The following is a 461,373-nucleotide window of genomic DNA, read 5'->3' on the forward strand; positions in this document are numbered from 1 at the left end:
GCCTTGCACCAGACCACCTCCATGGCCTTGATGCGCCCCACCAGCGACGGCGCACGCACATAACCCCGTAAAGCCACGCCACTGGGCGTGTGACGTTCGCAAAGGCCAGCGGCCGTCAGCGCCTTAGGCACCGCACCGGTCGCCAGGATCACCCAGTCGGCGCGTAGTTCCTGCTGCGCATCACCCACCTTCAGCTGCGCGCCGATGACGCGTTGCTGCGCTGCATCCAGTAGCGGCGCTTCAAAACGCACCGGCGCAAAGAACTTGGCACCTGCCTCCTGAGCGCCAGCGCAGAGAATTTCATCCAACTGCTGGCGCGGCAACACGGCCAAGGTCCCCGGCACATCGATGCGCCCGCCACGCGGCCCGATACAGGCCACGTGAGAGACCGGCTCGGCGCGCGCCATGACGCGTTCCAAGAGGCCCAATCGCGCCAAGGCGGCATGGGCATCGGGGATCAGGCCGTCGCCACAAATCTTGTCGCGCCCTTGCGGCTGCTGGTCCACCACCACCACATCAACGCCCGCCTTTGCCAACACCCGCGCACAGGCGCTGCCAGCTGGGCCCGCGCCAATGATCAAGACTTCGCAAGCATTCGGGAGCGCTGCGGGGGAATTCTGGAATAAGTGTTCTGACTGAGGCATGGCGCGCGGATCGTTCCGATTCTTCTTTTGCAGCTGCAAGAGGGGGGATTCTAGGAGGCTTATTCACTGGGCCATCGCAGTTCTGCGCATGAGCAAGAGCACCGACTGGAGCCGGGCCAGCCATAAAAAAACCCGCCACAGCGCAAGGCCGAGGCGGGTTCGAGAGGGCGCCCTCAGGCGCCCCTTTTGTCAACTGCGCTTAGAAGCTGTAGCGCACGCCAGCATAGTAGCGGCGGCCGATCGCGTCGTAGGTGCCCGCGTCGGTTTCAGCACCGGTGGTGTTGCCTGGCAAACCGCTGATGATGGCAGGCGGCGTGGTGTCAAACAGATTGTTGATGCCACCATAGAGTTGGAAGCCCTTGGCGAACTTGTAGCTCATTTGCAGGTCGGTGTAGACCTTGGCCTTGATCTCGCCAAACATCTTCTGGTTTTCACGCGCGGTGCGGATCACCTTGTCGTTCTCGTCCGTCGTATCCGAGAAGGCTTGGTCATCCAGATAGGCGTGGCCGATATAGGTCACAGAAGCCTGGACACCAAACGCGCCGCGGTCATAGCCAACGTTCAAGACCCAACGGTTGCGAGAAGAACCGACTTCACCTTGCGAGTAGTCAGGTGCTTCACCCGCCTTCGCGGTCAAGGAGGACTTGATCAGGTAGGTGTAGGCCAAACGGCTGTTCAGCTGACCATCGGCCAACTTCATGGCGTGGTTGACGGTCAAGTCAACACCGCTGGTGGCACGGCTACCCGCATTGATATTGGCTTGGTTGATCAGCGCGAGCGAGCCAGCGCTGAGTGCGCCCAGGGCGGTCGGGCGACGCTTCACGTCCTTGCAATACGAAGCCACGCCGGCGTAGCACTGATTCAGTGTCAGCTGACGACCCGGAGTCGAGATCGCGTCATCGATCTTGATGTCGAAGTAGTCAGCGGTGAAGCTGAAGTTCTTCAGGTAATCAATGCCCTTGGGAGAGAAGATCACGCCCAGGGTGTTGGACTTGCCCTTCTCTGCCTTCAGGCTGGTGCTGCCGAAGTCGTAACCGCTGATGCTTTGCGAATCAGGCTGCGACACGGTGAACTTGCCATTGGCAGCAATGTTCTCCATGACTCCGGGGTCCTTGCGGCAGAGGTCATCCTTCGCGCCCACGGAGGTCGCTGTCACGCCCTTGCAGGGATCAGCAATGCCGGTGGGGAAGGTCTGATTGCCGCCCTGGAACAACTCACCAATATTGGGTGCACGAGTCGACACGGCCGTTGTGCCACGCACACGGACCATCGAGTTCAGGGCCCAATCCAAGCCAGCGTTCCAGCTCGTCACATTGCCCACAGTCGAGTACTTGCCGAAACGCACGGCCGCGTTCGCATCCAAGGCCTTCACGAAAGGCAGATCCTTCAGCAGCGGTGCACGCACCTCGCCGAAGACTTCCTTCACATTGAATTCGCCTTCTGTGATGGGGCGGGCGTTGCCCAAGTTCAAACCGGCCTGAGTCAGCGCATCGGCCTCGTCACGCGACTTTTCCTTGCGGTACTCGGCACCGAAGGCCACACCCACCAAACCTGCGGGCAGGCTGAAAGGCTCACCCGACACGGTCGCGCCTGCAAAAGTCTGCTCCACCTTGGTCATCAAAGTGCCGTCAGCGCGCACGTACTTGGCAGCCTCAGGGCTGATCGAACCCTTGCCGAACACATTGATCGGCACGCAACCTTGAGCACGAGCCAGCGGATCACGGCAGATCGCCTTGCCATTGGCATCAGGAATGGCTTCCAGCGCGTTGCGGAAGTTGGCCGCATTGACTTGGCCAGTGCTGTGCTGGGCTTCCTTGGTGAAACCATGCGCGGCATAGGCTTCATAAGTCCAGACCTTGCTCAGGTCACCCTTCAAGCCGGCCAAGATGCGGAAGGTGTCACGCTCAGCGCGAGCACCGCGGTTGTCGATTTCCGACAAACGGCGGGTGAAGTTGTAGTCCTTGGCACCGTCCTTGTCGCGGTCAGTGGCGAGGTTGTAGATGTAGTCCGGCACCAGCGGGTTGCGGGTCATCTTGCCGTTCACCATGAATTCGGCCGGCACGTAGAAGCCACCCGAGTAGATCGGGTTGGAGCCACCGGTGGAGTCCACAGCAAAAGGCTCGATCTGAGTCTTGGTGCTGGTGGCTGCGTAGGTGCTTTCAAAGAACAGCGAGTGCGAGTCGTTCAGAGCCTTCTCACCGTTCGCAGCCAGCAGCAGACGATCGGTAGGAATCGCAGTCTGGCGCAACGCATTGCGGTTGAAACCCAGGTCGCCGGTGTAAGGCACTTCCTTGCCGGACGGGTCGTAGGTGTAGTTAGCGGCCTTGCCGTTAGCGCCGGTGTAGAAGAAACGGCCTTGCGGCGTGAAGGACGAGTACGCGGGACGGTTCACCGTCGCGATGTCCGACGCTTCGCCGGTCAGCGCGAACTGAGACAGTTGGTCCTCAGCCGAGCGTTCGCGATTGGCCGAGTACACGGCGCCTTGCTGGCTGATCGAGAAGTGAGCCATGATGTTGTCGCGGCCGTCCGCCGAGCTCACGCCCGTGGTCGCGCTGAACTTCTTGACCTTGTCGTCATTTTTCTGGCTTTGGCCGACTTGAGCGTCCAGCATCAAGCCGGAATAGCCCTTCTTCAGAACCAGGTTCACCACGCCGGCGACAGCGTCAGAACCATAGGCGGCCGAAGCGCCACCGGTCATAACTTCAACGCGCTCGATAAAGTCGGTCGGAATGGTGTTCAAGTCAACGGTAGCCGAACCCGAGATACCAGCCACATAACGCCGACCATTGACGAGCAACAGGGTGCGGTCGGCGCCCAGATTGCGCAGGTCGACGGTGGCCACGCCGCCAGCCGAGGTGCTGAAGTTGGAGTTGGTACGGCTGATACCGGGAGTACCGAACACGGGGCTCTTCAGCAGCAACTCTTGCAGATTGGTCACGCCCGAAGCAGCGATGTCTGCCGAGGTCATGACCTGGATCGGCGCAGGCGATGCTGCATTGACCGACAAGATGCGCGAACCTGTCACCTCCACACGCTCGATTTGTTGAGCTTGGGGCGCGGTCTGGGCCATTGCGCTGGCGCCGATGGCGCTCACAGCGAGGAATGTTGCAGCGCCGATGGCACTGACTTTGTATTGCTTCAACATGGAATGACTTCTCCGGAATTCTTGGTGGATGACCAAACAAACAATGGCCCGCTACTGCGCCCCGTCGGGTAGACGGCAAGCCACTGGTTTGCCATTGCCGCGGCGAGTCTATGGACTGAAGGAGCCCGATCCCCACGGGGTCAACACCTGTCGGTCACCCACCACAAACTTTCAGCCGGTCCGTTTTTTTAGTGTAGTCAATTCGTTTTTGCGCGAATGACGCACATAGGTTTACGAGCATTGACTTTTTTCATGACTTTTGGCTCTTGTCCAAAATGAAAAGCCATAAAACACCATGCGTTTACGAAACTTTACGGTGAAGAATCTTTCGATCGAATAGCTGTAGTCGTGCGACTGACGCACAAGCCATCTTGAGCCAATCGCTTTCGCAGCTTTCCCGAGACGAAAAACAGGGACCATTGCCTCTCGGGACGATCACTAATTCACCACTCACGCACTCGAAACACCGCATTTGAGAATATTCAGACAATAAAAAACGGCCCCGAAGGGCCGTTTCATGAAGGCTGTTGACCTTGCTCGATCAGAACTTTTGACCGTAACGGACGTAGTAGAAACGTCCTGGAATGTTGTACTGCGGGTCAAACGTGTTGTTCGCAGTAGCGTAGGACAGTGGTGGGTCCTGATTCAGAACGTTGTTCACACCCAGTGTGAACTTGCCCTTCCAAGGCGCTTGGTAAGACAACGAGATGTCGTGATAGAAGGTCGCGCGAATCTTGTTCTTCGCGTTTTCTGTGGCTGTGGAAGGGATCGAACACAGATCTTCACGACCGATATTGGCCACCTTGCTGCAATCTTCGATTTGTTCGCCGTAGTAACGCGAACCCAGAGTTGCACCGAAGTCACCCATCGTCCAGTTGACGTTCAAGTTGCTACGGAAGCGCCAGTAGTTATCGCGGTCGAAGTACTTGCCGACCAGGTTCTCACCGCTATCGTCGATGTAGTTCTTCATGTAGGTGCTATCCCACACCACACCAAAGTTACCAAACGAAGTCTTGGGCAAACGGTAGTTCACCGTCATGTCATAGCCTTCGACCTTGGTCGTCGCATAGTTCAGGCCAGCCGACAACAAGGTGTTGATGGTGCCGCCAGGATTACGCGAGTACAGGCCACAAGCTGCTGCTTGGTTTTCCTTGATGCAACGATCCAAGATGGTCTGAGCACCCAAGGAATTGATACCGTCCTTGATGTTGATTTGCCACCAGTCCAGCGACACGTCAAAGCCAGTAACAAAGCCAGGAGCCCAAACAAAGCCCAGGGTTTTGGTCGTCGAAGACTCAGGCTTCAGATTGGTGTTGCCGCCAACGCTGATGCGAATCTGCGAGTTGCCTTGGTCGTAGCCGCCAACAGGCACGCCTTGCGCATGGCAACGGCCCTTCTGCTCATCGGTCAGGTTCTTGTAGCCACCACCGTTAGTCGACGAGCAAGGATCACCAATGGTCGGGAAGCTATCCGAGACGCCTTGATACAACTCTGTGATCGAAGGAGCACGGAAGCCCTGACCCCAGTTACCGCGCAGCAGCAGGCTGTCGGCGACTTGCCAGCGCAGACCGGCCTTGCTGTTGGTGGTGTTGCCGAAGTTGGAGTAGTCGGAATAGCGCGATGCCACCGACAGATCCAGAGTCTTGACAAACGGCAGGCCCTTCAACAACGGCACCGACAATTCGACGTAAGCTTCCTTCACGCTGTAGGAGCCATCAGTCGGAGTACGCGCATTACCCGTGGTGTTGCCTGATGCAATCAGCGCATCAGGACGATCGAAGCCCGACTCGGAACGACGCTCCACGCCAACAGCAATCGAGGCCATACCGGCAGGCAACTTCACCAGATCGCCAGACAAGTTGGCGTAGGTCTGGGACATGGTGTAGCCACGCAGGTCATGCGCTTCGAAGCTGGTGTAAGCCAGCATGTCCTTGGTGATGGAACCCACACCACCCAGCAGGTTCATAGGAACGCAGCCGTTGACACGAGTGGCAAGATTGCCGGCAACGCTGACGCAAGTTGGGTTACCCGCGGCATCGCGCATCGAGGGGCCAAGGGCCGAACGCATGGCCAGCAGATTGAACAGACCATTGGTCGTATCTTGCTGGCTGTTGCGGCCGTAAGTACCGCCCACGTCCCAGCTGAAGTCACGATCCAGAACTGTGAAGCTGCCTTCCAAACCAATGTTGTAGGCGCTGGTGTTAACATCTTGAGTAAACGAACGGCCACCTGTTTCAACGGCACGACGCTGCACCCGCGACACATCCAAGCCGAAGGGGTTGTACATGCTGTCCTTGCTGATCGCGATCGTCTTCGGGATCGCTCCAGCGCCAGGGCCGGTACCCAAAACGATAGGCATCGCAGCCAACAGCTGCTCAGATTGACGGTTATTGAAAACCGCCATCATGGACAAAGTGACCTTGTCGTTGATGTCGTACTGCACACGACCAAACACCGACTTACGCTCTTGCGGCGTCACCAGGTAGTTGTCGGGAGCAAAGTTGTAGTTGTCAGCGCCGCTGTAAGCGCGCCAGTCAGTGCCCACCTTGCCCGGATCGTAAGTGAATTGACCGGCGGCACCGCCAGGACGAGATTCACCGCCGGTGCAAAGACCCGTCACGGAATTGAAGCTGCCCTTGCAAAGACCGAAGCGGCCACCAGGAATGGTGGAGCTACCCAGTGCGACGCCGGTTTGGTAGACGGGCTCTGCCGAGACGGCACGAGCGCCTGCGCCCAAGGAGTCTTCCTTGACGTAAGCCATACCCAAGATCGCACGGACATTGCCGGTCGAGCCGCCAATGGTCAGGTCAACAGATTTACGCTGTCCGTCGCCCTTGTCATATTGACCGGCGTAACCGTTGAATTCAGCGCCTTCGAAGTTCTTGCGCAGAATCACGTTCACCACGCCGGCAATGGCGTCAGAGCCGTAAGTTGCCGAAGCGCCATCCTTCAAAACGTCAATACGCTCAACCGCTGCGGTCGGGATGGTGTTCAGGTCGACAGCGCCGCCCAGGCCTGTGCCGCCAACCCAGCGCTTGCCATTCACCAACACCAAGGTGCGGCTGGAGCCCAAATTACGCAAGCTAACGCGGGTTTCGCCGTTACCGCCGTTGTTGTAGGTGGAATTCAGTGTCGAACCGTTCGTGCTGATGTGCTGAATCATCTCGCCCACGGACGACAGGCCAGACGCCTGCAGCGCTTCTTTATTCAGCGAGAAGACGGGCTGCGAGCTCTCAGCATCGATGCGCTTGATGCGGCTACCGGTGATTTCGATACGCTCCAGGCTTGCGGCCTCCTGGGCCATAGCTGGGGATGCAGCTGCACTGATTGCAGCCAGCACAGCAACGCTGACTACCTTGCGTTTGAACATGTAGGACTCCTGTCGGATGAAAATTGCTGGGCTTCTGGTTGAAGCCCCGGCATGAACCCAATGCCGTGCCTAAAGTCACGGTCTCGAGAGAGGTTGCCAGTGTGAAGAAAAATTTCCGAGGAGCCTTACGGGTTCGTCCCTATTGAGCGACGCTTTCAGCTGGGACCCGCCAAATTGGCCCGCCAAGTCAGGTGAAACGATAGGTAAAAACCGCCTGAAACCGGGGGGGCGAGTGTTGCGCCGCTGCGACGACTCTCTCTTGCACGCGAAGAAAACCCTCGATTTTTTCGGGTACTGGTCGGGGCTCGGCGAGCAGTCGAGCGCTCGAGTTACTCGATACGACGAACTCGCGGCGAGGTATTCAGGCCATCGACCTCTAAGTAGAAAGCGCCAAGCATGCCTCGTCGAATGGTGACCTTGCGGGCTCCGCTGCGAATGCTGACCGTGCTGCCATCGACGACTTGCCAGACCTGCCCGTTGTCCAATCGAATGCGTTGATTGGGTAGCCAACCATCGAAACCAGCACCGACGGCGCTCTGCAACGTCGTCAAATCACTCGACGCGTCTTTGGTGGGCAAACCGAACTTGATAGCAGGGTCAGATTGGATGGCTGCCAAGGGAGTTGGGGCGGACACTGGAGATGCAATCTCGGTCGACAGACTCGGCCGGGCGCTGGTTGGTCCAAACTTCACACCGATCGCAATTGCGTCGTAACAGGCCAACCGAGCCTTGTCCTCGCTCAACCTTCGACAGCTGAGCAAAGCCTCGTCTTGAGCAAATGCGGTTGAGGTCAGGGCAAAGAAGATGAGGGGGGAGACTCGCATGCCCGCAAGCCTACCAGCTGCTATCAAGCTTGAGCCTCCGCTTTGACCCGCAAACGCCACGCATGCAGCAGCGGCTCGGTGTAACCACTTGGCTGAACCATGCCCTTGAACACCAGATCAAGCGCCGCTTGATAGGCCGCCGAAGTTTCGAAATGCCCGGCCATCGGCTTGTAAAGCGAATCGCCCGCGTTTTGCCCGTCCACCACAGCCGCCATGCGCTGGAAGGTCTCGTTGACTTGTGCGGCGCTGCAAACGCCGTGATGCAGCCAGTTCGCAATGTGCTGACTGGAAATGCGCAGCGTGGCCCTATCCTCCATCAAGCCGACATTGTGAATGTCCGGCACTTTGGAGCAGCCCACGCCCTGATCCACCCAGCGCACCACGTAGCCCAAGATGCCTTGCGCGTTGTTGTCCAGCTCTTGCTGAATCTCGGCGGCCGTCCATTCGGCCTTGGCGACCACCGGAACCTGCAGCAGCTTGTCCAAAATGGCGTGACGCTCGGCATCGGCGTCGATCTTCTCCAATTCCTGCTGCACTGCGGCCACATTGACCTGGTGGTAATGCAAGGCATGCAGGATCGCAGCGGTGGGTGACGGCACCCAGGCGGTGTTGGCGCCGGCCTTGGGGTGGCCGATTTTTTGTTCCAGCATGGCCGCCATCAGGTCCGGCATGGCCCACATGCCTTTGCCGATCTGGGCGCGACCGCGCAGACCGCAGCTCAGGCCGGTCAGCACATTGCTGCGCTCGTAGGCGGCAATCCAGGCGCTGGTTTTCATATCGCCCTTGCGGAACATCGGGCCGGCCCACATGGCGGTGTGCATCTCGTCGCCGGTGCGGTCCAGGAAGCCAGTGTTGATGAAGGCCACGCGGGCGGCCGCGGCAGCGATGCAGGCCTTCAAATTGACGCTGGTGCGGCGCTCTTCGTCCATGATGCCCAGCTTGACGGTGTTCTCGGGCAAGCCCAGCATCGCTTCAACGCGGCCAAAGATCTCCGAGGCAAAGGCCACCTCGGCCGGGCCGTGCATTTTCGGCTTGACGATGTAGACCGAGCCGGTGCGGCTATTGCCCTTGCGTTGCAGGTCATGAATGGCAATCGTCGTGGTGATGACCGCGTCCATGATGCCTTCGGGGATCTCCCGGCCGTCGGCGTAAAGAATGGCCGGATTGGTCATCAAATGGCCGACATTGCGCACGAACATCAGCGAACGGCCATGCAAGATCACCTGGCCGCCGGCAGCACCGGTGTAGATACGGTCGGGATTCAGGCTGCGCGAGAAGGTCTTGCCGCCCTTGCTGACCTCTTCGGTCAGCGTGCCCTTCAGAATGCCCAGCCAATTGCCATAGGCCAGCACCTTGTCGTCGGCGTCCACCACGGCGACCGAGTCTTCCAGATCCAAAATGGTCGAAAGCGCGGCTTCCAGCACCAAGTCACTGACACCGGCGAGGTCGCTCTTGCCGATCGCCGTGCTGCGGTCGATTTGAAGGTCCAGATGCAGACCGTTGTGGCGCAGCAGCACCGAGCTGGGCGCGCTGGCCTCGCCTTGATAGCCGATGAACTGGGCCGGGTCGGCCAGGCCGGTCGAGTTGGAGCCCTGGGCCACCACCAATCGGCCGGCTTCCACGCGGTAGCCGGTCGCATCCTTGTGCGAGCCTTGTGCCAGCGGCGCCGCCTGGTCCAGCACCTGACGGGCATAGGCGATCACCTTGGCGCCGCGCACCGGGTTATAACGGCCAGCCTTCTCGGCACCGTCGGTCTCGGGAATGGCATCGGTGCCGTAGAGCGCGTCATACAGCGAGCCCCAGCGTGCGTTGGCGGCATTCAAGGCATAGCGGGCATTCAGAATCGGCACCACCAACTGCGGGCCGGCTTGCACGGCCAGTTCGGCGTCCACATTGGAGGTGCTGATCTGCACCGCACCGGGCGGTGGCACCAGGTAGCCGATGTTCTCCAAATGGGCCCGGTAGGCCGGCATGTCGGTGATGGGCCCGGGGTGGGCGCGATGCCAGGCATCCATCTCGGTCTGCAGGCGGTCACGCTCGGCCAGCAAGGCGATGTTCTTCGGCGCCAAGTCTCGGACGATGGCATCAAAGCCGGCCCAGAAGGCGGCACTGGCGACGCCGGTGCCTGGCAGCACGCGGTCTTCAATGAAACGGTACAGCGGCGTGGCAACTTGCAGACTGTGGACGGTGGTGCGTGCGGTCATGGCCTAAGTCCTCGACAGAGATGAAATGGAAACGGGATGAGTCTGAATTTATGCCAATTTGAATGAGGGATTCATGCGCAGCCACGCATTGAATCAATGACAAAAACGCACAAATAGATCGGAAAACCAATTTTTTAGAGCGGCCAGGTAGCAGAATCAGGCTCCATGGATCGCCTCAAGCAAATCGAGTCCTTTGTCAGCGTGGCCAGCAAAGGCAGCCTGACCGCTGCCGCCGCACTCGAAGGCGTAGCCCCCGCCGTGATGGGCCGCCGCATTGATGCGCTGGAAGCGCGCTTGGGTGTCAAGCTGCTGGTGCGCACCACCCGACGCATCACGCTGACCCACGAAGGCAGCGCTTTTCTGGAGGACTGCCAACGCCTGCTGGTGGACTTCAACAATGCCGAGGCCAGCGTCAGCGCCGGCGGCGTCAAGGCCAGCGGCCATCTGCGCATCACCGCGCCGGCCGGCTTTGGCCGTCGCCATGTGGCACCGCTGCTTCCGGAATTTCTGGCTCTGCACCCGGAAGTCAGCGTGTCGCTGAATCTGAGCGATCGGGTGGTGGACATTGCCGGCGAAGGCTTTGACTGCGCGGTGCGTGTGGGCGACCTGCCCGACTCCAGCCTGGTCAGCATGCGCCTGGCCGACAACCGCCGCCTGTGCGTGGGCGCCCCCAGTTACTTGAAGCGTGCCGGCTTGCCCCAACACCCCAGCGATCTGGCGAGACACTCTTGCCTCACGCTGAGTTCTGACGCCAGCCAGACGCGTGGCTGGGCCTTCTTGATTGATGAACAAGTGGTGTTCTCGCGCCCCAGCGGCCGGCTGGATTGCAGCGACGGCCAAGTGCTGCACGACTGGTGCCTGGCCGGCCTGGGTTTGGCTTGGCGCAGCACCTGGGAGGTCGAGGGTGACATCCAGGCCGGCCGCCTGCAAACGGTGCTGGACGCCTTTGCCGCGCCACCCAACGGCATTTACGCCTTGGTGCCGCAGCGCAAGCATTTGCCGCTGCGGGTGCGGCTGTGGATCGACTTTCTCAAACACCATTACGCCAAGCCCGACTACTGGCTGAACGCCGCCCGCTCGCTGGCCTGATTTTTCTCGCTGTCTTGCCACTCCATTGCCATGCACCTCGAAGCCCTGCTCGCTTTTGCCCATATCGCCGCCATCCTGACCCTGGTGGTCTTCATCAGCAGTCAGGCCGCACTTTGCCGGGTGGAGTGGTTGAACGCTGCCGTGCTGAAACGCCTGCGCGTGCTGGACCGGATCTACCTGATCGCACTCGCGTTGGTGGCGGTCAGCGGGCTGGCGCGCACGATCTAGGGGCTCAAGAGTGCCCACTGGTATCTCGAACAGCCGCTCTGGTGGGCCAAGTTTTTGATGCTGGGCTTGATCTTCGTGATGTCGCTGAAGCCCAGCTTGGCCTTCAAACGCTGGAATCGGCAGCTCGAAACCGAGGGCAGCCTACCGCCCGAGGCCGAGATCAAAGCAGTGCGCACACTGATCATGCGCGCGGCTCATTTCTTGGTCTTGATCCCGGTGGCTGGGGTCATGTTGGCGCGCGGCTTGGGCACGCACCGAGGCTCAGTCGCCGGAAGACTCGGCCCACTTCGCATCAGGTCGCCACTGCTGCACCCAGGCCGGCAATTGTTCGGCGGGCATGGGGCGGGCAATGCCAAAGCCCTGAGCCAAAGTGCAGCCCAAGGCAATCAGCAAGACGCCGTGCTCGGCCGTCTCGACGCCCTCGGCAATCACCGTGCAACCAAAAGCCTGGGCCATGCCAATGACGCTTTTTAGGATGGCGATATCGACCGGGTTGTCCAACATATCGCGCACAAAGCTCTGGTCGATTTTCAGCTGCACCACCGGCAGGCGCTTCAAATAGGTCAGCGAGGAATAGCCGGTGCCAAAGTCATCCAGCGCGAATCCCACCCCCAGCGCCTTGCACTCGTTCATCAGCTGCACCACATGCACCATGTCGTTGAGAGCCGAGGTCTCCAAGACCTCCAACTCCAGGCCGGCCGGGTCAGCCGCCGGGTGCTTGGCCAGCAACTGGCGCAAACGGGCGACAAAATCAGCTTGCAGCAACTGCCGTGCCCCGATATTCACACTGACCGGCAAGACCAGCCCCTGTTGGAGCCACGCCTCCTGATGGCGCAAAGCCGTATCGATCACCCATTCCCCAAGCTCGATGGCCAAGGGGTGGTCTTCAATCACCGGCAAGAACGTCGCCGGCGCAAGCAGGCCGCGCTCTGGATGCTGCCAACGGATCAAGGCCTCGGCACCGAGCACGCGCCCCGCCACCATGTCCACCTTGGGCTGGAAATAAAGCAGGAATTCTTCCTTATGGAGGGCCTGGCGAATGCGCTGCAGGCTTTCATGGTGGCCGCGCGCATGGCGATCCTGCTCGGCATCAAAGACGTGATAGCGGTTCTTGCCCGCCAACTTGGCTTGGTACATGGCTTGATCGGCCTGACGCAGCAATTGATCGGCATCGATCTCAACGCCTTGCGGATAAAAAGTCACGCCTAAGCTGCCGGACACCTGCAAGTTACACCCCGCCACGCGCAGCGGTTGCGCGGCAGCGGCCAATAAGCGGTTCAGCATGGGTTGGCTGGATGACTCATCGGCCAAGTCGACCAGCACCGCCACAAACTCGTCCCCCCCCAAGCGACCCAAGGTGTCGCCCTCACGCAGTGACTTCTTCATGTGGTCGGCCACAGCAATCAACATCTGGTCACCGATTTCATGCCCATGGTGATCATTGATGGCTTTGAAACCATCCAAGTCCAGGTACACCACCGCCAGCTTGAGCCCACTGCGCTGCGCTTGCGACATGGCTTGCTGCAGACGATCCGCCATCAAAAGGCGATTGGGCAAATGCGTCAAGGCATCAAAATGAGCCAGGTGCCGCAACTTGGCCTCTTGAGCGCGCTGCACTGTCACATCCGAAAACAGCGACACATAGTTGACCGTGTGCCCAACTGTATTCGGCACGGCAATGATGGTCTGCATGGACTCAAACAGCTCACCGCTCTTGCGTCGATTCCAAACATCCAACTGCGCGTGACCGAAGTCTCGCAACTCAGCAAACATAGCGCGGTAGATTGACGCACTCTGGCGCCCGCTGCTGAGCAAGCGCGGATTGCGCCCGATCACCTCGCGCGCCTCATAGCCTGTGATGCGACTGAAGGCTTCGTTGACCGTCAAAATGGTGCCGTCCGGCGAGGTGATCATGATGCCCTCGCGGGCATGGGTGAACACCTTGGCAGCCAAGGCATTGGCCTGCTCGGAACGCTTGCGATCTTCAATGTCCATCACGGCCAGCAACATCAGGGCCTCGCCGCCTTCGCCGAGCGCGGCATTGGCCTGCATCTGTACCCAGCGCAAGCCGCCGCCCGGCTCTCGCAGGCGCAGCTCAAAGGACTGCGGCTCGCCGCTGCGCTGCAAGAGCAGCCGATGGCGGTAAAAAATGTCTTGGTCGTCGGGACAGATATGCGCGGACAAGCGATGCCGCAGCAGATGAGCACGAGGCATGCCCAAAAGGGAAGCCAGGGCCAGATTGATCTGCTCGATCATGCCGGCCTCGCCCAGACTGCAATAACCCACCGGCGCCAAGTCATACAAATCGAAATAGCGCGAGCGCGAAGCCTCCAGTGCCAGTTGCGAGCTGCGCAGCTCTTCGTTTTGCATCTCCAATTCGATTTGATGCACTTGCAGCTCGTGCAAAACCGATTCGGCAACCAAGACCGGGTTCTCGCCCGTGGCTTGCCCGAGGCCACCAAGCAACAAAGCCTCGGCACGCTCACGCAGACGAGCTGCCGAAGCAAGGTCTTTTGCAAAGCCGCCAGATGAACTCATGGGCTAACCGTTCAAACCTACAAGGAAGGAAGCGGCTTGACAGACGTCAAGCAACGCTCGGTGCTGGCCACAGCATAGTTGCGCCCTTCGCTATCGCGCAAGAGCAAGGTGGTCAACGTCACGTCCAAGGTCACCCCCGCCTTGTTGAGGCGCTGGGTTCGCAGCGGCAATGTTTGGTCACTGCGCAGCAACTCCTCCAGGCCCTGCGCGCGCAGCGAGACCGGCACCCGGTCACACAGATTCATGGCCAGGGCTTCGGCTTCGCTCCAGCCGTAAAGCTGTGTGGCAGCCGGGTTCCAGGCCAGGATGCGGCCGCTCAAGTCCTGCACGACCACCGCGTCAGCGGCGTCACGCACCACCACAGCCAAGCGCGTCAGCGAGTGAGCATCATGCAGTTGCTGCCGCGCCCGCACCATATCGCTGATATCCACAAAAGAGATCACCGCCCCTTCGATCACATTGTCTAGGGTTCGGTAGGGCTGTATGCGCATGGTGCACCAGCGCCCCTCGGTGGTTTCGACCTCGATGGACTTGGGCATCAAGCTGTCCAGCACCGCTTGCACATCGGGCACCAGTCGGTCATAGCCGACCAGCTTGGAGACCAAATGCCCGACCGGGCGCCCGGTGTCACTCTGAATCAAATGAATGAACTGGGTGGCCGCCGGCGTGAAGCGAAGAATGCGCAGCTGGTGGTCCACAAACACAGTGCCAATGCCGGTGCCGGCCAGCAGATTGTTCATGTCATTGTTGGCGCGAGACAGGTCCACCACCTTGGTGTTCAGCTCGGTATTGACGGTGGCCAACTCCTCGTTGACCGACTGCAACTCTTCTTTGGAGGTTTCCAGCTCTTCATTGGCAGACTGCAGCTCTTCGTTGACCGACTGCATCTCCTCGTTGGCCGACTTCAGCTCTTCATTGGCGCTTTCCAATTCTTCTTGGGTGCTTTGCAGGTATTCATCCTTGGCGCGCAACTCGCGCTCCAACTCCTCCACCCGATTTCTCAGGCTCGTTAACAAACGGGCTGAATCGTCCAGGGGCGAGGCCGCAAGGCTGCCCGGCACCGAGCCTTCGCCAGCCTCTGAAGGCGCAAGGGTCACCAGCGGCTCGGCCTCGACGGGGGCGCCGGGAGCCTCCTCCAAAATCACCAAAAACAAACTGGCCTGCGGCGACTGGGAAGCCGCCTGAATAACCGGCCGCACGGTCAAATTGACAGAGACGACATGGCTGTTGCTGCGCACCCGCAGGCCCGTCAGCTTGACCGTATCTTTCAGCGTGACGGCCTTGTGCAAGGCCATGCTGAGCTCATGGCGCAAGCCTTCCCGCGCCATCTTCAAAATATTGTTGACCCCCACCTCACCCGGCGCCAACTCGAGAAACAAGCCGGTACGCCCGTGCAGATAAAGAATGTCCCCCTGCTCATTGACCAAGGCGCCAGCCGGCACCACCTGGAGCAAGAGGGCTTGTTCGGTAAGTTCTCGCAAGGATGGCTTCATGGCATTCGCTGGCTGAGCGCCGCCACGCATGGGCACAGCGGCAGAACTGGCCCCAAGTGCGGCCAGGCGCAAGGCCGACAGCTGGGGCAATGAAACAGGCAATCGTCCGCTGCCCGGCCGCAGTTGACCCAAGACATCGGCTTGGCGACGAAACAGCTTGGCCTTGCGGTCCACCGGGTAGAACAAGGCATCGAATTCACCCACGCCTTCGCTGGAACCCAGAAACAAACAGCCGCCCGGTCTAAGCGCATAGTGGAACAGCGGAATCAAACGCTTTTGCAGCTCGCTGCCCAGATAAATCAGCAGATTGCGGCAGCTGATCATGTCGAGCTTGGAGAACGGCGGGTCCTTGATCAAATCATGTTCGGAGAAGACCAAGTGATCACGCAAGCTCTTGCGCACCCGGTAGCCGGAACCCTCGGTCTCGGCCACAAAGAACTGCGCCAAGCGCTCGGGCGAAACATGGGCGGCAATGCTGCTGGGGTAGCGTCCCTCGCGCGCACTGGCAATGGCCCGGCTGTCGATGTCCGAGGCGAAGACCTGCAAGCGGTAGTCCCCCGGCAGGCTTTTCAAATGCTCCAGCAAAAGCATGGCAATCGAATAAGCCTCTTCCCCGGTTGAGCAACCCGCCACCCAAACCCGAATCACCGAGCCAGGCTCTTTGCCCTCAAACAGGCTGGGTAGCCCCAATTGCGCCAGGGCTTGAAAGGCCTCGGGGTCACGGAAGAAGTTCGTCACGCCAATCAAAAGGTCGCGGAACAAGGCCTCCACCTCTGCCGGCGACTGCTGCAGGTAGCGCGCATAAGCCTCGACCGATTCGATCTGATGCACCGCCATGCGCCGATCAATACGCCGGCAAATGGTGGTGGGCTTGTAGTTGGAAAAATCGTGTCCGGTCTGCGCTCTCAACAAGACAAAGATTTTGCGAAGCTCAGACTCTTGCTTACCGCTGCTTTCGCTGGGCCGCAGTCGGGCACCGCCATGGCGGGCATAGGCCAGCAACTTGGCCCCCATGTCGGAAGCGGGCATTTCAAAGTCCACCACACCGGTGGCCAAGGCGGCACGTGGCATGCCGTCAAACTCGGCCGAGGCGGGCGACTGCACCAGCACCAATCCACCATGCGCCTTGATGTCCCGCAGGCCATGACTGCCATCACTGCCCGTCCCAGACAAGACGATGGCCACCGCCCGCTCGCCCAGATCCAGCGCCAGCGAGCGGAAAAAGAAATCAATCGGCAGACGGTGGCCACGTTTGGCCGCCGGCTCCAGCAATTGCAAGCGACCATTCAAACAGGCCATATCGCGATCAGGCGGGATCACATACACATGGTCAGCTTGCAGCAGCATGCCGTCTTCCACCTCCCGAACCGGCAGACGGGTATGGCGCTGAATCAACTCAGTCAAAAGGCTGTTGAAGTCAGGCGCCAGATGCTGCAAGAGCACCACCGCCATGCCCAGATCGGCTTGCGCCGAGAGGCCGGCAAAGAAGGCCTCAAAAGCTGCCAGCCCACCGGCCGATGCGCCCACCGCCACCACGGGTACGGGCAAGCCAGCAGCGCCCCCCACAGACGAGGGCTCGGTGCTCGTTGAAATCGCGGAGAGGCTAGGCCTGACGCCTTCGTTCATGAAGTCCTTTGATGGCGAGCATCCCGTTCGGGATGCGGGCCGCCGATTCTCACCTCAAACCATCAAGGTCCAGGCAGGCCGAAGAAAAGCGCCGCTGTAGAAATAGCGAAACCCTCGCGTGGAGGGTTTCTCATTTCATTCGAGGCCAAAGCCTAGCTTGCAAAGCCCGCCACGGGGCTTGCTTACTTGGCCGCAGCCGCGTCAGCCACGCACTTTTTCTCGAAGGCGGTCTTGGCGGCGCCGTGCAGCTTTTTCTCGGCTGACTTGGCGGCGCAGCTGGTCGCCGCATCATTGGCCGGGGCCGAAGCAGCGCCAGGGCCGCCATCGGCAGCGCACTTCTTGACGAAGCTGGTCTTGGCCGCGCCATGCAGCTTCTTCTCGACGGCCTGCGCTTCGCAAGCCGGGTTAGCGGCAGCGGGGTGATCGGCATTGCACTTCTTCAAAAAGCTGGTCTTGGCGGCGCCGGCCAGCTTTTTCTCGGCCGCCTGCGCGTCACAAGTCGCTTCGGCCGCATGAGCAGCCACACCGCCAAATGCCAGGGCCAACACCGTCACCAAACCAAACAGCTTCTTCATGGATCAATCCTCTTGAGTGAGTACAAAACGAACGCCCTGCGGCGAGTGCAAATTGAACGTTAGCGACATTCAAGCATGACAACGCGACAGACTCAAGACGGGTTTACATGATTCGGCGAGGATGGGCCAAAGACTCATGGGCGGCATGCAGGCGCCGCACCAGCACCTGAATGAAACCACGGTCAAAGCGGTGCTGGCATTCGGGGCTCAGCGAGCCCAATGACTCCGGCGTGAACGAGATCGTGGTGCAAATTTCACTGACCCGAACATCGGTGCTGTGCCGGCGCAAATCGGGGTTAGGCGCCAGATAGGCCATTTCGCCCACCGAGGTGCCCTGCCCCAGGCTGGCCACCTTGTTGCCGTCGCGGAACACCTCCACCGCGCCCTGCGCAATGATGTGAAAGGTATTGCCCTCTTGGCCTTTTTTGTAGAGCGCATGGTCAACCGGAAAGCGCCGCCAGCGCGCCCGGTGCACCACTTCCCACAACTCCACATCGCCAAAGTCGGCAAAGAACTCCAGTTCGCGCAACATATTGAAGCGCTCGGAATCCTTCACCTCATACAGCCTTGCCAGCGGCACCAGTTGCTTGGCCACCAACTCCGAGAGCGCTCGGCCAAAAGCCTCCCAGTCGGTATAACGTTCGGCGGGGTGTTTGGACAAGGCCTTCAGGATCACGCCGTCCAACTCGGCCGTCACGCCGCCGCGCAGGCCCACCAAGGTCGGCGCGGCTTGGTGGTAGATCTGGTGCATCAAGGCCATTTGATTGGGCGCATCAAAAGGCGGGCGGCCGGCGATCAGGTGATAGAGCACCGCGCCCAAGGCATAGATATCAGCGCGGCAGTCCACATCGCCGCCCTCGATCTGCTCCGGCGGCATATAAGCCAGCGAGCCCACCCGGTGCACCTGGGTCTGATCGGAGTTCAGGTTCAAGGCACTGCCAAAGTCGCTGACCTTCACATCAGTGACCTGGCCCTGGGTGTCCAACACGGCCAACAAATTCGCCGGTTTGACGTCCCGATGGATCAGACCCTGGCGGAACACATAGCTCAGCGCCATGGCGCACTTGAAGCCGAGCTCCACAATCTGGTCCAGCGGCAAGAGCCGGTCGCTGCGGCAAAAATGCTTCAGCGTGACGCCGGGCACATACTCCATCACCAGATAGGGCGAATCCTGCTCGGGCACCGCGTCGAGGATCTGCACCACATTCGGGTGCTGCAGGCGACCGGCCAGCGCCGCCTCGGCGGCATAAAAGCGCGAACTGAAGTCGCCTTGCTGGCCGAGCCGGCTGTTGCTGGCCCAAAAACGCATGCGTTTGATGGCGACCTCGGTCTGCCGAAATGCATCAAACGCCAAGAAGACATCGCTGGTCGCGCCCTCGCCCAAGCGCCGCAGCACCTTGTACTTGCCGATATAGGCGGGCAAGTCGGGGCTGGCTTCGAGGGGGAGGTCGAGGTCCGAGGACATGCCGAACATCATACGCAAGCAGGGGCTGTGGGCACCCGTAGAATTGCTGCATGATCCAAGCCAAGCACGACCTGCTCGCCGCCCTGGGCGAAGCCATCCAGGAAATCAGCCCCGGCGCCACGCTGGCGGCCGCCTTTGAATCGCCCAAGCAGGCCAGCCACGGCGACTTCGCCTGCACGGCCGCCATGCAGCTGGCGAAACCGCTGAAAAAGAACCCCCGAGAACTGGCCCAGGCGCTGATTGATGCGCTGAATGCCAAGCCAGCCTTCCAAACCTGGGTGGCGGCGATGGAAATTGCCGGCCCCGGCTTCATCAATATCCGCCTCAAAGACGCCGCCAAGCAGGCCGTGGTCAGCGAGGTCTTGGGCGCCGCCGAGGCCTTTGGCCAGCAGCCGGCCAATGAGCGCCATGTGATGGTGGAATTTGTCTCCGCCAACCCGACCGGGCCATTGCATGTGGGCCACGCCCGCCAGGCCGCGCTGGGCGATGCGCTGTGCAGCTTGTTCAAGACCCAGGGCTCCGACGTCACCCGCGAGTTCTATTACAACGACGCCGGCGTGCAAATCGCCACCCTGGCCAACTCCACCCAGTGCCGACTCAAGGGCCTGAAGCCTGGTGACGCCGGCTGGCCCGAGAGCGCCTACAACGGCGACTACATCCAGGACATCGCCGACGCCTTCCTGGCCAAGAAGACGGTGGTGGCCGATGACCGCCAGTTCACCGCCTCCGGCGATATCGAAGACCTGGACAGCATCCGCCAATTCGCCGTGGCCTATCTGCGCCACGAGCAAGACTTGGACCTGCAGGCCTTTGGCCTCAAGTTCGACAGCTACTTCCTGGAAAGCAGCCTCTACAGCAGCGGCCGGGTCGAAGACACCGTCGCCAAGCTGATCGCCAATGGCAAGACCTTTGAAGAAGGCGGCGCGCTGTGGCTGCGCACCACCGACTACGGCGACGACAAAGACCGGGTGATGCGCAAGTCTGAGGGCGGCTACACCTACTTTGTGCCCGATGTGGCTTATCACATCGACAAGTTCCAGCGCGGCTACAGCAAGTGCATCAATGTGCAGGGCAGCGACCACCACGGCACCATTGCCCGGGTGCGTGGCGGCCTGCAGGCGGCCGACGTGGGCATCCCGCAAGGCTTCCCCGACTACATCTTGCACAAGATGGTCACGGTGATGAAGGGTGGCGAGGAGGTCAAGATCTCCAAGCGCGCCGGCTCTTACGTGACGCTGCGCGACCTGATCGACTGGACCAGCCGCGACGCGGTGCGCTTCTTCCTGATCGGCCGCAAGGCGGATACCGAGTTCATCTTCGACGTCGACCTGGCGCTGAAGCAAAACGACGAGAACCCGGTGTTCTATGTGCAGTATGCGCACGCCCGCATTTGCTCGGTGATCCGCAACTGGGTGGCGCGCGGCGGCGATGAGTCGACGCTGAAGAGCGCCGACCTGAGCCTGCTGAGCGCGCCGACCGAGGCCGCACTGATGCTGAAGCTGGCTGACTACCCGCGCATGCTCAGCAGCGCCGCCGAGTCCTTGGCACCGCACGATGTGGCCTTTTACCTGCGCGACCTGGCCGGCAGCTATCACAGCTACTATGCGGCCGAGCGCGTGCTGGATCAGGCGCCCGAGCTGAGCCAAGCCCGGGTGGCCCTGCTGGCCGCCACCCGCCAGGTGCTGCGCAACGCACTGACGGTTCTGGGCGTTAGCGCGCCCGAAGTGATGTCGCGCGAAGTCGCCAACGAGTCCACGGAGAACGCATGAGTCAACAGGGCGCAAAGCCACAACAAAAGACCGCAGCCAAAGGCAAAGCCCAAGGCCAGCGCGGTGGTTTCGTTCTGGGGCTGATCGTCGGTCTGCTGCTGGGCCTGGCCGTCGCCCTGGGCGTGGCGCTCTACATCACCAAGGTGCCGGTGCCCTTCATCAACAAAGTGCCGCAACGCACGGCCGAGAACGACGCCGAAGAAGCCGCCCGCAACAAGAACTGGGATCCGAACGCACCTTTGGCCGGCAAGGCCGGTGCCAAGATTTCCAGCGGCGTCGTCGGTGGCGCGGCTCCGGCGGGCTCGGTGGCCGCGTCCGCGCCCACAGCAATGGCGACGCCCAGCCCGACGCCTACGACTGCGGCGGCCTCAACCCCCTCAAGCGCGAATCCAGCGCCGGCAGCCACAACAAAGCCCGCTGAGAAGACCGCCGAGAAAGCTACTGAAAAGGCTGCTGACAAGGCGGAAAAGCCCACTGACAAGAAGACCGATGCCAAGACGGCAGCGGCCGCTGCGGCCGATCCCTTCATCTACTTTGTGCAAGCTGGGGCTTTCGTGAAAGCCGAAGACGCCGAGCAACAGCGCGCCAAGCTGGCCATGCTGGGCTTCACCGCCAAGGTGATGGAGCGCGAGCAATCGGGCCGCACCGTGCTGCGGGTGCGCATCGGCCCAATGGACGGGCGCGATGAGGCCGAAGACTTGCAGAAAAAGGTTGAAGCGGCCGGTATCGAAGCCAATCTGGTCCGGGTGCAACGCTAACGAGACTTGCGGCTCCTCGGTGCCAGCGCCAACAGCCGCAGGCTGCCGGGCCAGCCCGCTCATCCTCAAGCGGCTCAGCCTGTTTTATTCACCCCTGATTCCCACTGTCCGCCCTAGGAATTGAAGATGATCAAGCGACGCGATTTCTCTGCCACTTTGGGTCTGGGGACCCTGGCAAGTCTTGGACTGGCTGGCGCAATGCCCGGCCTGGCGCATGCCCAGGGTGGCCCGGTGGAAGGCAAGCAGTTCGAGCGTTTGGCGGCCCCGCTGCCGCCGGCGCAGCCAGGCAAGATCGAGGTGATTGAGTTCTTCTGGTACGGCTGCCCACATTGCTTTGCCTTTGATCCCGTCCTGAGCGCCTGGGTCAAACAGCTGCCGCCGGATGTGAGCTTCCGGCGCCTGCACGTTTCTTGGAACGCTTACAACAAGCTGCATCAGCGCTTGTTCTTCGCTCTGGAAGCCATGGGCAAAGAGGCCGAATTGCATGACCGCGTGTTCCAAGCCTTCCAAGTCGAACGCCTGCCACTGGACAGTGAGAAAGCCATCACCGAGTTGGCCGTCAAGCTGGGCCTGGACGGCGCCAAGTTCAGCGCCGCCTTCAACAACTTCGGCATGAACGCCAAGTGCGAGCAGGCCAACAAGCTGTCAGAAAGCTATCGCATCGACGGTGTTCCGGCTCTGGGCGTGGGCGGCATGTTCCTCACCTCGCCCTCCAAGGCCGGCATCCGCGGGCAATCGGAGCAGCTGCAAGGCAAACAAGCGATCGCCGTGGCCGATCACCTGATCAATCTGGCGCGCCAGCGCAAGGGCTAAGACCGCCTGGCCCGCGACACACAAGGAAGCACAGTCGATGATGAAGATTCCACGCCGCCGTTTCAACGCCAGCCTGCTCGGCTCTGCCGCGCTGACCGCCGCTGGCCTGCCCCAGTTGAGTTGGGCCCAAGGCGGCACGCCGGTCGAAGGCACGCAATACCAGCGACTGGCCCAGCCCTTGCCGGCCGCTGCCAGCGGCAAGATCGAGGTGTTCGAGTTCTTCCTCTACACCTGCCCGCATTGCTATGCCCTGGACCCGCTGCTGAGCGCCTGGAGCAAGCAGTTGCCGGCCGATGTGGTGCTGCGCCGCATTCATGTGGGCGTGGGCGCCATGCACAAGCTGCACCAGCGCATGTTCTACGCGCTCGAGGCCATGGGCCGCTTGGGCGACTTGCATGAGGCCGTGTTCAAGGCCTTCCACGTCGATCATGCCGAGTTGACCGACGAGAAATCCATCACCGCCCTGATGGGCAAGCTCGGAGTCGACACTGCCAAGTTCAGCGCCGCCTTCAATTCCTTCGGTGCTCAAACCCGCCTCGGCCAAATGGCCAAGCTGGCCACCGACTACAAGGTCGAAGGCGTGCCCGCACTGGGCGTCGGCGGTCGCTACCTGACGGCGCCCAGCATGGCCAAGGGCAATGCCCAGGCGCTGGCCGTGACAGATCACCTGATCAAGCTGGTGCGCGGCAAGGCTTGAGCCTGATGGGCAAGAGCGCTCGGGCTAGAATGGTCTGCAAGAATTGTGCCGCCATGCAAAACCCTGAGCCCCGCCCTATGAAAACAGCCGCCGAACGCTTGCTCCAGCAGGCCCTGGGCTTGGGTTTGGCCGCCCTCTTGATCCTGAGCGCTAGTTCGCCCGCGCTGGCGGAGAAGGCGGACCGCCTCAAGCCCTTGAATATCGCCTCGGAAAAAGGCGGCCGCATCGATGTGGCCAATCAACGCACCGAGTTCCTCGGCGACGTGGTGTTGAGCAAGGGCAGCATCTTGCTGCGGGCCGAACGCGTCGATTTGCGCGAAACCGGCGACGGCTATTACCAAGCCTATGCCAATGGCCAAACCGGCAAGCAGGTCAGCTTCCGCCAGGCCCGCGATGTGCCGGGCGAAGCCATTGAAGGTTTTGCTGACCAGATCGAATACGACACCCGCAGCGACGCGGTGCGCTTCATTGGCAATGCGGTCGTGCGCCGTACCGTCGGCACCTCCGTCGGCGACGAAGTCACTGGCGCGGTCATCGTCTATGACAACCGCAGCGAAGTGTTCACCGTCGAAGGCGGCCAGAGCTCGCCGCACCCAAGTGGCCGGGTGCGCGTGGTGATGATGCCGCGCGGCGAGGCCGCAAGCGGCAGCACGGACGCCAAAACACCCGCCCTGCCGCTGAAGCCCAGCACCGAGTTGCAGCCGCCCCGCAAACCCTCATGAGCAGCGCCGCCGTCTCGCATCCGCCGGCCGCCTTGGAGTCTGGCCCGCGCAGCCGCCTTGAAGCCGAAGGCCTGGCCAAGAGTTATGGCGTACGGCGCGTGGTCAAGAATGTGCATCTGAGCGTTGGCAGCGGCGAAGTGATTGGGCTCTTGGGCCCGAACGGCGCCGGCAAGACGACCAGTTTTTACATGATCGTTGGCCTGGTGCGCGCCGATGCCGGCCAGATTCGCATTGACGGTCAAGCCGTTGAGCACCTGCCAATTCATCAACGCGCCCGCCTCGGCCTGAGTTATCTGCCGCAGGAAGCCTCGATTTTTCGCAAGCTGACGACCGAGCAAAACATCCGCGCAGTGCTGGAGTTGCAAGTAGGTCCAGATGGCCGCTCGCTGCCACCCAAGCGCATCAATGAGTTGCTGGAAGGCCTGCTGCACGACCTCAGCATCGAATCACTGCGCGACAGCCCGGCACCGGCCTTGTCCGGCGGTGAGCGCCGCCGCGTCGAGATCGCCCGCGCCTTGGCCACCCAGCCACGCTTCATCCTCTTGGACGAACCGTTTGCCGGGGTGGACCCGATCGCGGTGCTGGAGATCCAGCGCATCATCGGTTTCCTGAAGGCGCGCGGCATCGGCGTGCTGATCACCGACCACAATGTGCGCGAGACGCTGGGCATCTGCGACCGCGCTTACATCATCAGCGAGGGTTCGGTGCTGGCGGAGGGCACACCGGACGAGATTGTCGACAACGCCGACGTGCGCAAGGTCTACCTCGGCGAAAACTTCCGCATGTGAGCCATGGAGCCCCCACACTCACTCCGTTCATTGCCCCCCGAGGGGGCGCAGGCCTGCCTTGGGGCGGCCCGGCGCCAGGCCTGACGGGCTAACAAATGAAGCCCTCACTACAGGTTCGGCTGAGCCAGCATCTTTCATTGACGCCGCAATTGCAGCAGTCAATCCGGCTCTTGCAATTGTCGACTCTGGAGCTGAACCAAGAAGTCGACCAGATGCTGGCGCAGAACCCGCTGCTGGAGACCGAAGAGGACTACAGCGTGGCCGCGCCGGAGTTGGCCGAGATGCGCAGCAGCATCAGCGAGTCCACCGCCGCTGAAGACAGCGGCGCCGACCTCGAAGTGGGCGGCGGCAGTGAAGGCCCGGCCGAAATTCAAGCCGAAGACTTCGGCAGCACCGAGCGCGAAGACTGGGAGAACGGCACCGAGCGCGACGACTTCGACGGCATCCGCGAGCAACCCACCAACAGCGGCAGTGGCAGCGGCGGCGATGAAGACGGCGAACGGCAAGACCAATCCAGCGGCGAAATCAGTCTGCAAGAGCATCTGGTGCAGCAAATGGCCGGTATGAGCTTGTCGGACGCCGACCGCATGGCCTTGCATGTCTTGATCGAATCGCTCAACGACGACGGCTATCTGGAAGACGGCCTGGACGAGATCGCCGCCTCACTCAGCGAAGACGCTGAGGAACGCGAGGATCTGTTGGACCATCTGCGCATTGCGCTGAAATGGCTGCAACACATGACGCCCAGCGGCGTTGGCGCCAAGGACTTGTCCGAGTGCCTGGAGTTGCAATTGCGCGCCCTGCCCCGCAGCCAGGCGCAGATGATTGCCATCATCATCTGCAAGCGCCATCTGGAACTGCTGGCCCGGCGCGACCACAAAAAGCTGATGGCGCTGACCGGCGCCGATGACACTTTGCTGCGCGAAGCGCAGGCCTTGATCGTCTCGCTGGAGCCCAAGCCGGGGCGGGCCTTTGCACGCAGCACGGCCGCAGCAGTGATTCCCGATGTGATCGTGCGCAAGGTCGGCCGTGAGTTGCGCGTCATCATCAACCCCGAGGTGGCGCCCAAGCTGCGCATCAACGAGATGTACGCCAATGCCCTGCGCCAGACGCGCGGCGGCATCACCAACAGCGCGCTCGGTGGTCAGCTCCAAGAAGCGCGCTGGTTCATCAAGAACATTCAGCAGCGCTTTGACACCATTTTGCGGGTCTCGCAAGCCATTGTGGAGCGGCAAAAAGCCTTCTTCACCCATGGCGCTTTGGCGATGAAGCCACTGGTGCTGCGCGAGATTGCCGATGAGCTGGGCCTGCATGAGTCGACCATCTCGCGCGTCACCACCGCCAAGTACATGGACACGCTGTTCGGCACCTTTGAGTTGAAGTACTTCTTCGGCTCGGGCCTGAGCACCGAGGCCGGCGGCGAAGCCTCCAGCACCGCGGTGCGGGCGCTGATCAAGCAGTTCATCGATGCGGAGAACCCGGCCAAGCCGCTGTCCGACAGCGCCATCGCGGGCATGCTGGAAGAACAAGGCATTCAGGTCGCGCGCCGCACCGTCGCCAAATACCGCGAAGGCATGAAGATCGGCACCACCACCATGCGCCGGGTCAGCTGAGTTGCAGCGTCATGGAGCGGGTACGAATCCTTCCCGCCACCCTGGCTGGCCTGTACGCCACCCACACCGTCAGCGCACGCAGTTACCCCAAGCATTGGCATGACGGCTATGGCATCGGCCTGATCGACGCCGGCGCCCAACGCAGCGCCAGCGGCCGCGGTCAGGTGCATGCCGCCGCAGGCGATCTGATCACGGTCAACCCCGCCGAGGTGCATGACGGCGAAGCACTCGGCGGTCAGGCTCGGCAATGGCGCATGCTCTATCTGGAGCCTGAGCTGATGCAGCAGCTGGCGCAGGATCTGGGCGTGCCGGCGCCGCAGCGGCTCGAGCTGAGTCGCCCAGTTTTTTCAGACCCGCAGCTGGCCCAGCGATTTGTGCATGTGTTCGGTGCCTTGGAAGCTGCAGATCTTGAGGTCGACCGCCTCGCTGCCGAAACTGAGCTGCAAGAGATGCTGGCGGCGCTCTTGGCCTCTTATGCGAATCAAACGCCGCGCGAAGTCAAGACGCTGGGATTTGCGGCCATGGAGCAGGTGCGCGCGCGTCTGGCCGATCAATCCGACCTCACGCCGAGCCTGGCCGAACTGGCGGACTTGGCCGGCCTGAGCCGGTTTCAATTGCTGCGCAGCTTCAAGCGGGCCTATGGCCTGCCGCCGCACAGCTATTTACTGCAATGCCGGCTCGCACTGGCTCGCCGCCAAATTGCTCAAGGCCACGGCTTGGTCGAGGTGGCGCTGAGTTGCGGCTTTGCCGACCAAAGCCATCTGACACGGGCGTTTCAGCGTTTTCTTGGCTTGACGCCGGGCGCCTATCGCCAGGCTCATGGCGGCAATCGACGCTGAACCCATCAGGCCGGGTGCCTGCAATATTGTTCAAGACCGCGTGCGGCAGGCCCAGCAAACTGAGAGTTCAGTTTTCAAATACCGCATCGCCCGATGAACGAACAAACCCGCGCCTCAATCTACTGCGCTTTGGCCATGATCTTGGTCGGCAGCACCGTGGTCGCCAGCAAACTGATCGCTGCAGGCCTGCCGCCTTTTACCGCCACCGCACTGCGCTTCGCCATCGCCCTGCCGGTCTTCCTGCTGTTGCTGCGCTGGCAGGGCACCCGCCTGCCCCGGCTGGGCGAGCTGAGCCGGGGCGACTGCGCGCTCCTGCTTTGCCAGGCCGCCGCCGGCAGCGTCGGATACACCGTCTTGATGATTGCGGGCCTGCGCCTGGCCCTGGCGGCCGATGCGGGCGTGATCGCCGGTACCTTGCCGGCCATTGCGGCGCTTTTTGCCGTGCTGGTGCTGGGCGAGCGGCTCGATCGCCGGCTCGTCCTGGCCGTCACCTTGGCCTGCCTGGGCCTGATCGTGGTGAATGGGTCCGCAAGTCCAGAACATGCCCCGCAGCTCGCCGCAGCGCCAAGTCCCGCTTCGGCAGCGGGCCTTGGCCTGGGCAATCTACTGATTCTCGGCGCCATCGTCTGCGAGGCCTTGTTCATCCTCTTAAACAAAAAACTCCAGCAGCCGCAACCCGCCGTGGTTTTGTCCGCCTTGATGTGTGCAGGCGGCATCGTGATCGCCCTGCCCCTGGCCTGCTTCGAATGGTCATCGATAGACCTGTCGTCTGCGCATTTGCTGCCGGCACTGCTGGGTGTGGCCTATTACGCGCTGCTGCCCACGGTACTCGGCTTCGTGCTTTGGTATGCCGGCTCAGCCCGACTTTCCAGCGCGCGCGCGGGCTTGTTCACCGCGCTGCTGCCGGTTTCGGCGCTCTTGTTCGCGGCCTGGGTGCTGGGCGAGGCCATCTCTGGCCGGCAGTTGCTGGGCATGCTGTGTGTGCTCGCCGCCATGGGCTTGATGGCCCTCGTCCCGCAACAAGCCCGGCCCGACAAAAACACAGCGAGCACCCGGGCTTGATCGCTTGGCGCAGAATCACTGCATCACTTGCCTACGACAGGGACCGGGAATGTTGTCATCCAAACGCGCCTTTCACCGACTGCCAGCCATCGCCGTTCTGATACTGGCACTGGCCGGCTGCGCCAGCTTAGACCCTGCCCGCGGCATTTCGCCGGGCATGGCAGCCGCCGAGGTGATGGCTCGTTATGGGCAACCGGTACGCGTTTGGAATGATGTCGACGGTGGGCACACCTTGGAATATTCGCAGCAGCCCATGGGTCAGCACTGCTATATGGTCAAGATCGGGTCAGATGAGCGGGTCCTGAGCCTGCAAGACACCTTGCAACAAGCCGGTCGCGAGCGCATTCAAGCCGGCCTGACACCCGAGCAAGTCAGCCGCATTCTGGGCAAGGAACGCAGCCGTATGTTCTTTAGGCTCAGCGGTGAGGACGTCTGGGACTGGAGCATTCCCGATGAGCCCGGCGGCAAGCGCCATCGCTTCAATGTGCATTTCAAAGACGGCGTGGTGCTGCGCACCAGCTACAGCACGATCTTTGACGACGATCGCATGGACCTGTTTCGCTAAAGGCGCCGAGCCAAGCAAGCGCCCGAGCTGCTTCCTGGGACAATAGACCCATGGCCGCCAAAGAAACCCCCAAGAACCTGCACTATCTCTTCGTCTCCTGCCCCTCGGGCGTGGAGCGTTTGCTCGACGAAGAAGTGCGGGCCATCCTGCCCAAAACGCATATCGAGGTGCTGCGCGGCGGCATCGCACTGAAGAGCGATCTCGAGGGCGTGATGAAGCTCAACCTCGAGTGCCGGCTGGCGCAGCGCGTGCTGATCGAGCTGATCTCGGGCGGCTATCGCCATGAGGACGATATCTACGCCCTAGCGCGCCGCATCGACTGGACGCAGTGGATCACCCCTGCCGAGACAATTCGCGTCGACACCACGGCACGTCACTCGCCGCTGCAAAGCCTCAACTTTGCCAATCTGCGCGTCAAGGATGCGATCTGCGATGTGCTGCGCGACGCCACAGGCGAGCGCCCCAGCGTGGACACCCGCTTCCCCGATCTGCCGGTGATGATGCACCTGAGCGAGACCGACGCCACGCTCTATATCGACACCTCGGGCGAGCCGCTGTTCAAGCGCGGCTGGCGTGAAGACAAGGGCGATGCGCCGCTGAAGGAAACCCTGGCCGCCGCCATGCTGGCCGCCGCCGGCTGGAAGGGCACGCCCGAGACCGGCGGCGCGCTGCATGACCCCTGCTGCGGCTCCGGCACCATCGCCGTTGAGGCCGCGCAGATCGCTTGCGGCATGGCCGCCGGCATGCAACGACGTTTCTCCTTTGAAAAGCAACTGCCTTTTGTGCCGCTGCGCGGCCGCTGGCAAGCCATCAAGCAAGCCGCCAAGGATCGCGAGCATGCGCCGGCGGTGCCGATCTTTTGCAGCGATGTGTCCTTCCGTATGGTCGACTTTGCGCGCCGCAATGCCGAGCGCGCCGGCGTGGCCCAGTACATCCAGTTCAACGGCGGCGACGCCCTGGAGCGCCCAGCGCCCGAACTGCCCGAGGGCATGCCCGGCACCATCATGATGAACCCGCCTTATGGCGAGCGCATCGAGGTGCGCGGCAAGGCCGGCAATGTGCAGATGAGCCGCGACGCCTATGGCTCTGAAGCCCGCGACGGCGGTGACGACTTCTTCCCCCGCCTGGCCTCGCACTGGAAGCGCGCCTACACGCTGAACCCAGCCGGCTGGACCGCTTGGCTGCTCTGCCCGGACATGAAGCTGCCCAGCAAGATGCGGCTGAAGGAATCGCGCAAATTCCCGATGTGGAACGGCCCGATCGAATGTCGCTTGTTCCGCTTTGATTTGATCAAGGGCTCGGCACGCAAGCCTCGTGGGGGCGAAGATCAGCACCCTGAAGAAGGCGCGCCTCAAAGCTAAAGGTCTGAGCTAGGCTGTGAGTTCGCCTTGGGAAAACGCGACTCCACATGCTCAGCGCAACTGCAAGACCTCCGTCATATTTCTGCGTGACTCCACACCGCTGGCATCACCTGATCGGCACCCTTGCCATCGCTTTGGCGGGCACGGCCCAGGCTGCCAGTTGCTCGATGGAGGGCGGCCCCGAGCAGCAATTCCTGGGTGCCAGCCTGCTGTTTCGCGGCAAGCTGATCGACCAGCGAGAGCTCAGCGAGGCTGAGCGCAGTAAAGATCCCAAACGTCCCTCTACGCGCACCTTGCGCGGCCGCTATCTGCTGCTGGAATCCTTCAAGGGGCCGGCAGCTCAGGCCATCATCACCGTGGACTCGCCAGCCGGTGGCGACGCGGCGGGCGGTTTCAATGACGCCATCGGCACGGAACGCCTGATGGTGGCCTTGGGCCAGTCCGGCAGCGGCTACTGGAGCGATCTTTGTTTATGGAGTCCAGGTCCGGAGCTGTTGCAGAAGCATCAGGCCGAGCGACGCGATTTCGAGGCCCGCATCAAGACAACACCCGACGATCCTGCGCTACAACAGGCTTATGGCAGCTTCCTGCTGCGAGCTCAGTCCTTTGAGCAGGCAGCGCAGGTCTTCGACACTCTGTTGCAAGGCTGGCCAGCAGAGATCGACGCCCGGCTTGGCCTGGCGCAAGCCCGCTTCGGTCTGGGCCACCATGACCAGGCCCTGGGCGGCTTTGAGGCGGTGCTGGCCGAGCAGCGCGAGAACGCCCCGGCCCTGCGCGGACGCAGCGAAGCGCTGATGCGCATGGGTCGCTACGCTGAGCTGGCCCAGCCCGGCTTGGCGCTCCAGGGCTATCAGGCCGCGCAAGGTGAAGCCGGTAATTTTTCGGGCAAGGACCTGCGCGGCGCCCAGTTCCAGTCTGCCCGGTTGCACAGTTTCGACTTCAGCGGCGCCGATCTGCGCGACAGCGATTTCCGCGACGCCAAACTCGACAACAGCAGCTTCGTCGGTGCAAAACTGGACGGAGCTCGCTTTGCCGCTGCGCCCAGCACCGCCGATGGCGCTGCGCCAGCAGGCACCGTCGCCTCGCTATCGGGCGTGGACTTCAGCCGCAGCGAGCTGCGTCAGCTCGATCTTTCGCGGCTGCGCCTGAGCCAGGCGCGCTTCGTACAAGCGCGGCTTCAGCAGGTGAATCTGCGCCAGGCCCAGCTCAGTGGGAGCGATTGGCAAGGCAGCCAGGCGGAAGCGCTGGACTTGTCTGGCGCGCAGCTCGATGGCGCCAATCTTCGTGGCGCCAGCTTCAGCCACAGTGATCTACGCGGAGTCTCTTTTGCCGGCTACAGCAGCGAGTTCTTCACCATGGCCGATCTGCGCGGCACCGATCTGTCCAGTGCGCGCCTGGATCTGGTTCGTTGGATGCCGACCCTGATCGACTGCCACACCCGCTTCCCCGCCGACCTTGATCTGCGAACCCTGCCCTTGCTGCCGCTATGGCAAGGCTGCGAAGGCAACCCGCCGCTGACGGGGCTGAGCCAAGGCCACCCGTATGCGCCCAGGCAGCGCCAAACCTATCCGGCCTACGCCAGTCGTCCTGGCATTAGCTTCCATCACTTCGCCGGGCAGAACATGCCGATGCAAGACCGCAATCTCGCCGGCTACAACGTCTCTGACAGCGACTTCAGCGGCAGCGATTTCTCACGCGCCGATCTGAGCGATCTGGCGATTGATCACAGCAACTTCGAAGGCAGCGATTTCCGCCAAGCGAATCTGCAGCGGGCACGCTTCTGGAAGGTCAGCTTGCGCGGCAGCGACTGGCGTGGCGCCGATCTGCGTGGAGCGATCTTTCTCGACCTGGATCTGCGCAGCACGCAACTCGCCAGCGCGCGCTTCGAGGGCGCTTGCTACAACGCCGCCACCCGCTGGCCGGCTGGCTTCCAGGCACGCAAGGCCGGCTTGCGGCGCTGTGAGGTGTCCTGAAAAGGATGAGTAAAGCGCTACCCGAGACCTTACGCCGCGCGCTTCTGGCCCTGCTCGCCGGGTTGGGTCCGCTGGCCGTCTGCGCCTGCGAATGCCCGGTATCGCCGCTTGACCCTCAGGAAGAGCTGGCGGCGGTGGGCCTGATCTTCGAAGGGAGGCCGGTCTACAGCCGCCTGCACTTCGAAGGGATGGGCCAGGTCAAGATAAGGACCCGCTGGTCCATAACGCGTGTGCTCTACGGACCAGTCTTGCGCACAATAGAAATTGACTCTCCTACGGGAGGGTCCGCCAGTTGCGGCTTCGAGTTGCGCTTGGGCGAGCAGCAAGCGTTGGCCGCCCGTGGTTCGCCTCAAAAGGGTTTTGCCACCGATAGCTGCACCCGCAGCCTGGGCAGTCGCGCCCTCAGCGCGGCCACAGCTACAACATCAAGTCCGCTGCGACACCCACCTTGAACGCGCAATCGCCAGCCTCGCGGCAGCTCATCACCCCAACTGCAGCGCCAGCCAGCCCAGCACCGCCAAGGGTGCTGTGTCGGCACGCAGGATGCGTGGGCCGAGTTGCACGGCGACAAAGCCTTGCGCGCGCGCGGCCTCTTCCTCGGCGGGGCTCAGGCCACCTTCCGGCCCACTGAGCACCAAAGTGTGAGAAGCCTCGGCCTGAGCTGCGGCCAGGGCTTGCAAGGGTTGAGCCGCCGTCGGGCTGAGCAGCCAACGGCGTTGCCCGGCGGGCTGCGGGCCTAAGCCGGCCAGCCATGAGCCCAAGGACTGCACCGCGCCGATCTCGGGGATGCGGGTGCGGCCGCATTGCTCGGCAGCAGCCACCGCCACGCCGCGCCAATGGGCTTGTTTCTTCTCGGCGCGCTCGCCGCTCAGGCGCAGCACCGAACGTTCGCTCATCAAAGGCTGAATGCCGCCGGCGCCCAGCTCGGTGGCTTTCTCGACGACGCCGTCCATGCGGTCATTGGCAGGCATCGCCAGCGCCAGGGTGATGTGTTGGCGCAGTTCGCGCTGCACCAGTTGGCGGGCTTGCAGATGCACCCGCACCTCGCTGCGGCCCATGGCGGCGACTTCGGCCTGCCATTCAAAACCTGAGCCATCGAACAGCGTGATCGGGCTGCCCGGCTGCAGACGCAGGACCTGCACATGGCGAGTCGCAGCGGGCGGCAGGCTCAGATCAGAAGAAACATCGGCGGCCAGCTGAGCCAGCGGAGTGTCGACAAAAAAACGCGGCGGCATGGCGAACTCAAAGCTTGGGGTGGGGACAGGCCCCCAGTGTGCCAGCAAGTTCAGCTGGTTTTGATCGACAAGGCGCGGCGCACTTGATCGGCCACCACCTCTCCCTGGGCTTGGCTGACCTCGGCAATGAATCGCTGAGTCAGCTGCCGCAGTGCCGCCAGATCGGGGCAGCGTTCGACCTCCAGCACCATGCGGTAGCCTTTGATCAGACCCAGATACTGCTTGGCATGTCGGGTCAAAAAGCCGTAGAGCTGCTCGTAGTCCAAGGGGGAGATATCGGCGTCGGCATTGCTGGAGGCCGTTGTCGAAGCTGGCCCGATGATCGATGCCTGAACAGCAGTTGCATCGGCTGACGAACTGCCTGACACCGCCGCAATCAAGCCCTGCTCCAGCAGGTAAGTGATATCGACGGGCGTGATGCCTTGCACCAGCCCCAACCATTCGCCCGCCGTCTTGCCGCCGTCAATCATCAGCAGCAAATTGCGGACGCTGCGCGACATCGGCAGCGCCCGCGCCTTGATTTCGGCGCGGCCGGCCTCGGTCCTCACATATGCCCGATCTAGCATCGGCGCCTCCTCCTGAACAGCTCAGACTCTAGTCCGATCTGCCCCTCAGAACCGGCTCAAAACGCCCTGCCGGATCAGCTTTTGTCTCTTAGTTCACGGCGCAGGATTTTGCCGACCGGGGTCTTGGGCAGCTCATCGCGGAACTCAATGATCTTGGGGCGCTTGTAGCCGGTCAGATTGGCTTCGCAATAAGCGCGCACATCGGCCTCGGTGATGGCCGGGTTCTTGCGAACAATGACCACCTTGACCGCCTCGCCGGCCTTGGCATCGGGGATACCGACCGAGGCGCATTCCAAAATGCCGTCCATCTGCGTCAACACATCTTCCACCTCGTTGGGGTAGACGTTGAAGCCGCTGACCAAAATCATGTCCTTCTTGCGGTCCACGATGCGGAAGAAGCCGCGCTCGTCCATGGTGCCGATATCGCCAGTGCGGAAAAAGCCGTCGGCTGTCATGACTTGGGCGGTTTCATCGGGGCGCTGCCAGTAGCCGGCCATCACCTGCGGGCCACGAATCGCGATCTCCCCGCGCTCGCCCGGCGCCACCGGCTGGCCGGCATCGTCCAGCAGGCACAGCTCGGTGCTGGGCATGGGCAGGCCGATGGAGCCGGTGTAGGCCGTGCTGTCGGTCGGGTTGCAGCTGGCCACCGGCGAGGTTTCGCTCAAGCCATAGCCTTCGCAAATCGGGCAACCGGTTTTCTCCAACCACAGCTTGGCCGTGGCTTGTTGCACCGCCATGCCGCCGCCCACCGCGATCACCAAACCGCTCCAATCGACGGTATTGAAGTCCGCATGGTTGGCCATGGCCATGAACAAAGTGTTGACCGCAGGCAGGCTGTGGAAACGGTGCTTGGCCAATTCTTTGAAGGTGCCGGGAATATCGCGCGGGTTCGGAATCAAGACATTGCAGCCGCCCACATGCATGGACAACATCATGTTCGTGGTGAACCCGAAGATGTGATACAGCGGCAAAGCACAGATGCTGACCAGCTGCTCGCCCGCGGGGATCTTCTTCAGAGCCGGCCGATACCAGGCCTCGGCCTGCATCACATTGGCGACCAGGTTGCGATGCAGCAGCACCGCGCCCTTGGACACGCCCGTAGTGCCGCCGGTGTATTGCAGCACCGCGATGTCATTGGGCCCAACGTTAGGCACCTTGTAGCTCAGCTGACGGCCACGCGAGACGGCATCGTTGAAGGCCACGGCGCCCGGCAGCTCAAAGGCCGGCACCAGTTTCTTGACCTTGCGCACCACGTAATTGACGATCAGGCCCTTGGGGAAGCCCAACATATCGCCCATTGAGGCCAAGATGACATGCTTGGTCGGGGTTTGCTGGATCACCTGCTGCAAGGTGGTCGCAAAATTCTCCAGGATGACGATGGCCTTGGCGCCGGCATCCTTGAGCTGATGCTCCAGTTCGCGCGGGGTGTAGAGCGGATTGACGTTGACCACCACATAACCAGCTCGCAGCACGGCAGACACCGCCACCGGGTACTGCATCACATTGGGCATCATCAGCGCGACCCGGTCGCCCTTTTCCAGCCCCAGGCTTTGCAAATAGGCAGCCAAGGCACGCGAAGCCTCGTCCAGCTGCGCGAATGTGATCTGCCGGCCCATCATCTTGTAGGCCGCTTGGCTCGGGTACTTCTTGAACGCCGAGTCCATCAAATTCACCAGCGATGGGTACTCTTCGGCGTGGATCTCGGCAGGAACCCCTTCAGGGTAGTTCTTGAGCCAGGTCTTCTGCATGGGTCTTGTCTCCGATCGTTTGGACCGGATTCTCGCCGATACGAGAAGCAAGCCCAATTGGTGGAAACTGCAGCAACTTTGCCTTATACGAGCCACCGCGTAGAAAAACTCAAGTTCAAGTGCCAATCCTTCAGTCGTGGGGGGTGAATCAAGCCAAAAGAGCTAAGGATAAGCTTATCCTGCGCCAAGCCTCTAGACTCACTGATGAATTCAAACGGCCGCCTAGGCATCAACAGGCCAAATGGAACGGAATGACAAAAACCAAAGCCCTAAAACGATTCAATGAGATTCAAACGCAATGCCCATAGCAACAGAGAGTAAAGCATGGCTGGCTGCCTTTTGGGATGCATTGCTGTTTGGAGTAATTTTTGGCCTCACCAACGTCATTTCCTACGGCTTCATCGTCATGACCGGCCGCAGCCTCAAACCTGCTGACTATGGGACGTTCAGTGCGCTCTTAGGCTTGATTTCACTGGGCGGCGTATTTGCCAACTCGATCCAGGCCGGCGCAACCCAAGCCGTCAAAACAAGCACAAATACGCTGAAACTGAACCAGGTGCTCGGTTCAACATGGAAGTACGCCGCGCTTGGTGCGGCCACCCTGATAGCAGTGCTGTTCGCCTTCAAACAACAACTGAACGCCAACACTTCGCAAATTTTTATCGGCGGACTCTGTCTGTTTGCCATGATCATAAGTTCTGCAGTACTCGGCTACCTCGCCGGCACCGGTAAGGTCCGGGCCCAGGCTGACCTTGCCTGCTATGGAGCAATTGCCCGCCTAGCCGCAGGTTGGATCTTACTGACAGCGGGATTTGGTATCAGCGGCGCGCTGGGTGGCTACGTTATAAATTATTTTTTCATATTTTTATTGGCAGTACTATACAAACGAAGCAAAGACCCACACAACCATACCAAAATCGCTTCGCAAACCAAAAATATCAAAATCGAAATGTCAACTTTGCTCATCTTTATGTTGACACACGCGACTTTCACACTTGACCAATTTGCAATTCAATTCTTCAATCCAAGTGTCAGTGGTGACTATGCCGCCGCCGCAACGATTGCAAAACTTACGTTCTTTACTGCCTACCCCGTCATCGCCATCGCTTACCCGCGCATGCTGACTGAAACAAGCCGGTCGGCACGAATAAAAACACTCACACTAACTGCCGTAGTGATTTTAATCAGCGGCACTGGCTTGGTGACTGTGCTGCATGTATTCCCGCACGCCATCACCAAAATATTCTTTGGTTCTCAATTTGAAACAGCCGCAGATAGTACGTCAATGTTAGCGCTCGGCGTGTTGTTCTTTTCGATGTCGGTACTTGCCATGCATGCCATGATTGCCTGGAGATGCAACCCAGTGCACATACCTTTAGCGGTGCTGCTAGGTGTTGGTTTTTTGTTGCATGCAAACCGACATCAATCCATCAGCCAATTTTCTGAAAATCAGATGGCTATATATTTCGTTCAAATGCTGATTCTTTGGTTCAGTCTAGGATATTGTCTTTACAAAGATTCAGATCGCCTCAACTAAGTAAACAAGATCTTCCTCAATGAGCGCAACACAAATTCAGGCCCGAGATAAATCATCAACGATGTCAAAATCTCCTAGGATCGCGGTAGTAATTCCCTGCTTCAAGGTAAAAGCACACATACTGGATGTTATCGGCGGCATTGGTCTGGATGTGGATGTCATCTATGCAGTCGATGATTGCTGCCCTCAAGAAACAGCGAACTTCCTCGCAGAAAATTGCCGCGATTCTCGCGTTCGAATCATCCGCAACCCTATAAACCTTGGAGTTGGCGGAGCTGTCATGGCGGGCTATAGGGCCGCAATCGAAGAAGGAATCACCGTTGTCGTCAAGGTCGATGGTGATGGGCAAATGGACCCACAATTGATACCCAGCTTCATCGCTCCAATTTTAACGGGCCAAGCGGACTATACAAAAGGTAACCGATTCTTCGATTTAGAGCAAATCAGGTCAATGCCCAAGATGCGTCTTTTTGGCAATGCTGTATTGTCCTTCATGGCAAAGATATCGACCGGCTACTGGGATTTATTCGACCCTACCAATGGCTATACCGCGATTCATACTGACGTTGCCAAGCTTCTGCCATTCGACCGAATCAGCAACAGGTATTTCTTCGAAACCGACATGCTATTTCGGCTCAATACGATCAAAGCTGTCGCTGTCGACGTCCCCATGCATGCAAAATATGCGGACGAGGTCAGCAATTTAAAAATTTCGAAAATCATTGGGGAATTTCTTTACAAGCACGCCAGGAATTGTTCAAAGAGGATTTTCTATAACTATTATTTACGAGACCTTTCGATTGCATCAATTGAACTCCCACTCGGGATCAGCATGCTTGCTTTTGGTAGCATATTCGGCACTTACAGTTGGATTAATTCTGCAAGTATTGGTTCGCCGACACCCGCCGGCACCGTCATGCTTGCTGCCCTACCTATCCTCGTTGGAATTCAATTAATACTTGCGTTCCTTGGATACGATATTGCATCAGTGCCACGTAGAGTTCGGCACCGGACGCCAGTCCAGAGCATGCAGTAGTCACCAATTTTTGCGAATTTATTATTCGCCGGGACGGATGCTTTAAGAACGCGCATCATTACATTAATTAAATTAATCATCCAATCTTGCCGATTTTCCAGAGTAAATTAACATAAATCAACTCACTCGAAATTCAGGCATTTCAAAATGAAAATACTTTTTGCTATTCCATTTTTCAGTAACGTCGACTTACTAAAGGAAACAATCGATAGCGTATTGAAACAAACCAATTCTAGTTGGAACTTAGTTATTCTCGATGACTCTATTTCACTAGCAGAAGCCGCAAGTGTAGAGTCTTTGGTGTACGGACTAAGAGACAATCGAGTCACGCTGCGTAGAAATCATGAAAATCTTGGCATGGCCAAGAACTGGAATCAAGCGTTAGACTTGGGCTGTGAATTTGATTTAGTTAATATATTACATGCTGACGATAAATTATGCCCAGACTTTGCCGAAAATATGTTAGGAGCCGCCGAGAAATTTCCAGATGTTGATGCTTTTTTCGCCCGCACGGAAATAATAGACGCTTCGGGGAAAAATATATTCTCGTTTGCCGATCGGTACAAAGAGAAATTGATTCCACTATCGAAAAATGGATTGATTTATTTGGAAGGCCTCCCGGCAGTAAATAGCCTGATATCTGGAAACTACATTTTTTGCCCAACTTTGTGCTATCGCCCCGAAAGAACGAGTCTGCGCTTCAATTCAGAATTAAAGATGGTTCTTGATTTTGATCTCATTCTTAGAGGATTGCTGTCCGGAAAGAAATATCTAGGTTTGTATACCCACCAAACTTACCAGTACAGGAGACACAAAGAGAACGCAACATCGGTCATGACAAAATCCCTCCTTAGATTCAAAGAAGAAGTTCAACTGTACGACTGGTTGTCCGCAGAATTACGGAATTCAGGGAAATTAAAAATGTCTCATAAGGCCCAAAGGAAAACTATAGTTAAGTTAAATATTTGCTTTCAAATTGCATCTTCAATATTCAATATTGAATTTAAGCAAGCCCTCATATATTTTAGATTTTTAGTGGCGCTGCTGGCATCCAATCCAATCAACCGAACTTAGGAATTTCTGCTAAATTATTTATCAGCAGTTGGTGGTTTTACTGAGTAAAACTATTTGACAGATGAGTGGCGTGAAATTTTTAGAAATGTGCATTCATATACCAGCTGATCAACAGGCCCCCGTCACTGATGTGGGGGCCAAAGTTCTGGCCGACAACATCGGCTCGATGATGTGCATCGCGGCTGCCAACCAGGCCGATTTGGGGCTCGTTCAGACTCCATGCCGGTAAGAACACTTGACTCCATCCTGAGCAGGGACCAGAACAACTTCGACTTGGTCCGGATGATCGCTGCCCTGGCAGTGATTTTCGGCCACGCCTTTTCGCTACATCCTACGGGTGGGGCTGTCGAGCCCCTCAACAAGGTATTCGGTTTTACCTATTCAGGCGCCGTTGCGGTTGACGTGTTCTTTTTTCTGAGTGGTCTTCTCATCACGGGGAGCTTCTGCCAGAGCCGGAGCGTCTTTCGCTTCGTGGTGATGCGAGTCGCCAGAATCTGGCCTGGGCTGCTTGCGTGTCTTTGCATGACCGTCTTTGTACTAGGTCCACTGATCACATCAATGCCCCTGTGGCACTACATCACCTCCTGGCACACCCGCGAGTACATGTTGAGAAACGTACTACTCCAAAATATCAGCTACACGCTGCCTGGCGTATTCATTTCAAATCATTACCCCGGTGCGGTCAACGGCTCCTTATGGACCTTGCCCATCGAAATCCGTTGTTACGCAATGGTGCTGCTAATGGGCTGTCTTGGCGTCTTCAAAACAAAGCAACGCTGCTTGCTAGTCGTCATGGGGCTAACTCTGTTGTTATGGCCGACCGGCTTCGGACCGGCACCTGAGATTTTTAAGTTAAATGCATCAGGCGAAGAAAAGATGCCCCTGCTGTTTGCGCTAGGGATGGTTTGCTATGTTTGCCGTCACAGCATCCGCATCGACGCACGACTTTCGGGCGCGGCTTTGCTAGTCGCGCTCAGCATGCAGGGGACATGGCTGGGGATTGCTGCCTTTTATTGCTTTGTGGTCAACACAGTGCTGGTATTGAGCGCCTGGAAGGCGCTGCGCGTTCGCCTACCTGGCGACTATTCTTACGGCATCTACATCTATGGCTTCGTCGCGCAGCAGTATTTGGCTCACGCGCTGCCGGAACTGAAAGCGTATCCCAGTTTGCTGATTTCCATTCCAATGACGTGTGCGTTGGCTGCGCTCAGCTGGCATGCGGTCGAGAAGCCGGGCATGCGTCTAGGGCGCATGCTGGCTGATTGGCGCGAACGTGGCCGAACGGTTGCAGATGCGGCCTAAAGAGAAGTGGAAGTAAGCGCTGCTTGGTCCGGACTTCGGCACACCCAAGAGCATTCTTTCCTATACGGGCGGATTGAGGCAGCGACTGGTGCCACACAAGGTGCTTTTGCATTGGCGACAATTTGACCACCACCGCGCAGGCCCTTGAACTGGTCGCCGCTACCAGGGAATCGATTCTTCCCGGGCCGCTCTCAAGCCGCCAACTCCATTCAGTAAAACCGCAACCCTCGGCTTGCTACAAGGGTTGATGGCTTATGTTGGGAGGATTTCAGAATGTGCGTCAAACACCAAGGACGGATTGAACGAAGTCACGTGGTAGTTGTATCCAATCCGACGCTTCATTACGCAATGATTAATTGAGAGAGTTGCAAAAAAGCGCTAAAAGGGTATGGTTCAGTGATGAAGTCAATGCCCCCGACCACCCAGGACTCTGCCTACACCGACCGATTGGTTCAATTGCCGGCACAAGGGTGGAAGAAGCGGTTCAATGTCCAGGCGCCTTACCGCTGGAATTTGCGCCGGCTCGACCCCGGATTTACTCTCGAGATCGGCTGCGGTATCGGGCGCATGCTTTCACACCTTGATGGCAATGGTGTCGGTCTCGATCACAATGCGACTTCGGTTGCGTATGCAAGGAAACTTGGGCTCCAGGCTTTCACGCCCGACGAATTCAAAGCATCCCAGTTTGCCAGCCCTCATTGTTTTGATTCTTTGCTACTGGCCCATGTGGCTGAACACATGACCCGCGCACAGCTCGTCCCTCTGATCACCGAGTATCTTTCATATCTACGCCCAGGCGCGAAAATCATCCTCATTACTCCGCAGGAGGCAGGATTTGCGAGTGATCCGACACACGTGGAATTCATGGATCTGACGGCGCTCCGGGCGGTAGCCGCTCAACTTGACTGCCCAGTTGTCCACGCTTTTTCGTTTCCGTTTCCGCGCTGGGTCGGACGATTTTTTACCTACAACGAGTTTGTGCTGATTGCGATCCACTCACCGGCTTCAAGTGAACAAGGCGAGGCTAGAGAAGGCACTGACACGACTTGAATTGCGGCCATGGCCTTAGCAGGCTGTTGGAGTAACCTGCACCCTAATCGTGCATTGATTTCGAATGAGGCGCAGTTCTCGCAGCCAAGAATAACTGGCCCCATTTAGATGGTTTTGAGCCTGTTTTGCGACCCTAAAGGGATCCATTTCTCTCAGAACGTCATCTTTGGACAGATTTTTCCCAAGGTACGCATACACACCAAATTGGATGCCCGATGGTCAGCACGAACAGCTGATCCACTTTATTCAAACCGCGCGCAACTTCACCTGACCAAATCCCCAGGCCGTTTTGGCCCAACCAAAGCCTTGTTCGATCAGCAATTGGCATTCACGAACTAACGGGACTAAGCGCGGCCCATTTTTATCAGTGCAGGAACAACGTGAATTAAACATTTACTCCCTTCCCAGCACTCCTTTAGACCCGATTTTATTTATCTACTGCTAGATGGGCTGAGTATCCAATTGCTAGTTTTTACCCCCTTTTTTCAAGTCCCTGATGAACCGTGACACTTCTACCAGAGCTAACTCAGTAAATTCGAATCATTGCCGCCTTGCCTGACTTCACGACGAGTTGATCTGAGGCGAGTAAACCTTCAACGCCAGATACACATGCCTTATCTCTGTCGGATGGCAGATAGATGTATTTGATTCGGTGCTGTTTGAGCCATTCCACGTCGAAATTTTCACAGACACGTTCCACGTAGTTTCGGTAGCTAAATTCCGGATCGCCTTTGTAGTAATAGAATGCCAAAGGGAAGCTTGTATTTGCAGGAAGATTCCTCGCTGTGCCGACAGGCAGAAGCCATCTTTCCCGCCAAATATCGCGCACCTGATTCGGCACGAGCACCCGTGACATCGGGCCTGGCGGTACCAGTTTCGATTTCGCTGCTGCCTCTTGTTCATAGATGGCGTTCAAGCTTGCAAGAACGATGGCGTCATCCCGTGTATCGCAGCTCTTTAGACTGCAGTGACTCTGGCGGAAGTCCAGATCAAGCTGGCTCGGGAGCCGGTCTCGAACACTGTGCAAAGGAAAAAGCAAGAGCACCGCGGCGCTCAATCCTGCGATGGAGCGCAACGATCCATTGCTGAAACATTTAATGCCTAGCGCCAGTGCCGTTAGCAGCACGGACATTAGCCATAAGTAGGCAAGTCTATTGATTGCTTCTAAAAAGTAGGGCTCGAGCAGGTAAAGATCGCCTTTGTTCCTGAGTGCATAAAACACCGGCAAGAAAAGGATTTGAAGCAAGACACACAGGACCGGGGCCCCAACAAACCAAGCAAGCCAAGCGCTACGGTCTGCCTTATTTGAAAGAAACACCAGCGACAGAACCAGGGCGGCAATACAGCCGATGGCCAGCACTGGATGCGCAAAATACTGCAAGAGCAACAAGGGGCGCACAAACTCGCCTCGAACCAGCAGATTTCGAAGGTATTGCGACACCTCGTGAGCAAAAGAAAGTTGTTGAATGACAACATCAGGCGGAGTTTCAAGGGGGCCTGTGCTTCGCTGAGCGAAAAACCTCGCCGAGTAATAGGGGTCCAGGAATATCAGCACCAAGGGCACGACGGCCAACAAGAGCAAGCCCAATACATCCCGTTTGGCGTTTGAATCGCCCGACTTGTAGAAACGCCAAGCCAAGCAGGCATAGAAAAAGATGCCAGGGGTGATGACAGCGACCGGATTGATCAAGGCTGACCAACCCAAGCCCAATGCGCCAACGTACCATCCCAACTCTGCACGGAAGCGTCCGCGGCCACGCATTTGCAATAAGGACAAAGCCACCACCGTTACAAACAGTAGCAGCGTGCTGATACTGCCGGTTTTGGACTGCGAATAGAACTCCTTCAGCAAGCTGAAAGGGAAGAATCCAAAGAAAACCGCCAGACCAGCAAACACCATGACGGCTTGGTGGCGAAACGGGGCCTTCCTGCAAATCTCGCCGCTCAGTCCAGCCAAGGCCAAAACGGCCAGTACGGACTGCAAAAGCGGCTGCAAGGTCACGGAATTCCCCGCGCTCGTGCCTGACAGCCAGGACCACAAGGCGCACAGCGCGGCGAAGCCCGCCGGATACTGAAAGTCCAGGGGTCCCCAATCACCCAAATCTCGCGGTATTGAACCCAACTTCAGCAACTGGTGGGCCCAGAACTGATGCTGATCAGGATCCGAAGACAACATGAGATCGCGCGGCAGCTCCCGCTGCACCACGATAAACAGCGCCACCAACACCCAAATCATGCTGGGGATGAGGCCTTTCAACTCCCGGACTGAGCGAACCAGTCCTTGCTTACCGACTCCAAGCGCGGTGAGCAACAAGGCCAAGCCATAGAGTTCAAAACCAGAGACGGGCCAGGCCGGTATTTGGTAGCTGCCGGAAATTCCGTTGATGGTGGATCGAAGGTAAAGCCAAGCCACGGCCAGGACTTGGCTGACACCCAACAAAAGCGCCGCGTTCTGTTGAATCCTTTCCCAGCCTGCGAGTCTTGCGAGGCTCCAGCCCACCAGGGTCAGGATCAAGGCCGAGCCGGAAAGTCGAAAGAACTCCAGAGTGGCGACAGACCGTACCTGGCCCTGAACAGCATCCCAAACCACCAGAGTTCCGCCAAGACCAAGAATCAAGCAAAACAGGAAAGCGTGTCTCAGGGTACTGATCGATCTCAATCGGGAATGGCGATCTATAAATTGATTGTTTTCAGACATGAAAGAAAATCAGGGACTATCAAGGCCAGTGGCTACATAGCCATAGCGGCGTCGGCATTTTCACTCCACCGCCTTCACCAAATCCTCCACAACCTTCTTCGCATCACCAAACACCATCATGGTCTTGTCCATGTAGAAGAGTTCGTTATTCAGGCCTGCATAACCTGAGGCCATGGAGCGCTTGTTGACGATGATGGTTTTGGCTTTGTAGGCTTCAAGAATCGGCATGCCGTAGATGGGGCTGCCTTTGACGTGGGCGGCGGGGTTCACCACGTCGTTGGCGCCGAGAATGATGGCCACATCGGCTTGCGCGAATTCGGCGTTGATGTCTTCCATCTCGAACACCTGCTCATAAGGCACCTCGGCCTCGGCCAGCAGCACATTCATATGGCCGGGCATGCGGCCCGCCACCGGGTGGATGGCGTATTTGACGGTCACGCCCTTCTCGGTCAGCTTGTGCGCCAGCTCTTTCACTGCATGCTGAGCGCGCGCCACGGCCAGGCCGTAACCGGGCACGATGATGACGGTCTCGGCATTGCCCAAGATGAAGGCCGCATCGTCGGCGCTGCCGCTCTTGACCGAGCGCTGCACTGCCCCGCCAGCCGTAGCCGCCGCCGCATCACCGCCAAAGCCACCCAGAATCACATTGAAGAAGCTGCGATTCATGGCCTTGCACATGATGTAGCTGAGGATGGCCCCCGAGCTGCCCACCAAGGAGCCGGCAATGATCAGCATCGAGTTGTTCAGCGAGAAGCCAATGCCGGCCGCGGCCCAGCCCGAGTAGCTGTTCAGCATGGACACCACCACCGGCATGTCGGCACCGCCGATGGGGATGATTAGCAACACACCGAGCGCAAAACCCAGGGCCAAGATCAGGCCAAAGTCCATCCAACTCTGAGAATGCCAAAAGCCGAAGCAGAAGAAAACAGCGGCCAAACCCAAGGCCAGATTGAGCTTATGTTGACCCGCAAAGGAGACCGGCGCTCCCTGAAAAAGGCGGAACTTGTACTTGCCCGAGAGCTTGCCAAAGGCGATCACCGAACCGCTGAAGGTAACGGCGCCAATAAAGGCACCCAGCGCCAGCTCGATCCGGTTGCCACCGGGAATGCTCATGCTGCCCGCTGAAGTAATGCCAAAGGCCGCCGGCTCCAACACCGCAGTCGCAGCGATGAACACCGCCGCCAGGCCGATCATGCTGTGCATAAAGGCCACCAGCTCGGGCATCTTGGTCATCTCGACTTTTTGCGCCATATAGGCACCCAAGCCGCCGCCAATCACCAAGCCGGCCAGCACATAAGTCAGGCCAAAAGCACTGCCATTGGCCAACTTGACGATCAGCGCGGCGGTGGTCACGGCGGCAATCGCCATGCCGGCCATGCCAAAGAGATTGCCTCGGATCGAAGTGGTCGGGTGCGACAAGCCCTTCAAGGCCTGGATGAAAAAGACACTGGCGACCAAGTAAAGCAGCGTGACGAGATTCATGCTCATGGCTTGGCCTCCGAGGACTTCTTGGCGTTCTTGTTGTCCTTCTTTTTGAACATTTCCAGCATGCGGCGCGTCACCAAGAAGCCACCGAAGACATTGACCGCAGCCAGTGCCACCGCCAGCGTGCCCATGAACTTGCCCAAATCAGTGACGGTCAAGGCGGCGGCCAACATGGCGCCGACGATGACGATGGCCGAGATGGCATTGGTGACGGCCATCAAGGGCGTATGCAAGGCAGGAGTTACCGTCCAGACCACGTGGTAGCCCACATAGATGGCCAGCACGAAAATGATCAGATTGGTGATGGTCGGGTTGACGAGTTCCATGGCTTCAGGCCTTTCGAGTCACTTCGCCGGCCTGGGTCACCAGGCAGGCTGCAACGATGTCGTCATCCGTGGGCACTTGGAAGCTGCCCTCCTTGCTGATGACCAGTTTCAAAAAGTCGAGGATGTTGCGGGCATACAGCGCCGAAGCGTCGGCCGCCACCAGGGCCGGCAGATTGGTCTCGCCGACCAAGGTCACGCCATGCTTGACCACTGTGGTGCCGGCTTCTGTCAGCGGGCAGTTGCCGCCATTCGGCGCGGCCAGGTCCACAATCACCGAGCCCGGCTTCATGCTCTTGACCATGTCTTCGCTGACCAGCACCGGCGCGGCGCGACCCGGGATCAAGGCGGTGGTGATCACCACATCGGCCTGCGCCACGCGCTTGGCCACCTCGACCTTTTGACGGTCCAGCCAGCTCTGCGGCATCGGCCGGGCATAACCGCCCACGCCGACGGCGGCTTCTTTCTCCTCGTCGGTTTCATAGGCCACATCGATGAACTTGGCGCCTAAGGATTCGACCTGTTCCTTGACGGAGGGCCGCACGTCGGAAGCCTCGATCACCGCGCCGAGACGCTTGGCGGTCGCAATCGCCTGCAAGCCCGCCACGCCCACACCCAGAATCACCACCCGCGCCGCCTTGACCGTGCCGGCCGCCGTCATCAGCATGGGGAAAAAGCGCTGGTACTTGTCGGCGGCGATCATCACCGCCTTGTAGCCGGCGATATTGGCCTGGCTGGACAACACATCCATGCTTTGCGCCCTCGAGGTGCGCGGCGCCGCTTCCAGGGCAAAAGCCGTCAGCCCTGCCGCGGCCATGGCTTGCAAACCATCGCGGTCAAAGGGGTTGAGCATGCCCACCAAGGCTGTGCCGGGCTTGATCAGGGCCAACTCTTCAGCGTTGGGGCTCTTGACCTTGAGCAGCAAGTCGGCCGCAAAGGCCTGGGCACGGTCGACGATCTCGGCGCCGGCGGCACTGTAGGCCTCATCGGTCACGCTGGCACCCAAACCGGCGCCGCGCTCGATGCGCAAGACATGACCCTGGGCCTTCAGCTTCTTGACCGTTTCCGGCGTGGCAGCCACGCGCGTCTCTCCGGCCGCACTTTCGCGCGGAACTCCTATCAGCATGGACGTTTCCCTCCTGCGCAGCAATGGCGCCGAACTGTCTTGCAACAAAGGATCATCGAAAGGCCTTGCGCCCTCGAGTGCTTGCATTGAGCTTACACAATAGAGGGGGTAGATGACACCCGGGCATGCCTGGGGAACAAGGAGTCGTGAATGTCCAACAACAGCGAACGCTGGAAGCCCGCCGTCACCGTCGCCGCGGTGATTGAAGACCGTGGGCGCTTTCTGTTAGTGGAGGAAGAAACCCCCGAAGGCCTGCAGCTGAACAACCCAGCCGGCCATTTGGACCCGGGGGAATCACCGCTGCAAGCAGTGGTGCGCGAAGCCTTGGAAGAGACCGCCCGACACTTCGTGCCCGAGGCTTTGCTGGGCATTTATATGGCTCGTTTCCTACGGCCAGCGCGATTAGAGGATGTCACCTATGTGCGCCTGGCCTTCACGGGAACGGTGGGCGAAGCCATTGCCGGCCAAGCTTTGGACCGCGGCATTGTGCGCACGGTGTGGATGACGGTCGATGAATTGCGCGCCAGCGCCCCACGGCATCGCAGCCCGCTGGTCTTGCGCTGTGTGGAAGACCATCTGAGCGGGCGCCGCCTGCCCCTAGAGGCGATTCAGGTCGATGCCTCGCTGTATGCGCCGCTGATCAAGTCGAACTAGAAGCCGCTTCTGCCGCGGGCTGCAAACCGTCCAAGCGAGCGGCCAAGCCGGCATACATCTCATCAAAAAGCGCAAACTTGCGCTTCACCTCGGCGCGCTTTTTCGAGGCCACCTCGGCCAGATCAGGCGCAGGCACCTCGGCGCAGATCAGCTCGTACTGGCGCGAATCGCATTGGGTGGCGCCCAACTCGGTCCACATGGTGTCGTAGTCAGACGTGATCTTGCGGCGACGCCAGGGGTTGAGCGCGATGCGCTCGCGGTTGCTGATCAAAAGCAGCTTCTCGCAGCCCATCAAGAGCCCGATCTGACGCACCGCCTGCACCAAGACGGCCGAGGGCCGCGCACCGTAAAAGTCGCGAGTGGCCTTCTTCACCAGATCCCGCGCGCCGTCTGTATTGCCGCCCTGCAAGCGGCCGATGGCCACACAAGGACGCCCCTGGCGCTGCAAAAACAAGAACGAGGCGTTGAACACCATCTCGGTGCCCAGCATCAAGCGCAAACACAGCTCGCCTTCGCGGTGGCCTTCATGCACGGCGGACAGCTCCAGCTGGAACCTCTCTCCCGATTTGCCTTCAAACTCACACAGGGTCTGGTTCTGCACGGCCGAGGCGGCCAAGAGATCGGACCAGCCATGCGCGATCAAGAAGCTGTAATGCTCGATCAGCAGGTCCACCCGGCTGGCACAGCCCAGCTGGGTAGAAAAATAGGGGCGGTAGATCTTGGTCAGCAGCTTGGGATGCACGCTCAAGGCGCCGCCCAGCATTGGGTGTTGATCCACAAAGGCCAGCCAGCGGCGGGTGGAATCGGGGTGCAGCAGCGCGCCGGCGTAGATCTTGGCCTTGTCCTTGAAGCCAATGCGCTCGCCCAGCGAGGATATTCGCGAGGCTATCTTTAAGGGGCGCTGGGTCATGGGGCTGGGGCTCGGTGGCTGGGCGCATCAAGCGCGCCTGAAGAATGAGGGCTGATTGTAGGAGCAGGGGTCACTCCGCAAGCGTGGAGCCGGCGCGAAGCAAAGGTGAAGCCCATGCGGGACAATTCAGGCCATGAATCACAAGCAACGCATCGTCGTCGGCCTCTCCGGCGGCGTGGACTCCGCCGTCACCGCCTACCTCTTGAAAAAGCAGGGCCATGAGGTGGTCGGCATTTTCATGAAGAACTGGGAAGACGACGACAGCGATGACGAGAACGGCAAGTACTGCTCGTCCAATATCGACTTCGTTGATGCGGCCGCCGTGGCCGATGTGATCGGCATCGAAATCGAACATGTCAACTTCGCTGCCGATTACAAAGACCGAGTCTTCGCCGCTTTTCTGAGCGAATACCAGGCCGGGCGCACGCCCAACCCCGACATCCTGTGCAATGCCGAGATCAAGTTCAAAGCTTTTCTCGACCATGCCATGCGACTCGGCGCCGAAAAGATTGCCACCGGCCACTATGCGCGCGTCAGAGAGTTCGAGGGGCAAACGCAACTGCTCAAGGGCGTGGACAACAGCAAGGACCAAAGCTACTTCTTGCACCGCCTGAACCAGGCCCAACTCGCCAAGACCTTGTTCCCGGTGGGCGAGCTGCACAAGACCGAAGTGCGCCGCATCGCCGAGGAGATCGGCCTGCCCAACGCAAAGAAAAAAGACTCCACTGGCATTTGCTTCATTGGCGAGCGACCCTTCCGCGAGTTCTTGAACCGCTATCTGGCCCACAAGCCCGGGCCTATCAAAGACGAACGCGGCCGCAAGCTGGGCGAGCATCTGGGCCTGTCCTTCTACACCTTGGGCCAGCGTCAGGGCCTGGGTATTGGCGGGGTCAAAGAGAAAGGCGCGGCGCGCGGCGGCGGCGATCACTCGCCCTGGTTTGTGGCGCGCAAAGACATGGCGAACAACACGCTCTATGTGGTGCAAGGCCATGAGCACCCTTGGCTGCTGAGCCCAAGCCTGATCGCCGACGACATCTCTTGGACCGGCGCGCCACCCAAATTTGGCGGCTTCGGCGCCAAGAGCCGCTATCGCCAAGCCGATGCGGCCTGCGCCTTCTCGCCCGACACCCCGGCGCCCGCCCAGTTCCGGCTCGATTTTGCCCAGGCGCAATGGGCCGTCACGCCGGGCCAGAGCGCGGTGCTCTATGACGGCGAGGTCTGTTTAGGCGGGGGCGTCATTGCTCAGGCAATACCCCTAGACGCGGGCTCAACATGACCAAGGGCACGGGTCAGCAGCCTCGGGCTGTGGCACCCTTGCCGACCTTTTCAGCTTAGTCGCCCCGCTCTCTCTTGAACACGCTCGATCGCCAGCTTGACCGCGTCGCCCAACCCGGCGTGGTGCTGCGCATCGCGGTCTTGGCCGTCTGCTTGCTGGAGCTGACGGCCACGGCGGCCAGCTTGCTGGGCTATCGCAGCGATGCCTATGACGGCGCAGTCGCGGCGCTCTATCTGCGCTTGGGCGGGGCCAGCAATGACCCGGTCTTGCTGCTCGGCTGCTTTGCCCTGGTACTTTTGTTTGCCTGGTCTTACTGGCGGCTGGCCGTCATCGGCAGCGCCGATCAGCCGCCGCGCCATGCTTTGACGCGCCTCATCTTGATTGACGTGCTGGCGATCTGCGTGACGCCGGGTCTGCCTTTTTTGGTCACCGCGCTGGCTGCTGTGGTCTTGCCCTCGCGCGCAGCCTTCCTCTTCGGGCTGGCGCAGATCGGCGTCAGCCTGCTCTTGAACGCCCTGCTGCCGCTGGCCGAGCCGGTGGCCGCCAGCGGCCCTTCGGCAATTCCGGCCTGGCTGGACGGCCTGGGCCTGGTGATGGCCATGGTGGCCCTGCATGGCATGGCTTTTGGTTTGGGCCGCATGGCCGCTGCCGAAGCCGAAAAGCGCCGCTGGTTGCAGGTAATGCTGGCCGAGCGCATGAGTGCCGAGCAATTGCAGGCCGAGCAGCTACGCTACAGCGAACGCACCTTGATGGCGCGTGAGCTGCACGATGTGGTGGGCCACCATCTGACGGCCCTCAATCTACAGCTGCAACTGGGCAGCGCCCTTTTGCACCGAGGCAAGACCGAGGGCGCCGGCCAGGCGGTGGAGAAGGCGCGCGAGTGTGCGGCCCAGCTGCTGGCCGATGTACGCGAAGCGGTGTCGCAGCAACGCGGCTCCCAGCGCATTGACCTCAGCGCCGCACTGCAGGCTCTGGCCGAAGGCATTGCGCTGATCCGCATTGAGCTCGACATCGCACCCGCGGCGCGCGACCTCAGCCCGCGTGTCGCTCATGCGCTTTTGCGCTGCGTGCAAGAGGCGGTGACCAATAGCGTGCGGCATGCCCAAGCGGCCCGGGTGCGCATCACGCTGTGTGTCGATGATGCGCAAGCAGGCGAGGACGCGCTCAGCCAGCAAATCCGCGTGAGCATCGACGATGATGGCAAAGGCGCGCCCCGCCTGAACCCGGGCAATGGCTTGCAAGGCATGGCCGAACGGATGGCCGAGTTGGGCGGCAGCATGCAAGTGCTGCGCAACCAGCCCGGCTTCAAAATTGAACTGTGCTGCCCAAGGACTGTATGAAAACCACTGAAATCAAACTGCTGCTGGTGGAAGACCAGCAACTGGTGCGCGAAGCCTTGAAGGGCTTGCTGGCCCTCAGCGACGAGATCCGCATCGTCGGCGAGGCCTGCGACGGCGCCGAAGCCTTGGAGCAAATCACCGCCCTGGGTCTGGAGCAAATGCCCGATGTGATCCTCTCGGACATGCGCATGCCAAGGCTCGACGGCCTGGGCCTGATCCGCGCCCTGGCGGCGCGCGCATTGAATGTGCCGGTGGTGCTGCTGACCACGTTTGACGACTCCAGCGCTTTTGACGAAGCGGTGCGCTCCGGTGCGCGCGGCTTCTTGCTCAAGGCCATCAGCCCCGACACCTTGCTGCAAGCGCTGCGCGAAGTGGCCGATGGCGGCACGGCGCTGCGCCCCTCACTGACCACCCGCATGGAGCGCCCGGTCAAGGAAGGCGAGCGCGCCTTTGTGGCGACCGAGCAGCCCGATCCGCTCTCACCCAAAGAGCTGCAGGTCTTGCGCCTGGTGGCCAGCGGCCGCAGCAATACCGAGATTGCCGCGCTGCTGGGCAATAGCGAAGGCGTGATCAAGAACCACTGCTCGGCCATCTTCTCCAAGATGGGCGTGCGAGACCGCACCCAGGCGGTGCTGCGGGCGATTGACCTTGGCTGGATCTAAGACCTAATTGCCGGCGCCCTCAGCGCGCCGGCACCCATGGCTCTTGCGCCACCCGGCCGAGATTCATCACCCAGTAGCGCTGAAAACGCCCCGGCCCGGCCACACAGGCCATGCCCACCTCGCTGTACTCCGCCTGCATCAGGTTGTCGCAGTGCTTGGCGCTGGTGGCCCAGGTCTGCAGCACTTCATCCAAGCTCTCTTGGCCGGCCGCCAAGTTTTCACCGGCGCGCTGAGCTAAATAGCCATTCAAACGCATGCGCTCGCGCAGGCCCGCCCCCTGGGCGCCCATATGGCTGAGCTGCTCCCCCTGAGACAAGTCAGCCGCATGGCTGCGCGCCGAAGCCGCCAAGCGCGCATCCCAGCGCAAGGGCGGCCCGGCCGGCAGCAGCCCCGCACCGCAGGAACGCGACTGCGCACGCAAGCGGTTCAAGGTCTCCAAGACCCGCTCCGGCACGACCAAGGCCGAGCAATCTTGCGCAGCAGCGGGCTGAGCCCCAGCAGGCCAGGCCAAAGCCGCCAGCAGCGACACGAGCAAGGCAGGCAGGAGCGAAAAGAAAGCGCGTGGGGAGGTCATCGACAAGAGGCCAGGGAATGCGGCTGGCATCCTACCTGCAGCGCCCATCGCCATGCATTCAGCGGGGTGCGATGAGCCCGAGCAAAACTGTGCACAATGCGCCTAAGCTCGATTTCAAGGCAACGCTGACACCATGGCAGATGCAAATCCCTCCTCGCTGGGCCAACTCAAGATCGACCGTCAAGCGCCGGCCAGCAAGCGCCGACGCAAGACCTGGCCCCTGGTCTTGGGAGGGCTGGTGGCGCTGGCCGTGATCGCCCTGCTCGCCATGCCAGCCAAACCCGAGGTGCAGGCCAGCACCGTGCTGCAAACCTACCCTTCGCAGCAATACTTGCAGCTCACTGCCTCCGGCTATGTGGTGGCGCAACGCCGCGCTGCCGTCGCCTCCAAAGGCAGTGGCCGACTGGTGGAGTTGAATGTGCGCGAGGGCAGCCTGCTCAAGAAGGGCGACCTGATTGCCAAGCTCGACGCCAGCGATGTGCAAGCCGCCATCGGCACCGCCCTGGCCGGTGTGCGCCAAGCCGAAGCCGGCCAGCGCCAAGCGCAAGCCCAGGCCAGCCAGGCCAGCGTGGAGTTCGCCAATGCCGAGGCCGAGATGCAGCGCAGCAAGAGCCTGCAAGCCCAGGGCTTTGTCTCGGCCCAGGCCTTGGACGCCAACCAGCGCCGGCTCGACAGCGCCCGCGCCGCGCAAGCCGCCGCCCAGGCCAGCATCGCACAAGCTCAGGCCTCGCTGGCCCAGGCCCAGGCCCTGCTGAACGTCCAGAACGTGAACCGCGACTACACCGAGATCCGCGCCCCCTTTGACGGCGTGGTGCTGAACAAAAACGCCAATGTGGGCGACATGATCACGCCCTTCTCCAGCGCCACCGGCTCGCAGGGCGCGGTGGTCACCATGGCGGATCTCAGCACGCTGGAAGTTGAGGCCGATGTGTCCGAGGGCAGCTTGGCCAAGGCCACCAAGGGCCAGCCGGTGGAGATCACGCTGGACGCCCTGCCCGATGCACGCTTCACCGGCCAAGTGGTCGGCATCGTGCCCACGGTGGACCGCGCCAAGGCCACCGTCATGACCAAGGTGCGCTTTGACAAGCTGGACCCGCGCATCCTGCCGGAGATGAGCGCCAAGGTCAGCTTCCTCTCGCAAGCCGCCAGCGCCGCCGATCAAAAACCGGTCTTGGCCGTCAACCCCAAGGCCTTGCTGGAAAAGGACGGCAAGCAGTGGCTCTACCGCATTCAGCGCGAGGGCGAGAAAGAAATGCTGGAGGCGATTGAGGTCAAGCCTGGCCGCAAGCTGGGCGATGTGGTGGAAGTGAGTGGCGCCCTCAAGTCGGGCGAGCGCATCGTTTTGTCGCCCTCGGCCAAGCTGAAGTCGGGTCAACAAGTCACGCTGGCGACCAAGTAAGTCCATGAGCGACGTTCTGATCAAGATCCGCAATCTGTCCAAGGCCTACCAGCGCGGCGGCCAAGACATTCCCGTGTTGCTGGACATTCAGCTCGATGTGCCGGCCGGTGACTTTGTCGCGCTGATGGGCCCCAGCGGCTCGGGCAAAAGCACCTTGCTGAACCTGATCGCCGGCATTGACCAGCCCAGCAGCGGCCGCATCGAAATCGGCGGCGTTGACATCGCCACCTTGAGCGAAAGCCAGTTGGCCGACTGGCGCGCCAGCAATGTCGGCTTCATCTTCCAGTTCTACAACCTGATGCCGGTCTTGACGGCGCTGGAGAACGTGGAGCTGCCGCTCTTGCTGACCGGCTTGTCGGCGCGCCAGCGGCGTGCCCACGCCGAGGCTGCGCTGGAGATGGTCAAGCTCACCGATCGAATGGATCATTACCCGAACGAACTCTCCGGCGGCCAGCAGCAGCGCGTGGCGATCGCGCGCGCGCTGGTCAGCGACCCCACGCTGATCGTGGCCGACGAACCCACCGGCGACCTGGACCGCAGCACCGGCGGCGAAGTGCTGGACCTGCTCGATGAGCTGAACCGCAATCTGGGCAAAACCATCGTCATGGTCACCCACGACCCCAAGGCCGCCGCCCGCGCCCGCCGCATGGTGCATCTGGAAAAGGGCGTGCTGGTCAGCGAAGAAGAACTGGCCCGCCAAGGCTGAAGCCCTCACGAGCGCCGCACCGATGTTCCTCTTCAAGCTGCTGCTGAAAAACGCCTTTCGCCACAAGCTGCGCACCTTGCTGACGCTGGTGGGCTTGGTGGTGGCCATCTGCGCTTTTGGCCTGCTGCGCACCATCATCGATGCCTGGTACGCCGGCGTGGAAGGCTCCAGCAGCACCCGCTTGGTGACACGCAGCGCCATCTCGCTGACCTTCCCCTTGCCCATGAACTATGGCCAGCGGCTCAAGGGCGTGGAAGGCGTGACCGGCATCAGCTGGTCCAACTGGTTTGGCGGCGTCTACATCACCGAGCGCAATTTCTTCCCGCAGTTTGCCGTCGACCCGGTCAGTTATCTGGCGCTCTACCCCGAGTACCGTTTGAAGGACGAAGAACGCCTGGCCTTTTTGCGCGACCGCCAAGGCGCTATCGTTGGCCGCAAGCTGGCCGACAAGTTCGGCTGGAAGGTGGGCGACCAAATCCCGATCCGCGGCACCATCTACCCCGGCACCTGGACCTTCACCCTGCGCGGCATCTGGGACGGCGCCGAGGCCAAGACCGACGAGAGCCAGCTGCTGTTTCACTGGAGCTTTTTGAACGAGTCGATTCGCAAGCGCGCGCCCGGTCGGGCTGACTTTGTCGGCGTCTACATCCTCGGCATCAATGAGCCGCAAAACGCCGCGCTGATCTCGCAGCGGGTGGACGAGAGCTTCAAGAATTCGCTGGCCGAAACCCTGACCGAAACCGAGTCCGCCTTTCAGCTCAGCTTCGTCTCGATGAGCGAAGCCATCCTGATCGCGATTGAGGCGGTCAGCTACATCATCGTCATCATCATCATGGCGGTGATGGCCAACACCATGACGATGACGGCGCGCGAGCGCCTGGCCGAGTACGCCACCCTCAAGGCCTTGGGCTTTGCGCCCGGCTTTGTAGTCAAGCTGCTCTTTGGCGAGAGCCTGCTGATTGCGCTCTTGGGCGGCCTGGCCGGCCTGCTGCTGACGCTGCCCTTGGCGGGCGGCTTTGGCAAGGCGGTGGGCACGCTCTTCCCGGGCTTTCATGTCTCAGGCACGACGATGGCGCTGCAACTGCTGGCGGCCTTGGTGGTGGGGGTGGTGGCTGCCGCCTGGCCGGCTTGGAAGATGAGTCGCATCGACATCGTTCAAGGACTTAGACATGTGGCGTGAATTTCAGGGGCAGAGCGCCGGGCTGCTCCCAAGCCTGGCCCATCCCCTCGGGGGATCGACCGGCGTACGCGCCGGGCGAGGGGCTCACAAGCCTCCGGCTTGGAAGATGAGCCGCATCGACATTGTTCAGGGCTTGAGGCAAGTGGCATGAAGGCGATTCCGCTCTCCTACATCGCCCGCAACCTTTGGGTGCGCCGCGTCACCACCTTGCTGACCGCTGGCGGCATGGCCTTGGTGGTCTATGTGTTTGCCACCGTCTTGATGATGAGCGAGGGCATACGCGCCACCCTGGTCGCCACCGGCCAGCCCGACAATGTGATCGCGCTGCGCAAGGGTGCGGGTGCCGAGATCAATAGCGGCATCGACCGCGGCCAGGCCGCCATTTTGGAAGGCATGGCCGGCATCGCCACCGACAGCCAGGGCCAGCCCCTGGTCAGCAAAGAACCGGTGGTGCTGAACAATCTGCCCAAACGCGGCAGCGGCAAGCCCAGCAATGTGACGGTGCGCGGCACCAGCGAGCGCGGCCTGCAACTGCGGCCGCAGGTGCAGCTGGTAGAAGGCCGTATGTTCCGCCCCGGCACCTCCGAGATCATCACCGGCCGCGCCATTGCCAAGGGCTTTGTCGGCGCCGGCTTGGGCGAGACCCTGCGATTTGCTGGGCGCGACTGGACGGTGGTGGGCGTGTTTGACGCCGGCCGTACCGGCTTTGACTCCGAGATCTGGGGCGATGCCGAACAGATGCTGCAAGCCTTTCGCCGCAATGCCTTTTCCAGTGTGGTCTTCCGTCTGGCCGATGCTAGCCAAATGGAGGCCATCAAGGCCAAGCTGGCGGACGACCCGCGCATCACCGTCGAGCTGAAGCGTGAAACCGTTTTCTACGCCGAGCAAAGCGAGGCGCTGGCCAAGTTCATCAGCATCCTGGGCACCTCGCTGTCGGTGATCTTTTCGATTGGCGCCATCGTCGGCGCCATGATCACCATGTTCGCCGCCGTAGCCTCGCGCATCGGCGAGATTGGCACACTGCGCGCCCTGGGCTTTCAGCGCAGCGCGGTGCTCTTGGCCTTCATGGCCGAGTCGCTCTTGCTCTCTTTGGTGGGCGGCATGATCGGTCTGGCCTTTGCGTCGCTGATGCAAACGGTGAACATCAGCACCACCAATTTCCAGACCTTTTCGGAACTGGCCTTTCAGTTCAAGCTGACGCCCACCATCGTCTGGCAAACGCTGTTTTTCTCGCTGTTCATGGGCTTTGTCGGCGGCTTCATCCCGGCTTGGCGAGCTGCGCGTTTAAAGATTGTGGATTGCTTGCGGGCGGCTTAAGCGTCCGTCGACCTCGGGTGAGGTAGATGGGGCTTGCCATCACGGCGTCGCTGCGCCAGCATGAGGCTATGAACACCGCCTTGATGACCTCCCGCCTGCATCGCCTGCTCTGCTGGAGCAGCCTGTCGCTTCTTCTGGCCTCATCCGCCTGCGCCGAGGACCCCATGAAAAGCAAAGCCGCCGCAAGCCCAAGCAACCCAACAAGCGCAGCCCCCAAAGCCGAGCCCGCCAGCGCCCAGCTTTGGCGCGAGATCAAGGCTGAAATTGGCGACGCGGAATGCGACGGCCCGCAGCAATGCCACACCATCGGCGTTGGCGCCAAGGCCTGCGGCGGCCCGGAGGGATATCTCGCCTGGTCCAGCAAAAACACCGACGGCAAAAAGCTGAAGAGCCTGGTTGAGCGCCACAGCGCTGCTCGCGACGAAGAAAACCGCCGCAGCGGCATGGCCTCCAACTGCGCCATCCCACAAGACCCCGGCGCCGTCTGCGTGGCCGAGCCCAGCGGCCGCAAGGTCTGCAAGCTGGGCAGCTTGCCCACATTTGGGGGTCAAGTCTTGCCCAAGTCGGCGCAGTAGAACTGCTGCAGTTGGGGCGGATGTTGGCACCGAGCGGACTGTGAGTTTTGCTTGGTGGGCACTGCAGCCCAGGCAGCCACCGGACTCATGGCTCGGGGGTCCTCGCTTCGCTCCGACTTCCCTGCGCTGCTCGCATCTTGGGGCCGGCGCAGAACTCACTCCATTCGCTGCGCTCATTTCGTTCAAACATGCTGCGCCAAGCTAGCCATTGAAGCGCGCTGCGCGCGCGCCGGCCACGGGACGTGTCCGGCCCTCGCCAGGCACAAACAGTCCTCAGGACTGTTTGAGTCCGGGCTCAGCCCCAAGCTGCTGCGCTGCTCGGCCCCTCACAAATCGCCCGGCAGCTGCCTAGGCTGCAGTGCGCTTGCATCGCCTACGTTGGGTGTTCTCAACGGTGGCGAAAACCTAACCCGCAGGTGGCCCGGCCCGACGACGGGCGATTTGTGCGCGGCCGAGGGCGCAGCGGAGCGGGTCAGGCGCGCGCAGCGCGCTTCAACTTCTGACTTGGCGGCACCTGTTTGAGTGCAGTGAGCGAAGCGAACGTAGCGAGTTTGCCGCCGCTGACCCGCGTAGTGAGCAGCGAGGGAAGTCGGCTCGACAGAGCCGACCCGGGCACCATGAGCACGGCGGCGGGCCGGGTCACCGAAGCGAACTCAAGCAAGCTCGATCGTCTGCTCATTGCCAGCAACCGTCACCTGCGCAACTGACAAAGACACCCCCTAAAGAAAAAGGCCGGTCGCTTGCGCGCCGGCCTTGGCAATCATGAGGAGCGGAGCGCTCCTCGATGGCTCAGTCTCAGTTGGCGGTGCCAGACACCTTGGCCGAGCTGCTTGGAGGCACTTCGGTCACAGGCAGGCCGCCGTTGGCTTCGACGCGAACCACGGTGGTTGCTTGCACCACACCGGCTGCATCCTTGAACTGGACGGCGCCCAGGGTGCGCTGACCCAGGGTCAGACCAGACCAGCTGATACCGATGGTGGTGTTGTTACCCGCCACCACCTTGCCAGGCACGGCAACGGTGAACTTCGCAGCCAAATCAGCAGGTGTCACCACCCAGCTCGACAGCTTGTGCGTCATGCTGGCGGCGCCACCGTAAGCGACCACGCAGACCTTGTAGTTGCCGGCCGCAGGGCTGGCGACTTGCACGGCTTCATTGGAGCCACCATTGCCCGAGTAGACCCAGCTGCCATCCGGAGCCAGCAAGCCCATGTCGTTGTCATCGCCGGCGGTGCCCACATCGGCATCACGCAGAGCGAAGCGAGCGGCCACGGTGCCGGCGGGAATCGCCACGTTGTAGACCTTCATGTTCGGCAGATCGGTGCCGGTCACGCAAGCGGCCTTCAAGGGAGCTGAGTCCAGCTTGCCCGGGGTCAAGCTGACGACTTCACCCAAGGTCACGTCCTTCAGTCCACCCTTGACCGCCGTCATGGCGCCGGAGTAGCCGGTCTTCACGGCAATCAGGCGGGTGCCCGACTGGGTGTTGCCGGTCAACTCAGCAGGTGCCGAGATGGCCTTGCCAATGCGGGCCTGCACCGGGCTCCTGACCACATGGCTGCCATCCGTCCAGGTCAGCGAACCAAACTTCCATTCGCCTTCGGTGGTACCAGCCACGCCGGTCAGCTTGACGGTGAAGCTCTTGGTTTCGCCAGCGGCCAGAGTCAAGGATGCAGGTGTGACGACGGCGGTGAAGCCAGGCACAGTCGCAGCGCTGGTGTAAGTGGCCGTTGCGCCGCCCACATTGGTCACGCTACGGTTCACGGTGACGCTGCCCTGCACGCTGCCGACGGTGATCGAAGGCAGGTTCAGGTTGTAGGTCTCATCCAGCGTGCCGTAGGTGGTGCAATCGCTGGCAGGAATCACCGCAGGCTTGTTCACCTTGCACTGGTACTTGATGTAGTCAGCCTTGCCAGCGTCATACACCAGGCCTGGGTTGGTGGCCTTGTTCGGGTCCACATGACCTGCACCTTGCGCCCATGGCAGCAAACCGTTCTGAGCGCCGATCAGGCCGTCGTCCAGGGTGGTGTAAGCCGTGGTCATCAGGGCAGACTTGATCGCTGCAGGCGACCAAGTCGGGTGAGCTTGCTTCAAGAGCAAGCCCAGACCGGCCACATGCGGGCTGGACATCGAAGTGCCTTGGTAGGACGCGTAAGCATCACCTGGCACGAAGCTGCCGTCCGCCACGCCCGTGTGTTGAGCAGGCGTCAGTTCCGGCGAAACGCTGGCGATGATGTCCACGCCCGGCGCAGTCAGGTCAGGCTTCAGGATGTTGCTGTCGCCTTGGTTCGGGCCACGCGAAGAGAAGCCGGCCATGATGGGCGCGGGCTTCTTACCAACGTAGAAAGCGCTCAGAGCCGAAGTCGCTGCATCGCCTTGGGCCACGGCATAAGCCTTGATGGTGTCGCCATCAGCCTTGCTGACGTGCACAGTCGGCACCGAGTGGGCCTCAGCCACCAAGCCTGCGCCGTTGTCGGCCAAGATCATGCCGATACCGCCGGCATTCAGCACGGCCAAGCTCTTGTCCACACGGGCATTGGTGCCGCGGGTGCAGACGACGATCTTGCCGGTGACCTTGGCGGGGTCCAGCAGCACTTGGCCAGCGCCAGGAGCTGCGCTGTAGCAAAGGTTGGCGTTGCCGCCGCCCAGACCTGCATCCTCAGCGCGGATCAGCGCACTGGAGGCCAAGGGAGCGGTGTTGGTCGAAGCGCCGAAGTACTTGGCGGCATTGCCCAGCACCACATCGGCTTGGAAGTTACGGTCGTGGGTCGAAGCGGCCACGGTCGTCAGCCATGGGCTGATGTGGGCCACTTGATTGGCCGGGCCGCTGTTGCCCGCAGATGCGGCCACAAACACGCCGGCCAAAGAAGCACGATAGAAAGCCTGCTCGACGGGGTCGTTGACCGAAGTCTGCGAGCCGCTGATCGAATAGTTCAGGACATGCACGCCGTCCTTCACTGCGTCGTCGATCGCCTTGACCGAGTCCGAGTTGAAGCAGCTGTTTTTGGAGCCGGTGCCGTCGGTGGCCGTGGCATCGTCATAAGTCCAGCAGACCTTGTAGGCGGCCACGCGAGCACGCGGAGCCACGCCGGAAGCCTTGCCCAAGACCAAGCCATTGACCACGGCGGTCACGCCGGAGTTACCAGCGGCAGTCGACGCTGTGTGGTCACCGTGGCCGCCGTGGCCGGCGGTCTTGCCATCGCTGCCGACGTTGGAGTCGCGGGTGGAGTAGAACTCGGTCCAGTTCTTGGGCAGACCGGTGGCGATGAAGCCCGCGTTGTAGAACTTGGCGCCGATCAGCTTGTTGTTGCAATGCTTGGCGGGGTCGAAGCCTTCACCGGCTTGGCAGCTGCCCAGGAAGCCAGGGATGGGGTTGTAAGCCAGGGTGCCGGCAGGATCAAAAGTCGGGTTGCCGTTGGCGTCAACGCGGTCCGCGAAAGCCGGATTCTCAGGCCAAATACCGCCGTCAATGATGCCGACGATCATGTTCTCGCCCTTGATGGCCGAGCCCGAGATGGTCTGCGACCACAGGCCGCCAGGCGCGGTCAGACCAAGGAAGTCAGGGGTGCTGACGGTCTGGTACTCACGTGCCACATCTTCAAAAACATCGGCCACTTCGGCGCTGGTACGCAGCGTCGCGACTTCAGCATCGGTCAGACGCGCGGCAAAGCCGTTGAACACCACCTGGTAGTTGGCCAGCACCGGCGCATTGCCGACCAGCTGGGCCACGCTGCGCTGCTTCTGATCCAGATAGCCAACATAGGCCACCACCTCAGGAGCATTGGCATTGAAGCGTGCGCCTTGGGCGGCACGGGTCGGTGCCATTTTGGCTGTGCCGCCCACATAGGTGGCAGCAGGCTCGTCCTTCAGTTGAACGATATAGGTCTTGCGTGCATCAGCCAGGGCGTTGGTGGCCAGGCCGGTCAGCAGCACCAGGGTGGCCAGGGCTGCGGGCTTGAGTTTCATCATCATTTTGATTGGTCCTTGCTCAGAGAGGGGGAGATCAAACAGCGCGGCGACGACCAGCGATAGCGCCCACGGCCAGCAGACCGGCAGCCATCAGGCCATAGGTCGAAGGCTCAGGCACGGCGGTCGTGACGTTGATGTTGTCAACAGCAATATTGGCCAAGTTGCCAGAGCGATTGCAATTGCCAGCGGCGTCACAGGCATAACCCAGGACACGAACGGCCGTGAAATCAAGGCTTGCGAAGGTGCCCGTGAAGTCGGTCGTTGCGAAGTTGAACTGGCCGTTAGTTGGACCGGACAAAGGTACTTGCACCGCCGAGCCAAGCGCGTTGAGGTTTGCGTCAAAACCTTGCAGCACCAAAATGCCGCTGACGGCGGGGAAGCTGGTCTGGCCGGTGCCGATGAAGCTGGCCTGCAGGCTGCTCATCTTGAAGGTGCTGTTGTTGTTCAGGCCAAACACGAAGTAACCGTCGTCCAATGCGGCGTAGTACTTACTCGTGTTGTTCACCGGGCAAGCGATCGGCGCCTGGCAGATGGTGGGATCACTGCCGTCAACAATGGCACCCGCGAAGGTGCCGGGCACGGCCGTTGTACCGGAGGCTGCCCATGAAAGGGCAGTCACCCAGAAGTCGCCTTGGGCGATTTTGTCGCCATGCCCAACAATGGTCGAATCCACCGGCGCCTCAAAGTCCAAAACCGCTGCCTGGGCGGAGCCCATGGCCATCACTGCCAATGCAAGTGCTGCTGCCTTGCTGATCATCTTTTGTTTCATGTCTTGCCCTCGTTCCCAATAGTTGGGGTGTTGCACACCACAGATGAAGTTGACCTGGCTGTCCTCGGTGATACCAAGGTGCCGGTGCAACCCAGCTCTCTCGCCACGACTGCATGCTTGGCAGTGCTTTGGCTTGAGCGACCGATTCTCAACAGGCAAGCCAAGGGGGGCATCCCAACTTGCCCGCCCCCCAGAGCGGGGGGGAAAGGGTTTTCACCAAACGTTCACAAAGCACCCGGCCGCGAGCTTCGGTTATAGGAGCGAGCCCATTTCGCGCTATTTTTCTCCTGGCACCGCAGAAAATTCGGGTTAGTCCCAATGAGGCTGTCAAGTGAAAAAGCCACAGATTGGAAAGAAAAAGGAGATGAATCTTTCGATTCATCTCCTTTGGTAGCGGTTTCAAAAGTCCGCTTGAAAAAGCAGCTAGCTCCGAGAGAGCCAGCCACCCATTTTTCTCAGTTTTTCATCGCGCCCAATCAGTCCAGTTGTGGGCGAGCCACGCGTGAAACTTGCTGGGTCGGTAGCGGGTCATTGGTATTGATCTCGACCAGGGTGGTGCCCAGCATCGTGCCATTGCCCACATAGCTGATGGCCCCCAGGTGGCGCTTGCCACGGCTCAAGCCCGACCAGCTCAGACCGATCGAAGCGCTACCGCCGGTGCTGACCTTGCCCGGAGCCAAAACCTTCAAGTTGCCCACACCCACACCGCCGTTGACCACCCAGGACGAAAGCGTGTAAGTCGCCGTGCCGCCCTCGGGGTCATAGCCCACCACGCAGACCTTGTAGTCGCCCGCCGCTGGGCTGCTCAGCTGCACCAGCTCGGTGGAGCCACCCGTGCCACTGCTGCCCACTTGCGTGCCATCGGCCTTGAAGACCAAGAGGTCCAGGTCGGAGTTGGCGCCGCCGGTCGTCTCCTCGTTGTAAAGAGCAAACCGCGCCACCATGGCCCCAGGCGCCACGCTGACCGTGTGCACATTGATACCCTGGCCACCGCCGGCTTTGCAGGTGGCTGCGGTATTGGTGGTGTCGGGTTGCTTGCCGATGCTGCGGGTGTCACGCGCGGCCTCGTTCAAGCCGCCTTTGGCGGCACTCAGCGAACCGCTGTACCCAGTACCCAAGGTAAAGACCTTGCTGCCGCTGGTGGTCTCGCTACTGACCGAGTTGGGAGCCGACAGCAGCGCAGCGCGCGCCGTCAGCGGGCTGCGCACCACGCGGCTGCCGTCAGACCAGGTCAAGGCACCGTAGGCCCAGGTATCGATCGCCGCGCTGCTTCGGGTCAGCTTGACGGTGAAGCTGGCCTTGGCACCGGGCGCCAGAGTCAGGCTGCTGGGCGACACCAGCACATCAAAGCCCGGCACGGCGGCAACGGCGTTGTAAGTGGCCGTGGCATTACCGACGTTCGTCACGGTACGCGTCAGCGTGGTGGAACCCAACACCGCCGCTGCAGTCAGCGAGGCCAGGTTCAGGTTGTAAGCCGGGATTGTGCCGGCCGCCACGCAAGTCGGGCCGTCGTAAACACCGGCATTGATGCCGCACAGGAAGCGCTTGTAATCGAGTTCGCCCGCGTCATAGACCAAGCCCGGGTTGCTCGCATCGTTGGGCGTGACATGGCCAGCACCCTGAGCCCAGGGCAGCTTGCCGGTGTCTTTGGCCGAGGTATCCCAGGGCAAAGCGCCATTGCGGCCATCGCTGAAGGTGTCTTTGCCGGTGGTCATCAAGGCTGACTTGATCATGGCCGGCGTCCAACTCGGATGCTGCTGCTTGAGCAAGGCGGCCAAGCCCGCCACATGCGGGCTGGACATGGAGGTGCCGGTGTAGAACGCAAAGTTGGTGGCCGTGGTGGCGCCGCCCGCAGCGATCGCATCGCGCGCCGCCTGGTCCAGATTAGGTGACACGGTGGCCAACACATCGGTGCCCGGGCCGGTGACATCGGGCTTCAGGATATTGGCGTTGGCCACATTGGGGCCGCGCGAGGACGAACCATTCATCACCGGCGCCGGCGTCGCGCCCACCGTGGCCGCCCATGTGGAGATCGCCGAAGTGCCGGCCGCCCCCGCCGCATAAGTCCGTACCGCAGGCGCATCACTGGCGTACAAGTGGACCGTGGGCACCGAGTGCGCCTCTGAGACCACACCGGCACCGTTGTCCAACAAGAGCATGCCGACGCCGCCGGCGGCCGCCACCACCGCACTCTTTTCAACCCGTGCATTGGTGCCGCGCGTGCAAGCGACGACCTTGCCGGTGACCTTGGCGGGGTCCAGGCTGTTCGGGAAGCACAGATTCGCGTCTGACACGCTCGCCGCTGCCGCCTTGGCCTCGGTCGAGAGGATCAATGTTGTTTGCGGCAGCGCAGTGGTGTTCAGCGAGGCGCCCACATATTTGGCGCCATTGCCCAAGGTGGCGGTCGCGCCGTTCAAGCGGTTGTGGGTGGAGTTGCCCACCGTTGCATGCCAGGGCCCCAGATTGGCCGCCGGGCCGGTGGCCGGACCCGCATTGCCCGCCGAAGCCGCCACAAACACCCCCGCGTTCGACGCGCCCAAGAAGGCCAGCTCCGAGGGGTCGGTAAAGGTGCCGCCGCCGGCCGTGGGGCCGATGGAGTAATTCAGTACGTCGACACCATCCCGGACCGCTTGTTCCACGGCCGCCACGGTATTGCTGTCCGAGCAGCCGCTTTTCAGCGTGATGCCATCGGTCCAGCAGACCTTGTAGGCCGCCACACGGGCGCGCGGCGCAATGCCCGAGACCTTGCCGAAAGCGCTGCCGCCGGAGGTCGCCGGCACGCCGCCATTGCCACCCGCGGTGGAGGCGGTGTGCGAGCCGTGACCGCCACCGCCGCCTTGCACCGCGTCACGGGCGGAGTTGAACTCAAGCGGCGCCAGTGTTTGCAGCGGGTCTTTGAAGGCCTTCAGACCAATCAGCTTGTTATTGCAATTGGCCGCCGTCAGCCCCTCGCCCAGATCGCAACCGCCCTTCCACTTGGCGGGGGGTGGACCATAGACCTGGGTGCTGTTGACCAAGCTGTGCGTGGGCTCGCCGGTGCTGTTGTCGACGCGATCGGCAAAGCTGGGGCTTTCGGGCCAGATGCCGCTGTCCAACATGCCGATGATCATGTCCTCACCCGCATGCTGCGGGCCACCCAGCTGCTCCCAGAGGCCGCCGGGCACCTTGTCCAGGCCCAAGAAAGTGGGGGTGTAATTGGTGTCCAACTGCTTGATGGCGTCGGCCGAGATATTCGCCACGGCCGGGTTGCGCTTCAGGGCGCGCACCTCAGCGTCGGTCAGGCGCGCAGCAAAGCCATTGAAGACCACGTTGTAACGGTGCGTGGGCCGAGCGTTGCTCAGGGTGGCCAACACCGCGTCTTGCTGCTGATCGAGATAGCTGATGTACGACTGCACATGGGCCGCCGACAGATCAAGGCGGCCTGTGCTGGATTTGGTGGCCGTGCGGCCACCGGCGCCGCCGGTGTAGTTGGCCGCCGGGGCGTCCACCAATTGAACAATATAGGAGCGACGAGTTTCTTGCGCCTGGGCTTGGCCTGCGGCGGACAAACCAGCCAGCAGAGTCAGTACGGCCAGGGCGGCGGGACGACGTGTTTTCATCATCATGGTGAGATCTCTTCTTCCGTTAAAAGCGGACAGCGAAACTCAATCACCCGTTTGTCCGGACGGGTGATGATGGGCGCATGACAGGTTCAGCGCTAAGGCTGCCGGGCCCGCGCCCGGACACTCTGCAAAAGAGCGAGAGCGTCCTGACGGGGAGCGGTGCTCAGCGCAAGCGGCGGCGCGACAGCTGGCCGAAGACGGCCAGGCCCAAGCCCATCAGCAGCCAGCTGCTCGGCTCGGGCACGGCGGTGGTGATGGCGATGTTGTCGAGGGCGAACTGCGCCTGGTTGAGTGCCAAACTGGTACACACCTCGTCGGCATCGAACAAGCAGGCGTTGAAGCGCACCGAGCTGAACTCGATCTGGCCGAACTGGCCGCCGATATTCCAGCGCGAGAAGTTGTAGTCGCCATTGGCATCCGTCGGGCTGAAGCGTTTGGCAATGGTGCTGACGCGGCCACTGGCATCGGTGCCGGTGATCTGCAGCATGCCCACGCTCAGATCACCATTCAAGCCACCGGACGGCACAACAAAGCCAAAGTCCAGGCCGTTCAGGCGAAAGCCGCCGGCGGCGCTGAGGGTCAGCGAGCCATCGTTCAGGCCCAAGTAGTAGTGGCTGTTATTGCCCTTGGGGCAGAGCAAGGTGTCGCAGGAGCCCGGGTCGCTGCCGTCGATCAAGGCACCGGCCAAGCCATCGCCCTGCACGCTGAAATTGGCCGCGCCATCGGAGAAGCTTTCGCCATCTCCGTAGATCGTGGGGCTGAGCCCCTCAAAGGTGAGCGTGGTGGCGGCCGACGCAGCCGAAGCGGCTGCCGTCATCGCGCAAACCAGCGCCAAACGATGCAATGTCTTCATGTCTCGCCCTCTGTCCCGATGTCGGGGTGTTGCACATCATTGAAGGGGCCACACGTCGGGTCTCGCCGATCACAAGTCCGCGCGCAACCTAGTCGTTCATGCCGAAAGACCAAGCGCCCGCAAGTTGCCGACGCACACCAAGGCATGTGCGTCGATTTTGATGATGCAGGACTTGATGACCATAGTGGCTTGCCCGCCCTACAGACTAGGGCTCGGGTTTCCACCGAGCGGGTTGGGCCGGAGCGATCGAGTCGCGCTCAGAACAAAGGACTGGAGGCCGCCGACTTGGGCAGTTCCGGCTCCGCGCCGGTCTTGCTGGCCGGAGCGCCGGCCGCGCCTGGCGCAAAAATCCAGTCGCGCGCCAGTTGCACGGGCGTGCCGTCGGCCTGGGTCTGGCGCAAGAGCGCTTGCTCGGAGCGGCTGTGCACTGCATTGAAGCTTTTCGGATTGACGGGGTCAGGCACCAGCACCCAATCGGGCTTGCCGGTAAAGGGGTCGGCATAAAGGCGCCGCAGGTGGTACAGGGTCTTGGGCCCGCGCGAGTCGGCCAGCAGATCGTTCAAGGTCTGCGGGCTTTGGCCTTGACCGGGCGCCTGGCTACCCGAGGCTTTTTGATAGCTGGCAATGGCCCGCGCAATCTCGCTGCCGCGGAACTCCAGCTCACGCTCTTTCTCGCGCTGAGCGGCGGTGCTCCAACTTTGGCCCAAGGCGGCCAAGGCCGCGGCCGTGATGGCAACAAAAAACAGCAGGCCCAGATAGGTGAAGCCGCGCTGCCGCCGGCAGCGCTCTGGCTTGGGCGCAGGCGTGGGCTCAGGCAAGACCATCACCAGTCGGCAAACAGCCGCCCATCACTGGCGCGACCCGCGGCGCCGCTGCGCACGTCATAAACCTGGCCGGTGGCCATGGCATCGGGCGGCGGCGCCAGCAGGACCCAGGCCTCGCGGCTGCCGGTCAGCGGGTCTTCCGGAATTTCACGGATATAGCGCGCCGTCACCAGCTCTTCCAGCGAGTCGGGATAACGCCCCTTGTCGGCGGCATATTGGTCCAGCGCATCGCGCATCACATTCAGCGAGGTGCGCAGCGAAGTTTCGCGCGACTTTTGCAGGCTGTTGAAATAGCGCGGCGCGGCAATCGAGGCCAGCAGCGCCACGATGGCCATCACCACAATCAGCTCGATCAGGGTGAAGCCGTTTGACTTGCATCTCTTCTTGTTCGCGCTCATCACCAATCTCTGTAGCGGCTACCGTCCAGCGCGCGTCGCTCGGAACGCGAGTAGACATCAAACACATCCTTGCCGGCGCGCGGCTCGTCCGGCGGGCTGTCGGCCGCACGCAAGCCCCAGCTGGCCGCCGGCTCCAAGGCCGGGTCGGCAAAGGGGTCACGCGGCAGGCGGCGCAAAAAGTAAATCTTCTTTTCTTCTGAAGAGCGCGCATCGGCCACGCCCGCGACCAGGGCCTGCAAACTGGGCGGATAGCCGCTGTCATCGGCATTGCTCTTGACCTGGCCAGCCTCGGTGGCTTTTTTGTAAGCATCGATGGCGCCGCGCAGGGTCCGCAAGCCGGCGCGCAACTCATGCTCGCGGCTGCGCTGCACGGACATTTCCAGCAAGGGCCGCGCCGAGCCCGCCAGCATTGCCAGAATGGCCAGCACCACCAACATCTCGATCAAAGTAAAGCCGCGCTGCTGCACCATGGCTGCACTCAATCCTCGCTGCAGCGCAGGCTTAACGCGCCGCGTCCACGCTGACCAGGCCGGTGCCGTCCAGGCGCACCGAGACCGGTTCACCATTCAGACCCGTGGCCGACAGCGCCCCCAGGCCCACATTCAGCACCTGACCATTGGCCGAGGGCAGCGCCCGCAGCACCACCACCTTCTCGCCGCGCGGCAGCAGCTCAATCGCCACACGTCCATTGCCTGAGGCGCCGCCTTGCGCCGGTGCCAGCTTGCTGGCGTCGTATTCCACTTCACCCTTGATGCTGAAGCCGCTGTCATTCTTCATCGTCACCGAGACCGTACCGCCGGGCGCCACTTGCGGGCTGACCTCAAAGCGCAGCACCGCTTCTTGCGGCGCCGCCATGCTGGCCGCCTCGGCCGGTGCGCTGGGCGTGGGCGTTAGCGCACGCAGGCCCGAGGACGCTGCTTGCGAAGGGCCCACACCCGCCTTGGCATTTGGCTTCAGCAAGCTGCTGAAGGCGCCGGGCGAGGCATCGGTGCCGCCGGCCAAACGGGTCAGGCCCGCGTCCGGCAAGGCCAGATTGCGCACGATACGCGGCGTGATCAACAGCACCACCTCGGTCTTCTTGCGGTCTTCGGTACGCACGCCGAACAAGCTGCCCAGCACCGGGATCTCCGACAAGCCCGGGATGCCCGAGGCCGAGCGGCGGTCTTCATCGCTGATCAAGCCGGCCAGCACTTGCGTTTCGCCATCGTTCAGGCGCAGCGTGGTGCCGGTTTGGCGGGTGCCGATCTCGTAGGCGGTGGTGCCGCCAGGCCCTTGCACCTGGCGGATCAGATTGCTGACCTCCAGGCCGACCTTGATGATGACGTCGTTGTCGAGTTGGATGGTGGGCTCCACATCGAGCTTCAGGCCCACATCCAGATAGCTGACCGAGGCCGCCACCGAAGTGCTGCCGGTGAAGTTGGTGGTGGTGGTGAAGACCGGCACCTTCTGGCCGATGTGCACCTTGGCCTTGTCGCGGTTGCGCACCCGGATCTTCGGATTGGCCAGGATATTGCCATTGCCGGAGTTGCCGCGAATCGTGGCCACCACAGCCGGATTCGCCACCATGGCGCGGAAGTTATTGTGCTGGCCCAGTTCCACCTGGCCGGTCGCCAGACCGCCATTGAAGCCGGGCAGGCCGTAGCTGATTTGATCGGGGAACTTCAGGCCCAAATCATTGACGCGGTCGCTGGAGAGTTCCATCACCTCCACTTCCAGCATCACCTCGGGCTCAGGCAGATCCACCGAGGCGATCAGCTTCTCCACCAGCCGCACCACCTCGGGCGTGTCGCGCACCACCATCAGGTTCAGCCGCTCGTCGATGTGGATGTCGCGCACCTTGGTGATGGTGCGCACCATGGCCTGCACCTGCTTGACGTCGGCATTGGTCAGATAGAGCGTGCGGGTGATCAGTTCCTGGTGTTCACGCTGCTTGGCTGCGGTGTTAGGGAAGATCAGCACCGAGCTGTCGTTCAGCAGCTTGCGGTCCAGCCCTTGAGTGGACAGCAACACACGCATCGCTTCGTCGAGCGAAACATTGCGCAAGAAGATGCTGACCTTGGCGTCGGAACGCACGTCTTTGTCGAACACAAAGTTGATGTTCGAGCTGCGCGCCAAGGCCTCAAAGACCTGGCGCATCGGGGCTTCACGGAACTCCAGCGTCACCGGCTTTTGAAAGGACGGCCCCATCTCACTGCTGGCCGACTCCAGCGGCCGCGCCTGGGCCGACTGACTCATCAAAAGACGCGCGCCCACATGGTTGGGCGACTCGGCCAGGATCTCGCGGGCCAAGGCGTCGGCGCGATCCAAGCGGCCTTCACGCAGGGCTTGGCGGGCTGAGATCAGCTTGGCCTCTTGCAAGCGGCCGCGCGACAGCTCAGCCTCGTACCAAGCCAGGCGCGGATGCTTGGGGTCCACCTCGCGCAAGCGCTGCACGGCTTCATTCGCCTCGTCCCAACGAGCGGCCAGACGCATGCCCTCGATCTGCGCCAGCAAGCGGGTCGTCATTTGATTGGCGATACGCAGCTGCGCGGCGCGCAAGGCCTGGTCATGAGGGTCGAGCTTGCGCGCCTGCTCGAGCGTCTCATAGGCCTGCGGCAACTGGTTGGAGCGCACCATCTCATCGGCCTGGCGCAGCGCCGGGTTGGCGCAAGCGGCCAGCAAGAGCGCCGCCAACAAGGTCAGCGCCGGGCCAGCCGGCCGGGCGAGCAAGGAGTGAAGAGGGTTCAGCTTCATGAGGAGGAAGGTCGGAAAACGAGTGTTTGGGGCAGCTTGGCGGGCAACCAGGTCAGGTTGATGCCACGCTCATGAACTTGGTCGACACGCCATTGGCCATCCACCACATCACCGGCCTTGACGGCCAGGCTGCGATTTGGCCCGGCCAGCAAGGCCTGCGCCTGATCGCCTTCCACCAGACGACCGAGCAGTTGATACGGGAAGGCCGGTGCCATCGGCGGCGCCGGAGGTGCAGGAGGCGCAGCCGCCACCTTGGGCGGCGGCGGTGGGGGCGGCGGCGACCAGGCGGCGAACTGGGACTCAGCTGCGGCTTGCCAGGCGCCGCGCTCGGGCGGCGACCAGCTGCTGGGCATGACGACCTCGGCGCTGGCCGGTGCAGCATTCTTTTGCGAAGCCCCGGCGGATGGCGATGTGCGTGCACCTGAAGCCGGCACCGGCTCACGACGATTGCTGGCCACGGGCCGCGCCAAGTTTTCGCTTTCCGCCTCTTCATGGCTGGCCACCCAGGCGCTGGCGGCCAGCGTCAGCAGCAAGGCAGCGCCCAAGGCATAACGGCGTTTTTGTGCGGTGAAGCTCATGGCCGGGCTCCTGCTGCTGCCGGCGCAACCGCTTCGCTGCGGCCATGCAAAGACCAGCTCATCTCGGCTTCCATCTCGGCGGCATTGGGCGTGGCGCGGCGCAGTTTCAAGGCATCCAGGCTCAGCGCCGAGTCATGTCGCAAAGCCGCCTCGATAAAGCTGCGCAGCTGCGCATAGCCGCCGCTGACCGGCATGCTGACGCGCAGGCGCTCCAAGCCGCTGCTCGCGTCCACGCTCAAACGATGTTCGGTGCGGCTGCTCACCAGACCCTGGCGCAGCGCGATTTCCAGCAAGTCGGCGAGGCGCTGCTGGCGCAAAGCCGAACTCGGCAAGGCCGCTTGCCACTGCGCCGCAGTCACCGGCGCCTGCTCGGCCTGAACTCCGGCGGCTTTCTGCGCCCGAATGCGGCTGCTGAGTTGATCGGCTTCGGCCTGCAAGGCGGCACTGCGCTGGTCCCAATGCTGGCTGAGCAGGGTCAGGCCTGCGGCCAAAACCAGACCGGCCAAGCCCATCAAGCCAGGCAGGCCCAAGGCTTGAGTGCCCGCTTTCAAACGGTCGATTGCTTTCATTTGGCTCATGGTTTGGGCGCCTCGCTCGCGGCTTTGGGCGGCAAGTCGACCTGCAAAGCGGCCGGCCGCAGCTTGGCGTTCAACTCGAAGCGCTGTCCCTGCAGGCCTTGCTCGCCGGTCTGAAAGCGACTCAGCATCACACCCTGCCAACCCGGCGCGGCGGACAAGCGGTCCACCATTTGCAAGGCCAGCAATTTGTCGGAGGCCAGGCCTTCCAGGCGCAACTCCTGCCGGCCGGCGTTGTAGTCCAGGGCCAGCCAGCTCAATCCTTCGACACCGGCATTTCCAGGCGCGGCACTTGTGGCACTCGCCCCAGCCTGCTCCACATTGCTCAAAACCGCCTGCCAAGGCTGCAAGAGCAAGGCTTGCACCTCGGCAGCGCTGCGCAAGGCTTCCGCATCATTGGCCTTGGTGCTGCTGCGAGCGACAGGCGCGGCCATCTTGGGCGCCGGCGCGCCTCTCAACTGCGCCGCCTCGGCACTGAGTGCTTGTTGGCGTTCTTGGGCTTGCTTCAAGTCTTGCTGGCTGTGCGAGGCGAACCAAAACCCCGCCAGCAGCGCCAGCCCGCCCAGACCTGCAAGCGGCCAAGCCAGGGGCGAGCGCGGCAAGCGAGAGCCCAAAAAGTCAGGTCGCGGCAAGCTAGTCTTGACGGCGCTTGCGCCCTCTTCAAAACAGCCCGCCTCGGGCGCCTTGGCTCCCAAGCGACCCAAGACCCGCAGGCCTGGCCAGTGAGGCGCAGGTGCGTCGGCATCAAGTCCATAGCCACAGACCAAGACGGTGCTCGGCAGCGCCGTGCCCGTGGATGCGCTCAATGCCGCGCTCAGCTCGGCCAGCGTCTCACCCAAGGCCGCATGCGTAGTCGCGGCCAAGCGCAGCTGGCGCAGGCTTTGCAACTGACCGTTTTGCAGCTGCAGCCAGGTCAAGACCTGACCCTCCACCCAGGCCAGCGCCGCCGCAGGCGCGCGCAGCCACTCCGGCTGTTCCGCGGCTACACGGCGCAAGACCGGCGCCCAGGCCGGCTGCACTCGAGTCAAATGCACTTGATGCGAGGCAGCCAGTTCTTGCAGCTGCGCCGCGGCCGCGCCGTGCAGAGCCACCGCCCCGCACTGTTCGGCACTGCCCTCGCCCGCCGCAACGCGCCAGGTCGCCAGCGGCCAGCTCTTGGCCGGCGCGCCAAAGTAATGGCCAAACAACTGCCGCGCATAGGCTTGCAGCTGCGCTTCATCGCCCAAAGGCAGGCCAGGCTCACAGACCAACTCATGCAAGAGCTTGGCCGACACCGTGATGTCGGCCGCCTGGCCGGCATGCAGGCGGCACCAGTCGGCAAAAGCCTGTGCCTGGGCCTGGGCCTTGTCACCCGAGGCCTGCACCCCTTCGGCGCTCAAAAACAAGGGCTGAGGGCGCGCCAAGCGGGCGCTCAGGCTGCGCTGCCAGCGCGCCAGCAGCGAGACGGATTCGGTGGATGGATTCAAGGGACGGGGACGACTACTCATCGAGGGTGACACGTTCCAGCTCCTCGAATGTGGTTTCACCGCGGCACACAGCCTGCAAGGCCATGGCGCGCAGCGGTTTCATGCCGCGCGCACGCGCGGCGTCTTTGATCTGCGACATCGGGGCGCGCGCGGCGATCAGGTCGCGCAGGCCATCATCGAGCTTGAGCAGCTCGGCCACCGCGCGCCGGCCCTTGTAGCCGGTGCCACGGCAATGGCCGCAGCCCTCGCCCTTCAAAAACTGATGCTCGCCGGACTGCAGTCCATAACGCGCCAGCGTAGCGGCATCGGGCTCAAAGGGCCGCGCGCAGTGTTTGCAAGTCAGGCGCACCAGGCGCTGCGCCAACACAGCATTCAGCGCCGAGACCACGTTGTACAGATCCAGCCCCATGTGCATGAAGCGGCCGATCACATCGAAGGCGTTGTTGGCGTGCACGGTGGAGAAGACCAAGTGGCCGGTCAGCGCCGCCTGCACCGCGATCTGCGCGGTTTCGGAGTCACGGATTTCGCCGACCATCACCCGGTCCGGGTCATGACGCAGGATGGAACGCAAGCCGCGCGAAAAGGTCAGGCCCTTTTTCTCATTCACCGGGATCTGCACCACGCCGGCCAGCTGGTACTCGACCGGGTCTTCGATGGTGATGATCTTGTCGTCGCCGGTGTGGATTTCGGCCAGGGTCGCGTAGAGCGTGGTGGTCTTGCCGCTGCCGGTCGGGCCGGTGACCAAGAGCATGCCGTGCGGCTGACGCGCTTGGTGGCGGATGGCGGCGCGCTCCTCGGTATCAAAGCCAAGGGAATCGAGCGTCAGCGTGCCGCCGGTCTGCTCGATGCGGGCGCGGTCCAAAACCCGCACCACCGCGTCTTCGCCGAAGACGCTGGGCATGATGGAGAGGCGGAAGTCCACCTCGCGGCCCTGCACCTTGAGCTTGAAGCGGCCGTCTTGCGGCAGGCGGCGCTCGCCGATGTCCAACTCCGACATCACTTTCAGGCGCGACACCAATTGCTCGGCGGTGGCCGCGCCATCAACGCTGCGCACCATGGCCATCACACCGTCAACGCGGAAACGGATCACCGCACCGCGCGCATTGCATTCGATGTGCACATCGCTGGCGCCGTCTTGCAAGGCGTCATACAGCGTGGCGTTGAGCAGGCGCACCACCGGGCTGGCCTGCTCGGACATCACCAGCGCGCTGAGCTCCTCGGCCTCGCCGCCCAGCTGCCCTTCGATGACCGACTCTTCCACATCCGACAAGGCGCGGAAGTCGGCCTCACCGGCGCCCAGCCAATGGGTGACGGCCGCCGGCTCACAGCGCAACCAGCGCACCGGCGCTTGCAACCGCGCCTCCACGCTTTGCAGCAGCAGCGCGTCTTGCTCGCGCTCGCCCAAGAGCATCTTGCGACCACCCGCGCCCACGGCCAAGACCGCGCGCCAGCGCTGCGCCTGGGCCTGCGGCCAATGCTCAAAGTCGAGCTGCCAGGGGCCGTGCTCGGCCGGCAGATAGTCTGCCAAGGAATGTGTGGCTAACGCCATGTTCACTGGACTTGCTCCACCAATTGAAAGATCGGCAAGTACATCAAGACGATGATGCCGCCGATCAAAATACCCATGAGCAACATCAGCGCCGGATTGATGGCGCGGGTCAGTAGCTCGGTCAGGCGCTGCGCTTCTTCATCATGAAAGGCCGCAGCGCGCTCGAGCATGGCGGCCACTTCGCCGCTGCGCTCGCCTACACGCACCATGCGGCGCGCCACCGGCGTGGCCAGGTCTTGCGCTTCCAGCGCTTCAGACAAGCGCTCGCCCCGCTCAATTTGCGCGGCCGCTGCCGCCACCGCCGGCCGCCAAGGCGCGGCAATCACATCCTGAACAATGCGCAGCGAAGCCAGCACCGGCACGCCCGAGGCCAGCAACATGGCCAGGCTGCGATAGAGCCGCGCCAAAGCCAGCACGCGCAGGCGCGGGCCCAAGCCCGGCAGCGTCCACAGCGAGGCCTGCACCCGTTCGCGCAAGGCCGGGTGACGCCACAAGGCCAGCACAGCCACAGCCAGCCCCGCAATTCCGCCCAAGACCCACAAGGGATGCGCGCCAGCAGTCTGGCCGAACTGGATCAAGACCCGCGAGGCCCAGGGCAGATCATTGCCCAGCCCATCCAAAATGCCGGCAAAGCGCGGCAGCACATAAAGCAGCAAGAACAGAATCACCGCCGAGCCCACGCCCAGCAGCATCACCGGGTAGACGCAGGCCGCGATCAGCTTGGCGCGCAAGCTCTCCACCCAGGCGAGGTAGCGGCTGTGTTGCGCCAAGGAGGCGCTGAGCTGGCCGGTGCGCTCATTCGCGGCCACGATGGCGCAGACCAGTTCATCAAAGGCCTGCGGCTGCTGGCGCATGGCGGCCGACAAGGGCTGCCCCTGCTCCACCGCCTGGATCACACCGTCCAAGGCCTGGCGCACCGCCCCATTGCCTTCTTTCTCACGCAAAGTGTTCAGGGCTTCAAGCAGGGCGATGCCGGCATCCAAGAGCACGGCCAGCTCCTGGCTGAAGAGCTGCAGGGGGAAACGTTTGCTGCTCGCGCGTGAAATCCCCAAACGGCGCAGCCCAGCGGCGCCGGCCGATCCTGTCGTCGCGGCAGCGCCCGTTGCCCCCAGCTCGGTCACTTCCAAGACATGCTGGGGCAGCACGCCCAGAGCAGCCGCCACCGCCTGCGCGTCTGGCGCGTCGACACGCTGCGTGCGCACCCCGTCCGGGTGGTAAACGCGGGTCAGAAAGCTGGGCATGGCGATTGAGCAGGCGCTTGAGCAGGCGTTTGGACAGGCGTTTGAGCAGGTGAATGTGCTGACGCTTGAGCGGCCTGTTGCCACTGCATGGGGCGAGTCGCGATCATGCGAAAGTTTGCTTCAGCGGACTCACCAGCTGACCAGGTCGGCATCTTCACCCTCGCCGCCCGGCCGGCCATCGCGGCCATAGGAGAACAGGTCGTACTCGCCATGTTCGCCAGGCGAACGGTATTGATAATCGTTGTGCCAAGGGTCCTTGGGCAAGGCCTTGCTCAGATAGGGGCCTGCCCAGCGCGGCTCATCGGCCGGCTTGGTGACCAAGACCGCCAAGCCTTGTTCGGTGCTCGGGTAGCGACCCACATCCAAGCGGTATTGATCAAGCGACTTTTGCAAGCCGTCGATCTGTGCCCGCGCCGCCTTGACCTCGGACTTGCCGATCTGGCCAAAGAACTTAGGGCCCACATAGCCGGCCAGCAGGCCGATGATGACCATCACCACCAGCAGTTCCAGCAGCGTGAAGCCACCCGATTTTGTTGATCTATTCAAAGCACGCATATACATACAACCCGGCTCATTCATTGACCGCGAGCTGACAGCGGCTACGCTGGCGTCGCCACTTTTTCAGCCCCTCTTCCTCTGAAACTCCTGAAAGTTCAGGATTCCCCCACCCTATCCTCTGGTCGCGGTCCGAATGGACTATTGCAGCAAGCCACCGCCTCGGCAATTGGGACTTGACCCCCCCTTGTTCAGAGGATTGAGAAAAGGGGGGTCCAGGGGACCGCCACTGTAACGGCGCCAAGTGACAGTTCGTTGCCACCCGCCATTCGGCTCATAGGCTTTGCCGCCTTTTTCACCGGGCAAGTCCGGATGGATGGGCCTTAGAGCCTAGAACGGCCGGACAGAGCCCCATCACCGGGTCATATGCCTTCGTTAATCTGAGCGCAGATCGGCGACCTTGCCACACATGCACAGACCGTGCTTGGGCAAGCGGTGGCCGAAGCCTCGTCCACCCCTAGGAGTCTTTCGATGATTGCAGTACCCAAGTCCGCCCTGATCTGCACCAGCTGGCTGTTGGCCGCCGCGTCCGCTCACGCTAGCCAGCAAACCGTGGCGATTGCGCCCAACGGCACATTGCAGGCCTCCAGCCTGAGCGACACCATCACCAACACCTTGACCCTCATGCCAGGTGTGACCGGTTTCAACTTCTCGGGCGCCACCGGCTCCTACTCCTCGGTCAAGAGCGACAACAACTTCTTCTACGCCGCCTATCTGATCCAAACCTCGGCCGCCGTGGCCCAAAGCATCACCACCACGCTGAACAATGTCAGCGGCGTAACCGGCTTGTCTGAACGCATCTACGCCTACAACGGCGCTTTTCTGGGCGACGCCAAGGCCGGCCCCGGCATCATTCAGGCTTGGAGCACCGACATCGACGTATACAACTCGAGCATTTCCATCGTCGCCCCCGTCAGCCTGTCGGCCGGCAGCTATGTGGTGGAGATTCGCGGCAAGAGCATCGGCAACTTCGGCGGCTCCATCAGCATGACCAGCGCCGTTCCAGAGCCCAGCCAAACCGCCATGTTCTTGGCCGGCATTGGCGCGATCGGCTTGCTCTTGCTGAGCCGCTCGCGCAAACGAGACTGAATAAGAACCGCGACTGAAGAGCAAGCGCGCCGGCTCAGTCCAGCAAATGCCGCTGCATGAAGGCGGTGATTTTGCGGTCCACTTCGTCCAGCTGGGCCCGGTCAAAGCCCGGCGGGTCGTTCAACATCTCGCCCAGCAGCCCGCTCAGGCCGGGCGGCAGCGGCGAGAGCATCGCTCCATGGCCGCCGTCGCTCAGGTCGGCCAGCCACTCGCAGCGGTCCGCGCAGGCGCGCAGCACCGCGTCGCTATGCCATTGAGGGCTCAGCCAGCGATCCCGCCGGGCCGTCACCAGCGCCAGCGGGATGCGCGGCTTGGCCAAACTGCTCATCTCGAAGTCCGCCGCGGCCGGCACGCTGGCCACGGCGGCGGCGATGCGCGGGTCGGCGTAACTCAAAGGGCGCGCGTCATCGAACTTGAAGGCGAGGATCTGCCGCGCCAACCAGAGTTTGAGCCCGTCCAGAACACCCAGGTCGCCCCCGACGCCCCGAGTCAAGGAGGTCGTCAAGCCAACGCAGGCCTGAAAGTCTTCCGCTAAATGGACCTGGCAATGGCGAAGAAAGCCTGCCGCTGACCAGTGCCCGCCGGCCAGACTCAAAACCGTGTGGCCGCCCGCCGAGCCCCCATAGGCGCCCACCTTGTCCAGGCGCAGCCCCGGCCCGAAACGGCTGTCGGCAGCGACGGCATCAATGGCCCGCGACATTTCGGCCGGCCGCAGCGCCCAGCTGTCCGGCCCTGGGCGACTCGGGTCTTTGTAGTTGTCGGCCCAATGCTCCGGCATGGCCACCACAAAGCCGGCCTCCACCAAGCGACGAGCCAGGTCCGCATGCACCCAGGGCGAGCCGCCCGAGCCATGCGAGATCAGCACCAAGCGGCCATTGCCGACCTTGGGTGCGGCATCACGCGCCAGCCGCAACTCCATTCGACCGAAGCGCTGCGGCTGGTCCGGCGCCTCGGTCGGGTAGTAGACCGATACCGGCCCCGCCGCCGCTCCAGCGCCTGGCATCGCAATTTCACTGAAGCCCAATCCGGCCCAGGCCGGGGCCGTCATGCAAGCCAGGCCGGCTACGCCAATCAGGCGCCGCAACCCGGCTGCGGCAACACTCTGCGTCTTTATCTTCATTCCGTGCATCTCCCGCGTTTGCGTTCAAGGCCCCACAAGCAGGGCGAGGTCGCCACCATGCCGGGAGGCCGCAGCAAGGTCTGGCCGAAACCTGCAAATGAAGAAAACGGACAGGCCGATTTCAGCAATCGGCCAGATCAAGCCGTATCAAGTCGCTGCAGCGGCTTGGTTTCGCTCGCGGAACTCACTGGGCGTCATGCCGGTTTCGGCCTTGAAGGCGCGATTGAAGGGGCCGATCGATTGAAAGCCGGCCTCCAAGGCGAGGGTCAGAATCGGCGTGGAACGCTGCGTCGGATTGGCCAAGGCGCGCCGGACTTCGGCCAGTCGATAGCCATTGATATAGCTGTTGAAGTTGCGCTGCCCCAAGCGCTGGTGGATCAGGCGGCGCAGCCGGTACTCGGGCACCTGCAGGCGCTGGGCCAAAGCGGCCAGGCTGGGGTCTTCGCTGCGATAGAAGCGTTCTTGCTCCATGGCTTGGCGCAAGGCATCCAGCAGCGTTTGCTCGGCCGCATCAGGCGCTTCGGACGCCTCGGACGCAGTAGCGGCTGGTGCAGGCAGGGCGGCAGCCCCCTCGCCTGGCGGCGCTGGCGCGCAGTCGGCGCCGGTTCCGAGCAACTCGCTGCCGACCACACGCAGCAAGCTCCAGCTCAAACTGCCCACCAAGACCAATAGAGCGGCCACATCCAGCAAGGCCAGCGGCTCGGACAAGCGGCCGTGAAGCCGCTGCCCCGGCTGCTGCGCTTGCAGCCGCAAGGCCACCATCATGGCCATATAGACCGCGCCGCCCAACACGATCTTGGCGCGCAAGCGCCGCCGCGCATCGACCAGATCGACCCGCCAATGGCGCATTGCGGTCAGCCCCACCAGCAGGCCAAAGCCCAGCGGCAAGAGCCTTTGCAACAGCAAGGTGGCCGTTGCCACCGGCCACACGCCGGCTTGAGGCGCCAGCCAGGCGCAATTGAGCCCGCTCAGACCGGCCGCGCCAAACCAAAGCAACAAATGCAGCGGCCGCAGCCGAAACTCGTCCTCAAACAGGGCTCGCGCAAACAACCAAAACAAAACCGAATTGGCCACCGATACGGCCACCCAGGGCGCCTGCCAAGCGACGGGAACCTCAGCCTCAAACAGCGGCGTCGAACTGATCACCTGCACGCTCAGACCCACGGCCAGACACGCCCCCAAGCGCGGCAACAGCGCCAACACGCCAGACGGCTTGCGACCATCGCGCAACAAAGCCAGCCCCAGCAGCCAGAGCAAGGCCAGCATGCCGCCGCGCAGGGCTGCATCCAACAGGGGCAGAACAGTCATTGACGGCACGCGTGCGCCTCCAGCGGCAAATGAAAAAACGAGCAGAAACCAGCAAGGCTGCGCAGCGTAGCAGCTGTGCAGCTCATCTTGCCCTGACCGTTGATCTCTCAGGCTGGTGCTTCACGCCCTCAGCTGCCCATTCGTCGCAAGGCGCTGGGCGCAAGGGCGGCTGGTCTTCACAGTTCACCCATCGCCAAGTCAATCAGCACCCACACAGCAAGGCAAAAGGAGCCGACCATGTACACCTCTGAGACCAACGCCACTTCCAACGCTTGCACTCAAGACGAGTTGCTGGCGCAAGCCAAGAAGCGTGTAGACGCCAAGCTAGGCTTTCTGACCCATTTGATGGTGTTTTGCTGCGTCAATGCCGGCTTTTACTTGATCGGCATCGTGAGCGGGCGGGACTGGCATTTCGGCCACGCCCCGTTCCCAATCTGGGGCTGGGGCCTGGGCCTATTCATCCACGGTCTGGCCACCTGGGCCTCTTTGCAAGGCATGGACCTGCGCAGCCGCATGATGGCGCAAGAGATCGATCAGTTGCGCCGTCGCCCGCAGGCCTGAGGGCCTGCAGGTCTCAGGGGACACGGGCCCAAGAACAGGCTTCAGTCGGTGAACACCACCGGCTTGCGCTGCGCCACCCAGCCCTCCAGCTGCGGACCATAGACCTCATCGACGCGGTTGCGCTTGACCTTGAAGGTCGGGGTGATGAAGCCGTTGTCCACCGTCCAAGGCGTTTTGATGACGGCCAGGCAGTCGAGCTGCTCATGCGGGTCAAGGCGGGCATTGATCTCCGCCAAATGTGCACTCAGCTGCTCACTCAGTTCGGCACGCTGCTCAGCCGTTTTCAGATGATCCGCAGCTTGGGGGGACAGCATCACCACCCCCACCGGCTGGCCCATATTGGCACCCGTCACCACGCAGGCTTCCACCGCCGGGTGCTGCCCCAGACGATCTTCAATCGGCGCGGGCGCCACATACTTGCCCTTGCTGGTCTTGAACAAGTCTTTGACGCGGCCGGTGATGTGCAAGAGCCCGTTGCCATCGATGCGCCCCTTGTCGCCGGTGCGCAGCCAGCCATCCTCGGTGATGACCTCACGGGTCAGCTCGGGCTGCTTGTAATAACCCATCATCAAGGCCGGGCTGCGCATCAGCAGCTCGCCATTGGCGGGGTCAAGTCTTGCCTCGACGCCCTCATAGGCCGGACCGACGCTGCCGATCTGATCTTGGCCCGGCACGGTGATGTGCGACACAGCCAAGTTCTCGGTCATGCCGTAACCTTCATTGATGTCCAGCCCCAGCTTGCGATACCAGTGCAACAAGGCCACCGGCATGGGCGCCGCGCCGCCAGCGGCCACCCGGCATTGATCCAGGCCCAGCGCTTTTTGGATCTTGCGACGCACCAAGCCACCGATCAGCGGCACTGACAGCAAGAAGTCGAGCTTCTTCTGCGGCATCTTGGCCTGCACGCCCTGCTGGAACTTGACCCACAGACGCGGCACCGAGAAAAAGATGGTCGGGCGGGCGCGCTGAAGATCGGCCGCGAAGGTATCCAGGCTGTCGGCGAAATAGACCGAGAAGCCGGTGCGCAGCCAGCCATGCTCCACCAGCACCCGCTCCACCACATGGGCCAGCGGCAGGTAGGACAGCATGCGGTCCTCCTGGCTCATGGAGATGCGCTTGAGCGCGGCACTGAAGGCCCAAGCGAAAGCGCCAAAGGAGTGCATCACCCCCTTGGGCGCGCCGGTGGTGCCCGAGGTGTAGATCAAGGTCGCCAGCTCATCGGCCTGGCGCAGTGGCTCGCCCACCAAGGGTTCGATGCCGGCGCAGACTTCATCCCAGCCGGGATAGGCTTTTTTGGCATCGTCGGGCGACACCGGGTAGCTGATGCAAGGCAGCCCGGCAGGCACGCCCGGCTTCATGCCAGCCCAACCGTCGAGCTTGCCGATGAAGCAGGCACGGGCCTCGCTGTGCTCCAAGATCTGCCGAATCGTGTCCGGGGCAAGCGTGGGATACAGCGGCACCGAGACATAACCCGCCATCCAGATGGCCAGATCGCTCATCAACCACCAGGCGCAGTTCTTCGACAGGATCGCCACCTTGGCGCCGGGCTCCCAGCCCTGCCTTTGACCCTGGGCCTGCAGATGCGCGGCCATGCGCCGCACCTGATCGCCCACCTGCGCCCAGGTGAAGGTTTGCAACACGCCCTGGCCGACCGGCTGGGTCAAGGCCACGCGAGAGGCCAACGTGCGCTCCCAGTGATAAAAGCGCTGTAGAGCCAGACTGTCGGCGGGAATGGTAGGCATGGCGGATGTCTCCTGTTTTATCTTTTGAATGCGCGGTCGAGGCTAGCCAAGACCGCCAGAACAGCCTAGCGGGTTTCTGCGGTGAGGATGCTGATCAGAGTCATTCCTCTAGCAATAATGCCCGCGCTCTTCAAGCCACGCTCTGCTTTAATCATTCATTCATTTTTTCAGGCGGCCTCGGCCGCTTGCAAAGCCGCCAGAGCGGCGGCCACATCGCTCGCCGCAACGCCCTCAGCCAGAGTCACCGGGGCTTCGGCCAAGCCTGCGGCGCCCTCGCGTTTCAAGCGCGCCACCCATTGACCGGCATCGCGCCCGCCCGCAAAACCCTGGCTTTGCAAGAGCAAATGGCCATCGGCGGCATTGAGCTTGAAGTAGAACTGTCCATCGGCCTCGCGGTATTGCTTGAAGACCGGCAGCGCCGCCTTGGCCGCTTTAGTTGGAGCATTCACCTCAAGGCGGGCAGCAAAACTGCGCAGGCCCACGGCTTGACGCAGTTCCGCCAGCAAGGGGGCCGCGACGGCGCGTGCCTTGGCCGCGCCTTCCAAAAGCGTCGCCTCGATGCGCTCGGGGTGGGCCATCAAAGCCTCATAGCGGCTGCGCAGCGGCGCGATTTCGGCCTCGATCAGATCGAAGAGCTGCTGTTTGGCTTCGCCCCAGGCCAGGCCGGCGCGCAAATCAGCGCGGAATTGCTGGCGCTGCGCCGCCGTGGCGAAGGCGTCGTAAATCGTGACCAGGGCTTGGCCTTCAGGCTCCTTGGGCTCGCCGGGCAGCTTGGAGTCGGTGACGATGCGGGCAATCGCTTCCTTCAAGCCCTTGGCGCCACCTTCAAACAAGGGAATGCTGTTGTCATAGCTCTTGCTCATCTTGCGGCCGTCCAGGCCCGGCAGCAGGGCCACGTCTTCTTCGACATTGGCTTCGGGCAAGACAAAGAACTCTTTGCCTTGGCCAAACAAATGGTTGAAGCGCTGCGCCACATCGCGCGCCATCTCGATGTGTTGCACCTGGTCCTTGCCGACGGGGACGCGGTGGGCGTTGAACATCAAGATATCGGCCGCCATCAAGATGGGGTAGCTGTACAAGCCCATGGTGATGCCGGCGTCCAGATCCTCGCCCGCTGCCGCGTTGGCATCGGTCGCGCCCTTGTAGGCATGGGCGCGGTTCATCTGGCCTTTGGAAGTGACGCAGGTCAAAAGCCAGGTCAGTTCGGGAATCTCGGGGATGTCGCTCTGGCGGTAAAAAGTGACACGCGAAGTGTCCAGGCCGGCGGCCAGCCAGGTCGCCGCAATCTCCAGGCGCGAGCGGTTGATGCGCTCCGGGTCATCACATTTGATCAGGGCGTGATAGTCGGCCATGAAGAAAAAACTCTCCACACCGGCTTCACGGCTGGCTGCAATCGCTGGGCGGATGGCGCCGACGTAATTGCCCAGATGAAGGGTGCCGGTGGTGGTGATGCCGGTCAAGACGCGTTGATTCGGGCGTTGGGTCATGATGAAAAGTGAGCTGGCTGAGGCACAGGACGCTGGCGCCGGGCTTTTCCGGTCCGCCAAGGTCGTAAAAGCCTATTGTCACAGCAAGGCGGCGCTACTATCTGGCTATCACCATCGCCGCAACTTCTCTTGGGCGCGGCAGGCAGGCCATGACTTCATTGATGTTGATCAGTGCGGGGCTGAACGCCATGCTGGGCGCAGCATTGCTTTTGCTTTGGCAGCAAGACCGGCGCTATCTTTATGTGCGCGACTGGGGCTGGAGCTGGATCCTGCTGTCGCTGGGCCTGACCTTGGGCCTGGCCCTGGTGCCCGAGCTGAAGTCCGGTTGGCGCTACGACCTGCAGGCCTTGCTGGCCTCGACCTGCCTGATGGGTTCGCTGTCCTTGCAGGTCAGCGGCGCACGCAATTACCGCGGCTTGGGCTGGCGGCGCCCGCTCTGGATCACGGTGTTCATCGGCATGATGGTCTGCATCGTCTGGATGGCGAGTCTGGATCACCGCTACGCCGTGCGCATCGCCGCCGTCTTTCTGGTGTTGGGCTGCTGGAGCTGCGCCTGGTGGATGGGTCGCGCCGGCCATAGCGGCGAGCGCTTCGTGGCGGCCTGTTTTTTCGCCGCCGGTCTGGTGCATGGCAGCAGCCCGATGCTGGACCCGGCCGGGCGCTCGCCGATCACCCACACCCTGGGCTTATTCGTGCAGACCACGCTCTCGCTCGGTTTGATTCTGCTGTCCGCCGCTCGCGCCCATGCGGAGACACGGCGGCAGAACGAGCGCTTCACCAAGCTGGCCGAACACTCGCTGCAAGGCCTGGGAGTGCTGCAAAACCATCGGGTGGTTTACACCAACCCAGCCGCCCGCGCCATCTTCGGCTTCGACCCTGGCACCAGCCAGCCCGATGATCTGGTGGAGGCCTTGGTGCCCCCCGAGTTGCGCAATGCGGCTCGGGAGCGCCACCAAAGAGTGATCGCCGACCCCAATGCCCGCATCGAGTGGGAGGCCACCCGGTTGACGAAAAGCGGCGAGCCCATCTACATCCGCGGCCTGTCCAGCCACTTGGAATGGGACGGCGCGCCGGCGGAGCTGATGGTGATGATTGACGACAGTTCGCGCCAGCGTGCCGTGGATGCACTGCGCCGCCAGGCCCTGCATGATGAACTGACCGACCTGCCAAACCGTAACTTCGCCGTTGAGCGGCTGCGCGAGCTGACCTATTTGGGCGCACCGACCTTCGCCTTGATCTCCGCCGACCTCGATCGCTTCCAATTGGTCAATGAGAGCCTGGGGCACGCGGTCGGCGATGCGCTCTTGCATGCGGTAGCGCGCCGGCTCTGCCATCGCCTCCCCCCGCAAGCCACCTTGAGCCGCCTGGGCGAAGACCAGTTCCTGGTGCTGCTGGAAGGCGAGCCAACACCCGAGACGGTGCAGCAAGTGGCCGAGCAAATGCTGGCCATGTTGAACACCCCGTTTGCGCTGGAGGGCGCCGAGCTGTTTGTGAATATGTCGGCCGGGGCGGCCTTATTCCCGCAAGACGGACGCGATGGCGCCAGCCTCTTGCGCGCCGCCGACTCCGCCATGCACAAGGCCAAAGGCAAGGCCGGTGCGTCCTTTATGTTCTTTGACCCCAGCATGAATGGCGCCGCGCGTGCCCGATTGGAGGCCGAGCAGTCCCTGGGGCGGGCCATCGTCGAGCGCGAGTTCTTGCTCGAGTACCAACCCAAGTTCAGCGCCGGCAGCCGCCAGCTCTGCGGCTTTGAAGCCTTGGTGCGCTGGGAGCGGCCCGGCGGCCGCATCAGCCCGGTGGAATTCGTGCCCGCCGCCGAACGCACCGGTCAGATCAAGGCATTAGGCGAGCTGATTCTCGACATCGCTTGCCAGCAGCTGCGCGAATGGCTGGACCGCTGGGGTCAGGTCTTGCCAGTGGCCGTCAATGTCTCACCGCTGCAATTCGACGACGCTGGCTTCGCCGCCCGGCTGCTGAGCAAGCTGCGCGACTACGAGCTGCCCGAACAGGGGCTGGAGGTCGAGATCACCGAAACCGCTGCCATCGGCCATCTGGACCGCGTCCTGCCGCAACTGCAGGTATTGCGCCAAGCCGGCGTGTTCTGCACCTTGGACGACTTTGGCACCGGCCAGTCCTCGCTGACGATGTTGCGGCAGCTGCCGATCAACACCATGAAGTTGGACCGCAGCATGATCGACCCGCTGCCCGAAGCACAGGCCAGCGCCGTGGTCAAAGCGACCTGCGCGCTGGGCCATTCTTTGCAACTGGAGATCGTGGCCGAAGGGGTGGAAACCGAACTGCAAGCGCGCGCCGCCGAGGACTTGGGCTGCACCCAGCTGCAGGGTTATCACCTCGGCCGACCGATGGCCGCGGCTGCGGCGGGCGCGCTGCTGGGGCAAGCACTGAGTCAATCGAAGCATCGGCGCACAAGCCTCACGCCTCAGCTGCGGCTTGACTCAATGCCCAGCCAGCCGCCCTCGGTGTAGCGCGAACCCTGCACGCTGCCTGGGGCAAACAAGTCATCCAAGGTTTGCAACTGTGCGGCGCTGAGGCGCAGCGTGGCGGCCTGCGCATTGCTGCGCAGATGGGTCTGGCGTCGCGTGCCAGGAATCACCAGCACATGCGGCTGCTTGTTCAAGATCCAGGCCAGCGCCAGCTGCGAGGCTTGCAGGCCCCATGTCGCCGCCAGCGACGCCAATTGCGCGGCGAGGGCCCGGTTGTGCTCACCCGCCTCGCCATTGAAACGCGGCAAATTGCGCCTGAAGTCATCCGGGCTGAGCGCATGCGTGGCCGGCAAGGCCGCGCTCAGCAAGGCCCGCCCCATCGGGCTGTAAGCCACAAAGGCAAGGCCCAAAGCCGCCGTAGCCGGCAGCATCTGCGCTTCGGCGCCGCGCTCCCAGAGCGAATACTCGCTTTGCAAGGCCGCCACCGGATGCACCGCATGGGCTCGCTGCAAAGTCTCCAAGCTGACCTCGGACAAGCCGATGGCGCCAATCTTGCCTTCGGCCTTCAGGCCCGCCAAGGTCTGCATCACCACTTCAATCGGCACCGTCGGATCACGTCGATGCACGTAGTACAGGCCGATTTGCTCCAGCCCCAAGCGCTTCAACGAGGCCTCACAAGCACTGCGGATATAAGCCGGCGAATTGTCGATATCGCGCTCATAGCGACCGGGCTGGCGTTTGATGCCGAACTTGCTGGCCACCACCAACTCGGCTCGCTGGGCCGGTGAGAGCTGGGCCAAGAAGCGCCCCAGCAATTGCTCGTTATGGCCCAGGCCATAGGTATCCGCGGTGTCGAAATGACGCTGGCCCAAATCAAAAGCGGCCTGCAAAGTGGCGAGTGACTCGGCATCATCGACCTCGCCGTAAAACTCGCTCATGCCCATCAAGCCCAGGCCTAGGGCAGAGACGGCCTTGCCGGCCAGAGGACGATGGGGGCTCATTGAAGTGCTTTGATCCATATTCATTGCTCCTGGTTTTGCGTGCTTGAGCTTCAGGCCGCCATCACTCGCGCATGGCCGGAGACACGAATCGAACTGCCCGCCGCAGGCGAAATCTCGGCACGCAACAAGGAGCGCATGCCCATGTCTTCGCCTTGCACGATGTCGATCGCGCCGCCATGCGGCCACGCCAGATCGCGCAGATAGCCGGCAAAGGCGGCGGTGGCGGCACCGGTGGCCGGGTCTTCCAGCACACCGCCGCCGGCAAAGGCATTGCGCGTGTGAAAACGTTGCGGGGTTTCGGCATAGGCCAGCAAGATGGTGGTCAGACCCGCCGCGCGCATCAGGGCTCGGCCGGCATCCAGCTCGTAGTGCATGGCGGCCAACTGGGCTCGCGACTTGAGCGCCAACACCAAATGATCGGCACCGCCATGCGCCAAGCCCGGTGGCAAGCGCTCGTCCAGATCGGTTTCGCTGAGTCCAAACAAAGCCAAAGCAGCGGCCAACAAGCCCGGCTCGGCCGGCGCACTGCGGGTCGGGGGCGATTGCAGGGCGGCGCTGATCAAGTCGCCCTCGCGGCGGCCCTCCACGCTGATCTGCGCCGCATTCAAGACCAAGGGGAAGACGCCATTGCCTTGCTGCAGCGCCAGCGCGGCGCCGAGAGCGATGGTGGCATGGCCGCAAAACGGCACTTCGTTCTCAGGCGAAAAATAACGCACCCGCCAGGCGGCACCCTGCGGCATGGCGAAGACCGTTTCGGAGAAGCCCAAGTCGGCGGCGATGCGCTGCATCTCGGCCGCGCTCGGGTGCTGCTCGGCAATCCAGACACCGGCCGGGTTGCCGCCGATATTGCCGTCGGAAAAGGCCGCTATTTTCAAAACAGAGTTCATCGCTTCAGATCCAGCTGCAATTGAGAGTGCATGCATCTTGCAGCACGACGCCCACCCCCACCAGCCTCGCAGCGGCACACGGGCTGTGCAGTCCTGCTTAACAATGCAGGCATGGCCGAACCCGACTTTCAACTCTTGCGCATCTTCTTTGCCGTGGCCGAGGCGCGCAGTTATCGGCGTGCCGCGCTCACGTTGGGCCTGAGCCCCTCGGCCGTCAGCCAGGCCATGCGCCGGCTGGAGGCCCAGCTCGGCATCGCCCTGTTGAACCGCAGCACCCGCAGCGTGGCGCTGACCGCCGCCGGCCAGCGCCTGTTGGACGAGGCCGGGCCCGCCTTGCAAAGCCTCAGCCAGACCTTTGCCGGCCTGGGCGAGCTCAGGGCCGAGGTCAGCGGCGCCTTGCGCCTGTCGGTACCGCGCAGCGCCGCGCGGCTCTGTTTGATGCCACTGCTGGCCCGCTTCAACAAACAGCATCCGCAGGTGCAAGTGGAGCTGAGCACGCAAGACGGCCTGGTCGATATCGTGGAGCTTGGCTTTGATGCCGGCGTGCGCTTCACCGAACGGTTACCGGCCGATATGGTGGCCCTGCCGCTGGGACCGGCGCAGCGCTTTATCGTCGTCGGCAGCCCAGAGCTGCTGCAGCATCGCGAGGCGCCGCAGCAGCCCGCGGCCTTGAGTGCCTGGCCCTGCATACGGCAACGCTTCGCCAGCGGCGCACTGTTCCGCTGGGCCTTTGCCGAACCGGGCAGCGGCCAAGCGGTGGAGATAGAGGTCAGCGGGCCCCTGACCGTGGACGATCAAAGTGTGGCCCTGACAGCGGCCTTGGACGGCCTGGGCTTGGCCTATGTTTACGAGACGGCCGCGCAAGAAGGCTTGCGCAGCGGCCGCCTGCAACAAGTGCTGCCCGAGTGGACAGCGCCAGGCACCGGCTTTGCCCTCTACTACCCCGGCCGCCGGCAGGCCAGCCCGGCCTTGCGAGCGCTGATCACCTGCATCCAAAGCGCCCCGCAAAGCTCTGTCTAGCGCGCTGTTGGAGGCAAGTCAAAGCTCCCCCAATAGGGAGACTCGCCGGCCTCCCGTTGCGCTGAGGCCGCGTGCTAGCATTTATTTTTCCATTCACTTGGGGTGCTCTTCTCGATGCTTGCTCGCTCTTTCTTGCGCTTCGCTGCTCAGCCCGGTTTGCAGTTGGCCCGCGGTCTGACCCTGTCCCTCTGCCTTGGTTTCTTGGGCACTGCGGTGCGGGCCGAGCCCGGCGGCGACCACCCAGAAGTCCCCCGCTACCCAGGTGCCGTCATGAAGGCCTATGACTTGAAGGACTACGAAGAAGCGCAGCTTTTTCTGAGCCGCCCGGTCCTTCGTGGCAGTGAGTACACGGCAGACAAGCTTTTGCCCCTGGAAGGCCGGGTCACCTTCATCCGCTACGAGATGTCCAACACGGTGTCGGCTCTGCAGATTTTTCGCAATTACCAATCGGTCTTGCGGCGCAGCGGCTTCAAAGAACTGTTCAGCTGCGACCGCCCCTGTTCCACCTACAACCTGAGCAATCTGCGCAAGACCATGAAGTTGGAGCGCGTCAGCCTGAGTGGTGACACCGACAACCAGTACCTGGCGGCGCAACGTGGCAACACCTATGTCTCGCTGTGGGTGAATGTCTACGGCGGCGACCCTCAGGCTTGGCTGACCGTGGTGGAAAAAGGCAGCCTGGACACCGAGTTGATGGCGGTCAGCGGCGACAGCCCCATGGCGCGCGCCCTCAGTGAACAAGGTCGGGTGGATGTATACGGCTTCCAGTTCGACACCGGCAAATCGCAACTGAAGCCCGAGTCTCAGAGCAGCTTGAAGGAACTGGGTCGAGTCTTGCAAGACAACCCCCAGCTGAAAATCGCGCTGGTGGGTCACACCGATGATGTGGGCGGCCCCGAAGCCAATTTGAAACTGTCCGAGGCGCGGGCACGCGCGGTCGCTGAAGCCCTCTCCGTTTCAGCCGGCATTGCCGCCGAGCGACTCAGCAGCCGCGGCGCGGGCCAAAGCCAGCCGGTGGCTGCCAATAGCGATGAGACCGGACGCGCCAAGAATCGCCGCGTCGAGATCATTGCCAGCGTGCCCAATGGGGCCACGGCGAACACGGCTTTTGGCGCGGTCGGCGCCAATACAAACGCTCGTCCGAGCGCTTCGGCCAACCCAAGTGCCGCGCGTCCTGCGCCTGGCGCTCCCAGCGCCAGCAAAGCCGAGCCCGCCAAACCGGTCGCGGAAGAAGCCAACAGCGCCATCGACTCAGCCAACAAGTTGCTGGACACCGCCAACAAGCTGCGCGGCCTGTTTGGCCGCTGAGTCGTCCTGAGTAGGTGAACTCAGCGAGTGGCCATGGCCTCGCCGAGTTTCACCGCGCTGCCGGGACGGCCCAGGTCTTCACCCGTCCAAGCCGGATTGAAGGCCCATGGGCCCTTGGGGAAGAGCATCACCACGGTGGAGCCGAGTAAGAAGCGGCCCATCTCCTCGCCCTTCTTCAGCTTCACCGCATCACCCTCATAACGCCACTCGCGCACGGTGCCGGGGCGCGGCGGGTTCACCACCCCATGCCAGGCGGTGGACATGCTGCCCACGATGGTGGCCCCCACCAGCACCAGCACCCAAGGGCCATGAATGCCCTCGAACACGCAGACCACCCGCTCGTTGCGGGCGAACAAGCCCGGCACGCCACGCGCCGTGACCGGGTTGACCGAGAACAAATCGCCCGGCACATGGATCATGCGCGTCAAGCGGCCCGCGGCCGGCATATGAATGCGGTGGTAGTCGCGCGGGCTCAAGTAGATATTGGCGAAAACGCCGTCCTTGAACTGCGCGGCCAGCTCGGCATCGCCGCCCACCAAGGCGGTGGTGCTGAAGCTGTGGCCCTTGGCCTGAAAAATTTGATCGCCCTGGATGGCGCCAAACTGGCTGATGCGGCCGTCCACCGGGCAGATCAGCTCGGCATCGGCCAGCGGCCTTGCGCCGGGCTTCAGGGCGCGGGTGAAGAACTCATTGAAGGTCGGGTAGGCGGTGATGTCCGAATTGGCCGCCTCGGCCATGTTCACGTCGTACCGCGCCACAAAGCGGCGAATGATGCCGGTGGTGATGCTGCCCATGCGTGCCGAGGCTACAAGGCCCGCGAAGCGCGTCAACGCTTGTTTTGGGGCCAGGTATTGCAAGAGCACGGCAAGGCGATCAGACACGACTAAATCCTTTGTTAAGCCCTGAGATCAGGGGCCGCGATTGTAGCGAGCAGTCCCCCAAACCCATCAGCCTCTCATGCGGCGCCCGAGCGCGCCCGCAGCTCCCGCAAGAGCGGCAGGAGGTCCTCATCCGGCCGCGCAGCCAGCTTGCGGTACTCGCGGCCGCCGTCGCTGCGGCCCAGCAGCTTCATATTCACCAACTCGCGGCGCAGCGTGCAATGGTCACCAAAGCCGTGGTGGGCGTTGAGGATTTCATTGACCTCGGGCTCGGTGTAAGGGCGCCGGCTGTCGAAGTGAATCCACAAGCCCCACAAGGCATAGCGCTGCACCTGATGGCGGCTGGGCCAGCGGGCCAGGCGGCCTTGGGCATCGAACTGACGCAGCGCCCGGTCGGCCAGCTCGCTCATCTCGGGATGGCGCGGGCCGCGCGCAGGCGGCGCATGCTTGGGGCTGAGCTTGCTGGGCGCGGGCGATTCAATCGGCGCCTGCGTCTCGGCAGCCGCCTTCAAGGCCTGAAAGTTGCGGTGGCCGGCGGCACGGGCCAGCATGTTCAAGAGGCTCAGATGGCTGGGCACCTGAATGGGCACTTCGGCGCGGGCATGCGGCTTTTCATCAGCCTCGTCGAAGGAGGACTGCAGCTGGCTGCGCAGGGCTTTGGCAAAGGTCGAGAGGTCTTCGACCCTCAATGGGATCAATTCACGAGGCATGGTTGAGCGTTCTCCACATCACACGTGTGCCCTTCAACCCACTGAGCGAAACAAGTGGGTGCTGGTGCTTGCCGGCTTCCAGCTGGGCACGCGCACAAAGCGGGCTCAGCCTGATGATGATGAAGACCATCATCGAAACATACAAAAGATCGATTGCCTGGCAGGTTTAGCTCGCGACTCGTGCCGCGCGGCAAGGCCTGGGTGTTCTGCCGACCCTGGCCCCGCAGTATATGGGCTCTGAAAGGGGGCTCAAAATCGGCGCGCAGTTACGATTGCGGCTGTACACGCCCTCTTCGCCAGGCCCACAAGGCCCGCCCCCAGCCATGGAAATCTATCTCGACGCCAACGCCACCACGCCGGTGCTGCCCCAAGCCAAGGCAGCCGCCATTCAGGCCATGGTGGAGGACTATGGCAACCCCAGCAGCGTGCACAGCACCGGCCTGAAAGCCAAGGCCTTGATCGACGGCGTGCGTGCGCGTGCGCAAAGACTGCTGGACACCGGCGACGGCGCCCTGCTCTTCACCAGCGGCGCGACCGAGGGCATACAAACCGCCGTGCTGTCGGCACTCAGCGCCCTGCGCGGCAATTTGAATGCCGACTATTTGCTCTACGGCGCCACCGAACACAAGGCAGTGCCAGAGGCGCTGAAACACTGGAACGCGGTGCTGGGCCTGGGCCTGCAGATTCTGGCGATACCGGTCGACGCCCAAGGCCGTCATGACTTGGAGTTTTTGCGCCGCCATGCGCCGCGCGCCGGCCTGGTCTGCACCATGGCGGCCAATAACGAAACCGGCATCGTCAGCGACTTGGCCGGCATTGAAGCAGCCTTGGGCGACAGCGCCTGCTACTGGCTGGTGGACGGCGTGCAAGCCCTGGGCAAGCTGTCTTTGAAGCTGCGCAGCAGCCGCATCGATTACGCGCCCTTCTCCGGCCACAAGCTCTATGCGCCCAAAGGCATTGGCCTGCTCTATGTGCGCGCCGGTGCGCCCTTCACGCCGCTGATGGCCGGCGGCGGGCAAGAAGGCGCGCTGCGCTCGGGCACCGAGAACATGTCGGGCATTGCCGCGCTGGGCGCGGTCTTGGCCGCGCTGGAAGACGGGCAGACGCTGCGCGACTCGGCCACGATGCAGGGCTTTCGCCAGCGCCTGGCCGATGCCTTGTGCGAAGCCTTCCCCGGCTTGGTGTTCAACGCCCCCTTGGACGTGAGCCTGCCCACCACCTTGAACTTTGCGGTGCCGGGCCTGAGCTCGCGCCTGCTGCAAGACTTGTTCGACGCGGCCGATGTGCGGGTCAGCGGCGGCTCGGCCTGCAGCGCCGCCAAGGCCGCACCCAGCTTTGTGCTGCAAGCCATGGGCCTGCCGGACTGGCAAGCGGCCGGCGCGGTGCGCCTGTCCATCGGGCCGGCGGTGGACGAAGCCTTCATCGATGAAGCCTGCGCCCGCATCCGTGCCTGCGGCGAATCGCTGCGCCGCCATTGCCTGAGCCCCGCCGACAATCTGCCCACCCTGGGCGAAGGCATCACCCGCTTCATGCATGACGGCGCCTGCTGCTATCTACTGGCCGACAGCGCCAGCCGCCGCTGCGTGCTGATCGACCCGCGCCCCGAGCAGGTGGACCGTTTGGTCCAGGCCCTGCATTGCCAAGACTACCCAGTGCTGGCCATCCTCAGCAGCAGCGGCGAGGCCGAGCACGCCGAGGCCCGCGGCTTGTTGATGGACTTGCTGAACGCCCCGCTGCGCCCAACAGTCGCGGTGGACGCTTTGGGCTGGCCCAACGGACAAGAGGCGCTGCACCTGGGTGAACGCCGGCTGCTGCGCAAACCCTGTACCCAGGGTCAGGTCTTGCTGCTGAACGCCCCCCAAGCGCCTGACACGAGCGCGATTGCCTTCACAGGCATGCTCGACGCGCAAGCACTGCGGGCGCTCGCGCTGCCGCTGGCAGCCTCCTGCTTCCTGGCCCCCGGCCGTGATGAGGCGCAGCAAGTCGTGCTGGGCTTGGCCGAGGCCGCCGACACCCCGCATCTGCTGACTGGCGCGCAACTGCAGAGCTTCATCAAACAGCATCCGAACGCCTTGCTGGTCGATGTGCGCGAGCCTTTTGAGCAGTTCCTGAGCCAAACGCCCGAACTGGCGGGCGCGCAAATGCAGGCCGTGGCCTTGTCGCGTTTGATGAATGCGCTGCCGGAATGGCTGGATGAGCCCGGCCGACCCTTGCTGTTCTTCTGCCGCAGCGGCAATCGCAGCCGCCAAGCGGCGCAAGCCCTCACCCGCCTGGGCCACCCGAATGCCTGGACGCTGAACGGCGGCCTGGCGCTCATGCCAAGTTTCAGCGCCAAGGCGCCCGCTGCCGACCCTGCGCTTTATGTCTGAGATTGCGTCCCCCATGAGCGCCGAAGCCCACGTCCATTCATCGTTCTACAAATTCGTCTCGGTGGCCGACCCCGAGGCGGTGGCCGCGCGCCTGCGAGAGCTGAGCTTGCCCAGTACCGGCATTGGCGGCAATATCTTGGTGGCCCTTGAGGGCATCAGCGGCGCCATTGCCGCGCCGGCGGCCGCGCTGGCCGCCTTCGAAGCGGCGCTGCAGCAAGACCCGCTGTTTGCGGGCGCATTCAGCGATATGGTGTTCAAACACAGCGCCTGCGCCACCCAGCCCTTCACCTTGATCAAGGTGCATTGCAAGCCCGAGATCGTGGCCTTTGGCGTGCCCGGTGTCTCCGGCCTGCCCGACCCGAGCAAGCCCAACACGCATGTCTCGCCGCAAACCTGGCGCGAGCTGATCAAGCAGCCCGATGTGCTGGTGATCGACAACCGCAACAGCTTTGAATACAAGCTGGGACACTTTGAAGGCGCCATCGACCCGCAGGTGGCGCATTTCCGCGACTTCCCGGCCTATGTGGCCGAGCATGCCGATCAATGGAAGCGCAGCGGCAAGCGTATCGCCATGTACTGCACCGGCGGCATCCGCTGCGAAAAAACCAGCGCCTGGATGCAAGACCAGGGCCTGGATGTCTACCAACTCGACGGCGGCATCGTCAGCTACTTCGAGGCCTTGCCCGATGCAGCGGCGGACTGGAAGGGCGAATGCTTTGTCTTCGACAAGCGCATCGCCATCGACACCCATTTGCAAGAAACGCCCACCACCGCCGAAGAGGTCTACGGCGCCGACCCGGCCGACGCCTGGCGTCTGGCTCGGGCCCGACGCTTGGACCCTAAAGGCAAATAGCCATCACCAGACCTTGCAGCGCTTGGCGTCCGGCTTGACCATGGCCTGACCGGGCTTGCAGGCAAAGGCCTTTTCAAACTCGGGCATGTTCACCGCCACGCCGTTGATGCGGTAGCGGCCGGGCGAGTGCGGGTTGGTCAGCGCCTGCACGCGCAGCGCCTCGGGGCGCGCGTTATTGCAGTCCCATTGCGCAAAGCCGACGAAGAAGCGCTGCTCGGGCGTCAGGCCGTCTTTGCTCTCGAGCTTCAGGCCGGCCACATGCTGCTTCCAGGCGGTCAAAGCCAAGACCAGGCCGCCCAGGTCGGCGAGGTCTTCGCCCAGGGTCAGCTGGCTGTTGATCTTGATGTCGTCCACCACCGTGTACTGCGCGTACTGGTCGGCCACGCAGGCGGCGCGTTTTTCGAACTCGCGGCCGTCTTTCTTGCTCCACCAATCCTTCAGATTGCCCTTGGCATCGAACTTACGGCCTTCGTCATCAAAGCCATGCACCAGCTCGTGGCCGATGGTGCCGCCGGTGTTGCCGTAGTTGGGCGCGGCGTCCATCTTGGGGTCGAAGAGCGGCGGCTGCAGCACGGCGGCAGGGAAGTTGATGTCGTTCATCTGCGCGTCGTAATAGGCGTTCACTGTTTGCGGTGTCATCGCCCATTCGCCGCGATCCAGCGGCTGACCGATCTTGCCCAATTGCCGCTTGAACTCGAAGCGATGGCCGGCCTGCACATTGGCCACAAAGCTGTCGCGGCTGACGCTCAAGCCGCTGTAATCGCGCCAACGCTCGGGGTAGCCCACCTTGTTGACGATGCTGCCCAGCTTGGCCAGCGCCTGCTTCTTGGTAGCGGCGCTCATCCAGGGCAAGGCCTTGATGCTGTCGGCCATGGCGGCTTCGATCTCGGCCGTCATGCGCTCGGTCTGCTGCTTCAACTCGGGGCTGAAGCTGCGCGCCACAAACTCCTGGCCCAGCGCCTCGCCCATCTGCACATCGACCAACTCAACACAGCGCTTCCAGCGCGGTTTCAGCTGCGGCGTGCCGTTCAGCGTTTGGCCAAAGAAGTCAAAGTTGGCCTGCACCATCTCAGGCGCCAGATAAGCCGCATGGCTGCTGATCAAAGCCCAGTTCAGATAAGTCTTGATCTCACCCAAGCTCATGGCCTGCAAGCGCGCATCCAGCGCCTTGAAGAAGCCGGGCTCGGTCACATTGGTGGCGCCCACGGGGCCGGCCATGCCCAGCGCGGCGCGGTAGGCCGCCCAGTCGAAACCGGGGGTCAGGTCTTGCAAAGCCTTGGCATTGAGCTTGTTGTAGGTCTTGTAGGGGTCGCGCTTTTGCACCTGGGTCAAGGTGGCACGAGCCAGCGCACGCTCGGTGCTGAGCACGCTGCGCGCGGCCTTGGCGGCGGCCTGCGGCGTTTCGCCCGAGAGCTCAAACAGGCGCGCCACATGGGCCTCGAACTGCTTGATCATGGCCAGCGAGCGAGCATCGCGCTTCACATAAAAGTCGCGGTCTGGCAGGCTCAGGCCCGCCGCCACGGCGAAGGCAATCACCTGGCTGGAGTTGCCAAAGTCCTGGCCCGAACCAAAGCGGAAGAAGAAGCGCTCGTTATTGGTGGCCAGGTGCAGCGCGGCCAACAAGGCCGGCAGTTGGTCCTTGGACGTCAACGCCGCAATCTGCTGCTGCAGCGGCTGCAAGGGCGCCAAGCCCTGGCTGCGCGCCGCGTCTTCGTTCATGCAAGCGCCGAAGTAATCGGCCATCTTGGCTTGGTTGGCCGTCAGGCTGCTGCGCTCGGGGCTGCTGGCCAGCTTGTCCAGAATGCCCCAGAGAAAGCGCTGATTCTCCACCGCCAACTTGCCGTAAACCGACCAGCGCGACTGATCCTCAGGAATGGGGTTGTTCTTGATCCAACCACCGCAAGCGTATTGATAAAAATCTTCGCAGGGGTCCACGCTGCGGTCCATGGACGGCACATCCAGGCTGGGCGTGTAAGGCAGCTGGTCCAGAGGCGTTTCTGCAGCGGCTGCAGCAGCGCCCGACAGTGCGAACAAAGACAAGGCGAGCGCGGTGGCCCGGAACTTGTTGGAGGCAGGGAAAGCGGGGGACGAGCGCTGGGTCATGGGAATGAAGCTCTTTTGTGAAGTGCGGCCATTCTCCATCAGGCACCGCACCCGGGGCTGCTCGCTCAAGTAGGCGCCACGGCCAGCGCCCGCAAGCGCTGATGCGCCTCGTCCTCCCAAGCAATCGGCTGATTGTTCTTGGCCTGCAGATAGTGATGAGAAAACACGTCCAGATAAGCCTCCAGCGTCTCGCCCGCCCGCGTCTCGCCGGCCAGGCTCATACACAGCGCCGCCACCTCGCTGGTGCAGAAATGATCGTCCCGCCGCGAGCGGCGCAGCTTGTATTGCGAGACCTGCTCCAGTTGCAGGCTCAGCACCGGCAAAGCGTCGAGGTAGGGGCTCTTGCGAAACATCTTGCGCGCCTCGCCCCAGGTCGCATCCAGCAAGATAAAGAGCGGGCGCTTGGCCCCTGGCGCCGGGTTCACAGTGTCCTGCGGCAAGTCGGTGATGACCCGCCCCGGCGCCACAAACTCGCCCGGGAACACCACAAACGGCTGCCACTGCGGGTCTTGCAGCAGCGCCAGCAAGGTCGGGTCCACCACCGTGCGCGCCCAACTGAAGGCAAAGGTATCGGCCACCAAGTCGGCGATCAACCAACCGGTATTGCTGGGCTTGAGCGGCTCAATATCCGCCATCAACAAACACACCCCCGCCCGCGTCGCCACCCGCGGCATCAACGCACACATGCAATGGCTGGGCAGCAGCCGGCAACGCTCGCAGCGCTCACTCTTGAAGCCGCCAGGGGCGCGGTAAGGCGTGTGGGTGCGCGCCAGACGGGCGGCGCGCAGCCGGGAGACGGCGTGGGGCATGGGGACAGCAGGTCTTGACTTGGATCAGCGAAAAGGGAATGCGTGCCCAATCAAAGCGCACACCGCAGGGCTCAGTTTCGCACCGTGCACCCGCAGCCCGCATGCATCCGGTGTCGGCAGGCCTGCGCCCTAAGTCGTATCGCAGGGTTTCAGGCCTGGCCAGGGCATCCACCAATATGTGCGGTTTGGACGCAATGGAAGAATTAAAAAATCAACCAATAGCCTGGACATTTGGCGCTTGCCGGGCCATTCCTAGAACTTCACTTCAGGGAACTCAAAAAAGATGAGCACTGCCTTTGATGCACGTCACGCCGCAATCAGCGGCCTCGCAGGCCTGATGCTGTGGGTGGCAACTTCAGCCTCCGCTGCCACCAGCTACAGTGAGCCAACGCTTTTCAGCCGCCCCGGCTTCAGCATCACGCAGCCCTGGGACATCAATGACAGCGGAGTGATCGTCGGTCAATCCGACAACATGGGCTTCATCTACAGCGCGGGCGTTTTCAGCAGTCTGGTCCATCCGAATGCCACGGCCGGCACGCACCTAAGCGGCATCGCCAATGACGGCACCCTGGTCGGCGGCTACTGGGAAGGCGACTTCGAGACCGGCAAATCGCATGCCTTTGTCTATAACGGCGGTGTCTTTACGGAGTTCGCAGTGCCCGGTGCACGTGACACCTATGTTCGCAATATTTCATCCAATGGACGCTATCTGACGGGTTACTCCAACCCAGAGGATGGATCGGCCGGCGTCGGCTTTGTCTTTGACCGAAATACTCAAACACTGACGCAACTCAGCGTCGCCGGTGACACGATAACGATTGCTCAAGGTGCCAACTCATACGGGCTGGTCACGGGCAGCTTCTCACGCGCCGGAGGTTCCGGCTCCTTCATATTTGATCTGAACACGAAGACCCGCACCGAGTATTTCGGCATTCCCGGTGTCGGCGTGCCGCGCTTTCGCGACATCAATGACGCGGGCCTCATCTCCGGATTTGCAGGTTCTCAAGCGATGGTGGGCCGGCCCGGTGATTGGACTTTCATCGCACCCATCTACGGGACTTCGGCACTTGGCTACGGCACCAACAATGAAGGCTTCTTGGTGGGCTACAGCGCTGACCCTGTGTCGGGCGATGTCCTTGGTTGGCTGGCAACGCCTGTCCCCGAGCCAGCAAGCTGGGGTTTGATGGCGCTGGGCCTGCTCGGCCTGGGCCTGGGCAAACGGCGCATGCCGCGTGCGCTCATGGCCCCGTGAGCCAGCATCCAAAACTCTGAATCCCACACAACTGCAACTCACAAAGAACGAAGGCACACCGTCCTTCTCTTCGTCGCCGGACCGGGCCTAGGCGCAAGCTGCGCGCTAGGCCCTCAAAACCCCTCCAACACAACCTTCCCCCTTGCCTTGCCGCTCTCCAGCAAGGCATGCGCACGGCGCAGGTTCTCGGCCGTGATGCGGCCGAAGTGTTCGCCCTGGGTGCTGCGCAACCGGCCGGCGTCGACCAGGCGGGCCACTTCGCTGAGCAGGCGGTGTTGTTCGATCTGGTCGGGAGTGTCAAACAGCGAGCGGGTGAACATCAGCTCCCAGTGCAGAGAAACGCTCTTGCGCTTGAGCTTGCCGATGTCGATGCTGCCCGGTGCGGGGTCGTCGATCAGGCCAAAGCGGCCTTGCGGGGCGATCAGCTCGGCGATCTGATCGAAGTGTTGGTCGGTCTGCGTCAGGCTGACCACATACTGCGGCGCGGGCAGGCCGGCGTCCTTCAGCTGTTGGGCTAGGGGCTGGCTGTGGTCCAGCACCTGATGCGCGCCCAAGTCACGCACCCATTGCGCCGTCTCGGGCCGCGAGGCGGTGGCGATGACTTGCAGGTCCGTCAGTTGGCGGGCCAGCTGGGTCATGATGGAGCCCACGCCACCGGCCGCGCCGATGATGAGCAGGCTTTCTTTTCCGCGAGTCGCCTCACCCGCGCGCGGCACACCCAGGCGCTCGAACAGCATTTCCCAAGCGGTGATGGCGGTGAGTGGCAAGGCGGCGGCCTCGGCGTCCGACAAGGACTGCGGGGCCAGGGCCACGATGCGCTCGTCCACCACATGCAGCTCGGCATTCGCGCCAGCGCGATGCAAAGCGCCTGCGTACCAAACCCGGTCGCCCGGCTTGAACAGGCTGACCTGCGCGCCCACGCTCTTGACGATGCCCACTGCATCCCAACCCAAGATCTTCCATTGACCGGGCTCGGCGCTCACGCCCTTGCGGACCTTGGTGTCCACCGGATTGACGGCAATGGCTTTCACCTCCACCAGCAGATCCCGCGGGCCGGGCTGCGGCGCCGGCAGCTCCACCTCCTGCAAGGCCAGCGCGTCGCTGAGGGGCAGGGCGTTTTGATAGGCAATGGCTTTCATATGGGCTTCTCCTGAGGAATGGTTTCGTAGACGTTTGAATAAAAAGTTAGCAGAACATTGGCAGGCGAAACTGGCTCAAGCCGACACGCGCTCTTGCCAAGCCGGGTAATCGCTATAGCCCACGGTGCTGCCGCCAAAGAGCTGGGTGGCATTGAAGCCGGCCAAGGGCAGTTGCTGGCGGTAGCGCTCGGGCAGATCGGGGTTGGCGATGAAGGGTCGACCAAAGGCGACGGCATCGACGAGTCCGCTGGCAACGATGGCCTGGGCGCGCTCTTCGTCGTAGCCCCCGGCCACGATGATGCGGCCCGCAAAGGCAGCGCGCAGTTCATGGCGAAAGCCCTCCGGTACTTGGGGCGCGTTGTCCCAATCGGCCTCGGCCAAATGAAGATAGGCCAGGCCCATGGCGGACAGCGCCTTGGCAGCTTGCACGATGGTGGGAATGATGTCCGGGCAAGCCATATTGCGCGCGGTGATGAAAGGCGCGAGCCGCACACCCACTCGCTGCGCCCCCACCTCGTCGGCCACCGCTTGCGCCACTTCGAGCAAGAATCGCAAGCGCTTGTCGCGACTGCCGCCGTAGGCGTCATCGCGCTGGTTGGAGGTGCTGCGCAAGAACTGGTCAATCAAATAGCCATTCGCGCCGTGGATCTCCACGCCATCAAAACCAGCCCGCAGGGCATTGGCGGCCGCGCGGCGGAAGTCCTGCACGATGGCGGCAATCTCGTCCGTGCCCAGCGCACGCGGCAGGGGGCAATCCAACATGCGGCCCACACCGTCCTCGCCGGCCACCCACACCTTGGCGCCAGACGCCAAAGCCGAGGGCGCCACCGGCGCATTGCCGCCATGAAAGCTCTGATGCGAGATGCGGCCCACATGCCACAGCTGCAAGAACATGCGTCCGCCGCGGGCATGCACCGCATCGGTCACCAAGCGCCAGCCTTGCACCTGCGCTTCGCTGTAAATGCCGGGGGTAAAGCTATAGCCTTTGCCCTGCGGCGAAATTTGCGAAGCCTCGCTGATGATGAGGCCGGCGTCGGCGCGTTGGGCGTAGTACTCGGCCATCAAGGCATTGGGCACATCACCCGGTTGGCTGCTGCGGGCCCGCGTCATCGGGGCCATCAGCACCCGATGCGGCAATTGCAGTGAATCCAAACTCAAAGGCGAGAACAGGGAGGCAGTCGACATGGAGAAGTCCTTTCTTGGCGTGCATCAAAGCATGCCGCCAGTGTGCGCATTTGCAGCCTCGAAACCCAGGTCTTCTGGGACGATTCACTTTCAATGAAAATCGAACGATGAGTCGAATTGCTGATTTGGAATTGCTGCTGCGCACCGCCGAGTTGGGCAGCCTCACTGCGGCGGCCAAGGCCTTGGACCTATCGCCAGCCGGCGCCAGCGCCGCCATCAAGCGGCTGGAGGCGCAGTGGGGCGTGGCCTTGTTTGTGCGCAGCACCCGCAGCCTGCGGCTTTCGGCCGAGGGCGAGCGCCTGCTGCCGCACTTTCGCCAGGCGCTGGAGGCGATTGCCGCCGCCCGCGAGCTGGCCTCGGGCACACGGCGCGGCGCCGTCTTGCAAGGCGAGCTGCAAATGGCCCTGCCCTCGGACCTGGGCCGCAATGTGCTGCTGCCGCACCTGGAGGCTTTTCAGCAGCGCCACCCGCAACTGGCCCTGCGCCTGCACTTGTCCGATCGCCATGCCGATCTGATGCGCGCGCCAGTGGATCTGGCCCTGCGCTATGGCGCGCCCAGTGACTCGGCGCAGGTGGCGCTGCCGCTGCTGCCCAACAACCGCCGTCTGCTGGTGGCCTCGCCGGCCTACATCGCCCGTAACGGGCTGCCGGCCTCGGCGGCCGAACTGGCGCAGCATGAGGCGCTGCGTTTTATGCTGCGCGATGAACTGCCCAAGAGCTGGCGGCTGCAGATCGGCGGCCAGTGGGAGGACGTGCCGGTGCAGGGCCGGCACTCGGCCAATGACGGCGAGTTGGTGAAGCGCTGGGCCCTGGCCGGCATTGGCATTGCCTACAAATCGCAGCTGGACGTGCACGCTGAGTTGCGCAGTGGCCAGCTGCAGCATCTGCACCCCGACTGGCTGGGCGAGCCCTCGCCGCTGTATTTGGTGGTGCCCGGCCGCCGCCAGCTGACACCGGCAGCGCGTGCGCTGCGCGACTGGCTGCTGCCGCGCTTGGAAGCCCTGCAGATGGCGAGTTAGCGACTGGCCTAGTCTTGCGCCCGCCCATAGCCGCCCCCGCCCGGCGTGCGAATCGCAAACACATCGCCGGGCTGCATTTCGACCTGGCCCAGATGCGGCAGCGACTCGATGCTGCCATCGGCGCGCTCCACCCAGTTCAGGCCCGGCGCACCGGCTTCGCCGCCAGCCATGCCAAAGGCGCCTGACTTGCGGCCATTGCTGAGGATGGAGGCGGTCATCGGCTCCAAGAAACGGATCTTGCGCAGGCCGCCATCGCCACCACACCATTGGCCTGCGCCGCCGCTGCCAGCGGCGATCTCATACGACTCCAACCGCACCGGGAAGCGCCATTCCAGCACCTCGGGGTCGGTCAGGCGTGAGTTGGTCATATGGGTTTGCACGACGCTGCGGCCGTCAAAGCCTGGCCCCGCGCCGGAGCCGCCGGAGATGGTTTCGTAATACTGGTGCTGCGCATTGCCGAAGGTGAAGTTGTTCATCGTGCATTGCGCCGAGGCCATCACGCCCAAGGCGCCGTAGAGCGCATTGGTGACACAAGACGAGGTCTCCACATTGCCGGCCACCACCGCTGCGGGCGCGCAAGGGTTGAGCATGCAACCCGGCGGCACGATCACCTGCAGCGGCTTCAAACAACCCGCGTTGAGCGGGATCTGGTCGTCCACCAGGGTGCGGAAGACATAGAGCACCGCCGCCATGGTGATGGAACGGGGTGCGTTGAAATTGTTCGTCAGCTGTTGCGGGCTGCTGCCGGTGAAGTCGATACGTGCGCTGCGTGCTTGGGCGTCCACCTGCACCGCCACCTGAATTTTCGCGCCGTTGTCCAGCGCCAGCGTGAAGGCGCCGTCTTGCAAACGGCTGATGGCGCGGCGCACCGATTCCTCGGCGTTGTCTTGCACATGCTGCATGTAGGCCGCCACGGTAGCGGCGCCGTATTGGTCGACCATGGCCTGCAGTTCTTGCACGCCTTTTTCATTGGCGGCGATCTGGGCACGCAGATCGGCCAGGTTCTGCGCCGGCTTGCGCGCGGGGTGCGGCCCGCTGGTGAGCAGCGTGAGCATCTCGGCCTCGCGCAGCTGGCCCCGGTCCACCAGCTTGAAGTTGTCGATCAAGACGCCTTCTTCCTCGATGCGGGTGGAGAAGGGCGGCATCGAGCCGGGCGTGATGCCGCCGATGTCGGCATGGTGGCCGCGTGAGGCGACGAAGAAGTCGGGCTTGGGAGGCTCTCCCGTGACGAGTTCAGTGCCCGCTCGGCGCAGAAACACCGGCGTCACCACGGTAATGTCGGGCAGATGGGTGCCGCCCTGGTAGGGATCGTTCAGCACATAGACATCGCCCGGCGCCATCGCCGGGTTGCGTGCCATCACCACCTGGATGGACTCGCTCATCGAGCCCAGATGCACCGGGATGTGCGGCGCATTGGCAATCAACTCGCCGCGCGCGCTGAACAAGGCGCAAGAGAAGTCCAGCCGCTCCTTGATATTGACCGAGTGCGCGGTGTTCTGCAGGCGCAAGCCCATCTGCTCGGCGATGTTCATGAAGAGGTTGTTGAAGACCTCCAGCATCACCGGGTCCACCTGGGTGCCGATGGCGTGAAGGGTGCTGCGCGGCAGGACGCGGCGCATCTCCAGACCGCCGTCGCTCAGCAGCCGAGCCTGCCAGCCGGGGTCCACCACGGTGGTGGCGTTCTGCTCGGCCAGGATGGCCGGGCCGTCGATCAAAGCCCCGGGGCGCAGGTGTTCGCGGCGATGCAAGGCCGCAGGCCGCCAGCCGGCTGGGCCGGCATCATCGGCCGGGCAGTACATGCGACGCAGCGCGGCGGGCTCGGGCTGGTAGGGCTCAAGCGATGCAGCCGTGTCCACACGAGCGCTTGCATGCGGCGTCGGGTCGATGGCCGTGCACTCCAGCGCCACCGCCTCGATCACCAAGGCGCGGCCCGGCATCAGGAAGGCAAAACGCTGGCGGTAGGCGGCTTCGAATGCGGCTCGCAAGTCGTCCAAGCCAGTCTGCGGCAGCAGCTCGCAAGGCAAGGCGGTGTCGGTGCCGTGGTAGCGCAGCAGCAAGCGCGCGCGGCTGCGCAAGGCATGGGCCGGCGCGCCCTGTGCCAGCAATTCAGCCTGCGCCTCTTGGTCCAACAGCATTGCTTGCGCGCGCGCCGCCGCGAGGCCGGCCTCGTCCAGCAGCCGCTCCACCGAAGCTTCGCGCAGCGCGCCTTGCTCGGCCAGGCCCATGCCGTAAGCGCTCAACACACCGGCCAAGGGATGCGCCAACACCCGGCTCATGCCTAAAGCGTCGGCCACCAGGCAGGCCGCCTGGCCGCCCGCGCCGCCAAAGCACTGCAAGGTGTAGGCCGTCACGTCATAGCCGCGCGCCACCGAGATGCGCTTGACCGCATTGGCCATGCTGCCCACGGCGATTTGCAGCGCGCCGCTGGCCAGTTCTTCAGCCGAACTGGGGCCGCCTACCGAACTGCTCGCCTGGGCCAGCTCGGCAAAGCGCGCGGCCACGGTGTCGCGGTCCAGCGGCTGATCGGCCGTTGGGCCAAAGAGTGCCGGGAAGAAATCTGGCTGGATGCGGCCCAGCATCACATTCGCATCGGTCAGCGCCAGCGGCCCGCCGCGCCGGTAGCTGGCCGGACCAGGGTTGGCGCCGGCCGACTCGGGGCCGACGCGCAAGCGTGCGCCGTCAAAACGGATGATGCTGCCGCCGCCGGCCGCCACCGTATGGATGCTCATCATTGGCGCGCGCATGCGCACGCCGGCCACCTCGGTGTCAAAGGCGCGCTCATAACTTGCGGGATCGGCGGCGATATCGCCTTCGTGCTTGTAGTGGCTGACATCGGTGGAGGTGCCACCCATATCGAAGCCAATCAGTTTGGCCTGCCCCGCCGCCAGGCCGGTACGCACCATGCCGACAATGCCGCCGGCCGGGCCGGACAGAATCGCGTCCTTGCCTTGGAAGCGGTGCGCCTCGGTCAGGGCGCCCGAGCTTTGCATGAAGAACAGCGGCACGCCCGGCATCTGCTCGGCCACCTGCTCGACATAACGGCGCAGGATGGGGGACAGATAGGCGTCCACCACCGTGGTGTCGCCGCGCGGCACCAGCTTCATCAGCGGACTGACCCGGTGCGAAACCGAGACCTGGGTGAAGCCGATCTCGCGGGCCAGCGCCTCGGCGCGCAACTCATGCACCGGGAAGCGGTAGGCATGCATGAACACGATGGCGCAGGCGCGCAGGCCGGCATCAAAAGCAGCCTGCAGTTCGGTGCGCAGCGCGGGCTCGTCCAGCGGCCTCAGGCATTCGCCCTGGGCACTCAATCGTTCCTGGGCTTCGATGACGCGGCTGTAGAGCAGCTCGGGCAGCACGATCTTGCGATCAAACAAGCGCGGCCGCGCCTGGGTGGCGATGCGCAGTGCATCGCGAAAACCGCGAGTGGTGACCAGCAACGTGGCGTCGCCCTTGCGCTCCAGCAAGGCATTGGTGGCCACCGTGGTGCCCATCTTCACGCATTCCACCTGCTGCGGCGTGATCGCTTCGCCGGGCCTCAGCCCCAGCAGGCGGCGAATGCCCTCGACCGCCGCATCGCGGTACTGCTCGGGGTTCTCGGACAGCAGCTTGAGGGTGCGCAGCGCGCCATCGGGCGCACGGCCAACCAGATCGGTGAATGTGCCGCCACGGTCGATCCAGAACTGCCAGCGCTGGGCTGCAATAGGCGTGGAGATGTCAGCGTTAGCGTCGGCAGGGCACATGGGCGAAGGCCTCGAGTTCGGATTCGACAGGCATTGTGCGAGCCGATGGCGCCGCGATCAAACAACAAAATTTCTGTTGGACTGATCGAATTTTTTAATGAAGTAGTCGTTCAGCCTTGCTCCGCAAAGGGCAGCGCCGAGGCCAGCAGCTCCTCAATCAAGCCCGAGGCTGGGTCCGGGCGGTAGCTGGCATGCATCAGCAAAGGCGCCAGCTCGAAGTTGCAGGGCAGGATCTGCAGCGCCACCGCAGGCGTCTGCTGCTGCACGACCCGCTGCGCCACCGCCAGCGGCAAGGTCGCAATGCCAAAGCCGGCCTGCACCAGCTGCAGCATGGCCGCAATCGAGGAGATGGTGTGGATGCGCGGAGGCTCCAGCGCCGCGTCTTGGAAGAGCTGCAACAAAGCTTGGTGCGGCTGCGAACCACGCTGAAAGGTCAGCAGCTCCTGGCCGGCCAGGTCTTTCAGGCTGTAGCGGCGACGCCGCCCCGGCAAGGGCGGCAGGTGTTGCGGACCCAGGCAAGCCATAGGCATGCTGGGCAGCGGCCGGCTGCGCAGCGCGGCGGTATCGGCGGCCGGCAAGGACGCGAACACCAGATCCAGCTGCCCGCGCCGCAGCTGTTCCACCAGCTCCAGCGAGGTTTCCACCGTCAGCGCCAGCTCAAACTCGGGCAGGGTCTCACGCACGCTCAGCAGCCAGTCGCTCAACCAGCTGTGCAGCACCGACTCGATGGCGCCAACGCGCAGAGGCACCGGCCGGCGCGGGCCGGCCTCCTTGTCGGCGCCGTCGCCATGGCGGCCCATTTCTTCCTTCACCTGGCGCTGCAAGCGCAGCATCTGTTGCGCCAACCCATGAAAGCGCTGGCCGGCCTGGGTCAGGCGGAACTGCTGCTTGTCGCGCCGGTCCAGCAAGACCACGCCCAGCTCTTGCTCCAGCGCCGCAATCCGCGCCGACAAGGCCGACTGGGTGAGGTGCAAGCGCTCGGCAGCGCGCGTCACGCTTTGCAAGGACACGGCCCAGTGAAAGGCTTCGAGAAATCGTAGGTTCATGGCGGGGGCAGTTCTTTGTTCTTGGAGCCATCGATGTGCCCCACTTGGGATTTCTCGTTCGACCGTGACTCGGCATCTGATGATCTACAGGCGCTCAACCCCACGTGGGATGGACTACCGGACAGACAGTCGTTCAAATTTGCCACTGAAGGGTCTGCGTCGGCCAGCCTCGCAGAGCTGCAAAACGCGTCGGCCGCTCAACTCCGCCTGGTGCCGTAGGCCCATTCGAGCGCGAGATTGGGCATCATTGAGCGGCGGCATGCAGTCTGGGTAGGCGGCGAAGTGCAGCACAGTCTTTGACTGCGCCAAGTTCACTTTCTTGGCGCACCGGCCCATCGTAGATTTGGTCGTACTTTTCGCCCAACACGAATGATGCCCAGAGGCGGCCGGCTGACTCCCAGCGATCTGCCTTGACGCCAAATGACGCTAGTGATTCAGCATCCAGCAGCCAAGCACGACACAGGGGGTCGCGTTGTCCTTGCAGTTGAAATGCGAAATTTCCAGCAGACTCCTCTTTGTATGCAACTTCCACCTGTGATGTGGAGGTGAGAAGGTACATAAAGTTCATTGAATTTCGGTTGACGCCCGTTGCATCAAAGTAAGCAGTCATCTCGTCCCTTAGCGAACCAAGGGTACCGAGCAAGACTTGCCGTGCAGCATTTGGAAGATTCAAAAGGCCACCTTCACGCTGTGCAGATAAGAAAGCGCCTTCTGCTGCTGCATGCATCGCGATGACACTTCCGTCCTTAATCTTCAAGATATGTGCGCCAGGAAGTATCAGTTGAGCGCACGCAGATGCACACAGGCCGACAATTTCAACATTAAGTTGCTTAGCCTTCAGAGTCTTCCCGATCCGCATCGCTTCGAGCAGCAATCCACCGGGTGACCGCACTTGTACAAGTTGTATGTCGTCGGTCAGTGCTCTTTCAAACGCCTCAGCATCGCCCGCGTCAATCGTGCCTCGCATCTCCAAGGTGCTGCTTCGGATGGAGATCGTCGCTGCTCGCGCTGATTCTTCCATTCCGGACAAAGCAATGGCCGATACGAGCAAAGCCATAAAAACAGTACGCATGGGGCGGGCACGCCTTGTTAGGCTTAAGGACTGAGCGAATCGGCTTGCGCCAAAGTCAGGAAGTATGAAAAGCATAAAAAAGCCGCGTCGCAACGCCACTGCAATTCTGAAGAAGTGATTCCTTAGGCGACAACGAGCCCAGGAGGATACATGCGCGTGCTGCCGGCCGGTACCAGCATATGAGGTTGCCTGCCGGACTGCAGCTATTGGGTCAGCCTCAAAAAGGCTGGCCGAAGCCTTCGCAAGGACAACCGAGGTTGAATCCCCTAGCCAACGCGCCTTCCACCCCTAGGCTAAGATCCTGCCCCATCGTGATCGCACGCCACACCCTCCCCGCCAACACCAAGCCCCGCCGTATGGACGCCCGCGTCTTGTGGGTCTTGTGCTTGGCCTTGCTCGTGCCGCTGGCGCAGGGCTGGTCGGGCTGGCATGCGTTCTCGCACCTGAGTCCGTCGACGAACAGCACGCAGAGCAGGAAAGACGGCAGCGAACGCGAAAGCAGCGCGCTGCATCTGGCGCATTGCGAGCTCTGCTTGGCCGCTGCGGCCATCGACGCGATCGCGCCGCCTGCGGCTGCCCTGCACTTTGCCCCGCCCAGCCTGGGCGAGACACTGGCCCTGTTCACCCCCGGCCAAGGCCCGTCCAAGCGGCCGCTGCGCGCCTATCAAAGCCGCGCCCCTCCTGCTCGTTTCGTCTAAAGCCAATCCTGGTGTTTTGGTCGCGCGCGGCCAAGCGCCCTTTTGCCTTTGCCGGCCCTGGCACCCGCGCGCCACGATAGCGACTTCTCGTCGCTGTCACGCTGGGCGCTACTGGGGGCCACTGGGCCGCAGACCCTACGAGATTTCTGAACATGCACAAGCTGATTCCCGCGAGCTTCGCGCTCGCCATGGCCATGCCTATGGCCGCCCACGCCCAAACTCCGGCCGCAGAGACCGCCACCGACATCAAAGCCCTGCGCCAGGAAATGGAGGCCATGCGCGCCGCCTACGAGGCGCGCATGCAGGCCCTGGAGCAACGCCTGCGCTCGGCTGAAGCCAGCGCGACAGCAGCGGCCAAGCCGGCTGCAAGTGCAAGCCCGGACGCAGCGACCGCCGTTGCCGCAGCCCCTGTCAACAACAAGACGGCCGGCGCCAATGCCTTCAACCCAGCCATCTCGCTGATCCTCTCGGGCACTTATGCCAACACCTCCCAAGACCCCGAGAACTACCGCATCACCGGCTTCCACCTGCCCACCGACGGCGAGTTCGGCCCCGGCACCCGCGGCCTGAGCCTGGCCGAATCGGAGCTGGGCATCTCGGCCCAGATCGACCCCTTCTGGCGCGGCGCGCTGCAACTGGCCCTGCACCCCGACAACCAGGTCTCGGTGGAAGAAGCCTATGTGCAGACCACGGCGCTGGGCCACGGGCTGACGGCCAAGGCCGGACGCTTCTTGTCCGGCATGGGCGCCATGAACTCCCAGCATGCCCACACCTGGGACTTTATTGACAACGCGCTGGCTTACCAAGCCTTGCTCGGTGGGCAATACGGTGACGACGGCCTGCAAGTGAAATGGCTGGCGCCACTGAACCAGTACCTGGAGCTGGGCGCCGAGATCGGCCGCGGCCGCAGCCACCCCGGCACCGACACCTCGCGCAACAGCCCCGGCATGTGGGCACTAACCGCCAAGACCGGCGGCGATATCGGCGAGAGCCACAGCTGGCGTTTGGGCGCTTCGCTGCTGAACGCCAAGGCCAGCGCGCAAGAGCTGGTAGGCCTGAATGCCGCCGGCGAATCGGTGCACAGCGCCTTCAATGGCGACACCCAGGTCTGGGTGCTGGACGCGATCTGGAAATGGGCGCCGAACGGCAATGCCACCCGCAGCAACTTCAAGCTGCAAGGCGAATATCTGCAAAGCCGCCGCAAGGGCAGCCTGCTCTATGCCGCCGACAGCGAAGCCGCCAGCAGCGGCGACTACCGCGCCACCTTGTCGGGCTGGTATGCGCAAGGGGTCTATCAGTTCATGCCCGCTTGGCGCGTCGGCCTGCGCACCGAACGCCTGGACGCCGGCCGCCCCGACTACGGCCTGAACAGCGATCTGTACGCGCAAAGCCGCTACAAGCCCGCCAAGCATTCGCTGATGCTGGACTACAGCCCCAGCGAGTTCTCGCGCATCCGTCTGCAACTGGCACAAGATCGCTCGCGCGAAGGCGTCAGCGACCGCCAGCTGATGTTGCAATACCAAATGAGCTTGGGCGCCCACGGCGCTCACAGCTACTGAGCGCGCGCCAGGAGATGTTTGCGATGAACCAATCATTGAACCAAAGCCGGCTGGGTCTACGGCGCCTGCTGGCCGGGCTTTGCCTCGCCGCCCTGCCCTTCAGCGCAGCGCATGCCGCGCTGCGCGTGCTGGCCTGCGAGCCCGAATGGGCGGCGCTCACGCAAGAGCTGGGCGGATCGCTGGTGGAGGTCAACTCGGCCACCACCGCGCTGCAAGACCCGCATCAGATCCAGGCCAAACCCAGCCTGATCGTGCGGGCACGCAATGCCGATCTGCTGGTTTGCACCGGCGCCGAGTTGGAGGTGGGCTGGCTGCCCATCCTCTTGCAGCAATCGGGCAATGCCAAGATCCAAGAAGGTCAGCCGGCTCACTTTGCCGCCGCCGACTATGTGCGCAAGCTGGAAGTACCGCCCCAGTTGGACCGCTCGCAAGGCGATGTGCATGCCAGCGGCAACCCGCACATCCAGACCGACCCACGCCAGATCGCTGCGGTGGCCAAGGCCTTGAGTGCGCGCTTGCAGCAGGTGGACCCCGCCAATGCGGGCGCCTACGCCAAGGCCTACAGCGACTTCAGCAAGCGCTGGGAGCAAGCCATGGCTCGCTGGACCGCCCAGGCCGCGCCGCTGAAGGGTGCCTCGGTGGTCTCGCAGCACAAGGCCTTTGTCTACTTGCATGACTGGTTAGGCCTGAACGAGGTGGCGGTGCTGGAGCCCAAGCCCGGCGTCGAGCCCAGCGCCTCGCATTTGCAAGGCGTGATGGCGCGGCTGAAGGCCAAGCCGGCCAGCATGGTGCTCTACGCGGCCTATCAAGACGGCAAGCCGTCTGAATGGTTGAGCAAGAACGCCGGCTTGCCTGCGGTGAAGATCCCCTTCACCGTCGGCGGCAGCGAAGGCGCCAAAGACTTGTTCGGCCTGTTTGACGACACGCTGGCGCGCCTACTGGCAGCGCAAGCCGGACAGGCTGCTCAGAGCGGAGCGAAGAAATGAACTGGGCGGCCATGGATTGGGCCATCCTCGGCCCGGCTTTGATCGCGGGGCTCTTGGTCTTGTCCACCCATGTGCCGCTGGGGGCCAAGGTCTTGGACCGCGGCATCGTCTTCATCGACCTGGCGATTGCGCAGATCGCCGGCCTGGGCGTCATTGCTGCCGATGCCTTGGGCCTGCCGGAAGGCGGCCCCGCGGTGCAGGCCGCGGCCGTCACCGCCGCGCTCTTGGGCGCCTGGCTGCTGACCTGGACCGAACGCAAAGCGCCAAAGCAGCAAGAAGCCTTGATCGGCGTGATGTTCATCCTGGCGGCCTGCGCCGGCATCTTGATTCTGGCCGGCAACCCGCATGGGGGCGAGCATCTGAAGGACTTGCTGGTCGGCCAGATCCTCTGGGTCAACCACACGCAGCTGCTCTGGCTCGGCGGCGTCTCGGCCGCCTTGCTGCTGGCCATGCGCCTGGGCTGGGTGGAGCGACTGGGACGTTTTGGCTTCTACGCCGTCTTCGCCCTGGCCGTCACCGCCTCGGTGCAACTGGTCGGCGTCTATCTGGTCTTCGCCAGCCTGATCATCCCGGCCCTGGGCACCGTCAAGCTGCAGGGTTCGGCGCGCTTGCTGGCCGGCTATGGCATTGGCATCGTCGCCTATGGCCTGGGTCTGGCCTTGTCGGCCCTGTTGGACCTGCCTTCGGGCGCGGTGATTGTTTGGGCCCTAGCGATCTGCAGCCTGGCCGCATCGTTGATCAGGCGCTGATCCGGCGCTGATCAAACAAAGCCGCGCAGGTGCGCCAAGCTGACATGCCGCTGTGCATAGGCCTGGCCCACTTGCTGAATGGCGGGGATGTGCTTGACCGAATCCATCAGCTGCACATCCTTGGCACGAATGCCGTCCAGGCCCAGCTGATCCAGCCCGGCCTGTGACACATTGGGGTCGTAACGCACATAGGCGAACTGCTTGTGGCCGCTCCAGTTGCTGGCAGTGGTGTCGGGCGCCTGCACCATATCGCCGACTTCATTGTCCAGATGCCCGCCATAACGGCATTCGCCCAGGGTGCGGCAGGCCATGTCCCAGCCGGCCGCCGCCGCGTTCATCAAGGCGCCGGGGATGTTCTTGGCATGGTCCAGCAGCCACAAATCATCAGCCTGCAAATCGGGCCGAGCGTTCGCCACCTGGCCGGTGCCGACCGAGACGATCAAGAGCTGATTCACCCCGGTTTGCCAGCCCACTTGATAAGGCGCGGCCGTCGCCATCTGGAAGGCCAAGAAAGCGGCGTTGTTGTAGGTGGTAACGCCGCCATCGACAAAAACGAACTGGTACTCGTTGGGCGTGTCGGGCGCAAAAGTCACCACCTCGGGCGGGAAGAAAGTGGGCGCCGCTGTGCTGGCCCTCACCAGCTGCCAGAGCGGCAGATTCAGATTGCAGTCAATCCGAGCCTTCTGGTTGTACTTGGCGAAGGGGTTGTTGCTGACCGGCCAGGGCGAATCGGTCGTGTGGTTGCGCATCACCATCATCAAGAGGCAGCGCAGTTGCTCGTCACCCAGTGTGGCGGGCGCGGCATCCGCCGGGTAGCCCAGCGCTTGGTTCAGCTGCGTGCGCAGCAACTGGGCCAGCGGCTCGTCGTTGTAGTTGTAGCGCAGTCGCTTGAGCAGCGAAGCCTTGTCGAACATCTGCTCACCGCTGCCGACGTAAAACTGACGCAGCGTGGCGGTGTCCATGCCGGTCGCGATGCAGGCGGCGATGATGGCACCGGTGCTGGTGCCGCAGACAAAGTCAAAGTAGTCGGCCAAGACCAGGCTGGGGTTTTGGGTCTGCTGGCGCAGATCGGCCTCCAGCTTGGCCAGAATCTCCACGCTCATCAGCCCCAAGATTCCGCCACCATCGCAGCTGAGAATTTTCTTAGCGCCCGGGGACTTGATGCGATCAATGATTCGTTGACTCATGACGTAGATCTAAAGGGTTAGACATTGCTTCACTCACCACAGCTTGCGCGGATCAATCCAACTGACCCGCCCGGTGTGGCGCCGCACCTCTTGCACCATATGCGCGGTGCCGCCAGGGCCATCGCCACCACCGCCATTCCAGAAGGTGAGCAGATTCAGCTTGGCCAAGCCCCAGGACATGGCCGAATACAGCAGCCAGAGATTGCAGCGCTCATAGGCGTTGACGCCCTCGGGCAAAGGGCCCAGCGCATCCGGCATCAATCGAAGCTGGTCCGGCCGCAAGCCCTGAACCACTTGGTAGTAAATCTCCCGCCAAGCGGCGCTATTGCTGCTGCGCGAATCGATGGAACGCTGAATGAACTCCGCCTCGCCAAAGGGCAAGAGGATCTGGCAGCGCAGGCCGCGCGCCTGCGCCGCTTGCAAGAACAAAAGATCGCTGCCCGCCGAGGCTTGGCATAAGGCCAGATCCTCGGGGCCGGCGCCCATGTCATCCAGGGCCACTTCAATCGCCTGGGCCACCCGAGCTTGCTTGTCGGCCGGAAAGCGCGGCTCCAATCGGCCGGGCTCGTCCACCATATGGCCGCTGAACAGAATCACCTTGCGCGGCTGCCAAGGGCCGGCGGGCGCTTGCAGCTTGGCCAAGGCCTTGTCGAACACGGCCAGGGCGGCCGCCACCGGCTCGGGCCTGAAACCCAATTCGGCCAGCAAAGCCAGCTGCGCCCGGCTGGACTTGAGCGCGAAGCCATCGCCATCATGCTTGGCCACCGCCTCGCGGTAGGCGGCCCGCACCCGCTCCAGCGAGCCGCCTTGCAGCAACTCGACATCGGCCAGCGTCACCCAGGCCCAAAAAGCCTGCGCTGCATCGGGTTCGTTTGAAGCTGCGAACTGCACCGCGCCTTGCAGGGCGGGCAGCTGGCCCGCGTAGCGCTGGTCGGCGCACAAATGCTCATGCAAATGCATCAAGCTCAGGGCATTGATGCCGGAGAAGTAATGGCCGGGATGTTTGCGGTAGGCCTGGGCATAACTGTCAATCGCTGCGCGGAGCAAGGCGGCCTGCTCGATCGCCTCTTCGCGTCTTTGCTCGGGCGACAACTCGGCCCGCAGCCAACTCTCGGTCCAGGCGTCTTTGTCGACCCGGCCCAGCAAGGCCAGGGTTTCGGCATCCGCCGGGAAGTCCTTTAAGACCGCTAGGTAATGGGCCCGTGTCCGCGCGAGGGAATGACCTTCTTGCTGAGCTTGGGCCAGGCGCTGCAGGCATATGCCCTTCTCGCGCAGGCCGACCAAGTTTTTGGGCTCGATGGCCAGACCCAACTCCAGCTGCTCCAGCGCAAAGCGAAAACGCTCAGCCTTGCGCAGGGCGATGCCGGCCTTGATCCAGGCCTCGGCACGGAAGGCCGCCACCGGCGCTTCATCGGCCAGCACCAACAAGTCGCCGATCAGGCCCTGCTTGCGCGCCAGGTCGACACGTGCCGCCCATTCCTCATGCTGGACCCAGAACTCTTGCGCACAAGCCACGCGGACCGACTTCCAATCCGGCTCTTGCAAATAGGGCAGCAGGGAATAAACCGGGCTGATCTTGCGGCCGGTCCAAGACTGCATCGTCGCCTGAATCATCTGGCTGAGCTTGGCGATATCGCTGGCCAATGTGACCGGGTCGGGCGCGCCATCTTTCAGCCCGTAACGCAGTTTTCGATCGGTATAAACATCAAAAGCGGTGGTGGCCCGTCCGCCCATCACCAGCACCACACCTCGGGCGCGCAAAGCATGGCGCACACCCAGCTCGTACCAGACATTGGGGTTGTCGATGCTGAGGTCGGCCACCACCAAGTCGGCGATCAGCAGCTCCTGAAACATATCGGCGCGAATGTCACCGGCCTGCTGCTCCTGGTCGGCCCGAAAGGCGCTCAAGCCAGCCGCTTCGATCGCCGGCGCGATGTATTCGGCATAGACGCGGTTGAAGTCGATCAACTGCCCATCCGGGCCTGGCTTGCTGCCGAAAGGCATGGCGACAAAGGCATGCGGGCGAATGCTCATGGCGGGCGGCGTCTCCGGGCGGCTAGCGCGTCAATCAAGAAGGGTGCGCCAGCGTAGTTGGCGGCGCGTGCAAGCGTCAAGGCCGGAGCCTGTTCAAATTAGGGTGCGCTGGCGGCCTCGGCCTGGATGCTGCGCACAATGCGCGCACGTGCCTGTGCATGTTGAAGCAGTAAGTCGCGCTGGCCGGAACGGTCCAGCCAGTCAAAAAAACGCTGCACGGCATAGCGGGTGCTGCCGGCATCCCGGCAATTGGCCAAGAGCACCAGCTGGATGCGCTGCACCGGGTCGGCCACATAAACGCCAAAACCGGTGGACACCACGGTGGCATCCGGGAAGCCCAGCAGATCGGTGGCTTGCTTTTCGGTGGCGGTGCGGTGGCAGGCGATCAAATGCACCGGGCCGGCCGCTTCGGGCAAGGCCTTGGCCGAGGGCAAGTGCAGATGGTCGGAGAGAAACGGCCGGCCGACCATCTCGCGCGCCGCTGCGGTGGAGGTGGCGGCGGGAATGGCGTGCACGCAGATCAGCAAGTCGGCCGCATCTGCTTCGCCCAGCAAGACTTGATGGGGCTGACCCACCACGGGCCGTGCAGCAGAACGATCCAGCAGCGCCGCGCTGCAGCTGGCTTCCATGGCGGCCTTGCGGCCTGAGAAGGACAAGCGACTCCAGGCCAGGGCCTCACCGAGCGCATAGCTGTCCTTGCTCAAGACCGCGCTGCCACCGCGCACCAAAGCAGCCACCGCTTGGCCCAAGCTCTGCCGCGCCAGCGCCAAGGCCTGGTCCGCGGTCTCAACCGGCGCGCCGCTGAACAAGGCCTCTTGGGTGAGCAGCTCTGCAAAACGTTCATCGCGCCGGATGCTTTTTGCCGAGCTCAGCGGCAGCTGGATCACCCGCGTGCGCTCGCGGCCGGACTGCAGTCCCGCCATCAGCTCCGCATGGCAGATACCCACATCGGCCGGGCCTTTGGACCAGCCGGCGGAGCCGTTGTAAAGCGCAATCACGATCTGGGCGCGGCGGGCTTCCTTCAAGCAGACATCCCACAAATCCAGGGCGGCCGATTTGGCGGGTTCCTCTTCGTTGATGAAGCACTCGAAGATGGGCTCGCCGAAGAGCTGCGTGGCCTCGATCTCGCGCTTCAAGTCCTGGCGCAGCTGGGCGAGTTTGAAGAGCTTGCCGTCCGGACCTTTGTAGTCCTTGCAACGGCTGGAAATCATCACGCGAATCTTGTCGACCGGCATCTGCGCCTCCCAGGCTTGGCTCATAGGCATCAGCGGTTCTTGCCGGCCTGATACCCAAGCTGAAAGCCGCTGTGTTGGCAGATTATGGGCTGCTTTGATGACGCCTCAAGCGGCCAAAGCACCCAAGCGCCACAACGAAGTCAGCTCGACTGAGCGCGCCGCGAACAGCGGGTCGCTTTCATCGCTGGCTCGTGCATGCTGAGGTTTGGCATCACTGCGGCCCAGCACTTGCAAACCGGCTTCGTGGATCCAGCCCAGCAGCTCTTCGCGACTGCGCAAGTCCAGATGCTCGGCCAGGTCCGACAGGATCAACCAGCCCTCGCCGCCCGGCGACAAATGCGCGGCCAAGCCGCTCAAGAAGCCACGCAGCATGCGGCTGTCAGGGTCATAAACCGCATGCTCCAGCGAAGACTCGGCCGGCCAAGGCAGCCAGGGCGGGTTGCACACAATCAGCTGCGCCAAGCCCTCGGGGAACAAATCAACACTCAGCAACTGCACCCGCGGACTGAGCTTGAGCAAGGCCAGGTTGTCGCTGGCGCAGGCCAGGGCGCGGTCTTGCTGATCGGTGGCCACCACCTGGCGTACCCCGCGCTGCGCCAAGACTGCGGCCAGAACGCCGCTGCCGGTTCCGATGTCAAAAGCCACGCCGGCCTTGCCACTGCTCTTCAAACAGGCCGGCAAAGCGGTGTCTGCCACCAGGTCGACATACTCGCCGCGGACCGGCGAGAACACCCCGTAATGCGGCGAAATCGCGGCCTTCAGGGCCGGGATGTAAACACCCTTCTTGCGCCACTGATGCGCGCCAATCAAGCCCTGCAATTCGCGCAGCGAAGCCACATAGTGCTCGCCAATGGCGCCACGCGCCTGCGCGCCGGCCTCACGCACATCGGCCGCACGGGGCAGCGGCACACTGTGGTCGGCATCAAAAGGCAGCAGTAACAAACCCAGCACCCGCGCGCGCTGCGCCTGCGTCTTGCGCTGCTGCACAAAGGCGGCGTACATGCTTTGCGGGCGGGACTCGTCCGCCGTAGAACCAGGCTTGGCCTTAGCTTTGGGCTTCTTGCTCGATTGGCGGCGTGCCTGAACATCCAGCCGCCGCACCAGGGCCTGCATCATCAAGCGGGCGTTCTGATAGTCGCCACACCAGAGCAGCCCCACGCCCTCGTTGGCGAGCCGAAAGGCGGTGTCGGCGCTCAGGCCATCGTCCACCATCTGCACCCGCTGCGGCGGCGGGCTGTCGGCCAAGGAGCACCAACGCGCTTGTTGGACGCAATCGTCGGCGTCGCGCCATTGCAAGTAGGAATGGGCTTTCGCGGGGACGGCGGCAGAAGCCGTGCTGGGGAATAGAGTCATCCCGCATTCTCAAGGACTTTTGAAATCGCAATCCCTGAGCCTGGCTTTATTCACCTTTTGCGCGAGCCTCAAGGCTCCAGCCTACATCCTTAAGTGTTAACCCGAGCCCAGGCTGGAGGGAAGCGGTATCGATGGGGATTGACCCCTATCGGCCGCACAGTTACAACTACTTACATTTCGCGCCAACAGAGCGGACGATCGATTCGCCAGGCCGTGTCAAGGGAGCTTCCATGTCAGATCCAGTGCGGCAGGGCGAGCTGCCGCCAGCCCCAACACCGCTGCCTCTACGCGGCGAATGGCCTTGCGCTGTCATGGCCCAGCTGAGCCTTGAGCTGCGCCAGCGCCTCCCTTGGCTGTTCAGGCTGAAGCTCGCGCCACAGTACAAAAAAATTGTCGCGCTGCTGATGTCGGCCCTGTTTGTGGCCAGCGCGGTGCACCTGCTGGGCCCTGTACTCAACCCTTTGGAGTCGCCCGCGCAACTGGCTTTGAGACTGGCCAGCACCCATCTCAATGGCGCCAGCGACCCGAATGCTGACTTATCCAAGCGTTTGCTGGTGTTGAAGATTGATCGCCAAACCTTCCTCGCCAAAGCCAGCCCGCAAAGTCACCAGCAATTCAATGGCACCAGCCCACTGGACCGCTGCGTGCTGCGCAATTACTTGCAAGCTACGCTCGAGGCCATTCCCGATCTCGAAGTGCTGGGGATTGATGTGGACCTCTCCCCGACCGGGCTTGCCGGTCAGGATGGATGTGCCGAGGAAATCCTGGACTTGCTGTCCAAAAAGGAAAAGCTCAAAAGCGTCTTGATCTTGCCCGTGGAAAAGCAAGATCGAGAGGAGCACCGATTCTGGCCTGGCTACTTGCGCAGCAAAGGCCTGCACGTCGCACACCCAGACCTGCTGCTCGAATTTGGCCTGGTGCGTCGGCATCTCGAGGTCAGCGATGGCTATCGCAACCTGGGGGCTGAGATGCATTGGGCTCGGTTCGTGCCCGAAAAAAAGTACATCCGGCCGACGGCGAGTTGCACTTGCAATGACGAGCAAGGGCTGCCGCTGCCGCGCGAGGGCCGCCAGTGCAAATATGCCAATGCCAACTTGAAATGCGAGCCCGAGACGGCACCCGTGGATGGGGATGCCAAGCACGAACGGAACATTGCTTTTCACTTGATCGCGCACCGGCTCGCCGTCCCGGAAAAAGACCCCGTCAGCGGCAAGATCAAGCCTTTGTGGGAGCAACTTCAGCGGCCCGGCATCAAGAAAGTTCATTGGGCCATTTTGGGCGCTGACTACGACCGCAGCGACAGCTTTCGCACGCCTTTGGGTGAGGTGTCGGGCGTGGAGGTCCACGCGACCATCGCGGTCGAACCCGATGAGGAGCATTGGAAGTGGCTGAGCTTTGCCATCGACGTGCTTCTGGGCATGCTGTTCGGCTATGTGGTGCACCACATCTGGACACACTACTTCGAGCGTCGGTTGGACTTGCATACGCCCAAATATCCCGACTCGGCGCAGCGCGCCTATCTGATCTTGATCGGCTTGGGCTTGCTATGGCTTCTTCTGGCCCTGCTCGCCTTGCCCGCCTTGAGTGTGACGGCGCTGCTGTGGGGGGGCATTTGGATCAACCCGGTGCCCATGCTGATCGGGATGAGTTTGGATGCCTTTGTGGTCGGCAGCGTCAAGGTCTCCCTGGAACTGATGAAGAAAAAGGCCCAGCCTGGTGCTGCGGCACCCCAGGTCGGGCACCCACCGCCGACGCCGGATTCGCGCCCATGTTGGCTTCGTCTTTGGCATGGCGTGCTGAACAACGCGCCCATGGCTTGCTGGGTCTTGGTTCTTGCCCAGGCCCTCGAGCACTTGGCACATGGGAATTGACCTGCGCCGGGCAATGCATTGTTTGATCAAACACTCAGGAAAGGTCCCCCCATGACGGTCACATCCAATGCCCGCCGACTCATCCCCTTCTTGCTTTGTGGCGTCATGGCCTGGCCCGGGATGAGCCGAGCCCAAAGCCCATCGGCCGAGGCCAAGCCACCGGTCTGCGACCCCCACGCCACCCTTGCCAACCTGCAAAAAAACGCTTCCTTCAGCCAGGTGTTCTTGGCCGGCCCAGACACCTGCAATTCATTGCTGAACGTTCTCAAGCGGCTCACCGTCTCGCCCGTCAGCGGCGGCAAAAAGCTGGAAGCCAGCAAAGCGCTGGACCCCGTGGCTGCCGGCCGTGAGCGTGCGGCCGCGCGGGCCGAGCCGGAGTTTGCCGCTGAGCTGGCGAAGCTGCTCGCGCCTGAGACGGAGCCCGCGCGCCGCCTGATCCTCGAAGCGGCTCTGCTCGACGAAAACGGCAAATACGCGGCCCGCGACCTGGTCCTGAATGAAATCCAAACCTTGATCGGGAGGTGAGATGAAACACGCAATTCCACGGCGGGCCTGGGTCCTGGTGATTCCCTTCTTGGGCGCTTGCGCCCAGCAAGGGGTCTTGAACTTTCCGGCCACCAGCGCGGGCAACAGTGCCAGCACGGCGTCGAGCAGTAGCAGCACCAACAACAGCGCCCCGGCGCTGCACAGCGCGGTGGCTGGCGGCAGCATCCAGGTGGGCGCCAAGTCCAAACAGATGTCCAGCGCGGAGGTCGACAGCAAGTGCGAACGCTTGGTCGCGCCTTTCGAGCTGAGCAGCAATGCCATCGAGCTGGCCCAGCTGGGCACCTCCATCGCCTCTGAACAGTTAAGCGGCAAGATCAACGCCACGATTGAGCAGTTGATCTCCGGCTCGCCACCCGCCGCCGGCAACAAGGGGCCGGTGCTGCAGGTGCCGCATGCAGAACTGCGCCTGGCCGCCAAGCGCATGAATTGGTTGCCCATGGATGTTGAGCTGCAATACGGGCGCTATTTGCTGGAACAAAAAGACAAGACGGGCGGGCTGCTGAGCCGAAGCGGCAAGAAAAATCTGCAGCTTTACCAAAGCGCCAACAAGATGTTGGAAGAGGTTTTAAGCGGTGTCCAAGAACCCCATGCTTACCGCTTCGAGCTCTACATCAGTACCGACTCAGGCACTAACGCCGCGGCCTTGCCTGGCGGCATCCTCTTGATCGACCGCGCCTTGGTCGAGAACCCCGCGCTGCGCGACAAGGCCTACTTCGCCCTGGCCCATGAAATCGCCCATGTACTGCAAAGGCATGAAACCCGTGCGATCCAGGCCAAGGCCTTTGACGCCATGGCGCTCAAGTCCAGCCAGCCCGAGATGGTGAAAACCATGCAGTCGGCCGGCAAGGAATCGGCGGCGATCTTGAGCTTGTTGGTCCAGGGCAAGCTGCTCTTCGAGCGGCATTCGGAGGCGCAAGAGTTGCAGTCCGACGCCTGCGCGGTGCGCCTGCTGGATGAGAGCTTCAAGAAGGACGATGCAAAGTTGCGCGCCGCTTTGCAGGGCTTCATCAATGGACTGCCCAAGCCAGAGGCCGAAGGCGGAGCGGCAGGCAAATCGGCTTCGGCAGCCAGCAAGAGCTCCGGTACCGCACTTCAAGGCGGCACCGCTTCCGGGCTGAAGACCAGTGCCACCGCCAAGGCTTCGGCGGCCAACGCCATGGAGGCCTTGGGCAGCGCCGTTGATTTGGTGACCCGTCCCATCGACACCCACCCTAGCACTGAGGCACGCGTGACCCTGCTCAACGAGATGCTGGCCGAGCTTCGCAAACGCTCACCTGCACCGACCAGCAAACCGGAAAAGCCCAGTACTGGCCCAACACCGAAGCCGGCCGCTGCAATCAAAAAGAGTTGATCCCAGCGGCCGCTGTGGCAGTGTCGGCAGGCTACGCCGAATCTGCCAAATCTGCCAAATCCGCCTATTGCGGTCTTACTCGGTGTACATCGCCGCGTACTTGGCGCCGAAGTACAAGATGAAGGCATAGCAAGCGGCCGGCAGCAAGAAGGACATCTGCACGCCCAGGCTGTCGGCCAAAGCGCCTTGCGCAAAGGGAACCAAGGCGCCGCCGACGATGGCCATGCACAGAATGCCCGAGCCTTGGCCGGTGTACTTGCCCAGGCCGTTCAGCGCCATGCTGAAGATGGTCGGGAACATGATGGAGTTGCAAAGACCCACCGACAAAATGGCCCACATCGCCACCGTGCCCTTGCCGAACACCGCCGTCGACACCAAAGCAATCGCCAACAAGGAATTGAAGGCCAAAGTCTTGCCCGGGCTGACCGAACGCATCACCGCAAAGCCGATGAAACGACCCACCATGGCGCCACCCCAGTAGATGCTGACATAACTGGCAGCATCCGCGTGAGACAGCGAGGCGATGTGCGACTCGCCCAAGAAGTTCACCAAGAAGCTGCCAATGCTGACCTCGGCGCCCACATACAAAAAGATGCCAATCGCGCCCAGCACCAAATGGCGGTGCGACCAGGCCGAGCCATGGCCTTCACCGGGCAAGGCCACATCTTCGCTGTCAGCAATCTGCGGCAGCTTGGCGGCCCAGAACAAAACGGCCAGCAAAACCAAGGCAGCCGCCAAGCCCAGATAGGGGCCGCGCACGCTAGCCGCATCGGAGGCCACGCCCACGGCCGACAAAATCAACATGCCGCCCACGGCCGGGCCGATGGTGGTGCCCAGCGAGTTGAAAGCCTGGGTGAGCGTTAAACGGCTGGATGCCGTGCGGGCTGGGCCGAGCACGGTCACATAAGGGTTGGCGGCCACCTGCAAGACCGTGATGCCCGAGGCCAGCACAAAGAAAGCGAACAGGAACAAGGCATAACCGCTGGACGAAGCGGGATAGAACAAGGCGCAGCCGGTGGCAGCAATCAGCAAGCCGGTCACCGCCCCCTTTTGATAACCAATGCGCCGAATCAAGGCGCCGGCCGGCAGCGAGACGATGAAGTAAGCGCCAAAGAAGCAGAACTGCACCAGCATCGCCTGCACATAAGTGAGGGTGTAGATGGCCTTCAGGTGCGGGATCAAGACGTCGTTCAGCGAGGTGATCAGCCCCCACATGAAAAACAGCAGGGTCACGATGATCAGCGGGCTGGTATTGCTTGCCCCAACTTGCGCTCCGTCCCCGCCTCCCTCCTGTTGCGGCGCGAGGCTCGCGCTCTTATGTGCCATGTTTGCCATCTTGTCTCCTGGAATTGAAATGCTCGGTCAATCGTTGTTGGATCGGTCGTTCGTTCGTTCGTTCGTTCGCTCGCCTGGCCGCAGGCTTGCACTTTAGGGTGCAATGCCCGCGGGCGGATGGGGCAATTCCCTTCCCTTGGTTCCCCAGCCTTGCGGATCGGGCTGCGCTGACAGCTCGAAGCTCAGAGTATCGGCGGCCTGCAACTGCTCCCAGTCCAACCACACTTGCTTGTGCGCACTGCCGCCCCAGCGCACCGACTTCACAAAGCGGTGCTCGCCCGGCTTGGCCTCGGCGGCGTTGATGCGCAGGGTCCGCCCCGGCGCCAGGTCAATCTCGGCGCGAGCAAAGCGCGGCGCATGCAGCAAGAAGCGGCCGCTGCCGGGTGTGTCGGGGTAGAGGCCCAGGGCGCTGAACAAATACCAGGCGGACATGGTGCCCAGATCGTCGTTGCCGGTCACACCATTGGGTGCATTGCCAAACAGAGTTTCGGCCGCGCGCAGCACCGTGGTGGTCTTCCAGGGTTGACCGAGCAAGGTATAGACCCAAGGCGTGTGCAGATCAGGTTCATTGTTAGGGTTGTAGCGGAACTGGCTGTAATAGCTGTAGGGCCCAACGACCCAGGACTTGCGCACGGCTGTCGCGGGGTCCGCCAGCAAGGCGGGGTAGTCGAAGAAGTGATCCAGGCGTTGTGCCGCTTGCTCCTGCCCGCCCATGGCCTCCACGAGGCCAGGAATGTCCTGACGCACCAACCACTGGTACTGCCAAGCCGTGCCTTCGTGAAAACCACGCTCCGAGCGCGGGTCATAGCCGCCGTTTGCCAACGTCACCTCGCTGAACCAAGTTCCATCGGCCAGGCGCGGGCGCGGGAAGCCGCGCTGGCCAGTCGGGGCGTCTTGCACCTGCGCGTCCCAGACCTTGCGCCAATTTAGGGCGCGCTGATCCAGCAATTGCGCATCCTTCTTGTGGCCGAGTGCACGGGCCATCTGGGCCAGCGAAGCATCGGCCAGCGAATACTCCAGCGTGGCCGAGGCGCCATGGTGCGGGTCCACGTCCATGCCCTTGGCTGGATAGCTGCGGTCATACTGAACAAAGCCCTGACTCAGATAGCTGGGGTTGCCGGCCCGGCCCTCGGGGCGCAGCAGCTTGCGCGGCACGCCAAAAGCGTTCTCGCGCAGGGCGGCATAAGCCTCTTGCTCACGGCCTTTCAGCGCCCCATAACGCCAAAGATCGACGAGGAAAGGCGTGACCGGGTCACCGGTCATGATGTTGGTGTCGAAGTTGGCATAGCCCCAACGAGGCAGCCAGCCGCCTTGCTCGCGAATCTTCAGCACCGAGTTGGCGATGTCGCGGGCGCGCCCCGGGCGCAGCAAGGCCAGCAACTGGTTTTGTGTGCGGTAGGTGTCCCAGAGCGAGAAGAACTCGTAGTAGGTCCAGTCCTTGCCTTGGTGCTTGGCGCTGTGGATGCGGTCGTCATAGCCCCGGTAGCGGCCATCGGCATCGCTGCCGGTTAGCGGCTGAAGCAGTGAGTGATAGAGCGCCGTGTAGAACACGGTGCGGTCATCCGTGCTGCCGCCCTCGATGCGCACGCTGTTCAACTCACGTTGCCAAGTCGCCTGCGACTGTCCGCGCATGGTGTCGAAACTCAGCGCTGTCCCTTGCGCCGTCAGACCTTCAGCACGCAGATTGACGCGCGCGCCTTCGGCATCCACATGCGATATGGCGCTGACCGCGGTCACCGCCGGGCTGCTCTTCAGATCAAAGCTCAGCCACATGCCATGTGGGCGGGCCTCCCCTTGTTGGCTGGGACCTTTGGCGCCGGGCCAGCCGCCGCGATCGTCCCAAATGCCGTGGGCGACAAAGGGCCGATCGAAGGTCATGCGGAACCAGGTCGTGTACTGGGCGCCGCCGCAAAAGCTCTTGGTGGTGATCCTGCCTTCAACGCTGCGGCCGTCCTCCAGCACCTTAAGTTCGCTGCCGACCACCGAGTGTTTCTCGTTGGCCTGGCCCAAGTTCAGTAGCAAATGGCCGGCGGGCGTTCCGGCGGCAAAGGTGTAGCGCTCGGCCGCTGCGCGGGTCAGGGCTGTGGTCTCGGCGCTGATGCCGCCATAGCTGGTCAGTTGAACTTTGTAGTAACCGGCCTGGCCGATTTCTCCCTCATGGGTGTATTCAGCGGCGTAGCGTTTGTGGTCGAAGCTCTCGGCCTTGGCGGTGTCAAAGTCTCCGCCGGGGCCGATGCGCCCGGTGACGGGCAGCACCGAGAGTTGACCGCCCTGCTCCCAGCAACCTGCGCCCGACAAATAGGAATGGCCGAAACCGCGGATACGGGTGTCGCTGTAGCGCCAGCCGGCATAGTGCTCACCGGTGGGGCTGACCTGGATCATGCCGAAAGGGGCCGAGGCGCCGGGGAAGGTGTTGCCTTCATCCTGGGTGCCGATGAAGGTGTTGACAGGCGTGGGGTTGGGGGTGGCGGCGTGCAGCAATGCGCTTGGCAAAGCAAACAAAGCCAGCAGGCAAGTTCGCAAGTACGAAGAGTTGGCGAGGCTGCGGGCGATGGGTGGGCGCGTCCACTTCATGTCCCCCGTCCGCTGCGCGGCCTCCTCCTTTACTTCCGTGGCCGCACCCACCCACCACCCGCCGCGATCCACCACTTCCCTATTCGGAAAACCATGGCTCATCGCTCCCGCGAAGCAGGCTGGCGGTGCGCCCCTGCGACGTAAGTAAAGGAGGAGGCCGCGCAGCGGACGGGGGACATGGAGTCGCAGGGGTGCGCCGGCAGCCTGCGACTCAGGCGCCAGCACCCTTGGCTGCGGCGCTTGGTGATGTTTGAACTCGGTCATCTTTAGCCCCTCACTCAACGCGCCTGCACTGGCGCCGTCAAGCGCAGCGGATGGGCTTCGGTATTGAAAGTGACCGCGTCAAAGTCCAGAGCAGACTTCGGCGCGAACAACAGATAGAAGTACTTGAAAGTCTCGGCAAAAACAAAACTCTCCATCGAGTCTTCTTGCACCTTGGTGCGCACATCCTTCAGTGCGGCATAGCCCGCTTCGCTGCGGCAGTAGCGCACAAAGGCTTCGAAGAACTCACGACCCATGGCGCGGTAGCGAGAATCGCCGGTGTAGTGATGCAGGTAGTAGGCCGACTCGACGATCTCGGGGCGCAGCGCATATTCGGGCGACAGAACCTTCATGCGACGGTAGTCCATGGACTCGGGCTCAATGCCGTGCAGGCGCCACATGCGCAGGCCAGACTCTTGCAGCTTCTTGGCGCGCGGCACATCGCCGCCCAAGGCCAGCAGGGCCGGCATGAAGGCGTCCAGCGCGCCGTACTGCGTCTTGGTGCGGCGGCCGGTGTTCATATCGGCGTGGCCATACCAAAAGCCGGTTTTTGTCTCCTCACCCAGCACCTTGTTGACACCGGCAATGCTGTGGTCCCACATGGTTTTGCATTCCGCATCACCAAACAGTCGCCAGCATTTGTACAAATACTCGTAGTAGGAATCGATGCCGCCGCCGATGTGCGCATCGGTGCGCTCCCAACGGCCAGTTTCCACATTGATGGCCGAGCCCACCACGCCATCCGCTGAGGCGCGGCGGTAGGTTTCAACCAGCGCACGCTTGGCCTTCTCAAAGTAGATGGGCTGGCCAGTCAGCTGACTCAACATGCCGAACTCAAGAATCAGCGTGCCGGTTTCGGCCGGGTTGCTGACCTTGCCGCTGACCTTGCCGGTGCGCAGATTCACATGGGTATAGGGCAGACCGGTGGGCGACTCGAAGACCGGCAGCAGGCGCTTGCCCAGGTCCTCGGCCTTGGCCAATAGGCGGGCATCTCCACTGAGTTGGTAGGCAGAAATCAGGCCCCCCAGCAAGCGAATGGTGATCTCGAAGTTCTGCACCGGCATGTCTTGGTCAAAAGACAGCTGGCTGGCGATCAGTTCGCGCGCTTCGTCAGACTCTTCCTTGAGACCCATCAGCAGCAGCGTGCTGAGCGCATCCACCGGCGTCATCAAGAGCGAGGCCGAATACCAGTCGTGGCCCTTCTTGCTCAGGGGCTTGAGCGCGTCATGACCCCAGGCGTATTGCTTGTAGCCTTTCCAAGCGTGCTGGGCTTCTTCCTTGACACGCTGGGCCAGCACGGCCGACTCGGCCTCGGTGACGGGTTGGAGCGCAGCCATCTTTGCGGAAGACGCGGAAGCAGTGTTTGCCGCTGTGGCCAAGACCGGCAGCACAGCCAAAGCCGCAACACACAAGCCCTTCAGCGCGAATCGAATCGGGCGAGCGGAGGAGGAGGACGAAGAAGGGCGGAGCGATGAATGTTGACTCATGATGAAACCTTTGTTGCTTCAAGCATCTCGAACAGGCCACGCATGGCCTGTGAATCTGGAGGGGTAGCACCCGACTGCAAACAGGCGGCCGAGCCGGCGGCCAGGGCCGCGTGCAAATGGGACTGCAATGAGCGCTCGGGGTGGCGGCTCAAGCTGAAGAGCAGACCGGCCGCGCTGGCATCGCCAGCACCGACCGTGTCCACCACGGCCACGGCCGGAGCCATGGCATCGGCACGGGCCTCGCCTCGGTAAAGGCTGGCCCCCTGCCCGCCGCGGGTCAGCAGGCATAAGGTGTGTTCGGGTCTGGGGTTGAGCGCGCGCAAGCGCTGCAGCGCCTCTTCCAAGGGCAGGCCGGGGAAGAGGCCGCGCAAATCATCGTCGGAGACCTTGATCAGGTCGGCCAAGGCGGCCATGCGATGCAGCGTCGGCGTGTAGCGCTCGTCCATCACCTTGCGGAAATTGGGGTCGTAGCTGATGGCCACGCCTTGGGCCTTCAGGCTTTCGGCCAAGGCCACCAGCTTGGCGGCCAAAGGCTCACGCGCCAGGCTGATGCCGCCGAAGTGAGCCCAACGCAGGCCAGACGACCAGCCGGCGGGCAAGGCCTGCGCATCGAAGTAGAGGTCGGCGCTGTCATCGCCGATGAAGAAGTAACGCGGCGGCTCACCCTGCTCAACCATGGCCAGCAAGGGCGAACGCTCCACACGCTGCAGCAGTCGCAGGTCCAGGCCCACCGCCTCGCTGGCCGCCCACAGTTCATCGCCAAAGCGGTCTGCACTGATGGCCCCGGCAAAGGCGGTGCGCTCGCCCAAGGCCGCCAGAGCGCGGGCCACGTTCCAAACCGAACCTCCGACGCGCGCGACCCAGTGCTCCTGGCCCTGGTGGATCATGTCGGTGAGCGCCTCGCCGGCACAGAGCATCAGAGGCGCGTCATGCATGGCCGGGGCCCTCGTCCAACACCGCGGCGATGTCGTAGCAAGCGCCCATGGTGTGATAGTCCACCTTGCCGGCAGGGCTCTTCTCGTCGCTGTACTTGCGGTTTTGCGAATCCAGAATGCGGAACCAGGCGCCGTGCTGATGGTCGACGAAATGCGTCCAGCTGTAGGCCCAGAGGCGCTGGTACCAATCCCAGTAATAGGGATGATTGGTGCGCTGCGCCAGCAAGGCCGCTGCGGCGGCGCTTTCGGCCTGCACCCAGAAGTATTTGTCTGAGTCGCACACGCTGAGGTCAGGGGCGAGCGAGTAGCACAGGCCGCCGCGCTTGGCGTCCCAGCCCTTTTCCATCGCCACCTTGAACAGTCGCTCGGCCGTTGGGCGCGCCCAGCTCAAGTCCTTTTCCAGCACCGCGCCGCGGGCCTCCAAAAGAATGAGCAGCTTGGACCACTCGGTGAAGTGCCCAGGCTGATAGCCCCAGGGCCGGAAGAGATGGGCCGGGTCATCGATATTGAACAACCAGTTCGGCTGCCACTGGGCGTCGTAATGCTCCCAGATCAAGCCGCCACAGCGCTCGGCCTGGCGCTGACTGATGTTGTAGGCTACGGTGTAAGCGCGCTCCAGATAACGCTGATCTCCCGTGGCTTGGTGCGCGGCCAGCAGCGCTTCGCAAGCATGCATATTGGCGTTTTGTCCGCGGTAGCTGGAGCGCTCACTCCAGTCGCGACTGGCTTCGTCGGAGTAGAGGCCGGCCTGCTCATCCCAGAAGCAATGCTCCATCATCTCGAAAGCTTCTGCCACCCAGGGGCGAGCTTCCTCCAAGCCCGCCATCAAGGCGTGCGAGTAAGCCAGCAGCACAAAGGCCTGGCCATAGGCGTGCTGCGTGCCGTCCAGCACCTCGGCCTTGCCGTCTTGCCAGTTCAGCAGCCAGGTGTAGCCGCCGCAAACTTGGTCCCGATGCGCCTCGCGCAAGAATCGCAGCGCGTGCTTGAGGCCGTCCAGATAGGCCGGGTCGCCAAAGTGGCGGTAAGCCATTGCATAGGTGAACACAAAGCGGGTGCTGCTGACCAGATGCCGCTGCTGCGCGTCATAGACCGTCCCGTTGTCCTTGAAGAAGTGATACATGCCGCCGCTGGGGTCGATGCAGCGCGGGTGATAGAAGCTCATGCTGTGTTGAGCATGGGCGAGCAGCGCCGCCCGAGAGCGGAAGTCGGGGAAATTGAACATGGTGAATGGAAGGGTTAGGGGCGCGTCGTCTGTTTGACTAGTCGTCGCAACTGCTTTCCCGCACGATCATTTCGACCGGCAGGATCATCTCGGCGGGCGGCTCATCCGGTTTGAGTCGCAAGAGCAACTCAACCCCGGCGGTGCCCAAGGCCTCTTTGTCAACGCGCACCGTGCTCAGCGGCGGCGAGGCCACGGCCGCATTGCTGATGTCGTCGAAGCCGACGACCATGATGTCGGAGGGAATCTTCAGGCCTTCATTCAGGCAGGTCTTCATGGCCACCAGGGCGGTGCTGTCGTTGTAGCAAAACACAGCGTCCGGCCGCTTGGGCAGGCTCAGCAGACTGCGCATGGCCTCCACCACGCCCTCGTCGCCCTCGCCCATGGTTGGGACGATGACCTCCAGGTCGGGGTCGGCATGCACCTTGGCCTCAAACAGGGCGCGGCGAAAGCCCTTGTTGCGCTGCTGAATGCTGTAGTGCGCCAAGGAGCCCGAGAGCATCGCAATACGACGCCGCCCGCTGCGCAAGAGGTGGCGTGTGGCGAGGTAGCCGCCCAGCGCGTTGTCCGGGTTGATCGATGAGAAACCGCGGCGCTGCATGTCCACCAGCACCATGGGCTTGCCAGTTAGCATCAAGGCGCGCAAGACCTCGGGCTCGAAGAAGCCGGCACACAAAATCGCATCGGGCTGGTGCACCCGCACCTGTTCCAGAACCGGCTCGGCCGGGCCTACGACGATGAAAGACAGCGCGATGCCCTCGCGCCGGCAAGCCTCTTCCGCGCCGTGCAGCACTGGTGAGAAGAAGGGGCTGGAGGCCAAGGTGTTGTGCTGGCTGTGCAGCAAGAAGGCAATGCGACGGATGCGCCCCTTCTTCAGTTGCGAGAAGTCATAACCCAGGCGCAAAGCGGCATCGCGCACCTTGTTGCGGGTGACCTCGGTCATGCCGGCCTGATTCTTCAAGGCGCGCGACACCGTGCCGATCGACAAGCCCGTGGCTTCTGCGATATCGCGGATGGTGACCTGGCTCACAGCGGCGCCTCCTGGCGAGCAGAGCGCTCAAGCCGAGAGGACTGCGCTTGGCTCAGCAGCGAAATCAAGTGCATCGGGTGTCTCCGGTGTTCGGTTTATTAAACGAATCTTGTGGTGCTTCTGGACGCGATCTGACGCTTGTTTGCCGCGTCATTTCATAGGTACGTTTTATATCTGCCGGCTTTTTTGGCGTCAATCAAAGCGCTCGAATTGGCGCTTTTTTAGGATGTTTTACTAAACAAACGCAAGCCAGCGTTTTGGGGCCGAGCCAATTCGCTCAGCCGCCCTCGCCCTGCAAAACACCCGAGACATTCCAGGCACTGAAGCTCTCGCCCTCTTTGGGTTCTTGCGGAATCTTCACCGCCAAGTTGTGGCGGCCGGCCTTCAAATCACCCAAGTCGATATAGACCGGGTTGGTCGCGGTGCCAGGGCACCAATTCGAACGGCTGAAGTCTGAGGACGACAAACCATCATTGAAGTTCCCAGAGGCCGGGTTGAACAAACGGTAGGTGCCGCAGTCTTGCCGCCAGGGCACAAAGGCAAAGACTTTTTTGCCATTCAAGAGAATGGTGTTTTTCTTCGGCAGGTACTCGTCGCCGTTTTCCCAGCCGCCATGGCCGGTGACGATATAGCGCAGCTTGGCATTCTTCAGCGCTTGCTTCAATTCAAAACTGACTTGCAGGCCCTTCTCATGGTCAAACATGGTGGCATATTCCTGCTTCGCCATCTCCATGATATTGACGGTATTGAAAAGCGGAATCGAAACCAGGCGCTTTTGCCGCAAGACCTCGCTGGGATGAATACTGATATTCATCGAGATCTTGTGCCCGCCTTGATCGTAATTACCGATAAAGACGCCCACATAAGCGCTTTTGCCCGACATATGGGAGGAGAGATTGCTGATCTCCATCCGATACGGCGCCCGCTCATGCCAGGTTTTGCCCTTCAGCTGCAAATAGTTGTACTGCTGAATACCAAAAGGCGTGAAAAAGCGCATCAATTCGATCAGGGGCGAATAGTCCGGGGTCGCCACCACGCCTTGGTATTTCTTCCCGTTGCCGTTTTCATAAACCGGCAAAGCCGCCACGCCTTGTTGCAAACCATTCAGGAAAGTGCGCTTTTTATCCTCGGGAATCAAAAAGACCGAACCGGTGCGGTCATACGCATCGCCATTCGATTGCTCTTGCAATTCGACAAAAACCTGGCTGCCCGCCTTGATTTCAGGAAACTGCACCCGCTTCAGCACCACCGTGCCTTGGGCGAAACGCAAAACCTCGGCACCCCCGCCCTGCGCTTTGTCCGAGAAATTGATGATTTGATTCTCGAAGATCGAGAGTTTGGTGAAACGGCTTTGCCAAAGCCGGTCTTTGTAGCTCAGGCTGTCGAGCAGCAAGCGGGCTTTTTGCTGTTCTTTTTTCCATAACTCATTCAAATCCAAACCAGGGATGCGTTCAATTTGGGTGGCGGTGATGACGAAATTGCCATTGCGCACCTGCTCTAAAACCAAGCCCAAGTTTTGCCCCAAAATCGTCGGGGCGGCTTTGACTGGCGAATCCTCGGCATACCAAAGCTCGATGGTGTTTGAATTAACAATGGTTTTGGCTTTTTTGCAGCGGTAACCCTGAATCACCCGGACCTCATCGCTGAACTCGAATACCTGTTTCGCCAGAGCACTGGCATCCACCGTGGCAACGGATTCATTCGCACTCAATTGAGCGACTTGGGTGATTTCATTCTTGCCCCGGTGAATCCAGGATTGCTCAAAAGGCAGCGCCGCCTTGCCGGCCTGAATACTTGCGGAGCTGACCAAGGTTTGCGTGGCATCGGCCAAAACCACAATTGGGTCTTGACCTTCCACCACTTTGCCGTTTGAAACTCGGGTATAGCTGAGTTTCAAACCCTCTTGAGATTGCGCCAGCACCGGCATTGGGGCGAGGGCAATAAAGACCAATAACAAACTCAGTAAAAATCCAAGCAAGGCTGTGGCGATTTGTTTTTTCATAAACGTTCTTCTGAAATTCCTTTGAATCCGCGGGGCGCAGGGCCGGTAAGAACCCCTCAAGGCCGAATCTGAATCTGCTTGACGCCCTCATGCGGCAAGGTGAGATGCAGGCGCCGCGTCGAGGCATCAAAGCGCAGGCCCTCGCTGACGGCATGGCCGTCGATCAACAACTCCGCCGGCGCCGCTTCAAGCCCGATGAACTCCAGAGCGGCAACACGCTGAAAACCGGCATTAGCGGGGATATCCAGTTGAAGGCGGGTCCAAGACTGCGCGCCTGCGGCGGACCCGCGTTCTTGGCGGATGGCGAGCCTGCGGAACTGCCCTTGGCGATAACCATAGCCTTCACCGGCATCTTGAAATACCTCGCCGCTGCCGGCGGCGCCCAAGGCCACCGTCAGCGTCAGCGGTGTGCGCGGCATGTCGCCGGTGTGCTGCACCACGGCTTGGGTGGGCACACTGGCGCCGGCGCGGATGAATAGCGGCAAACGGTTCAGCGGGGCTTTGAAGGTGAGCAAGCTGCCGCCTTCATAGCGTCGCCCATCCCACCAGTCGATCCAGGCATCGCCTTTGGGGAAATAGACCTGGCGCTGCAGCTTGCCTTCTTGCAGCACCGGCGCCACCAAGAGATCCGCGCCCAAGAGAAACTGATCCTCGATCAAGCTGACCTGGGTGTCGTGAGGATAAGCAAACCACAGCGGGCGCATCGGCGGCAAGCCGCTGCGCTCATTCGCCTCGAACAAGCTGTACAGATGGGGCAGCAAGCGATAGCGCAACTCGATGGTGGCCCGGTTGATGGCCTCGAACTCAGGCCCAAAGGCCCAGGGCTCGCGCGGGGCGGACACATCGTTGGAATGGGTACGGAAGTAAGGCGTTAGCACGGCAGCCTGCAGCCAGCGGGTGTACAGCTCCGCGCTGGGGCTGCCCATGAAGCCGCCGACATCGGCGCCAACAAAAGGCACACCCGAGATCGACAAATTACTCAGCATGGGCAGGCTCAAGGCCAGATGCGTCCAGGTGGGCGAGTTGTCTCCGGTCCAAACGGCGGCATAGCGCTGCACACCGGCAAAGCCGGCGCGGGTCAGCACCATGGGGCGCTTCTCCGGCCGCAGCTGGCGCAAGCCCTCGAAGCTGGCGCGGGCCATCTGCATGCCGTAAGCATTGTGATAGCGCGCATGGCTGCCGGGCTGGCCATCGCCGGCGTGGCGGGCATCCAAGGGCAAGGTCTTTTGCGGACCCAGCTCGATGGCCGGCTTGTCGAAGCCATCGGCGGCAAAGACGCCGGGCTCGTTCATATCGTTCCAGAAGCCGTCCACGCCCAGGTCGAGCGGCGCGGCATAGAGGCGGCCAAACCAGTCGCGGGCTTGAGCTGAAGTGAAGTCAGGAAAGGCGCAGACACCCGGCCAGACCTTGGCATGCAGCTCGCTGCCGTCGGCATTGCGCATGAAGACGCCGGCATCCCGGCCGCTGCGATAGATGGCGAAGCCTTCGTCCTGCTTGATGCCGGGGTCGACGATGGTGACGGCACGAAAGCCCTGCTGGTGCAAGGCGCTGAGCATCTCGGCAGGCTGGGCAAAGGTCTGCGGGTTCCAGGTGAAGACGCGGAAGCCGTCCATATGGTCGATGTCCAGGTAGAGCACATCGGCCGGAATCTGACGCTGGCGGAACTCACGCGCGATGCGCAAGACCTCGTCTTGCGTTTTGTAAGACCAGCGCGACTGCTGGTAGCCCAAGGCCCAGAGCGGCGGCAAAGCGCCTCGGCCGGTCAAGGCGGTGTAGTCGCTCAGCACCCGCGCCGGGCTGCGCTCGGGCCCGCCGGTGAAGACGAAATAGTCCAGCTCGCCACCCGCTGAGCCAAAGCGGTAGCGCTGCGGCTCAGTCTTACCCATATCGAACCAGCTGCGCCAGCTGTTGTTGAAGAACAGGCCATGGCTGCGCCCTTCATTCAGGGCGATGAAGAAGGGAATCGATTGGTAGGACGGGTCATGCCCGGGCGCGTAATCAGGCACGTCGGCATTCCACATGACCATGTGCTGCTGGTGGCGCGAGAGCGGCAGCGCCTTTTCGCCAAAGCCGTAGTAGAGCTCATAGGCCTCACGCCGCTTGCTGGTTTCAAAGGCGCCCTCTTGGGCGTCAAAGGCGGTGGGGCGCGCGGGGTCATCGGCGCTGATCAAGCGGCCTGCTGCGTCGTAGATCGCGAGCGAGAACTCCGGGCTTTTGCGAATCAAGACCCGCACGCCGCTGCTCGAGCGCAGCTCCAATGAATTGCCTTGCTGCTGGACCTTCGCCTGCGCACGCGGCGGCGGCGCCGACAAGGCGTAGCTGGAAGCATCGGGCTCGAAGCGCGCTGTGGAGCTGATGCGCACGCGCAGCACCTCGGGCGTGACGAAGCCAATCTTTGCCCGTGCGCCACTGCGCAGGCGCAGTTCAACGCCGTCTTCAAGCGTCTTCACCTGCAGCACCGCGCCCACGCTGCGCAGCGCGGCCGAGGCCGGCATGCCCGTCAAGAACAGCCAGGCGCCCAAACCGAGCGCGGCGCTGAACCGTCCCAGCGTCATGCCGCTTTTCTCTTTTCTCTTCAACATCAGGTCGCCGATCTCATCAGGGTCGCAAGGGCGCAAAAGCGCGCACTTGCAAGGCGCGTCGCAGGGCCGCGTGGCTGGCTTTAGATTTCAGCCGCAACAGCCGCCGCTCGCCGGGCAAGAGGGTCAGGGCGTTGTCGGAGACTTCCACATCGAGCGAGCCAAAGTCCACCCAAACCGCCCGGGCCAGCGCCGCCGCTTGCAACTCCACCACCAAGCCCGCTTTATCGCGGCGGAGCTGCGCTTGCAAGCCCGCCTCGGGCCAGGCCATGTCTTTGGCGCGCTTGAAATAGACCACGCTGCGGGAGGCCGGTTCACCCTCAGCCTGCAAATCAAACACCGCCACGGTGGAGCCTGCATCGGCCGAGCCCAGCAATTGCTCATCGGCGTAAACAGCGGCTTGGGTGGCGGACAGCGGCGGCATATCCACTGAACGCTGCTCCTCGCGCAGCACGCGCCCGTCCAGCGTCATCACACGCAGGCGCAGCTCGGCGCGGCGCGGCTGCGTTCGGTCATTGAGCAGGCTGAGCGTGGTCTTGCCTGCGGCATCGCGCAGCGCAGCCACCGCGACCGGTGCGAAGAAACGCCGGGCATGAAAATGCAGCGCCTTCCAGCGGCCGAAATGGTCGATGCTGGACCACGAGGCGCCGGGCCACACATCATTGAGCTGCCAGTACAAAGAGCCCATGGTGAAGGGCCGGCTGGCCCGGTGATGCAGAGCGGCGAGCTCGATGCCTTCGGCCTGCATGGCCTGGCTCAGATCGATGAAATGGGCAAAGTCGCGCGGCGCGCCGAACTCGTCATGGACGTATTTCAGCAAGCGCTCATTGCCCTTGCCGGCGAGGAACTTTTGATGCGCCTCGATGACGGGCGTGCTCATGCCTTGCTCGGCGCGCGTGGCAAAAGCGTCCACCGTGCGCTGCACCGGCCAGGCCTGCAGGCCGTACTCCGACATAAAGCGCGGCGTGATCGCCAGGAACTGGGTGACCGGATGCGCCGGGTTGCCCCAGACCTCCCAGTAATGCATATCGCCGCTGGCGGGGGTGTTGGCCACCTCGGCCAAGTCATCGCTGGGCGAGCTGGCCCAGTAGGCGGTGCCGCCGCCCTCTTCGGCCACCACCTGGCGCAAGTCGCGTCCAAAGAGCTGCACATAGCCCTGCCAGACCTGGTCGGCAAAGGCAGGGTCGGCGGCCGTCATGGCCTTGCCGGGGCCCCAATATTTCCAGGCGATCTCTTCCTCGTTATTGCCGCACCAGAGCGCGAGGCTGGGGTGATGGCGCAGGCGCCGCACTTGCTCGCGCGCCTCCATGCTCACATTGGCGCGGAAGGCCGGGTCGTAGGCCGGCTGCATGCCGCCGCCAAACATAAAGTCTTGCCAGACCAGCAGGCCGAGTTCATCGGCCAAGTCAAAAAAGGCCTCGCTCTCGTAGTAGCCGCCGCCCCAGCTGCGCAGCATATTCATGTGCGCATCGCGGGCCGACTGCAGCACGCGCCGCAGCTGCGCCGGGCTGACGCGCGGCTGGAACATATCGAAAGGAATGGTGTTCGCACCCTTGGCAAAGATCGGAATGCTGTTGACGCGGAAGTAAAAGCTCTTGCCCTTGTCATCCGGCTCGCGCACCAGCTCGATGCGGCGCAAGCCAGTCCGCAATTGCTTGCGCGCCACAGTGCGTGCACCCTCTAGAACTTCCAAGTCATAACGGTACAAAGCCTGCGCACCATAGCCGTTAGGGAACCAGAGCTGCGGCCTATCAATTTGCACCGGCAGTTCGATGCGGTTCTCGCCAGAGTGCAAGTCCAACTGACGCTCGGCCGCCAGGCTGCGGCGGCCATCGGGCGCGGTTTGCCACAGACGCAGCGCAAAGCTGCCGCCGCGCAGCGCATCCACCGAGGCGATGGCGAGCAGCTCGGCGCGAGCGGCCTCCACATGGTCTTGACGCAGCTGCAGCTCGGCGATGCGCAGGGTTTGCCAGCTCTGCAAAACAACCGGCTGGCTGATGCCGGCCGTGACGTAGCGCGGGCCCCAATCCCAGCCATAGTGGTAGCCGGGCTTGCGCACAAAGTTGCCGGTCATCGCGTCCGGCGGCTCGTCGCCATAAGGCGAGGGGTAATTGCCCGCCAGCTTCAGCGGCATGGCCTGCACCTGCGGCAGCAGCTTGTTGATCGGCGAACGGAAGACGATGCGCAGCTCATTGCCCTTGGCCCGCAGCCGCCCCTGCACCGGCACCCGCCAGCGGCGGAAAGCGTTGTCGGCCGCGAGCAGAGGCTCGCCATTCAGGCTGACCTCGGCAAAGGTGTCCAGCCCTTCAAAGACCAGATCGCTGCGCGCGCCCGCTTCCATAGCACTGCGCGGCGCATCGAAACGCGTGCGGTACTCCCAGTCGGCCAGGCCTATCCATTGCAGCGCGGCCTCGGGCGCGCCGACATAGGGGTCGGGGATCACGCGCGCGGCCAGCAGATCGGTGTGCACCGTGCCGGGCACGCTGGCCGGCAGCCAGTCAGAAACTGCAATCTGCCCCTTGAGTTGACCGCTGCTTGAAGCCTGTCGAAACTGCCAGCTGGTGTTGATTCGAATCTCAGTCGAGTCATACGCAACAGCGATTGGTGCAAACGCGATGCCAGTCAGGGCCAAAAGCATTTGGGTGATCGCTCTGCACGTGGAAATTTTCAGCTTCATTGAAGACCTATTCGCGCTGAAGAATGGAAGTGCCCCGCGAACGGCACTCAGGAATTCGGAGAGTGCCTGCATCTGCACCAAGCTGAGGTGCTGATGTCCGGCACAAGGCGGGAACTAGCTCGACCACGCTTGAGCCTTGCAGTTCTGGTTGATGAAATCCTGATGCAACGGCATCGCGGCAACACAGTTCGCGACGACAGTGCGTACGTTTTCGACGTACTTGGTCAACTCGCCTTCAGGCATCGAGTCCACGATGGGGTGGTAACCGCGCGGCACGACACGCTGGCCGAGCATGACCTGCACCCAGCTTGGCAATGCAAAGAAATCATCTGCGAAGCGGAGGTACCGCCCGTCACTTCGAAACAGATCGATCGCCTCGCGCAATGACTCCGGAATCGACATCGTGCGGCAGTAGTTCCAAAACGGTGAGTCGTCACGCTCGGTCGCGTGGTAGTGCAAGATCAAGAAATCACGCACTCGCTCGTACTCGGACGCGGTGTCCCGGTTGAAGCGGCTGGCAAGCAATGGGTCGAAGTTGCGATCCGGGAACAGACCAAGCAGTCTCGTGATTCCCGACTGAACCAAGTAAATGCTTGTGGATTCAAGCGGCTCCATGAAGCCACTGGCCAGCCCCAACGCGACGACATTCTTGTTCCAAAACTTCTTACGGCGCCCGGTGGTGAAGCGTAGCAATCGGGGGTCAGCAAGGGGCTTTCCATCCAGATTGGCGAGTAAGGTCGCCGTCGCTTCATCGTCACTGATGTACTGACTTGCGTAGACATGTCCGTTGCCAACGCGATGCTGCAAGGGAATCCGCCATTGCCAGCCGGCAGCATGAGCGGTTGAGCGGGTATAGGGCGTTAGTGGAACGCTACTTTCGCTGGGCACGGCGATTGCCCGATCACAAGGCAACCATTGAGACCAGTCTTCATAGCCGGTCTTCAGGGTCTGCTCAATCAAGAGGCCAACAAAGCCGGAGCAGTCGATGAACAGCTCGCCCTCGATGCGCTCACCGCTCTCCAGCACCACCGCCTCAATGTGGCCGCTTTCCGCGTTCTGCGTTACGTCGACAATCTTGCCCTCGTTCCGAACCACGCCCCGACTTTCCGACACTTTGCGCAAATAGCGCGCATACAGGCCGGCGTCGAAATGGTAGGCATAGGCAATGTTAGAGAGTGGCGACCCGGCCGGCGCGTTGGCCGGACTGACCATGAATTTGTCCAAGGGCGCGGCCACCGTCGGCAGGGCATAGGCACCAATGTCTGGCGCTCTCCCCGCCAAAAACAGCTTCAACCAAAGTTGGTGAAAAGGTAGCGGCCCGATGCCTTCGCCGATCTTGCCAAAGCCATGAATGTAGGAATCGCCGATGCCACCCCAATTTTTGAACTGGATACCAAGCTTGAAAGTACCCTGCGTTTCCTTGACGAAGTCGATTTCCCTAATGCCTATGGTCTCCGTGTTGAACACTTTCATCAGAGGAACGCTGGCTTCACCGACGCCCACGATGCCGATCTCCTCTGACTCAATCAGGCGGATGGAAGCATCTCGCCCAAGGTAGGTTACAAGCGCTGCAGCAGTCATCCAGCCTGCGCTGCCGCCTCCGACGATGACGATCTTCTTGATCCTGTTGTCATTCATTGCTTCATCTCCCCTGGCCCGCGCAAAAATCGGTGAACGTCTTCATACTGTGGGCGCACAGTTCCTGAGCTTACAAACAGATAAGACAAGTGGGCAGAGCCAAGTCTCACGACCAGCCGCTGCCCATCCATGCTCCCCAAGTCGAGCGCTTGGGGAGATTTGTCGATCAGAACTTGTACGACAGGCCCGTATACAGAACACGGCCGCTGTAATAGTTGCCGACGAGGCGGGCCGTGGTGTCATTGCCCAAGTGCTGCCGGCTCTCAGCCTTGGTCAAGTTCAGTACCGACGCTGTCAACGATAGATGGTCTGTGAAGTTATAGGCAGCGTTCAAATCGACCTGCGCATAAGGATCTGAGTAAACGGTCATTCCACTGGACAGACCGTTGACCACTTCTCCTCGGTGGTTGTAAGAGGCGCGCAGCAACAGATCTTTGGTTTCGTAGAACACCGTCAAATTGGCCTGAGTCTTGGCACTACCGGTCAACGGCGACTCACCCAACTGCTGACCGTTGAGGTCGATGGCAGCCTTGTTGGTCTTGTTGTAGGTGTAGTTTGCTTGGAAACCGAGGCCCGAGCTGAAAGTGTGTTGTGCGTACAGTTCAATGCCCTGCGACACAGCGTTGCGGCCTGCGGCAGTGGTTTGAAAACCCTGAACGATCGCACCTTGTCCATTGATCACCTGCGGTTGGTCAACCACCACCGGCACAGCGAAGTTCGCCACGTTCTTGCGGAAAAGCGCGCCGCCCAAGACAGACCCGCGATGGAAGTACCACTCCAGGCCAAGATCGAACTGGGTGGCTCTGAACGGTTCCAGGTTCTTGTTGCTACCTGAACCTGACCAACCCGGAATGCAGCCCCCACCCGCCAACTGAGATTCCTGGGCATATTGTGTGGAGCAATAAGTCAGATCGCCGGGGGAAGCAATATCGCCGTACGAAGGCCGAGCGATTACCTTAGACGCGGCGCCGCGCAAAACCAGATTATTGGAAAGGTCATAAGCCACATTGAGGCTGGGCAAGACGTCGGTGTAGCTTCGGTCCACCGACGTGACCGCATAGGTTTCGACGTTCAGGTCATCCTTCACATAGCCGCCTTGGCAGCCTTTACCTGGAACTGGTGAATTGTTCGGATCAGAGCACGGGACGAGGCTGCCGGACGGATCGCGGTAAAGGAAGTGCCGCTTGTCGTGGACCTTATCGGTCGAATCCGCATGCTGCTTTGTTTGCACCAGCCTCAGACCGACGTTGCCTCGTAAACGGTCTGTCGAAAAATTAGCCTGGAAATAGCCAGCCCAAATTTTCTCGCCAACGTTGTACACATAGTTCGGCTCGATGCGCGTTCGCATGCTGCCGTAGGTCTTGTTCAAGTAGTCGAGATAGGCCTGCTCATTGATCTCCGGAAATGTATTTGCCGAGAAGCCGCCTGGGATATTGGTGGTTGGCTGAGACTGGAAGTAAGCCGCTTGGCCGACTCCGCTATCGCATGATTGGAACTTGCTGCTGTCGTAATCGACGAAATTCGGACAGGCCCAGAAGTTGTTTCCAGTGTGACGATGCACACCGCCATCACGATATTTCAGGCCAAACTGCAAGTTGTCCAACCAGTCAATGGTGAGCTTCTTGGTGAAATCAACCTGCGCGTAGTTTTGCCAAGTCTCATTCGCTGTAAATGAGGAGTTGGTACCTCCTAGATCAACCTCAGAGATGCCATTCATGAGGTTCTGCTGCAGTTGCGGCGAGAAGGTTGCTGACGGCCGGCCCGTCAAATCCCAAGTGCTATCGGTGTTGCCGACGCCCGGCACCCCATTACGGAAGCTTCGCGGATTGATTTGGATATTGAACGCCAGCGGCGAATCAGCCTTGGCCTGTGTACGTCCAATCTTGAAGTCGGCATCGATGAAATCGCTGCGCCACTCACCAGCGAAGTCGAAAGTCTGCGACTTGACGGTTTGATGGTGAATGTCAGCGTAAAACGAGGGCGTCTGCATGACGCAATCGGTCTCACCCCAGCCTGTGGGCGGGTTGACTCCGGCCGCCGCTGCATCTGCATTGGAGCAGATGGGCTTGTTCCTTTGCAGTTGCTGGCCTGTCACGATGGTTCCACTGGGATCAAAGGTAAAACCCTTGAGGTGCCGACCGGTCTTCGCGGAAGCCGGGCTGTCCCAATCCCAAACATGCATATCCCACTCAGCGATCTTCGCTTGGTGAAGGAAGTAATCATCCTTCAGACCGAAATTGAAGTAGTTGGCTGTCAGCGTCAAGTTGTCCGTTGCCTTGAGCTGCGCGGTCAGCTGCGCACCTGTGCGCTCCTTTTGCTGGTCGTAATCGCGAAACCCTACGGCTGTCGGCATCCAGAAGCCCGAGTAGTGCTGCCCGGTTTGCGTCGTCATTCCGTTGGTGCAGCAACCTCCCCACCAGGCTCCTGAACCTGAGGGCAGTGCGTGACCATTGACATCCACCGGCTTATTCACCAGACCGCCATTGGAGTTCTTGTCGCTCCACCAAGCAAAGTTCTCCGTGGAGACCCCCAGGCTGCGATCCTGACGCTTCTGATAGGTCACGCCTCCAAGGAGCCCGAAACGTTTGTCTTCACTGCGCCATGAATACATGCCGGACAGTTGTGGATCAAATCGTTGCGTGGTATCGGACCAAGTGCCCTCGACGTTGCCAAAGGCGCTACCCGAGGGCATATCCAGTGGTCGGCGAGTGTGCAAGATCACAGTGCCGCCAACGCCACCCTCATCCAGACGCGCTTCCGAAGACTTGTACAACTCAGCTTTGCCAAGCATGCTGGCGGGAAGCAGCGCATAGTTGAATGAGCGAGAAGGGTCACTGTTAGCCTCGCCCGAAGCGATGAAGTTGCCGTTCAACTGGGTCAAGGTGAGTTCGGGTGACAAACCCCGAACACTGACACTCTTGCCTTCGCTACCAGGCCGTCCACCACTGCTTTCGCGGGAGATCACCACACCCGGCACACGTTGAAGTGCATCGGCAACGTTTTTGTCAGGGAACTTCCCAATGTCTTCAGCCGTGATCACCTCGATAACCGAGTTGGCATCGCGCTTCTGGGCCAAACTCTTCTCAATGGAGGAGCGGTAGCCGGTCACAACCACGGTTTCAAGTTGGCTGGCATCCGTCTTGGCCTCGGCCTTGCTGTCTGCCTTGTTCTCAGCCGGCGCTGTTTGCGCATGGGCGGCACTCAGCGCCAAGAGCGTGGCACCCACCGCTGCGGCGATGGGGGTTGTGGACCAACGTTGCTGTCGTGAAGCGAGAGAGGTTCTTGTCATCATCTTCTGTCTCCTGTTCGCACCCAAGAAGGGGCTTTGTTCGGTAGTAGCAGGGATGCCACAGGACTCGATGTATCGAGTCCTCCGGACCATCCAACTTGAAGCGCCATGCAAATCTCAGCAACTCAAACCGCCCGGATCCGGCAGCTCGGTTTTGTTTGTCGCCCCAAGGCGCGTGGTCCGCGATTCGGGGATTACCCTAGGTATTTACTAAACAAACAAAACAGCGTTTAAAACCGCTGGGCATTGCATTTCACCCAGGTAAATTTATACAAAGGATGATTAAGACCTTCAACAAACTTTCATTTTTTGGCCGCAGTTTAGTTTTGTTTAGTAAACCAGAATGCGGCGGGCTTGCGACACTTGGCAGGCGCCATGCTCAAACCCTAGACTCCGCGCAAGAGCAAGCCCTAGACTGCGCGCCACGCGGGCCTAGCGAGCATTTCAGCTGCTGTATTCAGCGCTTGTTAGGCGGAACAAAATCGACTCGAGTTTGTTTAGCAAAACACTAAATGAGTTCTCAGACCGCGAGTTGCAGCAAACCTCACGAGGCCTTTCCCATGTCCCCAATTTCCCTTGCCGCAAGCAAAGCCAAAACCCAGCTCAACTCCATGCCCAATACCCCAGGCGATGTGCTGCTGGCTGATATTGGAGGCTCGCATATCAGGCTGGGACGACTGCGTCAGGGGCAAGGGTCAGAGCCGACTTGCGAACTGATTGCCACCCTGCCCACGCCCACCCAGGATTGGTCGCTGTTCAGCACGGCCTTGTGCGAGACCGTGCGCCCATTCATGAAGTCCGCATCCGCTTTGTCCATCTCAATCGCCGGCCTGGTGGCGCCTGAAACCGGACAAGTCACCGCCGCCAACATCCCCTGCCTGGCCTCGCGGCCTCTGGCCCAGGAACTGCAGGCTCTATTGGGCCTGCCAGTGATCGTCACCAATGACGCCGATTGCGCCGCCTTGGCCGAGGCCAGGGTCGGCGTCGGGCGGGGCCACGACGTGGTGTTTTGCGCCATCCTGGGCACCGGGGTCGGAGGTGGATTGGTGGTCAACGAGCGCCTGGTGCGCGGCGCCGGCGGCCTCACCGGGGAATGGGGCCATGGCCCCGTCGTGAACGAGGCGCTCTTGCGAACCGGCGACGGCCGCAGTGTGACCTTGCCCCGATTCGCATGTGGATGCGGCTTGAGCGGCTGCGTCGATACCGTGGGCGGCGCGCGCGGCTTGGAGCGGCTGCACAGCTTTTTGCATCAAACGAAATTGAACAGCCGGCAAATCCTAGAAGCCTGGTTGGACGCCGAGCCCACGGCTGTAGCGACGGTGCAGGCCTATATCGAGCTGGTGTCGGGGCCGCTGGCCTTGGTCGTCAATGTCACTGGGGCCAGCGTGGTGCCCGTCTGCGGCGGCCTGAGCCGCTGTGCTGAGCTGATCACGGTCTTGGATGTGGCGGTGCGCAAGCAAATTCTGCGCAAAGGCGATCAAGCCCTGCTCGTGCCCAGCCAGCTGAATGACCAAGCCGGATTGATCGGCGCGGCCTATGCGGCCGAAGCCTTCTTCCAATGAGCCAAACCATGCGATTGCTTGATGTGTTGCTCGAAGTTTGTGTGGACGATGTCGCGGGCATGGAGGCCGCCGTCGAAGGCGGCGCCGACCGCATCGAGCTCTGTAGCAGCCTGGACCTGGGCGGCCTCACGCCCTCGGCCGGGCTGATGCGGGAGGCCGCCAAGCTGCCCATCCCGGTGCATGCGCTGATTCGCCCGCGCGCTGGAGGCTTTGTCTACGGCGCGGCCGAAGAGCGGGTCATGCGCCGAGATATTGAGCAAGCCGCCGAACAAGGTCTGGCCGGCCTGGCCATCGGCGCGATGAACCCTGAGGGCCGCTTGGATCTGCCCCTGCTGCGGCGCTTGATTCAAGCCGCGCCTGGGCTGCAACTGACCCTGCACCGCGCTTTTGACTTGGTGCGTGAGCCGCAAGCGGCCTTGGAGGAAGCCATCTCGCTGGGCTTTCACCGTATTCTCAGTTCGGGCGGAGCGCTGACCGCGCCGGCCGGCACCGCGCAACTCGCCGCCCTGGTCGCACAAAGCCATGGCCGCATCCAAATCCTGGCCGGCAGCGGCATCCAGGCCGAGAACGTGCAAGCCTTGCTCAGCGCCAGCAACGTGCCGGAGATTCATGCCTCCTGCCGCGCGCCGGCCCTTGCCGCCACCCCCGAATTGCTGGCCTTTGGCTTTGCCGCCCCCAGCGCCCGCGCCACCTCGGCCGCCTTGGTGCGGGCCTTGAAGGAGCAGCTGCTGGCGCACCCTTGAGTTGCGCAGCAGGCAAGAAAAAGGCCCGTCGCCTTGGGGCTACGGGCCTGATGTTGCGGGATCTGAATAGATCCGGTTAAAAGGGGATGTCGTCATCCATATCGTCAAAGCCGGTCGCCGACTTCGGCGCTGGCGCCGGGCGAGCTGCCGGTGGGCGCGCTGCGGGTGGGCGAGCTGCCGGAGCACGGGCCGGAGCGCTGTACTCGTCGTCGCCGCCACCATAGCCACCACCGCCGCCGCCACGGGCTTCACCACGGCCACCGCCGTAGCCGCCACCGCCGCCGCCTTCGTCACCGCTGTCGCGGCCGCCGAGCAGCTGCATTTCGGTGGCGATGATTTCAGTCGTGTAGACCTCTTTGCCTTCTTTGTCGGTCCACTTGCGGGTGCGCAGGCGTCCTTCGACATAGAGCGGGCGGCCCTTCTTGCAGTATTGGCCGACGATTTCAGCCAGCTTGTCATTGAAGACCACGCGGTGCCATTCGGTCTCTTCCTGCTTCTCGCCGGACTCGCGGTTCTTCCAGCTGCGGGTGGTGGCCAGGCTGAGGGTGCAAAACGCCACGCCGCTGGGGTTGTAGCGCAGCTCGGGGTCGCGCCCCAAATTGCCGATGAGAATGACTTTATTGACCGAGGCCATGATGGGGCTTTCCGCTGACTGTCTGAAGATTCCGACCCAGGATTATGCCGCCAGCGCTCTCACTCACGGTCCAAGGGCTTGCCCGATGCCGCCCAAACCCCTCCACACCCCAAGCCCGCAGATCAAACCCCGCTTCCCGCACTTAGGCGCCTGCTTGGGCATTCGAGGCGCGGCCTTGCCTAAGATGCCGCCATGGATCAGAGAATTGTCAGCAATGCCCAGGACAAGCCCAGCCCGCCGCAACGGCGTTTTTGGCTCGCCTATGCCGGCATCTGCCTGCTGACCTGGTCGCTCTACGTCCTGGCCGGCACCGATTACCAGCGCGGCCCCTGGCTGCTGTGGTCGGCGGTGTACGAGGCCACGCTGACGCTGTGGGCGCCGATGTTGCTGGGCACCCTGGTCTGGCCCTGGATGGGCTGGCTGCATCGCCAAGAGCTCGGCATCAAAGGCCAATTGGCCGTGCACGGCCTGGCGGGCCTGCTGTTCAGCGCCTGCTGGCTGGGCGCTGATGTGGCGCTGGCCGGCCTGCTGTTCGGCACCGCACATGCACGGGCCACGCTGGAGCAGGCGGCCGCTTGGCGCTTGCTGACCGGCTTGTTCGTCTATGTGCCCCTGGCGACGGGCTTTGCTGCCGTGCTGAACGCCCGCCAAGCGCGCGCCAGCGCCATCGCCGCTGCCCAGGCCGAGAGCGCGCTGGCACGGGCCGAGCTGGCGGCCATCAGCGGCAAGCTGAATCCGCATTTTTTGTTCAATACCCTGAACTCGCTGATCGCCCTGACCCGCAAGGACGCCAAAGCCGCCGAGCAGGCCTTGATGCGCTTTTCAGACATGCTGCGCTATGTGCTGGCCAGCAAGCGCAGCAGCGCCGACCGGGTGAGCTTGCGAGAAGAACTCGACTTTGTGCGCGACTATCTGGCCCTGGAGTCACTGCGCTTGGGCGCGCGCCTGCAGCTGAGCTGGGACATCGCCGAGGACACCCTCGACGACGAACTGCCGCCGCTGACCCTGCAGCCCTTGGTGGAGAACAGCATTGTTCACGGCATCGCCCCGCGCCTGCAGGGCGGCACCATCAGCATCAGCGCCCGCCGCGATGCCTTGTCCCAAGACTTGAACCTGAGCGTGCACGATGACGGCGGCGGCTGCGACCCGCTCAGCCTGGAAGGGCCGCCAACCGAAGCCAAGCTCGGCGGCATTGGCCTGGGCGCGCTGCGGCGCCGCTTCAAGCTGGACTACGAAGGCCGCGCACGCCTGCACATTCATACCGCCCCCGGCGCCGGCTTTCGCGTCGATTTGAGAATTCCGCAAACGCTATGAACCACAGCAACACCCGCATCAGCACCCTGATCGCCGAAGACGAACCCTTGGCCAGCGAAGCCCTGGCCGAATGGGTCAAGCAGCAGCCGCAGCTGGAGCTGGTGGCCTGCTGCGCCGACGGCATCAGCGCCCTGGCCGAAATCCGCCGCCTGCAGCCGGCCTTGGTCTTCATGGACATTCAGATGCCAGGCCTGACCGGCTTGCAAGTCTTGCGCGCGCTGGCCGATGCCAATGAGCTGGAAGGCCAGGCCCAGCCGCGCGTCATTTTCACCACCGCTTACGACGAACATGCACTGACCGCGTTTGAGTTGCATGCAGCCGACTATCTGCTCAAGCCCTTCTCGCAAGAGCGTTTCAATGAGGCGGTGGAACATGCTTTGCGCTCACTGCCGTCCAGCCCCGGCCTGGGCTCCTCGCTGGAAGCGGCCTCGGCCATGAGCGACACCACGCCGCTGACTCGCATCTTGGTGCGCGACCAGGGCAAGATCTTCCCGCTGCAGGTGGACGCGATCGAGTACCTGCGCTCTGACATCAAGTACACCGCCGTTGCCAGCGCCGGCAAGCAGTTCTTGGTGCGCCTACCGATCGCCGCCTTTGAGCAGCGCCTGGATTCGCAGCGCTTTCTGAAGCTGCAGCGCAGCTGCATCGTCAACCTGGACTATGTGGTCTCGATGACGCCGGACGAAAACTCGCAGCTGATTGTGCAGATGCAAGACGGCAGCCGCTTCACCGCCAATCGTGAAGTTTCGAAGATGTTGAGGGAGCAATCGATATGAGTCTGCTAGCGAGTTTGCGTGCTGTCGCCCTGGGCCTGGTGTCCGCCGGGCTGGCAAGCCCGGGCTGGTCGCAGACGCCGACGGCGCCTGCAACGCCCACAGCGCCAGCAACGGGCGAAGGCCGCACCTACAGCTCACGCCCCTTTGAGCGGGTGGAGTTGGCGGGCTCGGCCAATGTGCGGCTGTTTCAAGGCGATCGCGACCAGGTCTTTGTGCTCGGCGATGCCGAAGCGCAAAAAGCCATCGAGCTCGATTTCAGCGGCGACCGACTGCAAATTCGCTCAGTGGACGGTTGGAAGATGTGGCGCAGCCAAAAGCCCATGGTCGACGTGACCCTGCGCAAGCTCTCGCAACTGAGTCTGTCGGGGGCGGGTGATCTGTACGCACCGGGCACGATGCGCACCGAGCACTTGCAGATCAGCATCTCGGGCGCTGGCGCGGCCCGCTTTGACGATTTGGTGTGCGATCGCCTGTCCTTTGGCATCTCGGGCGCCGGTGAAGGTCGCTTCAGCGGCCAGGCCAATGAAATGAACCTGCGCATCTCGGGCAAGGGCCGCTTGCAAGCCGAAAACCTGCAGACCGCCAAAGCCAGCATCAGCATCAGCGGCATCGGCGGCGCCGAGGTCTGGGCCACCGAGATTTTGAAGTTGAGCGTCTCAGGCTTTGGCCAAATTGACTACTGGGGGCATCCGGAAGTCAGCCGCAATCAAAGCGGCATCGCCAAGATCAATGCCCGTGGCGACAAGGCCATCCCCGCTCGCGGCGCGCCTATCGCTCAGCCGTGAGCTTGGCGATTTACTGACCCCGGTCAGTTCCATTGCACGCTCGGTTTGCGCCTAGAAAAAGCCCGCGCGACAGCGTCGCACGGGCTTCTGCAAGCTGTTCTTGAACCAGCCAGCGGGCCGCAAGGGCCCGCCAACGATCAGGCGCGGCGACGCTTGGCCACGGCGGCCAGCAAGCCCAGACCCAGGGCCATCAGCGCATAGCTCTCTGGCTCAGGCACAGCAGTCGTGAAGCTCAGATTGTCCAAAGACACATTGCCGCCAGTCACGCTGAAAGCGTAGATGTCAGCCGCATCGCGCTTGAAGCCCAGAAACTGGCCTTCGTTATAGCTGTCGAACGGGGTGCTGATGCTGTAGTTGAAGCTCTCCAGCAAAGCGCCGTTTTGGCCATAGGCGCTCAAGGTGATGCTGTTGGCAGCGCCTTCAGCACGGTACTGGTTCAAATAGGCGCCAATGCCGTCAACGCCCTGGTTGAAGTCAAAACGCAGGCCTTCGCTGGCGGTCGCCACGAAGTTGCCGCTGCCGGTGGGCGTGTCCACCAGACCATCGATGGGGTTGCCGCGAGCGCCCCACAGGCCGTTTTCACCCAGGTCACGGTTGTTGGCGCCCAGCTCCGTGCTGAAGCCGGAGGTCAGCAACACCGAGCTGCCGGTCTCCACCAGACCGACTTCGACCGGATCCGGCAAGAACAGGCCTTCCAGGCTGTTGAAGGTGACACGCTTGGCGGCGGCGAAGCCAGCGTCCGAATCCACCGAAGCTGCCTGGGCAGCGCCTTGAGCCATCAGGCCCACCAAAGTTGCGGCCACCAGGGCCAGGGTCTTTTGTTTGAACATGGTCTTACTCCAGATTTCGTTGATCTTGGCCGTGTCGATACGAGGGTCAGGTCTTGCCTCAAGTCCTGACCCCGCGGCCTCGCGGTGATTTAGCTGCCGATGATGCCGCCGTCGTCTTTGGTGATCACGACCACGCTTGAGCGCGGGCGACCAAAAGGCAAGGAAGTGACGCCATCGGACTCCACGCCCCACTGATTGGCGGGCCACTTGGAGATCTTCTCGGGGTTGGAGGCAGGCGAGCCTTCGCCCGGGTGCTGCACACCCACCCACATCGTCTTACCGTCCGGGCTCATGGCGATGCCGGTGACTTCGCAACCATTCGGCGAGGTCAGGAAGCGGCGCGCCATGCCGGTGTTGGGGTCGGCACAGACCATGCAGTTGGCGCCGAGGTTCTTCCAGTCACCGGACGCATCACCGATCTGGTCGGTCTGCACCCAGAGGCGGCCAAAGTGGTCGAACCACAGGCCGTCCGGTGCACCGAAGTCGGCGCTGCCGAAGGGGTCGGCCACGATATTGCCCTTGTAGTTATTGGTGGGCTTGGGTGCCTTGGTGGTCTTGGTGTCACCGGCTTGCAGGAACAAGTTCCAAGTGAAGCTGGTGGCCTTGACGGTGTCGGCATCTTCTTGCCAACGGATGATGTGGCCGTAGATATTGTCTTCGCGCGGGTTGGCTGCGTCGACCGGCGGGCGGGCCGAACCCGCGGCGGTGGAACCATCCGCCTTGTTGGACGAGGGCGCGTTGGTACCGCGGCGGTTGTTATTGGTCAGCGTGCAGTAGATCTCGATCTTGTTGAAACCGCCGATGCGTGGGCGAGCACCGGTCCACTCGGGGCGGTCCATCATGGTGGCGCCCACAGCGTCGGCGGCCATGCGGGTCTTGATCAGGATCTTGGCCAGAACTTCGGCGTCATCAGCGCCGGCGAAATTCGGGTTGTCACGCAAAGCCAGGCCATCGACACCGATGGTGCCGGGCAACAAAGCAATCCACTGGCCGCTCAGGTCAGCCGCGAACTTGGCAACGTACAAGGTACCGGCATCCAGCAAGTCGCGATTGGCGGCGCGATTGGTGGAGCTGTACTTGCCGGCGCTGACGAATTTGTAGATGTACTCGTTGCGCTCATCGTCGCCCATATAGACGGCCAGATGGCCTGCGGCGTCGACCACGTATTGGGCGCTCTCGTGCTTGATGCGGCCCAGGGCGGTGCGCTTGACCGGCACGCTCTTCGGATCGTAGGGGTCCACTTCCACCACCCAACCGAACAGATTCGACTCGTTCGGGTTGACGGCCAAGTCGAAGCGCGGGTCTTGGGTATGCCACTTGTAGTCGAAACCGGCAGCCGTAAAGCCATAGCGGTTGAAGAGCTTGCCGGCTTCGCCCGAAGTTGCAGAAGGCAGAGCAGCAGTCGAACCAAAGTTGCCGTTGAAGTTTTCTTCGCAGGTCAGGTAAGTGCCCCAAGGCGTCACACCATTGGCGCAGTTATTGATGGTGCCGTAAGCGGTGAACCCATCAGTTTGCTTGCCGGTGGGGAAGCTGCCGTTCTCGGTGATGGTGTATTCATTGGCCTTCATCAAGGCATGGCCGGCGGCCGGGCCGGAGATGCGGGTCTTGGTGTTGGCGGTCAGGCGGCGGCCATAGGGCGAAGTCTTGACCACGGCCCATTTGCCATTGCGGCGGCGGGCTTCGAGGATGGACACGCCATGGGCGGCCTGCGACTTGCGCACCGAAGCGATCGAAGCGCCGGCCACGCCAGAAGGCGTCAGGATTTCTTCGTGCGTGTACTCGTTGTTGATGGCCAGAATGCCGCGGTCCGAGGTCGGCTTGCCGTCAGCGCCGGTGAAAGGGAAGAAGGCCATGCCGTCGTTGTGGGCGCCAAACTGCTTGGCCTGCTCAGCGGCGGTGTTGCTGGCGTCGGAAGCGAAAGGCACGCCACCGGGCATGATCGCGTCGCCCCAAGCCACGAAGAGCTCGGCGGTGTAGCCGGTCGGCACGGTGATCTTGTCGGCCACGGCGGAAGCTGCGGGCGCCGTGGCGATGGACACGCTGGCCGGCACGCTTTCAAAACCGATGCCTGGGAAGCCCAGGCCTGCAGGCACCGGTGCTGCTTGCACGGTACCGACCAGACCCGACAGGGTCAGACCACCGGCGGCCGCCAGAGCGGTGGAGCCGACCGAACCCTTGATGAAGGTGCGGCGGCTCGCGTCGATGCCGTCAATGATGTCGTAAATGGATGCGTTGCCGGACGGGTTGATCGTCTCGTCATTGCGGGGATGTTTGATGCCCTTCATGCCTGACTCCTGAGTGTTTGAGGGGATGTGCCTGAGAATTTGTGGCCGCTTGACGACCGCAATTCGCAATTTGCCCAGCCCCAAAGTCGGAGACGTGACATCGAAATTAATAGAACATGAACAAGCTGGCCTCGCCGCGCGATATGACTTGCAAGGGAGCAATTGACATCGAATCCCTGGTCCGAAAGGCGCATGACCCAGCCAGCCTCAGAGGCCCTGATGCGAAAGCAAGGGCGAGCAGAAAGAACGCCTGACGCAGACCGGGTACGATTGCGCGCCCTTTCCCATCCGCATGAGCTCTCATCCCGCCGTCCCCATCCAGATCCTGCAAGAGGTGTTCGGCTACCCCGCGTTCCGCGGTGCCCAAGCCGACATCGTTGACCATGTGGTGGCCGCTGGCGACGCTCTGGTGCTGATGCCCACCGGCGGCGGCAAGAGCCTCTGCTACCAGATCCCCGCGATTGCCCGCCACCGCACCGGCCAGGGCGTGACCGTGGTGGTCAGCCCCTTGATCGCGCTGATGCACGACCAGGTCGGCGCGCTGGAAGAAGCCGGCGTGCATGCCGCCTTTTTGAACTCCACGCTGAGCAGCGATCAGGCCAGCCATGTGGAGCGCGAGATGATGGGCGGCCGCCTGGTGATGCTTTACGCCGCGCCCGAGCGCATCACCAACCCGCGCTTTCTGGCCCAGTTGGACTCGCTGTATGAACGCGGCTTGTTGAGCCTATTCGCCATCGACGAAGCGCATTGCGTCAGCCAATGGGGGCATGATTTCCGCAGCGAATACCTGGCCCTGTCGCTGCTGCACGAGCGCTACCCCGAGGTGCCGCGCATCGCGCTCACCGCCACCGCCGATGAGCTGACCCGCGCCGACATCATCGAGCGCCTGCGCCTGGAAGAAGCGCGCATTTTCATCAGCAGCTTTGACCGGCCCAACATCCGCTACGCCATTGTCGAAAAAGACAAGCCGCGCGAGCAGCTCTTGCGCTTCATTCAAGACGAGCATGCCGACGACGCCGGCGTCGTCTATTGCCAGAGCCGCAAAAAGGTTGAAGAAACCGCCGCCTGGCTGGAGGCCGAGGGCATCAAAGCCCTGCCCTATCACGCCGGCCTGGACGCCGCCGTGCGCCAGCGCCACCAAGACCGCTTCTTGCGCGAAGACAGCATCGTGATGGTGGCCACCATTGCCTTCGGCATGGGCATCGACAAACCCGATGTGCGCTTCGTCGCCCACTTGGACCTGCCCAAAAACATCGAGAGCTACTACCAAGAAACCGGCCGTGCCGGCCGCGACGGTGCAGCGGCCGACGCCTGGATGACTTACGGCCTGGCCGATGTGGTGAACCAACGCCGCATGATCGACGAAAGCCCGGCCGGCGAAGAGTTCAAGAAAGGCCAGCGCGGCAAGCTCGATGCGCTCTTGGCTCTGGCCGAAGCGACCGACTGCCGGCGCGTGCGGCTGCTCAGTTACTTCGGCGAAATGAGCACCGCATGTGGGAACTGTGACAACTGCCTGGTGCCCCCGGCGACCTGGGACGGCACCGATGCCGCGCGCAAGCTACTCAGCTGCATCTACCGCTTTCATCAAAACGGCGGCCAGCGTTTTGGCGCCGGCCATTTGATCGATGTGCTGCGCGGCAAGGTCACTGACAAGGTCACGCAATACGGTCACCAAACGCTCAGCACCTGGGCCATCGGTGCTGACCTGCCGGAGACGCAATGGCGCGCGGTGCTGCGGCAGCTGATCGCGCTCGGCCATGTCTTCACTGAGGGCGAGTACCAAACCCTGGCCTTGGCGGACAGCGCCCGCTCGGTGCTGAAGGGCGAAGTGCAACTGCTGCTGCGCGTGCCCAGCGTGGCGCCCAAGAAGGGCAAGCTCTCGCGTGGCGGCAGCAAGCCCGGCGGCTCGGGCCGCAGTACGGCGCCGGTGGATCTGGACGAGGCCGCTCAGGCCCGCTTCGAGCAACTCAAGGCCTGGCGCGCTGAGGTCGCCAAGGAGCATGGCCTGCCGGCCTATGTGATCTTCCAGAACGTGACGCTGGCCGAAATGGCCCGCCAACAGCCGCAGTCCCTCGATGAACTGGGCCAGATCAGCGGCGTGGGGGCCAAGAAGCTGGAAGCCTATGGCGCGGAGATCCTGCGCGTCTTGGATGACGCTTAGGCCATAAAGCCCAGGTCCCGCTTGCTGGCATCAAAGTTCTTCAGATTCGGGAAGATGTCGGCCAGCTGACCCTCGCTGACGCCCATCCAGCGACCCAGCGTGGCGCCGAGTTGCTCCACCGAAGTCTCGGGCAGCAGGCTGCCGTTGCCGAGCTGATTCGGGCTGCTGTCGAAGTCATTGTTCTTGCTGTTCTTCACCCCGACGACCGGGAAGTTGCCATAGAACTCGCGGCCCTTGACGGCGCCACCCATGACGAAGTGATGGCTACCCCAACCGTGGTCGGTGCCATCGCCATTGCTGGTGAAGGTGCGGCCAAAGTCACTGGCGGTGAAGGTGGTGACGTTGTTGCGCAAGCCCATGGCGCTCAAGGTGTTGTCAAAGTAAGCCAAGGCATGCGAAAGCTTGGCCATCAGGTCGGCCTGGGCGCGGTTCTGCCCGTCATGGGTGTCAAAGCCGCCCATGCTGACAAAGAAGACTTGCCGCCCGGCGCCCAGCGCGCTGCGCGCGCCCATGGTGCGCGCCACCACTTGCAGCTGCTGCGCCAGGTTGTTGTTTGATTTGCCGCCGGTCAGCGGGTTGTCGTACTGCAAGAGCGGATCGGCCGCGCCATTGGCCAGGCCCGGCGTGCCGTAAGGCGCGACGTTGACGGCCGGCATCGCGCTGGCGATCAAGGCTTCGGCGGTCAAAGAGCGGCTCACCACGGCCGCATGGTCACGGCCGATCACATCGCTATTGCGGCCGCCGCGCATCACATTGCGCATGCGGTCGAAGGCGGTGGTGGAGCCGAACAAGCTGGTGTCCGTTCCGCCAATGCGGATCGCGCCGCGCGTGCTGATCTGGTACTGCAAGGCCTGCTGGCCGCTCAAAAACACCGCATTGCCGCCGGCCGAAATGGCGCTGAAGATGGGCTGGGTATTGCCCGCCATCAGCAGGTCGGCAAAGCGACCGCCCCAACCGACGGTGGCGCCTTCCGGCGTCAAGGACTGCCAGGTGGACTGCTGGTCGTTGTGCGAATACAGACCGGCCGGCCGGGCGAAGCTGGCGATCTTCAGGTCGGCCTTGGTGCTGGGGCGCACCAGCGGGCCGATATTGGGCAGTACGGCCAAGCGGCCGGCGGCGAAGAGATCGCGCACTCCGGTCATGCACGGGTGCAGGCCGAAAGTGCGGCCCTGGTTGCTGATCGGGCTGATGGGCAGCACGCCGCCCAGGCGCTCGGGCGAGCCTGCTCCGGCCCCCATCTGCGGAGCCGTGCCCGGCGCCAGCAAGGCGATCGACTCGGGCGCCTGATTGCGCACCTGGCTGTAGGCCGACCAAGAGGCAGCATCGGTGGGCAGCACCATATTGAAGGCGTCATTGCCACCAAACAAAAAGACGCAGACCAGGGCCTTGTAGTCCCCGGTGGTTTGCGCGTTAGCACTGCCGAGCGCGGCCAGATTCAGGGCCATAGGCGCGGCCGCGCCCAGGCCGGCAAAGCCCGCGGCCTGTCGCAAGAAAGCACGCCGCGAAGCCGGGGAATTGAAAACGTTCTTTGTGCTCATGGCGCAGCCCTCACTTTTGAACCAGGTATTCCGGCGACACCAGCGCCAGATAGACGGCCAGCTTGGCGCGATTGCGCGTCTGGTCATCGACGGTTTTCTGATTGCTGGCATCGGCCTTCAGCGCATCCAGCTTGACCGATTCCACCGCTGCCACCATCTCGCCCTTCAGCGCCGCATTGGCGCGCGCGCCCAGCAATTGCTTGCAGACCTGTTCGACCAAGTCGGCCGGCTTGGGCGCCAGCGCCAGCAGCGCCGTCAGGTCAAACTGCACATCGTTGCGGGTCGCCTTGTAGTCCAGGCCGCGCTGGCCAAAGCCGCTGGCCACGCCGTTTTTGATGTAATTGGCATAGCCGGCCACCGAGGTCTCATGCACCAGCTGCAGCTCGGGCATGGTCAGCTTGGCCGCGCCGGTCTCGCTACCCGGCAACACAAAGCCGGGCCGGTAAAAATTGAACACCGAGGGCGAACGCATCGGTGATTGACCCAGTTGGCTGCTCGGGTCATCGGTGCTGCCGATCAGCCAGGCGCCGCTGTCGCTGCTGGCGCCGAGGGCGCGCAGCGCGCCGGTCAAGCGCAGCACCGGCTCTTGCAGCTTGCCGTAGCTGGGCTGGCCCGCCAGCGCTGCATCGCGCGCCTCGGCGTCCAGCAGAATCGCCTTCACCATGGCCTTCATATCACCAGCGCCAAAGGCCTTGCTGACCCGCGCCACATAAGCCGGGCTGGGGTTGCTAGTGACCAGGCGCTGAATCATCTGGCGGCCGATAAAGGGCCCCACATTGGCATGCGTGGCCAGAGTGTCCAGGCCCAGTTTCAGGCTGGCGGCCGGGTCGGCCTTGTCTTGCGCGGGCAGCACCTTGCCGAGGAAGCGCTTCTCGCTGATCGAGTGGAACTGGCTGTAGCCCTGCATGGGTTTGATCAGCCGGTCGGCCGCGCAGTAGTCCGGGCACCAACCCCAGAAACGGCCATCGGCGGTGTCGGCACCATCCCAGCTGAAGCCGGTGAAGACCTTGGCCATGCCGGCGATGTCTTCGCCGGTATAAGTCGGCTTGGTCACACCGCCCTCCAGCTTGGGGCTGCCATCGGCGTTCAGCTCGATCAGGCCGATGGAGAAAAGCTGCATCACCTCGCGGGCGAAGTTTTCATCAGGAACGCGGCCGGTCTTGGCGTCTTCCTTTTGGTTCTTCAGGTGCGAGAGATACAAGCCCATGGCCGGATGCCGGGCCACCTGCTCCAGCAAGTCGCGGTAGTTGCCAAAAGCATGGGCCGACAGCACATCCATGTACGAAGCCACGCTGCGCGGCTGATTGGCCACATTGTCTTGGGCCATCGAGATCACCATGATCTGCGAGAGCGCATAGGCCACCCGCTGGCGCAGTTGGTCCTCGCCGGTGATGGCGACTTTGTAAAAGGAGTCCAGCACCTCGCGGGTGCCGGCCGAGTTGGCGGGTGCGGCCGCCTTGATGGCGGCGTCGGCGGCGTCCCAGTTGAGGCGGTGCGCGCTGGCCGGCTTGGCCAGCTGCTCATCCAGCCAGGGCTCATAACCCTTGTCCATGACGGCAGCAATGCTCGCCTCGGTGGGGCCGAAGCTGGCTTGCATCAGGAAACGCATGGCCTCGTCGCGGCTGCTGGGCTTGGCGATCACCGGCGGCGCGGGGGTGCTGGGCGTGCTTGGGGTAGACGGCGTCGCGCTAGCCGTGTCGCCGCCCCCGCCTCCTCCTCCGCAACCGATCAAGGCTGCGCCCAGCAAGCCGGCCAAGGCCAGCCCGCGCAGGCGTCGGCCGGGGTCGTCGAGGTTTAAGTTGTGCCGCATACCACTCGCTCCAAACTGCAGCGCAAGCGGGGAGCGAGCGCCATGGGCGGCACTCTACTCAGCGATCGCGGCGCAGCCGGCGAGCGCGGGGCAACAGTTGTAAGCGACTGTTGCCACAGGGGCGGGCACGCAGACGCCCGCCCCTTGAGCGTGAAAAACTACCGGCCCGAGCTTCAGCGCGAACGCAATTCGCGCGTGGTTTGCTCCAGCTCGTTGAAGCGCTGCTGGGCGCTCAAGGGCCGGATGCGGCCTGCCGCCAGCGCTGTCTGGTCCAAGTTGGCACCCCAGCTCAGGCCGCTGCGCAAGGGCTGCGGCGCGGCCAGGCCGTCCACCAGACTGCTGCTCACCCAAGGCATGGCCTCGGCCAGCACCAGCTTGACGCGCGGCTTGATGGCCGCCTCGCCAATGCGGCCGCGCTGGCCCCAGTTGACGATCAGATCGGCACTGAGCGCACCGTCTTGCAGCTTGTTGGTGACGGCATAGTCGCGCAGCACCCCATAGCGCAGCTGCATCATGGCCTCTTCCAGCAGCATGGCGGCGTCTTCGCGCGAGTAGCGCTCGCCATCGGGCACGGAGTACGCGTAGTCATCGTTGACCCGGTCGCGGCCGAAGAAGTTGGCTATATCGCCGGGCGTGTAGGACTGCTGCAGCGCCGTGGGCGTGGCGCCGAAGGACAGCACCTTGGCCAGGCCTTGCATCTCGCTCGAGTAAAACGGCAGCTGCTCGTACAGGCTTTGCGACAAGCTGCGCGCCGGGCCCGCCTCATAGACGCGCTTATTGCTGGGCAGGGACGCATGCGTGCGCGGCGGCATGAAGTCGGCCGCATGGGTCAACTCATGGAACAAGAGGCTGCCCAAGGGATAGACCACTTCGGCCAGATTGCGACTGACTCGCGGCTCGCGGGCCAAGCTGGCATAAGCATGGTTGTTGTCCTTCACATAGCGCCAAGGTGAGGCGTAGTTCAGGGCCGCGCCGAAATTGCTGCGCGGATCGGGCGACTCGCTGACGCTGTCGCGCTGCTCGGGTGTCAGCCAGAGATTGCTGGCATCCAGATAAATCGCCCCGGTGGCATTCCAGTAAAACGAGGGCCGCACCCGCCCGCCGATCACGATGGCGGTGACGCTGGAGAGCATGCGACGGAAGTCTTGCTGCGGATCTTGCTCACGCAAAAAGCGCTCAAAGACCTCGCCCATCCAGTCGTTTGATACCAGCACCCGCTGCATCACCTGTTCCACCGTCGGCACCGCGCCGGTCGTGGCTTGGCCCAGCAGGGGCAGACGAGCTAGCGTGCACAGATTGTTGGGGTTGCTGGCGCTCAGGCGCGGGCTGTAGATGCACTCGTCCAGCGCCGCCGCATAAGGCCCTTGGGCCAGATAGGGGTAGACGCGGCTGACCGGGTCTTTGGCGGTGAACAGCGGGTCGCTGGGCAGACCCGTGCCGGGCGCTTGGACCAAGAGGCTGAACTCGCCGCTGCCTTGCCGGCCATTGGCCAGCGTGACGGTGGCACGCAGGCGTACCAGGGTGTCTTGCGTCACTTGCGGCGCCTTCAGCAGCAAGCGCCAGGCCGTGCTGTCGCCCAGGTCCACGCTGGGGCCCTCGATCTGCGTCCACTGCACCGTGGCCGCCGCCCACTCGGGGCTGGCCAACTGCGGATGCGTAGCCCGCAGCGAGGTCTTGCCCCCGGCCATCACCGAGGGCTCGCCGCGCAGCAGCGGGCTATCGGCATTGGCTGCGGCCTTGGCCTCCAGCGGCACGGCTTCACGGTAGCTGCGGCCTTGCTCGTCCACATAGCTGAGCTCAAAGCGATAGAGCTGAGCCGATTGCGGATCCACCGAGATCGCTTGGGAGCGCGCCGACAGTGGATTCAAGGCCGGCCCGGCCGTTTGCGTCCACTGCAGCTGCTTGAGTTCATGGCCGGCGCAGGCCAGCAGCGTCAACTCGGTATTGCGACCAGGCTGCGCCGCACTGTCTTGCGCCAAGCGGGCGACCGAGCCGGGCTGGCACTCCGCGCTCAGTGGCGGCACCGGCAAGACCACCGGTGGGCTGACTTCCGAGTTGCCGCCTCCGCCGCCTCCGCCCCCGCAAGCAGCAAGCAGCATGAGTGGCAGCAGCAACACTGCGAACCAGGACAAAGGCTTGCGCTGACAGCTGATCGCGCGGCCTGTTTGGATTGTTTTTCTCATTCGCTCCCCCTGCTAACGCCGGCATTGCCCGGCCATCGTCTGGATTCGTCTGTGCCAAACTGAGGCGATGTTACAAGCCCTCGCCCGCCGCATTGCACCTCTGGGTTTGCCTTTTCGATTGCTCTTGATCAGCGACACCTTGATGCTGCTCTCGCTGATGGTGGGCCATGTGGCCGTGCCCTGGTGGGTGGCCACGCAAGGCGGTGCGGCAGAGCTGGCGATCTTTGCCGCCACCTTGGCGGGCGCTTCTTTCATCGCCCTGCCGCTGCTCTCGCCGCTGGGGGACCGCATCTCCAAGCGCCACCTGATTGCCGGCGGCCTGATGCTGATGGCGGCCGAAGGCGTGGTGCTGGCCGCCTTGGCGCAGGCCGGCTACTACCACCTGAGCTGGGTGATCGCGCTGGAGTTGCTGGCAGTGATTGCGATGGCGGCCATCATGCCGGCCTCGCTGAGCATCGTGGCCGAGCTGCTGCCGCCCGCGCAGCTGACCGAGGGCCTGGGTTTGCAGAAAAGCGCACAGGCGGTGGGGCGGCTAATGGGCCCGGTCTTGGGCGGCGCGGTCTTGGCCGCTGCCGGCACCGCGCCAACGCTCTGGCTGCATGCACTCTTGCTGGTCTTTGCCGCCTTGCTGGCGGCACGCATCAAAACCGTGGCGCCCGAGCAGCAAGGCGCCAAGAAGCACTTTTTGAGGGAGTTGCGCGCCGGCCTGGCGGCCAAATGGAAGATGCCGATGGAGCGCGGCTGGACCTTTGTGTCCTTTCTGGTGATGATTTTCTTCGGCCCCGGCATCGGCATGCTGCTGCCGCTGAAGGTGCAATCGCTGGGCTTGTCGGCGGTGTGGCTGGGCGCTTGCGAGGCCAGCTTATCGGCCGGGCTCTTGCTGGGCTCTTTGGGGGGCTCGGTCTGGCTGGCGCAGCGCATCGGGCGCTTCAACGCCAGCTTGGCCGCGATTTTGATGGAGGGCGTGGTGATGCTGGCGATTGGCCTGAACCACCAGCCCTTGCTGCTGGTGCTGGGCTTCGGCCTGTTTGGCGCCTGCATTGCCACCGTGCAGATGGTCGGTCAGACGCATCGCCTCTTGGCCATGCCGCAGAGCTACCGGGCCCGCATGACGGCCGTCAATATGATGGCCATGCAAGTGGCCGGCGTCTTGGGGCCAGGTCTTGCCGGGCTGACGCTGCTGCGCAGCGATGTCGATGCGGTCTATGGCCTGTTTGGCCTGGGCCTGTTTATGGTCGGCCTGGGCTATCTTTTGGTGCCGGGCTACCGGGCCTTTTTGAACCTGCCCCATGCCGAGGCCGAGGGGCATTACGCCAAGCACTATCCGCAGCTGTTCCGCTGAGGGCCAGCGCCCTCCCTGTTCGACTCAGGACTGGCTGCGGCCTTCAATCAACACGGTAGGCAGCTGCTGCACCGGCAATTGCGCCGAGGCCGTCACGATCCGACCCGCTTGCTGCTCTTTGTGATGCTGCGCCTCGGCCTGGTCGGCCAGGTTCAGCCCGAGCACGGCGGAGGCCGCGACGGCGCCCAGCGCGGTCAGGAAAGTCGTCAAAAGAGAGAAGTCAAAGCGGGTTTTCATGATGATGCTCCTTGGTGTTGAGGGGGCTCCTCTGTTGCAATGTCTGCAGTGTCCAAAAAACCCCGCCGCGGCGCATGGGGCAAGCGACGAAACGCCTGTCTGAGCGGGCGAAGTGAGATTGGCTGCGACGAATGGTCGCCCTGAAACCACCCAATTCGGCCAAATCCGAGCAGCCCTGCCACTGGCTATCCCTGGAAGTCCCGAGGCCGTCACGATCACAAGTCACTATGGTCGCGTCTGCCGCCCGCATCAGCGGCCGACCAACATCCAGGGAGACACAACACCATGCCAGCCAACAAACCCGAGACCCAGCTTCAGGGCATCACCGACCTGTGCCTGCTGACCCCCATCAAGCCCGGCTTCGTCACCGCTTTTGAAACCATCAGCCATGTGGAGCGCCTGCGCCGCGTGCTCAAAACGCTCAACGGCCTGCGCCTGGCGGCGCGCGAGTCCAGCGAAAAACCGGGCCTGTTCACCGATGTAGTGAGCCGCTTTCGCATCGTGCATTCCTTCCGCTGGGCCATCATCGAGCCCCGCCCCGGCATCGACGCTGAAGGCACGCCGCACAAGTTCTTGCTGAACGTCTGTTTTGACGGCGGCTGGGAACCGTATATGCGGGTGATCTGGGACGAGCTCGGCAGCATGCTGGACTTGATGCTGTGCCACTGCGAGGGCTATGCGCTGGCGCGCGAGACCAGCTTCGAGCGCTATATGGCCTGGGTGCGGGCCCATGAGTTCTCGGCCAATTTTCTCTACCTGGCCTCCGGGCGCAGCTGCAGCGACCATGAATACCTGGCGGCGCTGGAGCTGCTGCAGCGCCAGAACCCCAGCGCTGGCCCGCTGGAAGCCACCCGCCTGCGCACGCCGCAGCAAGGCAGCGCCAAGCCCTTGCCCAGCCATCCTCAAGCGCGCTTCGATATGGCGGTGCGCGGCCTACCGGCGCTGGCGGCCTTGCATGGACTGGAGCGTTACTTCCTCGCCGGCGGCGCCCCCGACGGCGACTGCCTCTTGCGCGCCAGCCGCGACATCTTGTTCGAACTGCTGCAGCTCGACACCTTGCAGCAATTCCCGCTGGCTCCGCCTGCCAACCCCGCCACCGAGCCGCTGAAGGCCGCCGGCCACCAGCTCCGCCAAGTGCATGGGCGCATGTTGAGCTGGTTTGAACGCACCCCGCAGATTCCACTGGCCCAGCCGCGTGCGCTGGCCTACTTTGACGCCGACATTCAAGGCGGCATGCTGAGCCCCTACCCCGATTTGAGCGGCGGCGCTCTGGTGCTGCTGCGGGTGGCGAAGCGGGCCGAGGCGGTGGCCTGGTTGAGCGCTTTTCAAGCCAGCAGCGAGGCCGACACCTTGGGGGCCAAGAAGCCGGCCGGCGGCCTCTACCGCAATGTGGCGCTGAGCCCGAGCGGCCTGAAAGCCCTGGGCGTGCCGGCCAGCCGCTTGAGCCGTTTTCCGCAAGCCTTTGTCGAGGGCATGGACGCTCGTGCCGGCACGCTCGGCGACCTGCGCAACAACCACCCGCGCGCCTGGCGCCTGCCCGCGCGCAACTGGCCCCAAACACAGACTCAGGGCGGCACGGTGGAGTTGGGCAGCGTGCATGTGCTGATCCAGCTTCGCCATGGCGACAAGCTGACGCCGGCCAAGCTGCAAGCGGCGATTGCGCAGCTGGAAGTCGGCTCCGGTCTGCAGATCCTTTCGGTGCAGGCGATGCGGCGCAACAGCGGCGCCCAGGGCGAAACCCGCGAGAACTTCGGCTTTGTGGACGGCATCAGCCAGCCGCAGGTCGTGGAGCCGCCCGCCGCGAACCCGCCCGCCAGCGATTGGTCGGACGCGGTGCGCCGGGGCGAGTTGTTGCTGGGCTTCCCAACCCGACGCGACCGGGTGGCCGTGCCCGAGCAGGCCGATGCCTTGCTGGACCTGGGCAGCTTTTTGGTGGTGCGCAAGCTACGCCAATATGTGCGGCGCTTGCATCAGGTCATCGACCCGCAGGCTCAGGCCCTGAAGCTGCGGCGCGAAGACCTGCTGGCCAAGATGATGGGCCGCGAGCTGAACGGCGCAGCACTGGCCGCGCCGGGCTTGGGCGCCAGCAATAACTTCAATTACAGCGCCGATGCCGATGGCGCGAAATGCCCTTTCCACGCCCACATCCGCCGCGCCAATCCGCGCGAGGGTCAGGCCTTGCCTCGGCTGCTGCGTCGCGGCATGTCCTACGGCCCGGCCTATGTGGAAGGCCAGGAGCCCGAGCAGGAACAAGACCGCGGCCTGATCTTCATGGCCTACAACGCCAATCTGGCCGAGCAGTTCGAGACGGTGCAGCGCTGGATTGCCGGCGGCAACGCCAGCGGCGGCTACTCGGGCCAAAGCGACCCTTTCTTGGGCGTGCCCGAGGCCGGCCAGCCGCGCATCTTCCGCTTCGAGCATCAGGGCCAGGCCGTGCATCTGGACCTGAAGGACAAGCCCTTTGTCGAGCTGCAATGGGGCGGCTATTTCTTTGTGCCCTCGATCAAGGCCTTGCGCAATCTGGCCGCGCTGGTGGAGCTGCCGCTGCCCGAGCCGCAGCTGCCGCCGCTGAAGGCGCCGCCCTTGAACGACCGCGCCGCCTGGCAGCTCTGGCTGGAAGACGCCAACAGCCGCGATGCCGCCTGGGCCTATGTGCGCAGCCAGCCCGGCGGCGTGCTGCGCACCGACTACGGCGTGCTGGTGGGCGATGCGTCTCGAGTGATGGACGTCTTCCGCGACCCGGCGCAGCGCTATGCGGTGGGCGGCTATGGCGATCGCATGCAACAGTCCATCGGCCGCGGCTATCTGGGCATGGACGACGACAGCGGCCACCGCGAGCAGGCGCCGCGCATCAATGCGGCCATCGAAGCCATCAGCGAAGTGCAGGCCTTCGAGGCCGCTTACAAGGCCGCCGCCGAGATGCTGCGCCAGCTGCGCCTGGGCAATCTGGCGCTAGGCCAGAGCGAAGCTTTGCTGGACTTGGAACGTTTGTCCGAGCAAGTGCTGGCCGAGCTCTGCCGGCTCTGGTTCGGCCTGCCGAATGGCCAGCAGATGTGGGGCTGCGAATGGCATGCGCCCAGCGAGGGCGAGGCGCCGCGTTGCCCTCGCGATCTGTTTGCCGTCTCGCGCTATGTCTTCGGACCTCGGCCCACGCCGGTGGTCGAGCAAGTGGCGCGGGCCAAGGGTCAGGGCTTGCTGCAAGCGGTGCGCGACTGGCTGGCCACGTCGCCCAAGCTGCCGACGCTCAGCCAAGCCATCGTGGACGCCTTGCAAGAACTGGCGCAGCAGGACGCCGACATCATCCCGCGCACGCTGGCCGGCATCATGCTGGGCTTCCCGCCCACGGTGCATGGCAATCTGGTCTCCAGCCTGAGTGTCTGGGTGCTGAGCAAAAAGCTCTGGGATCTTCAACAAGACTGGCAGCCGCCGGCCGGCGCGACGCTGGAGCAGCGCTACAGCCAAGCCATCGCCGCGCTGCGCCCGACGCTGATCGCCACCATGATGGGTCGGCCAGTGCCGGGCATGGTCTGGCGCACCGCGCGCTCGGCCCACACCCTGGGGCAGACCGAGGTGCTGGTGGGCGACAAGATCATCGTCGGCATCGCCTCCTGCACCCAGCACAAGCCAAGCGACCATTACCCGATGTTCGGCGGCGACCGGCGTGACGCCCAGTCACCCGCGCCGCTGCATGCCTGCCCCGGCTATGCCATGGCCATGGGCGTGATGCTGGGCGTGAGCGCCGCCCTGCTGGAAGCCGGCACGCTGCGCAATACCGGTTCGCCGACGGTGTTGGCCTTGCAGCTGCGCTGAGTTTGCAAGAAAAAGTTCAGCGGTAGCGGGCCAGCAATCGACCCCAAGCGCCGCTGGCGCTGAACTCGGCGATGGCACGATTCAAGCGGTCTAACTTCAGCTCGCTGCGTCGTGACAAAGCGCAGGCCATGGCCAATTGAGAGACCTTGAAATCGGGATGCAGGTCCAGCTTCAAGCCCCCCGAGCGGCGTTGGTAGTCGACAAAGAGCTGACTGGCGACGGCGTACTGCATGCGCCCCGCCTCCAGCTTGCGCAAATTGGCGTCCATGGTCGGTCCGTCCTCGCGCACAAAGCCGGCGCCCAACTGCTTTTGCAGCTCGGGATAGAAAAAGCCGTTGACCGTGCCGATGGGCTTGCCAGCGAGGTCAAGCAGCTGGCGCGGCATGGCGGCGCTGCGCAGGCTCAGGATCAGCTCGGTATCGGGCAGAAAGGGCTCACTCCAGTCGAACGGCCCGGCCAGCCACTGCGGCAGGTAAGCGCAGGCGATGTCCGCCTGCCCCTGCTCTAAGCGCTCGGCGATGCGCTTGCGCGGCAGGACCAGAAAGCGCGTCTGCAGACCCAGCTGAGCCGACAAGGCCTCGCCTAAATCGCGGTGAATGCCGCGTCGAAGCTCGTTGTCCTGCAACTCGGCCCAGGGCAAATGCGTGCTGGCATCCACCGCAAACACCAGCGTGTCCGGGGCGGCGTGGGTGGGCTTGGTCCATGCGCCCAATAGGGCGGCAAGCAATGCGCCCATTGATGCGAAAAAACTCAGCCTTTGACTTCCCGACTCGAGCATAGCGGCGCGCTCAGCATTGCCTCAATGCCTCAAGCTTAGCGCCTTCACAAGCCTTCGGCGCTGCGCCCGGTGCAAGCCCCCTGGCAGCGCCCAAGCAAGCCTTCAGTACTTGTCGTCAAAAGCAAAGATGGGCTTGCGCGTCTTCCACTTGCCCTCGGTGAAGTCGGGGAAGGCCAAGGTCTTGAAGCCCTCGGCGATGGACTGCTCCGACAGCGGCGTGATGGCGCTCCAGGCCACCGCGTCGTAGATGTCGATGGGCATGGGTGCATCGGCCTTCAGCGCTTCGACAAAGGCGTTGATGACGAACCAGTCCATGCCGCCATGGCCGGCGCCGGCGGCGGTAGTGGCATGCTTCTTCCACAAAGGGTGTTCGAACTTGTCTTGGTAGGCCTGGAAATCTTCCCACTGGTGCGGCGGACTGATACCTTCCACATGCACCGAGTGGTTCAGATCCATCCACAAGCCGTTCGTTCCCTGCACACGGAAGCCCAGCGAGTAGGGGCGGGGCAGCGAGGTGTCGTGCTGCAGCAGAATCGTTTCACCGTTCTCGCAGGCCAAGGTGGTGGTCACGATGTCGCCCAGCTTGAACTTGACCTTTGCGTTCGGGTGTTCCTTCGTGCCTTTTTTGTTGGCCACATAGTCTTGCAGACCGCGCGCCTTGCTGGCGAAGGCATTGATGTGGGTGAAGCGATTGCCGCGATGGATATTGGTGTACATCGCGCAAGGACCAATGCCGTGGCTGGGGTAGAGCTCGCCATTGCGCTGCACCGAATGCTCGGTGCGCCAACGCGCCTCTGACCAGCCTTTTTCGCCGAACTCCACACCGCTGCCATAAGGCTCGGTCGGCTTGCCAGAGTTGAACTTGACGGCACGCAAATCATGTTGATAGCCGCCCTGCAGATGCACCAGCTCGCCAAACATCTGCGCCCGCACCATCTGCAGCACCGCCATCACATCGCGGCGATAGCAGACGTTCTCCAGCAACATGTACGGCGTGCCGGTGCGCTGCTGGGTGCGCAGCACATTCCAATGGTCTTGCAGGGTGATGCCAGCCACCACCTCGCAGCCCACCGCCACCTTGGCCTCCATGGCGGCAATCGCCATCGGCGCATGCAGCTCCCAAGGTGTGGCGATGATGACGCCGTCTAGATTCTTTTGCGCCAGCAGTTGCAGATAGGCCTGCTTGTCGCCGCTCTCGCCATAGGTCTGCGGCTTCGGTCTTTCAAACTTTTCCACCATCGCCAGCGCGCGGCCCAGCATGATGGGCTCGATATCGCACAAGGCCACCACGTCCACATCCTCGCGGCGCAGCAGCTCCTTGAGCAAGACCTGACCCCGCATGCCGGTGCCGATCAGTCCGAGGCGCAGGCGTGCGCGTGTGCCAGCAACAGCAGCGCCCGCTGGCACCATCGCCGCTGCGGCAAATCCGGACGACAAGACAAAGCTTCTGCGATTCAAATTCATAGCAAAACGTGTTCGAAAAGGTAAGACTCAGAACTGCGCCAGCAGCCAAACCAGTGCCGCCACAAGCCATAGCACCAGGCTCAACGCATCAAGCTGGGTAACGAAACCTTGCGAAGATGCTCGCCTGGTGCCAACGGGGGCAAACAAGCGCGCCGGCTCCAAGGCAAAGATCAAGGTGTTCAGGCCGGCTCCGCACCAAAAAAGACCAGCGGACAAACTCAGCGTGGCCCGCGACTCCCAGACCAAGAGCAAGATCAAGAGGGCCGAACCGCCAAACACTGCAGAAGTCACCTTCAGCTTGAGTGAAGGGACAGGTGCGGGCTCGGGTTTGGGTTGGTCATTCTTGGGCATGGCTTGCGCTCAGGATACCGCCTCCCGAGCGCACTCGGCAGGCGGTATCCGCGCCCGATCACCAGAACTTGTAGCTGGCCGACAAGCTGTAGACGCGGCCGAACAGGTTCAGGCTGTGGTCATAGCCTTCCCAGCCGTTCGGGTCGTAATAGGGCTTGCTGTTGAGCACGTTTTTGATATTGAGGCCCAGGTTCAAATCCTTCATCGGGGTCCAGTTGAAGCCCAGGCTGACCTCGTAATGCGATGGAACGCCGCCGCACTGGTTGGACGCCAAAGCCACGCCAGCGGCGGTGCAGGTGCTTGGGTTGTTGTCCACCTCGTCTGCATCGTCATAAGCCCATTTGCGGCTGCCGGTGTAGTTGACGAACAAGGTGCTGCCAAAGTTGTTCAGCTGCCAGGCGGCGCTGAAGGTGGCGCGCAGCTTGGGGTTCTCGTAATAGCCGACCTTGTTGACGGTGAAGCTGCCGGCGTCGTCATCCTTGTGCTTGTTGCGGTTCAGGATGGTGGCGGCCAGGCCCAGGTTCAAGCGGCCCAGATCGCCCAGGCTGAAGCGGGCGTGCGAGTCGATGTCAAAGCCGTCGGTCAGCGTGGCACCGCGGTTCAGATAGCGGTTGCTCATGCCGGCCAGCAGACCCACCGAGTACTTGGGCGCACCGCCCACGCAAGCCGCCGCATTCGCGGGGTTGGCGCACATGGCGGCCGCAGCGGCCATATTGCCCCGGTCTTCGTCGCTGATGGCACTGCGGATCACGCCCGGCGCGCCGGCCAGGGTGGGGCCGTATTGCTTGGCGTACTCGTCGTAGAGCTCCTGGAAGTCCTGGCGCACGATCTCGTTGCGGCGGTAGATGAACCAGTAGTCGGCCGAGATGTCAAAAGCCTTGGCGGGCTGCAGCACAAAGCCCAGCGTCGAGATCTTGGCGGTCTCGGGCTTGAGGTCTTTGTTTGGCGGCGTGAGGCCAGCGATATTGATGCTGCAGTCGCGGTTCAGCAGCGATTTGCCGAGGTCCTGGTCGGTGCTGCTGCTGGATTTCTTCAGCAGATTGGCCAAGGCATTGGTCTCGTCGCAGCGGATCTTGTCCTTCATGCCGCCGCGCTGGGCAAACACGCCGCCCTCGCCGGATTCGGCCAGATTGGGCGCGCGGAAGCCCTCGGAGTAAGTGCCGCGCAAGAGCAACTCGGGCATGGCACGGAACTTCAGGCCCACCTTGGGCGCCAGATTGGCAGCAAAGTTGGGGTATTTGTCCAGGCGCAGGGCTGCGTCCAGTTCCAAACTCTTGGTGATGGGCACGATGGCTTCACCAAACACCGCGCCAATGGTGCGCTTGCCGTCGAACCAAGAACCACCTTGCTGGGTGATGCGACCATCAGCCGCGTCCTTATTGCCGGGGGTGACAAAAGACTCTTGCATCAAGCTGGCACCAAAGGCAGTGCGCAGATCGCCGGCGGGCAGCTTGGCGACGGTGCCTTCGATCTTGCCGTCCAAGGTGACCAAGCGGGTCCAGGACTGGATGTCAAAGGTCGGGAAGGCCTCACGCACCAACTGCGCATTCTTTTCATTGATGACGCCGAACTCATAGGCTGGCTTGTCGGCAATGATTCTGCGGCCGCTCACTGGGTCGGTGGTGAAAGGGCCGAAAGCCTTCTCGAAGCCTGCCGTGTTGATATTGGCGGTCTGGAACAGGGTTGAGTGGCTGCCGGCCGCGCTCAAGGCGGTTTCATAGTCCCACTCACCCAGCGAGCCGCGCAGGCCGGCCACCACGCGGTAGCTTTCGTCCTTGTTCTTCTGGCCAAAGTGGCCCACCGCGTCTTGCAGCAGATAGGTCAGGCCGGCGGCGCCGCCCATCTTGTCTTTCAAAGCCGGGCTCAGCTTGTTATAGACGTTATTGGGGCCGAGGAAGGGGTTGACGAAAGTGTTGAGCGTGGTGCCGGTGTTGCGCGAGTACCAGTTGATGGTGCGGCCGCTATTGAAGGCGCCGGGCCCGTTTTCTCCGCGCATATCGATGCGGGTGAAGGCGGCTTCAGCAAAGCCTTCCATCGTCGGGCTGATGTTCAAGCGGCCGGCCAAATAGCCCGTGGCGCGGCTGGACTTGGGGCCGGTGTCCAGCTGGTAAGGCAAGGTGTTCCAGATGCAGCGCTTGCCCGAGGCTTCGGCAAAGGTGGTGGTGCAGCCGGGCGCGGGCTCTTGCGAGCGCGCATTGCCCTTGGCTTTGTCGAACACGAACAAGGTGCCGTTGTTGACCACGCCCGGCTCCGAGCCAATGCCCAGGCGGAAATTGCTGATGAAGTTCGGGTTGTTCTCGTAGTACTGGGCCGGACGCTTGTCGTAGGTGTCGGCCAGCGCAATGCGGTCGCGCTTGAACAGATTGATCGAGCCGTAGATATTGAAACGGTCGCGGTCAAAGTCACCGAAGCCATAAGTAGCGCTGGCCTGGTGTTCGCCAAAGGCTTTGACGTCGGCGGAGCGGTCGGTGCTGACCTTGACTTCCAGGCCTTGGTAGGAGCGCTTGGTGATGACATTGATAACGCCGGCCATGGCATCCGAGCCATAGATGGCGGAGGCGCCGTCGGTCAGAATTTCCATGCGCTCGACCGCAGCGGCCGGGATGGTGTCGATATTGACGAACTGGGTTTGGAAGCCCTCAGGCGCGCCGTAGAAAGACAGGCGGCGACCGTTCAGCAGCACCAGCGTGCCCTGCGCGCCAATGCCGCGCAGATTGGCTTGCGAAGCGCCATCGGAGCCGGTGAACATCGAGCGGAAGTCTTGCTGGCCCGGCTTGGCGGCGGGCAGATTGTCCAGCACCTGCAGCAAGGTGCGCGCGCCCATGCTTTCGATTTCTTTAGCGGTCACCACCTGCACCGGCGAGGCGGTTTCGGCATTCACCCGCTTGATGCTGGAGCCGGTCACTTCGACCCGCTCCAGCGCCTCGGTGTCGGCGGCTTGCGCCCATGAACTCAGTCCGGCTGCGGCCAGAACGGCCACCAATTTCGTCAGCTTCATTGCCTTCTCCTGCTTAGATTGGGGCGTGTTTTGCCGCCACCTTGTTGTCAACGGTGTTCTTCCCTGTGCCCGTGCTCGGGCCTGCTTGTGAGATGTCGCGCCTTGTAGCGGCGCTTGTTACTTCGCGTTCTTTTGCTTTCGCTTCGCACTCGGCGCGCCGGCCCCAAACTCGGCCCTCGCACCCTCTTGCCCGATCAGGGCCGCGTTGGCCCAGTTGCCGCAGGCCTGCGCCAGCGGCGTGCCCGCCAATGCCAGGCTGCGCAATTCCAGCTGGGCAATGCCCCGCACATCCAGCTCCGGCTTGACCACCGCCGGGGCTTGCAAGGCGCCGCTGCTGAAGAGCAAGCGGCCATCGCCCCACACTTGGAACTCCATACCGCCGGCTTTGCGGCAGCTGTCGTCATTGCCCACATCAGCGCGGAACAGCTGCCAGTTGCCGCTCAGATTCAGCGTCAGGCTTTGGTCCGGTCGCACACCCAGACCTTTGCGGAAGAGCAGGCCGTTCATGCGCATTTCGTTACCGCCGCTGGCGGGGCGATCCAGGCCAAGCTTTGGGCCAAACTTTTGCGCGCTCTGCAGATCGCTCAAGTAGCGCTGCTGCTCCTCGCCCTGCGCCGAGCGGTACTCCAGCACATGGAAGGCCGACAAAACAATCGGCTCCACCTCGCTGGCGGCCAGGGCATTGAAGGCCTTGGCCGGGGCCTTCTCCGGCTGATGGACGGCCGTCACCATAGCGTCCGTGTTATTGGCTGCATCGCCCTCGGGGTTGTGCGTGCTCAAGACCCGGAAGCGCAGCAGACGGCCGGCTGCCGGCTTGGCGAACTGAATGGTTTGCAGGCCCTCTTGCAGGCGCAGGCGGCCGGTGTGAACGGGCTTGCCCCAGTCGCCGTTGTTGTCGCCCAGATAGACCTCGTAGTCGCGGATCTGGCCGTGCTTCCAGTTCTTGTCATTGCGCGGCGCCAACTCCAGGCCGTCGATCAGGCGACGCTCGCCCAGGCCCAGTACCCACTCATGCGGGCCGGCGCGCATGGCCTGATTGCGCGTCGTGCGGAACCAAGTCTCGGGCTTGCCATCAAAGGCGTTCTCAATCGGATGGCCGGGCTCTTCGCCGGGGCGGTTCACCACGGTCAAGCTGTCAGCCGGCACCTGCCGACCCAACTCTGGCGCGGCGGGGAAGTCCTCGTTCAAAGTCTGCGGCGTTTGCGCTGCGATCTTGACGGTGAACTGCGCCGCATGCCGGATGGAGCGCTGCGCGGTCTTGATGTGAACGGTGCCGAACTTGTCTTGTGGGTCATAGAACCAGCCCTGGTTGGCAGCCTCAAAGGCCGCGCGATCGGCCACAGCCGGCAGCGACTGCCCGCCCAATTCGACGGCATCGGGCCGCGCCTGGGTGTGCACCATCAAGGCCAGGCTGCGCTGGGGCAGCTGACCGGCGTACTCACCCTGCACCGCGCCCACTTCAATGCGCACATCACCCACACCTTGGCTGGGCGCGCTCATGCGCACCGTCTGGCGGCTGCTCTTGCCTTGCTCGCGGTACTGGCGGGTCAGGCCGTCGTCTTCGTAAATCGTGCTGCTGGATTCGCCATGCGGATAAAGGTCCAGGGTCAGCTGATCTTTGGGCTTATGGCCATCAAACAGCATCTCGGGGTACATGGGCAGGATGGCACCGGCGCGCACAAACACCGGCAGCTTGTCCAGGCTGACCTGCAGATCCAGCACTCGGCCTTCGCGGCCAGCGCGGGCCAAGCGGCCGTCCCAGTAGTCAAACCACTGGCCTTCGGGCAGGTAGATGCCTTTGCGCCAGCCATTCGACGCTGCCTGGCTGCGGTAGACCGGCGCCACCAGCAACTCACGGCCGAGCAAGAATTGGTATTTGTGCGCTTCGGTGTAGGCATTCGGGTCTTGCGGGTGGTCCCACATCAGACCGCGCACGATGGGCGCACCGCTGGCCTCGGCCTCTTGGGCCAAGCTGTACATATACGGCGTCAACCGCATCTTCAGCTTCAGGTATTTGCGGTTGATGCTGCGGTAGGGCTCCTCATAAGCCCAGGGGTGTTTGCGCGCTTGGGCCGCCCAGCCGCTCATGCCCATCAGCACCGGGGTGAAGGTCTTCCACTGCAGATCGCGGGTGAAGGTCTCGGGGCTGCCGCCAAAGATGGCGTCCACATCACCGGTGGCGTAAACCTGGCCCGACAAGGCCGAGCCAATCAAGGTGGGGATGTGCCAGCGGATGTAGTCCCAGCTGCTGCTTTGGTCACCGGTCCAAGTCACGGCATAGCGCTGGATGCCGGCCCAGCCCATCACGGTCCAGAGAAAGGGCCGCGCGTCCGAGTTGTCAAGAATGCCGTTGAAGGCCGATTGGTTGGCGTCCATGGCGAACTGGTAGCCCTGGCCGGTCCAGGCCACATCGAGCTTTTGCGCGCGGCTGCCGGCGGTACCGACTTCCCACTTGATCTTGTCAACGCCGTTCTCGGTCCACAAGCCGGTGCGAAAGCCCAGCTCGCTCAAACCCTTCACCACCTGGGGCAGATCGGTGTAGCCGCAGCCATAGCCGTCGTTGGGCAAGATCCAGCCTCCGGGCATGTCGTGCTCGCGGTACTTCTTGGCCACCGAATCGATTACATCCGGCGTCTTGCCGGTGGGGCCATCGCTCCAGCCCTTGGGCACGGTGCCGGGCTTTTTGACGTTGTCGCCGTCGTTGTAGCAATCGGCATCACCGTACTCATAGGCCCAGCGCGGCAAGAGGCGGGCGCGGCCGGTCAGCTCGGTGTAACGGGCCAGCACATCACGGATGCTGTCGCCCACGAAGTAGTAAGCGTCGAAGCGGCCCTCTTGGTGCTGCAGGCTGATCTGCTCTTGCTGGCGCAGGTCATAGCTGCCGTCGCTCCAGGTGTTGCGCAGCATGCCCCAGCCGCGTGAGCTCATCAAAAAAGGCGCGGGGCTGGGCCGGTCGCCCTCTTCCCAGCCGCCCGAGTAAGACACTTCCAGCGGCTTGCCCTTGAATTCAAAGCGGCCGTTTTGCTGGCCGCCACCGAAGAAGCGCTCACTCTTCTGGCTGGCCAGGGTCTGCACCGCCAGCTTGTCGGACAGATCCAACCCTTGAGTCTCGCTCCAGACCGGCGTCTGGTTGTCGGCCTTGTAGAGCGCAAAGCGCAGCGGTTTTTTGTGGATGCGCAAGGCCAGCTGCGAGGTCTTCAGCAGCCAGTGGTCCCCCTGGTCCGCCATGCTGTGTTCCACCGCATCGGGGTACTGACCCACGACGATGGCGGCGGCCTTGTCTTGCGCGGGCAGCAGTTGGTCTTTGCTGCCGGCCCAGATGCGCAGCACATCGGCGCGCAAAAGGCTGATACGAACCCGAACCTTGGCGTCGGTGCGCAAGTCCCAGTGATGCTGGCCCTGACCGGCCGCTTGCTCGGGGGCGGCACCGCCGGGCGCCGTCACGGCGCTCAGATCCCGCAAATTCCCAATCGCTGCGGCCTGCGCCGCTCCCGCCCAAGCCAAGCTCAGCAAGGCAGCCAGGCCCAGGGGATTCAAGCGCGCTAAGTTTCTTGTTTTCACGGTCATCGATTGCGAAGTTTGAGCGGACTCTAGGCAGACCGGCTGTCACTGTCAAACCAACGAAAGCACAAACGAAAGATAAACCCAGGAAATTCAGTGAAAACCACTAGATTTTTTTGTTGAAATCGAAAATTAACAAGATAGAAAAGACTGAGGCTCAGCGCCATGAGGACACGAAAGACCCGATTAAATCGAAGCAAACTCGAAATCAGGTAAGTTTTTCCGCGACTCAGAACGAGAGCATCAGGCTCTGAGTACCCAGGTCAAATAACTTTCTTTTTCTTTTCTTCTTTGCTACAGTGAAAGTAATTCACGCCTTCGACGGATTCCACCGTCATGCCTCTTTATCTATGAACTCATTGCTCCATCGCACGCCAGCGGCTTGGCACGAACTGAAAGGTCTGCACACGGCCGAAGAAATTGGGCAGCAGGCGCGCATCTGGCGTGAGCTGGGGCAAAGCCTGCAGGCGCAGCAAGCCGAGATCGACGGCTTTTTGAATGAATGGCTGTCCAAGCCAGAGCATCTGGTGATCTTCACCGGCGCGGGCAGCTCGGCCTACTGCGGCGAAGCGGTGGTGGAGCGCGCCAACAAGGCCTGGGCCGCCGAGGTGCGCGCCGTGCCCACCACCAGCTTGATCAGCCACCCAGGCTTGTACTTGCAACGCGGCCGCCCCACGCTGCTGGTGTCTTTTGCGCGCAGCGGCAACAGCCCCGAAAGCCTGGGCGCGGTGGACCTGTTGCGTCAGCTGGTCGATGCCCCGCGCTTTTTGAACATCACCTGCAATGCCGAGGGCGAGCTCTACAGCCGCAATCGCCAACAGGCTGACACCCTGAACCTGCTGATGCCCGCGGCCTCTTGCGACCGCGGCTTTGCCATGACTTCGAGTTTCAGCAGCATGCAGCTGGCGGCCCTGCTGGCCTTTTCGACCGAAGCCTGGCCGCAACGCCTAGCCCGGCTGGAGGCCTTGGCGGCGCAAGCCGAGCAGCTTTTGCAAGACTGGGCCGCGCCGGTGGCCGGCTTGGCAGAGCAGCCTTTCACCCGCATCGTCTATCTCGGCAGCGGGCCGATGGAAGCCCTGGCCAAAGAGGCGGCGCTGAAAGTGCTGGAGCTGACCTGCGGCCGGGTGCTGGCCTTCGCCAACACGCCGCTGGGCTTCCGCCATGGCCCCAAGTCCATTCTCGACAAGAACACGCTGGTCTTACTCTTCCCCTCCAGCGATGCCTATGCGCGCCGCTTTGACGAAGACCTGCTGGCCGAGCTGCGCCGCGACCAAGTGGCCGGTCGGGTGATTCAGGTGGGCTTGAGCAGCCCGACCGAGGCCAACTCCAACGCCGAATCGCTGAGCTGCCAGCCCTCGCCCGAGCTGCTGGCCGGCGGCGATGAGTGGCTGGCGCCGCTGTGGCTGCTGATGGCGCAGCAATATGCGCTGCAGCGCTCGGTCAGCCTGGGACTGACGCCAGACAACCCCTTCCCCGACGGCACCGTCAACCGCGTGGTTCAAGGCGTGACCCTGCACAGCTATGACGAAGCCCGCTGAAATCCATTACGGCATCGACATCGGCGGCAGCAAGATCGAGCTGGTCGCCTATGGCGATGCCGAGCTGCTGGAGGAGCGCTTTCGCAAGCGGGTGGCCACGCCCTTGCACAGCTTCGACGCTTTCTTGGATGCGGTCTGCGGCCTGGTGCAAGAAGCCGATGCGGCCTTGGGCAGCCCCGGTTCGGTAGGTCTGGGCGCACCCGGCGTGACCGATCCGCGCAGCGGCCGCCAGCTCAGCTCCAATGTGCCAGCCTTGAACGGCCAGGCCTTGGGTCCTGCCCTGCAGGCGCGCTTGAACCGACCGGTGTCCATTGGCAATGACTGCCAATGCTTTGCCCTGTCTGAAGCCCATGGCGGCGCGGCGGCCGGCTACCCGAGCATGTTTGGCGCCATCATCGGCACCGGCGCGGGCGGCGGCTTTTGCCAAAACGGCCAGCTGCTGCGCGGCCGCAATGGCCTGGCCGGCGAATGGGGCCACAGTGCCTTGCCGGCTCTGTTGCAGCAAAAATACCAGCTGCCGCTCTGGTCTTGCGCTTGCGGCCTCACCGGCTGCTTGGAGCGTTATGTCTCCGGCTCGGGTTACGCGGCGCTGTACCGCTATTTCAGCGGCGGCAAGACCGAGTCCATGCTCGATGTGCCGGCCATTGAAGTGCTGGCCGAGGCCGCCGATCCACTGGCCTTGAAGCTGCGCGAGATGCATCTGGACCTGCTGGCCTACGGTTTGGCGCAGCTGGTCTTGATTGAAGACCCGCATGTGATCGTGCTGGGTGGGGGCTTGTCCAAGCTTCAGCGCCTGTATGCCCAGCTGCCCGAGGCCATGGCCCGGCACCTGTTCGCCAGCGTGCAAGTGCCCGAAGTGCTGCCGCCCCGCTTTGGCGATGCCGCCGGCACACGCGGCGCCGCGCTCTTGGCCCTGCAAGCCGCTCATTTGGCATAAGCCGCCTCAAATCTCCCACGGAATTCTTCAGCTCATGTCTTCTTTGCTTCTTGATTTGATGGCCCGACATCGTCGCGGTGAAGCGGTCGGTATCTACAGCGTTTGCTCCGCCAATGAGCATGTCTTGCGCGCGGCCATGGAAGTGGCCCAGCAATACGGCGGGCCGCTGCTGATCGAGTCCACCTCCAATCAGGTGGATCAGTTCGGCGGCTACACCGGCATGACGCCGCCACAGTTCCGCGAGTATGTGCAGGCGCTGGCGCGCAGCCAAGGCTTCGCTGTAGACCGCTTGATTCTGGGCGGCGACCACCTCGGCCCGAATGCCTGGCAGCATCTGCCGGCTCTTGAAGCCATGGGTCATGCCCGCGAGTTGATCCGCGCCTATGTGGCCGCCGGCTTCGAGAAGATTCATCTGGACTGCAGCATGTCTTGTGCAGACGACCCCCAGCGCCTGCCCGACGAAACCGTGGCCGAGCGTTCGGCCGACTTGGCACGGGTGGCCGAGCAGGCCGCCCAAGCCGCTGGACTGACGCCGCCTTGCTATGTGATCGGCACCGAGGTGCCCATCCCCGGCGGCGAAGCTTCGCTGGAAGCGGGCCTGGCCGTCACCACGCCCGAGGCGGCGGCGCAAACGCTGAAGGTGCATGCCCTGGCCTTCGCCAGCCCCGATCTGCAAGCCGCTTGGGGCCGCGTGATCGCCATGGTGGTGCAGCCGGGCGTGGACTTTGACCACAGCAGCATTCATCACTACCGGCCCGCTGAAGCGACGGCGCTGTCCCAGTTCGTCACCGAACAAACCGGCCTGGTCTTCGAAGCACATTCCACCGACTACCAAAGCGAAGCCTCGCTGCACGCCTTGGTGCGCGACCATTTCGCCATCCTCAAGGTCGGGCCGGCGGTGACCTTTGCGCTGCGCGAAGCTTGGTTTGCGCTGGCTGCGATTGAAGCGGCCATGCTGCCGGCCGAGCGCTGTTCGCGCCTGCCCGAAGTCTTGGACGCGGCCATGCTGGCCTCGCCCAAGCAATGGCAAAAGCACTACAGCGGTGATGCCGCCACCCAGGCCTTGTTGCGCGCCTATGCCTTCAGCGACCGTTGCCGCTACTACTGGGGCGAGCCCCAGGTGCAAGCCGCGCTGGACAACCTGATCGCCAATTTGGACGCTCTGACCCTGCCGCTGCCCTTGCTGAGCCAGTTCATGCCCGAGCAGTACGCGGCCGTGGTGCAGGGCCAGCTCAGTCGCTCAGCTGCGGCCCTGGCCCAGCACCGGGTCGGCCAGGTGCTGGCGCAGTACGCGCGCGCCTGCGGCGGCCGCCTGAGCCTAGAACCAGAAGCAGCAGCAAGTGGCGAACGTTCGCAGAGCGCCCCGACGCTCGAAAGCTCTAATGCCTAATTTCTTTCGATCTCTTATGCTGAGGCCATCGATCGAAAGCTGAATTTCGCCATGAGCACAAGAAATACCGGCAAACGCCGCGAACAAATCCTGCATCTGTTGATGGAGCACGGCAATGTGCAGGTCTCCGACCTGGCACCCATGCTGGGCGTGTCGGCGGTGACCATTCGCACCGACCTGAGCGCTTTTGAAGAGCAAGGCCTGGTCACGCGCAGCTATGGTGGCGCCACGCTCAAGCGCATGCCACCGCCTGAGCACAATATCCGCCAGAAAGACACGCTGAACAGCAGCTTCAAGGAGCGCATCGGCCTACGCGCCGCGCAAATGGTGCACAGCGGCGACAACATCATCATCGACTCCGGCACCACCACCATGGCGCTGGCGCACCAGCTGCGCAACCGCAGCGAGCTGCATGAGGTGACGGTGATGACCAATGGCCTGAACATCGCCTGGGAACTCGCCGATGCCGAAGGCGTGGAGCTGATGCTCAGCGGCGGCCTCTTGCGCAAGAAATCGCTCTCCATCCTGGGCACCCAAGCCGAAGCCGGCTTGAGCGGCTACAACTTTGACAAGCTCTTCCTGGGCGTGGACGGCCTGGACCTGCAGTTCGGCCTGACCACCCACCACGAGGCCGAGGCACGCCTGAACCACATGATGGTGGAGCGCGCCAAAAAAGTCATCGTGCTGAGCGACTCCAGCAAGTTCGGCCGCGCCAGCCTGCACCGCATCGTGCAACTCGACCGGGTCCACATGCTGGTGACCGATGCCGGCATCAGCCCCGAATACCGCGAAGGCTTGCAGCGCCTCGGTATCGAGCTGGTCATCGTGGACTGAACAAAAGCCTGCCCCGCGCGCCCGACCGGTCTCCTCTCTTCTCACCCTTGCCATGACTTCCTCTCCCTCGCGCCTGTCGGGCCGCATCCTCACCCCCTCGGGCTGGCTGCTCGGCCATGTGGACTACAGCGACCGGGTGCTGCGCCTGCATGAAGACTCGACGGTGTCGCCGGATCGGATCATCCTGCCCGGCTTCATCGATCTGCATGTGCATGGCGCCGCTGGCGTGGACATCATGGAAGGCGCTATGGAGGGCCGCAACAGCGCCGAACAAGTCGCCCGCGCTCACGCCCAACACGGCACCACCGCACTGCTGGGCACGACGATGACGGCCAGCCCGGCCTCCATCGAACATGCGCTGGAGGGCTTGAGCGCCGCCATCAGCGAGCGAGCCGAGCGCGGCTCCGGCATGGCCCGCATCCTCGGCGTGCATCTGGAAGGCCCTTTCATCAGCGCCAAGCGCCTGGGTGCGCAACCGAATGTGGTGTGCTCCGCCACGCTGGAGGTGGTGCGCCACTATCACGCCATCGCCCCAATCAAGGTACTGACCCTAGCGCCTGAGTTGAGCGGGCATCTGGCCTTGATTCCGCAGCTCAATGAGCTGGGCATTCGGGTGCAGATCGGCCATTCGGCCGGCAGCTATGAGGACGGCCTGGCCGCGCTGCAGGCCGGCGTGGCCGGCTTCACCCATTTGTTCAACGGCATGACGCCGCTGAACCACTACCAGCCCGGCATCGTTGGCGCGGCCCTGGCCCATGCGCAGTTCGCCGAGCTGATCCCGGATTTGCAACATGTGCACCCCGGTGCCATGCGGGCCGCGATACGGGCAATTCCGCAGCTCTATTGCGTGACCGACGCCACCTCAGCCACCGGCATGCCGGACGGCGAGTACGCGCTCGGCTCACAGCGGGTGCTGAAGTGCCTGGGCTGCGTGCGCCTGGCCAGTGGCTCGCTGGCCGGCAGCGCCCTGACCATGGACCAGGCCCTGCGCAATCTGTGTGAGATCGGCATCGATCTAGCGGCGGCTTCACACATGCTGTCGCGCAACCCGGCCGACTATCTGGGCCTGCCCGATCGCGGCCGCATCGAGCCCGGTGCCTGGGCCGATTTGCTGGCCTTCGACTCTGATCTTCAATTGACATCCGTCGTCATCGAGGGCGAAGCATTGACGCTGCAGCCCGCCCCCCATTCCGCCAAGGACAGCGCCCCATGAGCAGCAGCCCATCGACCTCAGCCCCTTCAAGCTTGGGCGCCACGCCGCTTCAGCAAGAGGGCGCGCATTGGCGCATGCGCTATATGCTCTTCATCGCCGGCATGGGCGGCCTGCTCTACGGCATTGACATCGGCATCATCGCCGGCGCCCTGCCCTATTTGGAGTCCACCGCCTCAGTGCTGTGGAAGCTCAGCGCCCAGCAGCTGGGCTTCATCGTCGCGGCCGTGCTCTTGGGCAGCGTTTTGTCCTCGCTGTTTGCCGGCGCGCTGGCGGACTGGATCGGCCGCAAGAAAGTACTGATCCTCAGCGGCGCACTGTTCACGCTGAGCATCCCTTGCATCGCCCTGGCCGAGGGCTACACCCCACTGCTGCTGGGCCGGCTTTTGCAAGGCATCAGCGGCGGCCTGATCGGCGTGGTGGTGCCGCTCTATCTGGCCGAATGCCTGGGCGCCGACAACCGCGGCCGGGGCACGGCCATGTTCCAGCTGCTGCTGACCATAGGTCTGGTGTTGGCTGCGGTGATTGGTCTGCACTATGCCCGTCAGGTGGAGGCCGTCAGCCTTTCCGCCCAAGCCTTGGGTGACGGTGGTGCGGCACTGTTTGCCGCCAAGGATCAAGCTTGGCGCAGCATTTTCTGGATCTGCCTGCTGCCCGGGTTGGTCTTCACCGCCGGCAGCCTGGCGCTGGGCGAGTCGCCGCGTTGGTTGTTCCGCCGTGGCCGAAAATCCGAGGCCTTGGCGACCTTGCAGCGCAGCCGCAGTGCCGAACAAGCGCAGGCCGAGTGGCAAGAGATGCAAGCGCTGGCCGCCGATTCCAATACGGATTCAGGCAAGGGTTCGGCCACCGATGCCCTGCTGAGCCGCCGCTATCTCGCCCCGTTTTTTCTGGCCTGCGTGATCCTGGCCTGCACCCAGGCCACGGGCATCAACTCCATCCTGGCCTATTTGGTCACCATCTTGCATCAGGCCGGCCTGCCCGGCTCCAGCGCCAATGCGGCCGATGTCGCAGTCAAGCTGCTGAATGCCTTGATGACGGTGGTGGCGGTGGTCTTGGTGGACCGCAAGGGCCGCAAGTTCTTGTTGATGCTGGGCAGCGGCGGCATCTGCTTGTCCTTGCTGCTGAGCGGCCTCTTGTTCTGGCAAGCCGAGCGCGGCCGCCAAGACATTGCCCCCGCGGTACAAGCCTTGGTGCAAGGCGACAGCCTGAGCATGAAGCTGGACGACGCTTTCTTGCAGGCACAAGGCCTCTCCAGCCAGGGCCAGCCGCAGCAGCTGACGCTGGCCTACTCTTTTGGTGACTTCAGCAATGTGCAGACGCGCCGCAGCGATGATCTGGACTTGAAGAGCCTGCAAATCGCCCGCGCCGACACGGTGCAGGCCGACAGCGTCATCGGCGCCTTCTTCCGCCGCCTGCACCTGAACCCCTTCGCCGACCCCGCCAGTGCCGCCACTGCGCCGCTGAAGATTGAGCAAGCCTGGATCGGCCCGGTGCCCAGCGAAAGCCATGGCTGGCTGGTGACCGCCTGCATCTTCGCCTTTGTGGCCTTCTTCGCTGTCGGCCCCGGGGTTTGCGTCTGGCTGGCCTTGTCAGAGCTGATGCCCACGCGCATCCGTTCCAACGGCATGAGCATCGCGCTGCTGATCAACCAGTTTGTCTCGACCACCATTGCGGCCGTCTTCCTGCCCACCGTGGGACACCATGGTTATGCGGCGATGTTCTTCTTCTGGGCCGGCTGCACCGTGGTCTACTTTTTGACCGCTAGTTTCTTGCTGCCCGAAACCAAGGGGCGAACGCTGGAGGAAATCGAGGCTTTCTTCGCTCGCAAAAGCAATAACAATAGCAAAAAAGCCTCGGCTTAAATCTGCACCCGCAGTTGCTGGGCGCGGCGCAGATGCCAGGCCATGTCCAGGCGCTCAAAGCTGGCACTAGCCTGGTCCAAGAGCGCTTGCGCTGGCTGGCCCAAGGCGATGGCCATCTCGGCCGCGCAGAGCTGGTTGAGCGCCGACTCATGGGCCGAGCCACGCAGGGCCGCCACCCGTTCGGCCGCCGCCAAATAGCGCTTGATTTGATGAGGCTTCGAATCGGCCAGCGCCAGCTTGGCCGCCGCACGGTAAGCCATGGCCACGCCAATCCAGTCGCGCTGACGCGAACGCATCAGCGCCTTGGCAATCTGCTGGCGCGCACCAGCCCGGTCACCCTGATCGGCCAAGACCTCGGCCAGCCAGCCATGGTTGAAGGAGCTGAACAAACCGCCGCCACGCGGCGCCAGCCATGCAATCGAGTCCAGCAAGGCCGCCGCAGCGCCCTCGCTGCGCTCCTCCATCCAAGCCCCGTAAGCGCCGGCCGCATGGCCCATAGAGAAGGTGAACAAGCTGCGCACGCGCCCGCCGATGCGGTGCGCTTCATCGGCGCTCTGGCGCGCCTCGGCCCAACGGCCTTGCCACAACAGCACCGCCGCCCGCCAGCCTTGCACCGAGGCCTCGACCGGCAAATTGCTGCCGCGCACATAGGACAAGGCTTCATCAAAGGCCTCATGGGCCGCCAGAAAATTGCCCTGATCACCCAGCACATAGGCCTTGCAAGCCAAGGAGTAAGTGCGGCCGATCGCCGGCCGGCCCAGGCTGGCCAAGGTCCCCGTGCCAGTGCTGCTGTCCTTCGGGCGCTGAAAGCCCAGCGCCTCATCCAACAAGCGCAGCGCCGCCGGGTAGTCCGCGGCAGCTGCCAGGATCTGCCCGCGGGTGCCGCGCAGCTGCGCGCCCAGGGCCGCATCCCCCGCCTGTTCAGCCGCGAGCAGGCCGTGCTCGCAGTGCCGCAAACCGGCCTTGGCATCGCCCAGCGCATAGCTGACATAACCCAACCAATACTCAGCACGCGCGATCTGCGCCGCATCGCCGCCCGCCAGCGCCAGCTTGGCCGCATGCTGCAAAACGCGCAAATCGGCCCGCGAGGCATCGAACACGCAGGCCAGGCCGAAGCGCTGGGCAATCGACACCCAATGCGCGTCAAGCGCCGCGCTGGGTGGCTGATGCTCCAGCGCGACCAAGGCCGCGCGGTATTGCTTTTTGGCGCGATCCAAGGCGGACGAAGCCAGTGCCTGATCGCCCGCTCTTTCGGCGTGAAACACCGCCTCTTCCCATTGGCCGGCGGCGCCGCCGTGATAGGCGAGCAACTCATCGGTAGGCTGGCGCGGCGTGCTGTCGATCTGCGAGCGCAGCTCGGCCGCCACATGCCGGTGCATGGACTGGCGCTCATGCCAACCGATCGACTCATAAACCACGTCACGCGTGATGCCGTGCTTGAAACGCAAGAAACCGGCGCGTCGATCGGGGAAGACGAAGTCCTGCTCGGCCAAGGCCAGCACCGCCGGGTCACGCTCGCCGCAGCCGGTCAGGCGCTCCAAAAGCCAGGCGGGAATGACATTGCCAATCACCGCGGCGGTGCGCAGTAAATGAGCTTGAGCGGCCGGCAAGCGCGCCACCCGCGATTCGATCAAGGCCGACAACCAGGCTTGACCGACTTGCTCGCGCTGCAGCTGGGGCGACTGCGCAGGCCGGGATCCGATTTCATGCTTCAGCGCATGGCACAGCTCTTCGATGAACAGCGGGTTGCCGCCTGCATGACGCTGAATCTCAGCGGCAATGAAGGGGTCGGTAGTCGGCAGCAGATGCACGACGGCATGAGCCGACTCGCAGTCGTTGAAGGGCCGCAGATCAATGACTTTGAGCTCGGACTCGTCGCGCACCGGCGCCAAGTCGGGTAAGGCCTCATCCATGGGCTGCGGCCGCGTGGCCGTCAACAAAAGCAGGGGCAGCTGGTGCTCGACGGCCATCTTCTGCATCCGATGTAGCAGCAACAAGCTGGCGTCGTCGGCCCATTGCAAATCGTCGATGCACACCAGCTGTGGGCCTTGTCGGGCCAAGTCGGCGATCAGACGCAACCATGCGGCCGGGCGCTCCACCGGCTTGCTGTTCAGCACGGCAGCGGCAGCCGCTTGCTCTTGCGTTTGCAGGGCACGCAAGATCTGCAAATAGGGTTGCAGCGGCTCGGCGCTCAAATAGCTTTCGCAATAGCCCCGGTGAACCTGGCAGTTACGCTCGGCGGCCCGACTGAGAAACTCCTCGGTCAAGCGGGTCTTGCCCATGCCGGCATTGGCGCGCAGGCTGATCCAGCGCGGCCGCCCTTGCATGGCATGCTCCAGGGCCTCTTCCAGCTGCGCCAACTCCTGAGCCCGACCCACAAAGGGCGACAAGCCGCGCAAAAGACTGGCCTCGAAACGCCGCCCGATGGCGCTGCGCCCCAGGATGGCATAAACGGTCAGCGGGCTGCCGCGGCCCTTCAGTTGCAACTCGCGGCGTTCGCTGGTCTGGAAGTAATGGCTTTGCAAGCCCAGCGTTTCCTCGCTGACCAAAATCTCATCGGCACCGGCCTCGTCGGACAAGCGCGCCGCAAAGTTCGGCGTGTTGCCCAGCAGTTCGAAGCGACCGCGCACCGAGTCGCCGTCTTCCATCAACACCAGGCCGGCGTGAATGCCGGTGTGCAGGCTGAGCGTCTGCCCGTGCGGCCACAGCGCGGCGCCATTCGGCGGTTGCAGGCAGCGCACCGCTTGGTGTAACTCCAGGGCGGCCTCGGTGGCGCGACGGCCGTCATCTTCGCGCACCTCGGGGTGACCAAAAATGGCCAACATGCCATCGCCCTGGATGCGCACCACCGTGCCGCCATGACGCGGCACCACGCTTTGGTACAGCGCCCGCAAGTCGGTCAGCATGACGGCGTAATGCTCGGTCTCCATGCCATCGGCCAGCCGAGTCGACTCGGACAGGTCGGCGAACATCACGGTCAGGTTGCGTCGCTGCCCCATTGCTTGCAGCGTGGACGCACGGGGATTCGGCTCGGTCATGGCCTGGGGCTCTTGTGGCGAGGGCGTGCTGAGATCCATCCTACAACCAGTGGATGCGTTTGAATCACAGTTTGACCAAGGACGCCGAAAACGCCGGCAGATCCTCTTCCCGCAGGCCCAGGAAAATGGGCTGGCCCTGGCGCCGGTGGATATTGATCTTGGCGTTGTAGACCCGGTGCGGCAGGCCATGTTTGTCGCTGATCTCGAACTCGCTGATGCCGAACTCCCCCTGGGCGTCTTTTTGCCCGGTCAAATAGCAGGCGATTTCATCGATCTCGGCGCCCGCCAAGTTCAGCCCGTTCAATTGCTTGAGGGGGCGGCGGGTCCGCTCCACGAACTCAATGCTGTCGATGCGCTGAATCTCGCCGCTGGACTCGCTGCGCATCAAGGTATTGAACTTGCCGACCAGCACCTGCCCCGGCAGAGCGCGGTCAATCATGCGAGCGAGTTCAATCGTCACCTGGCCGACCAAATAGCTGAAGGAGGTGGGGTTCAGGCCTTCGCTTTGATAGAACTCGTAGTGCGAACCCACATGGAAGGCCGCGCGCAGCTGCGGCACCGACTCGGGCCGCTTGGCACGCTCACGCGCCAAGGCGTTGTCGGCCAAGATGAACTGCAAAAGTTGATACAGCTCGACATTGGCCTCGACACCGCGCATGCGGTTCCAGATGTAGAAGCCGTCGCCGGTGGTGGTGCGGGCGAAGTTGATATTGATCTCGCGATCCAACAGCTTGGCGTAGGCGGCATTCACCGAGCAGGACAAGCTGTTCAGCTGCACCACCTGTTGCAAAGGGCTGAGCAGCGAGAAACCCACCGCGTCGAACAGAATCACCGCCCGGTCTTCCACCAGGCGAATGCCATAGCGCGCCACGATGGCGGCCGTCAGCTCCAGGCCCAGGCCGAGTTCCGGCGAGAAGGGCAACTCAATCAGCTGCGGCTGCAGGCCCAGCTCGGCGGCCACCTGCTCGAACTGAGCCTCGGGCAGATGGGTCGGATGGGCCAACAACTCATCCAGCACGCGGCTGCGGCGCCTTGCCTCTTGTGCATCGGGGCTGGATTGGCTGAATTCGGTCAGCAAGGGGTGCGGTGCCACCAGCAAGCGCAGGCCGCTGGGCACCGGGCTCCAGGCAAAAATCAGGTTTTCGCCCAAGTCCCAAAGGGCGTAGAGGCGCTGGTCCAGCACCACGATATGGTCGCGCGCCTGCGCCTCGCTCAGGCCGCTAGGCAAGGCGTACGCCATGAAGCCGTCAAGCCAAGACCTGCGCTTGCGGATTTCGTCTGTCACTCTTTTCCCCTGCCTCTGACTGGATGCGCCAGGGCTGCTGCGCCGCTGAAATACGGCGCCAGCTGCCCTCAAGCGCTGTTTGGATCAGGGGGCATTGTCGGGTATGACTTATGACAGCTTCTAGGGATCAAACCGAAGCGCAGCAGCAGGGCTGACATGCGCGCGCTGTGGCTGCGCTTCGGCTCGACCCCAGAGGATGGGAAAGCAGGCTCTTGCCCGCGTCTTCAGACACGGCGCGCGCTGTTCTTGGCGGGCTTGGCGGCGGCCAGCATTTGCTGCTGCATTTGGCTGTTCATGCTCAAACCGGTCACCACCACGCGCGGCAGTTGCACCACTTGCAGGGCCGGTGCGGCCTTGGCGCTGATGACCACGCGGGGCAGCTGGGTCACTTCGGTTTGCGGCGCAGCCTGTGACAAGGTGCTAAAGCCCAGAGCGGCGACGGCAAAAAGGGTCTTGGTGAGGATTTGTTGGCTTGACATGATGGGTTCTCCTTGAATTGAGTCACTGGGTACGAAGTCGTTTTCGGCTTCGTTGGACTCATTGTGCGAAAGCCCACAGGCGCCCGCCTTCGCCTTGCGACGAACTGCCAGCCCGGGCGTTTGGCTTGCGGCTGAGCGCGACGAAGGGTTTTCCCTAGAATTCGTGCACAGCATCAGGACCTCGCAAGTCCAAGAGATTGCCCAGTCCAAGTGCTGGCGCCCTATGATGGCGGGTTGCCTCGCCTATTTGCCGACCATGACCGACCCCACACCCTTGCCGTTTGAAGTGCCGATGATCCGCGTGCGGGGGGCGCGCACCCACAATCTGAAGAACATCGATGTAGACCTGCCGCGCAACAAACTGGTGGTGATCACCGGCCTGTCGGGTTCGGGCAAGTCCAGCCTGGCCTTTGACACCTTGTACGCCGAGGGCCAGCGTCGCTACGTCGAGAGCTTGTCGGCCTATGCGCGCCAGTTCTTGCAGCTGATGGACAAGCCGGATGTGGACGTCATCGAAGGCTTGTCGCCGGCCATTTCCATTGAGCAAAAGGCCACCAGCCACAACCCCCGCTCGACGGTCGGCACCGTCACCGAAATCCACGACTACCTGCGCCTGCTCTACGCTCGCGCCGGCACGCCCTTCTGCCCCGACCACCAGCTGCCGCTGGAAGCGCAAAGCATCAGCCAGATGGTGGACGCGGTCTTGGCCATGCCGGAAGACAGCAAGCTGATGCTGCTGGCGCCGGTGGTGCGCGACCGCAAGGGCGAGTTCCTGGACCTCTTCGAGGCCATGCAGGCGCAAGGCTATGTGCGCTTCCGGGTGGATGGCGTCACCGTCGACGCACCGGACTTCCCGGCGCTGAAAAAAGCCGAGAAGCACGATATCGACGTGGTCATCGACCGGGTCAAGATCAAGGCCGAGAGTGCCGACTCACTGCGCCAGCGCCTGGCCGAGAGCTTCGAGGCCGCCTTGCGTTTGGCCGAGGGCCGTGCGCTGGTGCTGAATATGGACAGCGGCAAGGAGCAGATTTTCTCCAGCAAGTTCGCCTGCCCGATCTGCAGCTATTCGCTGCCGGAGTTGGAACCCCGCCTGTTCTCCTTCAACTCACCGGTGGGGGCCTGCCCCTCTTGCGAGGGCTTGGGCCAGATGACGGTGTTCGACCCCGAGCGGGTTGTCGCCTTCCCCAGCTTGAGCCTGGCCAGCGGCGCGGTGAAGGGCTGGGACCGTCGCAATGCCTACACCTTCTCGATGCTGGAGGCAGTGGCGGCACATTACCAATTCGACATCGATCTGCCTTTTGAGGAATTGCCCGAGACGGCGCGGCAAGCGCTTTTGTATGGCTCGGGCACGGACGAGATTCAGTTCGTCTACCAGGCCGAAAGCACGGCCGCCGGTGGCGGCACCAAGAAGCGCGCGGTGAAACGCTCGCATCCCTTTGAAGGCATCCTGCCGAATCTGCAGCGACGCTTCAAGGAGACCGACTCCAGCGCGGTGCGTGAAGACCTGGCCCGCTATATGGCGCCCAAGAAGTGCCCGCATTGCGAGGGTTCACGGCTGCGCCGCGAGGCCCGCAATGTCTTGCTGCAACCGGCCGATGCGGCTGCGGGCGAACAGGGGCGGCCGATTTATGAGGTCGAGCATTCCACCCTGCGCGACTGCCTGCACTATTTTGAAGGCCTGAAGCTCAAGGGCGCCAAGGCCGAAATCGGCGACAAAGTGGTGCGCGAGATCACCTCACGGCTGCGCTTCTTGAACGATGTGGGCCTGAACTATCTGAGCCTGGACCGCAGCGCCGACACCTTGTCGGGCGGCGAAGCGCAGCGCATCCGCCTGGCCTCGCAGATCGGCTCCGGCCTGACCGGGGTGATGTATGTGCTGGACGAGCCCTCCATCGGCCTGCACCAGCGCGACAACGACCGCCTGATCGCCACCCTGCGCCGCCTGCGCGACCTGGGCAACTCGGTGCTGGTGGTGGAGCATGACGAAGACGCCATCCGCGCCGCCGACTATGTGCTGGACCTGGGGCCAGGTGCTGGTGTGCACGGCGGCCACATCATTGCGCAGGGCACGCCGGCCGAGGTGGCCGCCAACCCCGCCTCCTTGACCGGGCGCTATCTGTCCGGCACTGCCAAGATCGAGGTGCCGCGCGAGCGCCACCGCGTGCCGGCCGATGCCGAGCACAAGTCACTGAAAATCATCAATGCGCGCGGCAATAATTTGAAGGGCGTGACGGTCGAGATCCCGGTGGGCCTCTTGACCTGCGTGACCGGGGTGTCCGGCTCCGGCAAGAGCACCTTGGTCAATGACACGCTCTACACAGCGGTGGCCAAGAAGATCTACCAAAGCCATGCCGACCCCGCGCCGCATGATGAGATCGAAGGGCTGGACGCTTTCGACAAGGTCATCAATGTGGACCAGTCGCCGATCGGCCGCACGCCGCGATCAAATCCCGCCACTTACACCGGCTTGTTCACGCCCATACGCGAGCTGTTCGCCGAGATGAACACCGCACGCGAACGCGGTTACGGGCCAGGCCGCTTCTCCTTCAATGTGGCCGGTGGTCGCTGCGAGGCCTGCCAAGGCGATGGCGTGCTGAAGGTGGAGATGCACTTCCTGCCGGATGTTTACGTGCCTTGCGACACCTGCCACGGCAAGCGCTACAACCGCGAAACCCTGGAAGTGCTCTACAAGGGCAAGAACATCACCGAAGTGCTGGCGATGACCATCGAGGATGCGCATCAGTTCTTCAGCGCGGTGCCGACCTTGGCGCGCAAGCTGCAGACCCTGCTGGATGTGGGCCTGGGCTATGTGAAGCTGGGGCAAAGCGCCACCACGCTCTCGGGCGGCGAGGCGCAGCGGGTCAAGCTGGCACTGGAACTGAGCAAGCGCGACACCGGCCGCACGCTCTACATCCTGGACGAGCCGACCACCGGCCTGCACTTTGCCGACATCGCCTTGCTGCTGAAGGTTTTGCACCAGCTGCGCGACGCGGGCAACACCATCGTGGTGATCGAACACAACTTGGACGTCATCAAGACGGCCGACTGGTTGATCGATATGGGCCCCGAGGGCGGCTCAGGCGGCGGGCAATTGCTGTTGGCCGGCACCCCTGAGGACTTGGCCGCTCATGAAGGCAGCCACACCGGTCGCTATCTGAAGGCCTTGTTGCGTTGAACTGGCTGCGCTAAGCGCCGATTGAAGCGCTGAAAAGACGAAGGGGCCTCGATGAGGCCCCTTTCTTTTGTTGGGTGTTTAGATGCGACGGCGACGGGCCACAAAACCCACGGCCAAGAGGCCTGCCATCAGCATCGCCCAGGTGCCAGGCTCGGGAATGCCGGGCACGACGGGTGGCACCGGCGGCACCACGGGTGGATCGACCGGAGGCACGGTCAATGTGCCGGGCGGCAATGAAGGCACCGCAATACCTCCAAAGCCGGGGCTTGGGCCGGTGAAGCCAGCGCCGGTGGGCGGCAAAGAACTGATATCAAAGCCTTCGTTATTGCCGCTGGCAATCTGTGAAAAGCTATTCGCCGGGCTCGGTGTGGCTGTTGGCATTGGCCCCGCTGCAGGAGGGTCGATCTCCAGCGGTGTTTGCGGGTCTGCGATCTCTTGATGCGCCGAAGCCACCGTGCTGCCACCGGCCGCGGCCTTGGGGCTCATGCGCTGAATGCGGCTGACATTGCGGCAGACGGTGGGCACCAAGATGCATTGGCCGTCTTCGCAGTAGACCAGTCCACGCTCTTCATATTGCTGCGTCCATTTGGCCCGGCTGACGGTCTTGCAAACGCTGTTGGCGCCGAAGTGCATATCGCGGATTTCACTGCCGTACTGCGCTTGGCCCTTGATGGCGTCGCGCTGAATCGTCACCAGCTCGTCGTAATCCCGCTTGAGCATGCGAGCCTTCAGGCGAGCGCGGGCCGCAGCAGGAATGTCTTGATACCGATCCACGGCCGCAACCACATCACCCATAAAGGGGTTCACGCCGGGCTTGTCCCAAGAACAATGCGGCAAGACATTGCCGGAGGCTGCGCCGGCAGCCGCGAAAGCAATAGATGCAAGCAAGGACATGGATAGATTTCCGATTAACAACAAGATGCCGCTCAACCAACATTCGCGCCGCCTGCGACAGAACAAGCGCGAAAGCAAGATGGGAAAAGCCCTGCTTTTTCCACGATGCGCAATATCGACAGTGTACTAACCCTGGTATTCGATTGGATCGCGTCACTTGAGGCGCTCCCCCTAGCTTGGTGCGGTTTTCACGGTTTTCCCTGGCTTTGCAGGCACCCAAGCATGTCGGCGACTGTCGACTCGGCCTTGCCGGTCAGTTCAGAGCCATCGAAAGCAAATTTTTCGCGTCCGCGGGCGAGGCTCTAACAGCGGCCGCGCATTTCGCTGCTATCGTGCCTGGGCTTCGCTCCGACCCCCGCACCGACTCCATGAATCCGGCCTCTGCCCCCTATGTGATCTATGTTGAAGACGACAGGATCAATATCGTCCTGATGGAAGAGGTGTTCCGGCGTCTACCGGGCTGGCGTCTGGAATGCGCCGAAGATGGTGCGCAAGCCTTGACCTTGTTGTCAGAAGACCAGCCAGACTTGGTCTTGATCGATATGAATCTGCCCGATATGACGGGGCTGGATTTGCTGCAAAAACTTCGCGCCGAGCCTGCGAGCGCCCAGCTGCGCTGCGTCGCCTTATCGGCCGACGACTTGACTGAGCAGGTAGAGGCGGCACTTCAGGCCGGTTTCAGCGACTATTGGCTCAAACCTATTGATGTGGAACGCTTGGCCGAGAGTCTCAAAGCCACCCTGCCCCTGGTGTCGCTTGAGTTGAAGTCCACATTTTGATTGCCGTCGAGTCAGGCGGTTCGCACTGAAGGCTCAATCTCACCGCTGACTGCCTCGCCTCAAAACGCTGCGTGCTGCGGCAGGCAGAAAAAAAGGCCCGGGGATACCGGGCCTTCATTGGGGTGCACTCAATCGCGCGGCTTACTTCAGATGGCTGTTGATCAGCTTGGTCATCTCGAACATATCAGCCTTGGCCTTGCCGAAGATTTCCTTCAGTGCGGCGTCGGCAACGATGATGCGCTTTTGCACTTCGTCTTGCAGCTTGTGCTTCTTGATGTATTCCCAGACCTTTTTGGTGACATCGGTACGCGGCAGCGGCGCTGCGCCCACGATGGCTGCCAAAGCGGCGCTAGGTGTCAGTGCCTTCATGAAGGCCGCGTTCGGCGTGCGCTTCTTGGCAGGAGCGGCAGCCTTTTTGGCGGCCGGAGCCTTCTTCGCTGGAGCGGCCTTCTTGGCCGGCGCGGCAGCCTTCTTGGCCGGAGCCGCGGCTACTTTCTTTGCCGGAGCGGCTTTCTTGGCCGGAGCCGCTTTCTTAGCGGGTGCGGCCTTCTTTGCAGTTGCCATTTCAATTCTCTCCATCAAAAGTTGTTGATGTGCCGGGTCCGGGTGAAGGCCGCATAAGCCTTCAATTCTCTCTAGCACCTAGCGAGATGAATGGTACTGCTGGCCCCTGGCATTGAGAAGCCATAGAGCCCCAAAGAAGGCGCTATCTCACAGGGAATTACCCGCTGTTTACCCTTGGTGTCGCGCACTTGCATCACTTCCTGGCCCATTGTTCGGGCCTGCCGCAGGGTCAGTGGCGATGGGCGGGCAGCTGCCACAGGCCTGGGCTCGACCTGCGCTCACGCTCAGTCCGATTGAATTGCGCGTTATTAATCGCCGGCCGCAAACAGAAGTCGGCTGCGTTCAGCCCATTACTTTTCGGACTCGTAAGACAAGAGCGCGGTGGTTTCCCATTCAAGCGCCCGACCGTTTTCCAGATAGGGCGCAAAGCGCGCCGTTCGGATGTCATGCAAAGCCTGCTGGTCCAGGCGCGCGAAACCGGATGACTTCTTCAGGCTGACTTCTTTCAATTGACCCTGCGCATCCACCACGATGCGCAGATGCACCACGCCGGACTCACCCAAACGACGCGACTGCAAAGGCACGGTCAAGCTCGGTTCGCGCAAATAGCGCACAGCGCTGGGCGGAATCTGCTTGGGGCTGGTCGACTGAACCGGCTCGGGCGCCGCGATCGCGACAGGCGCAGAGACGGGCGCGGTGGTGCGCACGGGTTGCTCCGCTGGCACCTGGACTGCCGCGACCAACCGTGACTCGCTGGGCACTGGCGGCACATCAAGTGCCACGATCACCGACGGCACTTTGGGTATGTATTGCATCGGGCTGGCTTGCGCCAGCACCGGCAAAGGCTTGGGCAGCGCAGGCTTGGGCTGTGCTGGGGCCGCAATGATGCTCAGTTGGACCGGGCGCACCTGCGGCGGCTTGGAATGAACGGGGGCCAGGTAGAACAAGGCCAGAGCCAGCGCGACGTGCAGCCCGAGGACCGCCAACATCATGCCCGGTCGCCTCCGCGTCCCCCATTCATTGCCAGGTCGGATCGGTGCGAAGGGCAACTCGGCTGGCGCCGCAGCTGCCTTGGCCCCGGCTGCTGCGGCAGGCGCTGGGGAGGAGTCAGCCAGGCGCCAGTACTTGGGCCCCGAGGTGGAAACTGCAGCGAGGGAGGTGGTCACGGCAAAAGCTCTGGCAGCGAAGGCAAATAGGGAGAGGCAATAAACAGTCGTAGCAATCGGTGTTGAGAGCACGCAAGGACTGAGCCTTAGCCCGCCTCCAAACACTTCGCCATTTATCGTAACACTAATGCGAACGATTGCTATTTGCATATTTGGCTTTCGCCCAGCCCTGTGCGAAAGCCAGAACGAAAAAACCCCAGGCACCTCAAAGGGTGACTGGGGTTGGGGGCGCCAAGCACAGGGGGCTCAGCCCCTCGACTTCAAGCTCTAGCGCTTAGCGGGTTCCGCAGGCTTCAGCGCATTCCGCAGGCTGCAGGCTGCAGCGCATGTCAGCGGTTTTCAGCAATCTTCGGTGCGGTGCGCAAGCTCAGCACCATGGTGACCGCCAAGATCGCCACCACCACACCCAAGGACATCAGCACCGGGATCTTGATCACGTCGATCAGCATCATCTTGGTGCCGATGAAAGCCAGCACCACCGCCAGACCATAGCTGAGCAAATGGAACTTGCTCGCCATCGCCGCCAACAAGAAGTACATGGCACGCAAGCCCAAAATCGCGAAGATGTTCGAGGTCAGCACGATGAAGGGGTCATTCGTGATGGCGAAGATGGCCGGAATCGAGTCCACCGCAAAGATCACATCGGTCATGCCCACCAGTGCAATCACCAGCAACAGGGGCGTGGCCAGACGCTTGCCGTTTTCCATCGTGAAGAAGCGCTCGCCATCAAAGTTCTTGCTGACCGGCATGGTGCGACGCAGCAGCTTCAAAGCGGGGTTGCTTTCCAGATCAGGCTCTTGACCTGCGGCCCACCACATCTTGATGCCGGTGATCAGCAAGAAGGCGCCGAACAAATACAGCACCCAATGGAACTCGGCGATCAGCCAGCCGCCGACCAGAATCATGACCGTGCGCAGCACGATGGCGCCGATGATGCCGTACATCAGCACCCGCTTCTGGTACGCCGCCGGCACCGAGAAGTAGGTGAAGATCATCAAGAAGACGAAGATGTTGTCGACGGCCAGTGATTTCTCAATCAGATAGCCGGTCAAAAACTCCAGCGCGCGGGTATTGGCCAGCGCCACATCGCCGGTGCTGTCCTTGATGGCCCACCAGAACAAACCATTGAAGGCCAAGCTCAGCGCCACCCACACCAGCGACCAATTGATAGCTTCCTTGACCGAAACCTCATGCGCACCCTGCTTGCGCAGCACGACGAAGTCCACGAACAAGGCCACCAGCACGGAGCCACCGAAGAAAAACCAAAGCCAAAGAGGTGCGATCGTATCCATTGCTTTCCCGCATTAAGAGACCAGACAAAACACGCGCATGCACATCAGAGCACAGACGCGGCTACATGTCGAAAGGTCTTGCGGGACGGTGTGAAGCAAGTTGCTGAAAGCGTTTGTCTTCAATCACCGGCTGCGGGGCCCGGGCATCTTCACAGACACCGTACTGACGGGCGGCCGCCACGGCCTGCGCCGCGTAGCTACTCCCCTTTCGGAAGCCCGCATTCTGCCATGCATAGGCAAGACCTGACCCGGTTTAGGGAAAAACCTCCATCTCAAGCCAAGGCATTTGTTCACGCCACCCCTGTATGCTTGCGCGCATGAAGACACTTGTGCGTTGGCTTTTACTGGCCGCAGCGCTGCTGCTGGTGGCTCATCTCTACCCCGGCGTGGAGGTGAAGTCTTTCACCTCGGCGCTGATTGCTGCCATGGTGCTGGGCCTGCTCAACACCTTGTTGCGCCCCATCTTGGTACTGCTGACCTTGCCGGTCACGGTGCTCAGCCTGGGCCTGTTCTTGTTCGTCATCAATGCCCTGATGTTCTGGGCGGCGGCGAATTTGCTGGACGGCTTCGCAGTGGCGGGCTTTTGGGCCGCCTTGATCGGCTCACTGATCTACAGCTTGTGCGGCATGTTGATCGATATCGTCATCGAGCGGCTGTTCCCGCCACTCGACTGACTGCCTCACTCAGTTCGGCAACTCGGCGCCGGGCGGCACACCGCGCGGGTACATGTCTTCCAGCATCTGGCGACGCTGATACGAGAGCGTGCGCAGGCGTGAGTCGATCACCGCGGCTTCGATCTGGTCGGCATCACGACCGCGCGACTGCCGCAAGCCCGAACGCAAGCGATCGATCGCGCCGTTCAAGTCCCCCATGGCCGCACGGGCCTCGCCTTGGGCGCGCACCGATCGCAGCGGCTGATCGAGCCGGGTCCAGAGCTGGCCCAGATGCGTCCAGGCAGAGGCATCCATCGGATAGATGCTGACAAAGGTCTGCAAGGCCTCGGCCGCTTCACGCGCCGAAGCCAGATTGGGGTCCACCATGGCCAAGCCCGCTTGCTGCATCAAGAGCGCGCGGGACTTTTCTGCGGCCAGCGGACGCAAGGCCGCGAAACCATCGGCCGCCTGGCAACGTGCCTGGGCCAATTCGGCACGCAAGTAACGCAGCATTCGAACTGCGCGCTCGTCACTGCCAATCAGTTGCAGCGTCAGCTCAGCACTGCGCAAGGCGTTCTCGGCGCGCCCGTAGTCGCGCATCTTGATCGAGGCCAGCGCGCTGGCATAGCGTGCCCCCAATTGTTCAAAGCCCTTGCTTGAACTATCGCCCGCCCGCAACTCGCGTGCGCCAGCATCGTAGTCTTGCAAATGCTTCCAGGCCTCGGCGCGCGGGTCCATCAAGACACGCGAGCGTGCCGCCATCAAAGCATGCTCGGCCGCCCCCTCGGGCCGGTTGTAGGCCTCGGTGCCCATGCGAGTGCGCGCGTCACCAATACGCTCGGTGGTCAAAGGGTGAGAGCGCAAGTAAGGATAAGCGCCCGAGTCCATCAAATGGTTGGCCTGCTCCATGCGCTCAAACATGCTGAACATGCCCGAGGGTGCATAACCCGCCTGACTCAGCACCGAAAAACCCACCCGGTCCGCCTCGCGTTCCATATCGCGCGAAAAGCTCAAAGAGGCTTGCGCAGCGGCCGCCTGGCTACCGACGATGGCGGCGTTCGCCACATCGGGGCTGCCCGAGCGCGAAGCCACGATCAGCCCGGCGATCAAGCCAGCCAGCGCCAGCATGCTGTTGCGCGAATCACCGGCCAGCCGCCGCGCGATATGGCGCTGCGTGACGTGGGACAACTCATGCGCCAAGACCGATGCCAGCTCATCGCGCGAGCCGGTCATGGCAATCAAACCCAGATGCACACCCACAAAGCCGCCCGGCAGGGCAAAGGCATTGATGCTGCGGTCGCGCACCAGAAAAGTTTCCCAAGCAAAGCGGTCTTGGGTTTCGTCGCCGATATTGCCCAGCTGCTTGGCCGTCTTCACCAAGGGCGCCCAGGTCGCTTGCACATACTCCAACAGGAGCGGGTCATCCAGATAGTCGGGGTCTGGGCGGATCTGGCGCATCACCTGATCGCCGATGCGCCGTTCGGTACCCACATCCAGATCCTGGGAAACCGCGTCACCTAAAGCGGGCAGATTGACCTGGGCATAGCCGGCCGGGAAACCCAAATTCAAAACCAGCGCCGCAAGCAGACTCACCGCTGCGCGGGGGGGGCGACGCATCAAACCGACCGATCGTTTCAACAATACAGACTCCAGCGCTGACAAGCCTCTCTATGATGAGGCCAGAATCGTTTCCCAATTGTTGCCGCGCTCAAGCGGCCACCCCAGATATGACTTCCGAACTGACGCATTTTGATGCCCAAGGCCAAGCCCAGATGGTTGACGTGGCGGCCAAAGACGTGACCCATCGCATCGCGGTGGCCGCCGGTCGCATCAGCATGCAACCCGCCACCTTGGCCCTGATCGTAAACGGCAATGCCAAGAAGGGTGATGTGCTGGGCATCGCCCGAATCGCCGCCATCCAAGCTGCCAAGCGAACGGCCGACCTGATTCCGCTCTGCCACCCGCTGCCGCTGACACGGGTGACGGTTGATTTTGAAATCGACAGCGCCGCCAATGCCGTGCTGTGCCGCGCTCAGGTGGAGACTCTGGGCCGCACCGGTGTTGAGATGGAAGCGTTGACCTCGGTGCAGATCGGCCTGCTGACCATTTACGACATGGTGAAGGCGGCCGATCGTGGCATGGTCATCAGCGATGTGCGCGTGCAAGAAAAGCATGGCGGCAAGAGCGGCGACTGGTCGGCGCCCTGATCACCCAAGCTGCCGCTGATCAGCCAAGTCAGCGCAGCTCACGCCAGTTGTAATCGCGCTGCGCAGGCTGGCACTGGAAGGGCTGCAGCGCACCGGGCGGCAGCGACTCCGCACATTCGGCCAGCCACTCAGTGCTCGACGCATTGCGGAACTCGCGCAAGCGCTCCACCACATAGCGCGCCTTGTCGGTCTCACCGACTGCGTGCAAAGACTTGGCCCAGGCCATCATCAGCCGCGCATCGATCAAGTTATGCGCAGTGCGCTGAGCCGCCGCCAGAGCTTGCGGCCCAGGCGCCAAAGAGGTGGCAGCGGCATAGTCAGCCTGGCTGGCAAACAAAAGCCCGGCCTGGCCGGCCGCTATGCGCTCGCTCAAGGGGGCGGCGTTTTCCGAGGGCACATAGATCTCCACCACACGCAGATAGTCGCGCAAGGTGAACAAGCTCGCCGCCACCATCAAGGCGCCGCCCAGCTGCCAGGGCCAAGCCGCGACTGGCGCTGAAGCATCGCGGCTTTCAGCGCCATCGTCGGGCGCGCCCAGCGCCAAGCCAAAAGCAAACGCTGTTGGCAAAAGGAAATAGGCGTACCACAGCGGGTACTCCAGCACGCTGTGCAGACCGATCATCAAGACCAGCATGAAGGCGCAGCGCCTGGCGATGGCGTCGTTGACGTTTTTGGCCTTCATGCTCATGCGCAAGGCCTGCCACAGCGACCATGTCAGCAAGCCCAGCACCAGGGCGCTGAGCGGCAAGCCCAGCTCCACTGCGAGTTGCATGACGATGTTGTGGGTGTGATCAAAAAAGGCAATCGGCCGGTTTGGGAAGGGCGTCATGCTCCAGGCCAGATTGAACTCCCCCCAGCCGACGCCGGTCAGCGGGTTGGCCTTCAGCAAAACCCAAGCGTTGGCGATGATGGCCAAACGCGAGGGCGAACCCGCCCCTTCTGCCAAGCGCGATTCAGCCCCCAGGGCATAGCCGCCACTATTGGCCCAAATGGACAAGAGCCACCAGCTCAAACCCAGCATCAGCGGCGTGGCCAAGAGGCTCAGCTTGGAGGCACGGCTCAGTTTGCGATCGAGCGCGCCCCAAACGGCCAAGATCAACACACCAATCACACCGGTGCGCGAAGCGCTCAAGACCACCGCCAGAATCAAGCCTGCCAACAGCAGTGGCAATGCCAGCGGGTGCCAGCGCCAGCCCGCGGCCTCTCGCGCCGCGGAGCGACTGGCCTCCGCCAAATAGACCGCCGCCACACAGGCCCACATCAACAAGCTGGCCAGATGATTCGGTTGGCGCAAATTGCCAACCGCGCGGCCCGGAATGCCTGAGCGCGCAATCACCTGCCCATCGGCCAAAGCCGGCCAGAACACCTGAACCAGACTGACCACCAGACTCAAGATCCCCGCCAAAAGCAGGCCCCAGCACAAAGCCTCCAGCCAGCGCACGCGCGCTTGCGAGCCAAGACCTTGCCCGGCCAACAAGAGCAACATGGCCGCCAACAAGGTGCCACTGCTGGCCAGCGCCAGTCCCATCGGCAGGCGACCCCAGAGCCAAGACATGCAAGGGGCCAAGACCAAAAGCGCCAATGCCACGGCGGCTGGACTGAGGCGCCAGCGGGGCGCGCAGCCCGGCGTCATGCACGCCATCACCAAGCCCCATCCGACCCAAGCGCTCAACTGATTGAACAGCGTGGCCGAAGGCGTCAGGTTGTAGGCCAAGAGCGGCGCCAGGCCGCAGGCCAGCAGCATGGCCGGCAAGGCCCAGGGATTGATAGGTGGCAGCGCAAGCGGGGCGGCGCTGAACAGAGTGTGTTGCGGCTGAGTCCTAGACATGGGGCCGAATCATCACACGAACGGACAGCCCCCTGACTCAGGTCCAGCCCGATCCGGCCTCGCCTGCAAACTCAAGGAAGCACGCGGCACATGCCCATATCGCAACGCACCCGCAGGCTGTAGGCAGCGCATTGCACGGTGAAGCTCTCAATCACGCCTTCGCGCGTGAGCAGCCGGGACATGGGGCGCTCGCCATTCGGACCCAAGCATCCGGCCTCTTTGGCGGCACGCTCGGCTTCATAGTCAAATCGGCTGGGACGGAGTTTGGCCTCGGGGGCGGCGGGCGTTTGAGCATGGGTTTGCGCTTCGATTTGCGCGGGCTTCTCTGTTGAAGTCTGCGCCTGCGCAGGCGCAGAAACTGGATCAGAGGGCTGCGCCGCCACTTGAGCAGCGACCGGGTAGCTCTCGGCGGCGCTCACAGGCGCAGACACCGCGAGGGCTGTTTCAGTCGGCATCGGGGCCACGGCAGCGGCGGGCGGCGCAGCCTCGCCGCTCTTCATCAAAGGGCTGCCCACCAACTGAGTTTCCATTACCCCAGCGCGGCCGGTGGCTGCATCCACGCTGTGCAGGCGCGAGCCGGCGCTGAGCAGGCCCATCTTCACCTCTTGCCAAACAAAGCTGGGCTCACCTGCGCGGGTGGTGAGCGTCAGGGTGTGGGTGTTCTCCCCTTTGGACACCAGCTGATGCTCGCCCGCGTCCACATCAGCCACCACAAAGGTCTTGCCCTTGGTCGTGCCGGCGGGTCGGCCGTCCACCAAAAGCTCAAGCCCGACCAAGGTGCCCAGGAATTCATTGCGGTAGATATAAATGCGCGACTGCTGGGCCGGCACCTCAAAGCGCTTCACGGCCGCCTCCTGGCCGGGCCCCGCCGGTTTCACGCTCGCGCAGCCCGTCAAAAGGGCAAGCGAGAACAGTCCCAGCGACACGAAAAACTTGAACAAATGATTCGAGGTCATGGCCTTTGTGCCGAGCGGCATCCAAGTGTTGAGGCAGCGGCGAGTGTAGGCCGCGGCATCCAGCCCTTCGCCGCAGATGACTCACGGGCCTGCGCTGAAGCATGCAGAAATACCGCCAGCAAGACCTGACCCCTCCTTGCTGAAATTCGGCTTGACCCTTTCTGTCAACGTGTACTACTATACTAGTACACATAAGGAGCAGCCGTGAGCGCCGATGCCTTTCAATTCTTCAGCATCAACACCGGGTCGACCGAACCGATCTACCGGCAGTTGGTCGAGCAAGTACGACGCCGGGTGGCCAGTGGCCATCTGATAGCGGGGCAGGAAATCCCCTCGGTGCGCGAAGTGGCGCAAGCCTTGGCCGTGCACCCCATGACCATCTCCAAGGCCTACAGCCTGCTCGAGGCGGAAGGCCTGCTGGAGCGCCGCCGCGGCCTTGCCATGCGCGTGGCTGCCCAGCACAAGAAAGCACAACCGGCTGCCGAGCGCATCGCCTTGCTGCGCCCCAGCCTGGAACGCGCCGCCGCCGAGGCGCAACAACTCGAAGTGCCTGCCGCGCAAGCACTGCAATTGTTCGAACACATCCTCAAACAGGGAGACACCCCATGAACGCCGCCACCATGCCCAGCTCTGCCTCCTTGGATCCAAGCGCTTCAGATACCTTGCCCAGCGCCAGCGCGGTGTTGAGCCAGCTGTGTCTGAGCTACGGCTCGCAGTCGGTGCTCAAAGACCTGGACTGGCGTCTGCTGCCCGGCCAGGTGGTGGGTCTCTTGGGCCGCAATGGCGCGGGCAAGACCAGTTTGTTGGAGGCGCTGCTGGGCCTGCGCGAGGCCCAGTCAGGCTCGGCGCAGCTGTTCGGCCAGAACGCGCTTGCCCTGGACGATGCGGCCCGCGCCCGCATTGGCTATGTGCCTCAGCAGAGCGACTTGTTCGAAGCCTTCAGTCCTGCGCAACTGCTGAGTTACTTCAAGAGTTTTTATCCGCGCTGGAACGAAGCCAAGGTCGAGGGCCTGATGTCGCGCTGGGACATCGCTCGCGACAAGCCCATCGCCAAGCTCAGCGGCGGCCAGCAGCAGCGCCTGTCCATCATCCGCGCCCTGGCCCATGAACCCGATCTGCTGGTGCTGGACGAGCCAGTGGCCAGCCTGGACCCAGCTGGCCGGCGCGACTTCTTGCGCGAGCTGATCGAGCAGGTGCTGGATCGCGGCACCACGGTGGTGTTCTCCACCCACATCTTGTCGGATCTGGAGCGTGTCGCCTTCAATGTGGCCTTCTTGAAGAGCGGGCGCATCGGCTTGCAAGCACCGCTGGATGAATTGCTCGACGAAGTGCGCGCCTTGAGCGGCCCCAGCGCGGTGATCCAAAGCCTGATCCAAGCGCAAGGCCTGAGCTGCTTGTCTCGCAGCCCGCTGGAAGCCGGCCATGAACGCTGCCTGGTGCGCCAAGCGCCGCAGGCACAGGCACAGATGCAAACGCTCACCCTGCCCGCGCAGATCAGCAGCCAGTCGGTGAATCTGGAAGACCTCTTCATGGAGTTGACCTGAACATGAGCGCACTTCAACAAAGGCTTTGGGCGCCGTACAGCCCGATTCTGCTGGCCCCCTTACGCCAACGCCGTCACACCGGGGAGTTGTGGATCTGGTTGGGACTGTTGGCGCTCATCTTGTTGCTTGCACTGGGCTTGGGGGTCAGCAAGGGCTGGGCGGCCGCGCGCCTCGTGCTGGGCATTGCCGCCTTGCCGTCCCTGCTGATTCTTTGGTGCATCAGCTTTTCCAGCCTGCAGCAACAGAATCATCCGAACGCTGCCCGCCTGGTGCCCGGCCATGTGGCACGGTTGCGGCGCTGCGCGGTCGGGCTGCTGTTGGCGCTGACCCTGCTGGTGACGGTGCTCTATGGCCCGGTGACCGACAGCCCGCTTCTCTGGGCTTTGGGGACGGCCACCACGCTGGTGATCTTCGCCATCTGCTTGCGGTGGTGGTGGCTGTGGTTCGGGATCTGGATCCTTCCCAGCCTGGGCTTCTTGTGGCCCTTCAACAATCTTTTTGCGCTGCTCTGGGGTGGCATGAAACAGTGGTACGTGCAACAGCCCGCCAGCTTGGCCGGCCTGGCCCTGCTGGTCTTGCCCTGGCTGTTGTCTCGCCTCTTGCAAGAGGGCGGCGCCAGCCACCGCGGTAACTACACCCGGCAAGCCCAAATGCGCAAGATCTTCAACAATCAGCAGCAAAGCCTGATGACCCCCAAGTACACGGGGACGCTGGGCATGCGCTGCATGCGATTGTTCTCCTGGCCGCAACCGCTCTGGCATCAGTACCTCTTGCGCCATGCCAGGCCCGAAGCCCGCAGCGCATTGGCCCGCGCCGAGCTGGTCTACCTGGGCAATTTGCACTGGACCTGCTTCCTCGGCTCGATCAGCGTGGTCCTCACCCTGGTCGCACTCGGCGCTATCGCCGCCGAACTCTATACCGCGCCCAACTGGGCCTCATTGGCCAGTCAAGGGGGCTTGGGCCTGCACATCGGCATCGTCAGCATGGCCATCAATCCCTTGCTGGGCCTACCCGCCAATCTTTACCGCAGCCGGCGCGAGCAAAGCCTGCTGCTACTCTTGCCCGGAACACCACGCGGGCCGGCGCTGAACCGCCACATGGCGCGCCGCTTCTTGCTGCAGTTTCATTTGCACTGGGCCTTCGGCATGAGCCTGATCCTCTTGCTGATATCACTCGGCAGCGCCGCGCAAACAGCCAGCTATGTCGGGCTCTACGCTCTGTTGGCCACCTTGCCCATGGGCAGCCTGTTGCTGCGCGACTGGTCCAAGCAAGCCATGCCCAACCTGGCTGCGCTGGCCCTGCCCTTTGCGCTCGCGCCGCTTGGCGCGAGCGCCGCCTTCGGCCTGCATTGGCTGGGTCTGAGCCTGGGCTGGATTGCCGGCCTCAGCGTCTTGCTCTCTGCCTTGATGCTGGCTTGGCGCTGGCCCCGCTATGTGCGCAACAGCGCCAGCTATATGCCGGTCGGCCGCTGGGCCTGAGCGCGAAGCGCAAGATGCGGTTCAGGCAACACCCCGGTGCCCGAGCCGCTCCTCCCGCCTGAAGACCCAACCCACCAGCAGCAGCGACATCACATAGCAGGCCACGATGAACAGCACCCGCTCCGGCGCGGCATGGGCGGGCGCGGCTTCATAGGCAAAGACCGAGAAGTCCCAGGCCGCGTGAACCAACATCGGCAAAAGCAAGCTGCCGGACAAACGGCGCAGCAAATAAAAGCCGCTGCCCACGCAAAAAGCTAGCAGCACTTGCGCCAGAGCGATCGCACCAATGCCAAAGAACGCATTGGTGGCATGCATCAGGCCAAACAAAACCGAGCTGCCCAGCCAAACCCAAAGCTCGCGGCGAAAGCGGCCGCGCAAGGCGACGACCAGGATGCCGCGGGTCAGCATCTCCTCGCAAAAACCCACCAAAAGCATGGCCAGCGCCATCAAGGCCACGTGGCGCACGCTCAATGCAGCCCATTGGGTTGCAGCCATGGAGCTGACGATGACGCCCGCCACGGGCAGCAAGAGCAGGCACAAGACGCCCAGATAAGGCAGGCGCGACACTTCGTAAAAAGCCGCCCGCCACCAACCGGCGTAGTGAGCATAGGAGGCCATCGCCAGCGCGCCCAAGCTCAAAGGAAGAATGATGCCCTTGGGGATATTGGCTTCGAGCGCGACCGTTTTGTAGTCAATCTCGAACAGCAGCCAAGCGCCCATCACCAGCGCACAGTAGGCCACGAACACCAGGACGCCGACCCATGGGCGCGGGGGAATGCGAAATTCGGTCTCTGTCATAACGCCTCCAGTCCACAGCACTATACGTGCGGAACTTGGCCGGCGTGGATGAATGCGCTATGGCGGGAATGACCCTATGGCGGACCAGCGGCCTTAACGCAGCCAGCCAATGATTTGCGCCGCCTGCAGCGCGCCCGACATGCGCCGCACTTCGCGCCCTGCTTGCAGCTGGATCAGCGTTGGGATGCTGCGAATCGCGAAGCGGCTGGACAAATTCGGGCTCTCATCGCTATTGACCTTGACCAGCAAGACCTGACCCTTCAGTTGCTGGGCGGCGAGCGCAAACTGCGGCGCCATCTGCCGACAAGGGCCGCACCAAGGCGCCCAGAAGTCGACCAGCACCGGCAGCTCAGTGCCGCCCACCACCGCATCGAAGTTGCCGTCGTTCAGCTCAAGCACCTCGCCGCTGAGCAAGGCTTGGCCGCATTTGCCGCAGACCGGGTCTTGGGAGGCGCGCTCGTCGGGGACGCGGTTTTTGGTCAGGCAGTGCGGGCAGGTGATCAACATAAACAGCTCCTAGTGCATCCCAGCATGAGGCCCGGGCCGCGTTTTTCAAGGTGCGGCGGCCAGCGTGGCCTGCAAATGCGTCCCCACCTCTTGCAGGAAAGCGCGCACCCGCGCGGTCTGCCGCAGGTCCGGGTGAGTCAAAAGCCAGACCGGAGTGCTGACCTCGTTCAAGACCTCGGACACCGGCAGCAGATCAGGCTCATGGCCTTCAATCAAGGTCGGCAGCAAGGCCAAGGCTACGCCGGTGCGGGCCATGGCCACGGCGGGGTGCAGCAGATCAATGCGCATGACGATGCGCTCGTCGGCCACATGGTCCAACATCCAGCGATCAAAGAAGCGCGAGCGACGCTCGCGATCAAAGCCGATCCAGGGGTAGTGGGCGCATAAGTCCTCGACGGGCTGTACCGTTTGCGGCAGGCCCGGCGCGCCGCGTAGCGCGTAGACCCGCATGCGCACCTCGCCAACCTGGCGCCCCACCAAATGCTCCGGCACCACCCGGTTCATGCGCAGGGCCACATCGGCATCGCGCCGCGACATATCGACCAAATTGGAGTTCTCGTGCACCTCCACCTCAATGCCGGGGTGGCTGCGCCGAAACGCCGCCAAGGCCTCGGGCAAGAGATACAAGGTGGCGATGAAAGCGGTGGTCAGGCGCAAGCTGCCTTGCAGTTCCAGGTCGCGGCCCAGGATGCGGCGCTGCATCTCGGCAATGGCCGGGCGCATTTGGCGCGCCTGCGCCGCCATCAACTCGCCAGCTTCGGTGGGGGTGTAGCCCTGGCGCAAGCGATCAAACAAGCGCGCGCCCAGGCGCTGCTCCAAGGCATCCAAACGTCGCAAGACCGTGGTGTGCTGAACCCCCAGCGCCTTGGCCGCGCCATTCAGCGAACCTGCTTCGGCGATCGCCAAGGCATAGCGCAGATCGTCCCAGTTGAAGCCGAGATCGGCACCGCGCTCTGGGGAAATCTCGTTCACGTCCGTTGTGCTTTTTTGCATATTCACACTGCAATTTGACCCGTTGTCTGTGCTTTTTCGCAAACATACCATGCAGACCATGCCCGCAGCAAAAGCCAAAACCAAGCGCTGAAGTAACTCCCCATATGCAAACGCCCATCCGCCATCGCATGCCCCGCAGCCCCCTCGTGAACCACAGCCTCCGCCCCAAGCCGACGCTCAGCTGGGCTCAGCGCTATGCCGCTTGGTGTCTGCACCGCGAACTGCGCCAAGCCTTTCCCGGCCAACAAGCCGAGGCCCTGCGTCGCGCCCATTTCTGAATGGGCATTGATCCCCCCCCTGCCCCACTTCCACTGCCCCACTTCACTTCAGGAACCCGAGCCATGCCTCATCTTCACCTCAGCCTCAGCCCCGCCGTCGGCCGCGAACCCGATCTGGGACAACTCGCCCACGAGCTGACCGACTTGACGGCCCAGCACTTGAGCAAAGACCCGCGGCTGACGGCCGTGCGCTTCAGTCTGCTGCCGGCCACGCATTGGTTCATCGGCGCACGCTCCTTGGCCGCCGACACCCACGCCAGCTATCAGCTGGAAATTCAAGTCACGGCCGGCAGCAATAGCGAAGCGCAAATCGCCGCCTATCTGGCCGGGGTGCACCAGGCCATGGAAGCCGCGCTGGGCCTGGTACACCCGACCAGCTACACCGTCGTGCAGCAAATCCCAGCCCACGCCTGGGGCTATGGCGGGCGCAGCCAGGCGGAACGGCGGCTGAACAGCCAGGCGCAACAAGCCAGTCAAGTCCAATCCGCCTGATCTGCTTTTTCATCCGGCAAGATGCAGCGGGCCGATCAGTGCCAGAGCCCAATCCCTACGCGATCCTGATGCCGGCCCTGCTAGGCTGCGGCCCATGCAGATCTCCCGCGCCTCGTCGCAGCTCCCCTTGATTCAAAAACTGAGCCTGGCAGCCCTGAGCTGGGCGGCCGCCTGGGCCTTGATGCTGGGGTTGGACGGGCGCGTTGCCCTGGCCAATCTGACCCTGCTGCCGGTCTTGGCCACGGCCTTGGCCAGCTTGTGGCTGCCGCTGGCCAGCGCCATGGTCTGCAGCTTGCTGGCGGTGCTGGCCTTCAACTGGCGATTTGTGCCGCCGCAGGGCAGCTTGATGGTCAGCGGCCACGAGCACCTCTTGCTGCTCTTGAGCATGCTGAGCTTGTGCTGGATCACCAGCGTCTTGATGTCGCGCCTGCGTTGGCAGGCCGATCGCGCCGAAAGCCACGCCCAGCGCGCCGAGCAACTGCAGCGTTTTGGTGAAGCCCTGCGCGACAGCGCCTCGGCCCTGGACTTGGCGCCCGAGTTGGCTGCCGCCCTGCGCAGCCTGCTCGGCGCCGAGCCGCTGCTGGCCCTGCTGAGCAGCGACAGCTTGCCGGCACGCAACGACGACTCCACCTTGCTCTGGCTGGGCCCCACGCCCACGGCCGACCAGGTCAGTGGCCTGTGGCTGTGTTTGCGCACCGGCCAGGCCATGGGGCCGGGCTGCGGGAGGCATGAAGAACTGGCCGCCTGGTATCTGCCGCTGCGGGGCCGGCGCGCCAGCTTTGGCGCCGCCTACCTGCCGCTGCCCAGCGCCCAGCAGCCCGCAGACGCCGGCCTGCGCGCCCATGCCCAAACCCTGTGCGACCAGCTCGGCCTGGCCCTGGAGCGCCAAGCCACCGAACAGAGCGCCGCCCAGGCCTTGGGCGAAGCCAGCCAGCAAGCCACCCGCAATGCCCTGCTGGCCGCCATCTCCCACGACTACCGCACGCCGCTGGCCTGCATCATGGGCGCCGCCTCGGCCCTGCAGGAGCAAGACAGCAAGCTCAGCATGGCGCAAAGACAACGCCTGATCGGCACCATCCTGGACGAAACCCAATCGCTCAAGCGCATGACCGACAACAGCCTGCAACTGGCGCGCTTAGACGCCCCCGGCCTGCAGCTGAGGCTGGACTGGGAGTCGGCCGAAGACATCGTCGGCGCGGTGCTGCGCCGCGTGCGGCAGCGCTACCCGGAAGCCAGCAAACGCGTCAAAGCGCGCCTGGAACCCGGCCTGCCCCTGCTGCGCTGCGACGCCCTGCTCTTGCATCAGCTGCTCGACAACCTGATCGACAACGCCCTGGCCTATGGTCAAGCGCCAGGCAAAACTGAGAGCGGCCCCGTCGAGCTGCTGCTGCGCCAGATGGAGAACGAGACAGGCCAGCGCTTTGTGGTGCTGGCGGTGCGCGACCGTGGGCCCGGTGTCGACCCAGCCTGGCGCGACAAGGTTTTTGAGGTGTACCAGCGCGGCAGCCCCGGCGTGGCGCAAGAGAGCGCCAATCCGCGCGGCGCCGGCATCGGCCTGGCCGCTTGCCGCGCCATTGCCCGAGCCCATGGCGGCAGCATGCGGCTGCGCGCCCGCAGCCATGGCGGCGCCAGCTTTGAATGTTGGCTGCCGGTGCTTGACATGCCCGCGGGGCCAGGAGAACAGGCATGAGCTTGAGCGTCTTGTTGGTCGAAGACGACCGCGAACTGCGCAGCACCCTGAGCGAAGCCCTGCGGGTAGAAGGTTATGCGGTCCATACCGCCGCCAGCCTGGCCGACGCCCAAGCCCAGTTGCAGCATGCGCGCCAGCCGCCTGACTTGATTTTGTTGGACCTGGGTCTGCCCGATGGTGACGGCCAAAGTCTGCTGACCCAGCTGCGGCGCAGCAAGAACACGCCGGTGCTGGTGATCTCGGCGCGCGAGCAAGACGGTGAAAAGATTCAGCTGCTGGACGCCGGCGCCGACGACTATCTGGTCAAGCCCTTCAGCATCAGCGAATTGCTGGCGCGCATGCGCGTGGCCCTGCGCCACCGCGGCCTGCATACCCAAGCCGCACTGACCCGCTACGAGCAAAGCGGACTGATGGTGGACCTGGGCGCGCACCGGGTCTGCCTGCATGGCGCCGAGGTCAAGCTGACACCCACCGAGTTCAAGCTGCTGGCGCGCTTGGTGCGCAGCGCCGGCCAGGTGGTGACGCATCGCAGCTTGCTGATCGACGTCTGGGGGCCGGAGTTCACCGAACACACCCACTACCTGCGCCTCTATATGGCCCAGCTGCGCGCCAAGCTGGAAACCGAACCGGCCGACCCGCAACTGCTGCTGACCGAGCCGGGGGTGGGCTATCGATTGGCAGAGAGTGCCTGAAGATTTTTTTGCAGCAGCCTGTAAGAAACTGAAGTGGCGGCGGACTGTTAAGTTTGAACGCACTTTGGCAGCCCGCATGTCAACACCCTCATCCCAAGACCAGCAGTACCTTGAAGCCATGCGCCTGCATGGCGCCGAGCTGGCACGTTTCGCCCGCGGCTATGAGCGAGATGACGCCAAGCGCCAGGAGCTCTTGCAGGAATTGCAATTGGCGCTGTGGCAAAGCTTGGACAATTTTCAGGGCCAATGCAGCTTGCGCACCTGGGCTTACCGGGTGGCGCACAACGTCGGGGCCAGCCATGTGCAGCGCAGCCTGCGGCAGGCCGAGCGCCAAGGCCTGACGCTGGAAGAGGCCGAGTCCTTGGCCGATGCCGACGCCGATATGGCCCACACCGAACGACGCATTGATCTGGGCCGCGTGCTGGCCCTGATCCACCGCTTGGCCCCGCTGGACCGAGAGCTGATGCTGCTCTACCTCGAGGACCTCGACGCCGCCAGCATCGCCGACATCACCGGCCTCTCGGCCCGCAATGTCGCCACCAAGATCCACCGCATCAAAGCCCTGCTGGCCCGCCAGCTCGGCCCCCAGGAGTCCAAGCCATGAACGCAGAAGACGATCTCAAGTCAGCCTGGCGCGCCCAGCCCGACCCGCAGCCGGCCTGCCTGCCGCAAGAATTGCGAGTCGCTGCGCAGGCCTTCCAAGACCGGATCGTGCGCCGCAACCGGCGCGAGTACATCGGCGGCGCCGTCGTGGTGCCGGTGTTTTGTTTCTACGCCTGGTTCTTCCCCTACTGGGTGACCAAGCTGGGTGCGGTGTTGGTGGTGCTGGGGACCTTGGTGGTGATGTGGCAGTTGCACAAGCGCGCCTCGGCCCGCAGCCTGCCGCGCGACTTTGGGCAAACCGGCTTGCAATTCCAGCGCGAGGAATTGCTGCGCCAACGCGATGCGCTGCACGAGGTCCGGCGTTGGTATCTGGGGCCGCTGCTACCCGGCCTGTTCGTCTTCATGTGGGGGCAGCAGGGCGGCCAGGCCGGCACGACCGAGGCCATCGTCGATCTGATCATGGTGCTGGTCTTTGTGGCCATTCATGCGATCAATCGCCGCGCCGCCAAAAAACTGCAAGCCGAGATCGACGCCTTGGACCGCTTGGCCGCAGGCGAGAGTCATTGATTAAAACGGGAGTTAAGCATGATGAGAACAAACCCATGGCGCCGCCGCGGCGCGGCCTTGGCCTGTCTGCTGCTACTGCTGGGCGGGCCAGCCATTGCCAGCAGCGAGGCGGAGATGCAGGCCACACTGCAGACCCGCTTTGAGGGCGACCGCACCGGCGCCTGCGCCGTCGCCGCCTTGATCGAAAAGGGTCAGGTCTTGCGCGCCAAGGCCTGCGCGACTCCGCGCGCGGATGGTGGGCCGGGCTATGGCCATTTGTTCGAGATCGGTTCGGTCAGCAAAACCATGACGGCCTTCCTGGTCGCCGGCTTGGTGCGCGAGGGCAAATGGAAGCTGGATGACCCGATCGCCCAGCATCTACCGCCCGGCACCGAGCTGCCGCGCCAGGGCGAGCGGCAAATCCTGGTGCGCGATCTGCTCACCCACAGCTCGGGCCTGCCCGGCCTGCCGCCGGGCTTCGCGCCCAAGAATGCGAGCGACCCTTACGCCGACCTGAGTGAAGCCCAGCTGCTCGCGGCCCTCGGCCAGGTCAAACTCAAGCACCCCATCGGCAGTCGTTTCGAGTACTCCAACTTCGGCATGATGCTGATGTCGGCCGCCGTCGCCCGCAGCCTGGGCGGTGACTTGGAACAAGCGCTGACTCAACGCCTCTTCGAGCCCTTGAAGATGCAGAGCAGCTTCATCAACAAACCGCGCAGCAAGGCGCCGCTGGCCCAGGGGCATCTGGCCTCCGGTCAGCCGACCAGCGCTTGGCATGCCGCCACCAATTTGTCGGGCGTGGGCATGGTGCGCGCCAGCCTGGACGATATGGTGCGCTATGCCCAGGCGCAGCTGGGGCTGGATGAAAGCAAAAGTCTGCCCCCTGCGCTGCTGGCCGATATGCGTCAGAGCCAGCAGCCGCTGCGCGAGCACTCGGCCATGAACTGGATGCGCTTCAAGGCCCTGGGCCATGAGTTGGTGGCCCATGAAGGCGGGACCGGTGGCTTCTCATCCGTGGTGGCACTGGAACCCGCAGCGCAACGCGCCGTCGTGGTGCTGAGCGATGCCAGCCTGGCAGATCTGGGTGGCCTGGGGGATGTGACCCACGCGCTGCTCGGTCTCACAAAAGCCCCAACACCCCAAGCCCGCAAACCCGCCCAGCCCAGCGCCGCACTGCTGGCCGCCATGCCGGGCCAATACAGCCTGGGTGGCCTAGGCGCGCGCATCTGGCTGCAGGGCGAGCAGTTGATGGCGCAAGCCGACGGCCAATCGGCCTTCGAGCTGGGCTATGACAGCCGCGGCGACTTCTACCCGCGCACTTTCAGCGCCCTGCTGAGCCCGGTGTTCGAGCAAGGCCGGGTTGACCGAGCCCTCTGGCGCCAAGGCGGCGGCGCCGTGGAAGTGCTGCGCGTCCAGCCGCTAGACAAAGCCGCCAGCGCAAGCGTGGCGGATCTCTTGGGCGAATACGAGGTGGCGCCGCAATTCATCCTGCGCGTCTTCGAAGACGAGGGTCAGTTGAAGGTGCAGGGCAGCGGGCAGCCCGCCATCTCCGCGAAGCCCGCCGGTGCTGACCGTTTGGAAATCAAAGCCGTCGGCGCCGTGCTGGAGTTCAAGCGCGACGCAGCCGGGCGGGTGGTGACTGCGCTGCTGAAGCAAAACGGCCAGACCCTGGAAGGCAAGCGGCGCTAAGACCTTGCGTGTTCAGGAGCGGAGCGATTCGTGCGTGGCGGATCGCTTCCTCGTAGCCCAGTTCAGCCTCTGCTTGGCCTAGCCCTCCTACTGAAGCCGCAAAATTCCATAGAGCAAGGCCAGGAACAAAACGGTTTCAGCCAGCCGCTGAACGAGACCGCGCAGAGACTTGGCGGGAAGCACCGTCAACAAGGCTGCGGCAATGAGCACGATCACACCTGCAACGCTGAACGGGGCTCCATGAACTTCAGCCAGATTCAGCAAGGCATACCCGCCGCCGAGGTACTCCATAGCGCCGCCGGCCTTGTGCACCGCTTGGCGCGCCGATCCTGAGATCGGAGAACCCCTATCGCAGGGGAAAAGGGCCGCCAGGATATAGCCCGCCGCTACCGCGCCAGCGAGCGCCGCAAGCGCTTCATGGCGTGACATGAGAAACGCAGCCGCAAGCCCCAAGGCGAGGCCTACAGGCAGGAAGAGGCCCAAGGCGACAAAGCGCTGATCAGGTGCAGAGACTTCCCCAAGTTCACTGATCGTATGCAGCCCATGCCGATATCCAGGCTTGCGTCGCGCAAGCACACCCATCATCACCGCGAGGTAAGCCGCCGCAAAGCTCACGAGCACAAGAATGAAGAGGGGCAAGTCTTTGTCCTGATGGGTAACCTACTAGCTACACGGAACTGAAGACTGGGCCGCCGGCCCGCTTGGAAGGTTTCATGGCATCCATCAAAACCCCGAGGTTTCGCGCGACGATTTCCGGCCGCGGCATTGGCCGCGACATTGGCCACCACGCGGCGCAAGCAAAAAGGCTGTCGCGCCAAGGCTTGGCAAGAGCAGCAAGGTGAGGAAGTCAGGTGCCTTCAAAATGGCCGAAGCCATGATGGCGCTGGCCCAGAGAATTCCCTGGGCCAAAAGATAGCTGCGCTTCATAGAGAAGTGTCCCTTCTGCTGTGTGCCGACTCCACGAGGCCCCTCTGATCTGCGCGGAGATCCCCAGTGTCTGCCTTCATCCCGCGCGTTCACGGCCACTTCGGGTGAACTGCGGATTGGGCCACATGAACAACCGCCTTCCGATCACCAGCGGTTGACCCTGCAAGTCTGAATTCACGAACCCAAGAGGCTGGCCTATCGCTGAAGACCTTAGAGGCGTGGTTCAACCATTGAGCTGCAGTGATCCGTCGAAAGACACCTACGGGCACCCAACCATGAGCACCGCCCGGTGCTCATAGGAATGGTTGGTCAAAGTGCACTTCAGCGGCCGGGAGCTCCTTCGCTCGAAACCCAGTCGCAACCCTCAGCGTCCGCCGCTCGACTGAGCTATGGATGTGGGACGCCGCATTTGGGCCATTTGAGTGCGACCCAGAAGATGGTGCCTGTGAGGCAAGTCTCGACCAGGGCGAAGAACTGATAGAAGTGCCAATCGACCCACACCACAAACGCAGCCATCATGAGAGTGAAGAACGCAGCGACCGCGAGGTTCAAGTAACGCACAGCGACGGGTGGCAACAACAGGCAAAGCGCAATCAGCACGCTCGGGATGGCCATGAGGACGGAAGGCCCCATGAGAGCGGTTTGCGTGACCGGCCCCAGCGGTTCCATTCGACCCGCGAGCATGGACTGAAGCTTGCCTGGCACATACAACTCAAAGTAGTCGCAGTACAGATAGCAAAAGGTCGCTGCGGTCCAAAGTGCGCTGAGCTTCAGCGGAGTGGGCGTGCGCGTGTTCTCGAGTTGACTCATGATTCACTGCCGGTCGCCGGCTGCAGTTGAGGTGCGGCAGAAGTGTCGCGGCAAACAGCCCTCGCGCCACCGAGTTGCGACGAAACGCATGTCGTGGCGGATGAACTGCAGGGTCGCCAGCAGCGCGTCTCGCCCATCGGTCCCGCCTCAGCTTCAAGAGGCAAAGCCAGGTCTGGACAAGCTTGCCCCTCACTTATTGCTGGGTCGCAGTGGCAGGCATAGGCAATGGCATAGGCTGAGGCGGCAACATCGCGACGCGAGCCGCCTGCACTTCCAGGCCTTGTGGGGTGGGACGCAAAACCCAAAAGGCTGAGAACTCGGCCAAGGCGCTCATGCTGCCATCGTCCTTGACGCGCCCGATGAGGGCGCGGCTGTCCATGGTGCAGAACTTGCCCATGCTCTTCACATGGCTGACGCTCATCTTGTGCTTCAAGTCTGCTGGCAAAGTCTGGAAGGACTGGGTGAAGAAGTCTTGCACCTGCTTTCGGTCGCTCAGGTGCACATGGTCGGCAGCAATGGCAAAGCTGGCATCGCTGGCGTACAGGGTGGCCAGTGCCGCGGCGTTGCGAGCATTCCAATAGACGTCAACTTTTTCTGCAAAGTCTTGCAAGGCCGCCTTGGAGATGTCGGTAGCACAGCCAGCGAAGACATCAGCGGGCGAAACATCGGCGGCCAACACAGGAGTGCTGAGCGCGCTTGAAAGCAGAGTTGACAGGAGGACGGTGCGAAGGAAAGTCATGCGTGAGCCTTTTGAAGAATCGCCGGAGCGAAGTGATTGAGGCCTCACGGTACTTTTCGCCGGCTTGACCCGCAAAGACTGTGCGACGAAGCAAGGTATGCGCCGACCGGCGGCGGAGCTGCCTCGGTGACCGAGAGCGCCTCAAGCCAGCGTCACAACCCAGGAGCCACGCATCCTTATGCCTTCCTGATACGCCCAGGCGCACAGTGCGGACATCTAAACCCACCGTTGAGATGATGTCCTCAGCCTCTCTAGCCTCCTCCCCCAACGGTCACCCGCAGCGCCAAACGTTGCCGGCGCTGACCTTGGGCGCCATCGGTGTCGTCTATGGCGATATCGGTACCAGCCCGCTCTACACCGTCAAGGAAATCTTCCTGCCCGCCACCGGCGTGGCGCTCAATGCCGCCAATTTGATCGGCGCGGTGTCGACCATCATCTGGGCGCTGATGCTGGTGGTGACGCTCAAATACGTGATCCTGATTCTGCGCGCCGACAACCGCGGCGAAGGTGGCGGACTGGCGCTCACCGCCCTGGCCGCCAAAGCAGTCGGCAGCGGCCGAGCACGCCTGCACAAGGGTTTGTTGCTGCTGGGCGTGTTCGGCGCCACGCTGTTCTATGGTGACAGCATCATCACCCCCGCCATCACGGTGATGGGCGCGGTGGAGGGGCTGGAGGTCATCACCCCCAGCTTCAAGCCCTATGTGCTGCCGATCTCGCTGGGCGTGCTGCTGGCGCTGTTTTTGGTGCAGCGCTTTGGCACGCACGCCATGGGCAAGGTCTTTGGCCCGGTGATCACGCTGTGGTTCCTGGTCTTGGCCGTCATCGGCGTGCACCATATCCAGCAGCAGCCGCAGGTCTTGGCGGCCTTGAATCCGCTGCATGCCTGGGAGTTCTTGATGGCGCGCGGCTGGCATGTGTTTGCCGCCGTCGGCGCCATCGTGCTGGCCCTGACCGGCGCGGAAGCGCTGTATGCCGATATGGGCCATTTCGGTGCCAAGCCCATCCGTCTGGCTTGGACCGCCCTGGTCATGCCCGCCTTGGCACTGAACTACATGGGCCAGGGCGCGCTCTTGATCGGCGACCCCACAGCGATCGAGAACCCCTTCTACCGACTCTTCCCCGAGCAATGGATGCTGCCCATGGTGGTGCTGGCCGCCATGGCCGCGGTGATTGCCTCGCAGGCGGTGATCTCGGGCGCCTACTCCATGACCAAGCAGGCCATCCAGCTCGGCTTCTTGCCGCGCATGACGGTGCGCTACACCTCGGCCAGCGAGGCCGGCCAAATCTATATGCCGGCGGTCAACTGGGCTTTGCTGGGCGGCGTGGTAGCGGCGGTGCTGCTGTTTGGCAGTTCCTCGGCCCTGGCCGGTGCCTATGGCATTGCGGTGACGCTGACCATGTTGATCACCACCGTGCTGACCTACTTTGTGGTGCGCGACGGCTGGCGTCTGCCGGCTTGGCTGGCGATCTCGGCGACGCTGTTCTTCCTGGCCTTGGATGTCTTGTTGGTGGCCGGTTGCGCACTCAAGTTTGTGGACGGCGGCTGGTTCCCACTGGCCTTTGCCCTGGGCCTTTTCATCATCATGAGCACCTGGTCGCGCGGCCGCGAATTGCTGATGGGCAGCATCCGCAGCGAAGGCTTGGAGCTGCAACCCTTTCTGGAGAACCTCAGCGACAGCGCCATGCCCAACAAGGCCTTCCGCACCGCCGTCTATGCGGTGGCCAACCCCGACACCGTGCCGCAGGCCTTGTTGCATAACCTGAAACACAATCAGGTCCTGCATGAGACCAATGTGATCCTGACCGTGGTCTTCCATGACCGCCCCTGGGTGGACAGCAGCGAGCGCGTCGAGCTGAAACAGCTGCCGGGCAGCTTCTGGCGCGTCACCCTGCATTTCGGCTTCATGGACCAACCCGATGTGCCCAAGGCGCTGGCCCTGTGCGAAGCCAAGGGCTTGCGCATCCCCGTTTTTGAAACCAGTTACTTCCTCAGCCGCGAAACCGTGGTGCCAACCGAAGGCGAGGGCATGGCGAATTGGCGCGAACGCATGTTCGCCACCATGAGCCGCAACGCCGGCGGCGTGGCCGAGTTCTTCTGCCTGCCGGACAACGCGGTGGTGGAACTGGGCACGCGGGTGCAGATCTGAATCGCACCACACAAAAAGGAAAGGCGCTTATGTCCGAAGCAGACACTCCCAAGAAAGAGCTCTGGTTCCCAGCCAAGACCTATGGCTGGGGCTGGGGGCCACCGACTTGCTGGCAAGGCTGGCTGGTGCTGCTGAGCTTTTGCCTGGCCATCATCATCACGGCCATTCTGTTCTCGCCAGACGCGCACCCGATGGCCTTCTTCGCCAGCGTGACGCTGCTGTCGGGCCTCTTGATCGGCATTTGCTGGCTCAAGGGCGAGCCGCCGCGCTGGCGCTGGGGCAAATAGCGGCGCTCAGGCAGCGTTGCGCTCGCCCGCCACCGCGCGATTGCGGCCGCCTTGCTTGGCGGCGTACAGCGCCTTGTCGGCGCGGGCTTCCACCGCGGCAATCGTGTCGCCCGGCAGATAGGCCGCCACGCCCAGGCTGGCGGTGCATTCACCCACATGCGGGAAGCTGTGCTCCGCAATGCGCTGGCGCAAGATCTCGGCCATCTGATGCGCGCCGGACAGCTCGGTGTCGGGGCAGATGATCAGGAACTCTTCGCCGCCCCAGCGCCCCACCACATCGCTGCCGCGCACCCGCTGCTGCAACAAGAGCGCCAAACTGACCAAGACCTGGTCACCGGCGTGATGCCCAAAGGTGTCGTTGACGCGCTTGAAGCGATCGATATCGAGCAAGATCAGGGCAAAGCTGCGTGACTTGCGGCCCGCCGCGGCAAACTCGCGCTCCAGCACCCGATCCAGAAACAAGCGGTTGTAGAGCCGCGTCAAGCGGTCGGTCACCGAGAGCTGCTCCAACTCCAGGTTTTTCTCCACCAGCTCCTGGGTGCGCTGACTGACGGTTCGCTCCAGGTCTTCATTCATGCGGCTGAGTTCGCGCATATGGCGCTGCAACTCGGCATTCAGATGGTAGGTGTGCAGGGCCGCGTTCACGGTCAGCAGCACATCTTCGTTATGCCAGGGCTTCTCTAAGAAGCGGAACAGCCTCGCTTCATTGATGGCGCGCTTGACACCCTCCAGATTGCTCTGCCCGGTCAGCATGATGGTCTGCGCCTCGGGCATGCGCTGATGGACCCGCACCAGCAGCTCGTCGCCCTTCATGCCCGGCATGATGTAGTCGGCAATGATGAGGGCCAGTTGCTGGCCTTCGCGCTCCATTTCGTCGAGCAGGTCCAGCGCCTCGGCGCCGCTTTCCGCAATTTCAATCAGCTGCCCATGCTGCAGGTTCTTGCCGAGCAAGGAGCGCAGCGAGGTCAGCACCCCGCTGTCGTCGTCAACGCACAAAATCACCTCATTGGCCATCTCGCGTCACCTCCTGAAAACTTGCCTCCGAGCTGGTTTCAGCAGCGGTCCGGCAAGGGCCTGAGCAGCGCAAATTTCTCCAAGCCTGAGTCGATGCTGGCCAGCAAGACGTGCGAATCCCAGGGCTTGCCCAGCAGGCTGTGCAAACAACCCTGTTGGCGCATCCGGTCCACCGCAGCATCGCTGACCTGACCCGACAGCATCACCGTCACCACATAGGGGAATCGACGACGCGCCTGGATCAAAAACTCATCGCCCTTCATGCCGGGCATCTGAAAGTCCGAGATCACCACCAAAGGCACCAAGCCCTGGCCGCTGAGCTCATCCAGAATCTCCAGCCCCTCTTCGGCGCTTTCGGCGATCTCAATCAAATGCTGTTTGCCATAGGCCTTGCGCAACTGGTCGCGCAGCGCATTCAGCACGATCAACTCATCATCCACGCACAGCAATATGCCTTGCATCAATAACTCTCCCTAGAGTTGTTGTTGGGCCTCTTGCCTTGCCTGGACTGCTGCACCATCAGCAGCAGTCGAGATGTGATCGGCCCGGGGGATCGACGAATCTTTTCGTCCGTCGTTCTGCCCCAGTCGCATATTACGTTCGAGCACTCGGGCTCGGCATGTTTTTCACGCAATCCTAGGGTTACCCTGGTGCCCACCGCTCATGCCAAGGGGAGGCGAACCGAGAAGGTCGTGCCCACACCCATCTCGCTGCTCAGCTCGATCTGCCCCCGGTGCTTTTCAATGATCTTCTTGACGATGTTCAGCCCCAAGCCACTGCCCTCACCGACCGGCTTGGTGGTGAAAAAAGGATCGAACACCCGCGCGCGGATGGGCTCGGGAATACCGCAACCGTTGTCACCCACGCTCACCACCAAATCCTCGCCCTCGCGGCGGATGCCCAGGGTCAGGCGGCCATTTTTCGGCATGGCTTGCAAGGCGTTGTGGATGAGGTTGGTCCAGACCTGGTTCAGCTCATCGGGCAGGCAGGGCAAGGGCGGCAGATCGGCCTCATAACGGCGCACCAACTCACACCCCTGCTTGATTTGGTTCTGATAAATCGTCAGCACGGTTTCGATGTTCTCCACCAGGTCAATGGACTGCCATTCGCCGCTGCTGTCCACCCGCGAAAAACGCTTCAGCGCAAACACAATCTTGGCAACGCGCTCGACCGCAGTGTTGATATTGTTGGCGCTACGCACCACGGTGGAGACGCCTTGCACCGCCTGCAAAATTCGCTCACGTTGCGGATGTCGCAGCAGCGGCAACATGGCCTCCGGCAGCTCGCTCAAGCCCAACTGCGCCAGCAAGCTGGCCAGGCTGCGCGCCGGTATCAGGCCGGCCTGCTCCAGCGCCCGCGTCAAGGCCTTGACCACGGCGCGCTCCTCGCGCGAGCTCTGCAGCAAGCTGGCGCGGCTGGCTTGCTCAATCATGTCCACCAGCAAGGCCTGCATCGTCGGTTCCAGCGTCTGCAACAAGGCTGGCAGCGCCGCCAAGGTATCGGCCAGCACCTCCACAATGGTGGCGCCACTGGACTTGATCGCACCGATCGGCGTGTTGATCTCATGCGCCACATTGGCCACCAACTGGCCCAGCGAGGCCATCTTCTCCGACTGAATCAATTGCGCCTGCGACTCGGCATTGGCCAGAGCAATGGCCCCGTAGGCGCAGAGGGTCCGGAAGATGGCGATCTCGCGCTCGCCATAGGCGTGGGGTCGAGGAGATTGGATGGTCATCACGCCCAGCAGCCGCTCACCGGCAAGCAAGGGTGAGAACATCATGCTCAAGGTCACCGCTGTGCCTTCAACGCGGGCCCGCTCGGCGTCATCTTGCCCAAGATGGACGACGATTTCACGCCGTTCACGTGCACACAGCGGCACCCGACCGAGTGATGAATCGACACGGGTACTGCGGTGCGGCAGTGCAACGCCGTCCTCCACACCAAAGACGGTACGCAGGGTCTGCCCATCGGCCTCAAGACGAAAGACGACGAAAGAGAAAGCATCCAGCAGGGCGTGCACATGCCGATCCAGCGCCGCGATGACGGCCGAGGCCTCAAGGTTGGTGGTGATCTCCCGACCGATCGCACCCAATTGCTCCAAGGTGCCATTTGCCCGCTCCAGATTGGCCACGCGCTCGGCATGGGCCTGGGCCAGCAGGCGCTGCCGCTCGCCTTCATGGCGCAAGCTCTCGGTTTCAAAACGAACCTGCAACGCGATCGCCCGGTTGCTGGCTTCTTGGCTGTGAATGCGCTCGCGAGAACGGCCCGCCTCCAGGGCCAACTGATAGGCCTTCTGCAGGTCTCCCGTGCGCGCATATTCCGCAGCCGCTTCTTCCAGCAGTTCGACGGGCAAGATGAAGTCTGACATGCCTCGCGCCAAGGTAATCGCCTGCTGCAAATAGTGCAGGCCGGCATGACCGGCTTGTGCGCCGGGCGGCAATGGCAGCTGAAATTTCGCATGCAAGGCCGCCAAGCTACGCAAGCCATTCAAGCGCCACAGCGAATTGCCACTTTCGTCAGCCAGTTCAAACAGGCGCTGCAAATACTGCAAAGCCTCTTGCGGTCGATTCAAGCCCGCCAGGGCCTTAGCTTGCACGCCCAAAGCCACTGCCAAACTCTCGCGCATACCGATCTGCTGACAAGTGGCTATCGCATCCTGCGCCCAAGACAAGGCTGCGCTGTCGTCACCGATGTCTACAGCGAGAAGAGCCAAACTTGATTGGACATTGGCAAGACTGCCGGACACTTGAGCCACAGAGTTAGCCAGTTCTAGAGACTCCTGCAGCAGCGCTTGCGCCTCAGCATACCGACCAAGCAGCCTCAAGGAATTCGCCGTTACCTCCAAACCGCGGCCGATACGCGTGGGCCAGTGCCGTGCTCGCGCCAGAGCCAGTCCACGCTCCGCCCATTCAAGGCCCAGGCTTGAATCGTTCAAGAGCGTGAAGCCCGTGCTGGCATTGAAGGCCGCGATACAGGCCAGGCTGATTTGACCGCTCCTTTCTGCTAACGCAAAAACTCGCAAGAACAATCGCGCGGCGCCACCGGAATCTCCACCCATGCCCTTGACCAGGGCATGGGCCGCCAGCACCCAGCTTTGGGAGGTCGGATCACGAGGAAGCTCGTAATCCGGAAGCACAATTTGCAGGTCAAGCCTGGCCTGCTCCGTGTCACCAAAGGCAGCGTGAAACAGTGAGCAGGCCTTGGCTGAGTCGAGGCGAATCTGATCTCCAGTCTGCGAGTAATGAGCTTGGGCAGCCTGATTGCAAGCCTGCGCCCGCAGCGGTTGACCCCGTGCGAACCACAACATTTGCTCCAGCCACTTCACATCACCCAGGCCCAAGGCGTCACCCGCCTGCGAGAACCTGGCCTGGGCCTGCAGCAACTGGCGCTCTGCCGAAACCAGTTCGCCGGCCATCAGTCGGATCTCGGCTCGCAATAATTCAAGGCGCGCCTGCATGCTGTCTTGGGCTGCTGAACTCAGGCCCCAGTCCTGCGACGCGGATTCGGCGAGCAATGCTTGCCCCTGGTCAGCCGAGAGCAAAGCACGCTCGCAATCCCGTTGCCGCAACTGCCAAGCCAGAGCCAGCACGACCGGCAGCCGCTCTGCCGGTCCTTCGGCAGCACGCAGCGCAGCTTCCAGCTGCGCGACGGCCTCATCGGTGGCGAAGAATTCGGGCGTTGGAAGCATCGCAGTGACCACTCTCCTTACACAAGCTCTGGCCGCTGGGCTCAATACACCGTCACCGGATCTTTACCGGGCCAGCCTGCTTCCAAGGGCAGGTAGACCGAGAAGCTGCTGCCCACGCCCACAACGCTTTGCAGCTCGATGCGGCCGTGGTGCTTCTCGACAATCTTCTTCACGATGTCCAGCCCCAAGCCGCTGCCCTCGCCCACCGGTTTGGTGGTGAAGAAGGGGTCAAAGATGCGCCCAATCAATTCCTGCGGAATGCCGCAACCACTGTCGCTGATGATGACAATGGCGTAGTGCTCGTCACGCTCCAAGCGGATCTGCAGCACGCCTTTGTATTGCATGGCCTGCAAGGCGTTGTGGATCAGATTGGTCCAGACTTGGTTGAGCTCGTCCGGCAAGCAGGGAATGCGCGGCAGGTCTTGGTAGTGCCGCACCAACTCGATGCCACCGCGCAGCTTGCTCTGGTAGATGGTCAGCACCGTCTCCAGGCCTTCGCGCAGATCGGCGTCCACCACTTCCTCGGATTGGTCAAAGCGCGAATAGGACTTGAGCGCAAAAATGATCTTGGCGACCCGCTCCACCGCCATATTGATGTTCTCGGTGTTGCTGGCAATGGTGGACATGCTGTGCGCCGTGTCCAAAATCAGCTCCACCTGCGGGTGGCGCAACAGCGGCAGCAGCTCCTCCAAACGGTCTTGCGCTCGCAGTTGCACCAGCAGGGCCGATTTGTGGCGCGCGCCTTCGATGCCAGCAGCCTCCAGCGCTTGACTCAAGGCGCGTGCCTGAGCCCGCTCCTCGCTGGAACTGAGCAGGCCATGTGGTTGATTGACGCGGTGGATCAAGTCGACAAAGCGGGCTTGGTCTGCCTCGTCCAGCAACTGCAAGACTTGCGGCAGTTGCTCCAGCGTGTGGCGCAAGGCATCGGCGATATTGCGGCCGCTGGATTTGACGGCGCCAATCGGCGTGTTGATTTCATGCGCCACCCCGGCCACCAACTGGCCCAGAGCCGCCATTTTTTCAGACTGGATCAGCTGCCCTTGGGCTTGCTTGAGTTCCTCCAGGGCCCGCGCCGCCTGGCCGCGCGAGGCTTCCACACTGGCATAGGCCGAGGCATTGGCCAAGGCGATCGCCGCATAGGCCGCCGTGGAGCGCAGGATTTCCAGCTCGCGCTCTTGGAAGGCTTGCGGCCTGTGGCTCTGACAGATCACCACGCCGATGCGACGCCCGTTCGCCACCAGGGGGCGTAACAGCGCCGACAGCATCGGCGCGCTGGGCACCACGCCCTCGGGCGTGGGGGACTCGGCGGCCTCATCGGCAATCACCAGCTCACGGTCTTCCAAGAACGTGCGCACCGTCAGCCAGCGCGTGTCGTTCAACATAAAGCTGGAGGGCGGTGCCAGTGTTTCGTCTTCGACGTAGTAGATCAAGTCGAGCCGATCACCGCGCGCCGCCAGCATGGCCACACCAAAAGAGTCCAGCGGCAAGAGCTCCCGCAAATGCCGATGCAGAGCCACGCAGATGGCGTACACGTCGAGACTGGTCGTCAGCTCCTTACCGATATCGCCAATCTGACGCAAAACATCGGCCGATTGCGCCAGGGCTTGGTTGGCGGTGGAGAGTTCGGCCGTGCGTTCGCGCACCGCGTCGGCCAAGTGGTCGCGGTGCTCGGCCAGCGCGTTTTCATAACGCTGCTTTTGCTGCACATAGTCGCTCAGGCGGTCTTGCAAATGATTGACGCCGCCGACCAGCATGGCCAGCTCGTCGCGGTTCTTGGAAGATCGGTTCAAGGACAGATGCTCGCTCTTCTCCTCAGGCCGCAGCCGGCCCAAGTGCATGGCGATACGACGCACATGCACCGTGACCGCGCGGCTGAACAAGAACATGATGAAGCCTGCCAGCAGCAAGGACTGCAGCAGCTGAGTCAGCACGATCGCCTGCACCGAAGAGCGCAAAGAGGCCCAGAGTTCACGCTCATCGCCAATCAACAGCAACTCGCCCAAGGGCTCAATCGGTGCGCCAGGAAAGGCCTGATAGGTCAGCGGCAAGGTGCGCGATGGCGCGCGGCCAGCACCCTCCCAGCCGGGGCGGGTGAACTGCACCGAATCGGCCGGGCGGTTGGTGGCCTTGATGCGGACCTCGATATGCCCGATGGAGCGCACATTGCCCACGCTGCTCAAATGGGTCTGAATCGAGTCGCGGTCCATGTCCCACACCGCTTTGCGCAGCGTGCTTTGGTAGACCTTCTCGATCAGCTCCAATTCGCTGGTCATGGCGGCGAGGCCGCTTTGCCAGGCCAGCCAGGTGTGAACCGCGACCGCCGTGCAAGTGAACAAGAGACAAAAGCCCAAGGTGGCCAAGACCATGCGAGCGCCCAGGGACTGGTTGTGGCGGGCTAGGGGTTTGAACATCGCTCAAGTTTCCGGTGGCCGCTGGGCTCAGCTCGCAAGTGGCTCGGCTGCATCGCGGCTGCTGCCTTGCCACTTCCGGCGAATCTGCTCGTACTGGCCATTGCGCTTGATGGCCTCCAGTCCACGGCGGAACAGCTCGACTTGATCATCTGGCGTGGCCTGACCGAAAGCCATGTAGAAAGACACATTCAGCTCGGGCAAAGGCAGGGCGCGAACCAACAATCGCTGGGAGTCCTGCCCGGCCTGGCGGGCCAGGTGCCTGGCCATCACGTCGGCGGTGATCCACAAATCCACTCGGCGCTGACGCAGCTTCTCAAGGTTCAACTCATTGCGCGAGCCTGACTGCAAATGCCGGCCTTTGACGAAGCCTCGCTCCTCCAAGAACTGCTCGGCCACATCGGCGTTCACCGTCGCGGTTTGCAGCTGCAAAGCGTCCGAGAGCTGGTTCAGCTTCAGCCCTCGACTGGCCAGGGCAAACAAGCTGTAGTCGGCCTGGGTCAACAAGCCCACCCACTTGAACAGATGCTCGCGCTGATCGGTGCGGGCAATCGAGTAAATCAAAACATGGCTGCTGTGCTGAGCCACGTCATAAGCGCGCGCCCAAGGCAAGGTTTCGATCGGCACATGGAGCTGCAGCTCCTTCAAGACCGCCTGCACCAGCTCCGTGCACAAGCCCATGGGCGTGCCGTTCTCGGTGTAATTGAAGGGCGGCGCCTCCTCGCTCACGATGCGCAAAGCCGGGGCTGCCCGGCCCGGCCCCGCCGCCAAAGCCAGGCCGGCCAACATCAACTGCCGCCTATCGCTGCGCATCGATCTGCCTCCTCATCATGCCCGGCCCAGCTCAGGCTCGTTCTTCTTGCCCGGCCACATCAAAGCTTGGCCTTGCCACTGGCCTTGACCTTTTCAAAGCCGCGCCGCACACGCTCAACGGTTTCATCCGGCGTGCTCAGGCTGAAGGCGGCGTACAAAGTAGAGGACAGTTCTTCAATGCGGTGGACCCGCTCGACCTGGGCGCAGTCCACGCTCAGTTGCTTGCAGTAGCTGTTGACATCGGTTTCGGTCATGACGACCAGATCGACGCGCTGACTCAGCAGCTGGCGAAAGTTGTCGAGGGACTGCGGCTCGACCAAGAGCTTGGTAAAGCCCTTGCGGCTCAAAAACTGATGCCGAAAGTCGTCTCTGGAGACCCCGATTCTGTATGCCTGCGCATCGCCGAATCGTTGCAACTGGATGTCCTGACGCGATTTCAAACGGTAAAAATCAAACTCCAGGCGCAGCATCTCGCCCACCCATTTGAAGCGGCTCTCGCGCTCCGGTGTGCGAGCAATCAAGTAGATCAGCACATTGGCTTGTTTGAGGGCCAGGTCGTAGGCGCGTGCCCAGGGGTAGAGCTTGATGTCATAGGCTTCGACCCCGGAAGCGCTCATCACCCGCTCCAGTATCTCGGTGGCCGGCCCGGCCACCTTGCCGCCTTCGGCGTAAACATAGGGGCTGGTCTCGGTGACCAGATGGACGGTTGCACCAGCGTCGGTCGCGCTGGATGACTGCGCCCAGGCGCCTGTGCAAGTAAAGGCGCAGGCGCTCAGCAACACCAGCGCAGCGCTTTGAAGCCAGCTCACGGACATCCCCTGCCCCCTTTTCGTCAACTGGGGCTTGGCACGTCGATAAGCCCAAGCACCCAAGGTCGGGGCCATCTTAGCGAAGTGGAGGCAAGGCGCAATGGCCTTGCTGGGGCCATAGGGTCAGGTTTTGCCTGGGGTGCGCCTGCTGGGCTTACAAAGGCAGCTCGGTGTAATAGCGTCCACCGTGAAAGATCAAGGGCTGCGCGCCCTCACGCCAGCTGCAGGCCTCTACTTCACCGACAAAGATGACATGGTCGCCTTCTTCGTACTGACTGCGATTGGCGCATTCAAACACCGCCGCCACGCCGTCCAAGACAGGCGCGCCACCCGCGCCCTCTTGCCAGGCCACACCGGCGAAGCGATCGATATCGCGTGTGGCAAAGCGTTGTGCCAGCGCTTTTTGATCGGCGGCCAGAATGTTGATAGCGTAATGTGAGCCGCGGCTGAAGACCGGCATCGACCCAGCCTTTTGACCCAAGCTCCACAAGACCAGCTGTGGATTGAGCGACACCGAATTGAAGGAATTGGCCGTCAAGCCCACCAAGCTGCCATCCGGCGCACGCGCGGTGACGATGGTCACCCCGGTGGCGAACATGCCCAAGGCCTGGCGGAAACGCTGGCTGTCTTGGGCTGAAGAAACGGGAACGGCAGGGGCGGAAGAATTCGGCATGCGGCATTGTCAGTCAAAGCCAATGTCGGCACAGGCTGCGGGGGCAAGACGCCGCCCGCCAGAAAGGCTTTCATCATCTGGCCTCAGAATAGCGGGACACGTTTTGAAGCGCGCTTTTTTTGTTTCCTCGCCATGCATCCAGATTCTTTTGCCTACCCAAGCGCCTGTTCGGCCAATGAGCCAGCCTTCGCGCACGATGGCGGCTTTGGCCGCTGTCTTTGCTGCCAAGCGCCGCAAGCCAAGGCCAGCACGGGCGGCTTCAAATCCTCGCGTCGACTGTTCACCGGCTTGCTCGGCGCCGTCGCTTTAGGCCCGGCGATGGTGCCCGCCTGGGGCCGTGAAGGCGTGGAAGTCGGCAAGACCAGCATGCTGGCGCAGTTCGTCTCGCCCGAAGGCATTGAACGCTCCGGCGCCCAGAACTATGCGGCCATGATGCAAAAAGCCCAGCAGCAAGGTGCGCTGGCGCCGGCCAAGCATCCGCAGCTGATCCGCCTGCGCAGCATTGCCGAGCGCATCATTCCGCATGCGCTGGCCTGGAATCCACGCGCCAAACAATGGCGTTGGGAGGTCAATCTGATTGCCGACCCGCAGCTGAACGCCTTTTGCATGCCGGGCGGCAAGATTGCTTTCTTCTACGGCATTCTCGAAAAGCTCAAGCTGAGCGACGACGAGGTCGCCACCATCATGGGGCACGAGGTGGCCCATGCGCTGCGCGAACATGCCCGCGAGCGTCTGGCCAAGACCAATGCCACCCGCTTGGGCGCTGGCGCCCTGTCCAGCCTGCTGGGCCTGGGCAATGTGGGCGACGCGGTGTTGAATATGAGCGGGCAACTGCTCACCCTCACTTTCAGTCGCGAAGATGAAAGCGAGGCTGATTTGGTCGGCATGGAGTTGGCCGCTCGTGCCGGCTACGACCCGGCGGCCGGCATCAGCCTGTGGCAGAAGATGGGGGCGGCCTCCAAGGGCGCGCCTCCGCAATGGCTATCCACCCACCCCGCCGGCAAGACCCGCATCCAAGACATTCAGGCCAATCTGCCCAAGGTCGAAGGGCTCTATGCCCGCGCCGAAAAACCCTCGCAGCGCTTTGATCCAGCGCCGCCCCTGCCCGTGCGCCGTAGCAGTTAGGTTTATCGCTGCCGGCGAATCACCAACGTGCCGGCAGCGACTTGAGCCGCTGATAACGACCGTTAGCCACGCGCACCAAATAGCCGCCCAGCTCCAAGTCTTTGACCAGCTTGGAGACCATTTCGCGCGAACAACCCAGCCGCTGGGCCATGGCCTGATGGGTCAAGAGGATGTCGGCGCCCGCTTCGGACGCGGTTTCTAACAGCGAGCGCAAGCGGCCATAGACATCGTTCAAGGCCAGTTGTTTGGTCGACAAGGTGGCCGCGCGGGCGCGCCGAATCACCTTGGTCAAGAGCTCGAAGGCAAACTCTGGGTGTTCGGCGATATGAGCCAGCAAGCTGCTGCGGGCCAGCATCACGCAGCGCGAGGCTTCTTCGGTGATGACGCTGGCGGAGCGCGCACCGCCGTCCAAACTCATTTCGCCCACGTACTCACCGGCGCCGTAAATCCCGTAAGTGACCTCACGGCCGCGGGCATCGCAGCCATAGACCCGCAAGCTGCCGGACAGCACCAAGTACAAGCAGTCGCCCTGCGTGCCTTCTTCGATCAGGACAGTGCCACGCCGATAGCTGCGCGCGATGCCACGTTCGGCCAAGAGACGCAGTTGCTGCGGCAAGGCAGCCAAGTCGGGATCGGTCGCAAGTACTGTGACGGGAGTTTCGGTATCCATTCAGGCGCAGTCTGCCACTGTGGGCAAGGATCAAAAGCTTGAATGGTACGAGAGCGTTTGTGACTTAGGGCGGTGTCAACGCGACTTTATTGACGACCCCCTCCATTCGGAGGGTAGAAACTAGGGGTGGCAGCTTGGCCAGCTGATGTAGTAGCTCGGCGATGCTGTCGGCGCCGGACTTGGCTCGTATGCTTTGAATCTGCGTCCGCACCGTAGAAATGGCCACCCCTTGCTGCTCAGCGACAAAGTTAGGCCTAACGCCAGCACTCAGCGCCTTCAAGACGGCGGTCTCGCTCGGCGTCAGCCCATGTTGGAGGGCGAACCACTGCGCCGCCAACTCACCGCACAACTCGCGCCGCTCCAGAATCAAGAGAACCGCCGCCTTGCTGACATCACGATTGAGCGGCACCACCACTACATTGATGGCGGCGTCGCCCTCACCCACGCGCAAAAGGCAACGTCGGCCTTGCGCCTCTGCCGAGCGCATCGCTTCCGCCAAAGGGGCGGCGTCCTCAGGCCGACGGCAACGCAGTTGATTGCCGCTGAGTTCCAGCGGATGGCCCGCCCCCAACTCGCGCCGCGCCAGCAGATTGCAGTGCAAGACACGGCCGGCATGGTTCAAGAGCAGCACGCCGAAGTCCAGTTCATCCAGCACCAGGCTCATCCAATGCCGACTCAAAGACTCGGCCTGCCGACGCTCGATCGGACCGCTCAGGTTCACTGTTACGTCGTCAGTTGGTAGCGCAGAGGGCCGCATCTCGAGTCTCCTTGCAAGGCGCAAAAAACCGCGCTCGCGAAGCGTAGTCAAAGCCCGCCTGCCAGGGTCGTGAATTCTGTTCAGCTTTCTTGTGAAAATTTCACAAGAAGTTTGCCTAAAGCTATTTGTCTTGGACAGAACAAAAAAGGCCCTGCATTGCAGGGCCTTGATCGCAGCTTTGAGCGCTTGAATTGCTGTCGCTCAATGCACGCCGTGCATCTTTTTCTTCATCCAAGGCGAGAGCGCCATCAGCACCAAACCGGCAGAGGCCGGGATCACGGTGAAGATCAGGAAGAAGGTGGACATCGAATACGTCGAAGAGATGTAGTCGATGTAGGCGCCGGTCTTGCCGCCGATGAAGTTGGCGATGGCCGAGTTCAGGAACCAAACACCGAACATTAGGCCCAGCAGGCGCGCAGGCGCAAGCTTGGAGATGTAGGACAGGCCCACCGGCGACACGCACAACTCACCCATGGTGTGCAGCAGATAGGCCAAGCACAGGAAGAGCATGCTGACCTGGGCGGTCTTGGCGCCCGAAGGAATGCCCGCCGCGCCGAAAGCCAGGGCGGCAAAGCCCAGACCCAGCAGCACCAAGCCGACGCCGAACTTGACCGGGCCACTCGGGTTCCAGTGCTTCTCCCAGAGCTTGGAAAAGGCCGGCGCCAAGATCACGATGAAGAAGGAGTTCAGCACGCCAAACCAGGTGGCCGGCACTTCGCTTTGGTCCATGGCGAACTCGCGGCCCAGCATCCAGATCACCAAGCCCCAGATCAGGGCGAAGGCCAGCACCAGCAGCAAATTACCCAACCACAGGCTCTTGCCGGTGGCGCGGTGCAGTTGGAACAGCAACCAGCTCAGCACGGCCGCCGGGATCACCGTCATCAACGAATTGATGACCTTGAAGACCAGGCCGCTGGTGCCGACCAGGGTACGGTCGGTGTAGTCGGCCGCGAAAATGGTCATGGAGCCACCGGCCTGCTCGAAGGCGAACCAGAAGAAGATGGTGAAGAAAGCGAACACAAAGACGGCCTTCAGGCGATCGGCCACCACATGGGCTGGCGTGTCGTCAACGGCCTGGGCAGCAGCGGTCTTTTCCTTGCTCGGCGCGGTGCCAATGTCGCCAAACACCTTCTGGCTGAAAAAGAACTGCAGGGCGCCCAGAATCATGAAGACACCGGCCAGACCAAAGCCCAGATTCCAAGACACCTTTTCACCGATATAGCCGCACAGCGAGATGCCGAAGAAGGCCCCGGCGTTCACGCCCATATAGAACAAGGTGTAGCCGCCGTCACGGCCGCCTTCGTTTTCTTTGTTGTAGAGCTGGCCGACGATGGCCGAAATGTTCGGCTTGAACATGCCGGTGCCGGCAATCACCAGAGCCAAGCCCAGGTAGAACGAAGGAATGGTCTCCAGGAACAGCGAGATGTGGCCGGCGGCGATGATGAACCCACCCAGCAGAACTGCGCGACGCGTGCCCAAGAAACGGTCAGCCAGGTAGCCGCCCAAGATGGGGGTGAAGTACACCAGCATGGTGTACCAGGCGTACAGCGAGGTGGCGTCAGCGCGGCTCCAGCCCCAGCCGCCTTTGGCGGTTTCTGAGATCAGGAAGAGCACCAACAAGGCGCGCATGCCGTAGTAAGAAAAGCGTTCCCACATCTCTGTGAAGAACAGGACAAACAGGCTGTTCGGGTGGCCGAGGATGGTGTTGGGCCCCGAGGTTTGAATTTTGTTCAAACGACTCTCCGTGATCTGACTTGTTGGATGAATGCCCTTGCGCCTTGCTTCCCTCAAGCCCGCCACAAAGGACAAGCCGCCAAGAGGGGTACTCCGGCGGCTGCGGGCCGTATTGTCACCGGCCAGGCCGGCGGGCCTTGTTCGGGTTCCCACCAGTGCCATTCGAACCGACGGGTGCCATTCGTCATACCCTGGTGGGCAGGGTTATGCTCAAAGCACCTGCTCTCAAGGCCAACACAAAGGATCTGCCCCTTGCGCATCGGAGCCCTCAGTCGCGCCACCGGCGTCGACATCGAAACCATCCGCTTTTATGAAAAGAGCGGCTTGTTGCCCGGCCCTTCGCGCAGCGACAACGGCTACCGCGACTACGCCCAAGCGCATCTGGAGCGTCTGGCCTTCATCCGCCATTGCCGCGCGCTCGACATCTCCCTGGCCGACATCGGCCTGCTGCTGAACAGCTTGAACAGCCGCGATGCCGCCCAGCTCGCTGCTGTGGACGGCCTGGTGGACGCGCAGCTGGCCCGGGTGCGCGCGCGCCTGGCCAGCATGCGCGCCTTGGAGCAACAGCTGGTGTCGCTGAAGGCTCGCTGTGACGGCCACCATGAACAACACCAAGACCAGGGCTGCGGCATCTTGGCCGAACTGGTGGCGGCGGCGCACGGAGAAGCTTGCGCCTGCCATGGCGCGGAGGACAAGCATCCCAGCCTGGCGCCGCCCTGAGTTCCAACTTGACTCCTGGCTGGCGTGCGGCCCCGGGTCAACGCGGTCTAGGAGCGCGCCGTTGTTTCGATCTGCCCTCCTCTCCCGTCGACCTCTTTCAGAGAGTTCCTATGCTCAGCCTCCGACCAGTCGCTCGCATCCAGCCCCTGCTTTGCTTCTGCCTAGGGCTTGGGCTGGCGGCCGGCAGCGCTCAGTCGGCCGAGGTCTGGAAATGCCAGGTCGGCAAAGAAATCAAATACTCCGACCAACCTTGCCAAAGCCAGGGTGAGCCAATGCGCGCACGCCAGTTGCAGGGCAATGTGGTGGACACCACCAGCCGTATCCTGCCCAGCAAGGATGCAGCAGCCAGCGAAAGAGCGGACATGGCAGCGCCGCCCACCGCCACCCTGGCCAGCATTTGCCCCTCCGAGGCCGAATTGGCAGCCATGGAAACCCGTGCCAGCTCCATCACCCTGGAGCCCGAGGCCAAGGCCTTTATGCAAGACGAGATTCGCCGCGCCCGCCAATGCCGCAAAGGCCAGGGCCGCTACAGCGCGGCGGACTGGGAGATCAGCCGCCGCTCGCAAGCCGCGCAAAGCAATTTGTCCGGCGCTGCCGATGCCCGCCGCCGCGCCGAGGATATGCACAGCGCGGCCGACCCCTTCGAGGGCGACCGCATTGCGCAGCAAAGAACGAAGCAGCGCGAGCAGGAGCAAGCATTGCGCTTGAAGGGACCGACCGCACCCCTGCCCATCAGGCCGCCGGCAGCTTCGCAAACGGCGAAATAGGTCACCGGATTCACCTCGGTGATTTCCAAATGAGCGGCGCTTGACTCTGGTGTAGCTACAGGCTTTCCAATACCGACATCGATGTTTGGAAAGCCCGCTCACCATGTCCGCCCACTGCTGCAATCACGACACCCCCGCCGTCTCCACCATTCAGAACCTACCGCGCTATCGCCGCGCCCTCTGGATCGCGCTGGGGCTGAACCTCGCCATGTTTGTGGTGGAGGTGCTGGCCGGTGGCCAAAGCGGTTCGCTGTCTTTGCTGGCCGATGCGGTGGACTTTGCCGGCGACGCCATCAATTACGGCGTTTCGCTGGCGGTTTTGTCGGCGGCGCTGGTGTGGCGCGCCCGCGCTGCGCTGTTCAAGGCGGCCTGCATGCTGGGCATGGGCGGCTTTGTCTTGGCCAAGGCCTTGTGGAATTTGAAGACCGGCGTACCGCCCGAGGCCGCCACCATGGGCGTGGTCGCGGTCCTGGCATTGAGCGCCAATCTGCTGGCCGCTTGGGTGCTGTATGCCTTCCGCGAGGGCGACGCCAATATGCGCAGCGTCTGGTTGTGCACGCGCAATGACGCCATCGGCAATATCGCGGTGATGGCCGCCGCACTCGGCGTTTTCGGCACCGGCAGCGCCTGGCCCGACCTGCTGGTGGCCGGCATCATGGCCAGCCTGGCCCTGCGTGGCGGCTGGCAGATTCTGAAGCAGGCACGGGCCGAGTTGCAGGGCGAGGCGCCAGCGGCTGCTCACGGACATGATCACGGGCATGACCACGGCCACGGTCATTCGCACTAAACCGACCATGCGCGCCCTGGAATTGAAGCTGCCACCGCTCGTGGTGCTGCTGCTTTTCGCCGCACTTGCACTGGGCTTGTCGGCACTGTTGCCCGACGCACCTTCCAGCCTCCATTTCAATTTCCCCGGCCAAGGCCTCGCGGCTGGCGCCTTGGCCCTGCTAGGCGTCGGCTTTGCGCTGGCCGGGGTCTGGGCCTTTCGCCAGGCCAAGACGACGGTAAACCCGCTGCAGCCGGAACGCGCCAGTGCGGTGGTCAGCTCAGGCATCTACCGACTGAGCCGCAACCCCATGTATCTAGGCATGGCCTTGCTGCTGGCTGCGCTGCTGCTTGCCCTGGACTCATTGGTGGCGCTGCTCTGCTTACCAGCCTTTTGCGTCTACCTCACGCAGTTCCAGATCAAACCCGAAGAGCGGGCTTTGCGGCTCGGCCTCGGCGCCCCCTTTGAAGCCTATCTGCAGCGCACCCGCCGCTGGCTCTGAATCGGAGTCGTCACTGGCCCGCAAGGCCAAACAAAGGCCTGGGAAACCCCAATTTGGCACTGATATATTAAACATATACTCAATTTCGGTGCCAATCTGAAACGCCTCATGAGGTCGCGTCGGAATTGCAGAGTCGGCGACCCCAGCCTCTGCAACGGTCACCCCAAGCGTCAGAATTTGACGCGCTTGTTGACCCGCCTCGTCCCTTCCCCTGCCCCAAGGATTGAAGAAGAAAAAAGTCGCCATGCAAACCGATGCCCTGCGCCTGTGCGAGCTGAGCGTGGTCGAGGCCTTGTTCGACCCGCTGCCCGATGTGGTGTTTTTCGTCAAAGACCGCGACGGCCGCTACTTGCGCGTCAACCAGACGCTGGTGCGGCGCAGCGCCCAGCGCTCCAAGCAGGCGCTACTCGGGCGCACCTCCAAAGAGATTTTTCCCGGCGCCATGGGTGAGGCCTTCTGGGTGCAAGACCGCAGCGTCATCAGCAGCGGCACCGCCATGCAGCGCCACCTGGAGTTGCATCTCTATGCCGATGGCGGCGCCGGTTGGTGCCTGACCCACAAGCTGCCTCTGCGGGATGAACCCCAAGGCGAGCGCCCCGGCGAAGTGCTTGGCGTGGCCGGCATTTCACGCGACCTGGGGCGGCCCGACCAAAGCCATCCGGTCTATGGCCAGATTGCCGAGCTGGCCGAGCAGATTCGGCGTCACTTTGACCAGCCCCTGCATCTGGGCGACTGGGCGCGCGCGGCCGGGCTGACGCTGGACCGGGTCGAGCATCTGTTCCAACGCATCTTTCACCTCAGCCCGCGCGAGATGTTGCTGCAAGCGCGCCTGGACGCGGCGCGCCGCCTCTTGGTTGAAGCGCCGGATTTGAGCGTGGCGGCCATCGCCATGCAATGCGGCTACAGCGACCAAAGCGCCTTCACCCGCCAGTTCAAGGCCACCACCAGCCTGACGCCCTCGCAATACCGACGTCTTCAGCAAGGCAGTCAGCAAGACTATCAGCCCAACGACGAACATTGGCGCGCCGCGGCCTGATGGCCTCACTTCCATAACGCCTTATTTACGGTGATGCAGGGACGGGCTTGGGGCCCATCAACTGCTCACGCAAAAAGCCATAGCTGAGCGCCCAGAGTTGCGCCTGCTGCGCTGGCGTCGAAGCCCCCGCATGGCCGCCTTCGCGGTTCTCCCAGTACAGCACCGGCTGACCCAATTCCTGCAGCCGCGCGACCATCTTGCGGGCGTGGCCGGGGTGCACCCGGTCGTCCAGGGTGGAGCTGGTGTAGAGCACCTTAGGATAGGGTTTGCCGGCACTGGCGTTCTGATAGGGCGAGTAGCGAGAGATGGTGTCCCACTGTTCGGGGATGTCGGGGTTGCCGTATTCCTCGATCCAAGAGGCCCCGGCCAGCATGCGGTGATAGCGCCGCATATCGGTCAGCGGCACCTGGCTGACCACCGCGCCAAACAGCTCGGGCCGCTGCACAAAAGCCACCGAAGTCAGCAAGCCGCCCAGGCTGCCACCCATGATGCCCAGACGCGCCGGGCGGGTGATGCCGCGCTGGATCAGGTCTTCGGCCACCGCGATGAAGTCGTCAAAGCTGCGCTGGCGATTCTCGCGCTGGGCCGACTGATGCCAGCGCGGGCCAAACTCGCCGCCGCCGCGCAGATTGGCCAGCACGTACACCCCACCCTGCGACAACCAGCCGCGGCCCAGGATGCCGCTGTAGCTGGGCTTCATCGAGATCTCGAAGCCGCCGTAACCGTAGAGCAGCGTCGGCGCGCCGTCCTTGGGCAAGTTGCCGCGCGGCTTGACGATGAAGTAAGGCACGGCCGTGCCGTCCTTGGAGCGCGCCTGCAGCTGCTGCACCTCATGCGTGCTGGCATCAAAGAACTCGGGCATGGCCTGCAAGAGCTGGCGCTCGGCCCGGCCCACTTCGCCCAGCTCCAGCCGCGCCGGGGTGAGGAAGTCGCTGCGGGTCAGCAGGTAGTGGTCAGCGTCCTGGCCAGCCAGAGCGCTCACGCTCAAGCTGCCCAAATCACCGGCCGGCAATAGCGTCTCTTGCCACTGCCCCTTGAGATAGCGCCACTGCAGCAATTGCTGGCGCGCTTCATCCATGCGCACACCCAGCACCGCGCTGCGCGTCGCCACGTGGCTTTGCAGCGAGCTGCGCGGCCTGGGGCTGAACAAGGTGTGGAACTCACGCTTGCCCGCCGACCAGTCGGCGCGCGAAATCGCCAAGAGCGACCCGGCCGCATGAGTCTTACCGCCTAACTCCCAATCGGAGCGCAATTCGATCAGCCACTGGTCAGCAAAGGGGCTCATGCTGGCATCAGCCGGCTTGCTCAGAGCCAGCAGGCGACCGTCTTTTTGCAAGACATGCTGCTCGCCGGCAAAGAAGCTGGTGCGGCGTTCGATCATGTGGACGCGCGCTTTGCCGATCTGTTCGGCCCAGGTCCAAACGCTGACGTCCTGCGGCGCCGCCTCGAAGAGCAGCCGCGCCTGCGCCAAAGGCTGGCCGCGCTTCCAGAGTTTCACTTGGCGCGGGTAGCCCGAGTCCGTCATGCTGCCGGGGCCAAAGTCCGTGGCCACGCTGAGGGTGTCGCGGTCCACCCAGGCAGCCGTGCCCTTGGCCTCAGGCAGGCTGAAGCCGCCCGACGCAGCCGCCACAAAGCGGCGCGTACCCAGATCAAACTCGCGCAGCACATGGGCGTCACCGCCACCGCGGCTGAGGGTGAGCAAGCAGCGCTGGGTCTGGGGAACCAGGCAAGTCGCCCCGCCCCAGACCCAGGGCGCGCCCTCCTCCCGACTCAACTGATCCACATCCAGCACCGTCTCCCAGCGCGGTGTGTCACTGCGATAAGAGGCCAAGGTGGTGCGCCGCCACAAGCCGCGCGGATGGGCTGCATCACGCCAGAAGTTGTAAAGGTAGCCGCCCATCTGCTGCGCATAAGCCAGGCGCTTGGGCGAGGCCAAGACCTCGGCAAAGCTCTGGCTCAAGGCCGCAGACTGAGGGCCGCTCTGCAGCGCCGCCAGGCTGGCCTCGTTCTGGCCCTGCACCCAGCGCAGCGCCCGCTCGCCCTGCACCTCTTCCAACCAAAGATAGGGGTCCTCGGCCTGTGCTGAGCACAGACCGGCCTGCAGCAATATGGCCGCGGCAAGCGCACGCAGCACCGGTCTGGCGCCCCACATCAGAAACGCGCCTCCAGGTTCAGCTTCAAGACCCGGCCGCCCAGCGGCAGCGAAGAGCCAGGGCGCAGTTCCACCAAAGGCGCTTGATCAAAGGCGTTCAGCAGATTGGCGGACACGGTGAAGTTCTTGAAGCCGCTGTACTGCAGCCACAGATCGGTGCTGAGCCAGGGCTTGATACGGCAGTCGGCCTCTTCCACGCCACGGTCGGCGCAGCCTTCGATGCTGTTGTCAGTGTCCCATTCAGCAGCACTCAAACGGGTGCCGGAATACTGGTTAAGACGCGCGCCCAACTTCCAATCGGCGATGCCCCAGTTGATCTTGTAGATCGCATGCAGACGCGGCGTGCCCCGGTAGCCGACGCGGTTCTCGGTGTAGTCCTGCTTGGTGCTGTCCCAGTAGCGTGCATCGATCTGGTAGTTGGCTTCGATGCCCGCGTCCAGCTGACCCCAAGCGCCCAGCTTCCAGCGGCTGCGCAGGTCCAGATCCAGGCCCGAGACCTTGGTCTTGTTCATGTTCTGGTACTGCAGGCCCAGCGAACGCACCGAACCGACGGCAAAGCCGATGTCCTTGCCCGAGAGCTCTTTGACCCGCTTGGCCAGGTCTTTGTCGCGGGCCGAAACGGTGTCACGCGGCAGCAGGCTGGGGTTGGCGTCTTCATTGGCCAAGACTTCGTTGACATCGCGCACGCCGATTTCGTCCTTGCGCTGGATGTTGTAGTAGTCCAGCGTGAAGCTGATGTTCTCGATCGGCTGGGTGACGATGCCGAAGGAGAAGTTACTGGACGACTCGGGCTTCAAGTTCGGGTTCGGGGTGATGGCCGAAGGGAAGCTGACCGAGCAGCCTGAGTTGTAAACCTCGGTGGCATCGAGCTTGTCGCTGGCATTGCCGGTTTTGAGCACCGCTTGCATTTGCTTGGCGGTGTCGCAACGCTTCGGGTCCAGATAACCGTTGTTGAACCAAGAGGCGCCGCCATTGCCGGTCTCGGGCAGGCTGGGCGCGCGGAAGCCTTGGGTGACCGTGCCGCGCAGCATCAGCTCGCGCATCGGGCGCCAGGCCAGCTGCATCTTGGGCGTGACCGCGCCAAAGCCATTGAAGACCTTATCGCCGCGCAGGGCCAGCGTCGCTTCGATCTGCTTGGTGAAGGGCAGGTTCACCTCGCCGAACAAGGCGCCGACATCGCGCTTGCCGGAGATGTCCACGCCGGAGAAGCCGACGATGCGCGCTTGCAAGATGTTGTCCATGCTGCGGTGCTCGAACTTCTCATGGCGCAGTTCGCCGCCGAGCGCCAGCATGATGGGGCCGCCGGAGAGGCTGCCGATCTCGCGCGAGCCCTTGGCATCGGCGAACTGCTGGGTGTAAGTGCCCGAGGAGCCCATCTCAGGGAACATCTTTTCCAGCAGCTCACGCGGGTTGGTCTGGCCGAATTTGTAGGCGCCGCTGGTGATGGCTTCTTCGTAGCCGAAGCGGTCTTTGTAGAGGTGCTGACGTTGGGTGGCGTGCGACTGCATCATGCCCACCGCGCCGTCAAAGTCCCAGCCCCAGGCGGAGCCCTCAAGGCCTGCCAAAACACGGAAGTCGCGCGAAGCGCCGATGTTCTTGAACATGTCCGGGTGGTCCACAAAACGGTAGTTCAAACCGATGGGGAAGCCATAGGGGTTGTTCGGGTGATTGGCCGGCAGCTTGGGGTCGGTGAAGCTTTGCAGCTCGCCCTTCAGGCTGTCATACCAAGTCGAAACGCTGCCAGGGTTGCTGCGCGGGACGTTGGTGTAATAGTCGGCCTGGATGTCGGCGCCCTGGAACTCAGCAAAAGCGCTCAGGTCCTTGTTGATGGTCATGCGCGCGCCGGCCAGCAGGGTCACTCGCTTGGTGGCTGGGCGTGCGTCGCTGTCTTTCCAGTAGTCGTACTGGCAGACGCCACCGATCAGGTCTGCAGCCGCGCAGCCTGGGGCCGGCGTGTTGATGCGCGTGCCGGCCAGGGCCGGGTCTTTGTAGTCGGCCGGATAGCTGCCGGTGTAGTTGCCCGGGAAGGAGCCTGCCGAGCGCTGTCCGCGCGAGGGGTTTTGTTCCAGATACCAGTCAGGCAGCAGGTCACGCACCGCGCTGTCCTTGTAGCTGCCGCGCTTGTAGACCTCCAAGTGCGCGTAGGCGTTGTAGCCATCGCTCGCCAGATTGCCATGGCCCACGGTGACCGAGGCCTGCTGGTCGGCGTCCAGGAAGCTGTTCTTCAGATTGCGCTGCGCGCTCAGCTGCATGCCAACACCGCTGAAGTCCTTGACGGTGATGACGTTGATCACGCCGCCAATGGCGTCCGAGCCGTAGATGGCCGAGGCGCCATCCTTCAGCACTTCAACGCGCTCGATGATGTTGGCCGGGATCGCGTCGATATTGGTGAAGTTCAGCTGCAAGCCATCGGCAAAGCCATAGCTGGACAAGCGGCGCCCGTTCAAGAGCGTCAAGGTGCCGCCGGTGCCCAGATTGCGCAGTGACACGCCCGAGGCGCCGCTGGCCCAGGAGTTGGCGCCGCCCAAGTCGCTGATGGCGCTGCGATCGTTATTGCTCAGATTGGCCAGAACATCGCCCACGGTCAATGCGCCGGAGGCCTTGATCTCGTCCTTGCTCAAAACCAGCAGCGGCTGCGAGGTCTCCAAGTCGGTGCGTTTGATGTTCGAGCCTGTGACCGTCACGCGGGTCAGGTTTTGCGTCTCGGCTGCGGCGTCCTTGCTTTGCGCATAGGCGGCGGGGCCGCCGCTCAAGGCCAGGCAGGCCGATACCGTGGCTAGGGCAATGCGGCTGAGTTTGGGGCTGGGTTTCTTCGAGTTCATGCGTCTCCTCGCGGGGGTTTTTTAGGATCCGCTCAGAATAGAAAAATCGCCCTCCCCGGTCTTGATGCCAAACGGCAGCGGGCCGACCGAAATCGGCACAAAGCCAAAAAGCGTGCGCCACTGGCTAGCGCTGTGCTTGGTGAGCAATTTCCACGCGATCCATTGGCCTTGAGAACGGCAGTTCTCGCTACATGGGAGACGTCAATCCACAAGCCCTCGGTGCCAGCTATGTGCCCTCTGCCGTCTTTGGTTTGGGAGGAGATCAGGCCACTTGGGGGCTCGAGGCGGACGCACACCGGTGGAACTGCCGAGTGGCGTCGGGGGCGTGATTCCGCGAGGTAAAGGAGGAGCCGGCGCCTGAAAGGCGACGGCGGGGGACAGGAGCGGAATTACGCCGCCGGCGGCGCTCGGCATCCGGCTCTTTCACAATGTTCCGCAACGGGCACCTTGATGCCGCTTGTTCTGCGCAACTAGATGATCGGAGCTGGCGCGTCGCAGGAGCTCGTGCGCCGCTCGAGCAGCGACTGAGGCGCTGGATCCGTCAAGAACTTGAGCGCCTGGCTTGCTGCCAAAGCCAATGCCTCAACGCCCGAGCTTGCCCAGCGCGCCCCTCGTTGGGGACGCGCTGCAGCGGGGGCTATCATCAACTCGCCCCTGCCGGGCAAAGAAGTGCCATTCCTAGCCCCACGCCGCGCCCATGACCCTCCGATTTCTGCAAGGTTTGACTGGCCATGAACGCACCCTGATGGCCAACCGCCAACTCGGCGGATTGCTGGCTTTTGTGGCCGGCGCCATCAATGCGGGCGGTTTCCTGGCAGTGCAGCGCTACACCTCGCACATGACCGGCATCGTCTCCTCAATTGCCGATGACTTGGCCACCGGTGGCTTCGCCATGGCCATGGCGGGCTGCGCCGCCTTGCTCTCCTTTGTGGCGGGGGCCGCATGCACCGCCATCTTGATCAACTGGGCCCATCGACGCGGCATGCGCAGCAAATATGCATTGGCACTGCTGCTGGAAGCGGGCCTGCTGCTGATCTTTGGCTTGGTAGGAGCCAATCTGCGATCGCTGGAGCATCTGTTGATCCCCACGGCCGTCTTGCTGCTGTGCTTCATCATGGGTCTGCAGAACGCCACAGTGAGCAAGATTTCCAAGGCAGAGATTCGCACCACCCACATGACCGGGGTCATCACCGATCTGGGTCTCGAACTGGGGCGCATGTTGTACTGGAACCGTCACCCCGTCGATGATCAACACCAGGCCGTGCGCGCCAATCGCGACAAGTTATTCATCCATCTGAGCATCTTGGGCTTGTTCTTCATCGGCGGCTTGGTCGGCGCCTTGGCCTTCAAGCATTTTGGCTTCTCGGCCACCTTGCCCATCGCCCTGCTGCTGGTCGTGATCGCGTCGCCTGCCCTGCTGCTCGACTGGCAACGCACTTGAACTCGACTCCGCCCATCTCTCCACACCCTAGTCTCAGCTGCAGCTGATCCTTCCTCTTCCTCGCACTGCCTGAGCCATGACAGACCCCACCACCCACGCCAAGCCCTTCGTCTACGAGACGGCGAATAGCAAGGCCATGCACTTCTCGCTCAGCGAGATCCAGAGCCGCATGCAGACCCAGCGCCCACAAGCGCTGGACCTGGACTACACCCGCTTAATGATGGGCTTCTTGCTCTTCCACCCCGCGCCGGCGCGGCTGGCCATGATCGGCCTGGGCGGCGGCTCCATGGCCAAGTTCTGCCACCACTTCATGCCCAGCACCCGCATCGAGGTGGTCGAGATCAATCCGCATGTGATCGCGCTGCGTGAGGCCTTTTGCATTCCATCCGATGACGCGCGCTTCCAGGTGCAACTGGCCGATGGCGCTGCCTACCTCAGCGCCGCGCCCGAGCCCATCGATGTCTTGGTGGTCGATGGCTTTGACGGCAGCGGCCAGCCCGAAGCCCTGTGCTCACAGCGCTTTTATGATGACTGCCAGGCCGCGCTGCAGCCCGACGGCCTGCTGGTGGTCAATCTACACGCCGCGCATCCTGACTTTGAATTGCTGGCCGCGCGCATCGAGCGCAGCTTTGCCGGCGAGGTGCTGCGCGTACCGGACCGCGACGGCAGCAACACCATTGTGTTCGCCAGCAAAGCGCCGCTGGCGCAGCGTTTCAAGCCCCAAGGTCCGCGCCAGCTGCGCCAGTTCGACGCCCAGACCCGCGCCGACTTGATGCCGGCCTGGGCAGCGGTGGAGCGCGCCATGCGGGGCCGCGACACTGCGACCGGCTGAGAGCCGTCGACCTCAGAAGCTGTAGCGCGCCTTGGCGTAATAGAAAGCGCCGTTGAAGCCCACCGGCGAGAGCACGTCGTAGGGGAAGTTGCCGAAGTAGCTGATGTCGTCGATGGAGCGCGTCGGGTAGCGGTCGGTCACATTGACGCCGCCCACGGTGACGCTGAAATTACGCGTTACCTTTACTTCAGCCTCCAGATCCAGCTGCCAGACGGCGGCATAGGTCTGCCGCGGCGTGAAGCCGCCGCCGAAGTCAAACACCCGGGTGGTCTCGCCATGGCGGGTGGCGCGCGCCAGCAGGTTCCAGGCGGCGCTGCTCCAGTTGGCGCTGATGACATGGCGGTCGCGCGGCGCAGCCTCGGTCAAGGTGTTGCTCTCTTCCAGGCCGACCAAGGGCTTGTCGATGCCAAGGGCCTTCAGCGCCGGACCGGTGTTGCGCACATGGCTGAGCGTGGTCTTGTTGAAGCTGGACGCCAGCGTCCAACGCAGCTCGCCGCCGGCCAAGTCATGCCGCAGCTGGCCCACCAGATCGAGGCCTCGGGTATGGGTGTCCACCGCATTGGTGAAGAAGTTGACGCCGGTGACGCCGGCCACGCCAAACTGGTTCTGGACCAGCGCCGTCAGCGCATCGCTGGACAAGCGCTCCGACAAGGTGATGCGGTCCTTCACCCGCACATCGTAGGCATCGACCGACAGCGAAGCCGACTTGCTCGGCTGCCAGCTCAAACCCAGGCTGGCGTTGTTGGCGGTTTCGGCCTTGAGCTTGTCGGCGCCCAGCGCCTGCGCCACCGCGCTCTGCACCGGCAGGGTGCGCACCTGGCTCAGGCCGCCGCCCTCGCCGCGATCGGTCACGGTGAAAGAGAAGCCTGTTTGCGCCAGCGAAGGCGCCCGGAAGTTGCTCGACACCGCGCCGCGCAAGGCCAAGCTTGGGCTCACTGCATAACGGCTCGAGAGCTTGGCGGTGAAGGCATTGCCAAAGTCGGAGTAATGATCGGCACGCAGGGCCAGGTCGGCGAACCAATTTGCATTGAGGTCCGCGCTCAGGTCGGCATAGGCGCCGACCAGCTGACGCGACAGGTCCACGGCATCGCCGGCTTGCAGGCCCGGCCCCGCCTGGGCGCCCGGTGTGCCCGCAAAGCTGCCCACGCTGTAGGAGGCCGGGTCACCCGCACGCGTGCGGAAGGACTCCCGCCGCGCCTCCGCCCCCAGCGCCAAGGTGGCAGGCTTACTCAGGCCCAGGTCCAGCGCGCGGCTGAAGTCGGCACTCAGGCCCAGCTGCTGGCTGGCAAAGTCGCCCAGGTGGAATTGCGTGGGGCTGGCCGCGCCCAAAGAGACATTGAGCGAATTGCGCAGGCCGTACTTGAAGTCATTGCGGCCCAGATTCACAGACAGGTCGTAGTCCCAAACCTTGCCCTCGCCCAAACTGTCACCCAGGGCTCCGCGCAGGCCGGCCGCCAGCTGCAAGTCCTGGCTCTTGCCGGTGGTCTCGGGTCGATAACCCTTGGGATAAACGGCAGGCACATTCGCAAAGCTGTCGGGGTAGCGGAAGTAGGCCGCGCCCTTGCTGTCGCGCTGCGTCCAGGTACCAAAGGCATAGGCCTGGGTGTCGGCATTCAGCGCCAAAGCGCTGTTGAGCCACAGGCCCAGCTGATCGGTCTCGGGCTCGCCGGGCGCGTAATTGCGCTTGCCTTGGAAGGCCAGATTGGCCGGGCTTTGCTCCTCCCAGGGCGGGATCTGGTCGGCGCCGGAACGCTGGGTGTGCTCGCGGTGCGCGGCCTCCAGGCCGAAGCGCACAAAGCCGCTGTCGCCGATCTTGAAGCCGAGCTTGCCGCGCAGCTCACGGGCAGCACCGTCATTCAGCGTTTCGCGGGTGGGCTCAAACTTGGTGTGGAAGCCGCCCAGCGTTCCCTCCAGCTCGCCGCCGCTGTTGGCGTCATCCAAGATGATGTTGATCACACCGGCGATGGCATCGCTGCCGTACTGCGCGCCGGCGCCGTCACGCAGCACCTCGATGCGCTTGATGCTGGACAGCGGGATGGCATTGAAGTCCACCGGATTGGTGCCCTTGCCGACCTTGGACTCCAGATTGACGATGGCCGAGTTGTGGCGGCGCTTGCCGTTCACCAAGACCAAGACCTGATCGGGCGAAAGCCCGCGCAACTGGGCGGCGCGCACATGGTCACCGCCGCCCGAGTTGCTTTGGCGCGGAAAGTTGAAGGAGGGCAAGAGCGTCTGCAAGGCCGCGGCCAGATTGCCGTCGCCGGCCACCGCGCGCTGCAGATCCTCTTGGCTCAAGACGTCCACCGGCACCGGGGTGTTCAGCAAGCTGCGGTCTTTGGCGCGAGTGCCGGTCACCAGCACCGCATCCAGCTGTTCGGCCGAGGCTTGGGCCTGCGCTTGCCAAGCAGCTTGGCTCAAGGCCAGAAAAATCAAGGCGGCATGGGCGAGGGGACTGGACTTGAACATGAGGCAGCAACTCTTCAACGTTGGGAAAGCCGCACAGGCTATTGCATTGGCGCCGCCAGGGCCAAGACTTTCCGGCAATAAGCTCATGCCCAAATCGTTTCAAAGCCGAGGCGTACGCGCCCGCTTGCGCTGCAATCAGCGATTAGCATGGCGCTGCCCCGCTGGCCACTTCGCCGTCTTCTTCTTTCTTCTTGATCAGGCTGCCCTCGCAAGCCTGAAGTGGCCAGGCCCTGTGTTCGACCCTCGCTCGCCTCCATGTCTCAAGCCTCAACGCAAGATCTGACCCCCGCCCCTGTGGCGCTGCCCGAGCGTAGGCTCGATGTGAAACATGCCGTGGCCCTCTGTGTTGGCATGGTGGTCGGCGCCGGCATCTTCAAGACCTCGCCGATGGTGGCCGGCGCCTTGAGCAGCGCCACCGAGCTGTACCTGGCCTGGGCCTTTGGCGGCCTGCTGTCATTTCTTGGCGCGCTGTGTTTTGCGGAGATGGCGGCGGCCTTCCCGGACGCCGGTGGCGACTATCACTTTCTGCGCCGCGCCTATGGGCACCGGCTGGGCTTTCTGTTCGCTTGGTCGCGCTTTGCGGTCATCCACACCGGCTCCATGGCCCTGCTGGCTTTTGTGTTTGGCGACTATCTGAGCCAGGTGGTGGACCTGAGCCCCTGGCTGGGCGCCTATGCCCATGCGGTGCTGGCGGCGGCGCTGATCGTGCTGCTGACCGCGCTGAACCTGATGGGCGTGCACATCGGCCTGGGCACGCAGCTGGGCCTGATGACGGTGGTCTTGGGCAGCTTGTTGCTGCTGGGCTTGGGCGGGGCGAGCGTGGCGCTGTCGGGCCAGGCCGCGCTGACACCGCTGGCCGTCAAAGACCCGAGCCGCCAAGACTGGGGCACGGCCATGGTGTTTGTGTTCTTGGCCTATGGCGGTTGGAGCGATGCAGCCACGCTCTCGGCCGAAATGCGCGATGCCAAGCGCGGCATTGTGCGGGCGCTGTGGTGGGGCCTGAGCCTGGTCGGCGTGGTCTATCTGCTGGCGAATTGGGCCTATCTGCGCGTCTTGGGCCTGGACGGTCTGGCCCACAGCAGCGCGCCGGCGGCCGACTTGATGCGCGCCTGCTTCGGCCGCCCCGGCGAGGTGCTGATGGTGGGCCTGGTGTCGCTGGCGGCCCTGTCCGTGATGAATGCGATCTTGATTGCCGGCCCGCGCACCACTTATGCAGCGGCGCGAGACCTCGCCAGCGAGCTGCACCTGGGACGCTGGGACGCTCGCCGGGGCACACCCACGGCTGCCGTGCTGGCCACCAGCGGCATGGCCCTGGCCCTGGTCGCCTTTGGTGCCTACACGCGCGGCGGCTTTGCCACCATGGTGGACTATCTCTCGCCGGTGTATTGGTTCTTCCTGACGCTCAGTGGCCTCGCCCTGATCGTGTTGCGCCAGCGCGAGCCCGAGGTGCCGCGCCCCTATCGCGTGCCCTTCTATCCGCTGCTACCGCTGCTGTTCACCGCCTGCAGCCTGTATGTGCTGTGGTCCAGCCTGGTCTATGTGAAAACCGGCGCCTTGGTTGGCGTGGCGGTGCTGGCGGTAGGCGCCTTGCTGCTGTGGCCGCTGATGCGGCGCGGTCAGGCGCGATAAGCCACGCGCCCGGCGATTTGGCCGGGCCTTGGAGCTCGGCTCACTGCTTGCTCAAGACGATATGTGTCGCTCTTGCCGAGGTCTGATGCTGGGTGCAGGCATAGCCCAAGGCCGGCAGATCCAGGCCTTCGAACAAGCGCTCACCGCGGCCCAAGAGCACCGGTGAGATGGCGATGTGCATTTCGTCGATCAGCCGCAGTCGAAGGTATTGCTGGATCACCTGAACGCCACCGCCCACACGCACATCTTGGCCTTGGGCGGCTTCACGGGCCCGCGCGAGCGCGACCTCCGGGCCTTCGGTGACGAAGTAAAACGTCGTGCCGCCTTCCATCACCAAAGGCGCGCGCGCATGGTGTGTGAGCACAAAAACAGGCACCTGGTAAACCGGCTTCTCACCCCACCAGCCGCGCCAGCTCTCATCCGGCCAGGGCCCGCGCACCGGGCCGAACATGTTTCGGCCCAGAATCCAGGCGCCTACATTGCGAAAGCCGCGCGCCGCGAAGTCATCATCAATACCGGTCTCACCACTCGGCTGGCCAAACAGCTTTTGCTGCACGGTCTGCGTTGGCATCAGCCAGCCATGCAAAGCGCCGCCCCCCACACCCAAGGGGTTCTGCAGGTCCTGATCAGGGCCGGCGCCAAAACCGTCCAGGGAGAGGGTGAAGCTCTCGACGCGAACTCTAGACATGGCAACTGACTCTCTTTGATTGGTTCAAGCAAGATAGGAGTGCCAACGCGGCGGCTTCACTTCCAAAGCGAGAAGAAGGTCAACACATCGACCAAGCCCAAGACCGCGCTGGGCTTGAGCCGCGAAGACGTGGCAAGCGCCACCACGGCAACAGGCTGCAAACGCCGCCACATGAGGCCATAGCCCAGCACTGCCAGTGCGAACCCTCCCGCCGCCACGGCCCAAGATTCCAGCGCAGAGGCCAAGGCAAAAGCCAGCAGGGCCACCAGCACCGAAGCCAGCAAGGGCACGCCCGAGGCTGCCCTTGGGACATAACAGCTTGCCCCGCAAGAGCCACACGCCGCAGGCAGCGCAAGGCTGGAACGCCAAGCACCCAACAAGGAAATGGACTCACTCGCACAAGCGGGGCACTTCAGCATGAGCAACACTCCCTTTTTTTGAATCCACGCGCCGCCGCAAAAAGCCTGGGCGTATCGCGTTATGAATGTACTCGCTTTGCAGCGCGGGCTTGCGATGAAGTTTGCGCTGATCAGGCGTCCATGGACTCCATGGAAAGACAGCACCTTGCGAGCGACCACGGAGCAGCTCAACCCGCCAAGCGAAGGTCCGAGGCCAGCGGGCGCGAACCCAGCGGCTGAGCAAACCGAAACAGATAACCGTCCGGGTCCTGAATCAGGAACTCGCGTTGTCCCTCTTCCGTCTGCGCGTCGACCGCGTACCAGCTTTCCTTCATGGCCTTAAACGGCACAAAACCCGCTGCGGCCAAAGCGGCAGCGATGGCTTCAACATCCTCGATCTCAATCTGAAAATTAATGCCGCGCCCCAGCGGGCGCTCCAATGAGGCCACACGCCATCCATCCGCATGCTCTTGCTCCAGCATGATCTGCGCAGGCCCCAACTCCAGATAGGCGAAGGGCGGGTCCTCGCGACGAAATCGAATCGAAAAGCCAGCGGCACGATAAAAGCGCAAAGACGCTTCGAGCTGCGTCACCGTGAGCTCCGGCACCAGGGCGTTCCAATAGGGTTCTTCAGACATGGTTGTGCTGACTGTTGAATAGCCATCCCATCGACATGCAAAGGCGAGGGTCGGCGCTCACTGATGACCGCACCATTGCTCTTCGCAGGGGATGCCATCCCGATCGCCATCCATCGAGACACCGGGGCAATGGGCCAGGAAGTACTTGGCCTCCTCACACGAACGCATTTGCGAGCAATACTTGCGCTTGTCGCAGGCGAAACCAGGGGCCGTTGCTGCCGCCTGAGGCGCAGCCTTGCTGCTGGCTGGCGCCAAAGACGTGGCGGGCGTACGGCGCTTCTTCTGCTCTTCGGCGTTCAGCGCTTCGATCGACGGGTCTTTTCGAGCCTGGCTCGAAGGACAGGGATCCTGTTGATAGCTGACACTGCCATTGATCAGGCATTTATTGACCGGCGCAGCATTCAGGGCAAGAGCAGACAGGGCAAGAAGCGCAAAGGCAAAGCACCGCTGCGCGCAGGCCGGCTTAGACCGAGAGCCCCATCGACTCATGACGCCCGAGTCCCGCTTGCACCGGCCTTTGCACGCTTGAGCGCCATGCCTATGGACGCCGGAGCCGTCGCCACAAATCCAAACTTCGCATAAAGATCTTTGGCCGGCCCATCGGCAATCAGGCTGACGTAGCCGGTCGCGGGCGCGTTTTCTTCAAGGTAGGTGGAGATCTCTTGCATGATGAGCTTGCCCAGACCTTTGCCCTGATGCTCAGGCAGCACGGCAATGTCCACCACCTGGAAGGCCGTGCCTCCATCGCCGATCACCCGGCCCATGCCGATAGGTTCACCCTGATAAAGCACCTGAACCGCGAAGAGTGAATTCGGCAAGCCCTTTTCCGCGGCCTCTGTTGACTTGGCGCTGAGGCCCGCCCCCACGCGAAGCGCCTGATAGCTTTGGACACTGGGGATCTTGCGAAGTACAGAGTAAAGAGGTGGGGTCATGGTTGAGGCCTGCGGCCGAGTTTTCGAAGTCAAATATACCTAGGGCACGACCAAGCAAGACGGCGGCGACGCTGCCTCAACCTCAGGACAACGGCTCAGGACTCACCGCCCAAGCCTAGTTTGATGCGTAAGCCACAGAGACCTGGGTCAGCTGGCCAAGCCGTTCTGCCGTGGGGCATGTGATGGGAACGATGTAGAAAGCGTAGCCTTCACTGCGCAGTTCCGCGCCACCGGCGATTGCTTTCGCAAAGATCTCCTCACTCTCTGGCGTGGCCTTGAAACATGCACGCTGACCCCGCACAAGACGAAGCGGGTAGGTGGTGGGAACTCCGGTTCGTGCTCTGACGAAGAGTCTACGTTCGCCTGGCGCGAGATCTGCAAGCACATACTCAGATTGCGATAGGCGAGCAAAGGCCTTCCCATCCACACCAACCGTGAGGCTGACGCCACCAGCAGCCATCGCTGGAGATCGATACACCAAGAGCTGAGCATGCTGTCCGTCCTCAAGTCGAGGCAAAGGAAAGATGGTCATCGAGGCGCAAGAGCTCAGCAACAGGCAAGCGGCCGATAGCGAAATTCGTCGACTCAGGTTTCGCAACATTTCCGCACCCCAATCATCGAATGAGCTCAGAGTTCTTCTTTCTTTGCGCTTCGTACGCTTCCCGTATTTTTCTTTGGCAGTTCACCCGGTCCTGCCCGCCGTCTTGATCGCATTGAAGTTCGGCTTGGCGCTGGTTCGTTTTGCTCATCTCGTTCAGCGCTTCGCTGGGGGTTTGAAGGCGGATATTGCTGCATGCAGAAACCAGGCCAAGAACAGACAGTGCGAAGACGATTTGATGGAACTTCATGGGCGGTCGCATTCTGGGTTTTCAGTCGCGCAGTTGTGGCTTGGCAAGGTGAGTTGATGGGCGCGAAAGCGTCAGCGGCGGCGAACTCAACTCGACCGGCTGTTCAGTGATGTCCTGCTCTCGAGTATCCGCGTCGCCACGGTCAAGGAATCAGGCCGAGCGCTTTCGCTGCCAGCCTGCTCTCCCGCGCAGGCGCCTGCCGCATCGCAGCTTTCGTCGGCGTCCTCATCAGCGTTGCTCGACACTATTTCTTGCTCGAATTTGAAGGCGTGCGAACGAGACGAACATGATTCGTATTCCCTTCGTCCGTGGCGGCCCAGGCGTCGCTCGTCCCTATAGCCGACACGAGCGATACGCCCTTGGCTTCCGGGCTGGAAGTCCAGAACGCACCATCAGAACTCCAGGCCGGCTTGGTGGGAAACACCGTCAGGTTTTGCGATGGGTTGTAGCAGTTCGGCTCGCGCAGCGTCAGCAACTCTTTGCGGGTAGGAAGTCGCCAACGCTCCTCGCTTGTGGACAAGGTCGCAGCGAGTGCCTTCGCTTGCTGATAGCTGAGCCTGGGCCCCGGATTGACTGCATCTGGATCATTGGCGATGCAGGTCGAACCATTCCAACTCTGATCCTCGACGCAGCGCATCCAGATCAGATGGGTCGTTTTGTCGTAGACCTGTGAGCCGTCTCCGATGGCCACGAAGTCAGCGGCATTTCGCTTGGGCGGACCTTCGCATTGCTGAGAGGCGCCTGCCTGCAAGCAGGTGAAGGCGGCGCAAACAAGAACGAGAGTCGATGACTTGAACACTAAATTCTCCGCTGATGTATGAGGTCAAGCAAGCCGCTAAGCATACGTTGCCTAACGCTGGAGTTCAGGTGACGGTGCCACCGCGCAGGCTGAATGACCCCTCTATCGATTCACCAACTGGTGTATCGCTGCAGATTCTTGTCGTATCGCCGCATTCAGGCGAGGCAAGACGGCAGCTATCGCTTGCTCACGCTGCGCCGCAAATTGCACGGTTCTGGCAGAGAGGGGAGGAGGCAGCGCCGACAAGCTGAGATTCTCACCACTGGACGCGCGCAACTCTGCCCTTAGGCGTGCTGGATCGGGACCACGGTGAGATGACAAAGCCAGGTAGCGACAACGTCCCGCTCTCAACATAGCCATGCCCTGATCCAGGCTGGAGCCGTAAACCTCCTTGCGGAAAGCCCCGGTGCTCGCCTGGTCAAATTCACTGCCAAATGTGGCACCGCGCATCACACAGACGGAAGTTCCGCGCAGTTCATCAAGTGATTTGATTTCCGCGTCTTCGGACTGGCGAGAAGCCAGCCAACCGTAACTCGTGAGCACAGCGTCGCTGAAGACGAAATTGCGTTCGCGCTCGGGCGTTCTTGCGATGCCAAATGCCAGGACTTCACCGCGCTCAGCCATGCTCAGCATACGCGCCAGCGGCACGGCTTGAATCTCCCACTCGATCGCAGCAGCTCGCGCGAGCAGAGCCATCAGCGGCTCTATCAAGGGCTTTGACGCGCCCTCCATCACGGCCAATGGCACTTTCATTGGTCGTCGATCCGATCGCGCTTCTTGCTCTGACAACGCAGCTCGCGCGGGCTCGCCTGTCAAAAGTGAGGTGCCGACGATACCCAGCATGGTCAAGCAATTTCGACGACGAAGACTCACGCCATCCGGACTGCTCTGGGCCAAGTTCTGCGCACAACTACTCATTCTCATAAGGGATTTCAATGCTCGTGCTGAGCGGGTCGCCGAGTAAACGTTTCCACGACAGCCAAACCGAAGCACACATTCTGATCCGCGCCACCGGCCAGGGCCGCTCGGGGAAGATGTGCAGACGAAGGTCAAGGCCCACAACTCTAAGGCCTGATTCTGCGCTTAGGCTTAAGTGCGAATGAAGGCACAAAAACAAGGAGTTACAGCAAGGCCGGTTGACCGAGTCGTTAGGATTTACTCGCCGACCAGCGCCCACTCTTTCGCACTCAAGCGGCGCAAATCAATTTCAGACCACGAATCAATCTCGCCCGTTGATTGATTCCCAAAGCCGAAGTTGCCGTGCAATCCCTTTGTATTCATGACACCGATGAACTTGGCGGCCAGGACACCGGATTGGCCGTCTTTTGCAATGAGGCTTAGTGATCCAGATTGCGGATCAAACTGGGTTTCTTCAAGAGCGTATTTTTTTCCAGGACAAGTGCCACTTGCGTCATAAAGGACGCCAGAAACAGAGGGCCTTGCCCTGTCTTTTGTATCCAGCCAGAGTTTCACTGAAACTCCGCCGCAGTCACCAGACATGGCAGAGATCTGGACATTTGAAAACGCCCCGAGATACTGACGATGCACCTGACGCTCTTGAGCAAATGCAGCCGAAGTGATGAGGGCAGAGATCCCAACAGTCGCGAAAACTTGAGTGAATTCCATATTGCTCAATTGCTTCTGCGGAGGCAGCCCTCGCTGAGAAGGAAAATGCCGCCAGCAAACTCATCTTTGTGCTGGCAGCACGTCCATACTCGCGGCCAAAGCCTTTGCGCAGTACCGGCGCAAAGGCCGGCGGCGGAAGAATCAGCGGCTCACCTTGAACTCGCCAAATTCCTTCAACTGCTCAGCCACGCCTTTGTCGCCCACCACGATGAGCGACTGGCTCTCGGGCGAGAAGTAGGTCTTGCCGATCTCACGCACCTGCTCGGCCGTGACCTTTTGGATCAGCGGCACATATTGACCCAGGTACTCGGCGGGCAGGCCCACCAGCCAGTTGCTGGCCAGGGTTTGCGCCACCGCGCCTTGCAGCTGGGTGGTCAGCAGATAGCTACCGGCCACATAGCGCTTGGTCATTTGCAGTTCCTCCACCGGCACCAACTCGGTGCCGATGCGGCGGTATTCCTTGATGAACTCCTGCAGGGCTGCGCCAGTGACTTCATTGCGCACATCGGCGCCGCCAGTGATGGCGCCGCCGACGCGGTAAGAGCGCGCACCGGCGCTGGCGCCATAGGTGTAGCCCTTTTCCTCGCGCAGGTTTTGGTTCACCCGGCTAGAGAAACCACTGCCCAGAATGGTGCTGGTCAGGCGCAGCGGCACTTGGTCGGCGCCGTTGGCCGGCGCGCCCGGTCGGCCCAGGCGCACGGTGGATTGCACGCTGCCCTCGCGCTCCAGCAGCACATGCTGGGGCTTGGCCGTCACCGGCGAGGCGGCAATCTCGGCCGGCGCCGGGCCGCTGGCCGCCCAGTCACCAAAAGCAGCTTGCGCCATCTTCAGGCCTTCTTCGGCCGAGACGCGGCCGGTGATGACCAGCAGCGCACGGTCGGGGCGGAAGCGCTTGGCGTGCTCGGCGCGCAGCGCGGCGGCGGTTGTGGCTTCGATGGCCTCGGCAGTTTCTTGGCTGCGACCATAGGGGTGATCGCCGTAGATGGCCGCGTTCAGCGCCTTGCTGGCGCGAAAGCCCGGCTGAGCGCTGGCCACCTTCAGGGCTTGCAAGGCATTCGCCTTGGCCAAAGCCACCTCACCCTCGGGGAAGGACGCGTGACGCGTCACCTCGGCCAGCAGCTTCATCATGCCTTCGGCATGCGATTTGAGCGCATAGGCGGTCAGTGTGATGCCGTCGTTAGCGGCGGTCGCCGCCACGCCACCACCCATGCCTTGGGAAGCCTCGGCGATGGCGCGCGAGTCGCGCTGGGTCGTGCCTTCGTTCAAGAGACCGGCCAGCAGCTTGGCCTGGCCGGGGGCCTTGGCCGCGTCGGCGCCAAAGCCGGCGCCACGCAGTGCCAAAACATAGTCCACACGCGGCAGGCCCTGGCGCGGCAGCACCCAGACTTCCAGGCCGTTGGCCAGCGTCTTCTTGCTGATCTGTGGCACTTGGATGGCTTTGTCCTGGCCGTACTTGGGCAGCTCGGCGGGCATCTTGACTGCTTCAGCAGCCATGGCGCCCAGCGGCAAAGCCAGTAAGGCAGCCGCACTCGCAGCAAGAGCAATTGTGTTCAGCTTGTGATGAATCATCATGGTGAAGGTCTCCCTCGCGTTCAAGGCTTGGTGGCGGTGCTGGCAGCAGCGTCGGCGGCAGGAGCGGCCAACATGGCCACCGGCTTGCGATCAATCACCGAGCGGTTGGCCTGGGTCAGATAGGTCTTGGCCACGCGCTGCACATCGGCCGAGGTGACGGCTTCAATCCAGCCGGGGATCTGGTTCACCACCTTGGCATCGCCCCACAGCGCTTGCAACTTGGCCAAGGTGTCGGCGCGGCTCAAGAAGCTTTCCAGGCCGTTGTACCAATCGGCCAGCAAGCGGGTCTTGACGCGCTTGAGCGTGGCTTCATCCACGCCGTCTTTCACCACCTTGGCGATTTCTTCGTCCATGGCGGCCAGCAGCGTGTCGGCCGTGGTGCTCGGCTTGTAGAGCGCAAAGACCGTGAAGATGGTCGGGCCGTCGTATTCCCAGATGCTGGTCAAGCCGTAGAGCGAGTCGACATTCAGCGCCAGCTCGCGACCCTTGATCAGGCCTTGATAAAAGCGCGAGGCGTCGCCGCCGGCCAGCAACTCGCCCAGCACAGCCATGCCCGGCTGATCTTTGCTGCCGCGATCGGGCATCTTCCAGGCCGCGGCAATAGCCGGCACCTGGGCCAGCTTGTCGCTTTGCTGCAGGCGCTTCTCGGCGCTGTTCAGGCCTTCACGGAAGTCACTGGGCGCCGGCGTGGCGCGCTTGGGGATGGCGGCAAAGTACTTCTCGGCCAGCGCAAAAGCCTTGGCCGGCGTGATGTCTCCGGAGATCGACAGCACCGCGTTGTTGGGGCCGTAATAGTCGCGGTGGAAGGCGCGCACATCGTCGAGGCTGGCGTTCTCCAGATCCTTGAAGCTGCCGTAGCCGTCGTGGTTGTTCTCCCACTTCTCAAAAGCCAGGCCGCCGATGTCGATCCACATAAAGCCGCCGTAAGGCTGGTTCTGCACATTGACGCGGATCTCTTCCTTCACCACGTCTTGCTGGTTCTTCAGCGTGGCCGCGTTGAAGTCCAGGGTCTTCATGCGGTCGGCTTCCAGCCAAAGGATGGACTCCAAGGAGGAGACCGGCGCGGTCTCGATGTAGTTGGTGAAGTCCGGGCGGGTGGAGCCGTTGTTATTGCCGCCACCGCCGGTGATGACCTTGTCGAACACACCCTTGGGCGCCTTGGGCGTGCCCTGGAACATCAGGTGCTCAAACAAATGCGCAAAGCCGGTGCGGTTCTTGGGCTCCAAGCGCATGCCCACCTTGTAGACCACGCTGACGCCGACGGTGGGCGAGCTGTGGTCTTCGGACACCAAGACGGTCAAGCCATTGGCGAGCTTTTTGCTGCTCACCGGCAATTGCCACTGATCGGCAGCTTGCGCGGCCAGCGACAGGGCCAGACCCGCAGCCAGAGTGAACAAAGAGAGTTTGCGCATGGGCACCTCGTTGAGAAGAGAGTTAGAGCGAATGCAGTGAATCCAGCACCAGCAAGTTTTCGTCGCGAGCGGCCGTCAGGCATGAAGGCATGCCGGCCGCGCAGCAGAAAACTCAGGGCGCCGGCATCTTGAAGGTGTTGGCGATGAAGGCCAACATATCCGCGCGCTCCTCGATGATCTTGGAGGTGGGCTTGCCGGCGCCATGGCCGGCTTGCGTCTCGATGCGGATCAACTTCGGTGCGGCGCCGGTGTCGGCGGCCTGCAAGGCGGCGGCGTACTTGAAGCTGTGCGCCGGCACCACACGGTCATCGTGGTCGCCGGTGGTCACCATGATGGCCGGGTACTTGACGCCCGACTTGATGGTGTGCAGCGGCGAGTAAGCCAGCAAAGCCTTGAATTCATCGGCCTTGTCGCTGGAGCCGTAGTCGGGCTCCCAGGCCCAGCCGATGGTGAACTTCTGGAAGCGCAGCATGTCCATCACGCCGACCTGAGGCACCGCAGCGCCAAACAGTTCGGGGCGCTGATTCACCACCGCGCCGACCAGCAGGCCGCCGTTGGAGCCGCCGTTGATGGCCAACTTGGCCGGCTGGGTGTACTTGTTGGCGACCAGCCATTCGCCGGCGGCGATGAAGTCGTCGAAGACGTTTTGCTTCTTCAGCTTGGTGCCGGCCTCATGCCAGGCGGAGCCGTACTCGCCGCCGCCGCGGATCGAGGCCAAGACATAGACGCCGCCCATCTTCATCCAGGTGGCGGCCGTGATGCCGTAGCCCGGCGTCATCGGCACATTGAAGCCGCCATAGCCGTACAGCAGGGTCGGGTTGCTGCCGTCCAGCTTCAGACCCTTTTTGTGGGCGATGAAGACCGGGAAGCGGGTGCCGTCCTTGCTGGTGACGAAGGCGCGTTGGGTCTCGAACTGATCGGCATCAAACGCCGTTTGCGGGCGCTTGAACAGCTCGACCTTGTTGCTCGCCACATCCAAGCGGTAGATCGAGCTGGGCGTGGTCAAGCTGGTGTAGTTGAAGAAGGTTTCCTTGTCGGAGGCGCGGCCGGCAAAGCCACTGGCCGTGCCGACGCCGGGCAACTTGACCTCGCTGAGTGCGCGGCCATCCAGGCCATGCACACGCACCACGGTCGAAGCGTCGCGCAGATAGCTCAACAGCAAGCGGCCGCCCACCACCGAGGCGCCGGTCATGGCGTCGCCGCCTTCGGCCACCAGCGTCTTCCAGGCTTCCTTGCCCGAGGCCTTCAAATCAACCGCGATCAAGCGGCCGCGCGGTGCGTCCTTGTCGGTCTTGATGATCAAGCTGTTGCCGTTCAACGCGACCGGCACATATTGCGCATCAAAGGCCAGGCTGATGGCCTTGGGCTCGCCGCCGGCATAAGCACCCTTGACCAGCGGCAGCACCATCAAGCCGTTTTTCTCGCCGCCCTTCCAGACGGTGATGAACACGGCCTTGCCGTCATCCGAGACCTCGGCGCCAAAGCCCCATTCCTTTTCATTCGGGTTGGCGGCCACCAGTTGGTCGGCCGACTGCGGCGTGCCCAGGCGGTGATAGAACAGCTTTTGGAAGTAGTTGGCGCCGGTCAGCGCCGCGCCTTCGGCCGGCTCGTCGTAGCGCGAGTAGAAGAAGCCCTTGCCGTCGGGTGTCCAGGCGGCGCCGGAGAACTTCACCCAGTTCAGTTGGTCGGCCAGGTCTTTGCCAGTGCTCAGATCGCGCACCTTCCAGGTTTGCCAGTCGGAGCCGGCGGCGGCCACGCCATAGGCCAGCAGCTTGCCGTCGCGCGAGGCGGCATAACCTCCCAAAGCGGCGGTGCCGTCCTTGCTCAGCGTGTTCGGGTCCAAGGCCACCATCGGCTCGGCCTTCAGCGACTTGGCGGTGTAGAGCACGGCTTGTTGTTGCAGGCCGTTGTTGCGAGTCCAGAAATAGCGGCCGCCTTCCTTGAAGGGGATGCCGAACTTCTCAAAGTTGTAAAGCTCGGTGTAGAGCTTGCGCACCGGCATGCGCTGCGGCATCGCGTCCAGGAAGGAGTCGGTCACCTGATTTTGCGACTTGACCCAGGCCTTGGTCTGCTCGCTGTTGTCGTCTTCCAGCCAGCGGTAGGGGTCGGCCACGACGGTGCCGTGGTAGTTGTCGGTCTGCTCGACCTTGGCGGTGACCGGGTAGGTCGGCGCGTTTTGGGCCTGCGCTGAGTTCAACGCGAACAGAGTCAAAGCGGCCAATGCCACGGCCTTGTGGGCCATCGTTTTTCTAAGAGTCATCAAAATCGTCCTGTTGTGTCTTGACCTGGTCCGGTCCCCAAAGCCCGTCCTCATGAGCTGCGTCAAAAGCTGCCGCATTCTGGCAAGGAAGCCGGGGTATGACGAAAGACAGGGGTGAGCTTTCGACGGAAAAAGCGTGATTTGCGGGTTTCCACCAAGCTCGTGCCTTTAGGTAGAGCAAAGTAAAGAGGGGCAAGTTGAGTCGCCGGGTGCCGACAACAAATGCAGGAGCCGAACTCATTCATGCCCAGCCCACAGGGCTTGCTGCTCGGCCCCCGCCTTTGTTCAGGCCAAGAAAGCGAGTCCCCCATGATTGCAAGCACCAGCAATAGCAGCAGTTCCAATCCACCTTATGCCCTGGCCAATGAACAGGCGCGTACGAGCAGAAGCCGCGCCGGGCCCAGCGACGCCCAGGCCGAAGACCTGTTCAAGCAGATGGACAGCGGGGGCAAGGGCTATGTGACGGCGACCGATGCCCAGGCCTTCATGGTCAAGATCTCAGCTCAAGGAGCACGCCTGGCCGAAGCCTCTTCAGAGCAGCAGCAAGAAGCGCAACAGAAATTCAGCCAGGCAGATAGCAACGGCGACGGCCAGCTCAGTCTGAGCGAGTTCAAACAGGGCCTGGCGCAAAGACCGCCCCCACCCGCCGGCGCCGGCCCTGCCCATGGCAAGCCCGATGGCGGCGGTGATGGCGGCGGTGATGGAGGCCCACACACAGCCGGCCGTCCTAGCGGTGCAGCGCGGGGCGCACCGCCCGCCCCAGCTGCCGGTGCCGCCACGTCGGGCAGCAGCAACAGTGGCAAGAGCTACGAGGCCGCCGATGCCAACCAAGACGGAAAAGTCAGCGAACCGGAACGCCAGGCCTATGCGCTGAAGCACCCGAAGCAGGATCAGCTTCAGGCGCCAACTCAAACGCAAGCAGCCCTGCAGAGCTATAGAGAAGTGGCGGAGCTGGCGTGAATGCAAGCATGCGGCCGAGCACCGCAGGCCTTTAGTTCAGCCTCGGCGCCGGGCTTGAAAAGCGCTGCCGGTACTGCTGCGGCGTGATGCCGGCATGGCGCTTCAGACTGCGCTGCAAGCTGTCCACCGAGCCAAAGCCGGCCCGCTGCGCCACCCGCTCCAAGGGCCAGGCGCTTTGCTCCAAATAGCTCTTGGCGCGGTCCAGGCGCAGAGCTTCGACAAAGCGGGCCGGCGTTTGGCCGGTCTCGCTGAGAAAGAGCCGCGCGAAATGGCGCTCGCTCATATGTGCGCGCTCGGCCAAGGCCGCCACGCCCAGGTCTTGGGCGGGGTGTTCCACCATCCACAGCAGCAGCGCGGCCAGGCGCCGCTCACTACTGCTGGCATTGCCGGCCTGCTCGGCGCGGCTGGCCTGGGTCTGCGCCTGCAGGCCGGCCGAATACTGTGACTGCCCGCCGGGGCGGCGCAAAAACAGCACCAAATTGCGCGCCACCTGCAGAGCCAGGGCCTGACCCAGATCGGCCTCCACCAGCGCCAGCGAGAGATCAATCGCCGCCGTGATGCCGGCCGAGCTGTAGAGCGGCGGGTCGGCCACAAAGATGGCGTCGGGCTCCAAATTCACCTGGGGGTAAAGCGCCGCCAGCCGCTCGCAATACTGCCAATGCGTGGTGGCGCGGCGGCCATCCAAGAGCCCCGCCGCCGCCAAGGCAAAGGCTCCGGTGCAGACGCTGCCCATGCGCCGCACCTGGCCCACGCGCCGCTGCAGCCAAGGCACCACTTGGGGCACCGAACCCGGCTGCTCCAACACCTCGTCATTGCCGCCCACCACCAAGACGGTATCGATGGCGCCGCGCAGCGCCGCCAGCGCCGTCGTCGGGCCGAGCTGCAGGCCTGAGTTGCTGGTGATAGGCCCACCCTCCGGCGAGGCCAGCAGCAGGCGGTAGGGCCTCGGACGGCCGGCCTCTTGGCAATAGGTGTTGGCCTTGCTGAAGACCTCCCAGGGGCCGGTGACGTCCAGCGACTGGCAACCCTCGTAGACCACCAGCACGATGGTCTTGGGCGCTTGGGACTCGGCAGCCCGTTCCTTTTTTGCTTTGGCAGTTTTTGCGGTCATTGTGTCAAACCAGACATAGCCCCCCAGCATAAGCTCTAAGCCATGAACACGCAAAACCCCTTGTCCACTGTCCGCCTCTTGGTCTTCAGCCAAGCGCTCTTTGTGTGCGGCTCGGCCATCGGCCTCACGCTGACCGGCCTGGTCGGCGCGATGCTGGCACCCAGTCGCGCACTCGCCACCCTGCCCTATGCGCTGGTGACGCTGGCCACGGCCTTCAGCACCATTCCGGTCTCGCTGCTGATGCTGCGCTGGGGGCGGCGCCGCGTTTTCATGATGGGCAGCGTGGCCGGTGCGCTGGGCGGGGCCCTGGCGGCCTGGGCGATTGTGCGCAATGACTTTCTGCTCTTTTGCCTGGCCAATATGGGCCTGGGCCTATTCGCCGCCAGCGCCCAGTACTACCGCTTCGCCGCCAATGAGGCCGCGCCGGCCGAGCACAAAGCGCGTGCAATTGCCTGGGTCATCAGCGGCGGCGTGCTGGCCGCGCTGATCGGTCCCACGCTGGCGGCCTGGGCGCGCGAGGCTGTGCCGCGCCACAGCTTTGCCGGCTCTTACCTGGTCTTGGCGGGGTTGGCCTTGTTGTCGGCGCTGGTGCTCAGCCGGCTGGGTTTAGCGCTAGCCCGGCCGGCCACGCCAACAGGCCCGCAGGCTGCAACTGAGAGCGACAAGACACCGCTGCGCCAACTCTTGCGCCGACCGGTCTTCATCACCGCCGCCGGCCACAGCGCCTTGGCGGCGGGCTTGATGATGTTTGTGATGACCTCCACACCGCTGGCCGTCTTGGGCTGCGGCTTGGGCGTGGAGCAGGCGGCCTCGGTGATCCAGTGGCACTTGCTGGCCATGTTTGCGCCGGGCTTTTTCAGCGGCCGCTTGATTGCGCGCTGGGGCGTGCTGCGGGTGCTGTGGCTGGGTGCAGCCTTGTTCGGCGCCGGCAGCCTCTTGGCCTTGAGCGGGCTGAGCCTGCCGCATTTCGGCCTGGCTTTGATGCTCAATGGCGCGGCCTGGCATTGCATGTTTGTCGGCGCCAGCACGCTGCTGACGCAAGGCTTGGCGGCCGACAGTCCGGCCGACCGCGCCCGCGCCCAAGCGGCCAATGAATTCATCACCGCCAGCGTGGCAGCCAGTTGCGCTTTGCTGGCCGGCTGGGTGTTTGAGCGCTATGGCTGGGCCACGGTGCAGGCGGCCATCTGGCCGGGCCTGCTGACGGCCGCTGCCCTGGCCGCTTGGTTCAGCGGGCGCGCTGGCTCCACAAAACCCCAGCCGCAATCAACAGCATGCCGATGATGGTGGCGCCGTCGGGCTGTTCGCCAAACAGCGGCAGGGCCAGCAGCGTGGCCAGCACCGGCGTCAGGGCGCCCGCGGTGGCGCTGCGCTGTGCGCCCAGGCGAGCCACGGCAAAGCTGTAGCTCAGCGTGGAGATCAGGCCCACGCCAATGCTTTGAATGCCCAGCTGCAAAAGCCATTGCTGGCCTGAGAGTTGCGGCAGGCCGAAACTGGCCACGCCGCCCTGAGCGAATTGCCACAGCAGCAGGGGCAGCAGCAAAAGCAAAGACACGCTGGAGATCATGGCCGCCGCCTCGATCGGCGCCAGCTTGGCTTCACGCAGCGCCAGCGTGTAAGCCGACCACATCAAGCTGCCCAGCAAAAACATGGCGTAACCCTGAGCCAGACCGGCATGGCCGGCCTTCATGGCCAACAGGGTCGCGATGCCGGCGGCAATGCACAGCAGGGCCGGCCAACGCGCCAGCGCCGCGCGGCCATGCAGGGCCGCCGCCAGCAAGGCGGTGAAGAGCGGCAAGGTACCGGGAATCAGCGTGGCGCCATCGGCCACCGGCGCATGCCGCATGCCCCAGCCGGCCACGAGGAAGTAAGGCAGGCCCGCGCCCGCCACGATCAAGACCCAGAGCTTGGCCGGCACCGCCGCAAAACGCGCCCGCCGACGCCACAAGAGCGGCGCAAACAAAAGCCCGGCCGGGCCAAAGCGCAGCAGTGCCAGCTCGGCCGGCGGCAAGGCCGCGCGAGCACCGGCACGCAAGGAGATGAAGAACGCCGCCCAGATGCACAGCGTCAAGGCCAAGGCCGCCCAACCCAGCAGCTCATACCGCCCGAAAGCCGAGGCCTTTTTCAGCTGGGGTGTGGCGCTGGCGGCAGGAGCCGAAGCAAGGGAAACCGAAGGAACAACAGGGCTGGACATGGGCGCTCGAAGACAGAAAAGGCAAATGCCGCCCAGACAGCAGGCGGCATGGAGCGAAATTTTCCGGCGCCACCGCGAGCGAATTCGGCCCTATTCACGCCACTCAGCTCTGAAATTGAGCGAATTCAAGCTCTATGATTCTGAAAATTGATGGAAATCACCCAAACCCAATCATGGACCGCATCGACCTCCAACTGCTGGAACTGCTGCAGCGCGACGGCCGCCTGAGCATTGCCGAACTTGCCGAGCGCGTGGCCTTGTCGCAAAGCCCCTGCGCCCGCCGCCTCAAGCGCCTGGAAGACGAAGGCTTCATCGCCGGCTACCGCGCGGTGCTGGACCGCAAGGCAGTGCAGCTGGCGACCACGGTCTTCGTCAATGTGCGGCTGATGCACCACCGCGAGGATGCGGTGCAGCAATTCGAGGCCGCCATGGAGGCCATGGCCGAGGTGGTGGCCTGCCATGTGGTGTCGGGTGCGCACGACTATCTGCTGGAGGTGGTGGTGAACGAGCTGAGCAGCTACGAGCACATCGTGCGCCGCCTGCAGGCCCTGCCCATGGTGCAAGACATCACCAGCAATTTCGCCATCCGCTGCGTCAAGAGCGGCGCGCCCCTGCCTTTGAAAATGGGGTTGTGAGTCATGACGAAAAAGTTCAGAGAAGCCATTCGCGCCGAGATCGAGTCCATTGAAGCGCTGGACGCCCTCGAAGCCCAGCAGCAGCGCGAGGCCCTGGCCTGGGTGGACTCGGGCGCCGAGTTGGCGCGCCTGGCCAAGCCGGCCACGCCACCCATGCATCTGGTGTCCTACTTTGCGGTGGTGGCGCCGGGCCAGCTGCTCTTGGTGGACCACAAGAATGCGCAGCTCTGGCTGCCCTCGGGCGGCCATGTGGAGCCGGGCGAGCACCCGCGTGAGACGGTGGCTCGCGAGTTGATCGAAGAGCTGGGCTTTGCGTCGCCGCACCCGATTGGCGCGCCGCTGATGATCACGCGCAGCGACACCGTGGGCCTAACGGCCGGGCACACCGATGTGTCGCTTTGGTACGTGGTGCATGCCAACCGCGACCAAGTGCTGCACTTCGACCGCGAAGAGTTCCACGCGGTGCGCTGGTTCGCCTGGGACGAAGTGCCGCTCGAGCGCAGCGACCTACATATGGCCCGCTTTCTGCGCAAACTGGCGATTCAGGAAGAGCAGTACTTCGGCTGAAAGCCACGCCTGAGCCACACGCGTCTACCGGCCACTTGCCTTTTGAGGCGCCGCTCGGGCTAGGATGGCTTTGCGAGAAATTCACCTTTCGCCGCTTTGTCCAGCCGCCCTTCTTGAAGCTAGGTCACGCATGGCACTCCAGACCCCCGAAGCCTTGGCGCTGCAGTTGATGACGCTGCATGCCGACAGCCCGCAACCATTCGCGCTGTTCGATCCGCACGATGTGCTGTGCTTCGCCAACGAGGCTTTTTGCCAGGCTTTTGACACCCGACCCGATGGCCAAACGCGCTGGATCGACATGATGCGCGCCAACTTGGCCAAGCAGCGCGGCAATGTGGTGTCTTCGAGCGATCAAGAAGCCTGGCTGGCCGCTGCGGCTTCACGCCGGGGCAAGCAGCCCTTCCGTGCCTTTGAAGCCGATCTGCGCGACGGCCGCTGGATCTGGATGAGCGAGACCACCCATGCGAACGGCTGGATGCTGTGCTGCGCCAGTGACATCACCGCACTGAAGACCGATGACCGCGCCCTTCGGCAGGAACGCGACAAGGCCTTGCGCGCCGCCCTGACCGACCCTTTGACCGGCATCAGCAACCGCCGCCACTTCATGCAACAGCTGGACGAGCAGTTGGCAGAGTTCGCGCAGCAAGGCACACCCTTGGCCCTGGCCGTGTTGGACCTGGACCACTTCAAGTCCATCAACGACAGTCTGGGGCACGATGCCGGCGATCAGGTGATCCGCAATTTCGCCCACTTGCTGCAGCAATGCAGCCGCCGTGGCGACGGCTGCGGACGCATGGGCGGCGAAGAGTTCATGCTGCTGATGCGAGAGGTGGACGCCGACCAAGTGCAGGCCATTCTGCAGCGATTGCAAGACCAGGTCAGCGCCTCACGTCCCTTGTGCAAGCACCCCGAGCGCGGCTACAGCTTCTCGGCCGGCCTGGCCCTGGCACAGGCCGGCGAGTCCGTCGAGCAATGGTGCAAACGAGCCGATCAGGCGCTCTACCAGGCCAAGGCTCAGGGACGCAATCGTTGCGTCCTGAGCGCGCCCGCTCAGTGCCCCGAGGCGCTTTTCTTGCCACCGAAGGACAGCAAGGCGTAAAGCACGATGGCGCCGAAGGTCGCGGTGCCAATGCCACCCAGCGACATACCGCCGAATTTGAGCGTGTAATCGCCGGTGCCCAGAATCAAGCTGATGGCCACCACCATCAGATTGCGGCTGTCGGTGAAGTCCACCCGGTTGTCCACCCAGATCTTGGCGCCAGCCACCGCAATCAAGCCGAACACCACGATGCTGACGCCGCCCATCACCGCCAGCGGAATGGCCTGGATCAGCGCACCAAACTTGGGGCTGAAGCCCAGCAGCACGGCCAAGAGCGCGGCCACCACAAAGATGGCGGTGGAGTAAATGCGCGTGGCGGCCATCACGCCGATGTTCTCGGCATAAGTGGTGACGCCGGTGCCGCCGGCAGCGCCGCTGACCATGGTGGCCAGGCCATCGCCCATGAAGGCGCGGCCCATATAGACATCGAGGTTTTGCCCGGTCATGGCGCTGACGGCCTTGATGTGGCCGAGGTTCTCCGCCACCAGGATCAAGACCACCGGGGCGATCAGCAAAATGGCATTCGCATCGAAGACCGGCGCTGCAAAACGCGGCCAGCCAAACCAGGCCGCAGCGGCCACGGCCGAGAAATCAATCGGCTTGCCCAGCCCCAAGCCATTGGTCAGCAGCGCGTAAATCACGCTGGCCAGCAGCAAGCCAATCAGAATCAACAAGCGCTGCGCCATGCCACGCGAGTACACCGCCACCAGGGCCACGCTGAGGAAGGTGGCGCCTTGCATCCAGGCGTCAAAGCCGGTCGGCGCCATATTCTTGATCGGGATGGCGGCCAGGTTCAGGCCAATCACCGCCACCACCGCGCCGGTCACCACCGGCGGCATCAAACGCTCAATCCAAGCGGTGCCGATCGCGCTGACCAAGGCGCCCACCAGGAAGTACAGCGCGCCGCAAACAATGATGCCGCCCAGGGCCACACCGATATTGGCGTTCAAGCCACTGCCGCCATAGCCGCTGGCGGCGATCACCACGCCGATAAAGGCAAAGCTCGAGCCCAGATAGCTGGGCACCCGACCGCCGACCATGCAGAAGAAGATCAGCGTACCGATGCCGCTCATCAAAATCGCCACATTGGGGTCGAAGCCCATCAGCAGCGGCGCCAAGACGGTGGCGCCAAACATGGCGATCACATGCTGCAAGCCCATGGCCAGGGTTTGCGGCCAGGGCAGGCGTTCATCGGGGGCGACGGCGCGGCCTTGCGAAGCGCTGACCTCGCGCCATTGAGTCAAAAAGCTCATAAGTTTTTTCATCCAAGTTGTGCTGCAGCAGTGTATTGAGCCTGGACGCTTCGGGGCTCCGGAGCACTACTCATGCGCGCGGAGCCCGCACCCAGCTGGCCTCGGCCCCGAGTGGTTGCTGACTGGCCTGCAAACTTTTTGGCCGACAAGCTGGGGATTTATCTGAATAGGTAAGCAAATATAAACAGGCATCTCCAGTTGTAATAATTGGACTGGAATTGGTAATACCGTTTGATGAACGAAGACCGGGTACGGCACATTCACGCTCGAGTGCGGCGCAGCAGTAGAAACAAACCGCGCGACAGGGGCATCAGGCCAGCAGAAAAGAAAAGACAAATCTGCACCGGTATTCAAACTCAACTCAATTGCCAATCATGAACAAACTCTCCGCTCTGACCCTGGCCCTGCTGGCCCATTCGGCTTTTGCAGCGAGTCCGGCCTGGAAACCTGACACCTTTTATGCCGCGGGCACGGTGGTTTCCTATCAAAACAAGGAATATCGGGCCTTGGTGAATCAGGTGGACTATGTCAGCACTGGTTGGAACCCCAGCAATACCAGTCTTTGGACACCAGTTGCAGCAACGGGCGGCAACCCGGCGCCTTCACCGGCACCCTCGCCCGCCCCCACTCCAGCCCCAAGCCCCACGCCCACACCGCCGGCCGCAGCTGGCAACTGCGAATTGCCCTGGGACGCCAACCAGGTCTATCTGGGCGGCCAAAAAGCCAGCCTGAACGGACAACGCTACAGCGCCAATTGGTGGACTCGTGGAGACAATCCGCAAAGCGCCAGCGGCCCAGCCGGCAGTGGCAAACCTTGGACGCTGCTGGGAGCTTGCTCGGGCACGGCACCTTCGCCCTCGCCTTCGCCCTCGCCTTCGCCCTCGCCATCCCCTGCACCCAGCCCATCCCCAGCGCCTTCTCCGGCACCTTCCCCCGCACCATCCCCAGCGCCCGCACCCGCCCCCGTGCCCGGCGGCGCACTGCCGCCCGAAGCGCTCAGCGCCAATTCCGCCGGCCGGGTTTATGTCGGTTATTACCCCTCCTGGAGCGATAACTGGTTTGACGCCAGCGGCAAATCGGCTGCCGAGGTTTACAAACTCAGCAAACTGGCGCGGATTCCCGCCAATTACACCCATGTGATGCTTTCATTTGCTGACCCAAGTTTCAGCTGGGCGGGGCTCAGCAGCAATACCTGGTCGGGCACCGGCATTAATTTCAACGGCCGTCCTTCAGATATCAAGGCAGCGATTGATGTATTGCATAAGCGCAATATCAAGGTGATATTGGCAGTGGGCGGCGCCACCTATGGCAATTGGACGGCTTTGGCCGCCGAGGGTCAGGCCGGCCAAGGCCCCATCATCAACGCGCTGGCCCAAATCATGCGCGATTTGAATATCGATGGTTTGGACGTCGACTATGAACTCGATGCCAATGTGGACCAATATGCCAACGCCACCAAGGCCATGCGCCGGGCGGTGGATCTGGCCGGCAACGGCCGCATCCTCAGCGCCGCCGGCTGGTCAACCGGCGCCGACTGCACCGCGCTGACCAGCGCCCAAGCCGGCTGCTCGGGGCGCCTGTCTTACTGGGGCGGCAATGCCGGCCGTGAGCGCCAGTTGGCAGCGCTGTATCCGGCCGTGGCGCAAGGCCTGGACATGGTTAACGTGATGTCCTACGACGCTCGCTTCGAAAACTACGACGGCGTGACCGCCTGGAACGACTATCGCAGCCTGTTCTCTGCCAAAACCATTGTGTCGATTGGCCTGGAGTCTTCCCCGGAAGGTTGGGCCGGCGGCAATTTGGTGGTGAATGACGCCGATGCCCAATGCACTGGCTCCCGCAACCTGAAGACGCAATACGGCGCCACGCTGAATCTGCCCTACTCGGTGGAGCGCTACACCAATGCGGTCTTGAAGAGCCAGCACCCGAACCGCAATCCGCGCGACGGCGCCATGCTCTGGAGCATTCTGAAGACCGCCAATGGCGCTTGCGGCAGCGCGGCCCTGGCTTCGCCGGGCAGCATAGGCAAGAAGGTCTCCGAGCTCTTCGGCCAGAGCAATGACCCGCTCTTGCAAGGCACTGAGTGGAAGTAAGGCCTTAATCAGCTTCACGCCATGCGGGCCTGTGCAAAACGCGCCAAACGCGGCACCGGCCCGCAGCTGCTAGTGCAAGTACAAGTGCAAGCGGCCCCCAACAAGAGGAGAAAAATACAGGCCAGCTGAGCAATAGCGAGCCCTATCATCGCTGCACTCGACACTCTCTGCCGGAGTTGCTCATGCTGAAAACCATCAAGTCGCGCTTGATTGCAGCCTGCATCGGACTCGTGTTCCTTGCCATCGCCTTGGCCACCTTGATCAGCTACCAAACGGTGCGATCCACCGTGCTGATGCAGGTCGACGAGGAACTGTCGGAGCAAGGTCGTACCCATGCGGACATGATCTCGATCTGGGTGCGCTCGCAGAAGAACATCGTCGCCGCGCTGGCGCCCGCCTTGCAGCAGGCCGACCCGGCGCCGGCGCTGCAACAAGCCCTGACCTCCGGCCTGCTCGACCTGGCCTATCTGGGCGGGGCCGACAAACGCATGGTGTCGGTGCCCGACCGAAAGCGCGCGGCTGACTATGACCCCACGGCGCGGCCTTGGTACAAGCTGGCCGCGGGCGCCGACAAGCCGGTTTTGACTTCGCCCTATATCGCGGCCTCCACCAAGAAGCTGGTAGTGACCTTTGCCGCCGCCATTCGCGAAGGCGGTGAACTGAAAGGCGTGGCCGGCTCGGATGTGCCGCTGGACGAGGTGGTGGCCGATCTCAGCAAGGTCAAGCCCACCCCCAGCGGCTTTGCCTTCTTGGTCGACAAGAGCGGCAAGATCGTGGCCCACCCCAAGGCGGAACTGGCCCTGAAACCGGCGCAAGAGTTTGCGCCCGGCATCGATGCGCTGATGAACGGCAAGAGCGCCAGTGAAAGCCTGCCGCTCTTGCGCATCGGTGAGCAGAGCTTTTTTGTGAAGTTCTCGCCGGTGGCCGACACCGACTGGACCCTGGTCACCGCCGCCGAACAAAGCGAGGCCCTCAAAGCTCTGTCGCAGCTGCTGCGCAATGCCAGCATCGGCCTGATTCTGGTGGTGGCCGCAGCCGCCGGTCTGGCCACTTTCTTGGTCAATGCTCTGCTGGCCCGACTGGTGCGAGTGCGCAATGCCATGGACCAAATTGGCTCCGGCTCCGGTGACTTGACCCAGCGCCTGGGCACCGAGGGCGAGGATGAGCTGACCGAAATCTCCCGCTCTTTCAACCAGTTTGTCGGCCAAATCGAAGACGTGATGCGCGATGTGCGCCACACGGCCGAATCGATCGCGCTGGCCTCGCGCGAAATCGCCGTGGGCAGCCAAGACCTCAGCGCCCGCACCGAGCAAACCGCCAGCAATCTGGAAGAAACCGCCTCGGCCATGGAGAGCCTGACCGAGACCGTGCATCGCAGCACCGAGAGCGCCAATGCTGCCAGCGGCCACGCCAGCGCCTCGGCAGACATCGCCAATCGCGGCGGCGTCGCGGTGGGTCGGGTGGTCTCCACCATGAGCGAGATCAGCAGCAGTTCCAAGCGAATTGCCGACATCATCGGCACCATCGATGGCATCGCCTTTCAGACCAATATCCTGGCGCTGAACGCGGCCGTTGAAGCGGCACGCGCCGGCGAACAAGGACGAGGCTTCGCCGTGGTGGCCTCGGAAGTTCGCTCCTTGGCGCAGCGCAGCGCCGAGGCGGCCAAGGAAATCAAAGGACTGATTGGCAGCAGCGTGGATCGTGTGGAAGACGGCGCCCGCCAAGTCGAACAGGCCGGCACGACCATGGACGAAATCGTCGGTAGCGTCGCCAGTGTCACCTCCATCATTGCCGACATCAGCGCCGCGGCCGCCGAGCAAAGCCGCGGCATCGACGAGATCAATCTGGCGGTCTCGCAGCTGGACCAGATGACGCAGCAAAACGCCGCCTTGGTCGAACAATCCGCCGCTGCGGCTGAAAGCCTGAAAGACCAGGCCGCGCATCTGAGCCAGGTGGTGAGTAGTTTCAAGATCAGCTGATCGCCCCGAAGAAGTCCAGGGTTCGCACGGCCCGCATCGGACCGCAAGGCGGAGCCACCACAATCGGCCGATGCGTATCGCGGTCCTTTCAGACATCCACGGCAATCTGGCCGCCCTTGAGGCGGTGGTGGCCGACTTCAGGCGGCGCGGCGTCGATGCTGTCGTCAACCTGGGCGACAGCCTGTCCGGCCCCTTGCTGCCGCGCTAGACGGCCCAGTACCTGATGGCGCAAGACGACTGGCAGCAGCTGGCCGGCAACCATGAGCGCCAAGTGCTGCAGCTGAGCCCGAATGTCGGCGCCTCAGACCGTTATGCCCGCGAGCAACTGGGGCCGGAGGAGTTAGCCTGGATGTCCAGCCTGCAGCACAGCCGAGCCTTCAACGAGCAAGTCTGGCTGTGTCACGGCACGCCCGATAGCGATGTGCAGGTGCTGCTGCAAAGCGCTGAGCGCAATGCAACCACGGACGAAGTCGAGCAACGCCTGAAAGGACACCGCAGCGAGTTGCTGCTGTGCGGCCACAGCCATGTGGCGCGCAGCGTGCGCTCCGCCAGCGGTGGCTTGATCGTCAACCCGGGCAGCGTCGGTCAACCGGCCTATGAAGACGATTTCCCGTATCCGCATGTGGTGGCATCGGGCTCGCCCGACGCCCGTTACGCCATTGTTGAGCGCACGCCGCAGGGCTGGATCGCCCAACTCCTGAGCGTGCCCTACGCCCTTCAGCAAATGGTCGAACTGGCCCGCCAAGCCAATCGCCCCGAATGGGTCCAAGCCCTCAGCAGCGGCTACATCAAACCCCGGACATGAGTACTTCTTCGTCCCCCGCCCTCATCATCATCGACATGCAAAGAGGCATGGCCACGGCCGGCCCACGCAACAACCCCGAGGCGCAAAACCGCGTTGCCGAGCTCTTGGACACCTGGCGCGCTGAGGGGCGCACGGTGGTGCATGTGCGGCATTTGTCGCGCTCGGTAGGCTCACCGTTTTGGCCAGGCCAGCCGGGGGCCGAGTTTCAAGACCGACTCGCGCCGCTGGCCCATGAGCATGTGCTGGACAAGCATGTCACCGACGCCTTTGCCAACAGCGGCTTGGAGCATTGGCTGCACCAACGCAGCATCCGCGAGCTGGTGTTTTGCGGCGTTAGCACGAATATGTCGGTCGAGGCCACGGTGCGCAGCGCCGGCTGCCTGGGCTTCAACTGCCAGGTGGTGGCCGATGCCTGCTACTGCTTTGATCGGCCCGACCTCGATGGCCGCCCACGCAGCGCCGAAGACCTGCACCGCGTGGCCTTGGCCAATTTGCAAGGCGAGTACGCCCAGGTCTGCGAAAGCGCCGCCTTGCTGGCGCGCTGAAGCAGCGCTCTGGGCTTCAGCCGCGCCGGGCCAGTTTGCGGGCAAGCAAGAGGAACAAGACTGCCCAGGCCGCGCCAAAGGCCCAGCCGCCGACCACATCGGAGGCCCAGTGCACCCCGAGGGCGATGCGGCTCAGGCCGATCAGCACCGCCATCAAGGCGGCCGCGAAGAGGATGAAGGCGCGCTCCACCAGCCGCTCTCGGCCGCTGGCCAATAAGGCGCCCAGGCTCAAAAACACCAGCGCCGAAATGCTGGCGTGGCCGCTCGGAAAGCTCAGGCCCAAGGCCACCATATCGGCAAAGGCCGGGTCGGGCCGCGAACGGCCAAAAGCCGTCTTCATGACGAACACCGCCAAGGATCCGCTGGCCACCGAAGCCGCCAGCAAATAGGCCTGCAAACCGCGCCCGAGCAGCAGCAGGTAGAGCACGGCCATGCTGGTCAGCAAGCTCAGCACCAGCGTGCTGCCGACACCGCTCAAATCACGCATCACGCTACCCAAGCTCGCATGCTCGGCACGCAGGCGCTGAGCGGCATGCAGCAGCGCCAAATCGAGACTGCGCGTGCCACCTCCGATGACTTCTCCGCTGACTTCCAAGAACAACCAAGCCAACACGGCCGCCAAGCCACCCAGGAGCAAGGACTTGAGCACCGAGCGATAGGCTTCGGCAGCCTTGGCGGTCTCAGAGAGGGGATTCGAAATTTCGGCGATAGGGGCGGTCTTCTGCATCAGGACTGTTGGACTTTTTTTCAATACAAACACGGCGGCCTTGCGGCCCGAGCCGGCAGTTTAGAGCCCCCACTGCCCCCCACCTGATGCCAGCGCGGCACTTGGGCGTTTGCGGCGCATCGCACCTGAACAGGAAAGAACCGGGCCGGGCCAGATATCCGCTGAGAACGGAGGTCAGCTCAGTGCTCGGAACCGAGCTTTGTAGATTTGCATGGTGCCGAGCGCCGCCGGGGGCGCAATTCCGCTCCTGTCCCCCGCCGTCGCCTTTCAGGCGCCGGCTCCTCCTTTACCTCGCGGAATCACACCCCCAACGCCACTCGGCAGTTCCACCGATGTGCGCCCGCGTCGAGGGAGCTCGGCAGCGCTTGATCAGGACACTTGGGGGTTCTGCAACGCGAGGTAAAGGAGGAGACCCGGGCGCAAGCCCAGGGCGGGGGACAGGAGCGGCGCAGAGCCCCCAAGTGTCCTGATCTCCGCCCAAACGAAGGACCGCTCCGGGCACAAAGTCGCCCGTAAATGAAGCTTGAAACAGAAATGGCAGCAGCGCCGGCGTTCGGCCGGCCGAGCTCGCGCGCCTACATTTCCTTGAACAGCGACAAGTAGCTGCGGCTCACTGGCAGGCGTTCGCTGCGGCCCTTGAGCTCAATGTCGGCGGTCTCGTTCTCGCCACGGGTGACGCGGCGGATCGAGCGCAGATTGACCACCACCGAGCGGTGCACTTGGGCGAATTGCTGCGGGTCAAGTTGGGCGAGCAAGTCCTTCAGCGGCATGCGGATCAAGGCCTCGGCCACTTGCCCCTCGTCGCGGTAGGCGACCAAGGTGTATTTGGTGTCGCTCTTCAGGTAGTCGATGTCATCGACCGGAATCATGCGCAGCGAGGGGCCGACGCTGGCGCGCACCCAGCGCAGGGTCTCAGGTTTGTCGAGCTTGAGCCGCTCGGCCAGTTGCGTCAGCAAGGCCTCCGAATGCACCGCAGGCTGGGCCTGTTGCAGGCGGGCCTTCAGGCGCTCTACCGTTTCGCTCAGGCGGGCTGCGGTGACCGGCTTGACCAAGTAGTCCAGCACGCCATGCTCAAAAGCCTCCAAGGCATATTGGTCAAAAGCGGTGACGAAGACCAGGTGTGCGCGTTTGCCGATATGGCGAGCCACTTCCACACCGCTCAAACCCGGCATGTGCACGTCCAAAAAGCAGATCGTCGGTTGGTGCTGCTCGAACATCTCGATCGCCTGGCGGCCGTTGCGGGCCTGCGCAACGATTTGCAGCTCGGGCCAAACTGCGGCCAGGCGTGCCTCGAGGATCTCTCGCAGCAGTGGTTCGTCGTCTGCAATCAGGGCAGTCAAGTTCATGGCTTGGGCTCGCTGAATTCAATCGTCACTTGCACCCCGTGTGGCGCCACCTCGCGCAGCTCTAGGCTGGCGCTGCCGCCATAGGCCCAGAGCAGGCGCTCGCGTAGCGCTGCCAGGCCGGTGCCCAGTCCGCCGCCGGTGGCTTGCAAGCCCACGCCGGTGTCGAGCACGCGCAGGCGGCAACGGCCCCCCTCCAGCAGCTCGGCATGCACATCGATGCGGCCGCCTTCTTCGCTGGGGTCAATGCCATGCTGGACGGCGTTCTCCACCAGGGTCAACAAGGTCATTGGCGGGCAGCGCAGCAGATGCACACCGGTGCCGATGTGCAGCGCAAAGGCCAGCCGGTCCGGCATGCGCATCTGCATCAGCTCCAGATAGGCCCGTACCAGCTCCAGCTCCTGGCCCAAGGTATTGGCCGAGCCGTCCAGGCGCGGCACGGCGGCGCGTAAATAGTCAGTTAGGCTTTGCAGCAGTTGCGGGGCGCGCGGCGAACCGGCCTCCACCAGGGCCTGCACATTGGCCAGGGTGTTGAACAAAAAGTGAGGTTGCGCTTGAGCAGTGAGCAGGCGCATACGGGCGTCGAGCGCCTGACGGGCTAACTCGCTGCGCTCCAGCTCAAAGTCAATGGCTTGTTTTTCCACTTTGGCCTCGCGTTGGCGCAGCAGGGCGGTCAGGGCCACCCAGGGCGCCAGCAACATGCCGGAGAAGGCCAGCGTCATGAAACCGTTCAGCCGCTTCTCGTCGGCCCAAAACACCGGAGCCCCGGCAGGCGTGCCCCATTGGTAAAAAAAGAAAACTGTGACGGGCACTACCGCGCCGACGGCGACCACCTGAAGCACCCAGCGTGCCAGCCATTTCGGCAGCCGCCGCGGCCACTGCTCAAACACGCCGAAGGCCAGCAACACCATCAAGCCAACGCCGAACACCCGTATCGCCAAAAGGTGATAGCTTTGAGCGCTCCAGTTGATGCTGAACAGCAGGGTCAGCAAGAGGCAGGTGATGGCGACGGTGCGCACGCGGCGCCAGCCGAACAGCGCCCGCCAATGGAAGGCCGGCGAAAGCGGCAGCGGCGCTGCTTCGATAGGAGTGGTGGGTGACATCACAGCAGAATACTCGAGTGAATGGCTGGAAGGCTTGAGCGGAAATGGCGCGCGGCCATCAGTGCCTGCGATCAGTGCCAGCGATCAACGCCAGCGCTGCGCCGGCTTGCGAAAATAGTGGTGCGCGATATAGCGCCAGGGCAGCACCAGTGGGGTCAGCACCAGGCCCATCAAGCAGGCAAAGGCCGACTCCTGCACATTCGGCGTCATCGCCCCGGCCAGCCACAGCGGGTAAGCAATGAGCAGCAGCCAAATGCTCTTCCAGAGCAGCTCGAAAATCAGCAAGGGCAACAGCTGCAAGGGGTAGCGCAGGCCCCAGACACAGAGAATGGCCAGGCCGATCAACATCGCGCCCAACTCACCCCGGCGTTGTGCCCACAGCTCACTGTGCTGCAAGAGGCTGGGCCCCCAGCTGATGGCCAGGCCCACCGTGATCAGCAAATAGAAGGCGCGCAACAGGTTCAGGCGCCAAAGGGGAAGGTCTTGGTCGGTCATGTTGAATACTCCTTCAGCCGAGCTTGGCCAAGCTCTTGCGAGCCTCTTCAACATTGGCCGGGTTGGCCCGCTTGTTGGCAATAAAGCGCTCATAGGCCGCCTTGGCCTGAACCTTGTCGCCCTTGGCCAGATAGGCATCACCGAGGCGGTGATCGACGGGCAGTTCGTCAGCGCCGCCCAAGGTCCTGGCCCGCTCCAGGTAGCGAATCGCCTCGTCGGTTTGGCCCTGCGCGGCGTAGACCCGGCTCAGGCCATAGCTGCCACTGGCCTTACTCGGCTGATCGCGGTGCAGGCCTTCATACAGACTCTTGGCCTTGGCCAAGTTGTCCTTCAAATAGACACGCGCCAGTTGCATGGTGGCTTCGCGCACCTCCTCCAGCATGGCGCCATCCTTGCTCGGCTTGATGCCCAGCAACTCGCTCTCCATCACGGCCCATTTCTTGTCTTCGGCGGCAATGTGGACGCGGATGATGCGCGCCGTTTCGGGCTGGCTGCTGCGCACGGCGGCCTCCAGCTCCTTGGCCTTGGACACGCTGCCGCCCATCATGCCGGGCACGGTCAGGTAGAGCTTGGCCAGCTGCACGCGGGCCGTGAAGCTGCTGGGATCCAAGTCCAGCGCGCGGATCCAGGACTCTTTCAAGGTCCCCACATTGCGCATGGCCTTGGCCATGCCCATATTGATCATCTGCAAACCGAGGTTCTGCGCCGAAGCCAGGTGGCACACCGCCATGTTCGGATGCTGCTCGACGCACAGCTTGGCCTGCTTGGCGCCGGCGTCCAGACGCTTGCCATCGCCGGCGTCGCTGAAGCTCAGAGCCAGGGACAAAGCCGCGCTGGATTCGGCATCGGCGCTGTTGCTCTTCAGACGGGCCTGCGCCACTTGTTCCAGTTCGACCAACTTGCCGGCATCTTGCAGCGACTCCAGCTGCGCATCTTTGAAGACGGCGGCCTGGGCCGTGCCCAAGGTACTGAACAAAGCGAGCGTGGCGATCGCGCTGGCGATGCGGCGATGGCCGGGGAGGGAGGTGAATTCGGTCTTCTTCATGATCGGGTTCTCGGGAAAGAGGGGGGAAAACGAGTACAGCGGGCGCTGCAAATTTCTAAGGACAGGGCCATTGTGTTGAGCCGAATGCCCGCCCAAACAGCCGCTCAGACGAGCCACGCGTCGCGGGTTTTCAGGCACGATGCGGCGGGATGAATGGCGCGATGGCCGATCAACAGCAGTTCAACAGTTGCTGGCGCCGCTGGTCGCGGCGGGGCGTCGTTCGTCCTCGCAAGCACGTCATCGATCCGGCCTCGCTTGGCCAGGCCGGGCCGCCAGGGCACAGTCGACCCCCTTGTTCCAATGAGATCCTTGTCATGAAGAGAGTTTTGCGTTTCCTGCTGCGAGGCTTCTTGGGCCTACTCGCCCTGCTGGCCCTGCTGGCCGGCCTGTTCGCCTACTTTCTCTACACGCCCGAGCCCGAGTTGCCGCAGCTGTCCGGTCAATTGACCAAGGGCACGATCGAAGTGGCCGGCGTGAAGCGCAGCTACCGAACCTATGTGCCCAAGGATCTGCCCAAGGGTGCGCCGCTGGTCTTGGTGATGCATGGCTCGGGCGAAAGCCCGGGCCAAATCCGCGTCGGCACCGGCTACTCGTTTGAGCGCTTGGCCGATCAGCATGGCTTCGCCCTCGTCTATCCCAAGGCCTACGCCTCAGACTGGAACGACTGCAGCCGCATCGGTGACAAGGAGCTGAACGGCGTGCGCGGCGACGATGTGGGCTTCTTGGCCGCCCTGGTCGACAAAACGGTCGCCGAGCTGGCGCTTGACCCCACACGCGTGTTTGCGGCCGGCGTTTCCAACGGCGGCTCCATGGCGATGCGCTTGGCCCTGGAGCAACCCAGCCGCTACAAGGCGGTGGCCGCTGTGGTCGCCAATGTGCCGGCGCCGGAGAACTTCCAATGCCAACCAGCGGCGCAAAAAGCCACCTCGGTGATGATCATGAACGGCACCGAGGACCCGCTGGTGCCCTATGCCGGCGGCGAGATCAATCTGCTGGGCCTGTTCTACAAGGGCGGCCCCATCATTTCATCGCGGGCATCGGCGCAGTACTTTGCCGATTGGGCCCGGCTCAGCGGTGCGCCCCTGACGAGTGAGAAAACCGTCGCCGAGGGTGTGCGCGTCGAGCAGAACCGCTGGAGCCAGGCTGGCAAGCCCGAGGTGGAGTTGGTGAGCATTCATGGCGGTGGACACGGCCTGCCGCAGCCTTACTCGAAGCGCCCGCGGCTCTTGGGCCCCTCCCCGATGGAGCCGAACGGCCCGGCCATGATCTGGGCCTTCTTCGCGCGGCAGACCAAGTAGGCAGAACGACAAGAACACGCCCAGCGATCCACCGAATTAAGAAGTTATCAAGAAAATGGCCATCCTCTACATTGCCCCCGAGAGTTCGCCTCTGGTCCACGCCGCCGCTGCAGCACTGCTCTATCTGCATATCGGCGCCGGCAGCGTCGGCATCTTGTCCGGCGCGGCCGCCTTTGTGTTCCGCAAAGGCACGCCGCTGCACCGCCTGATCGGCAAAGTCTTTGTCATCTCGATGCTGATCATGTCCGGCATCGGGGCCTGCGTGGCGCCCTTTTTGCCGACGCCCGAGCGCGCCTCGGTGATTGCCGGCATCCTGACCTTCTATCTGGTCTTGAGCTCCTGGATGGCGGTCAAGCACAAGCCCGGGCAGCTCGGTCGCTTCGACTATGGCTCGCTGCCGATCTCCTTGGGCGTGGTTGCCGCCAGCGCCTACTTCTTCTGGCTCGCCATGCAAAACCCGCGCGGCATGCTGGACCGCCAGCCGGGCGCCGCCTTTGTGATGTTCATGATCATCGGCAGCTTGGCGGCAGTCGGTGACTTGCGTTTGATCTTGTCTCGTGGCGTCACTGGCGCGACCCGGCTGGCCCGCCATCTCTGGCGCATGACCGTCGCTTTGTTCATCGCCGCCAATTCGCTCTTCCTGGGTCAACCGCAGGTCTTTCCAAAGGCAGTGCAAAAGTCCGGCTTGCTGAACGTACCGGCGCTGCTGATCCTGAGCTTGCTGCTGTATTGGCTGGGCCATGTCGGCTACGGGGCCTACAAGCGCCGCCGGCAGCACAAAGCGGCAGGCTTGCAAGGCACGTAATGTCGGCCGTCTGAAGCTGGACTCAGGCCCTGCAACAGCCGCCATACGAAACATATACGAATCGCTTATCATCAGAAGCATGGGAATCGTCAAAATCTCCGATCCGATGCACGAAAGCCTGCGCGTGGCCAGCGCAGCTTTGTCTCGCTCTATCAATGCACAGGCTGAACATTGGATGCGCATCGGCATGCTGGCCGAGTTGCACCCCGACCTCGATCACCGCGAAATCTGCCAACTGCTGATTCGCGCCGAACAGGCCGGCGGCTTGGATCTCTCGGCTTTTGCCGGTACGGCAAAAAGTGCGCCCAGCACCAAGACCTCCCCCAAGAACAAAGCGGCCAGCCCGCGCCAAAAGAGTTTGCAATGATGAAAAGCGACGTCGTCAAAATCCGCAGCCCGGAAGAAATCGCCAAGGCCCGTGAAGCCGGTCACCTGGCCGCCCAGGTGCTGGCCATGCTCGTGCCGCATGTCAAACCCGGCGTCAGCACCGAACAACTCGACAAGCTCTGCCACGACTACATCGTCGATGAGCTGAAGGTCACACCGGCCAATATCGGCTATCACGGCTATCCCAAAACCGTCTGCAGCTCGGTCAACGATGTGGTCTGCCACGGCATCCCCTCACCCAGCAAGATCTTGAAGAACGGCGACATCGTCAATATCGATGTGGCCATCATCAAGGACGGTTGGTTCGGTGATTGCAGCCGCATGTACTTTGCCGGCGAACCCAAGATCGCCGCACGCCGCCTGGTCAACACCACTTATGAAGCCATGTGCGCCGGCATCCGCAAGGTACGCCCCGGCGCGACGCTGGGCGATATCGGCCACGCCATCCAGAGCGTGGCCTACCGCGATGGCTACAGCGTGGTGCGCGAATACGGCGGCCACGGCATCGGCACGATTTATCACGACCAGCCGCATGTCAACCACTTCGGGCGGCCGGGAGAAGGCATGGTCTTACAAGAGGGCATGATCTTCACCATCGAGCCCATGATCAACGCCGGCAAGGCGCAGATCAAAGAGAAACCCGATGGCTGGACGGTGGTCACACAAGACCGCTCACTGTCCGCGCAGTGGGAGCATATGGTGGTCGTGACCGCCGATGGCTTTGAAGTGCTAACACCTTGGCCGGACGGCCTTGGCACTTACCCGGCCATCGCCTAACACCGTGTGCGAGCTCGTCCCCGCCCATGTCGGCCCGGCATGGGAGAGCACCCTTGCGCTACCGCCGGGCGCAGGCCGCCTTGGGACGATGGACTGAGGCCTCACACCGCAACGCGCACCCGCTTGGACAAAGCCGAGCCACGCGCCAACAGAAAGTTACGCAAACGGGATGAATAGTCCGGCCCCACAGCGGCCAGCACCGAAGGCCGCTGGGCCAAATGCGCACGCCAACGCTGCAGCTTGGGCAAGCCGGACCAGAAGGCAAAGTCCGGCGCGCCCTCGAGTTCATCAAACAAATCAAAGTAACGGAACACCGGGCCGAAGACCGCATCGACGATGCTGAAGTCCGCGCCGGAGAAAAAGGGGCCGCAGTCCAGGGCGGCCTCCAGCTGTTCAAACCGACGACGGATGTCTGCGGCGCTCAGGCGCAGTTTCTCTTCATCGCCTGCGCTGTAGAAGCCGGCAATCGCATTCAAGAGCGCGGAGCCGAACTCCATCCACGCGCGATGCCGTGCCCGCAGCAAGGCATTGGCCGGATGCAGCCGAGGCAAGGCGGTGTCCTCAAGATATTCGCAGATGACAGCGGACTCAAAGATCGCCGTGTCTTCGCCCACCTGCAGCACCGGCGTTTTGCCCAAAGGCGAGAGGCGCAGGAACCAGGCCGGCTTGGCGGCCAAGTCAATATCGCGGCGATCAAAGGGCAGGCCCTTCTCGGCCAGCACGATGGCGACGCGCTGCACATAGGGGCACAAGGGGTGCGATACCAAGAGCAGCGGCGCGCTCATTGTTCGGCTCCCGCCCAAGGCAGCGGCGCACGCTTGAGGGCCAAGACGCCATCGCCCTGCAAGGCCAGGGCAATCGATGCCGCGATCAGAAACACCGGGTACTCCCAGCCGCCACCGGCGCTGGTGTGCACCCAGCCATTCGGCAGATGCACCCAGGCAGCCACGGCCATCACCGGCACCAAGGCCAGCGCCACTTGCCGCGCATAAATCCCCAGCACCAGGGCCAGGCCACCGAGCAACTCCGCGGCGAACACCGGATAGGCCAAGATGCCGGGAAAGCCGATGCTGACGAAGTACTGCGCCGTACCTGGCAGCGTGAAGACCCAAAGCTTGAGCAGGGCATGCGCGATCCACATGCTGCCCAGGCTGAGTCGCAAGAGGGTGATGCCCAAGGGGTTCAGGTTTGCATTGGGCGAGGCGGTTGTCAACATCGGAGCTTCCATCGTCGAGTGAGAATGCGCCCAATGTAGGATTGCAAAATAGAAACCGGAATAGCCAATTCAGCAAAGCATGATTGCAAAAACGCAATACACGATGACGCCCGCCGATCTGGACATCTTGCTCGCCCTGGTGCGCGGCGGCACCTTGGCCAAGGCCGGCGAACGCCTAGGCGCCGATGCGTCCACCGTGTTCCGCGCCTTGCAGCGCATTGAGCGCGGTCTGGGGCGCAGCCTGTTTGAGCGCAGCCGCAGCGGCTATCTCGCCAGCGAACTGGCCACGCAGCTGGCCGAGCATGCCGAGCAGATGGAAGCCACGCTAGAAGCCGCGCGGGCCTCGGTGGAGGCGGCACCGGCGCAGATCTCCGGCACGGTGCGCATCTCCAGCACCGACACCGTCTTGCATGCGCTGGTCGCGCCCGCCTTGCAGACCCTGAAAGACAGTCACCCCTTGCTGAACTTCGAGCTGCACACCGGCAATGAGTTGATCAGCCTGACGCGCCGCGACGCCGACATCGCCGTGCGCGCCACCAAGCGGCCCCCGCAACATCTGGTCGGGCGCCAGATCGGGCCGATCCGCGTGGCGCTGTATGCGGCCAAGCGGGGCGGCGTGCGCGACTATGCCGATGTAGAAGCGGGTCAGGTCGATTGGGTCGCCCCCGACGACGCCTTGCCCGAGCACCCCTCGGTACTCTGGCGCAAGCGCTACTTTCCCAAGGCCAGCCCGCGCTACCGGGTGGGCAGCATCCTCTCGGTGTTGGAGTTGGTGGCACTGGGCCTGGGCGTCGGCATCCTGCCGCTCTTCCTCGCTGAAGGGCGCCGCGATGTAGTCCGGCTGACCGAGCCGCTGGATGAAGCGGAGACCGAGCTGTGGCTGCTGACCCACCCCGAGTCACGTCATCTGCGTCGCCTGGCCACGGTGTATGCCCATCTGGGCGAGCATCTGAGCCTGCCCTGACTCAACGGCCCGAGCGAGGCGGCTCGACCTCACCGCTTTCAATCGCCCGCACGATCTGCTCGCAGAGCCGGTGAGTCTCCAAAGCATCTTCGGCCCAACTCGGGTCCGGCGAGGGCGCTTGCAGCGCGGTAAAGAACTGCTCGATGATGGCTTCGAAGCCGCGCCGTCGCAGCACCGGCTCCCAGTCCCCAAAGCCATGGCGCTGCTCGCGGCCCCGGACGGTTTCGCGGGCCTGATTCAGGTCTTCGATGCGCCAGCTGCTGCCGGGGCTCATCAGCTCCAGTGTTTCTTTGCTGGCGCCGCTGTCGCGGTCCATCACGCCAATGCCGGTGAAGCCCGGCGCCTTGAATTGCACACTGACATGATGCAGCAGGCCACGCTCCATCCGCGCCGACACCACAGGCGCAGCCAGCGGCCCCGGCGCCAGAAATCGCAAGGTGTCGACCACATGGATGAAGTCGTCATAGATGAACTCGCGCGGCGCCGCCGGCTGGCCGATGCGGTGCTTTTGCAGCAGCGCCAGATGGCGACCCGGCAGGGCCAGCAGGCCGCGATAGAGCGGTGCGCAACGTCGATTGAAGCCCAGCATCAGCAGGCGCTGGCGCGCGCGGGCCAAAGCCACCAATGACTCCGCCGCGTCCAGCTGAAAGGCAATAGGCTTGTCGAGATAGACATGCACGCCCTGCTCCAGCAAGGCCGTTGCCACCTCCATGTGCGAGTCGGTGCTGCTGTGGACAAAAGCTGCAGTGGGTGCGAAGCGCATCAGCGCATCCACACTCGTGGCCCGATGTGAGATCCGGTACTCCTGGGCCAGGGCTTGCAGGCGCTCGGCATTGCGCGAGCACAGCACCAGCTCCACATCGCGGCGCCGGCTCAGCAGCGGCAGATAAGCTTTTTGGGCAATGTCGCCCAGGCCAATGACTGCGATGCGCATGCGAGGCTTGTCCTTGTTCAAATCACTTCAGCGCCGGCGCGCCGCGTGCAAATGGCTGACGATGTTGACGAAGCTGTCCACCCAATAGAGCTGCGGGTTGTCGGCCAGATGCTGGAGCAGGGCCTGATGGGCTTCTTTGGAAACGCTCAGGTGATCACCGCCAATGCCATGGAAGGTGATGCTGGCCAGGGTCCCTTGAGCAGCCGCTTGCTGGACGATGGCAATCAAGGCCGCGCCGCTGACGCCGTCCGGCCCCGCGGTGGGCACATCCCAAGGGTCCAAGGCGGCCAGCGAGGCCACCGGCCCGCCGACGCGCGTCTTCATGCCCAGAAACTCCGACTTCACCGCCGGGAAATAGGGCTGGCCCGCGGCCAAGGGGTCGGTGCACGGGGCTGTAAACGTACGACGCGTCTGGCCATCAATGGCCTGCAAATAGGCATTCGCCAGCACGACTTCTTCGCGCATCTGAGCCACGCTGATGTGGTCCAGATCTCGATGCGCCGCCACCCAGTCGCGGCCTGGGGCAGAGCGCGAGCAGGGATGGAACAAGGTGTGGTTGCCGAGCTCATGGCCGGCGGCCGCGGCACGGCGCCATTCAGGCAAGCGCTGGCTGACCGTGGGACTGGACAGCGTCAAATAGAACGTGGCCTTCAGACCCAAAGCATTCAGCGCGGGTAAGGCGTTATCCAGCTGCGACGGCAGTGCGTCGTCATACGAGAGGCTGACCGCCGCTTTGGCAGCACCCGGCCATTTGAAGGCTTCGCTATGTGCACCCGGGCTCCAGCCCGCCAGCGTCAGCAGCAGCGCTGCGCTGGAGAAAACCCTGCGCGGCCACAGCCGCCATTCATGCCAAGTCCTCGTCATCACCATCGCGCGCCTTTTGCTTCGTTTCGCCAAGTGGGGCTTGGCATGCCGCGCCCATGATACGCAGGAGCTTGAAGCGAAAGCTGCACGCTCGCGTACTTTCGAACTTGTGAAATCCCCACATTTTCATGGGTGATGTTCACAGCTTTGTCGCTTTGGCTTCTTAGCATCAGCGCCGACCGATTGGATGATGAATGCCAGGGACAAAAGGCCTTGCTGTTGCCCCGGCAGACAAGTCCGAACCGCTATGACAGAAATGTGAATACAAGCTCCCTAAGCAGGCTTTTGGACCGATGGATAAAGGCAAAGGCCGAAAGAATTGCGGGCCGGTTGCCTTGAGAAAATCTTGCTCTTCATAACGTGCAGGTAACCGGTCACATCAACAGCAAATCGCTGCAACCCGGGAGCGAAAAAAATGATCTTGAATCAACTGCAGATTGGCACCCGCCTGAAACTGGCCTTTGCCCTTGTGATCGCCCTGTTGCTGGCCAGCCTGATGGCCGGACTTTCAGCGCTGCGCCATGCCAGCGAAACCATGGACCAAGTAGTGGACGACCGCTATGCGCAGATCGCGCTCAGCAGCGCCATCAAGAACGTGGGCGACAAAGGGGTCATCACCATCGGCCGCATCCTGCTTGCCGACGGACCCGAGCAAGTCAAACGTTATATGGATGAGTACGCAAGCCTGCGTGCGACCAATACCGAGAACTTCGCGAAGTTCGAAAAACTGCTGCACACCGAGGACAGCAAGGCCATCTTTGCCGAGCAGACCGAAGCCCGCAAAGCCTACGGTGCGGCGGTGCGTAAGTTCTTTGACCAGATGAAGGCCGGCAAGCGCGAAGAGGCGATGCAAACCTACCAGGGTGAAATGGCCAGCCTGCAGCCGCGCTACTACTCGTTGATCGACAAGATGGTGCAGCACCAAGAGCAGGGCATGAACGCCGATGTGGCCGAAGCCAAGGCGGCCTCGCAGCGCTCGCGCTGGGGCATGATGCTGTTCTCCGCCGTCGCGGTGTTGCTGGGCGTTGCCACGGCCATCTCCATCACTCGCTCCATCGTGCATCCGATCGACCGCGCCATCCACATGGCTGAGGCCGTTGCCGCCGGCAAGCTGACCTGGAAGATTCAAGACAGCAGCAAGGACGAGGTGGGCCGTCTGATGCAGGCCCTCAAGAATATGGTGGACAGCCTCAACCGTATCGTCTCCGAGGTGCGCAGCGGCGCGGATCTGATCGCCTCGACCTCGCTGCAAGTCGCACAAGGCAATCAAGACCTGTCGGTGCGGACCGAACAGCAGGCCAGCGCTTTGGAAGAAACGGCTTCCGCCATGGAGCAGCTGACCTCGGCCATTCGCCTGAGTTCGGACAACGCCAATCAAGCCAACCAATCGGCGCTGCAGGCTTCGTCGGTGGCTTCGCAGGGCGGCGAAGTGGTGGGCCAAGTGGTGGCGACGATGAGCTCGATTGCCGACTCGTCCAAGCGCATCGTCGAGATCATCAGCGTGATCGACGGTATCGCCTTCCAAACCAATATCTTGGCTTTGAACGCAGCGGTCGAAGCCGCCCGCGCCGGTGAACATGGCCGCGGCTTTGCGGTGGTGGCCTCGGAAGTGCGCAGCTTGGCGCAGCGCAGCGCGCTGGCCGCCAAGGAGATCAAGTCCTTGATCGACAACTCGGTCGATCAGGTGGACCGCGGCAGCCAGATGGTGGAGCATGCCGGCGCCACCATGCAACAGGTGGTGACCAGCATCAAGCGTGTCAGTGACATCGTGGCCGAGATCAGCGCCTCCAGCCGCGAGCAAAGCATGGGCATTGAGCAAGTCAACGAGGCCATCGTGCAGATGGACGATTCAACGCAAAAGAACGCCGCCATGGTCGAGCAAAGCACGGCGTCGGCCCGTGCCCTGCAAGACCAGGCCGACAAGATGGCCGGCCTGGTTCGCACCTTTTCGCTATGAATTGAACTGAACTCGACCCGACCCACACGAGAACTCGCTACCCAGGAGTAGGGCCGCCCCCGTTGGAGGCCCGCCGTGATGCCAAGAACACACGGAGACAAAAGCCAGCGTCAGACGCAAGTTTGATGCAGGCCCAGCCATGGATACAGGGCGCCACAGAGCGCCGCCATGGGAATCCAAGCGCCAGAGCGACATCGCCCTGGCCTTGCTTTTTCGAAAACCAGGGAGAGTCAGATGTTGAGTTCCTTCACCCGCCGCCACAGCTGGCTGCAGCGTTGCCGTTTCAATGCCATTGAGTCCCTGCTGGACTGCCCGCCTGGCCATGCCGCTTACGCCACGGCCGGCGTGCAGGCCTGGATGGAGGCTTACCGTCGCCAAGGCTACCGGATCGCCCGACTCGACCCGCTGGACTTGGCGCCTCGCGCCGATGAAGCAGCGCTGAACCCCGCGAATTTTGGCCTGGCCGCAACTGACACTTTGCCGCAGGACGCAAGCGTGCTCGGGGCCGCCACCGTCCATGAGTTGGAAGCCCGACTGCGCAGCCTTTACGCCGACAGCTTGAGCCTGGATTGCAGCGCCGTGCGGGACGAAGCTCGCAGCACCTGGTTGTTCCGCAAGATGGAGTCCTTGCCTTCGGCGGGCCAAGTCTTGAAGAGCCAAGGCCCGGCCTTGCTCGAGCGCCTGGTGCAGACCCAGGCCTGGGAGCAGCATGTGGCTGCTTGCTATCCGCAGGCCAAGCGTTTTTCTCTGGAAGGCTGCGAGGCGCTGTTGCCGCTGCTGGATGCACTGATCACCCAGGCCAGCGCACAGGGCGTGGGCGAGATTTTGCTGGGCATGCCGCATCGCGGCCGGGTCAATGTGCTGGTCAATCTGATGGGCGTGCCGGCCCGCCAAGTGCTGGACTACTTTGACCGTGAGCGCGCCCAGCCGGTGCATCAACGCGATCTGGTCTATCACCTGGGTGCGCGGCGCCAACTGGCCACGCCTCATGGCGAGGTCGGACTCAGCCTGGCCTTCAATCCCTCGCATCTGCAAAGTGTGCACCCGGTGGTGGTGGGCATGACAAGGGCTGAGCAAGACCGCGGCTTGGGCCACAGCCCTGGCCAAGCCTTGGCTTTGGTGCTGCATGGCGACGCCGCCGTGGCCGGCCAGGGGGTGATGATGGAAACCTTGATGCTGAGCCAGAAGCCCGGCTACGCCACGGGCGGCACGGTCCATGTGGTCATCAACAACCAAGTGGGCTTCACCGAGCTCAACCCCATGGACGGCCATTTGCCGCGCTATTGCACCGATGTCTCGCGCATGATTGATGCGCCGGTGCTGCGGGTGAGCGCCGACGCGCCGGAGCAATTGCTGCGGGCCGCCCAACTGGCGCTGGCCTACCGCAGCCGCTTCGGCGCCGACATCTTCATTGACCTGATCGGCTACCGCCGCCCCGGCCATTCGGAACATGATGTGCCGGCCCTGACCAGCCCGCAGCGGCAGGCCCAGATCGACGCGGCGCCCAGCGTTGTTGAACGCTTTGCCCAGCGCTTGCAGACGGCCGGCCTGGGCAGCGCCAGCGATTGGCAAGAACGCATCGCTGAGGCGCGTGCCGCAGCCTTGCAAGGCTTCAGCGCCGAGGCTTCGGAAACACCTGAGGCGCCTAGCCCACAAGAGGCGCCCGAAGCCATCAGTCGGTACGACGCTTTGCCGAACAATTTGCCAAACGACTTGCCCACTTGGCAAGCCCTGGTTCAAAGCCTCACCCGCTTGCCAGAGGGCTTTGCGCCGCACCCGATGGTGCAAACCTTGATCGAAGACTGGCAAGCCATGGCGGCCGCTGAAGACGCGCGGGTCGATTGGCGCTTTGCCGAGAACCTGGCCTTTGCACACCTGCTGCAAGCGGGCAAGCATGTGCGCGTCTCCGGCATGGACGCCCAGCGCGGCACTTTCTTTCACCGCCTGGCCGTCTGGCATCCACAGTCCGGGCATGCACAGTCCGGGCACAACTCCAGCCATCCGCAGCATCTACCCTTGCAGCAGTTGCCGGGCGCGACCGGGCGCTTCGAGATTTACAACTCACCGCTGTCCGAGGAGGCCGTGCTGGGCTTTGAATACGGCTACAGCCTGCAGGCGCCGCAAAGCCTGGTGATCTGGGAGGCGCAGTTCGGCGACTTCGTCAACGGCGCGCAGGTCTTTGTCGATCAATACATCGCCTCGGGTGAAGCCAAATGGGGTTGCGCCTCGGGCCTGACCTTGTTGCTGCCGCATGGCTATGAGGGCGTCGGGCCCGAGCATTCCAACGGTTTTTTGAGCCGCTTCCTGCAACTCTGCGCCGAAGGCAATCTGCAGGTGCTGATGCCCAGCACTGCGGCCCAGTATTTCCATATGCTGCGGCGCCAGGCCTTGGCGCGCCATCGCAAGCCTCTGGTCGTGATGAGCCCCAAGGCCGTGCTGTACGAAGAGCCTGGTTCCCACTCGCCGCTGCAGCAGCTGATGCAGGGCCAGTTTGAGACCGTGCTGGATGACGACACGGGGCTTGATCGCAGCGCAGTCGAGCGTCTGGTGCTGTGCAGCGGCAAGGTTCACTACGACTTGCTGCGCGCCCGCCGCAGCGAGGGCGGCCGCCAGCCGCGCAGCGCGCTGCTGCGCGTGGAGCAGCTCTACCCCTTCCCGGCCGAACGCTTGGCCGAGCTGCTAGCCAGCTACCCGAACTTGCGCGAGGTGGTGTGGGCCCAAGAAGAGCAGCTCAACCAAGGCGCTTGGGCTTTTGTGCGCGATGCCATCGCCGCCGTGCTGCCTGCGGGCCTGCCCTTGCGCTGCGCTGCGCCACCCAACCGGGCTGGAGGTGCCAGCGCCAATCTGGCCGGGCACCGTGAGGTCCAAGCCGCTTTGATGGCCGAGGCCCTGGGCCTCTCCAGCTGAAAGCTGCCCCGGCTAGGCGGTAGTAAGTCACGCTGCGCGCCGGTCCGGCTGGGACCGCGCGCGCAGCGCACAGCATGGCTGGGTCGTCTTGACTTAAATCAATGACGACAAGCGCGGCAAGCCCGAACCTCGCGCCCTCGATTCACGGTGAGTCGACGTTCACGACGTTTCAGCTTTTTTCATGCGCATCAATCTGCCGGTCATTCCGCACGAATACCCTTTTCCCAGCGGCCAGACGCTGGTCTCCACCACCGACACGCAAGGCCGCATCCTGCATTGCAACGCGGCCTTTGTTGAGGTCAGCGGCTACCGCAAAGAGGAATTGCTGGGCCAGCCCCACAACCTCATCCGCCACCCGGACATGCCTTCTGAGGCCTTCCGCGATATGTGGGCCACCATCGGCGCCGGCAGCCCCTGGTCGGGCTTGGTGAAGAACCGCCGCAAGGACGGCAGCCACTACTGGGTGATGGCGAATGTGACGCCGCTGCTGCATGCCGGTCAGTTGAGTGGTTATATGTCGGTGCGCTCCGAAGCCAGCCGCACCCAGATTCAGGCGGCCGAAGCCCTGTATGCAGCCCTGCGAGAAGAAGCCCGCCAAGGCCGGCGCATCCACGGCTTGCAAGCCGGTCAATTGCACAGACTCGATGCGCGCGGCCAAGTCCGCCGGCTGCTGCAAGCGCTGGGTCGTGCTCGCGGCGCCCTGCTGCCCGCTGGCTTGGGCCTGCTGGCCTGGTCGCTGGGTTCGGGCGTCTGGGGCTTGAGCCTCAATGCCGGGGTGGCGCTGCCGCTGGTGGCTGCTGCGGCCCTGGCCCTCGATGCGCTGGCGCGGCGACGCAGCCAGGCTGCGCTGCAACAAGTGCAAGGCTTTGCCAACCAGCTGGCAGCCGGCGATTTGAGTCAAGAGCTCAAACCCAGCGGCCATGGCTTGACGCGCGGGCTGGAGGCTTCGCTGGCGCAGCTGCGCGTCAATATGCAGGCCTTGGTCTCCGACACCCGCAGCGAGTTGGCACGCATGACGGCCGTCAGCCAGGAGATCGCCCAGGGCAACCAGGACCTGGCCCAGCGCACCGAATCGCAGGCCGCCAATCTGGAAGAAACCGCCGCCAGCATGCAGCAGATCAGCGCCACGGTGAAGCTCAGCAGCGACTCGACCCAGCAGGCCTCCGGCGTGGTGGGTGAGCTGAACGCTGTGTCGCAGCGCAGCGGCGATGCGGTGCATTCGGTCACCACCACCATGGGCGCGATCGCCCAGTCCTCGCAGCGCATTGGCGAAATCATTCAGGTGATCGACAGCATCGCCTTCCAGACCAATATCCTGGCCCTCAATGCCGCCGTGGAATCGGCCCGCGCGGGCGAACATGGGCGCGGCTTTGCCGTCGTGGCCACCGAGGTGCGGGCGCTGGCGCAGCGCAGCTCGAATGCGGCTCGCGAGATCAAGCAATTGATTCAAGAGTCCACCGAGCGTGTGGAGGCCGGCGAACGTCAGACCGCTCATGCGCGCAGCAGCATCACCGCCACCTTGCAATCAGTGCAGCAATTCGCCCACCTGATGGCCGGCATTGATGATGGCGCCCGCGAGCAGCTCAGCGGCATCTCACAGATCTACACCGCCATCCAGCAGATCGAAAGCATCACCCAGCAGAACGCGGCCTTGGTGGAGCAATTGGCGCGCTCGGCACTGCAGATGCGCGAGCAGGCCGACGAGGTGAACGCCTCGCTGAGCGTGTTCCGCCTGCGTCGCGACGAAGCCCGGCGCCCCCTGCCGGATGCAGTCAGCCTGCGCAAGGCGGCACGCCCAAGCTCGGCTGCAATGGCCACACCGCTGCATTGATCGCAGGAAGCAGGCGGCCTTGCACCGCCTGACTGGAGCCGCCGCCCAGCCTGCTGTCCTGGCGGCTTGCGGTGCTTGCAAAACTCGCTATCATGCCTACCTATCGGAAGGTTTGTCTCTCTTGAGTGGGGACATCCCGGGCTCAGTCCTGGCCCCATGCGATGGAAATCGACCTCTCGATACCCCACGCAGACTTCGGTTTGCTTCTTTTTAACTCGAGTACCTACCTATTGGTAGGTCATTATTCGGAGAATCAACATGACAGCAGCATTCATCGGCAAGAAACTTTTGGTCATTGGCGGCAGCAGCGGCATGGGGCTTGAAACTGCCCGCCTGGTATTGGCGCAAGGCGGGCGCGTCGTGCTGGTCGGCCGCCGTGCCGACGTCGGCGAAGCCGCGCGCCAGCAACTGACCTCGCTGGGTGAGATGGCGTTTCTGAGCGTCGATTTGAGTCGGGACACAGAAGTCCAGTCCTTGATCCGCCGTCTGGACGAAGAGCATTCCGACATCGACCTGCTGGTCAATGCCGCCGGCGTGTTCTTTCCCAAGCCCTTTCTGGCCCACGGCCCGGCCGATTACGACCAGTACATGGCGCTGAACCGGGCCTTCTTTTTCCTGACCCAAAAAGTGGCGCAAAACATGGTGGCTCGCGGGCGCAAGGGCGCCATCGTCAATATCGGCTCCATGTGGGCCCAGCAAGCCATCGCGGCCACGCCCTCGAGCGCCTATTCCATGGCCAAAGCGGGCTTGCATGCGTTGACCCAGCACCTGGCCATGGAATTGGCCCCGCACGGTATCCGGGTCAACGCGGTCTCGCCCGCAGTGGTGGAGACGCCGATCTATGAGGGCTTCATCCCCAAGGCCGAGGTGCACAGCGCGCTGCAAGGCTTCAATGGCTTTCACCCACTGGGGCGAGTGGGCACGCCGCGCGATGTGGCGGAAGCGATCACCTTCTTGCTGTCGGACAAGGCCGACTGGGTCACCGGCGCGATCTGGGATGTGGACGGCGGCGTGATGGCCGGTCGCAACCAAGCCTGAGCGGCTTTTACAATGCTTCTACCTACTGGTTGGTTAACAAGACCATTTGTCCATGAAGCATTTTTCCGAACTGACGGCCTCGGCCGAGCGCATTGTGGACGCGGGGGAAGCCTTGCTGCAGCGCTTGGGCTACAACGGCTTTTCCTATGAAGACGTGGCCCAGATGGTGGGCATTCGCAAGCCCAGCGTGCATCACCACTTCGCCAGCAAAACCGAGCTGGGCGTGGTGGTGGCGCAGCGCTACACCCACCGCTTCCGTCAGTCGCTCTTGCACATCGAAGGCAGTCAGGCGCAAGCGCCGGAGCGACTGAAAGCCTATGCCGAGCTGTTTGAAGCCACCTTTGCGCAAGGCCGGCGCCTCTGCGTCTGCGGCATGCTGGGCGCCGAGTCCGACGCATTGCCCGCCGAGCTCAGCACCGAGGTGCGCCGCTTTTTTGAGGTCAATCTGAGTTGGCTCACCGAGGTCTTCAGAGCCGGTCAAGGCAGCGGCACCTTGAGCGCACGCGTGCCGGCCGAAGAAGCGGCCCGCGCCGTGCTGGCCGCCTTGGAGGGCGCCATGTTGGTGGGACGCGGCCTGCAATCCGAGTTCGGCCCACGCCGCGTGATGGAAGTCCTGCTGCTGTCGTTCGCCGCTTAAGCCTTGGGCGGTGTCCGCAAAGCCACCATCAGTTGGTTGCGCAGGTTCTTCAGCAAGGTCAGCGCTCGGTCATTGACGACCATGCGGCCGACCTCGGACTGGTCGCCATACATCATGCCCAGCACCTTGCCCTCAAAGACCAAGGGCAGCACCAGAAAAGCCGCGCCGCGCACCCGCTTGGTGAACCATTCGGGCAAGCGCTGGCTGATGACGGGATCGCTGGAGTCCACGATCAAGGTGTCGGCATTCTTGGCGCAGAGCAGGCCGAACAACTCATTCGGGGGCTGCAAGGGAATCTGGAAATGCGGGGCCAAGACCACGGCCTTGTCGCCCACGCCCACGCGCCCGGTGAGGTTGCCGGTGCTGGGGTCCAAGAGGCAGACGATGACGCGCTGCATGTCCAGCGCCTTCATCATCAAGCGCATGCTGGCGTCCATCACCTCGGCCAGCGGCGCGCCGCGCTTGTTCATGCGGCTCAGTTGGTCCACCGCATCAGCCAGATCCTCGGCCAAGGCCTTGCGATAGGCGGCGGAGTTGGGGTCCAGCTTGGGCGCGGCCTGGGCCGTTTTGGCGGACGGGCCTCCGGGGGTCAGGGTGATGCCCAAGGCCTTCACCAAGTCCAGCCAGACGGTGCGCGCACGCTCCACCATTTCGGGCAAGGCTTCGGGGTCCAGCCCTAGCGGCAGGGCCCATTCGGCAGCGAACTTCTGCACCACCTGCTTGCGCGCTTCGGCGCGCTCTTCCGCGTCACCCTCTTCGGGCGCATTCATCAACTCCAAGGCCAGGCAATTGCTGCCGGTGCACAGAGCGCGCAGGTATTCGTTGTCGCTCAGCACCCGCTCTGGGTCGCTGGGGCGAAGGGACTGCATGCCAGCCAGCAGGGAATCGGGCCAGCCCCACATGCCGGCCACCTTGATGCCGATGTCCTCAATGCCCATGCCCCAGCGTTGACGCGCCAGTTTCTCGCGGGCGTTGTGGCGTTCGGCCGAGCCGAGCACCAGCTCGTCGGCGTCCAGCAAGTCTTCAATGACCTGGGCGTCTTCTTGAAAGTGCAGCCCGGCCAGCAAATCACCCAGGCGCTGGAACATCGCAGTGATGTAGATGCTGTCGATGTGTTTGCCGCTGGTGCACAAATCGTGAGCCAGTAGCGCCGCGTACTGCGAGCGGGCGAATTCCAGCCGCAATCGGTCTCCGTCAGCGCCCTTGGGCAGGCGGTCAAACAGCATCAGCGAGCTGGCCAACATGCCGACGTTTTGAAAGCCCATCAGCGCCACGGCCCGCTGCATGCAAGTGATCTCGCCGCCGCCGGCGGTGCGGTAAAACGCCGCATTGATCAGGCGCAGCAGCTTGCTGACCATGGCCGGATCGTCATAGATCAGGCCGGTCAAGGCGCGGGCGTGGGAGCGCTCGGAGCGCGCCACCTTTTGAATGCCCTGCACCGCATCTTTCATGCTGGCAAAGTCGGTCTGGCCCTCGATGCTTTGCATCAGCCGCAGCAGGCGGTTGCGGCGCAGCGCCTCTTCCTGTTCTTCCGCGGCCTGCCGTTTGGCCGCAGCCGCTTCGGCCGCCGCTGTGTCCTCTGCGCCACCCGCCGCGCCCTCTGCAGACGACTCCGTGCCAACTCCGCCCACCTGGGCTGCATCGGCTTCCGCTTTAGGCGCCGAATCTTTGACTTCACTTTCACTCATGGACGGTTCTCAGGGGCTTTGTGGGGCAAACATGGGAGGGGCTGGGCAGTGCGGGGGAGGGCTGGGCAGATTAGCACCAATCCCCCCGGAGCGAGCGCTTGAAAACCGATGAAAAGGCTGGCACCAAGGGCCCAAATTGAGCGGCGTGCAATTTCACAAAAGGCTGCCGCATTGAATATTTGATACCCAGCCAGATCTCGATTGATCTCGGCTATGAGCCAATTGGTCGCGCCATAGCGCAGCAGGTCACAAAAGCCAAGCCGCACGGAACGCCGATTGCTACATTGCCGCCACTGATGATCAACCCAGCTGGATGCAAAAGAGAGCATGACTGTGCAAAACAAAAACAAGGCAAGCCGAGGGAACTGGCTGAAATCCTGGCGCGTGCGTGCCGCCATTTTGGTCCTGCTGGGTGGCGCTTACGGCGCCTACAAAGCCCTGACACCACCGCCGCCGCCCCCTGCGCCCCCAACTGGCGAAGTCACCCTGGCTGACATCAGCCAAACCGTGCAAGCCGCCGGTGTGCTGCAGCCGCGCCTGAAGGTGGATGTGGGCGCGCAGGTCAGCGGCCAGGTGAGGCAGCTGCATGTGCAGCTGGGTCAGCAGGTCAAAAAAGGTGATTTGCTGGTCAGCTTAGACCCCGAGTTGGCACGCAGCGATCTGGCGCAAGCCGAAGCCTCGGTGACGCAGCAAGTCGCCTTGATCGAGGTGCGCCAAGCGGACCTGAAGATTGCCCGCCGCGAGGCCGAACGCCAGCGTCGCTTGTTGGCCGGCGATGCCACCGCGGCGACGGAGGCCGAGCGCGCCGAGACCGATTTGGCCAAGCTGGAGGCCGATCTGCGCGGCCAAAGCGCCAGCTTGAAGCGCCTGCAGGCCGAGCTGGAAAAACGCCGCCTGTCGCTGGGCTACACCACCATTACGGCGCCGATTGATGGCACGGTGGTCAATCTGCCGGTGCAAGAAGGGCAGACCGTGATCGCGGTGCAGATCACCCCGGTGATGGTGACCTTGGCCAATTTGGATGTGATGACCGTTCGGGCACGGGTGCCGGAGGCCGACATATCCCAGATCCAAGTCGGCCAAAAAGCCCGCTTTGTGACGCTGGCCGGCGAGGCCCAGCGTTATGACGGCAAGGTGCGGGTGATTCAGCCGGTGCCCGAGCGCGCCGGCAATGCGGTCTTCTACAACGTCTTGTTCGAGGTGGACAACCAAGCCCGCAAGCTGCTGCCGGAGATGACGGTGCAGGTCAATATCGAAACCGGCCGCGCCAGCAAGGTGCTGACCGCGCCTATGGTGGCCCTGGGCGAGCGCGACGACGAAGGCCGCTTCGCCGTGCAGGTGCTGGACGCCCATAACAAGCAAAGCCCACGCAAGGTACGCACCGGCTTGCAAGACGGCGCCCGGGTGCAGGTGCTGGAGGGGCTGAAGGCCGGCGAGAAGGTACTGCTGGCCCCGCCTACGGCCGCCGACCAAGCCGCCTCGGCAGCTTCGGCCGCCTCCACAGCCGCCGCCAAATAAGCGCCGCCTCGCTATGCATCCGCTGATCGAACTGCGCGGCGTTGGCCGCCATTACCGGCTGGGCGCCATCGACGTGCCGGCGCTTGACGACATCAATCTGAGCATCCAGGCCGGGGAGTTTGTGGCCGTGATCGGCCAGTCGGGCTCGGGCAAAAGCACCTTGATGAATGTGCTGGGCTGCCTGGACAACCCAACCGTGGGCCAGTTCATCATCGACGGCCAGGACGCCAGCCAGCTCGGCCCCGATGAACTGGCCGGCCTGCGCCGCGAGCGCTTTGGCTTCATCTTCCAGCGCTACCACTTGCTGCCGCATATGGATGCGCGCGGCAATGCGGCTCTGCCGGCCGTCTACGCCGGCTCCAGCAGCAAGGCCAGGCGCGAACGCGCCGAGGCGCTGCTGACCCGCCTTGGCCTGGGCGAGCGCATGCACCACAAGCCGAATGAGCTGTCGGGCGGGCAACAGCAGCGCGTCTCCATCGCGCGCTCGCTGATGAACGGTGGCCAGATCATCTTGGCCGACGAACCCACCGGCGCCCTCGATTCGCAAAGCGGTACCGAGATGCTGGACTTGCTGCGCGAGCTGAACGAACGCGGCCACACCATCATCTTGGTGACCCACGATGCCCATGTGGCAGCGCATGCCCGCCGCATCATCGAGCTGCGCGATGGCAAGGTGCTGAAGGACAGCGGCACGCCCGATGACCATATAGCGCCCAGCAGCTTCAGCGGCGAGACCGCCGCCTTGCCGCGCAGCAGTTGGTGGGGCCGCCAGCAAATGCAGTGGCGTGAAGCGCTGCAGTCGGCCGGGCAATCTTTGCAGGGCAATCGTCTGCGCACCGCCTTGTCCATGCTGGGCATCAGCATCGGCATTGCCGCGGTGGTCTCCATCCTGGCCCTGACCAGCGCAGCACGAGGCAGCATTGAGAAAGACGTGGGCAGCTTTTTGTCGGGCCGCATCCCCGTCTTCAAGGGCAATTCGTCCTTACCGCCCGGTACCCAGGCCAAGTCCTTCATGCCCAGCGAGATCGAGGCGATTCGTGCCCTGCCTGGCGTCAAGGCGGTAACGGTGGAACGCGAAGCGCAGCTGACCGCCCGCCAGGGCAGCCGTGATGCCATGGTGACGGTCTTGGGCTCCGAGCCGCAAACGCTGGCCGCCCGCAAGCTCAAGCTGGTGGAGGGGCGTTATCTGAACGCCATGGACTACGCCAACTCCAGCCTGGTGGCGGTGATCGATGACAAGGCGCGCAAGTCTTTGTTCAAGCCCGGCGAGCCGGCTCTCGGCCGCACCGTCCTACTAACTCCACAGCCCGGCGGCACAGAAGGCAACGGGCTCACGCCGCCTGCTGTGGGCATCGCCTTGCCGGTCACCATCGTCGGCGTGGTTGGCCAAGACACCGGCGGTGCGGTCAACTTCGGCGCTTGGCTGGGCCAGATCTTGATCCCGCACACCACCTTTGGCCGCAAGCTCGATGTGCGTGTGGACGCCGACCGCTTCAATGTGCTGCTGGACTTCAGCCTGCCACCCGAAGAGGTGCAAAAGCAGCTGACCTACCGGCTCAAGGCCTTGCACGGCATCGAGGACTTTGAGTCCTGGAATGCCGCCGAAGAGTTCAAAAAGTTCCAGCAGATCACCGGGGCGATGGCACTCTTGTTTGCCGGCGTCGGCGCGATCTCGCTGCTGGTCGGCGGCGTCGGAGTGATGAACATCATGCTGGTCTCGGTCAGCGAACGCACCCGCGAGATCGGCATTCGCATGGCCGTGGGGGCGCGCCAAGGCGATGTGCGGCTGCAGTTCTTGGTCGAAGCGGTGGTGCTGTGCTGCTTGGGCGGTCTGGTAGGGGTCTTTCTCAGCTGGCTGGGGGCGCAAGGCATCAATGCGCTGCAGCAGTCTTTGAAGGTCGAGGTCAGCTGGGCGGCTCTGGGCGTGGCCTTTGCGGTGTCCAGCTTTGTGGGCCTGGTGTTTGGCACTTTACCGGCGCGACGCGCTGCGGCACTGAGCCCGGTGGATGCATTGGCGCGCGAATGAAGACGATGCAGAAAGTAGCAGCAATGAAGCTCCATAACTCTAAAAATAAGCGCACCATGAACGATGCCATCAGAACCCTGTCGACCTTGGCGATGGCTGCCGGTTTGACGCTTGGCCTGGGCGCTTGCGCCATCAATCCCAAGTCCGGCACAAGCCCAGAGTTCGCTCAGCCCTTGGCGCTGCCCAGCACTTGGCAGCAAATGCCGAACAGCGGCAGCGCAGCTTCGGACTGGGCTGGCGCCTTGGACGCGCAACTGGCCGAGCTGCAAACGCAGGCGCTGCGGGCCAACCGCGACATCGCCCTGGCGCTGAAGCGCTGGGAGCGTGGCCAGCTGCAGCTGCGCGGCGCCGCGCTCGACCGCGGCCTGACGCCCAGCTTGAGCGGCAGCGCCTCGGGCAGCCGCGCGCTGGAGCAGGGGCCGGTCTCGCGCAACTACTCGCTCAATGCGGGCGTGAGCTTCGAGGCCGATCTGTGGGGCCGGCTGGCCCAGGCCGAAGCGGCGCAACTCGCCCAAAGCGAGGGCTTGCGCAGCGACTGGGCCGCGGCTCAGCTTTTGATTCGCAGCCGCGTGGCCGAGAGCTACTGGAGCCTGGCCGCTCTGGCCCTGGAAGAACCCTTGATCAATGAGCAGCTGCAAGGCGCCGAGGCAGCACTGGCGCTGACCCGGCTGCGGGTGCGCGAGGGCAAGCTCTTGCCCATCGAGGTGGACAAGTCCGCCAGCACCCTACAAGGCTTGCGCTCACGGCTGGCGCAGTTGCAGCGCGAGCGCATCCAGCATCAGCTGACGCTGGGCCTGCTGCTGGACAGCCCCGCGCCAACGCTGCCGGCCGCGCCGCAGCTGCCCACCGCCGCCCCGGCCGACTGGCAAGCCGGCCCGCCCGCCGAGGTGCTGGAGCGCCGCCCCGATGTGCAGCGCGCACGCGCCAGCGTTGACAGCGCCTTGGCCCAATGGCGTGGCGCTGAGGCGGCGCGTTATCCCCGCCTGAGCCTCAATCTGGGCGTGGGCACCGGCGGCATGCAATGGACCGACTGGCTGGATCGCCCCTTGGGCACGCTGTCGGCCAATCTGATTGTGCCGCTGGTGGACTGGCGCCGCCTGGACCTGCAAGGCGCCCAGGCTCGCAACGAGGTGGAAGGCGCAGCTTTGTCCTTGCGCGACACCTTGCACAAGGCCTTGGTCGAGATCGAGCAATTGGCCGCCGAGCGCCGCGAGTTGCGTGCCCAGGCCCTCGCCAACCAGGCCCGCTTGAACGAGGCGCAGCAAACCGAAAAGCTGGCCGCGCTGCGCTACGAGGTGGGCGCCATCGCCCGCGCCGACTGGCTGCAAGCCCGCAACGCCCGCCTGGCCGCCGAGCAAGAGGCGATTCAGCTGCGCCTGCGCCAGTGGCTCAATCAAGCGGCGCTGCACAAGGCGCTAGCCGGCGCCTGATCGTTCAAGCGCCACTAAGAGCGCCCTTCAAAGCGCGCTATCCCAGGGCGCCTGATCCCCAGCAAAGCGCGCCGCCAGAAAATCCACCAACAGCCGCAGCGCCAGCGGCTGGTGCTGGCGCGACAGGTAGATGGCGTGAATGCCGAAGAGCTCGGGCTCATGGTCAGGCAGCAAGCGCAGCAGGCGCCCGCTGCGCAGGTCGTCGCCGAGGTAATAGGTCGGCAGCATGCCGATGCCCGCGCCGGCAAGCACGGCCTGGCGCAGCACCGCCGTTTCATTGGTGTGAAAGCGCCATTCCACCGGCACGGTGAAGCTCTGCGCGCCCTGCGTCAGCCGGTACTGCCGGCCGATGCCAAAGGCGTGGGCGATGCATTGATGTTGACGCAAGTCTTCCGCCGTGAGCGGCGCTGGAAAGCGCTCCAGATAGGCCGGTGAGGCGCACAAGACCGAGCGGCAGCGGGCCAGCGGCCGGGCAATCATGGCCGGATCCAAGGTGTTGGTGATGCGCACCGCCAGATCGACCCGCTCGGCCACCAGATCGGTGGCCTTGTCGCCCACCGAGAGCGCAATTTCCACTTGCGGGTATTGGCGCTGAAAGTCCACCAGAGCGGCGGTCAGCTGCGACTCGGCGAATGAAGCGGCGGTGGTGACGCGCAAGAGGCCGGCCGGCTCGCGATTGCGCTCGGCCGCGATATGGCGGGCGTCTTCGGCCAGGTCCAACAGTTGCCGACAGGCCGGCAGCGCCTGCAGGCCCGCATCGGTGAGGCTGAGCTTGCGGGTGGTGCGATGCAGCAGCCGCGCCTCAAACCAGTCTTCCACCGCCGCCAGATAGCGGCTGACCATGGCGGTGGACATGTCCAGATGCTCGGCGGCTTGCGTCAGGCTGCCACGATCGGCCACTTCCACAAACACACGCACGGCAGTGAGTCGGTCCATTCAAGCGTCCTTTTCCTGCGCCCCATTCCATCGATTCATGCAATAAAACGTTAACCGAAGCGGACTTTATCAATTTTCATGCAAAACCTACAGTTCATCCCATCGACAGGCCAGCGCAAGCAGCCGTCGCCCGAACCCACCCAACGGAGCCTCTCACCATGTTCAAGTTCAAAACCTCTCTTCGCTTTGTTTTCTCTGCCCTGACGCTGGGCGTCGTCGCCGCCGGCCCAGCGGCCGCCAACCCCACCACGGCCGCCGCCGCGCCCTTGAGCGTCAAGGTCTACAACGCCGAGGCGCAAAGCTTCCACGTCAATGCGGTGGTGGTCAGCGGCAAGACCGAAGCCATCGTCATCGACAGCGGCTTCACCCGTGCCGACGCGCTGCGTGTGGCCGCCAATGTGCTGGACAGCGGCAAGACGCTGAAGGCCATCTTCATCAGCAACGCTGACCCGGACTTCTACTTCGGCGCCGAAGTGCTGAAGGCCCAGTTCCCGCAAGCGCAAGTGCTCGCCACCCCCGCCGTGCGCGACAAGATCCAGGCCAAACTGGCCGGCAAGGTCGCCTTCTGGGGCCCCAAGATGGGCGCCAACGCACCGCAAAAACCGCTGCTGCCGGACGCCCTGCAAGGCAATAGCCTGAGCGTCGATGGTGAGGCCATCGAGGTGCGAGGCACCAGCGGTGAACTGGCGCATCGCCCCTATGTGTGGATCCCGTCCATCAAGACCATCGCCGGCAATATCGCCATCTTCGGCAATCTGCATGTTTGGACCGCCGACACACAAAAAGCCAGCGAGCGCAAGGCCTGGTTCGCCCAGCTGGATGAGATCGAAGCGCTGAAGCCCAGCACCGTCATCCCCGGCCATATGGCGGCCGGCACCGCGCTCGACGCCAGCGCCATCCGCTACACCCGCGAGTACCTGCAGCGCTTCGACCTCGAAGCCGCCAAGGCCAAGAACGGCGCCGAGCTGATCGAAGCGATGAAGAAGGCCTATCCGCAAGCCGGCCTGGGCATTGCCCTGGACATCGGCGCCAAGGTCAACAAGGGTGAGATGCAGTGGTAATCGGCTGAAGGCTTCGAGCGAGGCGGGAGAACTGCAAGCACTCTCCGTCCTCGGGCACAAAAAGCCGCTCGGCCAAACCCGCAGCCTCAGCGGCTGCGCGCAGCTCGGCCCGCGTGACCGGGCAGTGGCTCAAGGCCTCCAAATGGTTGGCCACCACCACCCCTTTCGCCAGACGACAAAAAGCCAGCACCTCGGCCACATCCATGATCAGCTCCTGGCCCAAGTCAAAGCGCGCGCCGCCGGCCGGGATCACCGAGACATCCGGCTGATGCTCACGCACAAAGTCCTGCACCGCGGGCGTCAGCACCGTGTCGCCGGCCAAGTAGACCGAGGGCTCGCCCGGCAGCTCGATGAAATAGCCCACGCCATGCTCCATCAGCAAGCGCACCGCCCCCTTGCCATGGGTGCAGCGCACGGTGCGAATCTGGCCGCCCAGAAAGGGCTGCGGGCGCTGATGATCTTGCGGCAGGGGTTGCACATTCAGCCCTCGGCTGCGCAGATGCTCGGCGTCATGTGGTGTGCAGATCACCGGCGTTTGATGCTGACGCAGCCAAGCCTTGCCGGCGCGGTCCAGATGGTCGAAGTGGCCTTTCTGGCAATGCGTGATCAAAGCATGGCTCACGTCTTGCAGCAGCGCATCGACCGACCCCGGCAGATCACGAGTCGGGTTGCGCTCTCGCACCCCATCCAACAAACGCAAAGGCGGCAAGGCATGGCGCGGCGCCAGCATCGGGTCCACCAAGATGCAATGCTCGCCGAGCTGAATCTTCAGCGTGGCACTGCGCAGTTGGGTGATCTTCATGCGTGGCGCCTCTCAAGCTGTTCCACCGGCAGCAAATGCTGCAAATGTCGATAGCCCGCTGCCTGCGCCATTGCCGCTAGAGGCCAAATCACACCGTTGGCGGCCCAATACCCATCGGGCACCTCATGAATGACGACCGAGCTGGCCAAGCGTCGCGTCTCGCACTCAGGCAAAGCCGCTTGAAAGGCCGCGTGGACCTTCGCCACATAGAGGGCGCGCGACTCCGCATCCAAGACACCGACCGGTACATAGATCAGCGCCCAACAAGGCAGTAGCAAGAGCAGCCCGGGATCGACGCCGCCACAGCTCAGGGCCCCGGCTGCCAACTCCTCGACCATCACCCAGCACAGCGCGCGCTGCTGCGGCGCATCCGGGATCTGCTCGGCCAAGGCGGCTGCTTCATTGACGGCGCGCACCAGGCGTTCGCGCGAGGCCCCGGGGTAGGCGCCCTGTGGCAGTTTGAGAACGATGTTCGGCATGAATTGGCTTTCTGAGCTGTAAATCAATGCCTTCATTGGAGCCGCAGCGGGCCTACACTGCGAGTGTCTGAAAATCAACCAATCAAGCGTTTTCAGACAAATCACCAAAACACTGGCCATGCCCGACTTCACCCTGCTCGTGCTCCCCGGCAGCTACGCCAGCAGCGTGGCGGCCACGCTGGACATGCTGCGCGCCGCGGCCAGCCTGGCGCCCCGCTTGCGGCTGGCGCCGCCCACCTGGCGTGTGCTCTCGCCCGACGGTGGTCCAGTGAACTTAGGCTCCGGGCTGTGGGTGGACAGCGCAGCGATGCCGCAGCGCCTGCGCCGCGATCCCGGCACCTGGGTGCTACCGGGCCTGGGCACAGAAGACGTCGAGACCTTGATGGCCGCGCTGCAGCGGCCCCAAGCGCAGCGCTTGATCCAGGCCTTGAGCGCCCATGCGGCGCTTGAGGGGCGCATCGCCGCGTCTTGCTCGGCCGTGTTCATGCTGCAGGCGGCGGGGCTCTTGGCGGGCCGACAGGTCACCACCTCCTGGTGGCTGGCGCCGCAGCTGCAGCAGCTGGAGCCTCGCTGCAAGGTGGACGCCGACCGCATGATCTGCACCGATGGCCTCTTGTGCACCGCCGGTGCCGCCTTTGCGCAGGTCGACCTGATGCTGCACCTGCTGCGACAGCAGTTCGGCGTGCCGCTGGCAGACGCCGTTAGCCGCGTCTTGCTGATCAATGGCCGCGAGGCCCAGGCCCCCTTCATGGTGCCGGCCCTGCTGGCCAGCGGCGACGCCTTGGTCGGCCAGCTGCTGCGCCGCATTGAAGCCAGCTTGCCGCAAACACCCAGCGTGGCGGCGCTGGCGCAGCAGCTGGGCCTGTCGACCCGCACCCTGTCTCGGCGCGTGCACCAAGCCACCGGCAAAAGCACCTTGGCCTTGATCCACAGCGTGCGCTTGCAGCGCGCACGCTTGCTGATTGAGTCCAGCACGCTGAGCATTGAAGAAGTGGCCGCCCAAGTGGGCTATGAAGACGCCACCGCTTTGCGCCGGCTGATGCGCAAGCTGCAAGGGCAGGCGCCCAGCCAGCTGCGCAAAAGAAGCAGCCTGGTTTAAGGACGAAGGCTCAGGACGAGTGCCCAGCGCCCGGCAAGGAGGATGATGGGAGAATTCGCGCTCCTCTTGCCCTCGTGACCGGCGCCACGCCAGCTCCCACTCTTTGCTCAGACCCATGCTGCAACAACTCTCGACATTCACTCAAGAAGCCTCCGCCATCGGCCCCGTGGTGCTGATCGTGATGGACGGCTATGGCATCTCAAAGACCGGCGCGGGCAGCGCCATCGCGGCGGCCAACAAGCCAACGCTGGACCGGCTGGTGGCCCAATACCCGAATATTCAGCTGCGTGCGCATGGCACGGCCGTGGGCATGCCCTCGGACGACGATATGGGCAACTCCGAGGTGGGCCATAACGCCTTGGGCGCTGGCCAGGTCTATTCGCAGGGCGCGGCCCTGGTGGCCAACTCCATCGCCTCGGGTGAGCTCTGGCAAGGGCATGCGTGGCAAGAGATCGTGGCAGCCGCCAAGGCCGGCAATCAGCGCATCCACTTCCTGGGCCTCTTGTCTGATGGCAATGTGCACAGCCATATCGACCATCTGAAGGCCATGGTGCTGCGCGCCAAGCAAGAAGGCATCAAGACAGTGCGGGTGCATGCCTTGATCGACGGGCGCGATGTGCCCGAGACCAGCGCCTTGGACTATGTCGTGCCCTTCGAGGCCTTTTTGGCCGAACTGAGCACCGAGGGCTTCGACGCCCGCATCGCCTCCGGCGGCGGCCGCCAGTCCATCACCATGGACCGTTATGACGCCAACTGGCCCATGGTGGAACGCGGCTGGAAGACCCATGTGCTGGGCCAAGGCGCGCAGTTCGCCAACGGCACCGCCGCCATCCAGGGCCTGCGCGAACAGCACCCCGGCGTGATCGACCAAGACCTGCCCGAGTTCGTCATCGCCGAGAACGGCCAGGCCATTGGCACGATTGAAGACGGCGACGCGGTGGTGCTCTTCAACTTCCGCGGTGACCGCGCGATTGAAGCCACCCGCGCCTTTGAAGAAGGCAGTGCCTTTGACAAGTTCGATCGCCAGCGCGTGCCCAAAGTCACCTTCGCCGGCATGCTGCAGTACGACGGCGACCTGAAGCTGCCCGCGCGCTTTCTGGTGGCGCCACCGGCCATCAAGAACACCTCGGGCGAATGGTTCAGCAAAATGGGCATCGCACAGTTCGCCTGCTCAGAGACCCAGAAGTTCGGCCATGTCACCTACTTCTGGAACGGCAATCGCTCCAGCAAGTTTGAGGGTGAAACGTACCTCGAAGTGCCCAGCGATGTAGTGCCTTTTGAGCAGCGCCCCTGGATGAAGGCCGCCGAGATCACCGACGCCATGGTTGCCGCGCTGGAAAGCGGCAAGTACAAGGTGCTGCGCTGCAACTTTGCCAACGGCGATATGGTCGGCCACACCGGCAATCTGCGCGCCGCCACCATGGCCATCGAAGCGGTGGACCTGGCCTTGGGCCGCTTGCTGAAAGCGGTAGACGCTGCCGGCGGCGTGGCCCTGATCACCGCCGACCACGGCAATGCCGACGAGATGGTCGAGCTGGACAAGAAAACCGGCCAGCCCTCACTGAACAAAGACGGCAGCTTCAAGGCCAAGACCGCCCACACGCTCAACCCCGTGCCGCTGATCCTGTACCAAAACATCCCGGGCCTGAAGATTGGCTTGAAGCAGACGCCCACGGCCGGCTTGTCCAATATCGCGGCCACCACGGCCAACCTGCTGGGTTTCGACAAGTACGCGGACTGGGATGAGAGCTTGCTGACGGTTAGCAAGTAAGGCTGACGGGGGTCGCGAGCTCGGGGCGCAGCGAGGTGCTTTTGCCCAGCCAATTCCCGGCCCACGATCCACTCTCGACAGGTCAGCAAACGCCTCGCTCAGGGGCGCTCCCCCACCAGTGCCGTCAAGATGGCATAGGCGGCCTCGATGCGGGCGGGGACTGGATAGTTCTTGTTCGCCAACATCACCAGGCCGAACTGTTCCTTGGGGACAAACAGCGCATAGGCGCCAAAGCCCCCGGTCGAGCCGGTCTTGTTGAACAAGCGCGGCCCCGGGTCCTGAGCCGCCAAGACTTTTTGCGCCGGCTGAGGGTCGAAGATGACTTCTTCGGCATTGCCGCCCAAGAGCCACTCACGGCTGATGGGGTAGCCGTATTGCTCCCAGCCCAAGCCTTGCACCATAGGGCCGGCACGGAATCGGCCGATCTGAGTAGCCAGCACTGCGCGCTTCATCGGGCCGCTGAGGGTGGAAGGGTCCAAATTGGCCTGGACAAAGCGCAGCAAATCAGCGGCCGTGGTCTTCACCCCATAGGTCTGCTCATCCATGGGGCCAGGATTGACACGAACCGCTTGCTCGCCTCGATATCCCCAGGCGTAGTTCACCGCTGCTCGTTCAGGCACTTGAATGTAGGTGCTCGTCATGCCAAATGCCGGGAACAGCACCGTTTCCATCGCGCTGGCAAAGCTCATGCCCAAGGCATTGCTGGCCGCCAGCCCGAACAGACCCAGGCTCGGGTTGGAGTACTCGCGAATGCTGGCCGGTGGCGCCGCGGGCTTCCAGCCTGCGTAGTAGGAAAACATGGCGTTTTGGCCATGCACTGTTTCAGGAAACTGCAAGGGCAGACCGCCTGCGGTGTAGGTGCCGAAATGCAGCAGGGTTGCGCGGTCGATGGCCTTGCCGCGCAGTTCGGGAATGTACTTTCCGGGGTGATCGGCCAGCGAGAGCTTGCCCGAGGCTTCGGCATAAGCGCCCAGCGTCGCGGTCAGCGTCTTGCTGATGGAGCCGATCTCAAAAATGGTGGCGTCCGTTACCGGCTGGCCCGACACTTTGGAGGCCACGCCGAAATTGAAAACATAGGCACGACCGTGCCAGGACACCGCGACCGCCATGCCGGGCACGGCATATTGGCTCATCAGCGGCGCAATCGCGGGCTCAATGGCAAGACGAACACGAGCGGCCTCGTCGGCATGGGCGGATGAGACGAGCAATGCGGCAAGGGCAGTGCCGCAAAGTCGCAGCAGGCGGCGAGAACAAGAAGAAGGCACAGGCGTCACTCGGAGTCTTGTTGGAAATGAAATAGGCTGTTGAAGCGCGGCTGACGCTGCGGCTCAACAGCTAGGGCTGCGCATTCTCATGCCTTGGCCATCAGTACGCCGTTGCGGCCTCTGCGTTTGACCTCATACATGGCCGCGTCGGCACGGCTGAACAGCGAGTCTTTGACGGCCTCCAGGCCATCGAACAGGACCACGCCGATGCTCGCACTGCCTTGATGCTGCAGGCCTTTGGCTTCACTGCCCACTGGGCTCAGTTCAAAGTCCGCGGCCAGGCTTGCGTGCAGGCGCTGAGCGATCTCCATCGCGGTGTGCGCGGCGACTTCGGCTGGCGCGTCGATCTCGTCGAGCAGCACGACAAACTCGTCACCGCCGGTGCGCGCCACGGTGTCCCCCGCGCGAACCGAGCTCACCATGCGTCTGGCGGCCTCGACCAGCACCTGATCTCCGGCCGCGTGACCGTGGCCGTCATTGAGCGGCTTGAAGTGACCAGATCCACAACCATCAAGGCCGCAAAGTGCTGGCTACGTTGCAGCTTGAGCAGCAAATGCTCAAGACGCGTCATCAGCAAGCGGCGATTGGGCAACTGGGTCAAGGGATCGTAGAAGGCCAGTTGCTGCGCATGCTCTTGCGCCGCATTGCGTTCAGTGACGTCAATGAAGGTGGCGAGGAAGCCGTCGCCGAGCGTGGTGCCCGAGATTTCCATGGTCACCGTCCGCCCATTTTTGCAGCGAACTTTGTACTCGATCGGGGCGATATCTCGCTTTTCGGCGGCAGCGAGGGCCACGGCCGCCTCCCAGGTGGAACAGACCCATTGGCGATAGTCTGGGTCGGGATAGGCCAAAGGCCACCAGTGATCCAGCGTCGGCATGTCCTGCTGGGTATAGCCGAAGACCGCCTCGAAGCGCAAATTGATCTGCAAGATGGCGCCATCAGAGGCCACCCAGCAGAGCGGGAGTGGGACCTTCATGAAAAGGTCTTGGAAATGGGTACTCACGGTGCCTTCGTGCATGAGCTGAGCATTTCGCGAAATCGAGCTTTCTTCCCCTCCGCTCGGCAGGCGTGATGCTTTGCGGTGGATCCAGCGATGTTTACATGACGAAGTCGTAATCCACAAGCAGCGGCGCATGGTCGCTGAATCTCTGATCCTTGTAGATCCTTGCACTCCGGGCCAGGGCCGCCAGCTTGGGCGTGGCGAATTGGTAGTCCAGACGCCAGCCCACGTTCTTGGCATAGGCTTGGCCGCGGTTGCTCCACCAGGTGTAGCAAGCATCGGTGGTGTCGGGGTGCAACTGGCGATAGACATCGACCAAGCCGCCATGGTCGGGGTTCTGGCCGAAGAGATGGTCCAACCAGGCGCGCTCTTCAGGCAGGAAGCCCGAGTTCTTCAAGTTGCCCTTCCAGTTCTTCAGGTCGGCTGGCTTGTGGGCGATGTTGACATCGGCCACCAAGATGAACTCGCGCTCAGCCTTCAGCGCCGCCAGATGCGGACGCATCGCGTCCAGAAAACGGTACTTGGCTTCTTGGCGCTCGGGGCCGCTGGAGCCGCTGGGGAAGTAGCAGCTGATCAGGCTGAGCTTACGGCCAGGCTTGTCGAAGCGCTTTTCGATATAGCGACCTTCATCGTCGAACTCTTGCACGCCGATGCCGGTGATGATGTCGCTGGGGGTTTCGCGGGTGTAGAGGCCGACGCCGGAATAACCCTTTTTCTGCGCGTAATGAAAGTGCCCCTTCAGGTCGCCCGAGCTACAAAAGGTGCCGGCCACATGTTCATCTTGCGCCTTGACCTCTTGCACGCCCAAGGCGTCGGCTTGCTGCTGCGGCAGCCAGTCAAAAAAGCCCTTAGTGGCGGCGGAACGGATGCCGTTCAAATTGGCTGTTATGAAACGCATGGCAAAGACACTCGCATAGACCGGTAGGGCGCGAAGTATCGCAGGAGACATCGCAGCAGCTGGAGGGCGAAGCTGCGGTGTTTTGACAACAGATAACCCCAGACTTGGCGCCCAAGGTAGTTGGCGGGCACGGGAATTGCTAGATTCACGGACGATTCACAGATTGGTCACATACCAGTTGACGGCCCGCGCGGCGCCCTGCATTTCTCCCCATTTTTTCGGAGCCCCTCATGTCCAAGAAGTTCTCTCCCCTCGCTCATCCGCGCCCCATGGTGCGCCCCACCCAATTGGCAGCCGGTGTCGCACTGGCCTTGACGCTGTGGCCGTTGGCGCAAGCGCAAGACAAACCGGCGGAAAAGGCCGAGAAGAGCCAGCTCGAAACCGTGGTGATCACCGCCGAGCGCCGCGCCGAGAACATCAAGGACGTGCCGATTGCCGTCTCCACCCTCAAGGGCGAGAAGCTCGATGTGCTGGCCTCGGGCGGGCAAGACGTGCGCTTTCTGTCGGGCCGCGTGCCCAGTCTGAACATCGAATCGTCCTTCGGCCGCGCCTACCCGCGCTTCTACATCCGTGGCTACGGCAATACCGACTTCCGCCTGAATGCCTCGCAGCCCGTCTCGGTGCTGTTTGACGATGTGGTGCAAGAGAACCCGATCCTGAAGGGCTTCCCGGTCTTCGACCAGCGCAATGTGGAAGTGCTGGCCGGCCCGCAAGGCACCCTGTTCGGCCGCAACACGCCGGCCGGCGTGGTCAAGTTTGAATCGGTGCGCCCGAGCAAAAAGCAAGACGCCTACGTCAGCGCCAGCTATGGCAGCTACGGCAGCTACAGCCTGGAAGGTGCGGCCAACCTGCCCTTGGCCGGCGACTGGTCGGCCCGCATCTCGGCGCAAACCCAGCACCGCGATGACTGGGTCAAGAACACCAACCCCAAGGGCCCGACCCAAGAGACCGAAGGCTATCGCGACAGCGCCGTGCGCCTGCAAGCCCTGTACGAGCCCAGCAAGACCTTCAGCGCCTTGTTCAATCTGCACCACCGCGATCTGGACGGCAGCCCGCGCCTGTTCCGCGCCAGCATCATCAAGCCCGGCAGCAATGACTTGATCGACGGCTTTGACCCCGCCAAGGTTTCGCTGGACGGTCTCAACAAGCAAACGCTGACCCAGACCGGCGGCTCGATGAAGCTGAAATGGGCGCTGCCCGAGTTCACCGTCCACTCCATCACCGGCTACGAGACGGTCAAGCCTTTCAGCCGTGGCGATATCGACGGCGGCTCGGTCTACAAATTCCCGCAAGGCCCGGGTGAAGCCAACTTCCCGGTGGAAACCTCGGATGCCTTGGACGGCCACCGTCAACTGTCCCAAGAGCTGCGTCTGGAGTCCAACGCCAGCGGCCCACTGCGCTGGCAAGCCGGCGTTTACCTCTTCGATGAGCGCTACACCGCCGTGGCCCAAGACTACATTGGCCCACTGACCACCAGCACCCGCCAGACCAACAAGGCCTGGGCGACCTTTGGCTCGATCAATTACGACCTGAGCGCCGACTTCAAGCTGCGCGCCGGCCTGCGCTACACCAAGGACAAGAAAGAGCTGTCCACCAGCACCACCGACCCCACGCGCATTCAGGCAGGCAATGGTCTGAGCCTGAACACTGATGATGCGAAGTGGAACTGGGACGCCTCGGCCACTTACGCGCTGAACAAAGACAGCAATGTCTACGCCCGCGTGGCCACCGGCTTCCGGGCTTCGTCGATCCAGCCTGCCGCAGAGTTCAATCCGCAGTCCTTCGCAGGGCCTGAAGATGTGATCTCCTACGAGTTGGGCCTGAAGTCGGACCTGTGGGACCGTCGCGCTCGCCTGTCGGCCGCCTTGTTCAACTACGAGGTGAAGAACCAGCAGTTCACCGCCGTCGGCGGCGGCAACAACGCCAACCGCCTGATCAATGCCAAGAAGGTGGGCGGCCAAGGCGTGGAGTTCAATCTGGAACTGCTGCCGGTGGACAACCTGCTGCTGACCGTGGGCGGCAGCTACAACGACACCAAGATCAAGCACAGCGGCTTGCAAGTCGAGGCTTGCGGCGCCCCTTGCACCTTGCGTGATCCGATCACCGTGCCCAAGAACCCAGCCGCCTTCAAGTTCTCTGACACGGTCTTGATCGACGGCAACTCGCTGGCGCAAGCGCCGAAGTGGATCGGCAACTTCACCGCCCGTTACGCCATCCCCACCCCGGCCGGCAATGAGTTCTACATCTACACCGACTGGGCCTACCGCAGCAGCGTGAGCTTCTTCCTGTATGACTCGGTCGAGTTCACCGGCAAGCCGCTGACCGAAGGCGGCCTGCGCCTGGGTTACATCTGGGACAACGGCAAGTACGAAGTCGCCGCCTATGGCCGCAACATCACCAACCAGATCCGCGTGACGGGTGCTATCGACTTCAACAACCTGACCGGCTTCATCAACGACCCCCGCACCTACGGCGTGCAGTTCAAGGCCATCTTCTAAGCATCACCCAGGTCCAAGGGGACGGATTCAAGCCCGCTTGAATCCCCTCGAATTGCCCTGCAAGCCCGGTCTTTCAAGGAAGATCGGGCTTTTTTTGGCCCCTACAATGGCTTGACAACTTGCTGCCCTAACGCCCATGACCACGACTCAAGCTCCCGATCTTTTGGCCCAAGAATTCGTTGCCTTCGCGGTAGAAGCCGGCGTCTTGCGCTTCGGCGAGTTCAAGACCAAGGCCGGACGCCTGAGCCCCTATTTCTTCAATGCCGGCCTGTTTGACGACGGCGCCAAGCTGGGCCGGCTGGCGCAGTTCTACGCGCAGCGCCTGGTCGCCTCCGGCCTGCAGTTCGACATGATTTTTGGCCCCGCATACAAGGGCATCACCCTGGCGGCGGCGCTCTCCATCGAGCTGGCGCGCCTGGGTCACAACAAGCCCTTTGCCTACAACCGCAAGGAAGCCAAGGACCACGGCGAAGGCGGCACCCTGGTCGGTGCACCGGTGCAAGGGCGTGTGCTGATCATTGATGACGTGATCTCCGCCGGTACTTCGGTGCGCGAATCAATTGCGCTGATCAAGGCCGCCGGCGCCACGCCTTGCGGTGTCAGCATTGCGCTGGACCGGCAAGAAAAGGCCGTGGAGAACGGCGTTGAGAGCGCCAAGTCAGCGGTGCAATACGTCACTGAGCAATTGCAAATGCCGGTGGTCGCGATTGCTGGCCTGGCCGATCTGCTGGCCTATCTGCACAGCACCAGCAACCCGGCGGTGACCGCCTATGCCGGCGCGGTGCAAGCCTACCGAGATCGCTACGGGGTTTGAGTCCTCAACTCATCATCGCTCAGGACATGCGCCCTTTGATTCCTCAATCATGCCTGCTGCTCTTGTCGGCAGGCCTGCTTGTCGGCGGCGAAGCCCAGGCGCAAGCGCCGGGTACGGCCAAATCAGGCGCGGGCATTTACACCTGCACCACGCCAGAAGGCCGCCGCCTGACTTCGGACCGACCCATCGTCGAATGCAGCGCCCGTGAGCAGCGCATCTTGAACGCTGACGGTTCGCTGCGCGCGATCCTGCCGCCCTTCTTGTCTCCGGAAGAACGTGCCGCGCAAGAAGCACGCGACCGCAAGCAAGCCGCCGAAATCGCCGCCCGCAATGACGCGATCCGCCGCGACCGCAATCTGATGATGCGTTACCCGACCGAGGCGAAGCATCAGCAAGCCAGGGCGGAGTCGCTGGATGACGCCAACAAGGCGCGCCTGATTTCCGAGCACCGCATCAAAGACTTGGCGCTGGAGCGCAAGCCGCTGACAGACGAAGCCGAGTTCTACAAAGGCAAGCCGCTGCCGGCCAAACTGAAGCAGCAACTCGACGCCAACGATGCCGCCGTGGGCGCGCAGCGCGAGCTGATCGAGAACCAAAAAGCCGAGCTGGTACGCATCAACGGCCGCTACGACTTGGAGTTAGCTCGCCTCAAACGCCTCTGGGCCGGCGCAGCGCCGGGCAGCTTAGGGGCAGCGCCGGCGGATGCGGCTGCATCCGCCTCGCGCTAAGTCTCAGCAAGAAGCGCCTACAGGGCGCTCCCGACTGCCCATCGATCAGGCGCCGAGTTTTTTCTTCAGCAGTTCGTTCACCAGGCTTGGATTGGCCTTGCCCTTGGTGGCCTTCATGGCTTGGCCGACCAGAGCGTTGAAAGCTTTCTCTTTGCCCGAACGGAACTCCTCGACGGACTTCTGATTCGCCGCCAGCACCTCATCGAGGATGGCCTCGATGGCGCCGGTGTCGCTGACTTGCTTCAGGCCCTTGGCTTCGATGACGGCATCGACGTCCGATCCCTCAGCGCTCCACAAGGCCTCAAACACCTGCTTGGCGGCATTGTTGGAAATGGTGCCGTCCTGAATGCGCTGGATCAAGCGGCCCAGCAAATCAGGGCTGACCGGGCTGGCCTCAATGCTGCGCTCTTCGCTGTTCAAGCGGCGTGACACCTCACCCATCAACCAATTCGCCACCAGCTTGGGCGCGCCGCAGACGGCCTTGGCCGCCTCGTAGAAGCGCGCCGTCGCCAGGCTTTGCGTCATGATGGCCGCGTCATAAGCGGTCAAGCCATCGTGCTGCTCAAAGCGCGCGGCCATCACCGAGGGCAGCTCCGGCATCTCGCCGCGAACCCGCTCGATCCAGTCGTTAGCGATCACCAGCGGCGGCAGATCCGGATCGGGGAAGTAGCGGTAATCCGCCGAATCTTCCTTGCTGCGCATCGCGCGGGTTTCGCCAGTGTCGGGGTTGAAAAGCACGGTCGCTTGTTGGATCTTGCGGCCGTCTTCGATCTCGTCGATCTGCCAGTTCACCTCAAAGTCCACCGCCTGCAGCAGATTGCGGAAGCTGTTCAGGTTCTTGATCTCGCGGCGTGTGCCGTACGGTTCGCCCGGCTTGCGCACCGACACGTTCACATCGCAACGGAAAGAGCCTTCTTGCATATTGCCGTCGCAAATGCCCAGCCACATCACCAGCGCATGCAGGGTCTTGGCGTATTCGCAGGCCTCGGCGCCGGAGCGCATATCGGGCTCGCTCACGATCTCCAACAGCGGTGTACCGGCGCGATTCAAGTCGATGCCGCTTTGGCCGTGATAGTCCTCATGCAGGCTCTTGCCCGCGTCTTCCTCCAGGTGAGCACGGGTCAGTTGCACGACCTTTTTCTCGTCACCCACGAAGAACTCAACCTTGCCGCCCTGCACCACCGGGATCTCGAACTGGCTGATCTGGTAGCCCTTGGGCAGGTCGGGGTAGAAGTAGTTCTTGCGCGCAAAGATGGACAGCGGCGCCACCTTGGCGCCAACTGCCAGACCAAAGCGAATGGCCCGTTCGACCGCGCCACGGTTCAGCACCGGCAGGGTGCCCGGCAGGGCCAGGTCCACGGCCGAAGCCTGGGTATTGGGTTCGGCGCCAAAGGCGGTTGAAGAGCCGCTGAAGATCTTGGAGACGGTGGAGAGTTGGACGTGGTTCTCCAGGCCGATCACGACCTCATAGCCACGGATCAATTTGTTCGTGCTGCTGCTCTTCATTTCAGAATCCTGCCGGGGCTGCGCGGTGCCAATCGGTCGCTTGTTGCAAAGCGTGTGCGGCATGCAAAAGCTGCCCTTCCTTGAAATAGTTGCCCAGCAACTGCAAGCCCACCGGCATGCCGCCCTCGCCCAGGCCCACCGGCACGCTCATGCCGGGCAGGCCGGCCAGCGAGCCGGGCAGGGTGAAGATGTCGGCCAGATAAGCCTTGACCGGGTCGTCCTTGCCTTCGCCATGCTTCCAAGCCACGGTGGGCGCCACTGGACCGGCGATCAGGTCGCACAACTGAAAAGCCTGCTGGAAGTCGTCGGCAATCATGCGGCGCAGCTTTTGCGCCTGCAGGTAGTAGGCGTCGTAATAACCGTGAGACAAGACGTAGCTGCCGATCATGATGCGGCGCTTGACCTCAGGCCCGAAGCCTTCGGCGCGGGTCTTTTTGTACATGTCCAGCAGGTCGTCAAACTTGGCGGCACGGTGACCGAACTTGACACCGTCAAAGCGGCTCAGGTTCGAGCTGGCTTCGGCCGGGGCGATGATGTAGTAGACCGGGATGGCCAACTCGGTGCGGGGCAGGCTCACGTCCACCAAAGTGGCGCCGAGTTTTTCCAACTCGGCCAGGCCGGCGCGCACGGCGCCGTTCACATCGGCTGCCAAGGCCGCCGGGAAAAATTCGCGCGGCAGGCCGATGCGCAGGCCCTTCAGCGGTTGAGCTGCGGTGGCGCCTTCTCGGGCGGCCAGCATCTGGGCATGGAAGTCTTGCGGCGGCTGCTGCACGCTGGTGGCGTCGCGCTCGTCAAAGCCGCTCATGGCCGAGAGCAGCAGGGCACAGTCTTCAGCCGAGCGCGCCATCGGGCCGGCCTGGTCCAAGCTGGAAGCGAAGGCAATCATGCCGTAGCGGCTGCACACGCCATAAGTCGGCTTGATACCGGTGATGCCGGTGAAGCTGGCGGGTTGGCGGATCGAGCCGCCGGTGTCGGTGCCTGTAGACCCCGGCACCAAGCGGGCAGCCACCACAGCGGCCGAGCCGCCCGAGGAGCCGCCGGGCACGCGGGCCGTATCCCAGGGGTTGGCCACCGGCTTGTAGGCCGAGTTCTCATTCGCCGAACCCATGGCGAACTCGTCGCAGTTGAGCTTGCCCAGAGACACGGTGCCGGCCTCGAACAAACGCGCGATCACCGTGGCGTCAAAGGGGCTGCGGTAGCCGGCCAAGATCTTGGAGCCGGCCGTGGTGGGCATGTCCTTGGTGACAAAGATGTCCTTGTGCGCCAGCGGCACGCCCAGCAGGGGGCTGCTGTCACCGGCGGCGCGGCGCGCATCGGCCGCAGCGGCGGCGGCCAGCGAGGCGGCGGGGTCGGTGTGCAAAAAGCCACCCAAGGCTTCATGCTGGGTAACACGTGCAAGCAGATGTTGCGTCAACTCGGTGCTGGACACCTGCTTGGCCGCCAGCGCGCGGCTCAAATCGGCCACGCCCAGATCGTGCAGGGCGGCCTTGTTTGTACTTGTCGTTGTTGTCATTATTCGATCACCTTGGGCACCAGGAACAGGCCGTCTTCTACGGCCGGCGCGCTGCGTTGGTTGAGCTCACGCTGATTGCTCTCCGTGACGGCGTCCTCACGCAGACGCAAGGCCACTTCTTGCACCGCCGACAGCGGCGTGTAGAGCGGCTCCACGCCGGAGGTGTCCACGGCGCTCATTTGCTCAACGATGGAAAAAAAACCATTCAGCTGGCCGAGCAAGGCGGCACTTTCCGCTTCTTGCAATTCCAGCCGGGCCAGATGGGCGATTCGACTAACGTCTTGTGGGGTCAGAGCCATGGGGCAAGGTGTCCGGAGGTGGCAAAAACAAGGGCCTCAATTAGCAGAACTGAGGGCTTGTCGGATCAAGAAATAGGGGGCTATCAGTTATTATCTATGCTTATCTCCACTGCATCGGGGCTGCGTGTCCTACAGGGCTTGTCTCTCTAGGGTCGTGCAGCCTCGTTGCATATGGTTCAACCGTCGGCTCAACCGTCGTTCCACACCCGTCCCGATCAACGCTTTATTGCGCGTAATGCCGGCGATCTCCAGCCCACCGGCTCAGATGCCTGGCCCTCGCGCCCACAAAAAACATGTTCGCTTCCCTGCGCCGCTACTTCTCTACCGACCTCGCCATCGACTTGGGCACCGCCAACACGCTGATTTACGTCCGCGGCAAGGGCATCGTGCTGGATGAGCCTTCGGTCGTTTCGATCCGCCACGAAGGTGGCCCGAATGGCAAGAAAACCATTCAAGCCGTGGGCCATGAAGCCAAGGCCATGCTGGGCAAGGTGCCGGGCAATATCGAAGCGATCCGCCCGATGAAAGACGGCGTGATTGCCGACTTCACCGTCACCGAGCAGATGCTCAAGCAGTTCATCAAGATGGTGCACGACTCCAAGATGCTGCGCCCCAGCCCGCGCATCATCATCTGCGTGCCCTGCGGTTCGACCCAGGTGGAACGTCGCGCGATTCGTGAGTCCGCTCTGGGCGCCGGCGCGTCTGAGGTCTACCTGATTGAAGAACCGATGGCCGCCGCGATTGGCGCCGGTCTGCCGGTCTCGGAAGCTTCCGGCTCCATGGTCGTCGACATCGGCGGCGGCACGACGGAAGTCGGCGTGATCTCGCTGGGCGGCATGGTCTACAAGGGTTCGGTGCGCGTCGGCGGCGATAAGTTCGACGAAGCCATCATCAACTACATCCGTCGCAACTACGGCATGTTGATCGGTGAGCCCACCGCCGAGGCGATCAAGAAGAACATCGGCAGCGCCTTCCCTGGCTCCGAAGTCAAAGAAATCGAAGTCAAGGGCCGCAATTTGGCCGAAGGCGTGCCACGCAGCTTCACCATCTCGTCCAACGAGATCTTGGAAGCGCTGACCGACCCGCTGAACCAAATCGTTTCCGCCGTGAAGAACGCGCTGGAACAGACCCCGCCCGAGTTGGGCGCCGACATCGCCGAGCGCGGCATGATGCTGACCGGCGGCGGCGCGCTGCTGCGCGATCTGGACCGTTTGCTGGCCGAAGAAACCGGTTTGCCGGTACTGGTGGCTGAGGATCCGCTGACTTGCGTGGTGCGCGGTTGCGGGATGGCGTTGGAACGCATGGAGCGACTCGGCTCCATCTTCACCTACGAGTGATGACTGTGCCTACTGCGCGGGCACCAGCCGTCGTTGGGCGGTGCTCGCAATCCTCACGTGCCACAAGCACGCTCCGGTTGCTGCGCTCCGGCCGCCTAGCCTAGCGCCCGCTCGCTACGGCAAGGGAGACTGGAAATTGACTCGTTTTCCATAAACCATGCCTCTCGGCACCCTTGATCGCAACCCACCTCCGTTCTTTCGTCAAGGCCCTTCGGCGCTGACGAAGTTGCTGCTGTGCGCGGCGCTGGCGGTGTTTTTGATGGTGGCGGATGCGCGCTTCAAGCTGGTGGCGCCGGCGCGGGCGGCTTTGGCCTTGGCTTTGCACCCGCTGCAGCGCTTGCTGCTGACACCGGTGGACGCGATGGAAAGCCTGCAGGACTATCTGCGCGGCACCGAGCGGGCCATTGAGGCGGAGAAGAAAGCCAGCCATCAATTGGTGCTGCAGGCCGAGCGGCTGAGCCGGGCTCAGCAGTTGCAGGCCGAGAACCAGCGCCTGCGTGAATTGCTGGATCTGCGCCCCGCGTTGCAGGTCAAATCGGTGGCCGCCGAGGTCTTGTATGAAGCCACCGACCCCTATTCACGCCGCGTGGTGATCGATCGCGGCCGCAGCCATGGCATCAAACCCGGCGCGCCGGTCATCAATGACAAAGGCGTCTTAGGTCAGGTCACCCGGGTCTACACCTTGTCGGCCGAGGTCACACTGCTGAGCGACAAGGACGCAGCCATTCCGGTCTTGAACACCCGCACCCAGCAGCGCAATGCCGCCTTTGGCAATAGCGATGGCAGCGGCATGGAACTGCGCTTCTTGGCCGCCAATGCCGATGTCAAAGAAGGCGATTTGCTGGCCACCTCGGGCTTGGACGGCGTCTACCCACCCGGCCTGCCGGTCGCCAAGGTGACCGAAGTGGAGCGCCGCGGCGAGACCAGCTTTGCCCGCGTCAGCCTGCAGCCGGTAGCGCAGGCCGACAGCGCGCGCTATGTCTTGGTGCTGGAGCCGCTCGATCTGCATCAGGCGGCGATGGCTGAAGCGGCCGCGGTGGCCGCTGCCGAAGCCGCTTCAGCGGCCAGCGCTAAAACGCAGCGCAAGGCCGCTGCCGTAGCAGCTGCCGCCAGTGCCGCCGCTTCCAGCGGCAAGGGAGGGCACAAGCCATGATCATGCCGCGCGGCGCCGGGCAGTTGCTGCTGCCGGCCAACCCCTTGTTCATCGCGCTGAGCCTGGTCTTGGCACTGATCGTCGATATGGTGCCCATGGGGCGTCTGCCGGCCATGCCGGATTTGATGGCCGTCGTGCTGGTGTTTTGGGGCGTGCATCAACCGCGCCGGGTCAGTGTGGGCTGGGCGTTTGCCTTCGGCCTGCTGGTGGATGTGCATCACGGTGCCTTGCTGGGGCAGCATGCGCTGTCCTACAGCGTGTTGAGCTACGGCGCAGTCAGCCTGCATCGCCGGCTTTTGAGCTTTGGTCTGGGCGTACAGGCTTTGCACGTCTTGCCGCTGTTTTTGGCCGCGCATGCGCTGGAGCTCTTGGTCCGCATGAGCGTGGGCGGCATGTGGCCGGGTTGGAGCATGGCCCTGGCTCCGGCCTTTGAGGCCTTGCTGTGGCCGCTGGTGACGGTGCTCTTGCTGGCGCCGCAACGGCGCGCGCCGGACCGCGACGCCAATCGGCCGCTTTAAGTCGCTCGCCGCCGCATGACCGTCCTGAAGAACATCCAACAGGAGCTGGGCCGCTTTCGCCTGCGCTTGGTGGTGGCCGGCATTTTTGTATTGTTCTGCTTCGGCTTGCTGCTGGCGCGCCTGATCTATTTGCAGGTGATTCAGCATGACAGCATGCTGGACCGGGCCGAGTCGAATCGCATCACCGTTGTGCCCATCGTGCCGAATCGCGGCCTGATCAAGGACCGCAACGGCGTGGTCTTGGCCAGCAACTATTCGGCCTACACCCTGGAGATCACGCCCTCCAAGGTGTCCGATTTGGAAGCAACCATCGACGCCTTGGCCCAGGTGATTGAGATTCAGCCGCGCGACCGCAAGCGCCTCAAGCGCCTGATGGCCGAAAGCAAGAACTTCGAGTCGCTGCCGATCCGCACCAAGCTCAGCGACGCCGAGGTGGCGCGCTTCACCGCGCAGCGCTTCCGCTTCCCTGGCGTCGAGATCAAGGCGCGCCTGTTCCGCAACTACCCGCTGGGCGAAGTGGGCGCGCATTTGCTCGGCTATATCGGCCGCATCAACCAGGCCGAGAAGAAGGCCATGGATGACTGGGAAGAAGAAGACCAGGCCAATTACCGCGGCACCGAATACATCGGCAAGCTGGGCTTGGAGCAGGCCTATGAGCGCGAGTTGCACGGCATCACCGGCTTTGAGCAGGTGGAGACCAGCGCGGGCGGCCGCGCAGTGCGCCGGCTGGCGCATCGCCCCCCCACGCCGGGCAATACCTTGGTGCTGTCCATCGACATCCGCCTGCAAGCGCTGGTGGAAGAGCTCTACAAAGATCGACGTGGTGCACTGGTGGCGATTGACCCGCGCAATGGCGAAGTCCTCGCCTTTGTCTCCAAGCCGACCTTCGACCCGAATCTCTTCGTCGACGGCATCGACGTTGAAAACTGGCGCGAGCTGAACGACAACCTCGACAAGCCGCTGCTGAACCGGGCGATGCGCGGCACCTATCCGCCGGGCTCGACCTTCAAGCCCTTCATGGCCATGGCGGCTTTGAACTCAGGCAAACGTTCGCCCAGTTTCATCGTCATGGACAACCTGACCTATAGCTTCGGTGGCCGCACCTTCGGCAGCCCGGAAACCGACCGTCCCGGCCCCAAGGACATGCGCGCGGCCATCGTCAGCTCCAGCAACGTGTACTTCTACAGCTTGGCCAATGAGATGGGCGTGGACCTGATCCACGACCAGTTGGAGCCTTTTGGCTTCGGGCGCAAGACCGAGATCGATCTGCAAGGAGAAGTCACCGGCGATCTGCCCTCCACCGCCTGGAAGCGCAAGCGCTTCAAAAAGCCCGAGCAGCAGAAATGGTTCGCCGGTGAGACCATCTCGCTGGGCATCGGCCAGGGCTATAACAACTTCACCATGCTGCAGATGGCCACGGCCATGTCCACCTTGTCGACCGGCGGCCTGCGCTACAAGCCCCGCCTGGTGCGCGAGATCGAGGATGTGGTCAAGCATGAGCAGCGCCGTATGTCCAGCGACGCGCTGGAACCGATGGGGCTCAAGCCTGAACAGGTTGAGGTGATCCGCAACGCGATGCATGGTGTGACCATCGAGGGTACCTCCAAGGCCGCCTTCAACGGCGCCGGCTACAAGAGCGGTGGCAAAACCGGCACGGCCCAGGCCATCGGCTTGCGCGCGGGCGAGAAGTACAAAGACATCAAGGCCGATGAGCGCAAGCGCGACCATTCGCTCTATGTCGCCTTTGCGCCGCTAGAGGCCCCCACCATTGCGCTGGCGGTGATTGTTGAGAACGCCGGCTTCGGCTCCACCTCAGCTGCGCCCATCGCGCGCCGTCTCTTCGACTATGTGCTGATGGGCCAGTACCCGAGCGAGGAAGACATTGCCCTGACCCAACAAGGCAAGACGACTGCACCGGTCGGCAAGGTCCGTTTGGCCAGCGAGGTTCCGCTGCCCGGCACCGCGCCAGATGCGGCGGCGTCTGCTGCCGCAGCGGCATCGGCCGCCTCGGCTGCATCACTGGCGTCCCCTGGTGCGGGGGCATCAGCAGCGTCGGCATCGGCATCGGCATCGGCGCCAACAGCAGCCTCGGTCGCGGCCAGTGCCACCAAGCCGCCTAAAACAGCCCTCGCACCCGCCACCGTGTCGGCCAGTGCGGCCTTGCGAACACCCGCATCTGCGCCACAAGCCGCAAGCACCGTCAAGCCAGCGGCCAGCCACCCACCCGCCTCGGGAGCCTCGCGATGACCGGCGTCTTCAATAAGCCCAGTTGGTGGCAGCGCATCAAACCGCTGTTCACCGGCTTTGACATCCCCTTGCTGCTGGCGATTGGCTGGCTGATGGGCATTGGCATGCTGTCCATGTATTCGGCCGGTTACGACCATGGCACCCGCTTTGTCGATCATGGGCGCAATATGTTGCTGTCCATCGGACTGATCTTTCTGGTCGCCCAAGTGCCGCCGCAACGGCTGATGGCCTTTGCCATTCCGCTCTACACCGTCGGCGTAGCGCTGCTGATCGCCACCGCCTTGTTCGGCATCACCAAAAAAGGTGCGCAGCGCTGGCTCAGCATCGGCGTGACCCAGATCCAACCCTCCGAGATTTTGAAGATCGCCACGCCTTTGATGCTGGCCTGGTGGTTCCAAAAGCGCGAGGGGCTATTGCGCTTGCCCGACTTCATCGCCGCCTTTGTGCTGCTGGCGATCCCGGTCGGCTTGGTGGCCAAGCAGCCTGACTTGGGCACCTCCATCCTGGTGGCGGCAGCGGGTTTGTTTGTGATCTTTTTTGCCGGCCTGTCCTGGCGCTTGATCATTCCCGCGTTCTTGATCGGCGCCGTGGCCATCTCCGCACTGATCATGAGCGAAGAGGCCATCTGCCAGCCGGATGTGAAATGGCCGGTACTGCGTGAATATCAAAAGCACCGGGTCTGCACCTTGCTGGACCCCACCAAAGACCCACTCGGCAAAGGCTTCCACATCATCCAGGGCGGCATTGCGATTGGCTCCGGCGGGCTCACCGGCAAGGGCTTCATGAAGGGCACGCAAACCCATCTGGAGTTCATTCCTGAGCGCACCACCGACTTCATTTTTGCGGCCTTCGGCGAGGAGTTTGGCCTCGCGGGCGCGCTGGCCCTGCTGCTGGGCTTCACCGCGTTGATCATGCGCGGCCTGATGATTGCCTCGGACGCGCCCACCTTGTTCGCCCGGCTGATGGCGGGCGCGGTGACGCTGAGCTTCTTCACCTATGTCTTCGTCAATATGGGCATGGTCAGCGGCATCTTGCCGGTGGTGGGCGTGCCGCTGCCTTTCATCAGCTATGGCGGCACCGCCATGGTGACCTTGGGCATCAGCCTGGGCTTTTTGATGTCCATCTCCAAAGCGCGGCGCTTCAATCAGTCCTGATTGATCAGTCGCCGCCGTTGGACTCCACCGCTGGGCCGGCTTGCAAAGCATGAGCATGGAAGCGGATCGTGAAGCGCGCCCCAGGGCCATGACCATCGGGCTCATCCAGGCCCGGGCGGCGCTGACGGGTGTCATCCAGGCTCAGTTCAGCCTCATGCTGCTGAGCAATTTCGCGCACGATGGCCAGACCGAGTCCTGAGCCATCGACATTGGTGCCCAAGGCGCGGAAGAAGGGCTGGAAGACTTTTTCACGGTCATTTTCCGCAATACCCGGGCCCGAATCTTCCACCTGCAAGACACTGACTTGACCGAAGGGGTCTTCCACCACCCGAACGGTGACCGTACCTTGCGTCGGCGTGTAAAGCAGGGCGTTGTCGACCAGATTGCGGATCAGTTCGCGAATCAAAATGGGGTGGCCGAGCACGCGCAAACCGCATTGTTCGGGGCCTGGCCCCTCGTAACCCAGGTCGATGCGCTTGTCCATGGCGCGGGGCACAAAGTCGCGCACCGTCTCCATCGCCAGCTCGGCCATATTGACCTCGCTGCGCTGCGCCGCATGCTCCTGATCTTCCGCGCGAGCCATCGCCAGCAACTGGTTCACCATATGCGCGGCACGCTGGCTGGACAGCGAAATCTGCTGCAGCGAACGCTTCAACTCAGCGGGTTCACTGCGGCCCTCATCAATTTCACGCTGGGCAAACTCAGCCTGCATGCGCAGCCCCGCCAACGGCGTCTTCAGCTGATGGGCGGCGTCAGCCAGAAAATGCTTTTGGCTGCTGATCGATTGGTCCAGACGCGCCAGCAAATCATTGATGGCGCGCACCAGCGGCGCCACTTCTTCGGGAATGCGGCGCTCATCGATGGGACTCAAGTCTGAGCTTTCGCGTGAGCGGATGCGGCGCTGCAATTCGTTCAAGGGCGCGATGCCGCGCGCCAGCGCCAACCAGACCAAGAGCACTGCCAAAGGCAAGATCACAAACTGCGGAAGGATCACGCCCTTGATGATTTCATTCGTCAGGCGGCCTCGCTTGCCCAAGGTTTCGGCCACCTGCACCAACATGGTTCTTGTGGACCCCGCCAAACCTTCAGGGGACACCCACAAATAGGCCACCCGGACGCGTTCGTTGTCGACTTCATCGTCGCGGAAGTGCAGTTCCCACGGCACGATCACATCTTCGTCCACCGGCACCGGCAGACTGGCGTCGCCGCTGAGCAACTCGCCGCGCAAACCCAGCACTTGATAGAAAACGGTGTCGGTCTCGTCCGCGCGCAAAAGCGCCGCGGCTTCCGGCGCCAAGGCATATTGCGAACGTCCGCTGCGCAAATTGGGCTGAGCCGCGGCCACTTGCAGCCCCAAGGTGCGCGCCATTTCGCCCAGTTCGCGGTCATAGGGGCGGCTGGCAATGCCTTGCGCGACCAACCAGGTCAGCGCCACGCTGATGGGCCAGATCAGCAAGAGCGGGGCCAGCATCCAATCCAGGATCTCGCCAAACAGCGAACGCTGGCCTGAATCAACCGGCATCGCAAGCCTTGATGCGGAAGGGGAGGGAGCGCAAGCGCATCAGGCGCATCACATCAATCAGCCAGGAATTTTTTCCAGGCAATAGCCGAGACCGCGCACCGTGGCAATGCGGATCGGGCCCTGTTCGATCTTCTTGCGCAAACGGTGGATATAGACCTCGATGGCGTTATTGCTGACCTCTTCGCCCCACTCACACAGGCGCTCGACCAGCTGATCTTTGCTAACCAACCGGCCAGCGCGCTGCAAAAGCACCTCCAACAGACTCAGCTCGCGAGCGGAGAGCTCAATCATCTGCTCATTGATATAAGCCACCCGCCCGGTCGCATCGAAGCTCAAAGGCCCGTGCTTGATGATGCTGGAAGCGGTACCCAGGCCACGCCGGGTCAAAGCCCGCACACGCGCCTCCAACTCTTGCAGAGAGAACGGTTTGGCCATGTAGTCATCCGCGCCAAAGTCCAGGCCCTTGACCCTTTGCTCCACGCTATCGGCCGCCGTCAAAATCAAAACCGGCATCGACGAGCCCCGCGCGCGCAGCTTGCGCAAGACCTCCAGCCCGTGCAGCTTGGGCAGGCCCAGGTCCAAGATCACCAAGTCAAATTCATGCGAAGCCAGAGCGGCATCGGCCTCGCTGCCATTGCTGACTTGATCCACCGCATAACCCGAGGCTCGCAGGGAACGCAGCAAAGCGTCAGCCAATACTTGGTCGTCTTCAGCAATCAGGATGCGCATACGGTCTCCGTCCTTGATTTGTTCTTCTCACCCCATTCTAGGGAGTCCGCTTGCCCTGCTTGACCGGGTATTTTCAAAACTACGCCGGATGCATGCTTTGCGCACCTGCGGCTGAGCGCGCAGACAAATTTCGCGGCCATCGCATCTAGCTCATCCAATGAGCCACCCAACCCCTAGGATAAGCCCATTGAGCGCTTGAAACCGCCCTCGCTGGCGACGATTCTCTTCATGGTTCGTTCCGCAAGGAGCCGGTTTCGGGCTCATGCAACGCTCTGCGCTTGCCAACAATGATTCGATAAACTACTGTACAAACATACAGATTGCGCCATAATCGCGCCAGTCAATTCAGGAGAACTTCATGGACGCCCCCGCCAAGACCGTCAACGCCGAAAAGGCCAAGGCTCTGCAAGCCGCCCTCAGCCAAATCGAGAAGCAATTTGGCAAGGGTTCCATCATGCGCCTGGGTGAAGGCGAGGTGATCGAAGACATCCAAGTGGTCTCCACCGGCTCGCTGGGCCTGGACATTGCACTCGGCGTTGGCGGCCTGCCGCGCGGCCGTGTGGTCGAAATCTACGGCCCGGAATCCTCGGGCAAAACGACGCTGACCCTGCAAGTCATTGCCGAGATGCAAAAGCTCAGTGGCGTTTGCGCCTTCATCGACGCCGAGCACGCCCTGGACATTCAGTACGCGCAAAAACTCGGCGTCAATCTGCAAGACCTGCTGATCAGCCAGCCCGACACTGGTGAGCAAGCACTGGAAATCGTGGATGCGCTGGTGCGTTCTGGCTCGGTGGACCTGATCGTCGTCGACTCGGTCGCCGCACTGACGCCCAAGGCCGAATTGGAAGGCGAAATGGGCGACTCGCTGCCCGGTCTGCAGGCCCGCCTGATGAGCCAGGCCCTGCGCAAATTGACAGCCACGATCAAGAAGGCCAATTGCATGGTCATCTTCATCAACCAGATCCGCATGAAGATCGGCGTGATGTTCGGCAGCCCCGAAACCACCACCGGCGGCAATGCGCTCAAGTTTTACGCCTCGGTGCGTCTGGATATTCGCCGCATCGGCTCGATCAAGAAGGGCGACGACGTGATCGGCAGTGAGACCAAGGTCAAGGTGGTCAAGAACAAGGTCGCCCCGCCCTTCAAAACCGCTGAGTTCGACATTCTTTACGGAGAAGGTATCAGCCGCGAAGGCGAGATCATCGATATGGGCGTGATCGCCAAGGTGGTCGAGAAGTCAGGCTCTTGGTATGCCTACCAAGGCGAGAAAATCGGCCAAGGCAAGGACAACGCGCGCGAATTCCTGCGCGAGAACCCAGACGTGGCCCGCGAGATCGAAAACAAGGTGCGCGACTCACTAGGCGTGCCACTGCTGGCGGGCGGAGACGCTGCGGCAGCGGCCTAAGGTCCTGAGTTCAGCAAGCGGCGCTTCTCGCTTCGAAGCAGAGGCCCGCTCGGCAAGTACCCCATGGACTGCACGACTTCTTCAAGCCTGGAGTTGGTGCGCCGTTTCTGGGCGCTCTATCAGGCGCGCCGCTGGAACGAAGCGAAGTCACTGTTGAACCCCGCCGCGCATTGCCTTTGGTGGGCGACAGCCGAACGGTTTGATGGGGCGCCGGCCATCGTGCATGTGAATGAGGTCTATCCAGAGGGTTGGACGATTCATTTGCTGGATTTGAACCTGCTGGACAGCGGCCGCAACGAGCCCAGTGACGCCCTGCAGCCCATTCATCAGCCTCCGCCCGATCAACAAGTTCAGCGCGTTCACAGCCTGGTGCGGGTGGACCAAGACGGCCGGTCTTTTTACGCCAACAGCTTTTTCACCATCCAAGCCGGGCAAATCAGCGCCATCGAAGAATACTGGGCCGACACCCAGGCGCCGCCCGCATGGCGCTCCCCCGAGGCTATGCCAGGCCTACAAGTCATGGCAGCAGACCGCCGAGAAGGTTTGAGCCTTCAAATCAATGAGCTCACAGCAGCAACAAGTCCTCCATTGGCACAGAGGACTACAAAGCCTGAGCCCTGAGCCAAGCTGCCGATGCACCATCCGCATTCAAACTGAACCCCATCGACTGCTGCACAAGCCAGCCGCCATGAAGACCCTGTCATTGAAGATGCGCGCCATCACGCTGCTGTCTCAGCGCGAACACAGCCGCACTGAGTTGCGACAAAAGCTCATACGCATATTGCGCCGAGACTTAGCGGCTGAAGCCAGCACCTCAAGGACTGCCTCGGAGGATGCAGACTCCAACCCCACATCTGAAGGCCTTGACCCTGCCGACCAGGTCGAGGCTTTGTTGGATTGGCTGCAGCAGCAGGGCTATTTGAGTGATGCGCGTTTTGTAGAGTCGCGCATTCACGCCCGCGCCGCCCGCTATGGCGACCTGCGCATCAAGCAAGAGCTGGCCCAGCACGGCTTGAGTCTCAGTGCCGAAAAGCTGACGACTTTGAAAGAAGGCGAATACGAACGCGCCAAAGCCATTTGGCAAAGAAAGTTCGGCGGCCAAGTTGCCCAAGACCTGGCCATGAAGGCCAAGCAAATGCGCTTCATGATCGCTCGCGGCTTCAGCTCTGAAACCGTCCGCAAGCTGCTGAACGCCAAGGACGAATAGACGGCGTTGCTGGCCCGGGCGACCCAGGGTTTGAAGGGATCGACAGTTTCGTGAAAGCCTCCAAACGGCGCAGCATGCTACATTGGCGCCCTGCGCAAACGTCCGCCTGCAGGTTTTTCCCTGCCGAAGGCCTCGTTTGGCACGAATGCCGTTTTCTTGACATGCCCCTATCCAACCCCTCCGCCGAGCGCCGTTTGATGCATCGTCGCGCCATTGATGTGCAGGTTTTTGCACGCGATGACGGCCTGTTTGAGGTGGAAGCAGCGCTGTCGGATACCAAAACCAGCGATATGAAAGTGGCTGGCGGCATCCGCAAAGCCGGCGAGCCGATTCATGACATGCGCCTGCATCTGGCCGTTGATCAGCAGTTGACGATTCAAGCCGCCAGCTCCAAGACCGAATCGATGCCCTACCCCGGCGCCTGCGATCAGCATGGCGACGCCTATGCGCGACTGGTTGGCCTGAACCTGATGAAGAGCTTCCGCCAGGGCGTCAAAGCCCGGCTGGCCGGCACTCAGGGCTGTACCCACCTGACCGAACTCTGCCAAGTCCTGCCTTCCGCTGTGCTGCAAGCCTTTGCTGGCGTGGTGATTGACCCCCAAGCCGGCGGCGCGGACGGAGCAGCGCCCTTCCAAATCGACCGTTGCCACGCTCTGCGCAGCGACGGCGAAACCGTTCAAAGCTATTACCCTCGCTGGTATCGCAAGCCCGGGACTGCTTCGGCAGCCGCTGTGCCTGCAATGCCTGCCTCCTCTTCCTGACCTTTCCAAAAGCGAGACCCTTATGAAGATTCACGAGTACCAGGGCAAGGAAATCCTGCGCCAATTCGGAGTGCCGGTGCCCCGCGGCATCCCGGCCTTTACCGTGCAAGAAGCTGTTGAAGCTGCACAGAAGCTGGGCGGCCCGGTCTGGGTCGTGAAGGCGCAAATCCACGCCGGTGGCCGTGGCAAGGGCGGCGGCGTCAAGCTGGGTCGCTCGCTGGACGAGGTGAAGAGCCTGTCCGAGCAGATCCTGGGCATGCAGCTCGTCACGCACCAAACTGGCCCCGTCGGCCAGAAAGTGCGTCGCCTCTACATCGAAGAAGGCGCTGATATCAAGAACGAACTCTACGTCTCGCTGGTCACCGACCGTGGCACGCAGAAGGTGGCCTTCATCGCTTCCAGCGAAGGCGGCATGGACATCGAGGAAGTGGCTCACTCCACGCCCGAGAAGATCCTGACCGAGATGATCGACCCGCTGGTCGGCCTGACCGTTGAGCAAGCCAAGAAGATCGCTGGCGGCATCGGCTTGAGCGGCCACTCGGTGGACCAAGCCGTCGACCTGTTCCAAAAGCTCTACAAGTGCTACATGGACACCGATGCTTCGCTGGTGGAAATCAACCCGCTGAACTGCGACTCCAAGGGCAATCTGATCGCTCTGGACGCCAAGTTCAACTTCGATTCGAACGCGCTGTTCCGTCATCCTGAAATCGTGGCCTACCGCGACCTGGACGAAGAAGATCCGGCCGAAGTGGAAGCCTCCAAGTTCGACCTGGCTTACATCAGCCTGGACGGCAATATCGGCTGCCTGGTGAACGGCGCTGGCTTGGCCATGTCGACCATGGACACCATCAAGCTGTTCGGCGGCGAGCCGGCCAACTTCTTGGACGTGGGCGGTGGCGCCACCGCCGAGAAGGTCACCGAAGCCTTCAAGATCATGCTGAAGAACCCTGAAGTGAAGGGCATTCTGGTCAATATCTTCGGCGGCATCATGAAGTGCGACACCATCGCCGAAGGCGTGATCACAGCCTGCAAGGCCGTGAACCTGTCCGTGCCGTTGGTCGTGCGCATGAAGGGCACCAACGAAGAGCTGGGCAAGAAGATGCTGGCCGACTCTGGCCTGCCCATCATCGCCGCCGACACCATGGCCGAAGCCGCGACGAAGATCGTTGCCGCCGTTGCCTGAGTCTGCCTAAAGCCCCGCAAGGAAAGAAATCATGTCGATCTACATCAACAAAGACACCAAGGTCATCACCCAGGGCATCACCGGCAAGACCGGTCAGTTCCACACCCTGGGCTGCCAGGCTTACGCGAACGGCAAGAACGCCTTCGTCGCAGGCGTGAACCCCAAGAAGGCCGGCGAGAAGTTCTCGGACATCCCAATCTACGCCACCGTCAAGGAAGCCGCTCACCAGACCGGCGCGACCGTGTCGGTGATCTATGTGCCGCCCGCCGGTGCCGCTGCTGCCATCTGGGAAGCCGTGGAAGCCGATCTGGATCTGGCCATCTGCATCACGGAAGGCATCCCTGTCCGTGACATGCTGGAAATCCGCAACAAGATGAAGGCCAAGGAAGCGGCCGGCGGCAAGAAAACCTTGCTGCTGGGCCCCAACTGCCCCGGCCTGATCACGCCTGAAGAAATCAAGATCGGCATCATGCCTGGTCACATCCACCGCAAGGGCCGCATCGGCGTGGTCTCGCGCTCCGGCACGCTGACCTATGAAGCGGTGGCCCAACTGACCGAAATCGGCCTGGGTCAGTCCAGCGCCGTGGGTATCGGTGGCGATCCGATCAACGGTCTGAAGCACATCGACGTGATGCAAGCTTTCAACGACGACCCGGACACCGACGCCGTCATCATGATCGGTGAGATCGGTGGCCCGGACGAAGCCGAAGCCGCTCGCTGGTGCAAGCTGAACATGAAAAAGCCCGTCGTTGGCTTCATCGCCGGTGTGACTGCCCCTCCGGGCAAGCGCATGGGCCACGCTGGCGCGCTGATCGCCGGTGGCGCCGACACGGCGGACGCTAAGCTCGCCATCATGGAAGAGTGCGGTTTCACCATCACTCGCAATCCTTCGGAAATGGCCAAGCTGCTGAAGGGCTTGCTGTAAATCCAAAGCAGCCGCCCGAGCCAATCTCGGCGGCTGGCGAATGCGTAATTTCACGCATCGGATCTGAGCAGGTCTGCGGCGAGACTGGAATACCGTTCGTTGAGTAAGAAAAAAGGGGCGCGAGCCCCTTTTTTCATGCCCCCTCTGCCCCTACCGGCCCTTCGCTATAGTCAGGCCTCAGTCCTGCCGACTTTCGCAAGAGCGCTGGCAACACATTCAAAGACAGCTTATGGACACCTTGCTCAGCCCCGAATTCTGGTTGGCCGTCGGTCAGATCATCATGATCGACATCCTGCTGGGCGGCGATAACGCCGTGGTCATTGCCCTGGCTTGCCGCAAACTCGCCCCGGCACAGCGCACCAAAGGCATCATCTGGGGCACCGCAGGCGCCATCGTGCTGCGCGTGGTGCTGATCTTTTTTGCACTCACCCTGCTGCAGGTACCGTACCTGAAGATCGTCGGCGGCCTGCTGCTGGTCTGGATTGGCGTCAAACTCTTGGTGCCAGAAGACGAAGACGAACACAGCAGTATTCAAGCCAGCGACAAACTCTGGGCAGCGGTTAAGACCGTCATCGTGGCGGACTTCGTCATGAGCTTAGACAATGTGATCGCCATTGCCGGTGCGGCCCAAGGTGCCGGCGGCGACCATCAAATGCCGCTGGTCATTTTTGGTCTGCTGGTGTCCATTCCCATCATCGTCTGGGGCAGTCAGTTGGTCATCAAGCTGATGGACCGTTTCCCCGCTGTGATCACCCTGGGCGCCATGCTGCTGGGTTGGATTGCAGGCACCATGATCATCGGCGACCCCGCCTTGGCGGCCTGGGTGCCCACGCAAGCGGGTGACAAGCCCGGTGTCAGCGCGGTCATTCCCGCTTTGCACTACGGCTGCGGCGTCGCTGGGGCCTTGTTGGTCTTGGCAATCGGCAAGTTGTTGGCCTCGCGTCACGCCAGCAAGGACTGAGGCCCCTGCATGACCGGTTTTTGGCGACGCGTCTTCGGTAAATCCAGCCCCAGCGACGCGGCTTCAGAATCGGTGCAGGCGGCCACGGCCGCCGTCGGTCTGCAAGGCTATGAGCTGATGCAGGAATTAGGGCGCGGCGCCATGGCGGTTGTGCACTTGGCCCGCGAACGCAGCAGCGGCCGTTTGGTCGCCATCAAGCGACTGGCCTTGCAGCGCGAGTTCGCGGCCGAAGACTTGATCGATGTGCGCCAACGCTTCATGCGGGAGGCGCGCGCCGCCGGTCACTTACAACACCCCGACATCCTGCAAGTGCTGGACGCCGGCGAGGCGGGCGAAGACGCCTGGATCGCCATGGAATATGTCCAGGGCCAGGACCTCAGCCATTTCACCCGCGTTGGTCAGCTGCTGCCGGCAAGGGAGGTGGTGCAGCTGGGTGTGCGTCTGGCCCGTGCGCTGGACTATGCGCACCGGCAGGGCGTGGTACACCGCGACATCAAGCCGGCCAATGTGATGCTGGAGCGCGCCAGCAATAGCGTCAAGGTGATGGACTTCGGCATTGCCCGCATTGCCGACGGCAGCCGCACCCGCACCGGTCTGGTCTTGGGGACGCCGTCCTTTATGTCGCCCGAGCAGTTGGCAGGCCTCAAGGTCGATGGGCGCAGTGATCTCTACTCCCTCGGCGCGCTGATCTATCAACTGCTGACCGGGCAGTTACCCCATCAGTCGGACTCCATGGCCAAGCTGATGTATTTGATCGCCAACGCCACGCCGCCTGATGTCCGGCACTACCAGCCCCATCTGCCGGAAGCCCTGGCCATGGTCTTGGCCCTGGCCCTGGAAAAGCGCCCGGAGTTGCGCTACGCCAGCGGTGAGCAAATGGCGCAGGATCTGGAGGCCGTGTTGGCTCAAGACAGCCTGGACGCGCCTGCCAACAGGCCCAGCCCTCAGGACACGACAGCCGCTGCGCCTGCCAACAACACAGAACTCAATAGCGCGGACTCTTTCGCACAAACAGTCCGCTTGAATCTGCCGGAAGCAGGGCAGAATCCTGCGGACCAGCAACCGAAGACAAAGCCATGACCCTGGAGTTTTTCTGCGCCACCGACGTCGGCCGCGCACGCGATAACAACGAAGATTCGGTGGCCCTGGACGAGGACGTGGGTTTGGCCGTCCTGGCCGATGGCATGGGAGGCTACAACGCCGGAGAAGTCGCCAGTCAGATGCTGACCAGCTTCATTCGCGCCGAGTTGGGCCGCTGGCTCAAGGAATCCGGTGCGGCCGCCAGCGCCAGCGATGTGCGTCGCGCCATGGACATCTGCGTGGACAACGCCAACCGCGCCATCTTCAACGCCGCCAATACCAATCCTCGCTACGCCGGCATGGGCACCACCCTGGTCTTGGGCGTGTTTCGCGAGGAAGGCCTGTTGATGGGCCATGTGGGCGACTCCCGCGCCTACCGCCTGCGCGCCGGTCAACTGACCCAAATCACTCGCGACCATTCACTGCTGCAAGAGCAACTCGATGCGGGTCTGCTGACTCCTGAAGAAGCGCTGATCTCCAGCAACAAGAACTTGGTCACCCGCGCCGTCGGCGTGGAAGACGCGGTGATGCTGGAGCTTCATTTGCACGAGGTGCAGCCGGGCGATGTGTTTTTGTTCTGCTCGGACGGGCTGTCCGATATGCTGAACGACGCGGCGATCTGCCAGTTGCTGATAAACCACCCTTCTTTATCGGAGGCCGCACAGGCCTTGATTGATGGCGCCAATGAAATGGGTGGCCGCGATAATATTGCGTTGGTGCTGGCACGCGCTGAGGGTCGCGTGAAGCCCGAGGGCCGTACTTGGTGGCCGTTTGGTCGACGCTGATACGCTTCGATCACCGGCTGCGCCAAACGGGCCACAGGGCAGGGCAACACATGCGGAGGCGCGTTTGGCCTTCGACACAAGCGATAAGACAACACAGACCGAGGTCAAAGCATGGGCAAGCTGGTGGTTTCGCTCGATGGCGTGGTAATCAAGGATGTCCAGATCACAAAGGACAAGACCACGCTCGGGCGCCGGCCGTACAACGATATCGTGATCGACAATCTGGCGGTCAGCGGCGAGCACGCCGTGCTGCAGATGGTCGGCGCCGATGTCTTCATTGAAGACTTGAACTCCACCAACGGCACTTACATCAACGGCAAGGCGATCAAAAAGCAGCTGCTGGCGAATAACGACATCGTTGAAATCGGCAAGTACAAGATCAAGTTCTTGCTTGAAGACAACGGCGACTACGAAAAGACCATGATCCTCAAGCCGGGCACCGCCACGGCCACCAATAGCGGATTCGGTCTCCCCTCGAACTTTGGCGCCCTGCCGCCCGCAGCGGCCTCCTTGCCCGCCGCCATCAAGGTCCTCACCGGCGCGGCGGCCGGCCGTGAAGTCAGCCTGACCAAGGTGGTCACCACCGTGGGCAAGCCCGGCGTGCAGGTCGCCTCCATCACCAAGCGCCCCAGTGGCTATGTGTTTGCCCATGTGGAAGGCGCCGCACGCCCGACCGTGAACGGCGTGCCATTGACCGGCGAGTCCATTGCCTTGAAGGATGGCGACGTGATCGAGCTGGCCGGCACGCAGATGCAGTTCGTTCATAGCTGAGCGAACTCGCTCATCAAAGGGCGATCGTCTCGCCCTCAAACCGGCACTCAAACACACTCAAGACCGGCCTAACTCTGGGAATACCCTGGTGCTGCAGCGCACCAATCAGGGGATGAGCCGGGCACAATACTTAGCAATCGCTAGTCTCGCCCGGTCTGCTCTTGCAGGCCGACCGAAAGTGTTTTGTCTGAGCATCGCCTGTGAGTCAGCGCCACCCAGAAGTTGTTTCGCCATCGTCAAATTCCGGAGCTCGACTCGGCTCGGTTCGATTGCGCACGGCGATCGTCGTGATGCTGGTCAGCTTGGTCCTGGTGACTCTGACCGATGTGCTGCATCTGCGTCATCAGATGCAGCAGGCCGAGCAACTGCTTCCGTCAGCGCCCATTGGCGCTCCAAACGCCGGCATCCAAACCGCCGTCAACACCTCAAGACCTGGTTTTGAGCTTGGCGCCACGGCTCTGCCGGTCGGCAAAGAGGGCCAGATGCTCCCGCCAGCGCCAGCGGACTGGAAAGCGCTGCTCCCAGGTATTTTGCTGCGCGACCTGAGCTTGGTCATCTTGCTCGGCATCAGCTTGACCTTGGTGCTAGACCGCATGCTGCTGCGCCCTTTGCGGCGCTTGGCCCAGCATGCCGACGACTTCGACCCTACCTTGCCACCACCCGAACCTGAAGCCAGGCAGACCAATGAGCTGGCACGGATCTCCCATTCGATCTCAAGAGCGCAGCAAAGTCTTTGGCTGCAGTTGCAGGAAGAGCGCCGCCATGCCGAACACATGCGATTGGAGTTGGAGCGCCAGCAGCAATCTCTGAAACAGGCGGAACAGTCTTTGGCGCAGAAAAGCCAGGAGCTGGGCCGCCTCAGCCGCATCGATGCCTTGACCGGCTTGGCCAACCGGCGTGAATTCGATGAAGCACTGCGGCGCGAGTTCAAACGCGCCCAGCGCCAGCGGGGGCAACTCGCCTTGGCTGTGCTGGATTTGGACCACTTCAAGAACTTCAACGAGCGCTATGGCGTGGCGGCGGGTGATGCCGCCTTGCTGCGCTTTGCCCAGCTTTTGACCGAGCGCTTCAAACGCGACACCGATTTGGTGGCCCGCTTGGGCGGCGAAGAGTTCGTCGCCTTGCTCCCCGGCTTTGGCCTGAGCTCAACGCAAAGCTTGCTGGAACAGGTGCGTGAAGACCTGCGTGACTTGCAATTGCTGCATGAGGGCGGCGTCAACGGGCAGGTGCTGACGGTCAGCATCGGCTTGGCGGCCTTCAGCCCCAGTCATCCCTATCTGAGTCCGCAGGCCCTGATGCAAGCGGCCGACGAGGCGCTCTACATCGCCAAACACACGGGACGCGACCGGCTCAGTCTGGCTGCGTCCAGCGGGGTCGCGGAACGCGCTTGAGCGTTTTCATCGGCCGCGGGTCAGCGGTCGTGCTCCTGCGCTTGCTTCATTTGATCGCTGACGCGTCTCGCCGCGCGCAGCACCAAGGCTTCGTCCAAGGAGGCCTGGGGCGCGATCTCTCGCGCCACATCATCCAACTGCTCAGGGTTAGACAGCAGGGCCCAGGCGATGGTCGAGATGGCGCTAACGCCACGCCGCTGCAGGCTCTCGGGCATCAAAAGGCCGGATTGAACCTCGACGTGATGGCGCACGCTGGCCACCGCGGCAGGCGCCAGGCCCCAGCTTTCGCAGAGGGCTGCGCCCAAAGCGTCATGGCTCACACCAAAAGCGGTGTGCTCCAGTTGCACCAATTCCAGATCGCTGGGGGCTGCGCGCAACATGGCGGGGTAATGGGCGGGGGCATGACGGTAAAGCACCGCCTTGCCGCATTCTTCAAACAAACCGGCCGAATGGGCGGCCCAAGGATCCACGCCCAACATCTGGCCCATACGGCCCATCAGCAAACCGCGCTCGGAGGCACGTTTCCAGACCGGCTCCAACTCGGCCGCAGCCGGGAATGCGGCGCGCAAACCCATTTCAAAGGTGATGGCGGCGACCTCGCGCATGCCCAAATAAGTGAGCGCCTGATGCACCGTTTGGACTCGGCCCCGCAAGCCATACAGCGAAGAGTTCACAGCCTTCATCACCGCAGCGGCCAGGGCCATATCCGTCTCGACCAGCGAAGACATGGCCAGCAAGTCGATATCCTCAGCCGCCATCAGCAGCGACAGTTTGACCAGCACCTCGGGCTGGGTCGGAATTTCGATATCGAGTGAGCGCAAAGTCGGATCAACAGGCATGGTGGGCGGCCTCCTAGAACAAGCCTGATCTTAGGGCAAGCGCGGCCTGCGCACTGCGACGACTCACCCCTAGCTGCAAGCTTCAACGCACAAAATCGTCGCACTCAGCGCAGAAAAGCGTCCCAGGCGGTTTTCAGAATCAAGGCACTGACCACGGTGATGAACATGCCACGCACAAAGCCTGCGCCACGCGCCAAGGCCACCCGAGTGCCGATCAAGCTACCCAGCACATTGGTCACCGCCATCACCGCCGCCAAATGCCACCAGACATGGCCCTTGAATGCGAACAAGGTCAGCGCCGCGAAGTTGGTGGCTGTATTCATCAACTTGGACGTGGCCGAGGCATGCAAGAAGTCATAGCCTAGCAAGCGCACAAATAAGAAAACGAAAAAGCTGCCGGTGCCGGGCCCGAAGAATCCGTCATAAAAGCCAATCACCAAGCCAATCGCCCCGGCGGCCAAGGTCTCTTGGCGCCCGCTGAAGCGTGGCGCATGGTGACGGCCCAAGTCCTTGCGCATCAAGGTGTAGATCAAGACCAGCAAGAGAATCACCGGCAAGGCGCGGCGCAAAAAGCTGGGGTTAACCAAAGTGACGGTCCAGGCCCCGGCGAAGCTGCCCAGCAAGGCCACGGCCGCCGCGGGCAACAGAGCCCGCCAGTTGAGTTCCACTCGCCGGGCATATTGACCGGTTGCCCAGGCGGTTCCCCAGATCGACGCGCCCTTGTTCGTGCCGAACAAGGTGGCCGGTGCCGCTTGTGGAAAAACCCCGAACAAGGCCGGCACCAAGACCAAGCCCCCTCCGCCCACCACTGCATCAATGAAACCCGCCAACAAGGACGCCAGGGCAACGATCAGGGTTTCAAGCATGCAAGGTGGACGATCACAGGGTAAAAAAAACGGGCACCCAAGTCATCTTGGGTGCCCGTCCATTGTGACAGTGTCACTTTCTTCTTCGTACTGCTTGGCTGAGTTTGTCTCCTCTCGCCGCCCTAGCATCTGCGAACGCTGAACGTCTCACAGACACATCGAGTGAGGGGAATGTAGGGGGCCGGCCCCATGCACACACTTGGGGTTATTACTGCGTTCGTGCACCGACTAGGGGATGTTTGCTTGCACTCACATCGCAAAATTCTCATAAGCTTATATGACTGGCTCATATTGGTATGCATTTGAAAAAAGGCGCGCAGATGCATCATTTCGGGTCTTTTTGCTACACGCCGTTCGGACCAAGTGTTGGATTTTTGCAAACTTCTGTGGCTTGTCTTGCCAGGCAGACCCAGCCCAGCGAAACAAAAAGTCACTTTGGTTCATGAAGGAGAGATGAAAAGCGCGACCCGCATCGACTATCTTGTGCTTTGACAAAAACCCGCGCAGGGAACAATTCCCGCCATGATTACCGCAACACGCTGGCTGAGCTCACAGCTGTACCGACCTGCCCGGCGCTCGCTGGGTGGCCAGAGTTTGCTGCTCGCCTTCCTTCTGGCCTTGAGCGCTTGCGGTGGCGGCGGTGGAAGCGCCAGTAGCCCGGCGGCCAGCACACCAACGCCCAACCCCACACCTGTGGGCAGCGCCACCAGCACTTTTGGTTTGAGTCTGCCCCGCGCGGGTCTGAGCGCACAAGATCTGGGCATCATCGTCGCAGAAGGCGACGCGCTGTCAGAGGCAATGGCCGCCTACTACCAAGCCGCCCGCGGCGTACCAGCAGCCAACATCATTCGCGTCAAGCTCAACACCAGCGCCGAGACCATTGCAGCCAGCGATTTCACGGCCCTGAAGGCCGAGGTCGACGCCAAGCTGCCGGCCGGCGTGCAGGCCACTTTGCTGACCTGGGCTTCACCGGCCCGCGTGGTCGGCAGCTGCACCATGAGCATCACCAGCGCCCTTGCCTTTGGCTATGACGCCAAGTACTGCGGTGGCTGTTCCGGCACCAGCCCTTCGCCCTATTACGACACCGAGTCGAACAAACCTTGGACCGATCACAAATTCCGCCCCTCCATGATGTTGGGCGCGCGTACCCTTGAGGCCGCCCGCAGCTTGATCGACCGCGGTGTACGCGCCGATGCCAGCCAACCCAGTGGCAGCGGCTATTTGCTGCGCACCAGCGATGCCGCCCGCAGCGTCCGTTACGGCGACTACACCGGCCTACCCGCCAACTGGGCCGGACGCCTGCAACTGAGCTACATCGACAACTCGGCCGGTGCCGCCAGTGATGCCATCGTCGGCAAGACCGATGTGCTGTTCTATTTCACCGGCAAGGCCGTGGTGCCGAGCTTGAGCAGCAACAGCTTTTTGCCAGGCGCCGTCGCCGACCACCTGACTTCCTTCGCGGGTGTGCTGCCCTCGGGTTGGGGACAGATGCCTGCCACCGATTGGCTGGACGCAGGTGCGACTGCGAGTTATGGCACCGTCGAAGAGCCCTGCAACTATCTGCAGAAGTTCTCGCAAGCCAGCGTCTTGATCGAGCACTACTACCGCGGCGACACCGTTCTTGAGGCCTATTGGAAATCGGTGCAATGGCCCGGCCAGGGTCTGTTTGTCGGCGAGCCGCTGGCCCAGCCCTTCAAAGACAACGCCAGCTTCACGCTGGAAGGCAGCCAATACCTGATCAAGACCCGCGCCTTGCGCCCCAACAGCAACTACTCGCTGGAGTTCCGCACTGGCCCCACGGCCACTTGGACCAGCCTGGCCAACTTCCAAATCAAACGGGCCGAGCTGCAAACCCTCAGCGCGCCCTTGCCGCCAGCCACCGCCACCCAGTTGCGCTGGCGCGGCCCCTGCCCGAACAACAACAGCCTGCAATGCACGCTCAGCGAAAGCCCTTGAAACCGGCGCCAGACTGAAAGCGGCGCGCCCTGGCAAAATGCAAGCCCCTCCAGGCGCCGCTCATGTCCCCCCAAACTCCCGCTTTCCGCGTGCTGTCCGTCATCCCGCCGATGACCCAGCTGAACACGCCCTACCCGTCCACGGCCTATATCACCGGTTTTTTGCGCTCACGCGGGGTGGACGCGGTGCAAGAAGACCTGGCCCTGGCCCTGATGCTGCGCCTGTTCAGCCGCGAGGGCCTACAAGCCCTGCATGCCCGCATCGAAGCCCAAGCCCCCCAACAACGCTCGGCCCAGGTGCAGAACTTCGAGGCCTTGTACGAGCGCTATTTGGCCACCATCAAGCCCGTCATCACCTTTTTGCAGGGCGGCGATTCGACGCTGGCGCAGCGCATCTGCGGCCGCAACTTCCTGCCTGAGGGCAAGCGCTTTGAGTCGCTCGATGTCTATATCGACGAAGACGGCGGCGATCCGCTGGCCTGGGCCTTTGGCGCGCTGGGTCTGCAAGATCGGGCCCGCCACCTCGCCACGCTGTACCTGAACGATTTGGCCGATGTGCTGCGCGATGCGGTCGACCCGCGCTTCGAGTTCGTGCGCTATGCCGAGTCTTTGTCCACCAGCCAGCCGACTTTTGAGCCGCTGGCCGAGGCACTGGCAGCGCCGCTGAACCTGGTCGATGAAACCCTGCGCGAGCTGACTTTGGCGGCGGTCGCCAAGCATCAGCCGCAGCTCTTGCTGGTGTCGGTGCCCTTCCCCGGTGCCGTCTACGCCGCCTTCCGTATCGCTCAGGCGGTCAAAGCGGCCCACCCTGATATCGTCATCGCCCTGGGCGGCGGCTTCGTCAACACCGAGTTGCGCGAGCTCAGCGAGCCGCGCGTGTTTGACTACTTCGACTACCTGACCCTGGACGCCGGCGAGCGCCCGCTCTTGGCCTTGCTGGAACACATGCAGGGCAAGCGCTCACGCCAGCGCCTGGTGCGCAGCTTTGTGCGCGAAGAAGGCCAGGTGCGTTACATCAACTTCGTCGAGCCCGACATTGCCTTTGCCGAAGTAGGCACGCCCACCTGGGACGGCCTGCCGCTGGACCGCTACCTGTCGTTGCTGGACATGCTGAACCCGATGAACCGGCTTTGGTCGGACGGGCGCTGGAACAAGCTGACCGTAGCGCATGGCTGTTACTGGAAGAAGTGCAGCTTTTGCGATGTCTCGCTGGACTACATCTCTCGCTACGAAGGCGCCTCCGCCGCCACGCTGGTGGACCGCATCGAAGCCATCGTGGCCGAAACCGGCCAGACCGGTTTTCATTTCGTCGACGAAGCCGCCCCGCCCAAAGCCTTGAAGGCCCTGGCCGCCGAGTTGCAAGCGCGCCAAACCAGCATCAGCTGGTGGGGCAATATCCGCTTCGAAAAGTCCTTCAGCCCCGAGCTTTGCCAGCAGCTGGCGGACAGCGGCTGCATCGCCATCTCCGGCGGCTTGGAAGTTGCCTCCGATCGTTTGCTGAATCTGATGAAGAAGGGCGTCTCAGTCGAGCAGGTGGCTCGCGTCACCAAGGCCTTCACCGACTCAGGCATTCTGGTGCATGCCTACTTGATGTATGGCTTCCCGACCCAAACGGTGCAAGACACCGTCGATGCGCTCGAATATGTACGCCAGTTGTTCGAGCAGGGCTGCATCCAGAGCGGCTTTTTCCACCGCTTCGCCTGCACCGTGCATTCACCGGTGGGACGCGAGCCCGAGGCCTACGGCGTGACGCTACGGCCGCTGCCACCGGTCAGCTTTGCCAAGAACGATGTCGGTTTCATCGACCCGACCGGGGTGGATCATGACCGGCTCGGCCTGGCCCTGAAGAAGGCCATCTACAACTACATGCACGGCATCGGCCTGGAAGAAGACGTGCGCACTTGGTTCCCCTTCAAAGTGCCCAAGACCACGGTGGCGCGCCACCGCATTGCGCGAGCCTTGGCCACCCAAGGCTGAGGCTGAAACGCTCAGCAGGCCGCAGATTTCAGTGCTTGCTGAGCCACAAAGCCCTCGAAGCCGGTGAGCAGTTCATCCAACTGCGGGGAGGGTCCTTCTACCTGCTGCAAGGCCATCACGGCCGCTTCAAGCGTGGACAGCTGACCCGGCAACTGCGCTTTGCGAATGGCGTAGCGCGAGGGCGCCGTCGGGCTGAGCGAGAGGCGCGGCAGCTGCCGCAACAAGGGGTTCAGATGCAGCATCTTGCGGCTCTTGCGCCAGGTGGCGTCCAACAGGACCAAACGGGTGCAGAGCAGGCCGCCCGCCTCAGCAGGCGCAAACAAGGCTGGCGCATCATCGGCTTGCGCATCCGGCGGATAGAGCAAGCAAGTGCCGCCGCCAACCTCCGGCACAGCCAAGAGCCGCGCTAAATGCTCCGGCTCGAACTGTTCGCCCACCCAAACTTGGCAACGATGCAAGGACAGTTGCAAAAGCCGCACCGTGCCCTTGCTGTGATGCTGCTCCAGTGGATGCTGGAGCACCAAGAGCTCGACCCGGTTATCGACCGGTCGGACCCAGGCGCAAATGCAAGCCCTGAGCGGCCTCTGGCATTTCAGACATTGGGCGCGTGTCAGCCCAGCCGCTGTCTTCGCTGTGGTCGTCGCTGCGGTCTTCGTTTCTGAAGGATTCTTCAAGACGGGGCTCATGGGCCTGAATCATGGCACGGCTGTTTGCAGGGCGAATCGTCCCGCCGCCCAGCTTGCGATAGTGCGAGGAGGCCATGAATGCAGCCAAAGCCACGCCCAGCAACAAGGCCACCGTATTCAGCAGCCCCCACAAGGGTGGCTGATTGGCCGCGAACAACAAGACCGGCAAGGGCATCTCCACCGAGCTCTGTTGCTCAGACAGTTTGTACACGCCCCAAAGCAGACAAACAAACCAAGCCAGGCCGAGGCCTAAGAAGAACCAGGCCACCGTCGGACGGCGCCCACGCTTAGGCGAACGCACGGTCAGATAACTCCACAACAAGGCCAGCCCCAGCAGCAGGCTCGCGATCAAGCCGGCCTCGCCCATCACTGCCTGCGTGCTGCCACGGCTGACCAGTGCGTGCGGAAACACCTCGGTCGGCAACCTCACTTCGGCCAAAAGCCAAGCCAAGATCCAGGCGGCCAGGTAAAGCAAGATGCCAGAACACAAAGCCCAAGCTCGTCGGGTGCTGATCATGATGGGAAGGGGCTCCTGCTGCGTTCGCAAATCGTCGCTGCAATTTTCGCCCCGTCACCTTGAACTAGGGGGGTGTCGGGACCCCGGTCTCGGGGGGGCAAAACCGCGCCTGAGGCTCCAGGAGCCCACGCATTCAGGGGGTTCGGCGCTTTCGTAGCCGCTCAGGGCCGGAGCGACAAGGCGTCCAGGCGCGACTCGATGTCTCGCATCATCTGCCGGTAAGCAGGCCCGTCGACGCCGCCATAACGCTTCAAGAACTCGCGCTCACTCAAGAACTCGGGCAAATCAGCGACATTGGGCATGAAGGCCGCTTCCGGCTGGCCTTGGCTCATCAACGCTTGCAAACGCTCTGGCGCCGTCTCCGCAAACAGACCAAAACGGGTGCCGGCACGATCGGCAGCGATGTCGTTGAAACTGAATCCGCTGCCACCGCGTGAATCCGACAACTCCTTGTAGACGCCGATTGCATCGGCCAGCGGCCCGCCCCCTTCTAGCGCCAGCGCCGCAGAGACCAAGAAGTGCAGCGCGAAATCGTCGCGACCATTCAAGGTCACTTGCAATGGCATAGGCCGAATCCAGTTTTGAGCGGCTGGCATGACCCGCGCCCAGCTCTCGCCGACGGCGTACAACGCCAGGGTCAGCACGGCGGCGCGGTTCTCCGCCGCGGCCTGGGTGCCTTGGCCCGCACTGCGCTGCTGCGCCAGGGTGAACATCGGAGGCATCAAGGTCGCGAGCGACACCGCTTGCCCCGCCGGCAAAGTCTGCACCCAGCGTGCCAAATGGTCTTGATAGGCTTGAGCGCGCTGCTGCTCGCCCGCCGGCCAGAGGGAAGAAAGCACCCGCGCCATGCTGTCTTTTTGCCAGCGATAACGCACATGCATCAGTTCAGCGCTGAAACCGATGTGCTCCACCATGTCCACCGGAAGTTGCAACTCAAAGCTGGCGGGCAAAACCTCCAGGCCATGCCGCAGGGCTCGATTGGCGAGCCAGGCTGGCAAAGGCAAATGCCCGACCTGCAGCCGCTTGAAGCTTGGCAGGCCCTGACCCTCCGCCAGATCCGCCTGAACATTGAGCCAGACACTCAGCTGCGGTACGGCCAGACTGGCCTGCACCTGCGCCAGACCGGGGCTCAGTTTCATCTGCAGCGCGCCGCGGCCGTAAACACGGGCCGCCTGGCCGATCAAGAGATTCAAATCCTTTTCGCTGATGTTCAAAATGCGCTGCTCGCCGCCCTCCAGCTTGCGAGGATCGTTGCGCCGCGCAAAGTCCTTGGCCTGCTGGACATCGGCCGGCGCCAGCTCAGCCGCCATTGCCACCAAGGGTGCACGCTGCAGGCTCAAGGCCAGGCAGGCGGCCAGCGCCAGCAGCAGGGCCAAGCCCAGCCCCAGGGTCCAGCGTCCAATCAAAACAAGTCTCATGCCTCGCAGTCTGCCAGCAAAGCATGACTCGACGCCGCTGAACTGACCAGACAATGCGGACCATGTCCGTTGAAACCGCACCGTCAACCCAGCCGCGCATTTGGCCGCCCACCGAGGACGTCTTGTCAAGGCTGTTTGACAAGCACCGCCTGCAACGCGGCCGCTTGCTGCAGGGCCGCATCCAAGACCTGCAAGCAGACGCCCATGGCGCCAGCGCCCGGGTGCAGGGCAGTGGCGAACAGCTGTTCGAATTGGCGCTGCAAGGCCTGACCGGCAGTGATGGCCTGCCGCATTACAGCGCGTTGTGCAGTTGCCGCACCCGGCGTTTTTGCGAGCATGCCGCTGCCGTCATGCTCAAGCTGCAGACCGAGGCCGATGCGCCGCTGCGCGCCCATACCTTGCAGCGCTGGGCCGAGGCCTTGCGCCGCAAGGCCGGGCGCGAGGAATTGAAGGCGCTGCCTCGCTTGCCCGAGGCCGATGCCGCAAAACTGATGGACCTCTTGCTGGACGACGCCGCGCCGGCGCCCGCAGCTTTACCCGAAGCCACGCCAGCCCCAGCGCAAAAGGGGGAAGCCTTGCGCTTTCGCCCTCGCTTGACCCTGCGCACTCTGAGCCGGGGCGACGGACTGCTGGGTTTGGCGCCTGGGGGCAAGTTGGGACCGCGCGGCGATGCCGTCACCATCGCCCTGCTTGACTGGACCTACGCCGATGCCAGCGGCATTTGCTGGACCACCCCGGCTCCACGCACGCTCCTGAACAGCCGCCCTCCCTTGACGCAGGCGCTGGGCACGCGCCTGCTGGCCCGCGACCTGCCTGCCGAGGCCGAGGCACGCGACCAGCTCTGGAGCTCGGGCCTCTTGCCGCTGGACCCTGATTTGCTGCAATGGCGAGCCCCTCACTTGGGCGCCGGGCTGGAGCAGCCCTGGACGCTCTTGCAAGAGGACTTCTTTGCCGAGTTCTGGCTGCAGCGCGTGCCGGAGCTGGAAGCCCAAGGCTGGGCCGTGGTGGCGCAAGCCGGTTTTGCCCACCGTCCGGTGGCGGCCGAGGCCTGGCGCATCCAGATCCAACGCCTGAGCCTGCCGGCGCGCGAAGGCTCTTGGCTGGTGACCTTGGGGGTGGAGATCGAGGGCGAGTCACTGGACTTGGCGCCCATGATTGCCGATCTGCTGCGCCGCGATGGCCGCTGGCTGGACGCGGAGGCCATCGCCGCCATCGACGATGCGGCCATCATCATGCTGCACGCACCCGGCGGGCGCCGCATCGAAGCCCCGGCGGCCACGCTCAAGCCCATCGTGGCGGCCATGGTCGATCTGCTCAGCGACCCGAAGCGCCGCGAGGGCCCGCTGCCGCTGAGTGACTGGGATGTTTGCCGCTTTGATAGTCTGGACACCCGCGCCGGCTGGCAAATCCAGGGCGACGCCGACCTACGCCTGATGGCCCAGCGCCTGCGCGCCGCCGGCTCACCGCGGGCGCAAGCGCAGCCCGCGGGCCTGGGCCTGACGCTGCGGCCCTATCAGCTGGGTGGTTTGGCTTGGCTGCAATACCTGCGCGAGCAGGGCTTGGCCGGCATCTTGGCCGACGATATGGGCCTGGGCAAAACCGCTCAGGCGCTGGCCCATCTGCTGCTGGAGAAACAAGCCGGCCGGCTCGACCGACCGGCGCTGGCGATCTTGCCCACCTCGCTGCTGTTCAACTGGCAGGCCGAGGCCCAACGCATTGCGCCGGATTTGCGGGTCTTGGTGCTGCAGGGGCCCGATCGCGCGCAGCATTTTTCGCAACTGGCCCGCTACGACCTGGTGCTGAGCACTTATCCACTGCTGTGGCGCGATGCGGCCGTCTTGACGGCACAGCCTTGGCATCTCTTGATCCTGGACGAAGCCCAAACAGTCAAGAACGCCGGCAGCCGCGCTGCCGCCGCGGTGCGCAAGCTGCACGCCCGTCATCGCCTCTGCCTGACCGGCACGCCGCTGGAAAACCATCTTGGCGAGCTGTGGGCGCAATTCGACTTTTTGATGCCGGGCTTTTTAGGCGACGCACGCAGCTTCGCCAGGCTCTGGCGCAAACCGATTGAGGAGAACGGCGAGACGCTGCGCGCCCAGTTGCTGCAGCAGCGGGTGCGGCCCTTCATCCTGCGGCGGCGCAAGGAGGAGGTGGCGACCGAGTTGCCGGCCCTCAGCACCGTGACGCGACGGGTGCAGCTCTATGGCCAGCAACGCGATCTCTACGAAAGTGTGCGGGTCGCGGCCGACAAACAGGTACGCCGCGTACTGGAACGACGCGGCTTTGGCGGGGCGCAGGTTTCGGTTTTGGACGCCTTGCTGAAGCTGCGTCAGGTCTGTTGCGACCCCGGTCTGCTCAAAGGCATGGATCTACCGCCGGAAATGGAACGCGCCAAGCTGGAGCTGTTACGCGAAATGCTGCCCGAACTGCTCGCCGAGGGGCGGCGGGTGCTGGTGTTTTCGCAGTTCACCGAGATGCTGGGGCTGATCGAGGATGAGTTGCAGCGCCTGGGTCTGCCCTGGCTGACGCTCAGCGGCGCCACGCCGGTGGCGGCGCGGGCGGAGATCGTGCGACGCTTCCAAGCGCAGGAACTGCCTTTGATGCTGATCAGCCTGAAGGCGGGTGGGGTGGGCTTGAACCTGACGGCGGCCGACACGGTGATCCATGTCGACCCCTGGTGGAACCCGGCCGTGGAGGCCCAAGCCAGCGCGCGGGCGCACCGCATCGGCCAGGACAAGCCTGTGTTTGTCTACAAACTGGTGGTGGCCGGCAGCATCGAGGAACGGATGCTGGAGTTGCAAGCGCGCAAACTGGCGCTGGCGGAAGGAGTTTTGGGCAGTGACGCGGCGGATGCCAGCAAGTTCAGCGCACAAGACTTAGATCTGCTCTTGGCGCCGCTGGCAAGCGCTTAGCTTGCGGCAGCGGCTCCAAGGATGCACCACTAAGGTGCAAAAACATCAACGCTTGCGGTCGAAGCGGATGGCGCGAGCCAAGCTGCGGCGGTCGCTGCCGAAATTGCCGGCCTCAAAAGCTTCGTGCTTACGACCCTTGTTGTCGGCCTGCCACTCGGGGCAAGGCATGCGACGGGGCTGGGGTTCGGAAGAATGCTGCTGCGTTTTCATGGCTGTATCTGGCCTCGGTTACTACGACGGGGAGATTCCAACAATCCCGCTCCGTTTGCAGTGACAACGCAGGCTGTTTCAGCCCGGTTGACAAGGCAGCAAACTTTTTTCATGGAGATGGGTCCACTTGCTTGTCGCTGCGGCCTGCCGTTTGCGGTCTTTAATGTTCCTCTTGCCGAAGCCATCGGGGGCACGGTTCCGCTCATGTCCTCCGGCTCTGGCTGCGCCAGAGCCTCCCCCTTTACTTCGCTTCACCGTACCCCCGCCGCCCTCGGCGACTGTTCTTGCGCAACGACCAATCCTGCGGGAGCAGGACGGCTGGGCGCTCTGAACCGCGAGGTAAAGGAGGAGACCCGGGCGCAAGCCCGGGGCGGGGGACTGAGCTCGGACTCAAGGCGTCCTGAGGACGGCTTGAGCCTAGCGAAGGGCTGGTCCGCTGGACCAGACAGGAGCGGAATTACGCCCCCGACGGCGCTTGGCACCCGCTCACCGGCGAAGCTCAGCAAACTGCTAGCTCTGACCGCCCGCCATAAAGAAGTTGCAAAGGCCAGCATCACCGAGCCGCGTCGCCTGTTTGCAACGAGCAGCGGCGAAGGACCGCGCTTCGTGGCTATGCTTGGCAGCATGAGCATTCCGACCGACGCCCACCAGCGCCACGCGCACACCACCCTGGTGGCCTGCTTGTGTGCGGCTTGGTGCCGCACTTGTGACGCCTACCATGAGGTGATGGCGGACCTGCGGGCGCAGTTTCCTGATTACCGCTTCATCTGGGTCGATATTGAAGACGACGAAGAACTGGTCGGCGAGCTGGAGGTGGAGACCTTTCCGACCCTGCTGATCGGCGTGGGCGAGCAGCTGCGCTTCATTGGGCCGGTGACACCGCAGCTGAGCACCGCGCAGCGCATGATCAGCTCGGCGGTTGAGGCGCCCATGAGCCCAGCCAACCCCTCGGCCCAGGCCCTGCTGGTGAGATTGCAAAGCAGCTGCTGAAGGTTTGGCGCGCCAGCGTGGACAATTGCGGCTTCACAAAAGCCGCCAGCGAGACCAACGCGCCATGACAGTTCAACTCAAGAACGCCGCTTCCAAAGACAGCATCGCCATCACCGTGGTGGACCGGAACAGCTTTTCGGCCCTCGCGGCCAACTTGCCTACACCGACCCGCCATTGGCTGGCCACCTTGGGCTTCAACGGCGCGCCGGACAGCCATGCACTGATCCCCGGCCCGGACGGCAAGCTCGGCCAAGTATTTGCGGGCGTGGCCCATGCGGCCGATCCCTTTGCCTTGTCGGCCCTGCCGCAAGCCTTGCCTGAGGGGCGCTATCACCTGAGCGACGACGGACTGCAGCTGCAGCATGAACAAGCGGCCCTGTCCTGGGAACTCGGCGCCTATCAGTTCGATTTGTACAAAGCGCGCCGCCGCGCGCCGGCCGAGTTGCTGCTGCCTGCAAGCGGTGACGCACAGCGCGGGCTGGCCTTCGCCACCGCCATGTGCGCCACTCGCGACCTTGTCAACACGCCGGCCGAACATATGGGCCCGGAAGAACTGGCCAAAGCCGCTCAGCTGATTGCCAAACAACATGGCGCGCGCTTCAAACAAATCGTCGGCGACGATCTGCTGAAACAGAACTTCCCGGCCATCCATGCGGTGGGCCGCGCCTCCACACGTGCGCCGCGCCTGATCGAGCTGAATTGGGGCAAGGCCGACGCGCCGCTGCTGAGCATCGTCGGCAAGGGTGTCTGCTTCGACACCGGTGGCCTCGACATCAAGGGCGCCGAAGGCATGCGCCAAATGAAGAAAGACATGGGCGGCGCCGCCAATGCCCTGGGCCTGGCCGCGCTGGTCATGGCTTTCAAGCTGCCGGTGCGCTTGCAAGTGCTGATTCCGGCGGTTGAAAACGCTATCTCGGGGAACGCCTACCGCCCCGGCGATGTGATCAAGACCCGCAAGGGCCTGCACATCGAAATCGGCAATACCGATGCCGAAGGCCGCGTGGTGCTCAGCGATGCCTTGGCCTATGCCTCTGAGGGCAAGCCGGCCCTGATCATCGACCTGGCCACGCTGACCGGTGCCGCTCGCGTAGCCTTGGGCGCGCATCTGCCGGCCCTGTTCAGCAAGCACTTTGACACCGCCCGCGATCTGATGGACTTGGGGCTGAAGCTGGACGACCCGATGTGGCATATGCCGCTGTGGGCGCCGTACAAAGAGAACATCGCCAGCTCGATTGGCGACATCGTCAACACCGGCCGCACGGCCCTGGGCGGCGCCATCACGGCGGCCTTGTTCCTCGAATACTTTGTGCCCGAACACCAGGACTGGCTGCACATCGACCTGTTCGCCTGGAACGACAGCGCCCGCCCTGGCCGTCCGGTGGGTGGCGAGGCTCAGACCATCCGCACCCTGCTGGCCTATCTGGAGCAGCGCTTCCCGGCTGTCACCAAAGCTGCCTGATCCGGCTACGGATTTTTCACCTCAATTTGTAGGCATGGGGGCCGAAAAACGCTAAGGTGCTGTTTCATCAGCACTTGGCGTTTCTTTCCCTCAGTCGCGCAGGCGCCTGCTCCGCGAGGCCCCCTTTAGACCTACAAAGGAATTGAGATGAACAAAAAGACTGGCTTGACCCTGGCCCTAGCACTGGCCTTGAGCGGTATCACGGCCTTGAACGCGCGGGCTGCCGAAGGCGGCGCCACTGAAGAACAGGCAGTGGCCATGGTCAAAAAAGGCGTGGCCTTCATGAAGGCCAATGGCAAGGACAAAGGCTACGCCGAGATCTCCAACAAAGCCGGGCAGTTCATCTTTCAAGACCTGTACTTGGTAGCCTACGGCCTCGACGGCACGGTGCGTGCCCATGGCGCCAATATCAAGATGGTCGGCAAGAACTTGATCGACCTCAAGGATGTGGACGGCAAGGCCTTCGTCAAAGAGCGTGTGGAAATGGCTGCCAGCAAAGGCAGCTTCTGGCAGGACTACAAGTTCACCAACCCCGAAAACAAGAAGATCGAACCGAAGCGCATGTATTGCGAAAAATACGAGGACATGGCCATCTGCGGCGGCATCTACAAGTGAGTTTCTAGCGGGCCAAAGACGTCCGCACTCAGGGAGAGACGCATGAAACTTGCTTACAAGCTTGTCGCCGCCCCGGCTTTGACCGCGCTGGTCGTGTTCACCGCCGGCCAAGTCAATGGCTGGATTCAAAGCCGCGCCACCGAGGCCAACCGGGCCACGTTGGATGCCCAGCTGAACGACTATCGAACCCTGTCCAGCGCGCAAGAGCGGCTGGCACAAATCCACACCGGTGTGTATCGCACCGTGTCCTTGATTGCCTCGCTGGACGATGCCCAGGTCAAGACCTTTCGGTCCGATCTGGTACGCCAACTCGACAGCGTTCAACAAGTCGCCGCCAAACTGGGGCAAGCCCGAAGCGCCGATGCGAACGACAGCCAAATCACCACCTCGCTGAACGCGCTCAAGCAGGGCATGGCCAAGTATCAGAAGCAGGCCGACGAGGCCATCGATCTGTCTTCGGTCGATCCCAACACCGGCATCGCGGCCATGCAAAGTGCAGATAGCACCTTTGCCACCGTGACCGAAACCATGCGCGACATGGTCAAGCATGTGGAAGCAGGCTCGGCCGAATCGGTAAGCGCCGCGGATCGCCGCTCGGAGCAGCTGAGCTGGCTGATGGCTGCTGTGGCCCTGGTGTGCGCCAGCGCTGCGGTGGGCTTGTCTTGGATGATGTTGCGCAATGTGGCCCAAGAGCTGGCGCGCGCAGCCGGCATCGCCGCGCAAGTGGCGGGCGGCAATCTGGCCATCGCGGCCCACAGCGAGCGTCAGGATGAGGTCGGTGATTTGGTGCGCTCGCTCGGCGCCATGAGCGAACAATTGGGTAACTCGATGCGCACCGTGATGAGCGCTTCCGACTCGATCCGTCATGCCAGCACCGAAATCGCCACCGGCAATCAAGACCTGAGCCTGCGCACCGAGCAAACCGCGGCCAATCTGGAAGAGGCTGCGTCCTCGATGGAGCAGCTAACAGCGGGCGTCAAGCAGGCGGCCGAGTCGGCCCGCGAGGCGAATCGTCTGGCTTCATCGGCGGCGCAGGTCGCGGCGCGCGGCGGTGCGGTGGTGGCGCAAGTGGTCTCAACGATGGAAGACATCAACACCAGCTCCCGAAAGATCGGCGACATCATCGGCGTGATCGACAGCATTGCCTTTCAAACCAATATCCTGGCCTTGAACGCTGCCGTCGAAGCCGCCCGGGCGGGTGAGCAAGGGCGTGGTTTTGCCGTCGTCGCCAGCGAAGTGCGCTCTTTGGCCCAGCGCAGCGCCTTGGCGGCCCGCGAGATCAAAACCATGATCAATGCCTCGGTCGAGAAGGTCGAGGGCGGCTCGCGCCTGGTAGCCGACGCCGGCTTGACGATGAACGAGATCGTGAGCAGCGTGCAGCATGTCTCCGACATCATCGAAGAAATCTCGCGCGCGGCACATGAGCAGTCCGACGGCATCGGCAATGTCAACGCCTCGGTGGCCCAACTCGATCAAATGACCCAGCAGAACGCGGCCCTGGTGGAGCAGTCCGCCGCTTCGGCCGAAAGCGTCAAAGAGCAAGCCGTCAAGCTCGCCGAGGTGGTGCACGCTTTCAAGCTGAGTTAGTTGGACTCGGCCCGAATCCAGGCGGCCGCCTTTTCCGCAATCATCAGCGTTGGCGAATTGGTGTTGCCGCTGGTGATGGTCGGCATGACGCTGGCGTCCACAACGCGCAAACCGACCACGCCGCGCACCCGCAAGCGGCTGTCAACCACCGCCATTTCATCCGTCTCCCGGCCCATCTTGCAGGTCCCGACCGGATGGAAGATGGTGGTGGCGATATCGCCGGCGAGACGCCGCAAGTCCGTCTCGCTTTGGAACTGCAGGCCGGGTTTGTATTCCTGCGGCTGAAAGGCCGCCAGGGCCGGCTGCGCGACGATCTGCCGGGTCAGGCGCAGGCTGGCAGCGGCCACTTGCAGGTCTGCCTCGGTGCTGAGGTAGTTGGGCGCGATCAGCGGCGCTTGTGCGGGGTCGGCGGAGCGAATCTGCACGCTGCCACGGCTGCTGGGGTTCAGATTGCAAACACTGGCCGTGATGGCGTTGAAGGCGTGCAAGGGCTCGCCGAAGGCGTCCAAAGACAACGGCTGCACGTGGTATTCGAGATCAGGCCAGGTTTTGTCCGGGCTGCTGCGCGTGAAGGCACCCAGCTGCGAAGGCGCCATGCTCATCGGGCCGCTGCGCTTGAGCGCATATTCCAAGCCAATCAGCGCTTTGCCCCAGAGACTGGCCGCACGGGTGTTCAAGGTCGGCGTGCCTTGTACCTTGAAGACGCTGCGGATCTGCAGATGATCTTGAAGGTTAGCGCCCACGCCCGGCAAAGCTTGCTGAAGCTCGATGCCATGGCTTTGCAAGAGCGGCGCCGGCCCTAGACCTGAGAGCTGCAAGATCTGCGGCGAGCCAATGGCTCCGGCGGCCAAGAGCAACTCGCCCCCCGGATTGAGCTGAACTTTTTCTAGGCCTCGAGGCGTATGGACCTCGGCGCCCGTGCAGCGCAAGTGGCCGTCCTCACGCGCGAGCAAGAGGCGCCGCACGGTCGCACCGGTCCAGAGCTCAAAGTTAGGCCGCCCATAGCAAAGGGGGCGCAGAAAAGCCTTGGCCGTGTTCCAGCGCCAGCCGCGGCGCTGATTGACCTCAAAGTAGCCCACGCCCTCGTTGCTGCCGGCGTTGAAGTCATCAGTGGCCGGAATGCCGGCCTGCTCAGCGGCGCGGGCAAAGGCGTCCAGCACCTCCCAGCGCAGGCGCTGGCGCTCTACCCGCCATTCGCCGCCATGGCCATGCGTGGCACGGAAAGCCTCAGACGCAGCGCCGGGCGCATCCAAGCGCCAGTGGTTCTCATGCTGCTTGAAGAAGGGCAGGCACTCGTCCCAGCGCCAGGCGGGGTCAGATGTTGCCTCAGCCCACTGGTCGTAGTCGCGCGATTGGCCGCGCATATAGATCATGCCGTTGATGCTGGAGCATCCGCCCAAAACCTTGCCGCGTGGGTAACGGAGCTGGCGGCCGTTTAAGCCGGCTTCGGCCTCGGTCTGAAACATCCAGTCGGTGCGCGGGTTGCCGATGCAATGCAAATAGCCCACCGGCACATGAATCCACAGATAGTCATCACGCCCGCCGGCTTCCAGCAAAAGCACCCGCTTGCTCGGGTCGGCCGACAAGCGGTTCGCCAACAGGCAACCCGCCGTGCCGGCACCGACGATGATGAAATCGAACACGGGTTCAGTTGCCGATGTGCGAAGCCAGCACCGGGAAGAGTTTGATCAAGCCGTCTGCCAACAATTCCACCGCCAGCGCCGCCAGGATCAAGCCCATCAAGCGGGTCATGATGTTGATGCCGGTCTGGCCCAGCGCGCGGGCGATGCGCCCGGCCATGGAAAACACCGCAAAAGTCACCAGGCCCACCACCACGCCATAGCCCACCAGCACGGCCAACTCCCACCAGTGGCGGGTCTTGTCGGCGTAAATCACCATGGTCGAGATGGTGGCCGGGCCGGTCAGCAGCGGGATGGTCAACGGCACCACCGCGATGCTGGCGCCGGCGCTGGCTTTGTCGACGCCCTCGGACAAATCTTCCTTGCGGGACTCGGCCGGTTGGGCGTTCAGCATCTGGATGGAGCTGATCAGCAGCAGCGTGCCGCCGCCCACCTGGAAGGAGGCCAGCGAGATGCCAAAGAATTCAATCACCTTCAAACCCAGAATGGAGCTGACCGCGATGACCACAAAGGCTGTGAAGGCGCTCACCCGTATCGTGTGCTTGCGCTCAGCCCGCGACAGTCCGCTGGTGAAGTGAATGAAAAAAGGCACGACTCCCACCGGGTTGACGATGGCGAGCAGGGCGACCAGAGGCTTGTAGATGTCCATGCCCGCCATTGTGCGGTGACGAGGCTGCCGCGTCGCTCGGGTTGCTACTAGCTTGAGGCTGAAGTCGTCACGGCCAGCGCACGCAAATAGTCCAAACCCCGCGCCGCGCGTGGGCCGTACCAGCTGAGCAACTCACCATCCACCAATTCAACCTTGGCCTGCGGGCACAAAGCCTGCGCCACCGGCAGGTGCTGCGCCTCGAAGCGATAAGGTTCGGAGCTGAGCAGCACCCGGTCGATCTGAGCCAGCCAGGCTTCATCGCCACGCAGTATTGGATAACGTGCCGCACCCGATTCGCCGCCCCAAGTTTCCGGCCAGCTTTGCCAGCCGACTTCGGCCAACATGCGGGCGATATAGGTGTCGCGCGCCACGGTCATCCAAGGCTCGCGCCAAATCAGGTACAGCACGCGCTGCGCCGGCCAGTTGGTCGCACGACAGGCTTGCAAGGCCGCGTTCAACTCAGCACTCAATTGCTCACAGCGCTGCGCCACGCCAGCCACCGAGGCAAAAGCCTCTTTCATATGCGCCAGCAAGGCGAGGTTGTCTTCCGGCGACTGCGGATGCGTGACCAAGACCTCGGGCACAAACTCGCGCAAGGCCTCAAAAGTCTCGCGCCGGTTTTCGTCCACATTGACGATCACATGGCTGGGCGCCAGGCGCCGCAGCTTGGCAAGATTCACATCTTTAGTGCCGCCCACCTTGGGAATCGCCGCCACTTCTGCAGCCGGGTGGATGCAAAAGCCGGTGCGCGCCACCAGATAAGGCCCCAAGCCCAAGGCCAGCAATAACTCGGTGATGCTGGGCACCAAGCTGGCGATGCGCAAGTCGCTGGGGCCTGTCTTCATCAAAGCGCCGCGTCTTCAGACACGGCATCCTGCAAGGCCAGAAAGACGGCGCAGCAAGCGCGCAGATAGACCAGCGTGGGCAAAACCAGGGCCACAGCAAAGACCACACCGCCGCCCACCAAGGCCGCCATGCCCAGCGGTGTGGCCGCCACCGGCGCACCGGCCGCACCCAGGCTGCGCAGGCCGTAGCCGAACAAACCCGCCATCAATTGCTGGGCCGGCACATCGATGCCCACCGCCCAGACCATCAGAAAAGCCATCACCCGACCGCCGCTGAGCACGACGAAGCTGACGGCCGCGCTGACCAAGCCGGTGACCAAGAAAACCGCCGCCATCAAGCCCGCGGCTTCCAAGGGCCCGTAGCGCCATTGCTGCCAGAGCAGGCGCAGCGTGCTCTTGACCGTCTGCCCCGCCCAGAGGGACGGCCCCGTCAAAGGCCCAACCAGCAAGGCAATGCCGAAAGCAATCACCCCCAGCAAGATCACACCGATCGGCACCAAGACCGCAAACAAAGGCGCGCCGATCCAGGGCAGCTTGACGGCCCAGAGCAGGCCCAACAAAACGCCCAAGACCAGCAAGCCTGCCGACAACACAGCCGCCACGCACAGCAGCACTCGCGGCGCGACGCGCAGAGAGTCATAAAACGCATCGACCAGGTCGCGCACCGGACGCCCGCGCGCTTGATCCATCAGGAGCAGGCCGGTGGTATTCACACCCAGGAAGGCCAGCACCAAACCTGCAGCGACCCAGATCACACCCCAGGTGCTGTCGCCTTTGGCCAAGGCCGACTCGGCCGAAGCCAGCATCAGACCCGCCAGACAAAAAGCACTGAGCAGTGCATACAAAGCCTGGCCGTTGCGCGGCGCATCCAGGCTGGCGAGCACGCGATTGAGCGCGTGAAGAGAGAGTTTGTGGGCCATGGCGGCCATCATAGCCAGCGGCAGTTGGCGAATTTCCAGGGCAAATTCAAGCCTCACCGGCCATTTGCGCGCCGCCGCGGACGCCTATCGCACGTTTGGAGCGCTAGGGTTTTTTCTATCTGCTAAAAAACAACATTTATCCCCCTTGCGGTGGGCGAGGCTAGACCCATCGCCCATAATCGTTTACCTGTGTATGGAAGCCGCACCTTCGCTTGAATGGTTCAGGATGGGTTGAAGCTCCACATGGTTTTTTTGGTATTTGAAAGGGCTTCCCCATGGGAAACAAGCTTTACGTCGGCAATCTTGCCTATAGCGTGCGCGACGAATCGCTGCATGAAGCGTTCTCGCAATTCGGTCAAGTGACCTCTGCAAAGGTCATGATGGACCGTGACACTGGCCGTTCCAAGGGCTTCGGCTTTGTGGAAATGGGCTCTGATGCGGAAGCACAGACAGCCATCAACGGCATGAACGGCCAAGACCTCGACGGTCGCGCCATCGTGGTGAACGAGGCTCGTCCTCGTGAAGAGCGTCCAGGCGGCTTCGGCGGCGGTGGCCGTTCGGGTGGCGGCGGCTTCGGCGGCGGCCGTTCGGGTGGCGGCGGCTACGGCGGCGGCGGCGGTGGTGGTGGCGGCTACGGTGGTGGCGGCGGCGGTTACGGCGGCGGCGCTGGTGGTGGCCGTTCCGGTGGCGGCGGCTACGGTGGCGGCGGTGGCCGTTCCGGTGGCGGCGGCTTCGGCGGCGGCGGCCGTTCGGGTGGCGGCGGCTATTAATCAGCCCTCCCTCGCACAGCGATAAAAAGGCGCCCTCGGGCGCCTTTTTTCATGCGCGCCTCAGTTCGAGGCTCAAGGCTGGAAGGCCAGGCTGAGCTTGGCGAACAACTCGGTATTGCGGCGATCGGCTGGCCGCTCACGCGCCGAAACCAAGCCCAGACTCAGCATCCGAGACAAGCCGATGCGGTGCTGAAACACCAGCGACAAGTGGCTCGAGCTGTCCTCAGCGCCCAGCAAGCTCGGCTCCTCATGGCGCTGATACCAAGTACCTTGGGCAATGGCACGCAGCGAGTCCTGCGCGCTGAGATGCAAGACCGCCAGGGTCTGCGCATTGCGCTCGGTGAAGCTGCGGCCGCCACCGGGCCGGTCCACATAACTCTGCCCCAGTTGCTGCTCCAGCTCCAGCCACCAGCCCAACAGCAAGGGGCTGCGCAGCTTGGCCTGCAACAGCAAGCTGGCGCCACGCCCCAGCCTGTCCGCCTCCACATCCAGCCGCTGGCCCCAACTCAACTCGGCAGAAACGAAGGTCAACCAGGCGTTTGGATTGGACTCAAGGCCCAGGTTCAAGGTGCGCGGCGCATGCAAGCGCCCGCCAGTCTTGGCGCGCTGTTGGTCCAGACCCAAATAGCCCCAAGCACCGCTATTGCGGGCCGCTGCTAACCAAAAACCTGGATGGACTTGACGCTCGATCAGCTCGCCGCCCAGCACGCCCAAGGGCGCATCCGCCAGCGTCTGCGACTGCGTCATATGAAGCTGCAACTCCAGCTCATGCGCCTGAAAACGAGACCATTCGCCCAGCGGCGCCAAGCTCTGGGAGGGCAGCCTGCGGTGCACATTCATACCGATCCGCCGAAACCCTGACTGGCTGACAAAGCCGTTGTCATTGGCAAAGCGCGGCGCCACCTCTTCAAGCTGGGCGGTGTTGTTCCAGTCCTCGGTACGGTGGCGCCATTCCAACCAGAACTTGTGACCGGACTCCGCCTGAATCCGCTGAGCCTGGCCGTTTGCATCAAAGCCTGCCGTGGTACTGGAGGCCAACACATGTCCACGCAGCAAATCACTACTGCCCACAGGCAGCGCAAAGTCGCTGCCGATGACTTGATTGATGCCGTCGCGACCATAGTCGCGTTGCGAGGCCAGCAAGGCCAAGCCCAAAGCTTGCTCACCCACGTTGAGCTGCATACGGCCACGCGCAAAGCTGGCTTGGGAGCGCCCCTGCTGCGCATAGCTTTGCGTCGCATAGGCACTCGGCCGTCGAATCTGGCCACCGCCCACATCACGCAAGCTCAGCAAGGTCGCCTCGGCCTCGGCGCCACGCCAAGTCGCCCGCAAACCCCAGTCGGGGTCGGTGATGGCACGCGAGTAAAAAGCCGCCAGGCTTTGCTGCTGCTCGTTCTGCTCCGATTGGCTTTGCCCGACCACATCGGTGCTTTCCAAGAAGAAGGCACGCTTCTCTTGCACGCTGAGTGCGAAGCGGGTGTTGCCGGCCAGCTGAGGTGTGTCCAGCTCCACTTGAGAGAAGTCCGGATTCAGCGTCGCATCGATCACCCAATCGGCACGTGGCCGCCACTTCATCTCCAGCCCCAGGGAGAGCTCGCGCTTGCGGCTTGAACCCGCTGGATCCGACTCGCGCTCGCTGCGAAAGGTCAACTCAGGACGCAGGCTCAAGAACGAACGCTCACGCACCTGTTCCACCAAACCACCCAGCCCCTCCAAGGGCTGCAACTCAGCAATGAAGCTGAGCGCCTCCTTGGTCAAAGGCGCGCTTACCACCAGGGTGCTGGCCTCACGCGGCATGCTGCGCGTCACCATCAAACGCCAGGGCACGCCATCGGCATAGGGAAAGCGCAAGGCCGCCAAGGGCCAGCGCAGTTCGACGCTGTAGCCGTCGGGCAATCTTTGCACGGCGGCCTGCAGATCGAAGTCAGGCGCAAAGTCCTCGCTGTCGTCGTCGGCGCTGAACACGCCATCCGCCAGCACACCGGCCGCGCTGATACGCACAAACTGCGCCGAGCGCCGCTGGCCCACCGGGTCCAGCACCACCGAAACAAAGTCCTGATCACGCCGGACCTTGTCGCGCCGTGACAAGGGCGCGCGGATCAACTCCGGCGCCGGGTCATAAGCGCGGATGCCGAACACCAGCGCATCGTCCAGCACCAAGACCTGCACCGTGGTGCGCATCGGTGCGGGGCGCTTGTCTTCAGGCAGGAACTGTACGAACTGGTCAAACAGCGGCGCGCGCTGCCAGACCGCTTCATCGAGCTTGCCGTCGACTTGCGGCAAAACTTCGCCCGGTTTCAGGCGCAAAGCCTCGATGCCGGCCTGCGCCTCGCAAGGCAGCCAACAGCCCCAAGCCAGGGCCAGAGCAAAAACAATCGATTTCATGAGAGCAAAAAAGGAGGCAGGCAGCCCCTCCACGCTCGCTTGCACAAACACGAGGGGACGGGGTGTGCTGATCAAACCATCAAGCCCGATGCGCCCGCGCCTTCAAGGCACAAAGCAACAGGGGGGCCACAGAGGCCATAGGGGCCAAAAGAGACCATTCGATGCACGAACGCGCGGTTCGGCCATCGAAGCTGGCCCTTAGCAGGGGTGAAGTACCTTGATCATGTTGACCTCCTTGGCCGACGCAGCAGCGGTCGGCGAGTTTCGCGGCCGCAGTGTAGCCCAAGCCGGGGCGCGCATCCAAGCGCCCCGCGTCTTACTGGCTTTGCCTATGCTTGCGCGGGCGCCCGACCAAGAGCCGATCAAACAATGCATTCGGCAGCAAGCGCAAAAGCCTGGCCACCACGCCCATCTGCCAGGGGATGACGCGGAAGCTAACGCCGGCCGTGATGGCCTGAAAAGCCCGCTCGGCAAAGTCCTGCGGGCGCATCAAGAAAGGCATGCGATAGCGGTTCTCACGGGTCAAGGGCGTGTCGATATAACCCGGCGCAATCGTCACCACTTTGACGCCGTATGGTCGGCATTCGCCGCGCAGGCTCTCGCAATAGCTGATCACCGCCGCCTTGCTGGAGCAATAAGCGGCGTGGCCCGGTAGGCCGCGAATGCCGGCCACACTGGCGATGCCCACCAAGGCGCCGCTGCCGCGCGTCTGCATCGGCGTGATGAAGGGCTGGAAGGTCGCCGCCATGCCCAGATTGTTGGTGGCGTACACGCGCTGCATCACGTCTAGGTCTTCGCGAATCGCGCTGTCGATGCCGATGCTGATGCCGGCGTTGGCGATCACCACCTCGGGCAGGCCTTGTGCGGCCATGCACTCACGCCCGGCCGCCGTGATCTGCTCCATATCACTGACATCGGCCGCGTAGACGCGGTAACGATCGGCGCTCAAGCCCTCGGCTTCGGCCCAAGTCTGCAACTCGGCCGGGCGTCTCGCCACCAAGGCCAAGCGCCAGCCGGCGCGGTAGTACTGCAGCGCCAGGGCCTGGCCGATGCCGCTAGAAGCGCCCGTTAGGAAAACCAGGCCACTCATGGCCGAGCCCCCTTGCTGGCCGGCGGAGGATCAAAGCGCGCTTGGCTGCGGCCGCTAAAAGTGAGCTGAGCCGTCAGACGATTGAACTCAAAGTTCTGCACCTGCATTTCTCCCCCCGCATGGCTGAGCCGCACCGGCAAATGCGAGCGCAAGATCTCGGTGTTCGCAAAGGCTTGCAGAAAATCACCGCGCACCTCCAGCTTAGGCGCCGACTGCAAGCCGCCGCCCGAGGCATTCATCTCATAACGCTGCACATGAACGTCACCCAGCAATTGGATTTCACTGGCATCGCCATTGCTGATGGCTCGATTGGCCGTGGCCACGATCAAGCCGCCATCGCTGCCATAGCTGCGCAGACGAATGCCCTCGATCTCCAAGGTGTCGGTGTCGGGATAGTGGCGCAGCTCGCTGCCAGCGATATAGGCACGCATCTGCCCATCGCTGCCAATGCGCTGCAGGTCAAAGCCGCTCATGTGATAGTCAGGCTCGTGGCGCGGCACCCGCACTTCAGCCTCGCCTTCCGGTTTGGGCGAGTTCTTCACCAACCACCAAGTTCCGGCGGCCAACAAGGCCATGCACAACAGCGGCAGATAGGCGAACAGCGCCGACTGCAAGTGCCACACCCAGGGCTGCACCGGGCGGCCGCCCGAGGCGGGCAAGGGCGGCGCAAGCGGCGCCCGTTTCGGCATCAGCGAACGCCTCCGTCGAGCGTATCGAGATGGCCGTTCAAGAGCGCGGCGTAACGACCGCAAGCCTGCAGCATCAGGTCACAGCACTCACGCGCCGCGCCATGGCCGCCGGCCGCCTGGGTGATGTAGTGCGCCACCGCCTTGACCTCGGCATGCGCCTGAGCCGGCGCACAGGCAAAACCGGCGCGGGTCATCAGGGGCAGATCGGGCCAATCGTCGCCCATCGCCGCCACCTCGGACCATTGCAGGCCCAACTGGTCCAACAAGGGCTGGGCCACAGCGTACTTGTCTTTGGCGCCATAGACCGCATGACGCAGGCCCAGATCGGCCACCCGGCGCCGCACCGCGGGCGAGTCTCGCCCGGTGATGATGATGGGCGTGATACCGCCCTGGTCCAACAGCTTCAAACCATGGCCGTCGAGCGTCGAGAAAGCCTTGAAGCTCTCGCCCTGCTCACCGATGTAGATGCGGCCATCGGTCAGCACGCCGTCCACATCAAAAATAGCCGCCTTCAGGCCCAAGGCACCGCCTTGCGCCAGCAGCAAAACCTCGGGCGCAAATCTCAAAGCCGTTTGAATGCTCATCATCAAATGACCTTTGCGCGCATCAAATCATTGATGGTGATGGCGCCGAGCAAATGCCGCTCGGCATCGACCACCAAGACTACGGTGATGCGGGCGGCTTCCATCAAGTCGGCCGCATCAACCGCCAGCGCATCGGCCGAGACGGTCCGCGGATTCTTTGAGGCCACATCGGCCGCGCTGAGGCTGCGCAAGTCCTGACCCCGCTCGACCAGACGGCGCAAATCACCATCGGTGAAGATACCGGCAACCCGGTCCTGGGCATCGACCACGATGGCCACACCCAGCGCCTTGGCCGACATCTCGCGCATCATCTCGGTGAAGGGCGTGTCGGCCTCCACGCGAGGCAAATCATCACCGGCGCGCATCAAATCGCGCACATGGGTCAGCAGCTTGCGGCCCAGGGCACCGCCGGGGTGGGAGCGCGCAAAGTCTTCGGGCTTGAAGCCGCGCGCATCCAGCAGGGCCACGGCCAGCGCATCACCCAGCGCCATCTGTGCGGTGGTGCTGGCGGTGGGCGCCAGATTCAAGGGGCAGGCTTCCTCGGCCACGGCGCTGTCCAGCACGATGGTGGCATGACGGGCCAGGCTCGATTCAGCACGGCCTGTCATCGCCACGATGGTGACGCCCAAGCGCTTGAGCACCGGCAGCACGACGTTCAATTCATCGCTCTCGCCCGAGTTCGACAGCGCCAGCACCACGTCCTTGGAGGTCACCATGCCCAGATCGCCATGGCTGGCTTCACCCGGATGCACAAACAAAGCCGGGGTGCCGGTCGACGCCAGGGTGGCCACGATCTTGCGCCCCACATGGCCGCTCTTGCCCATGCCCATCACCGCGACCCGGCCGCTGCAGTTCAAGACCGCTTGCACCGCTTGCGCAAAGGCGTCGCCCAGGCGGGGGCCAAGATCGCTCAGGGCTTGCGCCTCGATGGCCAGCGCCTTGCGTGCAGCGGAGACCGCGCGCGCGGCGTCAAATGTGGGAGCTTGCGTCATGGTGGGAAGTATATCGAGGGGGTGCTCTTCAAGCGGGGCGCAAGGCCGGCGCCACCGCTGAGCCCACCGGAGTGCCTGCTATGCTGCGCTCGCTTTCTAACAAGAGGGAGAGGGTGTCAATGCGCAGCAGGATCTCGGGTCTGCTTGTCTGGATACTGGCCAGCTTCAGCGTGGCGCCAGCACTTGCCGCTGAGAGCGCTTCTTGGCACTTTGTCACCGAGCCTTTTCCGCCCTACACCTATGAAAGCAAAGGCCGGGCCGCCGGCCCCATGGTCGACGTGCTGGAGGCGGTCTGCGCGCAGCTCAAGCGCAGTTGCAAGATCGAGGTCTTGCCCTGGCGCCGCGGACTGCGCTTGGCCCAGAAGGGCGAGGTCGACGGTATCTTCACGATTCTGGACACGCCCGAGCGGCGCAGCTTCTTCCACATCAGCTTGCCGGTGATCGATGCCCGTTACAGCCTGTTCGCCCAAGCGGGTGCGGACTTCCGCTTTGAAGGCGATCGTCAGCAACTGAAGGGGCGAACCATCGGCGTCTACGGCCCCTCCGGCAGCTCCTATGCGCTGGACCAGTTGATCGAGGGCGTGGTCGAGGTTCAAAAGGTGATCGAGTACGACAACATCACCGTGTTGCGCAAACTTGCGGCTGGGCGCTACGGGCCGCTGGGCTTGGTGCTCATCAATGAAGCGGTTGGCTTGCACCTGATTCGCTCTGAAAAGCTGTCCGGCCTGCAAGCGGCAGGCACCGTCAAACAGTTCAGTTATGCCTTTGGACTGAACCGCGCCCGTGTCTCAACGGACGATGCCAAGGCCTTCGACGCCGCCTTGTCCGGCCTGTGCAGCAGTGGCCGCACCGCAGCATTGTTGAAGCCCTATGCCCTGCCGGCGGCGGCCTGCAAGCATTCCTGAAGAACCTCCTCGCTACGGCGCTCGTGCCCGCATGAAAAAAGGCCACCCGAGGGTGGCCTTTTGTTTACCTCAGTCCCTTAAGACATCAAGGATAGAGACCGCGCTCTTCGCGCGCTTCCAGCACGCGGGTGCAAGCCACCACGAAGGCTGCGGTGCGCAGGCTGATGCGGTGCTGCTCCGACACATCCCAGATGTGCTTGAAGGCGCCGGTGATGATCTTGTCCAGGCGGACATTGATTTCGTCTTCGGTCCAGAAGAAGCTGCTGAAGTCTTGCACCCACTCGAAGTAGGACACGGTCACGCCGCCCGAGTTGGCGATCACGTCCGGCACCACCACGATGCCACGGTCCGCCAGCACGGCGTCGCCGTCCGGCGTGGTCGGGCCGTTGGCGCCTTCCAGCACCAGGCGGGTTTGCAGGCCCTCGGCGCGCTCTTTGCTGATCTGGCCTTCCAGCGCAGCCGGGATCAGGACATCGCTCTTGACCTTCCAGAAGTCTTCGTTGGCGATCTTGTCGCCGCCGCTGAAGCCGCCCACGCCGCCGGTCTTGGCCACATGGTCGAGCAGGTTTTGCATATCAAAACCGCGCTCGTTCAGGATGGTGCCGGTGTGGTCTTGCACGCAGACGATGCGCGCGCCGCTGGCCGCGAACAGCTTGGCCGCGATGGAGCCCACATTGCCGAAGCCTTGCACGGCGATGCGAGCGCCTTCCATCTCGATGCCCAGACGGCGCATCGCTTCACGACCGATCACGAAGACCCCACGGCCGGTGGCTTGCACACGGCCCAGCGAACCGCCCAAGGCGATGGGCTTGCCGGTGACAACACCGGTCGCGGTGGCGCCGACGTTCATCGAGTAGGTGTCCATCATCCAGGCCATGATCTGGCCATTGGTGTTGACGTCGGGCGCAGGAATGTCCTGCTGCGGGCCAATGATGATGCCGATTTCGCTGGTGTACCGGCGTGTAACTTTTTCCAGTTCTTTTTGCGAGAGCTGCTTGGGATCCAAGCGGATGCCGCCCTTGGCGCCACCGTAAGGCAGGTTGACGGCCGCGTTCTTGATCGTCATCCAGGCCGACAGGGCCATCACTTCTTCCAGCGTCACATCGGGGTGGTAACGCACGCCGCCCTTGCCCGGGCCGCGGGTCAGGCTGTGCTGGACGCGATAGCCTTCATAGTGCGCGATGGTGCCGTTGTCGAGCTCGATCGGCACATCCACAATCAGCGCCCGCTTGGGGCGGCGCAGTGTTTCGACCCAGCGCGCCAGATGACCCAAATAGGGCTCCACCGCATCGATCTGAGACAGGTAAGTGCCCCAGGGGCTGTTGCGCGTGGGCGCAACAAAAGACAGGTTGGACATTCGGTAATGCTCCGTAACTTTTGGTGGCCCGAACGGTATCTCGACTTCGATACCGCTCGCCCCCAAAAGCCAAGCCGTGTCTACATGCCGCTATGCGGCTTGCGCATAACCTTGCAAAACACGGCGGCAGTCCTGCCGGAGTGCTGTCCCGCGCGACTCAGTTCCAGTCGTAAGTGAGCTTGAGCATGACGCCTGCATCGCCCAGCATATTCAGCTGAGCCGCCATCTTGTTGTCAAAGTTCCAACCCAGACCGACCAGCACGCCAGGCGAGAAGCCTCGGTAGTTGAAGGGCACCTTGTCTTTGAATTCACCCTTGTAGCCGTACAGAATGCCGGCCGACCATTGGGCATAGAGCTTGGGGTAGCTGGCCATCAAGCCGGTGTAGCGCTTGCCCACATAGACAAAGCCGCTCTCCTGGCCGAAGGAATTGCTGAAAAAAGACGCGCCGGCCAACCAGTCGTTGTGCTGCTGACGCTCAATGCCCACCGCCCACACATAGCGGTGCTCGGGGCTGGGGTGAAAATGCAAGGTGTAAGGGGAGACCGCGAGACGCCAATGGCCTTGGCTGTCATCCAGTGCTTCGCTCAGCTCGGAGGCCGAGGCCGAAGAAGCCGCGAAGGGCACAGCCGCCAACAAGGCCATCCCCATCGACAAGGACCTAGACAGCATGGCAAAACGAGATTTGCGCAAGAGCGACAAGCCGGTGAGGCATGGGGCGGTAAGAAATTTCATGGCGCGCATTCTCGCCCATCGCCATGACGGGCTCCTAGGGGCTTGGCCCAAGTGCTGCGCCTTGGCACTTGCGGTGTCGGCCAGCGCGCTTTCCGGATGCGCCTGGCTCAGCGACAAAGAGCGTGCCCTGGTGCTGCGCCCCTCGCCCGGCCGACCGGCGGCTTTTGAAGCCGAAGATGCCGGCCTGCGCCCTGGTGATCAGCGCTATGTCTTGAACGTCCCGGCCATGCAAACAACGGCGAACGACACCAGCGCCGAAGACCGGCTGGCGGTGTGGTGGCTGCCGCACCCCAACCCGCAAGCGCCCACCTTGCTCTACTTGCACGGCACGCTGCGCAATCTGTATGAGAACCTGCCCAAGATCGAGGCGGTGCGCGATGCGGGCTATGCGGTGCTGGCGGTGGACTACCGGGGCTGGGGCGACAGCAGTCCCATCATCCCTTCGGAGGCCAGCATTGATGCCGACGCCGCGCGGGCCTGGGCCGAATTGGTGAAGCGCCAGCCCGACCCGAGCCAGCGCGTCATCTTTGGCCACTCGATGGGTGGCGCGGTGGCGGTCAGCCTGGCCAGCCAGCTGCGCCGCGGCGTCGACTACGGCGGTCTGGTGCTGGAGGCCACTTTCACCCGCATGCCCGATGTGGCGGCCTCGGCCGGCACCTTAGGCCGCATCGGCGCGGCCATCACTTCGCTGAAATTCGAGTCCATCAACAAAATCTCGCGCGTCGACGCGCCCACGCTCATCCTGCATGGCGATGCCGACAAGCTGGTGCCGGTGGACCTGGGCCGGCGCCTGCGTGACGCCGCCCAGCCCGGCGTCTGCTGGGTGGAAATTGCCGGCGGCAGCCACAGCGGCCTGCACCGCGAAGCCGCCGAGCGCTACAAGCAATCCTTGCAAGGCTTGGTCAGCGTCTTGCCACCCCGCTTCTCCGGTCCCGAGGCAAGGCCTTGGCCGGCCGGGGTTTGCTCGGCGATCAGCACAGCGCCCCAGGCGAATGCCGTAAAGTCTTGACTCATCTTCACCTGAACCCGCGCCGCCCAAACGCGCGCACTGAGTCCCCATGCTGATCATCAACAAACTGCTGCCCCAAGGGGCCGGCCTGGCCCCGGTGCTGCTCAAGCGCGCCGGCGTCTTGTCTTTGCCCTTTGCGGCGCGCCAGCACCACGAAGCCAATCTCAGCGATGGCCAAGGCCATGAACTGGGCCTGCGCTTGCCGGCCGGCACCACGCTGCGCGGGGGCGATGTGCTGGTGGCCGAAGACGGCTCGCTGATGCGCGTCGAGGCCGTGGCCGAGCCCCTGCTGCTGGTGCGCCCTTCCGCCCAGCAGGGCCTGGGTGACTTGCTGCGCCTGGCCCACCAGCTGGGCGAAATGCATGTGCATATGGAAGCACATGAAGACCATCTGCGCCTGCCCGGCGACCCGGAGCTGGCTCAGTGGTTGGAGCGCCAGCATTTCGCCCTGGCGCCGCTGGAAGCGCCCTTCGATCCACCGGCCTTGCTGAGCCAGCTGCCCGAGGTGCGGGCGCATCAAGAGGGCCATGTACACGGCCCCGGCTGCGGGCACGACCACGCGCACGATCATGGTCACGATCACCAACATGGCCACGCGCACGATCACGGGCACGACCATGGCCACGGTCATGTGCATGGCCCCGGCTGCAAGCACGATCACTGATCTCTCAGTGACTCAGGGGCTCAAGGCATCAGCCGATAGCCCACCGCCGTCTCGGTCAAGAGGTGCTGAGGCTGGGCCGGAATGGCTTCCAGCTTCTGGCGTAGATTGCCCATATAGACGCGCAGATAGTGGTTGTCTTCCACATGGCTGGGGCCCCACACGGCCTTCAGCATCTGCCGATGCGTCAACACCTTGCCGGCATTGGCGATCAGATGCGTCAATAGCCGGTACTCGATGGGCGTCAGATGCACCGACTCGCCATCGCGCAGCACCCGGCGCGCCACCAGATCCACCTCCACCGCGCCAAAGCGAAACAGCGTCTGCGCCGGCTCGCCGCTCTTGGCGGCCGACTGGCTGCGACGCTGCGCCACCCGCACCCGCGCCAGCAACTCGCCCACGCCAAAAGGCTTGGTCAAATAGTCATCAGCGCCCGCGTCCAGCGCCGCGATCTTGTCGGCCTCGCCCGAACGCGCCGACAGCACGATCACCGGCACGCCTGACCAGCTGCGCAAGTCCTTCAGGTAGTTGAGGCCATCGTCGTCGGGCAGGCCCAGGTCCAGAATGACCAGATCGGGCCGGCGCGTGCCCGCGTCCACCAAGCCTTGGCGCACGGTTTCGGCCTCGTGGACCTGCCAGCCTTCGGCTTCCAGCCCCATGCGTACAAAGCGGCGGATGCTGGGTTCGTCTTCGACGATCAAGGCAATGGGTTGAGGATCAAGACTCATAGACCTTCCGGGGCTGCAGTTTTTTCTTCGTCGTGGTCTTCTTCGCCCGCTTCGGGCAAGACGGTGGGCGGCTCGCCCAGCGGCAGGCTGAGCACAAAGCTGGCGCCACCTTGCTCGCCAAAAGCGCTGCTGCGCTCGGCCCAGATGCGGCCGCCATGAACTTCCACAATGGCCCGGCAGATCGCCAGACCCAGGCCCACGCCCGGCGTGCTGGACTCACTGTTGCCCCGCGTGAACTTGGCAAACAACTGTTCCTCGCGGCCGGCCGGCAGACCCGGCCCATTGTCGGCCACGCTCAGCAGCAAGCGGTCTGGCTCCAGCCGAGCACTCAGCAGAATCTGACTGCCGGCCGGCGTGTACTTGCTGGCGTTCTCCAGCAGATTGCACAGCACACGCTCCATCAGCATCGCATCGAGATGCAGCAAAGGCAGACCGGCGGGAATCTGCAGCCGCAACTGATGCGCCGCCAAACTGGGCTGCATGGCTTGCAGCGCCGCGCCCAGCACCTCATCGATGGGTTGCCACTGCAAATTCATACGGACCGCGCCGCTTTGCAGCCTCGCCATGTCCAGCAAGTTGTTGACCATGGCGCTCACGCGCTGACTTTGCTGACGCAGCGACTCGCTCAACTCCTGCGCCGCGGCGGGCAACTCGCTCATGCCCGCCAAGGTCTGAGCCAGGCCATAGACCACCGCCAAGGGCGTGCGCAAATCATGCGAAAGCGCAGACAAGAGCGAGTTGCGCAGTCGCTCGCTCTCGATATGCACCAGCGCCTCTTGCGCCACCTCGACATAGTGCACCCGCTCCAGGGCCTGACCGATGATGCGGGCATAGGTCTCCAGCTGAGCGCGCAGCTCGGGCAGCATGACGCTGCGGCTGCTCGCCGGCTTCAAGGCCAAGACACCCCGCCGCCGCATCGGCGCGGCCAGCGGCAGATAGAACCAGGGGCTGCCGGCCAAGGTGTCGGTGGACAAACCTGCGGCCTGACCATGGTCCAGCGCCCAACGCGCGGTGCCCAGATCGGGCTGCTCGGCCAAGGGCAGCGCGCTTTGCCGGGGCGAGGGCTGCAGCTGGTCTTGCAAATCCAGGGTGTAGAGAAAGGCCTCGCCCCTGACTTCTTCGGCCAAGGTGGCCTCGCCCACCTGCAGCACCGCCTCGGTTTGCAAGGCGCCGGCCAGATCGCTGGTGAGTTCAAACAAGGCGCGGGCGCGGGCTTCGCGTTCGGTTGACACCTGGGCCTGGTAGCGCAGTCCGGCCATCAATTGCCCGGTCACCAGGCCGACCGCCAACATCACCGCAAAGGTCAACAGATACTGAACATCGGACACCGCAAAGCTCAGCTTGGGCTCGACAAAGAAGAAGTCGAACAGGCCCACGCTCATGAAGCTGGCCAAGACCGCCGGCCCGCGGCCCAACTTCAGCGCCACCCCAACCACCGCCAGCAAGAACAGCATGACGATATTGCTCTGAGCAAAGGCCGACTGCAGCGGCCAGCTGATCAGCGCCGTCAGGCCGCAAGCCGCTGCGGCCAAGCCATAGCGCGAGGCACGCGACTGCCATTGCTGCTCGCGCTGGCGCGCCTGTTGCTCTGCGGGGTCGACCAAGGCCTCGCGCCGCTGCACCTGCGGCAGCGCGGCCGCGACGGAAATCAAATCCAGCTCCGGCGCCAAGGCCGCCAACTGCTGATGCAGGGTTTGCGCACCGAAAGCGCGCCGCCAAGCTGGCAAGGCCTGCGCCCGGCCCAGCATCAGCTTGGACAGATTGTGTTCACGCGCATGCTGGATCAAGGCCGATGCCGGGTCTTGCGCCGCCAGCACGGCGGTATTCGCCCCTAACTCATGAGCCAGACGCACCACGCGCAAGATACGCTCGCGCTGCGCGTCGGGCAGTCGCTGCAAAGTCGGTGTCTCCACATAAACCGCATGCCAGGACACATTGAGCTGCTGCGCCAATTGCGCGGCGCTGCGCACCACACTTTCGGCCGCGGGCGTCGGCCCAATCGCACAAAGAATGGCGGCCTCGGTCTTCCAGACCTGGGCGATGCGTTCATTGCTGCGCCAGGCTTGCACCTCGTCTTCCACCCGGTCGGCAGTGCGGCGCAGCGCCAGCTCGCGCAAGGCCATCAAATTGCCCTTGCGGAAGAAGTTGCGCGCTGCCCGCTCGGCCTGGGGGCCAACGTAGACCTTGCCGGCCTTCAGCCGCGCCAGCAGCTCGTCCGCCGGGGTATCGACCATCACCACCTCGTCGGCGCGATCGAAAAAGGTGTCAGGCAGAGTCTCTTGCACCCGCACGCCGGTGATGCCGCCAATCACATCATTGAGGCTTTCCAGGTGCTGAACATTCAGCGTCGAATAGACGTTGATGCCTTGAGCCAGCAGCTCCTCCACATCTTGCCAACGCTTGGGGTGGCGGGAGCCCGGCACATTGGCATGCGCCAACTCATCTACCAGCACCAGGGCGGGCCGGCGCAGCAGCACCGCATCCAAATCAAACTCGGGCAGGCTTTTGCCGCGGTAGGCCACCTCTTTGAGCGGCAGCTGCGGCAGGCCCTCGAACATCGCGACCGTGTCGCTGCGGCCATGGGTGACCACCACCCCCGCCAGCACATCCACCCCTTCGGCCAGCAGCTTGCGCGCGGCCTGCAGCATGGCGTAGGTCTTGCCCACCCCGGCCGAGGAGCCGAAGTAGATGCGCAGCTTGCCGCGTGCAGCACTCTGTTCTTGCTCGCGCATGCGCTGCAAGAGGGCGTCGGGGTCAGGGCGTTCGTCAGTCATTGGCGGTCAGGCTCAATGCGGGCCGAGCGCCGGGCCGCCCCAAGCCGGACCGGCTTGCCAGCCGCCAGGCTGGCGCCCCCTCGGGGGGCCGGCCAAGGCTTTGCTTGGACGAGGGGCACCATCTCACAGCCAGCCAGCCTTTTTGAAGCGCCACCACAAGAGGCCGCAGACTGAGACGATCAAGCCTAGCGCCGCTGGGTAGCCCCAGGTCCATTTCAGCTCGGGCATATGCTCAAAGTTCATGCCCCAAATGCCAGCAAAGGCCGTGGCTGCGGCAAAGATCCCGGCCCAGGCGGCCAGTCGTTTGGTGACGTTGCTGTCGTCGATGGCGACCATGGAGAGATTGGCCTGGATGGCCGTGCCCAAGGTATCGCGCACCGAGTCGATGGCGCTCTCGATGCGGGCCAGATGGTCGGCCACATCGCGGAAGTAATCGCCAGTGCGGGCGCAAATCGGCGGGATGCGCCCGCCATGCAACTTGGAGAGCATCTCCAGCATCGGCGCCACCGCGCGGCGCAAGAGCATCAGCCGGCGTTTGAGCTCGTAGAGCCGCTTGATATTGTCGAGCTGCGCACCGCGCACAAAAATGCTCTGCTCAATCTCTTCCAGCTCCGACTCCAGCAGGTCGACGATGGGGAAGTAACGATCCACCACAGCGTCCATCAAGGCATACAGCACAAAGCTGGGGCCATGCGCCAAGAGCTCGGGCTCGCGCTCACAGCGCTCGCGCACGCCGAGGAAATGCAGCTTGCTGCCGCGCCGCACCGACAGCACATAGTTGGCGCCCACAAAAACCGCCACTTCGCCCAGGCTGAGGTCGCCGCCGACCCAATCGACCAAGTGCATGACGGCGAACAGGTCTTCGCCGTACTCTTCGAACTTGGGTCGCTGCTGCCCGGAGATCGCATCCTCCACGGCCAGCGCATGCAAATTGAAGAGCCGGCGATAGGGCTCCAGCTCAGTAGGCTCAGGGTCGCGCAGGGCGATCCAGACGAAGCAGTCGGGCCGCTCCAAATAGGAAGCCAGCTCTTCGGAGCGCTCGGGCACCAGATCGGCCAGCTTCTTGCCGTGTTGATAGACCGCGCAGTTGATCAGCATGGCCCGATTGTCCCCTGAAGCTCGTGCTTAGAAGCTCTTGCCGACGCTGACCAGCAGACCCGTCTTGCCCAACTGTTTGGCGTCTTGACCGGCGGCGTTGCCGGCTTGATAGAAATCGCGCTTGGCATTGCTGCCCACCACGGCGGCGCTCCAGTTCAGGCCCAGCATTTCTTTGCTGATTGAAAGCTTGGCATCGGTATAGGACAGCTCGCCATAGTTGCGCACATGCAGATAGCCCAGGTGTGCGCCCAGGGTCAGGCCTTGGCCGAGGTCGAAGTTGTAATTCAGATCCAGATAGGCGCTGCCCTTGGAGCTGCCCTTCGCCGCCAAACTGTTGAAGTAGGCAAAGCCGGCGGTGTCGCTGTTGAGGCCGAAGTAATCGGTGGCGGCCACCGACAGCTTGGCGCTGAAGGCCCCTGCGCTGATGCCAGCGTACAGATCCAGATTGTCATAGGCCTTATTGCTGGCCACGCCGGGCGCGCTGTTGAGCTTGGCACCGGGGTAGACATAGGCCAGCGCGCCGAGGTCCAGGGTCAGGTCTTGGGTCAGCGAGAACTTGAAGCCGCCGTACAAATCCAGCTCCAGGCCGGCGCCGTTGTTATAGCTATTGCCCGACACGTTCGAGGCCCAGGTGCCGGCATAAAAGCCGCTGCGATGGGCATAGTCAAAACCGCCCTGCAGCGCGGGCAGACGCCAGGTCTGGCTGATGCCACGGAAGCGGTAGTCGCTGTTGAGGCTGAGGTTGCCGGTCAGTGTGTGTTCGGGGCTAGCGGCAGCGGCAGGTGCCGCGTCTTGCGCTTGGACGGAGCCGGCGAACAAGGCGGCAAGCGCCAGGGACAAAGTGCTGATGTTTTTCTTCATATTGCGAGACTCGCGAGAAATAAAAGACGATGGAGCCCCTCCCTCGTAAAGCGCCTTGATGGCTGTTTTCCGAGGGCTCCACCGGGACCCAAGGGTCCAGAAAGCTTTACAGGGGAAAGATCAGTGATGGGCTCAGGGCTTGGCGGCGTCGAGCGCCAGGTTCAGCTTGAGCACATTGACACGCGGCTCGCCCAAGACCTGCAGATCACGCGCCTCGGTGTTGGCGTCGATCAAACGCTGCAATTCCTTGGGAGGAATCAGACGCTCGCGCGAGATACGCCCGGCTTGGTAGCGAGCGGCGGCCATGCTGATGTGGGGGTCGAGCCCGCTGGCCGAGGCCGTGACCAAATCAGCGGGGATGGGCAGGGTGTTGCTTGGGTCCGCAACCTTCAAGGCCTCGATGCGAGACTTCACCGCGTCGGCCAGGGCCGGATTCAACGGGCCTTGATTGGAGCCGGAGGAACCTCCGGCGTTGTTGGCCATCGGCGCGGTGGCCGAGGGACGTCCCCAGAAGTACTTGGGCGAAGTGAAGTTCTGACCGATCAACTCGGAGCCGAGGAGCTTGCCGTCCTTGCTCTCAATCAAAGAGCCGGCGGCCTGCTTGGGGAAGAGCACTTGAGCGCCGCTGGTCACCAGCAGGGGATACAGCACACCGGTGGCCAAGCTCAGCAAAGCAAAGCTGACGATGGCGGGACGAAGATGTTTGATCATGATGAGGTTTCCAGTCCTTAGACAAGGTGCAGGGCAACCAAGAGCAGGTCAATCGCCTTGATGCCGATGAAGGGCACGATCAGGCCGCCCAAGCCGTAGATGGCGAGGTTGCGACGCAAAAGCGCAGCGGCGCCAATCGAGCGATAGGCCACGCCTTTGAGGGCCAGCGGGATCAGCGCAATGATGATCAGCGCGTTGAAAACCACCGCCGACAGAATCGCCGATGAGGGGCTGTGCAGCGCCATCACATTGAGTGCAGCCAGCTGCGGATAGACGCCCACAAACATGGCCGGGATGATGGCGAAGTACTTGGCCACATCATTGGCGATGGAGAACGTGGTCAGCGAACCGCGCGTCATCAAGAGCTGCTTGCCGGTCTCCACGATCTCCAGCAACTTGGTGGGGTTGGAATCCAGGTCCACCATATTGCCGGCTTCTTTGGCGGCCTGCGTGCCGGTGTTCATGGCCACGGCCACATCGGCCTGGGCCAGGGCCGGCGCATCGTTGGTGCCGTCGCCGGTCATGGCCACCAGGCGCCCTTCGGCCTGGTAGTCACGGATCAGTTTGAGCTTGGCCTCCGGTGTGGCTTCGGCGAGGAAGTCGTCCACCCCAGCTTCGGCAGCGATGGCAGCGGCCGTCAGCTTGTTGTCGCCGGTGATCATCACCGTCTTGATGCCCATGCGGCGCAGCTCGGCAAAACGCTCCTTGATGCCGCCCTTGACGATGTCTTTGAGCTCTACCGCGCCGAGCACGCGATTGCCTTCGGCCACCACCAGCGGCGTGCTGCCGCGACGAGCGATTTCGTCCACCGCCAGATTCACCTCGACCGGGAACCGGCCGCCCAAGGTCTCCACATGCTTGCGAATGGCATCGGCCGCGCCCTTGCGGATGCTACGGTTTGGTGCGGCAGCATCGCCGAAGTCGACGCCGCTCATGCGGGTCTGTGCGGTGAAGGGCACGAAGTGCGCTTGCAGGCTGCCCAGCTCACGCTCGCGCAGGCCATGCTTGGTCTTGGCCAGCACCACGATGCTGCGGCCTTCGGGTGTTTCGTCGGCCAGCGAGGACAGCTGCGCCGCATCGGCCAGCTGCGCTTCGCTGACGCCGGGGGCCGGCACAAAGGCGCTGGCCTGGCGGTTGCCCAGGGTGATGGTGCCGGTCTTGTCCAGCATCAACACGTCCACATCACCGGCCGCCTCGACGGCGCGGCCCGAGGTGGCGATCACATTGGCCTGCATCATGCGACTCATGCCGGCCACACCGATGGCCGAGAGCAGGCCGCCGATGGTGGTGGGGATCAAGCAGACCAAGAGCGAGACCAGCGCGGTGATCGAGACCACCGTGCCCGAGCCAGCGGCTTCGACGCTGAAGATCGAGTAGGGCAGCAAGGTCACCGTCACGACCAGGAACACCAAGGTCAGCGCCACCAGCAGAATCGTCAAGGCGATCTCGTTGGGAGTCTTCTGGCGTTTAGCGCCTTCCACCATGGCGATCATCCGATCCAGGAAGGATTCGCCGGGGTTCACGCCGATGCGTACCACCAGCCAGTCAGACAGCACCCGGGTGCCGCCTGTCACGGAGGAGAAGTCGCCTCCCGACTCGCGAATGACCGGAGCCGATTCGCCGGTGATGGCGCTTTCGTCCACCGAGGCCACGCCTTCGATCACCTCGCCGTCCAGCGGGATCATGTCACCGACTTCCACCAACACGACCGCGCCTTTGCGCAACTCGTCCGATTGCAGCGGATGCCATTTGGCGCCGTGGCGCGGTTCTTCCAGCTTCTTGGCCCAGGTGCGGGTTTTCAGGCCGCGCAGCGAGGCGGCTTGCGCCTTGGAGCGGCCCTCGGCCAGCGCCTCGGCGAAGTTAGCGAACAAGACCGTGAACCACAGCCACAGCGTGATCGCCAGGATGAAGCCCGAGCCTTCGCTACCGGCGACCTCGGCATTGCCCAGGCTCATCAGCCACAGCACCGTGGTCAGCAGCGAGCCAATATAAACCACGAACATGACGGGGTTGCGCCACTGATCACGCGGATTGAGCTTGGCAAAAGACTGGATCAAGGCGGGCTTGACCAGCTTTGGGTCCAGCAGCGAGAAGCTGGACTGGGTCGTTGTCGCCTGAGCGTTAGTCTTGGAGTTAGACGTTGTAGTCATGAGTTTCCCCCTCAAGCTTTCCAGAGCATCAAATGCTCAACAATGGGGCCGAGGGCCAGGGAAGGAACGTAGTTGAGCAAGCCCACCAGCAGCACGGTGCCGATCAGCAGACCCACAAACAGCGGGCCATGCGTGACCAGGGTGCCGCTGCCGACCGGAATGCGCTTCTTGGCGCCCAGGCTGCCGGCAATCGCCAGGACCGGCACGATCACACCAAAGCGCCCCAGCCACATCACCACACCGAGCAAGGTGTTGTAGAAGGGCGTGTTGGCCGAGAGGCCGGCGAAGGCCGAGCCGTTGTTATTGCCGGCCGAGGTCAAGGCGTAAAGAATCTCCGAGAAGCCATGCGCACCGGGGTTGGCCACACCGGCCTTGCCCGCATCGGCCAGCACCGCGATGGCGGTGCCGATCAGAACCACCAAGGGCGTGACCAAGATGGCGATGGACACCATCTTCATCTCATGGCTTTCGATCTTCTTGCCCAGGTACTCGGGCGTGCGGCCAATCATCAAGCCGGCAATGAAGACCGCCAGGATGGCGAACACCAGCATGCCGTACAGACCGGTGCCGACGCCGCCGAACACCACCTCGCCGAGTTGCATCATGACCAGTGGCACCAGGCCGCCGATCGGCGTCATCGAGTCGTGCATGCTGTTCACTGCGCCGCAAGAAGCGGCCGTGGTGATGACGGCAAACAGCGAACTGGCATTGACGCCGAAGCGGCTTTCTTTGCCTTCCATATTGCCGCCGGCCTGCAGACCGCTGGCCACCTGGTCGACACCCTGGCTGGCCAGGATCGGGTTACCGGCCTGCTCAGCACCGGTGGCCACCGCCACGGCAACGATGAACATCAAACTCATGGCGGCCAAGACGGCCACGCCCTGACGAGAGTCCCCTACCAACTGGCCAAAGCTGAAGCACAGCGCCGCGGGGATCAGAAAGATCGCCAGCATCTGCGCCAGATTAGACAGCGGCGTCGGGTTCTCATAGGGGTGGGCCGAATTGGCATTGAAGAAGCCGCCGCCATTGGTGCCCAGCATCTTGATGGCTTCTTGCGAAGCGACCGGGCCCATGGCCAAGGTCTGGGTGCTGGTGGAGGCGTCCTCGGTCACGACCTGACCCTTGTCATCCTTCAAGGGCTGACCATCGGCGCCCAATTTGGGGTTTTGATAGGCGGTCGCTTCCAGCGTGGTGACATCTTTGTAGGCATCAAAGTTCTGGATCACGCCTTGGCCGACCAGGAAAATGGCGAATACAAACGACAGCGGCAGCAGCACCCAAAGCGTGATGCGCGTGAGGTCGGCCCAGAAATTACCAATGGTCTTTTCCAGCTTGCCGGCAAAGCCGCGGATCAAGGCGAAGACGACCGCAATACCCGTCGCAGCAGAGACAAAGTTCTGCACCGTCAGGCCCAGCATCTGGCTCAAGTAGCTCATGGCGGACTCGCCGCCATAGCCCTGCCAGTTGGTGTTGGTGACGAAGCTGATGGCGGTGTTGAAGGCCGAGTCCGGCGTGATCGCGCCAAAGCCTTGCGGGTTCAGCGGCAACACATCTTGCAAGCGCTGCAGGCCGTAAACCACCAAGACGCCGATGAAGTTGAAGATCAGCAGGGCGAAGGCATATTGCTTCCAATGCATGCCTTCCTCAGGCTTGACACCAGCGAGCTTGTAGAAACCCGCTTCGACCCAGCGCAGACCACGTGGCAAGCGGCCTTGTGCGACCGCCGTCAGCCAGCGCGACAAGGGCCATGCGGAGGCTATCAGCAGCAGCATGAAAAGGGCCAGATTGACCCAGGCAAGCGAATTCATATCAGAAGTCCTCCGCGCGCAACAAGGCGACGACGAGGTAGGCAAAAAGACCGGCGGCGGCCAGGCCGCTCAGCCAATAAAGGGCGGTCATTGCTTGATCTCCAGCTTGTGGCTGGCCGCAGCCAGGCCGATGGCCAATGCAAAAACCAGGGCCGAAAGGCCAAGAAACACCCAATCCATGATGGGTTGCTCCATAAAAGTAGCGATGCCAGGAGCTTAGAAACGGCCGCCTCAAGGCCGTATAGAGCCTGTAGGGCTGGGTATCAAGATTGTGTAAAGAGCGGCGTTTTGGCGACGCCGCGACACAGGCCGGAAGTCAGTTGAAGACCCTGACTTCAAGCTTGAGGCAGCCGCTCGGGTGAGCCCGCTCCCAGCGCGAACTACCCCCTCCTTGACTCCCATCGTTCACCCCCTTGAATCGAGGGGGTTCGAGGGAAATTACCGAGCTTGCTGACACACGGTCGTCATCGAGCCTTCGCTATGCTCAAGCGCTGAAATGGCAGCAATAACTCAAGCTTCAAGCTGATCGGCCCGCGCCTCCAATCCGTGCGGAGATCGCACCAAATTGAAGGTTAGGGGCCGGCTGTTGGTTCTAAAACGGTGCGTCACCGCTATTTTTTTCAGCGCTACGCAAACGTTTGCGGATGTCCTGTTTTGCTATTTTTTTTCTTGCGCAGGCGCCTGTTTTAGCTCCCCGTCCACGCTTTCTTTTTATTCATTGGAGAACTCGAAATGTCTTTCAAACAATTGGCTTCCTTGTCCCTGATCGCCTCGGCCGCCGTGTTGGCCGCAGCCCCTGCGCAAGCCGCCATTACCGTGGCTGACGCCAATTTCGCTTACAGCCAAACGTTTGACACGCTGGCTTCGACGGGTACGACCAATACATGGGCCAATGACAGCTCGATCGCCGGTTGGAGTTTGTTCAAAACGACACCAACAACTGCGGTGACAGCCTATATCGGTGATACCGGCACATCCAATACTGGCGGCATTCACAGCTACGGCACGACGGCCGAGCGGGCCTTGGGAAGCATCGGCAGTACCAACTTCTCCATCGGCTGGATTGCTGTAGCCTTCAAGAACACCAGCGCTGACAGCTTCTCCGGTTTCAATATTTCTTTCGAAGGTGAACAATGGCGCGACGGCGGCGCAGCCGCACCCAATGCCCAAAAGATGGTGCTGGAATATGGCTTCGGCGCCACTTTTGACGCCGTCAGCACCTGGACCGCACCCGGCGGCAGCTTTGACTTTGCATCGCCTATGTTCACCAACACTGGCAGTGGCGCTGCCGTCGACGGCAACGCCGCCGGCAAGGTCAGCGGCCTGGGCGGCACCGTGAATGCTGCATGGGCCGCGAATGACACCCTGTGGGTGCGCTGGGTGGAGAAGAACGATGCAGGCAATGACCACGGTCTGGCCATCGACAACGTCAATCTGACGGTCGTCACCGCCGCCGTGCCAGAGCCGAGCTCCTACGCCATGTTGCTGGCGGGCCTGTTCGCTGTGGGCTTCGTGGCCAAGCGCCGCAAGATCTAAGCCATCGCAGATCTCGCGTCTGCTCAACAAGGCTGGCGTTCCAGAGGAGCGCCAGCCCTCCCTCGCCTGCATCTTCCTCTGTGCCCATCGGTCTGGCTGCTCTGCCAGATGCCCGATCAAGCCTCCCCACGCTTCCCCCTATGCAAACGCACACCCTCCAACGCGCCATCGCCCTGCTGCTGAGCGCATCGTCCAGCGGCCTGGTCATGGCTGGCAACATCAGCCCCGACCACCAAGAATTCGAAGCCACGCTGCACGTGCCCTTCCGGGCCGAAGCCGGCGCCATCGCTGAAGCGCGCCGCTTCACCTTGAAGTTCGAGTACCCCCAGGTGGAACTGGCACAAACGGTCTCTTGGCGCTTGGAATTGCTGGACCCCGCTGGCGCCTTGGTGCAGCGTTGGTATGGGGTGGAGACCTTGGTCAAAGGGGAGCTGGCCGTCAACGTGGATTGGGCCGGCCGTCAGTACGGCATGGCCGCAGCCGACGGCATTTACCAAGTTCGCCTGACCGCAAGCTCGGCCGTGGCCGCCGCCGAACTGCCTTCGGTTGGCGTGATGGCCGACTTTGTCGAAGCCCAGCTCGCGACGCCGGATGCTGAGTTGGTGGAACAAAGCTGGGACATGCAAGTGGGCCAAATCGCCGCACCGGCGATGCCCGCCTTCAAGCCCTTGGCGACTGCACGCAGCGCAGCCGTCGCCCCTAACGCGCGAACGCTACGCAGCGCACCCGCGCTGAGCACGACGGCAGCCGCCGCCGCGCAAGGCTTGCCTTACACCGTCTACCTGGGTAACTTGCACAGCCAAACCGGCCACAGCGATGGCGGCGGCACGCTCGGCAGCTGCACCGGCGAAAACCAACCCCAATCGAATATGGGTCAGGGTCCGACCCAGGCCTACCAATACGCCATGGACCGCGGCTTGGACATCTTGGTGACCTCCGAGCACAACCATATGTTCGACGGTGACACCGGCACCAACACCGCGCAAACCCCGGCCTACGCCAAGAATCTGTACCAATCCGGCTTGGCGGCGGCAGCCAACTTCAATGCCGCCCATCCCAAATTCCTCGGGGTCTACGGCATGGAGTGGGGCACCATCAGCGGCGGCGGCCACCTGAACATCTTCAACTCCAACGAGTTGCTGGGCTGGGAATACAACGCCAAGAACGAGTTGTTGGCCGATACCTTCACCGAGAAGAACAACGCGGCCAAGCTCTACACCTTGATGGCCCAAAAGGGCTGGGTGGGCCAGTTCAACCATCCGTCCAGCAGCGGTCAATACCTGGTGAACGGCGTGGCCCTGGGCTATACCGAGGATGGTGAAAAAGCGATGGCGCTGTGCGAGGTGATGAACACCCCGGCCTTCTCCAACACCACCAATGAGTCCGACAACGGCAATAGCGGCTATGAGGGCGCTTGCAAGAAGGCGCTGGAAGCCGGCTTCAAGATTGCCTTCACCACCAACCAGGACAACCACTGCGCCAACTGGGGCGCCTCGGGTACCAACCGCAACGGCATTCTGATCCCCACCGGCACGCCTTTGTCGAAAGACGCCTTCGTGGAGGCCCTAAAGGCACGCCGCGTCTTCGCCACCATGGACAAGACTTCGCAGCTGATCCTGACCGCCAATGGCCGTCTGATGGGCGAGAGCTTCCGCAATGCCGGCCCCTTGAATCTGGTCGCCAACTACGCACCCGGCGCCGGCAAAGCCGCGGCCACGGTGCAAATTTTCGAAGGCGTGCCCAAGCGCAATGGCACCATCACGCAGTTTTCGAGCCAAGCCGTCAACAACTTCACGCCGTCCTTGGGCGAGCATTTCTATTACGCCAAGATCACCCAGACCGACGGCAAGATCCTGTGGTCGGCCCCGGTGTGGGTCACCCAAGTTGCCGACACCGAAGCCCCGACCGTAACGGCCAGCGTCAGCGGTAGCAGCGGCCAAATCACCTTGAGCGCCAGCGCCAGCGACAACGTCGGCGTGACCCGCGTGGACTTCAATGTCGACGGCCAGCTCAAGGGCAGCAGCAACGCCGCCCCCTACGCGCTCAAGCTGGACTCCAGCCTGCTGAGCAATGGCAGCCACAGCGTCAATGCCGTGGCCTATGACGCCGCCAACAATGCAGGTAACTCGGGCAATGTCAGCTTCACGATTGCCAATGTCAGCGAGGTCAGCGCCTCAATCAGCGTGAGCCGCTCGGGCCTGGTCTACAACCGCGCCACCCAGCGCTACACCGGCACGATCACGCTGACGGCCCGACAAGCCGTGCAAGGCCCGCTGCAACTGCAAATTAATGGCTTGGCCAACGGCGTGACCGTGGACGGCGCCAGCGGCAGCCATGCCGGCGCGCCTTACCTCAGCTTGGGCACAGCCGGCCTGGCCGCAGGGGCCAGCGTGACGGTGCCCGTCAGCTTCATCAATCCCGCCAAGCTGAGCATCAGCTACGGCACCCAGATCTTCTCTGGCTCGTTCTAAGCCAATACAAGGACTCACTCCCATGTTCAACGACAACAAACCCAGCGCCTGGCTGCGCCGCCTGAGCGCCCTGGCCCTGATCTGCTCCGCCCTGCAAGCGCAAGCGGCCGACTATCACGCCGTCATCAACAGCAGCGGCATGAGCGGCAGCGCAGCGCTGGACTTTCAGTTCAACCCCGGCTCGCTGCCCGCCGTTGGCGCCAGCGTCACGCTGAGCAACTTCAGCGGTCTGCTGGGCGAGGTCATCTCGATCGATGGCGATGTGCAAGGCGCCTTGCCCGGCAGCGTCGTGCTGAGCAATAGCGGCAGCTACAACGACCTGTTTCAATCGGTGACCCTGGGCGGAACTTTCAGCTTCGACATCAGCTTCTCGGGCGACTTCAGCAGCAACAGCGGCAATGTCGGCACCAGCTTCGCGGTCGGACTGTTGGGCGGCGCGGGCCTGAACCAATACCTGGGCAACTCCGGCGGCAATCTGTTTCAGATCGAGCTGATGCCGATGAGTGGCGCGGCGCCCGCCAGCATCCAGTTGGTTCAAATGGACAGCAGCATCAGCGCAGTGACCGCCGCGGTGCCGGAGCCCTCCAGCTATCTGCTGATGCTGGGCGGCCTGGCCGCCTTGGGCGCTGTGGCGCGTCGACGCCAGATCGGCTGAAGAAACGGCCGGCAAAAAAGAGAAAGGGGCCAGTGGCCCCTTTCTTCATTTCAAGCTCGATTCGTCTGAAACGCGCTCAGAACTTGTACTCGAAGCCCACGTTCGGCATCAGGCCCAGCTCCGACACCTTCTTGCGCTTGCTGTAGTCGGCCGTGTACTCATAGCCGCTGATGTTGTCGCGGTTGTAGGCGTTGTTCAGCTCGAAGTAATAGCTGGCACGCTTCGAGTATTGCCAATCGGCGCGCAAGTCCAGGCGGTGGTAAGCCGGCAAGCGCTCGGAATTCAAATCACCATAGACCGGGCGCAGGCGGCCGCTGGCATCGCGCTGGGTACCGACCACGGGGGTGATCAGATTGCCGCTGTGATAGCTCCACTTGGCGCCATAGGTCCATTTGTCCGAGTACTTGTAGTTCCCCACCAAGCTGATCACCACCGGCTGGTCGTATTCAAACTTGAACTCCTTGCCGGTGATGTCGTTCTTGCGCTTGGTTTCCGCCAGGCTGACCGACAACCAACCGGAGAACTTGTCAGTCAGGTCCTTCTTGACGAAGAGCTCCAAACCCTTGGCTGTGCCGCTGCCGCCATTGATGTAGTTCAAGGTCGGGTCGCCCAGCACAAAGTCCTTGAACTTCTTCTGGTAGACCTCGGCCTTCACCGACCAGCCCTCAGCCAAACGCTGCGTCACACCCAGCACCGCCTGCTCCGCTTTTACATGGCCCAGCTTGGGATTACCGAATTCGCGCAAGACCGTGATGCCATCGGGGAACTCGTTATGTTTGCCCCAGCCGGCATTGATCACCGTGTCTTTCAGCGCGCGCCATTCCAGACCCAAACGCGGCTCGGTGTAGTTGCGCTTCAAATAGCCGTCATGGGTGTAGTGCACGCCCACCATGGCTGCGAAATTAGGCGTGAGCTGCCAGCGGTCCTTCAGGTAAAGATTGCCGTACTTGATCGACAAATTGTCTTGCAGCTCCTTGCGCGGCGCGCTGCTCAAATCACATTGCGGATCGAACTCGGTGCAGCGCGCGTCCAGCAGGTTCAGGCCCAGTTTGAGCTTATTGACAAAGCCGACAGCCCCCAGGGTTACATCATGGTCCTCACCCAGGCGCAAGCGCAGTTGGTCGCGCACAAAGTAGCTGTCTTGCTTCAGGTCCACATCGGCCGCCGATCCCGCCTGAGACTTGTTCTGGAAGTCCATATGGCCGATGGCCAGCTTGTTGCTGATTTGCGGACTCAGCACCGAGTCCCAGACCACCGCCTGGGTGTTGCTGGACAGATTGGCACGCGAGGTGCCGGCCAGTGCCGGCTCTTGAATGGCCACATCGCTATCGGCGGGGCGGAACAGCTTGAGCTTGTCGGCCGCGCCAGTGGCGTGGAAGGTCAGCTCGTTATTGGCATTCAAGCGCCAGACATATTTGCCTTGGTAGTCGCTGAAGGTCGGCATGCTGTAGATCACACCGCTGTCTTTGTCGGTTTGGTCTTTGCGGACGATCAGGTCGATATAGCTGCGCTTGGCGGCAAAGTAAAAACTCTGGTTTTGCGCCACCGGGCCTTCGACCAAGACATCGGCGCCGAGCAGGCCGACATTGAGCTGCCCACCCAAACGGTCGGTGCGCGGCTTGCGCAGAGTGATGTCCACCACGCCGCCATGCACATCGTCAAACTCCGGGCCAAAGGCGCCAGTGTAGAGGTCAAACTGTTTGACCAGATCTTTGTGCACCACGCTGAAGTAACCGCCCAGGTGATAGACATAGCCGACCGGCAGAAAGTCAATGTAATAGCTATTGTCCTCAGGGCGCGAGCCTCGGATGGCCGGGGCGGCATTGCTGTCACTGGTGGAGACAACGCCAGGCAGGCTTTGCAGGGCACGCATCGGATCGCCACCGGTGCCAGGCACGCGGCCAAGCTCTTCGCCGCTGAGCACAAACTTGCTGGCCGGCAGGCGGTTGGAGTTGACCTGCACCGGCGCCAGTTTTTGCGCCGTTTGCGCCGTTTGCGGCTCTTGGGTATTGGAGTCGGGCGCTTGGGCAACAGGTGCGTTGGCCTCGCTGCTTGGAGCTTGCGCCATGGCTTGGGCGGCAAGGCTGCTGCCCCAGATCGTCACCAGAGCCATCCAGACCGGGCGCAAGGGCGCGGCCTGCTGGGCCTGAAGCTTGGAGATCTGCCGATTCGACCGGCGCTGTGTACTGCTGTTCATAAACTCCCTCTGCAAGATATCGCGTGTTCTTTGGTGAAATCACCCGGGGCGCCATCAATCCGGCCCCAACGCTGCGATCCGAAGTCTCGCCGCTGTCTGCGACAAGCAAGCACCCAAGCCGCAAAGTCTCGGGTTTTGCTCCCGATGGTGGCGGCACTTGCCACCGTCAGCAAAAGTCACGCATGCCGAAAGTCAGGCTCAGGCCTGCGGTCAGGCCTAACTTGCAATTCCAGCGCTTGCAAGGACCAAGGTACATGCAGCACTCGGCCGGCTTCGCTACAGTGCAAGCGGCAATCTCAGCCTCCATCGCTTTTCAAGAAAAGGACGTCCGTATTCGCACCTCCCCACGAACTTGGGTCACTGCCGCTTTGGTCTTGAGCGCTCTGGGCGGCACTTGCGGTCTGCTGATGGCGCAGGCGCCGGGATTGACGCGCACCTTGGTCACCAAGGCCGATGTGTCGGTGCCGAATCGCGAGGCGGTGGTCGCCCGCGTGGAGGTAGCATCCGGCGCGGTAGCTGCATGGCACACCCATCCCGGCGACGAAATCAGTTATGTGATGGAAGGCCAGGCCGTCTTGCTCATCGCAGGCCAGCCGCCTCGCACCGTCGCCGCCGGCGAGGCCTTTGTCGTGCCCGCCGGGGTGGTGCACAGCGCCAGGAATGAGGGCACGGTCGCCGCCAAGTTGGTCGGCGTCTATGTGCTCGAAAAGGGCCAAGCTTTGGCTCAGCCTGCCTCTGCGCCTCAGCCCTAGGGCTCAACGCAAGGCGGCCACCCAGCGATCCCAGCGCGGCTGCCAATGGTCGGTGATGTCGGCCGAGACCAAGATGTGATGGGCGCGACCGGCCAGCAAGCGGCGCGGCACCGGGCCGATGAAGCGCGAGTCTTCGCTGTTGTCGCGGTTGTCACCCAGCATGAAGTAATGGCCTTCGGGCACGCGCACCGGGCCGAAGTGGGGTGCGCTGGCGTCCTGCTCCACCGACTGCGGCGCAGAAGCCAGGTCACCAAAGCCACGCAGCACCTGCACGCGGCGGCTGTGGCCGGCGACGGTTTCGGTGGCTCGCTTGGCCGCGACGACAAAGCCGGCGCCGACGGTTTCGGTGCTGGCGGCAAAATCGCTGTAGGCCGCCGCCTCACCGTTGATGAACAAGGCATTGCCGCGCAACTCGATCTCATCACCGGGCAGGCCGACCAGGCGCTTGATCAAACGCGTGCCGTTTTGGGGTGAGGCGAACACGACCACGTCGCCGCGCTGCGGCTCACCCAGCGGCGCCAGGCTGATGTCGCTGAGCGGCAGCTTGGCGTCATAGGCCAGACGGTTCACCAGCACCACATCGCCTTCCAGAATGCTGGGCCGCATCGAACCGGTAGGCACCGGGTTCCAGTCGGCCACGGCGGTTCGGAACACGCCGAAGCACAGCACGAAGAGGATCAGCCCGCGGTTCTCGCGCAGCCAAGCGCCGCCCCAGGACTTGATGGCCGAAGTTTGAGATTGTCCATTCGCCATGATGCATTCACTCCTACTGCTTGGTCTGTGGCCGACACAAGAGGTACCGGCTTCGGAGTGAAGTCTGGCCAAAGCAAGAGGCTCAAGCCAGGGCCTTGCGGTGAATGGCGGGTCGGTTGAGATGAATGGCGGCTTGGCTGACACCAAGCCGGGGTTCGAAAAAAAAGCCCGAAAACCTCAGACCGGGTTTTGGTGGAACCAAGCAGCCACCTGCTGGCGCTCGGCCGGCGTGTAGTGCAGACCCAGCTTGGAGCGGCGCCACAAAACGTCATCGGCGCTGCAGGCCCATTCCTCGCGCTGCAGATAGCGCAGCTCCATGGCGTACAGGCCCGGCGCCACCTCCTGGCCCAAGTCACTCAGGCGGCTGGCCGCGCCCAGCACCCGGTCCACCCGCGCACCGTAAGCCCGCGCCAAGCGGCGCGCCAGCTGCGCGGGCAGATAGGCGTAGCGCCCCTGCACCGCCGCAACCAGGCGCTCGAAGTCTCCCGCCGGGTCGGCCGCTGCGCCGGACTTGGGCGCGCCAATCCAAGCTTGCAAATCACCGCCGGGCAGGTGGGCGCCCTCGGTCCAAGGCTTGCGGGTCTCGCCCAACATCTGGCCGAGCAGATCGGCCGCGTCTTCCGCCAGCTTGCGGAAAGTGGTGATCTTGCCGCCCCAGACGCTCAGCAAAGGCGCACCGTCGGTATGAGTTTCCAGCAGGTAGTCGCGCGTCACGGCGGAAGGGTCGCCCGAGGCGTCATCGAGCAGCGGCCGCACGCCGGCATAGCTCCAGACCACTTCGCGGGGCAACACCGGCTTGACGAAGTAACGGCTGGCTTGCTCGCACAGGTAGGCGATCTCTTGCTCATCGATGCTGACCTTGGCGAAGCCGGCCAGGGCATCGGGCGGCAGTTCCACATCGGTGGTGCCGATCAGGGTGTAGTCGCCCTCGTAGGGAATGGCGAAGATGATGCGCTTGTCGGGGTTTTGAAAGATGTAGGCATGGTCATGCGTGAAGCAGCGCTTGACGATGATGTGGCTGCCCTTGACCAGGCGCAGGCTCTTGGTCGCCAAGGCTTCGCCCCGCGCCGGCTGAGCCACCTGGCGCAAAAAAGACTCGGCCCAGGGGCCGGCGGCATTGACCAGGGCGCGCGCGCGCACCTGGCGCTCGCCCTGCGGCGTTTGGATGCGGGCGGTCCAGCCCTCGGCATCGCGCTGCACCTGGATGACCGGGCTGCGGGTCAGCAACTCGGCCCCCTTGGCTTGAGCATCCAGAGCGTTCAAGAGCACCAGGCGAGCGTCGTCCACCCATCCATCTGAATAAACAAAGCCGCGGCGATACCTGGCCTTCAGCGGCTCGCCCAAAACCGAGGACCGCAGATTCACGCCCTTGGAGCCGGGCAAGACCTCGCGGCGCGCCAAGTGGTCGTAGAGGAACAAGCCCATGCGGATCAACCAGCTGGGGCGCATGGCCTCGTCATGTGGCATCACAAAGCGCAGCGGCCACATGATGTGAGGGGCGCTTTTGAGCAGCACCTCGCGCTCTTGCAGCGCCTTGCGCACCAACGAAAACTCGTAGTACTCCAGATAGCGCAAGCCACCGTGAATCAGCTTGGTGCTGCTGGAGGAGGTGTGGGCCGCGAAGTCCGAGGCCTCGGCCAACAGCACCGTCCAGCCGCGCCCCGCCAAATCGCGCGCGATGCCGGCCCCATTGATGCCCCCACCGACCACCAGTACGTCAAAATGATCCATCACGCTACTCTAAGGCAAGACCGATGCGCTATTTGTTGGCACTCGACCAAGGCACCTCCAGTTCACGGGCCATTGTTTTTGATGCCAAGGGCCAGATCGTGGCCATGGCGCAGCGCGAGTTCAAGCAGATTTATCCGCAGCCCGGCTGGGTCGAACACGACGCGATGGAGATCTGGGCCAGCCAGCTGGACACCGCCCGCGAAGCGCTGCGCAAGGCCGGCCTGACGGCCGCCGACATCCGCGCCCTGGGCATCACCAACCAGCGCGAAACCACGGTGCTGTGGAGCCGCAAGACCGGCCTGCCGCTGCACCATGCCATCGTCTGGCAAGACCGGCGCGCTGAGCCCACTTGCGCGGCGCTGCGCGAGCAAGGCTTGGGGCCCTTGGTCCAGCAGAAAACCGGTTTAGTGATCGACGCCTATTTTTCCGGCAGCAAGCTGAAATGGCTGCTCGACCATGTGCCCGACGCGCGTGCGCAGGTCGCACGCGGTGAGCTGGCTTTTGGCACCATAGACACTTGGCTGGTCTGGCAACTGACGAATGGCGCGGTGCACGCCACCGACGTCAGCAATGCCTCACGCACCCTGCTCTTCAATGTGCACAGCAATGCCTGGGACGATGACTTGCTGGCCGCGCTGGACATTCCGCGCTCGGTGCTGCCGGAGGTTTACCCCTCGGCGCACCGCTTCGGCCAGGTGGCGGCCGAGCATCTGGGCGGCGAAGTCCTGATTGGCGGCATCGCCGGTGATCAACAAGCGGCGCTGTTTGGCCAAGCCTGCTTCAAACCGGGCATGGCCAAGAACACCTATGGCACCGGCTGCTTCATGCTGATGCACACCGGCTCGCAGTTTCAGAGTTCGGCCAATGGCTTGATCACCACCAGCGCCGCGCAGGCCACCGCCACACCCGAGTTTGCGCTGGAGGGCAGCGTCTTCATCGGTGGCGCGGTGGTGCAGTGGTTGCGCGATGGCCTGCAAGCCATCAAGGGCAGCGCCGAGGTCCAGGGTCTGGCCGAAAGCGTGCCCGATGCCGGCGGCGTGATGTTTGTGCCCGCCTTCACCGGCCTGGGCGCGCCCTATTGGAATGCCGATGCGCGCGGCGCCATCGTCGGCCTCACGCGCGGCTCCAGCGTGGCCCATATTGCGCGTGCTGCGTTGGAGAGCATCGCTTTTCAAAGCGCCGCGCTGCTGCAGGCCATGAGCCGCGATGCAGTGGCCGCCGGCGGCGCGCCGGTGAGTGAGCTGCGCGTGGACGGCGGCGCCTGTGTCAACAACCTCTTGATGCAGTTCCAGGCCGATCTGCTGGGCATCCCGGTGCTGCGCCCCAAGGTGATCGAAACCACGGCTTTGGGCGCGGCTTACCTGGCCGGCCTGTCCAGCGGTCTGTACAGCGACGTGAATGAGCTGGCCGGGCATTGGCAGGCCGAACGGGTGTTCCGCCCGACACTGCCGCGTGAGCGCGCGCTAGAACTGATGAGTCAGTGGGAGCATGCCGTTCGGCAAGCCTGCGCGGTTTGAGGCCTTCGTCTTTCAGCCTGACGAAAATCAGGCTCTGACGCGAGCTCGAATGCGGCTGAGGCTGACCGGCGTGATGCCCAGGTAGCGCGCCAAGTCCTTCAGCGGAATACGCTCGGCCAGCGAGACATCTTCCCGTAGGAATTCGGCGTAACGCTGCGGCGGCGTCAGGGTCAGCAAACCGCGCTCGCGCTCTTCCTTCAGCACCGCCAGTCTTTGCATGGCCCGGTACAAGGCCCATAACCAGGCTGGGTGGCGCGCGGCCAGTGCTTCCAGCTGCCGAAAATCGATGCGCTCCACCACGCTGACTTCCAGCGCCGTGACCGCAAAGCTGCTGCGCCCGCCGGGCTCCAAGGCACTCAAGCTGCCCAGAAACATGCCGGTCTGGCTGAAGGACTTGATCCATTCCTCGCCATCGGCCAACAAGTAGTGCAGCTTCAGCAGGCCGCGCTCCACGACATAGACATAGGGCTGGGCCACCTCGGCCTCAAACAGCGTTTCGCCCGGTGCCAGGCTGATGCGGCTGAGGCTGAGCGCTTCCGCCTCGGGCAAAGCTTCCGCCGAAAAGCCTTGGGCCAAGGCTTGCAGCAAGCGCAATGCGGCGGAAGTGCTTGGCTCGTTCGGCTTATCTTTTGTAAACGACATGCGGCCCGGTGCTTTCTACAGTGAGGCCATGCATTCAAACACAGCAAGAGCAAGCCAAACCACCGAGGGCCGGCTTTGGTTGGTGACCGGGGCCAGCTCCGGGATCGGCCGCGCCATCGCCCTGCAACTGGCGGCCGCAGGGCAGCAGGTCATCGCTTGGGGGCGCGATGCAAATCGTTTGGCCGAGCTGCAAAGCCAAAGTGCCGGCATTGTGTCCATCCAGACCGTGGACCTGGCCGCCACAGAAGAATTGGCCGGGCTAGCCCAGTCTTGCGCCAAACAATGGCCGCAGTTGTCGGGCCTCATCCATTGCGCCGGCATCCAACACGATGTGCTGATGACCGACAGCGGCTACGACGCAGCCGCTATCAGCGAAGAACTGCGGATCAATCTGGCCGCGCCGATGGAGCTGACCCGCGCGCTGTTACCGCATTTGCACGCCCAACGCTGTGCGGTGGTCGTGCTCGTTAGCAGTGCTCTGGCGTTCGCACCGAAACGCCGAGCTGCGACCTACAACGCCAGCAAGGCCGGCCTGCATGCCTTTGCACAAAGCCTGCGTGCGCAGTTGCGAAACAGCGGCGTGCGGGTGCTGGAACTGATCCCGCCACTCGTCGACACCCCAATGACGGCCGGGCGCGGCCGCCGCAAGCTGAGCCCGGATGCGGTGGCCCAAGCACTGCTGCGCCAGCTTTCACACTCGCGCTTGCGCGAACGGATTTGGGTCGGCCCGGCTCGCGCTTTGCCTTGGCTGTTGCGCCTGGCCCCGCACAGCATCCAAAGTTTTTTCTTAGGCTAGGAGACCTCTGATGAATCACTGCTTTTTGCTGGTGGATGCACTGCCAGCCTGGTTGCGCCTGCCCCGCGCGGAACGTGCACGCATTTTCGAAACCGAGGTCTTGGCCTTGTTGCCTCAGTACCCCGGCCTGCGCCTGCGCCACTTCGATGCCGAGGCCTATTCCGCGGTCTGCAGCGATGTCTTGATGCTGGAAGTGCCTGATGCCAAGCGCTTGCACTTCTTCATCGAGGCGCTGCGCGACACCTCCATTTACACCGTGCCCTACTTCGAAGTGCGGCACATCGTGCCTGCCTGGGAAGAGGGCTATCGGGCATATGAGGCCGAGATTGCAGACAGGTCTCTTGCGTGAACAAGCGGCCAACGGCGATTTGCTGCGGTGTACTGCGGTCGCACTGACCGCGCGTGTTTGATGATCAGGCCGCGATCAACCATCCGGTGATCGCCGTGCGCTCACCTTGCGCAAAGGGCGCCACATAGGAGACAAAATGCGATTGCGGCACCCGGAACAGCGACAGTGAATTGAAGTGCGGGAAGAAGCTGTCGATGACGCTACCGTCCGCTGCGGTGAAATGCAGCAAACCACCCCAGTCGGCTCGCCAATGCCGAGTCAGATTGATCACATAAGCCAGCCGCCGATCCTCAGCATCAACATGGTCGTCGTGGATCACAAGGAAGTTGCCCCGCGTGTACATGGTGGCCTGGGCATAGACGCGGTTGATGTCTGTAACGCCGGTGATCTGGCGGATCTTGCTCATGAACTGCTCATCGGCCATCCAGCGCATGAAGCGCGCCAAGAGATCGGTCTCCCCGCGCTGGGCTGCAGCGACCAATGAATCGGTGCAAAAGGAAAACTGGAATTCATGGCGCGCCACGGCGTGGATGCCATCCACCAGTATTGAGCGCTGTTCTGGCGTCAAGGCCCGCAACTGCTCACCACTCAAAACCCGATCACCATTGACATCTCGGTAAGTCAAAGCCCAGTCGATACGGTCGACGGCCTGACTGAGCGCTTCAATCACCGTTGGCTCAAAAAAGTCTCTGATCAGCACCCGACCGTCACGACTAAAAATCTGACTCAGTTGCTGGGTATCAAGCTTGGGATTGATGTACTGCATTTCCGTTCTCGGCGATCAAAAAAAAGGCAGGCACAAAGGCCTGCCTCGACTCTCACATCAGTGACGTCAGAATTTGTAATTGGCCCGCACGTAGTAGGTGCGGCCCTTGACGTCGGCATAGGTCGGGTCGAAGCCCACTTGGAAGTAGTCTTCTTGCACGGTCACCGGCGGCTTTTTGTCGGCCAGATTGCGAATGCCCAAGGTGATGGCCAGGTTCTTGATGCCCTTGTACTGGCCTTGAATATCCCAGAGGTCATAAGCATCGACCTTTTTGACCTTGTCATAGTCCTCGTAGCCGCTCTGGCGGAAGTAGCGCAGCCCAGCCGCCCAGGCACTGGTGTCCCAGTCCAGCGTCACGACTTGCTTGAACTTGGCCACCGGGCCACCTTGGTCGTACTTGCCGAGGTTGTCTTCCAGCTCGCCACTCACCACATTGGTCTTGTTGCTCTTGGTCAGCAGCGTCGCCTCCCAGCCGGGCGTGAAGGTGCCAAAGTCGGAACGGATGCGATAGCGCGCACTGAAGTCAAAGCCCGCCGCACGCTGCTTGCTCAGGTTTTCCAAGGATGCATTGACGTAGTCGAGATAGCCTTGGGCGTTCTTGACCAAGCGGTTGGCGTAGACCGAGGAGCTGGTCGTCGGACCGGTCTGATTCTTGTACCAGTCCTTCATGATGTCATCACCCGACAAGCTGTCGATGCCATCGGTCAGCTTGATATCGAAGTAATCCACTTCCAAGGACAAGTCTTTGATGGGCTCAAAGACCAAACCGAGAGCCATGGTTTGCGACTTCTCAGGCTTCAAGTTCGGATTGCTGTGGTTGATGGCCGTCAACTGCGTGTCGCAATAGTTCGGGTTGGGCTTGTTTGCGCAACCGACCAGGGTGTTGTAGTAAGGGTCATTGAAGTTGCCCGCCAAATTCGTGCCGGCAGCAGGCGCGTACATATTATCCAAGGCCGGGGCGCGGAAGCCCTTGCCGACGGAGGCGCGCAAGAGCAGCGTCTTCATCGGCGTCCAACGAACACTCAGCTTGGGGCTGGTGGCCGACATGTCCGGCGACTCAAACTTCCCGTCCCGTGATTCGCCCTTGGCGCCGTTGTAGCGGTCATGCCGTACCGCCAGATTCAACTCCACCGATTTCAGAACCGGCAAATTCAACTCGGCGTAAAAGCCTTGGGTCGCACGCTCGCCTTGCACTTTGCCGGCATTGCCAGAGCCACCAACGATGTCACCTGAACCGGCGATCTCAGAGTAGCCGTCCAGGTACTTCTCTTTGCGCAGATCCACACCGAAAGCCAGCGCCGCATTGCCGCCGGACAGCGCAAAAAGCTCGCGTGACAAAGACAAGTCAAAGCCGTTGGTGGTGGTTTCTGAGCGGCGGTTTTCACCCGTCAGCTCAGCTTCCTTCAACAAGGCCAAACCAGCGGCATCATTGGGCCCGAAGGGGTTCACATTGCCGGTCTTCAGCACGCGCACCAATTGCGTGTCCGAGAAGTTACCGGTCAAGAACTTTTCCACCGCCTTGGATTTGGCCTGCATCAGGCCAGCACGGTAATCAAAGCCGGCCAGCGTACCTTCGGCTCCGACCAGGAAGCGTGTCATGTCATTGGTCGTCTTGGTCAGGCGTTGACCGCCATCCACCATGCGCCAGGCAATCACCAGATCACCGCGGTAACCCGGGAAAGACTTGTCCACGGCTGCGGTCGGGTAGTACTTGCCACCGGCTGGGTAGAGATAGTCATCACGACCGGTGGTGCTCGAAGGGGTCTGCGAAGAGCCGAAGGTGATCTCATTCTTTGAGTAGGCGAACTCGCCGAACAAAATATGGTCGTTGTTCAACTGCATCGTCGCGCGAGCCAGAGCGCCCAAGCGCTCCGAGGCCGGCGAAATATCGATCTTGGCCGTGTAGTCGTAGCGGCAGTTCGATGCGCCTTTGAAGCTATCGGGTGGTGCGCAGTCTGGGAAGCCCGACACACCGGGCACAAAGGAGCCAGCCTTGTCTTTGCCATCAACAGGCGAGATATAGCTACCCGCCAAGTAGGAGTTGGCTGGGAAGGTGTTGCCCGAGGACTTGACCACGCCAATGTCGGGCCGGTTACCAGTCTTCGCATATTCACGGTCAGCCGAACGGATTACGTCATATTTTTCGTAGCTGAAGGTGCCCAATAGATTGAATTTGTCTTTGGCCAAATCTCCGAAACCAAAGCCACCATTCATGCCCTTGACCGAGCCACCCTTGGCAGCGGGCGATTCATAAGACACCGTGAAGTCGCCGCCTTGGTAGTCCTTGCGAGTGATGAAATTGATCACACCACCGATGGCATCAGAGCCGTAGGTCGCCGAGGCGCCATCGCGCAGCACTTCAATGCGCTCGATCGCCGCCAAAGGAATGGCGTTCAGGTCAACACCTTGACCTGCAAAGGGATAAGGCGTCAAGCGACGGCCATTCAGCAGCACCAAGGTCCGTTCACGGCCCAGGCCGCGCATCGAAGCACCCGTCTGGCCGGTTGCGTTGGAATCTCCGATGGACTCGCCCAAAGAGCGGCCGCCGCCATTGTTCGAACTCAGACGATTGACCAGTTCCTGCACATTGGAGGCACCCGATTTGTCAATCGAATCCCGGTTGATCACCGTCACCGGCACCGAGGTTTCGGCATCAATCCGCTTGATGGACGAGCCGGTGATAGAAACACGTTCCAGCGACTCCTGCGCCAAGGCGGCGCCGCTCACCAGAGTCAGTCCACTTGCGTAAACCAGCGCCAAGGCGCTGGACAGTCGAGTTCTTTTCAGCATCAATCACTCCAATCGATTGGGGTTAACGATATTGCTTGAGCGCGGGCGTTCACGGTCCGTTCGACCCTGGGCCACGGTCTTCCGAACCGTAAAAGTGCGGTAAGAGCATTCTTTCGCCGAGTTAGGCGATATGCGCACAGGGACAAACCCTTCGAGTTGCCTTTTCACATCGCTTGTCGTGCGGGAATGACTTCCCGCACCTTCAACTGACGTTTTTCGCTGTTATGCGCACAAAAGGCCAAGAATTGGCCAAGGCGGCTCAAGCACCCCGCAAGCTATAGCGCCGGTGCCACTCCGCCACTTCGCTGACCAGCGGGCCCAACTCGCGGTTCAGCGCGTCGAGCGCGTCCGCCACACCGGCGGGGTCGCCTTGGGGGCCCGCCGCCACTTCCAGCGCCGAGGCTTTTTGCGCCAGGCGCTCCAGGCCCAGATTGCCGGCCAGGCCGCGCAGGCGGTGGGCAGCGCTGCACAAAGCCGGCAAGCCGGTCACCTGCGCCTCCTCAAACTGGGTCAGGTGCTGCGCGTACTGCTTGGCAAAGGTACCCAGCAACTTGGCCAGCAGCTCTTGTCGGCCTGCGCAGCGGGTCAGTGCAGCCTCAAAGTCAGTGCCATCGATTTGCGGCCAAAGCGAAAGCGCCGAGGGCGAGGTGGAGGAGGCAGCGGGCTCATTCACAGATTCCGCCTGAGTCCCAGTGCTCGGGGCTGCATACACGCTCGCCGGACGCCGAGGCAGGCCCTCGGCTTGCGACATCAAGACCTGAATCAGCTCGGCCTGATCGATGGGCTTGGTCACATGCGCCACCATGCCTGCGGCCAAGCAACGGCGGCGCTGTTCGGGCAAGGCATGAGCGGTCAGCGCAATCACCTTGAGCTTGGGCGCTAACTGATGAATTCTGCGGGTGGCTTCATAGCCATCCATGTCCGGCATCTGAATGTCCATCAAGACCAGATCAAAGCCCTCAGGGCCGGCTTCGCGCAGCCGCGCCACCGCCTGAGCGCCGCTGTCCGAAGCCATCACTTCAGCGCCCGCGTGGGAGAGCATGTCTTGCAAAATCTCGCGGTTGATGTCGACGTCATCGGTGATCAAGATGCGCAGCCCACGCAAGGGGTTAGGGCCAATGTCGACCGTCAGCATCATGGGCTCGGTGGTGGCGGGGTCGCGCGTCTCCACCGTGGCCAAGACCAGAGGCAATTCCAGCTTGAAACACGAGCCGGACCCCAATTCGCTGGTGGCGGTGATGCTGCCGCCCATCAATTCGGCGAGTTGGCTGCTGATGCTCAGCCCCAAGCCGGTACCGCCGAACTTGCGCGTCGTCGACGAATCCGCCTGCTCAAAGGCGGTGAAAACACGCTTGAGCTGCTCGGGGGCAATGCCCACGCCGGTATCCGTCACGCTGAACAACAAGCGCCCCTGCACTTGCTCCACGCTCAGCACCACGCGCCCTTTGTCGGTGAACTTGATCGCGTTGGACAATAAGTTCACCAGAATCTGCGTGGCCCGCAAGGCGTCCAGCATGACCCAGTCGTGGCTGGCCTTGTATTCAATGCGCAGGCGCAGGTTCTTGGCATCGGCCCGCTCTGACACCAAATCCGTCACCTCTTTGACCAGATGGCTGAGATTGCAGGGCAGGCTCTCGATGTCCAGCTTACCGCTCTCGACCTTGGAGTAGTCGAGGATGTCATTGATGACGCCCAACAAGTGGCGGCCAGAGCGAACAATGCGCTCAAAGCCACTACGCGCCGCCGCAGGGTCGCCGCTACGGCTGATGCCTAACTGTGCCAATCCCAGCACCGCATTCAGCGGCGTGCGAATCTCATGGCTCATATTGGCCAAGAACTCACTCTTGGCCACAGCCAAGCGCTCAGCTTCATCCTTGGCCTGGCTCAGCTCGCGCTGCAGGCGCTTCAGAGACGTCACCTCGGTCCCCAGATTCAGGACCGCGACCGGACGCTTTTGGGTATCGAGCAAAGGGACGGTGGTGATCAGATAGTCGTGCTCACCGCCGAGCGCATCGGTCAGCTGGCGTTCAACGGTCAGGCTGCTGGTGCCCGCCATCAGCTTGGCGTCGATATCGGCAATCTCGGCCGCCATCTCAGCGGCGAACAGCTCCCGCGCGCTGGTGCCCAAGACCTTGTCCCGCGGCAATTGGGTGGCCGTCTCAAAGTTGCGGTTCACCAAGGTGTAGCGGCCCTGCAGATCGCGAATGCTCAAGGTGATGGGCAATGCTTCCAAGATGTCTTGCATCAGCTGCTTCTCGGTCACCAGCTCGGCGGTGCGGGCTGCGACCTCGTCCTCAAGCCGAGCGCGTCCGATGCGCAGCTCGGTCTCGGCGCGCACCCGCGCAGTGATGTCATGCGCGAACAGGACGACGCAAACCTCCTCGCCCAGCTGCAGGCGATCTAACTTCATATCCCACCAGATGGGACTGCCATCCACGCGACGCGACTGCCACTCAAAATACTGTGCACTGCCGCGCTCGACAGTGAGCCGCAGGCGCTGCAGCATTTGCTCGCTGGAAAAAGGCTCGCCCGGGTACATCAGCGTGGCATCCAACTCGGTCAGACGGGTGCAGCCATAAGCCACCAGGGTCTGGGCATTGGCAAAGCGCAGGGCGCCGGTGTCGCCCTCCAGAATCTGAATGCAGGTCAGCGAGTTGTCGAGCAAGATGCGCAGGCGCTCTTCGCTCTCGCGCAAACCCAGGGCGGCCGCCTGCTGGGCTTTGACGGTCTCGGCCAGCAGGCGACGCGAGCGCTCCAATGAGCCGGTCACATCCCAGAACAAGGAGCCATAGCGCAGCGCCATCCAGCCCAGAATCAGCGCGGTAGCGATATAGACGACCGCATAACTGGCCAGCGGTGGGCTGTTATTGCCGGTCAGGCCGGCAATCAAGCCAAAGGCCTCCAGGGCCCACATCAGCAAATAGCCCAGCACAGCCGCCAGCGTCGCCCATTTGGCGGCCTGCGGGCCGACCATCAAGCCCATGGCCGACATCAGCAGCAAGACACCTGCCATGCCCGAGGAATGCAGGCCCAGACCATAGAGCCCCGCGGCCACGAACAAGATCAACATCGCCGAAATGCTGAAAAAGGCCGTGGCGGCACGAACGCCCACCATGCGTGCAAGCGCCAGAGCGATCAGGGCACTCATGAAGACGCAAGCGCTGGTCCCCATGCGGGACACCCGCTCGGGCCAGTTTTGATCGGACTGCATGGCCAGCGTCAGCATCTGCGCCAGGGCACCGAGAATGACCAGGCCCAAGAACACCATGGCGCTGCGCGCCACCAGCTGATCGAGCCGGAGTTTCAGCTCTCCAAGGCTTTGCTCACGCGGCGTCTGCGGCGGCGGCGGCATGGGCGCCTCCAAACGCTCTTCGCTGGCAGCAAACATGGCCGAGGCCTTGGATCAGACTTGCTGATTGAGCTTGTTGATGATCTTGCCAAGAAACTTCTCGACCTCTTGACTCTTGTCGAGAGAGGCCATCACCTGGGCGGCATGCTTCTTGATGATGCTGCTGAGAAAGTTCTCTTGATCGTCGGTCAAGCCAAGCTTCATGAAGCTGGCCTCCACCTCTTCGGAGAGCTCCTCAAAAACGCCTTGCACCTCCATGCGCTGGGTGTGGCTGCGCGCCGAGATATCGGTCAAGGCATTGCGAGTCATGCTGACCAGATGGCGCACATCGGCCAGGTCGCGGGTCGCCAATTCGGTGTCGAGTGCGGCCACCCGAACGATGGCGCCCTCGACCAGCATCGCCACATTGTCGATGGCGCGCCCCATGCGCTCGGACTCGCTGCGCTCCATTTCGCTGCTGCGGTCCATGCGCAAATTGCGCACAAACAAGACCACTGAGCCATAGGCAAAGCCGGTATGTGGGCCCAGGGGCCGAATCCGCTGACCGCCTTTTTGCGCGATCAGGTGGTCAAGAATTGAGTTCTCCAGCGCGCTGCAAGGGCCACGGCCATTGCGAGCAATCAGCTCGCTGCGGCCCTGAATGCGCACGCAACCTTCCAAGGCGTAGCGCTGCAAGGCGTCAAGAATCGCCTGTGCCACTTCGGCATAACTGCTGCAGGCGCCTAGCTGACGCTGAAATTCCAGCACCACACCGGCCTCGCCCATCATGTCGGCGGTGGAGAGCACCGCGTTCATGGTCTCTTCCAGTTGGCCGCTCAACTCCAGCTGCTTGGCGCGGTTGGCGAGCACCAAGCCAATCTTGGCGATCAGCTCACCGGCATCAAAAGGCTTGGGCAGGTAGTCCGACCCGCCGGCGGCATAACCCTGTAAACGCTCGTCAATGCTGATGCGCGCCGAATGAAAGATCACCGGAATGTCGGCGCTGATGGGCGCGGCCTTCAATTGCTTGCAAGTCTCATACCCATCCAGCACGGGCATGTCCACATCCAACACGATCAGATCAAAGGCCTGGTCTTTTGCACACAGGGCCAGAGCCTCGGTGCCACTGGTAATGCTCGTTACGTCGAAGCTGCCCTCTAACGTGGCCTCCAACATCTGCAGGGTCAACTCGTCATCGTCGACGAGCAAAACACGAGAACGCTGTGTCATTGATGGCTCCCCTAGCAAACTCGATATGGGTCGAGAAAACAGAGGCCCATTGAACCAGCATTTTCCAGCCGCGCCAAGGCGTCTATGACACTTCCATGGCGCTTCAGTGGCGCTTTAACAAATCAAAGGCCAAAGCGCTCGCCCAGGCCGCCCAAAGTGGCCAGCCCCAAGAGGGCAAAAATCAGCGCGGCCACGCCATGGACCAGGCGCAAGGGAATCTTGTGAGCGATGCGATCGCCCAGCAAGACCGCCGGCACATTGGCGATCATCATACCCAGGGTGGTGCCCGCCACGACCGCAAAAAAGTCGTTGAACCGGGCGGCCAAGGCCACGGTAGCGATCTGCGTCTTGTCACCCATTTCAGCCAGGAAGAAGGCCAGCACCGTGGTGCCCAGCACGCCCAGCTTGAGGCGGCTATTGCCCTCGAGATCGTCGTCGATCTTGTCGGGGATCAAGGTCCAAACCGCCATGCCCAGAAAGCCCAGGCCCAAGCCCCAGCGCAAGACCTGCGGACTGAGCAGGCCGGTGATCCAAGAGCCCAAGGCCCCGGCAAAAGCATGGTTGGCCAGGGTCGCAATCAAAATGCCCAGGCAAATCGGGATGGGTTTGCGAAAACGCGCGGCCAATAAAAAGGCCAGCAACTGGGTTTTATCGCCAATTTCAGCGAGCGCCACAAGGCCGGTAGAGACGAGAAAAGCTTCCATATCAGTCTTTCGCGGCCGGCTTGAGAACCCGATGACCACGCACACGCCGGCCGCAAAGCAGGAGTGCGTGGTCAAAGGTCTTGCCAGGCAGAACCGTTCCAAATCGGACTGTTCCTGCTGCCGGCGCCATGATCCTGTGGGATCAATTGTGTTGACGCGGGCCCGCAAAGCTGTGCGGCGGCTACTCCCCAATGACCGTTCCATTCTAGCAAGGCCTGACCCCAGCGCCTTTGACCCCAGCCTCAGCTCAGGGCTTGCGGCCCGTTTTGCGCAGGCTGGCCGCATCCAGATCCAGCTGCTCGGCCGGGATCACCCACGCCTGTGGCAGCAGCTCACGCAGACCCGCTCCGGCAAGCGCCAGATCGGTGACGACAATGCTGCGCAGCGAATCAGCACCCCAAAAGCGAGAGGCAAAAGCCTTCACCGCGCTGGCATCCAGCGCCTGCAGTTGTTGGGGCAGCAAGGCCAGCTCGGCCAGATCCTCGCCACGCTCGATTTGTTCGGCCACGGCCGCGGCCAGGCCTTGCGTGCTCTCCAGCTGCCGGCCGAGTTCGCCAATCAAGACCGCTTGTCGCGCCGCCAGCTCGGAGGGCGTGACCTCGGCCTCACTCAGCTTGCGCAACTCCGCGCGCAAGAGGTCCAGCACCTCGCCGGCCTTGGCAGGCTGCGTCTGCGCGCCCAAGGTCAACATGCCGCCTTCCGGCAGCGATTCGACATTGCTGAAGGCGCCATAGCTGAGCCCGCGCTTGATGCGCACCTCTTGATTGATGCGCGAGGAATAGCCCAGGCCCAGAACCGCGTTGGCCAAGGCCCCGCTGCGCGCCAGGGTCAGGTCTTGCCCAGGTGAACCGAGCGAAGGCTGAGAAGCCCGCGAAGCCAATCCGACAAAGGGTGCCACCACCAGCACCGTACTTTGGCCGCTGCCCGGCAGGTCCAGCACCAAGTTGCGGGGCAGGGCCGATGCGGACTTCTCGGGCGGGGGGTCAGGTCTTGCCTGCGCTTCCGATATCGCCGGCAGCGCGGTCGGCCTCGGCTGCCATTGCCCAAAATGGCGCAGCGCCAGCGCACGGCCTTGAGCCAGATCCAGATCGCCGGCCAGAACCAAGCTCAGGTGTTCGGGCCGCAGGTATTGACGGCAAAAAGCCTGGACATCGGCTCTTTTGATGCGAGAAAGCGTCTTTGCACTACTCTGCCGCCCAGGCTCAGCATCGCCCCAGAAGAGGCGACGCGCCAATTTCTCAGCCAAGGCGGCCGGGTCGCTTTGTTCGAACTGAAGCGTCTCCAGCATTTGGGCGCGACTGCGCGCCAACTCAGCTTCGGGCAGGGTGGGGGCGCGGCTGACGGCCGCGAGCAAGCCCAATGCCTGATCCAGCTGTGGCGTCATCACCGTCAAAGACAGTCGGCTGCCCAGCGCCCCCGTGCTGATCTCGAAACCGCCGCCCAGGCTTTCCGCCGCTGCGGCCAGCGCGGCAGCATCCAGGCGCCGCGAGCCCAGCTGGGCGCCTTTGCTGAGCAAACCCAGGCTCAGCTCGGCCAAGCCGCTTTTGTCCGGGGGGTCCATCAAGCTGCCTGCTTGCACATTCAAAAGCGCCGTCACCAGCGGCAAACCACGCCGCTCCACCACCACCAGACGCATGCCATTGGGCAGCCGGGCTTGATGAAAGGTCGGCATCGTCAAAGCCAGGGCGGGCGCCGGCATGGGTGGCCGCTCGAAGCCTTGCTGAGCGAAAGCCGCGCCCAGACCTAGCCCGCATAGGACCCACACCGAAAGACACTTGCGCAGGTCGCGCCTCATGTACGCCCCGCCGCCGGACTCACCGAGTCACCATAAAGCACCGTGACGCGCGCTCCACCCAGCACATCACGCCGCACCACGGCCTGCACAGCGGCCGCCGTCAAGGCCTGCAGCTCGAGCAACTCACTTTGCGCAGCCCAAGCCTCGCCGCGCAACAAGGCAGCCGAGCCCAGCACTTCGCCAAGGCCTTGCGGCGTTTGACGCTTGATCAAGGCCGCGGTCAACAGCTGGGTCTTGGCCTTGTTGAGGACTTCGGGCGAAATCGGTTCCTCGGCCAAGCGCTGGATTTCTCGAGCCAAAGGCTGGACCAAAGACGCCGCACTGCGACCCGGCGCGGCCATCGCATGCGCCACCAAGAGGCCAGCCTCGGCATTCAGCTGCGCCTCGAAACCGACGCTTTGCGCGATGGCCTTCTTGAACACCAAGGCCTCGGACAGGCGCGAAGACTCGCCCAGGGAAAGCAAGGCCTGCGCCAATTGCCAAGCGCCGGCATCGGCACTGCCGGCCTTGGGGCCTTGCCAGATCAACAAGGCGGCCGGCGCGGGTGCATTCGGCGCAGGCAAGTGGTGGGTTTCATCGCGCAGCCGCCGCGGCTCGGCCACAGTTTCGCGCGGTATCGGCGTGCTCGGGCGGCGAATGCTGCCGAAGTAACGGTCCACGGCGGCGTCCAGGCCCGGTGCCTCGAAGCCACCCACCACGATCAGCACCGCGTTATCGGGCCGGTAATAGCTGGCATGAAAATCGTTGACGTCGCGCAAAGTGGCGGCGTCCAGGTCTTCGATGCTGCCGATCACTGGGCGTCGGTAAGGGTGGCGCTGATAGCCCAAGCCGGGCACGGCATTGAACAGGGGGCCATAGGGGTCGGCCAAACCCGTCTGGCGAAACTCTTCCTTGACCACCTCGCGTTCGCTGTCGAAGTTGGCCTGGTCCACGGTCAAGTTGGACATGCGCTCGGCCTCGGCCCACAAAACCGGCTCGAGGTGATTGGCCGGCACCACGCAGTGATAAGCCGTCATGTCGTCGGCAGTGAAGGCGTTGTTGCTGCCGCCCACATCCTCGGTCATGCGGTCGAACTGCTCATTCGCCATATAGCGGGTGCGCTTGAACATCATGTGCTCAAACAGATGGGCAAAGCCGGAGCGCCCAGGCGGGTCGTCTTTGCCGCCGACGCGGTACCAGACCTGCACGCTGACCGTACTGCCCTCGGTGGGCAAGCTCAAGCACTCCAAGCCATTGGCCAGCACCCGACGCCGCAAAGCAGCCAAACTGAGCAGCGGGCTCTGCAGGACCTGCGGCGACAAAAGAGGCGGCGAAGATGGCACCCCACGCGTCTTGTCAGCGGCCAGCACCGGCCATGCGCCAGCGCCCAGCAGCGCTGCGCCGGCTTGCAGCAAGGCGCGGCGCCTCGCGGCCGCTGGCAGGGGTCTCATCAACATCGGGTGCTTTGCTCGTTCAAGGCTCTTCAAGGCTTTGCCAATGCGCCTCAGCATAGGCGCTGCTGCCAAGCACTGTCAGCAGCGGGCAGGCATGATAGGGCCGCGCGTCCATCCTTCTACACACCCAAGCTCAGGGAGTCTTGTCCATGCAGTTCGCCTACACCATTGTTTACGTCGCCGATGTGGCGGCCTCGCTGAAGTTCTTTGAAGCCGCCTTCGGCCTGTCGACCCGCTTTTTGCATGAGTCCGGCAGCTATGGCGAGCTGGAAACCGGCGCCACCGCCCTGGCTTTTGTGGATCACGCCACGGCGCACGACAGCGTTGGCCAAGACTATGTGGTCGCTGCCGGCAGCGCCGCTCCCTTGGGCATGGAGATCGGTCTGAGCACCGCCGATGTGGACGCCGCCTATGCGCGCGCGCTGCAGGCCGGCGCCAGCGCGGTCAACCCGCCCAAGACCAAACCCTGGGGCCAGACGGTGGCCTATGTGCGCTGCCCGGACGGCACGCTGGTGGAACTCTGCACGCCGATGGGCTGAGGGCTCAGGCCCATGCGCGGCCTCGGACCGAGCAGCCGCGCCCAGCTGGCTGCTTTAGGCATTCACACACTGGAGCAGCTGCGCCAGCACGAGCCCGTCGCCCTCTATGCCCGGCTCAAGCAGCAATGGCCGGCGGCCAATATGAATCTGCTTTACGCCCTGATCGGCGCGCAGGAGGACCTGGACTGGCGCCAGGTCGCGCGCGAGCGCCGCAGCGAATTGCTGTTGCGCCTGGACGATTTGGGTCTGGCCCCGCGCTGAACTGACATGCGGCGCCGCTTAATATCGGGGCCATGATTTCTTCTCTGGATTTGGCCCTGCTTTACTTGGTGGCTGCCGTGCTCGGCGTGGTGGCCTGCCGCTCGATGAAGCTGCCGCCAATGTTGGGCTATCTGGTGGTGGGGGTGTTGATCGGCCCGCATGCGCTGGGCTTCTCGGCCGACACCGCAAGCATCCGCTACCTCGCCGAGTTCGGCGTGGTCTTTCTGATGTTTGTGATCGGGCTGGAATTCAATCTGCCCAAGCTCTACAGCATGCGCCGCCTGGTGTTTGGCCTGGGGGCTTGGCAGGTGGTGATCACCATCGCCGGCGCGGTGCTCTTGCAACTGGGCTTGACCTGGGGCTTCGCGCGGTTTGGCCTCAGCTGGGGTCTGGATTGGAAAGGGGCGCTGGTGCTGGGCGCAGCCATGGCCATGAGCAGCACCGCCATCGTCGCCCGCCTGATGGCCGAGCGCCTGGAGTTGGAGAGCGAACATGGCAAGCGCGTCATCGGCGTGCTGCTGTTCCAAGACTTGGCCGTGGTGCCGCTCTTGGTGATGATCCCGGCGCTGAACAGCGGCGCCACCGAAATGGCCGAGTCGCTGGCCTGGGCGACCGTCAAGGCCGGCATCTTGCTGACGATTTTGCTGGTCGGCGGGCAGCGGGTGATGCGCTGGTGGTTGACGCTGCTGGCACGCCACAAGAGCGACGAGCTCTTCATGCTCAATCTGCTCTTGGTGACACTCGGTCTGGCCTGGCTGACCGAGCACTTCGGCCTCTCGCTGGCCCTGGGCGCTTTTGTGGCCGGCATGCTGATTGCCGAAACCGAGTTCAAGCACCAGGTGGAGACCGACATCCGGCCCTTCCACGATGTGCTGCTGGGCCTGTTCTTCATCACCATCGGCATGAAGCTGGACTGGCATGTGCTGCTCGACCAGTGGTGGCTGGTGATCGTGCTGAGCGTGCTGCCCATCTTGGTGAAGTTTGGGCTGATCGCCGGCTTGGCCTGGTGTTTCAAAGCGCCCACGGGCGTGGCCTTGCGCACCGGTTTGTATCTGGCGCAGGCCGGCGAGTTCGGCTTTGTGATCCTGACCCTGGGCGTGCAACACCAGCTGGTGGCACCGCAATATGTGAGCCCGGTGCTGGCCGGCATGGTGATCTCGATGCTGGCCTCGCCCTTCTTGATCATGTACAGCAACCGCATCGTGATGAAGCTCTCCAGCAGCGACTGGATGATGCAGTCGCTGCAGCTGACCACCATCGCCAAAAAAGCCATCAAGGCCGAAGCACACGTCATCATCTGCGGCTACGGTCGCAGCGGCCAGAACCTGGCCCGCTTGCTGGAGGGTGAAGACATCCCCTATATGGCGCTGGACCTGGACCCGGATCGGGTGCGCCAGGCCGCAGCAGCCGGCCAAAGCGTGGTGTTTGGCGACGCCGCGCGGGCGCAAAGCCTGATGGCCGCCGGCCTGGCCCGCGCCAGCGCGGTGGTGGTCAGCTTCCCCGGCACCGCCTCAGCGCTGAAGATCTTGCGCCTGGTGCAAGAGCATGCGCCGCAGGTGCCGGTGATCGTTCGCACCATCGATGACGGCGACTTGGAACGCCTGCGCGAAGCCGGCGCCACTGCCGTGGTGCCCGAGGCCATCGAAGGTTCGCTGATGCTGGCCAGCCATGCGCTGGCTCTGGTGGGCGTGCCGATGCGGCGGGTGATCCGGCTGACGCGAGACGCGCGCGATGCGCGTTATGGGCTTTTGCGTGGCTACTTCCATGGTGCCGATGACGACACCGTGGAAGAACGCCACCATGCCCGTCTGCGCAGCATCACCCTGCCGGCCAATAGCGCTTATGTGCACCAGACCCTGGGCCTGCTGTCGCTGCATGCGGCGGCGGTCAAGGTGGTGTCGGTGCGCCGCGCCAATGGCCGGGTGCTGGAGGCCGATGATCAGCTGATGCTGGAGGTGGGCGACACCCTGGTGCTGTCAGGGGTGCCCGAGGCCCTGGCCCTGGCCGAGGAAAAGCTGCTCAGGGACTGACCCAGTCCTCGACGCTCATGCCCTGGTGGTGGCTCAGGAAGAGCTGGCCTTCGAACCAACGCGTCCAGTCGCTGGCCTTGAGCAAGTCCAGCACCGGGCCTTTCACCTCAGAGAGATCCAGGCGCAGGCCTTGGCGCTTGAGGCTGTCATGCAACTCGCGCAAGGCCTCCAGGCCGCTGAAGTCGATGCTGTTGACCGGCGACATCATGATCACCACGCGCTTGACCCCAGGGTTCTGAGTCAGATGCACTTGCACCACATCGGCCAAGGTACGGGCATTGGTGAACAAGAGGCTTTCATCGATGCGCAAGCCCATCACATCGGACAAACGCTCCACCGCATAACGGTCCACATTGCGGTAATGCTCGGTGCCGGGCACTCGGCCGATCAACGCCACATGCGGCTGCGCGGTGCGCTTGAGCAGCAGAGCGATCGAGCCCAACACGCCCAGGCCCAGGCCGGCCGCCACGCTCCAGCACAAGACGATCAGCGTCACCGCCAGCATCAACAAGGCCTCGGGCCGCGCATAACGCCAGGCTTCCGCATAGGGCTTGAACTTCAGGCCCGACAAGACCGCCACCAAGATAGTGGCCGCCAACACCGACTTGGGCAACCAGGCCAAGGGCGTGGCTAGCAAAAGCATGGCCAGCAACATGAAGAGCGCCACGAAGGCGCCACTCCAGCGCGTGCGGCTACCGGCGTCGTGCAGCAACACGCTGCGCGAGAAGCTGCCGGCCACCGGCATGCCACCACTCAGAGCCGCCACCACATTGGCGGCCGCCAAACCTCGCAACTCAGCGGCCGGGTCCACCCGCGCATCGCCGAGCTTGACGCGCCGCCGCCCCAGCGACTCGGCCACCACCAGGCTGGACACATAGGCCATCAAGGCGACCAACAAAGCATCCGGCAGCAAGCGCAGCCACAGCGCAGGGTCGAGCCGGGGCAAGGTCAAACCCAAATCCAAAGGCGGCAACACACCCACCAAGGGCACGCCGCGCGAAGCGGCGTCACTGCCATGGGCCAAGAGCATGGCCGCCAGCAGCAAGACCAGCGGCATCAAGCGCGCCCAACTCGGGCGCAACCAGCGCCGCGCTCCCAAGAGCAGGGCGCAGCCGAGGAGGCCGTACACCGCCGTCAGACCTTGCCAGGTTTGCGGCGTGTGCAGCCACTCCTGCGCCAAGGTCGGCAGATCAAAACCGCGGGCGGTGCTGCCCAGCAGCACCGGCAACTGGCTCATCGCAATCGCCAAGGTGGCGCCGGTTTCAAAGCCATGCAGCACCGGCACGGACAAGAGCGAAGCCAGCGCATCCAGACGCAGGGCGGCGGCCAGCAGCAAGATCAGGCCAATCTCGGCCGCCAACACCAAGGCACCCTCTGAGGGGCTGACCCCGGTCGGCAGCTGCCCCAAGGCCTGCGCGATCATCAGCGCCAGCACCGCCACCGGACCCACCGCCAAGACCGGGCTGGAGCCCAGCGCCGCATAGGCCAACAGCGGCAAAAGGCTGGCATACAAGCCCACCTGCGCCGGCAGACCGGCCAACATCGCATAGGCCAGGCTCTGAGGAATGAGCAGCACGCTGACCACAAAGCCCGCCATCACATCGGCGCGCAGCAGCTCGCGGCGCGGGAACAGGGCGGGGCTCGGGTTCGTCATGGGCAGATTGTCTCAGCCCGGCCGCGCCGAGGCGCTCAGGCCTGAGCGGCCTGAGGCCCCAAAACCTGGGTCAGGCTGACGCGCTCGGAGCTGCACGCGGCGTCAAAGTCGGCCTCGATCTGGGTCAGGGCATCGGTATCGCGCGCATCGACGGTGGCGATGCCCATGGCCCGGTTGCGCCCCTGCGACTTGGCGGTGTAGAGCGCCATATCGGCCCAGTTGACCGCTTGCTCCCAAGGCAGAGTCAGGTTCGAGGGTGGCAAGGGGAAATGCGCAAAGCCTATCGACACGGTGATGCGCAGAGGGCCGTCTTCGGTGGCAATCGTCGTGGCACCCACGCCCTGCAAAATTCGCTCGGCCAGGGCGCTGAGTTGCTCTTGGCTGACGTCGGGCGCAAACACCAGAAACTCTTCGCCGCCCCAGCGCACCACCAGGTCTTCGGCCCGCACCGCATGGCTGAGGCGCCGCGCCACTTCGCAGATCACCACATCACCAATGCCATGGCCGTGCTGGTCATTGACATGCTTGAAGTGGTCGATGTCAATCATCAGCAGCGCGCCGTTAAAACTCGCTTCCTGCGGGTTTTGCTGCTGCTCCATCACCGCCAAGAAGTAGCGGCGGTTGGCCAGATCGGTCAGCGGGTCGCGTTCGCTTTGGGCGCGCAACAAGACCTCATTGGCCTTGAGCTTCTTGTTCGCCTGCCGTACCCGGTTGACCATGACGCCGGCCAAAACCAGGGACAAGCCCAGCAAGACCGCCATGGCCAGGCCGACCTGCTGGGTCAGCTGCCGGTTCGCCAACTGCCGCTCCACCAGGGACTTGTCGCGCACCAGCAGATCAAATTCGCGTTGCTTGCGGTCGCTGTCATATTTGACTTTCAGCTGCTCCAGCGAACTCTGGCGGTTGCGCGCCACCAGCTCCGCGTTCAGCTTGCGTTCTTGGTGGAAGTCAGCAATCGCCTCCTTGGGCCGCCCCATCGACGCCCAGGCTTCGCCTTGCTCGCGCAACTCTTCCATCAAGGCGGCCTTGCCGGCCTGGTCTTTGTCCATCTGGTTCAGCTGGGCAATCTCGCGATGGGCGGCGTCGAACTGCCCCAGCAAGATCAAGGACTGCACCAAATTATTCCGGGCGGTGCGCTCGGGCCGCCGGTCACCATATTGAAGCAAAGTCGGCAGCGCCTGCTCCACCAAAGCCTTGGCACGGGCCGGCTGCTTCAAGCGCAGATTGGCATCGGCCAGGCTCAGCTGCATATAGGCGGCCACATGCGGGGCATCTGCTTTTTTGGCCAAGTCCAAGGCTTCGTCCAGGGCGCGCACCTGCAGCTCGATCTGTCCCTGGCGTGCGGCCAAGCTCGCCTCTTGCCCCTTCACATAGGCTTGCGTTAAGGGCTGGCCCTGGGCCAGTTGCAAGGCCTGGGTGATCCAGCGCTTGGCTTGCTCGGGCTGCTCCAGGCGTTGGCTCAAGAGTGCCAGCGCGCCGAGGCTTTGAGCCCGCATGAAGTCATCCTGCCCCGCTTCGGCCAAGTCCAGGCGGCGCCGGGCGGTGGCCTCGGCCAGCGCCAAGGCGCCGTCATTGCCTTGCTTTTCTTCCCGCAGGCGCAAGGCCGACCAGGCATTGCGGAAATCACAACCCTGCTGAATCACCTGCTGCGCGGGCCGATCTTCAGCGCACCAAGGAGCCAGCGCCTCTAGTGCCTTGAGCGCATGCTGTGCGGCCTCTTCGGAGCGGCCGGCGTAATCGGCCTCTTCGGCACGCAAGACATGGGCGCGGGCGGCTTGCTGCGCATCTTGGGCCAGGCGCTGCGCGATCGCCAGGGTTTGCTCACCCTGGCCCAGGCGCAGTTGAATGCGCGCCTCGGCTTGCAGCAACTGGCCATCAAAGTCTCGATTGCGAGCTTCGGCCTGCAGGCGCTTCAAGTCTTGCAAGGCCTGCGTCGGCCGGTCGAAGGCCAGGCGCTGCAAGCGGCTCAGCGTTTGATCCAAAGCGGCGTCCAGCGGCGGCGCGGGCGGCAGCCGCAATGCAGCGCTTCTTTCAATCGCTGCGGTTTGCGCCGCTGCGGGCAAGGGCCCGACCCAGCAGCAAGCGGCCAGCAGGCAGCAGGCATTCCATCGAAGGCGCAGCCTCATGCGGGCACCGCCGCTTCACAAGCGATGGCCGGGCAGACTGGTCCGCTCAAGGCCCGCAGCTGCACCGAGCCCTCGTGCCAAGCCGCTTCCATACGACCGGCCAAGGCCAACAAAGTCGCTTCGTCGCTAGCCTCGATGGACTCGATGCCATAAGCCTTGTTGCGGCCATGGGCCTTGGCCATATACATCACGGTGTCGACCAGATCGATGGCGCGCTCCCAGCTCAGGGCCAGGCCATGCGGCGCCACCGGGAAGGTGGCAAAGCCGATCGAGGCGGTGATGGCGATATGCAAAGCCCCATGCGTGACCGGCTGCTCGCCGATCTGATCCAGCAGGCGCTGCGCCAGCACATTGGCGTAGTTGGGATCGGTAGTTTCCACCACGATGAGGAACTCCTCGCCACCCCAGCGCACCACCAGATCGTCTTCGCGCAAGGTGGCGCGCAGACGCTTGGCGATATCCACCAAGACGGTATCGCCGGCCGCATGGCCATGCACATCGTTGATGCGCTTGAAATGGTCAATATCGATCAAGAACACCGTGCCGCTGAGCTTGCCCTGATCGGCGAGGCGCTTGATGGCGGCCTGGAAATGGCGCCGATTCGACAAGCCCGTCAGGGGGTCGCGTTCGCTCTGCTTGCGCAAAGCCGCATTGCTGTGGGCCAGCGACTCATTGGTCTTGCGGATGCGCTGATAAGCCAAGACCATCAACACACCGAACAGCACGACACAGCCGGCCAAGGCCGCCCACAGCTTGAGTTGCAGATTGCGCGCCAGCAATTGCTCGTTCTTCAAACTCATATCGCGGTTGAGCAGCTGCAACTCCTTGTCGCGGCGCTCATCGTCGTAATTGGCCTGTGCCTCCAGCACGGCCTTCAAGGTCTCTTCGCGCAAGACCTGGTCGATCAATTTGCGGTGCTGGTGATAGGCCTCGACGGAGCCCGCCAGGTCGCCTGCCTTTTCTAAATAGGTGCCCAGCTCATGGAAACCGAGAGCAGCGCCGCTCAGCGCGCCACGCTTGAGTTCGATCTCGGTGGAGGCCAGCACATCACGTTTGCCCTCGGCCGTGCGCTTGAGCGCGATTTTGGCCAAGCCCATATTGGCTAAGGCGACCGACTCGGTGGACAGGTCTTTTTCCTTGCGCGCCAGCGGCAGGCTCTCTTCGGCATGCTTCAAGGCTTCTGGGTAATTGCCTTGCTTGAGGTGAAAGTCTGCGTAATTGGCCAAGGCCAGGGCGATGCGGTCCGGCAGCTCCGATTGCCGAGCCACCCGCAGCGCCTCTTGTTTGGCTTGCCCGGCCAGCTGAATTCGGCCCAATTCGGCGTACACAATGCCGCGCATGGTGTGCACCGCATAGAGCAAGGTGGGGTCGGGGTCGCGCTCCACATCTTTCAACGCTTCGGCCACGGTTTGCTCGGCTCGCTCGAATTGCATGGCTTGCACATAGGCATCCGCCAAGTCAATCTGCGTATTCGCCCGGCGCCAGTTGGAGCCGCTGCTCTCGGCGAGCTTCAAGGCCATGTGCAAACTGGCCAAGGCCAGTTCGATCTGCCCGGTGTCCGATTGCAAGCGACCCAGCAGCTGATAGGCGTTGATCAAAAGCGGCAGCGGCGTGCTCGGTGGGGTGTAAGCGGCCAATCCCGCCATTTCCTTCTTCGCCGGCTCGAGTTGCCCGAGCATGGCCAAGCGCCGAGCCTTCAGCAAGTGGCTCACCAAATTGGCCTGCGGCTTGCTCGCAGCATCGGGCCAGTCAGCCAGCTGGGCCAGCAGCGTACTGAGCTGATCTTCTTCGCGCAGGCGGGCCAGCAAACTGCCCTTCAGGCACAGCAAGTGCAACTGCTCTCGGCTGCCGGGTGCCAGGCGGCTTTGCAGCACGCCCAGTTCCTGCACCGAATCTTGGGCCTGAAAATTGCCACGGCGCTCGATGCGGTCCAGCTGTTCCGACACCGAAGGCTCGGCCTGCGCAGCGGGCAAGCACAAGGCTTGCAGCACCAGCAGCAAGAACCCACTGAAGATTTGAACGCACAGGGCTGCGCCCACGCGGGAGGGCGACTGCTTGCCTGCGGAATTGCCTGTGCTCATCGCGACTTCTATCGGCATCCTTCAACCTGACTTGATTCGAACGGCCCGAAAGCAGTTCGCCTTCTCCCATGCCCGCGACTTATTTAACGTGCTCAGACCGAGCCCTAAGACCAGCCGGGCTGCAGTGTAGTGAAAGCTCCGCATCTGCGAACCTGCGGTTTGCGAGCAATTCACCCCGTCGCCGCACCGATCTCGGCCCCAGATGCGTCAGCACCCCTCGTCTAATGAGTATGCACACTCCTTAATTACTGATACATTGCACGTCAAAGAGTAGCGAGTATTCATTATGCGCACCAGCAAAAGCCAGCAAGAGAAGACCCGACGCCAGATCCTGCGCTGCGCCGTCGAGCTGATGACGGCCCAGGGCTTCGAAGGCACGACCATGAAGCAGATCGCTCGCGCCGCTGAGCTGGGCGATGCCACGATCTACAAGTACTTCCCCAGCAAAGAGAAGCTGGTGCTGGCCTACTTCGAACAAGCGGCGGTCGACGCTCTGGTCTTGATGCAAAAGACCAAAGGCCAACAAAGCTTCGCCTTGCAAGAGCGCTTGCAATTGCTGGTGGACAGTCTGCTGGAGTTGCTGCTGGCCGACCGGGAGTTTGTGGCCATCGCCCACCAGATGGTGCAGGGTGCGCCGATGCTGCTGATCGGCCAGAACATGCCCGGCAAGGAGCCCTTGCGCCAAGCTTTCATCGAGATGCTGACGCAGGCCGAGGCCGCCGGCGAGATCGCACCCTGCGCCTTCAAACCCAGCCTGGGCGGCCTGCTGGCGGACTATGTTTACGGTATCGCCGCCTATTGGCTGAAGGACGACTCCGAACAATTCGGCAACACCACCCAGCTGGTCGACCTGAGTCTGGGCGTGCTGGTGCTGGCCCTGCAAAGCGGCATCGTCAACAAGCTGCTCGATCTGGGCGGCTTCATGCTGCGCAGCCAGCTGTCTCGCTTGCTGCAAAACCAAGGCGGCGGTTTGATGGAGCTCTTGAGCTTGGCCAAGCGCGGCCTGAGCCAGGGAGGCCGGCCATGAGCGCCCGGTCCACCATCAGCGCTTGTGCGCTGCCTGCGGCCAGCCGCATCGCCCAACGCACGGCCGGCGCCGACTTTGCCGACAGCTACAGCTTCGCCGACCCCCAGCCCGAAACCAGCGCGCTGCAAAGCTATCTGGCCTTGACGGCGCAAACACCGGCCTGGATGAACGCCTTGATGAGCTTGCGCAACCAAGTGGTGCGCTGGGTCGGACTGAAGCACCTGGGTCAGCTGAAAACGCTTCGCCCTGGCAAGGCCTGGCAAGACTACCGCCCTGGCGACCGCGTCGGCATCTTCAGTCTGTCGGACCTGCATGCCGATGAAGTGATTCTTTATGACGACGACAAGCATTTACGCGTGCAGGTCTCGCTCTACAAGGCCGAGGGGCGCATCTGGCTCAGCACCGTGGTGCATGAGCACCAGATCCTCGGCCGCGTCTATATGAGCGTGGTCGGCCCGGTGCACAAGTTGATCGTGCCGCTGATGCTGGCGCAAGCGAGCGCAAAACTCTGAGCCCCGCATGAGCAGCAGCAAGCCTCCTCGCACCGGTCGGCTGGCGCGCAGTGCCATCGCCGGCGCCGCCGTGGCGCGGGCCGGGGTGGCGCATCTGGGGCACAAGCTCGGCCAATTGGGGCAAGACCTGACCCCGATCGACGAAGCTGCGGCACAGACCGAGCACCAAGCTCAGCTGGGCCGCATCCTGTTTGCTGCGCTGAACCAACTGAAAGGCACTGCGCTGAAGGCCTCGCAATTGCTCAGCATGGAGCTGGGCCTGCTGCCCCAGGCCCTGCGCGATGAACTGGCGCGGGCGCATTACCAAGTCACGCCGCTGAACCGCGCCCTGGTGATCAAGCTGATGCGCCAGGAGTTGGGCGCCGGCCCGGAAGACTTGTTCGCCAGCTTCGAGCCTCAGGCCTTTGCCGCCGCCAGCTTGGGCCAGGTGCATGCCGCCACCCTTCACAGCGGCGAAGCGGTAGCCGTGAAGCTGCAATACCCCGGCATGGCGGCCTCCATCCACAGCGATCTGGCCCTGCTGCGCGGCTTGCTGAACAAATTCGGCAGCAGCTCGGCTTTGCCCCAGCCCGAAGTGCTGGATGCGCTGATACAAGAGATCGCCGCCAAGCTGAATGAAGAGCTGGACTATCTGCATGAAGCCGAGCAACTGCGCTGGTTTGCCGATCGCCTGAAAGACCAGCCCAAGCTGCGCCTGCCGCAGCCGGTGGAGGCCCTATGCAGCAAACGCATGCTGACCATGCAGCGCCTGGACGGCCTGCACCTGAATGAATGGCTGGCCGCCCAGCCCAGCCAGGCCGAGCGCGACCACTATGGTCAGCTGCTCTTCGACCTGTTTTTGCGCAGCGTGTTTGAACTTCAGCGCTTGCAAGCCGACCCGCATCCCGGCAACAGCCTCTTCATGCCAGGCGGGCAACTCGGCTTGCTGGACTTTGGCTGCACCCGCAGCTTGCGGCCGATGTTCTGCCAGCAGCTCAGCGCAGCCTGGTGTGCTTTGCTGCGCCAGCCCGTGGACGCCGAGGCCTTGCAGCAAGCCTATGTTTCGCTGGGCCTGCTGAGCCCTGAGATGAGCGCAGCCACCTTTGTGGCGGAACTGCTGCCGGCGCTGCAAGAACTGCTGGACTGGCAGGTACGGCCTTTTCGCCAATCCGTCTTCGACTTTGGCCAACACCCACCCCCGCCGCGCACCGGCGCGGCCCACCAACGCACCGCCGTCGGCCACCTACACGCCGTCGCCCCGGAACTGCCTTACTTTGACCGCAGCTACTTGGGCCTCTTGCAGACGCTGCGTGCACTCGGCGCGCGGGTGCAGACGCGCAACCGCTGGATTCGAAGCTGAATCTTCCTGACTTAGAAAGTCTCTCACCATGATGATGAACCCCTCTCCCCTTGCCTCACGCCCTTGGATCGGCCATTGGCTGATGGCCGTGGCTGCGCTGCACACCTTGTTCGCCCTGCTGGTGTTTCGCCTACCCCTCTTGAGCATCGTGCAGCGCGGCGTTTTCAACACCGTGGGTCAAGACCCAATGAGCGCGGCCACGGTCTGGTTCTTCTTATTCGGTGTCGTTCTCGCCTTGCTGGCCATGGCCATCACACCCTTGGAGCGCAGCAATATCGCCGCGCCACTGCGCCGCCTGGGTTGGGGCGTGCTGGCGCTGAGCGTGCTGGGCGTCGTCTTGATGCCCGCCTCAGGCTTTTGGTTGGCCTTGCCCGCCGGCCTCGCGCTGATCCGTAAAGCGGGCTGAACCGTCTGGCCCTGAACCTAAGGCATTCTCCCCATGCACAAGTTTGTTTTCTCTTGGCTTTTCGCTAGCCTGCTTTGCTTCGCCGGCCCCAGCAAGGCGGCCGGCTATGACTTCGAGGTCAAGACGGTTCAATACAAGAATCTGGCCGCGCGCCTGTATTTGCCCAAGACGCCGGAGAAAGTGCCGGCGGTGATCGGCTTTGGCGGCTCGGACCCCAGTTGGGGCTTTGCCGATGCCAACGGCGCGATGATGGCCTCCAACGGGATTGCCGTGATCGGCCTGGTCTACTTCAAGACCGAGCCCGGCTTGCCCGCCACGCTGGACCAGATTCCGATGGAGTACTTCATCAGCGCCGTGGACTATGCGCAAAGCCTGCCTGAGATCGACGGCCAGCGTATCGGTGTGGTCAGCGGCTCGCGCGGCGCGGAAGCTGGTTTTCTCTTGGCCATCCTCGACCCGCGCATCAAATCGGTGGTCATCACCACCCCCAGCAAGGTCGCCTGGGGCGGCATGACTTCATCGCGCTCGGCCTGGACTTATCAGGACCAAGATATTCCCGCGCTGCATTTGCCTGATTTACCGAATATTCCGCAAATTGAGCGATTCAAAATCGCGCTGTCAGAAACCGAGAAGGTCAAGGCCGCCACGTTTGCTTTTGAGAAAATCCAAGGTCCAATTCTGTTGATTTCGGCTGAGAATGATCAAATCTGGCCGGGCACGGCGATGAGCCAAGACATCATGGACTATTTGAAATCCCACAATTTCAGATACTCCGCGGTGCACAAGTCTTATCCCACCGGCCACGCTTTCAGCCAAGCCTCGGCACCTGAAATCAAGCAAATGATTATTGATCATTTTGTCGCTACGCTGAAGCAAGGCAATCCCTGAGCTGTTATTCACCAAACTTGCCTGAGCCATGCACCAAACAAAAAACTTCATTGCAGGGGCTGTAGGCCATCTGCTGCGTGCATGTGTCGCTGCGTTGCCATTCGGCCTGCTGTTATCGGCTTGCAGCAGTGCGCCCGTCGGCAACTGTCAAAGCATTCCAGGGATTGACGCCATTTGCGGCTTCAAGAACCCGGAAGATATCAAGCGCCTGCCCGACCAGAAGACTTTACTCATCAGCCAGGTGGGCAGCTTTGGTAAACCAAAGAGTTCAGGCAGCCTGGTGTATTTCGACTCGCAAACCCAGAGCATTAGGCCGGCATTTCCTACTGTGGTGACACCAAAGCTTTCAGAGAGTGGCGTCGACATCAACAACAAGAGCACCAGCAGCAATATCTGGGGCGCCAGCAATTGCCCCGGAATGCCCGGTCCAGAGTTTTCACCGCTAGGTATTTCGCTGCAGCAGCGGCAGGATGGACGCTGGCAGGTGGCGGCGGTCAATCAGGGTCAGCGCATGAGCGTCGAGATGTTCGAACTTTTAAAAGTTGGCGCCCACTACGGTTTAGAGTGGCGCGGTTGTGTAGCCATGCCGGCCGAGATTGCGATGAACAGCGTGGCGCTTTTGCGCAGCGGCGGCTTTGTGGCCACGCATATGTTTGACCGAAGCGCGCCCAGCCTGTTCGGCTTCAACATCAGTTTGTGGAAATCCCAGCTGGGTTTTGATACCGGCTATGTGTTCGAATGGCAGCCCAGCCATGAAAAGGATTTGCGCATATTGGCGGACAGCCACGGGCCATTTTTGAATGGCATCGAGTTGAGCGCCGATGAAGCGACCGTATTCTTCAGTGTCACCTTGGCCAATCAGGTTCGCAAACTCGATCGCGCCAGTGGAAAACTGCTGGGAAGCGTCAAATTAGAACGTCCGGACAATCTCGCCTGGGATGAACAGGGGTTCTTGCTGGTCGCCTCAATGACTGGCAGTCGGCTTGAGAATTGGGCGTGCATCCAGCACGCCGGCGAAAGCTGTGGCATGGCATTCAAAATCATGCGCGTCCATCCGGATAATCTGCGTTCGGAAATTGTGTTCGCACATGAGGGGGCGCCAATGGGAGCAGCCACGGTGGCGCAACAGATGGGTGATGCACTTTATTTGGGATCATTCACCGGGGACAGAATCTTGAAAATTGCTTACCTCAAGAAAACCTTTGAGGATAAGGAAACTTTGCTGGGAAAATAAATGAGCCCGCCCCCAACTACGCGAACCCAACTGCGAAACAGCGCGCCGCGTTCTGTTCATACCCCTTAGCCTGGGGTATTGCCTGACATACTCAAATCACCACCCTCATACCAAACGCCGTATTTGTCCCCGAGCCAAATATGGAGGCGAAAGAGATAGGCATTGGACAGCATTATAATTCCCCCCACCAGTGCCGGCTCATTGACAAGGCCAAGAACGCAGAAGGCGAAACCGAAGAGGTGCGATATGAATTCCACCTTGCAGGCAGATTTGCGTGTTGGGCGGAGGCTGAAAAAATTCACGGCGAAAAGCCATTTGAGGCCGGTAGGTAGTCGCTGCCAGTTATCAGACTGTTTGTCCATTTCGAAATTCTCCTGGGTTAAGCTTTTGACATCAACTTCAAGCACTGATGCCAAACACTTCAGGGATTCCAAGCTCGGACTATGGCCGCTTTCGATTCGCTGAATGGTCCGCACGCTGAGGCCGGACATTTGAGCCAATTGCTCTTGAGATAAAAGACGGCTAATGCGTAATTGCTTAAGAATCATGGAGTTGCTTGGTGAACAGTGCACCCAGATCATGTGGCGAGATTAGCAGTGGCGGTTAGGAAAACACCACGACACCCACCCGACAAAAGCCCGACAGACACCCGACAGCTGTAGAGAAAATGGGGTCAGGTTCATGTTCCGAGTTCATTCGATCTGAAGACTCGCAAAAGCGTAATCACGATCGAAATGCCGCAGCAGGCTGTCGAGCAACTTGAGATTCAGTGCATTGCCAAAATGCTCGTCCTTGCCGGCCGCCACGGCATCACGATGGCTTTGCAGGGCGACTCGGTCTTTCTCTAGAAAGGCAATGGTCGCGCGAACATAGTCGTTCCAGCGCAGTGATCCTGGCTTGCGATCGTCTTTGTCACTGAGTACGGTTTTTGAATACCGAACCGCAGCGACCGTGTCTCCTTGGGTCGCCCGAAGCTGGGCGATATGCCAACGCAGGGAGCTTTGCTTGGCTCCATTGGCGGCGATATAAGCCTCGATCAAATCCGCCGCCTGCTTCTCGCAGCCCGGCTCTCTCACAAGCGCTCGAAAGCCCTGGCCCTCGGTTTGATCAAAGGCCCGGTAGTCCAAACTCAGATCGGTCTTGAGGCGCTCTTGGTAGAGCCGCTCGCAATCCAAGGCTTGAACGCCCCCACTGAGCAAAAGCAGGCTGCACAAAGCAAACCAGGGCAAGCATCTTGACTCAGGCATTTTCAAACGACGCATGGGCGTAGGCAGATCAAGTCGAAGAACAGGAGGAGGAAGGGTACGCCCAAGAAAATGGGGTCAAGAAAATGGGGTCAGGTTCATTTGATATCTGAACCTGACCCCATTTAGAACCATTTAGAAAGCTCGGTACCGAGCCGTTTGTTTTTAGGCTGCTGCTGCCGCTGCGACCTCGCCGCCTTGGTAGCCGCGTGGCACCGCGCCCAAGAGCTTGCGGGTGTATTCCTGCTTCGGCGCATCGAGCAAGGCCTGGGTCTCGTTTTGCTCGACCACATCGCCGTTCTGCATCACCAGCACTTCGTCGGAGATGAACTTCACCACCGCCAAGTCATGGCTGATGAAGACATAGCTCAGGCCGAACTCGTCCTGCAGGTCTTTCAGCAAATTGAGCACCTGGGCCTGCACGGACACGTCCAGCGCCGACACCGCTTCGTCCAGCACCAAGACCTCGGGGTTCAGCGTCAGGCAGCGTGCAATCGCAATGCGCTGACGCTGGCCGCCTGAGAACTCGTGCGGGTACTTGTTCAAGACCGTGTCGTCCAGGCCCACCTTCTTCAGCAGGGCGCTGGCGCGAGCCAGACGCTCTTCGTGGCTGGCACCGATCTTGTGGATTTCCATCGGCTCGACCAAGGTTTGGCCAATGGTGAAGCGCGGGTTCAGCGAGGCATAGGGGTTTTGGAACACCACCTGGATGCGGCGGCGCATCTTTTGCCAGTCATTGCCGCTCATCTTCAGCAGGTCTTTGCCTTCAAACAAGACCTCGCCGCCGGTCGGCTCATGCAGACGCAAAAGCGTCAGGCCCATGGTGGTCTTGCCGGAGCCGGACTCGCCCACCACGCCCAGGGTGTAACCCTTGCGCAGCTTGAAGCTGACTTCCTTGACGGCCTTGAACTCCTTCTTGCCGAACAGGCCGGCCTTGAAGAAGAAGCTCTTCTTCAGACCGCGCGCTTCCAGGATCACTGGCGCATTCGGGTCCTTGGCCTTGCCCACGCCTTCGCTGATGCTGCGGCCGGCGATGTGGTCGTCGATCACCATCAGGCGGGCCGGGTTCTCGGTCAGCGAAGGGCGGCAGGCCAGCAAGGCCTTGGTGTAGCTGTCTTGCGGATTGCTGAAGATCTGGGCCACCGGGGCCTTCTCGCGGATCTGACCGTGGCGCATCACCACCACCTGATCGGAGATTTCGCCCACCACGCCGAGGTCGTGCGAGATGAACAACAAGCTCATCTTGTGCGTTTCCTTCAGCTTGGCCATCAGTTCCATCACCTGGCGCTGGATGGTTACGTCCAGGGCGGTGGTCGGCTCGTCGGCGATCAAAAGCTTGGGCGAGCAAGCCAGGGCCACGGCAATCATCACGCGCTGCTGCTGGCCACCCGACATCTCGTGCGGATAGGCCTTCAGGCGGCGCTTGGGCTCGGGGATGCCGACCTCATTGAGCAGCTCTTCGGCCCGCACCAGGGCCTGCTTCTTGCTCATTCCCATGTGCTTGATCAGCGGCTCCATGATCTGGTCGGCCACGGTGAACACCGGGTTCAGCGAAGTCATAGGATCCTGGAACACGCAGGCGATGTCGCGGCCACGGATGGCTTGCAACTCGCGCAGCGAGCACTGGCGCAGGTCCTGCCCTTGGAACAGGATCTTGCCCTCGCGCTCGGCGTTGTCGGGCAGCAGGTTCAAGATGGACATGGCCGTCACCGACTTGCCCGAACCCGACTCGCCCACCAGGGCCACGGTCGAATTCTCGGGGATGTCAAAGCTGATGCCCTTGACGGCCAATGCGCGCTGCATCTGGCCGTCCACCTTGCCCATGCGGAAGGCGACCTTGAGGTCTTGAATGGATAACAACATACTAAATCTCTCCGTCTCGCTTTACAGCGCCCGCGTGGCGCTGAAGCACTGAAGCCAAGCGAAGCCCGCAGATCCGGCTTTGCCGGTCTGTCGGGCTTGCCCCCTTGAGGGGGCGCGCGCAGCGCGTAGGGGGTGGGTCATCACTCCAGGCCGCGCAGTTTGGGGTCCAGCGCATCGCGCAAGGCATCGGTGAACAGCGCGAACGCCGTCACGAAGATGGCCATCAAGCCCGTCACGGCGGCCAGCTGCCACCAGTAGCCCAGGATCAACTCGCTTTGCGATTCGCTCAGCATCGTGCCCCAGGAGACCTGGTCCACACCGACGCCCAAGCCCAGATAGGACAAGATCACTTCGCTCTTGATGAAGCTCACTACATGCAGGCTCAGCTGCACCAGGGCCACGTGCGAGACGTTGGGCAGGATGTGCTTGAACATGCGCGAGTACTTGGAAGCACCAATCGCCTCGGCCGAACGCACGTATTCACGCACCGAGTGCTTCATGAACTCCGCGCGAATCAGGCGGTAGATGCCGGGCCAGCCGGCCAGGCCCAGAATCATCACCACCGACATCACGCCGCGGCCGAAGATCACCGCGAAAGCGAAGATCAGCAAGATGCTGGGGATGGCAGTGAAGACGTTGTAGAGCCACTCCAGGAAGTCGCCAACGCGGCCCCCGAAGAAGCCCGACAGGGCGCCCAGCACGGTGCCGATGATGGTGGCCACCACAGCCGCCAAGACGCCCACCAAGATCGAAACCTCGGCGCCCTTGATGGCCTTGGACATCACATCGCGGCCCAGGCGGTCGCCGCCCAGCGGCAGCGTTTCGGCCTTGACCAGGGTCTCGGTCTTGTACTGCTTGGCGCGCTCTTCCCATTCCTTGTACTTCGGGGCCAAGGGGTCGATATCGCTCAGGTCCACATTCGGGCCCTTGGGCGTGACGATGGCGCCGGTGGCTTCGGCAGGCGCCGGGCCGATGAAGGTGGGCGGCGCATTCGGCACGCCAACTTCCTTCTGCCAGTTCTTGGCGATCAGGCCGGTGCTGGAGGCGATCACCATCAGCAAGAAGAAGCCGACGATGACCATGGACACCATGCCCACCTTGTCGGTGCGCAGGCGGCGCCAGGACGCAGCCCAGACGCCCTCTGATTTTTGAGCCGCCTTCGGTGCGGCTGTGTTGTTCGACATGACCGCACTCATTTCAAAACCACCCGTGGATCGACCAGCTTGTAGAGCAAGTCGGTGATCAAGTTCACCACCATGGTCAGGAAGGCGATGTAGATCGCGAAGGCCTGGATGACGGGGTAATCGCTGCGGTTCACTGCCAGCAAGATCTCACGGCCGAGGCCGGGGATAGAGAAGAACACTTCCAGCAAGAAGCTGCCGACGAAAACGCCGGGCAAGGCCACGGAGATGTTCGTCATGATGGGAATCATGGCGTTGCGCAGCACATGCTTGAGCAGAATCGTGCCCTCGGTCATGCCCTTGGCGCGCGCGGTGCGCACATAGTCGTGGCCGATTTCATCGAGGAAGAAGGTGCGGTACAGACGCGTGTAAGGCGCAATCGCCACTGCCACGGCCACCATCACCGGCAGCGGCGCATAGGTGGTCAAGTTGGTCCAGACGCTGTCGGTCCAGCCCTGCACCGGGAACCAGCCCAGGCGGAAGGCGAACACATACTGGCCCACGATCACATAGACCAGCAGCGAGATCGACACCGCCACCGTGCTGATGATCATCACCGCGCGGTCGGTCAGGCTGCCGCGCACCGAGGCCACGGCCAGCGCAAACGGAATCGCCAGCAGCACTTCCAGGAAGAGGATGGGCAACATCACCGTCAGCGTGGCCGGCAAGCGGCTGCTGAACAGGCTGGCCACCGACTCATTGGTCGCCCAGCTCTTGCCCCAGTCGAAAGTGACGATCTGCTTGATGAAGATCCACAACTGCTCCAGCACCGGCTTGTTCAGGCCCAGCTGTTCGCGGATCGCGTCGATCTGCTCAGGGCTGGCGTTCAGGCCGCCGAGGATTTCGGCCGGGTCGCCGCCAAAGTACTTGAAGAGAAAGAACACCAGCAGCACGACACCGAGCAGAGTCGGAATCATTTGCCACAGGCGCCTGAGCAGGTAGGCCAACATTGCTGTCGCGTCTCCAGGGTTTGCAGGTCGCAGTTCGACAAAAGTGAAACCCCGCAGGCTCGTGGCGAACGGGGTTTGCGCAAAGAAAATCTGGCGCGAGTCTAGTCGAACTGCCGCCCCTCGCTCACCGGCATTTGCCCAGGGCGCCCCCCCGCGCCTGCGGGGCTAGGCCGCTATTTCAGGGCTCAAGCAACGAATCAAACCTAGCCTGATGCAGTTTGCGCATAAGGCGCTCAAGCCACAAAGCACTAGACTGCGCGGCTCTGCAAGCGCCCTCATCCTGGGCGAAGGCCCGTTTCCATCGGCATTTCCGGCCTTTGAGCGGGGGCAAAGCCTCGCTTCCGCGGTGCAGTCGTGACACAAATGCGCTTCGCCATGGCCGAGCAGATGAATAGAAGATGAACCTCGAATGAAAAATCTCTTGAAGCAAAGTCCCCGGTCTTTTGGGGCGCTGGTGCCGCTGCTCTTCGGTCTGTTAAGCGCTGCCGCTGGCCTGGCATCGGCGCAAGCGACGGCTGGGGCGGACAGCAGCAAAGCCCTCAGCGAGTCCCCCAAGGTCTTGCGTTATGCCTTTCGCGCCGCCGAGACCGGCTTTGACCCGGCGCAGATTTCCGACAGCTACTCAAAAGCCGTGGCCGCCGGCATCTTCGACGCGCCGCTGGAGTTTGAATATCACACCCGCCCGGCCAAGCTGCGCCCCAACACTTTGGTGGCCATGCCGGAGTTGTCGGCCGACTTCAAGACCCTGACCTTCGAGCTCAAGCCCGGCATTTACTTTGACGACCACGAAGTCTTCGGCGGCAAAAAGCGTGAGCTGGTCGCGGCCGACTATGTCTATTCAATCAAGCGGCATTACGACCCGGTCTGGAAGAGCCCGAATCTCTACCTGCTGGAAAACGTCAAGATCCTCGGCCTCTCCGAGCTTCGCAAGGAGCTGATGGCCGCCAAAAAGCCGTTTGACTACGACCGCCCGGTCGAGGGCCTGCAGGTGCTGAGCCGCTACAAATTCCAGGTCAAGCTGGGCGTGGGCGACCCACGCTTCATCTACCAGTTCGCCGATGCCGGCTTCCTGGGCGCGGTGGCCCGCGAGGTGGTAGAGAAGTACGGCGTCAAGGTGATGGAGCACCCGGTCGGCACCAATGCCTGGCGTCTCGCCGAGTGGCGCCGCAGCTCGCAAATCGTGCTGGAGAAGAACCCCAACTTCCGCGAGCTGCGCTATGCGGAAGTGGCACCCACCGACAACCCCGCCCTGGCCGCCCATGTCGCGGCGCTGCAAGGCCGCCGCTTGCCGATGGTGGACAAGGTGGTCATCGCCATCATTGAAGAAGCGCAACCGCGCTGGTTATCCTTCGTCAATGGCGAAAAAGACGTGATCGAAGAAGTGCCGGCCGACTTCGCCACCATCGCCATGCCCGGCAACAAGTTGGCGCCGAATCTGGCCAAGCGTGGCATTCAAATGACGCGTTACCCGCGTGCCGACGTGGCCTTCACCTACTTCAATATGGAAGACCCGGTGATCGGCGGCTACACGCCCGAGAAGATCGCGCTGCGCCGCGCCATTTCGCTGGGCTCGGACGTCGACAAGCAAATCCGCCTGGCCCGCCGCGGTCAAGCCGTGGCCTCGCAAGGCCCGATCGCTCCCGGCACCTTTGGCTTTGACCCGAACTTCAAGTCCGAGATGGGCGAGTTCAACCTGGCCAAGGCCAAGAGCCTGCTGGACCTGTACGGCTATGTCGACAAAGACGGTGACGGCTGGCGCGAGCAACCCGATGGTTCGCCGCTGAAGCTGGAATACGCCACGCAGCCCGACAGCACCAACCGCCAACTCAACGAGCAATGGCAGCTGACCATGAATGCGCTGAAGATCCGCGTCAAGTTCAAAACCGCCAAATGGCCCGAGAACCTGAAGGCGGCCAATGCCGGCAAGCTGCAGATGTGGGGCGTGTCCTGGGTGGCCACGGCGCCCGATGGTGACACCTTCCTGGCCCTGGGCGACGGCGGTGCCAAGGGCAAGGCCAACAAGGCGCGCTTTGACCTGCCGGCCTATAACGCGCTCTACGCCAAGCAAAAGTCCTTGCCCGATGGCCCCGAGCGCCAAGCGGTGATGGCCGAGGCCGCCAAGCTGCTGATCGCCTATATGCCTTACAAGACCGAGGTGCACCGCGTCTTCACCGATATGGCGCAACCCTGGGTCGTGGGCTACAACCGCAATGTCTTTGTGCGCGACTTCTGGAAGTATGTGGACATCGACACCGAGGTCTTGAAGCGCCAAGGCAAGTGATCCGCCCCGCAAAGCTCCGCCCCTCAACCCTGGGGTTGGACTGCATGGCCGGGCCGGCGCACAGGCACTAGACTTCGCCCTGCGTCGCTCTAGCTGAGCGGGCGCGCAAGAGCTCCATCGCGCCGAGGTCAAAAGCCTGCCGGCGCGTTTGTTTGTCTGTCCGTCCACGAACCAGGATGCATGTGACCGTGCTGCGACCCCGGATTCCGGCCCTGCTGCTGATGACCACCGCGCTTGCGCTCAACTGCGCGGGCTGGGCGCACGCCCAGGAGGCCGCAAGGCCCGAGGCCAGCGAAGCCCCAGCACCCAAGGTGCTGCGCTACGCTTTTCGCATCGCCGAAACCGGCTTCGACCCGGCACAAATCTCCGACCTGTACTCGCGCATCATTGCCGGCGGCATCTTTGAGGCACCGCTGCAGTACGAATACCTGGCCCGGCCCATCCGCCTGCGGCCTGCCACGGCCGAGAGCCTGCCCGAGGTCTCGGCCGACTTCAAAACGCTGACCTTTCGCATCAAGCCCGGCAGCTTCTTCAACGATGACCCGGCTTTTGAGGGCAAAAAGCGCGAGCTGACCGCGGCCGACTACATCTACTCCATCAAGCGCCACTTTGACCCGCGCTGGAAAAGCCCGAATCTCTATTTGCTGGAGAACGCTCGCATCCCCGGCATGAACGAGCTGCGGCGCGAGGCCTTGAAGAACAAAACCCCGTTCGACTACCAGCGCGCGGTGCCCGGCCTCACGCTGATCGACCGCTACAGCTTCCAGGTCCGCACCGAAACCGGCGACCCGCGCTTCATCAACCAGTTTGCCGATCCCTCCACGCTGGGTGCGGTGGCGCACGAGGTGGTGGAGCGTTATGGCGACAAGATCATGGACCACCCGGTCGGCACCGGCGCTTGGGCCTTGAGCGAATGGCGGCGCAGCTCGCGCATGGTGCTGACGCCCAACCCCAATTACCGCGAAGTGCTGTATGACGAGCGGCCGCCGGGCGACAACGCAAGGCTGGTGGCACAAGCCGCCCGGCTGCAGGGCCGCAAGCTGCCCATGATCGACCGGGTCGAGATCGCCATCATCGAAGAGAACCAGCCACGCTGGTTGTCCTTCCTGCGCGGCGAGGCCGATCTGGTCGACGAGGTGCCGAATGAGTACGCACCGATCGCCATCCCGAACAACAAGCTGGCGCCCAACCTGAGCAAGCAAGGCCTGCAGATGGTGCGTTATCCGCGCGCCGATGTGGCGATCTCCTACTTCAATATGGAAGACCCGCTGGTCGGCGGCTATACGCCAGAGAAGATCGCGCTGCGCCGCGCCATCTCGCTGGCCATCGACCTCGACAAAGAAATCCGCCTGCCCCGGCGCGGCCAGGCCATCGCCTCGCAGGGGCCTATCAGCCCTGGCGTATTTGGCTATGACCCCGGCCTGAAAACCACCATGAGCGAGCATGATCTGGCGCGCGCCAAAGCCTTGCTCGATTTGTACGGCTATGTGGACCGCGACGGCGACGGCTGGCGCGATCAGCCCGATGGCAGCCCGCTCACCATCGAGTACGCCACCGAGCAAGACGGCGAAAAGCGCGCGCTGGCCGAGCTCTGGCAAAAAGCGATGGACGCCATTCAGCTGCGCATCAAATTCCGCCATGCCAAATGGCCCGAGAACCTGAAGGCCGCCACCGCCGGCAAGCTGCAAATGTGGGGGGTAGGCTGGAGTGCGGCCTCGCCCGATGGCGACACCTTTTTGGCCCTGGGCTATGGGCCCAACAAAGGGCAATCGAACAAATCACGCTTTGACCTGCCGGCCTACAACGCCTTGTACGAAGCGCAGAAAAAGCTGGCCAACGGCCCCGAGCGTCTGGCGCTGATGACGGAAGCGCAAAAGCTGCTGGCCGCCTATATGCCTATCAAGATGCATGTGCACCGCGTCTACACCGACTTGGCCCAGCCCTGGGTGGTCGGCTATGACCGCAATGTCTTTGTGCGCGCCCCCTGGCAGTACGTCGATATTGACAGCGGCGTGCTGAACTCAGCATCCCGCAAGCCCTGAGCCCCTTTTTGCCCTTCTTTGAGCCCCAGACCCCAGGTAGCCCTTTCATGATCTTCCGCTCGTTTTCATTCGCCCGCCGACAGGGCCTGGTTCGCAGTGTGCTCGGCGCTTTGGCCCTGGGCCTCTTGGGCAGCGGCAGCTGGGCCGAATCCAGCCCAGCGCCAAGCAGCCCAAGCCCGACGGCCCAAGCTTCCCCCAAAGTGTTGCGTTATGCCTTCCGGGTCGCCGAAACCGGTTTCGACCCCGCCAAGGTCACCGACATCTATTCGCGCATCGTCACCCAGCACATCTTCGAAGGCCTCTTCACCTACGACCATCTGGCCCGGCCGGCCAAGCTCAAGCCACTGACAGCCGCCGCTCTGCCCGAGGTCAGCGCCGACTTCAAGACCTGGACCATTCGCATCCAGCCTGGCATCTATTTCGCCGATCACCCCGTCTTCAAGGGCAAGAAGCGCGAGCTGACGGCCGAGGACTATGTCTACAGCTTCAAGCGCTTTGCCGATCCGCTGACCAACTCGCCCACCTGGGACGGCCTGGAAGAAAACCATCTACTGGGCCTGAATGAATACCGCGCGGAAGTCCAGAAGAGTAAAAAGCCCTTCAATTACGACAAGCCGATTGAAGGCTTGAAGGCGCTGGACCGCTACACCTTGCAGATTCGGCTGGGCAAGCCGCGTCCGCGCTTTGACCAAACCCTGGCCGACGGCAGCCTTTTGGGTGCCGTGGCCCGCGAGGTGATCGAGCTGGACCCCGAGCACAGCAGCGAAAACGCGGTGGGCACCGGCCCCTTCCAACTGGCCAGCTGGCGGCGCAGCTCGCAAATCGTGCTGGAACGCAACCCCGGCTACCGCGAGCGTTTTTATGACGCCGAGCCGAATGCCGACGATGCCGAGGGTCAGGCCTATTTGGCTCGTTTCAAAGGTCGCCGCATCCCCATGATCGACCGGGTGGAGATCGCCATCATCGAAGAGAACCAGCCACGCTGGTTGTCCTTCCTGGACGGCCAGTTCGACCTGCTGGAGCGCACGCCCGAAGACTTCATCAACCAAGCCATGCCAGGCGGCAAGGTGGCGCCCAATTTGGCCAAGCGTGGCATTCAAAGCTACCGAGTGGTGACCTCGGACGTGCTGTTCACCGTCTTCAATCTGGAAGACCCAGTGATCGGTGGCTATACGCCCGAGCGCATCGCGCTGCGCCGCGCGATTGCGCTGGGCACCAACTCCGAACGTGAGATTCAGCTGGTGCGTCGCGGCCAGGCGATCAGCGCGCAGTCCATCATGCTGCCGCACACCACCGGCTACGACCCGCAATTCAAGAGTGAAAGCGGCGACTACGATCCGGCCCGCGCCAAGGCTCTGCTCGACCTCTACGGCTATCTCGACCGCGACGGCGATGGCTGGCGCGAGCAGCCCGACGGCAGCCCGCTGGTCTTGGAAAGCCTCACCACGCCCGAGCAGTTCCAGCGCCAGATCGACCAGATCTGGCAAAAGAGCTTGGCCGGCATCGGCATCAAGGTGCAGTTCAAGACTGCCAAATGGCCGGAGAACCTCAAGTCCATGCGCGCTGGCAAGTTCCAAATCTGGTCGCTGGCCAGCTCGGCCGCCTCGCCCGATGGGCAAGACGCCTTGGGCTTTTTCTACAGCGACCGCATTGGCGGCCAGAACTATGCGCGCATCAAGCTGAAGGTCTTGGACGATCTCTACGAGCAGTCCAACGCCTTGCCCGATGGCCCCGAGCGCCTGGCCTTGTTCAATGAGCTGAAGCGCCTGGGTGCGGCCTATGCGCCGTATCGGCCGCGCGGCCACCGCATCATCACCGATCTGGCGCATCCGCAATTGCTGGGCTATCGGCGCCCGCAGTTCTGGTTGAATTTCTGGGAGTACGTGGACATCGACCCCAGCCAAGCCCACCGAAAGTAAGCCAGAGAGTCCAAGCACAAGACCGCCATGAAGATGAAGTTGAACTTGCCCCAAATGCTGGCCTGCTCGCTGAGCATTTGGCTTGCTTTGCAAAGCACGGCCCACGCAGCACCCGAGGCAAGCGATAGCCCCGCGGCGGCGGCCACAGCAGCCCCCAAAGTGCTGCGTTATGCCTTTCAGATTGCTGAGACCGGTTTCGACCCCTCGCAGCTCAGCGACATCTATTCGCGCACCGTCACCGGCGGCATCTTTGAAGCGCTGTACCGCTACGACCACCTGGCTCGCCCGGTGCAGATCAAGCCCTTGCTCGCCGCAGGCATGCCCGAGATCTCGGACGATTTCCGCAGCTTCACCATCAAGATCCAGCCTGGCATCTACTTCGCCGATGACGAGGCCTTCAAGGGCAAGAAGCGCGAGCTGACCGCGCAAGACTTCGTTTACAGCCTCAAGCGCTTTGCTGACCCGGCGCTCAAAAGCCCCAATTGGAGCTATGTGGAAGAGGCCGATTTGGTGGGCCTGGGCGCCCTGCGAAAGCAAGCGCTCGACAGCAAGAAGCCCTTTGAGTACGACAAGGACGTGGCGGGCCTGCGCGCCCTGGATCGCTACACCTTGCAGTTCAAAACCCAGAGCGCACGGCCTCGCCTGATCGAATCCCTGATGGTGGGCAGCGACTTGTTCGGCGCCATGGCCCGCGAGGTGGTCGAGCATTACGGCGACAAGATCGCCGAGCACCCGGTGGGCACCGGCCCCTTCCGTTTGGCTGAGTGGCGGCGCAGCTCCCGCATCGTGCTGGAGAAAAACCCAGACTACCGTGAACGTTTTTACGACGCGGAGGCCACGCCCGACGATGCCGAAGGGCTGGCCTTGCAGGCGCGCTTCAAGGGCCGCCGCATCCCCATGATCGACCGGGTGGAGATCGCCATCATTGAAGAAGTGCAGCCCCGCTGGCTGTCCTTCTTGAACGCTGAAAAAGACCTGCTGGAGCGTGTGCCCGCCGAGTTCATCAGCCAGGCCATGCCGAATGGCAAGGTGGCGCCCAATCTGGCCAAGCGCGGCGTACAAGCCTTCCGAGTGATCGGACCGGACGCCACCCTGAGCACCTTCAACATGGACGACCCGGTGGTCGGCGGCTACACGCCGGACAAGATCGCGCTGCGCCGCGCCATCAGCCTGGCCATCGATGTACCCCGCGAAATCCGCCTGGCGCGGCGCGGCCAAGCGGTGCAAGCGCAGTCGCCCCTCGTGCCGCACACCACCGGCTACTCGGCCGACTACAGGTCAGAAACCGGCGACTACGATCCGGCCCGCGCCATGGCCTTGCTCGACCTCTACGGCTATGTCGATGCCGATGGCGACGGTTGGCGCGACCTGCCCGACGGCAAGCCCTTGGTCGTGATCCGCAACACCCAGCCCGACAACGCCTCACGCCAGCTCGATGAGTTGTGGCAAAAGAACCTCAAGGCCGTCGGCATCAAGGCGGAGTTCAAAACCGCCAAATGGCCTGAGAACCTGAAGAGCGCACGCGGTGGCAAGTTCATGATCTGGGGCGTGGGCTCCTCGGCCTCGCAGCCCGATGGCGTCAGCGCCTTGCAGCGCCTTTACGGCCCGGCCAAAGGCGGGCAGAACTTGTCGCGCTTCAAGCTGCCGGAGTACGACGCGATTTACGAGCGCCTGCAGGCCCTGCCCGATGGGCCGGAACGCGAAGCCCTGTTCCTGCAAGCCAAGCGCATCGCCACCACCTATATGCCTTACAAGCAGCATGTGCACCGCATCCTGACCGATATGGCCCACCCCTGGGTGATCGGCTACCGCCGCGCCCTGTTCTGGCAGGACTGGTGGCAGTACGTGGACATTGACGAGAGCAAGAAGCCGAAGTGAATCTGATGAATCCGTCCCGTTTTTTAAGACTGCTGGCCTGCGGCCTTGCCTCAGTGAGCCTGAGCCTGAGCCTGGGCCTCGGCCTGGCTTTGCCTGCAAGCGCCAGCTCTGCAGAAGCCCCCGCAGCCCCCAAGGTGCTGCGCTACGCCTTCCAGATCGCCGAAACTGGTTTTGACCCGGCGCAGATCAGCGACACCTACTCGCGCATCATCACCTCGCATGTGTTCGAGGCGCTGTACAGCTACGACTACCTGGCTCGGCCGATCAAGGTTCGGCCCCTGACGGCGGCCGGCATGCCCGAGGTCTCGGCCGACTTCAAGACCTGGACGGTGCGCATCCAGCCCGGCATCTTCTTCACCGACGACCCCGCCTTCAAGGGCAAGCGGCGCGAGTTGGTGGCTGAGGACTATGTCTACAGCTACAAGCGCTTTGCGGATCCGGCCAGCAAAAGCCCGAGCTGGACCACCGTGGGCGACTTTGGCCTGATCGGCCTGAACGAGTTGCGCGAGCAGGCACTCAAAACCAAGAAGCCCTTCAACTACGAGCAGCCCATTGAAGGCCTGCGCGCGCTGGACCGCTACACCCTGCAGTTCAAGCTGAAGGAAAGTCGGCCTCGCTTTATCTACGGCTTGGCGCAAAGCGACCGCTTTGGCGCCGTGGCCCGCGAGGTGATGGAAGCCTACGCCGACCGAACTATGGAGCACCCGGTCGGCACCGGCCCCTTTGTGCTGAAGGATTGGCGGCGCAGCTCGCGCATGGTGCTGGAGAAGAACCCCGCTTACCGTGAGCGTTATTACGAGGCCGAGCCGGCCGCCGATGACGCCGAAGGCCAGGCCCTGCTGGCCCGCTTCAAGGGCCGGCGCATCCCGATGATCGACCGGGTCGAAATCGCCATCATCGAAGAATCGCAGCCGCGTTGGCTCAGCTTTGTGGGCGGCGAACATGATTTGCTCGACCGGGTACCACCCGAGTTCGTCAACGTGGCCCTGCCCAAGGGCAAGCTGGCGCCCAACTTGGCCAAACGCGGTTTTCAGCTGTTTCGCGTGATGGGGGCGGAAAGCGCCTTCACCTTTTTCAATCTCGAAGACAAGACGCTGGGCGGCTACAGCGAAGACAAGGTGGCGCTGCGCCGCGCGCTCTCGCTGGCCTTGAACATTGAGCGCGAGATCAACGGCGTGCGGCGCGGCCAAGCGGTGCCGGCACAGTCGATGATTCCGCCACACACCTCGGGCTATGACGCCGCCTACAAGAGCACGAACAGCGACTTCGACATCCCGCGTGCCAAGGCCTTGCTGGACCTGTACGGCTATGTGGACAAAGACGGTGACGGCTGGCGCGATATGCCCGACGGCTCGCCGCTGGTGATCGAAGTGGCCACCCAGCCCGACGCGCTTTCGCGCCAGTACGACGAACTCTGGCAGCGCAATTTCGGCGCAGTGAACATTCGCACCAAGTTCTTCCATGGCAAATGGCCGGAGCAACTCAAGCAGGCCCGCGCCGGCAAGCTGATGCTGTGGATGTTGGCCGACAGCGCCAACGCCCCCGATGGCCTGGACCAGATGCTGCGCCTCTACAGCCCGGCCATCGGCGCGCGCAATTACGCCCGCTTCAAGTCCGCCGAATTCGACAAACTCTACGAACAGTTGCAAGTGATGCCCGACGGCCCCGAGCGCGAGGCCTTGTTCCTGCAAGTCAAGCGCATCCAGGCCACTTATGTGCCCGAGAAAACCCATGTGCACCGCATCATCAATGACATGAGCCAGGCCTGGGTGATTGGCTACCGCAGGCCGCTGTTCAGCAATGACTTCTGGCAGTTCATTGATGTGGACAACTCGCTGAAGCCAGCGCGATGAGTTCAAGACGCCGCTTTCTGAGCCAGGGTGCGGCGCTCGCAGGCAGCACTTGCTTGGCCGCGCCAGCCTTAGCGGCCAGTGCCGCTGAAAACAAGCGTAAGGTTTTACGTACCGCCTTCAACTCGGCCGAGGTCGGCTTTGATTTGCCGCAGGTCTCGGACCGGACCTCGGTCGAGGTGGCCTCGCACATCTTTGAGCCGCCGCTGACCTTTGACTATCTGGCCCGGCCGGTGCTGCTCAAGCCTTTGACAGCGGCGAGCCTGCCCGAGGTCTCGGCCGACTTCAAGCACTTTGTCTTCACGATCCGGCCCGGCATCTACTTCGCCGATGACCCGGCCTTCAAGGGCAAGAAGCGCGAGCTGGTGGCCGAGGACTATGTCTACAGCATCAAGCGCTACTACGACCCGCGCATCAAGACCGAGCATCTCTACCAGTTCGAGACGGCCAGGCTGCTGGGTCTGACGGAGCTGCGCAATCAAGCGCTGAAGAACAAGACGGCGTTTGACTACGACAAGCCGGTGGCTGGCCTGAGGGCGCTGGACCGCTACCGCTTCGAGGTGCGCCTGGCCGAACCCGACCCGCGCTTCGTCAATGTCTTTGCCAGCAGCAACTTCACCGCCGCCGTGGCGCGCGAGGTGGTCGAGGCCTACGGCGACGACATCATGGCCCACCCGGTGGGCACCGGGCCCTTTCGACTCAAGAGCTGGCGGCGCAGCTCGGAGATCGTGCTGGAGCGCAACCCGAATTTCCGCGAGCAGTTCTTCGAATCCGACGGGCCTGCCGTCGGCGACGCCGACGCTGCCCGCGCCGCTCAGGAGCTGGCCGGCAAGCGCTTGCCGCTGCTGGACGAAGTTCGCGTCAGCATCATCAACGAGGCGCAACCACGCTGGCTGGCCTTTCTCGGCGGCGAGTTGGACTTGGTCGAGATGCCGGTCGATGTAGCGCGCCTTGCCCTGCCCAACGGACGCCTCGCGCCGAATCTGCAAAAGCGCGGTGTGCGAGCGCTGAGCTCGCATGGCGCCGACATCGCCTTCAGCTACTTCAACCTTGAAGACCCCCAGATCGGCGGCTACACACCCGAAAAAGTAGCGCTGCGCCGCGCCATCGTGCTGGCCTATGACAACGCCGAGGAAACACGGCTGGTGCTGCAGGGTCAGGCCTTGCCGGCGCAAAGCATGTTGCCCACGCTGATCTATGGCCATGAGCCGGAGTTGCGCAGCGAGGCCGGCTTGACCGACCCGGCCCGCGCCCAGGCACTGCTGGACCTGTATGGCTATGACAAGCGCGACCCCGAGGGCTACCGCCTGAATCCCGACGGCAGCCCGCTGACGCTGCGCCGCGCCGGGCGCGAAACCGCCCGCGAACGCCAGCTGCATGAGCTGTGGAAGAAGAAGATGGATGCGGTGGGTCTGCGCATGCAGTTCGAGACCGCCACCTTCGGCGAGTTGATCAAGAAAGCCTTGGTCGGCCAGCTGATGATCTGGGGCTACACCTGGGACCTGGGTTCCCCCGACGGCGACTTTTTGCTGGGCATGGGCTACGGGCCCAATGCCGGGCAATCGAACGATGCGCGCCTGAAACTGGCCGAGTACGACCGCATCTACGAGCGCCAGCGGGTGCTGCCCGACGGCCCCGAGCGCCTGGCGCTGATGCACAAAGCCACCCATCTGATGTTGGCCTATATGCCCTATCACCCGCACAACTATCCGCTGCGGGTGGACATGCTGCAAAAAGAAGTTCGCGGCTTTGTCCGCCACCCGTTCAACCGGGATCGTTGGCGTTTTGTGGACATGGGCTGAGAGCATCCCAGGCTTCTGAGTCCTGGGATAGCTCGCCCGTGAGCAGTCCGGCGGCGCGCTTTGCTCCGTGTCATTCCGGCGTGACCTAGGGTCACGGCCTCCCTTCTTTACCTGCGCAAAACGCGCCACCGGACCGCTCCTTCGCGGCCTTGCGCGTGTTCCACGACGCGAACGCCCACTGTGTGCACCCCATGTCCGCAGCCCAAAGCTCGGCTGCCATGCCTCATCCAATGAGTTATGTTTCTGATGAGACTTAGAGGCGGCTCTCGGTGTAAGCCGCTCAAAGGCTTTATCGGGCTTAGAGCCGGGTATGCTCATCGGATCTGCTCGCAGGGCCTGAATCGATGAATCCACTCGCTGGCATTGACGCCGCTTTTTTGCATCTGGAAACGGCCCAGATGCCCATGCATGTGGGCGCCCTGCATCTGCTGGAGTTGCCGGCCGACTATGCGGGCGACTTCCTAGAGCACTTGCGGGCGCATATCGCGGCACGGCTGCCGCTGGCGCCGGTCTTGCGCCGCAAGCTGGCCACCATGCCTTTGAATCTGGCCAACCCCAGTTGGGTGGAGGCCGAGCCCGATCTGCAAGAACACATCGTCGGCTACGACCTGCCGCCCGGCAGCGATATGGCCGCGCTAGAGCAGCAGGTCGGCCTGCTGCACACCGAGTTGCTGGACCGTGAGCGGCCGCTGTGGAAGTTCCATGTCTTCTACGGCCTGGAGCCCGGGCCCGAGGGCGAACAGCGTTATGGCCTGTACACCCAGCTGCACCATGCGGCCGTGGACGGGCAGGCCGCCGTGGCCCTGGCCGGCATCTTGCTCGATAGCACGGCCAAACCGCGCAAACCCACGACGCGAGTAGCCGCAGCTGCGGCCGCCGACACAGCGAGCAGCGCCGTCGCAGCGGCCGAGATCGGCACCGTCGGCCTTTTGCGTTCGGCCCTAGCCCAGCAAATGGCGCAGACTTGGCAACTCGCCCGCGCCTTGCCTGGCGCCGCCGGCACGCTGAGCAGCATGGCCGCTCAAACCGCTGCCGATCTGGCCGGCGCTAAGTTGAAGGCTTGGTTGAGCAGTGAGCCCCAAGACAAGGAAGCCAGCGCACTGAGCCTGGCCCCGCGCACCCGGCTGAACCAGAGCGTCAGCGCCGAGCGCAGCTTCTCCACCATCAGCCTGCCCTTGCCGGTTTTGCACGATGTGCGGCGCAGGCATGGCGCCAGCCTGAACGATGCGCTGCTTTTCATCTGTGCCGGTGCGCTGCGGCGTTACTTCAGCAAGCATGGGCCGCTGCCGCGCAAGTCACTGGTGGCGGCGGTGCCGGTGTCTATGCGCGGCAGCGCGCGCATGAGCAAGGCCAACACCCAGGCCACGATGAGCGTGGTCAGCCTGGGCACGCAGGTGGCGGACCCGCGCAAGCGCCTGGCCTATCTGCTCGAAGCTTCACAGACCATGAAGGGCGAACTGGAGCGCATCAAATCCTTGATGCCCAGCGACTACCCCTCACTGGGCGTGCCCTGGTTGATGCAGGCCGGCGCACAGCTCTATGGGCGCGCCCATGTGGCCGAACGCCTACCGACGGTGGCAAATCTGGTGATCTCGAATGTGCCGGGGCCAGCGCAGCCGCTCTACCTGGCCGGCGCGCGGGTGCTGAGCATGTACCCGGCCTCCATCGTTGTGCATGGCCTGGGCCTGAACATCACCGTGCAAAGCTATGCCGATTCGCTCGACATCGGGCTGATGGCCTGCGCTCACGCACTGCCAGAAACGAATGAACTGGCCGCGCATCTGGAGGCGGCTTTCTTGGAGTTTCTGGCGCTGCCGGTGGCCAAGCCTGCATCCGGCCCAGCCAGCAAGAAGAACACAAGAAAGCCTCTGGCTAAGAAGGCACCGGCTTCTTCTACCCGAGCCCGCAGCAAAGGCTGATCGAGGCTCGCGACCACCCATGACGCTTTGATCGTTTCAACACCCTTTGTTGACTCATGCCCGCTCACTCTCCATCCCCTGCACCTCGCCCCAAAAGGGCCAAGGTCCCACGCAGCCCTAAGGCCGCGCCGACGACCGAAGAACCCGCATCAAGCCCTTCGCACAATGCTTGGCCGCATCTGGACCTGCGCCCGCCCAATGCCTTGTTGATGATGTTGGAAGGGCGAGCGCCCTGGGAGTTTGCGGCCCTGCTGGCCGCCTCACCCTGGCTGCGCAAGCTGCCGCCGGGCGATGGCCATCCGGTGGTGGTCTTTCCAGGTCTTGGCGCCAATGACCTGACGACGCAGCCGCTGCGACGCTTTTTGGACGACTTGGGCTACGACACCCATCCCTGGCACCAGGGCTTTAACTTCGGGCCTCGGCAAGGCGTGCTGGAGCAGTGCAACCGCGATGTGCAGGCCTTGTTCAAACGCCATGCGAAGCCGGTCAGCTTGGTGGGCTGGAGCCTGGGCGGCATCTACGCCCGCGAGTTGGCCAAGGAGCTGCCCGAGCATGTGCGCTGCGTCATCACCCTGGGCACGCCCTTCACCGGCCACCCGCGCGCGACCAATGCCTGGAAGTTCTTCGAACTGATGAATGGCCGCCATGTCGGGGACCCGGCCATGCTGGCGCAGATCCGTCAGGCACCGCCGGTGCCCACCACCTCCATCTATTCGCGCAGCGACGGCATCGTGTCCTGGCGCTGCAGCGTGATGGAACCCGGCCCGCAGCACGAGAACATCGAAGTGCACGCCAGCCATCTGGGTTTGGGCATGAACCCGCTGGCGCTCTATGCAATCGCTGACCGCTTGGCACAAGACCCGCAGGACTGGCAGGCCTTCGAGGCACAGGGCGCGCGGCGTTGGTTCTACCGCACCGGGCAGCCGGAATGAACAAGAAGAAGCGCTGATGCAAATCTCCGCCAATGGCATCGCCATCGAAGTCGACGACCAAGGACCGCCCACGGCCGAGCCGCTGCTGATGATCATGGGTCTGGGCATGCAGCTGACCGCCTGGCCCGAGGGCCTGGTGCAGCAGTTGCTGGCACAGGGCTTTCGCGTCATTCGCTTTGACAACCGCGATGCCGGCTTGAGTCAGAGCTTCGACCAGCTGGGCGTGCCAAACATCGGCCTGGCCTCGGTGCAGCATCTCTTGCACCTGCCGGTGCGCAGCCCCTACAGCTTGGCCGAGATGGCCCGCGATGCGCTCGGCGTGTTGGATGCGCTGGGTTTGCAAAAAGCCCATGTCTGCGGCGCCTCCATGGGCGGCATGATTGCCCAACATGTGGCCCTGTTGGCGCCGCAGCGTGTCAAAAGCCTGAGTCTGATCATGACCAACAGCGGCGCTCGCTCGGTGCCCGGTCCCTCGATGCGGGTGCGCAGCGCCTTGCTGAGCCGGCCGCCAAATCCCAGGGACTTCGCCGCCGTGGTGGAGCGCACCTACCAGTTGTTTCGCCTGATCGGCAGCCCCGCCTACCCCGCGCCTGAAGCCGAGCTGCGTGAGCGCATCAAGTCCTCCTTGCGGCGCAGCAACCGCCCCCGCGGCGTGCTGCGTCAACTGGCCGCCATCGCCGCCGACACGCACCGCGCCGGCCAACTCAGCCGCATCAAAGCACCCACGATCATCATCCACGGCGAGGCCGACCCGCTGGTGCCCGTGCCCGCGGCCCACGATTTGGCGCGTCGCATTCCCGGCGCCCAGCTCGAACTGATCGCCGGCATGGGGCATGACTTGCCGGAAGAGCTGTGGGCGAGGATGGTGGCGGGCATCAGTCGCTTGGCCCGGTGAAGGGGACTACTAGCGCGCGTGCCTCTGGCTAACGCATCTCACGATAGCTGTATTGGCGCCGCGGTGCGTCGCACTGGTAGGGCCTGACCTTGGCATCTGGCGCTATTCGCTCGCATTCAGCCAACCATTCCCGCGTGCGCGGCAGATTGAACTCGCGCAAGCGCTGCACCACATAACGCGCACGATCAGCGTCACCGCTGACCACCAAGGAATTGGCCCAGGCGATCAGGGTCGATTCATCGCTGACATTGTGTGCGCTACGCCGGGCTGCATCCAAAGCCTCAGGACCGGGCAGCAAAAACGTCGACGCCGCGTAATCAGCCTGGTGCGAGAAAAAGATCGAGCGCTGCTGCGCTTGCGTGATGCGGTCCAACAAGCTCATGCCATTGGGCGGCTGCACCGTGATGGCCACCACGCGCAAATAGTCAAAGAACACCAGGACGCTGAGCGCCACCATCAAGAAGCCCAAGAGCGGCAAGGGACGAGTCCGCGCCGGTTTGCGCTCTGCACTCTCTGGACTTGGCGAGGGCGGCGCCAAGGCCATGCCAAAGGCGAAAGCGGCTGGCAAAAGGAAATAGGCATACCAAAGCTGAAACTCGAGCAAGCCTTGCAACAAGATCAAACACACCAACATCAGCGCCGCATGCCGAAGCAGGGCCTCACTCGGTGCTGTTTCATTGCGCCCAAGTTGGAATGCTCGCTTCAATGCCGCTGCCAGCAATCCCAGCACCAGAAGGCCCGCCGGCCAGCCCAACTCCACCAAGATCTGCATGAGCAAGTTGTGGGTGTGATCTACAAAAGAATTGGGCCGCCCCGGCATGGGTGTCATGGTCAAAGCAAAGTTGAATTCGCCCCAACCCACACCGGTCCAAGGATGCTGCTTGAGCAACTCCCAGGCACAAGCCAGATATTGCAGCCGTTTCGGTGAACTGGCGCCCTCGGCCAGACGCGAGGCCGCGCTGAACTGATGTTCACCGAGCTGCGACCACAAAGACATGGCGGCCCAGCCCAGGCCCAGCATCAAAGGCGTCATCAAGACCGCCAGCCGCGTCGGTCGGCTGATACAACGATCCAACAAGACCCACAGCAGCAAAACGCCCAGCATCGCCATGCCTCCGCGCGAGGCACTCAACACCAAGCCAAAAACCAGTACCAGCAACACAGCCGGCAACAACCAGATCGCTGACGAGCGGCGCTGGGTCACCAAGGCCCTTTGCTCCGCCAGATACACCGCCGCAACGCAGGCCCAGATCAGGCTCGAAGCCAGATGATTGGGTTGACGCAAATTACCGAGGGCCCGGCCCGGAATGTCGCTCCGTGCAATCCAGACCTCGCCGGCCCAATCCGGCGCAAATACCTGGACCACGCTGACCACGGCGCCCATCAGGCCAGCCCACAACAAGCCCCAGCACAGCGCCTTGAACCCAGCTTGTCGAGGCCCACTTCCAAGTCCTTGACCCAACATCAAGAGCAGCAAGGCAGCGCCTAGCAAGCCGCTGTAGGACAGCAGCAGGGACATCGGCAAGCCGGCCCAGAAGTAAGACACCCAAGCGGCGGCCAGCAGCAAAAGCAAAGCCCAAACAGCCGGGCCAGTACGCCAATTCACCGGCGTGGCGCCCATCGTCAGCAAGACCAGCCCCCAGCCCGCCAAGGCCGCCAGCTGATTCAAGGTGGCCGAGCTGGACACCAAATTGACAGCCAGATTGGGCGCAATTACGCAAGCCAGCAGCATGGCCAGCCATTGAGTATTGCGAAGGTGGGAATCCGAGATCTGCATCGATTGAAGTCTTGGCGGCGGCGACCAAGGTCCGGCGCCCATGCTGTGGTCCGTGAGCCTTGGTCGCCAGGGCGAGGCAAAGGCAGCGTCAAGGGTAAAGCGCCGGCGAAAAAAAAGCGCCACTGGGGCGCTTTCTTTTGAAACCGACCCGGCCGCCAGACAAGGCGCCCAGGTCAGCTCATCATCAGATCTTCGGACGGAACTTGGAGTCGACGGTACCGCCGATGGTCCAGATCACGCCCTTGTCGGTGCAAGCACCGCCGTAGATGACGGTCTGGCCTGCGTCCACACCACCGTTGGCCGCACCACCGGCGATCGCCTTCATGGTGATGGTGATGTTCTTGTTGGCCACGGTCACGTCGGACACGTATTCGCTGGTGATGGTGTTGCCAGCAGGCAGACCCAGGGAGGCGTTATTGGCCGTATCGAAAGTGCCGTCGCTGCAAGCGACGCCCATGCCGGTCAAGGCTGCACCGGCCACGCTGGTGGCGCCAGCCATCTTGGCTTTGGTGGTGTAGTCTTTGTAGGCCGGCAGAGCCACGGCAGCCAAGATACCGATGATGGCCACGACGATCATCAGTTCGATCAGGGTGAAACCTTGTTGGACGCGCTTCATGTTCATGACGATTGCTCCTGGGGAGGGGTGTTGAGAGGTAGAGACACCCCCCCTGAATGCAGGGGTCGTGCCAGCTATTTGGGCGCCTTTTTTCGTGAGCTTTGTCACGATAAGGACTCTGCCAAGTCAATCGAGCTGACAAATTTCGTCAGCTCGACTGGCGCAAATGGGTGATACCTCCCGCAAAGTGACCATATTTGTCGGCCGCTTGACCCTCGTGCACGGCCTTGTCTGCCGAGTTCAAGTGATCGAACCTTGAAAGATCCTGTGGCAGAGGATCGCTGGGCCGAAAAAAAAGCGCCCAAGGGGCGCTTTCTTCTTCAGCACAGAGTCGCCGCCTGATGGCCGCGCGCGCTCAGGCTGAACTTAGAGCTTCGGACGGAACTTCGAGTCCACCGAACCACTGATGGTCCAGATCACACCCTTGGCGGTGCAAGCACCGCCGTAGATGATGGTCTGACCGGCATCGACACCGCCGTTGGCGGCGCCACCGGCAATCGCCTTCATGGTGATGGTGATGTTCTTATTGGCCACGGTCACGTCAGACACGTACTCGCTGGTGATGGTGTTGCCAGCCGGCAAGCCCAGAGAAGCATTGTTCGCGGTATCGAAGGAGCCATCACTGCAGGCGATGCCCATGCCGGTCAAGGCAGCACCGGCCACGCTGGTGGCTCCAGCCATCTTGGCCTTGGTGGTGTAGTCCTTGTAGGCCGGCAGAGCCACAGCAGCCAAGATGCCAATGATGGCGACGACGATCATCAATTCGATCAGGGTGAAACCTTGTTGAGCACGCTTCAGGGACATAGAAACCTTCGCTACCGAGTTGTATTGGAAACACTTCTTTACGCAGGGTGCGTGCCAGCAAAGCGAGCGTCTTCACTTGTGCGCTTTGTCACGCCTAGGTCCCTGGCAGGCAGACGCGACTGACAAATTTGGTCAGTTTGCTGGACGGAAAACGGCCCAGGGCTTTCAAAGTGACCAAATTTGCCCTGGGCTTGGTGGAGCGATGGCTGGCACATGAAAAGTTCTGGCAAAGAAAAAGCGCCCTCGCTGGGCGCTTAATTTGCAAGCCAAGCCGAGCGCCGGGTCAAGCGCTCAACTCAGATCAAGATCAGAGCTTCGGACGGAACTTGGAGTCCACCGTGCCACTGATGGTCCAGACCACACCTTTGTCGGTGCAATCGCCCCCGTAGATGACGGTTTGGCCTGCATCGACGCCGCCATTGGCTGCGCCACCTGCGATCTGCTTCATGGTGATGGTGATGTTCTTGTTGGCTACGGTCACGTCGGACACGTATTCGCTGGTGATCGTGTTGCCAGCGGGCAGACCCAGGGAGGCGTTATTGGCCGTGTCAAAGGACCCATCGCTGCAAGCCACGCCCATGCCCGTTAGAGCCGAGCCAGCCACACTGGTGGCGCCGGCCATCTTGGCCTTGGTGGTGTAGTCCTTGTAGGCCGGCAGAGCAACGGCAGCCAAAATGCCGATGATGGCCACAACAATCATCAGTTCGATCAAGGTAAAGCCTTGTTGAGCGCGCTTCATATTCATGACGAAAGCTCCTGAAGAGAGGTGTTAAGGGGAAGAGGCAACACCCTTGACGCATCAGCCATGCCAAGCTTTGAAACGTGAAATACCGCACAGTTCCTTGCACTGACCCGCCCGGACGCAGACAAATCTTGTCGCAATGACGAAAAAAATTGGCAATCCTGGCGCCAGGGTGACAAGTTTTTACCGCGGCGTTCCAGACCAACTCGGCCATGAAAAAAGCGCCGCAATGCGGCGCCTTAGGCAAGGGCAGACGCGCTAAGAAGTACGCTCAAAACTCCATCAAATCCCCAGCCTGCAAGGCGCGAATGCGGTGCGGAGTTTGCAGCGCGGCTACGGCGCTCATCACCGCCTCGCCTTCGCCAGGTTTGATATGGGTGATGTGCACCGCCACGCTGCCGGCCAACTGAGCCAGTTCGGGGCCGAGACTGGCGGGGCAGTGGTGCCGGCTGACGCGGGCGAGCTGGGCTTCATCGTCGCCGAAGGCGGTTTCGATGACCAAATGGGCGATCGACAGGCTGGACAGTCGTTGCCACAGCGCCGGATTCGGCCCGGTGTCGCCGGTGAAGACCCAGCTGCCTTGCGCGCCGTGCACCGCAAAGCCCACGGCCGGCACGGTGTGGGCCGCGCTCAAGACTTCGATCTCGCGGGAGCCCAAGTGCAAGGTTTGGCCGAGTTCAAAAGCATGCAGGCTCAGCACCGGGCGCTCGGGGCTGGGCAGGCGTGTGAAGTCGGGCCAGATCACGCCATTGAAGATGTGCTTGCGCAAGGCATCCAAGGTCTCGGGCAGGGCATGCACCTGAATGGGCGGACGACCGGCGGCCTCGCGCTCGCGCAAGACGGTATCGGCCAGCAAGGGAATGGCGAGGATATGGTCCAGATGCGAATGGCTGACCAGAATGTGGTCAATGCGCACCAGTTCTTGCAAAGACAGATCGCCAACGCCGGTGCCGGCGTCGATCAAGACGTCGTCATCAAGGAGAAAAGCGGTCGTTTTGTAAGCGGCTGCAATGGCGCCGGAACAACCCAGGACGCGTATTTTCATGAAAAAAGACTTAGCTGCGGGGAGGCTTGCCTTGGCGCAAGGCCGCAGCGGGGACCTCCACTTTAATGGCAGGCCGCAGCCGCGCAAGGGAGCATTACCGGCTTTGCGGCAGCAATCGCCCAAGCCGCCCGGAAGCGCCGCAGCGGTGTGATTTGCTTCACGCGCCCCCAAGCCGTGTTTGCGCTTGGCATACTGCCGCCATCCTGCTCTGGCCCACCATGTCCAAAAAACCCGCTTCCTCTGCCGCCCCTTTCGCCCCCCTCCATTCACCGGGCGGATTGCATGGGCTGAGCAAAGAAGAATTGGTGGAGCGGGCTCGCCAGGTCAAGGCCGGGCTGATGCAGCGCACAGGCAGCAAGACCGAGGAGGCCGAGCCCGACCCTGCCGATGTCCAGGCGGTGCTGGACGCCTTGCTGCTGACCGATGGCGCGCGCGGTGCAGGCGGACTATGCCAGTGGCTGCAGGCCATGAGCGTCAAACACCAAGGCAGCGGCGGCGACCAGCCTTTTCAACTGCCGCAGGTGACGCATTGCTTGCAGACCTTGCAGGCCCAAGGCCTGGCCGAGATCGTCTCCGGCCGCGGCTATGTGGCGGATCTGGAGGCCCATGCCGAGCGCCTGCAAAGCTTGCTGCTGCGCCCCGAGGCGCCGCAGTATTGGCGCTGCCTGGCCTGGGTTTATGGCGGAGGCTATGGCGATGTGCGGCGCGAGCTGGCCTGGATCAGCTATCGCAGCGATCAAGAAAAAGCCTCGCTGCTGCGCCTCTACCTCCACTCCGGCGTGCAGCGCGCCGAGTTCGAGCGCCAAACCACGGCGCAGTTGCAGGATCTGATGTCGCCGCTGATTCTGTTGCAGGCGATGACCCAGCCCTGGTTGCCGCAAGCCATTGCCCGCATCGACCCGGCGCTGCGCAGCAAGCTCTTGGCCCAATGCCTGAGCCTGCTCCCCCCCGCCGACCCGCGCGCGCAGATGCTCTCGCAATGGCTGGAGTCCAACTTCAAAGCCGAGCCGATGTCGGTGGCGCCGGAGTTGCGCGGGCGATTGGCCGAGGCCCGTGTTCATGCGCTCGATTTCGAGGGCATGCACGCGCTGTTGCATGGCCTGAACGGGCCCCATGTGCCCATGTACGCCGCCTGCGAGCAAGCCGCGCGCGGCGAATGGGCCGAAGCCGCAACCACCTTCGAAGCGGTGATGAAAGAGCTGCGCAAGCTCAGCGGCGCTCGCCGTGGCGCGCTCGACGATGCGATGTCGCGCATTTATGTGCTGTGCCTGCTGGCCCAGGCCGAACCCAAAGCCTGGACGACGGCGCGCAAGTTTTGCATCGCCGAGTCGGGCTCACGCAACCCCTCGCCGCATGAGCAATGCGGCCGCTGGGCCCATGTGATCGGCACCCGTCTGGGCGAGGACAGCCTGGACCCCGACTGCCTGGCCTACCAGCCGGCGCTGGAATTGCGCGAGCACAGCCTGGGCGCCGCCGCCGATCGCCTGCTGCTGGCCGCCTGGGCCGGCAAGGCGGCCGAGGGCTGGAGTGCCGCGACCGTTCAAACCGTGGTGAAGCGCCTGCAAGGCAGCGGTCAGCTGTGGTTGGCCGTTTGGGTGGCGGCTGCGGCCGAGCGGCTGGAGATCGAGCTGCCACCGCTCGCACTGAACGGCGCCAAGCCCCCCGCCAATTTCTTGGGCTCGCCCCGCGAGCCCTGGCGCGATGCCTTGGCGGCCATCGCCTCGCTGGGCGAGGAGAAAGCCACCAAGCCGGCGGCCAGCAACACCGAACTGGCCTGGCAAATCACGCTGGACCCGCAAGGCCGCATGCAAGACCTGGAGCCGCTGGAACGCAGCGTGAGCGCCCGCGGCGTGGCCAAGTTCAAGCCGGTGCCCTTGAGCCGGTTGAAGAAAAACGGTGCCGCCAGCGCGCGCGACAACGCGGTGCTGCGCCATATCGAGCGCAGCCCTTATGGTGGCGTCAACAGCTTTCAGATCGATGCCTCGCAAGGCGTGGTCGCCCTGATCGGCCATCCGGCAGTGATGTTTGCCGACGCACCCGGCCAATGGGTGGAACTGGTAGAAGCACAGCCCGAATTGGAAGTGCTGCGCCGCCCGAGCAAAGCGGGCGTGGCGGGCGAGGACCAGTTTGAGTTCTCGATCCACCCGCCCCTGGTGGGCGTGGAGCCGCCGCGCCTGTTCGGCTTTTTTGGCAACAGCCACGAGACCGAGAGCGCCAAGCGCGACACCCTGCGCATCGTGCGCGACGGCCCGCAGCGCGCCCGCCTGATCCGCATCAGCAGCGCCCAGCGCCGGGTGGCGGAACTGGTGGCGCAGGGCTGGTCGGTGCCCACCAGCGCCAGCGCGGAATTGGGCGCGGCCTTGCAGGTCTTGAGCGGCTTGTTCCAGTTGCACAGCGACGCCGAAGCCGGCCAGCAAGTGCCGGGCGACAGCCGCTTGCGCGCACGCCTGCTGCCACTGGGTGAGGGCTTGCAGCTGCAACTGGTGGCCCAGCCTTTCGGCAGCTTTGGCCCCGCCGTCACGCCGGGCCGGGGCCGCGAGCGCCTGATGTGCATGCATGAAGGCCTGAGCCTAGCCACCGAGCGCGATCTGGCCGCCGAGGCCGCCACACGCAGCGCGGTGCTGGAGGCCTTGCCCTTTTTGGACCCCGAGCTGGGGCCGGAGTCACCCTGGCAGCTGGCCGATGCCGAGGAGGCGCTGCGCGTGGTCGAAGTGCTGCCCAGCCTGCCCGGCATTGCCGCGCTCGACTGGCCCAAAGGCAAGCCGCTGCGCGTCAAGCCATTGGACAGCACGCAGATGCGGGTGCAGGTGAGCAGCGGCCGCGACTGGTTGGCGCTGAATGGCGAGGCGCAAATGGACGAGGGCCGCGTCATCGGCCTGCAAGAGTTGCTGACTCTGGCGCGCGCTTCGCGCAGCCGCTTTGTGCGACTGGGTGAGGGCGAGTACCTGGCCTTGAGCGAACAGCTGCGCCAGCAGCTGCGCGATCTGGACGCCCTGGGCCAGGCCAAGAAAGAGCAGCTGCAGCTGCCACAAGCGGTGGCGTCTTGGTTGGACGAAACGCTGGTCGATATGATGGTGGAGGGCGACTCGCCCTGGCAGGCCCGCATGGATGCCCTGGCCAGCGCCAACGCCTTGCAGCCGACGCTGCCAGCTGGCCTGCGCGCTGAGTTGCGAAGTTATCAGCTGGAAGGTTTCGTCTGGATGAGCCGCCTGGCCCAAGCCGGCCTGGGCGCTTGCCTGGCCGACGATATGGGCCTGGGCAAGACGGTGCAGACCTTGGCGCTCATGGTCGACCGGGCCGAACTGGGCCCGGCCCTGGTGCTGGCTCCGACCTCGGTGTGTGGCAATTGGTTGGCCGAGACGCAGCAATTCGCGCCCGGCCTGCGCTGTTCGATCTATGGCGAGGCCATCGACGCCGAAGCCCGCGCCGCCTTGGTCCAAGAAGCCGGGCCGGGTGACGTGCTGGTGGTCAGTTATGCCCTGGCGCAGATCGATGCCGAAGTCTTCGCCGGCAAAGACTGGGCCACGCTGGTGATGGACGAGGCGCAAGCGCTGAAGAACGCCGCCACCAAGCGCGCCAAATCAGTGGCCGAGTTCAAGGCGGGCTTCCGCCTGGCCTTGTCGGGCACACCGGTGGAAAACCGCCTGGCCGATCTCTGGTCCATCATGAACCTCATCAACCCCGGCCTCTTGGGCAGCAGCGTGCAGTTCAGCGAGCGCTTTGCCACGCCGATTGAGAAGCACCAAGATGCGGTCGTGCGGCAGCGCCTGCGCCGCCTGGTCTCTCCCTTCCTGCTGCGGCGAACCAAAACCCAGGTGCTGCAAGACCTGCCGCCGCGCACCGAGATCGTCCATCTGGTGCAGCCCAGCACCGAGGAGCGCAACTTTCTGGAGGCACTGCGGCGCTCGGCCCAAGAGACCGTCAGCGCCGCCGCCAGCAGCGGCCAACCAGCACCCATGCAGGTCTTGGCCGAGCTGATGCGGCTGCGCCGCGCCGCTTGCGACCCGCGCCTTGTGGCGCCCGAGCTGGGCCTGGTCGGCTCGAAGTTGGCTGAGTTTGAAAACATCGTGCGCGAGCTGGTCGATGGCTCGCACAAGGCCCTGGTCTTCAGTCAGTTCACCGACTACTTGAAGCTCTTGGCCGAGCGCCTAGACAGTATGGGCGTCAAGTACCAATACCTGGACGGCAGCACCCCGGCGGCTGAGCGCAGCAAGCGGGTGGCGGCCTTCCAGCGCGGCGAGGGCGAGGTCTTCTTGATCAGTTTGAAGGCGGGCGGCTTTGGCCTGAACCTGACCATGGCCGACTATGTCTTGATCGTCGACCCCTGGTGGAACCCGGCCGCCGAAGACCAGGCCACCGGACGCGCCCACCGCATGGGGCAAAAGCGCCCGGTCACCGTCTATAGACTGGTGACGGCCGGCTCGGTGGAAGAGCGCATCATCGATCTGCACCGCGAAAAACGCGGCCTGGCCGATGGCATTCTGGAAGGGCAGGACGAGGCCACGGTGCTGGATGCACAGGCGCTGGCCGCCCTGTTGCGAGGCTAGGAGACCCCCATGCCCGATACGAGCAAGCGTCGATCATTGCTGAGCCTAAACGGCAAGTCTTGGGTGCTGGCGAGCTTGCTCAGCCTGGGCTGCGCCTCGGCCAGCGCCGACCCAGGCTACTACCTCGTCACGCCCTACAGCCAGGAGGGTCAGGCCGGCCTGGATCTGCGCTACTGGACCGTCAAGATGCCCGGTTCCGAGGCGGTTTTGTGGCCCGAGCTGGGCCTACGCTATGGCTTTAGCAAGCGTTGGACCAGCGAACTCTTGCTCAGCTATATCGGCACCATGGGCAGCCGCCAGAAACTCAGCTCGGTGAACTGGCAGAACGACTTCATGCTCAGCCAAGGCCAGTGGCCCATCGATGTGGCCCTGCACAGCCAGCTGATCCGCAACCATGGCCGCGACACCAGCAATGCGCTGGAGATAGGCCCCAGCCTGCAAGGCGAGTGGGGACTGACCCAGCTCAACTTCAACCTCTTCTTCGAACATGAGTGGCACCCCGGCAGCAAAGGCACGCAGCTCAAATACCAATGGCAAGCCTTGCGCCGCTTGAGGCCGGGCCTACGGCTCGGGCTGCAGGGCTTTGGCGAGTTAGGCCCCTGGGCACACTGGGCCTCGCAAGAGGCGCAATCGCATCGCGCCGGCCCAAGCCTGCGCCTGGGCCTGCCCTTTGCCGAGCCCGGCCAGGCGCTGGACTTGCAACTGAGCTATTTGAACGGCAAGGTCTATGGCCACCCCGCTGATATGTGGAGTGCTCAGCTGCTGCTGAGCTTTTAGGTCCTGCGCCTAGAATCGCCCCGCGCCGTCTCGCAAGGACGGTGCAGCGTTCTCAGGGCGGGGTGAAATTCCCCACCGGCGGTATTCATGCTTTGGCATGAGAGCCCGCGAGCGCCTTGATCGGGTTCCGACCCGGCCAAGGGTCAGCAGATCTGGTGCGATGCCAGAGCCGACGGTCACAGTCCGGATGAAAGAGAAACGCGATGCTCTCGGCAGCGCCGCACCGGCTCGGGTCTTCGAAAGAAAGCCCGGGGCGGGGTGGCGCCGCTGCGTTTTCGCGCGCCCTGATTTATGTCCCACACCTCAAAGGTCAAGCATGAATCAGCGATTCAACAACGATAGCAAGTCCCCATCGCCCATCGGTCTGTTCAAGACCCGGGCTTCTTCCATTCGCCTGGCCATCATCTCGGCCGGATGGCATGCCGACATCGTCGGCCAGTCGCGCGAAGCCTGTCTGGCCGAACTGCAAGCCCATGGCCTGCCGCCCGATCAGATCGATTGCTTCGAGGTGCCCGGCGCCTTCGAGATCCCGCTGCACGCCAAGACCTTGGCGGAGAGCGGCCGCTTTGATGCGGTGATCGCCTGCGGCCTCATCGTGGACGGCGGGATCTACCGTCACGACTTTGTCGCCACGGCGGTGATCGACGGCCTGATGCGGGTGCAACTCGACAGCGGCGTGCCGGTGTTCTCGGCGGTACTGACGCCGCATCACTTCCATGAGCATGAAGAGCATCGCCGCTACTTCAGCGAGCACTTCGTCAAGAAGGGCCGCGAGGTCGCTCAGGCCTGCATGCAAACGCTGGGCGCGCGCTTGGCCTTGGCTGCTTTACAAGCCTAAGCCAAGTCCAGACGCAAACGGCTCGTGAAGCGACGCACTTGGCCGCTGATCGGGTCCACAAAGCTGAGCTCGCGGGCCAGCAACTGCAAGGGCCGGCTGAAGTCCGGCTCTTGCTCCACCGGCAGCAAGTCGGGATAGATGCGGTCGCCAATAAGGGGCAGGCCCAGCGCATTCATGTGCGCGCGCAGTTGGTGTTTTTGGCCGGTGCTGGGGTAGAGCGCATAACGCGCGAGTCCCGCAGGGCCAGACAGGCGTTCCAGCAAGGTCACCCGCGTCTCGGCATTGCAGGCCCCCTCGACCTCTTCCATCTGCATGAAAGCCTCGCTGCGCTCTTGCAGGCGGCTGCGCCGCGTCAAGGGCAGGGCCAGCTCGGGCTTAAAAGGGGCAATAGCTTCATAAACCTTGTCCACCACGCGGTCGCGAAACATCGCCTGGTAGGCGCCGCGTTGTTCGGGCTGGATGCAAAACACCACCAGACCGGCGGTCTCACGGTCGATGCGGTGAATCGGGCTGAGATCGGCCAAGCCGCTGCGGCGCTTCAGCCGGGTGAGCAGAGTCTCTTGCACATAGCGCCCACTGGGCGTAACCGGCAAAAAGTGCGGCTTGTCAGCCACCAGCAGAGTCTCGTCCTGAAACAGGATGGTTTCCTCGAAGGGGATTTGCGGCTCTTGCGCCATCTCGCGGTAGTAGTAGAGCCGCTCGCCCGGGCGATAGGCGCTCTCTGATGGCAAGACCTGACCCTGGGCATCCAGCACGGCGCCGTTCGCCATGCGGTCCAGCCAGATCGCCCGGCCCACTTGTGGCATGCGATGGTCGAGAAAGTCCAAGATCAGGGGCCAAGAGCCCTCGGAGGGCATGGCCACCGCACTCGCGCTCACGCCGTGGCGCAGCGGCAAGGGCGGCTTGGGCGCACGGCTCAAGAGAAGCTCACTCCACTTGCGAGCCGCCGCGGGCGCGATCGTCCATATAGCGCTTCAAGCGCATGCGGTCTTGATCATCGAGCGAGTCGCCACGCCAGGCGCGAATCCAAGCCTCACGCTGGGGGTCTTGGGCCAGCTTGCGCACCGCCTGATCAATCGCCTCGATCTGGCGTTTGCCCTCGGGCGTGCGGCTGCAGGCCAGCGTCGCCACCATGGTGCTGCGCGCCTCGGCCAAGGGGATCTTCAAAAGCTCTGACCCAGGCCCGGCGCTGCGCAAAAACTCATCCACCGTGGCGGGATAGTCCAAGGTGTAGTCCATGCGACCCGCGCGCAGCATGGCCAGCAAATGCATGCCCTTGGCGGCCACAATCGTTTTGGGCGCTTGCTCACCACGCGCTTGCAGCAGAGCGTCGATCTTGGGCCCATAAGCGCGGCCGCGCGGCAGCAGGCCTTCCAATTTGGTCTGCGCAAGCACATCGGCCAATTGCACCGTATTGCCCAGGGCCTCGAACTTGGGCCAGCTCTCGCGCCGCACGATCAAATGAATCTGGCGCGAAAACAGCGGCGGGTACAAATGGGTGAAGTAGAGCCAGTCCAGCCGCTCCGGCGTGCGCACGTGCAGGGCCGAGCACAAGGTCTGCCCTTGTTGGCGCACCATGGCCTCAAAACGCGGAAAGCCCGCATCGAAAAACTCATGGCGGTACTGCGGCAAATGCCCGATCAAGAGGCGCAAGAAGCCGTCAATCTCGCCGTTCTGAAGGTCGCTGACGCGCTGGGGCGCCTTGCCATCGACATAGCTGAAATACGGCGGCACATCGCGCACCAGCCAGCGCATAGGCTCGGCTTCCGTGGGCTGCACTTGCGATTGCGCTGGCATAGCCACAAAGGCCAGCGCTAGCGAAGCTTGCAGGAGGCGCAACAGCCGCTTCAGCTTGGACCGCCCAACGCCCCCGGTCTTGAACATCAGTCGCCTTCAACCCATTCGATGCGAGTGCCCAGCGAGCAGATGTTCTCGACAAAGCGCGGGTGGGCGCGGCGGATCGGCGTGGCATTGCGAATCACCGACTTGCCCGGAATGCTGGCCGCCACCATCAGCAGGGCAATGGCCACGCGGATGATGTAAGGGCTCTCCACCTCAGCCGGATGCATGGGCTTGCCGCCGAAGGTGACCATGCGGTGTGGGTCGGACAAGAAGGCATGGCCGCCGAACTTGCTCAGCTCCGAGGTCCAGCCCATGGCGCCGTCATAGATCTTGTTCCAGAACATCACGCTGCCTTCGGCCTTGACGCCCAGGGCGACAAAGATCGGCAACAGGTCCACCGGCAAATAGGGCCAAGGCGCCGCCTCGACCTTTTGCAAAATATTGCGGGTGAAGGGTTCCTTGACCTTCAAAGGGCCATTGGTGACCGAGCGCGACCAGCCGTTCTCATGAATGATCTGCACGCCGAACTTGGCAAACGTGCGGTCGATCAGCGGGAACTGCTCAGGCGTGGAGTTACGCACCTCGACCCGGCCGCCGGTGATGGCGCCCAAGGCCAAGAAAGTAACGATCTCGTGGAAGTCTTCGGCGAAAGTGAACTCACCGCCGCCCAGGCGCTCCACGCCGTCAATCGTCAGGCGCGAGGTGCCCAGGCCTTCGATCTTGGCACCCAGCATCTTCAGAAAAGCGCAGAACTCCTGCACATGCGGCTCGGAGGCGGCATTCATCAGCGTCGAGTGGCCCTGAGCCAGCGCGCCGCACAAGACAAAGTTTTCGGTGGTGGTGACCGAGGCGTAGTCGGTCCAGTGGTCATTCGCCTGCAGCTTGCCGGCAACCTTCAACACCAGGCCGTCGCTGTGGCGCTCGACCTCGGCGCCAAAACGCTGGAACACCTCCACATGCGGGTCGATCTCGCGCACGCCCAGGGTGCAGCCGGTCACATCGTCTTCAATGCGGGCGCTGCCAAAGCGCGCCATCAGGCCCGGCACCAACATGATGCTGGAGCGCATTTCTTCCGGCAGACGGTCGGTGGCGGCGTCGAAACAGGTGTTGCGGTGGTGCACATCCAGCACGCCGCTCGCGTAGTCGATCTCCACCGAGCTGCCCAGATTGCGGAAGACCTCGAGGATCTTCTTCACATCGGTGATCTCGGGGACCCCGCGCAAGCGCACCGGCTCGGCCGTCAACAAGGTGGCGCACAGAATGGGCAATACGGCGTTCTTGTTGGCGGAAGGGATGATGCGGCCCGCCAAAGGCGTGCCGCCGTGAACGATCAGATTCGACATGAAGACAAGAGGGGCGCGAGACTGGATGAAGCGACGATTATCGACGCTGCGCGCCGCCGAGCTTGAGGGCATGGGTTTTCGGCCGCAGCGGTGCTAATCTGCGCCAGCGCCGCGCCCCATCCCCTCCCGGCTGCTCAAGGCCTCTTCATGGATCTGCAACGTCGTCAGTCGCTTCTGTGGCCGCCCACGGCCCTGGCCTGGGCGGCAGCGCTGCGCGCGGGCCAGGCCCTGGGGCAGATCGCCCCCGGCATGGAACAGATCGAAGCCGCAGCCCGCAAGGAAGCCTGGCTGCACAGCGCCGGTATGCCCAATTACTGGGCAAATTGGGAAGCCAGCTGGGCAGACCTGAAGCGGCTCTACGGCCTTCAACACCGCGATTGGGACCTGACCAGCGCCGAAAGCTTAGACCGCATGGAGGCCGAGGGGCGCAGCGGCAGTCTGGATCTCGCCGATGTGGGCTTTGAATATGGCGCCATGGCGCGCGGTCGCGGCATCAGCCGGCCCCACAAACCCAGCCACTGGGCGCAAATCCCCGACTGGGCCAAAGACAGCGAGGGCTATTGGGCCCTGGCCTACACAGGCACGGTGGCTTTTTTGATCAACACCCGACGGCTCGACGATCGTGGTGTGCCACGCAGCTGGGCCGAGCTGTTTGAGCGCGGCCACAAGGTGCTGGTCGGCGAGGTGGGCTCATCGGCCCTGGCCAGCGCCGGCATATTGGCGGCGGCGATTGCGCTTGGCGGTCATGAACAAGACCTCAAGCCAGCCTTGGAGCGCTTTGCCCGGCTGGCGGCCAAGGGCCTGCTGTCAACGCAAAGCCCCTCGCAGGGGCGGGTGGAGGCCGGCGTCGCCGATGTCTACATCACCTGGGACTTTCTGGCCCTGGCCATGCGCGAGCGCCTGAGCCGGCCGCGCGACTTCGAGGTCTTGATCCCCTCCGATGGTTCGGTGACCAGCGGCTACACCACCCTCATCAACAAGCATGCCCCGCACCCGAATGCCGCCTTGCTGACGCGCGAGTACATCTTCAGCGACGCCGGCCAAACAAATCTGGCGCGTGGCTATGCGCGGCCGATCCGCATTGATCAGCTCAAGCTGCCCCCGGCGGTCAGCCAGGCCCTGCTGGACCCCGCGCAGTACCGCAAGGCCCGCGCCGTGAAGGCCTTTGTCTGGGCCTGGGAGGCGAAGAAGCTGGCGCAGTCCTGGGCCAAGGACGTGCTCAGCCAAGCCGCGCCCGCCCCGCGCTGAGCGGCCACTTCAGACGCACCAAAGCGCCTGAGTGGAATGGGGTCAAGCGGCCCCCTGCTGGGAAACAGGCAAAATCCCCCCGGCGGCCTTTTTAGAGTCGGCCATCTATTTGATGAAGCTTTGATGTAACGCGTACTGGCCTGCGGCAACTTCCCGCCTAATGCGCGCTGTTTTTTGACCTTGCCCTGAGCCCTGTGCTCGAAAGTTGAATTCGATGAAACGTCTGGATGATTTCCGCCTGCGCCTGGGTCGCCATGAGTTGGTGCCCATCGTGATTGGAGGCATGGGAGTCGACATCTCCTCCTCCGACCTGGCCTTGGAGGCCGCGCGCCTCGGCGGTATCGGTCATATCTCCGACGCGATGGTGAATACCGTCACCGACCGCCGCTACAAGACCAAATACGTCAAGGCCAAACAGGCGCAGTACCAGTACAACGTCGCCTCGGAAGACAAGTCCGAGGTCAAGTTCAATCTGGAACACCTGGCCGAAGCCACACGCGCGCATGTGGAACACACCATGTCGCGCAAGCAGGGCAAGGGTCTGATCTTCATCAACTGCATGGAAAAGTTGACGATGAACGGCCCGAAGGAAACGCTGGCCGTGCGCATGAACTCGGCGCTGGATGCCGGCATTGACGGCATCACCCTGGCGGCCGGCCTGCATCTGGGCTCGTTCGCCTTGATCGCCGAGCACCCGCGCTTTCGCGAAGCCAAGCTGGGCATCATCGTCTCCTCGCTGCGCGCGCTGCAGCTGTTCCTGAAGAAAAACAGCCGCCTGAACCGCCTGCCCGACTATGTGGTGATCGAAGGCCCGCTGGCCGGCGGCCACCTGGGCTTTGGCATGGACTGGGCCGAGTACGACCTGGCCACCATCGTCACCGAGATTCACCAATACCTGCTGGCCGAGAAGTTGGAGATTCCGCTGATCGCCGCCGGCGGCATCTTCACTGGCAGCGATGCGGTGCGCTTCCTTGAGCTGGGCGCCTCGGGCGTGCAGGTCGCCACGCGCTTCACCGTCACCCGCGAATGCGGCCTGCCGGACGACATCAAGCAGGAATACTTCAAGGCCAGCGAGAGCGACATCGAAGTCAACGAGATCTCGCCCACCGGCTACCCGATGCGCATGATCACTTCCAGCCCCGGCATTGGTGACGGCATCCGCCCGAACTGCGAGGCCTATGGCTATTTGCTCGATGCCAATGGCAAGTGCGCCTACATCAGCTCCTACAACCGCGAAGTGGCCGCCCATCCCGGCGAGCGCCGCGTCAAGGTGCAGGACAAGACCTGCTTGTGCACCCATATGCGAAACTTCGACATCTGGACCTGCGGCCAGCTGACCTGGCGCCTGAAAGACACCACGCATCGCAACCCCGATGGCAGCTACCAGCTGCTGACGGCCGAGCATGTGTTCAAGGACTACCAGTTCAGCACCGACAACCGCGTCGCCCTGCCTGAGCCGGAGTTGGCGGTCAGCGCCTAAAGGCAAAGGGCGCGGGTCAACTCAGACGCGCGTCCAATCCATCAGCCAGTTTTCTTCCCAGCTTTTGCCCTGGTCTCGCGATACCGCCTGATACCAGCGGCAGCTGCGGGGCGTGATGCGGTCCCAGACGCCGCGCACGATGATGGGCGTGTCGCCGTCCTGGTCTTCGGAATCCCAAGTACCAACGCCCTGCACAAAGCTGCCCCAGGCGGGTGGCGGCGTCAGCACGCCGCTCTTGCTATTGACCCAATGGTCGGCCCAGAGCTTTTTCTCCGCGTCCAATAAGCGCAAGCCCATGCCGCTGAAATTGCGCTGCGGAATGCGCAGCTCTTCAATGCTGGCCCTGCCGGCCAGAATGCCGAAGACCGTGGCCTCGCCCTCAAAGCTCTCCCAGACGCCGTTCTTACGCTGGCGGTTTTTGATGCGCCATTCGCCGCTCAAGAAATCAAAGTCGCCGGGCTTGCCGGTGGCGGCGGGAGGCTGACTGGCGGCTTGGGCCGAGCCCAGGCTCAGCGGGCCCGCAGCGGCCAAGGTGGCGGCTGCAGCCTGCAGCAGGTTTCGGCGTTGAGGGTCGGTGGCGTTGCTTTCCATGAGCAGGCACTCCTATGAGGTGAAACGAGTGCTTTCACTTTAGGAGGCCATCAGGACAGAAGCCGCCCTGTATCGAACCGTGCTTAGCGCAAGCTCTCGTTCAAGACCGTGGCCAGGCGCCGAGCCGCGGCCGTCAGCTGCGCCAGCAGAGTCGAGTCATGGCCTTCGGCATAGCGCTCATCGACCTTGTGCCCATCAGGGTAGAAGCCCGCTGCGCTGGCGATCTGGCAAGAGGCTTGCGCCCACGAAGCGGGCTCGGCCTCGGCGCGCGCGGCGGCCATCACTTGCGAGCGCTGCAAGGCCGGGTTTTGCGGAGAAGCCGGCTTTTTGGCTTGCGCGCCTGCGGCGTTTGACGCTTCAGCGGCCAGCTGCGATTGCAGCGCCTGCGCGCCGCCGGGGCGATTCAGAATCAGGCCAGAGTCCCACAGCGAATGCAGATTCGAGCCACGCCCGAAACCCTGCACCTGATAGCTATTGCCGCCGCGATCATCGGCAAAGCCGGCATGCAGGGGCTGATGCACATCGCCCACCAGATGCACCACGTATTTCAGGGCCTTCAGGCGCTGCTCATCCGGCGCCGCGCTTTGCAAGACAGCCCGCTGCCGCTGGATGGCCTCGACGACGCAAGCACCGTCTTCGCAATCCCGCTGCGGCTCGTAAGTGCAAGCGGCATCGCGTGGAAAGTTGACGTAGTGCCAGTGGCCGGTTTGCGGCGAGCGGTGTTCATCCGCCCAGGTAGAAATGGAGGCCAGGCTGCTGCCCGGCTCCAGCGCCAGCAGGCGCTCCACCTCGGCGCGCGCCGCAGGGCTGAGCTGCTGCTCGGCCACGCGGGCGATCAAACGGTGGCCATCAGCACCCCAGGCCTGCGCGGACAGAGGCTGCATCAGAGACAAGGGCAGAGCAAAAACCAAGAGGGCGCGCCACTGAACGGGAGGGCGCGCAGACAAATTCAAAGGAGACAACAAGGGCGGCGGACTTCAAGAACACAACAGAGAAAAGGAAAGAGAAACCAAGACCCAAGCCCCCGTCGCACAGCTTGTCGCTTCAGCACGCAGCCCAAAGAACGGCGGCCGGGCCGGATTGTGCCAAAGCACGTTCGAGCCCAGGCCAAGTGCCCGGCTAGGCCAGGCTAGTGCAGCCCTGGTGCCTGTCTGAGTTTGCTTGCGACCTGCATCAAGATATCGGCCATGGCCGGCCGCAGTTGGCTGGGCACTTGTGCAGCGAAGCCCGAACCCTGGTCGCCCTTGATCACGATGACGATGGCGCCCAGCGCATGGGTCAGTTCGCGCACCTCGGTGCACAGCTCTTCATACATTCCTCCGCCTGGCTTTTCTTCACTCATGTGGTTTGACTCCCCTTGCTCCCGATTGGCCCGCTCATCATGCAAGCCAGCTGGCTCATACGGTGAGCCCTGAAACGCCAAAACCCCAGGCGCTTGTGGCGGCTGGGGTTTCAAAGGCGGCAGGGCTGGATGACGAGACGGTGAGTGCTCATCCCTGGGCCGGCGGAGGTGTGGCGTCGGCCTGCTGCGCAAAACAGCGGGTTTGTGTAGAACCCATGCATTCAGTGTAGGCAGCCGGCCTGAGCAGAAAATTGCGAAGATGGCAAAAGACGCTCTGCATTTAGCAGAAAATTGCTCAAACCATCAAATCCAAGGCATACACATGGAATTGGACCGCATCGACCGCCAGATTCTGGAGGTTTTGCAGCAAGACGGCCGGATCAACAACCAAGACCTGGCCGACCGCATTGGCCTCTCGCCCTCGCCCTGCTTGCGGCGGGTGCGCGCACTGGAAGAAAGCGGGCTGATCGCCGGCTACCGCGCCCTGCTGGACGCCAAAAAGCTGGGCCTGAGCCTGATGGCCCTGGTGCACATCTCCATGGACCAACACACGCCCGAGCGCTTCGCCAATTTCGAGGCCTCGGTGCAGGTGCTGCCCGAGGTGCTGGAATGCTTGCTCATCACCGGCCAGGCAGCCGACTACCAACTCAAGCTGGTGGTGCGCGATATGGACCACTTCCAAGCCCTGCTGCTGGGCAAGCTGACGCGCATCCAAGGCGTGACCGGGGTGCATTCAAGCTTTGTCATGCAGCAGGTGATCTCTCGCACCAGCCTGCCAGTCCAGTTGGGCACAAGCTGATAAGGCCCACAGCAAAATCCCCGAACCAGCGCGCCCGCCGGCCGTGCAATCGAGCTATCCTGCAAGCGATTCAGCAGCCGCCCTCCCCAGGCCATCGCCTATGAAACGCCAGCCGGTTCTTGCCATCGCCCATCTCCCGGCCATCTTGGCGAGCGCAGTGCCGACCATGGTGGCGCTGCTACGAAGGAGAAAGTTCGACAGTCTGCAGATCAGCCCCGATTCCTTCATCTCACTCCCTAGCACCGCCCCCAATCGGCATGAAGAGCCTGTGGCTCTGACCATGAACGAGCGGCTGCAAGCTTGGCAGCAACAGAAGGTGTCCCCTCTCTCGACGGAACTCAGCCGCTGATGAAAACAAGATCCTTGCACCACATTCCGCACAAGCCAGCACCAAGAATTGGCGTGCATCATCACTTCGGCCAAAGGGTGCCAGACAGCCGCGGCACAGAGGGCGCTCTCGGCCTCCAACAAGCCCAGCAGGCGCTGCATGAACAACAATGGCATCTGGCCACCGAACACTGTGAGTCGGTGCTGCAAACGGCCACCTCCAACAAAGTCTTGACACAGACGTGGCTGACGCTGGCGCGCGCACTTTGGCATCAAGGCGAACTGGTGGGCAGCTTTCAGGCGGCCTTGCAATGCCAGGAAGCAGCGCAACGAGGTGCAGATGTCGCCAGCGCCATCAGCGCCGCCACGCTGGCAGCCTTTGCCCTGGCCGAACTGGATTGGACCGAGCCAGCGCTGGAGCTGGCGCGTCGCGCGCTCGACCTCGCGCAAAGACCCAGCCAGTTCAAACTGCTGCCGACCGCCCTGTCTTGTGCGGCTCATGTAAACGCCCGACGCGCCGACTTGGAAGCCTCGGAGCATCTGCATATGCGAGCCCTGTCCTTTGCCCGAGAAAGCGGCGATGTGCAGGCCATGCAGCTGGCCTACGACAACCTGATGTTGTCCTTCTCGATGATCATTCGTACCGCGCAAGCCGCGAGTCAGGCCCGCCTGACCGAGGCCGTCAGTGCGCGGGCCCGCAACTACGCGCCTCAGATCCGAAGCCTGTTGGAACACCCGCAGCTGGACGAGTGGCGCCGCATCAGCCTGATGCATCAGCTGGGCGAAATGCTTTGCCTCTGCGGCGATTTGGACGAGGCCGAACCCTTGCTGCAGAACAGCCTGAAACAAGCGCTGAACCTCGACGCCAGCTACTCGAGCCTGACCACTCAGACGGCATTGGCTGAGCTCTACCACCGCAAAGGGGAACCCGATCAGGCACTGACTTGGCTGCGCGACAGCCTGGCATTGAGCGATGTTGCTGCCTCCGGCTATCAAAGGCATCTGCGCGCCCTTTGCCTGGCCGAGACCTGCTATCGCAGCGTGGGGCAAACGTCCTCAGCCGACGCCCTGGCCCTGCGCGCCAGCGCTGCTCGTGCAGGTCACGAGGCCATGCGCACGCAATTGGCCGCTCGATCCGCCTGGCCCTTGCGGGTTTAAGCCGAACCGTGATCCGCGTTGAGCGGCAGCGCCAAGCTAGCCACCCAGCCCGCCGGCAGCGCCAGGGGCTGACATAGGCAGGCAGCGAGGGCAAGCGCCCGTTCAGCTTCGTCTGAGCATTCAGCGAGCGCCAGGCCCTTCAGCTTGAGCCGCGCCTCATGATCGGCCCAGGCCTGGGCAAAGCCGGCGCCATTTTTCGCCAGCAAGCTGGTGTGAACTTGCAGCCCTAGGTAGTCGCGCGCCACCGCTGCCCAGTCGGGTGGCGTTTCATCGCGCACGACATCGATGCCAATCGGTCCCTGCAAGTTCACGGCCGCCAGAGAAAGCCCCACTTCGTGGCTGAAAGAGAGGCCCATCGAATCCCTGAGGCCCGGGCCTTCCAAGCGCGGCGGCTGGCCTGGCACCGAGTTGATGCCAATGGTGCATAACGGTATTTTCAAGCGCATGGCCAAGGCCTCGCGCAGCGCATTGCGCAGCCGTGCCCGAGCCTGCGGGCGCGGCAGCTGCGGGTCCAGACGCAGCGCCAGCACAAAGACACTGATGCACGGGTCTATCGCCTCCCCAGGCCAAAACACGACTGGCAGCGCCGAGGCCTCCATCCGCCTCTCCTCAAGTACGCTGCGGGCCAGCCGGGCAACCGCTCCAAGCCGAGCCGGCCGGGATGCTCTCGCCCTTCATCACCAGGGTCATGGCGCCGAGCCGCGCGTCGTCGCCGACGCTGGCGCCGTAGAGCACCGTGCTGCGCGGGCCGATGTTGACGCGCGCGCCAATGTGCACATGGTCAATCTTCATAACCCGGTCTTCGAACAGATGCGTTTGCGGGCAAGTCAGGGCGTTCAACTCGCTGTAGTCGCCGATGTGCACGCAGTCGAATTCGGTGATGTCGGTGGTGTCGAGAAAAACACCCCGGCCGATCTTGGCGCCGAGCAGCTGGAAGGCCAGCGGCAGCCAAGGCGTGCCGCGCAAAAAGCGCAAGAAATTGGGCACGGCAATGCCCTCAAACAAATTGGTGGCCGCCTCGGAGATCCAAACAAAAGGCGTCCACATCGGCGTGGCGCGCTGGCGGTAACGCCCCAGCAGCAGCCACTTGAACAGCGCCACAAAGACAAAGCAGGCCAGGCCGAACATCAAACCCGAGGCGGTCAGATCCCAGGCCACGCCCAGCCATTGACCGTCGCTGGCCTCGGGCATCACATCGAGCACGATGGTGTAGCCGGCCGAGATCACGATGGCGTGCGGCGCCACGATGCGGAAGCTCTCCACCAAGCTGCGACCAAGCCGGCGCACCCACGAAGGCTTGAAGGTCAGCGACTCCGGATAACCCGCCACCGCCTCACGCGCCGGCAAATGAATCGGCGGCGTGCCCAGCCAGGTGTCGCCGCTCTGCATGCGCTCGCCATCGGGGGCACGCGAAAGCACGCCGATCAAGACGTTCTCGGGAATGGTGGTGCCGTCCGGCACATAAGCGCCATTGCCCACAAAACTGCGGCGCGACACCACGGTGGGCTGCATGCTCATCCAGCCGCCATCGATCTCTTCATCCCCCAGCAAGACCGCGTCAGCAATAAAGGTCTCATCGCCCAGCGTCAACATATCGGGCACCACGCCCAGGGCGGTGGAGATCTCGGCGCCGCGGCCGACGCGCGCACCCAGCAGGCGATACCACCAGGGCGAGAACACCGTGGCATAGACGCCGTGCAGCACCTGCAGGCTGGACTCTTGAATCTGGTTCACCAACCACTTGCTGCAGTAAACCCAGCTGTGCACCGGCCAGCTGCCGCTTTGCATGCGCGGCAAGATGCCCCATCGAATCGCCGCTGACAAGAGCGCGGTGGCCACAATCAAGACCGCGCTGGCGGGCAGCGCCAGCACGAAGTAACGCAAGAGCTGCAGAGGCACCCAGTCGCCCTGCAGCCAGGCGATAGACGTCAACTCGTCCAGGGTGTCGATCAACATAAAGCTCGGGAACACCGGCAGGAAGAAGAGCGTGGCGATCAAGAGCGCGCCGGTCACGAAGAACAGCCCCTCCAGCGCCCGCCACCAAGCGCTCACCCGCGGGCGAGGCCGCAAACTGGCCGGGTCAAAAGCGCCAACATCGCGCGCCGGCGAGCCGGTCCACACCCGCGCGGGCGGCACCCGCTCGCCTGCACTCAAGGCCGACTGGCCCTGCAGATGGGCCCACTCTCCGACCTGGGTATCACCCTCCAAGACGCAATAAGAGCCCACATAAGCCTGCGGCGCGATGTCGATGCGGCCCAGCAGCAGCTCGCCGCGCAGCACGCGGGCGTTCTCCAAATTGACCGCATTGCCGATGCTGGCACCATCGCCCACGCTCAAGAGCTCCGGTGCGCGCAGGGTGATGGAGCCGATCAAGACGTCCTGGCCGATGCGCGCCCCCAGTGCGCGCAACCACCACACATGCAAGGACGAGCCGCTGAGCAAGTACACCGGCGCGGCCTCGAGCAAGCGATCGGCCAGCCACCAGCGGAAGTAGGTGAACCCCCAGAGCGGGTAGCGGCCCGGCTTGAGGCGACCCGCAATCAGCCATTTGCCAGCAATGGCCAGCGCGAACTCCAGCACCGTCATGCCCAGGAAGACGGCCACCGACATGCCCACCGCCACCCAAACCGAGTCGGCCGGATCACCGGTGAAGTAATGGAAAGTGAAGAAGGGCGCCAGCCACTGCGCCATGCGCAGCGCCACCAACACCGGCACCACCAGAGCCTGCGCCAAGCCACAGCGCCAGCGTCGCCAGGCCGAGGGCGGCTGCCAAGCCGGCGTGCTTGAATTGCCGCCCGCGCCCTCATTCGCCACCGGGGCTTGCATTGCCTCCAGCACCTCGGCAATGGTGCCGATGCGCCGGCCTTGGTAGATGTCTCGCACCGTCAGCCCGGCAAAGCGGGCTTGAGCGCGCAGCGCCGAGGCCAGACGCGCCGCCAGCAGCGAGTGGCCTCCCAGATCGTTGAAGAAATCGGCCTCGCGACGGATCGCCTGGCCAGGGAACAGGGTCTTCAGCGCGGCGAACAACGCCGCCTCGGCTTCGCTGCGGGCCACGTCGTCCTGGCTGGCGTCCTCGGCCTCTTGAACCAGGGGCATGGCGCGAAGGGCGTGACGATCGATCTTGCCCGAGGTCAGCCGCGGCATGGCCGGCAGCCAAACATAACGCGCTGGCACCATATAAGGCGGCAAGACTTGGGCCAAGGCTTGGCGCAGCGTTGCGGCCGACAAAGCGTTGGCCGCATCGGCCACCAGATAGGCCACCAATTGCTCCAGGCCCGCATCGCTACGCAACAAAACCGCCACCGTGCCCACGCCCGGCTGCTGCGCCAACAAGGCCTCGATCTCGCCCAGCTCCACACGAAAGCCGCGAATCTTCACCTGGTCATCGACCCGACCCAGGCAGTGAATCTGCCCTTGCTCGTCAATGCGCGCCAGGTCGCCGCTGCGGTACAGGCGGGCATCCAGGGCGCCGCTGGACCAGGGGTTGGGCAGGAACTTTTGCGCCGTCAGCTCCGGCCGGCCCAAATAGCCCGCCGCCACGCCGGGGCCGCTGATGCAAAGCTCGCCGGTCTCGCCCTGAGGCTGCAGGCGCAAGCCGTTTTCGACATCCGGCGCAATCACCATCAGCTGGTAGTTAGGCAGAGGCTGGCCAATCGTGACGGCGTCGCCAGCGCGCAGCTCGGCCATGCTGGCGCTGACGCTGGTCTCGCTCGGCCCATAGCTGTTGAAGACCTGACGGCCGGGCCGCGCCCAACGCGCCACCAGTGCCTCGGGGCACATCTCGCCGCCCAGATTGATCAGGCGCAGGCCCGGCACGTCTTGGTTGAACAAGGCTAGCAAAGTGGGCACCGCATGCAGCACCGTCACGCCTTGTTCGATCAGCGCCAGCGGCAGGGCATCGGGGTCGGCCGCAATCTCGCGCGGCGCCAGCCACAGCGTGGCGCCAGCCGAATAGCTGATCCAGATCTCCTCGAAGGACATGTCGAAGGCGACCGAGAAGCCTTGGTAGACCGTGTCTTCGGCGCGCACGCCCAGCAGCGCGTTCTCGCTGCGCAGAAAGTGGCAGATGCTGGCCTGGCTGATGGCAATGCCCTTGGGCTTGCCGGTCGAGCCCGAGGTGTAGATCACATAGGCCGGATGCTCGGGCAGGGCACCATCGCGGCGCCGTGTAACTGCATCGTTAGCTGGCGAGCCGGAGTCCAGCAGCAAGGCCTCGGCCGTCCACAAGGCGCAGCCCAGCTCAGCCAGCCCCGCCAAACGCGGCGCGAACTCCGCGCAGCTCAGCAAGCCGACGGCCTGCGCGTCCTCCAGGCAGACCAGCACCCGCTCGACCGGCGTGTCGGCATCGCTGGGCAGCCAGGCCGCGCCGGTCTTGGCAATGGCCAGCTGCATCACCAGCAGCTCGATGCCGCGCGGCATCCACAGACCGACGATTTGCCCCGGCCGCACACCGGCCTCCATCAAGCGGGTGGCTGCGCGGTCCGCCAGGGCATCCAGCTCGGCATAGCTCAGCATTCGCGCCCCCTGACGCAAAGCCGTTTGCTCGGGCAAGCGCCGTGCCGTGGCCTCAAACACATCGGCCAGCACCTCTTGGCGCAGGAACTCGGGGCGGTCCGGGCCGCGAAGAATCGGGGAATCAGAGGTCAAGGAGAACAGACTCGGCGGCGCAGCGCTCAAAAGAAGAAGTACATATGAAACTGAGATCCAGGCCTTGGATTCAGAGCCCGGGCCGGCCTTTGCAGCACGAGAGACTGCGCCCAGGTGCAATGGTACGACCTCATGCAAGCCTGCCAGCAAGGGACAATCCGGCCATGCACCTCTCCGCTCAGCCCCGGGACGCCCGCTTCAAGGAAGCCACGGCCCAAACCATTTCCACCACCGTGGCGCACCAAGTGCGCACCGCCACCGTGCGCGACGATCTGGTGGGCTGGGTGCAGGCGGGCCGCAAGCGCTTGGTCACGCCGGCTGGTGAGCTGCAGTTCGGCGCCGGCCAGGTTTTTCTGATCCCGCGGCAGACCCAGTGGGACATGATCAACGAGCCGCCTGCAGGCGGGCGCTACGAAGCGCGGCTGATTGGCTTTGCGCCCACGCTGATCGAGCGCTTCCACCAGCGCTTTGGCCAATTCGCGGCCCAGCC

370 protein-coding genes, 1 pseudogene and 2 riboswitches (2 of these 373 cut by a window edge) are annotated in these 461,373 nt (G+C 62.9%); of the genes and pseudogenes, 174 read left to right on the forward strand and 197 right to left on the reverse strand.

Annotated elements, in window-relative coordinates:
• The 5 genes from LNV06_RS16490 to LNV06_RS16510 all read right to left on the reverse strand — a co-directional run.
• Positions 1-644, reverse strand: the 5' portion of a protein-coding gene (locus LNV06_RS16490) for an NAD(P)/FAD-dependent oxidoreductase (RefSeq protein WP_263539389.1). Its footprint begins 619 nt before the window's first position; 644 of the gene's 1,263 nt are visible here — the first part of the coding sequence; it begins with the start codon at positions 642-644; its stop codon lies beyond the left edge, outside the window.
• A gap of 199 nt (positions 645-843) precedes the next feature.
• Positions 844-3,789, reverse strand: coding sequence for a TonB-dependent receptor domain-containing protein (locus tag LNV06_RS16495; protein ID WP_263539390.1), 2,946 nt, complete (start codon positions 3,787-3,789; stop codon positions 844-846).
• Positions 3,790-4,330: 541 nt separating this feature from the next.
• The gene (locus LNV06_RS16500) at positions 4,331-7,159 is read right to left on the reverse strand and encodes a TonB-dependent receptor (protein ID WP_263539391.1); all 2,829 of its coding nucleotides are present in this window, start codon (positions 7,157-7,159) and stop codon (positions 4,331-4,333) included.
• 329 nt (positions 7,160-7,488) lie between these two features.
• Complete coding sequence (locus LNV06_RS16505; RefSeq protein ID WP_263539392.1) at positions 7,489-7,983, reverse strand: hypothetical protein; 495 nt, start codon at positions 7,981-7,983, stop codon at positions 7,489-7,491.
• 23 nt (positions 7,984-8,006) lie between these two features.
• A complete protein-coding gene (locus LNV06_RS16510) occupies positions 8,007-10,187 on the reverse strand; it encodes a malate synthase G (protein WP_263539393.1) in 2,181 nt (726 codons plus the stop codon).
• A gap of 165 nt (positions 10,188-10,352) precedes the next feature.
• Between LNV06_RS16510 and LNV06_RS16515 the strand changes: the two genes are divergently transcribed.
• A complete protein-coding gene (locus LNV06_RS16515) occupies positions 10,353-11,276 on the forward strand; it encodes a LysR family transcriptional regulator (protein ID WP_263539394.1) in 924 nt (307 codons plus the stop codon).
• Between the two features lie 30 nt (positions 11,277-11,306).
• Positions 11,307-11,741, forward strand: a pseudogene (locus tag LNV06_RS16520) (DUF2214 family protein); the annotation flags it as partial.
• A 24-nt stretch (positions 11,742-11,765) separates the two neighbouring features.
• On the opposite strand, the gene LNV06_RS16525 reads toward LNV06_RS16520, so the two are convergent.
• The 4 genes from LNV06_RS16525 to LNV06_RS16540 all read right to left on the reverse strand — a co-directional run bounded on the left by LNV06_RS16525 (position 11,766) and on the right by LNV06_RS16540 (position 19,201).
• A complete protein-coding gene (locus LNV06_RS16525) occupies positions 11,766-14,042 on the reverse strand; it encodes a putative bifunctional diguanylate cyclase/phosphodiesterase (protein WP_263539395.1) in 2,277 nt (758 codons plus the stop codon).
• Between the two features lie 17 nt (positions 14,043-14,059).
• Positions 14,060-17,161 (reverse strand): chemotaxis protein CheB, encoded by a 3,102-nt coding sequence (locus tag LNV06_RS16530; RefSeq protein WP_263539396.1) that lies wholly within the window; start codon positions 17,159-17,161, stop codon positions 14,060-14,062.
• A gap of 182 nt (positions 17,162-17,343) precedes the next feature.
• Positions 17,344-17,736 carry a hypothetical protein gene (locus LNV06_RS22605; protein ID WP_318013506.1) on the reverse strand — a complete coding sequence of 131 codons (393 nt, stop codon included), beginning with the start codon at positions 17,734-17,736 and terminating at the stop codon, positions 17,344-17,346.
• Between the two features lie 103 nt (positions 17,737-17,839).
• A complete protein-coding gene (locus LNV06_RS16540) occupies positions 17,840-19,201 on the reverse strand; it encodes a serine/threonine-protein kinase (protein ID WP_263539397.1) in 1,362 nt (453 codons plus the stop codon).
• Positions 19,202-19,251: 50 nt separating this feature from the next.
• Between LNV06_RS16540 and argS the strand changes: the two genes are divergently transcribed.
• The 12 genes from argS to LNV06_RS16600 all read left to right on the forward strand — a co-directional run bounded on the left by argS (position 19,252) and on the right by LNV06_RS16600 (position 32,161).
• Positions 19,252-20,970, forward strand: a complete 1,719-nt coding sequence (argS, locus tag LNV06_RS16545; RefSeq protein ID WP_263539398.1) for an arginine--tRNA ligase — start codon at positions 19,252-19,254, stop codon at positions 20,968-20,970.
• Complete coding sequence (locus LNV06_RS16550) at positions 20,967-21,728, forward strand: SPOR domain-containing protein (protein ID WP_263539399.1); 762 nt, start codon at positions 20,967-20,969, stop codon at positions 21,726-21,728. Before argS ends, LNV06_RS16550 begins: the two co-directional genes overlap by 4 nt.
• A gap of 126 nt (positions 21,729-21,854) precedes the next feature.
• A complete protein-coding gene (locus LNV06_RS16555) occupies positions 21,855-22,541 on the forward strand; it encodes a thiol:disulfide interchange protein DsbA/DsbL (protein ID WP_263539400.1) in 687 nt (228 codons plus the stop codon).
• Positions 22,542-22,578: 37 nt separating this feature from the next.
• Positions 22,579-23,238, forward strand: coding sequence for a thiol:disulfide interchange protein DsbA/DsbL (locus LNV06_RS16560; RefSeq protein WP_263539401.1), 660 nt, complete (start codon positions 22,579-22,581; stop codon positions 23,236-23,238).
• A 77-nt stretch (positions 23,239-23,315) separates the two neighbouring features.
• Positions 23,316-23,960, forward strand: a complete 645-nt coding sequence (lptA, locus tag LNV06_RS16565) for a lipopolysaccharide transport periplasmic protein LptA (RefSeq protein WP_263539402.1) — start codon at positions 23,316-23,318, stop codon at positions 23,958-23,960.
• Positions 23,957-24,748 carry an LPS export ABC transporter ATP-binding protein gene (gene lptB, locus LNV06_RS16570; protein WP_263539403.1) on the forward strand — a complete coding sequence of 264 codons (792 nt, stop codon included), beginning with the start codon at positions 23,957-23,959 and terminating at the stop codon, positions 24,746-24,748. The genes lptA and lptB overlap by 4 nt, the downstream gene beginning before the upstream one ends.
• 95 nt (positions 24,749-24,843) lie before the next feature.
• Positions 24,844-26,361, forward strand: coding sequence for an RNA polymerase factor sigma-54 (locus LNV06_RS16575; protein WP_263539404.1), 1,518 nt, complete (start codon positions 24,844-24,846; stop codon positions 26,359-26,361).
• 11 nt (positions 26,362-26,372) lie between these two features.
• A complete protein-coding gene (locus LNV06_RS16580) occupies positions 26,373-27,200 on the forward strand; it encodes an AraC family transcriptional regulator (RefSeq protein WP_263539405.1) in 828 nt (275 codons plus the stop codon).
• Between the two features lie 93 nt (positions 27,201-27,293).
• A complete protein-coding gene (locus LNV06_RS16585; RefSeq protein ID WP_263539406.1) occupies positions 27,294-28,262 on the forward strand; it encodes a DMT family transporter in 969 nt (322 codons plus the stop codon).
• 49 nt (positions 28,263-28,311) lie between these two features.
• Positions 28,312-28,827 carry an outer membrane protein assembly factor BamE gene (locus LNV06_RS16590; protein WP_263539407.1) on the forward strand — a complete coding sequence of 172 codons (516 nt, stop codon included), beginning with the start codon at positions 28,312-28,314 and terminating at the stop codon, positions 28,825-28,827.
• Between the two features lie 50 nt (positions 28,828-28,877).
• Positions 28,878-30,188, forward strand: coding sequence for a THUMP domain-containing class I SAM-dependent RNA methyltransferase (locus tag LNV06_RS16595; protein WP_263539408.1), 1,311 nt, complete (start codon positions 28,878-28,880; stop codon positions 30,186-30,188).
• Between the two features lie 86 nt (positions 30,189-30,274).
• The gene (locus LNV06_RS16600) at positions 30,275-32,161 is read left to right on the forward strand and encodes a pentapeptide repeat-containing protein (protein WP_263539409.1); all 1,887 of its coding nucleotides are present in this window, start codon (positions 30,275-30,277) and stop codon (positions 32,159-32,161) included.
• Positions 32,162-32,643: 482 nt separating this feature from the next.
• On the opposite strand, the gene LNV06_RS16605 is transcribed toward LNV06_RS16600, so the two are convergent.
• From LNV06_RS16605 to LNV06_RS16615, 3 genes are all read right to left on the reverse strand, one after another.
• Entirely contained in the window at positions 32,644-33,396 is a 753-nt protein-coding gene (locus tag LNV06_RS16605) for a 16S rRNA (uracil(1498)-N(3))-methyltransferase (protein ID WP_263539410.1), read from the reverse strand.
• Between the two features lie 50 nt (positions 33,397-33,446).
• Positions 33,447-33,962, reverse strand: coding sequence for a hypothetical protein (locus tag LNV06_RS16610; RefSeq protein WP_263539411.1), 516 nt, complete (start codon positions 33,960-33,962; stop codon positions 33,447-33,449).
• Positions 33,963-34,036: 74 nt separating this feature from the next.
• A complete protein-coding gene (locus LNV06_RS16615) occupies positions 34,037-35,710 on the reverse strand; it encodes a long-chain-fatty-acid--CoA ligase (protein ID WP_263539412.1) in 1,674 nt (557 codons plus the stop codon).
• A gap of 298 nt (positions 35,711-36,008) precedes the next feature.
• On the opposite strand from LNV06_RS16615, the gene LNV06_RS16620 reads away from it, so the two are divergent.
• The 5 genes from LNV06_RS16620 (at position 36,009) to LNV06_RS16640 (ending at position 41,709) form a co-directional block, all read left to right on the forward strand.
• Entirely contained in the window at positions 36,009-37,247 is a 1,239-nt protein-coding gene (locus LNV06_RS16620; RefSeq protein ID WP_263539413.1) for an MATE family efflux transporter, read from the forward strand.
• A gap of 19 nt (positions 37,248-37,266) precedes the next feature.
• Positions 37,267-38,283, forward strand: coding sequence for a glycosyltransferase family 2 protein (locus LNV06_RS16625; protein ID WP_263539414.1), 1,017 nt, complete (start codon positions 37,267-37,269; stop codon positions 38,281-38,283).
• Between the two features lie 147 nt (positions 38,284-38,430).
• The gene (locus LNV06_RS16630; RefSeq protein WP_263539415.1) at positions 38,431-39,357 is read left to right on the forward strand and encodes a glycosyltransferase family 2 protein; all 927 of its coding nucleotides are present in this window, start codon (positions 38,431-38,433) and stop codon (positions 39,355-39,357) included.
• 219 nt (positions 39,358-39,576) lie between these two features.
• Complete coding sequence (locus LNV06_RS16635) at positions 39,577-40,659, forward strand: acyltransferase family protein (protein WP_263539416.1); 1,083 nt, start codon at positions 39,577-39,579, stop codon at positions 40,657-40,659.
• Between the two features lie 408 nt (positions 40,660-41,067).
• Entirely contained in the window at positions 41,068-41,709 is a 642-nt protein-coding gene (locus LNV06_RS16640; protein WP_263539417.1) for a class I SAM-dependent methyltransferase, read from the forward strand.
• Between the two features lie 526 nt (positions 41,710-42,235).
• On the opposite strand, the gene LNV06_RS16645 is transcribed toward LNV06_RS16640, so the two are convergent.
• The 4 genes from LNV06_RS16645 to LNV06_RS16660 are packed head-to-tail and all read right to left on the reverse strand — an operon-like array spanning position 42,236 to position 47,341.
• Entirely contained in the window at positions 42,236-44,407 is a 2,172-nt protein-coding gene (locus LNV06_RS16645; protein WP_263539418.1) for a hypothetical protein, read from the reverse strand.
• A 60-nt stretch (positions 44,408-44,467) separates the two neighbouring features.
• Complete coding sequence (locus LNV06_RS16650; protein ID WP_263539419.1) at positions 44,468-45,895, reverse strand: NAD(P)(+) transhydrogenase (Re/Si-specific) subunit beta; 1,428 nt, start codon at positions 45,893-45,895, stop codon at positions 44,468-44,470.
• Positions 45,892-46,218 (reverse strand): NAD(P) transhydrogenase subunit alpha part 2, encoded by a 327-nt coding sequence (locus tag LNV06_RS16655; protein ID WP_263539420.1) that lies wholly within the window; start codon positions 46,216-46,218, stop codon positions 45,892-45,894. Before LNV06_RS16655 ends, LNV06_RS16650 begins: the two co-directional genes overlap by 4 nt.
• Positions 46,219-46,222: 4 nt before the next feature.
• Complete coding sequence (locus LNV06_RS16660; RefSeq protein ID WP_263539421.1) at positions 46,223-47,341, reverse strand: Re/Si-specific NAD(P)(+) transhydrogenase subunit alpha; 1,119 nt, start codon at positions 47,339-47,341, stop codon at positions 46,223-46,225.
• 150 nt (positions 47,342-47,491) lie between these two features.
• Between LNV06_RS16660 and LNV06_RS16665 the strand changes: the two genes are divergently transcribed.
• Positions 47,492-47,995, forward strand: coding sequence for an NUDIX hydrolase (locus LNV06_RS16665; protein WP_263539422.1), 504 nt, complete (start codon positions 47,492-47,494; stop codon positions 47,993-47,995).
• On the opposite strand, the gene LNV06_RS16670 is transcribed toward LNV06_RS16665, so the two are convergent.
• The gene (locus LNV06_RS16670; RefSeq protein WP_263539423.1) at positions 47,982-48,905 is read right to left on the reverse strand and encodes a DUF535 family protein; all 924 of its coding nucleotides are present in this window, start codon (positions 48,903-48,905) and stop codon (positions 47,982-47,984) included. The genes LNV06_RS16665 and LNV06_RS16670 overlap by 14 nt on opposite strands.
• Before the next feature lie 133 nt (positions 48,906-49,038).
• Between LNV06_RS16670 and mnmA the strand changes: the two genes are divergently transcribed.
• The 3 genes from mnmA (at position 49,039) to LNV06_RS16685 (ending at position 52,183) form a co-directional block, all read left to right on the forward strand.
• Positions 49,039-50,181 (forward strand): tRNA 2-thiouridine(34) synthase MnmA, encoded by a 1,143-nt coding sequence (mnmA, locus tag LNV06_RS16675; RefSeq protein ID WP_318013508.1) that lies wholly within the window; start codon positions 49,039-49,041, stop codon positions 50,179-50,181.
• A 74-nt stretch (positions 50,182-50,255) separates the two neighbouring features.
• Positions 50,256-51,521, forward strand: coding sequence for a sensor histidine kinase (locus LNV06_RS16680; protein ID WP_263539424.1), 1,266 nt, complete (start codon positions 50,256-50,258; stop codon positions 51,519-51,521).
• Positions 51,518-52,183 carry a response regulator gene (locus tag LNV06_RS16685; RefSeq protein ID WP_263539425.1) on the forward strand — a complete coding sequence of 222 codons (666 nt, stop codon included), beginning with the start codon at positions 51,518-51,520 and terminating at the stop codon, positions 52,181-52,183. Before LNV06_RS16680 ends, LNV06_RS16685 begins: the two co-directional genes overlap by 4 nt.
• A 19-nt stretch (positions 52,184-52,202) precedes the next feature.
• Here the strand turns inward: LNV06_RS16685 and LNV06_RS16690 are convergent, their stop codons facing one another.
• A complete protein-coding gene (locus LNV06_RS16690; RefSeq protein WP_263539426.1) occupies positions 52,203-52,757 on the reverse strand; it encodes a CAP domain-containing protein in 555 nt (184 codons plus the stop codon).
• Positions 52,758-52,890: 133 nt separating this feature from the next.
• On the opposite strand from LNV06_RS16690, the gene LNV06_RS16695 reads away from it, so the two are divergent.
• The 6 genes from LNV06_RS16695 (at position 52,891) to LNV06_RS16720 (ending at position 58,641) form a co-directional block, all read left to right on the forward strand.
• The gene (locus LNV06_RS16695; protein WP_263539427.1) at positions 52,891-54,156 is read left to right on the forward strand and encodes an efflux RND transporter periplasmic adaptor subunit; all 1,266 of its coding nucleotides are present in this window, start codon (positions 52,891-52,893) and stop codon (positions 54,154-54,156) included.
• 4 nt (positions 54,157-54,160) lie between these two features.
• The gene (locus LNV06_RS16700) at positions 54,161-54,862 is read left to right on the forward strand and encodes an ABC transporter ATP-binding protein (RefSeq protein WP_263539428.1); all 702 of its coding nucleotides are present in this window, start codon (positions 54,161-54,163) and stop codon (positions 54,860-54,862) included.
• Between the two features lie 22 nt (positions 54,863-54,884).
• Positions 54,885-56,042 (forward strand): ABC transporter permease, encoded by a 1,158-nt coding sequence (locus LNV06_RS16705; RefSeq protein ID WP_263539429.1) that lies wholly within the window; start codon positions 54,885-54,887, stop codon positions 56,040-56,042.
• A 147-nt stretch (positions 56,043-56,189) separates the two neighbouring features.
• The gene (locus tag LNV06_RS16710; RefSeq protein WP_263539430.1) at positions 56,190-57,359 is read left to right on the forward strand and encodes an ABC transporter permease; all 1,170 of its coding nucleotides are present in this window, start codon (positions 56,190-56,192) and stop codon (positions 57,357-57,359) included.
• Positions 57,360-57,523: 164 nt separating this feature from the next.
• On the forward strand, positions 57,524-57,934 hold the full coding sequence (locus LNV06_RS16715) for a hypothetical protein (RefSeq protein WP_263539431.1): 411 nt from the start codon (positions 57,524-57,526) through the stop codon (positions 57,932-57,934).
• Positions 57,935-58,461: 527 nt separating this feature from the next.
• Positions 58,462-58,641, forward strand: coding sequence for a hypothetical protein (locus LNV06_RS16720; RefSeq protein ID WP_263539432.1), 180 nt, complete (start codon positions 58,462-58,464; stop codon positions 58,639-58,641).
• A gap of 88 nt (positions 58,642-58,729) precedes the next feature.
• On the opposite strand, the gene LNV06_RS16725 is transcribed toward LNV06_RS16720, so the two are convergent.
• The 14 genes from LNV06_RS16725 to gspG form a co-directional block, all read right to left on the reverse strand.
• On the reverse strand, positions 58,730-61,900 hold the full coding sequence (locus LNV06_RS16725; protein WP_318013510.1) for a S8 family peptidase: 3,171 nt from the start codon (positions 61,898-61,900) through the stop codon (positions 58,730-58,732).
• 31 nt (positions 61,901-61,931) lie between these two features.
• Positions 61,932-62,666 (reverse strand): NF038120 family PEP-CTERM protein, encoded by a 735-nt coding sequence (locus LNV06_RS16730; protein WP_263539433.1) that lies wholly within the window; start codon positions 62,664-62,666, stop codon positions 61,932-61,934.
• A 476-nt stretch (positions 62,667-63,142) separates the two neighbouring features.
• Positions 63,143-66,271 (reverse strand): S8 family peptidase, encoded by a 3,129-nt coding sequence (locus LNV06_RS22610; RefSeq protein WP_318013511.1) that lies wholly within the window; start codon positions 66,269-66,271, stop codon positions 63,143-63,145.
• 160 nt (positions 66,272-66,431) lie between these two features.
• Positions 66,432-67,121 (reverse strand): NF038120 family PEP-CTERM protein, encoded by a 690-nt coding sequence (locus LNV06_RS16750; protein WP_263539434.1) that lies wholly within the window; start codon positions 67,119-67,121, stop codon positions 66,432-66,434.
• Positions 67,122-67,378: 257 nt separating this feature from the next.
• The gene (locus LNV06_RS16755) at positions 67,379-67,939 is read right to left on the reverse strand and encodes a type II secretion system protein (RefSeq protein ID WP_263539435.1); all 561 of its coding nucleotides are present in this window, start codon (positions 67,937-67,939) and stop codon (positions 67,379-67,381) included.
• Positions 67,940-67,944: 5 nt separating this feature from the next.
• The gene (locus tag LNV06_RS16760; protein ID WP_263539436.1) at positions 67,945-68,343 is read right to left on the reverse strand and encodes a type II secretion system protein; all 399 of its coding nucleotides are present in this window, start codon (positions 68,341-68,343) and stop codon (positions 67,945-67,947) included.
• Complete coding sequence (locus LNV06_RS16765; RefSeq protein ID WP_263539437.1) at positions 68,343-68,813, reverse strand: type II secretion system protein; 471 nt, start codon at positions 68,811-68,813, stop codon at positions 68,343-68,345. The genes LNV06_RS16760 and LNV06_RS16765 overlap by 1 nt, the downstream gene beginning before the upstream one ends.
• A 31-nt stretch (positions 68,814-68,844) precedes the next feature.
• On the reverse strand, positions 68,845-71,076 hold the full coding sequence (locus LNV06_RS16770; RefSeq protein WP_263539438.1) for a secretin GspD/PilQ domain-containing protein: 2,232 nt from the start codon (positions 71,074-71,076) through the stop codon (positions 68,845-68,847).
• On the reverse strand, positions 71,073-71,654 hold the full coding sequence (locus LNV06_RS16775; RefSeq protein ID WP_263539439.1) for a hypothetical protein: 582 nt from the start codon (positions 71,652-71,654) through the stop codon (positions 71,073-71,075). The genes LNV06_RS16770 and LNV06_RS16775 overlap by 4 nt, the downstream gene beginning before the upstream one ends.
• Entirely contained in the window at positions 71,651-72,232 is a 582-nt protein-coding gene (locus tag LNV06_RS16780; protein WP_263539440.1) for a hypothetical protein, read from the reverse strand. The genes LNV06_RS16775 and LNV06_RS16780 overlap by 4 nt, the downstream gene beginning before the upstream one ends.
• Positions 72,229-73,716: a PilN family protein gene (locus LNV06_RS16785; RefSeq protein ID WP_263539441.1), complete on the reverse strand. Its 1,488-nt coding sequence runs from the start codon at positions 73,714-73,716 to the stop codon at positions 72,229-72,231. The genes LNV06_RS16780 and LNV06_RS16785 overlap by 4 nt, the downstream gene beginning before the upstream one ends.
• Complete coding sequence (locus LNV06_RS16790) at positions 73,709-75,223, reverse strand: GspE/PulE family protein (protein ID WP_263539442.1); 1,515 nt, start codon at positions 75,221-75,223, stop codon at positions 73,709-73,711. The genes LNV06_RS16785 and LNV06_RS16790 overlap by 8 nt, the downstream gene beginning before the upstream one ends.
• A 23-nt stretch (positions 75,224-75,246) precedes the next feature.
• Entirely contained in the window at positions 75,247-76,485 is a 1,239-nt protein-coding gene (locus LNV06_RS16795) for a type II secretion system F family protein (RefSeq protein WP_263539443.1), read from the reverse strand.
• Positions 76,486-76,614: 129 nt separating this feature from the next.
• Positions 76,615-77,040 carry a type II secretion system major pseudopilin GspG gene (gene gspG / locus LNV06_RS16800; protein WP_263539444.1) on the reverse strand — a complete coding sequence of 142 codons (426 nt, stop codon included), beginning with the start codon at positions 77,038-77,040 and terminating at the stop codon, positions 76,615-76,617.
• 471 nt (positions 77,041-77,511) lie between these two features.
• Here gspG and LNV06_RS16805 point away from each other — a divergent pair, with 471 nt between their 5' ends.
• Positions 77,512-78,129 (forward strand): PEP-CTERM sorting domain-containing protein, encoded by a 618-nt coding sequence (locus LNV06_RS16805; RefSeq protein ID WP_263539445.1) that lies wholly within the window; start codon positions 77,512-77,514, stop codon positions 78,127-78,129.
• A gap of 34 nt (positions 78,130-78,163) precedes the next feature.
• Here the strand turns inward: LNV06_RS16805 and LNV06_RS16810 are convergent, their stop codons facing one another.
• A complete protein-coding gene (locus tag LNV06_RS16810) occupies positions 78,164-79,249 on the reverse strand; it encodes an alpha/beta hydrolase family protein (RefSeq protein WP_263539446.1) in 1,086 nt (361 codons plus the stop codon).
• Positions 79,250-79,396: 147 nt separating this feature from the next.
• Positions 79,397-80,557, reverse strand: coding sequence for an AraC family transcriptional regulator (locus tag LNV06_RS16815; RefSeq protein ID WP_263539447.1), 1,161 nt, complete (start codon positions 80,555-80,557; stop codon positions 79,397-79,399).
• A gap of 237 nt (positions 80,558-80,794) precedes the next feature.
• Here LNV06_RS16815 and LNV06_RS16820 point away from each other — a divergent pair, with 237 nt between their 5' ends.
• Positions 80,795-81,118, forward strand: a complete 324-nt coding sequence (locus tag LNV06_RS16820) for a 2TM domain-containing protein (protein WP_263539448.1) — start codon at positions 80,795-80,797, stop codon at positions 81,116-81,118.
• Between the two features lie 41 nt (positions 81,119-81,159).
• Here the strand turns inward: LNV06_RS16820 and LNV06_RS16825 are convergent, their stop codons facing one another.
• Together LNV06_RS16825 and LNV06_RS16830 are read right to left on the reverse strand one after the other, a co-directional pair.
• A complete protein-coding gene (locus tag LNV06_RS16825; protein ID WP_263539449.1) occupies positions 81,160-82,860 on the reverse strand; it encodes an AMP-binding protein in 1,701 nt (566 codons plus the stop codon).
• Between the two features lie 167 nt (positions 82,861-83,027).
• A complete protein-coding gene (locus LNV06_RS16830) occupies positions 83,028-84,347 on the reverse strand; it encodes a tryptophan--tRNA ligase (RefSeq protein ID WP_263539450.1) in 1,320 nt (439 codons plus the stop codon).
• 149 nt (positions 84,348-84,496) lie between these two features.
• On the opposite strand from LNV06_RS16830, the gene LNV06_RS16835 reads away from it, so the two are divergent.
• On the forward strand, positions 84,497-86,833 hold the full coding sequence (locus LNV06_RS16835; protein ID WP_263539451.1) for a putative bifunctional diguanylate cyclase/phosphodiesterase: 2,337 nt from the start codon (positions 84,497-84,499) through the stop codon (positions 86,831-86,833).
• Here LNV06_RS16835 and LNV06_RS16840 read toward each other — a convergent pair.
• Positions 86,788-87,810, reverse strand: coding sequence for an aldo/keto reductase (locus LNV06_RS16840; protein WP_263539452.1), 1,023 nt, complete (start codon positions 87,808-87,810; stop codon positions 86,788-86,790). The genes LNV06_RS16835 and LNV06_RS16840 overlap by 46 nt on opposite strands.
• A 32-nt stretch (positions 87,811-87,842) precedes the next feature.
• Positions 87,843-88,679 carry a PhzF family protein gene (locus LNV06_RS16845; protein WP_263539453.1) on the reverse strand — a complete coding sequence of 279 codons (837 nt, stop codon included), beginning with the start codon at positions 88,677-88,679 and terminating at the stop codon, positions 87,843-87,845.
• A gap of 111 nt (positions 88,680-88,790) precedes the next feature.
• Between LNV06_RS16845 and LNV06_RS16850 the strand changes: the two genes are divergently transcribed.
• Both LNV06_RS16850 and LNV06_RS16855 read left to right on the forward strand, forming a co-directional pair.
• On the forward strand, positions 88,791-89,699 hold the full coding sequence (locus LNV06_RS16850; RefSeq protein WP_263539454.1) for a LysR family transcriptional regulator: 909 nt from the start codon (positions 88,791-88,793) through the stop codon (positions 89,697-89,699).
• Positions 89,700-89,813: 114 nt separating this feature from the next.
• Positions 89,814-91,007, forward strand: a complete 1,194-nt coding sequence (locus tag LNV06_RS16855) for an OmpA family protein (RefSeq protein ID WP_263539455.1) — start codon at positions 89,814-89,816, stop codon at positions 91,005-91,007.
• 20 nt (positions 91,008-91,027) lie between these two features.
• Here LNV06_RS16855 and asd read toward each other — a convergent pair whose 3' ends face one another.
• Both asd and LNV06_RS16865 read right to left on the reverse strand, forming a co-directional pair.
• Positions 91,028-91,888, reverse strand: coding sequence for an archaetidylserine decarboxylase (gene asd / locus LNV06_RS16860; RefSeq protein WP_263539456.1), 861 nt, complete (start codon positions 91,886-91,888; stop codon positions 91,028-91,030).
• Positions 91,889-91,962: 74 nt separating this feature from the next.
• Complete coding sequence (locus LNV06_RS16865) at positions 91,963-92,595, reverse strand: DUF2087 domain-containing protein (protein ID WP_263539457.1); 633 nt, start codon at positions 92,593-92,595, stop codon at positions 91,963-91,965.
• Between the two features lie 323 nt (positions 92,596-92,918).
• Here LNV06_RS16865 and LNV06_RS16870 point away from each other — a divergent pair, with 323 nt between their 5' ends.
• Both LNV06_RS16870 and trhO read left to right on the forward strand, forming a co-directional pair.
• On the forward strand, positions 92,919-94,964 hold the full coding sequence (locus LNV06_RS16870) for an aminotransferase class V-fold PLP-dependent enzyme (protein ID WP_263539458.1): 2,046 nt from the start codon (positions 92,919-92,921) through the stop codon (positions 94,962-94,964).
• Between the two features lie 13 nt (positions 94,965-94,977).
• Complete coding sequence (gene trhO, locus LNV06_RS16875) at positions 94,978-95,817, forward strand: oxygen-dependent tRNA uridine(34) hydroxylase TrhO (protein WP_263539459.1); 840 nt, start codon at positions 94,978-94,980, stop codon at positions 95,815-95,817.
• 3 nt (positions 95,818-95,820) lie between these two features.
• On the opposite strand, the gene LNV06_RS16880 is transcribed toward trhO, so the two are convergent.
• A complete protein-coding gene (locus LNV06_RS16880; protein ID WP_263539460.1) occupies positions 95,821-97,920 on the reverse strand; it encodes a M13 family metallopeptidase in 2,100 nt (699 codons plus the stop codon).
• 65 nt (positions 97,921-97,985) lie between these two features.
• Positions 97,986-98,729, reverse strand: coding sequence for a tRNA-uridine aminocarboxypropyltransferase (locus LNV06_RS16885; RefSeq protein WP_263539461.1), 744 nt, complete (start codon positions 98,727-98,729; stop codon positions 97,986-97,988).
• 283 nt (positions 98,730-99,012) lie between these two features.
• On the opposite strand from LNV06_RS16885, the gene LNV06_RS16890 reads away from it, so the two are divergent.
• Entirely contained in the window at positions 99,013-99,981 is a 969-nt protein-coding gene (locus tag LNV06_RS16890) for a PEP-CTERM sorting domain-containing protein (protein ID WP_263539462.1), read from the forward strand.
• Between the two features lie 113 nt (positions 99,982-100,094).
• Here LNV06_RS16890 and LNV06_RS16895 read toward each other — a convergent pair whose 3' ends face one another.
• Complete coding sequence (locus LNV06_RS16895; RefSeq protein WP_263539463.1) at positions 100,095-101,120, reverse strand: zinc-binding alcohol dehydrogenase family protein; 1,026 nt, start codon at positions 101,118-101,120, stop codon at positions 100,095-100,097.
• A 75-nt stretch (positions 101,121-101,195) separates the two neighbouring features.
• A complete protein-coding gene (locus LNV06_RS16900; protein WP_263539464.1) occupies positions 101,196-102,305 on the reverse strand; it encodes an alkene reductase in 1,110 nt (369 codons plus the stop codon).
• A gap of 107 nt (positions 102,306-102,412) precedes the next feature.
• On the opposite strand from LNV06_RS16900, the gene LNV06_RS16905 reads away from it, so the two are divergent.
• Entirely contained in the window at positions 102,413-103,324 is a 912-nt protein-coding gene (locus tag LNV06_RS16905; protein WP_263539465.1) for a LysR family transcriptional regulator, read from the forward strand.
• A gap of 8 nt (positions 103,325-103,332) precedes the next feature.
• On the opposite strand, the gene LNV06_RS16910 is transcribed toward LNV06_RS16905, so the two are convergent.
• The 3 genes from LNV06_RS16910 to LNV06_RS16920 all read right to left on the reverse strand — a co-directional run bounded on the left by LNV06_RS16910 (position 103,333) and on the right by LNV06_RS16920 (position 109,185).
• Positions 103,333-107,067: a hydantoinase B/oxoprolinase family protein gene (locus tag LNV06_RS16910; RefSeq protein WP_263539466.1), complete on the reverse strand. Its 3,735-nt coding sequence runs from the start codon at positions 107,065-107,067 to the stop codon at positions 103,333-103,335.
• 110 nt (positions 107,068-107,177) lie between these two features.
• Entirely contained in the window at positions 107,178-108,113 is a 936-nt protein-coding gene (locus LNV06_RS16915; RefSeq protein ID WP_263539467.1) for a LysR family transcriptional regulator, read from the reverse strand.
• A 244-nt stretch (positions 108,114-108,357) separates the two neighbouring features.
• Positions 108,358-109,185 (reverse strand): hypothetical protein, encoded by an 828-nt coding sequence (locus LNV06_RS16920; RefSeq protein WP_263539468.1) that lies wholly within the window; start codon positions 109,183-109,185, stop codon positions 108,358-108,360.
• Between the two features lie 311 nt (positions 109,186-109,496).
• Here LNV06_RS16920 and LNV06_RS16925 point away from each other — a divergent pair, with 311 nt between their 5' ends.
• From LNV06_RS16925 to LNV06_RS16940, 4 genes are all read left to right on the forward strand, one after another.
• Entirely contained in the window at positions 109,497-109,883 is a 387-nt protein-coding gene (locus LNV06_RS16925) for a DUF2946 family protein (RefSeq protein ID WP_263539469.1), read from the forward strand.
• Positions 109,884-110,035: 152 nt separating this feature from the next.
• Positions 110,036-111,442, forward strand: a complete 1,407-nt coding sequence (locus LNV06_RS16930) for a putative porin (RefSeq protein WP_263539470.1) — start codon at positions 110,036-110,038, stop codon at positions 111,440-111,442.
• Positions 111,443-111,465: 23 nt separating this feature from the next.
• Positions 111,466-112,428: a metal ABC transporter substrate-binding protein gene (locus tag LNV06_RS16935; RefSeq protein WP_263539471.1), complete on the forward strand. Its 963-nt coding sequence runs from the start codon at positions 111,466-111,468 to the stop codon at positions 112,426-112,428.
• Positions 112,425-113,177, forward strand: a complete 753-nt coding sequence (locus tag LNV06_RS16940) for a metal ABC transporter permease (protein ID WP_263539472.1) — start codon at positions 112,425-112,427, stop codon at positions 113,175-113,177. Before LNV06_RS16935 ends, LNV06_RS16940 begins: the two co-directional genes overlap by 4 nt.
• Before the next feature lie 11 nt (positions 113,178-113,188).
• On the opposite strand, the gene LNV06_RS16945 is transcribed toward LNV06_RS16940, so the two are convergent.
• From LNV06_RS16945 to LNV06_RS16960, 4 genes are all read right to left on the reverse strand, one after another.
• A complete protein-coding gene (locus tag LNV06_RS16945; RefSeq protein WP_263539473.1) occupies positions 113,189-114,364 on the reverse strand; it encodes a patatin-like phospholipase family protein in 1,176 nt (391 codons plus the stop codon).
• Between the two features lie 33 nt (positions 114,365-114,397).
• Positions 114,398-116,398, reverse strand: a complete 2,001-nt coding sequence (locus LNV06_RS16950) for a tetratricopeptide repeat-containing protein (protein WP_263539474.1) — start codon at positions 116,396-116,398, stop codon at positions 114,398-114,400.
• Between the two features lie 98 nt (positions 116,399-116,496).
• Entirely contained in the window at positions 116,497-117,657 is a 1,161-nt protein-coding gene (locus LNV06_RS16955) for a DUF4062 domain-containing protein (RefSeq protein WP_263539475.1), read from the reverse strand.
• Positions 117,658-117,738: 81 nt separating this feature from the next.
• Positions 117,739-118,986, reverse strand: a complete 1,248-nt coding sequence (locus tag LNV06_RS16960; RefSeq protein ID WP_263539476.1) for a methyltransferase — start codon at positions 118,984-118,986, stop codon at positions 117,739-117,741.
• A gap of 230 nt (positions 118,987-119,216) precedes the next feature.
• Here LNV06_RS16960 and LNV06_RS16965 point away from each other — a divergent pair, with 230 nt between their 5' ends.
• Genes LNV06_RS16965 through LNV06_RS16975 form a run of 3 tightly spaced genes read left to right on the forward strand, consistent with a single transcriptional unit; the run spans position 119,217 to position 122,754 of the window.
• Positions 119,217-120,857, forward strand: a complete 1,641-nt coding sequence (locus LNV06_RS16965; protein WP_263539477.1) for a hypothetical protein — start codon at positions 119,217-119,219, stop codon at positions 120,855-120,857.
• A gap of 51 nt (positions 120,858-120,908) precedes the next feature.
• Positions 120,909-121,382, forward strand: coding sequence for a hypothetical protein (locus LNV06_RS16970; RefSeq protein WP_263539478.1), 474 nt, complete (start codon positions 120,909-120,911; stop codon positions 121,380-121,382).
• 1 nt (position 121,383) lies between these two features.
• Positions 121,384-122,754 carry a M48 family metalloprotease gene (locus tag LNV06_RS16975; protein WP_263539479.1) on the forward strand — a complete coding sequence of 457 codons (1,371 nt, stop codon included), beginning with the start codon at positions 121,384-121,386 and terminating at the stop codon, positions 122,752-122,754.
• Positions 122,755-122,829: 75 nt separating this feature from the next.
• Here LNV06_RS16975 and LNV06_RS16980 read toward each other — a convergent pair whose 3' ends face one another.
• From LNV06_RS16980 to LNV06_RS17030, 11 genes are all read right to left on the reverse strand, one after another.
• Positions 122,830-124,089 carry a sugar MFS transporter gene (locus LNV06_RS16980; RefSeq protein ID WP_263539480.1) on the reverse strand — a complete coding sequence of 420 codons (1,260 nt, stop codon included), beginning with the start codon at positions 124,087-124,089 and terminating at the stop codon, positions 122,830-122,832.
• Between the two features lie 93 nt (positions 124,090-124,182).
• The gene (locus LNV06_RS16985; RefSeq protein WP_263539481.1) at positions 124,183-126,663 is read right to left on the reverse strand and encodes a GH92 family glycosyl hydrolase; all 2,481 of its coding nucleotides are present in this window, start codon (positions 126,661-126,663) and stop codon (positions 124,183-124,185) included.
• Positions 126,664-126,941: 278 nt separating this feature from the next.
• Positions 126,942-128,411 (reverse strand): glycoside hydrolase family 47 protein, encoded by a 1,470-nt coding sequence (locus tag LNV06_RS16990; protein ID WP_263539482.1) that lies wholly within the window; start codon positions 128,409-128,411, stop codon positions 126,942-126,944.
• Positions 128,408-129,346, reverse strand: a complete 939-nt coding sequence (locus tag LNV06_RS16995) for a carbohydrate kinase family protein (protein ID WP_263539483.1) — start codon at positions 129,344-129,346, stop codon at positions 128,408-128,410. The genes LNV06_RS16990 and LNV06_RS16995 overlap by 4 nt, the downstream gene beginning before the upstream one ends.
• The gene (locus LNV06_RS17000) at positions 129,339-130,568 is read right to left on the reverse strand and encodes an AGE family epimerase/isomerase (RefSeq protein ID WP_263539484.1); all 1,230 of its coding nucleotides are present in this window, start codon (positions 130,566-130,568) and stop codon (positions 129,339-129,341) included. The genes LNV06_RS16995 and LNV06_RS17000 overlap by 8 nt, the downstream gene beginning before the upstream one ends.
• Positions 130,569-130,605: 37 nt before the next feature.
• Complete coding sequence (locus tag LNV06_RS17005) at positions 130,606-131,595, reverse strand: LacI family DNA-binding transcriptional regulator (protein ID WP_263539485.1); 990 nt, start codon at positions 131,593-131,595, stop codon at positions 130,606-130,608.
• 277 nt (positions 131,596-131,872) lie between these two features.
• Positions 131,873-133,597 (reverse strand): PNGase F N-terminal domain-containing protein, encoded by a 1,725-nt coding sequence (locus LNV06_RS17010; protein WP_263539486.1) that lies wholly within the window; start codon positions 133,595-133,597, stop codon positions 131,873-131,875.
• A gap of 56 nt (positions 133,598-133,653) precedes the next feature.
• Complete coding sequence (locus tag LNV06_RS17015) at positions 133,654-136,179, reverse strand: glycoside hydrolase family 31 protein (protein WP_263539487.1); 2,526 nt, start codon at positions 136,177-136,179, stop codon at positions 133,654-133,656.
• Positions 136,180-136,195: 16 nt separating this feature from the next.
• Complete coding sequence (locus LNV06_RS17020) at positions 136,196-138,853, reverse strand: beta-mannosidase (RefSeq protein ID WP_263539488.1); 2,658 nt, start codon at positions 138,851-138,853, stop codon at positions 136,196-136,198.
• 114 nt (positions 138,854-138,967) lie between these two features.
• Complete coding sequence (locus LNV06_RS17025; RefSeq protein WP_263539489.1) at positions 138,968-140,491, reverse strand: tryptophan halogenase family protein; 1,524 nt, start codon at positions 140,489-140,491, stop codon at positions 138,968-138,970.
• A 166-nt stretch (positions 140,492-140,657) separates the two neighbouring features.
• Entirely contained in the window at positions 140,658-143,783 is a 3,126-nt protein-coding gene (locus tag LNV06_RS17030; protein WP_263539490.1) for a TonB-dependent receptor, read from the reverse strand.
• Between the two features lie 557 nt (positions 143,784-144,340).
• Here LNV06_RS17030 and LNV06_RS17035 point away from each other — a divergent pair.
• On the forward strand, positions 144,341-145,342 hold the full coding sequence (locus LNV06_RS17035; RefSeq protein ID WP_263539491.1) for an ROK family protein: 1,002 nt from the start codon (positions 144,341-144,343) through the stop codon (positions 145,340-145,342).
• 8 nt (positions 145,343-145,350) lie between these two features.
• Positions 145,351-146,085 (forward strand): copper homeostasis protein CutC, encoded by a 735-nt coding sequence (locus LNV06_RS17040; protein ID WP_263539492.1) that lies wholly within the window; start codon positions 145,351-145,353, stop codon positions 146,083-146,085.
• 76 nt (positions 146,086-146,161) lie between these two features.
• Here LNV06_RS17040 and LNV06_RS17045 read toward each other — a convergent pair whose 3' ends face one another.
• Complete coding sequence (locus tag LNV06_RS17045) at positions 146,162-146,719, reverse strand: single-stranded DNA-binding protein (protein WP_263539493.1); 558 nt, start codon at positions 146,717-146,719, stop codon at positions 146,162-146,164.
• Positions 146,720-146,911: 192 nt separating this feature from the next.
• Between LNV06_RS17045 and LNV06_RS17050 the strand changes: the two genes are divergently transcribed.
• From LNV06_RS17050 to LNV06_RS17060, 3 genes are read left to right on the forward strand one after another with little or no spacing between them, the layout of a single operon-like run.
• Positions 146,912-148,033 (forward strand): sensor histidine kinase, encoded by a 1,122-nt coding sequence (locus LNV06_RS17050; RefSeq protein WP_263539494.1) that lies wholly within the window; start codon positions 146,912-146,914, stop codon positions 148,031-148,033.
• Positions 148,030-148,809, forward strand: coding sequence for a LytR/AlgR family response regulator transcription factor (locus LNV06_RS17055; protein WP_263539495.1), 780 nt, complete (start codon positions 148,030-148,032; stop codon positions 148,807-148,809). Before LNV06_RS17050 ends, LNV06_RS17055 begins: the two co-directional genes overlap by 4 nt.
• On the forward strand, positions 148,806-149,594 hold the full coding sequence (locus LNV06_RS17060) for a head GIN domain-containing protein (RefSeq protein WP_263539496.1): 789 nt from the start codon (positions 148,806-148,808) through the stop codon (positions 149,592-149,594). Before LNV06_RS17055 ends, LNV06_RS17060 begins: the two co-directional genes overlap by 4 nt.
• A gap of 137 nt (positions 149,595-149,731) precedes the next feature.
• On the opposite strand, the gene LNV06_RS17065 is transcribed toward LNV06_RS17060, so the two are convergent.
• Entirely contained in the window at positions 149,732-150,424 is a 693-nt protein-coding gene (locus LNV06_RS17065; RefSeq protein WP_263539497.1) for a PEP-CTERM sorting domain-containing protein, read from the reverse strand.
• Between the two features lie 89 nt (positions 150,425-150,513).
• Positions 150,514-152,709 carry a PhoX family protein gene (locus LNV06_RS17070; protein ID WP_263539498.1) on the reverse strand — a complete coding sequence of 732 codons (2,196 nt, stop codon included), beginning with the start codon at positions 152,707-152,709 and terminating at the stop codon, positions 150,514-150,516.
• Between the two features lie 292 nt (positions 152,710-153,001).
• Between LNV06_RS17070 and recQ the strand changes: the two genes are divergently transcribed.
• On the forward strand, positions 153,002-154,870 hold the full coding sequence (gene recQ / locus LNV06_RS17075) for a DNA helicase RecQ (protein ID WP_263539499.1): 1,869 nt from the start codon (positions 153,002-153,004) through the stop codon (positions 154,868-154,870).
• On the opposite strand, the gene LNV06_RS17080 is transcribed toward recQ, so the two are convergent.
• The 3 genes from LNV06_RS17080 to LNV06_RS17090 all read right to left on the reverse strand — a co-directional run bounded on the left by LNV06_RS17080 (position 154,867) and on the right by LNV06_RS17090 (position 160,317).
• Positions 154,867-156,408, reverse strand: a complete 1,542-nt coding sequence (locus LNV06_RS17080; RefSeq protein WP_263539500.1) for a DUF1501 domain-containing protein — start codon at positions 156,406-156,408, stop codon at positions 154,867-154,869. The genes recQ and LNV06_RS17080 overlap by 4 nt on opposite strands.
• 10 nt (positions 156,409-156,418) lie before the next feature.
• The gene (locus tag LNV06_RS17085; RefSeq protein WP_263539501.1) at positions 156,419-158,218 is read right to left on the reverse strand and encodes a DUF1800 domain-containing protein; all 1,800 of its coding nucleotides are present in this window, start codon (positions 158,216-158,218) and stop codon (positions 156,419-156,421) included.
• A gap of 173 nt (positions 158,219-158,391) precedes the next feature.
• On the reverse strand, positions 158,392-160,317 hold the full coding sequence (locus LNV06_RS17090; protein ID WP_263539502.1) for a hypothetical protein: 1,926 nt from the start codon (positions 160,315-160,317) through the stop codon (positions 158,392-158,394).
• Between the two features lie 151 nt (positions 160,318-160,468).
• Here LNV06_RS17090 and LNV06_RS17095 point away from each other — a divergent pair, with 151 nt between their 5' ends.
• Positions 160,469-161,743, forward strand: coding sequence for an MFS transporter (locus LNV06_RS17095; protein WP_263539503.1), 1,275 nt, complete (start codon positions 160,469-160,471; stop codon positions 161,741-161,743).
• Between the two features lie 24 nt (positions 161,744-161,767).
• On the opposite strand, the gene LNV06_RS17100 is transcribed toward LNV06_RS17095, so the two are convergent.
• Positions 161,768-161,980, reverse strand: a complete 213-nt coding sequence (locus LNV06_RS17100; RefSeq protein WP_263539504.1) for a hypothetical protein — start codon at positions 161,978-161,980, stop codon at positions 161,768-161,770.
• A 285-nt stretch (positions 161,981-162,265) separates the two neighbouring features.
• Between LNV06_RS17100 and LNV06_RS17105 the strand changes: the two genes are divergently transcribed.
• Complete coding sequence (locus LNV06_RS17105) at positions 162,266-165,790, forward strand: Dyp-type peroxidase domain-containing protein (RefSeq protein WP_263539505.1); 3,525 nt, start codon at positions 162,266-162,268, stop codon at positions 165,788-165,790.
• Between the two features lie 16 nt (positions 165,791-165,806).
• Here LNV06_RS17105 and LNV06_RS17110 read toward each other — a convergent pair whose 3' ends face one another.
• The 5 genes from LNV06_RS17110 to LNV06_RS17130 form a co-directional block, all read right to left on the reverse strand.
• Positions 165,807-166,526 (reverse strand): substrate-binding periplasmic protein, encoded by a 720-nt coding sequence (locus LNV06_RS17110; RefSeq protein ID WP_263539506.1) that lies wholly within the window; start codon positions 166,524-166,526, stop codon positions 165,807-165,809.
• Positions 166,527-166,670: 144 nt separating this feature from the next.
• The gene (locus LNV06_RS17115) at positions 166,671-168,032 is read right to left on the reverse strand and encodes a Gfo/Idh/MocA family protein (protein WP_263539507.1); all 1,362 of its coding nucleotides are present in this window, start codon (positions 168,030-168,032) and stop codon (positions 166,671-166,673) included.
• 27 nt (positions 168,033-168,059) lie between these two features.
• Positions 168,060-168,383: a hypothetical protein gene (locus tag LNV06_RS17120; RefSeq protein WP_263539508.1), complete on the reverse strand. Its 324-nt coding sequence runs from the start codon at positions 168,381-168,383 to the stop codon at positions 168,060-168,062.
• Positions 168,384-168,441: 58 nt separating this feature from the next.
• The gene (locus tag LNV06_RS17125; RefSeq protein ID WP_263539509.1) at positions 168,442-171,381 is read right to left on the reverse strand and encodes a TonB-dependent receptor plug domain-containing protein; all 2,940 of its coding nucleotides are present in this window, start codon (positions 171,379-171,381) and stop codon (positions 168,442-168,444) included.
• A gap of 117 nt (positions 171,382-171,498) precedes the next feature.
• Entirely contained in the window at positions 171,499-174,942 is a 3,444-nt protein-coding gene (locus LNV06_RS17130; protein ID WP_263539510.1) for a TIM-barrel domain-containing protein, read from the reverse strand.
• Positions 174,943-175,292: 350 nt separating this feature from the next.
• Here LNV06_RS17130 and LNV06_RS17135 point away from each other — a divergent pair, with 350 nt between their 5' ends.
• From LNV06_RS17135 to LNV06_RS17160, 6 genes are read left to right on the forward strand one after another with little or no spacing between them, the layout of a single operon-like run.
• Positions 175,293-176,480 carry an AgaS family sugar isomerase gene (locus LNV06_RS17135; protein ID WP_263539511.1) on the forward strand — a complete coding sequence of 396 codons (1,188 nt, stop codon included), beginning with the start codon at positions 175,293-175,295 and terminating at the stop codon, positions 176,478-176,480.
• Entirely contained in the window at positions 176,464-177,417 is a 954-nt protein-coding gene (locus tag LNV06_RS17140; protein WP_263539512.1) for an ROK family protein, read from the forward strand. Before LNV06_RS17135 ends, LNV06_RS17140 begins: the two co-directional genes overlap by 17 nt.
• Positions 177,418-177,451: 34 nt before the next feature.
• Positions 177,452-178,807, forward strand: a complete 1,356-nt coding sequence (locus tag LNV06_RS17145) for a D-tagatose-bisphosphate aldolase, class II, non-catalytic subunit (RefSeq protein ID WP_263539513.1) — start codon at positions 177,452-177,454, stop codon at positions 178,805-178,807.
• Positions 178,808-178,858: 51 nt separating this feature from the next.
• Positions 178,859-179,641 carry a transcriptional repressor AgaR gene (gene agaR / locus LNV06_RS17150; protein ID WP_263539514.1) on the forward strand — a complete coding sequence of 261 codons (783 nt, stop codon included), beginning with the start codon at positions 178,859-178,861 and terminating at the stop codon, positions 179,639-179,641.
• A gap of 52 nt (positions 179,642-179,693) precedes the next feature.
• Positions 179,694-180,854, forward strand: a complete 1,161-nt coding sequence (gene nagA, locus LNV06_RS17155) for an N-acetylglucosamine-6-phosphate deacetylase (RefSeq protein ID WP_263539515.1) — start codon at positions 179,694-179,696, stop codon at positions 180,852-180,854.
• Positions 180,851-182,713, forward strand: a complete 1,863-nt coding sequence (locus tag LNV06_RS17160; protein ID WP_263539516.1) for an MFS transporter — start codon at positions 180,851-180,853, stop codon at positions 182,711-182,713. Before nagA ends, LNV06_RS17160 begins: the two co-directional genes overlap by 4 nt.
• On the opposite strand, the gene LNV06_RS17165 is transcribed toward LNV06_RS17160, so the two are convergent.
• The 3 genes from LNV06_RS17165 to LNV06_RS17175 all read right to left on the reverse strand — a co-directional run bounded on the left by LNV06_RS17165 (position 182,710) and on the right by LNV06_RS17175 (position 187,515).
• Positions 182,710-185,751, reverse strand: a complete 3,042-nt coding sequence (locus tag LNV06_RS17165; protein ID WP_263539517.1) for an ATP-binding protein — start codon at positions 185,749-185,751, stop codon at positions 182,710-182,712. The two genes, LNV06_RS17160 and LNV06_RS17165, sit on opposite strands and share 4 nt — an antisense overlap.
• A gap of 64 nt (positions 185,752-185,815) precedes the next feature.
• On the reverse strand, positions 185,816-186,991 hold the full coding sequence (locus LNV06_RS17170) for a hypothetical protein (protein ID WP_263539518.1): 1,176 nt from the start codon (positions 186,989-186,991) through the stop codon (positions 185,816-185,818).
• 269 nt (positions 186,992-187,260) lie between these two features.
• A complete protein-coding gene (locus LNV06_RS17175) occupies positions 187,261-187,515 on the reverse strand; it encodes a hypothetical protein (protein WP_263539519.1) in 255 nt (84 codons plus the stop codon).
• Between the two features lie 256 nt (positions 187,516-187,771).
• On the opposite strand from LNV06_RS17175, the gene uvrA reads away from it, so the two are divergent.
• On the forward strand, positions 187,772-190,690 hold the full coding sequence (gene uvrA, locus LNV06_RS17180; RefSeq protein WP_263539520.1) for an excinuclease ABC subunit UvrA: 2,919 nt from the start codon (positions 187,772-187,774) through the stop codon (positions 190,688-190,690).
• 78 nt (positions 190,691-190,768) lie between these two features.
• Here the strand turns inward: uvrA and LNV06_RS17185 are convergent, their stop codons facing one another.
• The gene (locus tag LNV06_RS17185) at positions 190,769-191,578 is read right to left on the reverse strand and encodes an MHFG family PEP-CTERM protein (protein WP_263539521.1); all 810 of its coding nucleotides are present in this window, start codon (positions 191,576-191,578) and stop codon (positions 190,769-190,771) included.
• A gap of 374 nt (positions 191,579-191,952) precedes the next feature.
• On the opposite strand from LNV06_RS17185, the gene LNV06_RS17190 reads away from it, so the two are divergent.
• A complete protein-coding gene (locus LNV06_RS17190) occupies positions 191,953-192,363 on the forward strand; it encodes a response regulator (protein WP_263539522.1) in 411 nt (136 codons plus the stop codon).
• A gap of 141 nt (positions 192,364-192,504) precedes the next feature.
• On the opposite strand, the gene LNV06_RS17195 is transcribed toward LNV06_RS17190, so the two are convergent.
• From LNV06_RS17195 to LNV06_RS17205, 3 genes are all read right to left on the reverse strand, one after another.
• The gene (locus LNV06_RS17195; RefSeq protein ID WP_263539523.1) at positions 192,505-192,927 is read right to left on the reverse strand and encodes an SWIB/MDM2 domain-containing protein; all 423 of its coding nucleotides are present in this window, start codon (positions 192,925-192,927) and stop codon (positions 192,505-192,507) included.
• Positions 192,928-193,277: 350 nt separating this feature from the next.
• A complete protein-coding gene (locus LNV06_RS17200; RefSeq protein WP_263539524.1) occupies positions 193,278-194,093 on the reverse strand; it encodes an energy transducer TonB in 816 nt (271 codons plus the stop codon).
• Positions 194,094-194,422: 329 nt separating this feature from the next.
• Positions 194,423-195,385: a TerC family protein gene (locus LNV06_RS17205; protein ID WP_263539525.1), complete on the reverse strand. Its 963-nt coding sequence runs from the start codon at positions 195,383-195,385 to the stop codon at positions 194,423-194,425.
• A gap of 317 nt (positions 195,386-195,702) precedes the next feature.
• Here LNV06_RS17205 and LNV06_RS17210 point away from each other — a divergent pair, with 317 nt between their 5' ends.
• On the forward strand, positions 195,703-196,059 hold the full coding sequence (locus LNV06_RS17210) for a phage holin family protein (RefSeq protein ID WP_263539526.1): 357 nt from the start codon (positions 195,703-195,705) through the stop codon (positions 196,057-196,059).
• A 9-nt stretch (positions 196,060-196,068) separates the two neighbouring features.
• Here the strand turns inward: LNV06_RS17210 and LNV06_RS17215 are convergent, their stop codons facing one another.
• Positions 196,069-197,655 carry a M48 family metalloprotease gene (locus tag LNV06_RS17215; RefSeq protein WP_263539527.1) on the reverse strand — a complete coding sequence of 529 codons (1,587 nt, stop codon included), beginning with the start codon at positions 197,653-197,655 and terminating at the stop codon, positions 196,069-196,071.
• 110 nt (positions 197,656-197,765) lie between these two features.
• Between LNV06_RS17215 and moaC the strand changes: the two genes are divergently transcribed.
• Positions 197,766-198,245, forward strand: coding sequence for a cyclic pyranopterin monophosphate synthase MoaC (moaC, locus tag LNV06_RS17220; protein ID WP_263539528.1), 480 nt, complete (start codon positions 197,766-197,768; stop codon positions 198,243-198,245).
• A 28-nt stretch (positions 198,246-198,273) separates the two neighbouring features.
• Here the strand turns inward: moaC and LNV06_RS17225 are convergent, their stop codons facing one another.
• Positions 198,274-200,073, reverse strand: a complete 1,800-nt coding sequence (locus tag LNV06_RS17225; protein WP_263539529.1) for a PglL family O-oligosaccharyltransferase — start codon at positions 200,071-200,073, stop codon at positions 198,274-198,276.
• Between the two features lie 71 nt (positions 200,074-200,144).
• The gene (locus tag LNV06_RS17230; protein WP_263539530.1) at positions 200,145-200,918 is read right to left on the reverse strand and encodes a DUF2846 domain-containing protein; all 774 of its coding nucleotides are present in this window, start codon (positions 200,916-200,918) and stop codon (positions 200,145-200,147) included.
• Positions 200,919-201,233: 315 nt separating this feature from the next.
• Here LNV06_RS17230 and LNV06_RS17235 point away from each other — a divergent pair, with 315 nt between their 5' ends.
• The 3 genes from LNV06_RS17235 to LNV06_RS17245 are packed head-to-tail and all read left to right on the forward strand — an operon-like array spanning position 201,234 to position 204,051.
• Positions 201,234-201,638, forward strand: a complete 405-nt coding sequence (locus LNV06_RS17235) for a GntR family transcriptional regulator (RefSeq protein ID WP_263539531.1) — start codon at positions 201,234-201,236, stop codon at positions 201,636-201,638.
• Complete coding sequence (locus tag LNV06_RS17240; RefSeq protein WP_263539532.1) at positions 201,635-202,573, forward strand: ABC transporter ATP-binding protein; 939 nt, start codon at positions 201,635-201,637, stop codon at positions 202,571-202,573. Before LNV06_RS17235 ends, LNV06_RS17240 begins: the two co-directional genes overlap by 4 nt.
• A gap of 2 nt (positions 202,574-202,575) precedes the next feature.
• Positions 202,576-204,051, forward strand: coding sequence for a hypothetical protein (locus tag LNV06_RS17245; protein ID WP_263539533.1), 1,476 nt, complete (start codon positions 202,576-202,578; stop codon positions 204,049-204,051).
• Positions 204,052-204,072: 21 nt separating this feature from the next.
• Here the strand turns inward: LNV06_RS17245 and LNV06_RS17250 are convergent, their stop codons facing one another.
• From LNV06_RS17250 to LNV06_RS17260, 3 genes are all read right to left on the reverse strand, one after another.
• Positions 204,073-204,849 carry a CPBP family intramembrane glutamic endopeptidase gene (locus LNV06_RS17250; protein ID WP_263539534.1) on the reverse strand — a complete coding sequence of 259 codons (777 nt, stop codon included), beginning with the start codon at positions 204,847-204,849 and terminating at the stop codon, positions 204,073-204,075.
• 93 nt (positions 204,850-204,942) lie between these two features.
• The gene (trxC, locus tag LNV06_RS17255) at positions 204,943-205,356 is read right to left on the reverse strand and encodes a thioredoxin TrxC (protein WP_263539535.1); all 414 of its coding nucleotides are present in this window, start codon (positions 205,354-205,356) and stop codon (positions 204,943-204,945) included.
• 45 nt (positions 205,357-205,401) lie between these two features.
• Complete coding sequence (locus LNV06_RS17260; protein ID WP_263539536.1) at positions 205,402-206,349, reverse strand: LysR family transcriptional regulator; 948 nt, start codon at positions 206,347-206,349, stop codon at positions 205,402-205,404.
• A 146-nt stretch (positions 206,350-206,495) separates the two neighbouring features.
• On the opposite strand from LNV06_RS17260, the gene LNV06_RS17265 reads away from it, so the two are divergent.
• The 7 genes from LNV06_RS17265 to LNV06_RS17295 all read left to right on the forward strand — a co-directional run bounded on the left by LNV06_RS17265 (position 206,496) and on the right by LNV06_RS17295 (position 212,339).
• Entirely contained in the window at positions 206,496-206,627 is a 132-nt protein-coding gene (locus tag LNV06_RS17265; RefSeq protein ID WP_263539537.1) for a hypothetical protein, read from the forward strand.
• Positions 206,628-206,690: 63 nt separating this feature from the next.
• Positions 206,691-207,119, forward strand: a complete 429-nt coding sequence (locus LNV06_RS17270; protein ID WP_263539538.1) for a tautomerase family protein — start codon at positions 206,691-206,693, stop codon at positions 207,117-207,119.
• 94 nt (positions 207,120-207,213) lie between these two features.
• A complete protein-coding gene (locus LNV06_RS17275; protein ID WP_263539539.1) occupies positions 207,214-208,809 on the forward strand; it encodes a sensor histidine kinase in 1,596 nt (531 codons plus the stop codon).
• Entirely contained in the window at positions 208,806-209,501 is a 696-nt protein-coding gene (locus LNV06_RS17280) for a response regulator (protein ID WP_263539540.1), read from the forward strand. The genes LNV06_RS17275 and LNV06_RS17280 overlap by 4 nt, the downstream gene beginning before the upstream one ends.
• A gap of 76 nt (positions 209,502-209,577) precedes the next feature.
• A complete protein-coding gene (locus tag LNV06_RS17285) occupies positions 209,578-210,105 on the forward strand; it encodes an RNA polymerase sigma factor (RefSeq protein ID WP_263539541.1) in 528 nt (175 codons plus the stop codon).
• A complete protein-coding gene (locus LNV06_RS17290) occupies positions 210,102-210,671 on the forward strand; it encodes a hypothetical protein (RefSeq protein WP_263539542.1) in 570 nt (189 codons plus the stop codon). The genes LNV06_RS17285 and LNV06_RS17290 overlap by 4 nt, the downstream gene beginning before the upstream one ends.
• 21 nt (positions 210,672-210,692) lie before the next feature.
• Entirely contained in the window at positions 210,693-212,339 is a 1,647-nt protein-coding gene (locus LNV06_RS17295; RefSeq protein WP_263539543.1) for a serine hydrolase domain-containing protein, read from the forward strand.
• A gap of 87 nt (positions 212,340-212,426) precedes the next feature.
• Here the strand turns inward: LNV06_RS17295 and LNV06_RS17300 are convergent, their stop codons facing one another.
• The 3 genes from LNV06_RS17300 to LNV06_RS17310 all read right to left on the reverse strand — a co-directional run bounded on the left by LNV06_RS17300 (position 212,427) and on the right by LNV06_RS17310 (position 214,815).
• The gene (locus LNV06_RS17300; protein WP_263539544.1) at positions 212,427-212,978 is read right to left on the reverse strand and encodes a DUF998 domain-containing protein; all 552 of its coding nucleotides are present in this window, start codon (positions 212,976-212,978) and stop codon (positions 212,427-212,429) included.
• A gap of 675 nt (positions 212,979-213,653) precedes the next feature.
• Positions 213,654-214,076, reverse strand: coding sequence for a DUF6326 family protein (locus LNV06_RS17305; protein WP_263539545.1), 423 nt, complete (start codon positions 214,074-214,076; stop codon positions 213,654-213,656).
• A 193-nt stretch (positions 214,077-214,269) separates the two neighbouring features.
• Complete coding sequence (locus tag LNV06_RS17310; RefSeq protein WP_263539546.1) at positions 214,270-214,815, reverse strand: hypothetical protein; 546 nt, start codon at positions 214,813-214,815, stop codon at positions 214,270-214,272.
• A gap of 236 nt (positions 214,816-215,051) precedes the next feature.
• On the opposite strand from LNV06_RS17310, the gene LNV06_RS17315 reads away from it, so the two are divergent.
• Together LNV06_RS17315 and LNV06_RS17320 are read left to right on the forward strand one after the other, a co-directional pair.
• A complete protein-coding gene (locus tag LNV06_RS17315) occupies positions 215,052-216,962 on the forward strand; it encodes a potassium transporter Kup (RefSeq protein ID WP_263539547.1) in 1,911 nt (636 codons plus the stop codon).
• A 29-nt stretch (positions 216,963-216,991) separates the two neighbouring features.
• Positions 216,992-217,249: a hypothetical protein gene (locus LNV06_RS17320; protein WP_263539548.1), complete on the forward strand. Its 258-nt coding sequence runs from the start codon at positions 216,992-216,994 to the stop codon at positions 217,247-217,249.
• 6 nt (positions 217,250-217,255) lie between these two features.
• Here LNV06_RS17320 and LNV06_RS17325 read toward each other — a convergent pair whose 3' ends face one another.
• The 7 genes from LNV06_RS17325 to LNV06_RS17355 all read right to left on the reverse strand — a co-directional run bounded on the left by LNV06_RS17325 (position 217,256) and on the right by LNV06_RS17355 (position 226,654).
• Positions 217,256-218,263, reverse strand: coding sequence for a diguanylate cyclase (locus LNV06_RS17325; protein WP_263539549.1), 1,008 nt, complete (start codon positions 218,261-218,263; stop codon positions 217,256-217,258).
• 38 nt (positions 218,264-218,301) lie between these two features.
• A complete protein-coding gene (locus tag LNV06_RS17330; RefSeq protein WP_263539550.1) occupies positions 218,302-218,724 on the reverse strand; it encodes a response regulator in 423 nt (140 codons plus the stop codon).
• A gap of 200 nt (positions 218,725-218,924) precedes the next feature.
• Positions 218,925-221,951 carry an ATP-binding protein gene (locus LNV06_RS17335; protein ID WP_263539551.1) on the reverse strand — a complete coding sequence of 1,009 codons (3,027 nt, stop codon included), beginning with the start codon at positions 221,949-221,951 and terminating at the stop codon, positions 218,925-218,927.
• Positions 221,952-221,992: 41 nt separating this feature from the next.
• On the reverse strand, positions 221,993-224,362 hold the full coding sequence (locus LNV06_RS17340) for a sensor histidine kinase (RefSeq protein ID WP_263539552.1): 2,370 nt from the start codon (positions 224,360-224,362) through the stop codon (positions 221,993-221,995).
• Positions 224,363-224,389: 27 nt separating this feature from the next.
• Positions 224,390-225,172, reverse strand: a complete 783-nt coding sequence (locus tag LNV06_RS17345; protein ID WP_263539553.1) for a substrate-binding periplasmic protein — start codon at positions 225,170-225,172, stop codon at positions 224,390-224,392.
• 59 nt (positions 225,173-225,231) lie between these two features.
• Positions 225,232-225,981 carry a substrate-binding periplasmic protein gene (locus LNV06_RS17350; RefSeq protein ID WP_263539554.1) on the reverse strand — a complete coding sequence of 250 codons (750 nt, stop codon included), beginning with the start codon at positions 225,979-225,981 and terminating at the stop codon, positions 225,232-225,234.
• A gap of 154 nt (positions 225,982-226,135) precedes the next feature.
• Positions 226,136-226,654 carry a flavin reductase family protein gene (locus LNV06_RS17355; RefSeq protein WP_263539555.1) on the reverse strand — a complete coding sequence of 173 codons (519 nt, stop codon included), beginning with the start codon at positions 226,652-226,654 and terminating at the stop codon, positions 226,136-226,138.
• 132 nt (positions 226,655-226,786) lie between these two features.
• Here LNV06_RS17355 and LNV06_RS17360 point away from each other — a divergent pair, with 132 nt between their 5' ends.
• Positions 226,787-227,779, forward strand: a complete 993-nt coding sequence (locus tag LNV06_RS17360) for a M48 family metallopeptidase (RefSeq protein WP_263539556.1) — start codon at positions 226,787-226,789, stop codon at positions 227,777-227,779.
• 19 nt (positions 227,780-227,798) lie between these two features.
• On the opposite strand, the gene LNV06_RS17365 is transcribed toward LNV06_RS17360, so the two are convergent.
• The 3 genes from LNV06_RS17365 to LNV06_RS17375 all read right to left on the reverse strand — a co-directional run bounded on the left by LNV06_RS17365 (position 227,799) and on the right by LNV06_RS17375 (position 230,940).
• The gene (locus LNV06_RS17365; protein ID WP_263539557.1) at positions 227,799-228,449 is read right to left on the reverse strand and encodes a Crp/Fnr family transcriptional regulator; all 651 of its coding nucleotides are present in this window, start codon (positions 228,447-228,449) and stop codon (positions 227,799-227,801) included.
• 64 nt (positions 228,450-228,513) lie between these two features.
• On the reverse strand, positions 228,514-229,170 hold the full coding sequence (locus LNV06_RS17370; protein ID WP_263539558.1) for a helix-turn-helix transcriptional regulator: 657 nt from the start codon (positions 229,168-229,170) through the stop codon (positions 228,514-228,516).
• Between the two features lie 237 nt (positions 229,171-229,407).
• Entirely contained in the window at positions 229,408-230,940 is a 1,533-nt protein-coding gene (locus LNV06_RS17375; protein ID WP_263539559.1) for a peptide MFS transporter, read from the reverse strand.
• Between the two features lie 252 nt (positions 230,941-231,192).
• On the opposite strand from LNV06_RS17375, the gene LNV06_RS17380 reads away from it, so the two are divergent.
• The 5 genes from LNV06_RS17380 to LNV06_RS17400 all read left to right on the forward strand — a co-directional run bounded on the left by LNV06_RS17380 (position 231,193) and on the right by LNV06_RS17400 (position 234,731).
• Positions 231,193-231,660: a Cd(II)/Pb(II)-responsive transcriptional regulator gene (locus LNV06_RS17380; RefSeq protein ID WP_263539560.1), complete on the forward strand. Its 468-nt coding sequence runs from the start codon at positions 231,193-231,195 to the stop codon at positions 231,658-231,660.
• Between the two features lie 110 nt (positions 231,661-231,770).
• Positions 231,771-232,427 carry a hypothetical protein gene (locus LNV06_RS17385; RefSeq protein WP_263539561.1) on the forward strand — a complete coding sequence of 219 codons (657 nt, stop codon included), beginning with the start codon at positions 231,771-231,773 and terminating at the stop codon, positions 232,425-232,427.
• Positions 232,428-232,530: 103 nt separating this feature from the next.
• Positions 232,531-233,214, forward strand: a complete 684-nt coding sequence (locus tag LNV06_RS17390; protein ID WP_263539562.1) for a cation diffusion facilitator family transporter — start codon at positions 232,531-232,533, stop codon at positions 233,212-233,214.
• The gene (locus LNV06_RS17395; RefSeq protein WP_263539563.1) at positions 233,186-233,695 is read left to right on the forward strand and encodes a methyltransferase family protein; all 510 of its coding nucleotides are present in this window, start codon (positions 233,186-233,188) and stop codon (positions 233,693-233,695) included. Before LNV06_RS17390 ends, LNV06_RS17395 begins: the two co-directional genes overlap by 29 nt.
• A gap of 244 nt (positions 233,696-233,939) precedes the next feature.
• Positions 233,940-234,731: an AraC family transcriptional regulator gene (locus LNV06_RS17400; protein WP_263539564.1), complete on the forward strand. Its 792-nt coding sequence runs from the start codon at positions 233,940-233,942 to the stop codon at positions 234,729-234,731.
• A 25-nt stretch (positions 234,732-234,756) separates the two neighbouring features.
• Here LNV06_RS17400 and LNV06_RS17405 read toward each other — a convergent pair whose 3' ends face one another.
• Both LNV06_RS17405 and LNV06_RS17410 read right to left on the reverse strand, forming a co-directional pair.
• Complete coding sequence (locus LNV06_RS17405) at positions 234,757-236,883, reverse strand: prolyl oligopeptidase family serine peptidase (RefSeq protein WP_263539565.1); 2,127 nt, start codon at positions 236,881-236,883, stop codon at positions 234,757-234,759.
• The gene (locus LNV06_RS17410; RefSeq protein WP_263539566.1) at positions 236,883-239,705 is read right to left on the reverse strand and encodes a TonB-dependent receptor plug domain-containing protein; all 2,823 of its coding nucleotides are present in this window, start codon (positions 239,703-239,705) and stop codon (positions 236,883-236,885) included. The genes LNV06_RS17405 and LNV06_RS17410 overlap by 1 nt, the downstream gene beginning before the upstream one ends.
• 697 nt (positions 239,706-240,402) lie before the next feature.
• Here LNV06_RS17410 and LNV06_RS17415 point away from each other — a divergent pair.
• Together LNV06_RS17415 and LNV06_RS17420 are read left to right on the forward strand one after the other, a co-directional pair.
• Positions 240,403-241,146 (forward strand): YoaK family protein, encoded by a 744-nt coding sequence (locus tag LNV06_RS17415; RefSeq protein WP_263539567.1) that lies wholly within the window; start codon positions 240,403-240,405, stop codon positions 241,144-241,146.
• A 76-nt stretch (positions 241,147-241,222) separates the two neighbouring features.
• Positions 241,223-241,978 carry a fused MFS/spermidine synthase gene (locus LNV06_RS17420; protein WP_263539568.1) on the forward strand — a complete coding sequence of 252 codons (756 nt, stop codon included), beginning with the start codon at positions 241,223-241,225 and terminating at the stop codon, positions 241,976-241,978.
• A 12-nt stretch (positions 241,979-241,990) separates the two neighbouring features.
• Here LNV06_RS17420 and LNV06_RS17425 read toward each other — a convergent pair whose 3' ends face one another.
• Positions 241,991-244,444 (reverse strand): TonB-dependent receptor plug domain-containing protein, encoded by a 2,454-nt coding sequence (locus tag LNV06_RS17425; RefSeq protein ID WP_263539569.1) that lies wholly within the window; start codon positions 244,442-244,444, stop codon positions 241,991-241,993.
• A 255-nt stretch (positions 244,445-244,699) separates the two neighbouring features.
• Here LNV06_RS17425 and LNV06_RS17430 point away from each other — a divergent pair, with 255 nt between their 5' ends.
• Complete coding sequence (locus LNV06_RS17430) at positions 244,700-246,073, forward strand: APC family permease (protein ID WP_263539570.1); 1,374 nt, start codon at positions 244,700-244,702, stop codon at positions 246,071-246,073.
• 40 nt (positions 246,074-246,113) lie between these two features.
• On the opposite strand, the gene LNV06_RS17435 is transcribed toward LNV06_RS17430, so the two are convergent.
• The 12 genes from LNV06_RS17435 to LNV06_RS17490 form a co-directional block, all read right to left on the reverse strand.
• On the reverse strand, positions 246,114-246,761 hold the full coding sequence (locus LNV06_RS17435; RefSeq protein ID WP_263539571.1) for a dihydrofolate reductase family protein: 648 nt from the start codon (positions 246,759-246,761) through the stop codon (positions 246,114-246,116).
• A 56-nt stretch (positions 246,762-246,817) separates the two neighbouring features.
• Complete coding sequence (locus tag LNV06_RS17440; RefSeq protein ID WP_263539572.1) at positions 246,818-247,180, reverse strand: hypothetical protein; 363 nt, start codon at positions 247,178-247,180, stop codon at positions 246,818-246,820.
• A gap of 167 nt (positions 247,181-247,347) precedes the next feature.
• Positions 247,348-247,797: a bleomycin resistance protein gene (locus LNV06_RS17445; protein ID WP_263539573.1), complete on the reverse strand. Its 450-nt coding sequence runs from the start codon at positions 247,795-247,797 to the stop codon at positions 247,348-247,350.
• A 57-nt stretch (positions 247,798-247,854) separates the two neighbouring features.
• Positions 247,855-248,286: an excalibur calcium-binding domain-containing protein gene (locus tag LNV06_RS17450; RefSeq protein WP_263539574.1), complete on the reverse strand. Its 432-nt coding sequence runs from the start codon at positions 248,284-248,286 to the stop codon at positions 247,855-247,857.
• Positions 248,283-248,729: a GNAT family N-acetyltransferase gene (locus tag LNV06_RS17455; protein ID WP_263539575.1), complete on the reverse strand. Its 447-nt coding sequence runs from the start codon at positions 248,727-248,729 to the stop codon at positions 248,283-248,285. The genes LNV06_RS17450 and LNV06_RS17455 overlap by 4 nt, the downstream gene beginning before the upstream one ends.
• Before the next feature lie 614 nt (positions 248,730-249,343).
• Entirely contained in the window at positions 249,344-249,577 is a 234-nt protein-coding gene (locus LNV06_RS17460) for a hypothetical protein (RefSeq protein ID WP_263539576.1), read from the reverse strand.
• A gap of 244 nt (positions 249,578-249,821) precedes the next feature.
• Positions 249,822-250,376: an Lcl C-terminal domain-containing protein gene (locus LNV06_RS17465; RefSeq protein ID WP_263539577.1), complete on the reverse strand. Its 555-nt coding sequence runs from the start codon at positions 250,374-250,376 to the stop codon at positions 249,822-249,824.
• A gap of 102 nt (positions 250,377-250,478) precedes the next feature.
• Positions 250,479-251,219 (reverse strand): substrate-binding periplasmic protein, encoded by a 741-nt coding sequence (locus LNV06_RS17470; RefSeq protein WP_263539578.1) that lies wholly within the window; start codon positions 251,217-251,219, stop codon positions 250,479-250,481.
• Positions 251,220-251,531: 312 nt separating this feature from the next.
• Complete coding sequence (locus tag LNV06_RS17475) at positions 251,532-252,002, reverse strand: hypothetical protein (protein ID WP_263539579.1); 471 nt, start codon at positions 252,000-252,002, stop codon at positions 251,532-251,534.
• A 141-nt stretch (positions 252,003-252,143) separates the two neighbouring features.
• Positions 252,144-253,574: a M16 family metallopeptidase gene (locus tag LNV06_RS17480; RefSeq protein WP_263539580.1), complete on the reverse strand. Its 1,431-nt coding sequence runs from the start codon at positions 253,572-253,574 to the stop codon at positions 252,144-252,146.
• Positions 253,575-253,594: 20 nt separating this feature from the next.
• On the reverse strand, positions 253,595-254,986 hold the full coding sequence (locus tag LNV06_RS17485; protein ID WP_263539581.1) for a M16 family metallopeptidase: 1,392 nt from the start codon (positions 254,984-254,986) through the stop codon (positions 253,595-253,597).
• 112 nt (positions 254,987-255,098) lie between these two features.
• Entirely contained in the window at positions 255,099-257,246 is a 2,148-nt protein-coding gene (locus LNV06_RS17490) for a prolyl oligopeptidase family serine peptidase (protein ID WP_263539582.1), read from the reverse strand.
• A 309-nt stretch (positions 257,247-257,555) separates the two neighbouring features.
• Between LNV06_RS17490 and LNV06_RS17495 the strand changes: the two genes are divergently transcribed.
• Positions 257,556-258,206, forward strand: a complete 651-nt coding sequence (locus LNV06_RS17495; protein ID WP_263539583.1) for an EF-hand domain-containing protein — start codon at positions 257,556-257,558, stop codon at positions 258,204-258,206.
• A gap of 31 nt (positions 258,207-258,237) precedes the next feature.
• Here LNV06_RS17495 and LNV06_RS17500 read toward each other — a convergent pair whose 3' ends face one another.
• Complete coding sequence (locus LNV06_RS17500) at positions 258,238-259,317, reverse strand: GlxA family transcriptional regulator (protein WP_263539584.1); 1,080 nt, start codon at positions 259,315-259,317, stop codon at positions 258,238-258,240.
• A 42-nt stretch (positions 259,318-259,359) separates the two neighbouring features.
• Between LNV06_RS17500 and LNV06_RS17505 the strand changes: the two genes are divergently transcribed.
• Positions 259,360-260,598: an MFS transporter gene (locus LNV06_RS17505; protein ID WP_263539585.1), complete on the forward strand. Its 1,239-nt coding sequence runs from the start codon at positions 259,360-259,362 to the stop codon at positions 260,596-260,598.
• On the opposite strand, the gene LNV06_RS17510 is transcribed toward LNV06_RS17505, so the two are convergent.
• On the reverse strand, positions 260,543-261,508 hold the full coding sequence (locus LNV06_RS17510; protein ID WP_263539586.1) for a DMT family transporter: 966 nt from the start codon (positions 261,506-261,508) through the stop codon (positions 260,543-260,545). The two genes, LNV06_RS17505 and LNV06_RS17510, sit on opposite strands and share 56 nt — an antisense overlap.
• Positions 261,509-261,681: 173 nt before the next feature.
• Between LNV06_RS17510 and LNV06_RS17515 the strand changes: the two genes are divergently transcribed.
• From LNV06_RS17515 to LNV06_RS17525, 3 genes are all read left to right on the forward strand, one after another.
• The gene (locus tag LNV06_RS17515; protein ID WP_263539587.1) at positions 261,682-262,143 is read left to right on the forward strand and encodes an Lrp/AsnC family transcriptional regulator; all 462 of its coding nucleotides are present in this window, start codon (positions 261,682-261,684) and stop codon (positions 262,141-262,143) included.
• Between the two features lie 3 nt (positions 262,144-262,146).
• Positions 262,147-262,710 carry an NUDIX domain-containing protein gene (locus LNV06_RS17520; RefSeq protein WP_263539588.1) on the forward strand — a complete coding sequence of 188 codons (564 nt, stop codon included), beginning with the start codon at positions 262,147-262,149 and terminating at the stop codon, positions 262,708-262,710.
• A 130-nt stretch (positions 262,711-262,840) separates the two neighbouring features.
• Positions 262,841-263,809 (forward strand): GGDEF domain-containing protein, encoded by a 969-nt coding sequence (locus LNV06_RS17525; protein ID WP_263539589.1) that lies wholly within the window; start codon positions 262,841-262,843, stop codon positions 263,807-263,809.
• Here LNV06_RS17525 and LNV06_RS17530 read toward each other — a convergent pair.
• Positions 263,761-265,062 carry a solute carrier family 23 protein gene (locus LNV06_RS17530; RefSeq protein ID WP_263539590.1) on the reverse strand — a complete coding sequence of 434 codons (1,302 nt, stop codon included), beginning with the start codon at positions 265,060-265,062 and terminating at the stop codon, positions 263,761-263,763. The genes LNV06_RS17525 and LNV06_RS17530 overlap by 49 nt on opposite strands.
• A gap of 374 nt (positions 265,063-265,436) precedes the next feature.
• Here LNV06_RS17530 and LNV06_RS17535 point away from each other — a divergent pair, with 374 nt between their 5' ends.
• The 5 genes from LNV06_RS17535 (at position 265,437) to LNV06_RS17555 (ending at position 270,484) form a co-directional block, all read left to right on the forward strand.
• Positions 265,437-267,155 carry a glycosyl hydrolase family 18 protein gene (locus LNV06_RS17535; protein WP_263539591.1) on the forward strand — a complete coding sequence of 573 codons (1,719 nt, stop codon included), beginning with the start codon at positions 265,437-265,439 and terminating at the stop codon, positions 267,153-267,155.
• A gap of 182 nt (positions 267,156-267,337) precedes the next feature.
• Positions 267,338-269,134: a methyl-accepting chemotaxis protein gene (locus LNV06_RS22615; RefSeq protein WP_318013518.1), complete on the forward strand. Its 1,797-nt coding sequence runs from the start codon at positions 267,338-267,340 to the stop codon at positions 269,132-269,134.
• Between the two features lie 70 nt (positions 269,135-269,204).
• Positions 269,205-269,342, forward strand: coding sequence for a metallophosphoesterase family protein (locus tag LNV06_RS22685; protein WP_411970129.1), 138 nt, complete (start codon positions 269,205-269,207; stop codon positions 269,340-269,342).
• Between the two features lie 15 nt (positions 269,343-269,357).
• Positions 269,358-269,939 carry a metallophosphoesterase family protein gene (locus LNV06_RS17550; RefSeq protein WP_411970130.1) on the forward strand — a complete coding sequence of 194 codons (582 nt, stop codon included), beginning with the start codon at positions 269,358-269,360 and terminating at the stop codon, positions 269,937-269,939.
• Positions 269,936-270,484, forward strand: coding sequence for a cysteine hydrolase family protein (locus tag LNV06_RS17555; RefSeq protein ID WP_263539592.1), 549 nt, complete (start codon positions 269,936-269,938; stop codon positions 270,482-270,484). The genes LNV06_RS17550 and LNV06_RS17555 overlap by 4 nt, the downstream gene beginning before the upstream one ends.
• A 16-nt stretch (positions 270,485-270,500) precedes the next feature.
• On the opposite strand, the gene LNV06_RS17560 is transcribed toward LNV06_RS17555, so the two are convergent.
• The 5 genes from LNV06_RS17560 to LNV06_RS17580 all read right to left on the reverse strand — a co-directional run bounded on the left by LNV06_RS17560 (position 270,501) and on the right by LNV06_RS17580 (position 275,197).
• Positions 270,501-271,211 (reverse strand): phosphatase PAP2 family protein, encoded by a 711-nt coding sequence (locus LNV06_RS17560; protein ID WP_263539593.1) that lies wholly within the window; start codon positions 271,209-271,211, stop codon positions 270,501-270,503.
• A 575-nt stretch (positions 271,212-271,786) separates the two neighbouring features.
• Entirely contained in the window at positions 271,787-272,557 is a 771-nt protein-coding gene (locus tag LNV06_RS17565) for a LytR/AlgR family response regulator transcription factor (RefSeq protein ID WP_263539594.1), read from the reverse strand.
• On the reverse strand, positions 272,554-273,657 hold the full coding sequence (locus LNV06_RS17570) for a sensor histidine kinase (RefSeq protein WP_263539595.1): 1,104 nt from the start codon (positions 273,655-273,657) through the stop codon (positions 272,554-272,556). The genes LNV06_RS17565 and LNV06_RS17570 overlap by 4 nt, the downstream gene beginning before the upstream one ends.
• 84 nt (positions 273,658-273,741) lie before the next feature.
• Complete coding sequence (locus tag LNV06_RS17575; protein ID WP_263539596.1) at positions 273,742-274,152, reverse strand: hypothetical protein; 411 nt, start codon at positions 274,150-274,152, stop codon at positions 273,742-273,744.
• A gap of 13 nt (positions 274,153-274,165) precedes the next feature.
• Entirely contained in the window at positions 274,166-275,197 is a 1,032-nt protein-coding gene (locus LNV06_RS17580) for a tetratricopeptide repeat protein (RefSeq protein ID WP_263539597.1), read from the reverse strand.
• 314 nt (positions 275,198-275,511) lie between these two features.
• Here LNV06_RS17580 and LNV06_RS17585 point away from each other — a divergent pair, with 314 nt between their 5' ends.
• The 4 genes from LNV06_RS17585 to map all read left to right on the forward strand — a co-directional run bounded on the left by LNV06_RS17585 (position 275,512) and on the right by map (position 278,464).
• On the forward strand, positions 275,512-276,495 hold the full coding sequence (locus LNV06_RS17585; protein ID WP_263539598.1) for an extracellular catalytic domain type 1 short-chain-length polyhydroxyalkanoate depolymerase: 984 nt from the start codon (positions 275,512-275,514) through the stop codon (positions 276,493-276,495).
• A 55-nt stretch (positions 276,496-276,550) separates the two neighbouring features.
• Positions 276,551-277,300 carry a DUF2306 domain-containing protein gene (locus LNV06_RS17590; RefSeq protein WP_263539599.1) on the forward strand — a complete coding sequence of 250 codons (750 nt, stop codon included), beginning with the start codon at positions 276,551-276,553 and terminating at the stop codon, positions 277,298-277,300.
• A gap of 79 nt (positions 277,301-277,379) precedes the next feature.
• Positions 277,380-277,667 carry a ParD-like family protein gene (locus LNV06_RS17595; RefSeq protein WP_263539600.1) on the forward strand — a complete coding sequence of 96 codons (288 nt, stop codon included), beginning with the start codon at positions 277,380-277,382 and terminating at the stop codon, positions 277,665-277,667.
• A complete protein-coding gene (gene map, locus LNV06_RS17600; RefSeq protein ID WP_263539762.1) occupies positions 277,667-278,464 on the forward strand; it encodes a type I methionyl aminopeptidase in 798 nt (265 codons plus the stop codon). The genes LNV06_RS17595 and map overlap by 1 nt, the downstream gene beginning before the upstream one ends.
• 101 nt (positions 278,465-278,565) lie before the next feature.
• Here map and LNV06_RS17605 read toward each other — a convergent pair whose 3' ends face one another.
• Positions 278,566-279,249 (reverse strand): glutathione S-transferase family protein, encoded by a 684-nt coding sequence (locus tag LNV06_RS17605; protein WP_263539601.1) that lies wholly within the window; start codon positions 279,247-279,249, stop codon positions 278,566-278,568.
• A complete protein-coding gene (locus LNV06_RS17610; RefSeq protein ID WP_263539602.1) occupies positions 279,246-279,680 on the reverse strand; it encodes a DoxX family protein in 435 nt (144 codons plus the stop codon). The genes LNV06_RS17605 and LNV06_RS17610 overlap by 4 nt, the downstream gene beginning before the upstream one ends.
• Positions 279,681-279,759: 79 nt before the next feature.
• On the opposite strand from LNV06_RS17610, the gene LNV06_RS17615 reads away from it, so the two are divergent.
• Entirely contained in the window at positions 279,760-280,644 is an 885-nt protein-coding gene (locus tag LNV06_RS17615) for a LysR family transcriptional regulator (RefSeq protein ID WP_263539603.1), read from the forward strand.
• Between the two features lies 1 nt (position 280,645).
• Here the strand turns inward: LNV06_RS17615 and LNV06_RS17620 are convergent, their stop codons facing one another.
• Both LNV06_RS17620 and LNV06_RS17625 read right to left on the reverse strand, forming a co-directional pair.
• Positions 280,646-281,578 carry a Gfo/Idh/MocA family protein gene (locus tag LNV06_RS17620; protein WP_263539604.1) on the reverse strand — a complete coding sequence of 311 codons (933 nt, stop codon included), beginning with the start codon at positions 281,576-281,578 and terminating at the stop codon, positions 280,646-280,648.
• A gap of 27 nt (positions 281,579-281,605) precedes the next feature.
• Complete coding sequence (locus LNV06_RS17625; RefSeq protein ID WP_263539605.1) at positions 281,606-282,442, reverse strand: polysaccharide deacetylase family protein; 837 nt, start codon at positions 282,440-282,442, stop codon at positions 281,606-281,608.
• A 415-nt stretch (positions 282,443-282,857) separates the two neighbouring features.
• On the opposite strand from LNV06_RS17625, the gene LNV06_RS22620 reads away from it, so the two are divergent.
• The 5 genes from LNV06_RS22620 (at position 282,858) to LNV06_RS17655 (ending at position 290,812) form a co-directional block, all read left to right on the forward strand.
• The gene (locus LNV06_RS22620) at positions 282,858-284,399 is read left to right on the forward strand and encodes a methyl-accepting chemotaxis protein (protein ID WP_318013520.1); all 1,542 of its coding nucleotides are present in this window, start codon (positions 282,858-282,860) and stop codon (positions 284,397-284,399) included.
• Between the two features lie 234 nt (positions 284,400-284,633).
• Positions 284,634-287,306, forward strand: a complete 2,673-nt coding sequence (locus LNV06_RS17640) for a 2-oxoglutarate dehydrogenase E1 component (RefSeq protein WP_263539606.1) — start codon at positions 284,634-284,636, stop codon at positions 287,304-287,306.
• A 181-nt stretch (positions 287,307-287,487) separates the two neighbouring features.
• Entirely contained in the window at positions 287,488-289,137 is a 1,650-nt protein-coding gene (locus LNV06_RS17645) for a methyl-accepting chemotaxis protein (RefSeq protein ID WP_263539607.1), read from the forward strand.
• 258 nt (positions 289,138-289,395) lie between these two features.
• On the forward strand, positions 289,396-290,175 hold the full coding sequence (locus tag LNV06_RS17650; RefSeq protein ID WP_263539608.1) for an SDR family NAD(P)-dependent oxidoreductase: 780 nt from the start codon (positions 289,396-289,398) through the stop codon (positions 290,173-290,175).
• 52 nt (positions 290,176-290,227) lie between these two features.
• A complete protein-coding gene (locus LNV06_RS17655) occupies positions 290,228-290,812 on the forward strand; it encodes a TetR/AcrR family transcriptional regulator (RefSeq protein ID WP_263539609.1) in 585 nt (194 codons plus the stop codon).
• Here LNV06_RS17655 and LNV06_RS17660 read toward each other — a convergent pair.
• Entirely contained in the window at positions 290,809-292,500 is a 1,692-nt protein-coding gene (locus LNV06_RS17660) for an HDOD domain-containing protein (RefSeq protein WP_263539610.1), read from the reverse strand. The genes LNV06_RS17655 and LNV06_RS17660 overlap by 4 nt on opposite strands.
• Positions 292,501-292,884: 384 nt before the next feature.
• Here LNV06_RS17660 and LNV06_RS17665 point away from each other — a divergent pair, with 384 nt between their 5' ends.
• Genes LNV06_RS17665 through LNV06_RS17675 form a run of 3 tightly spaced genes read left to right on the forward strand, consistent with a single transcriptional unit; the run spans position 292,885 to position 297,474 of the window.
• On the forward strand, positions 292,885-294,018 hold the full coding sequence (locus LNV06_RS17665; RefSeq protein ID WP_263539611.1) for an efflux RND transporter periplasmic adaptor subunit: 1,134 nt from the start codon (positions 292,885-292,887) through the stop codon (positions 294,016-294,018).
• Positions 294,019-294,031: 13 nt separating this feature from the next.
• Positions 294,032-296,044 (forward strand): ATP-binding cassette domain-containing protein, encoded by a 2,013-nt coding sequence (locus LNV06_RS17670; protein ID WP_263539612.1) that lies wholly within the window; start codon positions 294,032-294,034, stop codon positions 296,042-296,044.
• A gap of 56 nt (positions 296,045-296,100) precedes the next feature.
• Complete coding sequence (locus tag LNV06_RS17675) at positions 296,101-297,474, forward strand: TolC family protein (RefSeq protein ID WP_263539613.1); 1,374 nt, start codon at positions 296,101-296,103, stop codon at positions 297,472-297,474.
• A gap of 27 nt (positions 297,475-297,501) precedes the next feature.
• Here LNV06_RS17675 and LNV06_RS17680 read toward each other — a convergent pair whose 3' ends face one another.
• On the reverse strand, positions 297,502-298,410 hold the full coding sequence (locus LNV06_RS17680; protein ID WP_263539614.1) for a LysR family transcriptional regulator: 909 nt from the start codon (positions 298,408-298,410) through the stop codon (positions 297,502-297,504).
• Positions 298,411-298,568: 158 nt separating this feature from the next.
• Here LNV06_RS17680 and LNV06_RS17685 point away from each other — a divergent pair, with 158 nt between their 5' ends.
• Entirely contained in the window at positions 298,569-299,471 is a 903-nt protein-coding gene (locus tag LNV06_RS17685; protein ID WP_263539615.1) for an MBL fold metallo-hydrolase, read from the forward strand.
• Here LNV06_RS17685 and LNV06_RS17690 read toward each other — a convergent pair.
• Both LNV06_RS17690 and LNV06_RS17695 read right to left on the reverse strand, forming a co-directional pair.
• Positions 299,446-300,273 (reverse strand): MBL fold metallo-hydrolase, encoded by an 828-nt coding sequence (locus tag LNV06_RS17690; protein ID WP_263539616.1) that lies wholly within the window; start codon positions 300,271-300,273, stop codon positions 299,446-299,448. The genes LNV06_RS17685 and LNV06_RS17690 overlap by 26 nt on opposite strands.
• Positions 300,270-300,752 (reverse strand): tautomerase, encoded by a 483-nt coding sequence (locus tag LNV06_RS17695; RefSeq protein WP_263539617.1) that lies wholly within the window; start codon positions 300,750-300,752, stop codon positions 300,270-300,272. Before LNV06_RS17695 ends, LNV06_RS17690 begins: the two co-directional genes overlap by 4 nt.
• A 118-nt stretch (positions 300,753-300,870) precedes the next feature.
• Here LNV06_RS17695 and LNV06_RS17700 point away from each other — a divergent pair, with 118 nt between their 5' ends.
• Together LNV06_RS17700 and gpmI are read left to right on the forward strand one after the other, a co-directional pair.
• Positions 300,871-301,851, forward strand: a complete 981-nt coding sequence (locus tag LNV06_RS17700; RefSeq protein WP_263539618.1) for a GlxA family transcriptional regulator — start codon at positions 300,871-300,873, stop codon at positions 301,849-301,851.
• Between the two features lie 115 nt (positions 301,852-301,966).
• Positions 301,967-303,622 (forward strand): 2,3-bisphosphoglycerate-independent phosphoglycerate mutase, encoded by a 1,656-nt coding sequence (gpmI, locus tag LNV06_RS17705; RefSeq protein ID WP_263539619.1) that lies wholly within the window; start codon positions 301,967-301,969, stop codon positions 303,620-303,622.
• A 98-nt stretch (positions 303,623-303,720) separates the two neighbouring features.
• On the opposite strand, the gene ampC is transcribed toward gpmI, so the two are convergent.
• The 4 genes from ampC to LNV06_RS17725 form a co-directional block, all read right to left on the reverse strand.
• A complete protein-coding gene (gene ampC / locus LNV06_RS17710) occupies positions 303,721-304,830 on the reverse strand; it encodes a class C beta-lactamase (protein WP_263539620.1) in 1,110 nt (369 codons plus the stop codon).
• A gap of 143 nt (positions 304,831-304,973) precedes the next feature.
• On the reverse strand, positions 304,974-305,333 hold the full coding sequence (locus LNV06_RS17715; RefSeq protein WP_318013522.1) for a diguanylate cyclase domain-containing protein: 360 nt from the start codon (positions 305,331-305,333) through the stop codon (positions 304,974-304,976).
• Entirely contained in the window at positions 305,303-306,022 is a 720-nt protein-coding gene (locus LNV06_RS17720; protein ID WP_318013523.1) for a PAS domain S-box protein, read from the reverse strand. The genes LNV06_RS17715 and LNV06_RS17720 overlap by 31 nt, the downstream gene beginning before the upstream one ends.
• The gene (locus LNV06_RS17725; RefSeq protein ID WP_263539622.1) at positions 305,985-306,785 is read right to left on the reverse strand and encodes an exodeoxyribonuclease III; all 801 of its coding nucleotides are present in this window, start codon (positions 306,783-306,785) and stop codon (positions 305,985-305,987) included. The genes LNV06_RS17720 and LNV06_RS17725 overlap by 38 nt, the downstream gene beginning before the upstream one ends.
• A gap of 230 nt (positions 306,786-307,015) precedes the next feature.
• Here LNV06_RS17725 and LNV06_RS17730 point away from each other — a divergent pair, with 230 nt between their 5' ends.
• The 3 genes from LNV06_RS17730 to LNV06_RS17740 all read left to right on the forward strand — a co-directional run bounded on the left by LNV06_RS17730 (position 307,016) and on the right by LNV06_RS17740 (position 310,825).
• Positions 307,016-309,283, forward strand: a complete 2,268-nt coding sequence (locus LNV06_RS17730) for a TonB-dependent receptor (protein ID WP_263539623.1) — start codon at positions 307,016-307,018, stop codon at positions 309,281-309,283.
• A gap of 136 nt (positions 309,284-309,419) precedes the next feature.
• A complete protein-coding gene (gene pyrE, locus LNV06_RS17735; protein ID WP_263539624.1) occupies positions 309,420-310,097 on the forward strand; it encodes an orotate phosphoribosyltransferase in 678 nt (225 codons plus the stop codon).
• Between the two features lie 26 nt (positions 310,098-310,123).
• Positions 310,124-310,825, forward strand: coding sequence for a hypothetical protein (locus LNV06_RS17740; protein WP_263539763.1), 702 nt, complete (start codon positions 310,124-310,126; stop codon positions 310,823-310,825).
• A 45-nt stretch (positions 310,826-310,870) separates the two neighbouring features.
• On the opposite strand, the gene gatB is transcribed toward LNV06_RS17740, so the two are convergent.
• Genes gatB through gatC form a run of 3 tightly spaced genes read right to left on the reverse strand, consistent with a single transcriptional unit; the run spans position 310,871 to position 314,143 of the window.
• Positions 310,871-312,331, reverse strand: coding sequence for an Asp-tRNA(Asn)/Glu-tRNA(Gln) amidotransferase subunit GatB (gatB, locus tag LNV06_RS17745; protein WP_263539625.1), 1,461 nt, complete (start codon positions 312,329-312,331; stop codon positions 310,871-310,873).
• Between the two features lies 1 nt (position 312,332).
• Positions 312,333-313,844 carry an Asp-tRNA(Asn)/Glu-tRNA(Gln) amidotransferase subunit GatA gene (gene gatA / locus LNV06_RS17750; RefSeq protein ID WP_263539626.1) on the reverse strand — a complete coding sequence of 504 codons (1,512 nt, stop codon included), beginning with the start codon at positions 313,842-313,844 and terminating at the stop codon, positions 312,333-312,335.
• Positions 313,844-314,143: an Asp-tRNA(Asn)/Glu-tRNA(Gln) amidotransferase subunit GatC gene (gene gatC, locus LNV06_RS17755; protein ID WP_263539627.1), complete on the reverse strand. Its 300-nt coding sequence runs from the start codon at positions 314,141-314,143 to the stop codon at positions 313,844-313,846. Before gatC ends, gatA begins: the two co-directional genes overlap by 1 nt.
• A 293-nt stretch (positions 314,144-314,436) precedes the next feature.
• On the opposite strand from gatC, the gene LNV06_RS17760 reads away from it, so the two are divergent.
• The 5 genes from LNV06_RS17760 (at position 314,437) to rodA (ending at position 320,552) form a co-directional block, all read left to right on the forward strand.
• Positions 314,437-315,480, forward strand: a complete 1,044-nt coding sequence (locus tag LNV06_RS17760) for a rod shape-determining protein (protein ID WP_058722426.1) — start codon at positions 314,437-314,439, stop codon at positions 315,478-315,480.
• A 157-nt stretch (positions 315,481-315,637) separates the two neighbouring features.
• Complete coding sequence (gene mreC, locus LNV06_RS17765) at positions 315,638-316,633, forward strand: rod shape-determining protein MreC (protein WP_263539628.1); 996 nt, start codon at positions 315,638-315,640, stop codon at positions 316,631-316,633.
• Complete coding sequence (mreD, locus tag LNV06_RS17770) at positions 316,630-317,151, forward strand: rod shape-determining protein MreD (protein WP_263539629.1); 522 nt, start codon at positions 316,630-316,632, stop codon at positions 317,149-317,151. The genes mreC and mreD overlap by 4 nt, the downstream gene beginning before the upstream one ends.
• Positions 317,152-317,166: 15 nt before the next feature.
• Positions 317,167-319,398, forward strand: coding sequence for a penicillin-binding protein 2 (gene mrdA / locus LNV06_RS17775; protein ID WP_263539630.1), 2,232 nt, complete (start codon positions 317,167-317,169; stop codon positions 319,396-319,398).
• A complete protein-coding gene (gene rodA / locus LNV06_RS17780) occupies positions 319,395-320,552 on the forward strand; it encodes a rod shape-determining protein RodA (protein ID WP_263539631.1) in 1,158 nt (385 codons plus the stop codon). The genes mrdA and rodA overlap by 4 nt, the downstream gene beginning before the upstream one ends.
• A gap of 4 nt (positions 320,553-320,556) precedes the next feature.
• Here rodA and LNV06_RS17785 read toward each other — a convergent pair whose 3' ends face one another.
• Together LNV06_RS17785 and LNV06_RS17790 are read right to left on the reverse strand one after the other, a co-directional pair.
• The gene (locus LNV06_RS17785; protein WP_263539632.1) at positions 320,557-322,074 is read right to left on the reverse strand and encodes a sensor histidine kinase; all 1,518 of its coding nucleotides are present in this window, start codon (positions 322,072-322,074) and stop codon (positions 320,557-320,559) included.
• Positions 322,075-322,131: 57 nt separating this feature from the next.
• Complete coding sequence (locus LNV06_RS17790; protein WP_263539633.1) at positions 322,132-322,803, reverse strand: response regulator; 672 nt, start codon at positions 322,801-322,803, stop codon at positions 322,132-322,134.
• Positions 322,804-323,161: 358 nt separating this feature from the next.
• On the opposite strand from LNV06_RS17790, the gene recA reads away from it, so the two are divergent.
• From recA to LNV06_RS17845, 11 genes are all read left to right on the forward strand, one after another.
• On the forward strand, positions 323,162-324,208 hold the full coding sequence (gene recA / locus LNV06_RS17795) for a recombinase RecA (RefSeq protein ID WP_263539634.1): 1,047 nt from the start codon (positions 323,162-323,164) through the stop codon (positions 324,206-324,208).
• 63 nt (positions 324,209-324,271) lie between these two features.
• A complete protein-coding gene (locus LNV06_RS17800; protein ID WP_263539635.1) occupies positions 324,272-324,829 on the forward strand; it encodes a nuclear transport factor 2-like protein in 558 nt (185 codons plus the stop codon).
• Between the two features lie 67 nt (positions 324,830-324,896).
• Positions 324,897-325,415, forward strand: coding sequence for a RecX family transcriptional regulator (locus LNV06_RS17805; RefSeq protein WP_263539636.1), 519 nt, complete (start codon positions 324,897-324,899; stop codon positions 325,413-325,415).
• 161 nt (positions 325,416-325,576) lie between these two features.
• Positions 325,577-326,176, forward strand: a complete 600-nt coding sequence (locus tag LNV06_RS17810) for a DUF2889 domain-containing protein (RefSeq protein WP_263539637.1) — start codon at positions 325,577-325,579, stop codon at positions 326,174-326,176.
• 22 nt (positions 326,177-326,198) lie between these two features.
• Positions 326,199-327,359 (forward strand): ADP-forming succinate--CoA ligase subunit beta, encoded by a 1,161-nt coding sequence (gene sucC, locus LNV06_RS17815; protein WP_263539638.1) that lies wholly within the window; start codon positions 326,199-326,201, stop codon positions 327,357-327,359.
• A 31-nt stretch (positions 327,360-327,390) separates the two neighbouring features.
• Complete coding sequence (sucD, locus tag LNV06_RS17820) at positions 327,391-328,284, forward strand: succinate--CoA ligase subunit alpha (RefSeq protein WP_263539639.1); 894 nt, start codon at positions 327,391-327,393, stop codon at positions 328,282-328,284.
• A 229-nt stretch (positions 328,285-328,513) separates the two neighbouring features.
• A complete protein-coding gene (locus LNV06_RS17825; RefSeq protein ID WP_263539640.1) occupies positions 328,514-329,245 on the forward strand; it encodes a TerC family protein in 732 nt (243 codons plus the stop codon).
• Positions 329,246-329,254: 9 nt separating this feature from the next.
• Positions 329,255-330,325, forward strand: coding sequence for a serine/threonine-protein kinase (locus LNV06_RS17830; protein WP_263539641.1), 1,071 nt, complete (start codon positions 329,255-329,257; stop codon positions 330,323-330,325).
• Complete coding sequence (locus tag LNV06_RS17835; protein WP_263539642.1) at positions 330,322-331,110, forward strand: Stp1/IreP family PP2C-type Ser/Thr phosphatase; 789 nt, start codon at positions 330,322-330,324, stop codon at positions 331,108-331,110. Before LNV06_RS17830 ends, LNV06_RS17835 begins: the two co-directional genes overlap by 4 nt.
• Before the next feature lie 111 nt (positions 331,111-331,221).
• Entirely contained in the window at positions 331,222-331,881 is a 660-nt protein-coding gene (locus LNV06_RS17840; protein ID WP_263539643.1) for an FHA domain-containing protein, read from the forward strand.
• A gap of 290 nt (positions 331,882-332,171) precedes the next feature.
• A complete protein-coding gene (locus LNV06_RS17845) occupies positions 332,172-333,272 on the forward strand; it encodes a GGDEF domain-containing protein (RefSeq protein ID WP_263539644.1) in 1,101 nt (366 codons plus the stop codon).
• A 20-nt stretch (positions 333,273-333,292) separates the two neighbouring features.
• Here LNV06_RS17845 and LNV06_RS17850 read toward each other — a convergent pair whose 3' ends face one another.
• Both LNV06_RS17850 and LNV06_RS17855 read right to left on the reverse strand, forming a co-directional pair.
• A complete protein-coding gene (locus LNV06_RS17850; RefSeq protein WP_263539645.1) occupies positions 333,293-334,111 on the reverse strand; it encodes an HDOD domain-containing protein in 819 nt (272 codons plus the stop codon).
• 104 nt (positions 334,112-334,215) lie between these two features.
• Positions 334,216-334,977, reverse strand: coding sequence for a sulfite exporter TauE/SafE family protein (locus tag LNV06_RS17855; RefSeq protein ID WP_263539646.1), 762 nt, complete (start codon positions 334,975-334,977; stop codon positions 334,216-334,218).
• A 522-nt stretch (positions 334,978-335,499) separates the two neighbouring features.
• On the opposite strand from LNV06_RS17855, the gene LNV06_RS17860 reads away from it, so the two are divergent.
• Complete coding sequence (locus LNV06_RS17860; RefSeq protein WP_263539647.1) at positions 335,500-336,933, forward strand: TIGR03790 family protein; 1,434 nt, start codon at positions 335,500-335,502, stop codon at positions 336,931-336,933.
• A gap of 62 nt (positions 336,934-336,995) precedes the next feature.
• On the forward strand, positions 336,996-338,909 hold the full coding sequence (locus tag LNV06_RS17865) for a B12-binding domain-containing radical SAM protein (protein ID WP_263539648.1): 1,914 nt from the start codon (positions 336,996-336,998) through the stop codon (positions 338,907-338,909).
• A gap of 11 nt (positions 338,910-338,920) precedes the next feature.
• On the opposite strand, the gene LNV06_RS17870 is transcribed toward LNV06_RS17865, so the two are convergent.
• From LNV06_RS17870 to LNV06_RS17880, 3 genes are all read right to left on the reverse strand, one after another.
• On the reverse strand, positions 338,921-339,523 hold the full coding sequence (locus tag LNV06_RS17870; RefSeq protein WP_263539764.1) for a tRNA-uridine aminocarboxypropyltransferase: 603 nt from the start codon (positions 339,521-339,523) through the stop codon (positions 338,921-338,923).
• Positions 339,447-340,112 (reverse strand): hypothetical protein, encoded by a 666-nt coding sequence (locus LNV06_RS17875; RefSeq protein WP_263539649.1) that lies wholly within the window; start codon positions 340,110-340,112, stop codon positions 339,447-339,449. Before LNV06_RS17875 ends, LNV06_RS17870 begins: the two co-directional genes overlap by 77 nt.
• Positions 340,113-340,273: 161 nt before the next feature.
• Positions 340,274-341,530, reverse strand: a complete 1,257-nt coding sequence (locus tag LNV06_RS17880; protein WP_263539650.1) for a YfiM family lipoprotein — start codon at positions 341,528-341,530, stop codon at positions 340,274-340,276.
• A 62-nt stretch (positions 341,531-341,592) separates the two neighbouring features.
• Between LNV06_RS17880 and LNV06_RS17885 the strand changes: the two genes are divergently transcribed.
• Positions 341,593-344,442, forward strand: a complete 2,850-nt coding sequence (locus tag LNV06_RS17885) for a DEAD/DEAH box helicase (protein WP_263539651.1) — start codon at positions 341,593-341,595, stop codon at positions 344,440-344,442.
• A 45-nt stretch (positions 344,443-344,487) separates the two neighbouring features.
• Here LNV06_RS17885 and LNV06_RS17890 read toward each other — a convergent pair whose 3' ends face one another.
• Positions 344,488-344,652 (reverse strand): hypothetical protein, encoded by a 165-nt coding sequence (locus LNV06_RS17890; RefSeq protein ID WP_263539652.1) that lies wholly within the window; start codon positions 344,650-344,652, stop codon positions 344,488-344,490.
• Between the two features lie 624 nt (positions 344,653-345,276).
• Between LNV06_RS17890 and LNV06_RS17895 the strand changes: the two genes are divergently transcribed.
• The 4 genes from LNV06_RS17895 to LNV06_RS17910 all read left to right on the forward strand — a co-directional run bounded on the left by LNV06_RS17895 (position 345,277) and on the right by LNV06_RS17910 (position 349,303).
• Positions 345,277-345,642 carry a TlpA family protein disulfide reductase gene (locus tag LNV06_RS17895; RefSeq protein WP_263539653.1) on the forward strand — a complete coding sequence of 122 codons (366 nt, stop codon included), beginning with the start codon at positions 345,277-345,279 and terminating at the stop codon, positions 345,640-345,642.
• A 64-nt stretch (positions 345,643-345,706) separates the two neighbouring features.
• Positions 345,707-347,101 carry a leucyl aminopeptidase family protein gene (locus LNV06_RS17900; RefSeq protein ID WP_263539654.1) on the forward strand — a complete coding sequence of 465 codons (1,395 nt, stop codon included), beginning with the start codon at positions 345,707-345,709 and terminating at the stop codon, positions 347,099-347,101.
• Positions 347,102-347,248: 147 nt separating this feature from the next.
• Positions 347,249-347,716 (forward strand): cache domain-containing protein, encoded by a 468-nt coding sequence (locus LNV06_RS17905; protein WP_263539655.1) that lies wholly within the window; start codon positions 347,249-347,251, stop codon positions 347,714-347,716.
• Between the two features lie 42 nt (positions 347,717-347,758).
• The gene (locus LNV06_RS17910) at positions 347,759-349,303 is read left to right on the forward strand and encodes a methyl-accepting chemotaxis protein (RefSeq protein ID WP_263539656.1); all 1,545 of its coding nucleotides are present in this window, start codon (positions 347,759-347,761) and stop codon (positions 349,301-349,303) included.
• Here the strand turns inward: LNV06_RS17910 and LNV06_RS17915 are convergent.
• From LNV06_RS17915 to LNV06_RS17930, 4 genes are read right to left on the reverse strand one after another with little or no spacing between them, the layout of a single operon-like run.
• Positions 349,300-350,946, reverse strand: a complete 1,647-nt coding sequence (locus LNV06_RS17915) for a GMC family oxidoreductase (protein ID WP_263539657.1) — start codon at positions 350,944-350,946, stop codon at positions 349,300-349,302. The genes LNV06_RS17910 and LNV06_RS17915 overlap by 4 nt on opposite strands.
• Before the next feature lie 4 nt (positions 350,947-350,950).
• Positions 350,951-351,592: a MarC family protein gene (locus tag LNV06_RS17920; RefSeq protein WP_263539658.1), complete on the reverse strand. Its 642-nt coding sequence runs from the start codon at positions 351,590-351,592 to the stop codon at positions 350,951-350,953.
• Positions 351,593-351,639: 47 nt separating this feature from the next.
• Positions 351,640-352,437, reverse strand: a complete 798-nt coding sequence (locus LNV06_RS17925) for a helical backbone metal receptor (RefSeq protein ID WP_263539659.1) — start codon at positions 352,435-352,437, stop codon at positions 351,640-351,642.
• Positions 352,437-353,357 (reverse strand): hypothetical protein, encoded by a 921-nt coding sequence (locus LNV06_RS17930; protein WP_263539660.1) that lies wholly within the window; start codon positions 353,355-353,357, stop codon positions 352,437-352,439. The genes LNV06_RS17925 and LNV06_RS17930 overlap by 1 nt, the downstream gene beginning before the upstream one ends.
• A 275-nt stretch (positions 353,358-353,632) precedes the next feature.
• Between LNV06_RS17930 and rbp the strand changes: the two genes are divergently transcribed.
• A complete protein-coding gene (rbp, locus tag LNV06_RS17935; protein WP_263539661.1) occupies positions 353,633-354,127 on the forward strand; it encodes an RNA-binding regulator in 495 nt (164 codons plus the stop codon).
• Positions 354,128-354,199: 72 nt separating this feature from the next.
• On the opposite strand, the gene LNV06_RS17940 is transcribed toward rbp, so the two are convergent.
• From LNV06_RS17940 to LNV06_RS17960, 5 genes are all read right to left on the reverse strand, one after another.
• Positions 354,200-356,512, reverse strand: coding sequence for a carbohydrate binding family 9 domain-containing protein (locus LNV06_RS17940; protein ID WP_263539662.1), 2,313 nt, complete (start codon positions 356,510-356,512; stop codon positions 354,200-354,202).
• 316 nt (positions 356,513-356,828) lie between these two features.
• Positions 356,829-357,602, reverse strand: a complete 774-nt coding sequence (locus LNV06_RS17945) for an SDR family oxidoreductase (protein WP_263539663.1) — start codon at positions 357,600-357,602, stop codon at positions 356,829-356,831.
• Positions 357,599-358,291, reverse strand: a complete 693-nt coding sequence (lptC, locus tag LNV06_RS17950; protein ID WP_263539664.1) for an LPS export ABC transporter periplasmic protein LptC — start codon at positions 358,289-358,291, stop codon at positions 357,599-357,601. The genes LNV06_RS17945 and lptC overlap by 4 nt, the downstream gene beginning before the upstream one ends.
• Positions 358,291-358,878, reverse strand: coding sequence for a KdsC family phosphatase (locus LNV06_RS17955; protein WP_263539665.1), 588 nt, complete (start codon positions 358,876-358,878; stop codon positions 358,291-358,293). Before LNV06_RS17955 ends, lptC begins: the two co-directional genes overlap by 1 nt.
• Positions 358,878-359,867 (reverse strand): KpsF/GutQ family sugar-phosphate isomerase, encoded by a 990-nt coding sequence (locus tag LNV06_RS17960; RefSeq protein WP_263539666.1) that lies wholly within the window; start codon positions 359,865-359,867, stop codon positions 358,878-358,880. The genes LNV06_RS17955 and LNV06_RS17960 overlap by 1 nt, the downstream gene beginning before the upstream one ends.
• Before the next feature lie 119 nt (positions 359,868-359,986).
• Here LNV06_RS17960 and LNV06_RS17965 point away from each other — a divergent pair, with 119 nt between their 5' ends.
• Entirely contained in the window at positions 359,987-360,772 is a 786-nt protein-coding gene (locus tag LNV06_RS17965) for a substrate-binding periplasmic protein (protein ID WP_263539667.1), read from the forward strand.
• Positions 360,773-360,857: 85 nt separating this feature from the next.
• Here LNV06_RS17965 and LNV06_RS17970 read toward each other — a convergent pair whose 3' ends face one another.
• Together LNV06_RS17970 and LNV06_RS17975 are read right to left on the reverse strand one after the other, a co-directional pair.
• Positions 360,858-362,129: a Glu/Leu/Phe/Val family dehydrogenase gene (locus LNV06_RS17970; RefSeq protein ID WP_263539668.1), complete on the reverse strand. Its 1,272-nt coding sequence runs from the start codon at positions 362,127-362,129 to the stop codon at positions 360,858-360,860.
• A gap of 157 nt (positions 362,130-362,286) precedes the next feature.
• Positions 362,287-362,862 (reverse strand): ABC transporter ATP-binding protein, encoded by a 576-nt coding sequence (locus tag LNV06_RS17975; protein WP_263539669.1) that lies wholly within the window; start codon positions 362,860-362,862, stop codon positions 362,287-362,289.
• Here LNV06_RS17975 and LNV06_RS17980 point away from each other — a divergent pair.
• Entirely contained in the window at positions 362,861-363,871 is a 1,011-nt protein-coding gene (locus LNV06_RS17980; RefSeq protein ID WP_263539670.1) for an alpha/beta hydrolase, read from the forward strand. The genes LNV06_RS17975 and LNV06_RS17980 overlap by 2 nt on opposite strands.
• Before the next feature lie 49 nt (positions 363,872-363,920).
• Entirely contained in the window at positions 363,921-364,535 is a 615-nt protein-coding gene (locus LNV06_RS17985; protein ID WP_263539671.1) for an urease accessory protein UreE, read from the forward strand.
• A 20-nt stretch (positions 364,536-364,555) separates the two neighbouring features.
• Here LNV06_RS17985 and kdpE read toward each other — a convergent pair whose 3' ends face one another.
• From kdpE to kdpF, 8 genes are all read right to left on the reverse strand, one after another.
• On the reverse strand, positions 364,556-365,260 hold the full coding sequence (gene kdpE, locus LNV06_RS17990; protein ID WP_263539672.1) for a two-component system response regulator KdpE: 705 nt from the start codon (positions 365,258-365,260) through the stop codon (positions 364,556-364,558).
• Positions 365,257-368,034 (reverse strand): DUF4118 domain-containing protein, encoded by a 2,778-nt coding sequence (locus LNV06_RS17995; RefSeq protein ID WP_263539673.1) that lies wholly within the window; start codon positions 368,032-368,034, stop codon positions 365,257-365,259. The genes kdpE and LNV06_RS17995 overlap by 4 nt, the downstream gene beginning before the upstream one ends.
• A 123-nt stretch (positions 368,035-368,157) precedes the next feature.
• Positions 368,158-369,132, reverse strand: a complete 975-nt coding sequence (locus LNV06_RS18000; protein ID WP_263539674.1) for a magnesium and cobalt transport protein CorA — start codon at positions 369,130-369,132, stop codon at positions 368,158-368,160.
• Positions 369,133-369,159: 27 nt separating this feature from the next.
• Positions 369,160-369,993: a TorF family putative porin gene (locus LNV06_RS18005; protein WP_263539675.1), complete on the reverse strand. Its 834-nt coding sequence runs from the start codon at positions 369,991-369,993 to the stop codon at positions 369,160-369,162.
• A 132-nt stretch (positions 369,994-370,125) separates the two neighbouring features.
• Positions 370,126-370,704, reverse strand: coding sequence for a potassium-transporting ATPase subunit KdpC (kdpC, locus tag LNV06_RS18010; RefSeq protein WP_263539676.1), 579 nt, complete (start codon positions 370,702-370,704; stop codon positions 370,126-370,128).
• 17 nt (positions 370,705-370,721) lie between these two features.
• On the reverse strand, positions 370,722-372,854 hold the full coding sequence (kdpB, locus tag LNV06_RS18015; protein WP_263539677.1) for a potassium-transporting ATPase subunit KdpB: 2,133 nt from the start codon (positions 372,852-372,854) through the stop codon (positions 370,722-370,724).
• A gap of 11 nt (positions 372,855-372,865) precedes the next feature.
• Positions 372,866-374,662: a potassium-transporting ATPase subunit KdpA gene (kdpA, locus tag LNV06_RS18020; RefSeq protein WP_263539678.1), complete on the reverse strand. Its 1,797-nt coding sequence runs from the start codon at positions 374,660-374,662 to the stop codon at positions 372,866-372,868.
• 1 nt (position 374,663) lies between these two features.
• A complete protein-coding gene (kdpF, locus tag LNV06_RS18025) occupies positions 374,664-374,753 on the reverse strand; it encodes a K(+)-transporting ATPase subunit F (RefSeq protein WP_263539679.1) in 90 nt (29 codons plus the stop codon).
• A 641-nt stretch (positions 374,754-375,394) separates the two neighbouring features.
• On the opposite strand from kdpF, the gene LNV06_RS18030 reads away from it, so the two are divergent.
• The 3 genes from LNV06_RS18030 to LNV06_RS18040 all read left to right on the forward strand — a co-directional run bounded on the left by LNV06_RS18030 (position 375,395) and on the right by LNV06_RS18040 (position 379,324).
• Complete coding sequence (locus LNV06_RS18030; RefSeq protein ID WP_263539680.1) at positions 375,395-376,198, forward strand: PEP-CTERM sorting domain-containing protein; 804 nt, start codon at positions 375,395-375,397, stop codon at positions 376,196-376,198.
• A 140-nt stretch (positions 376,199-376,338) separates the two neighbouring features.
• Entirely contained in the window at positions 376,339-378,669 is a 2,331-nt protein-coding gene (locus LNV06_RS18035; RefSeq protein ID WP_263539681.1) for a CehA/McbA family metallohydrolase, read from the forward strand.
• Positions 378,670-378,691: 22 nt separating this feature from the next.
• Positions 378,692-379,324: an NF038129 family PEP-CTERM protein gene (locus LNV06_RS18040; RefSeq protein WP_263539682.1), complete on the forward strand. Its 633-nt coding sequence runs from the start codon at positions 378,692-378,694 to the stop codon at positions 379,322-379,324.
• A gap of 76 nt (positions 379,325-379,400) precedes the next feature.
• Here the strand turns inward: LNV06_RS18040 and LNV06_RS18045 are convergent, their stop codons facing one another.
• Complete coding sequence (locus LNV06_RS18045; protein WP_263539683.1) at positions 379,401-381,521, reverse strand: TonB-dependent receptor plug domain-containing protein; 2,121 nt, start codon at positions 381,519-381,521, stop codon at positions 379,401-379,403.
• A 407-nt stretch (positions 381,522-381,928) separates the two neighbouring features.
• On the opposite strand from LNV06_RS18045, the gene LNV06_RS18050 reads away from it, so the two are divergent.
• On the forward strand, positions 381,929-382,273 hold the full coding sequence (locus LNV06_RS18050; protein ID WP_263539765.1) for a cupin domain-containing protein: 345 nt from the start codon (positions 381,929-381,931) through the stop codon (positions 382,271-382,273).
• A 3-nt stretch (positions 382,274-382,276) separates the two neighbouring features.
• Here the strand turns inward: LNV06_RS18050 and lepB are convergent, their stop codons facing one another.
• Both lepB and glpD read right to left on the reverse strand, forming a co-directional pair.
• A complete protein-coding gene (gene lepB, locus LNV06_RS18055) occupies positions 382,277-383,026 on the reverse strand; it encodes a signal peptidase I (RefSeq protein WP_263539684.1) in 750 nt (249 codons plus the stop codon).
• Between the two features lie 177 nt (positions 383,027-383,203).
• Positions 383,204-384,757 carry a glycerol-3-phosphate dehydrogenase gene (gene glpD, locus LNV06_RS18060; protein ID WP_263539685.1) on the reverse strand — a complete coding sequence of 518 codons (1,554 nt, stop codon included), beginning with the start codon at positions 384,755-384,757 and terminating at the stop codon, positions 383,204-383,206.
• 23 nt (positions 384,758-384,780) lie between these two features.
• Between glpD and glpK the strand changes: the two genes are divergently transcribed.
• Positions 384,781-386,274, forward strand: a complete 1,494-nt coding sequence (gene glpK / locus LNV06_RS18065) for a glycerol kinase GlpK (RefSeq protein ID WP_263539686.1) — start codon at positions 384,781-384,783, stop codon at positions 386,272-386,274.
• A gap of 27 nt (positions 386,275-386,301) precedes the next feature.
• Here glpK and LNV06_RS18070 read toward each other — a convergent pair whose 3' ends face one another.
• Positions 386,302-386,916, reverse strand: coding sequence for a Crp/Fnr family transcriptional regulator (locus tag LNV06_RS18070; RefSeq protein ID WP_263539687.1), 615 nt, complete (start codon positions 386,914-386,916; stop codon positions 386,302-386,304).
• Between the two features lie 28 nt (positions 386,917-386,944).
• Here LNV06_RS18070 and LNV06_RS18075 point away from each other — a divergent pair, with 28 nt between their 5' ends.
• Complete coding sequence (locus LNV06_RS18075; protein ID WP_263539688.1) at positions 386,945-387,712, forward strand: SDR family oxidoreductase; 768 nt, start codon at positions 386,945-386,947, stop codon at positions 387,710-387,712.
• A gap of 10 nt (positions 387,713-387,722) precedes the next feature.
• The gene (locus tag LNV06_RS18080) at positions 387,723-388,061 is read left to right on the forward strand and encodes a darcynin family protein (RefSeq protein WP_263539689.1); all 339 of its coding nucleotides are present in this window, start codon (positions 387,723-387,725) and stop codon (positions 388,059-388,061) included.
• Positions 388,062-388,125: 64 nt separating this feature from the next.
• Here the strand turns inward: LNV06_RS18080 and LNV06_RS18085 are convergent, their stop codons facing one another.
• The 7 genes from LNV06_RS18085 to LNV06_RS18115 all read right to left on the reverse strand — a co-directional run bounded on the left by LNV06_RS18085 (position 388,126) and on the right by LNV06_RS18115 (position 400,110).
• On the reverse strand, positions 388,126-388,827 hold the full coding sequence (locus tag LNV06_RS18085) for a 2OG-Fe(II) oxygenase (protein WP_263539690.1): 702 nt from the start codon (positions 388,825-388,827) through the stop codon (positions 388,126-388,128).
• 66 nt (positions 388,828-388,893) lie between these two features.
• Positions 388,894-391,617 carry a TonB-dependent receptor gene (locus LNV06_RS18090; RefSeq protein WP_263539691.1) on the reverse strand — a complete coding sequence of 908 codons (2,724 nt, stop codon included), beginning with the start codon at positions 391,615-391,617 and terminating at the stop codon, positions 388,894-388,896.
• Positions 391,618-391,876: 259 nt separating this feature from the next.
• A complete protein-coding gene (locus tag LNV06_RS18095; protein ID WP_263539692.1) occupies positions 391,877-395,005 on the reverse strand; it encodes an ATP-binding protein in 3,129 nt (1,042 codons plus the stop codon).
• A gap of 15 nt (positions 395,006-395,020) precedes the next feature.
• Entirely contained in the window at positions 395,021-396,175 is a 1,155-nt protein-coding gene (locus tag LNV06_RS18100) for a response regulator (protein WP_263539693.1), read from the reverse strand.
• A gap of 122 nt (positions 396,176-396,297) precedes the next feature.
• Positions 396,298-396,879 (reverse strand): TMEM165/GDT1 family protein, encoded by a 582-nt coding sequence (locus LNV06_RS18105; protein WP_263539694.1) that lies wholly within the window; start codon positions 396,877-396,879, stop codon positions 396,298-396,300.
• A gap of 55 nt (positions 396,880-396,934) precedes the next feature.
• Positions 396,935-397,093: riboswitch (yybP-ykoY riboswitch) on the reverse strand.
• A 33-nt stretch (positions 397,094-397,126) separates the two neighbouring features.
• Positions 397,127-398,578, reverse strand: a complete 1,452-nt coding sequence (locus tag LNV06_RS18110) for a M16 family metallopeptidase (protein ID WP_263539695.1) — start codon at positions 398,576-398,578, stop codon at positions 397,127-397,129.
• Between the two features lie 92 nt (positions 398,579-398,670).
• On the reverse strand, positions 398,671-400,110 hold the full coding sequence (locus LNV06_RS18115; protein WP_263539696.1) for a M16 family metallopeptidase: 1,440 nt from the start codon (positions 400,108-400,110) through the stop codon (positions 398,671-398,673).
• A 146-nt stretch (positions 400,111-400,256) separates the two neighbouring features.
• Here LNV06_RS18115 and LNV06_RS18120 point away from each other — a divergent pair, with 146 nt between their 5' ends.
• Genes LNV06_RS18120 through LNV06_RS18130 form a run of 3 tightly spaced genes read left to right on the forward strand, consistent with a single transcriptional unit; the run spans position 400,257 to position 402,937 of the window.
• A complete protein-coding gene (locus LNV06_RS18120; RefSeq protein WP_263539697.1) occupies positions 400,257-400,646 on the forward strand; it encodes a VOC family protein in 390 nt (129 codons plus the stop codon).
• 12 nt (positions 400,647-400,658) lie between these two features.
• Entirely contained in the window at positions 400,659-400,907 is a 249-nt protein-coding gene (locus tag LNV06_RS18125) for a TfoX/Sxy family DNA transformation protein (protein WP_263539698.1), read from the forward strand.
• Positions 400,908-400,939: 32 nt separating this feature from the next.
• Positions 400,940-402,937, forward strand: coding sequence for a monovalent cation:proton antiporter family protein (locus LNV06_RS18130; protein WP_263539699.1), 1,998 nt, complete (start codon positions 400,940-400,942; stop codon positions 402,935-402,937).
• Here the strand turns inward: LNV06_RS18130 and LNV06_RS18135 are convergent.
• From LNV06_RS18135 to LNV06_RS18145, 3 genes are all read right to left on the reverse strand, one after another.
• A complete protein-coding gene (locus LNV06_RS18135; RefSeq protein ID WP_263539700.1) occupies positions 402,927-404,591 on the reverse strand; it encodes a SulP family inorganic anion transporter in 1,665 nt (554 codons plus the stop codon). The two genes, LNV06_RS18130 and LNV06_RS18135, sit on opposite strands and share 11 nt — an antisense overlap.
• 35 nt (positions 404,592-404,626) lie before the next feature.
• Positions 404,627-406,609, reverse strand: coding sequence for a GGDEF domain-containing protein (locus tag LNV06_RS18140; protein WP_263539701.1), 1,983 nt, complete (start codon positions 406,607-406,609; stop codon positions 404,627-404,629).
• Positions 406,610-406,713: 104 nt separating this feature from the next.
• Positions 406,714-408,798 carry a tetratricopeptide repeat-containing diguanylate cyclase gene (locus tag LNV06_RS18145; protein ID WP_263539702.1) on the reverse strand — a complete coding sequence of 695 codons (2,085 nt, stop codon included), beginning with the start codon at positions 408,796-408,798 and terminating at the stop codon, positions 406,714-406,716.
• Positions 408,799-409,084: 286 nt separating this feature from the next.
• Between LNV06_RS18145 and LNV06_RS18150 the strand changes: the two genes are divergently transcribed.
• Genes LNV06_RS18150 through LNV06_RS18175 form a run of 6 tightly spaced genes read left to right on the forward strand, consistent with a single transcriptional unit; the run spans position 409,085 to position 414,204 of the window.
• Entirely contained in the window at positions 409,085-409,825 is a 741-nt protein-coding gene (locus LNV06_RS18150) for a TetR/AcrR family transcriptional regulator (RefSeq protein WP_263539703.1), read from the forward strand.
• Positions 409,822-410,337: a DUF2867 domain-containing protein gene (locus LNV06_RS18155; RefSeq protein ID WP_263539704.1), complete on the forward strand. Its 516-nt coding sequence runs from the start codon at positions 409,822-409,824 to the stop codon at positions 410,335-410,337. The genes LNV06_RS18150 and LNV06_RS18155 overlap by 4 nt, the downstream gene beginning before the upstream one ends.
• A gap of 7 nt (positions 410,338-410,344) precedes the next feature.
• The gene (locus LNV06_RS18160) at positions 410,345-411,676 is read left to right on the forward strand and encodes an ABC1 kinase family protein (protein ID WP_263539705.1); all 1,332 of its coding nucleotides are present in this window, start codon (positions 410,345-410,347) and stop codon (positions 411,674-411,676) included.
• 28 nt (positions 411,677-411,704) lie between these two features.
• Positions 411,705-412,082, forward strand: coding sequence for a DUF6463 family protein (locus tag LNV06_RS18165; RefSeq protein ID WP_263539706.1), 378 nt, complete (start codon positions 411,705-411,707; stop codon positions 412,080-412,082).
• A gap of 33 nt (positions 412,083-412,115) precedes the next feature.
• Positions 412,116-412,970 carry an acyl-CoA thioester hydrolase/BAAT C-terminal domain-containing protein gene (locus LNV06_RS18170; RefSeq protein WP_263539707.1) on the forward strand — a complete coding sequence of 285 codons (855 nt, stop codon included), beginning with the start codon at positions 412,116-412,118 and terminating at the stop codon, positions 412,968-412,970.
• Positions 412,971-412,998: 28 nt separating this feature from the next.
• A complete protein-coding gene (locus tag LNV06_RS18175; protein ID WP_263539708.1) occupies positions 412,999-414,204 on the forward strand; it encodes an SMP-30/gluconolactonase/LRE family protein in 1,206 nt (401 codons plus the stop codon).
• A 65-nt stretch (positions 414,205-414,269) separates the two neighbouring features.
• Here LNV06_RS18175 and LNV06_RS18180 read toward each other — a convergent pair whose 3' ends face one another.
• The 5 genes from LNV06_RS18180 to LNV06_RS18200 all read right to left on the reverse strand — a co-directional run bounded on the left by LNV06_RS18180 (position 414,270) and on the right by LNV06_RS18200 (position 419,442).
• Entirely contained in the window at positions 414,270-414,752 is a 483-nt protein-coding gene (locus LNV06_RS18180; RefSeq protein ID WP_263539709.1) for a helix-turn-helix domain-containing protein, read from the reverse strand.
• Between the two features lie 144 nt (positions 414,753-414,896).
• The gene (locus LNV06_RS18185; RefSeq protein WP_263539710.1) at positions 414,897-415,466 is read right to left on the reverse strand and encodes a hypothetical protein; all 570 of its coding nucleotides are present in this window, start codon (positions 415,464-415,466) and stop codon (positions 414,897-414,899) included.
• Between the two features lie 147 nt (positions 415,467-415,613).
• On the reverse strand, positions 415,614-417,311 hold the full coding sequence (locus LNV06_RS18190) for an ABC transporter ATP-binding protein (RefSeq protein WP_263539711.1): 1,698 nt from the start codon (positions 417,309-417,311) through the stop codon (positions 415,614-415,616).
• 140 nt (positions 417,312-417,451) lie between these two features.
• The gene (locus LNV06_RS18195; protein WP_263539712.1) at positions 417,452-418,495 is read right to left on the reverse strand and encodes an ABC transporter permease; all 1,044 of its coding nucleotides are present in this window, start codon (positions 418,493-418,495) and stop codon (positions 417,452-417,454) included.
• An 8-nt stretch (positions 418,496-418,503) separates the two neighbouring features.
• Positions 418,504-419,442, reverse strand: coding sequence for an ABC transporter permease (locus LNV06_RS18200; RefSeq protein ID WP_263539713.1), 939 nt, complete (start codon positions 419,440-419,442; stop codon positions 418,504-418,506).
• A gap of 421 nt (positions 419,443-419,863) precedes the next feature.
• Between LNV06_RS18200 and LNV06_RS18205 the strand changes: the two genes are divergently transcribed.
• The 9 genes from LNV06_RS18205 to LNV06_RS18245 all read left to right on the forward strand — a co-directional run bounded on the left by LNV06_RS18205 (position 419,864) and on the right by LNV06_RS18245 (position 434,960).
• On the forward strand, positions 419,864-421,723 hold the full coding sequence (locus LNV06_RS18205) for an ABC transporter substrate-binding protein (RefSeq protein WP_263539714.1): 1,860 nt from the start codon (positions 419,864-419,866) through the stop codon (positions 421,721-421,723).
• 188 nt (positions 421,724-421,911) lie between these two features.
• Positions 421,912-423,765 (forward strand): ABC transporter substrate-binding protein, encoded by a 1,854-nt coding sequence (locus LNV06_RS18210; protein WP_263539715.1) that lies wholly within the window; start codon positions 421,912-421,914, stop codon positions 423,763-423,765.
• 47 nt (positions 423,766-423,812) lie between these two features.
• A complete protein-coding gene (locus LNV06_RS18215) occupies positions 423,813-425,684 on the forward strand; it encodes an ABC transporter substrate-binding protein (RefSeq protein ID WP_263539716.1) in 1,872 nt (623 codons plus the stop codon).
• Positions 425,685-425,711: 27 nt separating this feature from the next.
• Positions 425,712-427,562, forward strand: coding sequence for an ABC transporter substrate-binding protein (locus tag LNV06_RS18220; RefSeq protein WP_263539717.1), 1,851 nt, complete (start codon positions 425,712-425,714; stop codon positions 427,560-427,562).
• 5 nt (positions 427,563-427,567) lie between these two features.
• Positions 427,568-429,415 (forward strand): ABC transporter substrate-binding protein, encoded by a 1,848-nt coding sequence (locus LNV06_RS18225; protein WP_263539718.1) that lies wholly within the window; start codon positions 427,568-427,570, stop codon positions 429,413-429,415.
• Positions 429,412-431,214, forward strand: a complete 1,803-nt coding sequence (locus tag LNV06_RS18230; RefSeq protein ID WP_263539719.1) for an ABC transporter substrate-binding protein — start codon at positions 429,412-429,414, stop codon at positions 431,212-431,214. Before LNV06_RS18225 ends, LNV06_RS18230 begins: the two co-directional genes overlap by 4 nt.
• Positions 431,215-431,558: 344 nt before the next feature.
• Entirely contained in the window at positions 431,559-433,133 is a 1,575-nt protein-coding gene (locus tag LNV06_RS18235) for a wax ester/triacylglycerol synthase family O-acyltransferase (protein ID WP_263539720.1), read from the forward strand.
• A 56-nt stretch (positions 433,134-433,189) separates the two neighbouring features.
• Positions 433,190-434,065, forward strand: coding sequence for an esterase/lipase family protein (locus LNV06_RS18240; RefSeq protein ID WP_263539721.1), 876 nt, complete (start codon positions 433,190-433,192; stop codon positions 434,063-434,065).
• A 16-nt stretch (positions 434,066-434,081) separates the two neighbouring features.
• A complete protein-coding gene (locus LNV06_RS18245; RefSeq protein WP_263539722.1) occupies positions 434,082-434,960 on the forward strand; it encodes an alpha/beta fold hydrolase in 879 nt (292 codons plus the stop codon).
• A 28-nt stretch (positions 434,961-434,988) separates the two neighbouring features.
• On the opposite strand, the gene LNV06_RS18250 is transcribed toward LNV06_RS18245, so the two are convergent.
• The 5 genes from LNV06_RS18250 to LNV06_RS18280 all read right to left on the reverse strand — a co-directional run bounded on the left by LNV06_RS18250 (position 434,989) and on the right by LNV06_RS18280 (position 439,944).
• Positions 434,989-436,737 carry a PglL family O-oligosaccharyltransferase gene (locus tag LNV06_RS18250; RefSeq protein WP_263539723.1) on the reverse strand — a complete coding sequence of 583 codons (1,749 nt, stop codon included), beginning with the start codon at positions 436,735-436,737 and terminating at the stop codon, positions 434,989-434,991.
• 184 nt (positions 436,738-436,921) lie between these two features.
• Positions 436,922-437,359, reverse strand: a complete 438-nt coding sequence (locus LNV06_RS18255; protein WP_318013524.1) for a pilin — start codon at positions 437,357-437,359, stop codon at positions 436,922-436,924.
• Between the two features lie 360 nt (positions 437,360-437,719).
• Positions 437,720-438,157 carry a pilin gene (locus LNV06_RS18260; protein WP_318013525.1) on the reverse strand — a complete coding sequence of 146 codons (438 nt, stop codon included), beginning with the start codon at positions 438,155-438,157 and terminating at the stop codon, positions 437,720-437,722.
• Between the two features lie 307 nt (positions 438,158-438,464).
• On the reverse strand, positions 438,465-438,902 hold the full coding sequence (locus tag LNV06_RS18270) for a pilin (RefSeq protein ID WP_318013526.1): 438 nt from the start codon (positions 438,900-438,902) through the stop codon (positions 438,465-438,467).
• Positions 438,903-439,170: 268 nt separating this feature from the next.
• Positions 439,171-439,944: an MBL fold metallo-hydrolase gene (locus LNV06_RS18280; RefSeq protein WP_263539724.1), complete on the reverse strand. Its 774-nt coding sequence runs from the start codon at positions 439,942-439,944 to the stop codon at positions 439,171-439,173.
• Between the two features lie 218 nt (positions 439,945-440,162).
• Between LNV06_RS18280 and LNV06_RS18285 the strand changes: the two genes are divergently transcribed.
• The 3 genes from LNV06_RS18285 (at position 440,163) to LNV06_RS18295 (ending at position 446,106) form a co-directional block, all read left to right on the forward strand.
• A complete protein-coding gene (locus LNV06_RS18285; RefSeq protein ID WP_263539725.1) occupies positions 440,163-444,491 on the forward strand; it encodes a DEAD/DEAH box helicase in 4,329 nt (1,442 codons plus the stop codon).
• 9 nt (positions 444,492-444,500) lie between these two features.
• Positions 444,501-445,268, forward strand: a complete 768-nt coding sequence (locus LNV06_RS18290) for a hypothetical protein (RefSeq protein WP_263539726.1) — start codon at positions 444,501-444,503, stop codon at positions 445,266-445,268.
• A 44-nt stretch (positions 445,269-445,312) separates the two neighbouring features.
• Positions 445,313-445,472, forward strand: a riboswitch (FMN riboswitch).
• 112 nt (positions 445,473-445,584) lie between these two features.
• Positions 445,585-446,106: a 6,7-dimethyl-8-ribityllumazine synthase gene (locus LNV06_RS18295; RefSeq protein WP_263539727.1), complete on the forward strand. Its 522-nt coding sequence runs from the start codon at positions 445,585-445,587 to the stop codon at positions 446,104-446,106.
• On the opposite strand, the gene LNV06_RS18300 is transcribed toward LNV06_RS18295, so the two are convergent.
• From LNV06_RS18300 to LNV06_RS18310, 3 genes are read right to left on the reverse strand one after another with little or no spacing between them, the layout of a single operon-like run.
• Positions 446,103-447,026: a pseudouridine synthase gene (locus LNV06_RS18300; RefSeq protein ID WP_263539728.1), complete on the reverse strand. Its 924-nt coding sequence runs from the start codon at positions 447,024-447,026 to the stop codon at positions 446,103-446,105. The genes LNV06_RS18295 and LNV06_RS18300 overlap by 4 nt on opposite strands.
• Before the next feature lie 7 nt (positions 447,027-447,033).
• Complete coding sequence (locus LNV06_RS18305) at positions 447,034-447,990, reverse strand: TIGR02285 family protein (protein ID WP_263539729.1); 957 nt, start codon at positions 447,988-447,990, stop codon at positions 447,034-447,036.
• On the reverse strand, positions 447,990-449,291 hold the full coding sequence (locus LNV06_RS18310; protein ID WP_263539730.1) for a UDP-N-acetylglucosamine 1-carboxyvinyltransferase: 1,302 nt from the start codon (positions 449,289-449,291) through the stop codon (positions 447,990-447,992). The genes LNV06_RS18305 and LNV06_RS18310 overlap by 1 nt, the downstream gene beginning before the upstream one ends.
• A gap of 147 nt (positions 449,292-449,438) precedes the next feature.
• Between LNV06_RS18310 and LNV06_RS18315 the strand changes: the two genes are divergently transcribed.
• Positions 449,439-450,539, forward strand: coding sequence for an ABC transporter substrate-binding protein (locus LNV06_RS18315; protein WP_263539731.1), 1,101 nt, complete (start codon positions 449,439-449,441; stop codon positions 450,537-450,539).
• 214 nt (positions 450,540-450,753) lie between these two features.
• Entirely contained in the window at positions 450,754-452,019 is a 1,266-nt protein-coding gene (locus LNV06_RS18320; protein WP_263539732.1) for a nitronate monooxygenase, read from the forward strand.
• A 21-nt stretch (positions 452,020-452,040) separates the two neighbouring features.
• On the opposite strand, the gene LNV06_RS18325 is transcribed toward LNV06_RS18320, so the two are convergent.
• The 3 genes from LNV06_RS18325 to LNV06_RS18335 all read right to left on the reverse strand — a co-directional run bounded on the left by LNV06_RS18325 (position 452,041) and on the right by LNV06_RS18335 (position 453,952).
• Positions 452,041-452,610, reverse strand: a complete 570-nt coding sequence (locus tag LNV06_RS18325) for a hypothetical protein (RefSeq protein WP_263539733.1) — start codon at positions 452,608-452,610, stop codon at positions 452,041-452,043.
• Between the two features lie 83 nt (positions 452,611-452,693).
• Positions 452,694-453,494, reverse strand: coding sequence for a S1/P1 nuclease (locus LNV06_RS18330; RefSeq protein WP_263539734.1), 801 nt, complete (start codon positions 453,492-453,494; stop codon positions 452,694-452,696).
• 245 nt (positions 453,495-453,739) lie between these two features.
• Positions 453,740-453,952: a hypothetical protein gene (locus LNV06_RS18335; protein ID WP_263539735.1), complete on the reverse strand. Its 213-nt coding sequence runs from the start codon at positions 453,950-453,952 to the stop codon at positions 453,740-453,742.
• A 322-nt stretch (positions 453,953-454,274) separates the two neighbouring features.
• Between LNV06_RS18335 and LNV06_RS18340 the strand changes: the two genes are divergently transcribed.
• The 3 genes from LNV06_RS18340 to LNV06_RS18350 all read left to right on the forward strand — a co-directional run bounded on the left by LNV06_RS18340 (position 454,275) and on the right by LNV06_RS18350 (position 456,236).
• Positions 454,275-454,751 carry an Lrp/AsnC family transcriptional regulator gene (locus tag LNV06_RS18340; RefSeq protein WP_263539736.1) on the forward strand — a complete coding sequence of 159 codons (477 nt, stop codon included), beginning with the start codon at positions 454,275-454,277 and terminating at the stop codon, positions 454,749-454,751.
• Positions 454,752-454,851: 100 nt separating this feature from the next.
• On the forward strand, positions 454,852-455,100 hold the full coding sequence (locus LNV06_RS18345; protein WP_263539737.1) for a hypothetical protein: 249 nt from the start codon (positions 454,852-454,854) through the stop codon (positions 455,098-455,100).
• A complete protein-coding gene (locus tag LNV06_RS18350; RefSeq protein ID WP_263539738.1) occupies positions 455,100-456,236 on the forward strand; it encodes a tetratricopeptide repeat protein in 1,137 nt (378 codons plus the stop codon). The genes LNV06_RS18345 and LNV06_RS18350 overlap by 1 nt, the downstream gene beginning before the upstream one ends.
• Here the strand turns inward: LNV06_RS18350 and LNV06_RS18355 are convergent.
• Both LNV06_RS18355 and LNV06_RS18360 read right to left on the reverse strand, forming a co-directional pair.
• On the reverse strand, positions 456,233-456,835 hold the full coding sequence (locus tag LNV06_RS18355) for a 4'-phosphopantetheinyl transferase family protein (protein WP_263539739.1): 603 nt from the start codon (positions 456,833-456,835) through the stop codon (positions 456,233-456,235). The two genes, LNV06_RS18350 and LNV06_RS18355, sit on opposite strands and share 4 nt — an antisense overlap.
• A gap of 10 nt (positions 456,836-456,845) precedes the next feature.
• Complete coding sequence (locus LNV06_RS18360) at positions 456,846-460,883, reverse strand: Pls/PosA family non-ribosomal peptide synthetase (RefSeq protein WP_263539740.1); 4,038 nt, start codon at positions 460,881-460,883, stop codon at positions 456,846-456,848.
• A gap of 164 nt (positions 460,884-461,047) precedes the next feature.
• Between LNV06_RS18360 and LNV06_RS18365 the strand changes: the two genes are divergently transcribed.
• Positions 461,048-461,373, forward strand: the 5' portion of a protein-coding gene (locus LNV06_RS18365; protein WP_263539741.1) for a helix-turn-helix transcriptional regulator. It continues 481 nt past the right edge of the window; only the first 326 of its 807 coding nucleotides appear in the window; its start codon is at positions 461,048-461,050; its stop codon lies off the right edge, out of view.

This window comes from Paucibacter sp. Y2R2-4, assembly GCF_025717535.1.
In the GTDB taxonomy this organism is placed as follows: domain Bacteria; phylum Pseudomonadota; class Gammaproteobacteria; order Burkholderiales; family Burkholderiaceae_C; genus Paucibacter_A.

Bases quoted from the DNA above. Each gene is read 5' to 3' on its own strand.
- LNV06_RS16495 (WP_263539390.1), bottom strand. From the start codon at position 3,789: ATGTTGAAGCAATACAAAGTCAGTGCCATCGGCGCTGCAACATTCCTC.
- LNV06_RS16500 (WP_263539391.1), bottom strand. From the start codon at position 7,159: ATGTTCAAACGCAAGGTAGTCAGCGTTGCTGTGCTGGCTGCAATCAGT.
- LNV06_RS16505 (WP_263539392.1), bottom strand. From the start codon at position 7,983: ATGCGAGTCTCCCCCCTCATCTTCTTTGCCCTGACCTCAACCGCATTT.
- LNV06_RS16510 (WP_263539393.1), bottom strand. From the start codon at position 10,187: ATGACCGCACGCACCACCGTCCACAGTCTGCAAGTTGCCACGCCGCTG.
- LNV06_RS16515 (WP_263539394.1), top strand. From the start codon at position 10,353: ATGGATCGCCTCAAGCAAATCGAGTCCTTTGTCAGCGTGGCCAGCAAA.
- LNV06_RS16525 (WP_263539395.1), bottom strand. From the start codon at position 14,042: ATGAGTTCATCTGGCGGCTTTGCAAAAGACCTTGCTTCGGCAGCTCGT.
- LNV06_RS16530 (WP_263539396.1), bottom strand. From the start codon at position 17,161: ATGAACGAAGGCGTCAGGCCTAGCCTCTCCGCGATTTCAACGAGCACC.
- LNV06_RS22605 (WP_318013506.1), bottom strand. From the start codon at position 17,736: ATGAAGAAGCTGTTTGGTTTGGTGACGGTGTTGGCCCTGGCATTTGGC.
- LNV06_RS16540 (WP_263539397.1), bottom strand. From the start codon at position 19,201: ATGTCCTCGGACCTCGACCTCCCCCTCGAAGCCAGCCCCGACTTGCCC.
- argS (WP_263539398.1), top strand. From the start codon at position 19,252: ATGATCCAAGCCAAGCACGACCTGCTCGCCGCCCTGGGCGAAGCCATC.
- LNV06_RS16550 (WP_263539399.1), top strand. From the start codon at position 20,967: ATGAGTCAACAGGGCGCAAAGCCACAACAAAAGACCGCAGCCAAAGGC.
- LNV06_RS16555 (WP_263539400.1), top strand. From the start codon at position 21,855: ATGATCAAGCGACGCGATTTCTCTGCCACTTTGGGTCTGGGGACCCTG.
- LNV06_RS16560 (WP_263539401.1), top strand. From the start codon at position 22,579: ATGATGAAGATTCCACGCCGCCGTTTCAACGCCAGCCTGCTCGGCTCT.
- lptA (WP_263539402.1), top strand. From the start codon at position 23,316: ATGAAAACAGCCGCCGAACGCTTGCTCCAGCAGGCCCTGGGCTTGGGT.
- lptB (WP_263539403.1), top strand. From the start codon at position 23,957: ATGAGCAGCGCCGCCGTCTCGCATCCGCCGGCCGCCTTGGAGTCTGGC.
- LNV06_RS16575 (WP_263539404.1), top strand. From the start codon at position 24,844: ATGAAGCCCTCACTACAGGTTCGGCTGAGCCAGCATCTTTCATTGACG.
- LNV06_RS16580 (WP_263539405.1), top strand. From the start codon at position 26,373: ATGGAGCGGGTACGAATCCTTCCCGCCACCCTGGCTGGCCTGTACGCC.
- LNV06_RS16585 (WP_263539406.1), top strand. From the start codon at position 27,294: ATGAACGAACAAACCCGCGCCTCAATCTACTGCGCTTTGGCCATGATC.
- LNV06_RS16590 (WP_263539407.1), top strand. From the start codon at position 28,312: ATGTTGTCATCCAAACGCGCCTTTCACCGACTGCCAGCCATCGCCGTT.
- LNV06_RS16595 (WP_263539408.1), top strand. From the start codon at position 28,878: ATGGCCGCCAAAGAAACCCCCAAGAACCTGCACTATCTCTTCGTCTCC.
- LNV06_RS16605 (WP_263539410.1), bottom strand. From the start codon at position 33,396: ATGCCGCCGCGTTTTTTTGTCGACACTCCGCTGGCTCAGCTGGCCGCC.
- LNV06_RS16610 (WP_263539411.1), bottom strand. From the start codon at position 33,962: ATGCTAGATCGGGCATATGTGAGGACCGAGGCCGGCCGCGCCGAAATC.
- LNV06_RS16615 (WP_263539412.1), bottom strand. From the start codon at position 35,710: ATGCAGAAGACCTGGCTCAAGAACTACCCTGAAGGGGTTCCTGCCGAG.
- LNV06_RS16620 (WP_263539413.1), top strand. From the start codon at position 36,009: ATGCCCATAGCAACAGAGAGTAAAGCATGGCTGGCTGCCTTTTGGGAT.
- LNV06_RS16625 (WP_263539414.1), top strand. From the start codon at position 37,267: ATGAGCGCAACACAAATTCAGGCCCGAGATAAATCATCAACGATGTCA.
- LNV06_RS16630 (WP_263539415.1), top strand. From the start codon at position 38,431: ATGAAAATACTTTTTGCTATTCCATTTTTCAGTAACGTCGACTTACTA.
- LNV06_RS16635 (WP_263539416.1), top strand. From the start codon at position 39,577: ATGCCGGTAAGAACACTTGACTCCATCCTGAGCAGGGACCAGAACAAC.
- LNV06_RS16640 (WP_263539417.1), top strand. From the start codon at position 41,068: ATGCCCCCGACCACCCAGGACTCTGCCTACACCGACCGATTGGTTCAA.
- LNV06_RS16645 (WP_263539418.1), bottom strand. From the start codon at position 44,407: ATGTCTGAAAACAATCAATTTATAGATCGCCATTCCCGATTGAGATCG.
- LNV06_RS16650 (WP_263539419.1), bottom strand. From the start codon at position 45,895: ATGAGCATGAATCTCGTCACGCTGCTTTACTTGGTCGCCAGTGTCTTT.
- LNV06_RS16655 (WP_263539420.1), bottom strand. From the start codon at position 46,218: ATGGAACTCGTCAACCCGACCATCACCAATCTGATCATTTTCGTGCTG.
- LNV06_RS16660 (WP_263539421.1), bottom strand. From the start codon at position 47,341: ATGCTGATAGGAGTTCCGCGCGAAAGTGCGGCCGGAGAGACGCGCGTG.
- LNV06_RS16665 (WP_263539422.1), top strand. From the start codon at position 47,492: ATGTCCAACAACAGCGAACGCTGGAAGCCCGCCGTCACCGTCGCCGCG.
- LNV06_RS16670 (WP_263539423.1), bottom strand. From the start codon at position 48,905: ATGACCCAGCGCCCCTTAAAGATAGCCTCGCGAATATCCTCGCTGGGC.
- mnmA (WP_318013508.1), top strand. From the start codon at position 49,039: ATGAATCACAAGCAACGCATCGTCGTCGGCCTCTCCGGCGGCGTGGAC.
- LNV06_RS16685 (WP_263539425.1), top strand. From the start codon at position 51,518: ATGAAAACCACTGAAATCAAACTGCTGCTGGTGGAAGACCAGCAACTG.
- LNV06_RS16690 (WP_263539426.1), bottom strand. From the start codon at position 52,757: ATGACCTCCCCACGCGCTTTCTTTTCGCTCCTGCCTGCCTTGCTCGTG.
- LNV06_RS16695 (WP_263539427.1), top strand. From the start codon at position 52,891: ATGGCAGATGCAAATCCCTCCTCGCTGGGCCAACTCAAGATCGACCGT.
- LNV06_RS16700 (WP_263539428.1), top strand. From the start codon at position 54,161: ATGAGCGACGTTCTGATCAAGATCCGCAATCTGTCCAAGGCCTACCAG.
- LNV06_RS16705 (WP_263539429.1), top strand. From the start codon at position 54,885: ATGTTCCTCTTCAAGCTGCTGCTGAAAAACGCCTTTCGCCACAAGCTG.
- LNV06_RS16710 (WP_263539430.1), top strand. From the start codon at position 56,190: ATGAAGGCGATTCCGCTCTCCTACATCGCCCGCAACCTTTGGGTGCGC.
- LNV06_RS16715 (WP_263539431.1), top strand. From the start codon at position 57,524: ATGAAAAGCAAAGCCGCCGCAAGCCCAAGCAACCCAACAAGCGCAGCC.
- LNV06_RS16725 (WP_318013510.1), bottom strand. From the start codon at position 61,900: ATGATGATGAAACTCAAGCCCGCAGCCCTGGCCACCCTGGTGCTGCTG.
- LNV06_RS16730 (WP_263539433.1), bottom strand. From the start codon at position 62,666: ATGAAACAAAAGATGATCAGCAAGGCAGCAGCACTTGCATTGGCAGTG.
- LNV06_RS22610 (WP_318013511.1), bottom strand. From the start codon at position 66,271: ATGATGATGAAAACACGTCGTCCCGCCGCCCTGGCCGTACTGACTCTG.
- LNV06_RS16750 (WP_263539434.1), bottom strand. From the start codon at position 67,121: ATGAAGACATTGCATCGTTTGGCGCTGGTTTGCGCGATGACGGCAGCC.
- LNV06_RS16760 (WP_263539436.1), bottom strand. From the start codon at position 68,343: ATGAGCGCGAACAAGAAGAGATGCAAGTCAAACGGCTTCACCCTGATC.
- LNV06_RS16765 (WP_263539437.1), bottom strand. From the start codon at position 68,813: ATGGTGCAGCAGCGCGGCTTTACTTTGATCGAGATGTTGGTGGTGCTG.
- LNV06_RS16770 (WP_263539438.1), bottom strand. From the start codon at position 71,076: ATGAAGCTGAACCCTCTTCACTCCTTGCTCGCCCGGCCGGCTGGCCCG.
- LNV06_RS16775 (WP_263539439.1), bottom strand. From the start codon at position 71,654: ATGAGCTTCACCGCACAAAAACGCCGTTATGCCTTGGGCGCTGCCTTG.
- LNV06_RS16780 (WP_263539440.1), bottom strand. From the start codon at position 72,232: ATGAGCCAAATGAAAGCAATCGACCGTTTGAAAGCGGGCACTCAAGCC.
- LNV06_RS16785 (WP_263539441.1), bottom strand. From the start codon at position 73,716: ATGAGTAGTCGTCCCCGTCCCTTGAATCCATCCACCGAATCCGTCTCG.
- LNV06_RS16795 (WP_263539443.1), bottom strand. From the start codon at position 76,485: ATGCCCAGCTTTCTGACCCGCGTTTACCACCCGGACGGGGTGCGCACG.
- gspG (WP_263539444.1), bottom strand. From the start codon at position 77,040: ATGCGTGCTTTGAATAGATCAACAAAATCGGGTGGCTTCACGCTGCTG.
- LNV06_RS16805 (WP_263539445.1), top strand. From the start codon at position 77,512: ATGATTGCAGTACCCAAGTCCGCCCTGATCTGCACCAGCTGGCTGTTG.
- LNV06_RS16810 (WP_263539446.1), bottom strand. From the start codon at position 79,249: ATGAAGATAAAGACGCAGAGTGTTGCCGCAGCCGGGTTGCGGCGCCTG.
- LNV06_RS16815 (WP_263539447.1), bottom strand. From the start codon at position 80,557: ATGACTGTTCTGCCCCTGTTGGATGCAGCCCTGCGCGGCGGCATGCTG.
- LNV06_RS16820 (WP_263539448.1), top strand. From the start codon at position 80,795: ATGTACACCTCTGAGACCAACGCCACTTCCAACGCTTGCACTCAAGAC.
- LNV06_RS16825 (WP_263539449.1), bottom strand. From the start codon at position 82,860: ATGCCTACCATTCCCGCCGACAGTCTGGCTCTACAGCGCTTTTATCAC.
- LNV06_RS16830 (WP_263539450.1), bottom strand. From the start codon at position 84,347: ATGACCCAACGCCCGAATCAACGCGTCTTGACCGGCATCACCACCACC.
- LNV06_RS16835 (WP_263539451.1), top strand. From the start codon at position 84,497: ATGACTTCATTGATGTTGATCAGTGCGGGGCTGAACGCCATGCTGGGC.
- LNV06_RS16840 (WP_263539452.1), bottom strand. From the start codon at position 87,810: ATGGATCAAAGCACTTCAATGAGCCCCCATCGTCCTCTGGCCGGCAAG.
- LNV06_RS16845 (WP_263539453.1), bottom strand. From the start codon at position 88,679: ATGAACTCTGTTTTGAAAATAGCGGCCTTTTCCGACGGCAATATCGGC.
- LNV06_RS16850 (WP_263539454.1), top strand. From the start codon at position 88,791: ATGGCCGAACCCGACTTTCAACTCTTGCGCATCTTCTTTGCCGTGGCC.
- LNV06_RS16855 (WP_263539455.1), top strand. From the start codon at position 89,814: ATGCTTGCTCGCTCTTTCTTGCGCTTCGCTGCTCAGCCCGGTTTGCAG.
- LNV06_RS16865 (WP_263539457.1), bottom strand. From the start codon at position 92,595: ATGCCTCGTGAATTGATCCCATTGAGGGTCGAAGACCTCTCGACCTTT.
- LNV06_RS16870 (WP_263539458.1), top strand. From the start codon at position 92,919: ATGGAAATCTATCTCGACGCCAACGCCACCACGCCGGTGCTGCCCCAA.
- trhO (WP_263539459.1), top strand. From the start codon at position 94,978: ATGAGCGCCGAAGCCCACGTCCATTCATCGTTCTACAAATTCGTCTCG.
- LNV06_RS16880 (WP_263539460.1), bottom strand. From the start codon at position 97,920: ATGACCCAGCGCTCGTCCCCCGCTTTCCCTGCCTCCAACAAGTTCCGG.
- LNV06_RS16885 (WP_263539461.1), bottom strand. From the start codon at position 98,729: ATGCCCCACGCCGTCTCCCGGCTGCGCGCCGCCCGTCTGGCGCGCACC.
- LNV06_RS16890 (WP_263539462.1), top strand. From the start codon at position 99,013: ATGAGCACTGCCTTTGATGCACGTCACGCCGCAATCAGCGGCCTCGCA.
- LNV06_RS16895 (WP_263539463.1), bottom strand. From the start codon at position 101,120: ATGAAAGCCATTGCCTATCAAAACGCCCTGCCCCTCAGCGACGCGCTG.
- LNV06_RS16900 (WP_263539464.1), bottom strand. From the start codon at position 102,305: ATGTCGACTGCCTCCCTGTTCTCGCCTTTGAGTTTGGATTCACTGCAA.
- LNV06_RS16905 (WP_263539465.1), top strand. From the start codon at position 102,413: ATGAGTCGAATTGCTGATTTGGAATTGCTGCTGCGCACCGCCGAGTTG.
- LNV06_RS16910 (WP_263539466.1), bottom strand. From the start codon at position 107,067: ATGTGCCCTGCCGACGCTAACGCTGACATCTCCACGCCTATTGCAGCC.
- LNV06_RS16915 (WP_263539467.1), bottom strand. From the start codon at position 108,113: ATGAACCTACGATTTCTCGAAGCCTTTCACTGGGCCGTGTCCTTGCAA.
- LNV06_RS16920 (WP_263539468.1), bottom strand. From the start codon at position 109,185: ATGCGTACTGTTTTTATGGCTTTGCTCGTATCGGCCATTGCTTTGTCC.
- LNV06_RS16930 (WP_263539470.1), top strand. From the start codon at position 110,036: ATGCACAAGCTGATTCCCGCGAGCTTCGCGCTCGCCATGGCCATGCCT.
- LNV06_RS16935 (WP_263539471.1), top strand. From the start codon at position 111,466: ATGAACCAATCATTGAACCAAAGCCGGCTGGGTCTACGGCGCCTGCTG.
- LNV06_RS16940 (WP_263539472.1), top strand. From the start codon at position 112,425: ATGAACTGGGCGGCCATGGATTGGGCCATCCTCGGCCCGGCTTTGATC.
- LNV06_RS16945 (WP_263539473.1), bottom strand. From the start codon at position 114,364: ATGAGTCAACGAATCATTGATCGCATCAAGTCCCCGGGCGCTAAGAAA.
- LNV06_RS16950 (WP_263539474.1), bottom strand. From the start codon at position 116,398: ATGAGCATTCGCCCGCATGCCTTTGTCGCCATGCCTTTCGGCAGCAAG.
- LNV06_RS16955 (WP_263539475.1), bottom strand. From the start codon at position 117,657: ATGAGCCAAGCCTGGGAGGCGCAGATGCCGGTCGACAAGATTCGCGTG.
- LNV06_RS16960 (WP_263539476.1), bottom strand. From the start codon at position 118,986: ATGACTCTATTCCCCAGCACGGCTTCTGCCGCCGTCCCCGCGAAAGCC.
- LNV06_RS16965 (WP_263539477.1), top strand. From the start codon at position 119,217: ATGTCAGATCCAGTGCGGCAGGGCGAGCTGCCGCCAGCCCCAACACCG.
- LNV06_RS16970 (WP_263539478.1), top strand. From the start codon at position 120,909: ATGACGGTCACATCCAATGCCCGCCGACTCATCCCCTTCTTGCTTTGT.
- LNV06_RS16975 (WP_263539479.1), top strand. From the start codon at position 121,384: ATGAAACACGCAATTCCACGGCGGGCCTGGGTCCTGGTGATTCCCTTC.
- LNV06_RS16980 (WP_263539480.1), bottom strand. From the start codon at position 124,089: ATGGCAAACATGGCACATAAGAGCGCGAGCCTCGCGCCGCAACAGGAG.
- LNV06_RS16985 (WP_263539481.1), bottom strand. From the start codon at position 126,663: ATGAAGTGGACGCGCCCACCCATCGCCCGCAGCCTCGCCAACTCTTCG.
- LNV06_RS16990 (WP_263539482.1), bottom strand. From the start codon at position 128,411: ATGAGTCAACATTCATCGCTCCGCCCTTCTTCGTCCTCCTCCTCCGCT.
- LNV06_RS16995 (WP_263539483.1), bottom strand. From the start codon at position 129,346: ATGCATGACGCGCCTCTGATGCTCTGTGCCGGCGAGGCGCTCACCGAC.
- LNV06_RS17000 (WP_263539484.1), bottom strand. From the start codon at position 130,568: ATGTTCAATTTCCCCGACTTCCGCTCTCGGGCGGCGCTGCTCGCCCAT.
- LNV06_RS17010 (WP_263539486.1), bottom strand. From the start codon at position 133,597: ATGAAAAAACAAATCGCCACAGCCTTGCTTGGATTTTTACTGAGTTTG.
- LNV06_RS17015 (WP_263539487.1), bottom strand. From the start codon at position 136,179: ATGTTGAAGAGAAAAGAGAAAAGCGGCATGACGCTGGGACGGTTCAGC.
- LNV06_RS17020 (WP_263539488.1), bottom strand. From the start codon at position 138,853: ATGAAGCTGAAAATTTCCACGTGCAGAGCGATCACCCAAATGCTTTTG.
- LNV06_RS17025 (WP_263539489.1), bottom strand. From the start codon at position 140,491: ATGAATGACAACAGGATCAAGAAGATCGTCATCGTCGGAGGCGGCAGC.
- LNV06_RS17030 (WP_263539490.1), bottom strand. From the start codon at position 143,783: ATGATGACAAGAACCTCTCTCGCTTCACGACAGCAACGTTGGTCCACA.
- LNV06_RS17035 (WP_263539491.1), top strand. From the start codon at position 144,341: ATGTCCCCAATTTCCCTTGCCGCAAGCAAAGCCAAAACCCAGCTCAAC.
- LNV06_RS17040 (WP_263539492.1), top strand. From the start codon at position 145,351: ATGCGATTGCTTGATGTGTTGCTCGAAGTTTGTGTGGACGATGTCGCG.
- LNV06_RS17045 (WP_263539493.1), bottom strand. From the start codon at position 146,719: ATGGCCTCGGTCAATAAAGTCATTCTCATCGGCAATTTGGGGCGCGAC.
- LNV06_RS17050 (WP_263539494.1), top strand. From the start codon at position 146,912: ATGGATCAGAGAATTGTCAGCAATGCCCAGGACAAGCCCAGCCCGCCG.
- LNV06_RS17055 (WP_263539495.1), top strand. From the start codon at position 148,030: ATGAACCACAGCAACACCCGCATCAGCACCCTGATCGCCGAAGACGAA.
- LNV06_RS17060 (WP_263539496.1), top strand. From the start codon at position 148,806: ATGAGTCTGCTAGCGAGTTTGCGTGCTGTCGCCCTGGGCCTGGTGTCC.
- LNV06_RS17065 (WP_263539497.1), bottom strand. From the start codon at position 150,424: ATGTTCAAACAAAAGACCCTGGCCCTGGTGGCCGCAACTTTGGTGGGC.
- LNV06_RS17070 (WP_263539498.1), bottom strand. From the start codon at position 152,709: ATGAAGGGCATCAAACATCCCCGCAATGACGAGACGATCAACCCGTCC.
- recQ (WP_263539499.1), top strand. From the start codon at position 153,002: ATGAGCTCTCATCCCGCCGTCCCCATCCAGATCCTGCAAGAGGTGTTC.
- LNV06_RS17080 (WP_263539500.1), bottom strand. From the start codon at position 156,408: ATGAGCACAAAGAACGTTTTCAATTCCCCGGCTTCGCGGCGTGCTTTC.
- LNV06_RS17085 (WP_263539501.1), bottom strand. From the start codon at position 158,218: ATGCGGCACAACTTAAACCTCGACGACCCCGGCCGACGCCTGCGCGGG.
- LNV06_RS17090 (WP_263539502.1), bottom strand. From the start codon at position 160,317: ATGCTGCTTGCTGCTTGCGGGGGCGGAGGCGGCGGAGGCGGCAACTCG.
- LNV06_RS17095 (WP_263539503.1), top strand. From the start codon at position 160,469: ATGTTACAAGCCCTCGCCCGCCGCATTGCACCTCTGGGTTTGCCTTTT.
- LNV06_RS17100 (WP_263539504.1), bottom strand. From the start codon at position 161,980: ATGAAAACCCGCTTTGACTTCTCTCTTTTGACGACTTTCCTGACCGCG.
- LNV06_RS17105 (WP_263539505.1), top strand. From the start codon at position 162,266: ATGCCAGCCAACAAACCCGAGACCCAGCTTCAGGGCATCACCGACCTG.
- LNV06_RS17110 (WP_263539506.1), bottom strand. From the start codon at position 166,526: ATGGGCGCATTGCTTGCCGCCCTATTGGGCGCATGGACCAAGCCCACC.
- LNV06_RS17115 (WP_263539507.1), bottom strand. From the start codon at position 168,032: ATGAATTTGAATCGCAGAAGCTTTGTCTTGTCGTCCGGATTTGCCGCA.
- LNV06_RS17120 (WP_263539508.1), bottom strand. From the start codon at position 168,383: ATGCCCAAGAATGACCAACCCAAACCCGAGCCCGCACCTGTCCCTTCA.
- LNV06_RS17125 (WP_263539509.1), bottom strand. From the start codon at position 171,381: ATGAAGCTGACGAAATTGGTGGCCGTTCTGGCCGCAGCCGGACTGAGT.
- LNV06_RS17135 (WP_263539511.1), top strand. From the start codon at position 175,293: ATGAACTCATTGCTCCATCGCACGCCAGCGGCTTGGCACGAACTGAAA.
- LNV06_RS17140 (WP_263539512.1), top strand. From the start codon at position 176,464: ATGACGAAGCCCGCTGAAATCCATTACGGCATCGACATCGGCGGCAGC.
- LNV06_RS17145 (WP_263539513.1), top strand. From the start codon at position 177,452: ATGTCTTCTTTGCTTCTTGATTTGATGGCCCGACATCGTCGCGGTGAA.
- agaR (WP_263539514.1), top strand. From the start codon at position 178,859: ATGAGCACAAGAAATACCGGCAAACGCCGCGAACAAATCCTGCATCTG.
- nagA (WP_263539515.1), top strand. From the start codon at position 179,694: ATGACTTCCTCTCCCTCGCGCCTGTCGGGCCGCATCCTCACCCCCTCG.
- LNV06_RS17160 (WP_263539516.1), top strand. From the start codon at position 180,851: ATGAGCAGCAGCCCATCGACCTCAGCCCCTTCAAGCTTGGGCGCCACG.
- LNV06_RS17165 (WP_263539517.1), bottom strand. From the start codon at position 185,751: ATGACCGAGCCGAATCCCCGTGCGTCCACGCTGCAAGCAATGGGGCAG.
- LNV06_RS17170 (WP_263539518.1), bottom strand. From the start codon at position 186,991: ATGGCGTACGCCTTGCCTAGCGGCCTGAGCGAGGCGCAGGCGCGCGAC.
- LNV06_RS17175 (WP_263539519.1), bottom strand. From the start codon at position 187,515: ATGTCAAGCCAACAAATCCTCACCAAGACCCTTTTTGCCGTCGCCGCT.
- uvrA (WP_263539520.1), top strand. From the start codon at position 187,772: ATGACCGACCCCACACCCTTGCCGTTTGAAGTGCCGATGATCCGCGTG.
- LNV06_RS17190 (WP_263539522.1), top strand. From the start codon at position 191,953: ATGAATCCGGCCTCTGCCCCCTATGTGATCTATGTTGAAGACGACAGG.
- LNV06_RS17195 (WP_263539523.1), bottom strand. From the start codon at position 192,927: ATGGCAACTGCAAAGAAGGCCGCACCCGCTAAGAAAGCGGCTCCGGCC.
- LNV06_RS17205 (WP_263539525.1), bottom strand. From the start codon at position 195,385: ATGGATACGATCGCACCTCTTTGGCTTTGGTTTTTCTTCGGTGGCTCC.
- LNV06_RS17210 (WP_263539526.1), top strand. From the start codon at position 195,703: ATGAAGACACTTGTGCGTTGGCTTTTACTGGCCGCAGCGCTGCTGCTG.
- LNV06_RS17215 (WP_263539527.1), bottom strand. From the start codon at position 197,655: ATGCGTCGCCCCCCCCGCGCAGCGGTGAGTCTGCTTGCGGCGCTGGTT.
- moaC (WP_263539528.1), top strand. From the start codon at position 197,766: ATGACTTCCGAACTGACGCATTTTGATGCCCAAGGCCAAGCCCAGATG.
- LNV06_RS17225 (WP_263539529.1), bottom strand. From the start codon at position 200,073: ATGTCTAGGACTCAGCCGCAACACACTCTGTTCAGCGCCGCCCCGCTT.
- LNV06_RS17240 (WP_263539532.1), top strand. From the start codon at position 201,635: ATGAACGCCGCCACCATGCCCAGCTCTGCCTCCTTGGATCCAAGCGCT.
- LNV06_RS17245 (WP_263539533.1), top strand. From the start codon at position 202,576: ATGAGCGCACTTCAACAAAGGCTTTGGGCGCCGTACAGCCCGATTCTG.
- LNV06_RS17250 (WP_263539534.1), bottom strand. From the start codon at position 204,849: ATGACAGAGACCGAATTTCGCATTCCCCCGCGCCCATGGGTCGGCGTC.
- trxC (WP_263539535.1), bottom strand. From the start codon at position 205,356: ATGTTGATCACCTGCCCGCACTGCCTGACCAAAAACCGCGTCCCCGAC.
- LNV06_RS17260 (WP_263539536.1), bottom strand. From the start codon at position 206,349: ATGCAAAAAAGCACAACGGACGTGAACGAGATTTCCCCAGAGCGCGGT.
- LNV06_RS17270 (WP_263539538.1), top strand. From the start codon at position 206,691: ATGCCTCATCTTCACCTCAGCCTCAGCCCCGCCGTCGGCCGCGAACCC.
- LNV06_RS17275 (WP_263539539.1), top strand. From the start codon at position 207,214: ATGCAGATCTCCCGCGCCTCGTCGCAGCTCCCCTTGATTCAAAAACTG.
- LNV06_RS17280 (WP_263539540.1), top strand. From the start codon at position 208,806: ATGAGCTTGAGCGTCTTGTTGGTCGAAGACGACCGCGAACTGCGCAGC.
- LNV06_RS17285 (WP_263539541.1), top strand. From the start codon at position 209,578: ATGTCAACACCCTCATCCCAAGACCAGCAGTACCTTGAAGCCATGCGC.
- LNV06_RS17290 (WP_263539542.1), top strand. From the start codon at position 210,102: ATGAACGCAGAAGACGATCTCAAGTCAGCCTGGCGCGCCCAGCCCGAC.
- LNV06_RS17295 (WP_263539543.1), top strand. From the start codon at position 210,693: ATGAGAACAAACCCATGGCGCCGCCGCGGCGCGGCCTTGGCCTGTCTG.
- LNV06_RS17305 (WP_263539545.1), bottom strand. From the start codon at position 214,076: ATGAGTCAACTCGAGAACACGCGCACGCCCACTCCGCTGAAGCTCAGC.
- LNV06_RS17310 (WP_263539546.1), bottom strand. From the start codon at position 214,815: ATGACTTTCCTTCGCACCGTCCTCCTGTCAACTCTGCTTTCAAGCGCG.
- LNV06_RS17315 (WP_263539547.1), top strand. From the start codon at position 215,052: ATGTCCTCAGCCTCTCTAGCCTCCTCCCCCAACGGTCACCCGCAGCGC.
- LNV06_RS17320 (WP_263539548.1), top strand. From the start codon at position 216,992: ATGTCCGAAGCAGACACTCCCAAGAAAGAGCTCTGGTTCCCAGCCAAG.
- LNV06_RS17325 (WP_263539549.1), bottom strand. From the start codon at position 218,263: ATGGCCAATGAGGTGATTTTGTGCGTTGACGACGACAGCGGGGTGCTG.
- LNV06_RS17330 (WP_263539550.1), bottom strand. From the start codon at position 218,724: ATGCAAGGCATATTGCTGTGCGTGGATGATGAGTTGATCGTGCTGAAT.
- LNV06_RS17335 (WP_263539551.1), bottom strand. From the start codon at position 221,951: ATGCTTCCAACGCCCGAATTCTTCGCCACCGATGAGGCCGTCGCGCAG.
- LNV06_RS17340 (WP_263539552.1), bottom strand. From the start codon at position 224,362: ATGTTCAAACCCCTAGCCCGCCACAACCAGTCCCTGGGCGCTCGCATG.
- LNV06_RS17345 (WP_263539553.1), bottom strand. From the start codon at position 225,172: ATGCGCAGCGATAGGCGGCAGTTGATGTTGGCCGGCCTGGCTTTGGCG.
- LNV06_RS17355 (WP_263539555.1), bottom strand. From the start codon at position 226,654: ATGCCGAATTCTTCCGCCCCTGCCGTTCCCGTTTCTTCAGCCCAAGAC.
- LNV06_RS17360 (WP_263539556.1), top strand. From the start codon at position 226,787: ATGCATCCAGATTCTTTTGCCTACCCAAGCGCCTGTTCGGCCAATGAG.
- LNV06_RS17365 (WP_263539557.1), bottom strand. From the start codon at position 228,449: ATGGATACCGAAACTCCCGTCACAGTACTTGCGACCGATCCCGACTTG.
- LNV06_RS17385 (WP_263539561.1), top strand. From the start codon at position 231,771: ATGCTCAGCCTCCGACCAGTCGCTCGCATCCAGCCCCTGCTTTGCTTC.
- LNV06_RS17390 (WP_263539562.1), top strand. From the start codon at position 232,531: ATGTCCGCCCACTGCTGCAATCACGACACCCCCGCCGTCTCCACCATT.
- LNV06_RS17395 (WP_263539563.1), top strand. From the start codon at position 233,186: ATGACCACGGCCACGGTCATTCGCACTAAACCGACCATGCGCGCCCTG.
- LNV06_RS17400 (WP_263539564.1), top strand. From the start codon at position 233,940: ATGCAAACCGATGCCCTGCGCCTGTGCGAGCTGAGCGTGGTCGAGGCC.
- LNV06_RS17405 (WP_263539565.1), bottom strand. From the start codon at position 236,883: ATGTGGGGCGCCAGACCGGTGCTGCGTGCGCTTGCCGCGGCCATATTG.
- LNV06_RS17410 (WP_263539566.1), bottom strand. From the start codon at position 239,705: ATGAACTCGAAGAAACCCAGCCCCAAACTCAGCCGCATTGCCCTAGCC.
- LNV06_RS17415 (WP_263539567.1), top strand. From the start codon at position 240,403: ATGACCCTCCGATTTCTGCAAGGTTTGACTGGCCATGAACGCACCCTG.
- LNV06_RS17420 (WP_263539568.1), top strand. From the start codon at position 241,223: ATGACAGACCCCACCACCCACGCCAAGCCCTTCGTCTACGAGACGGCG.
- LNV06_RS17425 (WP_263539569.1), bottom strand. From the start codon at position 244,444: ATGTTCAAGTCCAGTCCCCTCGCCCATGCCGCCTTGATTTTTCTGGCC.
- LNV06_RS17430 (WP_263539570.1), top strand. From the start codon at position 244,700: ATGTCTCAAGCCTCAACGCAAGATCTGACCCCCGCCCCTGTGGCGCTG.
- LNV06_RS17435 (WP_263539571.1), bottom strand. From the start codon at position 246,761: ATGTCTAGAGTTCGCGTCGAGAGCTTCACCCTCTCCCTGGACGGTTTT.
- LNV06_RS17440 (WP_263539572.1), bottom strand. From the start codon at position 247,180: ATGCTGAAGTGCCCCGCTTGTGCGAGTGAGTCCATTTCCTTGTTGGGT.
- LNV06_RS17445 (WP_263539573.1), bottom strand. From the start codon at position 247,797: ATGTCTGAAGAACCCTATTGGAACGCCCTGGTGCCGGAGCTCACGGTG.
- LNV06_RS17450 (WP_263539574.1), bottom strand. From the start codon at position 248,286: ATGAGTCGATGGGGCTCTCGGTCTAAGCCGGCCTGCGCGCAGCGGTGC.
- LNV06_RS17455 (WP_263539575.1), bottom strand. From the start codon at position 248,729: ATGACCCCACCTCTTTACTCTGTACTTCGCAAGATCCCCAGTGTCCAA.
- LNV06_RS17460 (WP_263539576.1), bottom strand. From the start codon at position 249,577: ATGAAGTTCCATCAAATCGTCTTCGCACTGTCTGTTCTTGGCCTGGTT.
- LNV06_RS17470 (WP_263539578.1), bottom strand. From the start codon at position 251,219: ATGCTGGGTATCGTCGGCACCTCACTTTTGACAGGCGAGCCCGCGCGA.
- LNV06_RS17475 (WP_263539579.1), bottom strand. From the start codon at position 252,002: ATGGAATTCACTCAAGTTTTCGCGACTGTTGGGATCTCTGCCCTCATC.
- LNV06_RS17480 (WP_263539580.1), bottom strand. From the start codon at position 253,574: ATGATGATTCATCACAAGCTGAACACAATTGCTCTTGCTGCGAGTGCG.
- LNV06_RS17485 (WP_263539581.1), bottom strand. From the start codon at position 254,986: ATGCGCAAACTCTCTTTGTTCACTCTGGCTGCGGGTCTGGCCCTGTCG.
- LNV06_RS17490 (WP_263539582.1), bottom strand. From the start codon at position 257,246: ATGACTCTTAGAAAAACGATGGCCCACAAGGCCGTGGCATTGGCCGCT.
- LNV06_RS17495 (WP_263539583.1), top strand. From the start codon at position 257,556: ATGATTGCAAGCACCAGCAATAGCAGCAGTTCCAATCCACCTTATGCC.
- LNV06_RS17500 (WP_263539584.1), bottom strand. From the start codon at position 259,317: ATGACCGCAAAAACTGCCAAAGCAAAAAAGGAACGGGCTGCCGAGTCC.
- LNV06_RS17505 (WP_263539585.1), top strand. From the start codon at position 259,360: ATGAACACGCAAAACCCCTTGTCCACTGTCCGCCTCTTGGTCTTCAGC.
- LNV06_RS17510 (WP_263539586.1), bottom strand. From the start codon at position 261,508: ATGTCCAGCCCTGTTGTTCCTTCGGTTTCCCTTGCTTCGGCTCCTGCC.
- LNV06_RS17515 (WP_263539587.1), top strand. From the start codon at position 261,682: ATGGACCGCATCGACCTCCAACTGCTGGAACTGCTGCAGCGCGACGGC.
- LNV06_RS17520 (WP_263539588.1), top strand. From the start codon at position 262,147: ATGACGAAAAAGTTCAGAGAAGCCATTCGCGCCGAGATCGAGTCCATT.
- LNV06_RS17525 (WP_263539589.1), top strand. From the start codon at position 262,841: ATGGCACTCCAGACCCCCGAAGCCTTGGCGCTGCAGTTGATGACGCTG.
- LNV06_RS17530 (WP_263539590.1), bottom strand. From the start codon at position 265,062: ATGAGCTTTTTGACTCAATGGCGCGAGGTCAGCGCTTCGCAAGGCCGC.
- LNV06_RS17535 (WP_263539591.1), top strand. From the start codon at position 265,437: ATGAACAAACTCTCCGCTCTGACCCTGGCCCTGCTGGCCCATTCGGCT.
- LNV06_RS22615 (WP_318013518.1), top strand. From the start codon at position 267,338: ATGCTGAAAACCATCAAGTCGCGCTTGATTGCAGCCTGCATCGGACTC.
- LNV06_RS22685 (WP_411970129.1), top strand. From the start codon at position 269,205: ATGCGTATCGCGGTCCTTTCAGACATCCACGGCAATCTGGCCGCCCTT.
- LNV06_RS17550 (WP_411970130.1), top strand. From the start codon at position 269,358: ATGGCGCAAGACGACTGGCAGCAGCTGGCCGGCAACCATGAGCGCCAA.
- LNV06_RS17555 (WP_263539592.1), top strand. From the start codon at position 269,936: ATGAGTACTTCTTCGTCCCCCGCCCTCATCATCATCGACATGCAAAGA.
- LNV06_RS17560 (WP_263539593.1), bottom strand. From the start codon at position 271,211: ATGCAGAAGACCGCCCCTATCGCCGAAATTTCGAATCCCCTCTCTGAG.
- LNV06_RS17565 (WP_263539594.1), bottom strand. From the start codon at position 272,557: ATGAACTTGACTGCCCTGATTGCAGACGACGAACCACTGCTGCGAGAG.
- LNV06_RS17570 (WP_263539595.1), bottom strand. From the start codon at position 273,657: ATGTCACCCACCACTCCTATCGAAGCAGCGCCGCTGCCGCTTTCGCCG.
- LNV06_RS17575 (WP_263539596.1), bottom strand. From the start codon at position 274,152: ATGACCGACCAAGACCTTCCCCTTTGGCGCCTGAACCTGTTGCGCGCC.
- LNV06_RS17580 (WP_263539597.1), bottom strand. From the start codon at position 275,197: ATGAAGAAGACCGAATTCACCTCCCTCCCCGGCCATCGCCGCATCGCC.
- LNV06_RS17585 (WP_263539598.1), top strand. From the start codon at position 275,512: ATGAAGAGAGTTTTGCGTTTCCTGCTGCGAGGCTTCTTGGGCCTACTC.
- LNV06_RS17590 (WP_263539599.1), top strand. From the start codon at position 276,551: ATGGCCATCCTCTACATTGCCCCCGAGAGTTCGCCTCTGGTCCACGCC.
- LNV06_RS17595 (WP_263539600.1), top strand. From the start codon at position 277,380: ATGGGAATCGTCAAAATCTCCGATCCGATGCACGAAAGCCTGCGCGTG.
- map (WP_263539762.1), top strand. From the start codon at position 277,667: ATGAAAAGCGACGTCGTCAAAATCCGCAGCCCGGAAGAAATCGCCAAG.
- LNV06_RS17605 (WP_263539601.1), bottom strand. From the start codon at position 279,249: ATGAGCGCGCCGCTGCTCTTGGTATCGCACCCCTTGTGCCCCTATGTG.
- LNV06_RS17610 (WP_263539602.1), bottom strand. From the start codon at position 279,680: ATGTTGACAACCGCCTCGCCCAATGCAAACCTGAACCCCTTGGGCATC.
- LNV06_RS17615 (WP_263539603.1), top strand. From the start codon at position 279,760: ATGATTGCAAAAACGCAATACACGATGACGCCCGCCGATCTGGACATC.
- LNV06_RS17620 (WP_263539604.1), bottom strand. From the start codon at position 281,578: ATGCGCATCGCAGTCATTGGCCTGGGCGACATTGCCCAAAAAGCTTAT.
- LNV06_RS17625 (WP_263539605.1), bottom strand. From the start codon at position 282,442: ATGACGAGGACTTGGCATGAATGGCGGCTGTGGCCGCGCAGGGTTTTC.
- LNV06_RS22620 (WP_318013520.1), top strand. From the start codon at position 282,858: ATGATCTTGAATCAACTGCAGATTGGCACCCGCCTGAAACTGGCCTTT.
- LNV06_RS17640 (WP_263539606.1), top strand. From the start codon at position 284,634: ATGTTGAGTTCCTTCACCCGCCGCCACAGCTGGCTGCAGCGTTGCCGT.
- LNV06_RS17645 (WP_263539607.1), top strand. From the start codon at position 287,488: ATGCGCATCAATCTGCCGGTCATTCCGCACGAATACCCTTTTCCCAGC.
- LNV06_RS17650 (WP_263539608.1), top strand. From the start codon at position 289,396: ATGACAGCAGCATTCATCGGCAAGAAACTTTTGGTCATTGGCGGCAGC.
- LNV06_RS17655 (WP_263539609.1), top strand. From the start codon at position 290,228: ATGAAGCATTTTTCCGAACTGACGGCCTCGGCCGAGCGCATTGTGGAC.
- LNV06_RS17660 (WP_263539610.1), bottom strand. From the start codon at position 292,500: ATGAGTGAAAGTGAAGTCAAAGATTCGGCGCCTAAAGCGGAAGCCGAT.
- LNV06_RS17670 (WP_263539612.1), top strand. From the start codon at position 294,032: ATGCATCCGCTGATCGAACTGCGCGGCGTTGGCCGCCATTACCGGCTG.
- LNV06_RS17675 (WP_263539613.1), top strand. From the start codon at position 296,101: ATGAACGATGCCATCAGAACCCTGTCGACCTTGGCGATGGCTGCCGGT.
- LNV06_RS17680 (WP_263539614.1), bottom strand. From the start codon at position 298,410: ATGGACCGACTCACTGCCGTGCGTGTGTTTGTGGAAGTGGCCGATCGT.
- LNV06_RS17685 (WP_263539615.1), top strand. From the start codon at position 298,569: ATGTTCAAGTTCAAAACCTCTCTTCGCTTTGTTTTCTCTGCCCTGACG.
- LNV06_RS17690 (WP_263539616.1), bottom strand. From the start codon at position 300,273: ATGAAGATCACCCAACTGCGCAGTGCCACGCTGAAGATTCAGCTCGGC.
- LNV06_RS17695 (WP_263539617.1), bottom strand. From the start codon at position 300,752: ATGCCGAACATCGTTCTCAAACTGCCACAGGGCGCCTACCCCGGGGCC.
- LNV06_RS17700 (WP_263539618.1), top strand. From the start codon at position 300,871: ATGCCCGACTTCACCCTGCTCGTGCTCCCCGGCAGCTACGCCAGCAGC.
- gpmI (WP_263539619.1), top strand. From the start codon at position 301,967: ATGCTGCAACAACTCTCGACATTCACTCAAGAAGCCTCCGCCATCGGC.
- LNV06_RS17720 (WP_318013523.1), bottom strand. From the start codon at position 306,022: ATGCGCCGCTGCTTGTGGATTACGACTTCGTCATGTAAACATCGCTGG.
- LNV06_RS17725 (WP_263539622.1), bottom strand. From the start codon at position 306,785: ATGCGTTTCATAACAGCCAATTTGAACGGCATCCGTTCCGCCGCCACT.
- LNV06_RS17730 (WP_263539623.1), top strand. From the start codon at position 307,016: ATGTCCAAGAAGTTCTCTCCCCTCGCTCATCCGCGCCCCATGGTGCGC.
- pyrE (WP_263539624.1), top strand. From the start codon at position 309,420: ATGACCACGACTCAAGCTCCCGATCTTTTGGCCCAAGAATTCGTTGCC.
- LNV06_RS17740 (WP_263539763.1), top strand. From the start codon at position 310,124: ATGCGCCCTTTGATTCCTCAATCATGCCTGCTGCTCTTGTCGGCAGGC.
- gatB (WP_263539625.1), bottom strand. From the start codon at position 312,331: ATGAAGAGCAGCAGCACGAACAAATTGATCCGTGGCTATGAGGTCGTG.
- gatA (WP_263539626.1), bottom strand. From the start codon at position 313,844: ATGACAACAACGACAAGTACAAACAAGGCCGCCCTGCACGATCTGGGC.
- gatC (WP_263539627.1), bottom strand. From the start codon at position 314,143: ATGGCTCTGACCCCACAAGACGTTAGTCGAATCGCCCATCTGGCCCGG.
- LNV06_RS17760 (WP_058722426.1), top strand. From the start codon at position 314,437: ATGTTCGCTTCCCTGCGCCGCTACTTCTCTACCGACCTCGCCATCGAC.
- mreC (WP_263539628.1), top strand. From the start codon at position 315,638: ATGCCTCTCGGCACCCTTGATCGCAACCCACCTCCGTTCTTTCGTCAA.
- mreD (WP_263539629.1), top strand. From the start codon at position 316,630: ATGATCATGCCGCGCGGCGCCGGGCAGTTGCTGCTGCCGGCCAACCCC.
- mrdA (WP_263539630.1), top strand. From the start codon at position 317,167: ATGACCGTCCTGAAGAACATCCAACAGGAGCTGGGCCGCTTTCGCCTG.
- rodA (WP_263539631.1), top strand. From the start codon at position 319,395: ATGACCGGCGTCTTCAATAAGCCCAGTTGGTGGCAGCGCATCAAACCG.
- LNV06_RS17785 (WP_263539632.1), bottom strand. From the start codon at position 322,074: ATGCCGGTTGATTCAGGCCAGCGTTCGCTGTTTGGCGAGATCCTGGAT.
- LNV06_RS17790 (WP_263539633.1), bottom strand. From the start codon at position 322,803: ATGCGCATCCTGATTGCTGAAGACGACCAAGTATTGGCTGACGCTTTG.
- recA (WP_263539634.1), top strand. From the start codon at position 323,162: ATGGACGCCCCCGCCAAGACCGTCAACGCCGAAAAGGCCAAGGCTCTG.
- LNV06_RS17800 (WP_263539635.1), top strand. From the start codon at position 324,272: ATGGACTGCACGACTTCTTCAAGCCTGGAGTTGGTGCGCCGTTTCTGG.
- LNV06_RS17805 (WP_263539636.1), top strand. From the start codon at position 324,897: ATGAAGACCCTGTCATTGAAGATGCGCGCCATCACGCTGCTGTCTCAG.
- LNV06_RS17810 (WP_263539637.1), top strand. From the start codon at position 325,577: ATGCCCCTATCCAACCCCTCCGCCGAGCGCCGTTTGATGCATCGTCGC.
- sucC (WP_263539638.1), top strand. From the start codon at position 326,199: ATGAAGATTCACGAGTACCAGGGCAAGGAAATCCTGCGCCAATTCGGA.
- sucD (WP_263539639.1), top strand. From the start codon at position 327,391: ATGTCGATCTACATCAACAAAGACACCAAGGTCATCACCCAGGGCATC.
- LNV06_RS17825 (WP_263539640.1), top strand. From the start codon at position 328,514: ATGGACACCTTGCTCAGCCCCGAATTCTGGTTGGCCGTCGGTCAGATC.
- LNV06_RS17830 (WP_263539641.1), top strand. From the start codon at position 329,255: ATGACCGGTTTTTGGCGACGCGTCTTCGGTAAATCCAGCCCCAGCGAC.
- LNV06_RS17835 (WP_263539642.1), top strand. From the start codon at position 330,322: ATGACCCTGGAGTTTTTCTGCGCCACCGACGTCGGCCGCGCACGCGAT.
- LNV06_RS17840 (WP_263539643.1), top strand. From the start codon at position 331,222: ATGGGCAAGCTGGTGGTTTCGCTCGATGGCGTGGTAATCAAGGATGTC.
- LNV06_RS17845 (WP_263539644.1), top strand. From the start codon at position 332,172: ATGCTGGTCAGCTTGGTCCTGGTGACTCTGACCGATGTGCTGCATCTG.
- LNV06_RS17850 (WP_263539645.1), bottom strand. From the start codon at position 334,111: ATGCCTGTTGATCCGACTTTGCGCTCACTCGATATCGAAATTCCGACC.
- LNV06_RS17855 (WP_263539646.1), bottom strand. From the start codon at position 334,977: ATGCTTGAAACCCTGATCGTTGCCCTGGCGTCCTTGTTGGCGGGTTTC.
- LNV06_RS17860 (WP_263539647.1), top strand. From the start codon at position 335,500: ATGATTACCGCAACACGCTGGCTGAGCTCACAGCTGTACCGACCTGCC.
- LNV06_RS17865 (WP_263539648.1), top strand. From the start codon at position 336,996: ATGTCCCCCCAAACTCCCGCTTTCCGCGTGCTGTCCGTCATCCCGCCG.
- LNV06_RS17875 (WP_263539649.1), bottom strand. From the start codon at position 340,112: ATGATCAGCACCCGACGAGCTTGGGCTTTGTGTTCTGGCATCTTGCTT.
- LNV06_RS17880 (WP_263539650.1), bottom strand. From the start codon at position 341,530: ATGAGACTTGTTTTGATTGGACGCTGGACCCTGGGGCTGGGCTTGGCC.
- LNV06_RS17885 (WP_263539651.1), top strand. From the start codon at position 341,593: ATGTCCGTTGAAACCGCACCGTCAACCCAGCCGCGCATTTGGCCGCCC.
- LNV06_RS17890 (WP_263539652.1), bottom strand. From the start codon at position 344,652: ATGAAAACGCAGCAGCATTCTTCCGAACCCCAGCCCCGTCGCATGCCT.
- LNV06_RS17895 (WP_263539653.1), top strand. From the start codon at position 345,277: ATGAGCATTCCGACCGACGCCCACCAGCGCCACGCGCACACCACCCTG.
- LNV06_RS17900 (WP_263539654.1), top strand. From the start codon at position 345,707: ATGACAGTTCAACTCAAGAACGCCGCTTCCAAAGACAGCATCGCCATC.
- LNV06_RS17905 (WP_263539655.1), top strand. From the start codon at position 347,249: ATGAACAAAAAGACTGGCTTGACCCTGGCCCTAGCACTGGCCTTGAGC.
- LNV06_RS17910 (WP_263539656.1), top strand. From the start codon at position 347,759: ATGAAACTTGCTTACAAGCTTGTCGCCGCCCCGGCTTTGACCGCGCTG.
- LNV06_RS17920 (WP_263539658.1), bottom strand. From the start codon at position 351,592: ATGGACATCTACAAGCCTCTGGTCGCCCTGCTCGCCATCGTCAACCCG.
- LNV06_RS17925 (WP_263539659.1), bottom strand. From the start codon at position 352,437: ATGAAGACAGGCCCCAGCGACTTGCGCATCGCCAGCTTGGTGCCCAGC.
- LNV06_RS17930 (WP_263539660.1), bottom strand. From the start codon at position 353,357: ATGGCCCACAAACTCTCTCTTCACGCGCTCAATCGCGTGCTCGCCAGC.
- rbp (WP_263539661.1), top strand. From the start codon at position 353,633: ATGGGAAACAAGCTTTACGTCGGCAATCTTGCCTATAGCGTGCGCGAC.
- LNV06_RS17940 (WP_263539662.1), bottom strand. From the start codon at position 356,512: ATGAAATCGATTGTTTTTGCTCTGGCCCTGGCTTGGGGCTGTTGGCTG.
- LNV06_RS17945 (WP_263539663.1), bottom strand. From the start codon at position 357,602: ATGAGTGGCCTGGTTTTCCTAACGGGCGCTTCTAGCGGCATCGGCCAG.
- lptC (WP_263539664.1), bottom strand. From the start codon at position 358,291: ATGCCGAAACGGGCGCCGCTTGCGCCGCCCTTGCCCGCCTCGGGCGGC.
- LNV06_RS17955 (WP_263539665.1), bottom strand. From the start codon at position 358,878: ATGATGAGCATTCAAACGGCTTTGAGATTTGCGCCCGAGGTTTTGCTG.
- LNV06_RS17960 (WP_263539666.1), bottom strand. From the start codon at position 359,867: ATGACGCAAGCTCCCACATTTGACGCCGCGCGCGCGGTCTCCGCTGCA.
- LNV06_RS17965 (WP_263539667.1), top strand. From the start codon at position 359,987: ATGCGCAGCAGGATCTCGGGTCTGCTTGTCTGGATACTGGCCAGCTTC.
- LNV06_RS17970 (WP_263539668.1), bottom strand. From the start codon at position 362,129: ATGTCCAACCTGTCTTTTGTTGCGCCCACGCGCAACAGCCCCTGGGGC.
- LNV06_RS17980 (WP_263539670.1), top strand. From the start codon at position 362,861: ATGGCGCGCATTCTCGCCCATCGCCATGACGGGCTCCTAGGGGCTTGG.
- LNV06_RS17975 (WP_263539669.1), bottom strand. From the start codon at position 362,862: ATGAAATTTCTTACCGCCCCATGCCTCACCGGCTTGTCGCTCTTGCGC.
- LNV06_RS17985 (WP_263539671.1), top strand. From the start codon at position 363,921: ATGCTGATCATCAACAAACTGCTGCCCCAAGGGGCCGGCCTGGCCCCG.
- kdpE (WP_263539672.1), bottom strand. From the start codon at position 365,260: ATGAGTCTTGATCCTCAACCCATTGCCTTGATCGTCGAAGACGAACCC.
- LNV06_RS17995 (WP_263539673.1), bottom strand. From the start codon at position 368,034: ATGACTGACGAACGCCCTGACCCCGACGCCCTCTTGCAGCGCATGCGC.
- LNV06_RS18000 (WP_263539674.1), bottom strand. From the start codon at position 369,132: ATGCTGATCAACTGCGCGGTCTATCAACACGGCAAGAAGCTGGCCGAT.
- LNV06_RS18005 (WP_263539675.1), bottom strand. From the start codon at position 369,993: ATGAAGAAAAACATCAGCACTTTGTCCCTGGCGCTTGCCGCCTTGTTC.
- kdpC (WP_263539676.1), bottom strand. From the start codon at position 370,704: ATGATCAAACATCTTCGTCCCGCCATCGTCAGCTTTGCTTTGCTGAGC.
- kdpB (WP_263539677.1), bottom strand. From the start codon at position 372,854: ATGACTACAACGTCTAACTCCAAGACTAACGCTCAGGCGACAACGACC.
- kdpA (WP_263539678.1), bottom strand. From the start codon at position 374,662: ATGAATTCGCTTGCCTGGGTCAATCTGGCCCTTTTCATGCTGCTGCTG.
- kdpF (WP_263539679.1), bottom strand. From the start codon at position 374,753: ATGACCGCCCTTTATTGGCTGAGCGGCCTGGCCGCCGCCGGTCTTTTT.
- LNV06_RS18030 (WP_263539680.1), top strand. From the start codon at position 375,395: ATGTCTTTCAAACAATTGGCTTCCTTGTCCCTGATCGCCTCGGCCGCC.
- LNV06_RS18035 (WP_263539681.1), top strand. From the start codon at position 376,339: ATGCAAACGCACACCCTCCAACGCGCCATCGCCCTGCTGCTGAGCGCA.
- LNV06_RS18040 (WP_263539682.1), top strand. From the start codon at position 378,692: ATGTTCAACGACAACAAACCCAGCGCCTGGCTGCGCCGCCTGAGCGCC.
- LNV06_RS18045 (WP_263539683.1), bottom strand. From the start codon at position 381,521: ATGAACAGCAGTACACAGCGCCGGTCGAATCGGCAGATCTCCAAGCTT.
- LNV06_RS18050 (WP_263539765.1), top strand. From the start codon at position 381,929: ATGGCGCAGGCGCCGGGATTGACGCGCACCTTGGTCACCAAGGCCGAT.
- lepB (WP_263539684.1), bottom strand. From the start codon at position 383,026: ATGGCGAATGGACAATCTCAAACTTCGGCCATCAAGTCCTGGGGCGGC.
- glpD (WP_263539685.1), bottom strand. From the start codon at position 384,757: ATGGATCATTTTGACGTACTGGTGGTCGGTGGGGGCATCAATGGGGCC.
- glpK (WP_263539686.1), top strand. From the start codon at position 384,781: ATGCGCTATTTGTTGGCACTCGACCAAGGCACCTCCAGTTCACGGGCC.
- LNV06_RS18070 (WP_263539687.1), bottom strand. From the start codon at position 386,916: ATGTCGTTTACAAAAGATAAGCCGAACGAGCCAAGCACTTCCGCCGCA.
- LNV06_RS18075 (WP_263539688.1), top strand. From the start codon at position 386,945: ATGCATTCAAACACAGCAAGAGCAAGCCAAACCACCGAGGGCCGGCTT.
- LNV06_RS18080 (WP_263539689.1), top strand. From the start codon at position 387,723: ATGAATCACTGCTTTTTGCTGGTGGATGCACTGCCAGCCTGGTTGCGC.
- LNV06_RS18085 (WP_263539690.1), bottom strand. From the start codon at position 388,827: ATGCAGTACATCAATCCCAAGCTTGATACCCAGCAACTGAGTCAGATT.
- LNV06_RS18090 (WP_263539691.1), bottom strand. From the start codon at position 391,617: ATGCTGAAAAGAACTCGACTGTCCAGCGCCTTGGCGCTGGTTTACGCA.
- LNV06_RS18095 (WP_263539692.1), bottom strand. From the start codon at position 395,005: ATGTTTGCTGCCAGCGAAGAGCGTTTGGAGGCGCCCATGCCGCCGCCG.
- LNV06_RS18100 (WP_263539693.1), bottom strand. From the start codon at position 396,175: ATGACACAGCGTTCTCGTGTTTTGCTCGTCGACGATGACGAGTTGACC.
- LNV06_RS18105 (WP_263539694.1), bottom strand. From the start codon at position 396,879: ATGGAAGCTTTTCTCGTCTCTACCGGCCTTGTGGCGCTCGCTGAAATT.
- LNV06_RS18110 (WP_263539695.1), bottom strand. From the start codon at position 398,578: ATGCCGGCGCCCGCCCTGGCTTTGACGATGCCGACCTTTCATCAAGCC.
- LNV06_RS18115 (WP_263539696.1), bottom strand. From the start codon at position 400,110: ATGTTGATGAGACCCCTGCCAGCGGCCGCGAGGCGCCGCGCCTTGCTG.
- LNV06_RS18120 (WP_263539697.1), top strand. From the start codon at position 400,257: ATGCAGTTCGCCTACACCATTGTTTACGTCGCCGATGTGGCGGCCTCG.
- LNV06_RS18125 (WP_263539698.1), top strand. From the start codon at position 400,659: ATGCGCGGCCTCGGACCGAGCAGCCGCGCCCAGCTGGCTGCTTTAGGC.
- LNV06_RS18130 (WP_263539699.1), top strand. From the start codon at position 400,940: ATGATTTCTTCTCTGGATTTGGCCCTGCTTTACTTGGTGGCTGCCGTG.
- LNV06_RS18135 (WP_263539700.1), bottom strand. From the start codon at position 404,591: ATGACGAACCCGAGCCCCGCCCTGTTCCCGCGCCGCGAGCTGCTGCGC.
- LNV06_RS18145 (WP_263539702.1), bottom strand. From the start codon at position 408,798: ATGAGCACAGGCAATTCCGCAGGCAAGCAGTCGCCCTCCCGCGTGGGC.
- LNV06_RS18150 (WP_263539703.1), top strand. From the start codon at position 409,085: ATGCGCACCAGCAAAAGCCAGCAAGAGAAGACCCGACGCCAGATCCTG.
- LNV06_RS18155 (WP_263539704.1), top strand. From the start codon at position 409,822: ATGAGCGCCCGGTCCACCATCAGCGCTTGTGCGCTGCCTGCGGCCAGC.
- LNV06_RS18160 (WP_263539705.1), top strand. From the start codon at position 410,345: ATGAGCAGCAGCAAGCCTCCTCGCACCGGTCGGCTGGCGCGCAGTGCC.
- LNV06_RS18165 (WP_263539706.1), top strand. From the start codon at position 411,705: ATGATGATGAACCCCTCTCCCCTTGCCTCACGCCCTTGGATCGGCCAT.
- LNV06_RS18170 (WP_263539707.1), top strand. From the start codon at position 412,116: ATGCACAAGTTTGTTTTCTCTTGGCTTTTCGCTAGCCTGCTTTGCTTC.
- LNV06_RS18175 (WP_263539708.1), top strand. From the start codon at position 412,999: ATGCACCAAACAAAAAACTTCATTGCAGGGGCTGTAGGCCATCTGCTG.
- LNV06_RS18180 (WP_263539709.1), bottom strand. From the start codon at position 414,752: ATGATTCTTAAGCAATTACGCATTAGCCGTCTTTTATCTCAAGAGCAA.
- LNV06_RS18185 (WP_263539710.1), bottom strand. From the start codon at position 415,466: ATGCGTCGTTTGAAAATGCCTGAGTCAAGATGCTTGCCCTGGTTTGCT.
- LNV06_RS18190 (WP_263539711.1), bottom strand. From the start codon at position 417,311: ATGTTGTTATCCATTCAAGACCTCAAGGTCGCCTTCCGCATGGGCAAG.
- LNV06_RS18195 (WP_263539712.1), bottom strand. From the start codon at position 418,495: ATGTCGAACAACACAGCCGCACCGAAGGCGGCTCAAAAATCAGAGGGC.
- LNV06_RS18200 (WP_263539713.1), bottom strand. From the start codon at position 419,442: ATGTTGGCCTACCTGCTCAGGCGCCTGTGGCAAATGATTCCGACTCTG.
- LNV06_RS18215 (WP_263539716.1), top strand. From the start codon at position 423,813: ATGATCTTCCGCTCGTTTTCATTCGCCCGCCGACAGGGCCTGGTTCGC.
- LNV06_RS18220 (WP_263539717.1), top strand. From the start codon at position 425,712: ATGAAGATGAAGTTGAACTTGCCCCAAATGCTGGCCTGCTCGCTGAGC.
- LNV06_RS18225 (WP_263539718.1), top strand. From the start codon at position 427,568: ATGAATCCGTCCCGTTTTTTAAGACTGCTGGCCTGCGGCCTTGCCTCA.
- LNV06_RS18230 (WP_263539719.1), top strand. From the start codon at position 429,412: ATGAGTTCAAGACGCCGCTTTCTGAGCCAGGGTGCGGCGCTCGCAGGC.
- LNV06_RS18235 (WP_263539720.1), top strand. From the start codon at position 431,559: ATGAATCCACTCGCTGGCATTGACGCCGCTTTTTTGCATCTGGAAACG.
- LNV06_RS18240 (WP_263539721.1), top strand. From the start codon at position 433,190: ATGCCCGCTCACTCTCCATCCCCTGCACCTCGCCCCAAAAGGGCCAAG.
- LNV06_RS18245 (WP_263539722.1), top strand. From the start codon at position 434,082: ATGCAAATCTCCGCCAATGGCATCGCCATCGAAGTCGACGACCAAGGA.
- LNV06_RS18250 (WP_263539723.1), bottom strand. From the start codon at position 436,737: ATGCAGATCTCGGATTCCCACCTTCGCAATACTCAATGGCTGGCCATG.
- LNV06_RS18255 (WP_318013524.1), bottom strand. From the start codon at position 437,359: ATGAACATGAAGCGCGTCCAACAAGGTTTCACCCTGATCGAACTGATG.
- LNV06_RS18260 (WP_318013525.1), bottom strand. From the start codon at position 438,157: ATGTCCCTGAAGCGTGCTCAACAAGGTTTCACCCTGATCGAATTGATG.
- LNV06_RS18270 (WP_318013526.1), bottom strand. From the start codon at position 438,902: ATGAATATGAAGCGCGCTCAACAAGGCTTTACCTTGATCGAACTGATG.
- LNV06_RS18280 (WP_263539724.1), bottom strand. From the start codon at position 439,944: ATGAAAATACGCGTCCTGGGTTGTTCCGGCGCCATTGCAGCCGCTTAC.
- LNV06_RS18285 (WP_263539725.1), top strand. From the start codon at position 440,163: ATGTCCAAAAAACCCGCTTCCTCTGCCGCCCCTTTCGCCCCCCTCCAT.
- LNV06_RS18290 (WP_263539726.1), top strand. From the start codon at position 444,501: ATGCCCGATACGAGCAAGCGTCGATCATTGCTGAGCCTAAACGGCAAG.
- LNV06_RS18295 (WP_263539727.1), top strand. From the start codon at position 445,585: ATGAATCAGCGATTCAACAACGATAGCAAGTCCCCATCGCCCATCGGT.
- LNV06_RS18305 (WP_263539729.1), bottom strand. From the start codon at position 447,990: ATGTTCAAGACCGGGGGCGTTGGGCGGTCCAAGCTGAAGCGGCTGTTG.
- LNV06_RS18310 (WP_263539730.1), bottom strand. From the start codon at position 449,291: ATGTCGAATCTGATCGTTCACGGCGGCACGCCTTTGGCGGGCCGCATC.
- LNV06_RS18315 (WP_263539731.1), top strand. From the start codon at position 449,439: ATGGATCTGCAACGTCGTCAGTCGCTTCTGTGGCCGCCCACGGCCCTG.
- LNV06_RS18320 (WP_263539732.1), top strand. From the start codon at position 450,754: ATGAAACGTCTGGATGATTTCCGCCTGCGCCTGGGTCGCCATGAGTTG.
- LNV06_RS18325 (WP_263539733.1), bottom strand. From the start codon at position 452,610: ATGGAAAGCAACGCCACCGACCCTCAACGCCGAAACCTGCTGCAGGCT.
- LNV06_RS18330 (WP_263539734.1), bottom strand. From the start codon at position 453,494: ATGCAGCCTCTGTCCGCGCAGGCCTGGGGTGCTGATGGCCACCGTTTG.
- LNV06_RS18335 (WP_263539735.1), bottom strand. From the start codon at position 453,952: ATGAGTGAAGAAAAGCCAGGCGGAGGAATGTATGAAGAGCTGTGCACC.
- LNV06_RS18340 (WP_263539736.1), top strand. From the start codon at position 454,275: ATGGAATTGGACCGCATCGACCGCCAGATTCTGGAGGTTTTGCAGCAA.
- LNV06_RS18345 (WP_263539737.1), top strand. From the start codon at position 454,852: ATGAAACGCCAGCCGGTTCTTGCCATCGCCCATCTCCCGGCCATCTTG.
- LNV06_RS18350 (WP_263539738.1), top strand. From the start codon at position 455,100: ATGAAAACAAGATCCTTGCACCACATTCCGCACAAGCCAGCACCAAGA.
- LNV06_RS18355 (WP_263539739.1), bottom strand. From the start codon at position 456,835: ATGGAGGCCTCGGCGCTGCCAGTCGTGTTTTGGCCTGGGGAGGCGATA.